We start from the raw sequence: 461,373 nt of genomic DNA on the forward strand, positions 1-461,373 counted from the left end.
GGGAATCCGCCGTGGGATCGAAACCACAATATAGCGTGCGACTCTGCTCTGCCAGATGCAGTTCGAGTTCGCCGTCACCGGTGGCCTGATTGACCAGCCCGCGGCGCGTGAGATCTTCCAGTAGTGTCGCGTCCACTCCGGCCATGGTATCCCCTTGCGGTAAAATCAGATGTCTCAGAAAGCCGCCGAAGAGGGTTCCAGCGGCCAAAAATTGGGCTGCAAATGTACCGAATCCTACGGCAAATACAAGCTTGGGGCGGTTATGCGGCAGGAGGCCACCCGGTACAGCGCAATGGGAAGCCCCATTGACGTGCGGCGGCCTTAATTGAGCCCGTGGAGGAACTGAATCTTGATCAGACAGGTCAATTACCCCGTGAACGACGGCGTAAATTTTGTTATAAAGTCGCCCTGGTGTTCGTTTTTTAGACGATCACAGGCCTGCGGCGCAACGCTTCACGTCTGACCCGAACCCAACAAATACCACTGTCAGCGCTACTTCTATATAGAACCATGCAAAATCGACGCAAAAACGAGCGCCTGATCGGCGCTATGGGCAAGCATTTCCCGCGCACCCACGCCGTTGCCGCCGGCGCGGCGAGTTTCGCCCTCGCCCTCGTCCTCTTTATTTCGCCGCCGGAAGTGGAAGCGAAGCGCACGGCACTGCCGGTGACCCTGAGCCACGCGGAAGTATCGACCGCAGAATCGACGCGGGCGCCCGAAACAGAGACTGCGGAAACCACCAGTGTTATGGAAGGCCTGCGCGTTGTGCAGGAGACGGTGCGCAACGGCGATACCCTGTCCGACCTGTTCCAGCGCGCTGGGGTCAGCAGCTCGGAAATGTACCAGCTGCTATCCAGCGGCAAAGAAGCGAAACAACTGGCCAAACTGGTGCCGGGCGAAGAGCTCACCTTCCAAATTGACGGTGAGGGCAGCTTGCAGACTCTCGAGCTGCACCGGGACCGCCTCAGCAAGGTGGAGTTCAGCCGCGATAACTCCGACGAGTACAAGTACGCCCTGCACACTCGCGAAGCGGAGCGCTATACCGCGTTTCGCCAGGCGGAAATCAACAGCTCCCTGTTTGTGGACGGCACCAAGGCCGGCCTGAGCAACAACCTGATCATGGAGATGGCCGACATCTTCGGCTCGGACATCGACTTCGCACTGGATATTCGCAAAGGCGACAAGTTCAGCGTGGTTTTCGATGAAGAATTCATCGATGGCGAGAAGATTGGCAACGGCGCCATTCAGGCAGTGTCCTTTACCAACCAGGGCAAGACCTTCAGTGCGGTCCGTTACATAGACCGCAATGGCGATGTGAATTACTACACGCCTGATGGCAAGAGCATGCGCAAGGCGTTCATCCGTACCCCGGTAGACATCGGCCGCATCAGCTCCCACTTCAACCCGCGCCGCCTGCACCCGATCTTCAAAACCCGTCGCCCGCACAACGGCACCGACTACGCCGCGCCGCGGGGCACCCCAGTGTATTCCGCTGGTGATGGCCGCGTGGTCAAAGCAGGCTATACCAAGGCCAACGGTAACTACGTGTTTATCCAGCACGGCGAGCGCTATATCACTCGCTACCTGCACCTGCACAAGCGCCATGTGAAGCGCGGCCAGCGAGTCAAGCAGCGTCAGGTGATCGGCACCGTGGGCGCCACCGGCTACGCCACCGGCCCACACCTGCATTACGAATTCCTGGTAGACGGCCGCCACCGCAACCCTGCGACCATCGTGCGCAAGCTGCCCAAGGCGAAGGCCGTGGCCAGCTCGGAAATGGACCGCTTCCTGGCCCAGACGCAACCGCTGCTGGCCCAGCTGCAACGCTTTGAACAGCCCGCTCTTGCCCAAAATAACGAAGAGAAGGACTCCGTAAACTGAATGACGGACCTCTATATTGGCCTGATGTCTGGCACCAGCGTCGACAGTATCGACGCGGTGCTGGTCGAATTTTCTGAATCAAGTTCCCCTACCGGCACTCAATTACACTGCAAAACCCGCGCGGCGATTGGCCACCCCATTTCCACGGAAATGCGCGAAGCCATCCTCGCCCTGTGCGCACCCGGCCCCTCCGAGCTGGATCGTTCCGGACAGCTGGACCGCCAGCTGGGCCAGGAATTTGCCGCCGCCACCCTCGCGGTGTTGCGCCAGGCGGATGTGCAGCCGCAGCAAGTGCGCGCTATTGGCAGTCACGGCCAAACCGTGCGCCACCGCCCGCCGGGCTCTGTATCAACCCCATTTTCCCTGCAGCTCGGTGACCCCAATACCATTGCTGCAGAAACCGGCATCACCACCGTGGCCGATTTTCGTCGCCGGGATATGGCCCTTGGGGGCCAGGGTGCGCCACTGATGCCGGCATTCCACAACGCAGTATTTCGCGCCGACCGCGACCGCGCGGTGGTAAATATTGGCGGTATGGCGAATATCACCGAACTGGCCGCCGATGGCGGTGTGCGCGGCTACGATACCGGCCCGGGCAACGCGCTGCTGGATTACTGGGTCAAGCTGCATCGCGGCAAGGCCTACGATGCCGATGGCGCCTGGGGCGCCAGTGGCAACCCGCACCCGGAATTACTCAACCGATTACTGAACGATCCCTTCTTCGCCGCACCGGCGCCGAAAAGCACCGGGCGCGAGGCGTTTAACCCCAACTGGCTGGAGATGGCGTGCGCCGGGCTGGAATTGACCCCGGTGGATGTGCAGGCAACCCTGGCCGAGGTCACCGCGGCAACCATCGCCAATGGCGTGCACGAGTTTGCCCGTGGCGGTGAGCTGCTGGTGTGCGGGGGTGGCGCACGCAATGGCGACCTGATGGAACGCTTGCGCAGGCGCCTGCCCACCTGGACGGTAGCGCCCACGGATCATTACGGGATCGATGCAGATTGGGTGGAAGGCGCCGGTTTTGCGTGGCTCGCGCGCCAGACCATTTTGGGGCTGAATGGCAATTGCCCGGCAGTGACCGGAGCAACAAAGAAAACCGTACTGGGAGGGATCTTTCCCGCCTGAGTGGCGGGAAGGGACCTGATACGCGGATCAGCGATCAGATAGAGAAGGACGAACCGCAGCCACAGGTGGAAGATGCGTTGGGGTTCTGCACTACAAAGCGCGAGCCAGACAGGCCCTCTTCGTAATCGACACTGGCGCCAACCAGGTACGGATAGCTCATGGCATCCACCAACACCTGGATACCATCTTTTTCCACTACCGCGTCGTCTTCGGCCACCAGCTCATCAAAGGTAAACCCGTACTGGAATCCTGAGCAGCCACCACCGGTGACGAAAACCCGCAGCTTCAGCTCCGGGTTGCCTTCCTCTTCCAGCAACCCCTTCACCTTGGCAACGGCCTGTTCGGTCACCTGGATAGGTTCAGGAGAAAAGGAAACAGCTTCAGACATAGAATTTACTCGACACAGTTTGCAGCCCCAACCCTATGTGGGCGCTCTGACTGGGCGCATTATGAATAAAACCCAGCAAATGGGTCAAGTATTACCCTAATTGCCGGGTTTCACCAGCCGAGTTGGCGGATCAGTCCGCGTCGGTGACCGTTTCGTCGGAGTTGAAGCCAAGCATGCGCGGTTCGCTGGCGGTATCCATTTCTACATTAGATACCAGCGAGCCGTTAACCTGGGCACCTTTTACCATTTCGATCAGTTTGTAGTGCACATTGCCTTCAACCATTGCCTTGGAGGCCAGCTCCAGGTGGCCACTGGCGTGCACATCACCTTTCACATTGCCGTTTACCACGACATTGGGAACGCGGATTTCGCCTTCGATGGTGCCACCGTCGACCACTTGCAGACGCGCATCGCTGTCACTGTGGGCACTGATATTCCCCCGCACGGTACCTTCAACCACCAGGTTGCCGCGAAAGTGCAGGTCGCCGGTTACTTCGGTGTGTTTCGCAATCAGGGTTGTGCTGTTGCCGCCAGTGCTAGCCATAGTTTTCTCTTTCTTTTTCAACATAATTCAACCGAACCTCATGAATTGGATGGAGTCTGGTCGCTCCAAACGTGCCATGTGCGCACTCAGCAAATCAGCTCTGCTGCACCAGCCAGCCATAGCGCTGATCAATATTGAACCCTTTGCGCTTACTGGATTTGAGCGACAGTTCTACACCTTCCGGCACAAAGCCCTCGGGCAACTGCAGCTCTCCCTCGATATTCTGAAAATACTTGAATCGCAGTGGAATGGATTCGCTTTCCACCTGCTGTGACAGGTCCGCCAATGCATAGCGGCGGGCCTCGCCATCCGCCTGTCCAACAATAGTAAAGCGCACGGCTCCGGTCACCACCTGGTGACGGGCGGCAGACTGCTGAACCAGGAGTTTGTACTGATAGCGCCCATCGCCCGCCTCAGAAATGCTGAAGCGACCAATGGAGACACCTTCACTGCCCTCGGCCGGTGCCATGATTCCGCGATAGAAGGCGATTTCCTGGCGCAGTTCGGCGATCTGGTTGTCTTTGCTTACCAGCTCGGAGCGCACCGATTCGCTGGCCTGCTCACCAATGGTCACAGACTGCTCGGCGGTGGTCGCGCGGATGCGCAGGGTTTCGATCTGCGCACGCAGGCGATCCACCTCATCCAGCGCGCGAGCGTGGGCACGAGACTTCTCGTCCAGGCTCTTACTGATCTGGTATTGACCGGCAAAGAAAGCACCGGCACTCGTGGACAGCACCAGCAGACTCACCCCCAGGGCGGAAAACACCCCGTGCAGGATGGGCCGGTGGGGCACCACTTTCATTCGGTACTGCTTGCTGCCTTTAACTTTGCGCGCCATGGGATTGATTCGTGTTGTAGCCGTGTCGTGTATTTTTCTATTGTGCCACTGCTTTCGATTCTAAGGCAGCAGTGCCGGGCTCTCTAGCCCCTGGTTCTCATTTAAGCCAAACATGATGTTCATGTTCTGGATCGCCTGCGCAGATGCCCCCTTGGCCAGGTTGTCGATAGCCGAGAGTACCACCACGGTGTCGCGGCCCTGGGGACGCATTACCGACAGCCGGCACATATTGGTGCCTTTCACGCTGCGGGTCTGCGGATGACTACCCGCCGGCATGACATCCACAAAGGGCTCCGCTGCATAGCGCTGTTCGAACAGCTGCTGCAGCGCCTCCTGTGCACTGGCCGCCGCGGCGGAATCCTTCAGCTTGGCATACAGGGTTGCATGGATGCCGCGCACCATCGGCAACAGGTGCGGTACAAACGTCAGCTCTACCGGGCCACCGGCAGCGCGGCCAAGGCCCTGCTCGATCTCTGGCAGGTGACGATGCCCACCGGCCGCATAAGCGCGAAAAGTATCGTTGTTCTCTGCAAACAACAGGTCTGTTTTGCCCTGGCGACCGGCACCACTGGCGCCACTGGCGGCATTGGCGATGATCCCGGTGGACTCAACCAGCCCGGTCTCCAGCAGCGGCAGCAAACCCAGTTGCACCGACGTCGGATAGCAGCCTGGGCAAGCAATCAGCTGGGCGCCGGCGATCTGATCTCGATTGACCTCGGGCAGGCCGTAAACCGCCTGCGGCACCAGCTCCGGACAACCGTGCGGCTGGCCGTACCAGTCCTCCCAGGTGGCTATATCTTGTATGCGGAAATCCGCAGACAGGTCGATTACCCGCACGCCGCGTGCAATCAGCGCCGGCACCTGCGCCTGGGCAACACCGTGCGGCGTGGCAAAAAACACCACATCGCACGCCGCCAGGGCATCTACGTCTGGCGCGGTAAATTTCAGATCGTAGTGACCACGCAAACTGGGGAAGAGTTCCGCCACCGCGGTGCCCGCCTCGGCGCGGGAGGTAATTGCGCTCACCTCAACCCCGCTGTGGCCAGCCAACAGACGCAGTAGCTCCACGCCGGTATAACCTGTTCCACCTACGATTGCCGCTTTGATGACACTCACGATCTTGCTCCTTTTTACTGCCTGCTGGTCACTGTCCTTTGCGGGGCGCCCTGCTGGCGGGCCAAGTCCCCTGTATACTGAGCCGTGCACTCTACCATAAGCCACTCAGATTAAAGGATTAACCGTGCGGCGCAGAACGCAGTCGAAAACCCCATCTCGCTTCGCATCCGCACTTTCTCGCCTGCGCAGGCCGCAGTTTCTCGACCGCCTGCAACTCGAACTATCCGCACAGCAAGCGCTCTCTACGCTGGTACTACTGGCGCTGGTTATCGGCATCTGCGCAGGATTGGTGATTATCGCATTCCGTCAACTCAGCGAAGGCCCAGCCATCCTGTACCTGCCGAAACTGGAGGACTTCGAGTCCCTCTCGCCGGAGTGGCGCTTCATGCTGCCCGTGGTCGGTGCAATGATTCTCGGGCTGATATTCCACTGGATCGCACCCTCCGGGCGCCCGGTTGGTGTTGTTCACGTGCTCGACCGATTGCACAACCATCAGGGCAAGATGCCCACCAAAAACGCGATTCTGCAGTTCTTTGGCGGCGCACTGGCGCTGCTCAGTGGCCAATCCATTGGCCGCGAAGGCCCTTCCGTTCACCTGGGTGCCGCCACCGGCAGCTGGGTGGCGCAGCGCCTGCGCCTGCCCAATAACGCCCGGCGCACCCTGCTCGCGTGCGGGGTTGCCGCAGCGATTGCCGCATCATTTAACACCCCCCTGGCCGGGGTGATTTTCGCCATGGAAGTAGTGATGCTGGAATACACGGTCGCGGGGTTCCTGCCGGTGATGATCGCGGCGGTGAGCGGCAGCGCGGCCACGCGTCTGGCGTTCGGCCACCAAACCATGTTCAACGTGCCCCCGTCGCAACTGCAGTCACTGGCAGAGCTACCCATTCTGTTTGCGTGCGCGCTGGCAATCGGCGCGCTCGCCTCGCTGTTTATCATCAGCCAGCGCAAACTGGTGCCACTCCAGCAAAAATATTCTCCCCTGCTGCGCTTCACTGTTGCCGGTGCGGCCACCGGGCTACTGGCTATCTGGATTCCCGAGGTACTCGGCACCGGGTACGACACCATGGAGCTGGCCATGCTCGGGCAAATCGGCGTTGTCGCCCTGACCATTATTGTGCTGGCAAAGCTCACCGCCACATCCCTGGCAATCGGACTTGGCATCCCCGGCGGGGTTATTGGCCCCAGCCTGATTCTCGGTGCCTGTATCGGCGGTGCCGCCGGCCATCTGGCCAATATTATGCTGGGTGAGGCCACTGCCAGCCCCGGACTCTATGCGATGGTGGGCATGGCCGCGATGATGGCCGCCATGCTGAATGCGCCGCTGGCGGCATTGCTGGCCATTCTGGAACTGACCTACAACGCCAACGTGCTGTTCCCCGCCATGCTATCCATCGTGGTTGCCTGCCTGGTGAGTCGTCAGCTGTTTTCCACCGATGGGATTTATCAGGAATCGCTGCGCGCCCTCGGCAAAAGCGGCACCCCCAGCTGGCGGGCGCAAATGCTGAGCCGGGTAGGGGTGGCAGGGGCAATGGAGCGAGCCATCGCGGTAGCCCCACAATTGCTGGACCAGGCACAGGCACAACGGCTAATCGACCAGAAACCCGCCTGGCTGCTGGTCGACACCGAAGACAGCGCGGTGGCGCTGCGCACCGCTGACCTGGCGCATTTCCTCCAGCGCCCGCAGAAAGAACCGGAAGACAAAGAGCAAAAGCCCGCACAAGAAGAAAAGATCGATCTGTTGCGCCTGCCCGGCGAGCGCCTGGAAATGGCGCCGCTGAGCTGGCGGGCAACGCTACTCGAAGCACAGCAAACGCTGGAACGGCGCGATGTGGGCGCACTGTATATCGGCCGGGATTACGACCAGGGCAGTTCGGGTGTACGCAACTGCGATGTGGCGGGTATTATCTTGCCCCAGCATATAGAACATTATTACCGCCAGTGAGCCTCGCCATAGGACACTGATCAACAATAAGCCAAAACGGCAACAACAAACCCTGCGGGGTAAGGAGCCTCAATGCTGTGGGTCAAAGCCTTTCATATTATCGCCATGGTGTGCTGGTTTGCCGCGCTGTTTTACCTGCCGCGCCTGTTTGTGTACCACGTGGACGCTACCGACGCGCTGAGTAAAGACCGCTTCAAGATTATGGAGCGCCGCCTGTATCGGGGTATCGCCATCCCCTCCATGCTGGCCACACTGATTTTTGGCATCTGGCTGATTACCTACAACCCCGAGTACTACAAGTCCGCTGGCTGGCTGCACGCCAAAATCACCCTGGTGGTGCTGCTGATCGGCTATCACCACATCTGCGGTAGCTTCGTGAAGAAGTTTGCCGCCGACAACATCACCAAAAGCGGACGCTTTTTCCGCGTATTCAATGAGTTGCCGGTGCTGGCACTGATCGCGATTGTGATTCTCGCGGTAGTAAAACCGTTTTAAGCCGCCACGCGCCCCGCACAGGGGCGCGTGAGCCCTCGTCGCAGCCCTGTCACTACCAGTGACGCAGCTAGAATTAGGAAACCTGCCAAAGATTCCCTAACGCCATGGATACGCAACAACCTGTCGTCCTCACCGTCACCCACCACGATCCCAGCGGCAGCGCCGGTATTGCGGCAGATACGGAAACGGCCGCAAGCCTGGGGTGCCACTGCGCCTCGGTGGTATCGGCGATTACGGTAGGGGACACCAGTGAACTCGCCGGCGTTGCCCCGGTAGACGACAACCTGCTGGTGGAACAGGCCAGGGCGGTTCTCGAAGACATGCCGGTGGCGGCCATCAAAATCGGCTATCTCGGCTCGGTGGAAAATGTGCACGCCATGCACAGCGTGCTCCGCGACTACCCGGATATCCCGCTGATCATCGATCCCGACGCCACTCTGGCCGACAAGGAAAGCCTGCTGGCGCCGCCCCTGTGGCGCGCCATGTGTGATCTGTTACTGCCGCTCGCCACCCTGGTTGCGCCCAATAGACGCGAGGCCCGCGCCATGGCCGGCGAGGCCGACGTCTACGACGCCCAGGCCCAGGAGCTACTGGAAAGCGGCTGTCGCTACCTGCTGCTGACCGGGGTACCGGCGGAAGATCAGCAGCTGGAAAATCGCCTCTACGACGAGCGCGGCCTGATTCGCGAATTCCATTGGAAACGCCTGCAGCCTGCGGCCTATGGTGTGTGTGGGACCCTGACCACGGCGATCGCCTGTCACATAGCCCACGGCTTGAACATGTTGGAGGCGGTGAACCGCAGCCAGCAATTTACCTGGAGCGCCATTGCCGACAGCCGACGCCTCGGCATGGGACGACCGGTACCCAACCGACTGTTCTGGGCCTGCAAAGACTGACCATTCCCCCACCCACTCATAGAACCCTGTTGCGGCACCCTCGCGCAGTTTGCGGTGCACGGCCGGGGCGCGGATAATACGCGCAAATTTTCATCCCGGTGCCCCCGTCACCGCTCCCTACCCGGTATCTGTATTTCTATGAGCAAGTCCGAAACTCTCTTTGCCGAAGCCCAGAAAGTCATCCCCGGCGGCGTTAACTCGCCGGTGCGCGCCTTCCGCGCAGTGGGCGGCACCCCGGTATTTATCGAGCGCGCCGAAGGTGCCTACCTGTATGACGCGGATGAAAAACGCTACATCGACTATGTACAGTCCTGGGGACCGATGGTACTGGGCCACGCCCACCCGGACGTGATCGACGCGGTCGTGGAGCAGGCCCAGTCCGGCTTGAGCTTTGGCGCCCCCACCGAGCTCGAAACAGAGCTGGCGGAAGAGCTGTGCCGTGTATGGCCGAACATGGACCTGGTGCGTTTCGTAAACTCCGGTACCGAAGCCACCATGAGCGCCATCCGCCTGGCGCGCGGCTACACCGGCCGCGACAAGATCGTGAAGTTCGAGGGCTGCTACCACGGCCACTCCGATTCCCTGCTGGTAAAAGCCGGCTCCGGCGCGCTGACCATGGGCGTACCGTCCTCCCCGGGCGTGCCCGCATCACTGGCAGACCACACCATCACCCTCACCTACAACGATATTGAGGGCGTGAAAAAGTGCTTCGCCGAAATTGGCGATCAGATCGCGTGCATTATCGTGGAGCCGGTTGCCGGCAACATGAACTGTATCCCGCCGATTCCCGGCTTCCTGGAAACCCTGCGTGAAGTGTGTGACCAGTCCGGTGCAGTGCTGATTCTCGACGAAGTAATGACCGGTTTCCGGGTTAGCCTGACCGGCGCCCAGGGACACTTCGACATCGACGCGGACATCACCACCCTGGGCAAGGTCATTGGCGGCGGTATGCCGGTGGGCGCCTTCGGCGGCAAGCGCGAAATCATGGAACAGATTGCACCACTCGGCCCGGTGTACCAGGCCGGCACCCTGTCCGGAAACCCCATGGCCATGGTGGCGGGACTGGAAACCCTGCAGCTGATTCAAGAGCCAAACCTCTACGACGAACTGACAGCCAAGACCGACCGCCTGGTGGAAGGCGTGCTGGATGCGGCCAAGGCGGCGGACATTCCGCTGACCGCCAATAAAGTTGGCAGCATGTTCGGTTTCTTCTTTACCGACGCCGACCAGGTCACCAACTACCAGCAGGTAATGGCGTGCGACACCGACCGCTTCAACCGCTTCTTCCACGGCATGCTGGAAGAAGGTGTGTACCTGGCACCGGCATCCTATGAAGCCGGCTTCATGTCTGCGGCGCACTCCGACGAAGATATCGAAGCCACCATCGACGCGGCGAAAAATGTCTTCGCCAAACTGAAATAAGCGAGCGCTGCCATGAGCTTCACCTCCCACCGCGGACAGTTCCCGCACAGCCGCCCGCGCCGCCTGCGCGCCAGCGAGTTTTCCCGCCGTCTGGTGCGAGAAAACCGCCTTAGCAGTGACGACCTGATCCTACCGCTGTTCGTAATCGAAGGCCGCGACGAGACCCAGCAAGTGGCCTCCATGCCCGGCGTGGAACGGCTGAGTGTCGACCTGCTCACCGCCAAGGCCAAACAATTGGTGCAGCTCGGTATCCCGGCGGTGGCACTGTTCCCGGTGGTAGACCCGTCGGCGAAATCCGACGATGCGCGTGCCGCTTACGACAAAGACGGGCTGGCCCAGCGCGCGGTGCGCGCACTCAAGGACGCCGCGCCGGAACTGGGCGTGATTACCGACGTGGCACTGGACCCGTTTACCAGCCACGGTCAGGACGGCTTGATGAACGATGCGGGCTATATCGTTAACGACGACACCGTGGAAGTACTGGTGCAGCAGGCCCTGTCCCACGCAGAGGCCGGCGCCGATGTGGTGGCACCGTCCGACATGATGGACGGGCGTATCGGCGCTGTGCGCGCCGCGCTGGAACGGGATGGCCACGCCAACACACAAATCATGTCCTACGCCGCCAAGTATGCGTCCAGCTATTACGGACCGTTTCGCGATGCGGTGGGCTCCGCCGGCAACCTGAAGGGCGCCAACAAGTTCAGCTACCAGATGGATCCGGCTAACGGTGATGAAGCACTACACGAGTGCGCACTTGATCTGGCGGAAGGTGCCGACATGATTATGGTCAAGCCCGGCATGCCGTATCTGGACGTGGTGCGACGGGTGAAGGACGAACTGAAGGTACCAACCTTTGCCTATCAGGTCAGCGGTGAATACGCCATGCATTGCGCGGCGTTCGAAAATGGCTGGCTAAACCGCGATGCAGTCATTCTGGAATCGCTGCTCGCGTTCAAACGCGCCGGCGCCGACGGCGTACTCACGTATTTTGCGGAAGAAGCCGCCCAGTTATTGCAAGCTCAGTAACTCCGTTCAGCACATAAAAAGGGCCGGATATTCCGGCCCTTGTCTTTGAAGTATTTTGCTGCGCAAAATTATTCGCCAGACTTTCTGCCACGCCGGAAAAGTTTGAACAGCGCGCCAAACGCCAGCGGAATTAACACCCAGAATTTTTTCAAAAACAGCAGCAGGCCGGCCAGTACACCCGTTTTCGCCAGCGCCTTACCGGCAACCAGAGCGCCCAGCCCATAGGCCGCCACCTTGTCTACTTCCGGGTCAAACTCTTCGTATTTGTATCCGGGATTAAAGCTCGCCATGGACAGCACCGTGTCCCGGTTTTGTTTGATATCTTCCAGCTCCGTCATACCGGCAATAAAGTTCAGCACCAGTACGCCTTTGCGCCCCAGCACGCGGATGTTGTAGTTGAGCGTGTTGGTGTCCATAGAACCGAACGTCAGCTCCTTGGCCCAGTAGAGCTTTTTCTGTTCGGCATCGTAGTAGGGCGCTTCCGCCCAGCCCACCAGGCTGATGGACTCATAGCCGTTTTCCACGCGGTATTTACTTTCCTCGCGCGTCGACGCTTTCATATCCTGCAACAAGTCGCTGTAATCGATATCGGCGGCATCATCGTCGCGAATATAGCCCTCCTCGCTGTACTCAATGGAGACACCCCAAGAGTCGCCATCAAACGGCGTGCTGCCGACGGGAAACAACATACCCATGGTCAGCTCGCTTTCCGGATTACCCCAGATTTCCTCCAGCACCACTTTGCTGTCCTGGGGGTTCAGGTAGTAAAAGGATTCGGGGACCTCGAGGCTGGCTACCCCACCGGGCAATTCCACGGTGCCACTAATACGCTCGATGCGATCCCAGGTTTCCTGGGCCCATGCCAGATATTGTTGCTGCTCCTCGCTCAACTGCGGTTCTGCAGCCTCCTCCACGGCCTGTGCCATAGCGCAGATTGGCAACAGGGCGAATATCAGCCCCGCTATCCCTACGATTCGAGAAAAAGTCATAAGTCCCCCAAGTGTTTTTTTATGTTTTGGTGAAAGTAATCAAAGAATACGAATGCTCACAGCAGGCGCGCCCAAGCCGCCGGATCGGTAAACAGGACAAATACCAGACCGGTGACCGCACCCCAGAAGTGCGCGTCGTGATTGATGCGACTGCTCTTATCGCGGCTGGCATAGACGCTGTAAATCAAATACAAAACACCAAACAGCCAAGCCGGCAGCGGAATCGGCAGGAATAAAAGGTAAAGCTCGGACTGCGGGTAATACACGATATAGGCAAACACCACCGCGGAAATGGCTCCCGAAGCGCCGACGCTGGCGTACTGGGGGTTATCGTGCTCTTTGAACAGAGTGGGTATGTGGCTGGTAATCAGTGCCAGCGCGTACAGCAGCACAAACAGGGTACCGCCAATGCGCTCGGCAAGCTCGCTGCCAAAGAGCCACAGGCACCACATGTTGACCGTAAGGTGCAGCAGGTTTGCATGTACGAAGCCGGCCAGATAAATGGAATCAAGATTTTGTCCGCGCCATACGCGGTAGGGGCGGAAGGCACACTCTTCGAGCAAACGCGGTGACAGGTACAGCGCGGCAAGGCTCACTACCGTCGTCACCACCAACAAAATCGTGGTGGGAGTCAGCAAAGACAGCAGGGAAAGTGAAGAAGAGCTGTCGGCAGTCAAAGGCGCGCCCCGCGAGTTGCAGAAATGAAACGATCGTCCATGCTACCTCGCTTTTGTAGCGAGGTTTAGACTAACGCCATTACACGCGCTTACACGGGCAGCAAATGCTCAGGGCCACTGGTCCTCTTCCTGCTGCGGCGGCCAGGGTTGCGCTTCCTCCACGGTAACGCCGCCACGACGCCGGCGTTCATCTAACCGACGTCGCTCCTCCTGGGCGCGTCGCTCTTCTTCCTGATAGCGCTGCTCCTGCAAACGTGCGGACTCCTCAAGGCGGCGCAAACGCTCCGCTTCATCCGGAGGAATCTGCTGATACTGTTCCGGGCCGAACTGCTCTTCACGCTCCAGCTGCTCGCGCAATTGGCGTTCCCGTTCGCGCTGCTCCTGCATCTGCTCGCGGCGTTGCTGCTCCGGATCAATGCCCCAGCCCGGGGTCATGTCTTCCCGCGGTGCGACATTCTCGTCGTCGCGATCAAACCAATTGCGGAACCAGCCACGGCGCTCGCAGCGCGGATCGGTCTTCAGGCGACTCTCCACCGACACCGGAATTTCGCGCCCGCCCTCGCAGTGACGCGGGTCCATATATTCGCCCTTCTGATTCACCGGCTTCCACTCGACGCCGCGGGGCGCCTGAATGCGGCCGTGACGGTGAGGCAGTTTGCGCATGATATCGGTCCAGATCGTCAGCGCACCGGTGGCGCCGGTCAGCTCGGTGCGTTCGTTATCGTCGCGGCCAAGCCACACCACCGCCGTCACTCCCGGGCTAAACCCGGCAAACCAGCTGTCGCGGTAATTATTGGTGGTACCGGTCTTGCCGGCAAAAGGCACACTGTTGGGCAGGCTGCGGTAGGCACTTTTGCCGGTACCCTCACGCATCACCTGCTCAAGCCCGTAGCGCAGTAAATAAATCGGCACCGCATCCACGCCGCGGTTCATTTTCGGACGGAAGCGCTGTACCTGATCGCCCACCGCATCGGACACCGCCAGCAAGGTACGCGGCACTATATGCTCACCGCCATTGGCCATGGTCTGGTACATACCCGCGACCTGAAATGGAGTCATTTCCACCGCCCCCAGGAACAGCGAGGGCACCCGCGGCAGGTTCGCTTCAACGCCAAGGCGGCGAATGGTTTCGCGCACGTTTTCAATACCAAGGTCCAACCCGAGACGCGCGGTGGCCTGGTTGTAGGAGCGCGACAGCGCAACATACAGCGGGACCTGGCCGTGGCTGCGGTTGTTAAAGTTCGCCGGCATCCACACCTGGCCGTCGGCCGCCACTTCGCGAATGGGCGCATCATCGATCAGGGTGGCCAGATTAAATTCGTGCGGGCGCTCCAGCGCAGTGAGATAAATGGCTGGCTTAATCAGTGAGCCAACCTGGCGGTTAGCTTCCAGAGCGCGGTTAAACCCTGGATAGTGAGGGCGGCGATCGCCCACCATCGCCAGCACATTGCCGCTGTGATTTTCCAGAATTACCGTGGCGCCCTGTAACGAATTGGCCTCGATGTTGCGGTCACTTTCCAGCTTGTCGGCACCCTGGCTAATCGCGTCTTCTGCCAGTTTCTGCACCGAGGGGGCAAGTGTGGTGTAAACCCGCAGGCCGGCGGTGCGCAGCTCTTCCACCGAGTAGTAGGGGCGCAACTCCTCTAACAATCGCTCGGTAAAGGCGGGATAGGGGTTCTGCGCGGCAGCACCTTTGGTTGCCACTTCCAATGGTTTGGCCTTGAGCCGTTGCAGGTCCTGCTCACTGATCAGCCCCTGCTCTTCCATGACGTCGAGCACGATATTGCGGCGCTCCAGCGCGCGTTTGGGGTGACGCCAGGGGTTGTAGTAGGAAGCGCCCTTGGCCAGCCCCACCAGCAACGCCATTTGATGGGGTTCCAACTGGTTGAGAGGCTTGTGGAAGTAAAACTCAGACGCCAGGCCAAAGCCATAAATCGCACGGCTGCCCTGTTGTCCCAGCCATACCTCATTGATGTATTCCTGCAGGATGTAGGCCTTGTCGTAATGGACCTCCATCAGGATAGCCATCAGGGCTTCGTTGAATTTTCGCCACAGGCTCGGCTTATGGTCGAAGAAAATATTCTTCACCAGCTGCTGGGTGATGGTTGAGCCACCCTGGACCACGGTACCAGCCTGCAAGTTGGCCACCATGGCGCGGGCGATACCGCGGGGAGAAACCCCAAAATGATGGGCGAAATCCTGGTCTTCCACGGCAATCAGCGTGGCACCCAGTAACGGTGGGATTTCTGTTATGCGCACCGGTGTGCGGTCGTCACCGCCGCCAAGCAGCGTACCGATAGGCGCCGCATCCAGGCGGAACTCTTCCAGCGCCGCACCAGTTTCATCGCGCAAGTTAGTCAGCTCGTCATTGCGCAGGCGGAAGCTTACCTTGGCTTCCCGTTCGCGCCCGTCCGCATGCACAAAATCGCGGCGCCACACCACATATTCCATGCCCTCGCGCTGCCACTGGCCGGGCTCATCCACGGGCGACGCCTGTTTATAGTTGAGCGCAGAGAACTCGGCCTCCAGCTCATCCGGCCGCATCACCATCCCTTCCTGCAAGACCAACGGCCGCGCAAACACCCGTGCTGGCAACTGGTACTGGCGACTGTCGAGGCGCTCGCGCAACTGCATGTCCAGCCACACCATATAACCGGCCAGCAGCAACACGCCGAGCAAGGCCAGCAAGCTCAGCCGCTTGATCCAACGGCCCAGGCGCCCCTCTTTTCGGTTAGCGCGCTTTTTCTGGGTACGACGTTTTGTTGCTGGCATAGATATCCGGGTAACTCTTCAAACTTCTCAGAAACGTAAAATATGTCACTAACAGCGCCTACGTGCGGTCGACGCAGCCAGTTAATCACTCGGGCTCGTTTGCATACACTCACTTGCACACAACTGGCACTTGTACACAACTGGCCCCCAGCCGCACCATAGGCTGTTATAGGCGGCATTTATAAGGTCGGCCGCACACAAGTCAAACCCAACGGGTTACGACGCGCCATGGTGTCAGCAAACCGTGGAACCGGCCGCAGCGCGCAGCGAGCGCTAAACTTGCACTCGACCGGGTGGCCGCCATAATGCGCGCATTCCCAAATTCACAGCCCAATAATCACGGACTCCCGACCCCATGCACCAGTATGAACTCTATGGCATTGGCGCCGCCCTGCTCGATACCGAAATTGAAGTCACCGACAGCGACCTGAAAACCCTCGGCGTGGATAAAGGGGTCATGACCCTGGTGGACGACGCGCGCCAGCAGCAGCTGGTGGACGACCTGAAAAACCACCTGGTCACCGCCAGCCACGCCTGTGGCGGCTCCGGTGCCAATACCATCATCGCCGCCAGCTACTTCGGCCTCGATACCTTCTATTCCTGCAAGGTCGCAGACGATGCCAACGGCAACTTCTACCGCGACAACCTGGCCGCAGCGGGCGTGAACTACCCGGAGGTCCTGAACAACGCCGCCGAGGGCACTACCGGCAAATGCCTGGTACTGATCACCCCCGACGCCGAGCGCAGCATGAACACCTATCTGGGCATCAGCGCCGAACTATCAGTCAATGAACTCGACAGTGATGCGCTGGCGCAGTCCCGCTGGGCATATATCGAAGGCTATTTGGTGTCGTCACCCACCGGCCGCGCTGCTGCCATTGCCCTGCGCGAACAGGCCGAGTCCAGCGGCGTAAAAACCGCTCTGAGCTTATCCGACCCCATGATGGTGCAACTGTTCCACGACGGTCTGAAAGAAATGATCGGCGGCGGCGTCGACCTACTGTTCTGTAACCGCGATGAAGCCCTGCAATACTGCGCCACCGATGCCCTGCAGGAAGCCGCACAGACCCTGCGCAACCACAGCAAGGCCTTCGCCATCACCCTCGGTGCCGACGGTGCCCTGTTGTGGGACGGCGAACAGGAATACCGCGTATCCAGCCCCAAGGTAAACGCCATCGACACCAATGGTGCCGGCGACATGTTTGCCGGCGCTTTCTTGTATGGGATTAACCGCGGTATGAGTTTTGCCGAAGCAGGTGAGTTGGCTTGCCGGGCGGCAGCGCAAGTAGTGAGCCAGTATGGGCCGCGTTTGCGTGCGGAACAGCACAAAGAATTGCTGGAGCAAACCGCAAGCGTTTAAGCGGCCAAGAAGCAAGACGCGAAGACAAAACGCCGGGCAAAGAATTATAGGGGGCCGCCTGGCCCGGCCCTGAAAATCCTTGCCCGGCGCCTTGCCGCCAGCACAAGAACTTCGACCCTATCCAAGCGGTAGTTTGATAGATCAATCCACAGACGTCGGTCGCGGCCCGCTGATTTCGGGCAGACAGGAGGCGGCGGCAATTCCAAACCCCTGCGCGTAATCCACCCCCATCAAACGTAATCGCTCGAGCAGCTCCGGAGTTTCCGCAAATTCCGCAATGGTGCTGATTCCCATCCGCTTGGCCAGGTGGTCCACCGTACTCACCATCGCACTATCGATCTCATCTTCGAGCATATTGCGCACAAAGGAGCCGTCGATCTTCAGGTAATCCACCGGCAACTGACGCAAGTAGGCCAGCGAGGAGGCGCCTCGGCCAAAATCATCCAGCGCAAAACTGCAGCCGGCCGCACGCAACTTGTGAATAAACATCAGCGCACGATCCAGGTTATTGATCGCGCTGGTTTCGGTAATTTCAAACTGCACCCGCGACGGCGCAACCCCCGCATCGGTCAGTTCACGCAGCACAAAATCGGCAAAGTACTCATCGCCCAGGCTGATACCGGAAACATTAATCGCATAGTGGAAACCACCGGCACCACTGCTCTGCTCGAGCGCCATATACTTGAATATGTTACGGATCACCCAGCGATCCACATCATCGATAATGCCGTAGCGCTCAGCTGCTGGTAAAAACAGTCCCGGGGAAATGATATCGCCATCGTGCCCGCGCATACGCACCAGCACTTCGTAGTGATGAATTCGGTTTTTTTCCTGCAGCGCCACCACGGGCTGGCGATAAAGCATCAAGCGGTCATCGCGAATCGCCGCATGAATCTCTGCCAGCCAAGTGCTCTCGCGGCGTTTCTCCAGCGCTTTGCGCGAATCGCCAAAGAATTTTACCCGGTTGCGCCCCTGTTCACGGGCTGCACTACACGCATCGTTGGCGGTGGCCAGCAGCTGGCTGGAAGGTGGTGCGTGCGTATCAACACTCACCGCACCAATGGACAGGGCTGGGCGGGTTTCACTGGTTTCCCACTCGAATACAAAATCGTTCACCGCCTCGCGTAGGCGCGTGACAATGCGTTTGGCTTCTTCGAGCGTGCAATCGCGAAGCAGCAGAGCAAATTCATCACTGCCTACGCGACCCAACAAATCGTTCTTGCCCAGACACTGGGTAAGGATACGGGCTATGGCAACCAGCAATGCATCACCGGCGCTGTAGCCGAGGGTGTCATTGACCACTTTGAATTGATAGACATCGAGATACAGCAGGATATGGTGCTGGCGCGGTCCGGTATCTCGGTTGAGCAATTGCTGCAGGGCCTGCTCAAATGTCTGACGATTGGGAAGACGCGTGAGCGTATCGTGACTGCTTTGCCAGCTGAGGCGGGAAGAAATACGCCGCGCTTCCGACGTGTGCCGCAGAACAACGACATAACCGTCCAGGCTTATGCCGTCTTTGACGCTGTTTATCTGAACACTGATTTCAACCAGCTCGGCTTCACCATCCGCGCCCCGCGGCCCCTGCCTGCGCAAATTGGCACGCAACTCCCGACGGCTTGGCACTTCTTCTGCGGCGTCACCTGAATTCAGACCCAGATCTAATGCCACACCTTCGTCATCTTCGAGGCTGAGACATTCCGACAAAATCTGGCCGGGCAGCAAGCCCACAAGGCTGCCACACAGCTCGCCAGCCAGCGGATTACTGTAACGGATGCGACCAAAGGGATCGGTAATCACTACGCCATCGGCCACCTCACCCAGCGCCAGTTCGGCAGCAGCCGGGCTCATCTGTGCACTCGGCGCCATATCCGGCGTCGATGCATCGAGCTGGCCATGAAAGGTGGCGTTTTGAGAGTCAAATTCAGTCAAGGGACATCCAGTTCAATCAGCCTGCGCAGACGGCCCGCTGTTACAACACGCAAGGGGCCAGTTGCCAGGATGCTCAGAGCGGTGTAACCAGTTACCGTAGAATGCATTGCATATGGAATTAACTGTACACCGGATCGGTGACAATTTCCGATCGAAAACAAACTTCTCAAAATAATACCGAATCCCGCGCTGGCGCGGTAACCTTTGTACATCCTCTATTGCAAATTTGTGTGAACTCACACAGTTTGAGGAAATTTTTTCAGGCCAGCACAAAACCCGCTTCACCCATTACAGGTGCTGGCGCAAGAACGACTTCAATTTTTCATCTTCAAACGCGCGCTGCAATGTAGCACTCAGCAGCTGGTTGATGGTGCTCTGCACCTCTTCCTTGCTCGGCTTGATCAGATTGCGGTCTTTGCCACTGGTGCTGTAGTTACCAAAAAACGTAGCGCCCTTTACCGTAACCTGCAGCTGAATCGCCGCACCGGAGTCCACCTTGGTGGTATAGAGCTTGTTCGGGCTGGTGTAGCGCAAGTCGGTCAGTGTCGCTACGACCTGTACATCACCGCCACCCTCCACGGTACGGAATGACCAGGCTTCAAAACCCTGATACAGGGCATCGGCGATCGCCCGGTCAATATTGTTGGCCAGGGTTACATTCGAGGAATCCGAGTAGATACCCCCCAGAGAACCGAGCCCATCGTTGCTCAGCTGGTTAGCGCCGCGCGCGGAAAGGGTGTAGCCCGCTCCGATATTATCCGCTGCAACGCTCACCTGCGGTTTGATCTCAACCTGTACCGGGCTGTGCGCACAGCCACCCAGCATGATTGCAAAACCCGTTGCCAATATCGCCAGCAGTGTTTTCATAAAAGGCTCCACTTTTTATCAGTAACGTCCGCAAACCGCGGCGCAATATTTCAGTTAAGGTTTAAATTATGTGTTAACCGTGCCCATGGTGACCGTGATGGTGGTGATGACCTTCCTGCTCCACCTCAGCGTTCATTCCCGCAGGCAATGCATCATTGAGCCCCAGCACCGGTAATGAGAGCTGGTAGCTGCTGCCGTCTGCAAATACGAGTCTCACCGGCAACTTTGCACCCGCTTTCAGCCTGACACCGTGCACCATCAGATGCGTAGCACCGGGACGCATTTCGATAGAAGTCTGCGCCGGCAAGGCGAGGTTTTTCAATGCGCGCATCTTACTTACACCGCCCTCCTGCAAGGTCGTGTGCAATTCCACACGGCCCTCCGGATGGGACGGCAATTCGATGCGCTCAAGCACATATTCGCTCGCGGACAGATTTTGCAACGCCAGGTACGCGGCCCCCATTGGCGCACCCGGTGGCATTTCCCGGGCGTAGCCGACAGCGTTCAGCTGCTCAACAGACTGCTGACCGGTCGACTCGTTTGCATGTATCGCGCCGGCAACAAACAAGGACACCAGAACAATGCCCCGCAACAGGCCAGTCACTGTGTGATTTTTTTTCATTATCGACTCCCCCGATAGATGTAGGTTGCGAACGCCCGCACCGTTATCTGGCGCGTACGGCTTAACGACTCTTTTGTAACAGTAAACGCGGTGGATTGCCGAGCTTTATGTCACCTCGAACCCGGTATCCGGGAACCGCCTGACGCAACTGGCTGTAGATCCAGCGCCCCTCCGCATCGTCGCGGGCAACAATAATGACCCGCAACTGATGCTGCTGGATACGCTGTGCGGTGGTCGTGAGCATCTGCACCATGACCTCGGAGCGCGCCGACAGTTCGGCTGGCGGCAGTGCCACAGTTTGTGCACCGGGCCCGTCCAAAGTCACATCCTGCCGAGCACGCTGCTGCTCGCGCTGCAATTGCGCGCGCACCTCAGCCGACAAGGGGTTACCGGGCGCAATTTCATCCGCCGTATTCAGCAAGCTGCTCACCTGCCCGAAGGACCGCCGACGCAGGGCATCGCGCGCCCTATCCACTTGATGCATCACCAGGGTCTGGATACCCGCCTTGGCCTGGGTATTACCGGGGTCGAGCTGCAGCACCTGCAGGTAAAAATCGTAGGCACTGGCACCGGCCGGCATAGTAATAAACCCCTCACGCTGTGCCACTTCCGCACGCGTCAGAAAGTGGCGGATGGTACGTTGGCGCACCTCTTCCGGGCTGGGGCCCGTGGGTGCCGGTGGCACGACCACTTGCGGCACCGGAGGCGGCGGCGTCGCACACCCTGCCAACAGCACAGTTGCACCGGTTGCGAAAACAGTGACCGCCTTCAACTTTCTGATACCCACCTCCCTGGAGCAGCCACCCACTGGGATAACTGTTGTTTTTTTGTACCGACACCACCGTTATACTGCCAGCGCAATTGCGCTAGGGTTGCGGCAAACGCCAGAATCCAACCCGGGCCCACCCCCTCAACAGGGGAACGACGGCTTGCAATAACAGTCCAATCTGACCCGACTATAAAGAATTTTATTACCGATGACTGCGAACACTTCCGGCATGCGAGAAATTTATCCGCACAACCCGTTGAACACACGGCGCTCGCCACTCAACCAGCTGGGGGCGGCAATGGCTCTGCTGGCGGCATTGCTGTGCAGTGTGCTGCTGAGCGCGCCGGCGAGTGCCCAACAGGAAAACCCGTTCGCCGCGCTCAGTGGCGGCCAGGACGACTTTCTGCCAGTGGACGAAGCCTATCAGCTCGATGTCCTGTTAAATGACACGGACGCCGCCGCCCTGTTCCAAATCGCCCCAGAATATTACCTGTACCGGGACAAACTGTCGGTCTACCTGCTGAACGGCGAAGACAAGACCGAACTGCCGCTCACTCTGCAAAGCGGCGAGGTGATCTGGGACGACTATTTCGAAAAAGAAACCGAGGTGTATCGCTGGCAGCTGGAAGTTCCACTAGCGCTGCCCGCGGGATCCAGCAAGGCCCGCCTGCAGGTGAACTATCAGGGCTGCGCGGATGCGGGCCTGTGCTATCCGCCACAAACACGTAATTTTGACCTGGATCTGCTGCAAAAAACCGCCACCCCCGTTGAAGGCAGTGGTGGTCTGGGCTCCGGCCCCAGTGGCGCAGCAAGCGGCAGCTCTGCGCCCCTCGCCGGCAGCGCCAGTAGCACGCTTTTCTCCAACCTGTTATTGGCCATGGCGCTGGCATTTGGTGGCGGCATGCTGCTGAACCTGATGCCCTGTGTCTTCCCGGTACTGTCCATTAAGGCGCTGACCATCACCAATAGCGGTGACCGCCAGCAGCTGCACGGCTGGGCTTACACCGCGGGCGTGGTCGCAACCTTCCTGCTGATTGCCGCTTTGATGCTGGGCCTACGAGCCGCGGGTGAGGCCGTCGGCTGGGGCTTCCAGCTGCAGTCACCGGTAGTGGTAGCGGCGCTGGCCTACCTGTTTTTCGCCATGGGCCTCAGCCTGTCCGGGCTGACCGAGTTCGGCGGCCGCCTGATGGGGCTCGGCGCCAACAGTGAAAGCAAAGGCCTCAGCGGCTCCTTCTCCACCGGCGCACTGGCTACCGTAGTGGCCAGCCCATGTACCGCACCCATGATGGGCTCGGCGCTGGGCTTTGCCGTGACCCAACCCGCGCCAGTGGCACTCGCGGTATTCGCCGCACTCGGTTTCGGCATGGCGGCGCCCTTTTTGCTGCTTACTTATATCCCCGCACTGGCCCAACGCCTGCCGCGCCCCGGCCCATGGATGGAAACGCTCAAGCAACTGCTGGCCTTCCCCATGTATCTCACCGCTGTGTGGCTTTTATGGGTACTGGGCCGCCAGAGCGGCAGTGACGGGGTTACCCTGGTTCTGGCCGGTGCGGTCGCCATCGCCTTCGCCCTGTGGCTGTGGCCACGCCCCGCAACCACTGGCAAAACCTGGCTGCGGACCAGCACCGCCGTGATCGCGGTTGCCGGCGCCATTTGGGTATTGCCCAACCTGGACAGCAATGCCGGCCAGCCAACTCAGGCGAACAAAAGCGATTACTGGCAAACCTACTCGCCGGAAGCCCTTGCCGCTGCGCGCAGTGAGGGCCGCCCGGTGCTGATCAACATGACCGCTGCCTGGTGCATCACCTGCCTGGCCAACGAAAAAGTCGTACTTTCCAGCGACCGTATTACCGCGGCGGTAGAGGATCTTGGCATTACCGCCCTGAAAGGAGACTGGACCAACCAGGACCCGCAAATCACCGAGCTGCTCGCGCGCTATGGTCGCTCCAGCGTACCGTTGTACTTACTGTTTCCGGAGGGCGGCGGTGAACCACAGATTTTGCCGCAAATCCTGACCCGCGACGGTCTGCTCACCGCCATGCACAGCGCCGTGAGCGAAGAGCGCCTCGCTGAATCCACCAGCCGATAACTCCCCCCACTGCCGGTGGCGACGCCACCGGCAGCATCCCTGGCTTGCTGTTCCGGCTAGCATCGCAGCTTCCAACAAAAGATTTCCATCTCCTACCTCTCGCCCCCCTCTCGCCTTGATCGCCGCAGCGGCACCTAACCTCACTTTGCGGCCAAAATGCCATTGTGGCCATTCACGCTGGCGAAAACGCCACCCTTTCATAAAAAACTACGGCAATTAGGTCGCTAACTTCGGCGAACTGCGCGCAACGTCTCTTTTTCGACATTTGAGGCATGGACAGGGGGTCACTTTTGCGGCAAACTCCAAGCGAAATTTGCCAAACACCCCTTGTGACGCGGTTTTCCGGGAACTTCCATGACTTTTTCCCGATTTTAGTCACAACTTTGCGCGCTTTACCGAGGCACAGAATGGCTAAACTGCTTTTGCTACACGGCCCCAATCTGAACCTGCTGGGCACCCGCGAGCCGGAGATCTACGGCTCCACGACCCTTTCCCAGATAAATGAAGCTGCCAGCGCGCAGTGTGCGGCGGCCGGCTGTGCGTTCGACAGCCTGCAAACCAACCATGAAGGAGTGCTGGTGGAACGTATCCACCAAGCGCTTGCCGACAAGGTCGACTTCATCGTTATCAATCCCGCAGCCTTTACCCACACCAGTGTCGCGCTGCGCGATGCCCTGGCCGGTGTAGCCATTCCGTTTATCGAGGTACACCTGTCAAACCCCCACGCCCGCGAGACTTTCCGCCACCACTCCTATCTGTCCGACTTGGCCAAGGGCGTGATTTGTGGGTTCGGGGCCAATAGCTACACCCTGGCCGTGGGCGCTGCGCTCAAGCAACTGGGCTAACCAAGATTTTCATTTCCCGACTGCGTGTCGGGGAACCGGTATACACAAGATCAAGAGTGAACTGTTATGGATATCCGCAAAATCAAGAAACTGATCGAACTGCTCGAAGAGTCCGACATCGGCGAGCTGGAGATTAAAGAAGGTGAAGAGTCTGTACGCATCAGTCGTGGCCCCAGCGGTGCCGCAATACAGATGCCACAAATGGCAATGCCGATAGCGGCCGCTCCCGCTGCACCGCAGGCACCGGCCGCGCCCGCGCCGGCTGCAGCACCCGCCGCGCCTGCAGAAGAAGCGGTCCCCGCTCTGACCGGCCACCCGGTAAAATCCCCAATGGTTGGCACCTATTATGCGGCCTCCAGCCCCGGCGCCGATCCTTTCGTAAAAGTCGGCCAACAGGTAAAAGCCGGCGACGTCATCTGCATCGTTGAAGCCATGAAAATGATGAACCAGATCGAAGCGGACAAGGCCGGTACCATTGAGGCAATCATGGTAGAAGACGGCCAACCGGTAGAGTTTGACCAGCCGCTCGTCGTTATTTCCTGAACCGGGGCGTTTACGCATGTTTGAAAAAATTCTGATTGCCAACCGCGGCGAAATTGCCCTGCGGGTGCTGCGCGCCTGTAAAGAAATGGGCATCGCCACGGTAGCGGTACACTCGCAGGTTGACCGCGATCTCAAGCACGTACGCCTGGCGGATGAAGCCGTATGTATCGGCCCCAACCCATCCCCCCAGAGCTACCTGAATATCCCCGCGATCATCGCGGCGATGGAAATTACCGATTCCGTAGCGGTGCATCCGGGATACGGCTTTCTCGCTGAGAATGCGGATTTTGCCGAGCAGGTACAGAAAAGCGGCTTTACCTTTATTGGCCCGGACGCGGACGTGATTCGCCTGATGGGTGACAAGGTTTCCGCAATCGCCGCCATGAAGAAAGCTGGCGTACCTACGGTACCGGGTTCTGACGGCCCGCTGCCGGACGATGGTGAGCGCTGCCTGGAAATCGCACGCAAGATCGGTTTCCCAGTCATTATCAAGGCGGCTGCCGGTGGTGGTGGCCGCGGTATGCGCGTGGTACACAGCGAAGGAGCACTGGTAAATTCCATCGCGGTAACCAAGTCCGAAGCCGCTGCCGCGTTTGGCGACAGCACCGTCTATATGGAGAAATTCCTGCAGAATCCGCGTCACGTGGAGATCCAGATAATGTCCGACGGACAGGGCAGCGCCGTGCATTTTGGTGATCGCGACTGCTCACTGCAGCGCCGCCACCAGAAGGTTCTGGAAGAAGCACCCGCGCCCGGCATTCCGGATGCGGTACGCAAGGAAGTACAGGACTCCTGTATTCAGGCATGTATCGATATCGGCTACCGCGGTGCCGGTACTTTCGAGTTCCTGTACGAAGACGAGCGTTTCTACTTCATCGAGATGAACACCCGTATTCAGGTTGAGCATCCAGTATCGGAAATGGTGACTGGCGTTGACCTGATTAAAGAGCAGATCCGCGTATGTGCGGGTGAGAAGCTCTCTTTCAAACAGGAAGACATCAAGATTACCGGTCACTCGTTCGAGTGTCGTATTAACGCGGAAGACCCGAAGACCTTCTTCCCGAGCCCGGGCAAGGTGGAAAACTTCCACGCACCCGGTGGTTTGGGCGTACGTGTGGACTCCCACTTGTACGCGGGCTACTCGGTACCGCCCAACTACGATTCCATGATCGCCAAGATCATCACCCACGCGGAAGACCGTGAAACTGCACTGGCGCGGATGCGTGTCGCCCTCAGCGAAACCATCATCACCGGTATCAAAACCAACATTCCTTTGCAGGAAGACCTGGTTCGGGATGCGGAATTTGCCAAGGGTGGGGTGAACATTCACTACCTAGAGAAGAAGCTGGGGCTCGAATAAGCCCTGTGACCTCTCCACCCGCCCCGAAGGTATTTCGCTCTGAAGTACCTCCGGGGCGGGAAAGCACCGGGGATCGGTTTTCAAAACCGCTGTGAACCCATCCCTGGGCGCTGCGGCGGCGACGTCCTGTCGCCGACGCTTTTGAAAACCGCCCCCCGGCGCTTCCCCTTCAGTCTTTCCCCTCCTACCCTGAAAGCACCACCGCTCTATTGCCACGTTCTAGTAGAATACGCTGAATTTTGAAGAGAAGGATTCGCTGCCGGTATGGCCCTGCGAGACCTTCTAAAACAGGGACGTTTTAGAAGAGCCCCCATGGATGGGTTCACGGCGTGTCTCGCAGGGCCATACCGGCAGCGGAGCCGCCACGGAAGCACTTAACAACGACCCACATTACCGGACCAAACTACATGCCCTGGCTCCAGCTACGAGTAAACACCAACCGCGAACAAGCCGAGAAGATTGAAAATGCTCTGCTATTCGCCGGCGCCGTATCCGTCACCCTGCAAGACAATGCCGACCAGCCCATCCTCGAACCCGGCCTCGGCGAGACGCCCCTGTGGGACGAAACCCTCGTCACCGGCCTGTTCGATGCAGAGGTCGACACCGGCATAACCGAAGCCAAAGCGGCCTCGTTCCTGTGTGAACTCCTCCCCAACGCCCGCTGGGAGCAGCTCGAAGACAAGGACTGGGAACGGGAGTGGATGAGTAACTACAAGCCCATTCAGTGCGCCGATAACCTGTGGATCTGCCCGAGCTGGTGCGAACCGCCCGCGCCGGATGCCGTTAACATCGTTCTCGACCCGGGCTTGGCTTTCGGCACCGGCACCCACCCGACTACCTTCTTATGCTTACAATGGCTCGCCGGTGAAGCAGTGCAGGGCAAGACTGCCATCGATTTCGGCTGTGGCTCCGGCATTCTGGGTATCGCCGCCATTTTGCTGGGTGCCGAGAGCGCCCTGGGTACCGATATCGACCCCCAGGCACTCATCGCCAGCCGCGACAATGCGGTGCGCAACGGCCTCGAACCGGAGCGCTTCCCGGTCTACCTACCGGAGAAAACACCGGCAGATGCCAGTGCAGACATCATGCTCGCCAACATCCTCGCCGGCCCGCTGGTGGAACTGGCCCCGCAACTGGTGGAGCGCACCAAGGTCGGCGGCCGCATCTGCCTGTCCGGGATTCTGGCGAGCCAGTCTGACAAGGTAAAAACCGCCTATAGCCAGTGGATCGATTTCGATGCAGATGGTGAAAAGGAAGAGTGGGTCCGCCTGAGCGGAACCCGCGTCAGATAAACCACGGAGTGCGCAACGCCGCAACTGAGACGCCTCAGACTACGCGGCGGGCCTCACGACTGATAAACTCCCACGCCAAAGCAATAATCGTCGAAATCCATGTCGCAACTGGTTACCCGCTGCCCCCACTGCAGCACCTCGTTTCACGTCAGCGAACCTCAGCTGCGCGCCGCCCGTGGTGCCGTGCGCTGCGGCTCCTGCCTGCAAGTATTCCGTGCAGACGAAAATATCGTATTCAACGAGGACGATGCGCAGCCAGCCAACAAAAAGGCCATCGAGGAGCTGCTGGAAGATGACGACTTCCTGATCCACGACGATATCGATCTGGATGGCGACGACCAGGCTGGGGACGAGGCCCAGGCGGATTCAGCAAAGACAGCCCCCAAGCAAGCTGCAGCCGATAAAGCCGCCACCCCGCAAAAGAGCGACAATCAAAACGACAACCCACTGATCGACGATGCCTTTGGCGAACAGCAGTGGCAGGAGCTCGGCAGTGAAGACGACGATGACCGACAGGGCGACCTGCTGGACCTGAACAGTGGGCTCGACCGGATTGGCGACACATCGGACAACCCCTGGGCGGAAGAAATGGCCAGGGAGGAGTCCAGTAATATCCACTCTGGCAGCGCCAAGCAGTCGGAAGATGATCTGTTCGCCGAGCAGTTCGCAGCAACGGAGGACACCGACCCCGCCGAGCATGAAGAACTAATTGCCTGCCCGGCAGAAGCCCCCGTTAACGATGATGACCTGGTGCCACTGCCTGACATTCAGCTGCCCCCCTCTGAAATGAGTGCACGGCACCTGGATTCCGGCCAACTGGAATCGGCGCCACTGCTACCCAAAGACCAGCTGATCTCATCCATCGGCGCCGCGCCGATCGAAATGTCCTGGCAGCCCAAACGGCACCACATTATCCCAACTTGGCTGTGGGCCCTCGGTAGCTTGCTATTGATGCTGGGGCTGGCGGCGCAGATCGCCTACTTCGGCTTCGACACCCTCAGCAAGCGCGAACCCTGGCGCAACCTCTACGCCCAGGTATGCCCGTACATCGGCTGTAAACTGCCGGCGCAGGTGGACATAAATTCGATTCACACCGCTAACCTGGTGGTGCGCAGCCACCCCTCGATTCCCGGCGCCCTCGCCGTAGAGGCGGTTCTGCTCAACCGCGCACCATTCGACCAGCCCTTCCCCAGCCTGCAGCTGCGCTTCACCGACCTGAAGAACAGCCCGGTGGCGAGCCGCCGCTTCAGTCCGCGGGATTACCTGCGCGGTGAACTGTCCGGCCGACGGCTGATGCCCGCTGGCAACCCGGTGCATATCGCGCTGGACATCGTCGACCCGGGCGCGGACGCGGTGAATTACGAGCTGCGAATCGCCCCGAACTGAGTCCGCGGCGAACATGGCGGTGCAGAAGCGGAAGGCGCAAAAATGCGCGCTATGGCGCATATTGCTACAAACTGTTGCACAAAGTTCGTCCCAAACGGCCAGCCATCGACCAATTTGAGCGCTTTTTCGCTTTTCCAGTGGGCAGGCAGCCGCTATCATAGGCGGCTCTTTGACACCTGATGAGACCAAACCCGCGGGAGGGTGTGTTGCCCACGGAACTGCCAAGCAGCTTCGCCATAGGCCCCTATAACATCGGAGCGCCAGTTATCCTGGCGCCCATGGCCGGCGTTACCGATCGCCCCTTCCGCAAATTGTGCCGTGAACTCGGTGCCGGCTTGGTCGTATCCGAGATGGTCACCTCCGACACCAGCCTGTGGAACAGTCGCAAATCACGTATGCGTCTGAATCACGCCGGCGAGGCGGGGCCGATTTCGGTGCAGATTGCTGGTGGCGATCCGGAGATGATGGCGGAAGCTGCACGTGCAAACGTCGAGCGCGGCGCCCAGATCATCGATATCAACATGGGTTGCCCGGCAAAGAAGGTGTGCAAAAAAGCAGCGGGTTCTGCCCTGCTGCGCGATGAGAAACTGGTCGCCGATATCCTGCAGGCAGTGGTTTCCTCGGTTCCGGTTCCAGTGACGCTGAAAATTCGCACTGGCTGGTGCCCGGATTCCCGCAACGGGGTAACGGTGGCCAAGATGGCCGAAGATTTCGGGATTTCTGCACTGGCAGTTCACGGACGCACCCGCGCCTGTGGCTACCATGGTCAGGCCGAATTCGATACCATTGCCGAGATTGTGTCGGCGGTGAAGATACCTGTCTTTGCCAATGGCGACATATCTGGCGCGGAGAAGGCCCGCAAGGTGTTGGACTACACCGGCGCCAAAGCGGTCATGATTGGCCGTGCGGCTCAGGGACGTCCATGGATATTTCGGGAGATTGCTCACTACCTCGCAAAGGGGGAGCACCTACCGGAGCCCTCACTGGATGAAGTCAGGGACATATTAATCACTCACTTGAGTGAACTGCACCGTTTCTACGGTGAGGTTATGGGGGTACGTATCGCCCGTAAACATGTGGGTTGGTACGTAAAGACTCTCGCGGACAGCGAAGAGTTTCGTAAAGCCTTTAACCGAATAGATAGCGCAGAAGCACAACATGCCAGCGTTCGTGAGTGGTTTGAACGCCGAATAACTAGAGGGGCAAAAGCGGCATGACTAACGAAGCATTAATTCCGGATACCAGCGATGTGGTGTCCACTGGGGGCCAGACTCAACTACAGCAACCGCAAGCCTTGCGCGATGCAGTTGAGCACGCGATGGAAAACTACTTCCGCCACCTGGACGGACAGATGGTAACCGACGTGTACGATATGGTGCTGTCTGAGATTGAAGCACCTATGCTGGAAGTGGTGATGAAGCACACCCGCCACAATCAGACCCGCGCAGCGCAGCTGCTGGGCCTCAACCGGGGCACCCTGCGCAAGAAGCTTAAGCGCTACGGCCTGCTGTAAGGCAGCCAACCGCTCCAGGCAGCCTTAGCCGGAGCGGCAAAAATTCGACGAGGGGGGATGAGCTGAGCTCATCCCCCCTCGCTATTTGTATTTCCAACGTTTTTAACCTGCTCTTTACACATCTGAATGGACGATGCGATATGACTGACAAGGTGGCCGTTCGCCGCGCGCTGATCAGCGTTTCCGATAAAACCGGCATTGTGGAGTTTGCCCGCGAGCTCTCCGCCATGGGCGTAGAGATTCTCTCTACCGGTGGTACCTACCGCCAGCTGGGCGAAGCCGGCATCCCGGTTGTGGAAGTTTCCGATTACACCGGCTTCCCGGAAATGATGGACGGTCGCGTTAAGACCCTGCACCCGAAAGTGCACGGCGGCATCCTGGGCCGTCGCGGCAAAGACGACGTGGTAATGGACGAACACGGCATCAAGCCCATCGATATGGTTGTGGTGAACCTGTACCCGTTCAAGGCCACCGTCGCTGACCCCAACTGCGACCTGCCCACCGCCATCGAAAATATCGACATCGGCGGCCCCACCATGGTCCGCTCCGCGGCCAAGAACCACAAAGATGTGGCCATCGTGGTTAACGCGCACAGCTATGACACCGTGATCGAAGAGATGAAAGCCAACGACGGCGCGCTCGGTTACGAAACCCGCTATGACCTAATGGTGCAGGCGTTCGAACACACCGCCCAGTACGACGGTATGATCGCCAACCACTTCGGCGCGCGTAACACCAAGAACGAAGCCCGCGAATTCCCGAACACCTTCAATACCCAGTTCGAGAAAGCCCAGGACATGCGCTACGGCGAGAACCCGCACCAGAAAGCGGCCTTCTACGTAGAAGCAGACGCAACCGAAGCTTCTGTATCCACCGCCAGCCAGCTGCAAGGTAAGGAACTGTCCTTCAACAACGTCGCCGACACCGACGCCGCACTGGAAACCGTCAAACTGTTCGACGAGCCGGCCTGTGTGATCGTCAAGCACGCCAACCCCTGTGGTGTTGCCGTTGCTGCGGACATCAAGACCGCCTACGAACTGGCCTTCGCCACCGACCCGGAATCCGCATTCGGCGGCATCATCGCCTTCAACCGCGAGCTGGACGCCGAAACTGCCCAGCTGATCGTCGACAAGCAGTTCTCCGAAGTCATCATCGCGCCGAAGGTCAGCGCCGAAGCCGCCCAGGCCGTATCCGCCAAGAAAAACGTCCGCCTGCTGGAATGTGGTGAGTGGAGCACAGACCGCCCCGCCGCCTTCGACTACAAGCGCGTAACCGGTGGCTTGCTGGTACAGGAAAAAGACAACGGCATGGTTGCCAAGGAAGACCTCAAGGTGGTCACCAAGGTACAACCGTCGGAAGAACAGCTGGACGAACTGCTGTTCGCGTGGAAGGTGGCCAAGATGGTTAAATCCAATGCCATCATCTACGCCAAAGACGGCCGCACCATCGGTGTTGGCGCCGGCCAGATGAGCCGCGTCAACTCCGCGCGTATCGCCGCAATCAAGGCTGAACACGCGGGCCTCGAAGTTAAAGGCGCGGTTATGGCATCTGACGCCTTCTTCCCCTTCCGCGACGGCATCGACAACGCCGCCAAGGTAGGCATCAGCGCTGTAATCCAGCCCGGCGGCTCCATGCGTGACGAAGAAGTGATCGCAGCAGCCGACGAGCACGGCATGGCGATGGTATTTACCGGAATGCGTCACTTCCGCCACTGATAACGTCACGCAAACGACGACTGTTGTAATGACTCTGCAGTAAACAACTTGCAGAGTCAGACGCGAAGGGGCTGTGGCTGGCGACCTTTCGCGAGACCGTCTGCGGCCTGGATGGCCGCAGCCGAGCCCCCAGGGATGGGTTTACGGCGTGTCTCGCGAAAGGTCGCCAGCCATAGCCCCGCCACGGACTGGCCAGGTACTTTTCCCCTGACGCCAGTAGAGCAGCAGTTGAACTCATCTGAATGCTAAACTAGCCCACCTAAATCACAGGCACGGGGAAACTCAAGAATGAACATCCTGGTAATCGGCTCTGGTGGCCGCGAACACGCACTGGCCTGGAAGGCCGCCCAAAACCCCGCCGTAGACACCGTCTTCGTCGCGCCGGGCAACGCCGGCACCGCCCACGAATCCAAAGTCCAGAACGTCAACATCGGCGTCGACAACTTCTCTGCCCTCTCCGATCTGGTGGAAGAAAAAGGCATCGACCTCACCATCGTTGGCCCTGAAGCCCCGCTGGTTGACGGCATCGTCGACTTCTTTAACAGTCGCGGCCACAACATCTTTGGCCCGGAAAAAGCCGCAGCGCAGCTGGAAGGCTCCAAAGCCTTCACCAAAGAATTCCTCGAGCGCCACGCCATCCCCACCGCTGCCTACCAGAACTTCACCGAGATCGAGCCCGCGCTCGAGTACATCCGTGAACAGGGCGCGCCCATCGTGGTTAAAGCCGACGGCCTCGCCGCGGGTAAAGGCGTGATCGTTGCCGAAACCGTAGAACAAGCCGAGCTGGCCGTGCGCGATATGCTCTCTGGCAACGCCTTCGGCGACGCCGGCTGCCGCGTAGTGATCGAGGAATTCCTCACCGGCGAAGAAGCCAGCTTCATCGTGATGGTGGACGGAGAAAACATCCTGCCGATGGCCACCAGCCAGGACCACAAACGTGTCGGCGACGGCGACACCGGCCCCAACACCGGCGGCATGGGCGCCTACTCCCCGGCTCCGGTAGTGACCCAGGACGTGTACCAGCGCATCATGGACGAAGTGATCGAGCCCACCGTGAAAGGCCTCGCCTCCGAAGGCATGCCCTACACCGGTTTCCTGTACGCGGGCCTGATGATCAATGAAGAGGGCACCCCCAAGGTCATCGAATACAACTGCCGCTTCGGCGACCCAGAAACCCAGCCGATCATGATGCGCCTGAAGTCCGACCTGGTTGACCTGTGCATGGCCGCAGTGGAAAAGCGCCTGGATCAGGTCACCGCAGAGTGGGATTCCCGCCCGGCACTGGGCGTCGTACTGGCAGCCAATGGCTACCCGGGCAGCTACCGCAAGGGTGATGCAATTTCCGGCCTGGACAAAGCGGATAGCGAGAACGCCAAAGTTTTCCAGGCAGGCACTGCGCTCGACGGCGAACGCGTGGTAACCAGCGGCGGTCGCGTGCTCTGCGCCACTGCCCTGGGTGACACGGTGGCCGACGCCCAGAAGAATGCCTACGAGTGCGCCAGCAAGATTTACTGGGAAGGCGTCTTCTACCGCAAGGACATCGGTTACCGCGCAATCGAGCGCGAGCAGCCGACCGAAGCCTAATTGCCCTCGCGAAACGAAGCGGAAAAGCTACAAAGCTAAAGAGGAACGCACCTTGAGCAGTCACCGCCAATTGACCGGACTCGACCGCCTGCTGCTGCAGGCGGACCGCGCCCTGCGCACCCTGAGCCCCGGCCCCCCCTGTCACGAGCGCCCGTCACCCGCGAAAGCGGTGGATGAAGCGGAGCTTTCCGACGGTGAGCGCCGCCATGCGGCGGGGCTGATGCGGGTCAATCACAGCGGTGAAGTTTGCGCCCAAGCCTTGTACCAGGGCCAGGCGCTGACCGCCAAGTTGCCCGAGGTGCGCGCGGAGATGGAGCACGCCGCGGACGAAGAAATCGACCACCTGGCGTGGTGCGAGCAACGTCTGGATGAACTGGGCAGCCGCCCCAGCGTGCTCAATCCGCTCTGGTACGGCATGTCCTTCGGTATCGGCGCTGCCGCCGGCAAGATCAGTGACAAGGTCAGCCTCGGCTTTCTCGCCGCTACCGAAGAGCAGGTGTGTAAGCACTTGGAAGGCCATCTGCAGGAACTGCCTGAGCAGGATGAAAAGAGCCGCGCGGTGGTGGAGCAGATGCTGGTGGATGAGGCCAAGCATCAACATGCAGCGCTGGAAGCCGGCGGGGCACGCTTCCCCGGCCCGGTTAAAGGTTTGATGACACTGGTTTCTAAGGCGATGACTTCGGTCAGCTACCGTTTGTAGTACCTCTGTGGCGGTTGCGCCGCCGGGTAGGCTTTTGCGAGACACGCCGTGAACCCATCCCTGGGGGCTCCTCTAAAACATCCTTGTTTTAGAGGGTCTCGCAAAAGCCTACCCGGCGTCACAACCTTCGCCCTAACCAGACGCACTACGAAGTGCAACTGGTCTAAGCGAAGCAGGAGTGTCGGTGGGAAGGTTTCAAAAGCGTCGGCGACAGGGATGTCGCCGACGCAGCGTACATGGACGTATTCACAGCGGTTTTGAAACCTTCCCGCCGACGCTCCTGTGCCCCAGAATCAGCTCAAAAACCTCAAACCACCTCAGTCTCGCAGCGAAGCCAGTCCTCTTCGAGCCCCATCGCGATACGATCCCCAACCAACAACTCCCCCACACCCGCCGGCGTGCCGGTAAGCACTACATCTCCCGGCATCAGGGTGAAGTACTCACTGATATACGCCACCAGATCCAGAATCGGCGTCAGCATATGGTTGGACTTACCCCGCTGGCGGATCTCGTCGTTCAGCCACAGGGTGTAAGTCAGGTTGTCCCAATCCGGCAACCAGTCCAGCTTCACAAACGGCGATAGCGGGCAGGCTCCATCAAATCCCTTGGCTTTCTCCCACGGCTGTCCCTTGGCTTTCAGGTCCGACTGTAACTCCCGCAGCGTGAGGTCCAGGGCCAATCCAAGCCCGGCAATCGCCCCCGGTACGTCGCCGGGGTTGGCATCGGTCAGGCGCTCGCCAATCAATAGCGCCAGCTCCCCCTCGAAGTGACAGCTACCGCGGCCACGGGGAAGGTGAACCGGCTGCGCCATCGGCACCACTGAAGTCGCCGGCTTGATAAACAGCAGCGGCTCGTCCGGAATCGGGTTATTCAGTTCCTCCGCATGCGCCGCATAGTTGCGTCCGACGCACACAATTTTGCCAAGAGGCAGGTCGACCGGGGTATTGCAGGTAAATTCGTGTTGATACATAACCAGTTTCGATAGCTAGGATAGATATTGCGTATAAAGCTTTGGAAAGCCCTTGTGGTATGATGCCGCCCTCGCCGGGTCCCCGGTGAGGCCCAACCGATTTTTCTTTAACCCGCCGCGACCGATCATCATCGCGCACGGCCAAGAGACCCGATATGGCTCCGCAGACTTCTCTTCAGAAAGACAAAATCCGCATCCTGTTACTGGAAGGTGTACACCAGTCCGCTGTGGACCTGCTGTCTTCCCGTGGTTACACCAACGTGGAATATATCAAAACCGCGCTGCCGGAAGACCAACTGATCGAGAAGATTGCCGATGCCCACTTTGTCGGGATTCGTTCGCGCACCCAACTGACCCGTAAAGTGCTCGAGAATGCGCCCAAACTGATCGCCGTAGGTTGCTTCTGTATCGGCACCAACCAGGTAGACCTGCAATCCGCTACGGATCTGGGTATTGCGGTATTCAACGCGCCCTATTCCAACACCCGAAGCGTAGCCGAACTGGTGATCGCTGAAGCCATTATGCTGCTGCGCGGTATCCCTGAGAAGAATATCGTGTGCCACCGCGGGGGCTGGAAAAAGTCTGCAGTGGGCTCCTACGAAGCGCGCGGTAAAACCCTCGGTATCATCGGCTACGGCGCCATCGGCTCCCAGACCTCGGTACTGGCCGAAGGCATCGGCATGCGCGTGATCTTCTTTGACGTAGTCACCAAACTGCCCCTTGGCAACGCCAGCCAGGTCAACAGCCTGGACGAGCTGCTGGCGCAGTCTGACGTTGTCTCCCTGCACGTGCCGGAACTACCCTCCACCAAGTGGATGATTGGCGCCGAGCAGATTGCCAAAATGAAGAAGGGTGCCATCCTGCTGAATGCCTCCCGCGGCACCGTGGTGGAAATCGAGCCGCTGGCCGAAGCACTGAAAAGCGGCCATCTGGCCGGTACCGCCATCGATGTATTCCCGGTGGAGCCACGCGGCAACGATGATGAATTCCAGTCGCCACTGCGCGGTCTCGACAATGCCCTGCTGACCCCGCACGTTGGCGGCTCTACCGTCGAAGCGCAGGAAAACATCGGTGTGGAAGTGGCCGACAAACTGGCGCTCTACTCCGACAATGGCACCACCACCAGCTCCGTGAACTTCCCGGAAGTCGCCCTGCCCGGCCACGCCGGTGCGCACCGCCTGCTGCACATCCACAAAAATGTGCCCGGCGTACTCGGCGCGATCAACCAGGTGTTTTCCGACAACGGCATCAACATCTCCGCGCAGTTCCTGCAAACCAACGAGACCGTCGGTTACGTGGTAATTGATGTCGACGCAGAATACTCCGATCTGGCGCTGGAAAAGCTGAAGAACATTCCCGGCACCCTGCGTTGCCGCGTGCTGTTCTAAGCGCAAACGCTCGACACCGCTAACGGGCGCCTCCGGCGTCTGTTACACTCCCCCGAAACCCGGGTGCTACTGTAAATCTACAGTACCCCGGGTTTCTTTATTGTGCCTCCAGACAGATGGCTCACGGCATCTCCGGGTGATCCCCGACTAAGCCGTACCTGTACCCATTGCTGCTACGCAATACCAACCGCGAAGCATAGGTAATACCCGTTGAACAATCACAACTCAGACTCCGCTGCGACCGGCCTGCTTGCGGGTATTGGTGCCTACTTTATCTGGGGCGTCGCACCGCTGTACTTCAAGTTGCTGGACGACCTGTCGGCAATGGAGATTCTCAGCCATCGCAGTATCTGGTCGCTGGTACTGGCGCTGATCATGCTGGCGGTGCTGGGTAAGCTTACTGGCTTGCGCGAGGTACTGCACACACGCAAAACGGTGATTGCACTGCTGATCACTACCGCCCTGATTACCTGTAACTGGCTGATCTTTATCTGGGCGATCAATAGCGACCATATTCTGGATGCCAGCCTCGGCTATTACATCAATCCAATTTTCAGCGTACTGCTCGGTGTGGTGGCGATGGGGGAACGGCTGCGTCCGCTGCAGTGGTTTGCGGTATTCCTCGCCGCGGTGGGGATTTCCTATGAAATATGGAGCTACGGGCGCCTGCCGCTGGTGGCTCTCGGCGTGGCACTGACTTTCGGCCTCTACGGGCTAGTGCGCAAGAAGACACCGGTGGACAGCCTCACAGGGCTAACCGTGGAAACCCTGTTCATGCTGCCGTTGGCGCTCGGCTTTCTGTTCTGGAGCAGCAGCCCCACCAGCAACCTGCTCAACAACAGCTGGCAAATGAACGCGCTACTGATGGCCGCCGGTCCCGTCACTCTGACCCCGCTGCTGCTGTTTAACATTGCGGCGCGGCGCCTAAACCTCTCCACCCTGGGCTTCCTGCAATACATCGGGCCGACCCTGATGTTTATCTTCGCCATCGTGATCTACAAGGAGCCGATGGATAACACCAAGCTGGTCACCTTTGCCTTTGTGTGGGTGGCACTGATCTTCTATTCCGCAGACGCACTCATGCAGCGGCGCCGACACCGTCGCCGCCAACAGGCATAAGTTTGAAAAAGGATTGTGAGAACAGCGCCCGAAACCGCTAGTCCGCCAGCCACTGTTCGAGCGCTTCGATGATCTGATGCCGGTACGGCTGGGTTTCGTTGATCATCTGATGACGCGCACCGCGCACGATAACGCGCTTACTATTGGGGAAACGATCTGCGATCGCCCCCATGTTGTAGCGCCAGTCCACGGTCTTATCATCGGTGCCCTGCACCACCAAAATGGGCTTGGGGTTGCGGTTGGTTTTCGGGAACACCTTTAGCCAGTCCACCATGGCGCCCAGCCAACGAATCGACATAACCGGCGATTGCAATGGGTCGCGCAAGGCCTGACGGCGGGCAAACTCTGCGTCGTGGGTATTGATGTTAAACCCACGGCTGGGATGCGGCATCAGAAAACGCCCGAGGTAATACACCCACTTGCGCAGGTGCCAGTTGGCCGGGCGCACCAGCGGTGCCAGCAGCATGATCTTGTCGAACGGCTGCCACAAACTGAACTGCAAATAACTCAGCAAGGTCGCGCCGCCCGTACTCTGCCCCATGCCGTGCCAGGGTTCCGGCATTTTATTTCTGGCCTTGCTCAGCAGGGCTTCCAGCACTTCGCGGTATTGCAGAAAGGTATCGATGGCCACGGGCTCACCGCTCGATAGTCCGTGCCCGGGAAAATCCACAATCACCACGTTGTAGCCACGCTCCAGGCCAAAGCGTATGGCCGAAGCGTAAATACCGGTGTGGTCGAAGTAACCGTGACAGATAAATAATGTGCCCTTGGGGTTATCGACAAACCAGTACTGGGCAACCAGTTCAAAACCGGCGGACTTGAAGGTACCGATACCGGTGGCACAGGCCTCGGAAAATTGGAGTCGATAAAAATTGCGGTAGGAAATCACCGCTTCCGGCAGGGGCTCGCTACAGGAAAAATCCAACAGCGGCAGTTGGCTGCGCAACGCAGAATAGTCCGGACGGCGAATCACCGGACTGGTATCAACGGCATTGAGATCTTTCAGCAGTTCCATGACCCAATGGTACTGCATTTTTCAACAAAAAAGGGCGACCCCAATTCCATAAAATTTGGGATCGCCCTTTCAATTAACCGCTTTTGATCAATTGATCTTGGGTACCAGCTCACCTTTTTCGTAACGCTGGGACATGGCATCCAGACTGATCGGCTTGATCTTGCTGGCGTTACCGGCGGTGTTAAACGCTTCGTAACGGGCAACGCAAATATCTTTCATGGCCTGGGTAGTAGCCTTCAGGAATTTACGCGGATCGAACTCGGACGGGTTTTGAGCCAGGAAGCGACGTACCGCACCGGTGCTCGCAAGACGCAGATCGGTATCGATATTCACCTTGCGCACACCGTACTTGATGCCTTCGCAAATTTGCTCAACCGGAACGCCGTAGGTTTCCGGAATCTCACCGCCAAACTCGTTGATGACCGCCAGCCACTCCTGCGGTACAGAGGAAGAACCGTGCATCACCAGATGGGTATCCGGGATACGCGCGTGAATTTCCTTGATGCGATCGATCGCGAGAATGTCACCGGTGGGCGGACGGGTAAACTTGTAAGCGCCGTGACTGGTACCACAGGCAATTGCCAGTGCGTCTACTTGCGTCTTTTTCACGAAGTCTGCCGCTTCTTCCGGGTCGGTCAGCAGCTGGTCGTGGGACAGTTTGCCCTCCGCACCTACACCATCCTCTTCACCGGCCATACCGGTTTCCAGAGAACCCAGGCAGCCGAGTTCGCCTTCCACAGACACACCACAGGCGTGGGCCATTTCCACTGCGCGCTGGGTGACATCCACGTTGTACTCATAAGATGCCGGCGTCTTGCCGTCATCCATCAGCGAGCCGTCCATCATTACCGAGCTAAAACCCAGTTGGATCGAACGCTGGCATACTGCCGGGCTGGTGCCGTGGTCCTGGTGCATCACCACCGGGATGTGCGGAAACTCTTCCACCGCCGCCAGAATCAGGTGGCGCAGGAATGGTGCACCGGCATATTTACGCGCACCGGCGGAAGCCTGCACGATCACCGGAGAGTCGGTCTGTTCAGCCGCCTCCATAATGGCGCGCATCTGCTCCAGATTGTTGACGTTGAACGCAGGCACGCCGTAGCCGAACTCGGCAGCGTGGTCCAACAATTGACGCAAGCTGATTAAAGCCATGAAAAAACCCTTTCTCGTCGATATTTAGCAGTTTTGGGTTAGCGAGCCATTTTTGACCCGCTGGGGCGTGCGATTCCTGAAGCAAAGCTCCGGTCGCATCTATTTTTAATTTGGTGTCAGCCCCGACATTCCGCCGGGTGCTTTAAATCTGCATCGGGCAACCGAGTCATCCTGTTGCCCTGAAAACTTCTTGCAAGATGCGCTCCGCAAACGCGGGGCGCATCTGTATTCCTCATTCCTTTGCAGCGCTGATTTATTCAGCTGCGCGGCTCTATTCAGCGGCGCGGCTTTCCAACATCGCCACCGCCGGCAGCACCTTGCCTTCCACGTATTCCAGGAAAGCACCACCCCCAGTAGAAATATAGGAGACCTGCTCGGCGATGCCGTACTTGTCCACCGCCGCCAGGGTGTCACCACCGCCGGCGATGGAGAAGGCGTCGCTCTCGGCAATCGCCTTGGACAAACGCTCGGTACCACCACCAAACTGGTCAAATTCAAATACGCCCACCGGACCGTTCCAGATAATGGTCTTGGCGTTTTTGAGGATGTCAGCCAGTGCCGCAGAAGAGTCCGGGCCGATATCGAAAATCATGTCGTCTTCGGTCACCGCGTCGGCAGGCTTGGTTTCCGCCGCCGCAGACTCGCTGAATTCCTTGCCGGTAACCACATCGGTCGGCACAGGAATATCGCACTTCTGCATCAGGCCTTTTGCGGTATCGAGCAGATCGTGCTCGCACAGGGATTTGCCTACGGGCTTGCCGCTCGCTGCCAGGAAGGTGTTGGCAATGCCGCCGCCCACAATCAGCTGGTCCACCTTGTCAGACAGGCTCTCCAGCACGGTCAGTTTGGTGGACACTTTAGAGCCACCAACGATCGCCACCATGGGGCGCGCCGGGTTGGCCAGCGCCTGCTCCAGGGCATCCAGCTCTGCTGCCAGCAGTGGGCCCGCGCAGGCGACAGGGGCAAACTTGGCCACACCATGGGTAGAGGCCTGGGCGCGGTGCGCGGTACCAAAGGCGTCCATCACAAAGATGTCGCACAGGGACGCGTACTGCTTGGCCAGTGCCTCATCGTCTTTCTTCTCGCCTTTGTTAAACCGCACGTTTTCCAACAGTGCGACTTCACCGTCCGCGAGTTCCACACCACCCTGCCAGTCTTTGATTACCGGCACGTCTTTACCCAGCAGCTTGCCCAGGTGTTGCGCCACCGGCGCCAGGGAGAATTCCTCCGCGAACTCACCTTCCGTAGGGCGCCCCAGGTGGGACATCAACAGAACCTTTGCGCCTGCGTCTACAGCGGCTTTGATGGTGGGCAGTGCCGCGCGAATACGCGCATCGGAAGTCACAACCCCGTCTTTTACCGGCACGTTCAGGTCTTCGCGAATCAATACGCGCTTGCCTGCCAGATCCAGGTCCTTCATCAATTTAACCGCCATAGCCAATCCTCTTTTGCTGGTTGCTGAATACTTACTCACGCTACCTGCCCCGGCGGGGCGGGAAAGCGGGCGCGGATTATACGCTGATGCGCCACCGGCGGTCACCGTGCGGCAAAGTCTGCGCGACGGGGGCTTGGGCAGGCGCGAGTATATCAACCCGTTTTGTAAATGAATTACGACATGCCGCGGATAAGCCACTGACACCGTTGTCATTTTTACAAGAACGCAAAAAAATTGGTCGAACTGTCCTCGCACCGTTTGCCGCGATTTGCCGAGCCCCATACCATGGCCCGCAAACCCGTGCTTTGCTTGCTACTCCCGCTACCCCTACCAGTTCACCGGACCCCATATGTCGCGAAGTAAACGCCGCCACAAGGTGCGCTTCCCCAACCCCAACGGGTTGCCCCTCGCGGGTATCCTGGAAACACCACAAGGCGCCACACACGGCTTCGCGCTGTTTGCGCCCTGTTTTACCTGTGGCAAAGATGTACTGGCAGCCTCGCGAATCTGCCGCCGCCTCGCCGACCACGGTATCGCCACCCTGCGCCTGGATTTCACTGGCCTCGGCGACAGCGCTGGAGATTTCAGTGAAACCAGCTTCTCCAGTAACGTGGCGGACCTGATATGCGCCGCGCGCTTTCTGCGCGACGAGTACCAGCCCGCGGACTTACTGATCGGGCACAGCTTCGGCGGCGCTGCGGTGCTCGCCGCGGCCGAGTCAATTCCTGAAGCAAAGGCCGTCGCTACCGTCGCCTCCCCTGCAGACCCAAAACATGTGTTGAAGCAGTTTGGCAGCGCCCTTGAGATCATTCAGCAAGAAGGCCAGGCCGAGGTACAGCTTTCCAGGCGCCCGTTTGTGATTCGCAAGCAGTTTGTGGACGATGTGTTGGGCATACAGGAGGGACACATCCACAAGTTGGGGCGTCCGCTGCTGATCTACCATTCCCCGATTGATCAGGTGGTATCAATTGACGAGGCGGCAGATATCTACAATCGCGCATTGCACCCGAAGAGCTTTATCAGCCTGGACGATGCCGACCACTTACTGAGTGAGCGGGCAGATGCCCTCTATGTGGCCGATACTCTAGCCGTCTGGGCACAGCCGCACCTCAAAGCGCGTTCAGTGTAAGGGAGCAAGGTGACCCAAATGGAAGAATTCACGGACCAGTGCCCCTACTGTGGAGAAATGATTTCCATGCTGATCGATACCAGTGCCGGCGACCAGCACTACATTGAAGATTGCACAGTGTGCTGCCGGCCAATTCAGGTTCGGGTAACGGTGGAGCTGGACGGTAGCTGGCACGCACAGTTAAGCCATGAGAACGAGGTGTAAATCACCTGCTGTCGTACAATAGCCCCCACAACAAAAAAGGCCGCGAACATATGTTCGCGGCCTTTTTTGCATCCTGTGAGATGAAGTTGGCGGACTGAAAATTTACACCGACTGGTGAATTTCCTTGGCCGCGCGCTCGCCGGTAGATACTGCACCGTCGATGTAGCCGAAAGCTTCCAGCTCGGTGTGCTCACCACAGAAGTGGATATTGCCTTCCGCCAGCGGCTGGGCACCCCACCAGGAGGTGTAGCTACCGAAGGTCGGAGTGGAGTAAGAACCTTTGGACCACGGGTTGGCAGACCACTTGGACTGCATCGCAGTGCCGGAGAAGGTCGCAGACGTACCCGGAAAGACGTTATCCACAATGCCGTAGAAGTGGTTAATATCCGCCTGGGTCGGCGCAGCAAATGGCTGATCTCCACCCAAGTTAGCACCGTAGTTGCCACCGAAGAAGTTCACCAGAATGCCATCTGGCTGACCATTTACCGAGCTAGAATCCCAGGTATCAAACAATTCCGGACGGCCCACATAGGTTACACCGTTGCCGGTAACCGCCTGACCATTTACGTATTGAGTCTGGGTCCAAGGACGGCTGTTGTGGTGCAGCGCCATTTTACCATTAGCACCAAAGGCCATCTGTTCAATCGCCAAACGCTTCTCAGGGCGGAAGCTGTTGTACAGAGCCGGCTCGATATCTACATCACGCAGCAGAGAGAACGGCAGCGCCAGAACCAGCTTGTCACAGTTGTGAACGTAGCCGTCTTCGAAGGTCAGGGTGTAGGGACCATTGATGTCGCCATTGATGGCCACCAACTTACGACCGGTTTCGATAGTACCTTCCGGCAACTGCTCAACCATCTTGCTCCACAGCTGATCGTTACCGCCAGCAATACGGAAGCGCTCGTCGGTACCTGCCAGCGGCGTCGCACTGTTGATAGGGTTCCATGCCAGCAGATAGATCAGGTTCAGTGCGGTCTGATCTTCCGGCTGCAGGCCATACTCGGCAACCAGGTCAGCCTGGAATACCTGCCCCATATTAGAGTTCGCGCCGATACCTACCTGGTCCATCCAGGTATTGGAGTCGGTGTAGTCCAGCGTTTTGTGGATGTCGTTGTGCGAATCGTAGGTAGGTAACCACGGCGCGTCTTGCTGGAGTTTTTTGAAAATTTTGTAAACATCGCGCCACTCTTCATTCAGCTGGTGCTCGGAGTAGTGCTGGCCGTTCACGTAGTACAGTTCGTTGCCACCGGGCACCGCGTTACCGTTTACATCTTCGATATCCAGACCCAACTGATTCGCCAGATTACGCACTGCAGTGTGCTCACTAGAGATCAACTCACCGCCACGCTCTACCGGACCACCAAAAATGCTGCGGTTAGTGCTAACCCGGCCGCCCAGACGGGTGTTGCCTTCAAACACAGTGCTGGCAATACCGTACTGCTGCAAACGGTGCGCACAGCGGATGCCGGCCACGCCACCACCGATGATTGCAACGCTGCCAGGACGGCCGTCACCATTGCCGCCACCCGGAACCGCTTGCGCCTGCTTGGAAACGCCGGCCAGTGATGTACCAACACCAACAGCCGCGGCACCCATACCCAGTTGCTTGAGGAAGCGACGGCGCTCTTCATTACCCGTCAGCTTGGCGCCTTCGGTAACGATATCGAGACTTTCGTCGGCAGAGACTCCGGTTTTATCGGACAGCGCCTGGGCGACACGCATGCGGCGCATCAGCCCCGCGATGGGGGAGAGGGACTTGCGACTTCTCATGATTTTTCCTGTGAGTTTGGCGAAACTGGGACCTAGGTCCCAGAAGTTATTTTTTACGCCATTCTACAGAGACCGCGAGAAAATGGAATATTTATTCGGTTTTTACCAAGCAAGCGGAACTAAGTACTCACAAACTTGTAAATGACTGATTTACATAGACTTTATCCATCACTTCGCCAATTAGCCGGTCAATTAGCACAGACGAGCAGGTGTATTTTTGACCAATTCAACCCAGATTTGTCACCCGCCACGAATGGAACAGGGCAACGGTACCTGGCGCACGATGATTCCATCGGCCAGATGCAAGCAGGACTATGCGCGAATTGGGAAGGGCTGAGCCAAGAACCGGAAGAATTGCGCTAAGCGCGGCAACCAATAAGCGGCACGATTAAGCGTGCCTTTTGATTAGGTGTTATTGCGGCAAGTCACCAACGAAAAAGGCTTGCCGGTTAAGCGGCAAGCCTTTTCCTATTCGCCCTAGCTAAAAGGATTAACTAGGTAGAATCACTGGTATATCGAGTAACGTCTTATTGACGCTGCAGATCGCCGATACAACGATTGTACTCATTGATATACACAGAACTGCCTCGGTTAGGTACTGCGTTGGATTTATCCGCAGCAGCGTTACGACAGCCCTCGATCTGGTCTGAAGTCAGACCAACACCAGGATTAGTCACTACAGACGCATTTGGAGTGGACTGATGGTCCATTACACGAGGCGGATTGGTTTCATAAAAGTAACCACCTTGCTCGTTAAAACGATAAAAGGTGTCACCGCTTTTGTAATAGGTGTTACCCAGAATTTGCACTTCCTGAGCGCCAGAAGGCAGCTGAGTCATAGTGCTTTGAGCGTGGGCAAAACCCGCAATGGAACAAAACAGAACTACAGGTAACAGGTAACGCATGATGATCTCCTCATCTCCCAATGTGTTCGGAAGTCTATTCACGGTATCTGGGCATCCCAACAGAATTTCTGAAAATAAAACCGTTGCAATGACTTCAAAATGGAGATGAGTCGTAGATTAATTTTCCTGTTCGCTTTCCTGCTTCTGCTGTTCGCGCAGGTCCTCTAAACGTTGGCTCGTTTGTGCCGCTGTTGGCTTTTCCGGGGCAAAATTTTCCACATGATCGCGCTCTGCACGCAACGCTCGTTCGGTGGCCTGTTGCTCGTCACTATAGTCCGGCGCCAGCTCCAATTTCGGTCCATTGCTGTTAAAACCCAGTAGAACCCAAATAAAGAACAGCAAACTGAGCAGACGAATGACCAGTGAACGGTCCAACAGCCAGTGCAGCCCTTCGCCACGGCGGCGCAAAAACTGAATCCGCACCAGAATATTCAGCACCAGCAGCACACACGCCGCGATAACCACCCAGCTTGCCAGCCCACCCAAGGCACCCGCCAGCCAGTTGGCCACCTGTGAATTGAATTCCATCAGACAGCCCTCGCTTAGCGCTTGCGCGCAACCTGCTTCATTTGTTCAGAAAACACCGCCTGCTGCAGGCCAATGGTGCCCAGGGCTTCGACCGGTACAAACACCTTGTTATTCGACTCGGCCATGGTCTCCAGCACCTCGAGTGTGCGGTAGGAGAGGTATTTGTCGGTAACCGACTTGGCCAGCAGGTCATTCACCTCTTTCTGCCCCATTGCCTTTTCGCGGGCAATCGCACGGTTCATTTTCTCACGCTCCAGATCCCGCTCCATTTGGATCTTCTGGATTTCAAACTGTGCCTTCTCCTGCTCGATCAGCTCGCGACGCTCCGCCGCACGCTCCTTGGCCTCAGTGATCACTTTCGGGAACTGTACGTCGGCGATACCCAGGCGCTTTATCTTGATCGGCGTTCCTTCCAGCGAGGAGGCTACAGCGGTAAACAGCTCCTGGCTGAGCATTTCGCGGCTGGAGGCAATTTCATTGATCGAATACTTGGCGATCACCCGCCGTACCACATCGCGGATAACCGGCTGCGCATAGGTGTTGTACACCTGACTCACGGAAATATTGCCATTCTGCGGAGGCATACGGTCAAAGATATTGTCGATATATTTTTCGTTTACCGCCCCAGTCATCCGGATATCAAAGCTCATATTGAGCTGGTCTTTGGGCATAAACAGTTTGAATTTTTCCAGGTGGCCGAAATCTGCAATTGCCAGGGTTACCAATTTGTCACAGTAGAACAGGCACATATCCAGGCGGAATTTGGATGGCGGTACGGTACTCGGCTTGTAGCCATTTTTGGTGAGAACCTTACCGACATGTGCCGGCGGCACCTCCACCCGGTCCGCGCAGGCAGCAAGGCCCAGGAAAGGCAGCATCAACAGGAAGGCTGGCAATTTCAACAGCTTTGGCATTTCCATATATCCCTAAATTCATTATTCACTCGGGCGACTACATTAAAGAGCTATTTACGCTGGAGCAAGTTGATCAATCCGCGTACAGCCCGCAGAACTCCAACAAGAAAAACCTACTTGCCTATGATCTAATTACGGCTTTCTTGCCGCTTTCGGAATCCATCAAGATGCAAACTGAATTTCTTACCGCGACCCTGTTTAACCTGGGTTTGAACCTGCTGTATACCATTCTCGCCCTGCTGATCGGCATGGTTGCGCTGTTGCTGATCGACAAAAAACTGCTCAAGCATGTGGATATCGAAGGCGAACTCAAAAATGGCAATGTCGCCGTGGCCATTTTTGCCTCAACTATCCTGATCTTTGTTGCAATGATCATTTCTTTCGGCCTCAAGGGCTAGGGCATCGCCGTGAGATCCCTGTTCTTCTATCTGGCCATTGGTTTGCTGATGATGTTGCCGGAGCTGGTGCGGCACTGGCGAGCCCTACCCGCAGAGCACGCCCTGCAGCAACACCAGCTCGCCGTCATGCAAAGTGAAGACGGTACGGATGCGGTTAAAGATGACCAGGGCGGAATTGTAAAGATTGCCGGTAGCTACTCCCCGCTCACCGAAGCAATGGTGCAGCAGGCGGTGGCAAAACGCAGTGAGCAGCAGAGCAGCTATATCTCTATCTGGAACTGGCAGGGCATCGAGGCGGTAACTGCCTCCGCCCGCGGGCTCGACAGCCAACACCACTTTGCCAATAGCTATCTGGTGGGTTTCCAGCCATTTGAGACCGAGGCCTTATGGGTGCCGCTGTACACTCTGGCGGTGCGCAAGGAATACCAGTACGACCACTTGCAATACGCGGGTCTCGCCGATATCTGGCAGACCTCGCGCCAGGCGTATTACCAGAAGCGCGGCGATTGCGAAGACCATGCGATCTTGCTGGCGGACTGGCTGATTAACCTGGGTGTGGATGCGCGGGTTGCTCTGGGAACCTATAAGGGCGACGGCCACGCCTGGGTCGTGGCCATTGTGGATAACACCGAGTATTTGCTCGAGGCCACCAGCAAACGTCGCCAGGCCAGCTGGCAAGCCATGCCACTTGCCGCCCTGACCGAAGGGTATGAAGTGGAATTCCAGTTCAACCGCGACTATTTCTGGGCCAAGACCACCTCAGCGCCGACACGCCGCTACCGCGGTGATCACTGGATTCGAAAGTCACAGTTTATTCGCGGATAAAAGTACGCCGGTAATCTTCAGTATCAAGGATTACCGGCTCCGCACAATTTCCCCAGCTCTTATCGCTGGCCGACCTAGATCGGCGAGCCAGGCGGCATGGATTTCAGGTCCCCTTTCTCCACCTTCAAGTCGCCATCCATAAACGCGGCGATACGATTTGCCTCGTAAAAGTAGTGGGCGTTGTATCCGTGTTGGTCGTCACCAAACAGTTTCATCGCGCCGATCGCGTGCTGGAATTTAGCCAGCTCAAAATTGGCGCGCGCGCGGGCGGATTCCGGTGCCTGCTTGTTGTCTGCCAGTAACATCAGGTGGTGGATATACACGTGGTTAACCCGCTGATGGATGGCCGCCTGGAGTCCGGTGTATTGCCCGCTCGTCAATGACTGATCGGTAAGCTGCGCCAGCAGAGTATTGAAGCCGGGGCCACCGCCGCGACGCGCCTGTTGCTCCTGCAGACGGGCGGCACGCTGTGGGTCAAGCAGTATGGAAAAGGTGTGTCCTGCGGCTGCTTCCGCCATGGCGATCCCGTCAAATGCCACGCCGGTGTATGCAGGGAAGCTCTCATTACTGCGACTATAGCCAAACGCTTTGGGGGGCAGCAGTTTCAGCACGCGCTCCGGCAGGGTTAAGAACTCCGGTTTCAGGGTTTGCGCCAGCGCGTCGATCGCCTGTTGTTGTTGGCCTGCAGAGACCAATTGGTAACTCGCGTCACCGGCGTCATTCGACAGGTAGTCATAGTCCAGCCCGCCGATCAGCTTGCCGACCGCCTCGGCTTGGTAGCGGTGTCCGTAGTACACCGGCACCAGGGTTTCATCCAGTGACGAACGCGCAGAATCTGTCGTGTTGGCCGCCGGACCAAAGTTCTCCAGTGCGTGTTTGCGCAACTCGGTCATCCGCTGGAATTCGTCCAGCGGCTCTCGCCCGTTATCCCAGAGATGGGAATAGGCATGGGCATTATTGATACTGCGAGAATCTCGGTCGGTGATAAAGCGCAGCTTCTGCTGCTGCGCCTCTTCAAGCACGCCGGCGAGATACTCCGCTTCATCGCCCTCGGCTACGCCGTAGCCATAGCGGATAGCCAGCTTATCCCAGGCACCAATACCCGATGCGTAGGCATTCTCTACATCGAGCTTGATGCCAGCCAATGTCACCAGCGGGGCTGGATAGTCCATTACCGACGCGCGATCTTCCGTGCTGGAAATAAAATTGTGCGCAAGGCCGATGGTGTGACCAACCTCGTGAGCGGAAAGCTGGCGAATACGCGCCAGCGCCATCGCCTTGAGTTGTTCGGTATCCGTATCCTTGTTGCCATAGGGCTGCAGCAGCCCCTGGGCGATCAGGAAATCCTGGCGCACCCGCAGGGATCCGAGGGTTACATTTCCTTTGAGAATTTCACCGGTGCGCGGATCATAAATCGAATACCCGTACGACCAGCCGCGGGTGGAGCGGTGCACCCAGTTGATCACGTTGTAACGCACATCCAGTGGATCTGCGTCTTCCGGCAGCAGCTTCACCTGAAAAGCGTTTTCAAAGCCAGCAGCTTCAAACGCGTCGTTCCACCAGCTTGCGCCATCGATCAGGGCGCTGCGCACCGGCTCCGGTACACCCGGATCAATGTAATACACAATCGGCTCTACAGGCTCGTTGCTCCCCGGGCGCTTCTCCAGTCGATGACGAAAGATAAGCCGCTGATCCATGGGCTGGTCGATGGCGGTGGCGTAGTCGCGAAAAATCAGCGGAAAGTACCCGGAGTTACTGTGGAAGCGTCGCGGCTGGTAGCCGTCGTCGGGGAGGGCCACCAGGGAAATATGCTGGCGCAAAGTGGCGAGCTGTGGGGTCGGCACCACCTCCTGCATGTATTTACCCGGGTCGCTGCCGGCAAAGGTTAGCTGCGCTTCAAACTCACTATTTTGCGGAAAGCTTTTGGTGCGCGGCAGGTAGATCGCAGAGCGGTCTTTATCCAGACTGTAGCTGCCCTGCCCGGCCTGTTTGAGCCGCGCAGCAATACCGTGTTGGTCGCTCAAGACAAACGGAGTGAAGTCCACCAACACCGCACCCGCTTCTTCACCCAGTACCTTGAATCCCCAAATTACCGAGGAAGCAAAAGCTTCGGATACGGCGCGGCGCTCGGCCGGGTTATCCGATAGCGCGCGGTATTTGAGGTTTACCTGATGCAACAACACCTTGTTGCCCACCCGCTCAAATTTAACCACACGGCTTTCGCCCACCTGATTGCGATCCAGACCAACCGGGTTGGATCCCAAACCCTGTGCGAGCCCAGTGAGCAAGAGCAACTCGCGGTCGAAGGTATCGACCTGCAATAACAGCCGCCCCTGCTGGGGGTCCCAGAAGTAATCAAACAGTCCCTGCTGCCGCTCCATACCGGAGGTAATCGTGGAAATTGACTCCGCGCGTGAAAAAACGCTGAGCGATAAGGCACCTATTAACAGAACAACAGCAATAATCGACCGGCGTGACATGGTCCCCCCAAAAGTATTTTGGTCATCGTTAGACAATGCAGAAGAGTACCACCCGCACAAATTCAGTTCACCGCATAACATACAAAGTCTGTACTTTGCTGCCGTAACATCCACTGATCCTTAAAAACACTCGTTTCACCCACCGGACCGGCATCCCCACCCACCATCCGCGCTCGTTGGCACGGTTAATGCTTTTTACAACCTGTTCAACGAAGAACAATCTGGGGGAGCCGATGAGTTTCGAGGAAATATCTCTGTTCATCCTGCTGCTGTGCGCTGCGGGTTTGATTGCGGGCATCACCGCGGGACTATTTGGAAATGGTGGTGGGTTCGTGGTGGTTCCCGCACTGCTAGCGGTGTTCCCCTTCCTGCACAGTGCCAGTGACGAGATGATGCGCGTCGCCGTGGGCACATCCCTCGCTTCCATTGTGATTTCTTCGGCACGCTCGGTGCAGGCACACCGCAAGCGCGGGGCAGTGGACTTTGGGGTTCTGCGGGACTGGTCCATATGGATCGTCCTCGGGGTCGGCGCAGGTCTCTACATTGCATCCTTTACCGACAGCAAAAGTCTGATCTACGTATTTGCCGGTGGGGTATTGCTGTACTCCATCTATTTTCTTTTCCCCAACTTGTTCGACGGTCTTAAAGGCAAACTCGAAATGCCCACCGGCTTGGCGCGCGCGAGCCTGGCCAGTTTCCTGGGCGGATTTTCGTCGCTACTCGGGATCGGCGGCGGCACCATAACGGTGATGACCATGGTGCTGTGCAATCGCCCGGCGCACCAGGCTGTGGCAACGGCTTCGGGCATCGGCTTTCTTATCGGACTTCCCGGCGCCATCGGATTTCTGCTGATGGGTCTGGGCGCACCGAACCTGCCTGTAGGCTCCATCGGATATATCAACATTCCAGCGCTGATCGCCATCTCTATATTTTCGGTTATATCCGCACCCATCGGTGCCCGCTGGGCGCACAGTTTGAATGAACTCCACCTCAAACGACTGTTTGGCGTTTATTTAATAGCAGTATCCCTGGCGATGTTTGCCAAGGCCTGACCGACAAAATCGGTGCAAATAAAATGCACCACCACTGACCTTACCGGGAGGAAAATAATGCATAAATCACTCAGCAGAAGGTTATTTCTACAAGGGACCACGGCCGGCGTCTCCGCGGCTCTGGCTGCGACAAGCACCGCCAGCCTTGCCGCGGGCGCTAAAGAAATAGTTCAGCCAACGCCGCTCTATGGCCCGCCCCCGGGCGTCGCAAAACTCAACGCCAACGAAAACCCTTACGGACCCAGCCCCGCCGCACTGAAGGCAATGATGGAGGCAAGCCAGAAGGGGGCCTACTACGTATACGACAGCGTCATGCGCCTGAAAACCATGATTGCTGAACGACACGGATTGACGCCGGAACATGTGACTCTCGGCTCCGGCTCCAGCGCTGGGCTCGCCGCGGCCGCAATTACGGCCGCGCAGACCGGCAATATTCTCGGACCGGATTTATTCTGGGATACCACATCGCGCGTGGTAGAAATTCAGAGCATTGGTGCAATCAAACGGCTGCCGAAACTGGAAAGTCTGGCGATCGATCTCGACGCCATGTACAACGCCATCGATGACAGTATTTCCATGGTTCAGGTAACCAATCCAAATAACCCGACGGGCATGCTTATTAACCCGCAAGCTATGCGCAACTTCTGCATCAAGGCCTCGAAGAAATGCACGGTGCTGGCAGATGAGGCGTACAACGAGCTGACCGACAACAGCGACCTGAATACTGTCATTCCCCTGGTAAAGGACGGACACGACATCATCGTCGCACGGACTTTTTCCAAAATTTACGGCTTGGCCGGTATGCGCGTCGGCTACCTGATTGCCCAACCGGAAAAGATCGAGCAGATGGAAAAGTATGGCCTCGGCTGGTACGGATTGAATCAGGCGGGTCTTGCGGCCGCGATTGCCTGCTATGAGGACCAACGTTTTATGGACTACTCACGTGCAAAGGTACTGGAGGGCCGAGAGATGGTCAGCGCTGCACTGAAAGAACACGGACTTTCCGCACTCCCCTCAGTGACCAACTTTATGTTCGTAAATCTGGGAGAGTTGAATGCGGAAAAGTTCCGCGCAGAAATGGCCAAGGAAAATGTACTGATAAGGGGCATTTATCGCGATTATACCAACTGGTCCCGGGTCAGCATGGGGCATTTGGACGATGTGGAGAAATATACTGCCGCACTGCCGAAGGTCCTGCATCGTATGAGCTGATACAGCCCACTGAATTCGCTCACTGGCCGGCTCTGCTGGCCTTTTTTATGCCTGCGCATCATCCGACAAAAATCAATCCAAAAAAAATCCCCGCATTGCGGGGATCAAAAGTGGTAAAACAAACAACGTGATTAGAAATCGTGGTTTAAGCTCATGTAGTAGAAGCTACCCTGCCAATCCACCACGGTGTCCGATGCGTACAGCGCACCGCAGCAATAATCACCCAACGCATCCTTTTCCGGGTACTCGTCAAAGATATTACGGCCACCGAGACTCACATTGGTGTTGTCGGTGATGTGGTATTTACCTTCCAAATCGACTTGTACCACCGGATCGTAGGTCTGGTAGATCAAGCCACTATCGGAGCCTTGCGAGTTTTTGTAGCTGCCATACCAGTTCGCACGTGCCATAAAGGACAGCGCACCAAAATCGTGAGTTGCAGTTACCGCGCCGCGTAGCGTTGGCTCAAAGTTTTCGAAATCATACTGGTCTTCATCGTTCAGATAATCCGATGGATCCGAAGTGAATTCTGACTGGTTGTAATTCACTGAGGCGGTAAGGTTGGTTGTGCTGTCATTGGCCCAGCTTAGCGGGTAAGTAGCGACCAGATCGACACCCTGCGTACGGGTATCAAACGCATTGCTAAAATAGAAAACCCCACCAATGGATTCGGCACCAACCACGCCCGCATCGACAAGCGCCAGATAATTGTCGTAAGCCGAGCCACTTTCGCTATCGGCCGATACATCCAGGGTAGAGATCGCATAGGTGCGGTCATCAACATCGATGCGATAGAAATCGATGGTCAAACTGAGAGCGTCGAAGTCTGCCGTCATGCCAAAGGTAAAGTTCGTGGAAGTCTCCGGCTTGAGCGGCTGCGCGCCCAGGGCGGCAGCGACATCGCTACTGGCCGGGAACAGACCGGTGGCAACCGGGAAGCCATTCGGCAGGCGGGTAGAGACATTGGTGGTACCTTGCTGGCCCGGAGTGGGAGCACGGAAGCCAGTGCCGATGGACGAGCGCAGGCCAATGGTATCGGTCACGTCGTACTGCATGGCAAGTTTGCCAACCAGCTCGGAATCAAAATCGGAGTAATCCTCAAAGCGCACCGCCGCCTGCACAAACAATTGATCGGACAGATCCGTGCTCAAGTCGCCATACACCGCGTAGGAGTCACGGGAATAGCTACCGCTGTACTCCGGCGCGTATCCGGGGAAACCATTTGAGCCGACGCCCACTACTGTATACACCGGGTCGCCACCGTCCAGGCTACAGTCCAGGGTTGAACCATTATCGATAACGCCCTGACCCGCGGCCGTCGGCGTACCATCTGCGCTACAGAAGCCCCATGGATCCTGAGTCGCGTAGGGCCCTGCAGTGTAGGAATCGACATCGCCGCCACTCAGTTCATAAGACTCGTCCATATAGCTGAAGCCAAAGGCCGCAACCACATCACTGGGCAGGCCGATGCTTAACTCTTTGGAGAAATCTGCCTGAATCTGAATTTCTTCATTGGCCAGTGTCCCGGGGTTAAACTCTGTTGGACTGTCGGGACCCATGGATGGGTTGATGGTATTTTTCAGGGTGTACGCAACTTCCGAGTAACCATAACGCGCACTGTAATCGTACAGCAGTCCCGAGGCTGTCTCGCCTTTTATCCCGGACGCTGCTGAATAGTCGGTGACGTCGCCGGAAAATCGTGGGGTAAAGCCGCCCGGGAATTTTTCCAGCGGGCTGTAAATGGCACCATCTTCGGTACGAAGATCCATAATGGTGCCATTATTTGGGTAACGATAGTAAAAACTGCCATCGGCTTCGCTTTCGGAGTAGTTACCAAACGCATACAGCTCCATGCCGTCGGCAATATCGTAGCCGGCGTTAAAGAACATGCGCGCGGCTTCCGCATTTGGCTGCCCCCAAGGCTGCACCACGTCGCCTTCCAATGACGCATTTTTTGCCGCCTCGATAAATTCTGGATCCTGCTCTTCCAAGCAGAACCAATTTTCGCAGTACTGCTCACTGCGGGAAGTGAAGTCTTGCTGCGAGATCTCTCCCGAAATACTCAGGAAACCTGCACTACCCAGAGGCATGCCGACATTGCCAGTTGCAGTGGACTGGAAACCATCACCTTCACTGTATTCACCGGTACGAAATCCAAAAGAACCGCCTTCGTCATTGTCCTTCAGGATAAAGTTGATCACACCCGCGATCGCGTCCGAGCCATATTGTGCAGCCGCACCATCACGCAGTACCTCAACCGACTTCAAAGCGGAGCTGGGAATGGTTGCAATGTCCGGGCCCTGGGTACCGGACCCACCAATTTCCACCAGTGCCGCGCGATGGCGACGTTTTGAATTTACCAGTACTAGGGTTTTGTCCGTTGGCATGCCCCGCAACTGCGCCGGACGGATAAAGGTTCCACCATCGCTAATTGGCTGTCGGGATACGTTGTAGGAAGGAACCAGTGTTTTCAGTACATCGTTTGTATCCGTGTGCGATACCGACTCCAGTGCCTCGCTGCCAAACACGTCCACCGGCACCGGCGAATCTGAAACCGAGCGCGGCTTCCCCCTTACGCCGGTTACCGCGACCTCTTCGATTTCTTCCGCCACAATTGGCGCGCTGGGTGCCATCGCGCTACCGGCGATAACGGCGACTACTGCACAGCTAAGAGACTTCTGTTTAAGAGACTGTCGTTTCATTGGTGACCCCTTTTTTGCGATTGGCTTAACGTTTTTATTCTTGATTCGTTTCTTGCGGCCAAAGGAACCCCCTGCAGCGCACTCGATTAGTGCTTGCAAACTTGCGGGTTACTTTTGTCGGGTTCTCTAACGGTGCGGCGCGGCTTGCGGCGCAATATTCAGCACAATATCCGGAGCGATATCCGTGAACATCAGTATTTGGTGATCAGTTACTCAGACACGAGCAATATGCGTGCCAGATTTTTTTGTCGGACTGTGCATCCAAACGTCCACAACGGGGAGTCATACCCAAAACACCTGTTATGGAATTCCCGATGAAGCCGATACTCCCATTTACCTTCGCCGCCCTGGCCACCATGGCCACCGTCACATTTGCGGCGGAAGATATTTCTATTTCCCACGATGGAAATAGCTGCAACGCTTCCATGCATCATCAGGTCACCGTCGGGCCGGACTTCCTGGAAGTGCGTGATGAGAACGACCTGGCCCCACTGATCGCATTCAGCGAGCCAGATCAGCTGGCTGTGGGCGACGATGGCCTGACACTGACGGCGGACCAGCAGAAGCTGATGCGGCAATACCAGCAGCAACTGCACCACACCGGTGAAGAGGTGTCCCTGCTGGCCGTAGCCGCGGTCGACGTGGCACTGGAAGGTCTGGGCATTGCATTAACGGCCCTTGCGGGACCGAACGATCCGGATACCGAATACTTCTTACACGAGTCCAGCCTGATCCGTAGCGAGGTTATCGAGAAGCTGCAGCACCCTGGCGATGTGTATTCTTTTGGCACCCCGTGGGTGGAAGGGGTTCTGGAGAGCACCCTAGAAGAAGAGCTGGAACCGCGGATCGCGGCATTGGCGACCCGCTCTGCCGGCAAGATCGCCTGGCATGCAATGAAGGCGGTGTTTACCGGTGGCGGCAGTATAGAGGCACGCGCCGAAGCGGCTGCAGAGGAAGCGGAAGCACTGGTAGAAGAGAAAGCGGAAGCATTGGAAGCGCGTGCGGACGCCCTGTGTGCGCAAATGGAGTCTCTCGATACGCTGGAGACCGAGCTGCACCGTGCCATTCCAGAGCTGAACGGACTCGACCTGATTAAATTCGATCGCCGAGGTTAACCACACCACCTCGAGAGCGAGACTCCTAACACTCCCCAAGTGTTTGGCCGCATCCCCCCACAGGGTATGCGGCCTTTTTTATTGGGCTGTCAGGACTTTTTGTCCACACCCAGCTCACCCAGAGTCTGAGCCATATCCTGGGCACTGGTGGCCGGCTGAATGTCACGATCGATCTTCAGAACATTGCCATCTTTGCCAATGTAGAAGGTCACGCGCTTGGCCATGTTCAGTACTGGCATTTTTACGTCGTAGGCCTCGGCGACCTCACCAGTAGGATCGCTCAGCAGAGGAAAATCGGCCTTCATCTCTTCGGCAAATTTTGTGTTGTCTTCCAGGTCATCCGTGCTGGCCATGAAATAGGTCACATCGTATTCACGAATCAGATCGCCATTTTCGGCCAGGGACTTGCACTCGATGGTACATCCTTTGGTAAAGGCCTTGGGATACCAGGCAACAACGACCGCCTGCTTACCCTTAAAATCGGACAGCGTGTAGGTTTTCCCATCGGAAGCTTTCAAAGAAAATTCCGGCGCCGGGCTTCCCACCTCAAGCGCCATTGCTGGAACAGTGACGACCAGCAATGCCATCCACAGAAACAATTTTCTCACTTTCCTCTCCTTTACCAGAGTTATGTTCAACAGGCAGATCAGCCTAATTTTTTGACCAAACATCCACCTCAAGTTTCCAGCTTTTTACCACTGGCTTCAATGGATATCGGCCCATAGAATGCGGTCTTTTGCGCAATTCGGTCAGGAACCACGACACCGGGCAGTCACATACTGCTGCGCAGGGAACAACAGAATAACGCGATAACAAGAGCGCTCTTATGTTTTCCCCTGTTCAGAGTCCGGCCCCCTCTCTGCGACTCCTAGTAATCCTAGCTGTACTCCAGCTGCTTACCGCCTGTGGCGGCGGCAGTAGCGAGGCAGACAGCAGCGATAGCGACCTGTCCCAGGCGCCGCCACCTTCTTACGCCCCGGGGAACGGTTCGGATTCCTCCGGCTCCCCTCCGGGTTCCGGTAGTAGTGGCGGTACCCAGGCGGTATCTCCCGGTGAATACGCAACACTTGAACGTTGCACACCGTTTTCCGGCAGTGCCGAAGCGCCGTTCAAGGTAATCTTTGCCAACCTGGATTCGGCACCGTACTTTGATGAGATTGTGCAGAATGCAGTGGAGAATCAATTCCACTCGCTTGCGCCTTTTGCGGAATACCAGCACCAGTTCGGTTTTTACCAGTTAGACCTTGATGACTTTTCTGCGCAGGGCTGTAGCCGCCTTGAAAGTGGTGGCTTTAGCTGTGATGTGGATAAGATTCATCAGTCGATTTATCAGCAATGTGGCGGCGACGATTTACAGGGCGTGATCAAGATCGTTATCGCCGAGGCGGACTTCGGTGCGTCCGGAGGCGAAGTGATCTATATCGCCAGTGACCGCGACTGGCAAGATAGCGCGACGGCACTGCATTACCTGCGCAATATTGTGATTCACGAGGTGGGGCACAATTTCGGTCTCGCCGACCTGTATGACGGCGGCATCAATCAAGATGGCTCCGCGGTTGAGGGCTGGCCCAGTGAGCTGTCCCGTGAGTGGGCGAACCTGGACGCCCCTGGCTGCAGTAAATGGTGCAACAACTTCAAACCGGCAAGCGAGTACACCCAATCGGAAAATGCAGTTTGCCCGTCCTTTACCGATAGAAGCAGCTGCGTTGCGTACAACCGTTCAGGAGCGGGGGAGTGTGCGACCGATGAAGATGGCAACCCCACCTGCTGCGCCTGGTCGAGCAGCAATGAGGACGACTATTTCGCCTCCCAGTGCACCCCGGCCTGGGGCACGGAAAATATTGCACAGGATTGTTTGCAGGGTACCGGTTGCTTTTACGGCGGTGCCTACGGCAACAACTCCTGGCGCCCGGTGAAGGCATGGGGAGACAGCATTATGTACGGTGCCGGGCAATCCACAGCGTTTGACGCGGTATCGGAGCGGGCCCTTGGCGAAACCATGCGCTGCTGCGGCACCTCGGATGACAGTACCAAGTCCTGCGCGTTGTTTCGCGCGAACTTCAATACGTTCCTGCGGGATTTCCAGCCGTATAAAACCCGACTCGGTTCCTGCGGCACACGCTAAGGCTATTTACCCGCCTGCAGAAACGCGCGGAAGCGTATATCCAGTTCTGCCGCTGCAGCGGTTTCGCCCTTTGCGCGTAAAATCTCTATTACACACTCGGCGGTACACAGGCCGCCGTCGCGCTGGTTGCGGCGTAAACTGAAACGCGAAGGGTGATCTAGTGTCAGTTCGACACGCGGGGCGCTCTTCAGATAAACGCTGCGATTAAACATTTTGCGCGCTTCCTGCCAGGTCGCATCCAGCAGAATAAACGTTTGGCAATCCGCGACAGAGAGACGCTGCGGAGTGACATTCTCTTCGTGCACTTCGCTACTCGGATACAGCAGCCCTGTATTAGGCCACTGCAGGAGTTGCAGGAGCTGTGCATTCGGTTCTGTACGTTTCCATACCACACGGCGTACAACAGCAGCTGCCTTCCCCATCAGCGCTAACTTGCCGGTATTTGTCGCTTTCTTCAGTTCCCTCTCGTGCGTTAGAAAAATAATGTTCATCGCACCCTATTCACAGGTCACTCAATATCCGCAAGACAATAAAAAGCACGGTTTCACCGTGCTTTTTATACGATTTTCCCGCACATAATCAGCGGTAGACTACTCTGTCGTCGGCCACACTAGGGGAAAAGCTACAGATGTGTTCCAATTCTCCCCATCTTTCGTGTTCCACAAATAATCTTGATCCAAACCTGAATAAACCCAAAGTAATTCTGAATGGACGGCAAGTGCGTGCGTTTGATTCATCTTTCTCAGAGGCTCTGACACAAACAAAGACCAAGACACGCCATCAGTCGAGCGATATACAGAATTATGGCTGTCGGGGAAGGAGTGTCCCCCTATCATGAACAGGTTGTCAGCGAACGTCACAACACTTGCATCGATACGAGCAACATAGCCACCGTCATCCGCATCTTTAGTCCATACACGACCGTCAGGACTCGACCATACATCGCTGCGAAGATCATCCGAGCCCGTAGGCCCCATTCCTCCTGCAACGAACAGCTTTCCAGCCCACTCATAGACCGCCATACCTTCACGAGACTCAAAAGGGGACTCCGCCAGTTCCTGATCCCAATTCAACCCATCCGTCGAGGAATATATCTTCGACTCCCCAGAGAAGGCGCCATCGCCTATAACCCATATCTTCCCATCAAAGACAATAGCTTGGCCTTGCCCCAGAAATGGCGCGGTCTCCACTAGGCGCTGCCAAGTTACACCATCATCTGATTTCCAAACGTCTCGTTTAAACCAAAGGGCACCACCTGTTCCGATGCCTTCCTCTCCACCTAACAAGTAAAGAGAATTTTGATATTCAACGACCTTGTGGAAGGCTCTGGCAGAAAACTCTGCGCTTTCCACCTCCTGAACCCAGTTGACACCGTCTTCAGAAGACCAGATATCATTGTACCAATATGTGTCGTTACCTGACTCTCCGGCACTGTTATCTTGACCAGCAATCACAAATAGTTTGCCTTTGAAGCTCACCATCGCTTGCCCCATTCTACGAACAAAAGGAGGGCGCTGCGCTTCTACTCTGACAGGCTGACTCTGTAATCCGGCGCGCTCCAATACAACATACGCAGGAAGACCAACGGCGATGTAACTATCTAAAACTGGCAGTTGTCCTTCTATCTCAACTGTAGTCATTGCACTTTGACTACAGCTTGCATAGCTCTCTACATCACAGTCTTCATTTGTGAAGCGATAAACATCGGTCGGTGAGAAAATACCATTGAGTGTTAACTCGGAACCCGTTTTCCCAATAGCTGCCGCTAGTTGGCTCGGTGGCCCGACTACGGTCAACTGGTAGCTCGTGCTGGATTCAGCGTAACTGTCCGCGGCAGCTTTTTTGGCTTCAATAGTTGCACTGCCCTCTGCCAGTAGCGTCACTATGCCTGTCATTGCATCTATGCTAGCAACAGATGTATTACTTGAAGAAAACATGAGCTGACCGTTTCCTGATCCACCACTCAGAGGGTTCTCAACGGTCGACGTCAAGGTTAAATCCACTGTCAGTGCAGCAGATTCAAATACCAAGGGCTCTTGTGTATCGGCCTCTAGAACTCTGACGCTGTAAGAAGTACTGGCGGATTTGTAATCAGAATCGCTGGCTTTCAGTGCTGTAATCGTCGTACTTCCGACTGCGATCAACTGCAATTCACCGGAACTTGCATTAACTGTAGCAACACCGGTATCGCTGGAACTATAAGAAACAGCTCCATTACCCGAACCTCCTGACAGTTCGTTTACCTGCACTTCACTGTGCAAATAATATTCAACCTCGATTTGCGCGAAATTCAGAGCGGCTTGATTCTCTTTTTCTTCAACTGCTGGGCTATCATTTCCATTACTACCGCCCCCGCCACAGGCAGCGAGTAACAATACTGTCGTGGCCAATACTAAATGGGCCACCTCTCGCACTTTCAACATCCCCTCCCCCTTTTTTTCATACTCATTGGAAAACTTTATATTTAAACGCAAATCTAATATAACTTGCAGTCACTAGCGCAAAAAATCCATTTTTGACTAGCCGGCCCCGTTTTCACCCTACACCTATTTCAGGCCACTGATTTTTGAGTTGCCCAGCCATATCAAGCATGCGATTGGCAAATCCCCACTCGTTATCGAACCAGATCAATACTTTGACCAGCTTGCCCCCCGCCACACGGGTCTGGCTGGCATCGACTATGCCGGAGCGTGGGTCGTGGTTATAGTCACACGAGGTCAGCGGTTCTTCACTGTACCCAAGCACTCCACAGTATCCGGTTTGCGCTGCGGCCTTGAGCACGGCATTGACCTCCGCCTGGGTGACCGGCTGATGCAGCTGTACCGAGAGATCAATGGCGGAAACGTTGATGGTGGGTACACGCATGGCCTGGGCTTCAAACTTACCGGCCATGTCCGGGAGTATGCGTTCGATGCCGCGGGCGAGCCCGGTATCCACGGGAATAATGGAGCCGATGGCAGAGCGCGTTTTGCGTAAATCGGTGTGGTGATAGGCATCGTTGACCGGCTGATCATTCATCGCCGAGTGGATGGTGGTGATTACACCGGCATCGATACCAAAGGCGCTGTCCAGGGCGGCGATTACGGGAATGCTGCAGTTGGTGGTGCAGGAGGCGGCGGAGATGATGGTTTCTTCTCCGCTCAGCGTGCTGTGATTCACCCCGTAGACGATGGTGGCATCGACGTCGTTTTTCGCGGGCTGCGAGAAAATGACTTTTTTCGCCCCTGCCTTGAGGTGTAATTCGGCGCGTTCGCGCTCGGTGAAACTGCCAGTGCACTCGAGGACGATGTCGACTTGAGTCGAGCGCCAGTCGAGGTCTTCCAGCTCGCTGTAATGGGTTACGGAAATTTTGTCGCCGTTCACCAAAAGGGTGTCGTCCTGCACGGCAACGTCGCCAATAAAGCGACCGTGGACGGTATCGTATTTGGTGAGATGGGCAATGGTGGCGCAGTCGGCCAACTCATTGATGGCGACGATCTGCAATTGATCACGCAGGTTGGATTCGTACAGGGCTCGCAGAACGCTGCGTCCTATACGGCCGTAGCCATTGATCGCGAGTCTTATCGGGTTGGGCATGTATACCTCAGGCTATGTCCACCGCCCTAGGTCAATGCTCGGTTGTCGTGCGGTGGCGGCTGGCTACCGGATGCGGATTTTCAGGACCACTGTAAACCCATCCCTGGGCGTTGCGGCGCAAACCTCCTGTTTGCGACGCTCCTGAAAATCCGCATCCGATACCCAGCCTGCAATTCAGACCCCACACATTTTCAGCGGGGTCGAACGTTTTACTTCAGCAGACCTTCTACAGCTTCAACCACTTTATCGGTGGTGATGCCGAAGTGCTTCATCAGGTCGCCTGCCGGTGCGGATTCACCAAAGGTTTCCATACCGATGATGGCACCGTCGAAGCCAACAAACTTGTACCAGTAGTCCTTGTGCGCAGCTTCCACGGCAACGCGGGCACGCACGGCAGACGGCAGTACAGATTCGCGATAGTCGGCGCTCTGCGCAGAGAAGGCTTCGGCACACGGCATGGAGACAACGCGTACCTTGCGGCCGGACAACTGTTCCGCGGCAGCAGTGGCTAGTTCGACTTCGGAGCCGGTGGCGATGATGATCGCTTCCGGTTCGCCGTCGCAATCGCGCAGGATGTAACCACCCTTTTCGACGTTGGTCAGCTGCTCATCGGTACGCGGCTGTGGGGCCAGGCCCTGACGGCTGAAGATGAGCGCGCTGGGGCCGTCGCTGCGGGCGATCGCCATTTTCCAGCTTACCGCGGACTCGGTGGCGTCACAGGGGCGCCAGGTCTGCAGGTTCGGGGTGGCGCGCAGTGCGGTCAGCTGTTCTACCGGCTGGTGGGTCGGCCCGTCTTCACCGAGACCGATGGAGTCGTGGGTGTATACGAAGATGACCTTCTGCTTCATCAGCGCGGCCATACGTACGGCGTTGCGGGCGTATTCCATAAACATCAGGAAGGTCGCGCCGTACGGTACGAAGCCGCCGTGCAGGGCGATACCGTTCATGATGGCGCTCATGCCGAATTCGCGCACACCGTAGTAAACGTAGTTACCTGAAGCATCCTCTGGGGTGACACCTTTGGTACCGGACCAAATGGTGAGGTTGGAGCCGGCGAGGTCAGCGGAGCCGCCCAGGAATTCCGGCAACAGCGGGCCGTAGGCATTCAGGCTGTTCTGGCTGGCTTTACGGGAAGCGATCTTCTCGGCATCCGCCTGGCACTGCTTGATGTACTCGTCGGCCTTGGCCATGAAGTCCACCGGCAGCTCGCCGCTCATGCGGCGTTCAAATTCGGCAGCCAGCTCCGGATGGGCTTCTTTATAGTCTTCGAAGATGTCTTTCCACTCGTCTTCCTGCGCTTCGCCTTTGGCGCGCGCGTCCCACGCATGGTACAGGTCTTCAGGTACGTGGAAGGGCTCGTGTTTCCAGCCCAGGGTTTCGCGGACCAGGGCGATTTCGTCGTGGCCCAGCGGTGCACCGTGACACTCTTCGCGGCCCTGTTTGTTCGGGGAACCAAAGCCGATCACGGTTTTGCAGCAGATGATGGTGGGCTTGTCGGTTACCGCGCGCGCCTCTTCAATCGCCGCTTTGATCGCCGCCGGATCGTGACCGTCTACATTCGGGATCACGTGCCAACCGTAGGATTCGAAACGCTTGGGCGTGTCGTCGGTGAACCAGCCTTCTACTTCACCGTCGATGGAAATGCCGTTGTCGTCGTAGAAGCCGATCAGCTTGCCCAGGCCCAGGGTACCGGCCAGGGAGCAGGCTTCGTGAGAGATGCCTTCCATCAGGCAGCCGTCGCCGAAGAAGCAGTAGGTGAAGTGGTCCACCAGCTCATAGCCATCGCGGTTGAACTGAGCTGCCATCACTTTCTCGGCCAGCGCCATGCCCACCGCGTTGGTGATGCCCTGGCCAAGCGGGCCGGTGGTGGTTTCTACGCCCGGGGCGTAGCCGTATTCCGGGTGCCCCGGAGTCTTGGCGTGCAGCTGACGGAAGTTCTGCAACTCATGGATAGACAGGTCATAGCCTGCCAGATGCAGCAAGGAATACAGCAGCATGGAACCGTGGCCATTGGACAGCACGAAGCGGTCGCGGTCCGCCCACTCGGGGTTAGCCGGATTGTGTTTCAGATAGTCGTTCCACAGCACTTCAGCGATATCTGCCATACCCATGGGGGCGCCAGGGTGGCCACTGTTGGCTTTTTGGACCGCATCCATAGACAGGGCGCGGATGGCGTTAGCCTTTTCTGTGCGAGACGGAGTAGAAGACATAGGGATCTCTCGGTTTGGGATCTTCGGTTCATCAGATGCGCTGCGGTTCCGGCTCTGACGGCCAGTATGCCGCGGTCCCTCTCTGCCGGCGCATATCGCGGCCCGGCAAAACGGGGGGCGTATTTTCCCGTACTACCCGGTGGGGCGTAAAGTCTAAGGGTTCGTTTCTTCCTTCAGCACAGCAACATTTTCCTAACAAATAGCAATCCTGCTGTACCCGCGGGATTCTCCATGGAATTCACCTCACCTGCATCAATTTTTTTAAATACAGCTAAATCAAAAATTTTTGATATAGATCAAAAGCACTGCTAGACTCCCCGCCATGCTTGAGTCCAATAGTGCCTCCAGCCAACCGGCCGGGGATGACAAACAACATGCCAGCGACCAGATTCCGCAACTGGCAGCGACCCTCAAGGCCGCCGGCGATCCGTTGCGTCTGGAGATCTTGCGCCTGCTGGCGCAGGACTCCTACAGCGTGCTGGAGCTGTGCCACATCTTCGACCTGCGCCAACCAGCGCTTTCGCACCACCTTAAGGTGCTCTCTCAGGCTGGCCTGGTGAGCAAACGCCGCGAGGGCAACAACCTGTTCTACCGGCGCACCGCCAACAGTGACTTGCTCCAGCAACTGTTCAGTGGCCTCGACCAGCTGCCGCTGGGCGCTGACCGCGCCGCCACCGTGGCCCAGGTTGCCGCCGAGCGTGCCGAGGCCTCGCGGCGCTTCTTCGCCGACTACGGCAATCGCTTCCGCGAGCAGCAGGAGTTGATCGCCAGTTATAGCGTCTACGGCCCGCAGGTAGCACAGCTGCTAAAACCCGGCCGTCACGCACTCGAGGTGGGCCCTGGTGAGGGTGAGTTTCTGGAGGAGCTGGCCAGCCGATTTGGCACGGTAACCGCGCTGGATCTGTCCCAGACCATGCTCGAACGCGCGCAGGCGTTTTCCGATGACAAGGGCCTGCAGAATATCGAGTTCGTGTGTGATGACACGCGTGCCGCCGCAGCCCGCCCGGAAAGCGCGGACTGCATTGTGGTGAATATGGTGTTGCACCACACGCCAGATCCCGCGCAGATTTTTCACGATCTGCAAAAGTCTTTAAGGGCCGGCGGGCAGCTGCTGATTACCGACCTGCACGACCACGCGCAGGACTGGGCAAGGGATGCCTGCGGCGATCTGTGGTTAGGTTTTACGCCGCAGCAACTGGTCGAGTGGGCAGCGGACGCAGGCCTGGGCAAAGGGCGCAGTGTGCACAGCGCGCTGCGCAACGGCTTCCAAATTCAGATTCAGGAATTTGTTAAACCCTGACAATTCCAAAAAACGCCTTCAAGCAGCAAACCATTTACGTATTAGCCAAGTACTAGGCAGTGTCGGCGGGAGAAACCGTAGTTCCCCGCGCCAGCATAGGAATAACTGAAGCGCGACAAGCGCATAGGAGAACTCAGCATGAGTGAATACAGCATTTTTACTTCGGAATCAGTCTCCGAAGGCCACCCAGACAAAATCGCCGACCAGATTTCCGATGCGGTACTGGACGCCCTGCTGGCACGCGACAAAAACGCCCGTGTTGCCTGTGAAACGCTGGTAAAAACCGGTATCGCGGTTATTGCCGGCGAAATCAGCACCAATGCCTGGGTCGACCTGGAAGATCTCGTGCGCAAGGTCATTACCGACATCGGTTACACCTCTTCTGCGGTAGGTTACGACGGCGAAACCTGTGGCGTGATCAATGTCATCGGCAAGCAGTCCGTGGATATCGCGCAGGGCGTGGACCGGGTAAAACCGGAAGACCAGGGCGCCGGTGACCAGGGCCTGATGTTCGGCTATGCCACCGATGAAACCCCGACGTTCATGCCGTCACCGGTGTACTACGCACACCGTCTGGTGGAGCGTCAGGCAGAAGCACGCAAGTCCGGCCTGCTGCCGTGGCTCCGCCCGGATGCGAAGAGCCAGGTTACCTTCCGCTACAACGAGCAGGGCGAGCCCTGTGCGATCGATGCGGTCGTACTTTCTACCCAACACAATGAAGAAGTGTCTCAGGAAGACCTGCGCGAAGCAGTGATGGAGCTGATCGTGCACCACGTGCTGCCAGCCGACCTGCTGCATGAAAACACCAAGTACCACATCAACCCGACCGGCAAATTTGTGATCGGTGGGCCTGTGGGCGACTGCGGTCTGACCGGCCGTAAAATTATCGTGGACACCTATGGCGGTTCCGCCCGTCACGGCGGCGGCGCTTTCTCCGGTAAGGATCCATCCAAGGTTGACCGTTCCGCAGCTTATGCGGGCCGCTACGTAGCGAAAAATATCGTCGCCGCTGGTCTCGCCAAGCGCTGTGAGATTCAGGTGTCCTATGCGATTGGCGTCGCCGAGCCGACCTCTGTTTCTATTAACACCTTCGGCACCGGCAACATCAGCGACGAAAAGCTGATCGAACTGGTACGGGAAAACTTCGACCTGCGCCCCTACGCAATCTCCAATGCGCTGGACCTGCTGCACCCCATGTATCAGCTGACTGCTGCCTATGGCCACTTCGGCCGCGAGCCGTTCGAGCACAGCTACAAGTGGATCGACAGCAACGGTAAGGAACAGGTAGAGACCTTCACCGCTTTCCCGTGGGAAAAAACCGACAAGGCGGAAACCCTGCGCGCTCAAGCGGGCTTCTAATCAAAAAACACCGAATACAGAGGCCCGCACGGGCCTCCAAGAAAATTCTCAAGGATCTAACTAGTGAACCAAATGAGCACCGAATTCAAAGACTTCAAGGTTGCAGATATCAACCTGGCCGACTGGGGCCGCAAGGAAATTGAAATTGCCGAAGGCGAAATGCCGGCGCTGATCACCCTGCGTGAAAAGTACCGTGCGGAGCAGCCGCTGGCAGGCGCCCGCATCATGGGCTGCATCCACATGACCATCCAGACCGCGGTGCTGATTGAAACCCTGGTGGCGCTTGGCGCAGAGGTACGCTGGTCTTCGTGCAACATTTTCTCCACCCAGGACCACGCCGCTGCGGCCATCGCCGCGCGCGGAATCCCGGTATTTGCCTGGAAAGGTGAGACCGAAGAGGAATACGAGTGGTGCCTGGAACGCACCATCGGCGCAGACGCCGCTGGCTGGCAGCCAAACATGATTCTCGATGACGGCGGTGACCTCACCGAACTGCTGCACCGCAAGTACCCAGAGCTGCTGGACAACTGTCACGGTATCAGTGAAGAAACCACCACCGGCGTACACCGCCTGCAGGACATGCTAAAGGCAGGTACCCTCAAGGTGCCGGCGATCAACGTGAACGACGCCGTAACCAAGAGTAAAAACGACAACAAGTACGGTTGTCGCCACAGCCTGAACGATGCCATTAAGCGCGGCACCGACCACCTGCTGTCCGGCAAAAAAGCGCTGGTTATCGGTTACGGTGATGTGGGCAAAGGCTCTGCGGCGTCCCTGCGCCAGGAAGGCATGATCGTAAAAGTGACCGAGGTTGACCCCATCTGTGCCATGCAGGCCTGTATGGACGGTTTCGAACTGGTTTCCCCGTATATCAACGGCGAAAACAACGGCACCGCAGATTGCATCGACCGCAGCCTGCTCGCCAATACTGACCTGATCGTGACGACTACCGGCAACGTGAATGTGTGCGACGCGCACATGCTGGCGGCACTGAAGTCCGGTGCAGTGGTGTGCAACATCGGCCACTTCGACAACGAAATCGACACCGCGTTTATGCGCGAAAACTGGGAGTGGCAGGAAGTGAAACCGCAGGTGCACAAGATTGTGCGCGATGCGGCGACCAACGATCACCTGCTGCTGTTGTCCGAAGGTCGCCTGGTAAACCTGGGCAACGCCACCGGCCACCCCAGCCGCATCATGGACGGCTCCTTCGCCAACCAGGTACTGGCTCAGATCCACCTGTACAAGGAAAAGTTTGCCGACCTGCCCGCAGACCAGAAAGTATCCGCGCTGTACGTAAAAGTACTGCCGAAGCACCTGGACGAAGAAGTGGCCAAGTACATGGTCGAGGGCTTTGGCGGCGTAATTACACGCATGACCGAAGACCAGGCCAAATATATCGGCGTATCTGTTGACGGCCCGTACAAGCCAGAAAGCTACAAGTATTAAGATGCCTCAGGACCGGTCGTGAGTCACCATCGCGACCGGTATCCGAGGGAACGGAAAAGAACAATGAGTGATTTACGTATTAGTTTTGAGTTTTTCCCACCCAAGACCGAAGAGGGTCGGGAAAAACTGAAGAGCACCCGCGAGCAGCTGCAAGCATTTAACCCGGAGTTTTTCTCCGTTACCTACGGTGCCGGCGGCACCACCCGCGATACCACCGCCAATATTGTGTGCGGCCTGCGGGAAAAGGGGGTTTCCATTGCACCGCACCTGTCATTTGGCGGCGACAACGAAGAGATCGTGCTGGGCCTGCTGAACCGCTACAAGGAAGCCGGCGTCGACCGCATCGTGGCCCTGCGCGGTGACATGCCTTCCGGTATGGGTGCCGTTGCGCAGCTGGTGTACGCCAACGAATTGGTAGCCTTTATCCGCCGCCATACCGGTGACCACTTTCACCTGGAAGTCGCGGCCTACCCGGAAATTCATCCGGAAGCCGGCAGTTACGATGACGATATCCGCTATCTGAAAGGCAAGTTTGATGCAGGTGCCAACAGCGCCCTGACGCAATACTTCTATAACCCGGATGCGTATTTCTATTTCCTGGATCAGTGCGCCAAGGCCGGTATCGATGCGCCGATTTACCCCGGCATCATGCCGATCACCAACTTCACCAACCTGGCGCGCTTCTCCCGCAACTGCGGCGCAGAAATCCCGCGCTGGCTTAAGTACCGCATGGAAAGCTTCAGCAATCCGGATGATGTAAAAAAGCTGGGTTTGGAAATCGTCACCGACCTGTGCGAAACCCTGCTCGAGGGCGGCGCGCCCGGACTGCATTTCTACACCATGAATCAGGTGGGGCCGACGGCCAGTATTCTGGATGCACTGCAGCTGACGCGGGAAGCCTGACCCCTTACTTTGACGGCGCCGTGATCGGCGCCGTCAATTTTCAATTCGCTGGCGGCCCGCTGGCACCATCTCGCCCTGCTTTCTTCGGCGACCCCAAACGCACGTTCAGCGGCTTGCCATCGAAGTCGATCACCCGCACCACCAAACGTCGATTTTTCTCACGCCCGCGTTGAGTGGCATTGTCTGCGATTGGGTCGGAATCTCCGAGCCCTGCAGCTTCCACACGGCCGGAATCAATTCCTCGCTCCAGTAAAAACTGACGCACCCAGTCAGCCCGCCACTGCGATAGCTTGCGATTTTTATCGGGATCACCGGCGTTGTCCGTATGTCCTTCCACCACAATCTTGAGTGCTGGAAAATCGCGCATGATAACCAGCAGAGCCTCGACATCCCCCAACGTATCCATCTTGGGAGCAAAGCCGCCGGGAAGAAAATCCACCGCCAACACAAAGCTATCTCCCAGCTCCCGTGTCTGCCCCATCAAGTAGCGCACCATATCGTCGCCAAACGGGGCCGCTTCGCGGGCAGTTTTTTCGCTTAAGCCATTGCTCACAAGTTCCCGTGGATCGAGAGCGTATTTCTTGGTGGGATCGGTACAGCCCGTCGCAAGCAGGATAGCAAGCGTTAAAGGAGGCATTGCGAAGATGTAGCTACGACGGGTACGCAGTGAAGACTTTGAACATGCGTTGGGCATGGGGTCAGCTCCTCAACGAGAATCTATGGGCGCCCGCGACGTACACGAGCACCTGCGTTTTAACGATTCTAGAGTCAGGGAAAAGTATTCCCTAGGTGAACCCAAGCATCATCCTTCACCGCCACCAGCCTAACCGGCACAGCCTTCAACAAAACCTCTGAGTACGCGTATTTCTGAAAAGACCAACGGGACTCTAACCTTCACAAATTGCCCAAAGCCCTCTGGGAGATGGCTATGAACAAACAGCTCCTGCTTACCATTCTCGGCATCGCCGCCATTGCCTGGGCGCTGGTGTTTAACGCCAAGGTCACTGCACAGCAAATCGTCACCGTGGATCCGGGGGATGCCTGGCTGAATGCCAGTGAAGGCTATCAGGAGAAAGTAACCTGGCGCATTGCCAGTAGGGGCGGTGCCGCCTCACCGCGCGGGGTGTTTGTAAATCTGGATAACAACGAAGAGCTCGCGGTAGTTGACCAAATTCTCGAATTCAGTGGCGACAGCGGTCAGCTGACAGAGATCGTACAAATTTCTCCGGTGCAGGCACGAAGCTGGCACCAGAAAGGGGTCAGAAGAGTTGGCTACCGACGCGTGTTTGCCGGCCCCTCAGGCAGCCTTTCCAACCATATCCTGTTTGATCTGGACTCCAGCGGTCGCCTGGCACAAGTAAAGGCCTCACCACCCTCACAGACCGTAAGCGGCAAATCCCGTCAAATGATGATGGCATGGAACCTGGATAGCGACCTGGGCAACATCAGCGCGACATCCACCAGCGGACAATTTCTGGTGGGAGACACGGTAATTTACGAGGTCGCTGAAGCGGTAACCGCGCAGGCCGGCAAGCCATTGCGAGAAACTGTTGAATTACCGCCCGGCCTGGTGCGGTCATTACTGGCGCAGGGTATTAATGAGGTGCGCTACACCCGGACTTTTGTGGATGAAAAGGACACGCGGCGCAGCGCTTCAGTAGAGGTTCAATTGACGGAGTAGCAGCACAATACGTTAAATACGTTAGACCCGCTTGCGACGGGTAAGCTGGAACCAGAAAAGTCCTTCTAGCAGTATGCCAAACACAAGGAAGATGGCACCGCCGGCCGGGATGCCGAATACGTAACAGGCGATCGCTGCAAACAGACACGCGAAGGCGATTAATATCCTTTTTAAGGTACTCATGGCTTTGCTTCCTTTCTGCTTAGTTACTTTTTTATTTAGCTACTTTCTGTTTAGTTGCTTGCTGTATGTTAGTTTGCCAGTGCTTCTCAAAAATAATCCAGCAGTAACTGCATATCATTAATCACCCGTGCACCCTCCGCCTCCAGCTGGCGCGTGCGGGGTGCATGCTGACTATATCCAATAACGGGCATGCCTGCCGATACCGCAGCCTGCACCCCGGCAATGGAATCCTCAACCACGAGACAGTGCTCAGGGGCCACATTAAACTGCGCCGCACTGTGCAGAAACAGATCCGGCCAGGGCTTACCGCGACCAACATCGTCAGCGCTGTAAATACGCCCGGCAAAGTAATCCCACAGACCGGTCTTGTTTAGCGTGATCTGCATTTTCGCATGCGGACCGGATGAGGCCACGCAGGTTTTCAGGTCGGTGGCCTGTAACTTATCCAGCACCTCATGAATACCAGTTACCGCCTCCAGCTCTGAATGAAACGCGGCGCGAATACGGCTCTCCGTTGCATTGAAGTAAGACTGCGGCAGCGGACCACCGTAACGGGTTTCGATATCCAAAAGGCAGTCCTGGGTAGAACGGCCGCTGAACTCCTCATCCAACTGCTCTGCGGTGGCCGGCATACCGAGTTTCGTCATTTCTTCGGCAACCACGCGACACACGATGGACTCACTGTCTACCAGCACGCCATCGCAATCGAAGATAACCAAACGGGTTTGGGTGGCAAAGCTATCCATGTTACTTCCAGTGTTGCTGATATCAGGTCGCGGAGATTAACAGGATACCGATCAATACACCTGCAGCACCCGCGACACGGACAATATTTTCATTGCCATGGGCGATACCCAGGACAAATTCTCGGGTGCGCTCGTAACCGCACTGCAGCGCATAAGCACCGATCACCACCAGTAATATACCGAGCACAGTGAACAATGTGTCCCAACTGCGGGTATCGGAAATCGACAGGAAAATAATACCGATAACAATCCGCGCCCAGGCACCAAAGTAAAACATCTGCGGGTTCATGCGATCGCCAATGTCGCGCGCAATCTGCGGCTTGAGGATAATCAGAATCGACATGGCGGTAATGGCAACGCCAATCAACCAAACGAGAGCTTTCATAGTGTATTCCCTGTTAGATATCGCCCCATTGATATTGCAGCACCGATAGAGCTGCAACCGGCGCCGTCTCGGTGCGTAAAACCCGCGGCCCCAACCGCAGCGGATGGAAGTCCTTTCGCAGAGCCAGCTCAATTTCCTCCGCCGACAAGCCACCCTCCGGCCCCACCAATAATAGCGCGGCATGCGGGCGCCCGGATTGCTGCTCCAACTCAGCCAGAGTCGCATCGGTGCGATGGTGCAACACCAGCTTCAGAGCCTCGCTGTCCTTGGCCTGATCGAGCAATTGCGGCAATTTGAGTGGCGGCAAAATCTCCGGGACTAGATTGCGCGCGCACTGTTCACAGGCACTGATGGCAATCTGTTGCCACTGGCCCAGCTTTTTCTGCAGGCGATCGCCGGAGAGTTTTACTTCGCAGCGTTCGGTAAACAGCGGCTGAATCTGCGCCACCCCCAACTCGGTGGCCTTCTGGATCACCCAGTCAAAACGATCACCGCGGGAAACACCGATCGCCAAAGTGATGGCCAGCGGCGACTGCCTGTCACCCTCGCTAAAAGCACCAATTTTCACCCGCGCCTTTTTTCCCGCCTCAATCAGCTCCGCCGCGTACTCACCGCCGCTCCCATCAAACAAAACAAGCGGACGCCCCGGCCCCAGGCGCAACACCTTAACCAGATGACGCGAAGCCGCCTCATCCAGCTGAAACTCTGTTTGGTTAGCCAATGGCTGCGAAGAAAAAATACGAGGAATACGCAAAGGGACTTCCAGATCCAGGAAAACATTGCGTGAAGGGTAATACAGGCAGAAAGGAAGTTGTAGTTAGAACCCCGCGGCCACGGGATAAGGCCGCTTGGTGGCCTTGCAAGGAACAGTTGCCGCTCAGGTTGTGGAGTGCAGGGCCACCAAGCGGCCGCCACTGCACCCACAAAGTGCTCGAGTTATGCCCGCTCAATATCCAGCGGCAGTTCTTCAGCAGGCTTGTCGCCCTTCACCTTAACCCGCATCGTCTCAATAACTTTGTACAGGTTAGGTACCAGCACCAGCGTCACAAAGGTCGCACACAGTACGCCAAACGCCAGACTGACCACCATCGGAATCAGGAACTGCGCCTGGATCGAACGCTCGAACATAATCGGCACCAGACCGATAAACGTGGTGATAGAAGTCAGGATGATCGGACGGAAGCGATCGCGCCCCGCCTGTACCACCGCATCCATCACCGCCATGCCCTGAGCACGCAGCTGATTAATGCGATCCATCAATACCAGGTTATCGTTCACCACCACGCCCGCAGCCGCCAGGAAGCCCAGCATGGACATGATACTGATATCGTACCCCATGATCAGGTGGCCCAATACCGCGCCGAAGAAGCCAAACGGTACCGCCGTCAGGATCAACAAGGGCTGCGAATAAGAACGGAACGCAATCGCCAGCAGCGCGTAGATGGTGAACAGGGACAGCACGAAGAAGGCACCAATGGCACTGCCGAACTCTTCCTCTTCCTGCATCTCGCCCGCCGTCTTCAAACTGAAGCCCGGGAAGTCGTTTTCCCATTTCTTCAGATGTTTTTCACGCACCTGTTTCAGGATCTCGTGCGCCGGCGAGGTACCCGGGATCAACTCCGCAGTAATCTGCACCGTGCGCTCGCGATCGCTGCGACGAATGGTGGTGTAGCCGGGGACGTATACCGCATCGGCCACCGCACTGAACGGGATTTCACCGTCGGTGGTGCGGACACGGATACGATCGATCTGCTCCTCACTGGCACGCTCTTCCTGTGGATAACGCACCATCACCCGCACGTCTTCACGACCACGGGGGATACGCTGCACTTCTTCACCATAGAAACCCTGGCGCACCTGCCTGGCCACATCGGCGAGGCCAATGCCCATATTGGTGGCATGGGGCTTCAGCTGGATCTCAATGTCCTGTCGCGCCGCGATCAGGTTATCGCGCACATCGTAAACGCCGGCAAAGTTATTCAGTGCCTCTTTCACCGCATCGGCCGCACGGCGCATTTCCGCCATGTCGCCGGAAGCGGTGCTTAGGTTGAGGGACATACCCTTACCACCATCGTTGATGGTGTGCTGGATATTCATCTCTTCAACACTGGCCGGCAACTTGCCCACATAGTCGCGCCATTTCAGCGCCAGTTGCTCGGAAGTAACGTCGCGCTCTTCACCATCGGTAAGCTGCAGCAGCACAGTGACGTTGCCGCGCCACAGGAATACCATGGTGTTATCGACAAATTCCTTGCCGCCATTCAGCGCCAGCATGTCCGGGTCTTTCGCCAACTGCATACCGGCGCGCTCGAACTGTTCCAGTACCCGCTTGGCCTCTTCAAAGGACTCGCCTTGGGCCATGGTGGTTCTGAGCTCCAGCAGGTCCGAAGGTACCGACGGCGAGAACGCCTTGCCCACGTAACCTTTGCCGAACAACACGAAGGACAGGATCAGGGCCAGGAAGAAAATCATCACCGTGGTGCGGCTGTTGCTGAGGGACTTCTCCAGCAGCGGCAAGTAGTACTTGTCGCCAGCGATTTTCATGGCGCCGGCGAACTTGCCGCGCACGTCCTGAAGTTTGCGGCCAACACTCGACGTAGCCTTCTTTTCAGGCTTTAGACCAACCAAGTGCGCGGGCAGAATCAGTAAAGATTCAACCAGCGAGAACACCAGACACAGCAATACCACGACCGGCAGTGCCATCATCATCTGTGAGGTGTAACCCGGCAGGAACAGCATGGGCACGAAGAACACCATGGTGGACACGACCGCAAAGATCACCGGTGCAGATACGGTTTTCACCCCAGCCTCGGCGGCTTTTAGTCCGGTCTCGCCGCGGTCGTGGGCGGCGTGCACCGCCTCGCCGACAATAATTGCATCGTCCACCACGATACCGAGGATCATCAGGAAGGCGAACAGTGACAGCATGTTCAGGGTGATGCCGGTAACCGGCAGCAACCAGAAGGCGCCCATAAATGCGGTAAAGATGCCCACGGTTACCCACACCGCCAGCGCCGGGCGCAGGAACAGCATCAGCAACACAAACACCAGAGCCAGACCAGTCACCGCGTTCCAGAACAGCATGCTCATGCGGCTTTCATAGGCCTCGGAGAAGTCGAACCAGGTCTCGAATTCCATACCCGGCGGCAGCGTCTCCCGCGCCTCTTTCATAAACTCGCGAATGCCTTCGGCGGTCGCCACCACGTCCAGCGGCTCACCCTGCATGACCCGCAGGTTCATCGCCGGCTTGCCGTTGAAGCGGATGATCGAACCCTCTTCCTCAAAGCCGTCGTTGATCGAGGCCACGTCACGCAGCAACAGTTGGGTACCGTCGGCGCGGCTGATCACCGGAATACGCGCGAAATCTTCCGCGGTGTAGGCCTGTCCGCGGGTCTGTACCTGGATATCACCGCGGTCGGAACGCACGCGACCGGCCGGTAAGTCCAGAGAGGAGCGACGCACCGCATTGGCGACATCGTCGAAGGACAGGTTGAAGCGACGCAGGTTCACTTCCGAGACTTCGATGGAAACCTCATCCGCACGATCACCCCACACATCCACACGGCGCACGCCGGGGATCAGCATCAGCTTGTCGCGCAGGTCCAGCGCAGTTTCCTTGAGCTGGCGCGGGGAGACGGGACCGCCGATGGCGATCATCATCATCTGCTGTTCCCACTCCTCCAGCGCGATCACCGGGCGCTCGATATCTGCGGGGAAGGTGTTGATGGAATCCACCTGCACCTTGATGTCGTTCAGCAGGCGCAGCTCGTCGTAGCCGTCGATGGCCTGGATACGCACGGTGCTGTTACTGCGCGAGGACCAGGAGTTCACCTCCTTGATGCCCTTCACTTCGGAAATAGCCTGCTCGACCCGCTGGGTTACCTGCTGTTCCACCTCCGCGGGGCCGGCACCGGGGAAGCTGATGTTGATCCGCACTACGCCGGGGTTAATCGCCGGGAACACCTCGCGCCCGACGTGGGAAATACCAAAAATACCGCCGATGATGATCATCACCATCAGCAGGTTGGCCGCCTTACTGTTGCGGACGAACCATCCAATAATGCCCTGCATAATTAATAGGCTCCCTGCGCGGATGCAGAGCTGCCACTGGCAGTTTCCGCACTCTCACTCTGCGGTTCATCGGACGGCTTCTCGGACTGCTCACCCAGATAAATGCCGGACGGCTTTTCATTCAGTGGATTTGGGCTCAGTACCATGCCCTCGCGGGAATAGCCGAGACTGGAAATGACTACCTTGTCCCCGGCATTGATGTCGCCGCGCAACCAAACCTGGTCGCCGGCGGCCTGCAGCAGCTGCACATCCTTAAAGCCCAGCTGATTCTCTTCGTTCAGCACCAGAACATGGTCACCTTCGTGCAGGGCCTGACGCGGCAGCAGGGTGATGTCGTCGTAGGTTTTACCGGCAATGTGCGCTTCCACGAACAGACCGTTGATCAGCGGTGCATCGCCCTGATACGGGTTCGGCACCTGGGCCACGGCGTACACGAAGCGGCTGTTGGGATCGATCGCCGCCTCGGTGCGCACGATCTGACCTCGCCACTCGCGGGGCTGACCGGCGAGGTTGGCACTCAGGCGCACCGCCGGGCCATTCTCAATAGCGCGACCAAGGGGCAGCTCGAGGAGCGACAATTGGTGGTCGGTCAAAGGCAGGCGCACTTCGGCGATGCCCACACTGTGGATACGGGCGAGCTTGGTGCCCGCAGTCACGTACTGGCCGATGTCTACCAAAGTTTCCACCACACGGCCGGCAAACGGCGCTTTGACCGCGGTGCGCTCCAGGTTCAGCTTGGCCTGGTCGCGATCGGCCTTGGCGGCTGCAAGCTCCGCCTTGGCCGCAGCCAGCTGTGGCTTGCGCAGGAACAGATTGTTGGCGGCCTCACTGCCCAGGTCGCGCCATTCGCGCTTGGCCTGCTTGGCACGCCCTTCTTCCTGGGCCAGGGCCGCCGCGGCATTGGCGACCTGCGACTGGGAGCGGGTCAGCTGATGACGGTAGTCAGCGGGCTCGATTTGCAGCAGGGAATCGCTTTTTTGGAAGAAGCCACCGGCAACAAAGCCGTCACTGACACTTTCGATGACACCACCCACACGGGCCACAACTTCAATCTCGTGGCGGGCATGTACCGAGCCCTGACTCGGTACCAGCAGGGTGTGGCGGCCGGGCTCGGCATACAGGATATCCGCCACCGGCGGCACCGCAGCTTCGGCAACTTTTTCCTCTGGCTTCGGGGCAAGGGCGATGACTGCAGCTACCGCAGCGCCACCAATTAGAACCACAAGACCCAAAACTTTATTCTTGCTAGAGCGTTTGTTCGAAGGATTCACAGCTGTCCCATTGATCAAAATTTAACTAGTTGCGCATTCTACAGGGCTGACAGCGTATTGGAACCAGTGCCAGCTTCAGAACACCGCAGCAAAATTCCAGTTGATCGCAAACCGTCAGCAGGCGGCTTCCGCACTGAGAAATCGAACCACTTTCCACCTTGGTGACCGCCGCCGCATGGCCCATAATGGCCGCCGATTTTTTTGGTCGGGCACGAGCTGTCAGCTCTCGATTTCCCCACCGCAAAACACCTGATGTGACATTGAGGAAGTAGATAACAAGATGTTGGATATCAACGCCCGTATCGCCGAAGAACTGAACGTGCGCCCACAACAGGTGGCTGCCGCCGTGGGACTGCTGGATGAAGGCGCGACCGTGCCCTTTATTGCCCGCTACCGGAAAGAGGTGACCGGGGAGCTGGATGACACCCAGTTGCGCACCCTGGAAGAGCGCCTGCGCTATCTGCGCGAGATGGAAGAGCGCCGCGCGGCCATCCTGAAAAGCATCGACGAGCAGGGCAAACTTACGCCCGAACTGGCCCAGCAGATCAACGCGGCCGATACCAAGAACCGCCTTGAAGACCTCTACCTGCCTTACAAGCCCAAGCGCCGCACCAAGGGCCAGATCGCCATCGAAGCGGGCCTCGAACCACTGGCCGACGACCTGTACGGCAACCCGGCACTGAACCCGGAAGAAGAGGCGCAAAAATACCTCAATACCGATAACGAAGACGCCGCCCTGCATGTGAAAGACATCAAGGCCGCGCTTGACGGTGCCAAGTTCATCCTCATGGAGCGTTTCGCCGAAGACGCCGAGCTGCTGGGCAAGCTGCGTGACTTCCTGAGTCGTGATGGTCAGGTAAAGTCCAAGCTGCTGGATGGCAAGGAAGAGGAAGGCGCCAAGTTCCGCGACTACTTCGAATACGGCGAAGACTGGTCCAGGGTACCGAGCCACCGCGCGCTGGCAATCTTCCGCGGCCGCAACGAAGGCATCCTGGCCATCAATCTGGGACTGGAGGGCGACGAAGAGCGCCCGGCCACCGCCGGACATCCCTGCGAAACCGTGATTGCGCGCCATGTGGACATCGAAGACCAGGGCCGCCCCGCCGACAAATGGCTGGGTGAAGTGGTGCGCTGGACCTGGCGCATCAAGCTGCTCACCAGCCTGGAAACCGACCTGCTGGGTCAGCTGCGCGAAAAAGCCGAAGAGGAAGCCATCAAGGTCTTCTCCCGCAACCTCAAGGATCTGCTACTGGCCGCCCCCGCTGGCCAAAAGGCCACTATCGGCCTGGACCCGGGCCTGCGTACTGGGGTGAAAGTGGCCGTGGTAGACGCCACCGGCAAGGTGCTTGACCACACCGCGATTTACCCCAACCCGCCGCAGAACAAACTGGCCGAGTCCGCCGCGGTCATCGCCGCGCTGTGCAAGAAATACGACGTGGGCCTGATCGCCATCGGCAACGGCACCGCCAGCCGCGAGACCGACAAGTTTGTCGGCGAGACCATCAAGCAGTTCAAACTGACCGCACAGAAGGTAATGGTGAACGAGGCCGGTGCATCCGTGTACTCCGCCTCCGAGTTTGCCGCCAAGGAATTCCCGGATCTGGACGTAACCATCCGCGGGGCAATTTCTATCGCCCGCCGCCTGCAGGACCCGCTGGCGGAGCTGGTGAAGATCGAGCCCAAGTCCATCGGTGTGGGCCAGTACCAGCACGACGTGTCCCAATCCCAGCTGGCCCGCTCCCTGGACGCGGTAGTAGAGGACTGTGTGAACGGCGTGGGTGCCGAACTGAACTCCGCCTCCGCTCCGTTGCTGACCCGTGTGTCTGGCCTGAGTGCATCCATTGCCGCAAACATCGTCACCTATCGCGATATGAACGGTGCCTTCAAAAACCGCGACCAGCTGAAAGAAGTCCCGCGCCTTGGGCCCAAGGCTTTCGAGCAGGCCGCGGGCTTCCTGCGCATCAATAACGGCGAGAATCCGCTGGACCGTTCCGGGGTACACCCGGAGTCCTACATCGTGGTCAAGCGTATCGCCGAGAAGAACGGCCGCGAGATCAACGGCCTGGTCGGCGACTCCGCCTTCCTGCGCCGCCTGAACCCGGCGGACTACACCGATGAGAAGTTCGGTGTACCGACGGTGAAAGACATTATCAGTGAACTGGAAAAACCCGGCCGCGACCCGCGCCCGGAATTCCGCACGGCCAAGTTCGAGGACGGTGTCGAGGAAATCAAAGACCTGCGCCCGGGCATGGTACTGGAAGGCACCGTCACCAACGTCACCAACTTCGGTGCCTTTGTGGATATCGGTGTGCACCAGGATGGCCTGGTACATATCTCTGCGCTGTCGGAGAAGTTCGTCAAAGACCCACACGAAGTGGTCAAGGCGAACGACATCGTCAAGGTGAAGGTGATGGAAGTGGACGTGGCGCGCAAGCGTATCGGCCTGTCCATGCGCATGTCTGACGAGCCCGGCGAACAGGGCAGCGGCGGCGTGAAGCGTGGTGATCACCGTGAAAGCCGCCAAGCCCAGCGGCACAATAACCGCAGCCGCCAGCAACAGGGCGGCGGCAACGGTGGACGCGGCAGTATGGGCGACCTGCTGGCGGCGGCAATGAAGGGTAAGAAGTAGTTACCCAGGTAATAAGTACGGGTAATAATCCCGAGCAATAAAAAAGGGCGATCCACTGGATCGCCCTTTTTCGTTTGGGTATCTGTAAACCTAGGGACCGAGCTCGAGAAAATCTTCTCCGGGGTTACACAAAAAGTGCACCTCCTTTTCCAGTACCGGGTGTTCGAAGCCCAGCTCCTGTGCATGCAACAAAAGCCTCGATGCCGCGGCGCGTGCCTCGGGTTGTGCGTAAAACGGATCGCCGAGTATTGGATACCCAAGGGCCTGCATGTGCACCCGCAATTGATGTGAGCGACCGGTTACCGGGGTCAGCTTTATTAAACTGGTGCGCCCGTCGCTGTCGAGTTTTTCCCAGCGGGTCAGGGACCGCTTGCCAGATTCAAAACAGACCTTCTGCCGCGGCCGATTTGGCCAGTCGCAAATAAGCGGCAGATCGACTTCGCCCTCATGCTGCGCGGGCTCGCCCCAGACCCGCGCCAGGTAACTTTTCTCTACCTTTCGATTCTGAAACAGGGTGCTCAACTGTCGGTGCACCTCAGCCCCCAGCGCCATCACCACCAGACCCGAGGTATCCATATCCAGCCGGTGCACAATCAATGCCTGTGGATATTCTTCCTGCGCGCGCAGCGCCAGACTGTCTTTGTGCGCAGGATCGCGGCCGGGCACGGTGAGCAAGCCGCTGGGCTTATCCAGCACCAACAGGTGGGCATCGCTGTATACGACATCCAGAAGGGGATCAGAGGGAGGATTGTAGGGGCGCAAAACTCGGGCTCGGCTATCAGTCAACAATCAGTCGGCTATCAATCGGGAATGGGCCGCAAGCTTACGCAATTTTGCGCGGCCGCGCATTTGGCGGCCGGACTAGGTATTCAGAAACAGCGGGTCAGACTAGTTAGACGAGTTAAACTAGAAAGCCGCGCAGCATACGCACCAGCACGTCGCGGCTGGACTGCCCCTTGATACCGACGCTGGTGACTTGCGAGAACTCCAGGCTCTGGATCATCCACAGGAACATCTGTGCATCCAAATCGGGAGAGCGGGTTGCCAGCGGCGCAATAAATTCGCGGGCGTGGCCAGTGAGCTCGTCGTTGTAAGACTGGATCTCTTTGGCCAATGCAGGGGACGGGTGCTGCTCGTACAGGTATTGGCACTCAATCTGTAACTGGCGCAAACGGGTAGTAGGGCCGGTATCGATGAGCTGGGCAAAAATATCCGCGAGTCCCTCAATATAAGCATCGCGATCCGCCAGCTCGTTCTGGTCGTCCACACATCTCGCCAGCAATTCAGAATAGGACACCACGATACCCATATTCACGGGTTCCATGGACTTTCTGTACTCCCGGAAAGCCTCGACCAGGATATTGTCGATGGTTCCGAAGTAATAGGTGGTCATCGCCAGCTGCACACCCGCTTCACTGGCAATCGACCGGTGAGACAGGGCTGCCAGCCCCTTGCGCGCGATGAGATCCAGAGTGGCATTGAGAATTTTCGCCATGGCGACTTCACGCTTCTCTGCCTTCTTGTTCACAGAGGAGGGCTTAGCGCTGGGGGCTGTGGGCGTGTTCTCGCCAGCTCCGCTGCTGGAAACCATGTCGAAACCTCAAGAGAGTAAAATCAGGGCACTAAATGCACGGAATACGAACCCTATACAATGGTCAATTATTGGTCAATCGTACAAGGTTTATGCTAGCTTGGCGCCGTATACAGCGCAATGCTGTGAATTGCGCCAAACCTCGCAGAAATAACCGCCCTTTAGTAATTTCTACGCATTATCTGCGTCTGCAGATTCATTTTGCTGCGCTTTGCGAAAAGCGCATTATTGCGGGTTAGCGACACGCCCCAGCGTCAGGGTTTCTATCCCGACTGACAAGACACGGAAGGAAACCAAATAATCTCTCTGCAATTGGTACCTTCGTGCAAAATCGTCGCGCAATTGCAGCACCAGATTGCGTTTATCCATATCGACGGATACCAGCCTCGCGCAGTCGAATCCAAAGTAACACTGCACAGTCGGGTACAGCGCCTTGAACAGGCTCTCCTTGGCCGAAAAGATCAGGGTCGCCGCCTGCGCGGAGGGCAGGTGCACGTCGGCGAGTCGCGTCAGCTCGTCCGCATCCAGAATGGAACACGCTACCTCTTCGTACACGTTCTGGGTCATCCAGTTTTCACGGTCGATGCCCAGGTAGTGCAGGCGCGTCTTACTTGCCAGCACACAGGCGGCCTCGCTACCGCAGTGAGTGATACTGCCCACCACCCCTTTCGGCCACACCGGATCGCGCCGTTCGCCGATGCCTATGTGCGGCGCTTCCCGATTCGGCGAGTGGAGTTCGCCAAGTATGCTGTGGGCGAGATAACGACCCGCAAGGAATTCTGCCTGACGCTGCGGCACCGCCCGCGCAATCTGAGCGGGCAACAGGATGCCGGCTTCTGCAAAGAGTGAGGGCTGGTATCGATCGACATCGAAACCACAACCGGCTTGATAGAAGCCCGCGGAGTCGTGATGCTCACAGGTTGGATCCAGAATAAACCCACTGCGCACCAGCGCGCTGGCAGACGACTTCGCTGGTGCTTGCTGTTCTGATGTAAGGCTCATCCGTTCATTCTGCGGCAGATCCGGCCGCACGTAAAAGGTGCTACCGATTATTCTGTAGCATCAGCGGGTTCTGCCACAACCGCGGGCAGCAGCGACTGCAACAGGGCATACAGCATCTCGACGCGTGCCTGATTGGGAAAGTATTTATTCGCCAGCATCACAAAACCAAACCGCTGCTGGGGAATAAACGCAACATAGGTGGAAAAGCCCCCGGTGGACCCCGTCTTGTTAATCAGCACATTTTGCTGTGGCGCCATGGGCGGCTGGATTGCATCTACCGGCCGGTCGCCGTTGATGTTCTTCCAGTTGTTGCCCGCGAGCAGCCGGGTTCGTTCCAGCGGCAGGGCATACTGCTCCCAAACCATATCCTGCACGTAATACTTGGTGCTGAAATAACCGCTGCGCGTTTTTTCCAGTGCCCGTTGCAGGTCTTCATCGACCTTCACCAGTTGCATCTGCGCGGCAATATAGCGGGTCAAATCTGCGGCACTGGCGCGCACGCCATAGGCCTCTTCACCGAGCAGGCCCATATTTACCCGCACCGGCTCGTGTCGCCGATTGTGCCCCTCGGCGTAATCCAGCATTTTTTCAGCAGGGACCTGCACGTAGGTCTCAGACAAACCCAGGCCACGAAAAATATGCTGATCCATTGCCTCGGCAAACGGCTGGTTCAGGCTGCGTGCGGCAACCAGGCCCAGCAGGCCGCTACCCGGATTGGAATACGTCCGTTTGCTGCCGGGGCTGTACTGCGGTTGCCAGTCGCGAAAATAACTGAGCAACTGTTCCTCGTCCTGCACCTCCGATGGAACCTGTAGCGGGAAGTGCCCAGCGGTGTGGGTGGCGAGATTGAGTACCGATACGCGATCCATGGCACTGCCGCGCAGCGGCGGCAGGTAAGTGCTCACAGGCTTGGCAAAATCCAGTGCCCCTTTGACTTCTGCGTATGCTGCCAGTGTGGCGGTAAAGGTCTTGCTGACCGACCCCACCTCGAACAGTGTGTGCTCGGTTATTGGCGCGCCATCCTCCAGCGCGGTTTCTCCCAAGTTGAAAAAGTGCGCTTCGCCATCGATGGTGAGGGCCAGCGCCATACCTGGCACCTGATATTTCTCCACCACGGGCTGAATCGCTTCGACCACTGCGGCTTCCAGCTGATCCGCGCTAATTTTCACGCCAGACTCTGCGTTCGCCATACCTCCCAGGATAACGCCGGCACCGGCAACCAGACTCTTCAGCGAGCGTGAAGTAAACAGAGAGAGCGACATCTTGTCTTCCTTATTGTGCAGACTACCTGGCGACGGAAACTCGTGGGCGTGTTTTTTGTCTGACCATATACCCGGGATAAAGTGCAGTTTAGCCGGAATAACTTCCCGCCTTAGTGCCTGCACCTTAAATGTGCATACAAACTAGCGCTCGAAACATGCCACCACTGTCGGATACACTTTACCCACTGTGCACTCAGCCTCAGAACCTCCGCAATGCAACGGGCTCTGGCGCTTGGTTTTGAGTCATTAATGACCGCGAGATAAGCCGTACCGGACCCATGCGATCTTTCGTCTTAAAAAGCTTTCTCTTTCTGCTGGTACTCGGTGTACTGGCGGCAGGGGCATTCGTGGCTTTTCCGGGACTGAAGTACGAGCTGTACCGCAAACTTCCCCCCAAGATCCGCTGGAATATTTCCTACGCCCTGACAGACAAGTTTGTGGTGGGGATGGTGTATTTCGTCGAGCGCAATAATCAACTGCTGCTGGTGCGCCACACCTATCAGGACAAGTGGTCCCTGCCCGGTGGCTGGGTGGAGCGCAATGAATCGTTTGAAGAATCGGCGCGCCGCGAACTGCGCGAAGAGCTGGATATCAAGATCGACGATTTCGAGGTGCTCGAAGTCGACAAGGTACCGCGCTCGGGGATTATCAATATCGCCATTCGCGGGCGCTTGAAAGACAAGCAGGTGGCGATCCGCGACGGTGAAATCTATGGCTACCGCTTCTTTGACCTACACCGCCTGCCGGAAGATGTGATTTACACCCACAAGCCCTATATCAAGCGCTACCTGGATGCGCGGAGGCCACCGCGGCAATTGCCGGTGGAAGAGCCGGCACCGCCCTCGCCACCGGAACGGCAGTTACCGTCACCCTGATGCTACCGCGGGCGGTATCCGCATCAGCCCTTTATGCCATTGGCAATCTGAAACACTACCCGTGCGGCGGTGCGCGCTGCGTGATCTTCAATGTCGAAGTAAGGGTTAAACTCGGCGATGTCCGCCAGACAGACCTTCTTCGATTCCAGCACCGTATCCAGCAGCGGCTCGAACAACTCGAAGGCCACACCGCGACCGGCGGGAGCACTCACCGCAGGCATGACCGCCGCGGGCAGGAAGTCCAGGTCGATGGTCAGGTACACGAAATCCACGCGGTCGATAAAGTCGGCGATCTGCCGCTGTACCAGCTCGATACGCCAGGGCACGATCTCCCGATCAGAAATGACCTGCGCACCCAGCTCTTCTGCACGCTGATACAGCGCCGGGGTATTTGCGGTTGCCGCAGCGCCGACGCAGAGGTAATTGAATGGGCGGCCATTCAGGTCGCACTGTTCCGCGATCTGATAAAACGGGGTACCGGATGAACCCTGCGGGGCCGGCAGTCGGATATCCAGATGGGCGTCGAAATTGATAATACCCAGGGTTTTGTCCCGGTGCTGCTCACGCATCCAGCGCGCGATACCCTGGTAACTGCCGTAGGCGATCTCGTGGCCACCACCAAGCACCATGGGAAAGTGCCCGGCACTCATAAGTTCGGTAATCCGCGCGCCAAGCATCGCCTGCCCGGATTCCAGATCGTCCTTTTCCACGCGCACATTGCCCGCATCGTACAACGGCGGACTGAAGGTCTTGGGCAAGTTGGCCAGCGCCAGACGCAGGATGCGCGGGCCCTTGGCGGCACCGATACGCCCCTTGTTGCGGCGCACACCTTCGTCACTGGCAAAGCCAAGAATCGAGAATCCCGGCGGACTGTCCAGATGCAGCGGCACTATGTCCTGGTGCCAGCGCTTACCCGCCTGGCCGTCTTCACCATCAACGCGGCCACTCCACAGGCGCATATCAGCCAGCTGTAACATGTTGTCCCCCTAAAAACATTTCCGCGGGTTTCAGCGCACCCACCTCATAGGCAAGCTGGTCCGGCGTTTCCATCGGCCACAGCGCCATATCTGCGCGCAGCCCCGGGCGTAACACGCCCCGCGAGCAACAAATCCCCAGTGCGCGCGCCGCGGAACGCGTCACGCCGGCGAGCGCTTCTGCCGGGGTCAGCCCGAACAGGTTACAGCCCATATTCATCATCAAACGCAGCGAGGCGATCGGACAGCTACCCGGATTTAAATCGGTGGAAATCGCCATGGGCACGCCGGCCGCACGCAACTTGTCCACCGGTGGTACGCGGGTTTCCTTCAGTGTGTAAAAGGCCCCGGGCAGCAATACCGCAGCGGTACCACTCTCCGCCATCGCCGCGACATCCTCGTCGGTAATGTATTCAATATGCTCCACCGACAACGCGCCGGCACAGGCTGCCATCTTGGTGGCGCCGGTGGAGGCGAGCTGTTCCGCGTGCACTTTGACCGGCAAATCGAGCTTGCGTGCCGCGCTGATTACGCGCTGGCACTGCTCCACTGAGAAGGCGATGTTTTCACAAAACATGTCCACCGCATCGGCCAACTGTTCCCGGACGACCGCAGGCAAAATTTCGTTGCACACCAGGTCGATGTATTCGTCGGCGCGACCATCGTACTCCGGTGGCAGGGCATGGGCGGCGAGGCAAGTGGTGAGGATGTTCACCGGGTAGTGCTGGGCGAGGCGGCGCGCCACGCGCAGCTGCTTCAATTCATTGTCGAGGTCGAGGCCATAGCCGGATTTGATTTCCAGGGTGGTGACCCCTTCGCTCATCAGGGCTTTCAGACGCGGCTCAGCGGCGTGGTAAAGCTCTTCGGCACTGGCGGCGCGAGTAGCGCGCACGGTAGACAGGATGCCGCCGCCGGCGCGGGCGACATCTTCGTAACTTTCACCACCCAAACGCCGGGCGAATTCGCTGGCACGGTGGCCACCGTATACCAGATGGGTGTGGCAGTCGATCAGTCCCGGGGTCAGCCACTGCCCCTCACCATCAATCACCAGGTCCGCCGCAGTTTCCGGCAGTTCCCGGCGCGGGCCGATCCAGACAATTTTGTTGCCCGTGACCGCCACCGCGGCGTCTTCCACCGCACCATAGGCGCCGGGCAGAGACGGATCCATCGTGGCCGCGTGGACATTAGTAATCAGAAGATCACAGCGTTCAGTCATAGTCGCTCACTGAATTGGCGTTATTTGTAACCATAGCCCTGTTGGGGGGATTTGGCGCGGATTCTCACTTGGAGCACTGGCCTCGCATTGTGGCGGGCAGTCACTGGGGTGGGGCTTTCGGGACCGCTGTAAACCCATCCCTGGGCGCTGCGGCACAAACATCCTGTTTGTGACGCTCCCGAAAACCCCACCCCAGCGCCAGCCCTTCAGAATAAGCACCTGCACTCCGCTCAGTTTTTCAGATTCGAGCAGCTGAGAGCCCTGCCCTCTAGGCCAACTATTGACAGCCAGCCTCACCGAATCCATAGTTGGCCCCAACCGAGCTTGTATATACAAGAATGTACAAGATGGTAGCCACTTTAACCGAGCAGGCAAAGACCACACAAGTATGAGCAGTCAGATTTCTATCACGACCACCGGAGCCAGCAGCCAACCGCGCTATGCCGCAATCAAGGCACACATCCGCGCGCAGATCGAATCCGGTGAGTGGCCGGCTCACTTTCGTGTGCCCTCGGAGAACCAGCTCGCCCAAGACTTCAACGTCAGCCGCATGACCGCCCGTCGCGCCCTGTCAGAGCTCACCGACGAAGGCGTGCTCATCCGCTCCCAAGGCCTCGGTACCTTCGTGGCAGAACCGGTACCGGCCGGTTCTCTGTTGGAAGTCCGCAATATCGCCGACGAAGTTGCCGCACGTGGTCACAGCTACGGTAATCGCATTCTGAAATTAGAACAGACCACCGCCAGCACGGAAGTGGCCGTTGCCCTGGGGCTCGCCGAAGGCGCGGCGGTGTATCACTCGATCATCGTGCACTTGGATAACGGCCTGCCAATTCAGTTCGAAGAACGCTATACCAACCCCACACTGGTGCCGGAATACCTGCAACAGGACTTCAGTGCGGCCACACCAAATGAATACCTGACCCGCGTGGCCCCTTTGACCGAAGCCGATACCACGGTAGAAGCCATTGGCGCTGACGTCACTGTGGCAGAGGCTTTGGAAATCACTAGCGGAAACGCCTGCCTGCAGATCTGGCGGCGCACCATGAGCCGTGCGGGCACTGTGAGTTTTGCACGGCTGGTACACCCGGGAAATCGATACCGACTCGGGGCACAGCTGAGGTTTTAGAGGGCCTGCCACTACGCAGTACAGAAGCCGAATTGAAGGCAGGCTGCCGGGTAAGAGTTTTCAGGATCGTCGTCGCCATGGATGGCGGCGCCGAAGCGTACATGGATGTACTCGCTGGGGGGCGCCTAGCCCGGTCCTGAAAACTCTTACCCGGTGGCCTGCCGCCACAAGACACACAAATGAACCCCGGGGCCAAAAGCCCCAAGAAACTCCAATTCAAACTATCCAGAGAATTTGGAACAGACGAGGCAACCATGACCGACAAACGTCACGACCCTAGCCGCAAGATTGCCGCACCCACCGGCACCAAACTAAATGCAAAAAGCTGGCTCACCGAAGCCCCGCTGCGCATGCTTATGAACAACCTGCACCCCGACGTTGCCGAACGCCCAGAAGACCTCGTGGTATACGGCGGTATCGGCCGCGCCGCGCGCGACTGGGAGTGCTACGACAAAATCGTCGAAGTGCTGCAACGCCTCGAAGATGACGAAACCCTGTTGGTGCAATCCGGCAAACCCGTCGGCGTATTCAAAACCCACGCCGACGCGCCTCGTGTACTGATCGCCAACTCCAACCTTGTACCCCACTGGGCCAACTGGGAACACTTCAACGAGCTGGATAAAAAAGGCCTCGCCATGTACGGCCAGATGACCGCTGGCTCGTGGATTTACATTGGTTCCCAAGGCATTGTTCAGGGCACCTACGAAACTTTCGCCGCGGTAGCGCGCAAACATTTCGACGGCGGAGCTACAAGCGGAAGCGGGGCAAGAGGCAAATGGGTTCTCACCGGTGGCCTCGGCGGCATGGGCGGTGCCCAGCCACTCGCCGCCACCATGGCCGGCTTCTGCATGATCGCCGTCGAGTGCGACGAAACCCGCATCGACTTCCGCCTGCGCACCGGTTATGTGGATAAAAAAGCCACCAGCCTCGACGAAGCCCTGGCGATGATCAACGACGCCATGGAAAAAGGCGAAGCCATTTCCGTGGGCCTGCTCGGCAACGCCGCCGACGTCTTCCCGGAAATTGTCGAGCGCGGCATCCTCCCCGATTGCGTTACCGACCAGACCTCTGCCCACGACCCGCTGAACGGCTACCTGCCGAAAGGCTGGAGCATGGAACACGCCGCCGAGATGCGTCAGAAAGACGAAGCGGCCGTGGTAAAGGCTGCGAAAAAATCCATGGGCATTCAGGTCGAAGCCATGCTCGCTCTACAGGAACGCGGTGCGGCCACACTCGACTACGGCAACAACATCCGCCAGATGGCCTTCGAAGTAGGTGTGGAAAACGCCTTCGACTTCCCGGGCTTTGTACCCGCCTATATCCGCCCACTGTTCTGTGAAGGCATCGGCCCGTTCCGCTGGGCAGCCCTGTCCGGCAACCCGGAAGATATTTACAAAACCGACGCCAAGGTAAAGGAACTAATCCCGGACAATCCGCAACTGCACAACTGGCTGGATATGGCGCGCGAGCGCATTCAGTTCCAGGGACTGCCGGCACGTATCTGCTGGGTAGGCCTGAAAGACCGTGCGCGCTTGGCGCTCGCCTTTAACGAAATGGTGGCCAACGGCGAACTGGAAGCCCCGGTAGTAATCGGTCGCGATCACCTGGACAGCGGCTCCGTTGCCAGCCCCAACCGCGAAACCGAATCCATGATGGACGGCAGCGACGCCGTCTCCGACTGGCCCCTGCTGAACGCACTGCTGAATACCGCCAGCGGCGCCACCTGGGTCAGCCTGCACCACGGTGGTGGTGTGGGCATGGGCTTCTCCCAGCACTCCGGTGTGGTGATTGTGTGTGACGGAACCGAAGCCGCGCGCAAACGCATCGAACGTGTGCTGTGGAATGACCCGGCCACCGGTGTTATGCGCCACGCCGACGCGGGCTATGACATCGCCAAGAACTGCGCACGGGAGCAGGGCCTCGACCTGCCGATGCTCAAAGACTAAAAAATTTTGCGAAGAGATTTGCGGTAGAAAGATTATGTATCAACTGGAAATTATCCCGGGCCAATTGAGCCTGGAACAACTGCGCCGCGTTGCACGGGAACCGGTGCAGCTGTCGCTACACAAAGACGCCCACGCGGCCATCAAGGCCTCGGCAAAAACCGTGGCGGATGTGATCGAACAGGGCCGCACCGTATACGGCATCAATACCGGATTTGGCCTGCTGGCCAACACCCGTATCGAAAAGAAAGACCTGGAAACCCTGCAGCGCGCCATCGTACTGTCGCACGCGGCCGGTACCGGCAACTTTATGGATCCCAACACCGTGCGCCTGCTGATGGTATTGAAGATCAACTCCCTCGCGCGCGGTTTTTCCGGCATCCGCCTGGAAGTGATCGAGGCTCTGATCAAGCTGGTAAACGCCGGCGTTTACCCGGCAATTCCGGAAAAAGGTTCCGTGGGTGCCTCCGGCGACCTGGCGCCGCTGTCGCATATGAGCGTGGTACTGCTTGGCGAAGGTGAGTGCTTTATCAATGGCGAACGCAAGTCTGCCGCCGAGGGCCTGAACTTTGCCGGCATGACGCCGCTGGTACTGGCGCCGAAGGAAGGGCTGGCACTGCTGAACGGTACCCAGGCCTCCACTGCCTTCACACTGGAAGGCATGTTTGCTGCGGAAGATCTGTTTGCCAGCGCGGTGGTAACCGGCGCACTGACCCTGGAAGCGGCCAAGGGCTCACGTCGCCCGTTCGACGACCGCATTCACGCAGCGCGCGGACAGGTTGCCCAGCGCGACGTCGCCGCCAGCTACCGCGACCTGCTCGGCACGGCCAGTGACATCGGCGACTCCCATGAAAACTGTGAAAAGGTGCAAGACCCCTACTCCCTGCGCTGTCAGCCACAGGTAATGGGCGCGTGCCTGCAGCAGATCCGCTTTGCCGCCGAGGTATTGCTGGCGGAAGCCAACGGTGTTTCCGATAACCCGCTAGTGTTTACCGACGAGGAAAACCCGGAAAACTCCGACATCATTTCCGGTGGTAACTTCCACGCGGAGCCGGTAGCCATGGTTGCCGACAATTTGGCCCTGGCCATTGCCGAAATCGGTTCCCTGTCCGAGCGCCGCATGGCGCTGCTGATTGATTCCAACCTCTCCGGCTTGCCACCCTTCCTGGTGGACAACGGCGGGGTGAACTCCGGCTTTATGATTGCCCAGGTGACCTCTGCAGCGCTGGCCAGTGAAAACAAAACCTTCGCCCATCCAGCGAGCGTCGATTCACTGCCTACCTCCGCCAACCAGGAAGACCATGTTTCCATGGCCACCTTCGCCGGTCGTCGCCTGCGCGATATGGCCGACAACACTTGCGGGATTCTCGCGGTGGAATTGCTGGCCGCTTGTCAGGGCCTCGACTTCCGCGCGCCACTGAAAACCACCGACAAACTAGAAAATGCCAAGGCCGCCCTGCGCGAGCGCGTACCTTTCTATGACAAGGACCGCTACTTCGCGCCGGACATCGAAGAGGCCAAGCAACTACTGGCGAGCGCCTATTACCGCGATTATCTGGCCACAGAAATGTTGCCCAGCAATCAGTAATTAGTCTGCCGCCGAGCTTCGCTTATACGCAGTGTTCATTTGCGTATGAGCGAAGGCCTTACTACTTATGCCTTAGCCTGCAAAGGTTAGCTGGCGGATACCTGCTGGGACTCGTACTTCTTCGCCAGCTTGCCGCTGAGCTTTCCCGTCACCGCCCACACCAGTAACGCTACCCAGGCAATCCACGACAGTCCTGCGGGCACATTGGCGAGAAAGATTTTCCCCAAATGCTTGCGATTGAAAAAGATCGCCAGCAGGCTCGGCAAAAACCACACCGCAAAGAAAAACACCACAAAGATCGCGGTCTGCACTGGGTCCAGTCCCGACAGTAGCTCGAGGAAATCCTGGGTTTTTTGTTCAAGGTTCGACAACATAAGCAAGGTCTCTATATCTGATGGAAAATTGAATCAGGTTGTTCGATCGACGTTTGCTTTAGTACCGGTGAACAAAACTTTCTTACAACTTATTTTCTGATTTTTTTACTTTTCGTTGATCGCCTTATTTTCTCGCTGCCAGCGATCAATCTGCTGTGCGCTGCGCTGTATACGGCGCCAATACCACAGGCTCCACACAGCCATCGCCAGGGTAAAAACACCGAGCAGGCCAATGCTGGCTGCACTGTCTTGCCCGAAGATGGGCTCCAGCCAACCAAATTGCGACAGCCACTGCCACAGCGCAAGAATCACCAGCTCTGCTATAAACAGCAGCCATGCGAATTGCAGGGTGCGACGCTTGCGCACCAACCGCAGCCGCGCGCGCTCCAGATACGCCTGCGTGGTTTCTTCCAGCGGCGCCGACAAGCCTCGACGATTGGAGACCGAGAACGCCATTGCCCCGATCAACAACACCAGTACCAGCAGCGCACGCCACGGTGCGTCGCGCACCTCACTGGTCAGCATCAGGTAAATTCCGAAAAACCCGACCACTATTGCCGCGCCCCATTCGAGCAGCGCGTACAAGCGCATCTTCCGCTCCTCGCGACGAATCCTGCTGCGAATAACGTCTGGTACCGGCGGCGCAACTGTCGTCTGTTGCCACACTTCCGCGAGGGCCTGCAGCTCGTCATTTTCTGCCGTATCGTTTGTCAGCTTGTTGTTTGCGTCGCCACTCATACCGTCTTACCCAATTTTGTATTCAAGCGCTCGCGGGCACGATTCAGGCGCACCGCCACATTGGATTCACTAATACCCAACACTTCGGATATCTCGCTGTAGCTGAGCCCCTCAAAGCGCAGGCTCAGTACCTGGCGCATGCCCAGTGGCAGCTGCGCCACCGCGCGCATCAGCCTCTCTGCATCCCGCGCCTGAATCAGACTGCCCTCCGGTCCCGGCCGCTCGTCACACACACTTTCCAGCAGGTCGCTGTCACCAGTGTCACGTCGTCGGACCAACTGGGTCACGCTGCGGTTGTGGGCAATGCGGTAGACAAAGGTGCGCAAGCTCGAATCGCCGCGGAAATTCGGCAGTGCCCGCCAGATGGCCATCCAGATCTCTTGCACGAGATCTTCCTGCTCCGACCGATTGCGCACGTAGCTACCCGCGACACGGGCAATACCGCCGCCGCATTCATCCACCAGCTGCTGAAAGATCTGTTCCCGAGTGTCCAAGTTATCGTTATCTATCCGTTGAAATGGGCCGCTGGGCCATCACTGGCAGCGGTTGATACGGGCTACTGTACCCAGCGGGACGAAAACCTTACATAAAATTTCCCGCTTTCAGCGAAAACATTACCTCCGCTACAGGTCCCGCAGTCTCTGCACCCTGGCGCCCAAATCACCCCCACCTGCGCCCCATGAAGACGACAAAGACTATTTCGGTCACATTCCGGCCCATATTGACGTTTACGTTAACGTAAACGTCAACTAGACTTCGGGAAGATCAGAGGACCGCAAATGAACGCCACCGCCACCAATAGCGCCGACAGTTTCAGCATTTCTGAGCTGGCCCAGGAGTTCGGGATTACCACCCGTACCATCCGCTTTTATGAAGACAAGGGGCTGATCAGCCCGGAGCGGCGTGGGCAGACACGGGTTTATTCCCCGGAAGACCGGGTGCGCCTGAAGCTAATCCTGCGCGGCAAGCGTCTGGGATTCTCTCTGGATGAGAGCCGGGAAATCATCGATATGTACGACCCGGCCCACGGCAATGTAGAGCAGCTCAGCCGCCTGCTGGAGCGTATCGAAAGCAAGCGCGAGCAACTGCGCCAGCAGCAGCGCGATATCGAGAAGATGCTCGCGCAGCTGGATGACGCCACCGCCCGCACCCAGGCGGCCCTCAAAGAACACAGTAACTAATTTCAACCTAATAACACTCTGACTGAGTCATCGCGGAGCAACCCATGAATACGCCTTACCCAACTCTCAACTTCGGCCTCGGCGAAGACATCGAAATGCTGCGGGATATGGTCTACAAGTTCTGTCAGGCAGAACTGGCCCCGCGCGCAGCACAGATCGACGAAGACAACCTGTTTCCCGCGGATATGTGGAAGAAGTTTGGGGAACTCGGCCTGCTGGGCATGACCGTGGAGGAAGAATACGGCGGCTCGAATATGGGTTATCTGGCCCACGCGGTGGCGATGGAAGAAATCTCGCGCGCGTCGGCCTCTGTCGGCCTGTCCTACGGCGCGCACTCCAACCTGTGTGTAAACCAGATTCGCAAGAACGGTACCCCGGAGCAGAAAGCCAAGTACCTGCCGAAGCTGTGTTCCGGTGAGCATATCGGTGCGCTGGCCATGAGTGAACCGAACTCGGGCTCCGATGTGGTGAGCCTGCAGTTGAAGGCGGAAAAAAAGGGGGACCGTTTCATCCTGAACGGCAACAAGATGTGGATCACCAATGGTCCGGATGCGCACACCTATGTGATCTATGCGCGTACCGAACCGGGCATCAGCTCCGGTGGTATCACGGCATTTATCGTGGAACGCGGGTTTAAAGGTTTCTCCCAGGCGCAGAAGCTGGACAAGCTCGGCATGCGCGGCTCCAACACTTGTGAGCTGGTGTTCGAGGACTGTGAGGTGCCGGAAGAGAATATTCTGGGTCAGCTAAACGGTGGCGTGCGCGTGCTGATGAGCGGCTTGGATTACGAGCGCACCATCCTCTCTGGTGGCCCGGTCGGTATTATGCAGGCGTGCATGGATGTTGTTGTGCCGTACATTCACGAGCGCAAGCAATTTGGCAAGGCGATCGGTGAGTTCCAGCTGATGCAGGGCAAGATTGCGGATATGTATGCGGACCTGAATGCGAGCCGCGCGTATCTGTACGCGGTGGCTCAGGCTTGTGATCGCGGTGAGGATTCGCGCAAGGATTCTGCGGCAGTAATCCTGTTTACTGCGGAACGTGCCACGCAGATGGCACTGCAGGCGATTCAGACCCTGGGCGGCAATGGCTATATCAACGAATACGCCACCGGCCGTCTGCTGCGCGATGCCAAGCTGTATGAGATTGGCGCGGGTACTTCTGAGATTCGTCGCATGTTGATCGGGCGCGAGTTGTTTAACGAGACCCGATAACTTTTTGAAATTCCGTGGCGGTGCTGCCGCCGTAGCCGCTTTTCCAGACACGCCGTGAACCCATCCATGGGGGCTCTTCTAAAACATCCCTGTTTTAGAAGGTCTGGAAAAGCGGCTACGGCGACAACACCTTCGCATCCAGGTTCTGACTACGAATTGGCCTCGTATTTTTTATGAATCAGATTCAGACCAAGATTAATTCCCGCGACCCCGCGTTTGCGGAAAACCGCGAACAGATGCAAAGCATCGTCGACGACCTGCGGGAGAAACTGGAAACCATCGCCAAGGGCGGTAGTGAGCGCGCGCGCGAGAAGCATGTATCGCGTGGCAAACTGCTCCCGCGTGATCGTATTGATGCACTGCTGGATCCCGGCAGCCCTTTCCTGGAGTTCTCACAGCTCGCCGCCTTCGATGTGTACGGTGAAGACGTGCCAGCGGCAGGAATTCTGACCGGTATCGGTACCGTATCCGGCCAGCCCTGTGTGATTGTGGCCAACGATGCAACGGTGAAGGGTGGTACCTATTATCCGCTTACCGTGAAGAAGCACCTGCGTGCACAAGCCATTGCCGACGAGAACAATCTTCCGTGTATTTATCTGGTGGATTCTGGTGGCGCCAACCTGCCGCGGCAGGATGAGGTGTTCCCGGATCGCGAACATTTCGGGCGCATCTTCTTTAATCAGGCGAACTTGTCGGCAAAAAACATCCCGCAAATCGCGGTGGTGATGGGCAGCTGTACCGCCGGTGGTGCCTATGTGCCGGCCATGGCGGATGAGTCCATTATGGTGAAGGAACAGGCCACCATATTCCTCGCTGGCCCGCCGCTGGTAAAAGCCGCTACCGGCGAAGAGGTTACTGCCGAAGAGCTGGGTGGTGCCGAGGTACACTGTAAGACTTCCGGGGTTTCCGATCACTTCGCCAACAACGATACCCATGCGCTGCAGATCGCGCGCAATTCTGTGGCCAAGTTGAACCGAGTCAAGAGTCCGGGTCTGGACATCAAGAAACCGATCGAGCCGATATACCCGCCAGAAGATATCTACGGAATTGTGCCGACGGATTCACGCCAGCCTTTCGACGTGCGCGAGATTATCGCGCGCGTGGTGGACGGTTCTGAGTTTGACGAATTCAAAGCGATGTACGGCACCACTCTGGTGACCGGCTTTGCGCGTATTCACGGTTACCCGGTGGGCATCGTCGCCAACAACGGCATCCTGTTTGCCGAGAGCGCACAAAAAGGGGCGCACTTTATTGAGTTGTGTGCACAGCGCAACATTCCGCTGGTATTCCTGCAGAACATCACCGGCTTTATGGTGGGCAAGCAATATGAAGCCGGCGGTATCGCCAAGCACGGCGCCAAGATGGTGACCGCTGTGGCCACCGCCAAGGTACCCAAGATCACGATTTTGATCGGCGGCTCTTTCGGTGCCGGCAACTATGGCATGTGCGGCCGAGCCTACGACCCCAACTTCCTGTTTATGTGGCCCAACGCGCGTATCTCCGTAATGGGCGGTGAACAGGCAGCCGGCGTACTCGCGCAGGTCAAGAACGACCAGATGGCGGCAAAAGGCGAGAGCTGGAGCGAGGAAGAAATCGCCAAGTTCAAGCAGCCGATCATCGACGATTACGAACACCAGGGGCACCCTTACTACGCGTCGGCACGCCTGTGGGACGACGGTGTGATCGACCCCAAAGATACCCGCACGGTACTGGGTTTGTGCTTGGCCGCGGCCACCCACAAAGAACCCGAGGAAACCAAGTTCGGCGTTTTCCGCATGTAGAATGTTGGCTGCGCTGGCTAACCCTCTACCTATACGAATTAAGGAAAGAACATGACCGATAAAATGCTGTGCGAGATCGATAACGAAGGCGTCGCGACGGTAACCCTGAACCGTCCCGAGATTCACAATGCCTTTGACGACGATCTGATTCGCCAGCTGGGCGAGACCTTCGACAAGCTCGCCAATAGCGGCGGCGTACGCGCGCTGATTCTCGCCTCCAACGGCAAAAGCTTCTCCGCTGGCGCCGACCTGAACTGGATGAAGCGCATGGCGGAGTACAGCGAAGAGCAAAACCGCGAAGACGCAGCGGCGCTCGCGGCCATGCTGCACAAACTGGATCAATTCCCCGCACCGACCATCGCGCGCGTGCAGGGTGCAGCTTTTGGTGGCGCCGTTGGATTGGTGAGCTGCTGCGATATCGCCATTGCCACCGAACGTGCCAGCTTCTGCCTGAGCGAAGTGAAAATCGGCCTGCTGCCCGCCACCATCAGCCCCTATGTGATCAACGCTATCGGCGCGCGTCAGGCACGCCGCTACTTCGTCACCGCCGAGCGCTTTTCCGCAGCGCGTGCCCAGGAAATCGGGCTGGTTTCGGAAGTGGTTGCAGAAGGCGATCTGGACCTGACCGTACAGAAACTGGTGAACAGTATTACCGACAACGGTCCCAACGCCGTCACCATGGCCAAGCAGCTGGCCATGTCCATGTCCAACCGGGTAATCAATTCGGAACTCCAGGGCCAGACCAGTGCACTGATTGCCGCCGTGCGGGTTTCCCCGGAAGGCCAGGAAGGATTGAGTGCGTTCTTGGAAAAACGCGCACCCAGTTGGATGAACACCAGCGAAGACTGAAAAGCACAGCAAAGCTTACGCAGTACAGAAGCCTAAATTGAAGGCCGGGTAGCGGAGGCGAGTTTTCAGGATCGTCGCAAACAGGAAGTTTGCGACGAAGCGCCCAGGGATGGGTTCACAGCGCTCCTGAAAACTCGCCTCCGCTACACGGCCGCCAGAAAAGCCGGAACAGAGCTCCACCAAGAGCGCGAAAAACCAAACAGAGCCAGCCATGATTCGCAAACTGCTGATCGCCAACCGCGGCGAAATTGCCTGTCGCATTATCCGTACCGCACGCCGTCTCGGCATTGCCACTGTCGCGGTCTATTCCGATGCAGACGCCAATGCCCTGCACGTACAGCAAGCCGACGAAGCCGTGCACCTAGGCCCCGCGCCCGCAAAAGAATCCTATCTGGACATCGACAAGGTCCTCGACGCAGCCAAACGCACCGGCGCCGACGCCATTCATCCGGGCTACGGCTTCCTGTCAGAGAATGCGCACTTCTGCCGCGCCTGTGAAGAAGCCGGCATTATCTTTGTCGGTCCTCCCGCCGGCGCCATCGAAGCCATGGGCTCCAAGTCCGCCGCCAAGCGCATTATGGAAGAGGCCAATGTGCCACTGGTCCCGGGCTACCACGGCCAGAGCCAGGACCCAGGTATTCTCGAAGGTCACGCCAACCGCATTGGCTATCCCGTTCTGTTGAAGGCAGCCGCCGGCGGCGGCGGCAAAGGCATGCGCCGTGTAGACAAGCCAGACGAGTTCCACGCCGCACTCGAAGCCGCCAAGCGCGAAGCGCAGAACGCCTTCAGTGATGACATCATGCTCATCGAACGCTACGTGGTGAATCCGCGCCATGTGGAAATTCAGGTGTTCTGCGACAAACAGGGCAAAGGGGTTTACCTGTTTGAACGCGACTGCTCCGTACAGCGCCGCCATCAGAAAGTGGTGGAAGAAGCCCCAGCGCCAGGCCTGCCAACAGAAACCCGCAAAAAAATGGGCGAGGCCGCGCTGCGCGCCGCGCACGCAATCGGCTATGTCGGTGCCGGCACCGTGGAATTCCTGTTGGATGCCGGTGGCTCTTTCTACTTTATGGAAATGAATACCCGCCTGCAGGTAGAGCACCCCGTCACCGAGATGATTACCGGGCAGGACCTGGTGGCATGGCAGCTCGCCGTCGCCGCCGGCGATCCCCTGCCACTTGCACAGGACGACCTGCATATCGTCGGCCACGCATTTGAAGTGCGCATTTACGCGGAAGATCCGGACAACGATTTCCTGCCGGCCACCGGCAAGCTGTTACGCCACCAGCCGCCGCCGGAAACCCAATCCGTGCGCGTGGATACCGGCGTGCAGACCGGCGATGAAATCAGCGTGCACTACGACCCGATGATCTCCAAGCTCATCGTGCATGGCAGTAACCGCCGCGAAGCGCTGGCAAAACTCGATCGCGCGCTGCAGCACTACCAGATTGCCGGCCTGCGCCACAATATTGAATTTTTGCGCAGGGTGATCAATCACACCGCGTTTGTGAACGGCCGCGTGAACACCCATTTTATTGAGGATCACGAACAGGAAATCCTGCAACAGGAGCAGCAACTGCGTTCGCAGCAGTGTGCTGCCATTGCCGTGTTTCTTGCCCATCGCGAAACCCGCGATCAGCACCGCTCCGCCCCCAAGGCAGACACGCACTCACCGTGGCACAGCGGTAACAACTGGCGCAACGGCCTGACGGTGTGGCGCAACCAGACGGTGGAAGTACACGGGCGCGAAATCGAGATTCATTTTTCCGGCGGTGAGCAAAACCTGCACTGGCGATGCAACTCGGCCGTCGACAATCAGAGCGGTACCGTTTCCGCGCTGCACGGCCAGGGAGTCGCCGTACTGGACGGACGCCGGGTGAATTATTCCAGCGTATCCCACGATAATGAAGGCACGGTATTCGTCAGCGGCGAGCAGGTCGACTTCAAAATCCTGCCACCGGATATCGGCGAAGGAACCGATGCGGCACACGGACTGGAAGCGCCGATGAACGGCACCATTGTCACCCTACTGGTGGAGCCCGGCGCACAAGTCGCACAGGACGAACCGCTGCTGGTAATGGAAGCGATGAAGATGGAACACACCTTGCGCGCACCGGCGGACGGCACCGTGACCCAATTCTTTTGCGCACCGGGCGAACTAGTCGACGGTGGCAGCCTGCTGATCGATTTCAGCAGTGAGACAGTCGAGACCTAACAGCCCACGTACAGCGAGCCAGGCACAGCAAGCCATGTACAGCAAGCCATGTACAGCAGGTGGGGCGACCCGCCAAGCGCAACCAGTGAAGAATACCCAACGAGGTTCAAGGCAATGTCACTGCCCGACAAGGTAAAAATGGTCGAAGTCGGTCCACGCGACGGACTGCAAAATGAAAAGCAGCCGATTTCGGTAGCGACCCGCGTGCAGTTGATCGACCTGCTGAGCGACAGCGGCCTGCAGGTCATCGAGGCAGGCAGCTTTGTCAGCCCAAAGTGGGTGCCGCAAATGGCCGCCAGCGAAGAAGTCCTTGCTGGTATCCGGCGCGCCCCCGGCATTACCTACAGTGCGCTCACCCCCAACATGGTCGGGTACGAGCGCGCCCGGGACGCCCAGGCCGATGAAGTCGCGGTATTCGGTGCAGCCTCAGAAAGCTTTACCCGCAAAAACATCAACTGCTCAATCGAAGAAAGCCTCGAACGCTTCCGCCCGCTGGCCGAGCAAGCTCGCATAGATGGCATCCCGGTGCGCGGCTATGTGTCCTGTGTGCTTGGCTGCCCTTACGAGGGCGATATTCCCGCGGCAAAAGTTGCCGAGGTCAGTCGCGCCCTGCTGGATATGGGCTGCTACGAAATCAGCCTCGGCGACACCATCGGCGTCGGCACCCCGGAGAAAGCGCGCCACATGATCGAGACGGTCGCCCGGCAGGTACCGCTGGAAAAACTCGCGGTGCACTTCCACGACACGTATGGTCAGGCGCTGGCAAATATCTATGCAGCGTTGCAGGCCGGTGTGAGCGTGGTGGATTCCGCGGTCGCCGGCCTCGGTGGCTGCCCCTATGCGCGCGGCGCCTCGGGCAATGTAGCCAGCGAAGATGTGCTCTATATGCTCGACGGACTGGGTATCCACACCGGTGTGGACCTGGCGCGACTGGCCAAGGCGGGCAATTTTATTTCCCGCGCATTAGAGCGCGAGAGCAACTCGAAAGTAGCGCGCGCCATCTCCGGTGAGAGCGGCTGTATCGAAGGGGATTAAAAGGGGATTAAGTTGCCCCGCAAATACCCCCTGCGCGGATCACGGGGTCACTAGATTCATCTTGATCTGCTACTATCGGGCGCTCTTATCCAATCGCCTGAAATTTGTCCGCATGAAAGTCTTACGTTTTGGCCTTGTCGCCGTCACCGCCCTGCTGTTACTGGCTGCCCTGATCGCCCCCCGCCTGATCGGGCCCCAAGTGGAAACTGTGCTGCAACAGCAACTCAACCAGCAAGACAATATCGAACTGACCGGCTATCAGCGCGGCTGGTTTGGCGCCGAGGCGGTGACCCTGCTCACCGGCAAGGACGGCAAGACCGAAACCCAGAGCGAGATCCAGCACGGCCCAGTACTGTTCACCCGCAGCGGCCTCAAGGTCGGCGCCCTGTACGCGGAAACCCGCCTGACCGGCAAGCAGCTGGAGCCCTCCCTGCGCCACCAACTGGAGGCCTACTACGGCCCGATAAGCCAAGTGCTCGATGACAGTCCAGTGGTGGTCGAAACCCTCGTTGCCACCAACAATCGTGTGATCAACACCCTGCACCTGCAACCCATCGATCGCAACGTGGCCGATCAGCAAATCCAGTTTGCCGGGGGCAAGATTCGCCTGGTGACCGATTACATGGGTCAGCAGCAAGATAGCCGCTTCGAACTGGGTGAGTTTGTGCGCATGGACGGCCACCGCGAGGCGCTGTACCTGCAATCCGCCAGTGGCGACTTTACTCTGGCGCCAACCGGCGCAGGCACCCTGCAGGTCAAATTGCCACTGGTGCGGACCAACAACGATTCCGGCCCTCTGGAACTGCGCGATGTTGTACTGGACTATACCGGTGAGCTGGTTGCACCGCAGACCCTCAAGGTGCAAACCGCCTTAAACCTACCGGACATTCAGTCCGCCACACCGGCCAGCAGCCTGACGCAGCAGCTTCACCTGCCTGCAGTCACCTATGACGATCTGCACCACTTTCTGTACAGCCTGCTGCTAAAGCCCTCCGCCGAGCGCAGCTGGCCGCAGGTGTTCGAGCGCCCACTCCAGGCGCAACAGCAACTGGATATCGCCACCGCGAATGGGCCCATGCAACTGCAATTGGATGTGGACTGGAAAGGGGTTCCGCGCAATCAGCGAGTACAGAACGACAAACTGTTCTGGCTGGACAGTCTGGAGGGCAGTGCGAACATTTCTGCGTCCGAGCAGGCGCTGATGCAATCGCCGCTGATCATGCAGGCAAGCGCGCTAAAGCAGTACGGCTTTTTGCTGGAAGAGAACGGCCAGCTGACCATGCACCTGCAACTGAATAAAGGTGTTCTGGCGGTTAACGGCCAGCAGCTGCCCGCGGACCTGTTTGTACTTGCGCTGATGGGCGGGCTCTAAACCACACTCTGCTGTATTTTGCAGACAAAAAAAGAGCGGCCAATTGGCCGCTCAACGGTTTTCTCTCACCGTTTATCATTACAACTTCAATTCATTTACCAATCGACGCTGCGACTTAAGACTCTATGACTTAAGAGTAAGCAGGGCGATTGTCTGCCAGATTTAACCAGCCCCGCACTACGCGATAGACCACCCAAATCCAACTGATTCCCCAGACCACAAAACCGATCAGAATCCATACTGTCGCCCAGCCGATCACAAACCACAGCAAGCTGTACCAGAAGGTGCGGATTTGCCAGCGGAAATGGGACTCGGCCAAGGTACCGCGCACATCACCGCGCTTCACATAGTTGATAATTACACCAACAAAGAAGGGGACCGCGGTGAAAATACTGATCGCCTGAATCAGGTACACCAGAGTGGCGATGTCGCGGGCAGAGCGCTCGCGTTCCGTTTGTTGCTCGACAGGGTACTGCTCGGACATGGCTCGACTTCCATTTATTCGCATTCATTAAACCAGCGCTAAGTGTAAGCGCTATTGCCACTCAGGATAACCACTGCCCGCGGCTACCCATCGCGGCAATCACCGGGTTTATCTCAGCGCCCACTCGGTATGGACGTTTTTCTCGCGCCAGGATTTCAGCTGTTGAATGGAAGAGCGCATCAACCCGAGGATCTCGGTGCGCTGGTGGCGGCAGTAATCGCGTTCGCTGTCGATGGAAAGACGAGCAGACAAGGCCTTCAAGCGCCCGGCGACAACCTCGAGCCCTATGCTTTCCGCTTCGGCGGCAATCGCCTGTGCCTGATGTTGGGCGTCGAGCCAGTGCCGGCCAGTGAGAGCACTGGTAAAGGCGGTAATCTTCTTGGGCAGGCTGGCAAGGCGCTCCCCAAGTAACTCGGCAAACGCCAGATGTCCGAGGGTATCCCGCTGCCGCTCGAGCGTGCTTGAATTCAGTACTTTGTTGGCGCGAGACGTTTTACTCGTGGCCGGCTTGCCCTGGGCTTTTTGCTCCACCCAGCTCAGCAACTGCGCCAGCTGCGCCTCGGAAGGCTCGCTCGGCAACACGCCGGTCAAGCCCTTCGCCATATAGTGCTCGCGATCACCCTTATTCAGGCTGTCGAGCATGCCGAAAATAAGCAGGTTGTCATTGGAATAGTCACCACGCATTTTCCGCGCGGTTTCCACACCATCAATCAGCGGCAGGCGCACATCAATTAGCACCAAGTCGTATTTCGCCTTGAGGGCTGCCTCGGCGCCATCAATGCCATTGCTCTCGCAGCGTACCTCATGACCGCCGGCCTCTAGCCGCCGGCGTAGGCTGGCGTGCCCATCATTCTCCACCAACAAAATATTCAGTGGCTGATGCGCCTCCTCAACACTCTGTGCCGCAACGGCGGGTACCTGGGCAGCGGCGCCTACGCCCTCGGGAGTCCCTTGGCCGGCTCGCTGAATCTCTTCGATATTACTTCGCAGGGTACGGCACTGCCCCAAGGCCGCATCCGCCAGGTGCCGGGTCTCATCATTACCGCCACGGGAGAGCAGGCTCATGGTACTGACCAGAGTTTCCAGGGGCTTGCGCATACGGTGCCCAGTCATGGACAGGAAATCCCGGTGCTCCTCTTCGGACTGGGCTACCGAGAGTTTGACCTCCTCCAGCAGCTTGTCCCGCTCCATCAGCTCATGAACCCGTGTCTGCACCTGGCGAAACAGCTTGGCGTTTTCTGCCTGCAAGTCAGAGACACGGACAGCAGCGGATTCCCCGGACGCCTGCAGCTGGGCACGCAACCGCATATAGAGCGTAACCACGCCGACGAATGCGGCTCCCACAAGCAATAACCAGAATAAGGGGACCCCGGTATCAAGCAATAGTGCCTGGCCGGGAAAGGCGTATGCAGCCGTCGGCGCGAGAGCGATCAGCGCAGCGGCGATACAGGTACGGGCGACGACAGGGCGAGCATTTATGGTGTTGGCACCGACAACGCGGCTACCCGCCGGGCGGCAGTAGGTCATGGTCATATTCATCCTTGAAACCATTGGTACGTACGGGTTAATCCTGCAACCCGATCAAAACCCACGTTGTATACCCGCTAAGGAGGCACTTATTGGAGGGTTTTGTGTGCGCCGGTGTTAACAGCCCCGGCGGATACTTCGCATCCTGCTGCGAATTCTTGGACGCTATTCCTACGTCCATCAACTCAGTGGAACAATTCGCTTAGCGGTGTTTTACACCAAACAAGCGTGCCACTTAAGCCAATTTTACGCCAATATTCCCGAACGTGCCGGAAATATTGCCAAGCGCATTGGAAGTCACCCGTCCCGGCAAGTCAACTTCACGCTATTACACCTACTTGAGGCCACAGGAGGCTGGATTCATGCCATCCGTGACATGTGCTGCCGCGCTCCGCCGCGCCCATATACGGCGCAGGAAATCGAGATAAATCCCGTACGGACGCCCAAGGACGCCGGCAATCATGGCAAAGGTAATACAGGCGGTCGCGATCTCTGCCATAGACGCACCACCGAGGATCATATTGACGGTATACAGCGGCAGCTGAAAACTCAGGAATACGAAAGTATCCACCGCGTAATTATGCAGCGCACCGCCGCGGCCAAAGCGTTTCACCACCCAGCCGCGGTAGATACTGAACGGGCGCGCGATCACCGAGTTAAACACCACTGCCAGCAGGCGAATCTTCAGGTGTTCACTCCAGCTCATACCCGCCAGTAGCAGCTCGATGGGAATGGCGATGGCCCAGGAAAAGCTGTTCATGGCGAACACATCCAGCAGCCACTCGTTCCAGCGCGTGCGACGGTTGCGGCGCTCGTTGACCTGCGAGTTTGTAGACTGAGTAGTTTCAACCGGCTGCTCGTCCTCCAGCACCATAACGGGAGGAGACACAGGAATAGCTTCGGTTGCCTGCGACAGAGACTGGGGCGACATAGTGATACTTAACCTGAACCGCGGTGGGCTTTTGGCCCCCACAGGCGAGAACTGAACATTATTTGGTCACTTTTGGTGACGACGGCGATTATATCCACCAATTTTTCAAAATCCAGCCTTTGCATATTAAATTTTGATTATTTGTAGTAATTACATCCTACATTACAACTTTCACACCCAAAGCCATCCTAAACTGCGTAACCTCAGAGCAAAGCAGGGCACTCGCAAGGCCATGTCGGCCGCGGTATCCGCCATCGATACAGGGAATCTCCCGGGGCTTGGCGCCGGGACACAGGGGCTCAGGACGCCCCGCAGCTCTATGCCCGGTGAGAGATTGGGAAGACTATTGCAGGTTGAACTGGTCGCGCAGATAGATGGCCGCCATCAATAGCAGCAGGGTACACACCCAAACGGCGATATAGATCTTCATGGCTTTGTTGGCGGACTTCTTCTGCCACCAGGTGCGCGGCTCAATCCCCTTCATCAGGAACACCAGCTTGCAGGCGAGATTGACGCACACGATATTCACCGCCAGCAATAGGCCGGCACCAAGCGCCAATTGCCACTTGCCCGAGCCCAGCATCATGCCGAAGGTCGCTGCCGGCGGCAGCAGGGCGACGGCTACCATCACCCCTACCAAGACGCTGGACAGCCCGGAGGTCATCGACAGCGCGGCGGCCGCGCCAGAAGCCAGCGCCAACACCACCGAGTCCCACCCCACATAGGTGCGCGACAACAGTTCATTGCTGAGCGTCCCCCACGGCCAGATCAGGCCAATCACTACCGACAGGCCCACGGCTACCGAAAGACCTACCACCAGTGTTTTCAACGCGCTGCGCATCAACGCTGTGTCGGCCAGCGCGGTGCCCAAGCCAAACGCCATATTGGGCCCCAGCAGCGGTGCGATCACCATGGCACCGATGACTGCGGCCACGTTGTTTTCCAGCATGCCGATAGCGGCAACCAGCGTGGAGAGCACCACCAGGATCACGTAATCCCGATCCAGACGGGCACTTTTTTCAGCACTGGCGTACAGCGCCTCGCGCGCCGCCAGCGCAGTGTCTTCCTTCTTGCGCTGCGCATCACTCGGTTTGGGGAGGGACAACTCTACCGGGATGACCAGTACGCGTGCGCCCGCCACGCCATCCACCAGCGGCGCGAGATCGTCAAGAAACGCCTGTACCTTGTCGTCACTGGTAAGCAGCCGCATGGCCTGATGGCCACTCTGTACCGGCCCCTCGATGCGAAACTCCTCGGCCTTGCGCGCTTCGGCAATCGCGGCGACACGGTCGGTATCGCGGGGGTCGGTGAGTATGGCTAGCAGTTTCACGCTGTTTTCCGCAGGCGATCAGAATTGGTAGCGCAGCGACGCACGCAGGGTACGCGGTTCGAAGATATGGTAGTGGAGGTCCTCCACCCCCTCGGGGTCCTCGCCCGGCAGACGCGATGCGTAGAAGTAATCCACATCGTGGTCATTCGAATTCAACGCGTTCAGCAAATCCAACTGCAACCGCCAGCGACGCAGGTCGCGCCCGAAGCGAAGATTTACCAGCGAGGAGCCCGCCGACTCCACCGCGCCATCCTCCAACAAGGGATAGGCGCCAAAGTGGCGCAGATGCAGCGACGCAAACCAGCCGCTGTCACCGCTATAGTTGATGGCCGCACTGGCCACGAGGGGAATGGCACCGGGGATTTCATTCCCCGCTGGATCGGAACCGGCAAATTGCGCATCCGTGTAGGAGAACTCCAGCTCGGCACTAATCTGCTCCGAAGCAAACCAGTAGAGTCCGGCCTCCGCCCCCTGTCGATCCGTGGGGCGGCTGGCCTCGGTATTGCCCGCATCGCCCACAAACAGCAGCTCTGAATCCAGCACCAACTGCCACAGGGCAAGGGTTGCATGCAGCTGGTCGGTGACAAACAGCCGCGAGCCGAGCTCTAGCCCACGGGACCCAACCAGCGGGTCCACCGCATCTACCGTCTCCGCCGAAACCGGGTCTACCTGAATGACCGTACCGCGGGCGTCATTGGAATGCAGCCCCTGACCATAGCTTAAATAGAATTCAGACACGGGCCATGGCTGCCAGGCGAGGCTTGCCTTGAGCGATGCCTCGCCATCACTGCGTTGCCCGCTGTTTTGCGCAAGGCCGGCATTCACCGAAAAATCGTAGTGGTCGTAACGCAGCCCCAGGTAAGAGCGCAGCGTGTCGGTCCACTGGTACTGGTTAACCGCGAACAACCCCAGGCTATCCTCCACGACCTGATCTTCGCGCACCGTTCCCGTGACTTTGCGGGCAACGGTGCGATACAGGCCGATCTGGTCGATATCATCACGGCGGCCCTGCAAGCCCAGGGTCCAGCTGGCCGCTTTGCGCCGCCAAACTTGCGCAGCCTCAAACCCGTACACACGGCGATCATCACGCTGCTGGAATTGGTCGCCCTGGCCGGGGAAGTCCAGTGCATAGGTGAAATTCGACCAGAGAGTGAAGTCGTAGTCGATGGCATAGGCACTGACGGCAAGCTCGCCGGCAGCGACCGCACCCGTCCAGCCACCGGACAGGCTATAGCGCTGCGTATTGCCGCCGAGCGTGCTATCCAGGGAGCCATAGGCATCGATGATTCCCTGGGTCACTGCACGCGCGGGGATCTGGTCGGGTGAGTTCCAGCGGTTGTCGTATCCCATAAACGCCAGGTGCCCGCGACCGCCGGCGAGATCAGAGGAAACTTTGCCCAACAGATTCAGTTTATGTACCGACTCTTGAATATCGGTCCAGGGGCCGTCGTAGCCCTGCCACTCTGCCGCCAACATCACATCACTACTCGACACCGTCAGCGAATCTACAACCACCGCGCGACGATAGCCGTGCTCGCCGAAACTCAGTTCGGCGAGGCCCCTGGGCAAGGTGTCCGCCAGCATAAACTGCGCAGAACCCGCAGAAGAGAAATCCCCCACTTCCGCGTAATAGGGCCCCTTGCGATAACGCAGCCGTTGGACCGTTTCCGGGATAACGAAGTTGAGGTCGGTGTAGCCCTGCCCGTGGCCGTGGGTGCGCATGTTCACCGGCATGCCGTCGACAAAGGTGGCAAAGTCGGTGCCATGATCGAGGTTAAACCCGCGCAAGAAATACTGGTTGGCCTTGCCGCTGCCGGAGTGCTGTGTGGCCACCATGCCCGGCACAAACTCCATCAAGTCGCCGGTGCGGATCAGCGGCCAAGCGCCAATTTCTGTCGGCCCGACTTCACCCTGCGAAGCAGAGATCGCCTCACCGTTTAAGTTGATCTGCCGGCCGAGTACCGCCACTTCCTCCATGGCTTCTCGATCATCTTCGGCACTGGGACGTGGCTCGTTGGCTTCGGTGAATCCATTAACGGCGACGGTCAAAATGAAAGCTAGGGACATCGATGCCTCACTATTATTTTTAAGTAGCGGCGTTCTTGGATGAGGTGCACTGCCTTGGATGAAGTGCACTGCGCCATCGCACACACAATGCGACGGCACATCAAACTTATTGAATGCATTTCAAGATAGTTGAGGGCGCTTGCACTGCCAGAATCGCTGAAGGAATTACGGCGTCAAAAGGCATCTGCAGGGATATGACACACCACCTCCACCCGGTGCCCGTCGGGATCGCGCACATAGGCGCTGAAGTAATCTGCGTGGTATTCCGGACGCAAACTTGGCGCGCTCCCTTCTTCGCTAGCGCTATCTGCAGCACCTGCCTTCAGCGCGGCCTGGTAAAAGGCCTGCACGGTTTCCCGGTCCTCTGCGCTAAAGGCAATATTCACCGCAGGGACTGTGGTGGAGCCACCTTTGATCAATAGCTGTGGCTTACCACCCCAGCCAAATCCGGCCCAGTCACCCATCTCCATGGCCAGCTCGTAGCCAAGGGGCGCCAGTGCCGCCAAGTAAAATGCTTTGCTGCGCTCGTAGTCGTGCACAGTCAAACCAATATGGTCGAGCATGGAGGCCTCCCGCTAGAGAATTTTTCCGTTTGGGGAGATGAGTATAGATAGCGCAGGGTGAAATGATCCCCCACCCGCGACAATGGTAATGCCCGCTATGAAACGGGCAGGAAAAGGTCAGGCTGGAGCTGAAATACGATTGGGAGAGAGACGTATCAAATTACGTCGAAACAGGCGAGCAGTCCAAAGACCACCACAGCGGTACCGCAAATAAACTGCCCCAGGATCAGCGCACGGATAGCGAAGGTATAGCGAATACAGCGGCCCTGGTTATTCAGGTCACGGGTGAAAATTCGTGCCGGCTCTGGCAACTGCGCTTCAATAGCGCGCAAGCCAGGTACCGTCAGGTTCAACAGCTGGCGGCTGCGCATATCCATCACCCAGAATACCGCTGATACAATCACCACAAATCCGCCCAGCAGCACCAGGATGAGCGGGTGGAACCCTTTTTCCACAGCGGTAAAAATACCGCCATCGGCAAACATGGAAAGCACCACAAAAAAGTTAAAGGCTTTTAAGCGCTGTTCGGCGTTAAAACGATAATGGTCACACAGATACTGCTGTTCGTTCACGGAAGGACTCTGACTGCTTTAGATGAGACGATTACGGCGCTTGCTGAGACAGCTTGCCATGCAAATCATTAACGGCTTTTAATGCCGCGGAACCATACCAGGGGTGCAGCTCCATCACCAGACGTCCGGCCTGTATTGCCGGATCTGTTTCTGTCAATTTCCGCGCTTCTTCTACCGTATCCACATCAAATACATAAATTCCACGCAATGCACCGCCATCAAGAAATGGGCCGGCCAGCACCAGCACGCCCTCGTTCGCCAGGCGCTGGATATTTGCCATATGCGCACGTTGCAGCTCCGCCGCAGTCGCTTTGTCCTGATCGCGATTCGGCCCCGCCTTTAACAGCGCCAGCACATATTTGTGCATCCCATATTTATCGGCACCGAGTTCCGACGCTAACTGGGGATCGTAGGTGGACTTTTTGTTGACGGACTCCTCCGCCATGGCACCGGTCGATAGCAGAGCAGCCGTGAGAGTCGGAATAATCCAGTTGCGTAGTTTCATCATGTTATTACTTATTATTTTTTATCGGGTCTTGGGTCAAAAAAATCAGGGCACAATCAGCACATCGGTATTGGCACGGCCGAGGATACGCTCGGCGGTGTTGCCCAGCAAGAAACCTTTCGGCCCCTTACGCACACCACGCCCCACAAGAATTGCGCGCGCTTTATTGCGATCAACTACGCGGTTTACTTCGACCGCGGGCTTGCCGGTAACAAAGTGTGTTTTTTTGCATTCTACCCCGCTGTCGGCAATAACCGTATCGATCGCCTGCAGCAGAGCGCCAGCCTGCTCGCGGAATTCATCCAGGTCCGCCACTTCATTGTGTGTAGGCACACAGGCAACGGCCTCTAGCTCGGCCCCGACTAGCGCGCTCAATGTACCACCTACCGCGAGTACACGTTGGTTTAATTCCACGTGTAGGGGGTTGTCGATGGCGGGGTCCAGGGCGCCAACGATTCGATCGCGTTTCACCCAGTGAGTACTCACTGCGAGCCACAGTGGCGCGGGAACCGACTCAATCATGCGCCAGTCAATGGAGCCGAAGCCGCCACGGCCGAATTGTTTTTGTGCGGTTTTTACCACCAGGTCGCAGTCATTGGCGGCGAGATAGTCGAGGGTCCAGTAGGGGATATCGTGGTGCCAGATGACTTCGGCGGTGGAGCCTGCAGGAAGTGAGTGCTCGCTCTGCAGTTCTTGCAGCCATTTCTTGCGCTCGTTTTGAATCTGATCGCTGACGTTCAGCACTGAGCCGGACAGCAGCGGAATGGAGACCACGGGTTCGTAAACAAAGCTCACCAGATGCAGCTTCGCGCCCGACTTTTCCGCCAGCTCCAGTGCCCGCTCCAGGGCTATCTGTTCATGCTTGGGTTTGTCGAGGATGACGAGAATATTCTGCATGTGGCCTCCGTTGCTACAGGGAAATATTCAAATCCTTTAATTCATTAAATCACCGGATATCGATTTTGTCTTGGCTCAGAGCAAGACGACACAGCATGAGGCTCGTATTGATCGCGCCTTCTGGCGGTGAAGTACCGGGTATCGTTTTTCGAAACCGCTGTGAATACGTCCCTGTACGCTGCGTCGGCGACATCCCTGTCGCCGACGCTTTCGAAAAACGATACCCGGCACTCCACCTTCGCATTTAGCGAATATATTTCACATGTGACCTGGTAAAACTTGAACGTGGCAACGGGAATGGAAAGGAAAGTGCTGGGGCGGGTTCCCCCCACTGGGCGCCCAATAGAACGCCCAGGGACGGAGGGAAGTAATTACTTGTTCGCGCGATGATCCACCAGCTCATCAACCACAGAAGGATCGGCAAGCGTGGAGGTGTCACCCAGAGAATCCAACTCGTTACAGGCGATCTTGCGCAGAATACGGCGCATGATTTTGCCAGAGCGGGTTTTCGGCAGGCCCGGGGCCCACTGGATGATGTCAGGCTTGGCGATAGGACCGATCTCCTGCACACACAGGTTGATCAATTCCTTGCGCAGCTCTTCAGAGGGCTCGCGGCCATTTTTCAGGGTCACATAGCAGTAGATACCCTGGCCCTTGATGTCGTGTGGATAACCCACCACTGCGGCCTCGGCAGTATCTTCGTGCAGTACGATCGCACTTTCGATCTCTGCGGTGCCCAGACGGTGGCCGGAGACATTCAATACATCGTCGATACGGCCGGTAATCCAGTAGTAACCGTCGGCGTCGCGACGCGCGCCGTCACCGGTGAAGTAGTAGCCGGGGAAGGTGGAAAAGTAGGTGTCGATCATACGCTGGTGATCACCATAGACACTGCGGATCATGCTTGGCCAGCTGGCCTTCATCACCAGAGCGCCTTCACCTTCACCGTCAATTTCCTGGCCTTTCTCATCCAGCAGCGCCGGCTGCACGCCGAAGAACGGGCGTGTCGCGGAACCGGGTTTCATCGCGGTCGCGCCGGGCAGCGGGGTAATCATGTGCGCACCGGTTTCGGTCTGCCACCAAGTGTCCACAATCGGGCAGCGATTTTCGCCGACCACATTGTGGTACCACTCCCAGGCTTCGGGGTTGATCGGCTCACCCACAGTACCCAGCAGTTTCAGCGAACTGCGATCGCACTTGGTAACGAAATCGTCGCCGGCGCCCATTAATGCGCGAATCGCGGTGGGTGCAGTGTAGAAGGTGTTTACCTTGTGCTTTTCCACAACCTGCCAGCAACGGGAGGCATCCGGGTAGGTCGGTACACCTTCGAACATCAGTGAGACGGCACCGGCACATAGCGGGCCATAAACAATGTAGCTGTGGCCGGTGATCCAGCCCACGTCTGCGGTACACCAGAAGACGTCGCCTTCTTTGTAATCGAAGGTGTACTTGAACGTCATGGTCGAGGCCAGTAGGTAGCCAGCGGTGGTGTGCAGTACGCCCTTGGGTTTACCGGTAGAGCCGGAGGTGTACAGGATAAACAGCGGGTCTTCCGCGTTCATCGGTTCGGGGGCGCAGTCGGTGCTTTGCTCGGCGACGGATTCTGCGTACCAGATATCGCGCTTGCTGTCCCAGTCCACATTGGCGCCGGTACGCTTGACCACAACCGCGGTATGCACGTCGGGGCAGTTGGCCAGCGCCTTATCCACATTTGCTTTCAGTGGCACCTTGCGGCCACCGCGTACGCCTTCGTCGGCGGTGATCACCAGGCGGCAGTCGGAATCGAGAATACGGTCTTTAAGGGAGTCGGGGGAGAAGCCGCCGAACACCACGGAGTGCACTGCACCGATGCGGGTACAGGCGAGCATGGCGTAGGCCGCTTCCGGGATCATCGGCATGTAGATGCACACGCGATCACCCTTGTTGACGCCACGCGCCTTGAGCAGGTTGGCCAGGCGTCCTACGTTGTCGTGCAGCTCCTGATAGGTGATGTTCTTACTGTCGGCCGGATCATCACCTTCCCAGATCAATGCGGTCTGCGCTGCGCGGGTTGGCAGGTGGCGGTCGATACAGTTAACGGAAACATTCAGTTCGCCGTCGGCAAACCAGGCCGCGTGGCCCTTAGTCAGGTCTTCCTCGACCACATTGGTGAACGGCTTGCTCCACTGCAGGAAGTCATTGGCCTGCTGGGACCAGAACGCCTGCGGGTCCTCAACGGACTGGCGGTACATCCGCTGGTAGTCGTCATTGGTGACGAGGGTATTGGCGGCAAAGGTTTCGGGCACCGGGTAGGTGTGCACTTCAGACATCGTTTTCTCCCTTATTAGTATTATCGGGATGCTGCACGGCCTCATTCATTGAGACCTGTTGGCTGCAGACATCACAGCGATACGCCCGGCAATCGCTATACCCGGCGCGTTGTGTGGCACAGCCATCTATCACTAGAAATGTGCCATTGGCACTGTGTCACTGATATTCGAGTCGCTGCTATCCCGACAAGTTATACCACTGGCGGCGGCTGCATGACAACGCTGTCACCGATCCTGTCCTTCCATCATAGCCTGACGTCTTTGCGCTTTCCCACCGTCTGGCTGGAATCCCGTGCCTTTTTTGTCGCAAGCAGGCAAAATATGGCGACAATAAAAGTGATCACATTTTGATATTGCTGGAGGTAGGTATGACTGCGAAGTTAATGCGCGTTGCAGAGGGTAAGGTGGAGAGAGAGTCCGGGGTGGTGGCACCGGAGAAGGTTCTGGCGGGGAACCCGCAGCAGTGGACTGAGCACTTTTTCACCAACAAGAAGGAAAACTTCTTCTGTGGTATCTGGTCTTCCGACGCCGGCAAGTGGTCACTTACTTACAGCGAGGACGAGTTCTGTTACATCATTGATGGTGAGGCGATCATTACCGATGCCGACGGCGACAGTGAGCGGGTTACCACCGGGGATGCATTCTGTATTCCGGCCGGATTTGAGGGAACCTGGGAAACCATTGGTTCGGTTAAGAAGTTTTATGCGATTTATGAAGAATAAGTTGGGTTATCGGGTAGCCACCGACACCACTCAGTGACGGTGCAGCGGTGGGTTTGGGGTTCGAAACCTAATCCCGCCGCTTTACCTTCGCGCCTAGATTTGGGGGATCGCTCGCTTAGCCACCTATAAGCCCCTTGAGATGCGCCACCACACTGCGCCCCAGTGCAGATAACGCATAACCACCTTCCAGCGCGGAAACAATCCGCCCTTTACAGTTCTCGTCTGCATACTCCCGCAGCCTCTCGGTTACCCACAGGTAGTCGCCTTCCTTAAAACGCAGTTGCGCCATGGCATCTTCGACATGTCCGTCAAATCCGGCCGAGATAAACAACATCTGTGGCTGGAACTTTTCCAGGGCCGGCAGCCACTGCTCGGCAACGATCTCGCGCAGCGCGTCACCACCAGCGCCCGCTTCCAACGGAGAGTTGATGATATTAGCCGGCAATTCTCCGGTACCAGAAAACGGGTAGTACGGCGACTGGAAACTGGAGCAGAACAGGTAGCCATCGCGGCCGGCGGCAAAGTCTTCAGTACCATTGCCGTGATGCACATCAAAATCGAGGATGGCAACTCTTTCGAGACCATGCTGTGTTCGCGCGTGCTCGGCAGCAATCGCAATATTGTTAAACAGGCAGAAGCCCATGGCCTTGTCACGCTCGGCGTGATGGCCTGGTGGGCGTACGGCACAGAATCCGGAATTGATCTCGCCGCGCATAACGCGGTCCACTGCGTCCACGCCGCTGCCGGCTGCGTGTAATGCAGCAATCAGAGTGTGGGGGTTCATGCGGGTGTCTTCGTCGAGGACTTCAAAGCCTTCGCTGGGTGCGCGTGCAAAAATCGATTCCACATATTCCGCAGAGTGTACCCGCTCAATTTGTTCGCGCGTTGCCTGCGGGGCGTCGAAGAAACGCAGTACGTATTCAATACCGCTACTCAGTAACTGATCCTGAATCGCATCCAGACGCGCGGGACACTCGGGGTGATCGTCGCCCATATCGTGTTTATGGCAGGCGGGGTCAGAGAAGAATCCAACGGCGGACATAGTCAGTCCTTGCTCCCAGACAGAGTCAGTTCCAGATAGAGTTCATCCATGGAGTCACCGGGACGGGTAGTGAAGTCGTTCGCTTCAAATATTTTGAGCATCGGCTTGTTGTCGCGGCGCACACAGGCAAACATTTTCGCAATACCGCGCGCTCGTGCAACCTTTTCCATCTCTTTCAGCAGCGTGGTGGCAATACCCTTGCCGCGGCGGCTCTCCTTGATCACGAATGCCACTTCGCAGCTGTTGTCCGCCGGATAGTAGTAATAACGCCCCACTCCCTGAATCACTTCGCTTTCACCATCAAAGTCGGTAAAGCACAGTGCCAGGTCTCGTCCCTGATCCACACTCACCAGGCTACAGGACTTTTCCCGAGACATCTGCGTAACATGATGGTTGTAGCGCATCATCAGGGTTTCTTTATTGTGGGTGTAGAAGAACTCCTGTAGCCGTCGCTCATCCGATGGGCGCAGTGGACGCAAGGTATAGCGCATTCCGTCAAAGGTGTACTGTTTCTGGTCCACTGGGCCCAGCTCAGGCACGGTGGTGGGTGCCTGCTCCTGGTATTCCGGCACCCAGTAAAATTCGCGCACTCTTTCCAGAAGTTCCCGGCGAAACTCCGGGTGCGCGATGCGGATCATTTCCAGGGTGCGCTCGCGCACGCTTTTGCCGCGCAGGGAGGCAATACCGTATTCGGTTACCACATAGTGCACATGGGCACGTGAGGTGACCACACCACTACCCGGGGTAAGGGAAGCAACAATACGGGAGACCAGTTTGCCATCTTTATCTCGCGCCGTGGATGGCAGGGCGATAATGGGTTTGCCCCCCTTACTCAGTGCGGCGCCACGAATAAAATCCACCTGCCCGCCGATACCGCTATACAGCAGACGGCCAATCGAGTCCGATACTACCTGCCCGGTGAGGTCCACCTCGATGGCGCTGTTGATCGCCACCATTTTGTCATTACGCGCGATTTTTACCGGCGAGCTGACATGTTCGGCGGGATACAGCTCGACGTGAGGATTCCCATCGACAAAGTCGTAGAGTTCGCGCGATCCCATGCAGTAGGCGGTTATGGTTTTGCCTTTATGGAAGGTCTTTTTGCGATTATTGATCACCCCGCCTTTCATTAGCCGAGCGATGCCATCGGAAATCATTTCCGAATGCACACCCAGATCTTTGTGATTGCCCAAATAACGCAACACCGCATCGTGGATCTTGCCCATGCCAATCTGCAACGTGGCCCCATTCTCTACCAACAGGGATACATACTGTCCGATCTGCTCCACCGCCTGATCCATGTCCGGCGGCGGGGATTCCGGGATGGGAGCATCTTCGGTCATCCAGGCGTGTATCTGATCGCGATGAATAAATGTGTGGCCACAGGTACGCGGCATGCTCGGATTAATCTGGGCGATCACCGTAGTGGCATGCTTCACTGCGGATGACACTACATCCACACTCACACCGAGCGAACAGTAACCGAGTTCATCCGGCGGGCTTACCATAATCAGTGCGGCATCGAGCGGTAGTACATGATCGCTAAACAGCTTTGGTACTTCCGAGAGAAAGGTGGGCGTATAGTCCGCGCGCCCTTCGGCGACTGCATTGCGCACCGCGGTACCACCGATATACAAGGCATTGATGGTAAACAGCTCAGCGTGTTTACGTTCTGCCCAGACATTATCTGAAAGCGTAAATACCTGCGTGACCTCGATGTCATTCAACCCCCGACTATTGGCAATCAGATCAGCCATTAATGCATCGGGAACAGCGGCATGGGAACCAACGAAGATACGACAGCCGCTCTTTAGCAGCTGATCCCAGGCGAGGGGCTCGCTGGTTTTGGGGTTTGTCAGGGATGACATTGAGATGGGTGGAATCCTACCTTGAGTTTGGGAGTATGGTAGGCAGGTGGTTTAGTGGTCACAAGCGGCCAACAGCGCCCTTATGAAAGTTAGGTGGCGACAAAGCACTGGGGATACGTTTTCGAAACCGCTGTGAACCCATCCTTGGGCGCTGCGGCGGCGACGTCCCTGTCGCCGACGCTTTCGAAAACGTATCCCCAGCACTTTGTCTGCTCGTCGGACATGTGCCCTGATCAAACTCTAGAATCGAAGCAGAGATGCAAAAAGTGAAGGTAGAGTGACGGGTACTGGCTTTCAGGAGCGTCGCAAACAGGATGTTTGCGCCGCAGCGCCCAGGGATGGGTTCACAGCGGTCCTGAAAGCCAGTACCCGGCGCTCTGCCGCCACCGGGCTAGCTAAAGTGGACCACTGATTATCAGACAGGCTCAGACATCTGCACAGGAATAGTATTGGTACTACGCTCAACCCGATTCTGCTCATCCAAATAAACAAGCTTGGGTTTGAAAGAGACGGCCTCAGCCTCAGACATCTGTGCATAGGCGGCAATAATAATACGATCGCCAACCTGCACGCGGCGCGCTGCAGCACCATTCATCGAAATAATGCCAGAACCCCGCTCCGCCAGAATCACATAGGTGTGAAAGCGCTCACCATTGGAAACATTGTAGATATCGATTTTTTCAAATTCGCGCAGCCCGGCAAGTTCAACCAAATCTTCATCGATCGCACAGGAGCCGTCGTACCAGAGTTCCGCCTGGGTAACCGCCGCCATATGCAGCTTGCCTTTCAACATCTCAATTTGCATTAACGAACTCCTGACTTCACACACTCAAGGAAACATTGTCGATCAAGCGCGCACCGCTGGTGTACATGGCGCCGAGAATTGTGATCTCACTATCGTCGTGGGCTGCAGGCTGCAGGTCCTTGCTATTGCAGATGGAAAAGTAGTCCACCTTAAAACCCGCCTGCTCGATTTTCGCCCGCGCTTCATCTTCCAACGCTACGAAATCCTTGCGACCAGATTTGATCTCATCGCTCACCCAGTTCAGCGACCGATTGAGAATCGCCACACGCGGGCGTTCCTCTTCACTCAGGTAACCATTGCGCGAGCTCATCGCCAGACCGTCGTCTTCGCGGTGCACCGGTGCCGCAACAATCTCCACCGGCATACACAGGTCTTCCACCATACGGCGGATTACCGCCAGCTGCTGGAAGTCCTTGATACCGAACACCGCCTTGTTTGGCTGCACGATGTTAAACAGCTTTGCCACCACCGTAGTCACGCCTTCAAAGTGCCCCGGGCGGCTCGCGCCACACAGCACATCGGTCATCGCCGGGCAGATGACTTTGGTCTGCTCGTCCATCCCATTGGGGTAGATTTCGGCTTCATCCGGGTGGAACAGGTAATCACAGTTGGCCGCGCGTAGCTTGGCCATGTCCGCCTGCATGGTACGGGGGTAGGTGTCCCAATCTTCATTGAGCCCGAATTGCAGGCGATTAACGAAGATCGACACCACCACTACGTCACACTGCTTGCGGGCCAGATTGACCAGTTCGATGTGCGCGTCGTGCAGGTTGCCCATGGTAGGCACGAATCCGATGGTTTTGCCATCGCGACGGGCCTCTGCCAGCGCCTCGCGCAGGCTGGCCACGTGGTGAAAAACTTGCATTGCCGGGGTTCCGCCAAGTGGTTGGTTGCGCGGCATCTTACCTTCCGCGGGGACACCGAACAAATCGAGAAGCATTGGTCACATTCGGTTTTTGCCGCCAGGAGAAGTTTCTGCAACCGGTTCAGGAAGGATTCAGTGTACAGGGGGCACACTGACCCCCACGTTATCGAGAAGCCTTTGCATAAGGCCACAGAGTCAGCCACACGGATGGCTGAGGAGAACGACCATGAAAACACTGATCACTGCCGTTGCCACCGCCAGCTTGCTGCTGACCACAGCGCCCGCCCTGGCCGACCGGGACGACCGCCATCACCGCAACGACCACGGCCGCAAGCACATGCAGCAGCGCGACCACCAGGTGCGGCACGGCAACCGGGTCCGTGACATCGCCGACAAACGGCGTGACGAACAGAACCGTCGCCACGATCGCCACCAAGACAAAAAGCACTATCACAAGCAAGAAGCGCGCAAACACGAGCGCAAGGCGGATAGGCATGAACATCAAGCGCGCAAACATGAACGCAAGGCACGCAAGCACGACCGCAAATACTACAAGGACTATCAGTATGTGGACTACCGCGGACACAATAAGCCCCGTCACAAGCCACACTACAAGCCGCATCACCGCCCGCACCATCGGCCTTACCACCGCCCGCACAAGCATCGCTGGCGCCCGGCGCACTTTGGTTACGGCTACCGCTGGAAGCGTTTGCCCACGTCCTATGTCAGCCTGAGTTTTGGCGGCCTGGGCTACTACTTCAGCGACGGTATTTTTTACCGCCCTTACGGTGCCGGCTACGTGGTGGCCGAGGCCCCAGTAGGTGCCTTTGTTCGCACTCTGCCGGGTACCGCATTCAGCGTCAGCTTTAATGGCCTGAACTACTTTGTTGCCTACGACACCTATTACCAGTGGAACCACCATAGACACGGTTATGTGGTGGTGGCCAACCCGGGCTTCCTCTGATTTCCAACCCCAACAACCGAATATTTATTCGGTTACTTCCCCAGGCGACTCTCACGAGTCGCCTTTTTTATTTATAAATAACTCAAGGCTTTCGCCTAACCCGTTGCGACAAAAACAAGTCTTTGGCGATATACAAAAAACGAATAAAAAACCGAATAAAAATTTAGTTTTAACCTTGTTGATTTATCCGCAATTTCTTTTCATTCCTTATTGATTTCCACACAACCAAACCCCAAGATTCGCGCCCCGAATACGGCACCGGGTGCCATCCAATACTTGCCCAAATTTAACAGGCGCTATGAAGCAACAACAGATCGAAAACTGGACCTGCGAAGACTCCGCAGCGCTCTACGGTATCCGCAACTGGGGCGCCGATTACTTCAACCTGAACCAGAGCGGTGAAATCACGGTTGAGGTGAAAAATAACGCCGGCGAATTGCATGCAGTGTCGCTGCTGGATATTGCCCACGGTGCCACCGAGCGCGGACTGGGCATGCCGCTGCTGGTGCGCTTTGAAAACCTGCTCGACGCACAAATCGCACGTATCAACAATTCTTTCCACAGCGCGATCGACAGTTGCGGTTACAACAATGTGTTCCGCGGCGTTTTTCCAATCAAGGTCAACCAGCAGTGCCAGGTGATCGAGGAAATTGCCAAGGCCGGACGCAGCTTCGGACATGGGCTTGAAGCGGGCAGTAAGGCGGAGCTCATTGCCGCACTTTCGATCCTCGACAATACCGATGCGCTCATCGTCTGCAATGGTTACAAGGACGAGGAATTCATCAACTTGGGTTTGCAGGCACAGCGCCTCGGCGTACAGGTGTTTTTCGTGGTGGAAACACCGTCGGAAGTGGACACCATCATTCGCTGCGCCGAGCGCGAGCAGATCGAGCCCAATATTGGCGTGCGGGTAAAACTGGCCAGCAAGGTGGGCGGCTACTGGAACGCCACCAGCGGCGACCGCAGCATTTTCGGCCTCGGCAGTAACGACCTCATTGCGATGGTCGACAAACTGCGGGATCACAATATGCTGCATTGCCTGCGCTTATTGCACTACCACCTGGGTTCGCAGGTGCCGAATATCCGCGATATCCGCACCGGAGTGCTGGAAGCCTGTCGCTACTATGCGGACCTGGTGGAAGAGGGCGCGGCCATGGGTTACCTGGACCTCGGCGGCGGCCTGGCGGTGGACTACGATGGCTCCAAGACCAACTACACCCACTCCAAGAACTACTCTCTGGATGAGTACTGTGTGGATGTGGTGGAAGCCATTATGGAGACCCTCGACAGCGAGGGCGTTACCCACCCGGTCATCATTACCGAATCCGGGCGCGCAACCGTCGCCTACTCATCCGTCTTGTTGTTCAACATTCTGGATACCACCAGCTTCGAGCCCATCGAACTGGAAGACGACCGTATCGGCAGCGATGCGCATCCAATGCTGAAGAACCTGCAGGAAGCACTGGAGAGCGTAGCGCCGGAAAACCTGCAGGAAAGCTACAACGACGGGCTCTACTACCGCGACGAGATCCGCGCACTTTACTTACACGGTCAGGTGAGCCTGCGCGACCGCGCGCTGGCGGAAAACCTGTTCCTGCAGTGCGCACAAAAAATCCGCAAGCTACTCGATGAAGTCGACCAGATTCCGGCTGACTTGGAAGCACTACCGGAAGTACTGTCCGACATCTATTACGCGAACATGAGTGTGTTCCAGTCGCTGCCCGACATCTGGGCGATTGATCAACTGTTTCCACTATTACCCGTGCACCGTCTGGACGAGGCACCGACACGTTCGGCGATCATCGCGGATATCACCTGCGACTGTGACGGCAAGATCGATCGCTTTATCGATCGCCAGGGCGAGCGCAAAACGCTACCGCTGCACCCACTGAAAGAAGGCGAGGAATATATCCTCGGCACTTTTCTGGTCGGTGCCTACCAGGAGACTCTCGGCGATCTACACAACCTGTTCGGTGACACGAATGTGGTCAGTGTACGGATCGACGAGGATGGACATGTGGATTACAGCCGCGAAATCCACGGTGACAGCATTGCCGATGTGCTTAGTTACGTGGAGTACTCACCGCAGGATTTGTTCGAGCGTTTCCGCAAATTGGCGGAGCGCGCAGTGAAGGAAAAGCGCATTAGCCCGCAACAGCGCAAAGATATTTTGCACACCTATACCGCAAGCATGAGCGGATATACCTACTTCGAGAAGTAACTTTTGGTTTCCCCACTATCAGGAACAGGGAGAAAGAAATGGCCAACGTTCTGATTGTCGGCGCCGGTGGTGTCGGTCAGGTGGTCGCGCACAAGTGCGCGCAAGTTGAAGAAGTGTTCGAGAACATCACCCTCGCCAGTCGCACCAAATCCAAATGTGACAAGATTGCGGATATGCTGCCGCGCAAAATCGACACCGCGGAAGTAGATGCAGATAACGTTGGTGAAATGGTCGCGCTGATTGAAAAAGTGAAGCCGGACATGGTCATCAATGTGGCACTGCCCTACCAGGACCTGCACATCATGGATGCCTGCCTGGAAACCGGCGTGCACTACCTCGACACCGCCAACTACGAACCGCCAGAAGAGGCCAAGTTCGAATACAAGTGGCAGTGGGCCTATCAGGATCGTTTTGAAAAAGCCGGCCTGATGGCATTGCTCGGCAGCGGCTTTGACCCGGGTGTGACGAGCGTATTTACCGCCTATGCGAAAAAACACCACTTTGATCGCATCAAGACTCTAGATATTCTCGACTGTAACGCCGGCGACCACGGCCTGCCGTTTGCCACCAACTTCAACCCGGAAATCAACATTCGTGAAATCACCGCGAATGGCCGCTACTGGGAAGATGGCAAATGGGTTACCACTCAGCCGATGGAAGAAAAGCGGGTGTTCGAATTCCCCGAAGGCATCGGGGAAAAAGACCTGTATTTGCTGTACCACGAAGAGCTGGAGTCCCTGTCCACGCACTACCCGGAAATCGAGCGCGCCCGTTTCTGGATGACCTTCGGTGCCAGCTACCTGAAACACTTGGAAGTGTTGCAGAACGTCGGCATGACCAGCATCGAGCCAGTGGAATTCCAGGGCCAGCAGATCATACCCATTCAATTCCTCAAGGCGCTGCTACCCGACCCGGCAAGCCTCGGCCCACTGACCAAGGGTAAGACCTGTATTGGCAACATCATCAAGGGCACCCCGCAGGGTGGTGGTGACGACAAGATCTACTACGTCTACAACATTTGCGACCATCAGGAAGCGTATAAGGAAGTTAAGTCCCAGGCGATTTCCTACACCACCGGCGTACCGGCCATGATCGGCGCCAAAATGATGATGGAAGGCAAGTGGATGAAACCCGGCGTATGGAATATGGAACAGCTGGACCCGGATCCATTTATGGACGACCTGAATAAATACGGTTTGCCGTGGCAGGAAACCTGGCTCGACAAACCGTTCCTGTAATTCGAACACCGCTTACATCCCGGGCGCACTTTCACGTAGCCCGGGACTCTCGCACTCCAGCGGATGAATTGAAATATGGATCTGACACCCCGCAGAGACTACTTTGGCGAATTCGACCCCAGTAGGGTACCCACACCCTGCTTTGTGGTCGACGAAATTGCCCTGCGCGATAACCTCGAAGTGCTGGCCGATGTGCAACAGCGCAGCGGTGCCAAGGTGCTCGCCGCACTGAAAGCCTTCTCCATGTTCAGCGTCGGGCACATCGTCGTCGAATACCTGTCCGGCACCTGTGCCAGTGGTATCAACGAGGCAAAACTCGGCTTCGAGGAATACGGCGGCAAGGATCTCGGCAAGGAAGTACATGTCTTCAGTGCAGGCTACAAAGAGCAAGAACTGGAGGAAATTCTTCAGTTTGCGCACCACGTGATATTCAACTCATTTTCGCAGTGGCATCGCTACAAGCCCATGTGTCTTGCCGCACAAAAGAAGCGTTCGGAGTTGCGCTTTGGCCTGCGTATCAATCCCGAGCACTCGGAAGGCCACACGCCAATTTACGATCCATGTGCACCCTGCTCACATCTTGGCATAGTCCGTTCGCTGTTTGAAGATGAAGACCTGACCGGCATCAGCGGCCTGCACTTCCACACCTTGTGTGAACAGGATTTCGAGCCCCTGCAACGCACGATTGCGGCGGTGGAAAAGAAGTTTGGCGATCTGCTGCCACAGATTGAGTGGATCAACTTTGGCGGCGGCCACCATATTACCCGCCGGGATTATCAGGTTGAGGCGTTAATCGACGCGGTTAAGGGCTTCTCGAAAAAGCACAATGTGCAGGTTTATCTCGAACCCGGCGAAGCGGTGGCCCTGTTCTGTGGTGTGCTGGTAGGCGAAGTGATCGATCTAACCTGGAATGGCAAGCAACAGGCGATTCTGGATGTGTCCGCGACCTGCCATATGCCCGACGTGATCGAAATGCCCTACCGCCCGGAAATTACCGGTGCCAGCCTGCCGCAGGAATTGCCCCACGCCTATTTGCTGGGCGGACAGAGCTGCCTCGCGGGGGATCGAATTGGTGAATACAGCTTTGCCGAGCCATTGAATATCGGCGACCGTTTGGTGTTTGAAGAGATGGCGTATTACACCATGGTCAAAACCAACACGTTTAATGGGATTCCGCTGCCTTCGATTGCACTGTGGAATTCGGATACGGATGAACTCCGGATGATCAAAGAGTTTGGTTATGAAGATTTTAGGAACCGTCTGTCATGATCTAACTTTGCTTGGGTCCGTTTTTATGTACACCGTGGCGGGAAGGCACCGGGTACAGATATTCGGGACCGGGCTAGGCGCCCCCCTGTGAACCCATCCCTGGGCGCTGCGGCGCAAACATTCTGTTTGCGACGCTCCCAAATATCTGTACCCGGTACCTTCCCTTCAATTCCAACACTCGCACTGCGTAAGCTGATTTATTAATGAGTTACGGAGCACATGACCAAAATGCGAAGGCCGAGCGCCGGGTGTTTGTTTTCAAAAGCGTCGGCGCCATGGACGGCGCCGACGCAGCTTACAGGGACGTATTCACAGCGGTTTTGAAAACAAACACCCGGCGCTTGGCCGCCACATAAGGTACTAAAGAGCCTCAAGGTAAGCCCAAATGCACACAGAAGACCCAAACATTTTCCTCGGTTCCGAAATCGAACAGCCCAAACCCGAAGAGGCACTGTTCCATATCCTACCGATCCCCTATGAGGAGACCGTCTCCTACGGAGGCGGGACCGGTAAAGGACCAGCGGCGATCATTGAAGCGTCCCACCAGCTCGAGACCTTCGACAATTTTTCGTCTCCCTGCGACCTCGGGATCTACACACGCAAAGCGGTGGACGTTAACGGCCCAGCAGAGCAGGTTATGGAAAATATCGCCAAAGCCACAAGCGACATTTTGCAGCTCGGCAAAATGCCCGTTGGCATCGGCGGCGAACACTCGGTCACATGGGGCATTATCAAGGGCTATCTCGACGCAGGGATTAAAGACTTCGGCGTGGTGCAGATCGATGCCCATGCGGACCTGCGTGATCGATACGAAGGCCACAAGCACAGTCACGCCAGTGTGATGCGCCTGGTGTGTGAAGCGGGCATCCCACTGTATCAACTGGGTATCCGGGCGTACTGCGAAGAAGAAATTGAGGCGCGCAAACAGTATGGGGTTGGCTATATGGACGCCCACGAACTGGTGCCCACCAATATCCAATCGATCGAACTGCCTCAGAACTTCCCCAGCAAAGTGTTCTTCACCCTCGATATCGACGGCATGGACCCATCGGTCTTCCCTTCCACCGGCACCCCGGTACCGGGTGGTCTCGGCTGGTACCAGACCCTCAACCTGTTTGAATCCGTGGCCAAACAACGTGAGATCATCGGCTTCGACCTGCTGGAGTTCGCGCCCATCCGCGGTTTCCACGCCTACGAGTTCGGGGCGGCGCAGTTGCTGTACAAATTAATGGGCATAGTACAGCGCAACCTGAACGCCAGCTGAACTGACAATTCTTAACGATGACGCGCCGTCCTTCGCTAGAAAGAACCCCCAAAAGCGGTTATTATTTGCACAGATAGTAAGTACTCGCTCGCGGGGGAATTCATGAAAAAAGCGGCTAGATACCTCTTGCTGGGAGCAGGCTTCGCGGCACTGCTTTCCTTTGCATTTGCCGCACCTGCGGAGGCTCATCCCGGGCACCGCGGTCATCACCACGGCCACCTTCCGGCCTATGGTCCACGCTACCGTCCGGTCTATGGACGCGGCTACTGGGGCCCCCGTTATCGCGGCCCGCGTATCAGTGTTGGCGTGACGGTTCCGATACTGCCGGCAGGTTACGTGAACCTGGCCGTAGGCGGTGTGCCCTATTACTACTCCGGCGGTTACTACTACCGTCCGGCACCGCGAGGCTTTGTGGTGGTCAACGCGCCGCTGGGCGCAGCGGTACTCACCCTACCCGGCAGCGCAGTGCGTGTGCAGATTGGCGGGCTAACGTATTACCAGTACGGCGCCTCCTACTACCAGTGGCGCCCACATATGAATCGCTACGTAGTGGTTCCGGCACCGGTGGCGACCGTGGCAGCAGCCCCGGTAGTGGGTGTGACCCAGCAGGCCTACTCGCCGGGTCAGGTGGTTAACGAGCTGCCGGTTGGCTACACCGCAGAAGTGATCAACGGCATCCAGTACTACCGCTACGGCGGCCACTATTTTATGCCGACCCAGCGCGATGGCCGCGAGGTCTATGTCGTGGTTCAGGTGTAATCAACGGCGGCGAATAACTACATCAGTTTACAGGCCCTCGCAGGCGAGCCCGTGATAGCGGGCGAAGTCTGCGAGGGCCTTGTTGAATCCAGACATCAGTCCCGCCCGCGGTTGCTCACGCCAGTGCAACGCTTTTACGCGCAATAGCCTCGCACCCCGATCCGCCTTCAGGTCGACAACACCAGCAAACCCATCCCGGTACAAGATCGGCAGGCAGAAATAGCCAAACTTGCGCTTTGCCTCGGGTACGTAACACTCCAGCTGATAATCAAAACCAAACAACCGCTTCAGGCGTTTGCGCTGCAACACCAATGGGTCGAACGGGGACAGTAACCGCACCTTGCGCGGCACTCCCGGCGGCTCGCAGTCCAACTCTTCCGCGAGCATCAGCTCCGTACCCACTTCAACCAACTCCCCGGTTTTTTTCATCTGCACAACGGCCTCATTGATCAATGGCTTGTCGTGCTTGCGCAAATACGACATTTCGTTTGCCCGACCAAACGCCTGTGCATTTAGAAAACTGCGCACTAGATAGCGGCCATAGTCCGCATCAGTCGCCGCTGCCGTCTCGACCTGGGATGGCAGCAGGCGCTCAGGTAGATCAAACACCTTCTGAAAGCCCTCCCGGTGGCTCACCATCAACTCGCCCTCGTGGAAAAGCTGTTCGAGCGCCTTCTTCTCCTCGCTCCAACTCCACCAGCCACCCTTTGCTCGCACAAAATCGCTGGCCTTTAGTGGGCCCTCCGCACGAATCCGGTCCAATACAAAGCGGCACAGCTTTACGTTTTTTTCGAACCAGTGTTTCTGCCCTTCGCGAATACGATCCATACGCACACGGGCAAAGCGATAACTCTGCATGGGCAAATAGGCGGCAGCGTGGGACCAGTACTCAAATACCCGACGCTCGCGCTCCGCGGCCTCCAGCATCTGGATCAACTTGGCTTCACCGGGCCTGGGCAAGCGCACATGCAACTGGTGCAAATGGGCACGGGTGATTACCTGAATCGCATCCAGCTGCAAGGCGCCAAGATGGGCGATCAGGTCAGCGGCATCGCCGGGCCACGGTTGCTGAACAAATTGGCGCGCCAGCACCAGTGCACGGGCCCGATCCACTGGCAGAGGTGGAGCTTTGGTATAGGCTTTCAAAGGCTGTGCTATCCCTCAATACGTCGCATAACTGCACACCACTATCTGCGCAGCCGAGTGTAGATTCAAGACCAAGCCGTTCGAAAAATGACAACAAACGGAGAGAACATTGCGCAACAGGCTCACTTTTTTCGCCGCTTCATGGAACCGCATTAGTCATCTTAACTGGCGTCTCTTTTGGCGCTTTTCTTGGCGTTTTCTCTGGCGTTTTCTCTGGCCCAGCGCCTGCCACCTCACAGTGGTGGTGGCGCTCTGTTGGGCGAGCTTCGCGCTCGCAGAAGGATTCCCCAAGGGCCGCTGGGTGGACCTGTCCCACGATTTTGCCGATGACACCCTCTACTGGCCCACGGCCGACAAATTCCACAAAGACACGGTGTTCGCTGGGGAAACCGACAAGGGGTATTACTATTCCGCGTATAACCTGGCGGCAGCCGAACACGGCGGCACCCATGTCGATGCCCCGGTGCATTTCGGTCGCGGCCGGCAAAGTGTGGATCAGATACCCCTACAGCAACTGATCGGGCCGGCGGTGGTAATCCGGGTCGCCGGACAGATTCCGCAAGCGGGCAAGGGTGCCAATAGAAACTACCTGATCAGCGTTGCCGACATAGAACGCTGGGAGCAGCAACACGGCAAGCTCGAGAAAGACACGATCGTGTTGTTTGATACCGGCAGCGCGCAGTACTGGCCAGACCCGGTGAAATATCTGGGCACCGCAGAGCGCGGTCAGGCGGCGGTGGATAAACTGAACTTTCCCGGACTGTCACCCGAGGCGGCGATATTTTTGGCCGACGAGCGCGGTATAAAAGCGGTGGGGTTGGACACGCCGAGTATCGACTATGGCGCGTCGAAACTATTCAAGGCGCACCGCGAATTATTCAAGCGGAATGTTCCCGCACTGGAAAACGTAACCAACCTGCAGGCGCTACCGGAGAAAGGCTTCACGCTGATTGCACTACCGATGAAAATCCGCGGTGGCAGCGGTGGGCCTACACGCGTGGTGGGATTTATTCCGGAGGATTAGCAGAGTAATTGCGCCGACGCTTAACCCGGCGCGAGGGCATCAAGAGTATCGAGGGCTGAAGCGGCAGCGGCTGAATGCGCCAACTGTAAATACAACACTTCATAGGTCGCAGGCAGCCCAACCTCAGTGCGTTCGTTCTCATAGGCTTCGGTTAGCTTGCGCAATTTCGCCCGACTCAGCAGCCCCTTGCCCGCTTCGCGATTCACATTGTGGGCACCAATGCTTTTAAGTTCCCGCATCAGCGATTTCACATCATCAAAATGCAATACACGCTGCTCGACCGCAGTAGTTGTTTGCAGGTGATTGGCAACACAGGCACTGTGCCAGTCACTCTCGGGCAGGAAACGATTCACATGCACCGCGTCATCCACCGCCGCCCAACTGGCTTCCAGCTCACTGAGCGTTCCCGGTAGCAGCGTGGAAATTAATACGTCGCCGGCGGGCGCCAACACCCGGCGTATTTCCGCAAACAACTGCGGCAACCGGTAACACCACTGCAAGGCAAAGCTGGAAAAGACCAGATCGATACAACCATCCGCCAGCGGTAGCTGTTCTGCATCCGCCGCCACATAGGCGTTGCTCACCGGGCGATGCGCGCGGGCAAACTGCAACATCTGCGGAGCGATATCCAGCGCGATAATTTCCGCATCGGGGAAACGTTTGCGCAGCAGTTCACTGCCGTAGCCGGTGCCACTGCCCAGGTCGAGAATTCGTCTTGGTGCGCGGTGCTCCGGGGCGCGGCTAAGCAGCTCGCGACAGACTGCGCGCTGCAGGTGGGCGGCGGCATCATAACTCGCTGCCGCACGGCCAAAAGCCCGCGCCACGGAAGCCTTTTCCAGCGGAGCGGCAGAGTTAGAAGCAGAGCCGAAGGTAGAGTCACCAAGTGAATTACCGACAAAGTCGCGAATGATCTGCGCGACTTGCGCGGGACGGCTCCGATGCGGGCAGTGCCCGGATTGCGGGATCACCTTGCACGATGCACCTAACACTTCCAACGCACTCGCAGCCTGTACAGGTACCAGTGCATCACCTTCGCCAAACAGGTGCAGGGTTGGCACTGCAGGAGCTGCCAACAATACGCGGTTATCCAAGCTACCCAAGCACTCTAGGGCCTGCGACCAGCTTTGTGGAACCGCTGCGGGCACTTCGGCCTTCAGCGTTTTCAGCAAGCCACGCATCTCGGAATCACCGCGCGCCTGCAGGCCGGCAAAACGCTGCATATTTTTTGCCGGCGCCTCACGCTGGGCGCGACAGAAATCCGTGAATACCGTTTCCGGCATAGCCGCCGGCCAGCCATCGCTGGCGACAAAGCGCCCGTTCGCACCGATGGTCACCAGTGCCCGTACTTTGTTACTTCCAACCCGCTTGCTGCGTTCGGCAAGCTGCACTGCGAGCATGCCACCTAGGGACCAGCCCAGTAGCAGGCAATCTTCCGGTAGCTGCGCTTCCAGCTCGGCAAGCAGGGTTTCGGTTTGCGGCCAGGGCTCGTTGATGCGCGTACCAAAGCCCGGCAAATCCACAGTGACAATGGGGCCAGTGCCATTGAAAGTGCCGGCAACGGATTGCCACTGCTCCAACAACGGCTGCCAGCAACGGGAGTCACCGCCCCAACCATGAATCAGCGCCAGACTTTTAATTTTACCCATTGAGCGACTCACGCCGGTGCCTCCACTGCGCATAACGCCGGCACCAGCGCCTGCAACAAGCCATCAATTTGGGCCTCACTATGTGCAGCGGACAGGGTGATGCGCAAACGCGCGGTGCCCGCAGGTACCGTGGGCGGACGAATAGCGCCCACCAGAAAACCCGCTTCCTGTAAACGCTCGGCGACGGCGAGCACGGTTTGCTCACAGCCGAGTAGCACGGGCTGAATGGCGCTGGTGGAGTTTTCCAGTGGCAGCTGCAGCGCCGCGGCGCGCTGGCGGAAATAATCGATGCGCTGCTGCAAGGTCTCGCGCAATGGCTGTTGCTGCATCAGCTCGAGTGCGCGCAGACACCCGGCAGCCACCGCCGGCGGCATGCCGGTGGTGTAAATGTAGGTGCGGGCAAATTGGGTAAGGTATTCGATCAGCGCTCTTGAGCCCGCGACAAAGGCACCGGCATTGCCCGCCGCTTTACCGAGGGTACCCATAAGGATCGGCGCACTGTGCTGATCCAGCCCGGCGACGGCCGCACTGCCGGCGCTGGGGTTCTCAGCGCTTCCCGTCACACCAAAGCCGTGGGCTTCATCCACCATCAACCAGGTGTCGTAACGCTGACAAAGTTCGGCCATCTGCGCGAGCGGTGCGGAGTCGCCGTCCATGCTGTACACGCCATCCACGGCGAGCAGGATTTTTCCGCTGTTTTTTTCCCGCGCACGGCGCAGCTGAACTTCCAACGCTTCCAGGTCATTGTGGGCAAAGCGCAGGTACTGGGCACCAGAGATACGCCCGCCATCAATCAGCGAGGCGTGATTGAGTTTGTCCTGTACAACAAAATCGCCGCGGCCAACCAGCGCATTGATGACACCAACGTTGGCCATATAGCCACTGCCGAACAGCAGCGCGGCTTCGCGGCCGGTGACTTCGGCAATCTTGTTTTGCAGTTGCTGGTGGATATCGAAGTGGCCATTGACCAGATGCGAGGCCGTGGCCCCGGCACCCAGCGCGGCGCCGTGCTGCTGCGCGGCAATCACATCGGGATGGGTGGCGAGACCGAGATAATCATTACTGCTGAAGGTAACCAGGGTACGGCCATCCACCTCGGCCACAGGGCCCGGCGCAGCCGCGAGAACTTTGTGCTTGCGGTACAGCTGCTGCGCCCGGCGTTCCGCCAGGCGCGCATCGAGAAAGTCCTGCAGGCTATTTACAACAGCGGTCACAGCAATAACTGAACTTACGCCTTGGCGGCGTCGTAGAAGAAGGGGTCGGATTCCTGTTCGGAAATTTTTGCCTGCAGCTCGGCTTCCACTGCGGACTCATCCTCGTACTGCTGGTATTCCTCTGGCTTAATGCCCAGGCGCTTGAACAATTGCATGTCCTCGTTCGCTTCCGGGTTGCCAGTGGTCAGCAGTTTTTCGCCGTAGAAAATCGAGTTGGCGCCGGCGAGGAAGGCGAGGGACTGCATCTCGTCGTTCATCGATTCGCGACCGGCGGACAGGCGCACATGGGATTTCGGCATCATGATGCGCGCCACTGCGATACAACGGATAAATTCGAACGGATCCAGGTCTTTGTTGTTTTCCAGCGGAGTGCCGGCAACTTTTACCAGCATATTGATGGGCACCGACTCGGGGTGCTCAGACAGGTTGGCCAGCTGCATCAGCAGGCCGGCGCGGTCTTTTTCCTCTTCACCGAGGCCAATGATACCGCCGGCGCACACCTTCATACCCGCCGCACGCACATTCGCCAGAGTATTCAGGCGGTCTTCATAGGTGCGCGTGGTAATGATGTCGCCGTAGTATTCCGGCGAGGTGTCCAGATTGTGGTTGTAATAATCTAGGCCCGCGTCCGCCAGGCCCTTGGCCTGCTCGTCGCTCAGCATACCCAGAGTCATGCAGGTTTCCATGCCCAGGGCCTTCACTTCCTGCACCATCTGGGTGACGTAGGGCATGTCCTTGTTTTTCGGTGAGCGCCACGCAGCGCCCATGCAGAAGCGGGTCGCACCACTGGCCTTGGCTGCACGCGCCTCTTCCAGCACCTTCTCCACCTTCATCAGCTTTTCGCGCTCCAGGCCGGTATCGTAACGGGCGCTTTGCGGGCAGTAAGTGCAATCTTCCGGGCAGGCACCGGTTTTGATCGAACACAGCGTGCTCACCTGAACCCGGTTGGCGTCGAAGTGCTGGCGGTGCACCATTTGTGCAGTAAACAGCAGATCATTGAAAGGCAACGCGAACAGGTCGAGCACCTGCCGGCGGCTCCAGTCATGACGAATTTCGCCGTAGGTGGACGAAGCGGAAGACATTTGCGGGTTGGCGGTCACTGGGATTACTCTCCTCAGACGACGAGACTCAAAGGGGTTTCGCCGTCGATCGGCTGCGGGACAGGGCCCCGAGCCGCGTTGTTCTTGGTTTTTGCAGGTAAATCGTGCGCGAAAGGCTGTCAGTGTAGCGGTGGCCTTATCGCTGTCAACCAAGAGAACCGATTCCGGTTTACAAGTCTGCAGTCAGGGAGGATTGCGGTGCCGCTATTGCGATTACTGGGTCAGGTACTCACCCGGCCGCTGGATAAACACTTTGCCTGTTGCCTGCTGTGTGGCTCCGGCAGCGAGGTGCAGGCCGGAGTCTGCGCATCGTGCCAGTGCGATCTGCCTTCTCTGGGCCACGCCTGTATAGGCTGTGCGCTGCCGCTGGCAGCAACACAGGACAGTCATTGCGCCGCCTGTATTCAACGCCCACCACCCCAGGCCAGCAGCGTCGCCTGCTGGTCCTATGCCTACCCTGTCGCGCAGCTGGTGCAGCGCTTCAAGTACCAGCGGGACTTTGCCGCCGGGCGCACGCTCGCTGAGCTGGCGGCACAGGAACTCCACCCGCAAGTACAGCAAGCGTCACCTCCCGACATACTGGTGCCGGTTCCCATGCACTGGCGCAAGCAATTATTCGGCCGGGGCTACAACCAGGCGCAGCTAATCGCCGACATCTTCGGCGACTACTGGCGTATACCAGTGGCCGCTGGTGCATTGCGCAAAATAGCCGCCAGCGATAGCCAGCAAACACTTTCACGCGCCCAGCGACGCAAGAATCTCGCCCACAGTTTTGACGCTGGAGCGCAGGTAAAAGACCTGCACGTGGGCCTGGTCGATGATGTCATCACCACCGGTGCCACGCAGGAGGCGGCGGCCCAATCACTCCTTGCAGCTGGCGCATCGCGAGTCAGTGTTTACGCCCTGGCCAGAACCCCCTGACAGTCAGCCAATATCCCCCAATGACCCGTTAGACTCTCGCACCCATTCATAGACCAATGTGACTCTAGGCGCCAAAATAGTCGCCCTTTTCGCCGCCGCTGCGCAAAAATCCACCGGCTGCTAACGTTATAACTAGAGCGCGCTCGTTATTGCCCCTCACTAGCTGGGCCGGCGGGTGCGATGCACAGGATGATGGGACCCAGAAACATGAGTGAATTCCAACTGCCTCGCGGCATCGTGATCAGCGGTACCGGTCTGTGGACACCGCCTGAGGCCATCAGCAACGAAGAGCTGGTGGAGGCGCTGAATGCCCACGCGGAAAAATTTAATCGCGAACATGCCGATGCCATCGAATCTGGCCAGGTAAAAGCCAAGTCTTTCTCTTCCGCCGAGTTCATCGAGAAAGCATCCGGTATCAAGAACCGCTATGTGATCAGCAAAGAGGGCATCCTCGATCCGAACCGTATGCGCCCATACCTGCCAGAGCGCGCCGATGACGAGCTGTGCCTGCAGGCGGAGATGGGTTTGAACGCGGCCAAGCTGGCACTGGAAAAAGCCAACAAGAAACCGGAAGACATTGATGCGGTGATTGTGGGTGCGTCTTATATGCAACGCGCCTATCCGGCGATTGCCATTGAAATCCAATCTGCACTGGGTATCGACGGCTTTGCCTTCGATATGGAAGTGGCCTGCTCTTCCGCCACCTTCGCCCTGCAGCGCGCGGTGGATGCAATCTGTTCCGGCTCGGCCAAATCCGTACTGGTAATTAACCCGGAGTTGGCGTCACCGCAGATCGATTTTTCCGATCGCGACAGCCACTTTATTTTTGGCGATGTGGCGGTGGCCACCGTGGTGGAACGCAAGGAAAGCTGCAATACCGACAGCGCCTGGGAAATTCTCGGCACCAAAGCCAAAACTGTTTTCTCCAACAATATTCGCTCGAACTTCAGCTACACCGCGCGCGCCGCGGATGTGGATCCGTTTGGCGAGGGCAAGCTGTTCCGCCAGAACGGACGCAAGGTATTCAAGGAAGTTTGCCCAATGGCGGCCGCGCACCTGGAAAGTCAGGTGCAGGAGCTGGGTTTCGAACCCAATGAAGTCAACCGCTGGTGGCTGCACCAGGCGAACATCAACATGAACCTGTTGATTGCGAAAAAACTAATGGGTAATGACGCCTCCCCCGAGCGCGCACCCATCGTTTTGGATCAATACGCGAATACCGGCTGTGCGGGTTCTATCATCGCGTTCAATTTACATAACGACGATCTGCCGCTGGGCAGCAAAGGGGTGATCTGCTCCTTCGGTGCCGGCTACTCCATCGGCAGCCTGGCGCTGGAAAAAATTGCCGTTTAATTTTTACCGCGCCGCGTAATGTGACGTTAGTCCAACCTCTCTGGAATTAATTTCCGGAGAGGCTTGGAGCCCCTCCCTCGCTGCCCTTCTCCCCACCTTGTTCGATTTTTTCAACGCACTCTTGTTGTGCACTCGCGCCGTTGTTGGCACGTATTTACAGCAAAAATGCATATTTCACGAAATTACATTTTTTGGCGTGAAATTCGTGCAATTCACGTGATCAAGGTCTGGCACTCACGAACCAAGTTTCGCTTACAGTCATACACAGGCGTTTAAGCAACGCCGAACTTGCGGCTTTCCAATGCGCGCTGCCTCACCGGCTACTCGCTCTGGCGCAATCTCTTGCTGGGAAGAAGCCCTGCCAACAGCAGTCCGCTGCGACTCAGCACACCACCCAATCATAGATCCTTATACCGGGAGAAAAATAAGAATGAAATCCATTCTGAAGGGGTATTCTTTCGCCGCGATTTCGGCAATCACTACGCTGGGACTTCTCGGCAACCACTCACAGGCTGTTGCGCAGGTTTCTGCCGATGCAGACTTTTCCAATGTTCCGCAACGCCTGATCGTTCGCTACAAAGACACCCAAGCACGCAACGGGCTGTCACAAGCAAACACCCTATCTAACCGCGGCGGCGTGAAGATGGGGCACCTGCGCAAAATGGCACTGGCAGACCGCCAGGTATTTCGACTTGAGAAACGCATGGCCCCGGGCCAACTGAAAAAGCTGCGGGCAACACTAGAAGCGGACCCCAATGTAATCTCCGTCGAGGAAGATGCATTTATGGTGCCGCAGTACACGCCGAACGACACTTTCTACAACGTACAGTGGCACTATTTTGAAGCCACTGGCGGTATCAACCTGCCCGCCGCGTGGGACAAGCAAACCGGCGCGGGTGTGACCGTAGCAGTACTCGATACAGGCTACGTGTACCACTCGGACCTCGATGCGAACATTCTCCCCGGCTACGACTTTATCGATGACACCTTCGTATCCAACGATGGCGACGGTCGCGATGCAGACCCTTCAGACCCCGGTGATGCAGTAGCACGCAACGAGTGTGGTCTTTTTAACCCACCGCAAGACCAGACTAGTAGCTGGCACGGCACCCATGTGGCCGGTACCGTGGCCGCAGTTACCGATAACAACAAAGGCGTTGCCGGCGTTGCCTTCGATGCGAAAGTGGTCCCGGTACGTGTACTGGGCAAATGTGGTGGTTACCTGTCCGATATTGCGGACGGTATCGTGTGGGCTTCCGGTGGTAACGTTTCGGGCGTACCGGTTAACTCCAATCCGGCGCAGGTTATCAACATGAGTCTGGGCGGTAGCGGCGCCTGCGATTCCACATACCAGAGTGCGATTAACACAGCTGTCGCCAACGGTTCGACGGTAATCGTCAGTGCGGGTAACAGCGACGCCGACGCGTCCGGTTACCGTCCCGCCAGCTGCGACAACGTAATTTCCGTGGCCGCGACCGAGCGCTTTGGTGCTCGTGCCTATTACTCTAACTTCGGCGCAACCGTAGATGTGAGCGCTCCGGGTGGTGACGTCGCCTACGATGCAACGCACGGTGTCGCCTCTACCCTGAATGACGGCACAGCCGGCCCCGGCGCCGAAAGCTATGTGTACTACCAGGGCACTTCCATGGCTGCTCCCCATGTAGCGGGTGTTGCCGCGTTGATGTACGCGGCCAATGGCGGCGTTACCCCGGCTCAGGTTGAAAGCGCACTCAAATCGACCGCGCGTGCATTACCCGGCGCCTGCTCTGGCGGATGTGGTGCGGGAATTATTGATGCGAGCGCAGCGATTGATGCGGTCGGTGGCGGTGGCACCCCCACCAATCAGGCACCGAACGCGAGCTTTACCTTTAACGCTTCAGACCTGTTCGTGACCTTCACCGATGGCAGTAGCGATAGCGATGGCAGTGTTGTCAGCCACAGCTGGGACTTCGGTGACGGCGGCAGCTCAACCGATGCCAACCCGAGCTACAGCTACGGTGCTGCTGGCACTTACTCTGTCACCCTGACCGTGACCGACGACGATGGCGCTAGCGATAGCAGCACGCAATCAGTCACCGTCAGCGATGGCAGCGGCGGCCCGAGCAGCGATGGCTTTACCGAAAGCAATGTGAGCCTCGCTTCACGTGCGTGGGAGTACTACACCATTGACGTGCCCGCCGGCGCGACCAGCCTTGAGGTATCCACCTCTGGTGGCAGCGGCAACGTCAACCTGTACGTTCGCCTCGGCGCAAACCCGAGCAATGGGCAGTACGACTGTCGCGATACCGGTGGCGGCAACAATGAGTCCTGCACCATCGCCAACCCGGCGGCTGGCACCTGGCATATCGGCCTCAAGGCTACCCGCAACGGAGCTAGCGGCGTGACCTTGGATGCTTACTGGTACAGCAACTAAGGTGCGCTAACGCACCGCGCGGATTTCCTCAATTCGCAAGCAATAAGGGCGCCCTGTTTACAGGGTGCCCTTTTTTCTACCCGATAAAACACGGCTGCCGACTACGCTTTTGCTTGCGGCGGCGTTACCACCCACTCCGCTTCCTCGTAAGAGCCGAGCACCCGAATCTCGACAAAGGGCGCAGCACTGCGAATAATGTTGTCGATCTCCGGGTTGTGTTTTTCTTGCATCGCATCGCGCTGCGCTTTGGAATCCCAATGTGCAATAGCGATCAATTTGTCCGGCTCATCAATCTTGCGATGCAGTTCGGTTCCACGTGCGCCCGGGGCCCGCTGGATAAGCTCGGATGCACGCACCCAGGCATCGGCGTACTGCTCCGCGTGGGAGCCCGGTTTTATCTGCACCTCAAAGATGTATTTCATCGCTATCTCCTGTCGATTTCCCTACGTCCATGGACACCCGTGAATATCCACGAACGGTTGGTGCGCTAGTCCATCCGCGTTAGCATAGCGCCCCCATTTGATCCGAGCCCAACCGTGCTCAGCGGAGCCCCCATGACCGAATCGTCACACCCCTACGACGCGCTTACCCCCGACCGGGTAATCGACTGCGTGGAGAGCGTGGGCCTGCTGTCTGACGCGCGCATTTTCCCACTCAACAGTTATGAGAACCGCGTTTATCAGGTAGGGATCGACGAGGCGCAGCCGTTAATCGCCAAGTTCTACCGCCCTGGGCGCTGGAGCGACGAGCAGATCCTGGAGGAACACGCATTCTCGCTGGAGCTGGCGGCGGCGGAGATTCCGGTGGTGGCACCGCTGGAATTTGACGGTACAACGCTGCTGGAAGCCCACGGGTTTCGCTTCGCACTGTTTCCGCGCCGCGGTGGTCACCAGATTGAGCTGGATAATTTTGACCACCTGGAACAGGTGGGCACCATGCTCGGGCGGATTCACGCCATTGGTGCGGCGCGCCCCTTCGCGCACCGCCCGCAGTTGAGTCTGCAGCGCTTCGCCCTCGACAGCCGCGAAACCATTCTCGCCGGGGACTTCCTCCCGTCAGAGAATGTAGAGGCCTACGCCACCACCACCGCCCACCTCATCGAACAGATTGCGCCGAAATTTGAGCAGGAATGGTCCACTCTGCGCCTGCACGGCGACTGCCACAGCGGCAACTTCCTGTGGCGGGACGATACCCCGTGGTTTGTGGATCTAGACGACTGCCTGCAGGGTCCGGCGATCCAGGATATCTGGATGCTGATTTCCGGTGACCGCGCGGAGGCAACCGCCTATCTGGATACCGTGGTCGAAGGCTACGAAACCTTCTACCCTTTTGATCCGGCTCAGTTGCAGCTGGTGGAACCGCTGCGCTGCCTGCGTCAGATGCATCATGCCGCCTGGCTGGCACGGCGCTGGGAAGACCCGGCATTTCCCAAGGCATTCCCGTGGTTCAATACGCCCCGCTACTGGGCGGAACATATTCTGGCCCTGCGCGAACAGCTTTTCGCCTTACAGGAGCCCCCCCTCACGCTTGGCGCCATATAAACAGGGCGTAAATCGTGGAGAGAAAAAAGGAGCTGTATCCGATGGAAAACGTAAAACCCAGCACTGACCAGGTCGACCAACTGGACCCGATCTGGGACGCTATTCGCCGTGATGTCGCGGTGCAGGTCGAACGGGAGCCGATCCTGGCGAGCTTCCTGCACGCCACCATTTTGAATCACGCCACGCTCGAGTCCGCCCTCAGTTTTCACCTGGCCAACAAGCTCGACAGCCCGGTGGCACAGGCCCTGCTGATTCGGGAAGTAATCGATGAAGCGCTGACTGCGGACCCGAGCATCGGTGCCGCCGCACGCGCGGACCTGGCCGCCATCGAACAGCGCGACAGCGCTTGCCACTCACTGTACGAACCCTTCCTGTTTTTTAAGGGATATCACGCCCTGCAGGCGTGGCGCGTGGCCCATTGGCTGTGGCAACAGCAGCGGCGCTCACTGTCCCTGTTTATCCAGCACCGTATCTCGGTGGTGTTCGGTGTGGATATCCATCCCGCGGCCGAACTGGGGCAGGGCATCCTGCTCGACCACGCCACCGGCATCGTCATCGGCGAAACCGCGGTGGTGGAAGACAATGTGTCGATTATGCAATCGGTAACCCTCGGCGGTACCGGTAAGGAAAGTGGCGACCGCCACCCGAAAGTGCGCTGCGGCGTGCTGATTGGTGCCGGCAGCAAGATTCTCGGCAATATCGAGATTGGCGCCTGCTCACAGATCGCCTCCGGCAGTGTGGTACTGAAGCCCGTACCAGAGAAATCTCTGGTAGCCGGGGTACCCGCCAAAGTGATTGGCACAGCAAGCTGCGACCAGCCCGCCATCAGCATGAATCAAACGGCAATATCGCAGGTGGATCAATTGCGCTGATTCTGCTGTCACAGGTTGCACACATTCATTCCAGCCGGGCACCGGCAAGACTATCCTGTAACCATGAAATACAGTCTCAGCGCTAAAAACCTCGTTTGCCGCAACCTGGAAACCAAAGCCGGGTACTTTGCCGGGCTCGCCAACCCCAATCAGACCAAAGAAATTACCGGCCTGCTGCGCACAGACAGCGGGCTCCTTTCTTCTCACTTCAACCAGGTCGTCAGTAACTCGGTGGTACAGCCGCGCATTTTGCAGCGCTTTGTCGTCGATTACTTTGCCGAGCGCCACAGCCCCTTTTCCCTGTGGCACTGTGCAAGCAAGCCTCTGGATGACATCGCGCTGGGGGAACTGCACCTGCTTCGCCAGCCGCCTTTAATTGCCATGGCTGCGGAGGTCAAACAACTGGCCCCGAACGACAAACCCGATGACAAGCTGAAGATTAAAAATGTCACACGCGCAGAGGACGTCATCGCCTATGGCGACCTGATTGCAGCAGCACAGAGCTGCAACCTAGAAGCCGCGCAAATTAAAAAATTTTACAATCACCTGTCCGAATTACCGGAGCACAAATACAGCCGCTTAAAGATGCATATAGGCGAGTACGAAGGAGAAGCCGTTGCCACCGGCTGCCTGTTTTCTTCCGCCGATGCGCTCGGTTTCTACGACCTGTGGACATTACCCGAGTACCGCGAACACGGAGTCGGCAGTGCCATGTTCCAGCAAATGGTTCGGGAAGTATTAAATAGCCATCACAAGCATGCAGTGGCCTTGGTAGGAGAGGACCAGCAGGACTTATGGCTGGATACCGGCTTTTACGCAGTGGGCGAAGTCACCAGCTACGAATTCACACCCGAGCGCGGAGCCAGCAGCATCCATCAAGATGCGCCCAATGACGATGCGAGTGACGATCGCGAAAGCGCGTGAAGGTTCTTAACGTCTGATCGCGACCAATCACGCGCGCTCAATTGGAAACGCAATCACCTCATCGATGCGCTCTGCCTCGCAGGCCAGCATCAATAACCGGTCCACCCCCAGCGCCACCCCCGCGCAGGTCGGCATGCCAGCGGCCAGCGCCTCGACCAGGCGCTCCTCATACGGATTTACCGGCTTGCCATGCTCTGCGCGGTATTTCTGATCCGCTTCAAAGCGGCGCTGCTGCTCCGCGGCATCGATCAACTCCCAGTACCCATTGGCCAGTTCCATCCCCGCCACATAGGCTTCAAACCGACGCGCCACCGGCGCACCCAGTTCGTCGTGCTCCACCCGCGCCAACGCCGCCTGGCTCGCAGGAAAATCGTAAACCAGCGTAATACCACGCTCACCTGACGAATCCATATTCGGCTCGATATGGTGGCTCATCAATAAGTCCAGACACTCATCGCGATCCGCCGGCTCAAACGACAACTCCAGCACCCGCGCCACAACCGCCTTCAACTCCTCCAGCGACGCCCGGTGCGGGTCGATATCGAGAAACTTCAAAAATAGCGCGCGATAGCTGTAGGAACAGACTCGGGAAATGTTCAGCACCCAAGACAGAAACTCACCCACCTCGATCATCAACCGATGATCGTCCCAGCCCACCCGGTACCACTCCAGCATGGTGAATTCCGGATTGTGGCGGCCACCGGCCTCGCCATTGCGAAACGCCTTGCCCAGGTAATAACAATCCCCCATTCCCGCCGCCAGCAAACGCTTCAGGCCAAATTCTGGACTGGTCGCCAGGAACGCCGGCACACCGCTGCAGTCCGCCGTAATTGAATCGATATGCGGATCGCTGGTGGCGCGACGGGACAGGATCGGCACCTCCATCTCCAGCACCTGACGCTCGCTGAAGAAGCGGCGGATATCCGCGAGCAGGGTGGCGCGGCGGCGGAGGTTATCGAGTGGGGCAGAGGGCTGCCAGAGGTAAATATCGGACATGAGATTGAGGATACTTTAGATTGAATTCAGTCTAGCCGGGCAACCGGAATTATCTGCGGGCGAAGGCAGAGTAGTGAGCAGAAGTTTTTAGGATCGTCGCAAACAGGATGTTTGCGCCGAAGCGCCCAGGGATGGGTTCACAGCGGTCCTAAAAACTTCTGGTCACTGCTTTGCCGCCACAAGTCCAAAGACCCGCGTACAGGCCAAAAGCAAAAAGGGCGAATACCAGAGTATTCGCCCTTCGGAATCGCTGAGCAAAGGAGGATTAGTCTTCCTTCGCACGACCCAGGTATTCCGCGGTACGGGTATCGACCTTGATGGTCTCACCGATCTCCAGGAACAGAGGTACCTTCACCACGGCACCGGTAGACAGGGTCGCTGGCTTGGTGCCGCCCTGCGCGGTGTCGCCACGTACACCCGGATCGGTGTCGGTGATTTCCAGAATCACGTGGTTTGGCGGAGTGACTGCCAGCGGAGAACCGTTGTACAGAGTGACCACACAGATGTCCTGCTCCTTCAGCCACTTCGCCGCGTCACCAACCGCCTTCGCGTCCGCCTGATGCTGCTCAAAGGTCTCCGGCTCCATGAAATGGAAGAACTCACCATCGTTGTAGAGGTATTCCATGTCGCGGTCCATCACGTCCGCACCTTCCAGGCTCTCACCGGAACGGAAAGTACGCTCCCACACGCGACCGGTCTTCAGGTTGCGCAGCTTCACGCGGTTGAAGGCCTGCCCCTTACCGGGCTTCACGAACTCATTGTCCACAATGGAACAGGGGTCGCCGTCCAGCATTACCTTCAGGCCGCCTTTGAATTCGTTAGTGGAATAATTAGCCATGAGCTCCTCGAAATATCAGCATTACGCCGTCAAATTGATTAAACTTCGCGCGCCCCATCCGGGGCAAACCAGCAGCCAATGGCCACCGCGCCAAAAAAACAGCCCGCTATGATACAGCACCGCCAGCCCGCACGTGAAATCAGCAGTATTGAAATCGCCGCCTCCGGCGAGGAAATCCTGCGCCCACGCCGCTGGCAGGAAGAAATGAGCGATCTGGTGCGTGACCCACAGGAACTGCTCGAACTGCTGCAACTGGATGCTGAGCAGCTACCCCAATTGAGCGCCGCCGCGAGCACCTTCGAACTGCGCGTACCGCGCCCGTTCCTCAGCCGCATCCGCCCCGGTGACCCCGAAGACCCACTGCTGTTGCAAGTATTGCCCACCGCAGCGGAACTGCAGCCCAGCCCCGGCTACAACGATGACCCACTGGAGGAAGCCAACGCCAACCCGGTGCCCGGTGTCGTGCATAAATACAAGGGCCGCCTCCTGTTAATTGCCGCCAGCCAGTGCGCCGTCAATTGCCGCTACTGCTTCCGCCGCGCCTTCCCCTACAGTGACAACCATCTGAACCGCCAGCAGTGGCAGCAGGCGCTGGACTATATCCGCGCACAACAGGACCTGCGCGAAGTGATTTTAAGCGGCGGTGACCCCCTGGTAATGAGCGACCGCCAGCTGGCCTGGCTAGCGGACCAGCTGCAGCAGATCCCGCAACTCGACAAGCTACGCATCCACACCCGCTTGCCCATCGTCGCACCATCCCGTGTCAACGACGAACTACTGAGCTGGTTTACCAACAGCCGCTTGCAGCCCGTACTCGTGCTGCACTGCAATCACGCCAACGAAATTGATGAGGAAGTCGCTGCGGCCCTCGGCCGCCTGCGCGCCGCCGGCGTTACCCTGCTCAACCAGGCCGTGCTACTGAAAAACGTCAACGACAGCGCCGACACGCTGGCCGAGCTATCCGAAAAACTGTTCGCCAACGGCGTGCTGCCCTATTACCTGCACCAGCTGGATCACGTGCAGGGTGCCGCACACTTCGAGGTGACAGACACCCACGCGCGAGCACTGGTGGAAAGTGTGCGCCAGCGACTGCCAGGTTACCTGGTTCCACGACTGGTACGAGAGATTCCCGCGGAAAAATCCAAAACGCCGGTGTGAATTGCGCTTGCCGGTAAGCGCTCCGCGCTGGCGTACCCATTGAGCCGCTACACACCACCCGCACGCACACCCCGCAAAAGAGCTAATAGGCGACCAGTTTGCCGTCTGCTCGACGATTTCTGGCGCTACAAGCATCTTTTTGGACATCTATTTCTTCTGACACATTTGTGCAAATTTCGCGGCCTCGTATACTGCAAGCACGCAATTCTCGGTTATCGCCATGCAGGACGCAGCAGATACAGAAGTCGGGCAGGATGTCCGTCGCGGAAATAATACCGCTCATAACGCCCACGCCGATTTTCCCTCGCCACAAACCACCTCGGCAGGGCCGTCGACATCCCCACTCAGGGACCTTTCCCAGCTCACCTGTGGATGCCGAAATCATCGCCAGCTGAAACAATGGCTGCGCGACTTTCTCAGCCATAACCCGCTGGATGAAAAAGCCCAACGCAACGCCGGCGCCCTGCGCAGCCTGCTCGCGGAAATTGCCCGCTGGGACGCACCGGTGCGCCTGCGTCTGGCAAGCCTGGAAGTGCTGCGCCCGGCCATCGTTCAGCACTGCGGCACCCTCGCGCTCGCGCCACTGGCGAATTTCAGCCACGCTCAGGGCGGTCAAAACCAGCGGCAGCGTCGCGAACAACTCACCGCGGTCATCCTCTACCAGCACCTGGCGCAAGCCTATGCCAGTGTGAGTGCCCAGCTTCTGGAGCAGACCCACACGCTGTTTTTCCGCCGCCGGCTTGCCCGCGCGCTGCATCGCGGATGCGATAGCTATCGCCGGCTGATACAAATCTGCAACCTCGCCTACCAGGCCCCACCAAAGGGCAGCTGGTCGCGCTTGCAGCAACTGGTGCAAACCGCGCGCGAGCACGGTTTAGAACAACGCCGGGTAGTGGACCCGCTGGCGACGGGTGCAGCAGATGTACCGCTGCTTGCCACTCGTCGACTCAACCGTTGGGAAAAGCTGACGCAGCCCTATCTGCAAACCGCGCTGTTTGCCAGCGCCAATCCGCTACAGCTGACCCTGGATGAACAGCTGCAGCTGTGGCTGTGCTGCGGCCACTGGGCCGGCAAAGCGGCACTGCTGGAACGCGCAGACAAGTCCGCGCAAACCCTGCTGTGCAGCCTGAACCTGGACCAGCCACCGATTCCCGCAGTGCGCCTGCGCCGCAGCGCGGTGGACCTGAAGCATTTCTCCTCGCCACTAGGCTGGCCCGTATACCTGACTGGCCCACTGCGACTACTGCAAAAACGGTTGCGACGTCCCGGTGCCCTGTCGGTGGATATGCTGGAGCGGGTGCAGGCCATCTGGGCAGGCGCCAAGAGCCGCGGCGAACAACGCACGCCGGCGGAAATGCGCTGTCAGGTAACGATTGGCATTAGTGCCATCGCCTACCACCTCAAGCGGGACGGCGATGAAGGCCCGGAGCTGGCGGCAAGTTTTAATGCAAGAAATTCGGCTGACCTGGTTATGGAAGTGGACTCCATCGACTTCAACACCGGTCACGCACTCAAGGATTATGAAGTGGCCAGGCCACTGCCCACCGCGCCCTCGGTATCGCACCGCTCCAGCGAAGGTGCGCGCACTGCCCAAAAACGCTACTCGCCAACACCCGCCACACTGCTCAACACCAGCGACAACGGCGCGGGCCTACGCTTGCCGGCAGACGTGCAGGGGCGCCTGCACAGCGGCAATTTAATCGCGCTCAAAGTCGGCGAGCAGTGGGAAGTGGGGCTAGTGCGCTGGCAGTTCGGCCTACCCGACCAGTGTCGCGTAGGGCTGGAGCTACTCGGCGGCCATACCAGCTCGGTGCGCGTGCGCCGTCATACCAAGGACGGGCGACGCACAGACGCCATGGCCGGTCTGCTCAATGGCGTCGCGGGGCAGCCGCCCGAGCTGCTGCTACCCACGCCCCTGTTCCAGCAGGGCGATACCATCGACATCGTCGCCGCCGGCCAATCCCACACGGTAACCCTGCGCCAGCAGAGCCTGAATACCGGCAGCATCGCCATCTTTGCCTTTTCCTGACGACTCCTCCGGGTACCGGAGCGGTGCCCGAGCATCCCTGCGGCGCAATTCTCGCCCACGATTGCGAACATTTTCCCCTGATACAGTGATAACGTGGAACCATATCCCATAGTGCCGACTGCGCACTTGTTCGCGGTATTTATAACAACCTAAACTAACGGGTTCGCGGTACTGGACCGCCCCAACAGGGTGCGGGCATCGGCAGGGAAGCGGTCGATCTGAAACCGATCAGAATGAACAATTAAAAATAACCGCCGCGACGCAGTACAACAGGAACACAATGAGCAGCGACAACACCATCCGCCTTCTTCTTATTCACGACGTCCCGGCCGAGGCCCAGCGACTGGTGAGCATGCTGCAGAATGCGGGCCGTCCGAACCGCGCCAAGCACGTTGCCAGCGAAGCGGCACTGACCAAGCTCCTGCAGGAACACACCTGGGATCTGCTGATTGCCGCAGAGCAGGGCAAACAGCTGGAAGCCGCGACCGCCATCCGCACCATCAGCAAACTGCAGAAGGACGTCCCCGCGATCTTACTCACCGAGCGCGAAGGCTCACAGCCGGTGGTGGAAGGCCTGAAGGCCGGGGCCCGCGATGTGATTACCATCGACGAAGATCAGCATCTGCTGCTGACCATCCAGCGCGAACTCACCGCGCTGGAGGAGCGTCGCCAGGCGCGTCAGCACCAGCGCCGCTACCACGCCACGCTCAACCGCGCCAAAGAGCTGCTGGACAGTTCCAAGGACGCCATCGCCTACATTTCCGACGGTCTCATCGTCTACGCCAATGAGTCTTTCGCCGAGCGCTTCGGCTATCAGGACCGCGACGATGTGGAATACCAGCCGCTGATCGATATGCTCACTGAAGGCGAGCAACCGGACGCGCGCGAATTCCTACGCAGCTGTGCCATCAACAACAATGAGGTGGAAGCCCAGGAGTGGCAGTTCACCGCGCGCACCGCCAATGGCACACCGCTCGCCACCAAGGCCGAAGTACTGTCGACGGTGTACGACGAGGAGCGTTGCCTGCAGGTGCGCATCGCCGCCAGCACGGGCAACACCGAAGAGCTCGAAGCCCAGCTCAGCGAAGCCAAGAACCGCGACTCCGCCACTGGCCTGTACAACCGCCAGCGCTTTGTGCAGCTGCTCGACAGCGCCATTCAGTCTGCGTCGGGTTCCCAGCGCACCGGCGGCCTCATGTTTATCGAGATCGACCGCTTCGAAGAATCCGTACAGCAGGTGGTGGGTGTCGCCGGCGCCGACCAGGTGCACAAAAAGTTTGCCGAACTTCTGCAGAGCAGCGTGCGCCGCGGTGACGTTGTGGCGCGCTATGGTGAGGAAAGTTACTGCCTGCTGGTACCGGAAACCACGCCCGACAGCGCCGAGTCACGCTCGAAAGAGTTGCTGCAAAAAGTGGCGGACACCATTTTCGAGGCCGCCGGTAAAACCGTGCACATCACCGCCTCCATCGGTATCTCCCTGCTGAGTGAAACCTCCGGCAATGCAGACAAGGTGCTGGAACAGGCCTCCAAGGCCCACGACCAGGCCCTGGCCAGAGACAACGGCAACGGTTTTGCCCTGTTTGAACCCGACAGCGAACAACAGGGTGGCGACGCCGATACTTATCTGCGCGCGCGGGTTGCACAGGCGCTGGAAGCGGGCAACTTCAAGCTGCTGTATCAGCCGATCCTCAGCCTGCAGGGCAGTGGTGAAAAGCTCTACGAGGTGCTGGTGCGTCTCGTAGACGGCAAGGAAGAACTCGCCCCCATGGCCTTCCTGGAAACACTCGGTGACGCAGGCCTGTCCTGCAAGATGGATCGCTGGGTAATTCTCAACGCGATGAAAACCGTCGCGGCAAAAAACAGTCAGGGCGATGCCGCATCCATTCTTATTCACCTGACCGCTGCGTCCCTCAAGGACAGCAGCCTGCCGGCCTGGCTGGGTGTGGCCTTCAAGGCATCCAAGGTGTCGCCTAGCACCGTGACCTTCCAGCTGCGCGCCGAGGACATCAGCAGCAACCTGCATGCCGCGCGGGACTTTGCCAAGCAAGTTCAGGACCTGGGTTGTCGCGTTGCCGTGTGCCGCTTTGGCACTGGCCTCAGCCCATTCAAGGCGCTGGAACACGTAAAGGTGGACCTGGCCAAGATCGATGCCTCTTTCGTGCGCGAAGTGCAGGATCAGGGCGAAGACAGCGAGACACTGGTCAAACTGGTCAGCCAGCTGAAAGAGATCGACATCAAGGTCATCGTCCCGCACATCGAACAGGCGAGCATGCTGCCGACCTTATGGCAGTCTAGTACCGACTACATCCAGGGCTACTATGTTCAGCCGCCCGCGGACGAAATGGACTTCGATTTCAGCCTCGACTAATCCCTCCCAACACGATCCGGGCGTCGCCTTTGCACAGTGGCTGAAGAGTGACGCCCGGGGTTCGGCGCGGCTCACTGCCAGCCCCTAACTGGGGCAAAACCTCCATATTCGGTCTAATCTAGGACCAAAACAGAAATCCAATTTCCCCGCCAAGCGGGTGATTGGGTATTCTGTCCCGCAAAGTATTCACCCAATTCTCACTCAAGAACTACAACAATCACGGAGCCCAACATGCTGCCCCAATTGTTTCACACCAGTCTCGGCCGCCTGATCGGTGCCGGACTGCTTACCGCCAGCCTGGTTACACTCAGTGCGTGCGGAAAACCCGCGGACACCGACGCGGCCAAGCAAGAAGCTGCCGCTGGCGAGGAGAGCGCCAGCGACATTCCAGAAAGCGCCACCAAATACACCCCGGAAGACCTGGAAAAATCCGCGCCGATGGCGCAGAAAGCGGGCCCCGAATCCGGCGTCGACTATCACTCCTTCGCCAATACCAACGACTACCTGATCAAGCATGTGGGTCTGGATCTCACCGCAGACTTTGACAACAAAGTACTGAAGGGCGAAGCGATCCTGGATATCCAGCGCCTCACCCGGAAGAACCCGGCGCTGATTCTCGATACCCGCGATCTCGACATAACCAATGTGCGTGCGGGCGTGGGCAACAGCCTGCAGGACGTGAAGTTCAGCCTCGGCAAAACCGACCCCAACCTGGGCACCCCACTGAAGATCAACCTGCCCAAGGGCGCTAGTCGGGTCGCGATCCAGTACCAGACCTCTCCGGGCGCGTCCGGTGTGCAATGGCTGGAGCCACAACAAACCGCCGGCAAGAAACACCCCTTCCTGTTTACCCAAGCACAGGCGATCCACGCGCGCAGCTTTATTCCGCTGCAGGATTCTCCCAAGGTGCGCGTGACCTACAAGGCCACCATCCGCACACCGGAAGAACTGCTGGCGGTGATGAGTGCCAACAACGACCCGGAGACGGAAAAAGACGGCGTTTACGAATTTGAAATGCCGCAACCAATCCCGTCTTACCTGATTGCCCTCGCGATCGGTAACCTAGAGTTCAAGCCCATGGGCGAGCGCACTGGCGTCTACGCCGAGCCGGAACTGCTGGACGCGGCGGCCGCCGAGTTCGAAGACACCGAAGATATGCTCGAGGTCACCGAGAAAAATTACGGGCCTTACCGCTGGGACCGCTACGACCTGCTGATCCTGCCCCCGAGCTTCCCGTTTGGCGGTATGGAAAACCCCCGCTTGAGCTTTATTACCCCCACGGTCATCGCCGGCGACAAGAGCCTGGTGGCACTGATCGCCCACGAACTGGCGCACTCTTGGTCCGGCAACCTGATTACCAACGCCAGCTGGCGCGACCTGTGGCTGAATGAAGGTTTCACCACCTACCTCACCAACCGCATCATGCAATTTGTGTACGGTGACGAGCGCTATCAGATGGAAATGGCCCTGGGTTACGACGACCTGAAGGCCGATCTGGATGACCGCGAAGATAAAGACGAGATCATGGCCATCGACCTACGTGGTCGCGATCCCGATGAAGTTTTTTCCAATATCCCTTACGAGAAGGGCTCCCTGTTCCTGTACGAACTGGAACAAAAAATCGGTCGAGCGAATTTCGACCAATTTCTGATGGATTACTTCAATCACTTCGCCTTCCAGAGCATCACCACCGAAGACTTCGTGAAGTATCTGGACGAAACGCTGTTAAAGCAGTACCCGGACAAGCTCGACCGCGCGCGTATCCAGCAGTGGATTTTCGAACCCGGTATTCCGGAAGGTGCACCGCAGCCGACCTCCGATGCGTTTACCAAGCTGGACCCGATACGCCAGCAGTGGCTGAACGGCGAGATCAAGGCGAGCGATATCGATACCGATGGCTGGACCTTCCACCAGTGGAAATATTTCCTCGATGGCATGCCGGAGAAACTGAGTGAAGACCAACTGGCCGAGCTGGACAGTACATTTGATCTCACCCAGTCGAAAAACAACGAAATCGCATTCAGCTGGTTGATGATTGCGGTGCGCAATCAGTACAAGCCCGCCGAGCCACGCCTGGAAGATTTCCTGGTGACCATCGGTCGCAACAAGTTCCTGCGTCCGCTGTACCGCAACATGATGGTGCACGGCCAGAGCGATAGCGCCAAGCGGATTTTTGAAAAAGCCAAACCCGGTTACCACCCGCTCACCGTCAAGGTAAACAGCAAAATTATCTACGGCGATTGAGCCGTCCTGCCACACTCCGTGTCGGATAATCCCGCGCAGTAAAACGTTCGTCGATTTACCGCCCGCCGCCTGCTCGGCGGGAGGTAAATTTTTGTAAACTCCCCTCTCTTTGTGATCTCCGCCGGTTACTCTGGCGTAATTGTTGCTGCGGCAACCGCTATGATCCAACGCAAGATTTCCACTCGGCGGAGGTTTTCGACCAATCGCCGACCATAACCACAAATACAGATCGCCCCACACAACATGAAATCCATTGGTGTATTCAATTTAAGCGCCCTGCAGCCGGCCTGTGCCAGGCTCGCCCTCGTTGCCACATTACTTCTGCCGAGCGCCGCCCTGGCGCAACCGGGCAAGGCACCGGTACCCGTGCGTGCAGCGCCGGTCGAGCTGGAACAGATCTCCAACCCGGTGGAAGCCCTCGGCACCGCCAAGGCGTGGGAGTTTGTCTCCATTCGCGCGGGGGTCACGGAACATATCAGCCGCGTCAATTTTGAGAGCGGCCAGCGGGTGAAGGCCGGCGATGTGCTGGTGGAACTGAGCCACGGCGAGGAAAAAGCGGAGCTGGCGCGGGCCCGCGCCACCTTGGAACGCTACGAGCGCGATGCCAAACGCCTGCGCGGCCTGGTGACCAAAAACCTCACCACCCGCGAACAACTGGAGGCCGCAGAGACGCAGGTGGCGGAAACCCGCGCGCTGGTAGATGGCCTGCAGGCACGCATCGACGATCGCATCATCCGCGCCCCGTTTGACGGCCAGCTGGGCCTGCGCAATATCAGCGTCGGCAGCCTGGTTACCCCGACCACCGAAATCACCACCATTCAGGACAGCGCGCGCCTGAAGCTGGACTTCACCGTACCCGAGCGCCAGCTGTCCGCGATCAGCGGCGGTATGGCCATTGAAGCGGCAAGCCAGGCCTATCCAAATCGCGTGTTCAATGGCGAAGTGATGATCGTTGAGGCGCGTGTAGACCCGCAGACCCGCGCGTTTACCGTACGCGGCCGTCTCGACAATCGCGACGGGGAGCTCAAGCCCGGCATGCTGTTGCGCGTCCGGGTTGTCGCCAACCCGCGTCGGGCACTGACGATTCCGGAAGCCGCGCTGGTACCGCTGGCCGGTGAACAGTCCGTGTACGTGGTGAAGAAAACCGAAGGCGGGCATATGGTGCAGCGCCGCGAGGTACAGATCGGTCAGCGCTATGAAGGCAAGGTAGAGGTGCTCACCGGACTGTCCCAGGGCGATCAGGTAGTTACGCGTGGCACCCTGCATATTCGCGACGGTCAGCCCGTTGCCGTGGAAGTTGAGAACGGGGCCCACAAGCAATGATCATCAGTGATACGGCGGTCAAACGCCCGGTTTTTGCACTGGTACTGTCGCTGCTACTGGTGGTGTTCGGCCTGATCAGCTTCGACCGCCTGGCGCTGCGCGAGTACCCGGATATCGACCCGCCGATTGTCTCCATCGACACCAACTATCCCGGTGCCTCCGCGGAGATTGTCGAGACCCGCATCACCCGCCTGATCGAGGACCGCATCGCCGGTATTGAGGGCATCAAGACGGTCACCTCGTCCAGTAGCGACGGGCGCTCGCGCATTTCCATCGAGTTCAATATCAACCGCGACGTGGATGGCGCCACCAACGATGTCCGCGACCGCGTCTCCGGGGTGCTGAATAACCTGCCGGTGGAAGCGGATCCGCCCGAGATCGAAAAGGTCGACAGCAGCGACGACGTGGTGATCTGGCTGAACCTGACCTCCGACCGCATGACCGTGCCGGAACTGACCGATTACGCCAACCGCTACCTGGTGGACCGCTTCTCGGTACTCGACGGCGTGGCGCGGGTTCGGGTTGGTGGCGCCAAGGACTTCGCCATGCGTATCTGGCTGGACCGCGGCGCAATGACCGCGCACAACGTCACCAGCGCGGATATCGAACAGGCGCTGCGTGCGGAAAACCGCGAGTTGCCCGCGGGCTATCTCGAGTCCAGCGATCGCCAGTTCACCCTGCGCCTGCAGCGCCAGTTCCAGAGTGCCGAAGACTTTGCCCGCCTCGCCATCACCACCGGTGACAGCGGACACGTGGTGCGCCTGGGCGATGTCGCGCGGGTCGAACTGGGTTCCGCGGAAGACCGCTCTACCTTCCGCGGCAATGGCGAGCCCATGGTGGGCATTGGTATTACCCGCCAGTCCACCGGCAACATCGTCGCCGTGGCAGAAGCGGCCAAGGCGGAGATGGTTGAGGTCAACCAATCCCTGCCGGACGGCATGCGCCTCAGCCAGAGTTACGACGCGTCGGTTTTCGTATCCGAGGCGATCAAGGAGGTGTACACCACCCTGGCCATCGCGGTAATTCTGGTAACCATGGTGATCTACCTGTTCCTGGGTAACTGGCGCGCCACCCTGGTGCCGGCGGTGACCGTACCGGTATCCCTGATCGCCACCTCGATCCTGCTGTATGCCTTCGGTTTCAGTATCAATCTGCTCACTCTGTTGGCGCTGGTGCTGGCCATCGGCCTGGTGGTGGACGACGCCATCGTGGTACTGGAAAACATTTTCCGACGCATGGATGAATACGGCGAGCCGCCATTGCTGGCCGCCTATCGCGGTGCGCGTGAGGTGGGCTTTGCGGTGGTGGCCACCACCTTAGTGCTGGTGGCGGTATTCGTACCCATTACCTTCCTCGAAGGGGATATCGGCCGACTGTTTTCGGAGTTTGCGCTGACCATGTCGGCGGCGGTGATCTTCTCTTCCATCACCGCACTCACCCTGTCGCCGATGCTCGCCGCCAAACTGATCCGCCCCAGCGATTCCCACAATGCGGCCACCCGTTTTATGGACAAAGCGCTGACCCGCGTGCAGCACCGCTATAGCCGCGGGCTGGATGTGTTACTGCGCAAGCACTGGATTGCCGGTGTGGTGTTTGTCGGGGTAATGGCGTTCGCCGCGCTGGCGTTTCGTCTGATTCCCACCGAGTACGCCCCGCGGGAAGATCGCGGTTCCTTCTTCCTGCTGGTCAACGGCCCCGAGGGCGCCAGTTACCAGTACATGCAGGAATACATGGATACCATTGAAGAGCGCCTGATGCCGCTGGTGGACAAGGGTTACGTCAACCGCCTGCTGGTGCGCTCACCGCGTTCCTTCGGCACTTCGGCCACCTTCAATACCGGCATGGTGATCTTCACCCTGGCGCCCTGGGGTGAACGCCCCTCCGCGTTCGAGCTGATGAACCAGGTGCGCGCGGCGGTGAAAGACTTGAGCGGCGTGCGCGCCTTCCCGGTAATGCGCCAGAGTTTCGGCGGCGGCCTCGGCAAGCCGGTGCAGTTTGTACTGGGCGGCAGCAGCTACGGCCAGCTCACCGAGTGGCGCGACCAGCTGAACCAAGCGCTGGCGGAATCCAACCCGGGGCTGCTCGGTGTCGACTGGGACTACAAGGAAACCCAGCCACAGCTGCGCATCAATGTCGATTACGAACGCGCCGCAGACTTGGGAGTGCAAGTGAGCGATGTGGGCACCACTCTGCAGACCATGTTCGGCTCCCTGCGCGCCACCACGTTTATCAACAATGGCGAGGAGTACGACGTCATTCTTGAGGGCGAGCGGGAGCTGCAACGCACCCCGGACAGTCTCGAGAACCTTTACGTGCGCTCCAAAACCAGCGGCGCCCTGATTCCGCTGCAAAGCCTGGTGGAAGTCAGTGAGTACGCGGATTCACCGCAGCTGCAACGCTACAACCGGGTGCGCGCAATCACCCTGGATGCCAACCTGACCGATGGCCTGGTACTGGGAGAGGCGCTGGCCTACCTGAACCAGCTGGTGGCTGACAATCTGGAAGGCACCCCGGTGATTGACTACAAGGGGCAGTCCAAGAACTTCCAGGATTCCGGTAACACCATTCTGTTCGCGATCCTGCTCGGCGCGCTGGTGGTATTCCTGGTGCTCGCCGCCCAGTTCGAAAGCTTTGTGCACCCGCTGGTGATCATGTTCACGGTACCACTGGCCATGGCCGGTGCCCTGCTGGGCCTGCTGCTGACCAATCAATCGTTGAACATCTACAGCCAGGTGGGATTGATCATGCTGGTGGGGCTTGCCGCCAAAAACGGCATTCTGATCGTGGAATTTGCAAACCAGTTGCGCGATCGCGGCGTAGAGTTTGGCCAGGCACTGCGCCAGGCTGCGGAAACCCGCCTGCGTCCGATCCTGATGACCGGCATCACCACCGCAGCGGGCTCGCTGCCGCTGCTGCTGTCATCCGGTGCGGGTTCCGAGACCCGCGCGGTGATCGGCACCGTAGTGTTATTCGGGGTACTCGCGGCCACACTGTTCACTATTTACATCGTGCCCACGGCCTACGATGTACTCGCTCGCCGCACCGCTTCTCCGGGGCAGGTGGCGCGTAAAATTGGTGAGCTGGACGCGGAGTATCCGGCGCAAAAACCGGATTGAGTGGCGGCTAATTCTGCGCCGGGCTATCTAAGCTGGCGCAGATCTCTTAACCTCTGCCAGTCTTTTGTGAGACGACCGCAACTTTTTTCGCGTTGAGGTCGTCTAACTCGCACTATTGGAAAGAAACAGAACATCGTAAACAGGGAAACGACCATGTTCATGGGCAAGCGACTTCTCGCCGCCACGGCTTTGATCTCACTGCTAATGATGATGAGCGCCTGCACCAAGCAGGTGTGCTATCGGGATGGGGAGCGCAAGCCACGCATGCCATTTGCCAGCACCGTGCACGAGCTGGCGCCAGCGGTAGGTCTCGCCGCCAGCTACGCGGCGGCTTACCACGCCTTCGATTAAGACATTTCCGCTAGGCGGCCCAGCCCCTAATCAGGCGACTGCGTCTCCACTCAAACGGCTTCGCCCCTAATCAAGCAGCTTCGCCCACCAAGTCGGCAATCTGACGGTCGTTCAGGCCAAACAGGTACAGCGCCGCATCCAAACCAAATCCGTCAATCGCCTGCGGCGCCTCAGCCCGCACCTTCGGCTTGGCATGGAACGCAATTCCCAGTGCACCCAGCGACAGCATCGGCAAGTCGTTAGCACCATCGCCCACTGCAATCACCTGATCCAGTGACAAATCCAGTTGCTGGGCAATTTCCTGCAACAGCAGCGCCTTGCGCGCGCCATCCACAATCGGGTCAATCACCTCGCCGGTGAGGGCACCCTCGGCAAAAGCCAGCTGGTTGGCATGCACGAAGTCCACCGCCAGGTGGTTATCCTTCAGATAATTCGCGAAGTAGGTGAAGCCTCCAGACAGAATCGCGGTTTTGCACCCCAGTGCGCGCAGCGCCAGTAGCAGGCGCTGGGCACCGGGCATAATCGGAATACGCGGGGCAATTTCTGCCAGGCTCACTTCGGTAAAGCCCTTCAGCAAGCCCATGCGCTTGCGGAAGCTCTGCTGGAAATCCAGCTCACCGCGCATTGCCGACAGGGTAATCTCCGCCACCTGATCGCCGACACCGGCAATTTTTGCCAGCTCATCGATCACTTCCGCCTGGATCAGGGTGGAATCCATATCGAAACAGGCAAGCTTCGGCGCACGCTGGGTGCCTCCCGCCTGCAGTACCAGCTCAAGGCCGAGGGTTTGCGCCAGCTCCAGCAGGGCCAAGCGCGCCGCGGCAAACGCAATATCCCCTTCCAACTGGATACGCAGCACACGGCAATCTTCCCGCGCAGCCAGAATATCCAGCGCCACCGGGCGCCATTCATTCGCCTCGATAAACTCCGCCAGTCGCTGCAGCTGCACCGCCTCGATGTCCTCCGCCAGCACCGTCAGGCACCAGGCAGCAGTGACCGCCGCGGGGGCCTCTGGCAGAGTGCCGGCAACAGGCAGCGAGAAGGCTGCATGACTGGCGTCGGCGATGGAAGTGTAGAGAGCGGATGGGGAGCTGGCGTCCATGACTGAATCTCGTTGGCTGGCTGCTATATATGCGCGTTATTGAGCGCGAATTGTCCGGCCCAGGCGTACATGACCGCTGGGCCGCAGGTGAATTGGCCGCGCATTATAGCCCGGCGCCTTTTTTCACTGAAGAAGTGGGATAGAATCGGGCGGACTTCTGTTCGCACAGTAAAAACAAGATGAAAACACTCCTCACCCGCCTGTCCGAACTTTCCAGATCGCTGCCCCAGTGGCTGGAAGCACTGAGCCCCAAGCGCCAGCGCCAGCTCATTGCCGCCACTATCTGGTTGACCCTTCTAGGTTTTTGCCTGGCGACTCTGGGGCACGCCTACAGTCAGCAGTTATCCACAGCGCAAAATCGCGACCGTGAGACCGCTGCGGCGGCCGCAAAACTGCTCGCAAGCCAGAGCCTGCAGCAGATTGTTGCCGGCGACCGCATCAGCCTGCAGCTATTGGCCCAACAAACCCTGGCACTGCCCGCCGTGCATGGGGTGACTATTCAGGACGTAGACTCCAGCCCACTGGCACAAACCGGTGTGCGCGACCGCGGAGAAATGCTTACCGAGCCGGTGGTGCTGCACGATAGCTTTGCCGGCAGCGTGGCACTGAACATTCAGCCCGGTGTGCAGGTGGGCTACCCCTGGGCGAGCTTGTTGTTGTGCATGATCTTCGCCCTGCCGTTCAGCGCCGCCTGTGCCCTGGGGATTTCCCAACTGCGTTCCAGCAAACCGAAACAGCGCAAACCGCTACTGGTGCCCAAGGCCCAGCCCAAACCCCAGCCGCAAGTCACCTCCGGGCTCTACCTGCGCCCACTTAACTGGGCACAACTCGGCAACCAACTCTCGCGCAGCGCGCTGGAAAATCTGCAGGGCGAACTGGAACAGCGCCTGCAACTGCTCACCCGCATTTACGACGCGCAGGCGCTGCCGAGCGCCGGCCCTGCTGTAGGGCTTGGCTTTGCCGGCGAGGATGCCGCTTTCCGCGCGGTGTGTGCCGGCCTGTTGCTGCGCGGACTGCAACAATCCAACCGCGCCACCGGCCTGCAGCTGGCCCTCGCGGTGCTGCCAGCCAAGCCCGATCAGTTCGACTTCAATGGCGAACAACTGCTAAGCCAGTCGCGCGGCCTGACCCTACATCCACAATTACTCGATGACGAATCTCTGGCGGACCGCATCCAGTGCCACACTACCGACTGGGGCGCCGAGGTCACGGGGCTCAATCCCAAGCTGCAGCAATTGCTGGATAACCAGTTACAGCAGTTGGTTTCGGCATAACCTGCCAACTTGGCATTTTCTTAGTACGTCATCTTTCCCAGCCGCGGTGGCGGCAACGCTACCGGGCATATCGTTTCGAGACACGCCGTGAACCCATCCATGGGGGCTCTTCCGCGAGGTCCCTCTCGCGGAAGGTCACGAAACGATATGCCCGGTATCGCCGCCTTCTCCCCAAGTCTCGTGTAGCAACAACCTCGACTTATATACACCTCGCCTTTCATAACTTTTTAGTTGTTGATATTCATCGCAATGGGTAGTGATCGCCCTTCCGCGACCTTTAAATAACTTTCACTTGGGTTTCGAGGCTGTTTCACCTGTTGTCAAGCAGCGAACAGATCGAAAGGAAGTAAAAAAGTTACCCGCCTACGGGCGCGGAGGTTTTCATGAAGCGTTCACCAGAACGGTTCGCCGGGCGATTCGCCGGAGCAGTGGGGGCCGCAGCAATGCTGCTTGCCACCGGTTGTACCACCATGGAAGACATGACCGACACCACCACGGCAATCAACCGTACCAACGAAGGGCCCGGCTACTACCGAGTCCAGAGCCGCTACTACCACTGCCATCAGAACCAGCGCTGCCACAATGTTCGGCATCCGAACTACTACACCCGTGGTGACGGTGACTACCGCCGGGAACCGCCCAGTAGCCGCGTCAATCAGCCGCGCTGATTCATCACTCCCGTAATTTCAATTTTTTTGGTGTACCGCACTGTCAACCATTCCGGTTTGTACAGAGCCACACCCTTACTCTGCAACGCGGAGGTCACGCATGAAGAGTATTATCAAAAAGGGCCTATTGGCCATAACGGTGTTCGGCACCCTCACGTTAGGGGCCTGTGTCTCTGACGGATATTATTCGTCGAGTAGCGTCGGCTATTCGAGCTATCCGTACTCACGGCCCTACGTCTATCCGTCGAGTAGCGTGTCCTTCTATTACTCTTCGCCACGCTATTACCGTTATGGCAATCCGCGCTATCGCGGCGGCTACTATCGTCACGGTCGCGGTTACTACAACCGTCACCACCGTTATCATGGTCGCCACTACTACAATCGTGGCCGTTACCATCGTGGCGGCTCCCATCGTTACCATCGCGGTGGAGCGCATCGTAGTCATCGCGGCGGCGCACATCGCAGCCATCGCGGTGGATCCCATCGTGCACATCGCAGCGGTGGCGGTCGTCGCCGCTAAGTTTGGCTAGCGAAACCTGACTGAGCTGGCCAAGGTATGAGTCCCTCTCATACCTTGGTCATACAGACCAGCAACTCCCGCCACTGCTAGGATTTCTGCAAAGAAAAAAAGCATGCGGGAGTTTGCCGTGCAACAAGATACATCGCGCGCCGTGTTGATTACCGGTTCCACCAGTGGAATCGGGCTTGCCGTCGCCCACGTTTTCGGGCGCGCCGGCTACCATGTGATGCTGCATGGGCTTGCCGATGCGGATAGTGTCCAAGCCCTACGCCAAGAATTTGCCGATTACGACGGCAAGGTAGGCTTCAGCAGCGCCGATGTTTCCAGTGAAGAGGGCTGTGCTCAGCTGGTAAGCGAAACCCGCGAAGCCATTGGTAACCCCTCTGTGTTGGTGAATAACGCCGGCATTCAATTCACCGCCCCCACCCATGAGTTCCCCTCGGATATTTGGCAACAGATCCTTGCGATCAACCTGAGCGCTAGCTTTTATCTAATGCGCGACCTGGTGCCGGCCATGCGTGCCACGAACTGGGGGCGTATCATCAATATTGCCTCGGTGCACGGTCTCGTTGCCTCGGAAAACAAGGCCGGCTACTGCGCGGCCAAGCATGGCTTGGTGGGATTAACCAAGGTTGTGGCTCTGGAAAATGCCGACTGCAATATCACCGCCAATGCAATTTGTCCGGGCTGGGTCGAGACCCCTCTGATCCAACCCCAGATTGAGACGATCAGTCGCGAGCAGAGTGTGGATTTGGATACCGCTCGTGCACAACTGGTCGGAGCCAAACAACCCATGGCAAAAGCGAGCCCGACAAACGCCATTGCCGAACTGGCTATGTACCTGTGCGGTGACTTTGCCAGCACGATTACGGGTGCTTCACTACCGGTGGACGGTGGATGGACCGCACAGTAGTATCCTTTGCACCCGATCACTTTCTTCTTCAGGGTGCTGCCGTGAATTATCAGTTGCTGATTGCCGATGATCATCCGCTCTATCGCGATGCGTTGGCGACGACCCTTTCCAGTCATTTCCCCAATGCCGATCTGCTGCAGAGTGAAGATCTCGATTCCACCCTGGAGCGTCTTGCCCAGTCGGAAGTGGATCTTCTGCTGTTAGATCTGAATATGCCAGGCAGCGAGGGCTTTAGTGGTCTGGCACGTATCCGCAATGATTTCCCTGCGGTGCCGGTAGTGGTTGTTTCCGGTAGCGACAAGCATGCCGTTATTCAGCAGGCATCTAGCCTCGGTGCCAGCGGCTTCCTTTCCAAGACTGCGCGTCCGGATGAGATATTGCAGTGCATTGAGTGCGTACTTTCTGGGGACCAGTGGTTCAGTGAGGAGGCCCTGCAGGCAGAGACAGAATCTGCGCTTGCCGACAAGCTCACGCAACTTACTCCCCAGCAGTTGAAGATATTCCAGATGATTGCGCAGGGCATGCTGAACAAGCAGATTGCGTATGACTTGGATATCACCGAGCCAACGGTGAAAAGCCACGTGACTGCGATTTTACGCAAGCTTGAATTGCGCGATCGTAAGCAGCTGATTCGCGAGGCTCAGGCGCTGATTCAGCTCTAATTCTTCTTTATTCAGCGCTTCGTAACCTTAAAAGCTCTGTTCTGAACTCCATGGCGGCGGATTGCCGGGTGTGGATTTTCAGGACCGCTGTGAACCCATCCCTGGGCGCTGCGGCGCAAACATCCTGTTTGCGACGCTCCTGAAAATCCACACCCGGCACTCCACCTTCACATCCGATATATCCACTCCGTAAGTTGGGTTTATCCAATGCTTACGAAGTACTAATGGGTAATTTGAAGGCTTGGTACCGGGGATTCGTTTTTGAAAGCGTCGGCGACAGGGACGTCGCCGCCGCAGCGCCCAGGGATGGGTTCACAGCGGTTTCAAAAACGAATACCCGGTGCCGGGCCGCCACGAACCGCGGCCAGAGTACCAAAGGCCCACCTAGACGCCCTGCAAATACTCCGCAACATGACGATAAACCCGCTCACACGCCTCAGGCACAAGGCTTTCCACATTCAAGAACGCGTGAATCATGTCATCAAAGTGCAGTAGCTCTGCATTAGCGCCACCGGCGCGCACCTTGTTCACATACTCCACGCCCTCATCCCGCAGCGCACAAAACTCTGCAGTAACAACCAGAGTCGCAGGCATATTCTTGGTGAACTCACCGTGCAGCGGTGAAACCGAATGTGGGTTTTCAGCACCCTGCAGATAATTGTTGAAGTACCAGAGAATTTTTTCTTTCTCCAGCAAATACCCTCTCCCATTCTCTTCAATGGAAGGCGTCTGCATTGTGTAATCCAGACTCGGGTAGATCAGCACCTGCGCATCAATGGTGTTCGGTTGATGCTGCAGCAGTCGGCTGGCAGATGCACACAGTGCACCGCCACCGGAATCACCCATCAAGATCCAGCGACCGTTGTGGACAACACCCTTGCGGTCCAGCGCCGTACCCAGATGGCGCACCACACTGATCAAATCATTTAGTGCAGCCGGGTAGGGATTTTCCGGAGCCAAACGATATTCGAGGGAAATAACCGTGCGCTTACTGGTATCCGCGATGCGGCGACAAATTGGGTCGTACACCGTAACGCTGCCCGCCATATGCCCGCCGCCGTGACAGTAAATAACTGCCGCACCATCGATCGCACCTTCCGGCTGATAAATTCGCACCGGCACCGCATATTCGCCGCCGGTCACTACCGTGTCAGACACCTTCATGTCTGGCCCTGCAGTAACAAAACCTGCAGTGAGATTGGCGAGACTCTCGCGGGCGTTCACCGGCGTCGGTTCGAAACCGGCGGCCTTAACCTGTGCAACCTGAGCGTTGACCGCCACCAGCCATTCGGCGAGTTTCGGATTAAGCTGTCGCATTGTCGGCCTCCAGGTTTTCTTCACTGGATTTCTTACCGCTTTCCGGCAGCAGGAAGGAGAACACAAACAGGGACGCAGAACAGGCTACCGCGAAATACGCAGCCGTTGCCGGCTCGCCGGTAACATCTGCGAGCACACCAGCGCCGTACATCAGCACCGTTTCCACACCGTAGGAAACGGACCAGAACATGGCGAAGGTAACGGTAATTTTTGCCGGGGTCATGCCGGGCAGTTCCTGCGGCAGGGTAACCAGTGCGGTCATCGGCAGGAACATGCAGAAGCCGGCCAACGCGGCCGCGGTGTAGGCAATCATTGGATCACGACTGGTCACCATCAGCGCCGCAAACACCACCAGGGCAAGGCCGCCAAAACGCAGCACCGGCAGGCGCAGGGGATAGCGTTTGGTAACGATGATGCCGGCCACAGTACCCACCATACCCGCGGCAATCATTACCGCAGACAGGTGATTACTTGCCACCGCAAAGCCGTCGATCAGCGGGAACAGTGCAAATACCGCGATGTAACAGAACAGCACGCCACAGTAAGCCAGTGGCAACCACCAGTTGAATCCTTCACGGGCGCCCTGCTTGAAGCCGTATTCTTCCTGCGGCTTGTCACCGCCGCCCGACAGTGGGAAGTTCTCGGCACTCAGCCACCAAAGGATCCCCAGCGCCAGCGCCATCACCCCGTACAACACCACAATGGACTGCCAGCTGCCCAACCAGCTCAGCAGTGCGGTGGTGGTCAGTAGGGCCAGCAGGTTACCGGCATTGAATGCAGCGGCGTTAATGCCGTTGATCAACGGGCGCTCCTCTGCAGAGAAGTAATGCAGCACTACCGGGGCAAAGTAGACGATCGCCAGTGCGCCGCCAAGGCCCAGAGCCAGACGGGACATCAGCCAGGCACCGTAACTGCCCGCCAGGGCGCCAAAGCCACCGGCCGCAATCAGGATAATCGCGATCATAAACGCACGCTTGGCGCCGAGGCGCATAAGCAGGGCCGCAGCGGCGAGGTTGCCGACAATCTTGGCAATGGTGATGACATTACTGCCCCAGGTCGCATTCGCGAAGCCTTCCTCACCAAACGACGACTGAATCGCCGGGGTCAGAATGGCCCCGGACACCCAGCTCGCAGCGAACAGCGCATAGGCGCTGAACATCAGTATTTCCAACACGGTTTTTTTCATCGCGGGATACCACTTTTTATTCTTGATTAAGTCACAGGTCAGACTGCGTCGGATCGCAGGGCTTTGCCTATACGACCTTGGTCGCAGACCCGGCAATACGCGACTTCTGCCGCTGCTGCAGCAGGGCCCGCAGCGCCGCCGGGCGCAGCGGTTTCTGCAGGAACTGCCAGCCGGCGTTCTGGGCGCGGGTCTTCACCGTATTGGTGTTCTCGGCGGAAATGATCACGCAGGGAATGCCGCCTCCCCAGCGGGACAGCAGTTCACCCCCCAGATCGATACCGTTATCGCCATCGTCCAGGTGGAAGTCCATCAGTAACAGATCCGGCTCGGCCGCGGCGAGCGCCTCGGCGCGATTGCGTGCGCAGTGCACCGTGCACCCCCAGCCACTCAACAGTGCCGCCATGGCCTCGAGTATGGACGGTTCGTTATCCACACACAGCACCTGCAGATCTAGCGTGGCGCCGCGCCCGGCGATCGGCGTCACGGCAGGGCGCGACGCGGCGCGGGCGGTGGCGCGCGGCAAGCGCACGCGGAACACACTGCCGCGGCCGAGTACCGAAGACAGGCTAATGGGGCTGTTTAGAAGGCGGCACAGGCGCTCCACCGTGGCCAGGCCGAGCCCATAACCGTGCTGGCGCGCCACATTGTCGGAATCCTGCGAAGTTAAACGGCAGAACTCGCGGAAAATGGCCTGTTGCTGCTCAGGGGCGATACCTTCACCGGTATCCCACACCTCCAGGGAAATGTCGGCACCGCGTTTGCGTGCCGCTACCAGCACGCCACCGTGCGCGGTGTATTTCACCGCGTTATCCAGCAGGTTCTGCACCACCCGACGCAGCATCTTCTCATCGCTGTGCACCCACAGGTGGCTGCGTCGGTAGCGCAGGCGGATACCCCGGCTGCCGGCCGCGACCCGCGCCTGGGCCACCGCGTCGTCGAGGATGCTGTCGAGGGAAACCGGCGCAAAGCTCGGGCGAATATCCCCCGCGTCCATGCGCGCGATCTGCAACATATCGGTGATCAATTGCTCGGCGGAAGCCAGGGCGCGGTCGGCGCGGGTCAGCAGCTCTCGGCTGTCGTCTTCCAACGAGTGCGCGGCCAGCGCATCGATAAACAGGCGGCTGGCATTCAGCGGCTGCACCAGGTCGTGGCTGGCGGCGGCCAGGAAGCGGGTCTTGCCGGCACTCGCCGCCTGCAGCTCACGGTTCAGTTCCTGCAATTCGTCGTTGACGGTTTCCAGTTCAACGGTGCGGTGCGCCACCTTCTGCTCGAGGGAGTTGCGGATCTCGGTGAGCTCGCCCAGTGCGCGTTGGTAATCAGACACATCTGTATAGGTGGTTACGAAGCCGCCGCCGGGCAGGGGATTACCGCGGATTTCCAGCACCGTGCCATCGGTACGATTGCGCTGCACCCGGTAAGCGGTGCCGTTGCGCAAATGCTCCACGCGCTTGCGTACATGCTCTTCCACATCGCCGGTGCCACACTCGCCGCGGCTGGCGTTGTAGCGCACCAGCTCCGCCACCGGGCGCCCCACGTAAATCATCTCCGCGGGGTATTTAAACAGCGCCAGATAACGGCGGTTCCAGGCAACCAGGTTGAGGTTGGCATCCACCACCGAAATTCCCTGATCGATATTGTCGATACTGCTCTGCAACAGTCCGCGGCCAAACTGATAGATTTCCGAGGCCTGCTGCAATTCCTGCGCGGTCACGTCCGGCTCACTCAACTGGCGCACCAGGCGCTGGGCACTGGTACTGCCGACGATACCCGCGAGAATTTTTTCCACCGTCTCGCGGTATTTGCTCGCGGCCTCTCTGGACGTCTTGCTACCCGAGTCGGTTTCCGGCCCCTCGGCCAGAGGCGCCAGCGCCCGCTCGGCCGCCGCTTCGCCCACAAACCGCGCCAGCAACTGCCGCAACTGCGACTTATCCACAGGTGCTACCTGCACCGCACCGCCGCCGGGCTGTAAACGCTCCTGCAACAGCGACACCGCCGCCAGCGCGATCGCATTTAAACCGAGCCCGAATACACAGCAGGTAGTCAGCGCGTTCCACTCAAGTCCCAGTGCACCGGCAATCAGATCGGCCTGCCCCAGCGCCGCTGGCAGCGCGGACATTGCCCACACCGCCGAGCCCACCAGCAAACCGGCGATCACACCGGCGGCACGCAACTGCGGCCAGTGCCCGGGCCAGGTCACTGCCGCGACCATCGCGGGCGCCAGCTGGGCCACCAGTGCCAGGGAAAGCAGTCCAAAGGTACCGAGGCTAACCCCGGAACCAATCAATTCACTCACCCCAAACGCAGCGAGCATCAGCAGGCCGATAATCACCCGCCGCACCCGGCGCAAGTCGCTTCCCAGTGCCACCCCAGCCGGGCGCTGCTGCAAGCGCTTCAACCACCAGGGCACCACCATGGTATTGGCGATCATGGTGGACAGGGCGATGGTGGCAATAATCACCATACTGGAGCCGGCAGAGAGACCACCGATAAACGCCAGCAATGCCAGCCACGGGGTACCGCTCTCCAGCGGAATGCCCAGTACATAGCGCTCGGCATTGGTGTAACTCTCCGGCAGCCACAGCAGGCCGCCGTAACCGACTACCAGTACCGCTGCCGACACCAGCGCCAGATACAATGGGATAAGCCGGCGCACGGTCTTGATATCGCGCTCGCCGTCACTCTCGATCATCAGGATATGGAACTGCCGCGGCAGGCAGAAGATAGCCGCCATCCCCAGCACCACCACCGCGAAAAAGCCGGTATCTGCCGGGCGGGATTCCGCCAGCGCCGCCACTCGTTCACTGGACAGTGCTGACCGCGCCAGATCCGCCGAACCGTCAAACGCGGCACCCACCACAAAACAGGCCACTGCTACCAAAGCGCCGATCTTTACCAGCGCCTCGAACGCCACGGCCAGCAACATGCCGTTGCGGTGCACACTGCTGTCGATATGCCGGGTACCGAATAACAGCGCAAACAGACCCAGGGTCAGGCCCACCACCGCGGTCACCACCGAGGCACTGATACCGCGCTGCTGGTCCGCGCCGTCTGCCAATAACAGGAAACTGTCCGCAACAGCCCTTAACTGCAGTGACAGGTAGGGGACAATCGCCACCACCGCAAGCAGCGCGACAACGGCCGCAAGCCACTGGGAGCCGCCGTACTGGGCACTGATAAAGTCAGCGATGGAGGTGGAGCCCTGGCGCTTGGACAGGCGCACAAAGCGCACCAGCAGCGGCGCGCCGAAAACCAGCATCAGGCAAGCGCCAACGAAGGTCGGCGGCAGCAGCCAGCCCTCGGTCACCGCCTGCGCAGGCACGCCGAAGAACATCCAGGCACTGGTATAGGTGCCGGCCAGGGCTAGCAGCAGCGGTTTGGCCGGGCGAATCCGGGCAACAGGCAGGCGATCGCCCCAGAAGGCGATGGCGAATAACAGCAGCAGGTAGGAAAGGCCCACAACGGCCAATAAGGTAAGGCTAAACACTTGGCGCCTCATTCATTATTGTGTTTATGATGAAGAGGTTAACCGATCGTGTGTTTTTTGTCCTGCCCCCGAAGGTGTGACCTGCGTCATACCTTGGTCTAGCAGGCAGGAACCCCATCAGCCGATACAGTGCAGTTCCGTAACTTAGATAAAAACCATAAACCGGTGATCGGAGAGAGCCATGCGCAATCCAAGTAAATTCAATCCTCTTGCCGCGGGCGTCATGCTTGCCTGTGGTGCATCCTTCGCATACGCGGAACCCCAGCTGGAAGAAGTAACCGTGACTGCGCAGAAGCGCGAGCAGTCACTGCAGGAAGTACCGGTTGCGGTTTCGGCGATCAGCGAAGCTCAGCTGATGGATAACGGCATTACCGATATGACCGAAATCCAGAAAATGTCCCCTAACACCACTCTGCAGGTGAGCCGCGGTACCAACTCCACCCTGACCGCCTTTATTCGCGGTATTGGCCAGCAGGATCCACTGTGGGGCTATGAGCCGGGCGTTGGTATCTATATCGACGACGTTTACATTGCTCGTCCACAGGGTGCGGTAATGGATGTATTCGACGTTGAGCGCATCGAAGTTCTGCGCGGCCCGCAGGGCACCCTGTACGGTAAGAACACCATTGGTGGCGCAGTTAAATATGTCACCAAGAAAATGACCGGCGACACCGAAGTATCTATTGGCTCCTCTCTGGGCAGCTACAACCAGCGCGACCTGAAGTTCAAAGCATCCACCGCGATGACCGACAAGCTGAACATCGGTGCTGCCGTGGCCAGCTTCAACCGCGACGGTTTCGGTGAGAACGTCCGCACCGGCGCAGACCAGTACAACAAAGATATTCTCGCAGGCCGTCTCAGCCTCGAATACTCAGCGACCGATGACCTCTTCTTCCGCTTCGCGGCGGACAAGACCATCGACAAGTCGGCGTCCAAGCACGGACATCGTTTCAATCCCGGCATTAACGGCGAAGCCGTACTGGGTAGCATTTACGATACCGAATCCAACCTGCCGTCCGACAACCGCGTAGAAACCAGTGGCATGTCCCTGACCGCAGAATGGCAGGCAAGCGACAGCATCACCATCAAGTCCGTGACTGCCAACCGCAAGGGCGAGACCGAAACCGTTATCGATTTCGACAGTGTGAACAGCGCGAGCTTTGACGTTCCGGCGGTTTACGATGACGAGCAGTTCTCTCAGGAATTCCAGCTGATCTGGCAGGGCGACAGCGCTGACCTAGTGAGCGGCATCTACTACTACGACGGCACCGCAGCGGGCGGTTATGACGCGGTACTGGATCCGATCACCGTAGCAGTAAACGGCGAAGTGGACACCAAGAGCCTGTCTGCGTATGCGCACTACAACTGGCAGTTCGCCGACCAGTGGAACCTGAACCTGGGCGGCCGCTATACCCGTGACGAAAAAGAAGCTGACGTGTACAACGCAGTGGTAGCCGGCCTGGGCAGCGACCTGTCCCACGACAAGTACTACGCCGATTCAGCCGACCCCGTCGTTTTGGCTGTGCGCACCGATTACACCAACGACGACTCCTGGGGCGAGTTCACCCCACGCGTTGGCCTCGACTACCAAGTTAGCGACGATGCGATGGTTTACGCCAGCTACAGTAGCGGCTTCAAGTCCGGCGGCTTCGATATGCGCGGTGTGGCAACAGCCAACCCGCAGACCACTGAAGGTTACGCTCCGGAGACTGTGGATACCGTAGAGTTTGGCTGGAAGCTTGATCTCCTCGACAACCGCATGCGACTCAACGGCGCCCTGTTCCGCGCGGACTACACCGACATGCAGCTGACCACCCAGCGTCTGCTGGATGACGGCACCACTGCAGGCGACGTTCTGAACGCTGGTAAGTCCCGTATTCAAGGTATTGAATTGGAAGCCTCTCTTGCGCTTACCGACAACCTGAGCGCAAACGCCAACCTGGGCTGGGTCGATGCAGAGTTCATCGAGTTCATTTCTGGCGGCATGGATATCTCCGATACCCGCGATATGCAGAACACTCCCGACACCACGGCGATGGTTCAGCTGAACTGGTCTCTGCCGGTTGCCGGCGGCGAAATGGTTGTTGTGCCTTCGGCGTCTTATCGCTCTGACACCCAGATCTTTGAAACGCCAAGCATCCTCGACCAGAAGGGCTACACCCTGGTTGACCTGACCGCGACTTATTACAGCGCCGATGGCAACTGGAACCTGGGCCTGCGGGGTAAAAACCTGACCGATACCGAGTACCGTATCGCGGGCTACGACTTCGGGCCGGTATTCCAGACTGGCTTCTACGGCGCGCCCCGCACTATCGCCCTCACAGGTAACTACAACTTCTAAGTTTGTCTCTGACATCATCGCGAATTTGCAAAGCACGTTTTGTGCGTCTTCATTGCACTTTCCCTTGGGGCCCACTGGGCCCCTTTTTTGTTTTCCTTCCTCCGTTTTTTTCTTTGCTCTCCCGTAAGCGACCCGGCGGCACCGGCGTACAAATAATTAATTTGGCGCACAAATTCACACTTTGGCGGAAAGCTCTTCTAATCTGAAGAAAGGTGGTGGCAGTGAGGCCGCTGCCCGAATCAAGCCATTGAGGTATCCGCGTGCAGAAATTCAGAAGTATTCTGCTGACGGTGGCCATTGCGACAGGAGTTGTTGCCGGTTGTACCACGACCGAGCCCAGGGATAGTCAAGCCAACCGCGCTTTCAGTAGCGCCGTGCCCCCACATTTGGAGTCCTCGCACTTCACCCTGCGCTCCTCCGAGCGACGCCCCCGTCGCAGCGTTCGCGAAGCCCCGCGCTCACTCAACGTCAACGGCACCCGCTTCCGCTGTTTCGAACAGGAACTGGATTCGAAAGTCGTTGTGCGCTGCGTACGGCAGTCCTAGCGCTCGGTCACCGCGCGCCTGCTGTCGCCCGATGCAGCAGGCTTTTGTGAACCTCTCCGCCACAAGCTGTCGCGTCATTCCACTCGCTGGTGCGGTGGCCTGACTAAGCTTGAACTATCTGCAGGGACGCAGCGCGGCCGCAATCCGGCCTGTGACTAAAGAAAGGAACCCAGAAAATGAACAAATTGCTGCCAGTGTGGCTGTTGGGCGTCGCCGTCACCATTGCCGGTTGTATGAGCATGAGCGAAAGCAGCTCTGGGCCCACCCAGAAGCCAGGCACTGTGGGTGATGTGTGTGGCGGCAAATGGCAAATGAGCCTGTTGCGCATCAACGGCCAGGCCATTCCCATCGACGAGTCGTCTGAATTCACTTTCCTGTGCAACAGCGGCGGCGAAGCCATGGGCAAGAGTGGTATCAATACCTATCGCGGCTCCATGCACGTGACCGACAACGGCCAGATCTTGTGGGATACCGGTAGCTTTGCTTCCACTAAAATGGCCGGCCCACCACAGCTGATGGACCAGGAAGCCCAGTATCTCAGTGCGCTGGCGCGCACCCGTCAGGCCTTTGTGAAAAGCGGCGGTGGTCGCCTGATCCTGCGGGATGCTTCCGGCGACGTGTATATCGAATACGTCAAAGCCAACTACTAACACCAGCGCGCAAGCCACAGAAACTCGCTTGGGTCACAGAAGGCTCTGCGGGTTTACGTTTAAATGGTGCAAACGGCTACAGGACAGACTTGATGGACCTCTTGCACCGCTCGCACTCAGGCGTACTTTCCAGGCAGTTCACGCGCTATCGCGTTGCTCTGGCCAGTATTGGTGCCCGTACACTCGGCGCCTCCAGCACGCTATGCCTGATTGCCGCACTCGCCAGCGGTTGCACATCCACCCCCCCCAACTCCCTGGTCAGCCTCCCTAGTCACCCCGGTGAAATCTGTGATTACCAGTGGATACTGCACGGCATCCGCGTAGATGGTGAAGAACAGAAGTCTCGCTTGTTCTGGCAAAAAATGGTCCGCGATCGCCCGTACCTGACCTGCGACAAACTCGGCTTTGTGCGCGGCAGTGCCGGCTCCAATCCCTACCTGGGCAAGTTTTCCCTCGACGACGACGGCCGTATCGAATGGCGCAAGCCACCAAAAATTTCGCGTATGGTTGGCCGGCGCGACAGCAGCGATCTGGAAAAAGATTTTCTGAAAGCGCTACCGCGTATCAACCGCGCCAGTGTCGATGGCGATATGCTGACCTTACGCGGCGACGACGGCACCCGCATCGAGTTCAAACAGACCGGCGAACTCCCCACCCCTGCCCAATAAAAAAGGCGGCCACTGGGGCCGCCTAGTACCATTCAAGAAGGGGATAAACGCGCAAATACCGCGTCCAGTCCCTGCCCTCCAATTGGAGGTACTTCCAAACTCGGAAGCAAAAAGAACCAATCAAACGATTGGTACGATGCAAAGAGAGAAGAACAACGAAAACACGTCAGTTGAGCGATGAAACAACTGGACAAGCCATTGAGCAAAAGATTGCACAAAATGTTTCGTTGTGGGGCTAATGTAACCGCTGGACGTGACAAACAGATTACGGCTTTGACCGCCGCTGGTGTTGCTCGAGGTTTTGCTGGCGCTTGCGCTCGCTCTTGCGCAGCAAAATATAGGTAGCGCCGAGGCCGCCGTGCTGTTTCTGCGCACTGTGGAATGCCAGCACTTCCGGTAACTGGGGCAGCCAGGCATTTACGCAGCTCTTGAGCACCGCCTGGGTTTTACGTCCCTCGCCCTTGCCATGGGTAACCAACGCGCAGCGCACATCCGCTTCCAGGCAATCCTTCACAAACTGATATAGCGCACTGCGCGCCATTTCCACGGAGTGGTTGTGCAGATCAAGACGCGCATCCACGGTGTATTTGCCCAGGCGCAGGTTGCGATAAACCCCGTTCTGCACACCGTCGCGCTTGAATTCGATGGGATCGAACGGCTCCACCGGCTCCACGAACTCACCACCCAGCGGATTCAACTCTTGATAGGTTTGTGCGGTCGCCGCCTCGCGGCGCGCGCGCAGGTTAAGCGGGTCCTTGGTGTCTTTCTTCAATGCGCTTTGGCGCTGCTTGGGGGACAGCGGTTTTACGTCACCGAGCGCACCCATCGCGCCGCGAAAATTGTCCTGGTCACTCTTATCCACAACTACCCCCAAATAACGACTGCCGTGGCCCGCAGCTATCAGGGATCGAGGAACAGATCCACCATCAACTCGCCGGCCTTGGCGGGATTGTGCGCATACTGGCTGAAATCGTCTACCCCCCGTGCGCGCAGCAGGGTCTCGTCGATCAACTGGACGCCGCTCAGGGACTTGTCGCTGGTGCTCAATATCTCGTAGGCCGCATCCGCCATTACTCCGGGCTTGCGGCTCTGGTCGAACATCTCGCGACTGCCCACGGCAAACTCGATCGCGGCGGTGGCCACAATGGTCTGCGGCCACAGGGTGGCGACGCTGATATTGGATTCGCGCAGCTCTTCCGCCAAACCCATGCTGAGGATGGTCATGCCGTATTTGGACAGGGCGTAAGGCGCAAAGGGGCCGAGCCAGCGGGGTTCAAGATTGATGGGCGGAGAAAGGCTGAGGATATGGCCACTGGCAGACTGTTTCAGGTAGGGCATGGCCAGGTGCGCAGTCAGGTATACACCGCGGGCATTGATATCCATCATCAGGTCATAGCGCTTGGGCGAGGTCGCCTCGACACTGGTGAGGTTGATGGCACCAGCGTTGTTAATCACCCCATCGATGCCGCCAAAGGTGTCTGCGGTCTTCTTCAGGGCTCCAGCCACCTGGTCCTCTTCCCGCACATCCACCTGCATCGGCAGGGCCTTGCCGCCGGCGGCCTCCACTTCCTCGGCGACCGAGAATATGGTGCCAGGGAGTTTTGGGTGGGGTTCTGCGGACTTGGCGGCAATCGCAATATTGGCGCCATCAGCGGCACACTTCAGCGCAATGGCGCGGCCGATGCCGCGGCTGGCACCGGTAATAAAGATCGTTTTGCCCTGCAGGGCGCCCGTGTTCTCGGTGAGAGTGATGTCTTCGCTCATACAGGCGCTCCCTGAGTGGCTTCTGGTATTTTCGTCTTACGGCTATCACCCTAGTCCTGTGGGGCCTCCGCCACCACGGCCGGACAATAGATGTCCTTGAAGGTCTGCGGCATACGCTTGGGCTTGCCGCTGGAGAGCTCGATACACACCAGCTGCCAGACGCCACGCAGAATCAGCGCCTGGTCATTGGCGCGGTAAATCTGAAACTTGCGCGTCATGTTCAGGCGGCCATCGACCTTGGTCAGCCAGGTACCGATCAGCAGCTCATCGCCTTCTCTCGACGCCAGTATATAGTCGTACTCCGCATGGCGAATGGCCATTCCCCGGTCGAGGGATTGGTAATTTGTGACATCCAGTCCCAGTTCGACACTGTGCGACCAGCCGGCCTGTTCACACCAGCGCAGATACTCGGCGTTGTTGGCGTGGTGCAGGCCATCCACGTGCTCCGGTGCTACCTGCACGCGGTGGATATAGGGGTTGGGGTAGTCCCACTGCATAGACATGACTTCCTTGCAGAGACAAAAAAGGCTCCCGAAGGAGCCTTTCTCTGAGCGGCCGTCGCTTAAGCGTCGGCTTTCTCACCACCTTGTTCGGCAGCTTGCTGTTGTGCCTGCTGCAGAGCAGCCGCGAACAGCGCGTCGAAGTTGATCGGCGGCAGCATCAGGGCAGGGAAGGAGCCCTTGGTTACTACGTTGTCGATCACTTCACGTGCGTATGGGAACAGGATGTTCGGGCAGGCAGTGTTCAGCGCCTGAGCCAGCTGCTGACCTTCCAGACCTTTGATGCCGAACAGACCGGCCTGCTGTACTTCCACCAGGAAAGCGGTTTCGTCTTCAACCTTGACGGTAATGGTCAGGGTCAGCGCCACTTCATACAGATCTTCGTCGATCTTCGCAGTTTTAGTGTTCAGCTCCTGGTTCACCTGAGGCTGCCACTGCTTCTTGAAAATCTCTGCACCCATCGGGGTTTCGAAGGACAGGTCTTTCAGGTAGATGCGCTGCATCGCGAATTGTACTTGTTGTTGTTCTTCGCCGTTTACCGCAGCGCCGTTTTGTTCTTCAGCCATGTTAGTAGCCTGTTCACTCAATAATGTTGGTTAAATGCCTTCCCTGAAAGAAGACTCCCTGTATGAGTCTTACTTATGGGGGCCTCGAAAACCCCTTTCAAGGCACTTTTTCAAATTTCTTTGCCTTGCGGCGCGCCTTAGCTCAGCAGGGCATCCAGCTGACCGCTGCGCTCGATGGCCATCAGCTCATCGCAACCGCCCACATGATGATCACCGATCCAGATCTGCGGCACCGTGTGGCGCCCCGCCTTGGCTGTCATCTCCGCGCGCGCTGCGCGGTCGCCATCCACGGAGATCTCCTTATAAGGAACATTCTTGTTGTCCAGGAGGTACTTGGCGCGGATGCAGAAAGGGCAGTAACGGGTGGTGTAGATAACAACGTTTTTCACGACCGAAAAACCTCTTTGCGTTACTAAATCCAATAACTGCCGGCTCAGCCTTTCACCAGCGGCAGCTTTTGGTTTGTCCACTCGGACATACCGCCTTCCAGGCGGCGCACGGTGTAGCCAGCCTTTTTCAACTGACGGCCAACCGGGCCTGCGTGCTGGCCGATCTTATCCGCCAGAATCAGGGTCTTCTCTTTATAAGGTGCCAGCTCGCCGATGCGCTGCTCGATCTCGCCGTGGGGAATGTGGATGGCATCCACAATGTGCCCGGCAGAGAAGTCGGAGCGGTCGCGCAGGTCGATCACCCTGGCCCCATCACTGTTGATCAGCTGGGTGGCCTCGTGGGCCGACGCGGGCTTGCCCGCCTTGATACGTTCGGTGATGGCCAGCGCATAGATCAGCGCCACCAACAGACTCACCAGCAGCCATTGCTCGCTGATAAAGACGAAAAAGTCCACTTCGCCCCCAAATATTCACAATTCGTTGTTTTGATGCGGTAGTACCACAGACTAGGCAGTCCACCAGTTTAGCGTCGCCGAGGATAAAACTGCTGGGCAGTCATCACTTCGCGACACTCTCAGACACTCAATCGAGAGGTGGCGCAGTATACACGATGACGGCCATTTCTTATTCAGCCAATTGGGACCTGCTGCCCCGGCGCACAAATGGAAATGACCAACTAGTACTGAGCAATTACTGACCTGAGCCGCACAACAGGGTAAAATCCGCCACCTGCTGTCATGCACCTCCCGGCCTGGTCCGGACCGTGCATCCGCTTAGCGACCGGTTTCCGGCAATGACGCCGTACGATCTCCCAGTCAAAACCTTCGTTTGACCCACAGACAACCCAATACAGGAATTCCGAACCCATGGCCTCCGAGACTTCGCCCAAACGTCCCCTGGTACTGCTGATTCTGGACGGTTTCGGCCACAGCGAGCACAGCGAACACAACGCCATTGCCGCGGCCAAAAGTCCGGTATGGGACGACATCTGGGCGAGCCGCCCCAAGACCCTGATCCACACCTCGGGCATGGCAGTGGGCCTGCCGGAAGGACAGATGGGCAACTCGGAAGTGGGCCACATGACCCTCGGCGCCGGCCGCGTGGTGTATCAGAACTTCACCCGTATCAATAAGGCCATCCAGGACGGCGACTTCTTCAAGAACCCGGCCTACACCGCCGCGGTAGACAAGGCCATCGCCAGCAAAGGCGCGGTCCACATTATGGGGCTGGCCTCCGAAGGCGGTGTGCACAGCCACGACGACCACATTGTTGCCATGGCCACCCTGGCCGCCCAGCGCGGCGCCAAGGCGGTGTATATCCACGCATTTACCGATGGCCGCGACACCCCGCCGCGCAGCGCCGAAACCCCGCTGGCTCGCCTGACCCAGGTGTGCGACGCACTGGGCACCGCGCGCATCGCCAGTATCGCCGGGCGCTACTTCGCCATGGACCGCGACAACCGCTGGGAGCGCGTGCAGCCGGTATACGACCTGATCACCCAGGGCAAGGCGGAATACCAGGCGGAATCTGCGCTGGCCGGTTTGGAAGCCGCGTACGCGCGCGATGAAAACGACGAGTTTGTGGCGCCGACCTTGATCGGCGAGCCCGCGCCGCTGAATGACGGCGACGCCCTGATCTTTATGAACTTCCGCCCGGACCGCGCGCGCCAGCTGACACGCGCCTTTACTGAAACGGACTTTAATGGCTTCGAGCGCGCCGCCACACCAAAGCTGGCAGACCTCGTGATGACCACCGAATACGCCAGCTCCATTGACGCCGCCTGTGCCTTCCCGCCGGAAAACCTGGTCAACACCCTCGGTGAGTACCTGCAGAGCCAGAACAAGACCCAGTTACGCATCGCCGAGACAGAAAAGTACGCACATGTGACCTTCTTCTTTAGCGGCGGCCGCGAAGAGCCCTACAATGGCGAAGAGCGTATCCTGATTAAATCCCCGGATGTCGCCACCTACGACCTGCAGCCGGAAATGAGCGCGCCGGAAGTCACCGACAATCTGGTGTCCGCGATTGAAAGTGGCAAGTTCGACGCCATCGTATGTAACTACGCCAATGGCGACATGGTGGGCCACACCGGTGTATTCGACGCTGCGGTACAGGCGGTGGAAGCGCTGGACGGTTGCGTGGACCGCGTAATCAAAGCGGCACTGGCAGCCGGTGGCGAAGTACTGATTACCGCCGACCACGGCAATGTGGAAGAGATGTTTGACGCGGGCTCCGGCCAGGTCAGCACTCAGCACTCCACCCTGCCGGTACCGTTTGTATACGTGGGCGAACGCGACGTGACCATGCGCGACGGTGGCAGCCTGGCCGATGTGGCGCCGACCATGCTGGCGCTGATGGGCCTGTCGCAGCCGGTAGAAATGAACGGCGAGCCGCTGGTCAAAGTAAACTAATCGAGGATGCCCGCGACGCGGGCAATCCCAAATGCGAGAAAAGCAGAGACGATGAAATTTCCCCGGTTTATCTTCGCCGCACTGTTGTCGTTCGCCCTGGTGCCAACCTGCTTTGCGCAAGCCACCGACGAAGAACAGCAGGCGCGGCTGGCGGAAATCAAGCAGCGTATCGAAACCCTGCAACAGGAACTCAATCAGGTTAAGAGCGATCGCGACCAGCTACTCAGGGACCTGGAAACCAATGAGAAAGACATCTCGGAACTGCTGCAGCGCATCGACAAGATCAAGTCAGACATGCAGAGCCGCGGTGAAAAACTGCAGGAGCTAAAGCAGGAAGAAAAACAGCTCGAGGAATCCCGCCGAAGTATGCAGCGGCGGGTCGAGCAGGAAGTCGCCGCCGCTTACCGACTCGGTCGCCAGGAGCAGGTCAAACTGCTCCTCAACCAGCAAGATCCCCAGCACATCGCCCGCCAACTCCGCTACTACGACTACTTCCTCCAGCAACGCAGCCGCGTGATCGACGACTACGTCAGCACCCTCGACCAACTCTCTACCGTCAGTACCGGCATCGAACGGGAACGCAATACCCTCGCCCGTGAACGCGACCAGCTGGAAGACAAACGCCGTGCGTTGGTGAGCGCGCAAAACAAGCGCCAGCGCACCCTGGATAAACTCGCCAAGCAACTGGCCAGCAAGGGCGGCGAACTCGACCAGCTGCATAGCGACCGCAGCCGCCTGCAGCGCCTGGTGGACGAAGTGGGCCGCGCCATTGCCACCCTGATCAACCCGAGCGACCAGACCCCCTTCGCCAAGCAGCGCGGGCGTATGCAGTGGCCGACGAAAGGCCGTCGCGCCAACGCCTTCGGCCAGCGCCGCGCCAATGGCATCACCTGGACCGGTGTCACCCTGCGCGCCAATGAGGGCAACCCGGTGCGCGCTATTCACCGCGGGCGCGTGGTATTTTCCGATTACCTGCGCGGCCAGGGCATGCTGATTATCCTCGATCACGGTGACGGCTATATGAGCCTCTACGGCCAGAACCAGTCACTGACCCATGCGGTGGGCGAGTGGGTAGAGCGCGGTGACACCATTGCCAAGGTGGGCAATACTGGTGGCGCCAGTCAGTCGGGCCTGTACTTCGAAATTCGCCGCAACGGCAAACCCCAGGACCCTACCGCGTGGTGTCGGGGATAACTTCCGACACCCCTTTTACGACGCCGCCCACCGCCACTTCCTCTAGCATATTTTCCTCTGCATTTTTATCCCGCCGCACGCACCCCAGTTCGAATCGCCGCCAAGTTGAAAACCCCGGGTTGGCCCCGGGTCTACAATTTCACATGGAACATCACGAGTAGTAGCCGCGATTTAGACAGTAACGATAAATGCCAAGGACGTGCAGATTATGTTCACCCCCAAAATGCTGACCAGCCTTCTCGGCGTGGCAGCACTCACCGCACTGCCGCTGATGGGACTCAGCCAGGGCGACTCCGAAGAACGCGTATCGCTGGAGGCAGAATCCCGCCTGCCGCTGGAAGACCTGCGCAGCTTTGCCAAGGTGTTCGAGCAGATTCGCCGCGGTTATGTGAAAGAAGTCGATGACAGCACTCTGCTGGAGTTTGCCATCAAGGGCATGCTGCAGGGGCTGGACCCACACTCCTCCTATCTCGACAGCCGTTCGTTTACCGACTTGCAGGCTAACACCACCGGCGAATTCGCCGGCCTTGGTATCGAGGTAGGGGTCGAGGATGACTACATCACCATCATTACCCCTATGGACGACACCCCTGCGGAACGCGCCGGATTGCGCGCCGGGGATGTGATCCTGCGCCTCGCGGGCAAATCCATGCGCGGCGTAAGCCTGGACGATGCAGTGGAACAGATGCGTGGCCCGGTGGGCTCTTCCGTAACCCTGACCATCGGCCGCAAGGGACACAAGCAGCCATTCGACGTGACACTGAAGCGCGACAAGGTACGCGTGTACAGTGTGCGCGGCGAGATGCTGGAAGACGGCTACGGTTATCTCCGCATCAGTCAGTTCCAGCTGGACACCGGCGGCGACCTGATGCGCGCGATGAAAAAACTCGACAAAAAGGGCGAACTGAAAGGCCTGATACTCGACCTGCGCAATAACCCCGGCGGCGTGTTGCAGTCTTCCGTCGAGGTGGTGGATGCGTTTCTGGAAGAGGGACTGGTGGTCTATACCGAAGGCCGCAATGACGCGTCCAATCTGCGTTACTCCGCAAGCCCGGGCGATGTGACCAAGGGCGCACCGTTAGTAGTCCTGATCAACGACGGCTCCGCCTCCGCCGCGGAAATTGTGGCCGGCGCACTGCAGGACCACCGCCGCGCGGTAGTGATGGGTACCGACAGCTTTGGCAAAGGCTCGGTACAGACGGTTATTCCGATCAACGATGACCGTGCCATCAAACTCACCACCGCGCTCTACTTCACCCCCAAAGGCCGTTCTATTCAGGCCCAGGGCATCAAGCCGGACATTACCGTGGAACGGGTACAGATCACTCGCATGGAAGGGCGCTCACGCTCGACCGAAGCGGATCTGGCGGGCCACCTGGACAATGGCAACGGCGGTAAGGAAAGCGGTTCCCAGGATCGCAAACGGGCCAAGGCTGAAAAAGAAGACTGGTACAGTCGCGACAATCAGGTATTCGAGGCACTAAATGTGCTGAAGGGCCTGAACCTGTATGTGCGCCGCACACCAGTCGACCGCGATGCGGACCAGGCCACCGCCGAGGCGGAGCCCAAGGACAAGGTTGCTCAGGTTAATCCGGAAGATCTGTAGAGCGATTTTCCATAAGGGTCTTGGGAGAAAGACTCAAGAGAAAGACTCAGAAGAAAAACTCAAGAGAACTGTATATACCTGAAAAGTTCTGCCAAACAACGGTTCTGAAAATTAAACCGGCGCCCCTGCGATTTGATGCGGCTACCCAGTAGCTAAACTTATTTCAGGAACGCCGGTTTTCTATTTTGGATGGCTCTGTCAGTGGACGTCCGTTGCGGACTTGTGCTGAACCTGCGCCTTCCAGGCCGCAAAGTAGTAACGAGGTAGTTATGCAGTATCGTAGTGGCGAGCAGGACACCCCTATACCCGTACGCTCAGACCGTTTTTACAAGCTCGGTGACGATTGGTATTTCAATGTGCGTGGCGGCAAGGCATTTGGACCCTTCCGCTGTAAAGAGGAAGCGGAAAAAGCGCTGGATGAATTTCTGAACCCGGCGCAGGACTACACGGGCAACGTCCGCCCATTCGGCAGCCTGCGCGCGCGGCGCTGGCGTCGCAACCACAAGCTCTGAGCACGAGCTTTGCGCAACACCATGGCCAAATAAAAAAAGGGTCGCACCCCTGCGGGTGCGACCCTTTTTTATTCGACGGCGGCGAACTACAGTCGCATTTCGATTCCCGCGTCCTGCATAAAGGCTTTGGCTTCGCCCACGGTATATTCACCGAAGTGGAAGATGCTCGCTGCGAGTACCGCATCAGCGCCACCCTGCAACACGCCGTCTGCCAGGTGCTGCAGATTACCCACACCACCGGAGGCAATCACCGGTACTGACACGGCATCGGAAATTGCGCGGGTCAGCGCCAGGTCAAAGCCGTTTTTAGTGCCGTCTCTGTCCATGCTGGTCAGCAGGATTTCGCCGGCGCCGTAGCTGTCCATTTTCTTCGCCCACTCCACCGCGTCGATACCGGTGGGCTTGCGTCCGCCATGGGTAAAGATTTCCCATTTAGGCTCCTTGTCATTACCCACCTGCTTGGCATCAATCGCGACGACGATGCACTGGCTGCCGAAGCGGTCGGCGGCTTCACGCACGAAGTCCGGATTGAATACCGCGGCGGAATTGATCGCGGTTTTATCCGCTCCGGCGTTCAGCAGGTTGCGGATGTCCTGCAGCTCGCGCACGCCACCGCCAACGGTCAGCGGGATAAACACTTCCGTAGCCATTTTCTCCACGGTGTGCAGGGTGGTATCGCGCCCTTCATGGGTGGCGGTAATATCGAGGAAGGTGACTTCGTCGGCACCGGCTTCGTTGTAGCGACGGGCGACTTCTACCGGGTCACCGGCATCGCGGATGTCGACAAAGTTAACGCCTTTGACGACGCGACCGGCGTCGACGTCGAGACAGGGGATAATGCGTTTGGCGAGGCCCATGGTCGGTTCCCGATAAGTTATTTGGTCCAGTTGTCGCACAGTTCCTGTGCTTTGCGCAGGTCGAGCTTGTCTTCGTAGATGGCTCGGCCAGTAATGGCACCGAAGATTTCGGTTTTGTCGTCGCCGGCTTTCAGCAGTTGTTCGATATCTTCGATGCAGCTGACACCGCCGGAGGCGATGATGGGAATCTGCACGGCGCGGGCGAGATCCATGGTGGATTCGAGGTTCACGCCCTGCATCATGCCGTCGCGGGCGATGTCGGTGTAGACGATGGCGCTCACGCCACAGTCCTGGAACTGCTTGGCCAGTTCGGTGGCCTGCACGTCGGAGACTTCGGCCCAACCTTCGGTGGCAACGAGGCCATCTTTGGCGTCGAGGCCGACGATGATGTGGCCTTCAAATTCGCGGCAGGCTTCTTTTACCAGCTTGGGGTTCTTTACGGCGGCGGTGCCAATGATGGTCCAGCTGACGCCCGCTTCCAGATACCATTCAATGGTTTTGAGGTCGCGGATGCCGCCACCGATCTGGATGGGGAATTGCGGGAACTGGCGGGCGATGGCGTTGACGGCGTCGCCGTTAACGGGGTTGCCGGCAAAGGCGCCATTGAGGTCGACGATATGCAGGCGTTTGGCACCTTGGCCGAGCCAGTGTTCGGCGGTGGCAACCGGGTCGTCGGAGAAAACGGTAGCGTCTTCCATTTCACCTTGGCGCAGGCGCACGCACTGGCCGTCTTTCAGATCAATGGCTGGGATTACGATCATTGAATTCACTTCCTGTTGATTGACCCGGGCCCGCCTCGTTCTGAATTGGCCCGGTGGCGGCGGATCACCTGGTGCAGGATTTCAAAACCGCTGTGAATACATCCCTGTAAGCTGCGTCGGCAACATCCCTGTTGCCGACGCTTTTGAAATCCTGCACCAGATGCTCCGCCTTCGCATCTAGTTATGTACTTCGTTAGCAATTACCGCGGGCTATTAAGCAACACCGTTCCAGCCAACAAAATTTTTCAGCAACTGCATACCCGCATCCGCACTTTTTTCAGGGTGGAACTGGGTAGCGAAAATATTGTTCTTGGTAACCGCAGCCGCAAAGGGCACACCGTAATCGGTCTGGCCGGCAACGGCATCGTTGTTTTCGGCGGGCACATAGTAGCTGTGCACAAAGTAGAAGCGGCTACCGCTTTCAATACCATTCCACATGGGGTGGTCGATGGTCGGCTTTACGCGGTTCCAGCCCATGTGTGGGACTTTCAAACGTTCGCCGTTTTCGTGCAGGTCCGTGCCGAAGAATTTCACCGGTTGCGGGAAGATACTCAGGCAGTCGACGCCGCCGTTCTCTTCGCTCTGCGACATCATGATCTGCATGCCCACGCAGATACCCAGAATGGGCATGCCAGATTCGATGCTCTGGTTCAGCAGCGGCACGAAGCCCGGGCGGATGAAGCCTTCCATACAATCGCGGATGGCGCCTACGCCGGGAACGATCAGACGGTCAGCGCCTTCGGCTTTTTCCGGTGTAGTGGCGAGGACGACCTGGTCATCGGGTGCGACCTTTTGCAGTGCACTGGCCACGGAGTGGAGGTTGCCCATGCCGTAGTCAAGGACGACGATCTTTTGCATCTTGAGCAGTCTCCTGGCTTACAGCACGCCCTTGGTGGAGGGCATGGCGCCTTCCATGCGCGGGTCCGGGGTCAGGGCCATACGCAGGGCGCGGCCGAAGGCCTTGAATACGGTCTCGATCTGGTGGTGGGCATTGAAGCCGCGGATGCAGTCGATGTGCAGGGTCACCAGCGCGTGGTTTACGAAGCCCTGGAAGAATTCGTAGAACAGCTCGGTATCGAAGTTGCCGATGCGCTTCTGGGTGAAGGGCACGTTCATGGTGAGACCCGGGCGGCCGGAGAAGTCGATGACCACGCGGCTCAGAGCTTCGTCCAGCGGGACGTAAGCGTGGCCGTAGCGGGTCATGCCTTTCTTGTCGCCGATGGCCTGGTTGATGGCCTTGCCGATGGTGATGCCGATATCTTCCACGGTGTGGTGGTCGTCGATGTGCACGTCGCCGTCACAGGTGATGTCCAGGTCGATCATGCCGTGGCGGGCAATCTGGTCCATCATGTGCTCGAGGAATGGAACGCCGGTGTTGAATTTGCCGGTACCTTTGCCGTCGAGGTTGAGGCTGACCTGGATCTTGGTTTCCAGAGTGTCACGGTTGACGCTGGCGGTGCGCATAGGGACTACATCCTTTATTGCGAGGTGGGGATGACCCGCTCGGCCGGCCCCAGAGGATAGATGGCGCGGATTATACGCCCAAATGAGGCGAAATTTGGGGGATAGTCTCAGATGTAACTTGATTCACCCCAAAGATCAAATATCATACGCGGCATGAACCTATGTCCCCGCCACAAGACCCCCGTCTGGGTCAGCCTATGCCTGCTGTTTGCGCTGATACTCGCGCAACCGGTAGCGGCGGAGCATATTCACATCGAAGATCGCGCGCACCAGCTGTGCGACCTGTCTAACAATCACGCCCCCGCCCTCGGCGGTAGTGATTTCACTTTTGTTTCTGACGACCTCGCACCGCTTTATATTGAGCAGCAGGCCCCAGCAGCACTCGACTGCCAACCGGAACGTCAGTCCGCCCGCGGGCCGCCCGCAATCCTGTCTCTTAGCTGATCTCTCTGTTGCCAAGCCGCCGTTACCTGGCCGCCGGGCGACCTAATAACGCTTATTTTTCGGGTGCCGGCCTCTTGGGTGGCCGCTGCCTGTGTTCGACAGGATAAAAAACAATGTACCGAGTAAACACTCTGGCGCTGGCCGTTGCCTGCGCGCTGTCTTCTGCTGCCTACGCTCAAAACGACACTGACAACAACGAAAACCTGGAACTGGTGAATGTCACCGTTTCCCCACTGGCCAAGCCTGCCGATGTGGTCGCCGCCCCGGTTTCTATCCTCACTGGTGAAGAACTGCGCCAGCAGGCCGCCGGCACCCTGGGCCAGACTCTGGCCAACCAGCTGGGCGTCGCCAACGCCTCCTTTGGTAGTGGCGTTGGCCTACCGGTAATCCGCGGCCAGAGCGCCAACCGCGTACGCGTACTGAGCGACAACCTGGACGTATCCGACACCTCCAACACCTCATCTGACCACGCCGCCAGTATCGAACCCCTGCTGGCCCAACGCATTGAAATCCTGCGCGGCCCGGCTGCCCTGCGTTACGGCAGCGGCGCCATCGGCGGGGTGGTGAACGTGCTCGACGGCCGTATCCCCAGCGAAGTACCGGAAGAAGTAGAAGGTGCTTTTGAGCTGCGTCACGACAGCGGCAACAGCCAGGATGCCGGTGTTTTTCGCCTAAGCGGTGGGACCGAGCGCCTGAACGGTGGCGCGGGCCAGCTGGCCTGGTACCTGGACGGCGTGTATCGCGAGAACGGCAACACCCAGATCCCGGGCGAAGCCATCGTGCATCACGAAGAACATGAAGAGCACGCCGACGAAATGGCCGGCGAAGCCCATGAAGAGCACGAGGAAGAATTCAACACCGACGGTTTCGTGGGTAACACCAATGCACGCGCCAGCAGCTACAGCGGCGGCCTGTCCTGGATCACCGACACCGGTTTTGTGGGCTTCTCCGTAAACCAGCTGGACAACAACTACGGTATCCCGCTGGGCGCACATGAACACCACCACCACGAAGAAGAGCATGAAGGTGAAGAGCTCGCCGAAGAGCATGAAGAACACGAAGAGGGCGCAGAAGCCGTACGCATCGCCCTGCAGCAAACCCGCTACGACCTGAAGGGTGAGCATCGCTTCAACAGCGAATACTGGGAAAAGCTCAGTGTGCGTCTGGGCTACAACGACTACGAGCACGTTGAGCTGGAAGAAGGCGTCGAAGGCACCCGTTTCACCAATAAGGCCTGGGAAACCCGCGTAGAAGTGACCCACGACAACGGTGGCCTGTGGCGCGGTGCTTACGGTCTACAACTGAGCGACAAAGACTTTGCCGCGGTAGGCGAAGAAGCGTTTGTTCAGCCGAGCAAAACTCAGAGCATCGGCGTGTTCACTATGAAAGAACGCACCTGGGGCGACTGGCACCTGGATCTGGGCGGCCGTCTAGAACAGGTCACCATGGACCCGCAGGAAGGTGCATCCCAGGACTTCAACCTGTTGGGCCTCAGCGGCACGATCCAGTACTTCCTGGCCGAGCACCAGCACCTGAGCTTTGGCCTGACCCATGCCGAGCGCGCACCGGTGGCCGAAGAGCTGTTCGCCGATGGTGAGCACCTTGCGGAAGCACGTTTCCTCGAAGGCGAAGAAGACCTCGATAAAGAGAACTCCTTCAACCTGGAGCTGGGTTACCACCACCACAACGAAGGCGCCTCCGGCTGGCACGCGCTGCAGGTGGAAGCCAACCTGTTCTACAACCGTGTGAGCGATTACATCTACGCCGCCAATACCGGTGAGTTCTTCGAAGAAGGTCACGAAGAGGGCGAAGTACACCTCGAAGAGGAGCACGAAGAAGAAGGTCTGGCGATTTACGGCTACACCAACCGCGATGCGGTCTTCTACGGTGCGGAAGCTTCCGTGCGCTACCCGTTCGCCGGCGGCCACTACGTAGAGCTGTTCGGTGACAGCGTGCGCGCCAGCTTCACCAGCGACCTCGAACTGCACCACGAGGAAGAGGAAGAAGAAGGCCACGAGCACGAAGAGATCGTCGACAACAGCCGTGCGGTTCCACGTATGCCGCCGCTGCGTGTTGGCCTGGCCTTCGGTGGCAACTACGACCAGTGGAACTGGCAGCTGCGCACCACCAAAGCGTCTGCACAGGAACGTGCCGGTGCCTTTGAAGAGGGAACCGAGGGCTACACTCGCATGGACCTGACCGCGCGTTACAACCTGAACATCGGCGGCAACGATGCCGTTCTGTTCGCCAGCGCGCGCAACCTGCTGGACGAAGAGATTCGTCAGTCCACTTCTCTGCTGCGCGACTTTGCCCCAGAAGCCGGACGCAGTGTTGAAGCGGGCGTACGCTTCCAGTTCTAAGCTGTAAGTTCTCAGCTCAGGACTGCGGCATACGCCGCAACCGAAGCACCATGAAAAATGCCCAGCAGGGAAACCTGCTGGGCATTTTTATTTTACGGCAACTCAAATACCAAACCCACTCGCTTTACAACACCCAAAACGCTCAATGCAGTGCGAATAATTGGTTTTTTGCAGCACGTAAGTACCAGTTAAATTCCTTTTCAACACCACTCTCGACAAGCCCATTTTTCCGCTTTAAATTGTCCGCTCAAACAAAAAATCACGGACGAACAATCAGTGCAAAAAATTATTATCATTTTAACAATGGCGCTGATCATTCTTGCCTTACCCTGGCCCGGAGCTGCCATGTCGAACCTGAACCCACTTAAAGCGTGCACCTTCTCCGAAATGCAAATCTCGCTGTTCTTCGATGGTAAGCCGGCAACCGGCGCGAAAATCACCCGCACGATTGAATGGCGCAAAGAGCACATTGATGAATTTACCGCCGATGGAAATGGACAGGTCACACTTCCTGCAGAGTTTGAAAATTACTACCTGAAATTTTTCCCGATGGAATTTGTTTCGGCACAGTTTCTGACCGTTCAATATGAAGGGAAGGAATACGAAATCTGGAACTACGCCAAGCGCAACACCGAACTGAATAGCGAGATGGATGGTGAGCCGCTAAAACTATCCTGCGAACTCACTAGTGAATCCATAACAACGAGAGCCTTCGGGTCCATTCTTGGCACCCGCTGCACATTGCCACAAGAAAGCTAATAATTTATGTCGAAAAGGATTTCACATGGCTCAGCTTACCCCGGAACTCAGTGCAAACATTGCGAATGACATCTATCTGATTACAAACCAGAATACTCGAAAATTATTTTTCGACCTGTATTCAGATCAGTTCACATTCAAAGAAGACGCCAACCTACAGGGCAAGACCGGCGCATTCATCCTTCTCAAAAAAGAACAATCACTGGGTCTGGCGGCGACTGGAATCAAGCAGCGCAAGGGTGAAGCGCTGATTGCATTGAAGGGAACTTCCAACGGCTACGACGGGCTTACCGACCTGAATGCGGGCCTGAAGCAATTTAATACTGGTGGCTTCGTCCACCAAGGTTTCTATTACGCCTTTCAATCGTTTTTACCGGAGCTCGATCAGTTTCTTGCGAACCTGCCCCCAAATATCCACACCATCCACTGCGTAGGCCACAGCCTGGGCGGTGCACTCGCCACCCTGGCAGCCGACTACCTGAAAGCCAAAAGCGGCTGTGCGGTAAATCTGTATACTTTCGGCAGTCCGCGCGTTGGGCTGAGCCTATTTTCCGAGAGCGCCCTGCGTCGCCTCGGAGAGAAAAATATTTTCCGTGTATACCACCGCACCGATCCGGTGCCGATGGTACCCACTTGGCCATTTATTCACGTACCCAACGGCGGTCTTGGTGACTTGCTTTTGAATTCGAGCGTGGCACTCAATCCGATCGAATATCACAAAATGGAAAACTACATCGGCTCCCTGTCGGGCTCCGAGGTAAAACACAACTGGGAACTGGTGCGCAAGAAGCGCCCGCCTGCCCCCATCACCCGCAGCATCGAGAGCTGGTTGAAGTCCGACGGCCCACTGTCGCTCACCCTGAATACCGCCTGGGTTGCGGCGGAAGCGGTTATGTGGGTGTTGAAGAAGGTGGTGGAGCTTACCGGAATTGCGCTCGTGGTCGGCGGCGGCACCACCTTTACCCTGCTCGACCAGATGGCAATTTTCCTGAAAAAGGCCTACGACTTTGGCAAAAAAGTCTCTTACTGGGTCACTCGCCTGCTGGTGCGCCTTGGCAAGCTGATCGGGATCACCGTAAGTAAAACCGTTAACATCACTGCAGCACTGATTCGCGGCATCTTCATTCGTATGCACAACGCCGTTTCCGAGCTGGTGTTGCGTGCCGGGCGGAACGTGAAACATTAGGCACGCCATCATCGCAATTTGTAGCTGCTGGTTTCATTTCTAACCAGCAACTGCTTCAATAGTCGCATCCACGGCGCCGGCAAAATCACGTTTGTCTGGCGCCGCTTCCCCTGCCTATTTTTGCTTTAAGGATGCGCTCTGTATGGCCTGGATCAAACGCGGACTTATCACCCTCGTTGTTCTCTTTGCACTGTTTGCCGGTACTGTCGCCTGGTTCCTCTCCGGTCTCGATGCCAATCAGTACAAACCCAAGATTGTGCAGCTGGCTGCCGATCAGGGCGTTTCCCTGACGCTGGATGGCGATATCGGCTGGCAGTTGTGGCCGAATATTGCACTCAAGCTGGAAGGAGTGAAAGTCGCGCCACTGGCCCTGCCCAGTGAATCCCTGCTGCAGGCGGACAAGGTCGCCGTTGGCGTGGGACTGATGCCACTGCTCAACAAGCGTATAGAAGCCCAGGAAGTCGTATTGCTGGCTCCACAGGTCGCCCTCACCGTGGACCAGAACGGTAAGGGCAACTGGGAACTGATTACCGAGGCCATGGAGGCGAAAGCGCAGCAGGATGCCAAGCAGCAGCGCGAAACCCCGCCCACCCTGGATATCCCCCAGCAGGAAGCCGCACCCAGCGCCGGACTAGAGCTGGCACTGCAAGAGTTGCGCTTGGAAGATGGGGTACTGCGCTATACGGATAAACAGAATGGCAGCGAATACTCGATCAGCGAATTGGATATTAGTGCTGACAATCTGATACCCGGCGGCAAGCCCGGCGATGTGCAGCTGAGCGCGAAACTTGCCGGCAGCGACTTACCACAGCCGGTGGAGCTAAATATTCACAGCAGCCTCGCGATTGACGAGGGGCTTAATGGCCTGCGCCTGCAGCCTGCCACTATCAAGCTCACCAGCGGCGACGATGCCAGTGCGGAAGTGTACCTGCGCGGTAACGTACGCAGAGCCAAGGCCGACGCACCCTGGCAGATCCAGTTGAACCTGAAGGTAGATGTAGCTCCTATTTCCGGCTGGCTGGCTGCCGTGGGCAGCAGCTACAAGCCACAAAGCACCAGCGCGCTGCAGAAACTGAAGATCGACACCGACGTCACCGGTAGCGACCACCAGATGAATATGCAACCGCTGGAACTGGTGCTCGACGAGCATACCTTTACCGGCAGCGCCAGCTATCAGGCCGCTCTTGATAACAGCAAAGGGGCAAACGGAGCCAAGGGCGTGCCCACTGTCTCACTGAGCCTCAAAGGCGGCGAGCTGAATGTGGATGACTACCTGCCACCGCCTGTGGCCACGCCAGAACAGGATGAGCTCAGTGCGGATATTGCCGCAGCCAAGCCGGTACCACTGCCACTGGAGGCCATGCGCGGCTTCAATGCCAAGCTGGATCTGACACTCAACAAATTGCACGCGCTGGATTTCGATATCGACAAACCCGAGCTCGCCATCAACGTGCAAAATGGCCTCTACCAGCTGAACAAACTGGCGGCCGGTGTATACGGCGGCACCCTGAACAGCACCGGGGTATTCAATGCCCGCGGCAATTCTGCGCGCGGCGAACTGAGTGGCGGCCTGAGTGGGGTGGAGATTTCCAAGGTGCGGGAAGCGCTATTCGCCAGCGACGAGCCCCAGACAGCCGACCAGAACAAAGTCACCCTGTCCGGCAAGACCGACCTCACCTGGGTAGGCCAGACTTCCGGCGCAGACACCCAGGCCCTGCAAAAGAACCTGCGCGCTGCGGTACAGCTCAACTCACAGGAACTGGCACTGGCCCCGTTCAATCTAGAGAAGGGCATGTGTCAGCTGGTGAGCTATGCGGAGAAAACGCCGATGCCGGAGCGCGAATGGCCCGCACAAACCCGTATGCAGGACCTGCGCGCCAGTGTGAATTTAAATGGTGATGTAGCCAAGGTAGATGGGATCAATGCGGGCATTGAGAACATCGCGCTCAGCGGTGATGGCACCATCAACCTGGAACAGCAGGATTTTGATTTTGCCCTAGGCCTGGCACTGGTCGGCGAGAGAACTTCCGGCAATGGCTGCTCCGTGCAGAACTCCCGCTGGCGCAACCGCCCACTGCCGCTGCGCTGCAAGGCGAAGTTTTCCGAGGCTGGCGCCACCACCTGTAAACCGGACAGTCGCCGTCTGGATGACCTGATTCGTGAAGAATTGAAATACAAGGCGCAGAAGAAGTACGGCGACCAGCTGGAGGAGAAATCCGAAAAGCTGCGCGACAAACTGAAAGACCGCTTCAAGGGTCTGTTTAATCGCGGCGACTAAAATACCAAGTAGACGGTAAACATAAAAAAACGGGGCCTAGAGCCCCGTTTTTTATTAACCGTTGTTGCTGCCTTCTTTTACTAATTTCCTTGCCTAGCCTTCCTTCTGAATAATATCCAGCGCCAGCATCGCCAGCGGCTCTACAAAGGCACCCACCTTTGCCGCCTCCTTGCTGGACGCATTGCCGCTCTGCGCGCGCTTCGCCACACCCTGGGCAATCGCCGCCAAACGGAAAAAGCTGAACGCCAGATAATAGGTCCAGTACTCGATGCGCTCGATACCCATGCGCTCGCAGTACATCGCTACATACTCCTGCTCTTCTGGAATACCCAGCGCCGCGCGATCCACTCCCATCAGGCCGGAGATGGTTCCGGTACCACCGGGCATGCGCAGCTGCATGCACTGGTAGGCAAGGTCGGCAAACGGGTGGCCGAGTGTGGATAACTCCCAGTCCAGTACCGCAATGACTTTCGGCTCCTGCGGGGCGAATACCATATTGTCGAGGCGGTAATCCCCGTGCACCAGGGACACGCGGCCATCATCTGCCGGCTGCGCCTCGCCAAGCCAGCCAATCAGCTTCTCCATGGCTTCGATTTTATTGATCTCGGATGCGCGATACTGGCTGCACCAGCGGTCGTACTGGCGTGCGAAGTAGTTACCGGGCTTGCCATAATCGGCGAGACCCGCCGCTGCAACCTCCACACTGTGCAATTCTGCCAGCACCCGGTTCATTTCCCGGTACATTGCGGTGCGCGCAGTGTTATCCACCTCCTGCAACTGGGCATCCCAGAAAATGCGCCCCTCCATGTGCGACATCACATAGAACATGGAGCCGATCACATCGCGGTCTTCGCACAGGTGGAAAACTTCTGGCACCGGTACGGCGGTGTTTGCCAGCGCCTTAATTACCCGATATTCACGGTCTACCGCGTGGGCGCTTTTCAACAGTTTGCCCGGGGGCTGGCGGCGCAGTACATAGGTGCGCTCGGGGGTTTCCAGTTTGAACGTCGGGTTCGACTGGCCACCGGAAAATTTGCTCGCTGTTACCGGCCCGCTGAAGCCATCAATATGTTCGGCGAGATACTCTGCCAATAGCGCTTCGTCTAACTGCTCAATGGTTTTTTTTGTATCACTCACAATATCCCCTCCCCACTACGCGCTATAGGCGGCAGCAATGCCCCGCCCCAGTTGCATCATATGCACCTCATCGGGGCCATCGGCGAGCCGGATAATCCGCGCGTAGGCATAACCCCGCGCCAGAAAGAAGTCCTGCCCCAGGCCGGCCGCACCGTGAATTTGGATCGCGCGGTCGAGGACGTTGCAGGCCATTTGCGGCGCGACGATTTTGATCATTGCGATCAAATCCTTTGCGCCTTTGTTACCTACCTTATCCATTCGGTCGGCGGCCTTCAGGGTCAGCAGGCGCGCCTGCTCGATCTCACACTGGCTTTTCGCCAACACCTCACGCACACCACCGTGCCGCGCCATCACCCGGCCAAATACCTCGCGCTCGCTAGCCCGCTTGGCCATAGTCTCCAGCGCGCGCTGCGCCACGCCAATCAGACGCATACAGTGATGAATCCGGCCCGGCCCCAAGCGCCCCTGGGCAATTTCAAAACCGCGGCCTTCACCCAGCAGCATATTAGCCGCGGGCACCCGCACGTTGTTGAATTTAATTTCCGCGTGACCTTCCGGCGCATCGTCGAAACCGAACACCTGCATGGGGCGAATCACTTCCACCCCGGGAGTATCCATGGGCACCAGGATCATGGACTGCTGGCGATAACGATCCGGATTTTCCGCATCGGTTTTGCCCATCACGATCAGAATTTTGCAGTGCTGGTTAGATGCACCGCTAATATAAAACTTGTGACCATTGATTATGTAGTCATCACCATCGCGCACAATCGAGGTTTCGATATTCGTGGCGTCGCTCGAGGCAACCTTGGGCTCAGTCATGGCGAACGCCGAGCGGATATCGCCATTTAACAGCGGCGCTAGCCACTGGGCTTTTTGCTCCTCGGTACCGTAACGTGCGAGCACTTCCATATTGCCGGTATCCGGCGCGCTGCAGTTAAACGCTTCCGAAGCGATCAGCGAGCGCCCCATCAGTTCCGCCAGCGGCGCATATTCCAGATTGGAAAGGCCCGCGCCGTGTTCAGACTCGGGTAAAAACAGGTTCCACAACTCGGCGGCCTTGGCTTTCTTTTTCAGCTCCTGCATCACCGGCGGTGTATCCCAGCGGTGTTCCTGCACCTGCTGTTCGTACAGAGTTTCCGCCGGGTAGATATGCTCTTCCATAAACTGCTGCACCCGCGCCTGCAGCTCCTTTACCTTGTCGGAATAATCAAAGTCCATGGTGCGTCGCCTCGTGTTATGCGTAAGTTATGGCGTCCTGGCGCTCGGGGTGCTCCAGGTGCGGTGTATGGTTAAAGGAGTGCAGGCTGACCGAATCACGGCCGCGCTGTGCCTGAAAGAAAAAACGGCTGAGGGAAGTATTGCGAGTCTGCATATTGAGCTGCACCACCGTTTGCGAAGGCGCGCTCAACACCAGTCGGGTGAGCATGGAGATGGTACCGCCGGAGCTGACCACCAGTGTGCGGCCATCGGCCTCGGCAATAATGTCCATGCCCCGTTGCACACGCTGCTCGAATGCGGCCCAGCTTTCCTCGACCTGGATCTCGCCATCGATCCACGCGTGCATCGCATCCTTCAACACACGGAAAAAGACACGGGCATCGGCGCCGTCCTGCGGGCGCCGCTCCGGGTGCTTGCGTATAAAGGCACCCATCACCTGCTTGAACTGAAATTCATTCAGCTCTGGGAAGCTTTCCAGTGCCGGCGTTTGCAGATCCTCGCCTGGCCCACCTTGCATCCCCGCACAGATAGCCTCGGCGGTTTGCCGGTGGCGCAATAGGTCGCCACACAGGATGCGGTCGAAGCCGGTGCCCTGGCGGAGAAAGTGCTCACCCAGCCAGCGGGACTGCTGCTCTCCCAGCGGGGAAAGCTGGTCGTAGTTGTCGCTGCCAAGCGATGCCTGCCCATGCCGTACAGTAAAAAATTCTGCCACCGGAGCCTCCAGTCGCCCGTCAATCGATGAATGCCATTGACGCAATGTAGCGCAGGGATTTTAATCATTAAAATCAATTGTTCTGATAAGCCGACATTCACATCGGTTATAGGCAGAACGCATACCGCCAGCGTACGTACACGAGATATGAACCCCCACCGCATCGACCTGAACCTGTTCGTGGTGATCGACACCATCTACCGGGAACGCAACCTGACCCGTGCCGCAGAACAGCTGCACCTGACCCAGCCGGCGGTGAGTAACGCGCTGGGCCGCGCCCGAGAGGCACTGAACGACGAGCTGTTTGTGCGCACGCCGCAGGGTATGCAGCCCACGGTGTTTACCGAGGCGATCATCGCGCAGGTGAAGAGCGGGCTGCAGCAGCTGCACCAGAGCGCCACCTCCAATGTCACCTTCGACCCGGCCAGTGCGGAGAAGACCATCCGCCTCAGTATGAACGACCTCACCGAGACCATGTTGTTGCCGGCCCTGGTAGAGAGGCTGCAACAGGCGGCGCCGAATATGCAGGTGGAGTCTTACAATGTGCCGCGGGAACAGCTGGAGCGGGAACTGGCCAGCCACAGCCTGGACTTCGCCATCGACGTGCCCATCATGGGCAATACCCAGTTGCAGCAGCACCCCCTGGGCAAGGACCACTTCGTGTGTATGCTGCGCCGCGACCACCCTCAGATAACCGACACCCTGACGCTGGACGATTACTTGGCACTACAACACATCCACATTTCCAGCCGCCGCTCCGGCCCGGGACTGGTGGACCTGCAATTGAACAAGCTCGGCCGCCGCCGCAAGATCACCCTGCGCGCCCAGCACTATCGCATCGCGCCAATGATTGTGGAAACTTCCAACCTAGCCCTCAGCGCCCCCAGCAGCTTTGCCAGCCGCTACAACGTGGACTGCTTTGACCTGCCCTTCCCGGTGCCCAAAATCGAGTCCTGTTTGCTGTGGCACAAAAATGCGGAGCAGGACCCGGCGCATCAGTGGCTTCGGGATTTAATTATCGAAACTCTCGATGCTGGATAGTTGCGGGATAGATGCCAGTTAGACGCCTGATAAACGCAACAAACGGTATGTTTCTGCACAAACAAAAAAAGCCCGCCATAAGGCGGGCTTTTTATTTTGGAGCTACCTGAAACTTAGTCGTTCAGGTGCGCGCAGCGACCAAACTCTGCGCCGTCCTTTATTTCAGCAATCAGCTGATTGGGGAACTTCACTTCGCGGTCTTCACCGCCGTCACACACGAAGGCAGTTTCCATATCCACAGCGAAGGTGATGGTCGCGCCAGCCAGGTTAGCCATCATCTGGTCACCCTTGCCACTCAGCGCGAGCGGGTTGTCCGCCGGCCACTGGGAAGCTTCCACCACACCCTGCTTGTTGAAGAAGTCACGGGTATTGATCCAGCCGACGTCCTTCAGGTAAACCGCGCCGATAAAACCGGTGAAGAAGGAACCGGCGCGGCCAACCAGTACGGTACCGTCTTCGTTCATATCGGTGGGCATTACACGGATCGGGCCGAAGTAGCTCTGGACAAACTCAGGCCCGAAACTCGGGTTGGTGCACAGGTTGCCGAGGAAGAAATGGTTGTAGTCCATATCCTCACACCAGGTCAGGCCACCAATATCTTCCAGCGCATCGGTCTTGGTGTTCCACAGTTTGACGCCGGTGTCTGTATCCAGCGCAACAACACTACCGTCATGGTTCATGGCGGTTGAGTTGCGGGCACCAAACTCGGTGAACAGATCGCGGAACTGGCCATCGATCCAGGCAACCTGCTTGTAGGTGCTGGAACCGGTAATCACGTCGCCGGAACCGGAAATGCGATCGGCGCGAACCCACTGCACGTAGCCCGGTAGATCGTAAGACAGCTCTTCGATTTCCCCGTGCTTGTTCCACTTCACCGGAACAATTTCACCGGCACCACTGCGCTGACAGGAACCATCCCCATCGACATCTTTGTAGGCCAGACCAACAATGGTGTCACCAGTGTCGTCCATATCCCACACGGTCGCGCTCTGCACACCAGCGCTGCCGGAACCACCACAGCTGTCACCGGTGAGGTCCTGCATCGGCGTCAGGTGATGGCTACGCAGATTCCAGATCGCCGGGTTTTTAATGCCGTTGCCGTCCAGGTCCGCAGTCACTGCCGCCTTGGTGGCATTTTTGTTCATCTGGCCGCCACTGGAACTCAGGCTCACTTCGGGATGCAGCTCGAAGCTTTCCTGCACCGCGTCGTAAATAAACGGAGTACCGCCGCCCGCAGTACCCAACGAGCGCTGGCCGTTTTTGGCCATATCGGTGACGAACGCTTCGACTAGTGGCGTGTACTGGATACCATCTTCATAGCCGTTGAAGTACATCTCGACCTGCTTGGACTCGCCAGCCTGCAGTACGATCGGCGTCACATCACAGGCAGCATCGAGCGCAGGGTTACTGCTCTCACCTTCGTTCCAGTATTCCGCTTCGGAAACGATTGCGGTCTGGCGCGTGGGGTAGCCGCCCGCCTTGATGGTGTCGGTATACAGCACGTAACGCGCACCCGGCTGCAAGCCATTGATGGTGAACGTGCCATCCGGACCAACCAGGCCCTGAGTCTGGTTACCGGACTGCTGGGTAATGACGTCGTACATCGGGTCATCGAGGTTACGCGCAACCATGTTGATACCGGAGTACTCGGTGGAGCCGTCCTTCAGGTACAGGGTACCGGTGATGGAACCGTACTGAGTTCTGTAGGCATCGGTTGGATACAGGTCCGAAATATTTACGATGTCGTCGCGCACGCTGATCATCGCCTGCTGGCGACCCTGTTCGCCGCGCACATTAATGAACGGGAACATGGTTTCAATGGTGTCGGCTGCCGGCGTCGGGAAACCGGTATACCGATTGACGTTGCTACAACCCGGCACACCATCGTAGTAAGGACGGTAGCCGGCGGCCATGTAGCTGAAATGTCCATTGGCCTGCGAGTGCGACATATTAATCGCGTGGCCAAATTCGTGGGTGAACACGCCCGCGACCATTTCACCATTGGTATCGTTAACGTCGACAAACCAGCCGTTCATCAGCGCGGTGGCTTCGGTAATTTCACCGGTCTCTTCGTCGGCCCATTCCGGGAAAGCGATACCCAGTACGGCACTTTTCGGCACACCGAAATACTGCTCGAGGATTTGTCCGTCGGTATCGTAATTCACCCAGAAACCGTAGCCGTTTTCTGTGGCGTAAATCTGGCCAACATTGGTTTCGTTAACGTCGGCAATACCGGTCTGCTCTTCGATGGTGCCCTGGATGCTCATGCGCAGGGTTGATGTTTCTACGTTGGACCATTCGGCAACGGCTTTGGCGGTAATCGCATTGGCCTGGTCGATACTCAGGAACACGGTACCGTCGTAGTCCACGGTAAAGGCCTGGGCTTCGCCGCCATCTTTGGTCGGCGTCATCGGGCCGCCGTCGGTGTATACGGGGATATCACCCTTGCTGGTATCCCACTTGTACGGCTGCATGGTCGGTTCGTGAATGTAGAGCGGGCCGCCAGCCTGAGCGCCTGCCGCAATAACCGCGAGGCCGATAGCGAGATTCAGTTTTTGCAATTTCATTACTTCGTCTCCTCTACCAGTTTGCCCACGTAACCAACGAATACAGCGGAGCTGACAGCGCCCGGGTTGGTAAGCATATTCTGCTCTTCTGGCGTCATGCCCGCGGTGTCCATATCGTTGAACAAGCCAAAGTTGTTGAACGCGTTCGCCGCTTTGTCTTCGGTAATTACGAATTTACCCTGTGCCATACCTGCGGTGGTCTGGAAACCGGTCACGCCGGCTTTTTTGTACATGAAGGCCACAACTTGTTCGCCTTCATTCCACTTGGCGAAACCTTCCGGGGTAACACCGAGGTAAACCTTGCCATTACCCATGGAGCGCGGCTTCAACAAACCAAACTGGCGAAAGGTGTATTCGCTGTCTTCTGCAACTTTCTTTTTTGCATCGCTACCAACGCGAATGGTGACTTCGGTGAACGGGAGACCGTCCTGGAAGCCGTCGGTTACTTTGGTGACGTTACCCATAAGGATGCTGTCGGATGCAACGACGAGCTCCTTGAGGTTCTGGTTTTTGAGTTTCATGGCATGCGCGGTGGTCGACAGCGCAAGCGCTGCGACAAACGCCGCCAACCAGGAAATGCGCGAGAAGAGTTTCCCTATTTGCATAAGTGTTCCCCGAAGGTGGTTATTTTTATCGGAATAACCGGACAAGCAATTTGTCCGGCAGTACGGTTACCCGGTTAATTAACCACAAGCGAGGAGGGAAGAGTGGGCGCGCCCCGGAAAACGGCTCGAATGTGACAGTGTGTTACCTTGCGGGTAATCGAGTTTACATTTTTGTTGTGAATTTATTCACAGAAACGCTCCCGGGGCTGGCCAGCAGAGCGCGGCCCGTAAAATACATGACTCAGCAGTTACGCAGCTTGCGTCTGAAACCGCTGCAGCTGGCAACGGGACCTCTGATACACTCCACCCACCCGAGGTAACTAGCCCCCAATACCGAACCCATGCCCAATTCCGCGTCCGCAACCATTTCCCCGAGCCAGTTCCAGCGCACCCTGCTCAAGTGGTTCGACCAGCACGGCCGTCACGACCTGCCGTGGCAGCAGGACATCAACACCTACCGGGTGTGGGTATCGGAGATCATGCTGCAGCAGACTCAGGTAGTGGCGGTTATTCCCTACTACCAGCGGTTTATGGAGTCCTTCCCCACGGTGGAAGCCCTCGCCGCCGCCAGCCAGGATCAGGTGCTGGCCCACTGGAGCGGCCTCGGTTACTACGCCCGCGCGCGCAACCTGCACAAATGCGCGCAGACCGTGGTCAACGAACACAATGGCGAATTCCCCCGCAGCGTCGAGGCCCTCGCCGAACTGCCCGGCATCGGCCGCTCCACTGCCGGCGCCATCGCCAGTATCAGCATGGGGCTGGAAGCGGCGATTCTCGACGGCAACGTCAAACGGGTACTGGCGCGTATGCACGCGTTGGAGGGCTGGCCCGGGCAGACCGCCGTGGCCAAGGGCCTGTGGGAGATCGCCGAGCAGTACACCCCGGCCAAGCGCACCGGCGACTACACTCAGGCGATGATGGACCTGGGCGCCACCCTGTGCACCCGTTCCAAGCCCGCCTGCGAGCGCTGCCCCTTTGCCAAGCACTGCGTGGCCCACGCCCAGGGCAACCCCACCGATTACCCGGGCAAAAAGCCCAAGAAGGAAAAGCCGGTACGCCAGACTACCCTGTTGCTGATCGAACACGACGGCGAGCTGTACCTGGAACAGCGCCCCGCCAGCGGCATCTGGGGTGGCCTGTGGATACCGCCAGAGCTGGAGGGGGACGACGGTGGTGAAGCCAGCGCGCAGGAATGGCTGGCGGCACAGGACCTGGACGCCAGCGAGCTGCAGGCCCTGCCACCCATGCGCCACACCTTCAGCCACTTCCACCTGGATATCCACCCGGTGTGGATAAGTCTGCCGCGCAAGCCCGATCAGGTAGCGGAAGGAGCCAGCGGCTGGTATAAACTGCGCCAGCTCGACCGGCCCCGATCCGGACAGGATCTCGGCCTGCCGGCGCCCATCGCCAAGCTGGTCAAACAATTAACGGCCATGCGCGCCCCACTATTGGCACCCTGTTAGGAGAAACCATGTCTCGCACCGTCTTCTGCCGCAAATACCAGGAAGAACTCGAAGGCCTCCCCAACCCGCCCTTCCCGGGCCCCAAGGGGCAGGACATCTACGACAACGTCTCCAAGAAAGCCTGGGGCGAGTGGATGGCCCACCAGACCATGCTGATCAACGAAAAGCGCCTCAACATGATGGAACCGTCCTCCCGCGCCTACCTGGCCGAGCAGATGGGCAAATTCTTCGCCGGTGAAGACTACGACGACGCCGAAGGCTTCGTTCCCGAGCAAGACGGCGACAAGTAAGCAACCACTTACAAACTGAAAAAACTATTTATCAATCAAGGGGTTGACTCCCCCCGGAAGAGCAGGTTTAATACGCGCCTCGCTGCCGGGGACAACCCCGAAACAGCATTGCCCAGATAGCTCAGTCGGTAGAGCAGGGGATTGAAAATCCCCGTGTCGGTGGTTCGATTCCGCCTCTGGGCACCATACAAAAAAGGCCGCTCCCGAAAGGGTGCGGCCTTTTTTGTATGGTTTCGAGGGGCGGTTGAGAACCACCGATGTCGTTCGACTAATCGCGCCAGCGATTTGCAACGAGCGCCCCAGCGCGACTAACCAGCGAAGCTTCCCGAACGGCCCAAGCCTGAAAGGCGGGCGTACACCCCGCTAGGGTCGTAATAACTCAAAGGCCATTGCGACTCTTCCGTCTCAAGACCCCCTTGCTCAGCACCTCAATAGCCTACACAACCCCTTCCTCTAAAATTTGCTCGTTGACAGGCGAAGATACAGCACTCAGATTACTAGTGTGATCTTTATCGCTTTCAGTCACCGAGAATTCATCCTTCGGGGACAAAGAGGATATATCTTTTTTTTCCTTTAACTTCGGCGGCTTAGGTGCCCACTTTGTAATATTCTGCATTACATCAGTGTAAAAGCTACTCAACTCGAACTCGCTCGCAATAACAAAATTCTTAGTGCTCTTAAATTTTGCCCCCAAATCAACAATCTGAGAGAGCTCAAAGGCAACCGGTATTTCTTTTACGTTAGGCGGAATTAACGCTTCCGGGTCCTCTCTCAATACCGATAGAGGCTGAGATGTCATTGGGACTCGGTTGGGCCAATAAGCACGTACATTTAACTCATCGTTTTTAGTTGATTTTAACTGCTTTAAAAGCCAGTTGATCGAAGCTGTAGAGCGCTGTCTATCCTTAGGGGCATCGAGTTTCATGCTTACTGAAATTGTCTTTCGCTGAAAGTCAGCCTTTAGACTAATTTTTCCTGCCGTATTAGGGACTACGAAGTCTGAGGAAAGACAAGCATCTTTGATAAAGCCTTGAAGCTCATCCTGAAAATGAATAGAAGCATCTTTCGCATGCTTACTACGCAGATATTGTTTGACGGGCTTATTGACAGCCATACTCAATTGAATACACAAATATCTCTGCAATTGATGCCAGCTAGAAAGCGCAGAAATTTCTTCATTTCCAGACTTTGTTAGGGAAACGCCCTGTAAAACTTTCGCACAAACGTCTTTCCATTGCGCACCCATGGTCATACCAGATTGAATACCGGACGACTCATTGCGCAAATAGCGAATTAGCTCCTGTAGGATATATGCTTGCTCAGTGTCATCAACTGCTTTACCTTCTATTAGCAACAATGCCTTCGAAACAAGGGAGAGCCATGAAAAATGGAAAAGACCTATTGATCTGAGCTTTTGTTTATTGATCTTAACCGGGTGATGAGTTGGCAAAGTAGCAAATTGATTTGATATTGTTATGACAGCATCAACACCATTCTCTTTCGCGAGATCCAAATATTCTTCTATCTGATCACTATCTAGCTCGTTTTTTCCGACCTTTGACTCTACCAATGCACTCCACACTTTCTTCCCGGTCGTGACAACGATTAGACCATCTGGCCTACTTTTTTTCTGAGTTTTCCCTTTAAATACAACCTCGGTAAGACATTGAACTTTAGAACGTGATGTAACCGGCGCTCCAGCATCAACCAATACAGCCTTAACAAAATCCGGAACTACAGTAAAAGTGGCAAGTAAAATAGATGTCGCTTTTTCTTCTTTTCGAGAATCTGGAAGTGTGGGAAAGAGTTTGGCCGGCTCACCAGACTGAAGCTGGAAGCGATACTTACTATCGGTCATAACGATCCTTTTTATTTTGTCTCGCAACTACTATCGCTCTTTTATCTAAAGAGCCAAAAAATATGAAATTTTTCGCGACCAACCTCAACACAGTCTTCTTCTCGACCGCAAGAAAATTTCACAAGAATAGACTTACACACCTAAATCAATATGTAAATTTATAACTAAATCAAAACCTTAGAAAAGAAATAATACAATCAGAATTAGCCCTTAGTGGCCAATATAATTGGCCACTAATTACAAGCAAATAGCAAATAAAAACCGTATTAGATAGAAATATTTTGTATCATTATGTATCACCTAAAATCTTCGTTCAGATAAAACTTACTCCGATACTGAAATTCAGTTATTAGCCGCTAATGATTTGACACTCGAAAATATAAACACCTTTTCGCAATATATTTCTAACCAATACCCACACAAACTAATTAAGAAATAGAAAATAAAAAGCTACTTATACTGTGACTGTGCGCTAAATCTACTGCACGTAAAAAGTTCTAGAATTTGAATCTCAATATGCAACCTGCTCGTAGAAGCTTTATTCGGACGGCAGCCATCCTGCCCCTACTACAGACGCGCTGCGAGCACCATAAGGTGGCTCACCTACACTAAACTCAGGCCCCATGAAACTTGGAAACAGTCATGAGCGATCCACACAACCTATAGCGCTTCCTCGACGCCCAAGCAACCTGCTACCCCGACGCACTCGCCGAAATCCGCGCCGGCAACAAACGCACCCACTGGATGTGGTTCATCTTCCCGCAAATCGACGGACTCGGCCGCAGCTCCACTGCGCGGCACTACGCCATCAAAAGTCTTGCTGAAGCAAAGGCCTATTTAGCCCACCCGGTTCTCGGCACTCGTTTGCGTGAATGTTGCGATGCCCTTCTTGCTGTAAAAGGCCGCAGTGCACATCAGATATTCGGCAGTCCGGACGATATGAAATTGCAATCCAGCATGACGCTGTTTGCATCTGCCGATGGTCAAAATAGTCAGTTTAATCAGGTTTTGATTCGATATTTTTCGGGTGAACTGGACAGCGCAACACTGAAGCTACTTGATCAAAATTAACTAACACCAAGACATTCCCACCCGCACCAAACCCTTCCCACTATACCGCCGTTAGTCGACCTTCCCCGGCAGCAAAAACTACATATAATCGCTCGACCATTCAAAACAAAGCAGTCAGAAAGAAAAGCATAATGATTGAACAACAGAAGATCCGCACAGCGCTTCTGGCGAGTATTGCCTTGCCGTTATTCCTAACTGGGTGTGGTGGTGGAGGTGGCGATAGTACTCCGCCGCCCCCCAACGCAACTTCGCAAAGCATCAGCCTGGATGAAGACACGAATATCGAAGGCGAGGTTTCCGGTACTGCACAAGCCGGCGGCGCCCTGTCTTTTGAGCTGCAACAGGGGCCGGAAAATGGCCAGTTGAGCCTGAGTGGGACTGGGTTCAGTTATACGCCCAATGCTGATTTTTTTGGCCAAGACAGCTTCCGCTTTACTGCGATCGAAGATGGCCGTCGCTCCTCTCCGGCGACTGTCACCATCACCGTCAACCCGATTAACGATGCCCCGGTCGCGACCAGCGACAACTTCTCTACGGATGAAGACATTGTGTTAACCGCGATGCTGCCGGTTGAAGACGTGGATGGGGACCAACTGAACTACTCGGTAACTGTAGAGCCAGTAAACGGCGAACTGCAGATTTCTGCATCTGGTGAATTTACCTACCAGCCCGCGAAAGACTTCTTCGGCACGGATGAGTTTCGCCTGACCGCCAGTGACAGCGAATTTGAAACCGATGAAGTCACCATCGCCCTCACCATTGCAGCGGTAAATGATGCACCGGAAGTGCCCGAGCAAATTTCCGCGAACCTGGCTGCAGGTGCCACGCAAGCGATCGATTTACAGATTGTGGACGTCGACAGCACCGATCTCACCACCAGCGTTGTTGAACAGCCACAAGTGGCCGAAGTGGCGAGTATCGATAATGACTTGGGCAGCATGAACCTGTCCACTACTTACGGCACCTGGGGCGCGGACCAACTCTCATTCGTTACCAATGACGGTGAGCTGGACTCCAATACCAGCCTAATGAATATCGACGTTGCGGTTGCCCAGACCACCACCGAGGAAGCCGTAACGACCTTGAGCTCTGCGGGCAGCACCACCATCGATTTGCTTGCCGATGGCCCGGAAGGCTTGCTGGCCATGACTGGCCTCTCCTATGGGGCGCTAGGCGCTATTGGATCTGGCGTACAGCAGCAATATATTGCGTTTGCCGATACGGCCGGTGCACCCACGGCTGCTGGCTACATTCTGGCGGGCAAGGGGATCCCCATTCCGCTTGCTCTTGGGGTTGCTGACAGCACCGCCTTTAGCATTGCCATGGATGACAACAACCAACTGTTCTTCGGTGCGCTTTCCGCTGCCGGTGCATTTACCACCAATTCGGCGCTGCCGTCATTTGAAGGCACAAACCACATTCAGGTTACCGCCCAATATGTATCAGGCAACGGCTTTATCCTGTTCAGTAATGACGGTGTTATCCGCTACTACGACCAGCAGGGCAATACGCGCTGGAGCCAGCCAGTTACTCATGACTTCGGATTTGAAATCGGCGCCTGGCATACCCATGACGTACGCGTGGAAGGTAATAACGCACATTTCGTCGGCATGCTGATGTCGTGTGGTCAAGATTCTTGTGGGTCTATGACGGGTGCGGGAAGTTTCTCGCTGAAACTGAACCTGACTACTGGAGAGATCACTGAGCTGTATCAGCCGAAAACCAGCAGCATGGCTGGCTACCATCTGCAGATCACCAGCGATGGTCGAGTTCTGATGGCGCACCGCAGCCAGCTAACTCTGCTGGCAACCGATGGCACCACCGAGTGGGTGCAGAGCGTCAACTATTCCGACCTCTCACGCATCGGTCTGACGAAATCGGAAGACATCCTGTGGTGGAGTCACGATATCAATAATGATTCTTCCACCGTGACCCGCCTGAGTATCGACGGGGAGCTGCAGGCACAAAGCTCATATAACCACGGTATATCCTACCCATGGGCCGAGGATATTATCGTCGACGAATACGGCAATACTTTTATCAAGTTGATCGACCGCTACAACGATCCTGATTACAACGGCGATCACGTTGTAATCCATTACGACTACACCACTAAGTCGCAGTGGGTGCAGCGTAGTGAAGGCCAGTATCAGCCGCAGTCTTACATCCCTCCAGTGATGGTATTGAAAGACGAGCTACAGTTGTTTTCCGGGTTTTATGACTACTACGGTGTTTCCGATGGCGATGCTTACCTGCAGAAGCTGACCATCGACCGCAATATTCCTTAATTCCCCTCAAACAAAAAAAAGCCCCCGCACAATGCGGGGGCTTTTTTGTTACGGCCTTTGGCACCTCTTACATAGAGGCGGCCAGGCGCATTCCCTGATCAATCGCACGCTTGGCATCCAGCTCGGCCGCTTCATCCGCGCCACCGATCAGGTGATACGGCTTGTTCAGGCCCTCTACCAAAGCTCGTGCAGGCTCCTGGCCGGCACACAGAATCACGTTATCCACATCCAGCACCTTGGTTTCTTCGCCAACCTTGATGTGCAGGCCTTCATCATCGATCTTCACATATTCACAACCGGGGATCATGTTCACCCCCTTATTGGCGAGGCCGGTGCGGTGAATCCAGCCGGTGGTTTTACCCAGGCCGCCGCCCACTTTGCTGGCCTTGCGCTGCAGCAGGAACACTTCGCGCGGTGACGCGGGCACTTCTGCCTGCACGCCTTCGATACCGCCACGCGCTTGCAGGCTCATGTCCACACCCCACTCGCGCATAAACGCGGGGATATTCTGGCTGGTAGCTTCGCCGGCGTGGGTCAGGTATTCGGATACGTCAAAGCCGATACCGCCAGCACCGATGACCGCGACTTTTTTGCCGACCGGTTTTTTGTGTTTCAGCACGTCCAGGTAACCGAGTACTTTATCATGCTCGACACCAGGGATAGGCGGTACGCGCGGGGTAATACCGGTGGCCACGATGACTTCATCAAAGTCACTATTGTTCAGTTGCTCGGCGGTTACCGGAGAATTCAGCTTGAGGGTAACACCGGTGATTTCGATACGACGCTGGAAGTAACGCAGAGTCTCGTAGAACTCTTCTTTACCCGGGATTTGTTTGGCGATATTGAACTGGCCACCGATCTCGCTGGCCGCGTCAAACAGGGTAACGTCGTGGCCACACTCTGCTGCAGAAGTGGCGAAGGCGAGGCCCGCGGGGCCAGCACCGATGACCGCGAGTTTTTTCACGTTGCTGGTAGGCAGCAGGTTCAGCTCGGTCTCGTGACAGGCGCGTGGGTTAACCAGGCAGCTGGTCATCTTCATGCTGAATACGTGATCCAGACAGGCCTGGTTACAGCCGATGCAGGTGTTGATTTCGTCTGCGCGGTTTGCTGCGGCTTTATTGACGAAGTCGGCATCTGCCAGGAACGGGCGCGCCATGGACACCATGTCGGCATCGCCGCGTTGCAGCACTTCTTCGGCCACTTCCGGGGTATTGATACGGTTGGAGGTGATTACCGGTACAGACAGCTCCTCGCGGAACTTGGCGGTAACCCAGGTAAACGCGGCGCGCGGTACCTTTGTGGCGATGGTGGGAATGCGCGCTTCGTGCCAGCCGATACCGGTATTGATAATGGTGGCACCGGCTTTTTCGATAGCTTTACCCAGGGTGACGATTTCTTGATAATCGCTGCCGCCCTCGACCAGGTCAAGCATGGACAGGCGGTAAATAATAATAAAGTCTTCACCTACCGCTTCGCGCACGCGGCGCACCACTTCTACCGGCAGGCGCATGCGGTTTTCGTAGCTGCCGCCCCAGTCGTCGTCGCGCTGATTGGTACGCGCGGCGAGGAACTGGTTGAGGAAGTAACCCTCGGAGCCCATGATTTCCACACCGTCGTAGCCGCTCTCTTTGGCGAGTACGGAGGTGCGTACGAAATCAATAATCTGCTCTTCAATTTCGTCTTCGGTTGCGGCCTGCGGCTTGAACGGATTGATCGGTGCCTGGATGGAAGATGGGGCGATGGGGTTTTCGTTAAACGCATAGCGGCCAGTGTGCAGAATCTGCATACAGATTTTGCCGCCCTCTTTGTGCACCGCGTCGGTGATGATGCGGTGGTCTGCACAGTCTTCTTCACTCCACAGCATTTTAGTGTGCTCGTGGGTAGCAGCGCGCTTGTTGGGGCCGAAGCCGCCGGTGACGATCAGGCCAACGCCACCGCGGGCGCGCTCGGCAAAAAATGCAGCCATGCGCTCGTGGCCGTTGGGGGCCTCTTCCAGGCCGGTGTGCATGGAACCCATGAGCACGCGGTTGCGTAGGGTGGTAAAGCCCAGGTCGAGGGGCTCGAGCATTTTCGGATAAGGATTGTTCGCGGCGGTACTGGTAGCAGAATTGCTCATCACGTTTTACCTAAAATCTGTTTGTGCGTTTGCGTATCAGGCGAAGCCAGCGGCTACGACACGTGCATTCATTTCATCAAATAGTTTCTGTAGACCGTTCAGCGGGCGCACCATCACTTCGAAGTGAATAATCTGGCCATTGTCATCCCAGCGGATCAGGTCGATCCCTTTGATGCTTTTGCCGTCTATGGTGGCGGAGAACTCCAGAGCCATCTCGTTACCGTCTACCCACTGGCGGTGGTATTCGAAGCCCTGAAAAATATCGATCACATTCATCAGGATGAACTGGGCTACATCGCGCCCATGCTTAGGCTTCCATACGGTGGGAGAGTGGAACTCGATGTTTTCCGCCAGCAGTTGCCGCAACAGCTCCTGGTCTCGCTGGAATACCACCTGGTGCCATTGCTCTAAACGTGAATCGGTCATCGCCTGTCTCCCTTATCGGTTATTAGGGGTGGGTTCTCTAGATATTTATTGTGACTGGGCAGCCAGCGGTGAGTGGCCGGCCCATGCTTTGCGCCCTCTCTCGGCGCCGTCTTGACACTGTCAAAATGCGTATCGCTACCATATGCCTAGGTTTTGACAGTGTCAAGATGGCCTGATAGATTGCGCGACATGACCACATCTTCCACTCGCAGTACATCTAGTACCTCAAGCCGCTCTGGCAGTTACCACCACGGGGACCTCCGTCAGGCCCTGGTGAGCGAGGCTGTGCGTATCATTCGTGAGGAGGGTGAGAAGGCGCTATCCATGCGCAAGCTGGCACTGAATATCGGCGTGTCACGCACCGCGTCCTACCACTACTTTGCGGACAAGCAGGCACTGCTGTGCGCCATTGCGGAGGAGGGGTTCCGCCGCTACAACGCGATGCTGTCGGAGGTGCACGAGAACGGGCAGCGTCCACCGAGCGCCGAGAGCATGCGCGACTTTGTGCGCGGGTATGTACAGTTTGCGACCGAGCAAACGGAGTACTATGACCTGATGTTCGGCGGGCATATCTGGGAATCCGGCACTTCCACGGACTCCCTGCGCAAAGAATCCCACAACAGTTTCCGTAACTATGTGAGTAATGTGCGCAACTGGAAGGAGCAGGGGCTAATTTCTGACAAGGTGGATGCGCTGCGGTTTTCCCAGGTGAGCTGGAGCACGCTGCACGGGATCAGCCGGTTGATTATCGATGGTATCTACGCGGACTCTGCAGCGATCGAGCCTATCTGCCAAAACGCGGCAGAAATGTTCTGGCGCGAGCTGGCGCCATAAAAAATGCCCGGGATATACCGGGCTTTTATCCACAAGCGGCTTGACGGGCTTTAGTGCTCGACTGTGCCCGGCCAGATCACCACGCGCCCATCGGGCTCTTTAAATACACGCACCGGTAGTGACTGCTCCAGCATGGCTACCAGAGTATCCGCCTGATCTGCGGTAAAGGCGGTGGTGACGCGCAGGCTTTCCAGTTCACGGGTGCCGATAACGATGCGGTCGTTGCGGTACCGGTTGGCGTCGGCAACGATTTCCGACAGCGGCGCATCGCGGTAGCTGAATTTGCCTTGGCGCCAGCTGGCGACGTTGGTGGTATCGACCTTACTGATTGGGCTGATCACATGCTCGTCGACCTTGATCTGTTGGCCGGCGGTGAGGCGCACCTTGCTGTACAAGCCGTCGGTGTCAGCGGTATTTTTGCGCGCCACATCGACGATGCCTTCTTCCACGGTGACCTTCACTGCGGGATTGAGCTTGCTTCCGGTACGCACGTCGAAGCGCGTACCCACTACACGCACCTCTGCGCCCTGCGCACGCACCACGAATGGCCGCTCCGGATCTTTGCTCACCGCAAAAAATGCCTGACCGCGCAGCAGTTTTATGCGACGACTGTCTTCACTGAACTCGGCTTCCAGCGCGGAGTCACCCCCAAGTGTCACACGGGTACCGTCTTCAAGGACTACATCGCGTACCTGCGCCAGCTCGGAGGCATAGGCCTGTACGGCCGGTTCGCTCTGCCAGGGCGCGAGATAAACCATACCCACCGCCAGCAACAGGGTGCAGGCAAAGGCGATTCCGTTTAGTGGGCTTACGCCAAAGTAACTGCGCAGCGTTTCCATCAGTACTGACAAACCGCTCGGCTGGCGCAAGCTTGCGCCCGCTTCGCCGGCAGCGAGTGCGGCGAGACTCTGGTCGATTTGCTGCAGTTGCTGATAGGCGCGGCGGTTGTGCGGGTGCTCCATCCACTGCGCAAACGCAATCTCTTCGGAGCCGCTCAGTGCGCGCTCGCCCTGCAACATAAACCATTCCCGGGCTTCCGCTTCTATTTGCCAAATATCGGTCTGCGGCTGACTGTTCCCAGTCGACATCTTCATTCTCCACCGTGTGCCCGCAGCGCTTCCTGGCAACCGGCCAGGGCTTTCGCTACGTGCTTCTTCACTACTGTTGCCGAGAGGCCCTCACGACGCGCAATTTCCGCGTAGGAGAGTCCGTCGACTCGATTCATCAATAACAGCCGGCGACGTTTGTGGGGCATATTCCACAGCGCGCGGCTGATCAGGCCGAGGAACTGACGGCCGGAGGCAACCCGCTCGGGGCTGCGGCTGTCCTGGTCGCGGTCCGGGTCGCCCTGTACCGACTGTGCATAACTCTCGCGCACCTGGCCTTTGCGCAGGATATCGATCGTGGCGTTGTGCACCGAGCGGTATAGAAACGCACGCACGTGCTCGATCTCACCGGTTTGCAGCTGCGGCGCCATACGCGCAAACGCCTCCTGCACCAGATCTTCCGCCTCGCTGTACGACAGGCCGAACTTACTCACGGTATATCGACACAGTTCCTGGTGATATTCCCGGTAGTAGTAGTCCAGCTCTCGCTCGTTCTTGGTTTCGCTTGCCACGGGGCTCGCTAACGCTGTCGCCATCGGCTCTCTTCACCACTATTTTTGTTATCGGATTTGTTGACGGTCCCGCAGGCACGACGTTGCCCCCTAGGGTTCGTCGCTTCTACCGGCGCCGTACTTATGCGGCAATCACTTTCTCTTGCCGATATAACGGGGAGCAGGCCCGAATCGTCCCCCCTCGGGCGATTTTTTTTGGTTACGGTTAAATTCAGTCAAATTGCAGACCAAACCGCAGGCCAATACTGCGCGGTGGGCCGTAGTAATAAGCGGGGATCGCAACGTCTGCATCGTGCACATCGCTGGCCACCAGTGCATTGGTCAGGTTGTCGCCGTACAAATCCAGCCACCAGTTGCCCGCAAGCGGTGACAGCTTTACGCCCGCATTCCACAGGCTGTGGGAGGGCCGACGATCGATATTACGCGCGATGCCGGCCGGGTCCGGGACCCATTCGGAGGTACTGTTTTGCAACAGAAAGCCACTGCGATCCCCGCGGTTGGCTTCATCGAAATACATGCTGCTGGTGTAGTGCAGACCAAGCCTTGGGGTAGCGCGCAGGTACTTACCCAGGTGGATCGTGTGGCGATAATTGAGGCCCAGGCTCAAGCGCGGCACCTGTTTCAGGCGGTTACCACTGAAGTCCACCAGGTTGGAGGTTTGCGGGTCACCGACACTGGGGTTCCAGGTGGCACCGTACTCGGGAAATTCGTTGTCTACCGCATAGAACCGGTTGTAGCGGGCATCGAGCCAGGATAGAAATCCGCTGACACGCCCGTTGTGACTACTGGCCCAGTTGAGCTCCAGCTCCAGGCCGCGAATGGTGGCGCTGGGGGCGTTGGTGCTGCGAATCAGCTCGGTACCGTCTTTTTCCACGGCAATGCCGGACACCTGCAGGTCGCGATAGCGCGTATTGAACAGGGCACCATTCAGGGTCATGGAACGGTTGAGTAGCACAAGTTTGAAACCCAGTTCGACATTAGTGCTGGTTTCCGGGCCCACATATGCGGCGCCACTGTTGTTGCGCTGCATTAACAGATCGAGACTTTGTTGGAAGGCGGGGTCATCCATGCCACTGAAGCTACCCGCCAGAGAAGCGCCGTCCTGAACGATACCGGGCTTGAAGCCTTCTGCGAACAATAAGTAGACCAGGGCATCGTCACTTGGCTGGTAATTGAGACGCGCCATGGCGGTGGTGCTGCGCCAGGCACGATCCACGTCGTTGTAGTTGGCGACGAAGCACTGTCCCGGACTGGCCGAAGCCTGGTTAACTGCGATCACCCCCAGCTCGCCGCCGCGGTCTGCGCGAATCAGGTCTGGACAGGCGATATTGCGTCCGCCGCGATCGTAGCGCTGGTCGCGCCCACTGCGTGCGCCGACACTGGCCTGCCAGCTTTCATTGAGATCGTAATCCAACTGCCCATACAGCGCATTCAGACGGGTGCCGCGATGGGGCTGCTGGAAACTGTGAGAGGGCGCTCCGCCCCAGCCACTGCCATCTTCAAGCTGGTGCTCCAGGTCAAAGCGGATGGCATTCTGTTCGGCAAAATGGAAATAGGCGAGTAACCAGCGCAGCGTTTCGTCATCGCTGTTTTTCAGCTGTAGTTCGTGCTGTTGGGCACGGTATTTCGACCAAACCGTGCGGTTGCTCTGGTGGTACAGAGCCGGGTCTGTTTCGCTACCCACCGGGCTCTCGCGATCGGCATCCCAGTCTTGACTGCGGCGGGTCAGGCTGTGGCCGGCGATATACGAAATGGTATGTGCCGAGGGTAATGTGAGCTCTACCCTACTGCGCCAGGTGTCCTGATCCAGTTCGGTGCGCCCCGGGGTATCGATGGTGACCGGCGTATCGTAATCCACAATGGGAAGGCTGCCCGCACCGCGGTCCTCGAAGCCCTCAAAACTCACCCACCAATTGAGTGCGTCGCCCACTTGCCAGTCTGAACTCAGGCGGTGGCTGAACAGATTGGTATTGTTGTAGCGGTCTGCGGCGCTGGCCGGAATGGAATCGTCAGTGTAGCGGAGTGGACTGTCGGCGGTTTGCTTGACCGCGGCCCAGCGCAAGGCCCAGCGCTCGGTAAGCGGTGCATTAACCACCGCACTCAGTTTCTTTTGCTGGTTGCTGCCTAGGGTGACGGAGGCCTCCGATGACCAATCGCGGGTGGGGCGTGCGCTGTGATAATTAATCACCCCACCAGTGGAATTGCGTCCAAACAGCGTACCCTGTGGGCCGCGCAGTACTTCCACCCGATCCAGGTCGTACAGCAATACCGCGGTACCCTGCACCCGGCTACTGAAGATCCCGTCCACGTGGGTGGCAATACCGGAGTCGCCGGCTTCGGTGTGATTGTCCGAGCCAATACCACGCAGATACAGCATGGATGTAGTGTGATCGCCGTTGCGGGTAACCTGCAGGCTGGGAACATCCGCCGCAAGCTCTTCCAGGCTGTCGATGTTCCGCTCCCGCAGCAATTCGCCGTGCAAAGCGGTAATTGCCATCGGCGTGTGCTGGAGGTTGGTACGGCGCTTACTCGCAATCACCTCAATTTCTTCCAGTAGCGGTCGCGCTTCAACCTGGCGCTCTTCAAGCGCAGTGAGTGGCTCGGGGGATTTGCGTGGTGGCAGTATTACCACGCCCTGGCCATCGACCCGCCGATAGCGCAGGCCCGAGCCGGCCAATAGCAAATCCAGTGCAGCGTCGACGGTATAGCGACCGTATAAGGCCGGCGCAATGGGCAGTGACGCCCCCTGCACACCGGTCATCACCGCCAGACCGGTTTCACGGGATAGTGCCAGAAGGGACTGTTCGAGCGGTTGCGCGGGTATTTGGAAGGAATAATCAGCGGTAGCGGCGGGTGGCGCGTCCAGCGGCATCGATGCTGCAATGGCCGGATACGCCGATGCAATGCCGAGCGCCGTCGCTAGCAGCAATACACGGAATGACCTGTCGCAGGTCTTGGGCATAGGCGGATCGTCATCGCTGGCCCCCGCTTGTGGGCGGGGCCGGAAGCGCGATTGCGACTGGCGTTTTGAGGGTCGCAGCCGTTGTCACGCGCCCGGTGATTATTGTTATGTCTGGAAAACATACAACAACATTCGGCGCTGTGACAAGAACAGAGAAAGGCGATAAGACGGTTACCGGCCAAAGAAACGACCCCCTAACTGGTAACCGACGGGATAGGAGGTCGCTTAGAACCACATAGACCAGTAGGCGCGCACCACATGCGCGTTGAAGTTGTAGGCGGGCTCTTCGCCGGGGAGATAGTCTCCACCGCCACTGTGCACCTCCACATTGTTGAAGTCCTCGTAGTCGAACATCATGTAATCCCAGTACAGGTTTAGAGTGTTCTTACGATCGAACAGCGCCCAGCGATCCGGCACCAGATAGGACACACCTATACCGATCGCAATATCGCTGTAATCACTCAATTCCTTGTCCCGTGCGCGGAAGTTGGTGGCGTCCACGTATGGGAAGAGATCGCTATAGAAGTCTGCACCTTTCTGTTTGTAGAAGCGCAGCTTGCCTTCGAGGATCAGGTTTTCGCTCTCTAGCGGATGGGTATAGCGGAACTCCAAGTTGTCTGCGGTAATACCCCAGCTATCCACATAGTGGCGGTACTCAGTCTTGATCGCCGCCCTATAAGGCAGGCGATACTTCGCCCGCAACGCCACTGCATCACTGTTGCGCGTGGTGGGGTAAAGCTCCGCTTGGTAGCTGTAACCGAGGGCAGAAGAGGGGTCCAGGTAGCGTACGCTGCGGTATGGGTTATTCAGGAAACCTTCGTCCGCCACCGTTTCTACACTCAGCTCAGCAATCAATTTGGTGGTAAGGATTTGAGTCCAGCCCAGGGAGTAACGGCGGTGTTCGGCGTGCTCGAGGAATTCATCGTCGCCATTACGCATTACGTCGTCACTGCCGAAGGTGGCCCGCATGGACAGAGTGCTTAGGTCACCGAAGAAGTCCTGCGAGATACCAAATCCGACGGTCTCCGCCTGGTAGTCGTTCTCGCTGGAATTTGTGTAGCTGAGGCTCATGGTGGTTTTTTCCACCAGGTAATCCGCCCCCACGGAAAACTCATTCCGTTCCTCGGTATAGCGACTGGCGGTAGTGCGCACGTCGATAGAGGCCCCGGAAATCATATCCACATAGTAATTGGCCGACAGTGAAACATTGTTGCCAATGTTTTTACGCACCAGTATCGACGGCCCATCAATGGTGACGCCGCCACCACTGTAGGAGTGGTACAGGGTATCGAACCGCTCTTCCGGCAGTACTGCAGCTTCCGCAGTCGATACCAGTAAAACTGAGCAAAGTAAAAATTTCGTGAAGGCGTAGCGAGCGAACGAAATTTGGTGTGCGCCGGAACGCAGGCACCGCAGCGCACACAAAGTGCGTGAGGATGGCGAGTACCGCCGACCGCCAAAGTTCGGAGCGCAGTAGCTCTCACGGAATTTTTTAGTTACAGCCACAGCCGCCTCCTGACCCACCTTCAGCGCCACGGGCGGCCTCACGTGCTTCGTATACGTGATTCATAAAGCCGGCCGCTACCGGGTCGCGCTCAAAACTCATAATCGGGTCGGCCAGATAATGCCGCTCGTAGGGCTTTACCCAGGGTTCGGGCATTTTGGGCATCATGGATTCACAGCCACCCAGCAGTAACAGAGCCGGCAGTAACAGAAGCACGCGCTTGGTCATGGCTTATTCCCGGATAAGTTCCTTGATGATTTTTTTGTACTCGGCTTCGTCACCGGTGCGGTAGCCCTTGTGCACGTAGCGTACGTTGCCATCGCGATCAATAAATACGGAGCTCGGCATGGCCTGCACGCCAAACAGTTTGCTTACGTCGCTTTTGGAATCGAACAGGACCGGGAAATCCACCGGGATTTTATTCAGCATGGCCTGGGCGTCTTCCGGGTTGGCATCCACGTTTACACCCCACACCTGAAAGCCCACCGGCGCGTAGCGCGCGTGCAGGTCGTTCAGCAACGGCATCTCTTCACGGCAGGGGCCACACCAGGAAGCCCAGAAGTTCAGCATGATCACTTCGCCGCGCTGCTCGCTCAGCTTCAGGTTGCCATCTTTTAGGGAGGCCAGGGTGAAATCGCTGGCGGGGATCTTGGCGAAAACAGGGGCGGCAGCCAGCAGGGCAGCGCTGGTGCAAAGGGCGGCAATCAATTTGCGCATGGATTGACTCCAGTAGTGTTTGTCTAGTTATTCGATATTCAGAAATAAATCGATACGCCCAACTGGGCGGAAAGATTATTGGTGTTTACCGGCTCACCAAAAATTTCGTGTTCAAAAATGTGGTCGCGCACATCCAGGCGCAGAGCCAGCCAGTCCTGGGCGAGCATGCGCACACCGACACCTACGTTGTAAGTGAAGTGTTCTTCACCGGCAAAGTTGGTATTGCCCGCACCGCCGATCAGATACAAATTACTGTTGAGGGCGAATTTATCCAGGATGAAAATTTCCCCGGGCAGGAAGTTCCAGGCCAGGGACAGGTTGTACATGCTGAGGTCGCGCTCATCTTCAGTGAGCAGCGGTGCCGAGCCACTCAGGCGCTCGTAGCTGGACTCACCCAGAGTGGCCTGGCCATAAGCCGCTTCCATAAAGAAGTCTTCGTTGATGTGGTAGGCAAGGCTACCGCCAATCATGCGGTTGGTACCGAAGTCTTCGACACTGAGAATGCCACCGAGATAGACGGTGAATTCAAAATCTTCGCTATCGATCTTGGCTTCGCGAATTTCACGGCGCTCCAAATCTGGCGAAATAATATCGTCGATGTCGCCAGAGCTTTGCGCGAGCGCAGTTGAGGACATAGCGCCGGCCAGAAGAAGGCTCGCAAGCTTTACATAAATACGTCGAATCCGAGTTTCCACTCGACTATCTCCTGGTTTTCTTCCCGCGAGGTCAGCAGGTAGTGATTTGCAACTTCCGCGCGCAGGGCAAAGCGACGGGACAAATAGGTGGTGACGCCGATACCGGACAGCATGGTGGTGTCCTGGCGATCTTCGGTGGCGACGATGGTAGCGTTGGGCGAGGTGATATTGACCCCGGTGCCGAGTAGAAAATATGGGGATACCCGCCACTGTGGAAAAGGCTGGTGCATCACCGCCACCTGGAAGGTGCGGCTATCGGAATAGGAGCCGATAGTTTGCGCTGCGCGCAATTCTGCGGAGAGGTTGCCGGTAAAGCGGTAGCCAAGAGACAAGCCCATGGAGTTGGCACCGGCAAAATCACCGTAGGCAAAGCCAAAGCGGAAACTCTGGTCACGATAGTCGTCGATACCGGGGGTGGGGACCACCACCTGTTCGCCCTCGGCGGTAAAGATTTCGTCGAGGTCGGCAATTTTGGCCCAGCCGGTCTTGCCGGTGCGGGTCATGACCTTTACCCAGTCGGTACGGCGTTTCAGTAGCCACAAGGGCTCGCCATACTCCACCACATGATCAATCACGTAGCCGCGGCCGGGGCCGGTGTATAAATTGAGGAAATCAGCTCCGACGACAACCCGCTCGGTATCAAACGGCAAGGTCTCCGGCTGTCGGTCTGCAAACTGACGTGCGGAAAAGCTGTCGGTGACGAATACATCGCCCGCTTCTTCTACAGGGCCACTCGTGGTTTCCGACTGCGCCGCGGCTGGCGAGGAAAAACTCCCCAAGCCCCCCAAGATAAATAGGGCCGCGGTCATTACCACGGCCCTGCTTGCTCTAAAATCGAGCTGCCTGTTCATTGTTTAGTTAACCGGCGCTTCAAATGGATTGTTGTAATACTGCGCACCGATATCCAGCCATTCGGAAATCAAACGCAATTCCGCAGCGGACAATTCTCCCTCATGTACGCCCCCCGCTTCAAATACATTAAAGAAACGGCTGGCGCTGGCACCGCTGGTGTCCATGATCCGCTGAATATTGACGGTAACCATAACAGGAATCGGGTTGCCGTCGAGATCCAAAATCAGCTCACCTTCTTCATTGGTTTCAAACAGTAGATTGCCGTCGTCATCCGTGTCCTGCACCAGCACGTTCTGCACCGCGCCGTCGCGCAGCTCTTCGGTGGGGTTGTCGAAAATCAACTCAACATAAGAGGTGCTGTAGTTGTTATTTACACCGGACTGGTCGCCGCGGAGATCCAGCTGCCCTGGGGGCACCTGAGACATACCTGCGGCATCGCGGTTGCTATGACAGGCAGTGCAGGTACGGTCTTCCAGCACGGTGCCCATGTCATCGGTGATTTCGCGCGGCAGGTCCCACAGCGGCTGAATATGGTCCGGATAGTGGATTACCGTACGGCAATCCGCGCTCCAGCTGCTCAAACAGGGAAGCGTGGTAGGTGCCGGCGTAGTGAGGTCACTCATCAACAGTTCGCTCGACGGATCCTTGGCGCGCAGCGCCGGGTCGGTCCAGTTGTCTGAGAAATTCAAATCCCCTTCCAGCTCCGGGTGACCGGCTACGCGCGCCAGCAGCTGTGCCATGGTTTCTCCCATATCGGCAGTGAGGCCCGGCTCAGTATTGGGGAACGCAAGTGCACTCGTAGGCGCGCCGCCCCAAGCGGACGCAGGCTCCATATCGGTGCGGCCATGAGGCACCTCGCTATCGGCAATATGACAGCCCTGGCATTTGCGCAATTCGCCGGCGCGGAACTGCAGCCAGTTATTGTGACGACCAAACAGGCGGCGACCATTTTCATCCACGACGGAAATCGCCAGTGGGGTATCTGCCGGTACCTTTACTCGCACCGAGCCGTCCGGCTGAATAGGTGTATATCCGACAATCTCGCGCATTAGCTGGCTTCGATTACGACCAAACGCAGAGCGGTCGAAATCGAGAATATCCTCGTCGGGAATACCCACCGCTTTGACCACGCGCAGGAAGCGTGCCGGGCGCTCGGCGGCAGTGGTTTGCAACGGGTCGGCAAGGACATCGATATCCAGTAACTCAACACCATCCAGGTCGTAGACACTGCGAATATCCAGCACCGCCATACCTTCATCGTAAAGGTCGCGATCGATATCGATACCCGGAATGGGCTGCGGAATAAATGTCGGCACGGGGCGGGTATCGGCGGTGACCGCTTCGCTGATCATCACGCCTTCTTCCGGCTGGATGATTGGGCGCTGGGTACCCTCGTCATAATCATAAATCCACAGGCCGTACAGCGGGTCTGCTGGCTCAATATCGGGCGTTGCCAGCCACTCATCGGTGCACGGCTGAGTGATACCGGCTTCTGTTTCCGTGGCGGTGCCCGGCTCAATCACCCGGCACTCGCTCCAGCTCACCAGCAAACGGCTGGTGCCATCGTGGAATGCCCAGGCATTGGCAAACAACCCATGGGGTGACAGGCCGCCATCGATAATTACCTGCTCAACCGACAGGGACTCTTGCCCCTGCAGTGCGCCCTGCTGCTCCGCTTCACTGAAGGCTTCCGAATAGTTCTCAGCATCGATCACCACCATATCGCCACCGTAGGCAATACCTTCCGGTGTACGCAGGGTCACAAGAATACGTCCGTCCGGCATCTGCTGCGGCTTGCTGAATGTGGCTGTGACCGCATCGGTACCAGAGCCTGTGCCGGTAGCCTGACTGTGATAGCCGTAATACAGCTGCAGGTCGGTACCGTCGGGTTTGACCGTATACAGACTCAAGCGGTCAGTGCCACCCATGTTGTCCCAACGGTTAAACAGGATGCGCCCGTTAGACAATACCGTCGGGGTCAGATCGTGACTCTGGTTGTAAGAAATTTGCTGGATATCGCTGCCATCGGCTTCCATCACGTGCAACACGAAAGCCGGCTCATCCAGATTTTCTGCCAGTGCGGAAAATTGCGGTTTATTGTCATCCAACAGCAATGCGCGGGAGCGACGCTGGCGGGTAGAGGTAAATGCCAGACGCCCGTCCGGCAGGAATGCCGGAGAAATGTCATCACCTTCTTCGGCAATCAGGTCGGAGGAGATTACCCGGGTCAGCTCCGCGGATTCAAACTCATACAGCCAAATATTCCAGCTCGGTTGCTCGTCATCATCCAGCCCTTCAATATCTGGCGCACGCATGGCAAATGCCAGCTGGCTTCCATCGGCGGATACCGCAAGATCCTTAACGTCATAGCCACCTTCGAAAACAATGCCGGCTTCTTCGTCACTGACAAACAGGTCTTCCGTCAACGAGCGCTCTGGTGCCGTGGCAGTGGCGCGGTCACGCAGCAACAACTCTGCGCCGGGGTTAAACGTGGCAGGGCTATAAACGCTGTCACCGGCAAGCTCTCCCTCTTCATCACGAGGCAAGGCACGTCGCACATACACCACTGGGTAATCTACGACGACGGGATCTTCCGCCTGGTCACCACCGAGGCCAGAGCTATCGCTCGAGCCCCCACCACACCCGGCCAATGCGATTGCAGAAAAAATCGACAGTAGTGACAATTTCCGTCGGACGGCCACTGTCCGCGCACCAAAAGTTTTCAAGAACTCGTCCTCTTTACCCGCTACATCGTCCCGCGACGGATAATTTCTCAATGATTTTTTGTGAATTTCTAATGACAACCCGAGGGGGGAACGCAGTAACTACTCACCATTTACATCGCAGTCTTACTGCGTTTTGCTGGATGCTCGTCTGACAACGCAGCTCGATTTATCTTCGATTCTCCCGCCGGAAAATTCCGATCACAAGCAATGCGCGGAGAAATTGCCAACCAGAACACGCTTTATATTTTTTCCGCTGGCGAATCCCTCGGTCTTCTTTACTATCTCTTTCACTCGCAACGTATACAAGTCGTGCGGTACGACCGTACAACGATAACCAGACGCAAAACGCTCCATGATGAAAATGACTTCGTCCGCTAAACGGGCGCTGCTTGCAGCAACCGCCTGCCTCAGCGCTGCAATCTCCTTGCCGACATTGGCCGGGCCAGAAGAGCAGGCCGCTCAAATGCACAGCCGTTTGACTGGGGTCAAACCCAGCGTCAGTGTGCTTACCGAAATGGCTGAACATATCGCCAACGGCAACGCCACCAGTGCAGCCCAGTTGGCCATGGAAAATGATTCTTTCTATAACGTGACTTTGAAGAATCTGGTTACACCATGGACCAACCGCGACGGCGATAATTTTGCGCCGCTGAACGATTACACCGCAACCGTGATCGGTATGGTGCGCGACGATGTGGATTTCCGTGAGATCCTCTCCGGCGACATCATCTACACCGGTGCCTCTGGTTTAGGCCTGCCCGCGTACAACAACGCCGATAACGATCACTACGAGGCACTGGAAGCGGCTGGCTACCCGCTGCAGACCACCCTGGAGCGTCAGGTCCAGTCTTCCGTCACCGGCTTGCCCAGTGACGCTACCGCCGGCGTGATGACCACCCGTGGCGGCGCCAAGGCATTCTTCTATGCCGGCACCAATCGCGCCATGTTCCGCTTCACTCTGATGAATCACATGTGCCGCGACCTCGAACAGGTGCACGACACCTCGAGACCACCGGATCGCATTCGTCAGGACGTGAGCCGCAGCCCGGGCGGTGACAGCCGCGTCTTCCAAAATAACTGCATCGGCTGCCACAGCGGCATGGACCCGTTGGCCCAGGCCTTTGCTTACTACAACTATGAATACGATGTGGAAAATGACCCGACCGGTGAAGATGGCCGCCTGGCTTACAACCGCAGCGGTGAAACCGACCCCACCACCGGCACTCGCGTGCAGGCCAAGAACCACATCAACAGCGCCACCTTCCCTTACGGCTTCGTCATCCCCGATGACAAGTGGGACAACTATTGGCGTGAAGGGCCGAACTTGCATCTGGGCTGGAGCGAAGCGCTGCCGGGTACCGGCAACGGCGCCAAGTCCATGGGCCAGGAGCTAGCCAACAGTCAGGCCTTTGCCCAGTGCCAGGTCACCAAGGTGTTTGAACAGGTGTGCCTGCGCGCACCGGAAGACAGCACCGACCGCAATCGCATTAGCAGCATTACCGACAGCTTCACCAGCAACGGCTACAAGCTGAAGCAGGTGTATGCCGATACCGCTGTTTACTGTGCGGGGGAATAAGGCAATGAACTACAAGACCCTAACGACCAGCACCAGCCAGAAGAATCCCCTGCAGACTATGTCCGACTTTTGCCAGTTTGTTGTGCGCCCGCGCCTGCGCAGAGCAGCACTGTTATCCACCATTCTCAGTAGCGCCGCACTGGTCGCCTGTTCCGGCGGCAGCGGGCAGTCCACCGAAGAACAGCCCAACACCAACCCGGATTCCGGCGATACCAGCTATGCCGGCCCGGCCCCGGAAAGTGAAGACGTACAGAACTACAAACGCTATATCTGGGACAACCTGGCGGCGGAAAACCGCTGCGGTAGCTGTCATGTGGAAGGCAACCAGAGCCCGCGCTTTGTACGCGGCGACGATATCAACCTCGCACACGGCGAAGGCCGCGATCTGGTCAATCTGGGCGCGCCGGAAGAATCTCGCCTGGTGACGAAGGTAGCCAGCGGCCACAACTGCTGGCTCGCCAGTGCCGATGCCTGTGCGGACATTATCACCGGCTACATTTCCGACTGGGCTTCTGCGGCTGGTTCTGTAGCCAGCACCATCACGCTCACCCCTCCCACCGAACGTGAAGTGGGCGAGAGTAAGAGCTTCCCGGAATCCAGCGGCAACTTTGAGAACACGATTTACCCACTGCTGGAACAGTACTGCTCCAGCTGCCACAGCGAAGACGCCGGTACCGCGCAACAGCCGTACATTGCCAGTAGCGATGTCGACCAGGCCTATGAGGCCGCGAAACCACGGATCGACCTGGACAGCCCGGAGAATTCTCGTCTCGTGGTACGCCTGGGAAGCGATTTCCACAACTGCTGGACTAACTGTTCGGAAAACGCCGATGCCATGGCTGCAGCGATTCGTAATTTCGCCGACGGTATTTCGGTAACCGCCGTGGATCCCAACTGGGTAATCAGTAAAGCCCTGTACCTCACCGACGGTGTGGTGAGCAGTGGCGGTGGCCGTATCGACAACAACGCGATCGCGCTGTACGAATTCAAAACCGGCAGCGACGACATCGCCTACGATACCTCCGGCATCAACCCGGCCATCGACCTGAAGCTATCCGGCGACTACGAATGGCTCGGTTCCTGGGGTGTACAGCTGACCGGCGGTAAAGCGCAAGCAACCACTGCCACCAGCAAGCGACTGTTCGACACCCTGAGCGGCACCGGCGAATACACCATCGAAGCGTGGGTAGCCCCGGCCAACGTGGTACAGGAAGGCCCGGCGCGGATTGTCAGCTACTCCGGTGGCAACGACATTCGCAACTTCACCCTCGGCCAGGCGATGTACAACTACACCTTCCAGAACCGCAACGATGCCAGCACCAATGCCGACGGCATGCCCGCGCTGATCACCGATGATATGGCAGAGCGTGCGCAGGCAACCCTGCAGCATGTAGTAGCCACCTTCGACCCGATCAACGGTCGCCGCCTGTATGTGAACGGAGAATTCACCGGCGATGCCGATCCGGTGGAAGCGGGCCTGCTGTCTACCTGGGACGATACCTTCGCGCTGGTCCTTGGCAGCGAGGTCTCCAATGAGAACCAGTGGCACGGCTCTGTGCGCCTGCTGGCGATTCACTCGCGCGCGCTGAGCCAAGACGACATCCTGACCAACTACGATGCGGGCGTCGGCGAAAAATACCTGCTGCTGTTCAAGGTAGAGGAAGAAACAAACGTGCCGGAAGGCTACGTGATGTTCGAGGTGCAACAGTTCGACAATCACGGTTACCTGTTCAGCGAACCCAAGTTCATCAGCCTGGAAGACGGTGTTACTCCGGACGGCGTTGTTATCCAGGGTATGCGCATCGGCATCAACGGTCGCGAGGCGGTGGTTGGTCAGGCGTGGGCGAAACTCGATACCACGGTGACGGCAACGGATTACGACGCGGAAACCGGCCAGAAACTTTCTCCTCTCGGTACCATCATCACCCTGGAGAAGGGCCCAACCTCGGACGAGTTCTTCCTGACCTTCGAGCGCCTGGGCAATGAAGAGTTCGTACGTGTGGAAGCCACCCCGGCGGCGCCGGCTGCGGCCGCGGACCTGACTCCGCAACCGCGCATTGGTATCCGCCGCTTCGAACAGATTCATGCCGCACTCTCTGCAGCCACCGGTATTTCCAGTGCCCATCCGGATGTGGTGGACACCTGGGAGAAGGTGAAGCAACAGTTGCCGGTAGAAGCCGATATTCAGGGCTTCCTCGCCGCTCAGCAAATGGGTATCACCCAGCTGGCGGTGAAGTACTGCAGCACCCTGGTGGACGATACCAGTGCCCGCGCCAGCTACTTCTCCGGCTTCGACTTCTCTGCTGCCGCCAGCAGTGCGTTTGATAACGACACCAAGCGCGCACAGATTCTGGACCCGCTGCTGGAAAACCTGCTGGGTCGGCCGATTACCTGGAGCGCAGCCGTGGGCGGCCACACCGCGCAACTGGGTACCGCACCGGATGAAAGCGCAGTGCGCGCCGAGCTGGACGGCCTGATCGATAAGATGACTGCCTGCGGCGCAGGCTGCAGTGCAGATCGCACCGCCACAACCGTCAAGGCCACGTGTGCCGCGGCGATGGGCAGCGCAATGATTCTGATCCACTAAATTTTTGGGTATGCGCTTCGCTGAGCGAAGCGCGACGACAAGACAACGCCTTTAAAAATACGCAAGACCCGGGAACCCGGAAACGTCATGAGCAAGAAAAAACATTTTGAACTGGACCAACCACTGCGCCACCCGGACCACCACCGCCCGGTAAGCCGACGGGACTTTCTCGGCCAGGGTTTCCGCGCCGGTATGGCAACCGTGCTGGGCGGTTCGGTCTTCAGCCTGTTCGCCAATCCGGCACAGGCAGAAGTCAGCCTGTCTTCGGACCTGGAAGCCATTCGCGGCCTGTGCGGCGTCAGCAAAAACGGCGCCGGCAAAATCCCCTTTATCTGCTTTGACTTGGCGGGTGGCGCCAACATCGCGGGCTCCAACGTACTCGTAGGCAAGCAGGGTGGTCAGTTCGACTTCCTGAGTACCGCTGGTTACAGCAAGCAGGGTCTGCCCGGCGACATGGTGCCCTCACTCACCGATGGCACCGGCAACCCGCTGTACAACACCGACCTGGGCCTGGCGTTTCATAGCGACAGCCAAATGTTGGCGGGGATTCTTGAAAAAATATCCCCCGGAACAGCAGGTGCAATTAATGGTGCGGTAATTCCCGCTCGCTCAGAGAATGATACCGGCAACAACCCGCACAACCCCATGTACGGTATCAACCGCGCCGGCGCCAACGGTTCACTGCTGGCCCTGATCGGCTCCCAGACCAGTGAATCCGGTGGCAACTCCATGGCGCCAATGGATCTGATTAATCCCGAAGTACGCCCCACCAAGATCGACCGCCCATCGGACGTTACCGGGCTGGTAGATGTGGGCGACTTGGTTGGCCTGCTGAGCCAAGAAGACACCGTCGCGGTAATGGAATCCATGTACCGGATCTCCAATTCCAAGCTGGGCAAGGTCAACACCCGCGTCACCAATGACGCAGTGATTAAAGACCTGGTGAAGTGTGGCTACATGAAGAGCGCCGACCTCGCTGCGCGCTTTGGTGACCCGTCCGCGCTGGACCCAGCACTGGACCCGGATATTGTCGGCCCCGCCGGCATTTTCAGCTCGAGTGAATTCCTCAGCGATCGCGAGTTCCAGAAAGCTGCTTCCACTATGAAGCTGGTGATCAATGGCTATGCCGGCGCCGGCACCATCACCATGGGTGGCTACGATTACCACACCGGCGACCGCGCCACCGGCGAGCTCCGCGACCTGCGCGCCGGACGCTGTATCGGTGCGTGTCTGGAATACGCACGCCGGGTTAACCAGCCACTGATGGTCTACGTATTCAGTGACGGCTCCGTTTTCAGTAACGGCATGATCGATGACTCTGCGGAGGGCCGCGGTAAGGGTGTATGGACCGGGGACAACCAGCAAACCGCTGCGTCTTTCTTCCTGGTCTACAACCCCGCAGGCCGCCCGCAGCTACTGGGCGGCAGTGCGGATGAGCAGGCACGCCACCAGCAGCTGGGTTACATGCGCGCGTCCGGTGATGTGGAAACTGCCGGTAGCCCGGCAGCGAACAACGTTAACCAGCTGGTGCAGACCGTAGTGCTGAACTACATGGCACTCCACGGCGAGCAGGGCAATTTTGGTAGTCTGTTCCCCAGTCACGGTCTGGGTAATTCCAGCCTGATGGACAGCCTGACGGCATTCCAGCCCATCATCTAGTTAGTAACGAGTTAGCGAAGTAAAAAGATGTACCCGATTCGCCTTCTAATGTTTGCCTGCAGTCTGATTGGCGCCGGCGCGACGCATGCCGAATGGCACTATGACAAGCAGGCCATAATGGGTACCGAAGTACATCTGCAGATCTGGCACGAGGACAAAGCGCAAGCGACGCAGATTACCCGCGCGGTAATGGATGAATTTCGTCGTATCGATGGCGCACTCTCGCCATACAAGGAAGACAGCGAGCTGTCAGAGGTGAATCGCACCGCAGGCAAAGGTGCGGTAAAAGTATCCGACGAGCTGGCACGAATTGTGGATAAGTCCCTGTTCTATAGCCGGCAAACGGACGGAGCCTTCGATATCACCTACGCAACGGTAGGCAGCCTGTATAACTTTCGCGAGAAAAAACAGGCAGATAAAAAAACCACCGACAGTCTGCTCGAAGCCGTGGGATATGAGCATATCGAGCTCGATCGGGAATCAGGTACGCTGCGCTTTGCTGACCATCGCACCAAAATTGACCTCGGTGGTATCGCCAAGGGATACGCGGTGGACCGCGCTGTCGATATTCTGAAACAATACGGTGTTACCAATGCCAATGTGAGTGCAGGCGGTGACGCCCGCCTGATAGGTGACAAAAGAGGTAAGCCCTGGTTGGTTGGCATTCGCCACCCCAGAGATAAAAGCAAAAATGCGGCGGTGATACCGCTGGAGAACACCGCACTGTCCACATCCGGGGATTACGAGCGGTTTTTTATCGATGACGACGATCACCGGGTGCACCACATCTTCAACCCGGCCACAGGAAAGCCCACCGACAGTGCCACCCAGCACAGCGGCCAGAGCAGTGACGCTCAGAACGAGGATGTACAAAAGTTAATTAGCGTTAGCGTGATTGGCCCGCAGGGATTCGATACCGACCCACTATCCACCAGTGTTTTTGTCTTGGGCAAAAGCAAAGGACTCGCGCTGATCGAGCGCATGAACGGGTTTGAAGCCATCGTGATCGATGCCAACCGACGCATGTATTTCTCCAGCGGGCTCGGCAATCCCTGAGCACATCGGATAAAAAGTGCCTGGATAGAATGCACTTGGACCTAAAGAGCTAACGTCAAAAAAAGCCGTGCGGCAATACGACAAGAATGTGAATAAAATCACACACAAGGTGTGACACCCTGACATAATCGCGCGCCCGTTTGTGCGAATAATTAACGACAACCGAACACAATATTTTTCAGGTTTTGCCATGTTTTCCCTGCGTGACCTTCCCAGCCCAAGCACCGGTATCCGTGCCAAATTTGGCGCCCTGCTTACTGCACTCACTTTGATGAGCGCAGGGCAGACTTTTGCCCAGGAAGGCGACTTTCCCGCAGAGGATCTGGAATCCTTGAAAAAGGAAGTACTGAAGCTAAACCGGGATCTGCTGGTGCTGGAGGAAGACCTGCTGTTCCCCGCGCAAAGCCAGGTTGCTGTGTACGTTTCTATGGACGTTGGTCACTTTTTTGACCTGGACTCGGTAAAGCTGCATATCAATAACAAACTGGTGGAAACCCACCTGTATACCGAGCACCAGAAAGACGCGCTGTTCCGCGGCGGCATCCAGCCCCTGTTCAAGGGCAACCTGAAATCCGGCGAACACACCATTACTGCGTTTTTCAATGGCATCGGTCCCGAGCAGCGCGAATTCAAACGCGCCGCCAGTCTGGACCTCAAAAAAACCGACGAACCGGCAGTGATCGAACTGCGTATTTCTGATGCTGGCGGCAAACAGCAGCCAGAGTTCACCGTCGTCCAGTGGCCGGCACCCTGAGTTTCCCATGGGGTCTGTTGTGCTTAAGAAAGCTTCTCTGGCGCTCGTGCTGACCGGCATTATTACCGGGGCCAGCACCTGTGTTGCGCAAGACGCACCCGCGCCAGAAAATTCCGCAGAGGCGGACAAGCAAAAATTCCAACAGGCACAGGACATGCGCTATGGCGCCGCCCTGTACCATTACTTCCAGGGCAACACCTTTGATGCGCTGAGCACCCTGATGGTATCCGACCTGCGCGGCGGTATTTCCCATCACGCGGACAACGCAGACCTGATCCGCGGTGGTATCAGCCTCGCGTTTGGTCTCGAGCGCCAGGCAGCGACGCTGTTCGAACAACAGTTACAAAAAGCCGTTGATGAAGACAATCATCAGCGCCTGGCGCGCTTCCGCCAGATCGCCTGGATGAAGCTTGCGGAGTTGAATTACCGCCACCAGAACTGGGACACCGCGGCCCAGCAGCTGGAAAAATCCGGAGCGATTCACGAAACCACCCTGACCCTCAACCTGGCAATTCGCAACGGCGACCTCGGCCAGGCAGCGCAACTGTTGCGCATGGCCGATCTGGCGGTGGCCGAGCGCGTGCTCGGGCACAACAATCTGGCTGCCGCGTTCGCCCGCGGCAAGTACTTCCCGGCAGCTGCCGAAGAATACCAGCGCGCGGCCGATCTGGTGGACACCGTCACGCTGGATAAAGATCTCGACGCGGAACTGCGCGAAGAACTGTATATCCTGCGGGACAAAGCGCGTATCGGCGCGGGTTACGCCCTGACCCTGCAGGGGGATTACACGGCGGCGGCCAATGAATTCCGCCGGGTAAGACTCGACACACCCTGGTCAGCAGACGCACTGCTCGGCCTCGGCTGGGCCTCGGTAAATGGCCAGATGCACACCCAGGCGGTGGACGCATTGGGCTACCTGATCCGGCAAAACCCACTGCTGCCTCAAGTACAGGAAGCACTGCTTGCACTGCCGTACACCTACGAAGCACTGGAGCGCCCGAAGCTTGCGCTGCGTACCTATCAAAGCGCGGAGCAGCAATACCAGCGCGCCCTCACCGACCTGAACAACCTGCACAGCGCCTCCGCACATTTACAGTTCGCGGAAATTGACGGCGACGAAAAAATCGACCTGCAGCGCTATGGCTGGCTGGAAGATGCAGAAACCCCTGCGCTGATCAGAATGAACCAGCACTACCTGCTGCAGATGATGCAAAGTGATCGCCTGCAGCTGCAGTTGTCGGAACTGCGCGACCTGCAACAATTGCGCCGGGTGCTGGACCGCTGGCAGCAGCGCCTGCCCGAGTTTCAGACCCTGATCGAAGAGCGCGAGCAGCGCCGGCTCAGTATTGTGCAGGCCCACGACAGCGCCCAGTACGACCAGCAGGTGCAAATCGCCGAGCAGCAGCTGGATGAATTACAGACGTCCCTGCAGCGTATCGAATCTGAAAAAGATAGCCTCGCCTTATTGGCTACCCAAACCGGCGAAACGTCAGAATTTCTGCAAATGCTGCGCGAAGCCGAACAGCGTTATGCACGTTTGAGTACCGCGGGTAAAACCAGCAATTACCAGCAGCAGACCCTGGCGCGCGCGCGCGGCATTCTGCAATGGCAGGCATCCGAGCAGTACCACCAAAATCTGTGGGAAAAGCGCAAAACCATCGATGCGCTAGAAGAGACACTCGTCGATGCCGCGCGCAACCAGCGCCAGGTGGCTCGCATCGCCGCCGAAGCGCCGCAACTCAACCTGCTGAGCGGTAGCGTCGACGACGCTGGCCTGCGCATCAATCAGCAGCGCAATGCCATTGATCGGGCCAGTGCGGTGATCGAAACCCAGATCCGCGCAGACCTGCAAAGCGCCCTAAGTGGCGCCCGCGACCGTGTTGAGCAATATATCGCGCATACACGGCTGGCCATCGCCCGAATTCAGGACGCTGCCATGCAGGGCCACTATGACCTGCCTGCCGCTGAGCCGGCGAAGGAGGCAGCGCCCTCAGCTAGCGAAGAGCCCGCGGGCGAAGAAGCATCTTCAGTCGAACAAAAATCTTCCGTAGAAGACGAGCCTTCAGCTGATACAGAGCCCTCAGCTGATAAAAAGCCCTCCGCGAATCAAGAACTGGAGCCGGCACTGTGAGTGTTTTATTTTCACGCCCGCCCCGCAAACAATTGCTCGCCCTCGCGGTGTGCGCCACCGCGGCACTGAGTGGCTGTGCCGGCTATGTGGATAACAGCAAGACCCTGGCGGACCTGCCAACGGCTGCGCTGCCACCGGAGCCTCTGGTCGCCATGCCCAAGCTGGAAATTCCGGCGCTGATCAACAGCTACCAGAAAGCCCTGTCTTCGCAACAGGACCCCAAGACCCGCCGTCAGATCCAACTGCGCCTGGCGGACCTTGAAATGGAACGCCTGGAGCAATTGCAGGAAGACAACCCGGAAATGGCCGTGGCCTATGCCGAGGCCGTGCGCCACTACGAAGCGCTGCTGGAAACCTCTGCCGACGACGATTACTTGGCCTACCGCCTGGCCCGTGCCCGCGCCCTCGACGGCAATACACCGGGCGCCCTCGATGCACTGGAAACGATTGTTCAGCGCAACCCGGAATCACCCTTTATTGCCGAGGCGCTGTTCCGCCGTGGCGAAGCCGCCTTTGGGCGCAAGCAGTACCGGGCCGCAGAGCGCGATTTTGCCGAAGTGCTTTCCCAGGGTGATACGCTCTTTGCGCGCAACGCCCGCTACATGCTCGGCTGGAGCCAATTCAAAGACGCGCGCTACAAGGCCGCCAGCGAAACTTTCCTGACGCTGATGGATGACCTGCTGGCGGAGAACAGCGAAGAGCAAAAACTTCTCGGCCAGCTCGATAAGGGTGAGCGTCGCCTGGCGAACGACACCCTGCGGGTACTGGCACTTGGCTTCAACTATCTGGGCGGTGCCGAGGTAATCGAATCGTTTGTATCCGACGCAGGCCCGCGCTCTTATCACCACCTGCTGTACCGTGGCCTGGGTAATTGGTATGCGGAAACCGAGCGCTACCGAGATGGTGCGCAAACCTTCCTGACCTTCGTATCGCGCTATCCGCAAACTGACCAGGCGCCGCAAATGCATGTGCGCGCGGTAGAAATTTTGCAGCAGGGTAACTTCCCCAGCGAAGTAATTCCGGCCAAACGCGAATTTGTCGCGCGCTACGGCAGCCGCGCCGGTTACTGGCAAACCGCCGACGAACCGAAACGGCGGCTGCTGGAAGTGCATTTGAAACCCTGGCTTGAGGAGCTGGCACGCTTTGATCACGCCCGCGCCCAGGCCCTCGCAAAAGAAGCACAAAATCCGAAAAATCGCGGCAAGGCCGCGGCCCGGGCCAAGCAACAGTCGCGCGAGGCCTTTATCGTTGCCGCCACGCTGTACCGGGAGTTTACCGACACCTTCCCAGACGACCCGAAGACTCCCGAGCTGACCTTCCTGATGGCGGAAAGCCTCAACGAAGCCGGGCAGTATGCGCAGGCATTTGGCGCCTACCGCCGGGTGGCCTGGGGCTTCACGGCAGAAACTGGCAACACACCGCCACAGGCCACCGAAGCCGGTTATGCGGCGATCCTTATGGCCGGGCGGGTTTATGATGCCGAAAAGCAGATCAAGAACAACGAAGAGCAGGCTAACCTCTGGCTGGACCTGAAAACCGAAACCAGCCTGCGCTTTGCCGACAGCTGGTCGCAGGATCCCCGCGCGCTACCAGCACAGCTGGATGCGGCCCACAACCTGTTTGCCCAGTACCGTCATCAGGAAACCATCGATGCGGCCGTCAAGGCGGCAGGCTGGCAGCCACCGCCCACGCCCAAACAGCGCCGCAGTATCTTGCTGTTACTGGGTCACAGCCAATTTGAAACAGAAAACTACCCGGCGGCAGAACTGGCCTATGCCCAGTTGCTTGCAGGTATGGCCAGCGACGATCCAGACTACATCAGCACGCGCGACCGCTTGCAGTCTTCGATCTATAAACAGGCGGAAGTGATTCTGAGTCAGGTGCTACTGACCACCAACAGCATGGAATTCGTGGCTCCCACGGAAGAAGCTATCGAGTTGCTGTTGCGGGTACGTGAAAGTGGCCGCTCCGCGATCGCCGCAACCGCGCAATACGACGCGATTAACCAGCTGATGCGCCTGGAACGTTGGCCCCGCGCACACACCGAGCTGGTGGATTTCCGCAAGTTTTACCCACAGCACGAGTTGACACCGACACTGACCGCCAAAGCGGTGGTGGTGTATCAAGGAATGGACCTGCCGGAAGCCGCCGCCAAAGAACTGCTGGTGCTGGCTAAAACAGACAGTGACCCGAACGTGCGCCGCGACTCGCTGTACCTGGCCGCGGAACAGTTCGAAGTTGCCGGCAACCGCGCACGCGCCATCGACGCGTATCGTCAATATGCCCGCGACTGGCGCGAACCTGCGTTGCAAAACCTGGAAGCGCAACATCAGTTAGTTACCCTGTATGGCAAAGCCGGCGACCAGTCCGCGCGTAATCAATGGTTGAAGAGCCTGGCGGGCAACAAGGTATCCGAACCGCGTGGCCGCTATCTCGCCGCCTTCGCACAAAACGAATTGGCGAGCCAAAGTTTTGCGCGCTTCGAGCGTCTGGCCTTGACCTTGCCGCTGAAACAAAGCCTGCGTAATAAAAAACAGGCGATGGAAACGACTGTAGCGGATTATAAGAAAGTACTGGAATTTGGTATTGCCGAATTCACCACCGCGGCCAACTATCGCCTGGCAGAAATTTATCGCCAGTTGAGCCGCGACCTGATGGATTCCCAGCGCCCCAACGGCCTGAACCCACTGGAACTCGAACAGTACGAAATCCTGCTGGAAGAACAGGCCTATCCGTTCGAGGAAAAAGCCATCGAACTGCACGAGGCCAACATCAAGCGTACTGCTGATGGCGTCTACGACGAGTGGATCAAGAACAGCTTCTCTTCACTGGAAAACCTGCTCCCCGCCCGTTACCGCAAACCCGAATCAACTGTGGAGTGGAGCGATGCAGCGTATTAATCGCAACCTGCGTGCACGTGCGGCCTTATTTGCACTGAGCGCACTACTACTCAGTGCCTGTGCCAGCAACCCGGGTGCGCCCGATGAAGGTGCAGCGCCCCAGACAACGGCCGACGGTGAATCGAGCAAACGAATTGCCACACCCAACCCTTATCTGAGCGAAGCACCCGGCGTCCCCTCTGGTGCCCAACAGGCGCTGGCGAACGCCCGCGGCTACTTCGAGCAACAACAGTTTGGTGCGGCGGAAACTGAGCTGCAGCAAGTGGTAAGCCAGTGGCCGGAACTTTCCGGTGCGTGGCTCAACCTGGCAAAAGTACAGCTGAAGCTGGAGCAACCAGATCAGGCGGAGCAAAGCCTGCAGCAGGCAGTCACCGCCAACACAAAAAATGTGTTTGCCTGGAATTCTCTCGGCGTATTGCTACGTGATCAGGGCCGCTTTGACGAGGCCCGCGAGGCGTATCAAAGTGCGCTGAACCAGTGGCCAGACTTCGCCATGGGCCATCGCAATCTGGGAATTCTCTTCGATCTCTACCTGCACAAACCGGAACAGGCTTTGCATCACTACCGCGAAGCACAGGCGCTAGAGGCAGAGGAAGATCGGATGCTGAAAGGCTGGATTATGGACTTGGAGCGCAGACTGTAAATGAAACCGATCAAACTTGTCGGCATGGCGAGTGCTGCTATTAGCTGCACCCTTGCTTTGTTTTCAGGCGCGGCACTGGCACAGGACGATGACGGTGATGTTATTTCACTGGAGTCCACCATCATTGGTAGCCAGGAACAGCCTAAAGTGCTGTATATCATTCCCTGGAAACAGGCCACCAGCCTGGAAAAGATCGAGAGCACACTACCCAATGCGATTACCCACAGCTTCCAGCATCAGGAATACTCGGAATTGCACAGGGAAATAAAATTGCTCAAGGTGCCAGACGCCGAAATGTAAATTAGCGCTACTAGTCACAGATACTAGTACCCGACTTATATTTTTAGAAATACATACAACTTAATCACAACAAGAATCTTTACGTCCCGGAGATTTACCATGGAGTTTTTCAACACACTGCTGCGCTTTTTCCAAAATGGCGGCGCCTTTATGTATCCCATCGCACTGGTGCTGGTTATCGGCATCGTGCTGGTTGTGGAGCGTTGGGTTTTCCTGTCCCGCGCCAAGCTCGCCAACCGTCGCGCATACGGCCAGGTTCTGCCGATGATGCAGCAGCGTAATTTCGCCGCCGCGCTCAAGTTCGCCCAGGGCGAAAAGGCTCCGGTAGGCCAGATCGTTGCCGCCGGTATCAGCACTGCCCAGCACGCACGCAAAGATGAAAATATTGCGATGGCCATCGAAGAGAGCATTCTCGAAGCAGTGCCGCGTCTGGAAAAGCGCACCAACTACCTGGCCACCCTGGCCAACATCGCCACGCTGCTCGGCCTGCTGGGCACCATTATCGGCCTGATTGCCGCGTTCACCGCGGTAGCCAATGCCGACCCATCAGAAAAAGCCACCATGCTGTCTTCCAGTATCTCGGTTGCGATGAACACCACCGCCTTTGGCCTGATCTCCGCCATTCCGCTGCTGCTGGCTTACTCCATGCTGCAGAACAAAACCAACGAGATCATCGACAGCCTGGAAATGGCCGGCGTGAAGTTTCTTAACCTGATTACCCTGACTCGCGGTCAAAAAGCGGAAGCGGCGGCGCGCCCTGCGGCCAAAGCCGGTGCACCGGCTTAATCGCCCTGAGCGCTAGACCCGACAACGTTAAGAACTAGAACAAGAGAGAGCCATGGCTATCCGACGCAGGCTGGAAACCGACCCGGATCTGGACATCACCTCCTTTATGAGCCTGATGACCGTTCTGGTACCGGTATTGCTTCTGAATATGGTGTTTTCCCATATCTCCGTACTGAACCTCAATCTTCCGGGACTGAGCGATGCCAGTGCGGCGGAGCAGAAAGAAAACCAACAGCTGGAAATGGTGCTGCGCGCCGAATACATCGACATCAACTATCCGGCGGGCATTCGTGTGAAGCGAATCCCCAACCGGGACGGTGAGCCGGATTTGAAGCTGGTGTCTGATGTATTGCAGGAAATCAAACGTGCCCTGCGGGATAAGGATATCGACAAGAAAGATGTGGTCATTCTCTCTGAACCGGGAACCTCTTACCGCACGCTGGTAAGTGCCATGGACACCGCGCGCTCTTTCCGCGCGGTGGTTGCGGCTTCCGTGGTAGACGCGGAGCTGTTCCCGCAGATTTCCCTCGGCGACGCGCCCCAACAGGGTGACGCGGCGCAGGACAAGCAGCTGGCAGGCAACGCATTATGAAAGCGACGATCGGCGGCAAGCTGAAAGGGCGCAAACAGCGCCGGCATAAAGAAACGAAACTGAATCTGGTATCCCTGATGGATATCTTCACCATCCTGGTATTTTTCCTGCTGGTGAATTCCTCCGATGTAGAAGTACTGCAGACGGACAAGAGCATCAAGCTGCCGGAATCCACTTCCACCCAGAAACCGGAGACCACCACGGTAGTGCGCGTAAATGGCGACCAGCTAATGGTAGGTAACCGTATGATTGCCATGGTTGCGGACATCTCCGCGGACCAGGAGCAGATCGAACCGCTGCTGAACGAACTTAAATACCTCGCCAGCCGCGCGGACCCCCTGCCGGAAGAGAAACAAGACCTCGGGCGCCCGGTAACCATTATGGGTGACGAAGAAGTTCCCTATGCGCTGCTCAAGCAGATCATGAACACCTGCGCGGCGGCGGACTTCCGGGATATCGATCTGGCAGTAATCCAGACAACACCGCAGGATCCAGCGGCACCCGCCGCTGGCCAGTAAGGAGGTATGCACATGTCACCAGCCTCCCCAGCAAGCGGCCGCGCGGCTTTAATGCCGTGGCACTACTACAACTCGAAACTCCCCTGGGCCTCCACAGAAGAGGAGGACCAGCGGTTTGGCAAGTTCCTGCGCTCCGGTTTTATCGCGTTTGTGGTACTCGGTGCGTTGTTCACGTTTATTCCGGCACCGGAACTGACCCGTGAGCAAAAAGAACAGCTGCCACCGCAGTTGGCACGGGTCATTCTTGAGAAAAAAGAGCTGCCCAAGCCGGTGGAAAAACCCAAGCCGAAACCGGTAGAGAAAAAGGTTGAGAAGCCTAAGGAAGTTAAAAAAGAAAAACCCAAACCGGTGGAAAAACCCAAGCCGAAACCGATCAAGACCGTCAAGCCGAAGCCACTGAGCGAAAAGGCCCCGGCGGAAGAGGTTGCCAAGGCGCGGGAGAAGGCGGCTAACAGTGGCCTGATGCAGCTGCAGGACGACCTGATGGATATGCGCGATAGCCTCGACGTATCTCAGGTGGCCAATGCCAACTCCCTGGCGAGCGGCGCAGCCAATGCACAGAAGATTGACCGCTCGATGATCAGCGATAAATCGAAAACAGCCAGCGGCGGTATCAATACCGGGCAGCTCAGCCGCAATACCGGTGGCTCCGCTCTGTCTGGCCGCGAAACTACCCAGGTGGAAGTGGCTGAAGCGACTGCGGCGGCCGAGTCCAGCGGCAAACAGGCACGTCGTGAACGCGGCTCACGTGGTGAGGAATCCATTCGCCAGATTATGGAAGCCAACAAGGGCGCGATCTTTGCGATCTACAACCGCGCCCTGCGCCGCGATCCGACGTTGGCGGGCAAGGTTACTGTGAAGCTGGTGATCGAGCCCAACGGGGTAATTTCTGCGGTGACGCTGGTAAGTAGTGAATTGGAGAACGCGGATCTGGAGCGCAAGCTGCTCGCGCGTATTCGCCTGATCAATTTCGGCTCCGCCAATGTGGAAAAATCCACCCTCAATTACTCCATCGACTTCCTGCCTTCCTAAGCAATAACGGTCGACTATACCGGTGAGCCCTGGTCTGAATTTAATCAGCCGGGCGCACCGGAATCCTCTTTGCCCTCTCCTATATTCTGCCCACTGCTCACCGGCTCCCGAATTACTGCAGTCAATCTGCCCCCCTTTTGCTCAGGGCACACCCGAACTTTCCTGTATTTTTTGACAGTCTAGAGCGTTTTCGCTGCCTAAGTACCAATTAGCATTGCAAGAAATACCTAGGTTCTGGTACAAGTGTCTCACCAGAATTGTGACAACGTTCTCAATAATATATTGGATTGGCCGCCCGGCGCTTTGCGCAGTGATTTCGGGTACGCCGCGGGCCAGTTGTTGATACCGCCGGGATGTTAAGCGGGAAGGTAAAAGGGACAGCCACAGTGGGCACAGAAGAAAAAGAAAATATGCCGGATACGGGCCTGCTAACCGATGTGTGGGAGCAGAGCGACAACGTATTCGCCAAGGGCAAAACCGATCTGAGCAGGGTACCGGTAGACGAGCTCGTCGGCCGGGTGTTCAGCAATGGCCCACACTATCACTATGTATTTGATCTGTTTGATCAGGAGCTGGTGTACGTAAGCCCGCTGGTAGAACAGGTCCACGATCTCACGATCGGTGACATGACATTCCAATCGATTCTCGACCAGATCCATCCTGAAGATATGGATTTTGTCGCCAGTGCCGAAGCCACTGCCATACGCTTGCTGCAAGAACGCATTGGTATGAATAAGGTCACCAGTTATAAGGTGTCTTACTGTTTCCGTTTCCGGGTTAAAGGCGGCGAGTACCGGCTGTTCAATCATCAGTCACTAGTGCTGGATACGGACAACCATGGCCGGGTCAGCAAGGCGCTGAATGTGCATACGGATATTTCCCACCTGACGACGAAAAATAATTACTGTCTGTCTCTCATTGGCATGGATGGGGAACCCTCCTTTCTTAATTTGGAAGTGGATAACCACTCCAGGGCTGAACAAGCCAATCGACCAAGCTTTACCGAACGTGAATTGTCGGTTATTCGGCTGGTCTCCAAAGGCCTCACCAGCGCGCAAATTGGCGAAGCCCTTTCCCTATCGGAATACACCATCAAGAACCACCGCAAACGCATCCTTAAAAAAGCTGGCTGCCAGAATATGAGCCAGTTACTGGCAAACTGCGTCGGAGATGGGTTGATTTAATGGATCTTCCCGTCACTCTTCCGCCAAAGGAATTGCACGAATCGAGAGAATCGGGGGAGTCGAGGGAATCGATCTATCGAGCCTGGCGTAAGGTTCCAGGTTTTTTCGCCCAGCGGGATGTGGCGCAGCAAAGACTGGAACTGGATCGTTTTATTAGCGCCAGCTTTAGCAGCGGCCCCTGTTACTACTATGTGCTGGATTTTCTCAATCTCGACAAGCCTATGCTGGTTAGCCGAGAAATCGAATCGATTCTGGGGTTAGACCCTGAAAATACAACAATCGAATCGTTGATCGAGCGAGGACATCCGGAGGACATTCCGTTTGTAGCCAAGGCCGAGGAAACCGCATTTTCCATTTTGAAAAATCAGATCGGCATGGCGCGGGTAAAAGAGTTCAAAATATCCTATAGCGGCAGACTGCGCGTTACCGACGGCAGTTACAGACTGTTCAATCACCAGGCCATCATCCTCGATACCGACGAGCAGTTTGGTGTCGCCCGAACACTGGGAATTCACACAGACATCAGTCACCTCGCTCAACAGGGCAACCGCAAACTTTCACTGCTGAATCTGCATGGCGGGGAAAGCTACCGCAATATTGACGTATTCAATAATCCTGAACACTTCCTCGCTACTCCGTCACTGTTTACCCGGCGTGAAATGGAAATTGTGCAATTACTTGCAGAGGGGAAGACAAGCGCTGTCATCAGCGAGTTACTGGGAATTTCCGCACATACGGTAAAAAATCACCGCAAGAATATCCTAAAAAAGTCCGACTGCAAGACGACGGGGCAGTTGATTTCGAAGTGTCTTAACGAGGGCCTGATATAGGCCGAGGCCGATTCAGCGAAGTAAAAACCCGGGAAAATAGATCCGAATGGGCTATTGCCCGGTACCGCGAATGGGCGCATTCTAAATTCTGAGCAAACCGCATGCCTGTAATACAGGCAGCCAAGATATGGACTTCGCGCTCACCAACAAATTTTCATCCTGTGAGTTGGTTACAGCCGCAAGGCTGGCTCTGGGTAAGCCTGGACGGCTTACTTCAGAGCGCTTTTTATTGGATGTTTGTCTTATTTTAGCGTTCTTCACTCACAACGCTTAATTCACCTATTTCACGTCACTCATCTCGCGTTATTTTAGGCAGTATCTGGCTGATCAGCCTGGCTCCGGCAATCAATTCAAATCGACCGCATACCGACGCAGTACTTCCATTGGCACAATTTCCAATGCTTTTACATGGGTGCGCTGCAAGAATACACGGGGAGCCATTTCTACCTTCTGCGCTTCCAGCCAGCGTGCCGCGCACAGGCACCAACGGTCCCCAGGGTTTAGCCCCGGAAAACCAAACTCCTCCACCGGCGTACTGAGATCGTTGCCACGCTCTGCAGAAAACGTCAGGAAGTCTCTCGTCACTTCGACACATACCGTGTGCGAACCAAGATCTTGGTCATTGGTGTTACAGCAGCCATCGCGAAAAAATCCAGTCAACGGATCTGTGCTGCACGGCACTAATGGATCACCAAATACGTTCAACGATTCGTGCATTTCCAGCGTAATAGCCATGATTATTCTCCACCGGGTACTTCGTCTATCAGTTCTATGTCGACCAGCTGCCAACGCAATCCATTCCGCTGCAAGCGCAGTAGTACGCGATCAAAATCGTCGCGATTGCCACACACCACCTCCACTGCGTTCAGTCCGATAAAGTACCAGTGGTGTAAGCGCCAGTGGTGACCGCGCTCTGCCACTGGCGATGCAGCTTGTTCGGACTGCGCAGGGCGCTGATTGTCGGAAGGCTCTGGCGCGCGACGCCCGCCCATGCCACTCAGCTCTCGCTCGAATTCTCTCCAGTCTTTCTGCCCCTGGACTAGTTGCACTATCCCTTCCGGGCTGATCAAGCGCTCCAGCAGCGGGCCAACAAACAGGTCCGCGCCGGCCTTAAACAAATCGCCAAGTGCCGGGGGTATGTCATCACTAATCGATTCACGAATTTCTTCCTGCAACCGCCCGCGGATATTGCCGCGTAACTGCGGGAAATCCACATAACGTTCGAGTCTGGCAACATCTTCGTTCTGCGCGGCCTCAATAAGCTGGTGTGCGGAGTACCAGGGAAGGGCCACATAAAACATGATTAAGACAGATAGTAGCAACAGGCTACGCAGCAACCATTTCCCCATCGGGCATGAACCCTCGCAAGCTCCCAGTCAATATTCTGTCCATATTAGCTGTGTGCGCGGCTGAATTACAGGCGCTTACAAATAGGGGGCAAAGCAAGATTAGGGCGCCAATCCTGTGTTATTGTTGCTCCCCGCTCTGCCGGCAAGGGGTTACAACACATATCAGTGTTTGCCGGCCAATAAAAATGACAAAAATTGTTGGATTAAGGAATATCGACCATGAGTGATATCTACAATGCGCCAGAGGCTGACCTTGGAGGGGACCACCAGGCCAATGGTGGAGAAGGTTCAATCCCGAAAGCACTTGCCGGTGATTATAAAGTAGCAATTGGCGAGACTTTGAGCGAAGCCTGGGCTAAAACCAGTGGTCGAAAAGGCACCGTGTGGCTCGGCGTACTGCTGTATCTCGTCGCCTACATCGCCATTACCGTGATCGCCAATCTGATCACTGGTCAGTCGATGACGAACCCGGATGCCAATCAGGGATTCGGCGCCATTCTTTCACAGATAATTATTCTTGCTGCATCAGCACCCCTGGGCGCAGGCTTGATGATGATTGGCATCAAGATCGCACGCGATGAGCAGGTGTCAGGTACCGAAGTATTCGCTTACTTCGACAAGACGCTGCCACTGGCTGTGGGCATGATTCTTACCTATCTGCTGGTTGTACTTGGCTTTATCCTTCTTGTCCTGCCAGGAATCTACCTGATGATCGGCTACATCTTGATGATGCCACTGATCGTAGATAAGAATCTCGGCCCCTGGCAGGCGCTGGAAGTTTCCCGCAAAGCGGTGACCAAGCACTGGTTCCCAATCTTTGGCTTTGTGATCGTGCTGTTCCTCCTGTACATCGCCGGCTTCCTGGCGCTGTTGATCGGTCTGATCTGGGCAATTCCAACTCTGGGGATCGCTTACGGCATTCTGTATCGCAATATGTTTGGTGGTCACGAGGCCAACCCGGAAATTTAATTTCCGAAGTTCCGGCGGCGCACCAGGCGCCGCCGAATCTGCCTCAAGCGTTTACTTTGTAGCGACCAATGCACTCCTCTGCAGACTCATCCACTGATCGTTCCGCTGCGGAATCACCGCTCGACACCCTGTACCAAATCGAAACGCCGGAAGGTATCGACTTGAGTGTACAGGTGGCAGGCCCGGTTCCACGCATACTTGCCTATGCGGTAGATCTTTTATATCGCACACTTATTCTTGTCGTTCTGGGTATAGCACTCACCTTTGCCGGCAAAGCCGGTGTAGGCTTCTGGCTGCTCGGGTCGTTTATTCTGGAATGGTTTTATCCCGTTTTTTTTGAAATGTTCCGCGGGGGTCAAACCCCGGGAAAACGTGCGTTTTCGCTCGCTGTAGTCAATGACAACCTGACACCCATCTCCTGGGGCGCATCCATTATGCGCAATCTACTCCGATTTGCTGACTTCCTTCCACTTGGATACTGCACCGGCATGATCAGCATGAGTGCCAGCCGATATTTCCAGCGTCTTGGCGACTACGCTGCGGGCACACTGGTTATCTATCGTCATGAGGAAGAAAAACCAGTACCACTCCCCCAGGTTCCACCCGCACCGCCTCCCAAAGGCCTCATGCTGCAAGACCAGCAGGCAATTATTAGCCTTACAGAGCGTAGCGCCGCACTCAGTAAAGGACGCCAGCAAGAGCTCGCCGAAATATTAGAGCCAATTACGGGGCATAGCGGAGAAGTGAGCGTTCGCTATCTGCAGGGCGTCGGGCGCTGGTTGCTCGGCACCCGCCAAAAACCGACGGCCGGCGCTAAGGGCGAGAGCCAGGATAGAGGCGTACAGCAATGAAGCAGAAAGACTTTGAGGAACGCTACAGCCCATTATGGGCACGCATGGATAACTATCTTGCGGGTTATGAAAAAAATACTATCCCGCAAACACAATCTTCCGCCGACGATTCCCCTCAGCAATTCGATTTACCCGCGGCCTATCGCGACCTCTGTCAACAGCTTGCGATAGCCAAGGAACGCCAATATACCAGCTACCTGGTAACACGCCTGAATCAACTGGTGATGGCCTGTCATCAACGCGTGTACCAGCAACAGTCGGTCAATAAAAACCGCTGGCTGGACTTTATTATTCGCGGCTTCCCGTGCGCCTTGCGCGAGCACGCACGCTTTGTATGGCTCGCCTGCGGCCTATTCCTGGCGCCAGCCCTGGTTATGGGGCTGGGTTGCTATTGGAATGACGCACTGATTTACGCAGTCATGTCGCCGGAGCAGGTACTGCAAATCGAAGCAATGTATGACCCTGCCAACCGGGTACTGGGTCGTGAACGCGGGTCGGATTCAGATTTGCTGATGTTTGGTTTTTATATCAAAAATAACATCGGCATTGCCTTTCGCACCTTTGCCTCGGGCATTGTCTTCGGCCTTGGGTCAATATTTTTCCTGGTCTTTAACGGCGTGTTTCTGGGGGCCGTATTTGGCCAACTTACCAGGGTCGGATTTGCGGTCACCTTTTACCCATTTGTTATTGGCCATGGTGCGTTTGAGCTAACCGCTATCGTATTTGCCGGTGCCGCAGGTTTGATGCTTGGTCACTCACTGGTTAATCCCGGCAATATCAGTCGACGCACCGCGTTGCAGCAGGCGGGACGCAACGCGATGAAGATTATGTACGGAACGTTTTTGATGCTCGTTATCGCCGCGTTCCTGGAGGCATTCTGGTCTTCCAGCACCACGGTCAGTATGGAAGTGAAATTGGCGGTCGGTACGCTGTTCTGGTTGCTAGTGATCAGTTACTGTCTATTCGCCGGACGGGGCAACGACACAGCTAGCCGCGAGGTTGTGCAGTGAACCTGAGTCAACTGGTGGTACATGCCAGGCAGCGCAGTAACTGGGAATCGGTTGATCTCGGCATATTACTGGCACGTCGTCACTGGCTGCTGATGGCGACTCTTTGGCTGATACCAGCCGCGGCCGTTTTCTCTCTGCTGTTACTCATCTTTCCCGACCGGCCAAATCTGGCCTTGCTGGTTATCTGGTGGCTAAAGCCTGTATTCGAGCGCTTGCCTCTGCTGTTGGCCAGCCGACAGCTGTTTGCGCAGGTGGACTCGTTTGCGGATGCATTGAAGTTGTTTTTCCGCGCAAACCGCTGCGATGCCCTCTCTTGGATCAGCTGGCGTCGACTTAACTTCACCCGCAGCTTCGATTTACCGCTCACCGTACTCGAACAGGCAAAAGGCTCTGTGCGTACGGCGCGTCAGTCACTGCTGCATCGAAAAACCGCCGGCACCGCCAGCTGGCTGCATATCGTCGGAGCCCATGTAGAGCTGATTTTGAGCATTGGCCTGTGGGCTCTGGTTTATATGATGCTACCGGAGCAGATCGAAGTGGACTGGTTGCCACTAGTGCAGGGCGACAACCAGTTTTTCATGTGGCTCGCCAATGGTGTCAGTCTTTTAGTGATGGCCGCCGTAGCACCATTTTATGTGTGCGCAGGCTTTATGTTGTATATCGGTCGCAGGGTCGAACTGGAGGCCTGGGATGTGGAAATCCAGTTTCGTAAACTGCGAGAGAGATTCATAGCAAAGCGCGGCACCCAAAAGAATGGACGGCTTGAAAACAATAACCCGCCGTCCACACCGCGCAAGCCTTCGTCAGTAAACACCACCCTGAGTTGCCTGTTCGCACTTCTGTTTTGTTTCTCCCTTGCCATGCCTCAGCCGGCTCTGGCCGATGTGATCACTCCAGCGCAAGCAGAGGAACAGATCGATGAAGTAATGGCCGAAGACGACTTCCACCAGAAGGAAACGGTGCGCGGCTGGCGACTCAAAGATTTCGAGGAGACGAAGTATCATTTCCCTGAGTGGGTCATCGCAATCATTGAGTGGCTCGAAGGACTCGGGTGGGATGATGACAGCGACGAGACGGAGGCTTCCTGGGTCCCGCTACTCGCCGGTATCGTGGAAGTTATCCTCTGGATCCTTGCCCTGGCGTTAGTCGTTTGGCTTGCTTGGCATTGCCGAAAGTATATTCGCCGAGCGCTGGGTTTGCGCACGCGTACAATCAATGCCCCGGTAGAGCGACCAGAAACCCTGTTTGGCCTGGATGTGCGCGATGACAGTCTGCCGGACGATGTTACCGCAGAGGTATTGGCCTTGTGGGAGCGCGGCCGCCAACGGGAGGCCATAAGCCTGCTCTATCGCGCGAGCCTAGCGCATCTTATCAATCGGTATAACTGCCCGTTCCAGGATCACCACACCGAGGCGGAATGTGCGCAATTGGTGCATGAAGAATCGGGGCTAAACAAGCAGATTACGCCCAAGCTGGTACAACTTTTCAGCCGCCTAACGCAGGTTTGGCAACACCAGGCTTACGCCCATCGCGCCCCTGCAACACCACTGCTCGAATCACTTTGCCGAGACTGGCTCATCAGTTTTTCTGCCTCGCCTACAGACGGTGATACACAGGGGGGGCAAGCGTGAGCACCCGTATAAACGGCTCCCGCGGTTTTGCCCGCGCTGCCCTGCTGTGGACACTGCTGCTAGTCGGCATCGCTGCAGCGGCATTCCTGTACTTTTTCGAGTATTACACGAAGGAAGTGGACCTCGGCTTCGATGCAGAGGCACGCCGCAACCCTTATCTCGCTGCAGAAAAGTTCCTGGACCGCATCGATGTTCCGCATCGGCAGGCAGACAATATTGCAGTGCTCTCGGAGCTCAACGACAACGATGTCCTGTTTCTCGCGAATAGCAACTTGATTTACAACGAGCAACGACTCTGGGAGTTGCTTGAATGGGTTGAACAAGGCGGTCAGGCTATTGTCGTTAGTAATCAGCTTTCCACAGACGGCGAGCGCAATTTATTGCTTGATCTGCTCGACCTCGAGGTTACGTACGGGGATACCGATCTTTACTTCAATTGGCAGTTGCGCGAAGTTTTTGGTGAAGAAGCGAAAACACTACAGGACAAAACAGTCAGCGAATTAATGCGTGACCACAACCGCAAGCTCGCTGAGAAATCGAAGAATCAGAATTCAGACACCGCTCTTATCGAAGACGCTAAAGAAGTAGCGCAAGATACAAATACAGAGGGTACACGCAACCCCGAGGTCGATCCCGAAAGACTGATTAACCTGACCAGCGATGGTGGTACGAGTTACTCCCTGTATTTTGATCCAGAGTTACTGCTGACTCACGAAATGATGGCACAGGGCGATGAAGTAGACGTACAAGGCGGACTGCTGCACTGGGTCACCTTTCAAGACCTGGCTCCGCCATCGGGCCAAGAAGTAGCGCAACCCAGTGATGCGAGCCACTACGACAGTAACCTGCTACACCACCAGTCGCCACTGGCATTTTTCGAATACGGCCGCGGAAAGATCACGCTGATGGCCGACAATGGCCTGTGGCAGAATCGACGTATTGGTGAATTTGACCATGCCTTTTTCCTGGCACATCTGACCGGTCAAAAGAATCTGGTGATGATCACTCGCCCCCACTTTCTTGGCTTCAGTGAACTGATTCAACGCTACTGGCTCGAATTTTTCACGGCCGGGGGGCTTGTGCTACTGGCCTGGATCGCCAACCGTAGCCGCCGCTTTGGTCCACGGGAGCCAGAGGGTGCATCGGTACGTCGCTCGCTGCTGGAACATGTACGTGCGTGTGGATATTTTTACTGGCGTGAGCAAGCTGCCCGGAAGCAGTTCGAAGCGATCCGATCCCGGCTGCACGACAAAATACTACCCAATGCCTCCGCGGCTCCCTCAGGCCACCAACAAGCCGAATTCAGCCAGCTACTTGCCGAGCGCACCGGCTTAACGAGCAATGAAATTATTACGACATTGTGGGGAGCCGCTCCCCACAGTGAAGAAACGTTTACCGCGCGCATGCGCAGCCTTCAGATCATTGAGGACGCCCTATGAGCGAACCTACCCTGGACCCGACAACGCTTTCCGAACAGACCACCACCAACTCGGAAACCACAGATTCGCCCTGGCAGCAGGCAAGTTCGCTCGTGCACGAACTTCGCGCACGTGTAAATCAAGTAGTCATTGGCCAGCAGGCAGTCGTCGACCAGGTTTTGACAGCACTACTGGCCAATGGCCATGTCCTGTTGGAGGGCGTGCCAGGGCTTGGTAAAACACTACTTGTGCGCAGCCTGTCACAAGGATTTGGAGGCAAATTCCGGCGCATACAATTCACGCCGGATTTAATGCCCGCGGATGTTACCGGGCATGCGATCTACCATATGGCAGAGAGTCGCTTTGAAGTACGGCGAGGGCCGGTGTTCACCAACCTGCTATTAGCGGATGAAATTAACCGGGCTCCCGCAAAAACGCAGGCAGCATTGCTGGAAGTCATGCAGGAGCAACAGGTCACCATCGATGGGGAAACACATAAGACCCCCAGCCCGTTTATGGTATTGGCGACACAAAACCCGATAGAACAGGAAGGTACCTACCCACTGCCGGAGGCAGAGCTTGACCGCTTCCTGCTCAAGGTGATTATTGATTTCCCATCTCAGGAAGCAGAAGAGCAACTTGCCGCGGCCGCAAGCGCGGGACATATCGAGGCCCAGCTCGAGAGTAATCTGCAGCCAGTTCTTGATGCTGCCGGACTACAACATCTGCAGCAGCTGGTGCCACAGGTACAGGTAGACCAAGAGGTGTTGAGCTATGCCGTACGCCTGGTGCGTGCGACCCGCACATCTTCCCAGTTGCGCCGCAGTGCCGGGCCCCGTGCGAGTATCGGCTTGATTCAGGCTGCAAGGGCGCACGCACTACTGGCAGGGCGCGAGTTTGTTCTACCAGACGATATCAAGTCGATGGCCATTCCAGTGATGCGCCACCGGGTGGCGGTATCACCGGATATGGAAATTGATGGGGAAACTGCGGACACCGCACTGGCACAAATTATCGAAACGGTCGAGGCGCCTCGGCTGTGAGACCTTCGCCACGGTTGATACGGCTTTTACTGATTGGATGCGGCAGCGCGCTACTGGTAAGCGGTGCACACATTGTACAGCCGGAACTTGGGGCATTATTGGCGAAGGCGTGGTGGTTACTGCTCGCTGTTTTATTGCTGTCCGCTACCCTCGACTTTATTACAGGTAATAACGTCTATGGCCTGACCGGCAAACGCACTTTGCCCGGCAACCTGGCCCTCGGTGTTGAACAGCCAATACAACTTCAGTTAAACAATCAAAGCGATCGCAGTCTGGTCTTTGTTTTGTCCGATCAACTGCCTATACAATTGCGCAGCCAAAAGTTGCCATTACATATTCAATTGCAACCTGGCCAGCAACTGGAAACCGGCTATCTGGTACAACCCATTCGTCGGGGGCAAGCGGAGTTCGGGCAGCTGGAAGCATTAGTCAGTTCGCCATGGGCACTGTGGCAAAAGCATGTCCGACTGGGCCAAACCCAAAGTGTGCGGGTTTACCCGAATTTTCTTGGTATTTCTTCTCTCCAGTCGCTGTCCACAGAGCAGACCTTGCGCCAACTCGGTGTGATCCAACATCAACGTCGTGGTGAGGGTCTGGATTTCCGTCAGTTGCGGGAGTATCGCCGCGGCGACAGCCAACGACAGATCGATTGGCGTGCAAGTGCGCGCATGCAGAAATTGATCAGTCGCGAATACCAGGATGAGCGAGACCAGGAAATTATCTTTCTCCTGGACTGTGGACGTCGTATGCGCACCCATGACGGCGATCTCAGCCATTTTGATCACGCACTGAATGCGATGCTTTTGTCCGCTTATGTCGCTATTCGGCAGGGTGATGCGGTCGGTCTGCAATGTTTCGCCGGGAATCAAAGTCGCTTGCCAGCGGTTAAGGGCGAAGGCGCAATTAATCTACTTCTCAATCACGTTTACGATATTCACTCCGGGACCGCCCATAGTGATTACTCTGCAGCGGCAGAACAATTACTTGCGAGACAGCAGCGTCGCGCGCTGGTCATCTTGCTAACTAACGTGAGAGATGAAGACAGTGCCGATCTGAGCGCCGCCGTTCAGCAACTTTCGCGGCACCATCTGGTGATGGTAGCGAGTTTGCGGGAAAGTTCATTGGACTCACTATTGCAAAAACCGATAGCGAATTTTGACGATGCACTGATGAACTGTGCCGGTCGTGATCTAATCCAACGTCGCGAGCGGCTGCTACAGCAACTGCGGGCACGCAATACCATCCTTGCCGACGCTTTGCCGAGAGATATGCACACATCGCTGGTAGAAACCTACTGGCAACTGAAACGTAGCGGCAAGATGTAGAAATGAGGAGTGGTTCGCAGGGAAGGTTTGGGGCAGACCACTGATGTGACTACCCCGCCTCAGGTCAAAAGCGATAACTGAAATTCACTGTCAGGGTGCGTAAGTGCCCCAGATCAAAGCGGACATCTTCCACCCCGTCAAAGAAGTAAAAGCGCGTATCCACGTCGTTGTACATGTACTCGATCGAGGTATCGAAATCCTGCGTCCACTTGTAGCGATAGCCCACTCCCGCATTCCAGTAGTCGTCATCGTAATCGTTATTGATTTCGTAAATAAAACCATCGCGCTGGATATTATCCACATCGAACTCACCGTAGTTCCAGCCAATCATCCAGTAGAGGCACTGGATATCGCAGGTCACGGTGAAATCGACCTTGGCGCCAATCCCCCATTGATCGATGTTGACACTGCCGTCGTCGAATCCGGTGTAGCGTAACTCGACCTGCCAGATGCCCGCAGCGGGGGTTACGCCAATGCTCGCATAACCAGCAAAATCCTGTTCATCGTTAATCTGGAGTTCGCCACCACCCAGTCCAACACTGCCAACAATGAAATATTCACCATTGCAGTAGCCGTCGATCGGGTTATTCCATTGCGCCAACGCAGTACTGGAAGCGAACAGCGCGAGAAGAAATACCAAAGTTTTCATTATTTGACTTCCCTGTTTGAGAGCATCGAATCAAAACATCCTTTTTTGATTCAAAGATCCTGGCGTGAAAATTTGGGCCTACCGGAGTTGCTAGTTGCGGGAACTGAACGCGTTCTGCTCTATGTCGATGATTGCCCAGATACCGCCGCTGAACGCGGGATTTTTGCGTAGTGCTTCAAGATCGCCAGGTGTCGGCGGTACGTCACCGGCAGCGTGCAAGTCATCGAGCCGCGCAACGATGGTCTCCGCCATTTTCTGCAGCGTGAGTTCCAGAGTGTCACCGTGGCAATGGCAGTGGGGCAGATCTGGCGCGATGGCGCCGTAGCCGGCAAATTCGATATTGTGTACCACAACCGGGTAACGCATGGGCTTTCTCGTTTCAGTTAGCTTTTATCCCATCAAGCGTAGACCCAATTATTCGGAATCGAGCAAATTTCTCTGCAAAGAAAATAAATGTGCGACGTGTGTAAAAAATCTGAGAAAGCTAGCGAGGAATTCGCCCAAGTAGGGCGCGACGAGAAAAGATCATTTCCCGGTAGGTTTGCTGTAGAGAATGATCGGGTAAATGATCCGCGCTTTGCATGTCCTGCAATTGGCGCGACAGCCAGGTAATTTCAACTTGCAGGCGCTGACGCAAATGCCTGGTTTCTGTTTCGTTGACGTTTACATGGGTATTGCGGAAATTAGTCATGGCTTACCCTGCGGTTCAACCCAATGGATGGAACCGGCCACGACGATGTCAGAAATTAAGTCAAAGACGCTTAAAACAACAGCTGTGGCCGAGATACATCTTTAAGCCTAGACCAAGATGAAGGGCTTCACCGTAAGGGGAGGGTTGACGGGGCTATTTGCCCCGCCAACAGGGCAGAAACAAAGTAATTATTCGCCCAGCAACAGGGATTTCCAAGCAAAGGACTTGTCGCCAATCACGTAGAAGAACGGATTCAACAGCTCGTCTTTCTGGTTGTAGCGCAGCAGGTCAAACTTGTCGTCAACCACGATACCGCCAGCAGCTTCCACCACGGCCTGCGCCGCTGCGGTATCCCACTCGCAGGTCAACGCCAAGCGGGGATACAGGTCCGCGGCACCTTCGGCCACCAGGCACAACTTGAGCGAACTGCCCATGTTCTTCAGACCAGTTTCGCCCAGGGAGCCTTCTATACGCTCCAGCAGAGCATCAACAGCGCCGGCACCGTGGCTGCGGCTGGCAACGATTTCGATTGGCTGCTTGTCATCCAGACGCGGCTGCATGGTGCGCACAGCGATGGACTTCTCTCCACTGGCATCGCGCTTGATCGCGCCGAGGGTTTTAGCACCGGCGTAGGTGATATCCAATACCGGCACGTGAACCACCCCCAGGACTGGCTCACCATTTTCAATCAGTGCCACATTCACAGTGAACTCGCCGTTGCGACGAATAAACTCCTTGGTGCCATCCAGCGGATCGATAATCCAGTAGCGATCCCACTGACTGCGCTCCGCATAGGCCGGCATTTCGCCTTCTTCGGACAACACGGGTAAGCCGTCCAGCAGTTGTGCCAGGGCCGGCTCGAGAATCTTGTGCGCCGCCAAGTCTGCAGCGGTCACCGGGGAATCATCGGATTTGGTGTCCACCTCCAGTTCGCCACTGGCATTGTATACCTCCAAAATCGCTTCACCGGCTTCGACCGAGATCGCGATTACCTTATCCAGCAATTCCCTGCTTACTACGTTTTCCATGATTCCCCCAATACAAAATTATTCAGTTACTGCATCGGCCACCGCCATTAGCGTGGTCGGCAGGCAAAAATAGGTAAGAGGGGATTATACGCGCGCCGCGGCAGGATTTGTGGCTTGATCCGGCCGCGGCGCATAGAGAGGATAAGTCGAGGTAGCGATCAGGCAGTGAACAGGTCTTCGATAGACAGGTAGCGCTCGCCGGTGTCATAGCTGAAGATCAGCACCCGGCTACCCGGCGCCAGTTCGGCCTCTTTTTGCTTCACTGCGGCCAGCGACGCACCGGAAGAGATACCCACGAAGATTCCCTCCTTGAGAGCGCACTGCCGTGCCATTTCGAAGCTGTCTTCTTCACTCACCGGCACCGTGCCATCCAGCGCCTCGCGGTTCAGCACCTCGGGAACGAAGCCCGCACCAATGCCCTGCAGTCGGTGCATACCTTTTTCTTTGCCCGCAATTACCTGGGATTTCTCCGGCTCTACGGCAAACACTTTCAGGGCAGGCATCGATGCTTTCATCACCTCGGCGCAACCGGTGATATGTCCGCCGGTACCAACGCCGGTAATCATGTAGTCCAGGCCCTCCGGGAAGTCAGCCAGGATCTCCTTCGCCGTGGTGTTGCGGTGCGCGCTCACATTAGCGGGATTGGTAAACTGCTGGGGCATCCAGCTGTTGTCGTGTTCGGCGAGAATCTCCTCTGCCTTGGCGATGGCACCGGGCATACCGTTTTCCTTGGGAGTGAGCACCAACTCAGCACCCAGCGCCTTCATAATCTTGCGACGCTCCACCGACATGGATTCCGGCATGGTCAGGATCAGGCGGTAGCCTTTCACCGCCGCTACCATGGCCAGGCCGATACCGGTGTTGCCGGAAGTGGGCTCGACAATGACGCCGCCGGGCTTCAGCGCACCGGACTTCTCCGCATCTTCGATCATCCCCAGGGCGATACGATCCTTGATGCTGCTGCCGGGGTTAAAACGCTCCACCTTCATCCACACCTCGATATCGTCACGGAAGAGATGATTGATGCGCACGTGGGGGGTATTACCAATGGTTTCGAGGATGTTATTTGCTTTCATCTGTCACTCCCTGAATGAATAAAAGGTGATGATCTTATTAAAAGTGGACTGGTGGTCGAAAATGTCACTGCCTGCCGGATTGTACGACACAGCTATTTCGCCAATACTCGGGCAAGAATACTCCCGAAATCACCAAATATAAAAAGCTGGAGCACCCCCATGTCAGAAATAGCGATGACTTCCCCATCAACCGCGACCTCCAAGTCCGCCCCTCTGGCTGTATTTGCAGTCTCGGCCCTAGCGTACATCGCGCTGCGCGCCGCGGGAATTGAAGCCCTGTGGATGGCGGCACTGAAGATAGTACCCATCGCGACGCTGTTCTGGATCGCAGCCACTTCCCTGGTCGGCCTTACGCGCACCCTCACTTTGATTGCACTGGCGTTCTCCGCCACCGGCGATGTGTTGCTGGCGGTGCCTTTCTCCAATCACTTTGTATTTGGCCTGGGCGCCTTCCTGCTGGCCCAGCTTACCTATGCCGGTAACTTCCTGCGCGCCGCGCAGTTTGGCAGTCGCCGCTTTATGCTGCGCGGTGCGGCCCTGATTCTGGCGGCGCTGTTGCTCGGCCGCCAGGTACTGCCCGGTGCCGGTGAGCTGGCGCTACCAGTAGCGTTTTACATCGTGGCGATTGTGTTTATGGCGCTGTCGGCAGCGGCGCACCGCAGCGGCTCGTCCTTGCTGTTCGCGGGTGCCGTGACCTTTATGGTGTCGGATGCACTGATTGCGCTGGACCGCTTCGTGGACCCGGTTCCGATGGCAGGTATGTGGATCATGCTGACGTACTACGGCGCCCAGGCCTTGCTGGTAATGGGGCTGATTCGCACGGATTTGGCGGCGCGGCAAGCTTGAGGGCATAATAGCCGGCCATTTTTTGTGCAATTGCGGGCGCCAGCTCGCGGAATAGGTTGGTTATGCTGGATTGGAGCCGGATCGATACGGTGCTGCTGGATATGGACGGCACCCTGCTGGATCTGCATTACGACAATCATTTCTGGATGGAGCACCTGCCGCTGCGCTATGCCGAGGCCAATGGCATTTCGGTATCTGAGGCGCAGCAGTTGGTGATCGATATGACCGATGAGTTGCGCGGCACCCTGGACTGGTACTGCCTGCGATACTGGTCGGACGTGCTGAAGCTGGATGTGCTGGCGATCTACCGGGAGATCGAGGACCGCATTGCCCTGCGCCCGCACACCGACAATTTCCTGCGCAGCCTGCGCAACATGAAAAAACGCGCCCTGCTGGTCACTAATGCACACCCGGACGGCTTGAGCCACAAGCTGGCCATTACTGGTATTGATCAGTGGCTGGATGAGATTGTTTCATCCCACGATCTGGGGCACGCGAAAGAAAGCACACTGTTCTGGCATTCGCTGCAGGAGCGCCAGCCGTTCAACCCTGAGCGCACCCTGTTTGTGGATGACAACCTGCATGTGTTGGGCGCGGCGCGGGATTACGGTATCGAGCACTTGCTGTGTATCCGACAACCGGACAGCAAAAGTCCCGCACGAGAGATTTCCGAGTTTCCCGCGATTCATGATTTTGATGAAATTCTTCGGACGCCTTGACTTCTTTTGTGAGCTCGGCGCTACCTATTGTGGCGGCCGGGTACCGGGTAAGGCTTTTCAGGACCGCTGCGAGTACATCCCTGTTTGCGACGCCCCTGAAAAGCCTTACCCGGCACCCAGCCTTCGCATCTGACCTTTTTGCTTCGTATTTTTTATTTCGAGTATTGATGGATAAAGTTCGTATTGATAAGTGGCTATGGGCTGCTCGTTTTTTTAAGACCCGTAGTATCGCCAAGCAGGCTATTGAAGGCGGCAAGGTACATGCGGGTGGCCAGCGGGTAAAAGCCAGCAAGGAAATCACCACTGGCACCTTGCTCACCATTCGCCAGGGCTGGGATGAGCGTGTGGTGGAAGTCATTACGCTTTCTGACCAACGTCGCGGCGCGGACATCGCACAAACGCTGTACCGCGAGACGGAAGAAAGTATTACCAAGCGCGAGCAATTTGCCGCCGACCGCAAGGCCAATAACGCAACCATTTCGCATGAGCGGCCCAACAAAAAGCAACGCCGGCAGATTCATAGATTCCTTCAAGAATCACAGGACTGAGTACAGATGTGAAATGCGAAGGGCAAGTCGCGGGTGGAGCTTTTCAGGAGCGTCGCAAACAGGAAGTTTGCGACGCAGCGCCCAGGGATGGGTTCACAGCGGTCCTGAAAAGCTCCACCCGCGACTTGGCCGCCACACAGGTCCAATGAACCCACCAGAACGTACCGAACACAGCCAGAGCACAAACCCGCCAAAGTGCTAAACTGCCCCAAACTAACGAATAATCAAGACGCGACGCCGCAATGAAACACCTGCTGACTCTTTGCCTGCTGATTCTCTGCTTCTCCCAGATCGCCCACGCGGACAACCGCGAACGCGAGCAGCTCAAGCGCTCGATTATCAAGATCTACACCACTGCCGCCGCACCCGACTACTTCAACCCCTGGGCCCTGCTCAACGCCCAGCAACTGTCCGGTTCCGGCGCCGTGATCGACGGTCAGCAAATACTTACCAACGCCCACGTCATCGCCAACGGCAGCTTTATTCAGGTGCAGCGCCACGGTGATGCGCAAAAATTCCGCGCACGGGTCAAATTCGTATCCCACGACGCCGACCTCGCCCTGCTCACGGTGGACGATGAAAGCTTCTTCGACGACACCCGCCCGCTGGCACTCGGCAACCTGCCAGACCTGCAGGAAGAGGTTACCGTCTACGGCTACCCCATCGGCGGCAAGTCCCTGTCCATCACCCGCGGCGTGCTTTCACGGGTTGAGCATCAGTACTACGCCCACGCCGAAAGCTACCTGATGGCCGGCCAGATTGATGCCGCCATCAACCCCGGTAACAGCGGTGGGCCGGTAATTTCCGGCGGCCGCATTGTCGGTGTGGCGATGCAGACCAACCACAGTGCCGGTGCCGAGAACCTCGGCTACTTCGTGCCACCGAGCGTGATCAGTCACGTGTTGGAAGATGCCAAAGATGGCGTACACCAGGGCTTCCCGGAATTGGGTGCCGTGACCCAGAGCCTCGAGAGTCCGTCAATGAAAGCTGCGGCCGGGCTGGCCCCGGACCAGGAAGGCGCGCTGGTCGTGCGCGTATTTGCAGATGCGCCGGCGGCGCAGGTATTGAAAGCCGGCGATGTGCTGCTGCAGGTGGACGGCTTTGACGTGGCCGCAGACCGCACCATCGAATGGCGCGAACACCAGCGCACCAATTACCACTACGCGGTAGACCAGTACCACGTGGGCGATGAACTGCCGGTGCGCTTTGCCCGCGACGGCGAGATCCTCGAAGAGAAAATTACCCTCGCCGCCACCCCGCCGTCCCGCTCGCTGGTTCAGGGCGAGAAGTTTGACCAGCGCCCGCGCTACTACATCTACGGTGGTGTGGTGTTCGTGCCGCTAAATATGAACCTGATTAAGCGCTGGGGTAATAACTGGCACTCCAAGGCGCCAATCGAATACCTGCACGCGCGCAACCAGTGGTCCAGCCCGGACCAGCACGAACTGGTGGTGGCGCTCAAGGTACTGCCGGCACCGGTGAATCTGGGCTACCACGACTGGAAAAACTGGATCATCGGCTCGGTAAACGGGGAAAAAATTCACGATTTCCAGCAATTTGCCCAGCTAATGGAGGGCAGCGAAACCGGCTTTGTGGAACTGAAAGACAGCGCCGGTTACCGCATGGTGCTGGACTCGGCTGCCGCCCGTGAACAGCAGCCACTGATTCTGCAGACCTATCAGATTCCCGAGCGCCACTCCCTCGGTCTGTTCGGTGCGCTTGCAGAAAGTGCGGATGAAGCGACGGCTGACGGGGCAGAACTGGGGCAGGTAGAATAAGCGGCTCTCACCCTGGTCTCGAGTCGAAGGCTGGGGTTGAGGATGAAGATCACCTCAGGGAGGAGCCGTGAACAATCATTTCGAACTTCGTGCCCGCTGGTTTGTGCCATGCGTGTTGGCGCTCTGCGTATTTACCAACAGCCCGGTAATAGCCGGCGAGCTTTACCGCTGGGTGGACGAGAATGGCAAGGTGCACTTTGGCGACCGCCCGCCGGCGGAGGCTAAAGCGGAGTCACTGGAAGGCCAGCTCAAACCGGTCAACAGTGCCGACCCCACAAGGCGCCAGGACTTCCCCAACAACACGCGTAAAAACCAGATCGATCAGGAATATGCCGCGCGCAAGCAGGCGGAAAAAGCCAAGCAGCAACGCGCGCAGCAAAAAGCCTGCGACTACGCTCGCAAGCAACTAAAGATCCTGAAAGGCCCGGTGTACTTTGTGGATGCGGAAGGCAACGAGTCGACCATCAGCGAGCGGCAGCGCGTCGCCGAAGCGCGCAAGCTCGAGGCGCAGATTCGCAGAAACTGTGGATAACACCCGCCGTAGCTATCAAAGGCTAACCGTGGTCATCGTGCACATCGATTAACGCGCGGGCGATGTGCACAAACAGCGAAATAAACGCACCCACCGCTACAAACAGATACACCACGGTAAATAATTTTCCCAAGTCGGTTTGCGGGGACAGGTCTGTCACACCCACCGTGGCTGCAGTCATCGCACTGAAGTACAGAGCGTCCGGCCAGGACCAGCCCTCCACGGTGTGATAGAAAACACCCCCGGAGAACACCACCAGCACAGCCAGCAACAAGCTAGCGCGGAACAGCGGTCGCTTCCACGAGCGCACAATCGCTTTCAGCAGGCGCAGCAAATTCACAAATAATACGGCCATCCCTGTGCTCCATTCCCCGGCCATTCCCTATCCACACCATAGCCAAATCGTCCATCGCTTTGCGCTCGCAAGAGTCACAAGCCCTTCCGAAGTACAGCACTCTTCGCGGTCACCGCAGCGGCTATAGTGACAATAAGGTGGCATTTATCGCATTTCGCGCACGCAGCGCCTAAAATCGCCTCCCCCAAAACCTAGCGAGGCAAACATCATGTCGGATCAGTTGGAACGCTTTATCTTCTCCAAGCACGATATTCGGGGCCAGGTGGTCACGCTTACCGATGCTTACCGGGAGGTACTCGAGCACAACCAACTACCGCTGCCGGTACAAAAACTGCTGGGTGAATTCCTGGCCGCCTCCTGCCTGCTGGCCACCACCCTCAAATTTGAGGGCATGCTGATGCTGCAGGCCCGCGGTGAGGGTGACGTGCCGCTGCTGGTGGCCGAGTGCAGCCATCAGAGCGATGTGCGCGGTCTGGCGCGTGTGGCCGAGGGAGCGGAAATTGCCGAGGATGCCAACCTGCGCGACCTGGTAGGCAACCGCGGCACACTGGTGATCACCGTGGATCCGCAGCAGGGCGAACGCTACCAGGGCATTGTGCCTCTGGAGAGGGAAACCCTGGCGGAGTGCCTGCAGGAATACTTCACTCAGTCCGAACAGCTGCAAACCCGCTTCTGGATCGAGGCCAGCGCGGATACTGTGGGCGGCATCATGCTGCAGGTGTTGCCGGGCAATAACGCCGCCAGTGCCGCGGAAAACGAAGACGCCTGGGAAACCGGTATACAGCTGGCCTCCACCGTCACCGCCGAAGAACTGCACAACGTGCCTCACGACGAGCTGCTGTTCCGCCTGTTCCACCAGATGGAGCCGGCCACGCTAGGCACCACCAACATTCGCTTCAAGTGCAGCTGCTCCGCCGAGCGCAGTGCGCGCGCCCTGATCGCCATGGGGCCGGAAGATGTATATCGCCTGCTGGAAGAACAGGGTGGTGAAATTACCGCCGACTGTCAGTTCTGCAACCGCACCTACAAGTTCGATCGCGACAAGGTCGAAGAACTGTTCAACGCACCGCCGCACACCCTGCATTGATCTGATTTATGCCGGTACCTGCGCCGGCGCAGAAAATTCCACAAACGCGCCCCCGAGGCGCGTTTTTTGTGCCCGTTATTCGGCCACTATCTGCAGGCGCTACTTCGCTCCTGTTTGTAGTGAAAACTACAGAACACCCAATATTCCCCAAAACTATGAAGTAAAAAAACTACATCACTGCGTTGAATAAATTTTCGCGAAAATTTCCCCAAATAAACCATTTTTCGCTCAAAATTTATACGGATGTTCCTGTGAAGAGATTTTGAAGTTTGCAATAATGCGCGCGCCAGCCGGCCGGTCGCGCAACGTAACCACGACTGTTGGTCGCGAACTCAGGCGGCACCCCCTACTATTTATTTCAGTGATACAACTTCAATGGGTAATAAGCGAATGGCACAGCAAAACGAGACGGTGCAGGCGTTCTCCAACCTCTCCGCAGCGCAATTAGTTGAACAGGCACTGCAGCGTGGTGAGGGTCACCTAACGCACACCGGCGCACTGCTCGCAGTGACCGGCGCCCGCACCGGCCGTTCTCCCGCAGACCGCTTCGTGGTGGAAGAAGCCTCTACCGCTGACAGCATCGAATGGGGCAACGTGAACCGCCCCTTCCCCGCCGACAAGTTCGATGCTCTGTGGAGCCGCGTCGAAGACTTCGTCTCCAGCCACGACAGCTTTGTTCAGCAGCTGCACGTCGGCCAGGACGAGAATCACTATATCCCAGTGAAAGTCACCACCCAGACTGCCTGGCACAACCTGTTCGGCCGCAACATGTTTATCCGAGCGGAAAAGTACAACCCGAAGGGCAAAGAAGAGTGGCGCATCCTGCACGCGGCCAACTTCGAATGTGACCCGAGCCGTGACGGCACCAATTCCGAAGGCTGTGTGATCATCAACTTCGCCCAGCGCAAGGTACTGCTGGCGGGTATGCGCTACGCCGGTGAAATGAAGAAGGCCATGTTCTCCGTACAGAACTTCCTGCTGCCGGAAAAAGACGTAATGCCGATGCACTGCGCTGCCAACGTGGGCGAAGACGGCGACGTATGCCTGTTCTTCGGCCTGTCTGGCACCGGTAAAACCACCCTGTCCGCCGACCCGGCGCGCTACCTGATTGGCGATGACGAGCACGGCTGGGCCAAGGGCGGCGTATTCAATATGGAAGGTGGCTGCTACGCCAAGACCATCAACCTGAGCCAGAAGAACGAGCCGGTCATCTGGGACGCAATCCGCTTTGGCGCCATCGTCGAGAACGTGGTGACCGACGACGCCGGGGTACCGGACTACGACGACACCAGCCTGACCGAGAACGGTCGCTGCTCCTACCCGCTGGAACACGTGGAAATGCGTCAGCTGGAAAACCGCGCCGGCGAGCCGAAAAACGTGATCTTTCTGACTTGTGACGTAACCGGCGTACTGCCTCCGGTATCCGTGCTGTCCAAGGAAGCGGCCGCATACCACTTCCTGTCAGGCTACACCGCGCGTGTGGGCTCCACCGAACTGGGCGCAGAAGCGGGTATTCACCCCACTTTCTCCACCTGCTTCGGCGCACCGTTTATGCCGCGTGCACCCCGCGAATACGCCGACCTGCTGATGAAGCGTATCGAAGACTTCGACTCCAAAGTCTACCTGGTCAACACCGGCTGGACTGGCGGCTCCGGCGACAACGGCAAGCGCTTCCCGATTCCGGTAACCCGCGCCGTGGTTGCCGCAATCCAGAGCGGTGCGCTTGAAAACGCACAAACCGAGCACCTGGACATCATGAACCTGGAGATTCCCACCGAAGTACCGGGTGTGGATCAGTCCTACCTGAACCCGCGCAATGCCTGGGCGGATCAGGCAGCCTATGATGCCGCCGCCAGCAAGCTGGCCGGCCTGTTTGCCGAGAACATCGAGAAGTTCTCTGTGAGCAACGACGTCAAGGCAGCCGGACCCAAGGCGTAAGCCTCCCGCGAAAGCCCCCCCGCAGCGAGTAGCGCCAAACGGCGCTTCCTGCACAAAAAAGGCGACCATTCCGGTCGCCTTTTTTTGTGGGCAACATTTGCGCCACGGCAGCTATAGTGAGTAGAGGGACTGTTTTTGCGCCGCCCCGCGCGCGTAATAACCGTCATTGGTTCCGACTTACGGTTAGCACAGATGCCATTGGGCAATCCTTTTTCCAAAGCAAAACGTCGCTACGAGCACCTGCCACCCAACCAGCAAACCAACTGGTGGGTGATTGTGGGCATCGTCGGGCTACTAGTGTCGCTGCTACTGATGCTGTGGCTATATCTCCAGTACAAGGCGGTGGAAAAGCCGTACTACGAACTCAAAGGCTATCGGGTAGCGGACGACGACAGCCTCAAGGCGTTCCTGCGCGAGGGCAATAACCGCCGGAGCCTAAGCCAGCTCTCCGATTTCCTGAACCAGTCCGGAGTGGGTGACGCCACCAAGATACAAAACCTGCTGCGCCAGGGGTCCGACTGGCTCGATGTAAAAGAGCCGCCCTTCGCCATGCCTCCCGAGGAGTACTGGCCCAATATGGTGGCGACCCTAAAGTTGATTCGGGACGAAGTTGTTCCCGCCATCGGCCCGGTGGATATCGTATCTGCGTTTCGCACCGACGATTACAATCACAAGGCTGGTGGCTCCAAGAAGAGCAAGCACAAGAGCTTTTGCGGCGTAGACCTGGTACCACGCTCGAATATTGGCCGCAAGGAATTGGTCGAGGAGTTAACCAGTCTGCACACACGCCTCGGTCCCGACAGCAAGATGGGGCTCGGCCTGTATAGCGGTGTGCGTTTTCATGTGGACACCTGCGGGTTTCGTCGCTGGTAGTCGTATCTGTGGTTAAGAGATTCAGAGGTTAAGTAGTAGCGCCTATGGATATCAAAGAAAGCGCCGATCACGAGTACATCGATATTCATATTGAACGCCGGCGGGTTATCTGGATCGTCGCGGGGCTGCTTATCGCATCGCTGGTACTGGTGGTGCTAACGGCAGAGAAGGCCCGTGAGCTGGCTGAGCGCATCGTAAGCCCCGTTGCGCATATCGAGCCGGAACCGGTGATCGTCGACCCGGATGTGCCAATGATTTTTCGTATCAAGGGCTACACCGCAGCTACCGGTGCCGCGTTTGAGCGCTTTCTGGAGGAGGGCGACAATCGCGCGCGTTTCGAAAAACTCGAGCGTTTTTTGAAGCTCAACGAGGTCGATGAAGTTGTCCCGCCCTACGAACTGATGCGCCAGGGTACCGACTGGCAAAAAATTGGCGAGCCCCCCTTTGCCATCCCGCCAGAGGATACTTGGGAAACCATGGTGGACACATTGCGGGTGATGAAGGATTACATTATTCCGACCATCGGCCCGGTGATTGTGTTGTCCGGTTGGCGTACGCCCAGCTACAACGCGAAAGCCGGCGGCGCGCGCACCAGTAAGCATTTACATTTCTGCGGTCTGGATATGATTCCCGAGGATGAGTACACCCGCAAACAGCTGGTGCCCAAATTACGCCGCATCCATAGAAAAGTCGGGCGCAAGTGGAATATGGGTCTCGGTATCTACAGCGGTATTCGCTTTCATGTGGATACCTGTGGCTATCGCCGCTGGTAAAGGCGACTGGTAAAGCCTGTGGTGATCTGCTTTCATAGCAGGTTCAACATTCGCCATTAGCACACACAATAACAACAGGGAAATACCAGTGCAGGAAAAGCTGGAGCGACGCTCGTTTATTTTTACTCTCGCGCTGGTCAGCATCGCCTTTGCGTTGATGCTGCAGCCATTCTTCATCGCCATTTTCTGGGCCTGTGCCGTCGCGCTGATTTTCTACCCACTGTATGTTTATCTGTGCAATCGCTTCCCCAAGTGGCCCAACCTGTGTGCGCTGCTGACCCTGATCCTGTGTATCGTGGTTGTGGTCATTCCAGTATTGCTGGTGGCCAGCTCATTTATCAGTGAGGTAGCAAACCTCTATCAGAATGTGCAGTCCGGCAAGGTCAACCTGGGCGCTAAAGTCGAAGAAGTCAGAGCCGCATTCCCCGGTATCAACGCCGCGCTGGAACGGGTCGGTATGAATTTTGACGGCCTGAAGGAAAGTCTGCTGGGTGGCCTCATGAGCATCGGCAGCCTGATTGCCAAAAATGCCCTGGCACTCGGACAAAACACGCTGAATTTTTTCGTCAGCCTGGGCCTGATGTTGTACCTCACCTTCTTCCTGATTCGCGATGGCAGCTCGCTGGTGGATCTGCTGATTCGCGCGCTGCCGCTTGGCGACGAGCGCGAAAAGCTACTGCTGGCAAAGTTCGCCGAAGTGACCCGCGCAACCATTAAAGGCAATCTGGTCGTAGCCGTCACTCAAGGCACGCTCGGCGGCATCATTTTTTGGGTACTCGGTTTGCCGGCGCCATTGCTGTGGGGCGTGGTAATGACCGTGCTGTCTCTACTGCCTGCAGTGGGTGCGGCGATTATCTGGTTTCCCGCGGCGCTGTATCTATACGCCACCGGCGACATGATCAAAGCCACCGTACTGATGTTATACGGGGTGCTGGTGATCAGCCTGGTGGACAATATCCTGCGCCCGATTCTGGTGGGGCGTGACACCAAGCTGCCCGACTACATGGTGCTGTTTTCCACCGTTGGCGGCCTGATGCTGTTCGGTATCAGCGGCTTCGCCATCGGTCCACTGCTGGCGGCGCTGTTTATGGCGTTCTGGCAAATCTTCATGCGGGAGTTTCTCGGTGACACCGGTACGCTGTCACCGCCGCAAACTGCGCAGCTGCCCAATACCAAGGCCAATACCGGGTCACCAGACAGGGAAGGGTAGCGCGAGCAATCCAGATTGTGCTTCTCGGCGTATTTCTCAAGTGATGTGTGAACAACCTATCGCAACCGAGGTAAACGATGATTAAAGCACTCGCTCTGTCTATCGCAGTGTTACTGGCCGTCAGCGGCTGCAGTGCGCCGAGTATCGAGTCTTACGCCGATAAGACGCCACGGTTTGTGGCCGAAGAGTTTTTCTCCGGGCCGATGAAAGCCTATGGTGTGGTGAAAGACCGCAGCGGCGCAGTCACCCGCAAGTTCGTCGCCGAACTGAATGGCAGCTGGGAAGATGGCCGCGGGATCTTGCGCGAGAAGTTCGAGTTCGATGACGGCGAGATTCAGTATCGCAACTGGGTGATGGTGCCCAATGCGCAAGCCTCGGCAGGGCCAGTGCGCGCCTTTACCGCTACGGCAGAAGATGTGGTGGGCGAATCCACCATGCGTAGCGCGGGCAATGCGGTATTTATGCGCTACGTGCTGCAGGTGCCCTACAAAGGACGCACCCTCGATATCAACGTCGACGACAGAATGTATCTGGTCGCACCAAATATCCTGATCGCCGAATCCAAGCTCAGTAAATGGGGCTTTAATGTGGGCGAGATCCAGCTCACCATCGTCAAATAATTATTGCTGCTGGTTGGTCATGCGCTCTGCCAGCGCGCGCATGGGCTCCTGATTAACCACCAGCAGGCCTTCACCCGCGCGATCCAGGTCGGCGATCAGCAAAATTACCAGCGCAAACGCAAGCGCCAGGGAGATCGCGACTGGCGCCGAACCTCGCGCATTGATCCCCAGCTGCACCCCCAGGCCAAAAACCGCCAGCGCGCTGATCGCATAAAGCGCGGCCCAGATGGCTCCGGGAATCTGGTAAATCAACCCGACCTGAACCCGCTTGGAATGCAGGTCAATCACCTCATTCAACGACTCGTAAAACGCTCTTACATGTATCGCATTCACTGCGTCGTTGTCCTGACTACTCCCCAGTAGCTGCCACAGCGCGCCGTGGATCTCTTCGCTGCGCGCCATTGCCTCGAACGTCTCCACCATGCTGCGGCGCGTTGGGTCGGTGCTGCGCACATCGGCATATTCCGTCAGCAGCTGCCGCACCCGTGCTCGCTCGGCCTCGGGCAGAAAGTCGGAGCGCAAAAACGTCGTTTCAATGGCGTTGACCTCGTCCAGCAACAACGCCTTGCGTTCGCTAAAACGCTCTGAGGTCATATTGAATGTAAGCGCGAGCATAAACGCGAGCAGGCCGAGCATGGCCGCGACGGCGCTGCCGATCGAGCTGTCCTGCTGATCGGCGCGCTGCCGCGCTAACCGGTGACCCACCAAATAACCGAGGGATAGCGCCACCAGAATCAGCAGCACGGAGATAAGGTAAATAATCGACAGCGGTAATGTGGTGAGAAAATTGAACATGCGAATTTGAGTCTGGCGATGGTCATTTAGCCAATCTCAAGTCTGGATCATGCTCACATAATCTGCACAAATAATACGGAAAGGAAGGGAAGAGGCCCCGAGGAGAATACGGGGCACATTCGGAACATTTCAATAAGGGATGAAGCAGGCGGCGCTAGTCTTCGCCGCCGTTCATTCCAAGCTCTTTCAATTTACGCGTTAGGGTGTTGCGGCCCCAGCCGAGAAGTTCTGCGGCGTCACGCTTGCGGCCGGCAGTGTGTTTGAGGGCAATCTCGATCAGTGCTCGCTCGAAGGCCGGCACGGCCTCGCTGAGGATCTCGCGTTGGCCAGTGGCTAGAGCCTGATCCGCCCACAGGCGCAGCGCCTTTTGCCAGTCCTGCGGTGCTTCACTGGTGGCCCCTTGCTGGTGCAGTTCCGGCGGCAGGTCGTCGATATGCACTTCGCGCCCGGAAGCCATCACCGTGATCCAGCGGCAGGTGTTCTCCAGCTGGCGCACGTTGCCCGGCCAATCAAGCCCGGACAGGTACTCTTCGGTTTCCGCGGTAAGAATTTTTGGCTCGACACCCAGGTCCTTGGCGGCACTATTGAAGAAGTGGCGCACCAGGCGCGGAATATCTTCGCGGCGGTCGGAAAGTCGCGGGATGTGAATACGGATTACATTGAGGCGGTGGAACAAATCCTCACGGAATTTGTGCTCTTCCACCAGGCGCTCCAGGTCCTGGTGCGTCGCAGCAATAATGCGCACATCCACCTTTACCGGCGTGTGCCCACCGACGCGATAAAACTCACCATCGGCCAGCACTCGCAACAGGCGGGTCTGTGTCTCGGCAGGCATATCACCGATTTCATCCAGGAACAGAGTGCCGCCGTTGGCCTGTTCAAAGCGTCCGGCACGCTGTGCGCTGGCGCCAGTGAACGCGCCCTTTTCATGGCCGAATAATTCGGATTCCATCAGGTCTTTGGGAATCGCCGCCATATTTAATGCAATAAACGGCTGGTTCTTGCGCGGACTGTGATTGTGCAGTGCTGCCGCCACCAACTCTTTACCGGTACCGGACTCACCATTGATCAATACCGTGATGTTCGAGTGCGACAGGCGGCCAATCGCGCGGAAAACCTCCTGCATGGCCGGCGCTTCACCAATAATTTCTTTGTTGCCGATACCATTTTCGATCACTACCGACTCTTCCGGCTGCTGCTCGTTGGCCAGCGCCAGCGCGCGGCGGGTAACCGCTACGGCCTCATCCACATCAAAGGGCTTGGGCAGGTATTCGAAGGCACCGCCCTGATAGGCGGCAACCGCGCTGTCGAGATCCGAGTGCGCGGTCATGATGATGATCGGTAGGTTGGGGCGTTCCGCCTGGAAACGCTGCAGCAGCTTGAAGCCATCGGACCCCGGCATGCGGATATCGCTGATCACAACATCCGGCGATTCGCTATAGAAGTCATCCAGCGCCCGGTCACCATTCTCGTAACAGGTCGTGTCAATGCCGGCGCGGGATAGCGCGCGCTCGAGCACCCAGCGGATTGAACGGTCGTCATCAATGATCCAAACACGGTTGTTCATAGTAATTTTCCGGCCTGCGTTCCAAGTCAAAAATCTGTGCGTATACGATTCTGTCGCAGCTACTCCGATGCCAGCGGCAGATAAATCTGAAATTCAGTTTGCCCGGGCTCGCTCTCACATTTAATGAGCCCCCGGTGCTGGTTAATAATCTGCTGCGAAAGGGACAGTCCCAGTCCGGTTCCCTCCGCGCGCCCCGAAATCATCGGGTAGAAAATACGCTCGCGGATGTCCTCCGGTATGCCCGGCCCGTTATCCACCACATCGATGCGACACACCAGCGAACAGTGGCGGCGGCCGATAGTGAACTGGCGCTGCACCCGGGTGCGGATCATCAGGCTGCCCTTACCGAGGCCAATGCTCTCGGCGATGGCCTGCATGGCATTGCGGGCAATATTCAGTACCGCCTGGATCAGCTGCTCGCTGTCGGCGGGGATGTCCGGAATCGACGGGTCGTAGTCCCTCTCGATAATCAGTGCGCCGCTGCACTCTGCCTCGATCAACTGCGCTACCCGCTCGGTAATGGTGTGTACATTTACCGGCTGCAGTTCGACCGGCTTGCGCGGCCCCAGCATGCGGTCCACCAGATTGCGCAGGCGGTCCGCCTCTTCGATGATGATCTGGGTGTACTCACCCAAGCCGTCGTCATCCAGCTCTTTCAATTCTGTTTGCAGTAACTGTGCCGCCCCGCGAATACCACCCAGTGGATTCTTCACCTCGTGCGCCATGCCGCGCACCAGATTGCGGGTAGTCTCCTGCGCGGAAAGCAGTGCGTCTTCGCGGGCAATGCGCAGCAGGCGATCCATGGACTGCACTTCCAGCAGCAACAGCCCGAGGTCCGGCAGCGGGGTTACCGAGTAGTCGACGGTACACTCTTCCAGGTTGTGCAACAGCCACAGGGCACGGCGTACCGTGTACTTCTCACCACTGGCGAGAGACGCCCGCAACGCCTCGAGTGCCGCCGGATTTTCTCGCACCACCTCTTCCAGTGGCTGGCCACTGGCGCGCGCATTGGAAACCGCTATCAGGTTTTCCGCAGCGGAATTCAGGTAGCAGAGCGCCAGCTTGTCATCGAGCACCAATACGGCCGAGGTGAGGTTATCCAGCAGCAGGCGTAACTGACGATCGTTGAGCATTCCAGCTTCCGAGGTTGAGGCGTTAAATGTCGCGATGTTGTTCACTTGTCCGATTCGCCTATTGGGAGTGCAAGAAGCAAACCAAAATGGCGCAAAAAATCGATGAAAGAGAATGAATTAGAGGGCACTGGCGGCGTCGGCCACCGGTGCGCGCACCATTATTGTGCATTGAGTGAAAAATAGCCAATTTGGCTGTTCATTGCGGGGCACGGAGGTGCTAAGGGACCAAGCAAGGTGCGGCAGAGAAGACGAGCGGACCAGAGCGTCAGGGTGGCGCACCGCATAGAACAGGGTGCACCACGGAGGAGAGGGGCGTATCAGCGCGGCTGGGGGCTGGGCGGCTTCGCGATACCGGGGACCTGCGGTGCCTTCGGCATTTGTGGCGCCTGCTGGGCGGGGAAATCGGGAACCTGTCCACCCGGTCGCTTCACATGGACCTGAATGGTTTGCGACTGCGCCAACGGCTGGCCAGTGGCGCTATACAGCACCGCCTGGATGGTATGGGTACCGCGCTCCAGCGCGGAGATGTCCAGGCTGTTGGTGGATGAACCGCCGCTCCAGCGCTGGCCGTCGATGACCGCGAAAAAACGGTAACCATCCCGCGGCACCGGATTCAGGGCCACCTGCAGCACGATAAAGCGCTGGCCGGGAGGGATGGTTGCATCATCCGCCGGACTGACAATGGCAAAACTGATGGGGCCCAGGTCTTCGCGCTGGCGCTCATCGCCGGAGCGCGGAGATAGCTTGCGCGTGGGCAGCGCACTTTTCGGTGCAATGGGCTGCACATTGATTGGCCCAATCTCAATCTTTTCCACCTTCTCGCCCGCCGGTGCGGTGTCGCTGAAAGTCACGCGGCCGTCGGGTCCGACGATTTTATAGACGGAGCCATTACCACTACTACTAGAGCCAGAGCCACCCTTGGTGGTGTCGGACTTGTCCTGGGCGCTCGCGGTGGCAATCAGCAGTGCCGCCAGTGGCACCGCAAGCAACGCGGTCAGTTTGATCATGGGCGCTCCCGCAATCGTGTTTTCAACCTACCTATTTAGTAAGGCTAGTGTACTCGTGAACCCGGGCGCGACGTAAAGCGCCTGTGCACAAAAGAGCCATAAAAAGCCCATAAAAAAAGCCCACACCGCAAGGTGTGGGCTTTCTCGTCATCTTTGCGCCGTTCTCACCAATCTCCCGGAGGAAAATCGGCGGCGGCGCGCTGATGATACCTGCTTATACGGAATAGTACAGGTCGAACTCAACCGGGTGAGTGGTCATGTTCACACGCTGAACTTCTTCACGCTTCAGGTCGATGTACGCATCGATCGCGTCGTCGGTGAATACGCCACCTTCGGTCAGGAACGCGCGGTCCTGATCAAGTGCGTCCAGAGCCTGTTCCAGGCTGGAAGCAACGGTCGGGTACTCGGCCAGCTCTTCCGCCGGCAGATCGTACAGATCCTTGTCCGCAGCGTCGCCAGGGTGGATCTTGTTCTTAACGCCGTCGAGGCCAGCCATCAGCAGAGCGGCGAAGGCCAGGTACGGGTTAGCGGTCGGATCCGGGAAGCGAGTTTCGATACGCTTGCCTTTCGGGCTCGGTACGAACGGAATACGGATGGACGCAGAACGGTTACGTGCGGAGTAAGCCAGGATTACCGGCGCTTCGAAGCCCGGAACCAGACGCTTATAGGAGTTGGTAGAAGCGTTACAGATGGCGTTCAGAGCGCGCGCGTGCTTGATGATACCGCCAACGTAGAACAGGGCAGTTTCAGACAGTCCAGCGTAAGCGTCGCCAGCGAACTGGTTTACGCCGTCTTTGCTGAAGGACTGGTGCACGTGCATACCAGAACCGTTGTCGCCTACCAGCGGCTTCGGCATGAAGGTCGCAGTTTTGCCGTAAGCGTGCGCTACGTTGTGTACCGCGTACTTCAGGATCTGAACTTCGTCCGCTTTCTTGGTCAGGGTGTTCGCGCCAACGCCGATTTCACACTGGCCAGCAGTACCCACTTCGTGGTGGTGTACTTCAATTTCCAGACCCATGGCTTCCATAGCGGAACACATGGCGGCACGTACGTCGTGCAGGGAGTCGACCGGTGGAACCGGGAAGTAACCGCCTTTCACGCCCGGACGGTGACCCATGTTGCCGTCGGTGAAGTTAGCGCCGGAAGACCAGGCCGCTTCTTCGGAATTGATTTTGTAGAAGGCGCCACCCATTTCGGCACCCCAGGTGATGTCGTCGAATACGAAGAACTCAGGCTCCGGACCGAACAGCGCGGAGTCACCGAAACCAGTGGACTTCAGGTATTCCTCAGCGCGCAGAGCGATGGAACGCGGGTCGCGCTCGTAGCCCTGACCGGTGATCGGGTCAACGATGTTACAGCGAACGATTACAGTCGCTTCATCGGTGAACGGGTCCAGGAATGCAGTTTCGTCGTCCGGCATGAGGATCATGTCGGATTCGTTGATGCCTTTCCAACCGGAGATGGAGGAGCCATCGAACATCTTGCCTTCTTCGAAGAACTCGCCGTCAACTTCCTTAGTGGGAAGGGATACGTGTTGTTCCTTACCTTTGGTATCGGTGAAGCGCAGGTCTACCCATTTAGCTTCGCTCTCTTTGATGAGCCCGAGCGTTTTCGCTGACATTACAGTCCTCCAAGAATGAAAAAGTTATGTTCGCGCCAATTCGCTTTATCTTGTGGCAACTGTAAAAGCAAAGAGTGTGCCAAATTGGGGCAAATTGACGGCTAGGGGGTTCGGGGAGCCGGATTTGGTTGCTGGGGAGCACAATCGAATAGAAATCATCCAACCCAAACTAGCATTACCACGCCAGCTTTCTCGGGCGGCCCGCAGCATTCCCAAAAATGGTGCCCCCAAACCTCCATTCGCACCATTTTAGGGCGAGAAACATGCAATTGGCACCAATTTGGTGCCGCGAGCAAATTCGTGATAGCGAGTTTATAATTCGCCACCTCTTCCGGGAAGCCAGTAAATCCTTTCCGGCCTCAAATTCAACCGCGGTTCCGGCACATCCCCTATGCACTTTGTCGTTAAGTTTTTTCCAGAGATCACTATCAAGAGCAATCCCGTGCGCAAGCGCATGTCGCGACAGCTCGCAGACAACCTGCGCAAGTTAATGCGACAGCTGGATGACCGAATTCAGGTACGCAAAGACTGGGAAAAAATCGACGTGACCGCGCCGGACGCAGTATCCCATCTTTCCGAGCGCATTGAAGAGGTACTGGCGCACACCCCAGGCATCGCCAACTTCGCCCGCGTACAGCAGTTCCCACTGGGCGACTTGGACGATATCTACCAGAAGACCCTCGCCATCTGGGGCCCGCAGCTGGCCGGCAAGACATTTTGCGTGCGGGTAAAGCGCACCGGCAAGCACGACTTCCAGTCGCTGGACGTGGAGCAGTACGTCGGCGGCGGCCTCAATCAGAATACCGACGCGGCCGGCGTAAAACTGAAGAAACCCGACATCACCGTGAAACTGGAAATTCGTCACGACAAGCTGAACGTGATCGAGGAGCTGCACCAGGGCCTCGGTGGCTTCCCGCTGGGCACCCAGGACCCGGTCATCTCACTGGTGTCCGGCGGCTTCGATTCCACTGTATCCAGCTACCTCACCATCAAGCGCGGTATCCGCACCCATTTTCTGTTCTTTAACTTGGGCGGCCGCCAGCACGAGCTGGGGGTAAAGGAAGTGGCATTTTACCTGTGGGACAAATACGGCTCCTCCCACCGGGTGCGCTTTGTCACGGTACCGTTCGATGAGGTAGTGGCAGAAATCCTGGAGAAGGTGGACGACTCCTATATGGGTGTGACCCTGAAGCGCATGATGCTGCGCGCGGGCTCGGTCATCGCCAAGGAACTGGAAGTGGACGCGCTGGTAACCGGCGAAGCCATCGCCCAGGTTTCCAGCCAGACGTTGAAGAACCTGGCGGTAATCGACAGCGTGACCGATACCTTGGTATTGCGCCCGCTGATCACCTCCGACAAAACCGACATCATCCGCACTGCGCGTGCGATCGGCACCGAGGAATTCGCCGCGAACATGCCCGAGTACTGCGGCGTGATTTCGGTGAAGCCCACCACCCGTGCAAAAATGGAGAAAGTTGAGCACGAAGAAGCGCGCTTCGACTTCACTGTGCTCGACCGCGCGGTGGGCAACCGGGTAATGCAGAACATCGATGAGGTAATGGACGACCTGGGTGAAGACGCCCCGCCGGTGGACATCTTCAAAGAACCCGGCGATGCCATCATTATCGATATCCGCCACCCCACCGAGGAAGAGGTGAACCCGCTGGAACTCGACGATGCAGAGGTGGAAACCATCCCCTTCTATCGCCTCAGCACCGCCTTCCAGAAACTGGATAAGGACAAACAGTACCTGTTGTACTGTGCGCGCGGGGTTATGAGCCAGCTGCACGCGTCACACTTACTGGACGAAGGCTATCGCAACGTCGGTGTATTCCGCCCGGAGATCCCGCACCAGGGCAAATAACGCCCTTCTTTCCCTGCAAGACCGCCGCAATAGGGCCCGCACCAAGACTGGTAGCGGGCCTACTGGCGTGCGCGCTTAACGACAGCACAAAACTTCACAGTCAGCTTTTTCTCTGAGGTGAAGTGTCGCCTGTATCATTTTTGTAACAATTTGTTAGCTTTTGCTGCGTTCGCTAGCGACGCACGGAATCACTGTGATAAAAGTTGCCACTAATAAAAACATAACAACTGTCCAATGTTTCCAAGAGCCCTCATAACGCTATTCAGCCTGCTCATCTTCTGCACACAAGTTGCGGCCGAAGAGTCACGCGCGCCAGTCTGGAAGTTGAGCGTGGCGGTTGGCGAGGGTGTTATCGAGAACCCGCTAAAGGGCCGGGATAACGGGACAACCAGCCTGCTACCGTCTTTCAGCTACTATGGCGACCGCTTCTTTGTAAGCAATCTGACCGTCGGCTATTCCCTACTGGAGCAAAAGAATCTTTATGTGGACCTGGTCGTCAGGCCGAATGAAGACGGAATATTTTTCCAGCTGGACCGTGACGACTACACCATGGCCTCACTGTCGAACATCCTCGGCAGCAACGGTGGTGCCTTCGGCTGGACACCGGAAAATATTTCACGGGATATCTCCGCGGTCGCGGGGCCGAGCGCAACATTCGTTACCGCGCCGGTGGATATTTCCTTTGCCTATTTCCACGATATCACCAAGGTCCATTACGGCTCCGAAACGCATCTGAGTTTCGATAAGCAGTACCCATTGTTTGGTGGCGCGTTCGCCTGGAGCCTGGGTGCGGTGCAAAAAGATGCGGACCTGGTGCACTACTACTATCACCTCCGCCCCGAAGAAGCCGGCCGATTCGCCTACTCCTACACGCGGCAATTTCCCCCTGACGATGTCACCGACCGCTACGCGCGAGTGCAGTTCGCCTACCCGCTGGGGAAACGCTTCGAATTCAAGCTCGCAGCCAAATTCAACCAATTCGATCTGGATGGCAGAAACCCGCTATTGATCGAAAAGCCGGAAACCCTGAGCTGGTTTGCCGGCATTCAGTACAGTATCGGTGGTGACCGATGAAACAACTGTGCTTGCTTCTCTTTAGCATTTTTCTATTGGGCCTCAACCAAGGCGCGCTGGCGGCAGAGTTGCACATCACGCCATCGCTGTGTGCGGTGGCGGAAGATGAAGAACTGTGCAGTATTTCGGTGACGGTAGATTTCCAAGCGGACGATGACAATGACTACTGCCTAAGCGTTTCCGGGAGAGGTCTGGTGAGCTGTTTTTCCGGTAGTGCTGGCCGCTCCCTGCAGGTCTATGTCTCAGCACACGAAGACCTTTTCTTTCAGGTAACCAATAGCGCCAGCGGAATACAGGTAGCCCAGGCAACGCTCAAAGTCGCCAAGTTTCGCCCCAAACGTCACCAGCGCCGCTATGGCTGGGGGTTCTTATGAAGCCCGTAAGCGGCTATCGCATCCTGTTGCTCGAAGACGACCAACAGCTCGCCGAGCTCACCTTGCGTTTTTTGAGTACGCGCCGGTGCGAAGTGATACACGCGGCCAGCGGCAAGGACTTTCTTAAGGCGCTACACCATCGCGACTACGACCTTATTATTGCCGACGTCGTATTGCCCGATGCCAGCGGCCTCCAACTGTTAGAGCAATGCCGACACCAGATCAACTGCCCATTAATTTTTCTGAGTGCGCTGAGTTCCGTAAGTGATCAGGTTACCGGCCTCGATCTGGGTGCCTGCGACTATCTGGTAAAGCCCGTAGACCCCGAATTACTGTGGGCGAAGATCACCGCAAATATCAGAAACGCCAAACGCCCCACCCTGGTAAGCGATATTTGTTTTGGGCCACTGCAAATCGATCTGACCACGCGCGCCGCATCCATTTACGGCGATGTCATTGAACTGACGGCAAACGAATTCGATCTGCTGCTGATTTTTGCCGAGCAACCCACCCAGCTGTTGAGCCGCGAATATCTTTTCCGGCGGGTGATCGGGCGGGAATTTGACGGGCTCGATCGAGTGGTGGACATGCGTGTCAGCCGTCTGCGCAAAAAGTTGGACAGCTTCAACGATGGCGTGGCGATCCGCTCCATTCGTGGCCGTGGCTACGCGCTACACACGACGGCTGGGAACGGTTAATGCGAAGTCAAATGCTGCGTTTGCTGGGGATCTTTGCTCTGGCACTCATCGTCGTGCTGAGCGCACTGAATGCGTTGTACCAGAATTATTCCGACCAACCCGGCGAATATGCCATCAGCGCCGCACAACTTGCCAAAGTACTTGAGCACCGCGACACACCGCTCGCCCAACGCTATCCGCTGAATGCCGTGCACTTTCCCCGCGACCTGATGGAACGCATGCGGGCTGGAGAAATTATCGGCCTGGACAATAGCGATGAGCAGATCCTTTTCTATCATCTGAGTGATAACAACGTTATCCAGATCGGCCCCTTCCCGCAGCGACAACAGGAAAACGTAACGCAATGGCGGCTGCTGTTTATTGGCGCCATGCTACTGGTGTTACTGGCCGCAATCTGGCCAATGTTTCGCGACCTGAATCGCCTGCAAAATACCGCAATTCGTTTCAGCAAAAAGCCATTCCGCTTACCGTCGCGCACCAGCCGTCGTTCGACCATTTATCCTCTGGCGGAGACTTTTCGTCGCAACGCAAATATCGTGCTGGGATACTGTCGCATGAACCAGGATCTGGCTCGCACCATCGCGCATGAAATTCGCACACCGCTGGCGAGGATCAAGTTCCAGTTGGCCCTCGAAGACAAAGGGAACGAGGGCAACCACATGATCGCCCAGGCCACGGGCGATATCGAATCGCTGATCGAAAAATATCTGACGTTTGCCAAAGTCGAAATTCAGGAACAGTTTATTTCCCGCAAGCAGAACGCACTCAATCCGTTTTTCAGTGGGCTGTCAGATTCTCTGGAGGTGCAGTGCCCGGACTTGCAGATCGGCTACTACTTTGCCGATGGAGATGCCTGGTTTGAACCGGATTCGTTGACCATTGCGATTCACAACCTGATCACCAATGCGCGCAAATACGCTGAGGATCGCGTGGATGTTCGTTTCCATCACGATATCAACCGCTGCGTACTGACCATTGAGGACAACGGACCCGGGCTCGCCGGCGACGCACTGGAGCTGACCGACGCCTTTACGCGGTCGGCAACGGATGATCAGGGCTACGGGCTGGGTCTCTATATCGTCAAGAAGGTGATGATGTGGCACGACGGAGAATTTCAGTTGGACCGATCGCCGACACTCGGTGGTACCCGCGCCACCCTCAGCTGGCCAAATTCAGCTTGAGCAAAAAACTCTTGGATTTCCCCACCCGTCTTGTAGCTACTAGTAGCTATTAGCAGCTACACGTCAGCTCCATAATGTCGTCAGAGCCTGTGTCATTACCCATCGACAAAGACGTCATAACTAACTGACTGGACCACAGCCATCTACCCGCCGGCGAAGTCCTCACCCGTAACTAAACTGAAAATATTCCTTCATGAAGCCGGGACGGGCCGATGCCAACCAACCAGCGAGTAATTCTGGGCCTGTGCCTAATCTGCATAGTGTTTTTATGTGGTGGCTGCGACCGTACATCGAAAGATTCAGAAACCCGACAACCAGGCACAGTTGGCGCTGAAAATGGCGAGGTCGATCATTCGTCCACTGACAGTGATGCTGACGGCGCCACTATAAATGGCACGGCGGGCCAACCCCATAAGAAGTTCACCGGTAAAGCGGCGCAAAAAGGCGACCTCCGGCCTAGCGCTGTATGGGATCCAGACACCACCGCGGAATACCCAATTGGCGCATTCAATAACTATATCGAAACCGGTGATCTGAACGCGATTAAGAAGCGCGGCATGCTGCGTATCCTGATTGACATCGCCAACACAGATTCTTTGCACCGCGCGGCGACACAGCAGGACATTGAGATTGAATTGGCACGCCGCAAGGCGGAAAAGCTGGGTCTCGAACCCGTGGTGCTGTTCGTGGAAAATTTTGACCGACTTATTCCACTATTGATCGAAGGCAAGGGCGATATCATCGCGAACAATTTGGTGCCCACCAGAGAACGTGCTGAACTTATCGACTTCAGTAAAACTGTCGGCAAGACCCACGACACCCTGGTATCGAACACGGATACGCCGGAGGTCAAGGCCGGCGATTCCCTGGAAGGTAAAACCCTCGCGGTTACCAAGGGAACTGTTTTTGAGACCCGCGGCAGGGAAATCGCCAAACAGCACCCGGGCCTGAAACTCGAGGTGGTCACTCAAAATTATGTCGAACTGGCAATTGACGTTTCCATGGGGCATATCGACTTCACGGTAATCGATGAACAGATTTTCGATTTGGTGCAACAATTCCGTGACAATATCAAAAAGAATGTGGTGTTTGAGCGTGAAGACCCTCTGACCATCGGTATTCGCAAAGACTCACCACAGTTGAAACAGGCGCTCAATGAGGCCATTCGCAGTATCAAACTGACCAACCCCTACGAACGCCATATCGGAGACCTGGACTCAATCAAGGAGCGAGGTGTGCTCCGCGCGGTGACCCGCAACCATCCCGGTACCTATTTTATGTGGAAGGGACGGGTGATGGGATACGAATACGAACTGCTGCAGCAGTTTGCCAAGAGCCTCGGTGTCCGACTGGAGATTGTGGTTGCGCCCACCCACCGCGAAATATTCACCATGGTGCGTGACGGCAAAGCAGATGTAGCCGCCAGCCTGATCTCTGACACCGACGCGCGGGATGAGGCCGGCATGGACTTTGGCCCCCACTACATACAGGCAGCGGTATCCATTGTCGGTCAGCCGGAGGACAAGTTAGAGACACTGGAAGACCTGAACGGCAGAACCATCCATTTGCTGAAGTCGAGTAGCCAGTTCGAACTGCTGATGCAGCTGATGCAGGAGCGACCAGAGTTTAAGGATTTAAAAATCGATATTGCGCTGGTACCGGAAAACCTGACCATCCCCCAGATTCTCGATCATGTGGCCGATGGCGAGTACGACCTTACGATTGCCGATGACGTGACCGTGCGTCTGGAAAAACATTGGCGCGACGACATCGTCAAAATTTACGACCTTAAAATTGAAGATAATTTTTACGCGTGGATGGTGCGGGAAAATAATCCAGAGCTGCTCGCTGCAATAGAGAAGTTTTTCAACACCCCCAAAATCGTCAAACTGCGCGAGACTCTGTACAAGAAATATTTTGACCAACCGCGTAGAACACGGGATGAAATCAAGTACCTTAGCGAGAAGGGTGAGATTTCTCCCTATGACGAGCTGGTAAAAAAATATGCGGAGGAGTTTAACTTCGACTGGCGATTGATCGTCGCGCAAATGTTTCAGGAAAGCTCGTTCAACCCCAAAGCAAAATCCTGGGTTGGTGCGCAGGGTCTGATGCAGGTCATGCCGGATACCGGCAAGCAGGTGGGCGAGAATAACCTGTTCGACCCTGAGACCAGTGTGCGCGCCGGCCTGAAGTATCTGCGCTGGCTGTATCGCAAATTTGAAGACAAGGGTATCAGCCCCGAGAACAGAATGTGGTTTACCCTCGCCTCATATAACGCTGGCCTCGGACATGTGTACGACGCACAGGACCTGGCGGAGGAAAAAGGCTGGGACCGCAATGTCTGGTTTGGCAACGTGGAAAACGCCATGCTGCTGCTGGCAGAAAGGAAATACTACTCCAAGGCACGTTACGGTTATGCACGCGGGCAGGAACCCTACGATTACGTACGCAAAATATCCCAGCGCTTTCGCACCTATGCGGCACTGCTGGAAGCCTACCGTCGCCAGCAGGACGTCAGCGCGATTCACTGTGTGGTAGCTGGAGCCTGGCCGGATTGGCTTGATTCCTATGCTACGGGTGCCGGCCGCGACGCGAGACGGTGCCTGAATGCGCGGGCACTGGCCAGTACCCACTGAAGCCATGGATGCTGTATGCATGCCCTAGCGCGACGCTTAATACCTGCCATGAACCGGGTTTTTGTTCTGCCATATTCGCAAATCAGGAGCCCGGAAATACTGGCATAACTAGCTCTTGAGTCCTAAATAGCGTTTTTAGGCCAGTAAATAGACGCTTCTCGGTGCCGAATTCGAGGGGCTCTCCCGCCAACAAAGCGACTTTTTCGCACAACTTTTCACCAGCCCAACTCCCAATTGCCACATTTCAGCTCTATAATGCGCGCGCTTTGGCCGGATAGCCGCTGTATCTCATCTCAGCCCAGCCCCCGCCTGACCTAATTCTCTGGTGTGACCCTATGGTTGCGCCCAATCACGCATTACGCCCAGAGGCCCCCTGTGATAGACAATCTTCGCAATATCGCGATCATCGCCCACGTTGACCACGGTAAGACCACCCTGGTGGACAAGCTGCTGCAGCAGTCCGGCACCCTCGACCGCCGCAGCGCCGATTCCGAGCGCGTGATGGACTCCAACGATCAGGAAAAAGAGCGCGGCATTACCATCCTCGCCAAGAACACCGCGATCAACTGGAACGACTACCGCATCAACATCGTGGACACCCCGGGGCACGCCGACTTCGGTGGTGAGGTAGAGCGCGTACTGTCTATGGTGGACTCGGTGCTACTGTTGGTAGACGCGGTAGACGGCCCCATGCCGCAGACCCGCTTCGTAACCCAGAAGGCGTTCGAGCAGGGCCTCAACCCGATCGTGGTCATCAATAAGATCGACCGCCCGGGCGCGCGTCCGGACTGGGTCATGGACCAGGTGTTCGACCTGTTCGACAGCCTCGGTGCCACCGACGAGCAGCTGGACTTCCCGGTGATCTACGCCTCGGCCCTGAACGGTATCGCCGGTAACGACGAAACCGATATGGCGGACGACATGACCCCGCTGTTCCAGATGATCGTCGACAAGGTTGAGCCGCCCAAGGTTGACCAGGACGGCCCCTTCCAGATGCAGATCTCCGCACTGGACTACAACAGCTACGTGGGCGTGATCGGTGTTGGCCGCATCACCCGCGGCACCCTGAAGCCGAACCAGCAGACCGTTGTACTCGACCGCGAAGGCAACTCCCGCAAGGCCAAGGTACTGCAGGTAATGGGTTACCTGGGCCTCGAGCGTGTGGAAGTGGAACAGGCCAGCGCTGGTGACATCGTCTGTATTACCGGTGTGGGCGAGCTGAATATTTCCGACACCCTGTGTGACCCGGAAAACCCGGAAGTACTGCCTGCGCTGACCGTGGACGAGCCCACCGTAAGCATGACTTTCCAGGTGAACGACTCGCCGTTCGCCGGCCTGGACGGCAAGTACGTCACCAGCCGCAATATCAAGGAGCGCCTGGACCAGGAACTGATCCACAACGTGGCACTGCGTGTGGAGCAGGGCGATTCTCCGGACAAGTTCAAAGTATCCGGCCGCGGTGAACTGCACCTGTCGGTACTGATCGAATCCATGCGTCGCGAAGGCTTCGAGCTGGGTGTATCCCGTCCGGAAGTAGTACAGAAAATTGTCGATGGTGAAGTACAGGAACCTTACGAGCAGGTAGTGATCGACGTCGAAGATCAGCACCAGGGTTCCATTATGGAAGAGCTGGGTCTGCGCAAGGCCGAACTCACTAACATGGAGCCGGACGGCAAGGGCCGCGTGCGCCTGACCTTCGTGGTACCGTCCCGCGGCATGATCGGTTTCCGTAACCAGTTCCTGACCCTGACCAGTGGCTCCGGCATCATGACCAGCATCTTCGACCACTACGGTCCGGTGAAGGAAGGTGACGTAACCAGCCGCATCAACGGTGTACTGGTATCCATGGTGAAAGGCAAGACGCTGGCCTACGCCCTGTATGCACTGCAGGACCGCGGCCGTCTGTTCCTGGGCCACGGTGAAGAAATTTATGAAGGCCAGATCGTCGGCCTGCACTCCCGCGACAACGACCTGGTGGTTAACCCCACCAAGGCCAAGCAGCTCACCAATGTGCGCGCCGCGGGTACCGATGAAGCCCTGACCCTGACACCGCCGATCCGCCACACCCTGGAACAGGCACTGGAATTTATCGAAGACGACGAGCTGTGTGAGGTAACCCCGAACCACATCCGTCTGCGCAAAAAAATCCTGCAGGAAAATATGCGCAAGCGCGCGAAGAAGTAATTTCTTCCACGCACAAAAAAACGGGGCCAACTGGCCCCGTTTTTTATTGGCTTAACACAATCAGTTATTCATAGATGTGCAGCCATAGATCGTCGCCAGTGCCATTGTCGTTAATGGCGTACTCAAAGGCGTCTTTCGGGTAGCGTACGCCTTCGCCGGAAACATTGGAGTTGTAGCTGCCCCACTTCTGCAGGTTCCACTGACCGAACGGATCATTCACGGTGTAGTACTCACCATCAAAGTCGGTCACCACCATGATGTGGCCCGGGTTGGTGAACCAGCCGTGCACAATCGCCAGCTTGCCGGTAGTCACTGCGTCGCGCAGCTCCTGAATGGTGCCGTTGGTTTTGCTGTCCGCGCGCTTGCTGCTGCCGGCGCGAATCGCCATCTGGTTAAAGCCCCACTCCAGGTCCGGCACCGTTTGCAGTACCCCACCGAGTTCTTCGTACAGGTAATCCGGGGTTCGGCCATTAGCGGCGGGGCTGGTGAAACCGAAGTGGTCGGTAACCATCGCCAGTGAGGTGATGGAGCAGGTGCCGTAGGGGTCATAGTAGTTTTCGGTTTGTTTCCAGTAGGGAATCGCAACCGGCGCCGGCGGGTCTACCGGATCAACGGGATCGACAATCACACCGGAATCACCCAGATAATCGGTCAGGTTATTGTTACCGGTATTGCAGTCGGTCGCATCAAACTCGGACATATTCCAGTCGAGTGCCGCCCAGTCATTCCACACGGCCTGCGGTACGGAGCCGCCGGGCACACGCCAGACCGAGGTATTCGGGCCGGCCGCTTCGAGGAAGTCGGTCAGCTGTGCCGGGGTGATATCGTCGTACTCGGTGGAAACAATATGCCAGATCGGCTTCTGCGCACCCATTTCGCGGTATTCACAGTTACCCGCAGCAATCCACTGCTTGGCCGCCTGCATGTAGGGCTGGCCCCAGACTTCCACATAGGTCTGCGGCATGTGGAAATCCACATACTGGTCGATGATGCCTACATTCATCCCCTGATCCATCGGGTTACCCCAAGTGGTGGTGCCGATGGGGAAACTGCCAGAGAAATGTCCATCGCGTTCCGCGTCATCACGTGCGGAAAGCATTGCCTGATAAATGCTGTGCAGTTCGGTAGTGGTGTTGTTGAACTCTACCTCCACATCCAAGACAAAACCGACATAGCCGTATTTAGCGGCATAATAAAGTGCATCCGCCTGCGCGCTTTCATTGCCCGGGTAGTTATAGGACCAGGCCCAGGGCTCGATACCGCGGGAGCGGTAAATATCGGTGGTGGTGGTCGAACAGGCATCGGCAAACAGGCCACAGTTCTGCGAACCGTCAGCGATCTTGATAAAGATACGCTTTACACCCATTGCCGCCAGCTCATCTGCCAGCTGCGTGTGGGTGCGACCGAGACCGGCCTCATCGATATACCACAGCCAGACACCGAATTTATTCACCAGCTGCGGAGCGGGATCTGGATCCGGCGCATTGGCAATTTCATCTTTTACCGCGAGGTAGAAATTCGCCGACCAGCGATTGGTGTAACAAGCAGTGCCTCCACCTAGGCGGTCGCAGGCCTCAACCTCTTCGCCCTTGAAGTTGCCGTACACATTATTTTCCGCACCGCTCACCTGTTCAAAACAGTGGCCTCCGTAGGTAGGGGAGCGCACGGTGTCGTCCGGACAGCTGCCGGTGCCGCGCAGGTTTTCGGTGAAGCCGCGGGACCAGCGCAGTACTTCAACATTGGTACCCTGTACCGGGTAGGTATAAGTATTGGTGCAAGCGCTGCCACCGCCATAGGCAACGCACTTGTCGACCATGGCATTGGTGAATGGACCAAAAGCATCGGTTTCGGTTGCACAAAAATCTAATGAGGAATCAAAGGTGGAGCCTTCCGGACACAGGGCATGTCCTTTTGCGCAAAACATTAGCGCCGCCACCAGAAAAACTTTTCTGAGCGTCATGGTTTTTTCCTGTATTTATTTTTTTAAAGGAAAAGACAAGGGACCGCAGAGCGCACAGCCAGAATTACGGCGCTCACCGCTGTCTCCTGAGGGTGTTATATGACGAGCGGGGTTTTTTAAGAAAATCAGAATCTATCGGTGGGAGCGATTGTAGCGAGAAAACTACTTGAACAAATGTCTAGCAACGAAGAAAAATAGCAAGTGGAAATTTGCGAAAGAGGCATACCCACAGGCCTACCTCTTCACTTTAATGCAATTAAGCGGGCGGGGCGGTCGCAACAAATATGGGATCTTCGCTGGCAACTTCCAGTAAACGCTGCAGGTTTTCGTGCCCGTCAATAGAGAAGCGATTACGGAATTGCCCCCAGGCTACGCCGACCGCTACGCGATAATGAGCATCATTAAATTCGCCAGCCACCGGCAGAGGCGCGGCGTTCAGCTCACCCAAAATGGATGCAACACGTTTTTGCTGGCGACGGGTGTACACGTTCTCATTCAGGTCCAGGCCAGTGCGCTCCAGCAGGAACAAATTTATCGCGCTATCGAGCAAGGTATTTGCGAGACAGTAGCGATCGAGATCTCTGATATCACTGATAAATGCCTGCCCCGATTTTTCGCGGACATATTTTACGATGGACGTGGAATCGGTCAGCCTGAGCGCGCCATCTTCCAGGAAAGGCACACGCAGGGTTGGCGTACGGGGATCCTTGCTGGTATGAATATCCAGTTCGGCCATTTCCCAGTCGAGACCTGACTGCATCAAGGCAATACGGCAGTGGCGTACAAAAGGTGAGGTGAAGCTACCAAAAAGTTTCATAGCGCGGATGTTCCTTTTACAAATCCATATCCGGGAGGCGGGGATCTGCATCATGACGAAAAGAACGATGCGCGGCAAATAAAAAACGGGCTCCAGGGCCCGTTCTTTAGTCGGTACACAATCCGCAATCAGAAATTGAAGCGGGTACCCAGCTCGGCAACAAAGCTGCTCATTTCCATATCAAAACGCGCGTCGAACAGGTCCGCATTGACGCGGATATCGTCGGTTTCGCGCCAGCGCACGCCACCGAATACGGTCAGCTGCTCGGTGGCATCAAAGTTAACACCGGCCATTATCTGATAGGCGAAGACACTGTCGTCATCGTTAATGATCGTTACCCCGGACGGACGATACTCTATGTCGACATCGGCGTTACCAATACCAGCGCCGATGTAGGGCTTAAAGGGGCTGCCCAGATCGAAGTCGTAATACACGTTGGCAAACAAATAGCTCGCATCGAATTCACCGCGACCATTAGCGACCAGGTCCGCAACAGTCACACCCAGACTGTCCGGCGCACCCGTCACCAGAACCCCGGCATCTTCACTGCCCAGCGCGATACCCGCGGTGGAAACATTGCTGTGGGAATCAACATCATTCATGGAGCGCGCGTACTCGGCTTCGAAGCGAATCTGCCCCATGTTGTAGCCGAGGGTCAGGCTGTAGGCGGTACCACTGTCGACATTGGTATTCCAACCCACATCGGTACCCGCGGGCAGGGCAACGCCGGCCGGCAGGGTGGTGCCCGGCCCGGTTACGAATTCACTACTGAAGCTGCCACTAGTGGCGGTGTTATCCATATCGCTGTAACCGATGTTACCGCCAATATAGAAATCCTCCGCCTGTGCAGAGATAGAAATTGCGCTCACCGCCAGGGCAAGGGCGAGTTTGTTTTTGCTGAACATAAAAGGACTCCGGTATTTGCTAGATGATTCAGATCGCGTTTTTGATCTTTGTCATTGATGGTTGCGATTGGAGTACGGGTGCAGCAAAAGTGCGGATTGATCGCGAAGGGAAAAATTTAAAAAATCGTGAAACAGTTGGAAGTTCAGAACATTCGTTCGATTGGGATTAATCTGCGAGAAAAAATCCGGCGTATCAACGCGTTAAATCACGAAGAATTTTGGCACCGATTCAAACACAGGAAGGATTTCGACACGCGCGTAGATCGCGCCAAATTCTGTTAAGCCGAAGCTGCCGGATCACCGCCGTTTTGATTTTCAGAAAAAAAACGCGCATCTACTTTGCGCCAGGTGGCGAGCGCCGCCCGCGAGTGCAGGCTTACGGTCAGCTGCGAAAAGTCATCCTGCGCGGCACGCAGGGCCGTGAGCCCCTGGTGGGCTGCAATTTCATGGGGGAAGCGATTGGTGCCGGCACCGAGTGCCGGGAATAGCAAACGGCGCAAGCCGCGCTCCCGAGCGAGCGCCAGTACACTGTCATAGCACTCGCGCAATTGCGCCACTCCCTGCGCACCCCACTGATCGCCACTGCTCCACTGTGGAGTGACTGTATGGATCAGATGATTCACAAGAAGGTTGGGCGCAGCACTCACCCGGGCCTCTCCCACCGGGCACTCCGGCAACTGTGAGCATTCACTGACCAGTGCGTCACCGGCGCGATCGTAGACCTGTGCAGACAGCCCGCGCCCCCGAATCAGGTGCTTGTGGGCGGGACACACCAGTGCATCGGCCTCCAGACTGAGAACGTCTTCACAAATCAGTAGCAGCCGCCCCATGACCCTCTCCGCGCCAGTCCCATTCGCCTTTACTATAGCCCGCTGAGCGCCCGGTGTTAGCCGGCGGGAAATACACGGCCAATGGAAATGGCCGAACAGAGTACTGGCGATACCATGGAAATCACTGCATCACCCACCAACGAAATCTTGCGCAGCGACAGCGCCGACCCGGTCGCGCAGGCGCGCGCACTGGAACTGCGCCGGCGGATCCAGGCCTCGGGCTATATGCTGATCTTTGCCCTCGCCATTACCGGCGCCATGGGCGTCATTGCGCTGATGTCTGCGGATGTGGTGCTGTCCGCAACCCTGTTCGCTGTAGCCGGGATCATTCTGCTGTCCTACGTGGGCGTGAATGTCGCCGGACCCAGCCGTAAGACACCGATGCTGGTGGGTGCCCTGTTACTGGTACTGTTCTTCTATCTGTTGCTGTCCGGCGGCGTGAATAACACCGGGCTGATGTGGGCGGTCATGCTGGTGCCGGGCTTTATCAACCTGTATGGCTACAAGTGGGGCACGGTGACCCTTGCTGGTGTCGGCGCCACCACCGGGCTGATCCTGTTCTACCCGGATTTCCCCGGGCTGCTGGCAGAGTACGATACCGCCCACCGCGCGCGCTTTATCGCCGTATTCGGCGCCCTCACTGCGCTGACCGCGATCCTCGACAGCAGCCGTCACCAGACCCAGCAAATGCTGCACAAGCTCACCGCAGAGCTGGAAAACCATGCCAGCACCGATGCACTCACCGGGCTGGCCAACCGCCGTGAAGCCTACCGCGCCATCGACGAGATGGAACGGCGCAACCGCGAACTGGCCGGGCGCTACACGGTCCTGATTGGCGACCTGGACAGCTTCAAGGCCATCAACGACACCTACGGCCACTGCTTCGGCGACCGCATCCTGCAGGACGTCGCGCAGACGCTGCAGGACAATACCCGAGCGGATGATGTGGTAGCGCGTTGGGGGGGCGAGGAGTTCTTGATCCTGCTGCCCAATACGGACGTACAGGGCGGCGGCATACTGGCCGAAAAGCTGCGCCACAAGGTGGAGGCGTTGAGCGCCCAGTACGAAGAGGATGTGAAGATTTCCATCAGCTTCGGCGTTGCCGAAGGTGGCAGCAACGCCAAACAGAGCGGGCAGAGCCAGCTACTCGCAGAAGCCGATTCCCGCCTTTACCGGGCCAAGGACAGCGGTCGCAATCAGGTCATCACCGCCTGAGCACGGCAAACGCTGTCTAAGTCATGATCGTCACGCGGAGTTAAGCCAGATGCTCCAGCAGCGTCTGTTTAACATCTTCCGGAATCGGTGCCTTGGTCTGCTGCGCATAGTCAAAGTGCACCATCACACAATCCCCCTGCGCCACCAGCTTGCCTTTCTGCCACACTTCCTGATGAATGGTCATTGAGGTATTGCCCACGTTACTCAGGCTGGTGCGGATCTCCACCGGCGAGTAGAGGTAGATCTGCGCGACGAAATCCACATCCATTTTCTTCAGGATCAGATTCCACTTCTGCAGATCCAGGGTGGGATTGAACAGCTCGAAGATCGGTGTGCGCCCCTGCTCAAACCACACCGGTACCACGGTGTTGTTGATATGCCCGAGGGCATCGGTTTCGCTGAAGCGGGGTTCGATCTGAAAGCTGAACATGAAAATCCTTGCAAAGTTTTGTGTTGTTTTGCCAGAGCCTACCGCACTTTCTTTTCTAATTGTTCTTTTCAGAAAAATTCCGCTTTTACCTCCCTGTCGGGGTGGGACACAGACGCACAAGCCTGCGTAAAATGCGCACCAGAATTTCCTGCGCGTCAATGACAAAGGCTGTCGCGCACATGACTGTTTACCACCATATTGGTCGCCGAATTAGCTGTTTACTTATTTATGAGCCAGAAAACCAAACGCCCCCTGTATATCCCCCACGCCGGTCCCTCGCTGCTGGAGATGCCGCTGCTGAACAAGGGCAGCGCTTTCACCCTACAGGAACGTATCGAATTCAACCTGGTGGGCCTGTTGCCCAACAATGTGGAATCGATCAGCGAGCAGGCGCGGCGCGCCTACCATCAGTACCAGCAATGCAGCACTGACCTGGAGCGCCATGTCTACCTGCGCGCAATTCAGGACGACAACGAGACTCTGTTCTTCCGCCTGATCGAACAGCATATCGAAGAGATGCTGCCGATTATCTATACCCCCACCGTGGGCGCGGCCTGTGAAGAGTTCTCCAATATCTACCGCAATCACCGCGGTTTGTTCGTGTCCTACCCGGACCGCAAACACATGGACGACATCCTGCGCAGTGCGACGAAAGAGAACGTAAAAGTCATCGTGGTCACCGACGGTGAGCGTATCCTCGGCCTGGGCGACCAGGGTATTGGCGGTATGGGCATTCCCATCGGCAAGCTGTCCCTGTATACGGCCTGCGGCGGCATCAGCCCAGCCTATACGCTGCCGGTCACTCTGGATGTGGGCACCAACAACCGCACCCTGCTGAACGACCCCATGTATATGGGCTGGCGCAACGAGCGTATTTCGCAGGAGGAGTACGATGAATTTATTGAGGAATTTATTGCCGCGGTAAAACGTCGCTGGCCCAAGGTACTGATTCAGTTCGAGGACTTCGCCCAGAACAACGCCATGCCGCTACTCAACCGCTACCGCGATGAAGTGTGCTGCTTCAATGACGATATTCAGGGCACCGCTTCGGTGGCACTCGGCACCATGCTGGCCGCATGCAAGGCCAAGGAAGAGAAGCTCTCCAAACAGAAAGTGTTGGTGGTGGGCGCCGGTTCCGCCGGCTGTGGCATTGCCGAGCAGGTGGTGTCCGCCATGGTCGGTGACGGGCTCAGCGAGAAAAAGGCCCGCGAGCGTATCTTTATGTTCGACCGCTATGGTCTGGTTACCAACGAAATGAAGGGCCTGCACGACTTCCAGGAAAAGCTGGCACAGAGCACGGAAAAATATCCGCAATCGCCGGAGTGGGACCTGCAGACCCTGATTGAACACGTGAAGCCCACCATCCTGATCGGCGTATCCGGCCAGGGCGGATTGTTCACCCAGCCAGTGATTGAAGCACTGCACAAAGGCTGCAAGCGCCCGCTGGTAATGCCGCTATCCAACCCAACCTCGCGCGCCGAAGCCATGCCCCAGGAAGTGCTGGAGTGGACCCAGGGAGAGGCCATGGTAGCGACCGGCAGCCCGTTTGAGCCAGTGGAAGTCGAAGGCAAAAAATACCCCATTGCCCAGTGCAACAATGTGTATATCTTCCCGGGTGTCGGCCTCGGTGTGATCGCGGCCAATGCCAATCGGGTTACCGAGAATATGCTGATGGCGGCCTCCAACGCGCTGGCAGAAAACGCGCCGGTGGTGAAAGAGGGCAGCGGTGCGCTGTTGCCGGCGATGTCGAATATTCGCGAAGTGGGCAAAGCCATTGCCATGGCCGTGGGCCTGCAGGCGCAGGAAGACGGGGTCGCCCCGGGCATTACCCAGGAAAAGCTCGAGAAGAATATCGAAAAGAATTTCTGGTCGCCGAACTACCGCCGCTACCGCCGGGTTGCCTTCTAGGGCAGCGCTTAAGGGAGCGCGTAAGGCAGCACTCCGCAATACTTCGTCTGGCCGCGACTGCGGCCGGACGATTTACTTCTTACCGCCTTTCTTCTTTTTCTCGCCATTTTTTTCCAGATCCTTGTCCTCTTTGTTCACTTCTTTGTGCAGAGCATGGTATTTCTTGCGGGTGCTGTCGATATCCACGCTGGGTTTGGGAAACTTCATATCCATCGATTCCAGTGCGCGCAATACGATTTGCGATACCGCCAGGTTGCGAAACCACTTTTTGTTCGCGGGGATTACAAACCATGGCGCATGCTTGGTACTGCATTTTTCCAGTACATCTTCAAACGCCGCCGTATAGTCATCCCAGTACTGCGCCTCGGAGTAATCGGATTCACTGATTTTCCAGTGTCGCGCCGGATCATCGATGCGCTTCTTGAACCGTTCCAACTGCTCATCGGCGTCGATATGCAGGTAAAACTTGAGCACCATGGTGTCATTGTCGGCGAGTAGCTTCTCGAAGTTATTGATGTGCTCGTAGCGACCGGACCAGACTTTCTTCGGCACGATATTGTGCACCCGCTGAACCAGCACATCCTCATAGTGCGAGCGATTAAAAATCGCCGCATGCCCACGCCGCGGAGTGACTTTGTGGCAGCGCCACAAAAAATCGTGCTCCGACTCCGCTTTTGACGGTTGCTTGAACCCGGTTACTGTACAGCCCTGGGGATTCATTGATCCCAGTACATGGTTGATGGTGCCGTCCTTGCCCGCAGCGTCACGCCCCTGCAGGCAGATCAACAGTGAACGCTTGTGCTCCGCGTACATCAGATACTGCAGCTCACGCAGTTTGGCCTTGTACGCCTGCGTCACTGCAATCGCCGCATCTTCGTCCTTGATATCACCGTGATACGAGGCATCAATTTTATCCAGGTGCACCTTGCTCCCGGGTTTGATCCGAAAATCATCAAAGTAATTCACTGCGTCTCTCCGGAACTTTTTTCCGCGCCACCGAGATGCTGGTAAAGCACCCGTTTGACCACATCCAGCACAAACATCCAGGCGAGCATGTAACACCACACCAACCCGATAATCGCCCAGGGTATTTTCGGCACCAGCCAGCCAAAGCCGCACATCAATACCGCCAGCACCTGGGTGCCGAGAATAGCGACCACAAGCGGCCGTGCAGGCCAGGGTTTTGCATAAAAAGCGTGACGCGCGCGCACCACAAACAGCAACAGGTGACCACCGGCGACGATCTGCAGAAAGACAACAGTTTGCAGCTGTTCTTTGCTGAGCGCGATCCACGACTGCCACTCTTTATTGCCGAGCCACTCCATACCGATCAATAAAAGCCCGACCGTTTGTGCAATCGCAAACAAGCCCAGCACGCCGGCACCAAACAGCAAACGATGCATTTGCCAGTGCACCGGGCGCGCCGGTTCGCGGGTGTTATCGTAGGCAATGGTCATGATGGGCACATCGTCCAGCAGCGCGATCAGCACGATCATCACTGGCGTCAGCGGGGTAAATCCGAAAAATACGGTGGCGATCACCACTACCGCCATAATGTCCAACGTCATGGCAACGCGAAACAGCATGTAGTTAAGGATGCGCACGAAAATTCGACGCGCTTCATCAATGGCGTCTACCACGGTAGACAGACCCGGCGCGGTGAGAATAATCGCAGCCGCCGCGCGTGCGGCGTCGGTGGCGCCACTCACGGCAATACCGCAATCCGCCTGTTTTAGTGCCGGGGCATCGTTGACCCCATCGCCAGTCATCGCCACCTGGTGATGCTGGCCCTGCAGCGCTTTCACAATCGCGTATTTGTGTTCGGGAAACACGCGCCCAAAGCCATCCACCTTTTCTACACAGTCGATGCTTTTCTGCGGCAGGTGATCGGGATTTAAATCCTTGGGAAATACATCGGCGGCATTCAGGATATTGGTGCCGATACCAACCTGTTCTGCGATCTCCTTGCCAATGGCGACATCGTCGCCGGTAATCATTTTGACCGCGAGCCCGTGCTCCCGCGCCCTGGCGATGGTCTCACGGGAATCTTCGCGGGGAGGATCCTCCAGTGACAGGATGCCGAGAAATGACCAGTGATCGCCGTCATTTGCCGACATGGAAACGGCCAGCGCACGCAAGCCATGTTCGGCCAGATCCGCCACGCTCTGCTCAACTTTCTTCGCCGCGTCGCCTTCAAGTGCACACAATTTGGCGATGGCCTGGGGCGCACCTTTGGCGAAGCTCAGGGCCTTGCCGTCGGCGTCGGTCACCTTGGCGAGTGTGTATTTGGTGACCGGGTCAAAGGGGGTGAAGTCGCCGCGGGTATACCTCCTCAAAGCAGACGGGTCTTTCACACCAGCCGCGATCGCACAATCGATGGGGTCACTGGAACCGGCTTCGGAGGCCAGCGCAGCACCGACGATCAGGGTATCGGCATCCTCTGCATCAAACAGTTTTGGTTCGTGTAAGGTGAGCTGGTTTTTGGTGAGCGTGCCGGTCTTATCGGTACACAGGATATCCACGCCCGCGAGTTCCTCGATCGATTCGAGGCGCGACACAATGGCTTTCTTGCGCGACAGCGCCAGCGCGCCCAGCGCGTTGGTGACGGTGACCACCGATGGCATCGCGACTGGAATCGAGGCAATCAACAGCACCAACACCAGACGCAAAATATCTACCGCGCTGGACCAGTGCCAATCCTTCGCCACCACGATATCGTGGTACAACTCATAGCCCACCAGAATCAGCGCCAGTAACAGGCAGAAAAAAATCAGAAAGTCGCCGATCTGGGTCATGGCGCGCTGTGAATGCGACATGCCTTTGCCGGCACTGGCCACGAGTTTGGCGGTGCGACCAAAAAAGGTATTACTACCCGTACCGATAACCACAGCACTCATGGCGCCGCGCTTGGCGATACTGCCGGAGTAACCGATGTCGCCGACCTTCTTATCCACCGGCAGTGACTCACCGGTGAGCGCGGCCTGATCAATGCTGATGAAGTCACCATCGATAAATCGCACATCCGCGGGCACTATCTGCCCCAGACGCACGCGTACGATATCCCCGGGGACCACTTCCGCCGCATCCACCGCCTGATAGTCACCATCGCGCAGCACTTCCGCTTTGGGCGCCATACCGGCTTTCAGCGCAGCGAGCGCACGGGAAGCCTTACGCTCCTGCCAGAAACCGGCTACGGCGTTGTACAGCAGCAGCACGCTGATAATCGCGAAGTCGGCCCAGTGCCCGATGATCGCCGACAGCAAGGCGGCAGCTTCGATCATCCACGGTATCGGGCCCCAGAAATAATGCAGGAAGCGGCGCCATGCACTCTCCTCTTTTTCGGTGATGGCGTTGGGACCAAATTTTTGCAGGCGTGACTTGGCATCCGCACCGGTGAGGCCCTTGGCGGACGTACCCAAAGTGGCAAAGACACTCGTCAGATCTGCCTTCTGCAGGTTGACCTGATCGGGTGTGGCTGAGTTGCCGGATGCAGCAGTTGTCGGTTTCCCGTCACCGGAAGAAGTCGAAGTAGCCAAGGTTTCCCCAGATCACAATACACGCAGCGACCGCAAAAAACGGCGCCATATAGTTAATCTAGCAGCTGGCGATGGTTTTGCCGCCCAAGGGCATGCGGGAAGAAAAAATGCCGCCTTGGGCAAAGGCGGCATAAATGGGGCAACTCGCAGGTGCTCGGGGGTGAGCACACTAGGAGGGAGAGACAAAAGACTGCAAAGGGGGTCTGTGTTTTGTCTCGGAGATTTCTACGCGGCGCGCCGCGGGTTGGATTACTGATGCGGTGATTTTTTGGCGAAGATTTCCCTTTATAAAAAACCCCGCCAAATGGCAGGGTCCTTTACACGAAATTTTTTCAGCGCTCGCAGACTGTGTTAATCCACGACGGGCTCCAAACGGTAAAGGCCACCATCGTTGGTATCGTTCAACAGATAGAGATAACCATCCTTACCCTGGCGCACATCGCGAATCCTTCCCACCTGTCCTTCGAGCAGGGTTTCAGTTCCCGTCACCTTGTCGCCATCAAGTACAACCCGCACCAGTTTTTCACTGCCGAGTCCGCCGGCAAGCAGGTTGCCGTTCCAGGCCGGGAAACGCTCACTCTTGACCAGTGCCAGACCAGACGGCGCGAAGCGCCCGTCAAAAATTAACACCGCATCGCGCACGCCCGGTGCCGAGGGCACGCCAATGGCGGCCTCGCCACTGTATTCAAAACTTTTGCTCACGGTGGGCCAGCCGTAATTAACACCGGGCTCAATCAGGTTGAGTTCGTCGCCGGTGCGCGCGCCATGCTCGCTCGCCCAGATATGGCCGTCGGCAGTGACCGTCATACCCTGGATATTGCGGTTGCCATAACTGTAAATTTCATCATGGCCGCGCTTGTCACCAGCAAACGGGTTTCCTTTTACCGGCGCACCGGTGTCGCTCATGCGCAACACACTGCCGGCATGATCGCTGATATCCTGCGCGCGCTCACGCACTATACCGCGGTCGCCAATACTCATCAGCAGGGTGCCGTCCGGCAGCCAAGCCAGCCGCGAGCCGTAGTGCCGCCCCGGGGCAGAGTAACGGTCCTGTTCGAACACCGGCTGCACATCGGTCAGCCCCTGCTCACCGAGCTTGGCACGCACCACTGCGGACGCAGATTCCGCGCCATTAGCAGACGGTTTTGAATACGTCAGGTAAATCCAGTCGTTGGCACCATCACCAAACTTGGGATGCAATACCACATCGAGCAACCCGCCCTGACCCTTGGCGGAAACTTCCGGTACACCTTCGAGATAGGTAGTCTTGCCGTTATCTATGAGCGCCAGGCGCCCGCGACGCTCGGTCACCAGAAAGCGGCCATCCGGCAACTGTGCGACTGCCCAGGGATGATGCAAATTTTCAGCAAGCTGCACGATGCGAAATGCCTGCTGCTGATTGGCGATGTTTTTCTCGATGACTTTTTCCGCGAGTACTGGCATTGCCAAGCACAGCGCGGCCGCGACGAGACCGGTACGTAAATAGCTGACCGGGTTTAACATAGCGATTTCTCCATAATTCTTGGTCGGGGCCGAATAGATTTTTGGTCCGCGTATATACGGCGCATTTTTAAAGTTGGCTCAGGGCTGGCTTGGTATTGGGCCGGCACTGGCAAAAAAAAGCCGGGCAAAGCCCGGCTTTTTCGACGTGTCCTCGCGAGGATTAACCGTCGGTTTTGGATTGTTTCTGATCTGCAATCCAGTTTTCTACACGCTGCTCCAGCAACGGCAATGGCAGGGCGCCGCCACCGAGAATGGTGTCGTGGAAGCCGCGGATGTCGAACTTGTCACCCAAGGTTTCTTCGGCCTTGCTGCGCAGCTCTTCAATTTTCAGCATACCAATCTTGTATGCAGTGGCCTGGCCCGGGTAGGTCAGGTAGCGGCGCACTTCAGAGCGCACTGCCGTCTCTGGAATGGCAGAGTTCTCCAGGAAGTACTCAACGGCCTGATCCTGGCTCCAGCCCTTGGCGTGCATACCGGTATCCACCACCAGGCGGATGGCGCGCCACATTTCCGCGGTCAGACGACCGAAGTCATTGTAAGGATCCTGGAACTGGCCCATCTCCTTGGACAGCTTCTCGGAGTACAGCGCCCAGCCTTCGATGTAAGCAGTGGAAAACGCGTTGGTGCGGAACTTGGGAATATTCTCCAGCTCCTGCGCGATAGAGATCTGCATGTGGTGGCCCGGGTTACCCTCGTGGTAGGTCACGGTTTCCATATCCGCAGTAGACAGCGCGCTCATATCCGACATGTGCACGTAGTAGGTGCCCGGGCGGCTGCCGTCCGGTGTGCCCGGTACATAGTGCTGGGCGCCACCGGGGACTTCGCGGAATGGCTCCACGCGCTTCACGATCAACTTGGCTTTCGGCAGGATTCCGAAGTACTCCGGCAGCTTGGCGTCGATATCGGCAAGGAAACCGTCCACCTTGTCCAGATACTCTTTGCGGCCTTCATCGGTGTTCGGGTAGTAGAACTGGTCGTCGGTACGGATAAAGGTAAAGAACTCTTGCAGGTTGCCGTCGAAGCCGACTTTATCCTTGATCGCCTCCATCTCTTTGCGAATACGCGCAACTTCATCCAGACCGATCTGATGCACCTCTTCCGCAGTCATTGGCTGGGTGGTGTGGTTGGCCAGACGATTGTTGTAGTAGCTGTCGCCGTCCGGCAGGTGGGAAACGCCCTTGGGCACCTCATCCGCATTAACCTTGTCTTCCTGCAGCCAACCGATGTACGCGTCATAAGAGGGCTTCATTTGGCTTGTGAGCGCGGTTTCTACCTGGGTCAGCAGGTCTTTGGCGGTGGCCTCATCAATGGTGCCGGCGTCTTGCAGCGCGGCAATCTTCTTCTTCGCATCCGCCATCAGCGGCGCATCGTCGCCATCGCTGAATGGCTTACCGGTGGTGACCTTCTGCGCGCGTTCGATGGCCAAGTCATAGGTAAACTGCGGCGGGCGGATTTCCTTGTTCGCGGACACCTTGGCGCGCTCCAGCAACTGACTTAACGCCGTGCTGATGCCGCCGATACGGGTGATGTAATCACGCATGTCCTGTTCGGTATCCACCTTGTGCTGATTGATCAGGAAGGTGGGGAATTGAGCTTCCGGGCCGCCCAGCTCGCTGGCGAAGTAGCTGTAGTCCCAGAATGGCAGGTTGGCCTTTTCCAGCTCGTACTGCTGGATCCACAGGTCGTAGGATTCTTTGCCCTCGGTGCTCAGCTTGTCGTAGTCAAACTGCTGCTTCATCTCGTCGACGGTGGTTTTTTTCCACGCCAGCTGGCTCTCCGCCGCGGCCTTGGTCATATCGTCGATTTCGCTGTACAGCTCTTTGCGGCCCAGGTAGCTCAGCTGAATAGGGCTGAACTTCAGCTCTTCTTCGTACTTGGCATCGAACCACTCGGTCAGGCGCGCAGTCTCGTCCTGCTGGGTGTCTTCGGGGGTCAGCGGCAGTTGGGTGGCCTGCTCACCGGATTGAACGGCATCGGCCTGTTCAGCTTGTTTCTTGGGGTCTTCACCCTGCTGGCAACCGGCGACGGCCGCTGCAATAACCAGACTCAGGAGCGCTTTGCGCATAGTTTCGCCTCTTTAAAAGTACTACTCAGTAAACGGAATGATAGGAAAAGAATAAGAAAAATTTAGCCGGCCAAGATGGCAGTGCATCACAGGTTCGTCGATACCTCTGCGACGAAATTGCCATCACACGGGATAAACAGCGGCCCCGGCACCTTGGCGGATCTCATTTGGGGGCGGCTTTGGGGGCAGTTTTGGGGGCTATCTTTACACCGTCCCCTCCGACAACATGCAGTTCCCGCTGCGGGAAGGGGATGGAGAGCCCCTCAGCTTCCAGAGCGGGTTTGAGCTGCTTCATCAGCGCCCAGTACACATCCCAATACTCTTCGGTTTTCACCCACGCGCGCAAGTGCAGGTTGACCGCGCTATCAGCAAGTTCACGCACCGCGTATGCGGGCTCCGGGTCCGCCAGAATACGCGGCTCCTCAGCCACCAGCTGCCGCAGGACACGCATCCCGGTTTCAATATCATCACGGTAGGCGATGCTGGCAACTATTTCGATACGGCGCTTGGGATTGCGGCTAAAGTTGGTGAGCGTTTCGCCCCAGACTTTGTCGTTGGGAGCGGAGATACGGAGGCCATCCGGTGTATCCATTTCCGTAGTGAACAGGCCTATCTTGCGCACGGTACCGATGGTACTACCGAACTGAATGGTTTCACCGACCCGGAACGGGCGCAGGCCCAGCAGCACAAAACCCGCGGCAATACTCTGTAACGTGTCCTTGAGGGCGAGGCCGATCGCGAGGCCGGTGGCACCCAACAGAGCCACCAGTGAGGTGGTGTTCGCACCGAAAATATCCAGCACCACCAGGCCGCCGACAACATAGGTAGCCCATACCGCAAGCGTCTCAAGTACCGGGACCAACGTTTCGTCGATGCCGCGCTCACTGAGGCGCGCTACCGCGCGCGACACCAGCTTTGCAGCAATCCAGGTCACCACCAGTGCCAACAGGGCCCAGAGAATATTCGCCCCGACAGCCGTGAAAACCGGGGCAAGTTCCTGCAACTGCGCTTGCAAGCTTTCCATGCGTTGTTTCCCTTCTACGGTTTAGTAGCGAGCGCGGATTTATTGAGGGGCTGAGAGAAAGAAATGCTGCACCAATTGCAAAACCAACAGTATCGCCACCAGGATAAAGATAATATTTTGACGATTCACTCGTGTTTCCCCTGAAGTTATTTTGTCTGTGGAAGCTGCAACAAGCCTTCGGCCACCAGCCAGTCGCGGGACTCGGTCAGCATATCCTCGAGGCTTACGCGACTTTGGTAACCCAGTTCTCGTTCGGCACGACTGCAATCGGCCAGAGCGCGTCCGGTCAACATCGTTGCCTTTTGCGGCGTTACCGCGGGTTCCCGCCCGCTAAAACGCGCAGCGATATCGGATATGCGCGCAAGCGTATGGATTGCCAGCGCCGGTGTCGTGCGCTTGGGCGCGGGCACCCCAACCAGCTTCGCAATGATGCCGAAGAATTCCAGAAAACTGGCGTCGGTGCCGGCGAGAATATAGTTCTCACCACTGCGCCCGCGATGGAAAGCACTGATATGCGCGCGCGCCACGGCACCAGCATGACAAAAAGAACCCGCGCCGGGTGGCACGCCCGGCAACTTGTTTTCTGCCAGCATAAAAAATGTCTGTGCCCAGCTGGAGACATCGTATTTGCCGACAATGGCACAGGGGTTGAGGAACACCACATCCAGTCCCTTGGCCGCTTCGCGCAACACTGCCTGTTCCGCGTGCATTTTCGAGTAGTGGTAATGGAAGCGCGGGTTGGTGGCGAGCTTGGGGCTGGCTTCACTGATTACATCGGAGTGGTAGCCGTAGGCCGAGATTGAACTGGTGACGATCATGCGTCCTCGGTGGGCATCTGGCTGTGCCGCGAAATGCTCACGCGCAACCCTGGCCAGGTTTGCCGAGCCTTCGACATTATCTTGCCACTGCTGTGCGTCGCCACCGCGCCACATACTGGTGTTGCCGGCCAGGTGAAACACCGCATCGAGTTCTTGCGGCAGCGCTGCACGCAGCGATTCGATATCCCCCAGCGACGCCGCCACCGACGTGGCACCCAACGCGCGCAAGCGTGCCGGGTCCGAGCTTGGCCGGTGCATGGCGGTCACCTGCCAGCCATCGGCCACCAGTTGTTCAATCAGGTTGGCACCGAGAAAGCCGGTACCGCCAGTCACAAATGCACGCATGAATTCCCCCCGGAACCGGGGCGCAGGTCGCGCCCCAAAACACTGAGATTACTCGATCTCGAGTCCCAGTTCATGGGCAAGAAACGCATACTGGTTGGTAAAGTCTTCCACCTGCATCCACACCGGTTTGCCGGCACCGTGACCGGCACGGGTCTCTACGGCGAGATAGATGGGGTTATCGCAACCCTGATCCCGCTGCAGTGCGGCGGCAAACTTGTAGCTATGCCAGGGGACTACACGGTCGTCGCGGTCGGCGGTGGTGATCAAGGTGGCGGGGTAGCAGGTTCCCTTCTTGGTGTTGTGCACGGGCGAGTATGCGTAGAGTGCGGCAAACTCGTCTTTGTTTTCCGATAAGCCGTAATCGCTGGACCACTGACGCGCATTGGCCGAAGCGGTGTGGTAGCGCAGCATATCCAGTACGCCGACGATCGGCAGGGCCACCTTGAACAGCTCAGGGCGTTGCACCTCGGTCGCACCGACCAACAGCCCACCATTGGAGCGGCCCATAATGCCGAGCTTCTCCGGCGAGGTGACCTTTTCGTCGATCAGCCATTCAGCCGCGCCAATAAAATCATCGAACACATTTTGTTTTTGCAGCTTGGTACCGGCCTTGTGCCAGGCACTACCGTATTCACTGCCGCCGCGCAGGCTCACCATGGCCAGGGTGCCGCCCATATCCAACCAGCCGGCAAAGCGGGTGTAAAAACGCGGTAGCTGCGCGGCATTGAAGCCACCGTAGCCATACAGCAGGGTGGGATTTTGCCCGTCCTTTTTCATGCCCTTTTTATGCACCAGGAACATCGGCACACGGGTGCCGTCCTTGCTGGTAAAGAAGTGCTGCTCAACCACATAATCGGAAAAGTCCGCCGGGTACTTTGGCGCTTTGACTTTTTCGCTCTTGCCAGTGGATACATCCAGTTTGTAAATGCTCGGCGGCATCAGGAAATTGCTGAACCCGAAGTAGGTTTCGCTATCATCCGGGTCGCCGTAAAAACCGGTCACGGTGCCCACGCCGGGCAGTTTGAGTTCGTACTGTTGCTTGCCATCCAGATCGGTTACCACCACCTTGGATTTTGCATCCTCCAGGTAGTGCAGTACCAAGCGGCCACCCACCAGGTTGGTGTCTTGCAGGGCGTTCTTCTGTTCCGGTACCAGAATTTTCCAATTGGCTTTTTCCGGCTTATCCAGGTCAATCGCAATTACGCGACCGTTGGGCGCGTCGGAATTGGTTTCGAAATAGAACGTTTTGCCGCTGTTACCGAGGAAGGTATACAGGGCACCCCAATCGTCCAGCAGTTTTACAACGTCGGCGTCGGGCTTGGTGAGGTCTTTGTAGTAAATGCCGTTGCTGTCGTAGCCATCAAAAATCGGCAGCAACAGATATTTTCCGTCATCGGTCACCTGCACACCGGGATTGCGAGTGGGGTGGTCGGTGATTTGGTACACCAGCTGATCCTTACTTTGTGGCTCACCGATTTTGTGGAAGTAGATCGCCACCTGTTTGCTGTCGTCGGCACTGCCGTCTTTGTTGAACGGGTAGCGGCTGTAATAAAAACCGGATTCGTCTTTAGCCCAGCTGGCGCCACTGAATTTAATCCCGGTGAGGTGGTCCGGTAGCATGCGGCGGGTTTTCAAATCGCGAACGTGGTAGTCGGTCCAGTCGGTGCCACCATCGGAAGTACCGTAGGCGAGATAACGGCCATTGGGGCTTACGGCATAGCGTTTGGCCGCGATGGTGCCATCATCACTCAGTGTGCGCGGATCCAACACCACACCACCTTCCTTGTTGATGTCGGCGGTACTGTAGAAAACGCTCTGGTCCCAGGTGCCATCGTTGTATTGATAGAAAACCTGCCCGGCCTTCTTGTAGGGCACCCCGTAGCGTTCGTACTGCCACAACTCGGTCAAACGGTCGTTGATCTTCTGCCAGCCGGGTAACGCTTTCAGCGCAGGCAAGGCAAAATCATTCTGGACCTTCACCCAGTCTTTTACCGGCTTGGATTCCTGATCTTCCAGCCAGCGATAGGGATCACTCACCTGGGTACCAAAATACGTATCCTGCTGTTCGACCGTGGCGGTTTCCGGGTATTGCTTTGCAGGTTTATCGCTGTTGGCGCTGTTCGCGGAGATGGCAGCGACCGCGGCGATCACGGGAATAGCGGCCCCCGCGATCAAGGTCAGGACAGATTTGTTCATCGGGATTTCCGGTTTTTTATTGAGGGTCAGTGAGCTAATCTAGAAAATTCGCCGCCGCGCATCCAGCGGTCATCAGCATTTTAGAAGAGGTTGTCGATGAAGGGCCTGATTCAACGGGTAAAACACGCGAAAGTGGAAGTCAGTAGTGAATCTGTCGGCGCCATCGATCACGGCATCCTGCTGCTTTTGGGTGTGGAAGCCAGTGATACTGAGGATACCGCGGACAAGCTCCTGCACAAGGTATTGCACTATCGCATCTTCGGTGACGAGCAGGGCAAAATGAACCTCAATGTGCAGCAGGCGGGCGGTGGGCTATTGGTGGTGAGTCAGTTCACTCTCGTCGCGGATACCGCAAAGGGGCTGCGCCCCAGTTTCAGTCGCGGCGCCAGCCCGCAACAGGCCAACGAACTGTATGAATACTTCCTGCGGCAGGCTCGAGCGAAAATGGCCGATGCGCTTCCGGTGGCGGGCGGTCAGTTCGCCGCCGACATGCAGGTATCGCTGTGCAATGACGGTCCGGTGACTTTCTTGCTCGAGGTCTGAGCTGCAGTCGAGCCGAGAATGCGCTTGGTCAACGCGTCCAGGCGCGCCTTGCGCTCGGGCTTGGGCAGCGCACCTAATTGTTCCACAGCCCGATAAAACGCTTCCCAGTCACTGCCGCTATCCCGGTATAGCTGCACAAATGCTGGGACTTGGGACTGGTACTCGCTGACCAGCGCCAGGGTCGCGTTATTGGTTTTCTCGATCATCTGGGTGAACTTTTCGTCCTGAGTCCAGCCTTCCGATTCCTTGCGGTAGCAGTAACGCAAACGCTGTAGGGTTTGCGTCTTGCGCTGGCGCTTCTCCGGTGCACTCAAATCCGATGCGTACAGTGCCTGTAACTGCCGGCGCGCGCTCACCATCAGGCCATTTACCCGTCGCGCCTGCTCTACATTGGCGACCTTGGGCGCAGGAATGCCATTGCGGCGCCGCCAGTCCGGCAGCGCGATGCGTGAAACCGCGGTGGCAAAACTTTCATTGAATTGAGTATCACCGCCGATATACAAGCGCCGGTGCGCCAGCTCGTGAAACAGCAGGCTGGCGAGGCGGTCCGGCTTCCAATCCACAAAGCTCGATAACACGGGGTCATCAAACCAGCCCAGGGTGCTGTAGGCGGGCACCGGGCCCAGATACACGTCGTAACCCTGCGCCTGCAAACGCTGTTCCTGAACCTGGGCATCACGCTTATTGAAATAACCGCGGTAACTGGCACAGCCGGCGATGGGGTAACACCAGCGCTTGGGCGACAGGGAGAATTCCGGCGCTGCCACGAGGTTCCACAGCGCGTACTCCTGCTCCAATTGAGTAAATTCGCTGTAAGCGGAGCCGACCGGCAAATGCAGCTCACCTGCGGCGTAAGCGCGTATCGATTGCACCCATTCGAGCTGGCGACGCAGTTTGGGGTCGGTTTCTTCATCGCGCAGCAGGCGATCAATGGGTTCGCGCCCGGCGAGGATTTTGAGCTGGCCGGTGGCGGCCTGAGAATAAAAATGCACCGTTTCACAACCGGCCAACAGCATTGCTGTTGAGAGTGCCACCAGCAACGACGACAGCCGCGAGAAGCGACGCCAAATACGCGCCTCGCGGAACAAACCGGCTAGGTTTATGGTGAGAGAAAAGGTTTTTATGTGGGAGTCGTCCATGCCGCCCGTCGCTGCCGTTTCGCTGGTATTTTCGCTGGTGCTCGGTGTCGTGTTATGGATTTATCTGATCCGGCTGAGTTTCGCCCGCTCCAGCGGCATGGGTGTGGTCGCACTACTATTGCCGCCACTCGCGTTCATTCAGCTATTATCGGATCCGGAACACCGGGAGCAACTGCTCGTGCTGTTTGTATCCATTCTATTGTTCAGCAGCATAGCCGCTCTCGAGCGCTGACGGCGCGACTTTGCTCGCCAAACTGACGGGATATTTCGACGGTCACGGACCACAGCCGAAGTACTCCACTTCCTCGCCGACAAATCGGCCGTCTGTAAGGTAACTCACCACCTGATCAATGGCCTGCTGACTACCCGTCAAACCGTTATGGGTTAACGGATAGGTGACGCGCGCACAAGTGCCCTCTACATAGGTACTCGGCACACCCACAATGCCATCGTCATTGCCGTCGATAATTGCAGAGAACAACGGATTGAACGAGCGCGTGCCGGCGATAACCCCCAACGGGAAGCGCACTGGGCCGAGGCGACTGGGCAGGCTGCGCTCATCGATGCCCATCTGATTGCCCGCGGGGCCGTTAACATCCTTGATGATGGGAATACACGAGAGGAAATTCCCCAGGCGACTACCCTGATTGGGCGGGCCAAGCATCACCGCGCGCTCGATAACACTGGCATCGCGCTGATCAAAATACTGCCGCAACAACAGGCTGCCCATGGAGTGGGCAACGAAATACACCGGCGCTGCGCCTGCTTTTTTGCACGCCTGCAGGCCACGGGGGACGGTCATTTCGGCGAGGGTTTCAATGGGGTGTTTTTTTGACGGGTAGTCGAGATTGACGGTGTAAAAGCCAGCATCGCGCAGGGCGTTTTCGATGTCCGTCATCGACGAGGAATCTTTGGTAATACCATGCAGGAGAATGGCGCATGGGGACGGAGAAGGTGCCTGCTGCGCTGCCGTGGAGATCGACATGAGTAGCGACAGGATGAGCGAAACGACCGCGCCAAAAATCACGCCTGCACGCCGCACTGCCCGTTTCGTCATGTCACCGTCACCGTTTGCGTGGGTCTCTGTCGGGGCAATTTTGCCTCCGCATAAGAACATACGACAAAACGGTGAGAGCGGATGGGTACAGCCGGTTACTGGGCCTCTATTTCTTCGGGTTTGCCGCGTTTTACCCAGCGGCCGAAGAAAATCCCGACTTCAAACAGGATCCACATGGGCACCGCAAGCAGGGTCTGCGAGATCACATCCGGTGGGGTCAGCAGCATGCCCATAGCAAAGCAGGCGACAATCACATAGGGACGCTTACGCGCCAGATCTTTCGCGGTCACCGCACCACTCCAGATCAGCAGCAGGGTGGCGATCGGGATTTCGAACGCGAAACCAAAAGCGAAGAACAGCTTCAGCGCCAGGTCGAGGTAACTGCGGATATCCGGTAATACCTTGATATCCGCATGGGCCGAGCTGATAAAGAATTCGAAAATCAGCGGGAACACCACGAAGTAGGCAAACGCCATCCCCGCATAAAACAGGAAAATACTGGAAATCATCAGCGGCGCGATCAGGCGCTTTTCATGCTTGTACATACCGGGCGCGATAAACGCCCAGAACTGATACAGCACAAAAGGGATCGCCACGAAGAAGGCCAACACGAAGGTAGTTTTAAACGGCGTCAGAAAGGGTGAGGTCACCTCGGTGGCAATCATACCCGCACCTTCGGTAAGACGCGCCTGCAGCGGATCCGCAACGAAGTTATAGATATCGTTAGCGAAGGGCACCATGCAGGCAAATATCGCCACCACCACCAGCAGTGTTTTCAGCAGGCGGTCGCGCATCTCAATCAAGTGCTCGATAAACGGCTGGTCTTTCTCACTCATTGACGTTTGTCTTCCGACTCGGTGGGACTGTCAGTATGCGGCTGAGGCGATGCCTCCTCGGCAGACGGTGCGGGCTCAGCCGGATCCAGGCGATCGACTTCTGCCCAGGCCGCGTCTTCTTCGTGCTTAAAGTGATCCGGGTGGTGCGGGTTGTGTTCGGGCTCGCCGTGATCGTGCAAATGCTCAGGGTAATCCGGATCTTCCAGATCTTCCTCTTCTTCCGGCAAATGGTCGTCGTCGAGATTGCCTTCGGCGAGCGCGCGCTTGTCTTCTTCCGGCAGGTAATCCTCTGCCTGCAGCAACTTGTCTGCTGCGGGGTCTGGCGAAGAGGGTTCGGTGGGTGCCGGTTTGGCCTCCACCGCTGCCGGCTGCGCATGCGCGGCGGCATCTTCTTTCAGTGCCTGCGCCTGGGTTTCTACCGATTTCAGATCTTTTTCGAACTTGCGTTCCGCTTCGCTAAAGGTGCGCTCCATCGCCTGTTGGCTTTCGCGCAACTCTTTCAACACGCGCTCATTGTGCAGTTCGCGCCGAATATCATCGGCACCCACTTCACGCTCGAGCTCCTCCTTGGCGCTGCCCAGGGTTTGCTTGATCTGGGTCCACCAGCGCACGGTGGTACGCACCGCATCGGGCAGACGCTCGGGGCCGATCACCACCAAGCCCACGACCGCAATTAACAGCAGTTCAAAAAATCCGATATCAAACACGCGCTACTCGCTCAGTTAACGACGGATGCAAAGCAAAACCGAAAACCGGTCTTACTTGTCCTGGGACTGCTTTTCTTCGGTAGAGGTTTTCTGCTGCGGCTTGCTGGATTCGTCTTTTTCCAGCAATTCCGGATCCTTGTCTTCCTCGCCCTTTTTGTCTTCTTCCTTCATGGCTTTTTTGAAGCCCTTTATGGCACCACCGAGGTCGCCACCGAGGTTACGCAGACGTTTGGTGCCGAAAATCAGCAGGACGATGACCAGCAAGATCAGCAATTGTTGCCAGCTAATACCCATAAGAAATGCTCCTGATTCAATCTTGAATTCGTATGTTCAATACACGCCGTCAGTCTTGGCTGCGTGACGCTTTTTCTTCGAGGCCGGAAAGGCCAAATCGACGCCCCAGCTCATCCAGTACTGCGCGGGAGTCCGCGCCCAGATGGTTAAGCATCACCAGGGAGTGAAACCACAGATCGGCGGTTTCCGAAATCATCGCCTGGTACTCGTCGCTGTCGGCGCCCTTGCCCTCGGCGTCTTTGGCGGCAAGCACCAGCTCGGTGGACTCTTCACCCACCTTCTCCAAAATCTTGTTCAGGCCCTTGGTGTGCAGGCTAGCGACATAGGAAGAGTCGGCATCCGCTTCCTGCATGCGCATACGCAGGACCCGGTCCAGTTGTGTCAGCATATTACTCATGACGCGGTCTTCTTCTCCCCTGCGTAGATCTCTTTCGGGTCGGTGATGACCGGCTGGCGGATACGCCACTGGCCGTTTTCCAGTACCTGATAGAAACAGCTGGTGCGCCCTGTATGACAGGCGATACCACCAAGCTGCTCTACCAGCAGAACAATAGTGTCGCCGTCGCAATCGAGGCGCATCTCGCGCACCAACTGTACATGGCCGGAAGACTCGCCCTTGCGCCACAACTTGCCGCGGGAGCGGGACCAGTACACCGCGCGCCCTTCCTCGGCGGTTAGACGCAGGGATTCGACATTCATCCAAGCCATCATCAGCACGCGGCCGGTTTTAAAATCCTGCGCAATGGCAGGCACCAGACCGTCGCTGTTCCAGCTGACTGCTTCTGTGAAATCAGTTTCACTCACCGTACGCATTCCTTACTGCATTCGATATTGTAGGCTCATCGCCCTCGCCTAAAGGCCGGAGTGTGACCGGCCTTTCGAGGTCCTCGATTAAGGGCTCACTAGAAACCCCAAGCCCAGACCTTCAGGGCCACAGTAGCAGCGCCAGCGCTGCCGCACCCATAATCCAACTGGCCGCCGGTATCTGCGCCAGTAACCCCGGTGACGCCACCAGAGCGGCGCCCGCCGCCAGCAAGCCACCAACAATCATCCGCGCATAACGGGTACGCCCCCGCTGGCGGCTGCCCGCCAGCTGGTCACTCAGCTGCTGCAGCTGGGGGCCCAGTTCGCGCCCCTGTTCCAGGGCGGAAAACGCCATTTGCGGAAGTTGCGGGAATTTTTCCAGCCATTCCGGCCCATATCGCTTAATTTCGCCGACAATCGTCTTGGGATGAATGCGCTCGCGCATCCACCGCTCAAGAAACGGATGGGCAGTCTTCCACAGATCCAGCTGAGGATAAAGCTGTCGCCCTAATCCTTCTATATTGAGCAAGGTTTTCTGCAAAAGTACCAGCTGAGGCTGAACTTCCATCTCAAAACGCCGCGCAGTCTGGAACAAACTGATTAATACGCGTGCAAAAGAGATTTCCCCCAGGGGCTTTTCAAAGATCGGCTCGCACACTGCGCGAATCGCGGACTCGAAGGCGTTGATCGGCGTATCCCGGCGCACCCAGCCGCTCTGCACATGCAATTCGGCGACCATGCGGTAGTCGCGGCGGAACATGGCGAGGATGTTGCGCGCCATGTAGTACTGATCTTCGCGCGTCAGGCTGCCGACGATGGCGGTATCGATGGCGATGTACTTGGGGCGATCCGGATGTTCGCGGGACACAAAGATGTTGCCCGGGTGCATATCGGCGTGGAAGAAGTTGTGCTCGAACACCTGCTTGAAGAAGATCTCCACACCGCGCTCGGCCAGCAGTTCCATATTGGTGTTTTGCGCGCGCAGCTGTTGCAGGTCGGTTACCGGAATGCCATCGATGCGTTCCAGCACCAACACGTTCTCGCGGGTGTAGTCCCAGTAGACTTCCGGTACATACAGCAGCGGCGAATTGGCGAAGTTGCGCTTGAGCTCGGAACCGTTGGAGGCCTCGCGCACCAGATCCAGCTCACCCTCGATGGTGTGGCGATAATCCTCCACCACCTCCACCGGGCGCATGCGCGGGCCGTCCGGTAAATAGTGCTCGATCCAGCGGGCGATATAGCGCAGCAGCTGCAGGTCCTGCTGTATCACCTTATTAATGCCAGGGCGCAGCACCTTCACCACTACCGATTGGCCGGGCTCGCCGTTTTCACCTTTCAGGCGCGCACCGTGTACCTGCGCCACCGAGGCGGACGCCAGCGGTTCGCGATCGAACTCGGCAAACAATTCATCCACCGGTGCACCCAGCGACGCCTCGATGCGATCGATACACTGGTCGATGGGAAACGGCGGCACATTGTCCTGCAGCTGGTTCAGCTCCAGCACCATGTCCGGCGGCAGCAGATCCGGGCGCGTGGACAGCAACTGGCCAAACTTCACATAAATAGGCCCGAGGTCTTCCAGCGCGCAACGCAGGCGTTCGCCGCGGGTCATGTTTTTCGCTTTGCCCGCGGGCAACAGCTTGTAAGGCGCCCACAGTGTGCGCAGCCACAACGGCTGATACTCCGCCGGCACCAGTTCATTCAGTCGGTAGCGCAGGAACACCCGCGCAATAGTGAGGCTTCTCGCTAGTGGCACGTCAACGCTTCTCCTGGCCGGGCTTGCCGCTGGCGGCCTTTACCTGTGCCGCAAACTTGCGCTGCAAAATCGCCAGGCGCGCTTCCAGGCGATCCACACCGTGGGAAAATTCGGCCACATCCTCGGCGAAGGCTTCGAACTGCGCCTGCGGCGGTGTCATGCGCCACTCTTCACTCACCGCTTCCGCGGTTGCTTTCGGTGCGGTGCCGAGCGCGTCTCTCAGCCAGCTCGCCGCCATGCGCACGCCGGTGCCCAGCTGATGGGCCGGCGAATCGCCAATTAACTTGGAGACAGGTTCTTCCCAGTCGATATCCAGCTCGCGCAGGGTCGACTGCAGCTCTGCCAGCAGTGCACTGGAACCGCGCACCGTCACCCCCAGCTTGGCCGGCGTGGCATCGCGGTTTCTCAGCAACTGGATAAATGCCAGGGCGGAACCAGACAGCTCGGTGGTTACCTCGCCGTCCCAGCGGCTGTGCACCTCGATATAGCCGCCTTCACCCTCGTCGTCGATAACCAGGAACAGGGACATGGCCGGCGCGGTGAGATTCACCCCCAGCACCTTGCCCGCCAGTTTGCCGAGGCGTGCGCGACTGCCCGGGTCGTAACGCAGGGCGGTGTTGATGGCGGTTTCCAGTGTGGCGTCAAAACCGGCGCGGAAGGTGGGATCGGTCATGATTATTTTTTCAGTGCCCGGAAGCTATACGCGAAGGCGGTGCTTCCGGTGTCTGTTCGCAGGACCTTCACCGCCAGGGATGGTGGTGCAGAGCCCCCATGGATGGGTCTACGGCGTGTCCTGTGAACAGACACCGGAAGTGGCGCCGCCACAAGGCGAAATCCGAGCCCCCAAACTCAAAAATTGTCAGGGTTTGATGCCCTTGTGCAAAGCCACGATGCCACCGGTCATATTGTGGAATTCGCAATCCACAAAGCCGGCATCGCCCATCATGCCTTTGAGGGTCTCCTGGTCCGGGTGCATTCGAATGCTCTCGGCCAGGTAACGATAGCTATCGGCATCGTCCGCCACCAGCTTGCCCATAAACGGCAGCAGGCGGAAAGAATACTGATCGTAGACCTTTTCCAGCAGCTTCGACTCCGGCTTGGAGAACTCCAGCACCAGCAGGCGCCCACCGGGTTTCAGCACACGCAACATGGAGCGCAGCGCCAGGTCTTTATCCGTCACGTTGCGCAGGCCGAACGCGATGGTAATGCAATCAAACGTGTTGTCGGGGAAGGGCAGGTACTGGGCGTCCGCCTGTACCGTCTCCACATTGCCGGCAATGCCGCGGTCCAGCAGGCGATCGCGGCCGACCTTCAACATGGACGCATTGATATCCGCCAACACCACCTTGCCGGTAGGGCCAACGATGCGGGAAAAGCGCGCGGTCAGGTCACCGGTACCGCCGGCAATATCCAGAATTGTCTGGCCCGGGCGCGCCGCAGAAAGCTCAATCGTGAAACGCTTCCACAGGCGGTGGACGCCACCCGACATCAGGTCGTTCATCACGTCGTAGCGGGCCGCTACCGAGTGGAATACATCTGCCACTCGTCCCGCCTTTTCCTCCACCGGAACCTGCTGGTAGCCAAAATGGGTCGTCTTGCGTTCGGTCATCTTGTGCCTGCTGCGCCAAATTTCAGGGCCACATTGTACATGGGGCGGACCTGATCGGCACCGCCACAGACTAAACTTGAGCAATATCGAGGCAACGCCGCTCTCTTTCCGTTCTGCTTCTGTCCTGCTTATGTCTTTTCAATTGCACAGCAAGCACCCACTAGCCCCGGCGATCCGCGCCGTCGCCCGCACGCAGGTGCATGCAGCCATCGCCTGCTGCCAGGCGGCGGAAGACGGGCACGCCATCCACTGTGTACGCAAACACGGCAAAAAATTGCGCGCCCTGTTGCGCCTTATCCGCTACGCCAACACCACAACCGAGAGCCTGTATCACACCGAGAATGCGCGTTATCGCAATATTAATACGGCACTCGGTGCCTGCCGCGAAAGCGCGTCGCTATATCTCGCCCTCGACACACAATTGCACGCCGAGCGTTTCCCGCAAACGGCGGCGTACCTGAAAGGTCGACTGGACAACGGGGACACAGAGAGGCTGCTGGAGCAGGCCGAAAAATCGTTGCAACAAGCGCTGATAAAAATTGATGGCTGGCACTTTCAGGGCGCCAGCTGGGACGATATTGAATTGGGCTACTGCAAAAGCTACCGGCGGGCATTCAAGGCCATGGGTCATGCCTTTGCATTGAACACAGATGAGCGGTTCCACTCTCTGCGCAAACGCGTCAAAGACCAGTGGTACCAGAGCCGCCTGCTGGAAGAACACTACCCGGAAACCATCGGCGCGCGCACCCGTGGCCTGCAACAGCTGGCCAGTGCCCTGGGCGACTGGCGTGACCTGCGGCTACTCTGCCAGCACCTTGCGCGCTACGGAGATGACGCCCCCGAAATGGCGAACGAACAGCGCGCACTACTGAAACAAGCTAAAAAAAGACTGGGGCAGCTGCGCAACGAAATTGAGCAGCTGTGTCGACAACTGTTCCCGCAAGCACACTGGGCGTTTGCTTAGCGCATACCGCCTGAATTAATCCGGCTCCGATTGATCTGGCTCCGTTTAATCTGGCTCCGTTTAATCCAGCAGCCCGCCCGCATGCACCATCACATGAAAAATAACATTCTGCTCTTTAGTGCCGGTAAGCAGATGGGCACCCGGTCCGCGCGCCCAGACACCCACGTCCTCGCCACCGTGGGTTTCGCTATCCAATGGCACCAGCGACTCCTGGTGGAAGCCGCTTGATTCTGTATCGATGTCGTGGAGATCGTGGCGCCCGGCATTGACCGGGTCATCGTAGCGATCGTCCGCATTGGTGCTGTCACCGAGGTCGGCAAAGCCCAGGCCATTCGCATAGGTAATCGTGGTGTAGGGCATACCATCGGCCGCCAGCGATACGTTTTCCTTGGGCTCGCCGGTTTCATCATTGCCGACCACCTTGCCCAGAATCGGGTTGCCGCGGGTGGGATAGCCGGCGATGGTCATTACATGGCTGTGATCGGCGGTCACTATGATCAGGGTATCCTCGGCACTGGTGTTATCCATGGCCACCTGCACCGCGCGGGCCATTTCCACACCATCGGTCAGCGCACTGTAGGCACTGCCCGCGTGGTGGCCATGGTCGATGCGGCCAGATTCGATCATGGCAAAATAGCCCTTGTCGTTTTTACTCAGCAGCTCGATGGCTTTGGCAGTCATCTGTGACAGGGACGGCTCGCCGGCTTTATCGTTCTTGCGATCTTCTTCATAGCGCATGTGCGAGCTGGCAAACAGGCCGAGCAACTTGTCGGTATCGACCACATCAAGCTGGTCGAATCCGGACTGGTCTTCGATATATACCGCTTCGGTAGTACCGTCGTTATAGCGCGCCTTCCAAGCGTCAATCAGGTTGAGGCCGTCGGTGCGCTTGCCGGACTTGCCTTCCAGATCCTCCACCTCTTCCGGCAGGAAACTGCGACGGCCACCGCCCATGATCACATCGATACCGTCACCGGCCGACAGCTCCACCATCTGCGCGGCAATATCTTTGCAGCCTTCGGGAGCGGTCGCCTCCCAGCCGCGCTCCGGCACTTTCGCGTAGGTAGCAGCCGGGGTGGCGTGGGTGATGCGCGCGGTACTCACCACGCCGGTGCTTTTGCCGAGATTCTCCGCCAACTCGAGTGCGGTGGTAAGCGGGTGCTGCAGGCTCGCCACGCAATCCCCGCGGGCAACAGTCTCATCCACATTCAACACGCCCGCCTTGGTTTTCACTCCGGCCATCAACGCAGTGGCGGTACCGGCGGAGTCCGGTGTCTGCTGGTTGGTGTTGTAGGTTTTGATCAGGCCGGCAAATGGCATGGTTTCGAAGCTCAGCTGGTATTCCTCGCCACTCTGGCCTTCCATCTGGCCGGCAAGAATGCGCATGGCGGTAACGGTGGAAATACCCATGCCATCACCCACAAACAGAATGATGTTTTTGGCCGCACCGCGTTCATTGTTAACCACTACGCTCTGTGCGCGCGCCAGTGCGGCCTGGCCATCGCGGTACCAGCTGCTGCTTTGTTGCGACTCGGGAAGCTGCGCGGTCTCAGTCGGGCGATGAGTTGCGGGCTCTGCAGCGGGGGTCGAGGAGTCGGCAGAGGTATCCGGTGCGGAATGTGGCTCACCGCACGCGGCAACGGTCAGGCCGAATGCGGTAACGAACGCGAGAGGGAGTCGATAGAATTGCATGCTGTACCCCAGTAAAAATTTGCCTGCCGCAAACCCGATAGAAAGGCTAAAAGTGGCGAGGCGCTTAAGACTGGGGCGATAGTGTAGAGGATTTTTGGGTCAGATTTGCTACCGGTTTACCAGGTCATTCAACCAATCAGCTTCACAGCGCTCTCGTCGGGATCGCGACCCTTGCCCTGGGCCTGCAGCTGCTTGAGGTAGCTTTGCCACTTCTCCTCCTGGGTATCGCACAGTTCGCGCAGGTAAGCCCATGTGTATATTCCGCTATCGTGGCCATCATCAAAAAAGATCTGCAGGGCATAGCGCCCGGCGGCGACGACCTTGTCGATACCCACATGGATTTTTCCATCCACCAATGTACCGTCACTGGCACCGTGGCCGCGCACTTCGGCACTGGGCGAATAAACCCGCAGGTATTCGGCAGGCAGCACAAACTCTGTATCGGCGTATTGCAGGTAAAGGTTTTTTTCTGCCTTGTTCAGGCGAATCTTTTTCGGTGCGGACATGGCAAAACCAAGAGTCAGTTATCAGCGAGCGGCAAAATACACTAGTGGGATACAACAGTGAGATACAGTGAGCGCCGCGCAATGCGGCACCCACCCAGTGACAAGAAGAATCAGAGAATAAAGCGCGACAGGTCTTCGTCTTTACTCAACTCACCCAGCTGTTTGTCGACGTAAGCCGCATCGATGGTAATGGTGCTGTCGCCATCACCACCGACAAAGGATATTTCTTCCAGCAGGCGCTCGAGCACCGTGTGCAGACGGCGAGCACCGATGTTTTCGGTGGTTTCGTTCACCTCGAAGGCGACTTCGGCGATACGCTGAATACCGTCTTCGGAGAACTCCAAATTGACGCCCTCGGTACCCAGCAGTGCTTTCTGCTGCTCGGTGAGCGAGGCTGAAGGTTCTGTGAGGATACGCTGGAAGTCCTTGGAGGTCAGCGAGCTCAATTCCACACGGATCGGCAGGCGGCCCTGTAGCTCCGGAATCAAATCCGATGGCTTGGACAGGTGGAAAGCACCAGACGCGATAAACAGAATATGGTCTGTTTTGATCATGCCGTATTTGGTGGTGACGGTGCAGCCTTCGATCAGCGGCAGCAGGTCGCGCTGCACACCTTCACGGGAGACATCGGCACCGCCGCTTTCCTGGCGCTTGGCAACCTTGTCGATTTCATCGAGAAACACAATGCCATTCTGCTCGGCGGAGCGGATGGCTTTGGTTTTGATTTCTTCGTCATTAATCAGTTTGGCCGCTTCATCGTCGGTCAGCTGCTTGAGCGCCTGCTTGACGGTGAGTTTACGCTTTTGGGTTTTGCCCTGGGACATATTGGAGAACATGCCCTGCAGTTGGTTGGTCATTTCTTCCATGCCCGGAGGTGCCATGATTTCGACACCCATGGGGCTGGCGGAAACGTCGATTTCAATTTCCTTGTCGTCGAGTTCGCCTTCACGCAGCTTTTTGCGGAATACCTGGCGAGTGCCGGAATCTTTATCCAGCGGGTCGGTATTGCGTGCCGGCGGCAGCAGGGCGTCGAGCACCCGGTCTTCGGCGGCGTCCATGGCCCGCTGTTTTACGCCTTCGGTGGCGCGCTCGCGCTCGAGCTTGATGGCCATTTCGACGAGGTCGCGGACGATGGATTCCACATCGCGGCCGACGTAGCCCACTTCGGTAAATTTGGTTGCTTCGACTTTGATAAACGGCGCGCCAGCAAGTTTGGCGAGGCGGCGGGCAATTTCGGTTTTACCCACGCCGGTGGGGCCGATCATCAAGATGTTTTTCGGGGTGATTTCCGCGCGCAGTTCTTCGTTGACCTGCATGCGGCGCCAGCGGTTGCGCAGCGCGATGGCCACTGCACGCTTGGCGTCGTTCTGGCCGACAATATGACGGTCGAGTTCGTGAACGATTTCTCTAGGGGTCATGGACATGGTCTTTACTCGGATTCTTTTCGCTTCGTTCCAGCTTCTATGTGCTTTGAAGCTGGTGCGGTGGCGGCCGCGCACCGGGTAAAAGATTTCGAAATCGCTATAAATACATCCCTGTACGCTCCGGCGGCGACGTCCTGTCGCCGACGGTTTCGAAATCTTTTACCCGGCACCCGACCTTCAATTCATACCTGAATGCGTCGTTGCCAGTTTGGCGATCAGTAACTCAGCTCTTCAATCGTGTTGTTGTGGTTCGTGTACACACAAATGTCGCCGGCAATTTTCAAACCCTGCTCGACGATAGTGCGCGCATCCAACTCAGTGTTATCCAGCAGCGCACGCGCTGCGGACTGGGCGAAGGGGCCACCGGAGCCGATGGCGATCAGGTCGTCTTCCGGCTGGATGACGTCGCCGTTACCGGTGACGATCAGGCTGGCGGTTTCGTCGGCTACGGCGAGCAGCGCTTCGAGGCGACGCAGGGCGCGGTCGGTGCGCCAGTCTTTGGCGAGTTCGACGGCGGCGCGGGTGAGCTGGCCGTTATGGGCCTGGAGCTTGGCTTCGAAGCGCTCGAAAAGGGTGAAGGCGTCGGCGGTGCCGCCGGCAAATCCGGCGATGACCTTGTCGTTGTACAGGCGGCGCACTTTGCGGGCGTTACCTTTCATGATGGTGTTGCCCATGGAGACTTGTCCGTCACCACCGATAACGACTTTGCCGTTGCGACGGCAGGAGAGGATGGTTGTACCGCGATATTGTTCCACTGGTGCCTCTGCATTTTGGATTCAGAAGCACTAAGTGTGGTCGGGGAGGGGGGATTTCAATGTTGCCCGGTGAAAACCGGGCAGTCGGAAAGGATTTGTTTATCCCTGCGCCGGGCGCTTGAGCACCAGTGGCATCAGGCGATGCTCGGCGAGGACACTGCGGGCCTTGGCGACCTTGGAGCGATTGGTGTACGGGCCGACGAGGACCCGGTGCCAGGTGCCGCGGTTGTCGGTGGCGGATTCTACTTTGACGTCGAGGTTGGCGAGCATCAGCTGGGCGCGCAGGCGCTCGGCTTCAGCTTTGTCGCGGAAACTGGCGGCCTGCAGGATATACACCAGGTCAGATTTAGACTCCGTCTTCACCGGTGAATCTTCCGCGGGCTTGTCGCCGTCGCGCACTCGCACCTGCGGGTTTTTCGGCTCGGGGACTTTGACTTCGTTTTCTTCCAGCAGCTTGTAGAAGTCGAAGCGCGGCTTGGATTCACCCGGCGCAGGCTTGTCGGCAACGGGCTTTTCCGTGCGCTTGGCTGCCTGCAGCTGCCCGGTCTTGATATCGTTCAGCAAAAACACAAACACCGCGAAGCCGCCGACAAAGTTGCCCAGTACAAACCAGACCCAGGCGGGTTTGCCGGAGGGTTGTGAGCGGCGGGTAGTACGGCGGGCCATCGTGTTCTCTCGATTCTTATGAATATCTAAAGGCGGGAAATTGTAACGCCTCAACACCGCGCTGTGTGCGGAATTTAAGACAGCTCCTGCGCGTCCATGTCGATCGCCCAGCGCAGCCGCCGGTTGCGATTGCCTTCCGCCCACTGGCTGAGCTGCGCCAGCAGTTTTTGCAGCAGGCCGCGTTTTTCGGCGGTGATCTGCAGGTAGAAGCGGAAGCGACCGGATTTGCGCTCGAGCAGTGCCGGTACCGGCCCCAGGTACTGCAGCTCCGGCGACGGCGGCGCCAGCGCTTGCAGGTAGTCGCGCGCGTTGGCGAGAAACTCTTCCGCCCAGCGCGGCTCCTCGCACTCGGCGCGCACCAGTGCCATGGCGCGCAGTGGCGGCAGTTGGGCGATCTTTCGCTCGTCCATCAGCTGGCGGGCAAAGGCGCCGTAGCCCTTGTTCAGCAGTAATTGCAGCAGCGGGTGCTCCGGGTAGCGGCTCTGCACCAGCACGTGTCCGAGCAGGTCGCCGCGGCCGGCGCGGCCGGCAACCTGCTCGAGCAGCTGGCCCATGCGCTCGGGGGCGCGGAAGTCGGCGCTGAACAGGCCACCGTCGGCGTCCTGGATCACCACCAGGGTGACCTTGGGAAGGTGGTGGCCCTTGGCCAGCATCTGGGTGCCGAGCAATAAACAGGGTTCGCCGTTGCGCGCCGGCTCTAACAGCTTGTCCAGCGCCTGCTTGCTGGCAGTGGTGTCGCGGTCGACACGAATCACCGGGAAATCCCGGAAGCTGTGGGTAAGGAAGTCTTCACTGCGCTCGGTGCCTGCACCCAGTGCATTCAGGTTGCGGCTGTGGCACTGCGGGCAGCTGTGCACTTCGCGCATGCGGTAGTCGCAGTGGTGGCAGCGCAGGTGGCGCTGGCGCCGGTGCAGGGTGAGCTTGGCGGAACAGTGCGGGCAGTCGGCAAGCCAACCGCAGTCGTCACAGGTCAGCGCCGGCGAGTAGCCGCGGCGGTTGATAAACACCAGCGCCTGCTCACCGCGCGCGAGCGTCTCGCCGATATGCCTGAGCACCTGCGGCGCGAAGCCCTCCTGCAGCTGCTGGTGCAGGATCGGCACCACACTGATTTGCGGTGGCTTGGCATTGCCCGCGCGGTGGCGCAGGCGCAGGTGCTGGTAGCGTCCGCTCAAGGCGTTGTGCAGGCTCTCCAGTGAGGGGGTGGCGGAGCCCAGCAGCACCGGTATATCGGCGTTTTTTGCCAGCACCAGCGACAGGTCGCGGGCGGAGTAGCGCACCCCGTCCTGCTGCTTGAAGGAGCCATCGTGCTCCTCGTCGATCAGGATGATGCCGAGGCGCGGCAGCGGGGTAAAAATTGCCGAGCGGGTGCCAATCACAATATCTGCCACGCCGCTGGCAGCGGACAGCCAGGCGCGGGCGCGTTCGCCATCCGCGAGGCCAGAGTGCAGGGCGGCGATACGAAAATCCGGGAAGCGCGCGGCGATACGACGCAGGGTCTGCGGGGTCAGGCCGATCTCCGGCACCAGCAGCAGGGCCTGTTTGCCGTCGCGCAAGGCGCGCTCCATCAGGCGCAGGTAGACCTCGGTCTTGCCGCTGCCGGTGGTGCCCTCCAGCAGTGAGGCACTGAATCCGGTGGCGGGCACCGAATCGATCACATGGCGCTGTTCGTCATTCAATTCCGGGGCGGGGCGGGGCTCAACCTCCTCCAGCGGCGGCGGAGCGGTGGGCCCAGCCACCCAGTGCGCCAGGTTGCGCTCGATCAACGCCTTGCACACGCTGCTGTTGAGGCCGCGGGCGTTTAGCGCGGTGCGACTCTGGCGACCCGAGCTGAGCAGTAATTGCAGCAGGGCCTGCTGTTTCTTGGCGCGCGCCAGTGCGGTCTCTGGCAGGCCCTTGCCCTCGGTGGTCAGTTCCAGCCACTGCTCCGCCCAGTGGTCCGCCGGCTTACCCCGGCGCAGGGCGACCGGCAGAGCGGCGGCGTAGAGTTCGCCAATGGGCGCCTGGTAGTAATCGGCCGCCCACTGCAGGAAATGGCGGCTGCGTGCGTCAAAGATCGGCGTGGGGTCAATACAGGCGGTGGCGGGCTTAAGTTCGGCATGGGGCGAATCCCCGGCGACTTCCACCAGCACCGCCACCAGATCCCGCTTGCCAAACGGCACCTGAAAGCGCTGTCCGGGCTGCAGGTTCGCCGGGTTCAGGCCCGCGGGCGGCAGATAATCAAACAGGCGGCGCAGGGGTACCGGGATCGCCAGGCGCAATACCACGCGGGTACCTTCCCGACTCAGACCCGATCCCTGCTGTGCCGTCTCCTGCACCGAATGCACCCCCAAACTGCCCCCAATCTCGTGTTTTGCCCAGTGAATTTTTGCAAGCGGGCTAGTTTACCGACTGTTGTCGGCGGTTACAGCTGCCGTGTGCAATCTGCCGGGAAGAGCAATGTAAGTGGGTTTGGAAAGCAACAAGTGTCGCGAAAAGACACCCGACATGCGGTCAGGCCATTGCTAACTCTATTTTTTAGAGTACTCTACATACAACTCTAAGATTTAGAGTCCACACAAAAACAGTATCGACAGGGAACCGTGATCATGACCGACGTAAGCAAACTGCAGAGCGACCTGGACTATGTCAGCAACGCCATCCGCGACGATGGCAGTGCCGGGGGTATACCCGCGCTGTACTTTTTATGGGGCACACTGATCGCCGTGGGCTTTAGCCTGCCGGACTTCGCCCCGCACATCGCCGGCGTTTACTGGCTGGTGGTCGGGATTGGTGGCGGCCTGTTCAGCTGGTGGCTGGGTGCCCGCCAGAGCCGCCGCGATGGCATCAACAATGCCCAGCTGGCACAGCGCTATGGGCTGCACTGGTGCCTGGTGGGCGCGGCCTTCTTGTTGTGTTTTCTGCCGCTGATGCTAGGGCGGGTAACGCCAGAAATGGGGGGCGCCAACTTTTTGCTGGTCACCGGTATTGCCTATGGCCTGGCAGGCGTGCACCTCGAGCGCCCGCTGCTGTGGTGCGGCATCCTGATGTTGGGAGCCTACGGTATCCTCGTCACCTTGCTGCCTCCTTATATATGGAGCATTACCGGCATTGCGGTGGGCCTGTCCCTGTACTGGGCAGGATTCTGCCGCCGCGCGGCGATCCAAGCGAGCAACACTCAATCGAGCAACAGCCAATCGAGCAAGACGCAATGAAGGCACTGACCGGGCTGGACCCATTACTGGAACACCGCCTGCGTCTGGGCGCCTGTGTGCTGCTGGCCAAGGATGGCGAACTGACCTTTGCCCGCCTCAAGGCCCAGCTGCAGGCCACCGACGGCAACCTGGGCGCGCAATTGCGTAAGCTGGAGGAGCAGGGTTATCTGGCAAGCCGCAAGGATTTCGTCGAGCGCAAGCCGACCACCTGGTATCGGCTGAGTACAGAGGGCCGGGCCGCACTGGAGGCGCACATGGCCTCACTGCGGTCCCTGATTGATGCCGCCGGTATCGATCAGGCAGGACGCTGATTATTGGACCGTCTTTACTCTTGAATCGCCGGGCTAATCTGATAGTATGCGCCGACTTTTTAAACAGCCCGGGGATTTCTCCCCTACACCAATGACGATTCCGTGCTCAGCGACAAATGACTGGGTGGCGGTGTCGAAAAGAGGCCATCATGAAGACCGATATCCACCCGAACTACGCCGAAATTACCGCAACTTGCTCCTGTGGCAACACCTTCAAAATGGGTTCCACCCTGGGCAAGGACATCCAGCTCGACGTTTGCTCCAACTGCCACCCGTTCTACACCGGCAAGCAGAAGCAGGCGAGCACTGGCGGCCGCGTAGATCGCTTCAAGAAGCGTTTCGGCAGCCGCATCTCCAAGTAAGAGAAAGCGCTACCGAAATGTGCACCGGGAAGACTCGCTCTATCCCGGTTGCGACAAAAAAGACGCCCAGGGCTTTCCTCGGCGTCTTTTTTTGTGCCTGTCTGTTAGTAGTCACCACCCTGCTAGCGAACGCGGCTCGCGCAGACTGCGTGCTGGGAAGCGCCGACGAGGTAGTGGGCCTCAAACAGGTGGTCGATGGCGACACCCTGCGCCTGAGTGACGGCCGCCGGGTGCGGCTGATCGGCGTAAACACACCGGAGTTGGCCCACCGCAAGCGCCCGGCACAGCCCCTGGCCAAAGAGGCCAAGGATTTCACCGAGCGCTTTCTCGCCGGTGGCGATCTGGAGCTGGTCTACGACCGCGACCGTCGCGATAAACACGGCCGGGTGTTGGCACACGTGTATAACCACCGCGGTGACAGCCTGGAATCCGCGCTGCTATCGGCAGGGTTGGCATTCCATATTGCCGTTGCACCAAACTTATCCCTCTCGGAGTGTCTCGCTAGCCGTGAACAGGTGGCCCGCCAGAAACACCGCGGCGTCTGGTCACCGGATTTATGGCCTGTGCTACAGGCTGCTCAGGTCAGCCCCGGGGATGGCGGGTTCGTTCTGTTGCGCGGCACAGTGAAGAAGGTGCATCGCAACCGATTTATCTGGCTGGATTTGGATGGCCCGGTGGCACTGCGCGTGGACCCGCGCAGCGCGCCAACGCTGCGGCAGAAGAAACACTGGCGCGGTGACCAAATTCTGGTGCGTGGCTGGCTGGTAGACCGCGGGGCAAAATACGCACGCAAAAACCCAAAGCACAAGCGCTGGTTTATCGCCGTCGACGCCGCCGAAACCATCGACTTTATCCAGTAAGTCACGCTTTATGCGGCGGCCTCCAGCCGATCATCCGCATCACCGTGTCGCAGCTGCCAGCGGCTATCACGCCAGATGTGTAGGGAAGTCCGCAGCATAATCGCCGCCATGGTGAGCCCCAGCACCCGGTCAGGCCACGCACTACCCAACAGTACAACCAAGCCCGCGGCGACAATTACACAGATGTTGGCCAGTAAATCATTGCGCGAACATAACCAGCTGGCCCGCAGATTGATATCGTCACTACGGTAGCGGTGCAGCAATATCAGGCAGGTACTATTCACCAGTAACGCCAGCACGCTGATAGCAGACATAACACCAGCCTGCGGCAATGTATTCAGCAACGTAAAGCGCAATGCTTCCGCCACCAACACCAGAGCCAGAAAAAAATGCAGTATGGCGTGCACGGCAGCGGCCTTCGCTTTCATCTGCACACCGCGTCCAACCGCATACAAACTGAGCCCGTACACAGCGGCATCTGCAAACATATCCAGAGAATCCGCCAGCAGTGCCGTGGAATAAAACCACCAGCCGGCGGCGGCTTCGATAAAGAACATGGCGGCGTTAAGAATGCAGGCCCAAGTGAGAATACGAAACTGCGCTTTTTCTGTCGGCGTGTAGCAGGCGGCCATAAGTGACGACCATCGTTCGAGAAATGAAAAGGGGATGACGCACGGTGCGAATCACCGTGCGTCATCAGCTGCGGTTATTGCTGGCAATAATCCGTTTTACCCACGCCAGGATTTATTCACCCTGAGGGTTGTATACCCAAAGGGCATTGTTGACGTGGTTGCTGGTGTCTTCGCCAATCAGAACGCGACCGTCGTCGAGCACTTCGATATTGTCCGGGTTGGCAATGGCATCCACGGCACAACGGTTTTCTGCATCGCCATCGTAAGCGCCACCGACAACCACAGGTTCCATGCGAATCGTGTCGAAGTCCGCCTGCAGACCGAGGCGATAAACCACACCACACTTATTGGCATCAACCTGAATATCCCCTTCGCCGTCGGACATGGCGCGATCAACAGAAGACATGGCGACATACATGTACGGAATGCTGTTGTCCGCAGCACCGTTCAGGTTGATATTGATCCCTTCCATCTTGTTGAACTCGACGGTAGCACCCATGGCTTCGGCGGTGCGCAGAGTTTCGAGGAAGGCGGCGCGGCTGTCGGCCGCGGTGCCGGCAGCGTAATCTGCAATTTCCGCATCGGAGATATAGCTGGTTTCCCCCTCGACATAGTCGGTGCGATCAATGCCATCGTATTCGGCAATCCAGCTTTCCAGTTCAGCATTACTGGCATGACCGAGCTCAATCCAGCTGATATCGAAACCAGCCTTAGCAGGATCGGCCGTCGCATCCTGTACCACCTTGGCGGCATACAGTGTGCCTGCACCCAGGTCACCGACCGTATCGGCAACAAATTTAAAGAAGCCCTTGCTGCTGCCATCGTCGGTGAGATAAACGGTTTTACGATCTGGCATCACCACCGGATTTTCGTGAGCCATACGGCCCAAGGTGAACAACTTCACCGGAACCGGTGCTTCGCTCGTAGGCTCGGTGATTTCCACGATGTAACCGTAGCGGTATGGGTTCGGGTATTCACCACCCAGGTAGTCAGTAATCAGGTCGATATCCGCATTGTTCGGATAGCCAGTGGAATAGTTCGGGTTGTTCCAGTTGACCGCGTTTTCCGCTTCGTAGTTTTCTTCGGAAGTCAACGGCGTGCCCCAGGGAGAAACACTACCGAAACAGTTAATCAACGTTCCTTTCACGGCCGAGAAGTCCACGTGGGCCGCGCCGGTTACATTCCAGCTACCATCGTCCTGGCGCTGCAGGCTGACACGGTTCATCGCACCGGGGCGATCTTCCCAAGCCACATACAGCATACCTTCGCTGCCGTCGGCATTGGTGGGAATAAACGCGTTAAAATCTGGGTTCTGAGATTGCTTCAGGGACATTGTTTCGGCACCGTTCACGATGGCACCAAAACCAAATGGCAGTGCGCCGGCGAAGGTATCGCCACTGCGGCCCAGTACCTGATAATCGCCGGTGGCAACCTGTACTATCTGCGCCTCAGCTGAATCGGAGGCGGGTACCGGCAGTGACTCCAGACGTGGATCAAGATTATCGATATCCACGCCCGTCCATGCACCTACCGCAGCGTCATTCCAACCGTTCGGCAAGGTGTCCGAAGGGTGCTGAACGTTAAAAAACACTTCGCCATTATCGGTTTTAAAAACGCCGGTTACTTCCGAGCCCAGTGGCAGAGTTGCAACACGAGTCAATGCCGGTACAGCGGTAAGATCTTTACCGTCAGTACCATCTACGCCATCATTTCCGTCGACACCGTCAATTCCATCCGCGCCATCTACACCATCAACGCCATCAGTACCGGTCAAGCCGTTAGAACCATCGTCGGCACAACCGCCCACCAGCAGCGCGCCCAGTACGGCGATTGCCAACATATTTTTCTTGAAAAGTGATTCACCCAATTGCATGGTCTGCCCCCGTATAAGACTGAATAGAAAGCGCCAACAGAACGCTGGAGCTTGCGCACAGTTTCCACGGCAATAATGATGCTCTATCGGTTTTTGAATGAATTTTTCGCGAAAAATTTATTGCTATTCACTTACTGAAAAAAGAATTACTGCTCTGTATGTGCAACACTGTTTTGTGTTGCACTCCAGTCAAGGCGCATATCCCAGCCGAAGAACCGGTACTCAGCATCGAGCGGCGGCGTTGAGTCTTCGACTTGCCTGTGGACATTGTTCGCAGGCAACCAGGTCGCATCGCGCCCCTGCACGAAACTTTGGTGACGCACGATATGACTGTAAGCCTTATTCATCGCCAATGCGCGTTCGCGAGAGGGTGTAATCAGCGTATACACATCTGCAGCCTGCACCGCAGCTTCCTTTACACTGCCATCGCTGTTGTACCAGCGCTGCAGCATTTCGGGGTTTTCCCGGAATTCACTGCCTCCTCCTACACGTTTTAAGTACTGGAGAATTTCACCCTCGTGCTGATTAACGCTCGGCGCATCTGTCATACCGCGCAGATTGATATATCCCCATCCTTCCGGGCCTGTCACCTTGCGTGAAAACGCAAACGTCTGATCGATGGTGGTACCGATCGCAGCGTGGCAGCCCATGCAGAACAGCATTTCCTCGCGCGTCTGTGGCCGCAATGCGCCTTGGTAATCTTCAATAAATCCCGTCAGCAACCAGCCCATACCGTTTTCACGGCCTTTGTCGCCGTGATCGACATAGTAGGGGAGCTCACCCAATACCTTTTCTTTGCGTTCGGTACGGTAGCGGTTATCCAGATCCGACGCAGTCAGTTCGCGAATCTTCTGCATATAACGCAATTCTTTCATGCGCCGGGGCACACTGATGTTGCCCTGCGTATCCACCCCGACATAACGCACCGAGTGAATAAACTCCGTGCCCTTGGGAAATTGTTGGTTAAGTACCGCAATCTCTTTTGCATCGCCAAAGAAATGGCTTTGCGGTGCCAACCACTGTGTCTCGGCGCGCAGTTGACCATCGCCGTCGAGGTCACGACCGTGCAGCTGCTCATCTGAGGGGTGAATGCGCATACGCGGCAGCTGTTTGATACTGAGTTCGGCGAGCGCCAGATTGAGCTGATAGACCGCACGCGAGAACTTGCCATCCACCTGACGGAATTTTTCTGGCAAGCGGATCGCTACATCATCGGTATTGCCGTTGGTGGGCCAGAAGGTGCTGGGCAGTGGCTTGTAATTGAAAGCCACCCAACCACTGCCATCGCGCGCAAAACCTTGTTTATCAAAAGCCGCGGCAGCCAAATCAAAATTGGCGAGATCCGGTACAAAGCCTTCCCAACCCTGTTTTTGCAATCGCGCTGGCAATGCCTGGTAATTGTCCTGATTGGTATAGGCAACAATGGCTTCATCACTGACCTGCGCGAGCCATTCACTGCGGTCGACAAACAGATTGGCCCAGTGATTTTTCAAACCCTCGTCGGAAAACAGGTAGCTCCCCTGGATGCCGCCGTCGTCGAGCATATTCATACGCGGCTGCTCGGGATTGCGCGGATACACCTGATGGCACACATAACAGGGATTATGCCGACCCTCGGTCTTGGTGTAACACATGGGTGGCACTGGCGCTTCCGGATTGGCTTCGTGTGTGCCCATCTCGGGCAGACGCTGGTCGAGCGCGACCGTCGGTAGCAGTGCGGCCGATACCCCGTCAATCGCTCCCAAAGATTCTTCAGCAGAATCCGACTGATCCTGCTGGCACCCGAGCAGCAAGCACAGGCTGAGCGTCCAGAAAAGGCGGCGGCTAAAAAGCGATAACAACATGGTGTACACCGTGATCGTGAAATGTTCCTTTGCACGACCCTAGCGTCACCCTGTGACAGAAGAATGAAACGGCACCCCCCGGCAGTCCGCCTAAATGCTCCACGCATATTCATCCTGCGAATACACATAAATCATTAAAACTATTTCATCTGTAACCAATTTTGGAGGTAGTATTAGTAAACCTATTTTGGAATGTCCGGTTTTGACCACTATGGACGGATGGTCATCCCAATAAATTCCCTATAGGCGCGCAAACTGCCCCACAATAAAATCAATACAGCTGCGGTAACCCGCGCCCGCTTGCAGAATACCGGGCGCTTTCAAGCACAAGAAGATGACACCCTGATGACCGACTCTCTACGCCAGGCAGCGCTCGATTACCATGCCTTGCCGACACCGGGCAAATTATCGGTGGAACTCACCACACCTGCAGAAACCCAGGAAGACCTCTCCCTCGCCTACAGCCCGGGAGTAGCGGAGCCGGTGCGCGAAATCGCCAAAGATCCGGAAGCCGCCTACCGCTATACCGGCAAGGGCAACCTGGTGGCGGTCATCTCCAACGGCACCGCCATCCTCGGCCTCGGCAACTTGGGCCCACTGGCCTCCAAGCCGGTGATGGAGGGCAAGTCGCTGCTGTTTAAACGTTTTGCGGATATCAATTCTGTGGATATTGAAGTGGAAGCACCGAGCCCCGAGCGGTTTATCGAAACCGTTGCGGCTATCGCCAACACCTTCGGCGGCATCAACCTCGAAGACATCAAGGCGCCGGAGTGCTTCCAGATCGAAGAGGCACTGATCCAGCGCTGTTCGGTACCCATTTTCCACGACGATCAGCACGGCACCGCGATTGTGACCGTTGCCGGCATGTTGAACGCACTGGAAATCCAGGGGAAAAACATCGAAGACGCGCGCATCGTGTGTTTGGGCGCCGGCGCCGCCGCCACTGCCTGCTGCAAGCTACTGTTGTGCGCGGGTGCCAAAAAAGAGCAGATCACTATGCTCGACAGCCGCGGGGTTATTCACTCCGGACGCAGTGATATCAACGCCTACAAGGGTGAGTGGGCACGGGATACCGAAATGCGCACCCTGGATGACGCCATTGAGGGTGCCGATGTATTCCTCGGCGTGTCCGGCCCAGACCTGCTGTCTGCGGATCAGCTGGCGCACATGGCCGACAAGCCGGTGGTGTTTGCCTGCTCCAACCCCAATCCGGAAATCGCCCCGGAGCTGGCGCACGCAACCCGCGACGACCTGATCATGGCCACCGGCCGCTCGGACTACCCGAACCAGGTAAACAACGTCCTGTGCTTCCCGTTTATCTTCCGCGGTGCACTGGACGTGCGCGCTACCAGTATCAACGAGCACATGAAACTCGCGGCCATCGAGGCAATCCGCAAGCTGGCGCGGGAAGAAGTGCCGGAAGAGGTGCGCGCGGGCTACGGTGGTGTGGAAATGGCATTCGGCCCCTCCTACATCTTGCCGAAACCTACCGACCCCCGCCTGCTGCCGGAAGTGGCCGCAGCGGTGGCCAAGGCTGCGGTAGATAGCGGTGCCGCGCGCCTGCCCTACCCGGAGCATTACCCGCTTAAGCCGTTGTAGATCCTGTCGATTCTGCCTTTAACGACCCTATATCGAACCTGTCCCGGTAGCGGTGGCGCTACCGGGTACGGATCTCCTTCACCAGTCCTTGAGCCTCCCCCCGCGCACCGCTACACTGGCTCCAACGTCTGAGCAGAGTTACCCCACCGCATGAGTCATGTCTATGTGCTGACCAATCAGCACCAGCAGTTTTTAAGTAAAGGCAACGATTGGATTGACGGCCGCGAGCACACCAAGCTGTTCCGCACCGAACATAAGGACGTCGCCATCAATCAGATGTTCGAGGCCAACACCCGCGACGTTTCCCTGCGCATCGAGCTGCTGGAATGCAAGCTGGACACCAAGCGCCATCCGGTTGTACCTGAGGACGCGCTCAGCGAAGCGCCTCTTGAGGCCGACGTCAATGCCAATACTCAAACAGCACCGACAAGTGACGAAGCAACAGAAGCTGCGGACTCCGCAGTGGACGCCGCGACTACTCTGGAAAGCAGCGAGTCGCCCTCCGAACCTGTTGCCGGACAGGCCTGATCCAGCGCTCTGAAATACCCCGCCAGGCGAGCACCGAAGAGAATGCCTCGGGTTTGCCGCTTGAGATCACCGGGGATGCCCCCATTTAAGCCGGACGCCGTTTGGCGGATTCATCCGCGCGTCACAGTAAGCGCACTTGGTATGCAGCCGGCAGCCCACAGGAGATACCCTTGCCCACGTTCAATCTGGCCGAACTGGCCAAGCCGGAAGGCTTAGACCTGCTCAAGGGCATTCGCCGCGGTATTGAAAAGGAAGGCCTGCGGGTCACCCCGGAAGGCGAGCTGGCACAGACAGACCACCCGCAAGGGCTCGGCTCCGCACTCAGCCACGAGTGCATCACCACCGATTTCTCTGAAGCGCTGCTGGAATTTATTACACCGCCGGTCGCCACGCCCGAACAGGCTCTGGAAAAACTCGACCAGATCCACCGTTTCACCTACAGCCAGATCGGCGACGAGCGCCTGTGGGTCAACAGCATGCCCGGTCGTATTGGCCGCGACGAAGATATTCCAGTCGCGCGCTATGGCAGCTCCTACAGCGGCACCATGAAAACCATTTACCGCCTTGGGCTGGGCCTGCGCTACGGCCGCGCCATGCAGACCATCGCCGGTATCCATTACAACTTTTCCCTGCCGGATACCTTCTGGCAGTGGTTACAGGCCAGAGAAAACAGCAGTGAGTCACTGCAGGATTTTAAGACCCGCCGCTACTTCGACCTGATCCGCAACTTCCGCCGCCACTATTGGCTGCTGATCCACCTGTTTGGCGCGGCGCCGGCGGTGTGCGGCACCTTCGTGCAGGATCGCGAGCACAAGCTGCAGCCCTTCGACGGCGACGGTCGCAGCCTGTACGCACCGAACTCAACTTCCCTGCGCATGGGCGACCTGGGTTACACCAGCGACGCGCAGAAGTCCCTGATCGTCTGTTACAACGATCTGCCGAGCTACCTGTCCACCCTGTGTGCCGCCATCTCCAAACCCTATCCGGCCTACCACGAGCTGGGGGTCAAGAATGCCGAGGGCCACTACCAGCAGCTCTCCACCGGCCTGCTGCAAATCGAAAATGAGTTCTACTCACCGATCCGCCCGAAAAACCCTGCCGGCATGGGCGAGACTGCACTCTCGGCACTGGACGCGCGCGGGGTGGAATACATTGAAGTGCGCTGTCTGGACCTGAACCCGTTTGTGCCGCTGGGCATCGAAGCACCGCAAATGCGCTTCCTCGATGCGTTCCTGCTGCACTGCCTGCTGAGCGACAGCCCGCAGACCGACGAAGCCGACTACCGGGCGGTACAGGAAAACCTGTCGCGCATCGTTTACCAGGGCCGCGACCCGCAAGTGCAACTTATCCACAACGGCAGCGAGCGCAAGCTGACCGACTGGGCCAACGAGCTACTCGACCAGATTACGCCGCTGGCGGAACTGCTGGACAGCGCCTGGCAGAGCGAAGATTACGAGCGCGCGGTGGACGTACAGCGCGACAAGATTAGCGGCAAGACCCTCACCCCGGCCGCGCACATGCTGGCGGAGATGCACGAACACGGGCAGACCTTCTTCCAGTGGGCAAAGGACAAAGCCGAACAGCACCGCGAGTATTTCATCGACCGCCCACTGAGCGAGGAAGAGCAGTCCGAGTTCGAACGCCTGGCAGGAGAGTCGCGACAGAAACAAAAAGCCGTGGAAGACGCCGACACCGGGACCTTCGAAGACTTCCTCGGCAAGTACTATGCCCAGTATGTGTTCTGCCACAAAGACCTCTGAGCACCGATGAATTACCTCGCCCACCTGCTGCTCTCCGGCCCGGATCCGGACTGGCAACTGGGCGGTTTACTCGGGGACTTTGTCAAAGGCCCGCTCACCGGCGCGCGGCCGCAATCCATTGAAGACGGCATGCGCCTGCACCGGCGCATCGACCTGCTGAGCGACCAGCACCCCGCCTTCCTGAGCGCGCTCACGCGCCTCGGCCCCGAGTGGCGACGCCTGGGCGGCATCGCGCTGGATATCTGGTTCGACCACCTGCTCGCCAACAGCTGGGAGCAGTGGCATCCCCACCCCCTGGAAACCTTTTCCCAAGAATGCTGGTCCAACTTCCGCGAGCGCCAGCAGTGGATCCCGGAAAACGCACAAACGTTTATTCAGCGCGCCGAGCAATTTAAACTGCTCCCCGGCTACCGCGAGGTCGACGTGATTCAACGCACCCTCGAACGGGTCGGTCAGCGTCTGCGACGCCCGCAACCCCTGGTTGACATGCTGCCCCTGCTGGAGCGCGATCGCCGCGCACTGGAGCAGGAGTTTCAACAGCTGTTTGCCGACCTGAGCCAACAGGCCGAACGTTTCCGCCAACAAATTAGCGAATAAATTCCGGAAGACACCATGACCCTGCCAAGCCCGCGCACCACGTTTTTACTGATGTTCCTCGCCGTGATCTTCGTACTCGGTGTGGCCTTCTATATGGAATACGCAATGGGCCTCGAACCCTGCCCACTGTGTATTACCCAGCGGGTAATGTTCCTCGGTGTCGGCATCACTTCGCTGATTGCCTTCCTGCACAACCCTTCCAGCATCGGCCGCCGCATTTACGGATTCGTCGTCTCCCTGTGGGCACTGGGCGGCCTCTACTTCTCCGGCCGCCAACTGTGGCTGCAGAGCCTGCCGGAAGATGAAGTGCCGGCGTGTGGCCCAGGCATCAGCTACATGGTGGAAGTGTTCCCCATGGCTGAAGTGATCAAAACCCTGCTGACCGGCGACGGCAACTGCGCCGAGGTGCACTGGACCTTTCTCGGGCTGTCCATTCCCGGCTGGGCGGCGGTGGGCTTTGTGGGCCTGATCCTGTTTGGCCTGTGGCAGGCGTTCCGCAAGGGCTAATTGAACCTTCACCATGCCCCCCAAATCGAAATCGTGGCCCGGCAAAGCACTGCACTGGTTGCTGGGCGCGGGACTACTGCTGACGTTTGACTTCGCCGGTCGCGCGCTGGCCGCAAGCTTGTCGCTATCGGTGCCCGGTCCGGTACTGGGAATGCTGCTGTTGCTACTAGCACTGATGCTGTACGGGCGCGTGCCCTATGGCCTGGGCATGGTCGCCGAACAGATACTGCGCTTGCTGGTACTGATTTTCCTACCTGCCACTGTAGGCATCTATTTTCTGCGCGACCTCTCCGGCGGCGACTGGTTTGCACTGATCGCCGCGATGGTGATCGGCACACTGATCAGCCTGACACTCACTGCACTGCTGCTAAACCATCTGATTCAGCGACGCACCCGCCGGCGAGGTAAGCATGGGCAGTGAAATGCACAACCTGTGGTTACAGTGGCTGGCCCAACTGGAGCAGGTTGCTAGCGGTTTTCTGCAGCCGCTATCCGCCACCCACCCGCTGGTCATACTGCCGCTGAACATCGCGGGCTTTTGGCTGGCACTCAAAATCTATCGACGCACCGGTACGCCAATCTTGCACCCGGTGGTGGGCGGGAGCCTGCTGGTGTTTGCGGGGCTATTGCTGCTCGGCGTGGACTTTGCCGGCTACCAGCAGGGCAGCGGATTGCTGTATCTGCTACTGGGCCCGGCGGTAGTCGCCCTCGCCATTCCCCTCAAACAAAACCTGGCCATGGTGCGGCGTGCGGGTTGGCCGCTGATGCTTGGGCTGCTAGTGGGCGCCGTGCTCGCGCCGCTGGTGGCGGTGGTCATTGCGCTGCTGCTCGGTGGCAGTCACACAGTACTGGTCGCGCTGGCCACCAAATCCGTGACCACGCCCGTAGCGCTGGCACTCACCGAGCAGATGAACGGAATCCACAGCCTCGCTGCGGGCGTGGTGGCCTTTACCGGAATAGTCGGTGCGGTGCTTGGCCCCTCCCTTATGCGCCTGTTAGGCATGCACGACGAGCGGGTTACCGGTTTCACCCTCGGCATTAATGCCCACGCCATCGGCACCGTGCGCGCGCTGGAGATCAGCGCCCTGTGTGGTGCCTTTTCTGCACTGGCCATGGGTTTGTGCGGCGCACTGACCGCATTGCTGTTACCAGTTCTCATCTCGGCCTAGCAGAAAACAGACGCCTGTCCCGTTCCAGATTTTTTACGGCGCCCACCTTGCCCACGGCGGGAGAAGCTTCTACATTCGTATGAGCAGTTGTAAAAGACACAAAAGGAAACTTGGAGATGTTGGAGAACTGTAAGAACGCGCAAGAGCGCTGGGGCGGCGTCAGCCAGATTATTGACCGCTGGCTACAATCCCGTCAGGCGCTGCTGGTGAGCTTTTGCCAGCTGTCGGATCACAAGGAGTTTTCCGATGGCGACAAGGCCGCGGAGACCAGTGTCCGCACCCTGTGTCAGCAGCTGGTGGACTATGTGTCGGCCGGCCACTTTGAGGTCTACGATCAGTTAATCCAGGAAGGCCAGGCCTTTGGTGACACCGAAGGGTTACAACAGGCCAAAGCCCTGTACCGGGAGATTGATGGCACCACCGATGTCGCTGTCGACTTCAACGACAAGTACCAGGAAACCGATGACCTCAGCGCGCTGGTGCAGGATCTGTCGGAGCTGGGCGTCGCGCTGGAGACCCGTTTTGCTGCGGAAGACCGCATGATCGATACCCTGCACACCGCGCACAAAAACCAGCTGGCTTGATCACACTATCTCGCGTGCACCAACACGTGAAATAGCTCTACGCACCAAAATGCGTCAGCAATAAAAAAGGGGCCTGTAGGCCCCTTTTTTGATCAGTGCGCAACCGCGCAACTTGGTAACCGATGTGCGATTACTCGGTTCCCTGATCTTCCTCAACCGCTTCTTTCTCTGCAGCAGCCTCGTCACTGTTGGCGTCGGCCTTGTGCAGCTCCACTTCAAAAATCAGGGTCGCATTCGGGCCGATCAGACCGCCGGCACCACCGGGACCATAGGCCAGCTCAGAGGGAATGTAGAGTTCCCATTTCGCGCCCTGCTTCATCAGCTGCAGCGCTTCGGTCCAACCCTTGATCACGCCGTTCACCGGGAACTGAACCGGCTTGCCGTTCTTGTAGGAGCTGTCGAACTCGGTGCCATCAATCAGCGTGCCCTTGTAGTCCACTTCAACAACGCTGGTTTCGCTTGGGCTCGGTCCGGTACCTTCGGTAATCACCTTGTACTGCAGGCCGGAATCGGTGGTCTGCACGCCGTCTTTCTTGGCGTTTTCTTCCAGGAACTTCTTACCTTCTTCCAGGTTCTTATCCGCCGACGCTTTGAAGTCAGATTCCTGCTTCTCCATCAGCTCTTTTTGCTTGGCCTGCATGTTCTCCTGGAATACCTGGATCACTTTTTGCTTTTCTTCCTGGCTCAGGCGGGACTCGCGACCGCTAGCGACGTCTTGCAGTGCCATGGCAACAATTGACGGGTCCAGAGCGACTTCCTGGCTCTTGAGGCGGTTAGCCATATCTTCGGCGATGATATAGCTGACCTTCTGCTCCTGGGTTTCCAGTTTGACGTCTGCAGTACCGGCAGACTCCTGCTTGTTACAACCGACCAGTGCAATACCCAAAGCAATCGCAGCAGCCAAAGAAGTTTTATTCATGAGAGTTGTCTCTTTATTTCCGTGAAACATTGTAAATAGCGATGGCGAGCACCGGTATTAATCGAGCAGGTCCTGTATTCCCTGCCTATGCCGCTGTTGTACACCCTGACATCCAGGTGCATTGTGCGGCAGATCACAGTATCGCAAGCCGGACCGCAGCGAATGGCAAGTCTAACCCATGCGCGAACGACCTGCACACCGGCATACTCTTATCGCATTCGCTGCATCGGACAGCCATTCTTCGCAGTTGTTTCATTTTGCTGACACAAGCAATTTTGGCGGAGGCTATACGAGAAAATTGAAAGCCTTATGCCGCAGTTATTAAAAAGTTAAAAAATCCTGCGGGCTGCAGGGATGCACGAAGCAAATAACAGCGCTATTATCAGCGTTAGACCTCGACCTTTTTCTCTGACAGAGAGGTGGTTCTGTCAACACCGAGATATTTTGGGGGATGTCTTGGAGATATCTTGGAGTAAGTAATCGAGGCTCCCTTTAATAACGATTTTCACAACCCGTTCCAACCGCAGGATATTGAATCATGGCCGCCAAACGCAAAGCCGCTGTTTCCATTGACGCTCTTGAAAAACAGATCGCCAAGATCGCCACCCAAATTGAAAAAGCACGAGCCAAGGAAGTGGCCGATGCCGATAAGGCCCTGAAGAAAGCGACTAAAGATGCCGACAAGGCCAAGGCTCAGGTAGCCAAGGCAAAAGCCAAAGTTGCAGCTGCCCGCGCCGCCGGCACCAAGGCAAAAACTCCGGCCGCCAAAGCGTCCGCCAAGAAGAAAGCCGATGCCGCCAAGTCTGCGCTGGCCAAGGTAGAAAAAGTTGCCAAGGAAGCCACTGTAGCGCTGACTGGCACCAAGGCCGCCACCGCAGCTGCCAAGCTGTCTGACAAGACCGCAAAAGCTGTGAAGAAAGCCGGTGATGCCGCAGCCAAAAAAGTACAGGCCGCCAGCAAACCGAAAAAGAAAAAAGCGGCAGCCAAGAAGGCGACCGCAAGCAAGCCGGCAGCTGCAAAGAAAGCTGCCGCGAAAAAACCTGCGGCCAAAAAGGCCACTGCAAAGAAGGCGGCAACCAAGAAAGCTGCTGTGAAGAAAGCTCCGACCAAGAAAGCGGCACCGAAGAAGGCAGCTGCCAAGAAGGCCGTGGCAAAACCGGCAGCGAAAAAAGCAGCCCCCAAAAAAGCTGCACCGAAGAAAGCCGCAACCAAGAAAGTCGCCGCAAAACCTGCAGCTAAGCCGGCAGCCAAACCCGCAGCCAAAAAGGCCGCACCAAAGAAGCCGGCAGAAAAGCCAGTAGCAGACAAATCTAACGGCGCCGCCGCAAAACCGGCCGCTCAGCCAGCGCCAGCCGCCGCGCCCGCAGCCGCCCCGGTAAGCGAATCACCGGCACCGGTAATGGGTAAGACTTCAGAACCAAAACCAATGGTGCCCGAGTCCAGCACTGCAGCTGCAACCCCGGTAACCCCGAGCATCACGCCAAGCACGCCGGCCAAAAGCCTGTTTTCTACTGAGGAAAACCCGCACTACGGCCCCGAGGAGCACAAGCACAAGAGCTAATTTGTGCGATCACCAGCTCCTTCATTGCCCAAGCCTGAGCCTGCTGCATTCGTGCTAGCGTTATAGGCATCTTGAGAGCTATAGGCATCGATCAGGCCCGCCCAGCGGGCCTGATCTTTTTGCATCAGACCATACTGTTCCCCGGCCAGCGCCAGCGGTGAGCGCGTCTCCGGCCAGGTTTCTCCATTCAGCTTCCACAGCGCAGCCAACTGGCGCTGCTCCATACGAATCTCATTGCGCTTGCACCAGTCATAAAGCCGACTCTGCTTGTTAATACGCCCTACAAAACGACGTAGGTTGCGCACGGTACTGATCATGCGGCGCCGCGGCGCCAACCCCCGATCCGCCACTCGCCAGCTCTCGTCACTCAGTTGGCGACCACAGGCACAGGTGTAACTGGCCCACAACAGCAGACACACGTCCGCCCCTTTGCTGTCCTGACACTCCAGCAGGAAGTCGGCCACCGACGGCTGGCGATAAAACTCGAGACTGAAATCCCATAGGGGGTTCTGCAACGGCGAATTGGACGGAGAGTGCGACGGTGATGGAGGTGCGGTTTCTGTCACGATAGAATCCCGGCGAAATTGTTATGCGACGACATTGTTATGGGGATAGCCTAGTCAATATCGCGCGAAATCAAAGAGGTTTCCATTGATCAATCTGCAAGGGGTGTCGCTGCAAGTGGGCGGGCGCGACCTGCTCAACGACGCCAGCTGCCGCATCTTTCCCGGGCACAAGGTGGGCATCATCGGTGCCAACGGCTGTGGTAAGTCCACCCTGTTCAAGATGTTGCTGAAGCAGCAGGAGAGCGACGCGGGCAGTGTCGAAGTCCCGACGGGCTGGGAAATTGCACATATGGCCCAGGAGGTGTCGGCCAGCGACCGCAGCGCCCTCGACTATGCGCTGGATGGCGACCACCGCCTGCGCGCGCTGCAACAGGAGCTGGAAGCGGCAGAGGCCGATGGCAGCGACGGCAAGCGCATTGGCGAGCTGCACGAGCGTATGGCCGCAATCGACGGCTACTCGGGCCCTGCGCGCGCCGCACAGTTGCTGGACGGCCTGGGCTTCTCCCACGCCGATCAGCAGCGCCCGGTGAAGAGCTTCTCCGGTGGCTGGCGTATTCGCTTGAACCTGGCGCGCGCACTCATGAGTCCCGCTGATCTGTTGCTGCTCGACGAACCCACCAACCACTTGGACCTGGATGCCACCCTGTGGCTGGAACAGTGGCTGCAGCGCTTCCCGGGCACCCTGCTAATCATCTCGCATGACCGGGATTTCCTGGACGCGGTGGTGGACGGCATTATCAGTTTCGAACAGCAGGATCTGGTGCTCTACAGTGGTAACTACACCGCATTTGAGCGGGCCCGCGCCGAGCGTCTGGCACAGCAACAGATTCAGTACGAGAAGCAGCAGGCCCAGCGCGCGCATATGGAAGATTTCGTGCGCCGCTTCCGCGCAAAAGCGACCAAAGCTAAGCAGGCGCAGAGCCGCCTGAAGGCACTGGACCGCATGGCCGAGATCGCCCCGGCACATGTGGACTCGCCATTCCGCTTCCGCCTGCCGGCATCCGAAAAAGTCTCAAATCCGCTGGTGGATCTACGCGAGGCAGAAATCGGTTACCCAGGCAAAACCATTTTGCCGCGGGTGGAAATGGGCATTCAGCCCGGTCGTCGCATCGGCCTGTTGGGCCCCAACGGCGCCGGTAAATCCTCGCTGATCAAAACCCTCGCCGGCGAGTTGCCGCTGATCGGTGGCGAACGCCAGTGCGGCGAGCACCTGAAGATTGGTTACTTTGCCCAGCACCAGCTTGAAGCGCTGGATCCCAAAGCCTCACCCATACTGCACGTACAGCGGCTGTCGCCGGGCGCCAGCGAACAGGAGCTGCGCGACTTTTTGGGTGGCTACGGTTTTATCGGTGACCGGGTATTCGAACCGGTGGGCGGTTTTTCCGGCGGCGAAAAAGCCCGCGTGGCGCTGGCGCTGCTGGCGTGGCAGAAACCCAACCTGTTGCTGCTGGACGAACCGACCAACCACCTGGACCTGGAAATGCGCCACGCACTGACGCTCGCGCTGGCAGAATTCCCCGGTGCGGTAATCCTGGTATCGCACGATCGCCACCTGCTGGCGAACACCACCGACGAATTTATTCTGGTGGCAGACGGCCGCGCCGAGCCTTTCGACGGCGACCTGGATGATTACAAGCAGTGGTTACTGGCGTTCAAGCGCGAAGAAAAACGCCAGTCTGGAAATGACACAGCCAGTGCGGACGGCAAGCCTGTTGAGGACAAGAAAGCCCAGCGTCGCGCGGCCGCGGCCCTGCGCGAGCAACTCAAGCCGTTGACCAACAAGCTCAAAAGTATCGAGCAGAAGATGGCCAAGGCGGAAAAGGAAGTGCAACGGCTGGAAGAGAAGCTCGCGGATGAAGATCTCTACAGCGGTGGCCGCCAGGATGAAATTACCCAGCTGACCAAAGCGCAGGGAGAGGCGCGGGAAAGCCTGGATGAACTGGAAATGGAGTGGCTGGAAGTATCCGAGGCACTGGAGGCAGCGCGCTCCGCTAGTTAACACGCTGCCCCGATACGATCCCTGCGCGGCTATTTCGACATTTCGTAGGGGTCGTAGCCTTCCCGCGGGCAGCCATCTTCATTGACCGCCATGCCCATGGGCGTATTCGGGCAGAGGTCGAGATAGTCCGGTATGCCATCGCCGTCGGTGTCGATAGGGCAGCCGCGAAAGTCCACATCAATACCAGGCGGTGTCTGTGGGCATTCGTCGGCGTCGTCATACACACCGTCACCATCGCGATCGTAAATCGCCACCGGGTCCTCACCCCACTGGTAGCCGATCGACATACTCACATAGGCGTCGAGGCCACTTTCTTCCACTCCCTGGAAACCGCGCGCATCGCCGCGCACTTGCCAGCGTGGGTGCAGGCGGTACTTCACGCCCATACCAAAGTTGACCATGGTCTGACGACGGTGCCAGTCAAACGGGTAGCCGTAGGTGTCTTCATCGATGCGCAACTCGCCAATACCCGCCACCACATAGGGCTGCCAGTCGTAATTGCCACAAAAGCGGCCAGCGAATTGATACAGCAGATCGACGTGGTAATTCTGTACCTCGACATCCTCAAACGTGTCCTGCACGTTGACGCTGAAGTAGTTATACACACCTTCAAGAGCCCAGCGATCGGTAACGTTGTAGCCAAAGCCGATACCGCCGCCGGCGCGATCTTCCAGCTCAAAACCGAAGTAAGGTGTGCCATCGAGGCGCTGGTCATCAAACCAGTAATAGCCGCCGTTGAGGTAGAGATTGAGAGTACCTTCCCCATCGGACACGGCCTGGCCGCTAGAAAGGAGCAGGGCACTGCCCAGAAGCAGCTTAGGTAGGAGTTTGCGGGCGAGGGTGGGGCTTGTTGTCATTGTTGCTCCGGAGCATCCATTTACCGGTAGTCACAAGATAGCACAGCGAACCGCGGCCCATTTCCAGCGCGGCTCGCTATGTTGTCGGCTTATTTTCTTTTGTACAGCAGGTCCCACACGCCGTGGCCAAGGCGCTCACCGCGACGCTCGAATTTGGTCTGCGGACGGAATTCCGGGCGCGGGGAGTATTGCCCTTTACCGGCGGTATTCTCCAGCATGTCCTCGGCTTCAAGTACTTCGAGCATTTGCTCGGCGTAGTTTTCCCAGTCGGTGGCCATGTGCATCAGCGCGCCGGGCTTCAATTTGCTGCACAGCAGTTTCACGAACTCGGGCTGCACGATACGGCGCTTGTTGTGCTTTTTCTTGTGCCACGGATCGGGGAAGTACAACTGGAAACGATCCAGGCTGGCGTCGGGAATACAGTCGTTCAGCACGTCGATGGCATCTGCCATATACACGCGCAGGTTTTTTACTTCTTCCTTGCCGGCATTGTTAATCAGACGACCGACACCCGGTGGGTGCACTTCGATGCCAATAAAGTTTTTATCCTGCTCGGCCTTGGTCATTTCCAGCAGGGAATCGCCCATGCCGAAACCGATTTCCAATACCACAGGGGCCGCGCCACCGAAGACTTCTGCCGGATTGATCGCGCCATCGTAAAGGGACAGTCCAAACGTGCCCCAGTAGTTATCAAACGCGTTGCGCTGACCTTCGGTCATACGCCCGCCGCGGATCACGTAGCTACGGATGGATTTCTTTTTGAACTCGGTGCGGTAGGGAAATTCTTCTTCCTCACCCGCTTGTTCGTTGTTTGGCTCTTCTTGCATTTTTACCTCTTAGCTCGGAGCACCGACCTTGGGTGCTTCGTCGCTGGTGCTGTGGCGGCCAAGCACCGGGGATGCGTTTTCAGAACCGCTGTGAACCCATCCATGGGCGCTGCGGCGGCGACGTCCTGTCGCCGACGCTTCTGAAAACGCATCCCCGGCCCTTGGCCTTCGACTCGTAGTTTTTTACTTCGTATAACCTAGGGCGGCGACAAACAGGGCTACCCAGCCTCCGATCATCAATGTGCCACCAAGTGGGGTGATTGGTCCGAGGATTCTCGGCCCACCAAAGGTCAGGCCGTAAAGGCTGCCTGAGAATAATAAAATGCCAACCGCGAAAAGCGCGCCGCTCACAATCAGCGAGGTTTTTGCACCAATTTGCTGGATCAATATAGCCACGGCTATAAGTGCCAGCGCGTGAATCATCTGATAATGCACGCCGGTTTTGTAGGCTTCCAACAGATTTTCCGCGACCTTGTCACGCAGTCCATGAGCGCCAAAAGCGCCGAGCATAACGCCGGTGCCACCAAAAAATGCGGCCAGCAATAAATACAATTTAGCCATCTTTATTCCTTTCGATCTGGCTTACGGAGTACCGAGTCAAAATTGAAGGGGAGGTGCCGGGTGTCTGTTTTCGGAAGCGTCGGCGACAGGGACGTCGCCGACGCAGCGCCCAGGGATGGGTTCACAGCGGTTCCGAAAACAGACACCCGGTACCTCTCCGCCACTAGGTCTGAACAAAAGCGGATACCACTATAGCCGGGAGGCCATATACGAAAAAACCGCGCCAATGGCGCGGTTCTTCCATCCGGTTGGGTCGGTGCGTGGTTACGCTTCCATCGCCACCCGGACTTTTTTCATGGCGTTCTTTTCAAGCTGGCGAATACGCTCAGCAGAAACACCGTATTTGTCGGCCAGCTCATGCAAGGTGGCCTTGGATTCACTCAACCAGCGCGCTTCGATGATGTCGCGGCTGCGGTCGTCCAGCTGATCCATCGCAGCAGTCAGGTTGTTTACGCTGGTTTCCTGCCAGTTATCGTGCTCCAGCATGGTGGCCGGATCGTAACGGCGGTCTTCCAGGTAGTGCGCCGGAGCTTGCCACGCGGAATCTTCGTCGTCATCCACGCCCGCATCAAACGCCGCATCATGCGCCGCCAGACGGCCTTCCATATCGTGTACATGCTGCACATCGACATTCAGCTCTTGCGCCACGCGCTTGGCTTCGTCGTTAGTCAGCCACGCCAGCTTCTTCTTCTGGCCACGCAGGTTGAAGAACAGCTTGCGCTGCGCCTTGGTGGTCGCAATCTTAACGATGCGCCAGTTACGCAGAATGAACTCGTGAATCTCCGCCTTGATCCAGTGCACCGCAAAGGACACCAGACGCACACCCTTTTCCGGGTTAAAACGCTTCACCGCCTTCATCAGGCCCACGTTACCTTCCTGAATCAAGTCACCCTGGTTCAGGCCGTAACCGGAGTAAGATTTGGCGATGTGCACAACAAAGCGCAGGTGAGACATAACCAACTGACGGGCTGCCTCGAGATTTTCGTGGTAGTAGAGGTCTTCCGCGAGTTTCTTTTCTTCCTCGGCGGAGAGTACCTCAAAGCCGCTGACTGTCTGGATGTAGGCGTTTAGATTGGCGCCCGGTGACAGTGTGTGAATCGGCTGTAAACTGGTTCCCATTCAGGATTCTCCTCGTATCGCTTATTGCCCCGCTTGGCACTTGCTGCCCGGACTGTTTCTTACCGGGACCAGTAGTTTGCGGCGGCTGCTCCGCTCGGCCCTGGACTGTTCAGTCTTTAAGCGGCACCAAGAGAGCAAAGTCGGCCACAGTGTAGCACTCGCAACGGGAAATGGAACCCCGTATGGAGACGGCTGGCACCGCGCGCCAGCCCTTGAAATACGGGAGATTAGAGCAGTTATCCACAGCAGAAGTTCCGGGGCGCGCCCGCGCTTTACCAATCTTTGCAGACCGCGCGGTCAAGCGACCCTAAAGGCCGATGAAATGATGTAAATGGCGGTGCGGATCGGGCGTTAGCGCGGCTGAATCGCGGAAATATGTCGCGCCACCGCCAACCAGGCCCCCGTAAGCCCGAGCAGCGCGGCGCCGCCGGCCAGCCCAACCAGATAGGTAAACCCGGGGCCATCGAGGCGAAAGCCACTGCCGTAGAGGTTTGCCAGCCCGCTAATCGGGCCCGCCAGTAGCCATACCCCACCGCTCACCAGCAACCAGGCAATCAGACCGCCAACCAAGCCGTAGACCAGACCCGTGTAAAGGAAGGGGCGGCGCACAAACGCATCCGTGGCGCCCACCAGCTTCACCACCAGGATTTCATCCCGGCGATTTTCGATATGCAGGCGGATGCTGTTCACCACCACCAGCAACACCCCCAGCGCCAACAACAGTGCCAGCCCCATGCTCATGCGTTGCCCCAGTTCAGTGAGCTGCGCCAGGCGCTGCACCCAGGCCATATCCAGCACTACGGAATCGGTCATCGCGCTGTCGCGCAAGCGTGTGGCCAACGCCTCCAATGAGGTCGTATCAGAGCCGCGCGGGCGCACCAGCAGTACGGCTGGCAACGGATTGCTGTCCATACCGAGCAGCGCATCCCCAAGGCCGGAGGACTGCTGGAATTCTGCCAACGCCTGCTCCGGCGAGATATACGTCACCCCCGCCACCAGTGGGTCCCCACGCAAGTCGTCGGCGAACGACTGCACCGCGTTCTCGCGGGCGCGCTTGTGCAGGAATACCGAAATCTGAGGCTGCCCATCCCAGCCAGCCACGGCCTTCTGGAAGTTAGTAAGTCCCAACTGCAGTGCTGCGGGCAGGGCCAGGGCAATGGCAATGACCAGTGCGGTCATACCGCTGGACATGGGTGAGGCAAAGAAACGCGCCCACGACTCGCGCCACATTTCCCGGTGGTGATTGGTCCAGCTGCTGAAGCGGTCGCCCACACCGGTGCGCGCGGTCACCGCACCCGCGGAGCGGCTGCGTTCGGGCGGATTGGCAGAGGGCTTAGTACGCTGGTTCACGGCTCGGGTATCCGTCATAGATCAACTGGCCTTGCTGCAGCGTCAGCACCCGCTGGCGCATGCGCGCAATCAATTCAAGGTCGTGGCTGGCGATCAGCACGGTGGTGCCCACCGCATTGAACTGTCGGAACAGTCCCATGATTTCCTCAGACAGTTTCGGGTCCAGGTTACCAGTGGGTTCATCCGCCACCAGCAGGGCGGGCTTGTTCACCACTGCGCGGGCAATACCCACACGCTGTTGTTCACCGCCAGAGAGCACAATAGGGTTCTGTTTCTCTTTGTGCAGCAGGCCGACCTTATCCAGCGCGGCGCGCACGCGGCGGCCCACTTCGCGGCGGCTGCATCCGGAAACCGACAGCGGCAGGGCGACGTTGTCGAACACGCTGCGATCGAACAGCAACTGGTGGTTCTGGAACACGATGCCGAGGTTGCGGCGGTAGTAGGGAATCTGGCTATTGCGCAGGCGGTTTAGGTTCTGCCCGCCGACGATGATGTTGCCTCGGGTAGGGCGCTCGATGGCGGTGAGTAGTTTGAGCAGGGTACTTTTGCCGGCGCCGGAGTGGCCGGTCAGGAACACCATCTCGGCGCGATCAATTTCCAGACTGACGCGCCCCAGCGCATCCTGGCCGGACTCGTAGCGTTTGTTAACGTTATCAAACTGGATCATGAGCGCGTTTTTGTTGTTTTTAACTTCGGTAGCGGCAACTCTTTTACAACATACCGCACTTTGCGCGAAGGCACTGATACCGGGTACAACTTTCTGAGACCTTCCGCGAGAGGGACCTCGCGGAAGAGCCCCCAGGGATGGGTTCACGGCGTGTCTCAGAAAGTTGTACCCGGTAGCAGTGCCGCCACCTAACTATCCAAGTTCGCTCCACAAGCCAACGAAAAGTCTCTCGCAGATTCGGACTATCAGCCCTGGGCGCGATTAAACAGCGCCGCCACAAAGTCTTTTGCCACAAATGGCTGCAGGTCTTCTGCCTGCTCCCCCACGCCGATAAAGCGTACCGGAATCCCCAGCTTCTGTGCCAGCGCGAAAATCACCCCGCCCTTGGCGGTGCCATCGAGCTTGGTGAGTACCAGGCCGCTGACCCCCGCGGAATCCTTGAAGGTCCCCGCCTGCGACAGCGCGTTCTGGCCGGTGCCCGCATCCAGTACCAGCAGCACCTCGTGCGGTGCGGCGCCGTCGAGTTTGCCCATGACACGGCGCACCTTGGAAAGCTCTTCCATCAGATTCGACTTGTTGTGCAGGCGCCCGGCGGTATCCGCAATTACCACATCCACATTGCGGGATTGGGCAGACTGTATCGCATCAAAGATCACAGAGGCACTATCCGCGCCAGTATGCTGGGCCACAACCGGCACATTGTGACGCTGTCCCCAAACTTGCAGCTGTTCCACAGCGGCGGCCCGGAAGGTATCACCGGCGGCGAGCATCACCGACTGGCCTTCGTTCAGGTAGCGGTGGGCCAACTTGCCGATGGTGGTGGTCTTGCCGACGCCATTCACGCCAACCACCAGAATCACAAACGGCTTTTTACTCTGGTCGATCACCAGCGGCGCTTCGACCTTGTCCAGCAAGCCGGCCAGCTCTTCCTGCAGCGCTTTGTACAACGCCTCGCCATTAGACAGTTCGCGTCGGGAAACCCGCTCGGTGAGGCGGTCGATAATCTCGGTGGTGGCATCTACACCCACATCTGCCATGAGAAGCTGGGTTTCCAGCTCCTCCATCAGGTCTTCGTCGATTTCCTTGGCGCCCAGGAACAGGTTGCCCATCCCTTCGGCAAACTGGCTGCTGGTGCGCGACAGGCCGCGGCGAATACGGGCAAAGAAACCCTCTTTCTTGGGCTTTTCCTGCACCGGCTCCTGTACCGGCGCTGGCTCGTCCTGCGCCACTTCCATGGCTGGATCGAATCCGGACTCCGGGGCTTCTTCGGTGGAAAGGTGCTCGTCTGCTACGACCGGTGCCGGAGTAGCGGCGGGCTCTGGCATGTCCTGCGCCACCTCGGCGGCCGGGTCGAAACCCGCTTCCGGTGCTTCTTCCGTCGAAAGCTGCTCCTCTTCGGAGGAAGGAGCGGGCGCCTGCAGATTCTCCGGGATTACGAATTCAGCCTCGCCGGCCGCTTCTTCGGCCACGTCTTCAGCGACCTTTTCAGCAAGGGGGTGCTGGGACTCCGCGGGGGCTGCCGTATCATCGGCGGCCTGGTCCTCGGACTTCTTTTTGCGCAGAAAATCAAAAATCATCGGGTGCGAATTCTTCGAAGGAGATAGATGAAGGTCACTGCCACTGGCAGCCGGTCTCGGAAAGGCGCTAATCTTAGCACCGCTGACTGTTTAGCACACAGTGCGGCCCTGTCTAATTTACTGCTGTAGCAACTTCCCCGGACAACCGATGCCCAGAAACCGCCGCCCACGGCCGAGTAAACCGTCTTCCGCCACGCAGGCCCCGAGCCAGCTACGTATCATCGGCGGCCGCTGGCGCGGGCGCAAAGTCGCTTTTGCGCCGATCGAAGGGCTGCGCCCAACCGGAGACCGCCTGCGCGAGACCCTGTTCAACTGGCTGCAGTTCCACCTGCCCGCTGCACGCTGCCTGGACCTGTTTGCCGGCTCCGGCGCACTGGGACTCGAAGCGCTGAGCCGCGGCGCAGCGCATGTAGACTTTGTGGAACTGGACGGCGGCGCCGCGCGTACCCTGCGCGAGCAGCTGAAGCTGCTGCAAGCCGATGAGGGCGAGGTGCACAACTGCGCCGCGGAGGTGTTCACCAGCCAGGGCGGCCCGGCCTACGACGTCGTATTTGTCGACCCACCTTTCGCCAGGGACCTGTGGGCAGCGACCCTGAATGCGCTCGTGCAGAGCCAACGACTCGGCGATGGCACTCTGGTGTATGTGGAGTCCCCGCGAGACACGGTGATTGCGGCACCGGAGGGCTGGCAGCTGGAAAAAGAAAAGCGCGCCGGGCAGGTATCTATGCGTCTGTATAGGGTGTGAACGCTGCGCGTAAATTCGAGGCGTGAATTCCCACTATTCATGTAGTTGCTGGCGAATTTACCGCGACATTTTGAGAGCCGCGTCTAAATTGTTTAAGATGCGCGTCCCTTCTGGCCGGCAAGGCAAATTGGCTTATGAAAAAAGTGGTTTACCCGGGTACTTTTGACCCCATCACCAATGGTCACATGGACCTCGTTGAGCGGGCCTGCCGCCTGTTCGATCATGTTGTGGTCGCTGTTGCCGCCAGCACCCGCAAAAACCCCCTGTTCACCATGGAAGAGCGCGTGGAGCTGGCCCAACAGGAGCTGGCCCACCTGGACAACATCGAAGTGATTGGCTTCGACATCCTGCTCGCCGACCTGGTGCGCCAGCTGGACGCCCACGGTGTGGTGCGGGGCCTGCGCGCGGTCTCCGACTTTGAATACGAGTTTCAGCTGGCCAATATGAACCGTCAGCTGGCGCCACAAATGGAGAGCCTGTTCCTCACACCGGCGGAACACCTGTCTTACATCTCCTCTTCCCTGGTACGCGAAATCGCCTCCCTCGGCGGTGACGTCACCAAGTTCGTACCGCCTGGCGTGCAAAAGGCACTGCAAGAGAAATACAACCGCTAAGCGGCATCCGCCAACGCAAGCTGGCCTACCAGTCTGATACACTCGGGCGATCCACATACTTTCGGGTCGCCCAGTGAATCGTTTTTTCTCACGCTCCAACGTCCTATCCAAGCCTCGGCTGCTGGCTACCAGCGCCGCGCTGTCTTTGCATCTCCTTGCACTACCAGCGAGCGCCCAACAGGCAACGCAACCGCAAGTACAGCCAGAAGCACAGCCAGAAATCGCCACCGGGCGCACCGAGATCAAGTCCGCCATCGCCAGCGAGTTTATGGCAGTCACCGCCAACCCCCACGCCTCCGCAGCGGCGGAGCAGATCCTGGCCAAGGGCGGCACCGCAGTGGACGCGGCCATCACCGCGCAACTGGTGCTCGGACTGGTGGAACCCCAGTCCTCCGGTATTGGCGGCGGCGCCTTCATGCTGAGCTTCCGCGCCGACGACAATAAACTCAACGGCTACGACGGCCGCGAAACGGCGCCGAAGGCAGTGGATGAAAACTATTTCATGCACGAAGGCAAACCCATGAGCTTTATCAAGGCTGTGATCGGCGGCTATTCCGTGGGCGTCCCCGGTGTCATGGGCATGATGGAGCTGGCCCACAAGCGCGACGGCAAACTGCCTTGGGCCGAGTTGTTCCAACCGGCGATTACACTGGCGGAAAATGGCTTCGCGATTTCCCCGCGCCTGTACAAGCTGGCGGACAGGCTGCCAATGGTGGCCGCGCGCCCGGCCATCACGGCCTACCTGTTTGGTGACGACGGCAAGCCGCTGCCCGTCGGGCATATCCTGAAAAACCCGGAGTATGCGGCAACCCTGAAACTGCTCGCCCAAAAAGGCACCAAGCCGTTTTATGAGGGCGAAATTGCCCAGGCCATCGTGGATGCCGTGCGCAATGACCCGGAAAACCCCGGCGTGATGACCATGGCAGACATGGCCAGCTACTCTGCCAAGATCCGCAAACCGGTATGCGCGGATTATTTCGAATTCGAAGTGTGCGGTGCCTCGGCCCCGTCCTCCGGTGGCACCACCGTGGGCGCGATCCTCGGCATGCTGCAACACACACCGGTGCAGCAATTTGACGTGGGCAGCGCCGAGCTTACCCACCTGTTTATCGAAGCGTCGGAGCTGGCTTTTGCGGACCGCAATACCTACGCCGCCGACAGCGACTTTGTCGAAGTGCCCACCGCAGCATTGGTCGCGCCCGAGTATCTGGCCGCGCGCGCGAAATTAATCGACGTGGAAAAAGCACAGCCGGCAAAAGCGGGCGACCCCAAAGCCTTTACAGGCAAACGTGTAGAAGCCAAATCTCCCGAACAGCCCAACACCAGCCATCTGTCCATCGTCGACCAGTACGGCAACGCGGTGAGCATGACCAGCAGTATCGAAACCGGGTTTGGCTCGCGACTGATGGTGAAAGGGTTTTTGCTGAATAACCAGCTCACCGATTTCTCCTTCGTACCACACAACGCCAACAAGGACCTGGTTGCCAACCGCATCCAGGCCGGCAAGCGCCCGCGCTCGTCCATGTCGCCGACCATGGTGTTTAACCAAGACGATAGTCTGCGCCTGATTATTGGCTCACCCGGTGGCTCGCGAATTATCGATTACACCGCGCGCTCCATCCTCTACCACCTGACAAAGGGTATGCCCATTGCCGAGGCCATCGCCGCGGGCAACATCGGCGCTATCGGTTATCGGGTGGAAGTTGAGCCGGATACACTCAGCGATGAGGAATTGAAAAAGCTCGAGGCAAAAGGTCACAAGGTGGTGCGCCGGGACTTGAATAGCGGCATCCACGGTATTGCCCTCAAGCAAGGCAAACTCCATGGCGGCGCCGACACCCGCCGCGAAGGCAGCGCGGTCGGGCGCTGATCGCCAGCCACCTCACAGGCCGAACACTCCACAGGCAGAACACTTCACAAGGAAGTAACGATGACAAATCCGTGGTTCTTTTTGGTGATTGCGGGCCTGCTGGAAGTGGGTTGGGCCATCGGCCTCAAATACACCCAGGGCTTCAGCAAACCCATGCCCAGTGTGCTCACCGTGATTGCGATGATCGCGAGCTTTTATTTTCTTTCGCAGGCATTGAAGACCATTCCGGTGGGCACCGGCTACGCCGTGTGGACCGGCATTGGCGCGGTGGGTACCGCCATCCTTGGCATCATTCTGTTTGCCGAATCCACCGCCCTGCCGCGCCTGCTGTGTATCGGCCTGATCGTCGCGGGCATCGCCGGACTCAAACTGTTTTCACCCGGCTGAGTTATTTACCCGGGATCCACAGATAATCCGTCGGGTCGTCGGGGCAGGGGCCCAGGCCACATTCCAGCAGGGTGGCGACGAACATAACCAGCAAGATCACCAGAAAACTGTACACCCCGAGGTTACCCAACCAGCCGGGGCTGCGCGGAATATCCGCCGCGTCCTTCTGTTTCATCCCATCCAGCATTAACAAAACGCCGAGATACAGGGCCAGCAAAAAGAACGCGATCAGCGCCCAGGTGTAAAAATGCAATCCCAAAAACGGCATGCCATAGCCGGAGTCGCCAGGGGCAATGTGCAACAGCACCTGCCGCGCGGAAGACACCATGCCGGCAAGGGCAGACAGTATCGCAATGCCGTAATGTGCCGGGCGGCTGCCAAAGCACACATTCAGCATCAAACCGATCCCCACCATCGTAAACGCCACCCGCTGTAGCAGACACAGGGGGCAGGGCAGGTCGTGGTAGACGATTTGCCAGAGAAAGGCGAACCAGAGAACGCCACTCACCCCCACCAGAGCGAGGGCATTGAGACAGTCGGTCCAGCGGCGCAGGCCGAAAAGATGGTGAATCACAGCACAACTCTCCTAAACGAGCCTAACAGGGCCTAAACAGGTTTCGCCCAAAAAGGGCAAAAAAGGAGCAAAACGAGACTCAAAGGGAAATCTTCAGGGGGGTGGTCATATGGTAGAAACACCAGGCGACATAGATGGCGACGGTAATGGCCCACCAGCCCATCGCGGTAGCCCGATGCCCGCGCCAGGTGAACCAGGCGGAGATCAGCGCCGTGAGAAAGGGCAACACAATGATCATGATTTCAAACCCGATTGGAACATCGGACTCAAATTTAGGGTCAGCGCAAACGAATTCCCAATCAGCGCTGACAGCGGGGGCAGAAGAAGGTGTTGCGCTGGCCGATAACCTGCTCGCGAATGGTGCCGGGGCAGCGGCGACAGGGCTCGCCGGTGCGACCGTAAACATTGAGCTTCTGGGCAAAATAGCCCGGCTTACCGTCACCGCCGACAAAGTCTCTGAGTGTGGTACCGCCCTGCTGAATGGCGAAGGCCAGCACCTCCTTGATCGCTTCCACTAACCGTTCGTAGCGGGCACGGGAAATCTTTCCGGCGGGGGTTTGCGGGCGGATGCCGGCCATGAACAGGGCTTCGGAGGCGTAGATGTTGCCCACGCCAACGACGATGCGGCCGTCCATGATGAACGACTTTACCGGGGCCTTGCGACCGCGAGACGCAGTGAACAGGTAGTCTGCATGGAAGTCATCGCTGAGGGGCTCAGGCCCCAGGTGGGCGATCAGCTCGTGATCGGCAATGTCTTCGGTAGTCCACAGCAGAGCGCCGAAACGGCGCGGGTCGTGGAAGCGCAGCCGCTGGCCACTGTCGAGCAGCCAGTCGATATGGTCGTGCTTTTGCGGCGGCTCACTGCCTTCAACAATACGCAGGCTGCCGGACATACCCAGATGCCAGATGGCCAGCCCCTTGTCTGTCTCCACCAGCAGGTACTTTGCGCGGCGATCCAGTCGCTGGATACGGGCACCGCGGATCTTCTCGGCAAAGTCGGCATCCACCGGCCAACGCAGGCTGTGCTGGCGAATTTCGCACTGCTTTACCTTGCGCCCCTCCAGATGTGGCGCCAATCCGCGTTTGGTGGTTTCTACTTCTGGGAGTTCTGGCATCTTCGGGTTTCCTGGGCAACCACTAGCTAGCTGGGTGGCAGCTCCGCTAGTGATGGCCCTTTGCCAGACACGCCGTAAACCCATCCCTGGGGGCTCGTCTGCGGCCGCCCTGGCCGCAGACGGTCTGGCAAAGGGCCATCACTACCGAAGCTTTCGCATCAGAGTTTATTTGTTTCTTGCGGGCACAAAAAAGCCCGGAGAACCGGGCTTTTTCGCGAACAGTCAGGCAATCAATTACTTGATTTTGCCTTCCTTGTACATCACATGCTTACGAGCAACGGGATCGTATTTTTTGATCTCCATTTTCTCAGGCATGGTGCGCTTGTTCTTGTCAGTGGTGTAGAAGTGGCCGGTGCCGGCGCTGGAATTCAGGCGAATCTTGTCACGCATTGTTCTATCTCCAATCTGCTATTAAGCAGCTATTAAACTTTCTCGCCGCGCTTGCGCAGCTCTGCCAGTACAGTATCGATACCTTTCTTATCGATAATGCGCATACCTTTAGTAGAAACACGCAGTTTCACGAAGCGCTTCTCTGCTTCCACCCAGAAACGGTGGGACTGCAGGTTCGGCACGAAGCGACGCTTGGTGCGGTTTTTGGCGTGAGAAACGTTGTTTCCGGTTACCGGGCGCTTACCGGTTACCTGACATACCTTGGACATCTGATTGGCCTCTTAAAAACTCTCGTGCCCTCAGCGTAAGGCGGGGCAAGTGCAAAATTCGGTATCCAGCGGACCGCGGGATCTGTACAGAATCTGGCCCGGCCGCAAAGAGCGGCGTTTTATACCAGAACCCCCTAGGTGGGGCAAGTTTTAACCAACTTTTTTGCTGTCTGGGCGGCCACTTTGGGTCAATGGCGCAGATAAAGACTAACTGTTCAATCTGAAGGGGTATCCCGAAGTACCCATGCCGGCGAGAAGGACAGATGTCGGGTGCGTTTTTTCAGGATCGTCGCAAACAGGATGTTTGCGCCGAAGCGCCCAGGGATGGGTTCACAGCGGTCCTGAAAAGACGCGCCCGGCATCTGGCCGCTACCGGGCTCCGAAAGGCTCAGAGTAGCCCTCGCTCAGCAAATGAGCAGCCCGCTCCCTCACCAACAATCAGGTGATCCAACACCCGGACATCCACCAATGCCAGCGCTTCTTTAAGCCGCCCGGTAATGTGGATATCTGCCTGACTGGGCTCACTGACTCCGGATGGGTGGTTGTGGGCAAGGATTACCGCTGCAGCGCCCCTGGCAAGCGCTGCCTGCACCACCTCACGGGGGTAGACACTGGCGGCGTTCAGGGTGCCCTCAAACAGCTCATCAAAGGCAATCACCCGATGTTGGCTATCCAGAAACAAGCAGCAGAACACCTCGCGGGTGCGATGGCGCAACTGTGCGGATAAATAGTCACGTACGGCTTGTGGACTGGTAAGCGCATCGGTGCGCCGCAGATCTTCCGCCAGATGGCGCCGGCCCATCTCCAGTACCGCCTGCAACTGCACAAACTTGGCATCGCCCAGGCCCTTGCCCGCACAGAAAGCCTTGCGCTCCGCCTCCAGTAACGGCCGCAGCCCACCAAAGTCGCTCAGCAACTGTCGCGCCAGATCCACTGCCGATACACCCGGCAAGCCGGTGCGCAGAAAAATCGCCAAAAGCTCCGCGTCAGACAGCGCCGCCGCGCCCTTGGCCAGCAACTTTTCCCGCGGCCGCTCCTCCGCCGGCCAGTCGGTAATCGCCATTTCCCCTCCCTGGGTAATCGCCCAAAACAAAAAGTAAATGCTCGCTTCCCCTGCGAGCCCGCAATAGCAACCTCATGACCATATGGTCCACGGCGCTAAAATGGTAATCTTACGTGTTCCCAGCGTTTCGGAAACCCAGAATATGCCCTCACTGGCCGACAAACGGATACTGCTTGGTGTCTCCGGCGGTATCGCCGCCTACAAAAGCGCCGACCTGGTACGCAGGCTCCAGGACCGTGGCGCCACCGTGCGCGTGGTCATGACTGCCGGCGCCCAGGAGTTTGTGCGCCCGCTGACGTTTCAGGCCCTGTCCGGCAATCCGGTGCACACCCACCTGCTGGACCCGGCTGCCGAAGCGGCCATGGGGCATATCGAGCTGGCCAAGTGGGCCGACGCCATCTTGATTGCGCCGGCCAGCGCCAGCGTTATGGCACGGCTCGCTGCTGGTATGGCCGACGACCTGCTAACCACCCTGTGTCTGGCAACCGAAGCACCCGTGGTACTGGCACCAGCCATGAACCAAGCCATGTGGCGGCACCCCGCCACCCTGGCCAACGCCGAAACCCTGCAAAGCCGCGGTGTCACCTTGTTGGGCCCGGATGCCGGCAGCCAGGCCTGTGGTGATGTGGGCCCGGGACGCATGCTGGAGCCACTGGATATTATCGACGGCTTAGTGAATTTCCTCGTGCCCGAGCAAGTGCTCGCCGGCAAGAAGGTCACCATTACCGCCGGCCCCACGCGCGAAGCGCTGGACCCGGTGCGCTACCTGAGCAATCACAGCTCCGGAAAAATGGGTTTCGCGATTGCCGCGGCTGCAGCGCGCGCCGGTGCCGAAGTCACCCTGATCGCCGGCCCGGTACGGCTAGACACGCCCGCCGGGGTTACCCGCGTGGATGTGGTAAGCACCGACGATATGCTCGCTGCTGCCGAGCAGGCGGCGGATGACAGCGACCTGTTTATTGCCGCCGCTGCGGTAGTGGATTTCCGCCCGGCGATTGTGGCGGAACAAAAGATCAAGAAAGAAGACGGCAATGACAGCGACGTACTGAGTCTGGTGAAAAACCCGGATATCGTCGCCACCATTGCCGCACGCAAGAACAAGCGTCCATTTGTGGTGGGCTTTGCAGCAGAAACCGAGAAGGTCATCGAGCACGCCAAGGGCAAGCTTGCGCGCAAGAACCTCGACATGATTGTGGCAAACGACGTGAGCGATCCTGCAGGCGGATTCAATAGCGACCGCAATCAGGTGGTGATTATCGACAATGCTGGTGAAACAGCTTTGCCCGCGGCACTAAAAACCGAATTGGCAGCGGAGCTGATAAAGCGCATTGCCGAGCGCGCCTTTGCGGGCACGCATCCGGGCGCGTAAACAGAATTACACAAAATAATAACTACACAACAACACATGGCCGCACCTCATAGTTAGTAGGCGTGGCCCAACAAGATTCAGAAGAACTGAACCGGTCTGGGGGCTGGTCTGGAAAGACTAGGAGACTGAAAAGTCGTGGCTGTAAAAGCACAAACACAAAATAAGCCTCTGTGGCACAGCGGGCTGACATTACCTGCATTGCTCGCCGCAGCCGTTTGGCTCGGCGGCGCGCACCTGCTGAACACCAACGTACTGCAGGCACACAACCAGGCAAGCGTACGCGAAGCATCGCAACTAAAAGCCACAGGCTATGCGGAACAGCTACAGGGGTTCTTTGCCCAGCGACAGCAACAGTTGGCCAAGCTGAATCCGCAGCAAAAGTCTTCTACGCGTATCGGTACCAACGCGATTCCGCAGGGCGCGGTGCAATACTTCACCACTGCAGAGCTATACGCGGGTGCCGGTAATCCACCGCTCAATTTTGCCCAGGTAGACCTGCTAAAGCGCAGTCAGCAAGATGGCCAGCAAAATCCCGAATTCCTGCGCGGCAGCGACAATCAGTGGCAGCTGTATAGCGCGCGAGCAGAACAAGACGGGGCGCTGTTGATTGCCCAACCGTTTGGGGTATTCGAGCGTGCGCTGTCGGAATTGGACGCCTCGCCGGGCAACGTCCGCGTCGCGCAACAGTTTCCCGATGGACCCGCGAGCCCGCTGTGGAATTCTCCTACCCAGGGAAGCGGTGGGGACTCGGTATCGGCACCGGTTGCCGGCAGCTATCTGAAAGTCTCGTTCACCCCCTCGCCCAGCTTCGCCGCCGCACACAGCATTTCTCCGATATGGCTGTTTGCCCTGGCCTTAATAGGTCTTGGGGCAACGCTGTTTGGCTTATGGAAAATGCTGCCCGCCGATGGCGGTGCCGCACCCTGGGAGCAGGCCGGACGCAATAAGAAAAAGGGCGCTTCCCAGAAAGGCCTGCGCAAAGAAGACCTCGACGCACCCAAACCGGCAAAAGAAAGTACCAACACTGCGGTGGCCTCCGCACCGGCGCCCAGCGCACCCACCGTGGAGGAAGCCTCTACCCACGACCTGATGCGCACACCGAGCACCGAGATTCCGGCTCACGTATTCCGCGCCTACGATATCCGCGGTATTGCGGGCGAGGAAATTAACGAGCCATTTGCCTACCAGCTGGGCCGCGCGCTGGGCACCATTGCCCTGCAAGCTGGACAAAAACTCTTACTGGTGGGCCGCGACGGCCGCAACAGCAGCGAGTTGCTGAGAGACTGCCTGATCGAAGGTATTCTCGAAAGCGGCTGTAACGCGGTGGACCTGGGGCTGGTGCCTTCTCCGGTGCTGTATTTCGCCTGCGCCAAGGGCAAAAATGCCAACAGCGGCGTGATGGTAACGGCGAGCCACAACCCCGCAGAATTTAACGGCTTCAAAATCGTAATGAACGGGCGCCCGCTGGCGGACGACAAGCTGCAGGACCTGCGCGTATTGATGGTCTCCGGCCAGTTCGCCTCCGGCGAGGCCAGCAACAGCCAGCAGGATGTACGCGACACCTACATCGATGAAATCTTTAATGACGTCGCACTCGCCGGCCAGCCGCATGTCGTAATTGATGCGGGTAATGGTGCCACCTCCGAGCTGGCGCCCGAGCTGTTCGAACAGCTGGGCTGCGCGGTGGATACCCTCTATTGCGAAGTGGATGGCAACTTCCCCAACCACGCACCGGACCCATCGCGCCCGGAGAATCTGCAGGACCTGATTACCACAGTCAAAGGCGAGAGCGCCGATCTGGGTATCGCTCTCGACGGCGACGGCGACCGTGTCACCCTGGTGACTTCAAGCGGCCGTATCGTGTGGGCGGACCAGCTGGTGATGTTGCTGGCGAGGGATATTCTGGCGCGTAACCCGGGCTCGGATATCGTGTTCGACGTGAAGAGTTCACGCGCACTGGCGGACCTGGTCACCCAGTATGGCGGCCGCCCGGTGATGTGGAAAACCGGCCACGCGCCGATGAAAACCAAAATTCTCGAGACCGGTGCACTGCTCGGTGGCGAGCTATCCGGGCATATCTTTATCAAAGACCGCTGGTACGGTTTCGACGACGGTATTTACGCTGCCGCGCGTATTCTCGAGATTATGGCCCTGCGCGAGCAGACCCTCGACGAGCTGCTCGACTCGCTGCCGCAGATGGTCAACACCCCGGAAATTTTGCTGCCGGTGGCAGAGGCCGATAAGTTCGCGCTGATCGAGCGACTGCGCAACGAGGGAACCTTTGGTGAGGCGGACCTCAACACCATTGACGGCCTGCGCATTGAGTTTGCCGATGGCTGGGGACTGGTGCGCGCCTCCAATACTACCGCGGCACTGACCCTGCGCTTCGAAGCCGACGATGAAGCCGCCCTCGCGCGTATTCGCGCGCAGGTAGCACAGCAACTTCAAAAAATTGATCCCGCCCTGGTACTGCCTTAAGTACCAGCGGGTTGTCCCAAAGCAGTAAGGAAAACGCTATGTCTCTGGATCAGAAATCTGCCCTGCGCGTCGCTCAGGTTCTCAATGAGGCGCTGCCCTATATTCAGCACTTTATTGGCAAGACCGTGGTGGTCAAATTTGGCGGCAACGCCATGGTGGATGAAAAGCTGCAAAACAGCTTCGCCCGCGATGTGATCCTGATGAAACTGGTGGGCATGAACCCGGTGGTGGTGCACGGCGGCGGCCCGCAAATTGGCGACCTGCTCAACAAGCTCAGTATCGAATCCCGCTTCGTCGACGGCATGCGCGTGACCGACAGTGAAACCATGGACGTGGTGGAAATGGTGCTCGGCGGCACGGTGAACAAGCAGATCGTTAATCTGATCAATAAAAATGGCGGCCGCGCGGTGGGGGTTACCGGTAAAGACGGTTTGCTGATCCGCGCGAAGAAGCTAACCCGTGATAACGGGACCAAGGAAGACGCTGCCGGCCTGCACGCGTCGGAAATCATCGACATCGGCCACGTCGGCGAAGTGGAAAGCGTCGACACCGATGTGATCGACATGCTGATCAACAGCGACTTTATCCCGGTGATTGCGCCAATTGGCGTGGGCAAGGATGGCGAGTCCTACAACATCAACGCAGACCTGGTCGCAGGCAAGATTGCCGAGTACCTGAAAGCAGAAAAGCTGATGCTGCTCACCAATGTGGCCGGGCTGCAGGACAAGCAAGGCGAGGTACTTACCGGTCTTTCCACTCTGGAAGTGGACGGGTTGATTGCCGACGGCACCATCTACGGCGGCATGCTGCCGAAAATCGCCTGTGCTTTGGACGCGGTAAAAGCGGGCGTAACCTCGGCGCACATTATCGATGGGCGCGTACCCCATGCGGTGTTGCTGGAAATCTTTACCGACACCGGTGTGGGCACCCTGATCACCAACGCCAATTTAAGCGCCGAATAGAGCAAAAATCACACAAAACGCGACGTGACCCGGTTCACATAACAAGTGTTAACAGTCACTAACAATTGATGCCCCGGCGCCGAATCGTTACGATTCTGGCGCCGGCCTACTGGCTTTCAGCGAATAAAACTTTTATCAAAAAAGTCGCGGGCTTCTGACACCCCATCGCGCTGCCAAGCCAGGCGAACAGCACAATACCGGCACAACAACAAAATCAGATCCCGGCTGAATATTCCGGGCAAAGGCAGTTCATGAGCAGCGAAAAAATCAATCGACGCCAACAAATCCTGCAAGCGCTGGCACACATGCTGGAAGCCAGCCCCGGCGCCCGCATTACCACTGCGGCACTGGCCAAAGAGGTAGGATTCTCAGAGGCGGCGTTGTATCGCCACTTCCCCAGTAAATCCAAAATGTTCGAAGGCCTCATCGAATTTATCGAAGAGACCATTTTCAGCCGTATCAAAATCATCATGCAGGACGAGCCCAATGCGCTCGCCCGCTGCCAGAAAATTCTGCACCTGCTGCTGGCCTTCTGTGAGCGCAATCCGGGTATCACCCGCCTGCTGACCGGCGACGCCCTGACTGGAGAAACAGAGCGCCTGCACGGCCGCATTCTGCAGCTGTTCGATCGCTTGGAAACCCAGCTGAAGCAGATTTTGCGCGAGGCGGAATTGCGCGAGCAACTGCGCCCCGCCATTCCGCTGACCGCGGCAGCCAACCTGTTGCTGGCCAGCGCCGAGGGTCGCATCGTGCAATACGTGCGCAGTGGCTTCAAACGCAAACCGACCGAGCACTGGACAGAACAGTGGCCGGTATTGGTAGCAGGGTTTTTCCGAGAAAGTGCGCTGACCGCGCAGAGCTGAGGTTCTTACAGGGTAGGAAGTAGAAGGCAGCCGACTTACTTGTCGGCTATTTCTCGATAGCGACGGGTAGCCTGATCAAACTCACTGTTGATGGCTACCGCCTCTTTGTTACGCATCGACAGGCGCTCATTTACCACATCGACCTCTTTGCGCAGATTGCCGATACGCTCCATTTGCTCGGTAGAAACCGAGCCTCCATTGCGTTGAATACGTGCCGCTGCGGACTCTTCATTTTTGATTTGACGGCTAAGAGAGCTGATATTGGAACGCAGAATCGCGACGTCCTGCTGCACGATCGCAAGCTTTCGTTTGCGTGCAGATTCAATATCCGCAACGCTGTTATAACGCTTGAGCAACGCCAGGTCCGCCGCCATCTGCGCTTCACGACGCCGTTTTTCCACAAGCTCAGGGCCGGTCAGCTCGGGCTCGACAACCTCGAGAACACGTCCGGAGACGGTCAGCACTTCATAGCCTCCGGCTACGTAACGGGGAGGCACGACGTTATCCAGCACCTGGACGCCGTGTTCGTTGGTATAGCGGTACAGCTTCTTGCCATCCCACCCCGAGCTTGCAGCTCCGACATCCAATGTCAGAAGAGCACCGGCGAGCGCCAGCGCAGTTGCGATTTTCACGCCTGCCTCATTTTATCTTTGCAATCGTTCATTATTTGATCAGCGACGCATTTCCTTCTGCGCCACTGTTAACCCTAATTCTTTTACTGCCGGCTTGTCTTTAGCCCCATAGGGTTAAATACGTAATCTTTGCCGCCTAACCCTCAGCGGAAACGCCGTATTTCTGGCGGTAATCGATGATCCGCTGTAGCAGCTCGTCACCGGCAGCCTCAGACTTAAGATAGGTAATAATATCGTCGAGTTCTACAATGCCGATCACAGGAATGCTGTATTCCTGCTCAACTTGCTGAATTGCAGACTGGTCAGAATCATCACTGGCCTTTTCCTGACGGTTCAGGCCGATCACCACGCCGGCGGGTGCCGCGCCGTGATCATCGATAATCTGCATCACTTCGCGCACCGCGGTGCCCGCGGTAATCACATCATCGATGATCAAAACCTTGCCTTTAAGCGGCGCACCCACTAAGGTGCCGCCCTCGCCGTGGGCCTTGGCCTCTTTTCGGTTGTAACAGAAGGGTTTATCGATACCTTTCTGTGCCAGCGCCACCGCGGTTACCGCACCCAGCGGGATGCCCTTGTAGGCCGGCCCGAATATGACATCAAACTCCACACCAGAGGCAATAATCGCCTCCGCGTAGGCGTTGCCCAAAGCGGCAAGCGCTGCACCGCTGTGGAAACGGCCGGCATTAAAAAAGTAGGGACTCTGGCGACCGGATTTCAACGTGAAATCTCCGAAACAGAGCACATCGTGCTCTAGGGCCAGTTGTATAAAGTCTCGCTGGTACTGCTGCATGGCAATTTGATAACTATTGGCTAAGGTGAAGGAAGGTCCCCAAGGAACGGGGTACGGCAATCATAGAATGTTCAGACAAATAACGACTGCAATTTTACACAGTCCGCTGGTAAGGGGCTAATAATGCGAATAGTGAGTTTGTCCGTGGATGGAGTGCACCAGGCTGCACAACGCGGGCTATATGATTGGCTGGCAGATCAGGACGCGGACATCATCTGTCTGCAGGATCTACGCTCACTGGAGCCGGAACTGGATCATCCCATCTTTCATCCGGACGGTTACTACAGCTATTTCTTCGATTCCGGCACCCCCCATGAAAACGGGGTCGCAATCTACACCCGCGCACAGCCAAAAGCCCTGATATATGGCATGGGGTTCGCCAACGGCGTGGACATGTACGGGCGCTATTTGCAGGCAGATTTTGAACGCTTGAGCGTCGGCTCACTGCTGGCTCCGGTGGCCACCAACGAGGCCTCACTGGAAACAAAAGTACAGTTTTTTGACGACATGCAGGCACACCTGGCCAAAATCAGCCGGAAGCGCCGTGACTTTATTTTCTGCGGAAACTGGGGCATGGCACACCGCCGCGCAGACGTACAAAACTGGCAGGATCATCAGGATACCCCCGGGTTTATGCGTCACGAACAGCGCTGGCTAGATCAGCTGTTCAACGATATCGGCTATATCGATGCCTTCCGCCGCGTGGTGAAAGACGCGGACGAGTTCACCTGGTGGCCCAGTGGCGAAGCGGGCCAGGGTGACGGCTGGCGCACCGATATGCAGATCGTGTCGCAGACCTTGAAGAACAAGATCGAGTACGGCGCCATCAACAAGAACGTCAAATTCTCCAGTCACCTGCCGGTGATCATGGATTACGACCTGGAGGTCTGACGCTTCACGCAAGCTTCGCTTTCGATCAGGTACTTAACAGGCACGTAAAAAGGGCGCTGCGAACAGGATTCACAGTGCCCTTTTTTGTGTTCGCCGGTTATGTCCAGGGGTGCCGTCAGCGAATACGCGAGGCCTTTAACTTCACATCTGCATCCCGCCAGGCCTTGTTGAAGCGCGCCTCGATCAGTTCCGCCTGTTCGCCCTTGTCCTGCGCGCGCAGTGCCTGGGCCAATCCGAACAGCGCCCAACCGTTATTCGGGCGCCGATCCAGATCCTGCCAGTAAACGGTTTCCGCCTCCGCCGGACGACCGGCCTCTAGCAATACTGCGCCCAACGCCAGCCGCGGCGGATAGTGCCATTCGGCGGGCTCGGTATACACCAGGCCGTCCTCGAGAAGAATGGCCCGGCTCAGGTGATTGACCGCTCCCTCGTAATCCTTGCGCGCGGCCGCCAGTTCCCCGGCGAGCACCTCCGGGGCAATCGCGAGCACCTGTTTGGCGGTATTGGGCGAAAACATTGGGTATTCCAGCGCCGGATCGGCGGCGAGTTTCTGCACCTGCGCCAACTCCTCCTGTGCCTTGTCCAATTGGCCCTTTGCGATAAATGCGAGTCCACGCACATAGTGCCAGGCGAGGGTGAGGAATGGGTCCGCCGGCGGTTGCGACAACGTCAGTACCTGATCCCATTTGCCAAAGCGCGCCAGCGACCAGTAGGGCAGTACGCGGAAGCTCGCCAGCATCGGCATCGCTTCCAGGGTTTCATCGGAAATCTGCTCGGCGGTTTTATTCGCCGCGTCGATGGCCTTGCCGCTGCGCCCCAGCGCGGTATTAGCGAACCACAGGAAGTGAATATTGTGCGGGTAATAGGCCATCGGGTAGATGCCCTGGGCACGACACTGGGTAATGTAATCCTCATCCGCGGCGATCGCGCGCTCATTTGCTTTTACCGCATCCGCATAGCGCCCCACTCGTTGGTAAATGTGCGCCGGCATATGTACCAGGTGCCCGGCACCGGGGACCAGGTTTTGCAGCGTGTCCGCGGCCTTTTCCGCACGCTCCGGATTGTTGGTGGGTTCGATCAGGTGGATATACAGGTGCAGGGCGCCGGGATGCTCCGGATTTTTCTCCATCACCTGTTCCAGCAACTCGACGATTTTTTCCGTGCCCTCGTAGGGAGTCCCATCGCGCATCCAGTAATTCCATGGGCGCAGGTCCATCATCGACTCGGCATACAGGGTGGCGATATCCAGATCGTCCGGATACTGCTCGACGACCTTGCCCATAGCCGCCGCATACTTCTTATCCGCCGCGCTGCGGTCCGCGGCATCACCGGTATAGCGGGTAGTCAGCGCATCAATCAGTGCGCGCTCCCGCTTATCCACACCGCTGCTTAAAGACTTCGCTTTCAGGGCCAGCTCGCGCGCCTTGGGCTCTGCTTCCGGGTCCATAGGCGCATTAATGTTGGGCCCCAACACCAGTGCCTGGCCCCAGTAGGCCATGGCGCAGTCTGGATCCAAACGCGCCGCCTCGCGAAACGAGCGGCCGGCCTCCGCATGGTTAAATGCGTAGGCCAGGTTCAGGCCCTGATTGATGTACTGCTGCCCCTGCTCCGAGGCACAGCTTACCGGGAAGATATGTTTACCGAGGTTCTGTAGGCGCGGCGCAATGCTGCCGGTGGGCGAAGGTTTATCACCACCTTCGGGCTCGCGGTAGTGTTTGTGGTGGGTACGCGCTTCCTGTTTATCCACAGGTGCGCTGGTGGTGGCGCTGCTAGTGGAAGTCCCGGCTTCCTGGGCAAAGCTATGCGTAAAACTTTGCCCGGCAAGTAGCAGTAGAGCACAAAGGGCTGAAGCGAGGTGGGGTCTTTCCATGGGCTCTCTCACTGTTGTAACAGGATAGAGAGAAGCCTATGACAAACCGGGCATGGCTCCACCACAGGAAGTGGCAAAGCCTGCCGGATTTTGATTTACGCGCGCAAGGTCTGTGACGTACGCCGTTACGCGTCGGCCAATGCCTTTTTCTGCAGCTCGACCAGCTCTTTGATGCCCGCCTTGCCCAGCGCCAGCATCTCCGCAAACTGATGCTCGGTAAACGGGGCGCCCTCAGCGGTGCCCTGCACCTCGATCATGCCGCCGTCTTCCGCCATCACCATATTCATATCGGTATCGGCGTGGGAGTCCTCCGGGTAGTCCAGGTCCAGCACCGCCTGACCTTCATAAATACCCACAGAGATTGCCGCCACCATGTTTTTCAGCGGATCGGTGTCGATAATTTTTTCCCGCTGCATGTAGCGAATGGCATCCACCAGCGCCACACAGGCACCGGTAATCGACGCGGTACGCGTGCCGCCATCTGCCTGGATAACATCGCAGTCGAGGGTAATCTGGTGCTCGCCAAGGGCCTCCAGGTCCACCGCCGCGCGCAGGGAGCGACCTATAAGACGCTGAATTTCTACGGTGCGTCCGCCCTGTTTACCGCGCGCCGCTTCACGCCCCATGCGGGTACCGGTTGAGCGGGGCAGCATACCGTACTCCGCAGTAATCCAACCACTGCCTTGGCCGCGCAGAAAACGCGGCACTTCTGCCGCCACAGAGGCGTTACACAGCACCTTGGTGTCGCCGAACTCCACCAGCACCGAGCCCTCCGCGTGGCGGGTATAGTTGCGGGTGATGCGCACATCGCGCAGTTGTTCTGGTTTGCGGCCGCTTGGTCGCTGCATATCTCACCTCTTTAGAATCATCTTTAACTTGCAAGCCCGGCATTATAGCCGTCAAAGCACACAATCACCCTGTGCTATGATTTGCCGCTCATTTTCCATCACTCATGCTCAATTAGAGCATTTCTGGAGCACGGCAGTATGGCCAACAACAAAGTGCGCAGCATGACCGCTTTCGGGCGTGCCGAGGTAAATTACGCCACCGGTACCGCCGTGTGGGAAATGCGCTCGGTGAACCATCGCTACCTGGAACCGCACTTCCGCCTGCCGGAAGCTGCCCGCGCACTAGAGCCCAAACTGCGTGAACAGCTGCGCAAGACCCTGAACCGCGGCAAGCTGGAAATGACCCTGAACCTCAGGGCTACCAGCGGCGAAGCCGCGGCAATTGAGGTGAATCAGGCGCTGGTTGAGCAACTGTTGAGTGCGGCCAAGCAAGTCTCACCGGGCCTTGGCGGTGTCGGCAGCCTGCCGCTGAATCCGATGGAAATTCTGAAGTGGCCGGGGGTAATTGCCGAACCGGAAACCGATGCGCAGGAACAGGCCAACGCCATCCTCAATGGCTTCAAGCAGGCGCTGAAACAGCTTGTGGATAACCGCGAGCGCGAAGGCGCCGAACTCGCCGGCTTTATCGAAGCACGCCTCGTCGGCATTAATGAACAGGTCACCACCGTGCGCGCGCTGCTGCCGCAGATTCTGCAAAACCAGCGCGAAAAACTGAAAACCCGGCTGGAAGAACTGCTCGAAGAAATCGACAAGGATCGTATCGAGCAGGAAATTGCGCTGCTCGCACAAAAAGCGGATGTGGATGAAGAGCTGGACCGCCTCGATGCCCACATCACCGAGACCCGCCGGGTGCTCAAAAACGGCGGCCCCATCGGCCGTCGCCTCGACTTCCTGATGCAGGAATTCAACCGTGAGGCCAACACGCTTTCATCCAAAGCGGTAGTGACAGACACCACACAGGCTGCAGTGGAATTAAAGGTATTAATCGAGCAGATGCGCGAGCAGGTGCAAAATATTGAATGATTTGTCAGGAGATTCTGACCAAACCAGACTCAAGTATCGAATTCATTATCCATCTGAAAATTTATTCCAACTATCACAGATAGTTAATTGACGTGCGTATGGCGTTGGCCTGTGATACTAAAAACCTATTTCTAGATCCATCGTAGAAAAGCAATAATTCAATGAGTGAATTTAATCTCTATTGTGATGAAAGCAGACATACATCTGATCCATCTCAAAAGTTTGCTGTTATTGGTGCTATTCATGTACCCAGAGAAAAAAAGCATTCAATCGTTGGGCGCCTGCATAACTTAATGGCTATTCATAATGCTCACGGTGAGTTTGGCTGGAAGCGACTTTCACCCAACAGAGCAGCATTCTATTTCGAGCTCATCGACCTTTTTATTAATGAAGAAGACTTACGGTTCCGCTGTCTTATTGCCGATAAAACGCTACTAGATCATAACCGATACAACGAAGGCGATTCAGAATTAGGGTTTTATAAGCTCTATTATCAGATGCTAGTACATTGGATGCTTCCCGGTAACACATACCACCTATATCTTGATTGGCAACAAAACTCAGCTAGCGGGAGATTTCAGGAACTAAGGTCGGCGCTTCGAAATAAGCTGTCAGGCCGTGCGCATGTAGCATGTCTCGAATCTGTCACTTCTCATAGCCAGCCCTTGGTTCAGCTAGCCGATCTGTTTATGGGTGCAGTTGGATACAAGTGGAATAGACTCGATCAACTATCCACAAGAAGTGAAATAAAAACCAATTTTTCAAACGATCTGGCAGAAAAATTGGGCAGACCGACACTTGAAAGTGGCACATACCCCTCAGAAGAGAAATTTAATATTTTTCATTGGCAGGGGAGGAGCTAATGGGCGAGTCATTGTGGCCTCAACTCCGATTAGAAGCTGAGTCTCTAGCAGAGCTCGCTGAAAGATATAGAGAGGTGTACCTTAAAACCTACGTTAAAGATGAAGAAGGAAATCAACGCACTTTCACTGACTGGAATGGATATACATATCGATTCGCTGCAAGACAGTTTGATCATGCCTTCAGCAAAGCAAGCAATTATCGTGCTGGCACTGGTGTGCACGACGGCGGTTGGTGTCGAAAAAGGCTACGCAGGATTTTATGGATTAGAGAAGTTCTTGCGCTTTCTGCAGGAACAGTGCAACGATACAGCCAAGTACGGCAGAATATGCGCGGGAAAAATGTAAAAAGACGAACGCTAGTGGTACTCGAAGAAAAATATGTAGTTGTCTTTGATGACCCAAAGAAGCCAGGCCAGCCATTCCATTTCGTGACGGCTTTTCCAGCGGATGAAACATATCTAAGTAAAGTAATTAGACAAAAAAGCTGCCACTTAGAAACAAAAAAGGCGCAGCCTTCAGCTGCGCCTTCGAAAGAGAAATGCCCCAGTCTTATCGGCGACTGAGGCGCTGCCACTGTCCAAAACCTTAGGTAAAGGACAAACCGGTCTGCTTGAGACCTGAAGTAATTGTACTCTAAGTTGACGAATTGTTAATAGAAAAGTGCTCTGAGAGACAGGTAATTGGGGATCACTCACAGACATTTCGACCACTAAAAGCACAATTTGTAGAATTTTACGCCTACAGAGCCAAACTCAGCCTCTCTCAATTAATGTCGCAACTCCCACACCGGCACCACCACAAATAGCAACCAGACCGCGTTGCAGGCCTCTTTTCTCCAGCTCGTCGAGCAACATGCCGATTAGAATCCCACCGGTGGCACCCAGCGGGTGACCCATAGCGATGGCGCCACCATTGACGTTCAGCTTGTCAAAATCGATTGCAAAGTGCTGCTGGTATTTCAGTACGCTCGCGGCAAAGGATTCGTTAATTTCCCACAGGTCGATATCTTCTGACTTAAGCCCGGTCGCGCTCAACAACTTTTCGGTGGCGCGCAGGTGGCCGGTGAGCATTTGTACCGGTTCATCGCTGGCACTGGCAAAGTGGCGAACTTTGGCGCGCGGCTTGAGGCCGTATTCTGCGCAGGCATTTTCGCTGGCGAGCAATACCAGCGATGCGCCGTCTACCAGCGCCGGGGCATTTCCCGCGGTATGCCGGCAGTCAAGTTCGGTTCCGGGATAGGTGAAGCCGACGAGCTTCTGCGCGAGCGGTGCGAATTCGCGGAAACTTTCCGGCAGGGCGGAGAGTTTTTCCATACTGGTTGTGCGTATGCCGTCGTCGGCCTGCAGGATCGGCTCGCCGTCGCTATCGGTTACCGGAATCAGCGCGTTGGCAAAGTGGCCCGCCTGCGATGCGTGTGCGGCGCGCTGCTGGGATTGCAGGGCGAGCTCATCCAGTCGTGCGCGGCTGTAGCCTTCGCGAGTAGCGATCAGGTCGGCGGACAGACCCATGTGCATAAAGCGCGTCGCCCGCATCACTTCCTTGTCGGTATACCAGGGACCCTTGTCGGAAAACATCGGTACCCGGCTCAGGTGCTCGACACCGCCGGCCACCATCACCGATGCCATGCCTGCAGCGACATGCGCTGCGGAAGTGTTCACGGCATCCGACCCCGAACAGCAAAAGCGGCTGATGCTGGCACCCGGCACACTGTCGGGCCAACCCGCGTACATGGCGGCCATCTTGGCGATATTGGAACCCTGCTCACCGCTCTGGGTGGAACAACCCAGCAGTACATCGTCGACGATAGTCGGATCTAAGTCGTTGCGCGTTTGCAGTGCGTGAAACAGCGGTGCGAGTAGTGCGACGGGTTTTACCTGCGCGTAGGCGCCTTTCTCGGCGTGACTGCGGGCACGGGGGATCCGTACGGTGTCGATAATATTGGCGCTTTGCATACTCTGCTCTTTATCTGGTTTTTAGTTAGCGGCCGATAATCAGGCTGGCACAGGTGGTGGTACTGCCGCCGAGGTTAAACGTCATCAGGTTTTTGGCATTGGCGATCTGGTTTTCGCCGGCGGTACCAATCACCTGACGGAAACCATCCAGGGCCATACGCACACCGGTGGCACCCACGGGGTGACCGAGACCGATCAGGCCACCGCTGGCATTGACCGGCAGTGCGCCATTTCGCGCAAAAGTTTCTTCCTCGATCAAGCGATGGATTTGGCCGGGAGGCACAAGTCCGCAATGATCCAGAATCATGTATTCGGTGATATTGAAGCAGTCGTGTACTTCCAGCCCGTCCACATCGCGCACGCTTTGCATGCCGGCACGGGCCAGGGTTTGGGCAAACAGCTGCTGCACATGCGGGAATAAAACACCCTGTGGGTTCTGCAGTTTGAGTTTGTTGGAAAACAGCATTGGCGCATTGATATGCCCCCAGCCCTTAACCCGTGGTATGTCTTCGAGGCGCAGGCCGCGGGCGCGGGCGTATTCCTGTGCGCGCTCCTCAGTCGCGAGAAAAACCACCGCGGCACCGTCGGTAATCTGCCCGCAATCGTGCCGGCGGATAGCGCCGCTCACGGTTGGGTTTGCAGTGTCATCCTCGGCAAAACTGTTGTCGGCAAATTGCCAGCGACGGGACTGCGCGTTGGGGTTAACACTGGCGTTGGCAAAATTCTTTTCCGAGATTGCCGCAAGGTGTGCCTTGTCGAGCCCGTGGCGTGCGCGATAAGTATCGATAAGCTCAGCAAAGGCGCAGGGCCACAGGTATTCCGTATCGGTCCATTCACGTCCGTTCCAGGCGGCCGGGGCCAGATTGGCGGCTGCCTCATGACCGGGCACATTGCGCATCTGTTCGATGCCCACCACCGCCGCCAGTTGATAATTGCCGGCGCGCAAGTCGGCCATGGCGGCGAGCAGTGCCATGGAGCCGGATGCACAGGCGGCCTCGTGGCGCGCGGCGGGCAGGTAACGCAGCGCCGGGTCCACCTCACCAAAGAAGCCGCCCAGCTGTGCCTGACCCGCAAACAACTCACCGACAAAATTGCCCACATGGCCCACTTCAATTTCTGCGGCATCCAGTTTGGTGTTTTCCAAACCGGCCTTCAGGGTTTCGGCAAAGCCATCGAACAAGGACAGGCCGTCGCGCGCCCAGTTACGGGCAAAATCACTCTGCGCACCGCCGAGGATATAAATGGAACTGGTGGCCACGGTGTTCTCCCCTTAATTAGCTGTGACTTTCTGTGCTTATTGATCGCCACGGAGAGTTGGGCCGTCGGCCCAGGTAGCGTGGGTGCCGCTGCAAATCCGGTGCGGCAGGATAATGCGGCACACGGGTCCCGCCTCGATGTCCTTCGCATCGATCAACACGCACTCGGAGCGGTCTTCTTTCATGTCGGTGATAAAACTCACCAGATAGCCATCGTCTTCGTCCTTGGCGTTTACCCGCGGTGCAAATGGCGACTCGCTGCCAAACCGCTGTTCGCCAAACGGCAGGCTCCAGCTTTCGCCGGTTTCCAGATCGTGTTTGACCATGCCGGAAAACAGGAACCAACCCGGCTCTCCCCATACGGAATACAGGTAGCGGGATTTACGCCCGGCGTAGCGCTGATTGAACATGCCAAATTCCAGTACGCGCTCGTCGAGTCGCTCCTCTTTGGTCTCCCCGGTTTTCAGGTTGAAGCGCCAGCGGTGCAGGTGTGACTTGAACGAATGCATATCAATGCCGGCCATCAAGCGACCGACTTTTTCCGGCAATCCCGGCAATGGCTCCGGCACCGGCGCGTCCTGGAAGTAGCCGTCGAGAATAATCTCATCGCCTTCTTCGTACGCGTTCATCCAGTGCAGGACATAGGTGGGCGCCGCCTCAAACCAGCGGATGTCTTCGGCCTTGCCGTAGCGCGGCAAGATGGCAAAGCGCGTGGGCATGTCCGGGTGGTAACCGGCGCGGTGGATATTGTCCTTCAGCAGGTTTTCATCCCAGAACAGCGGCAGGTCCACCAGAATGGAGTAGTTCTCGGTAAACGCCATATCGTGCGGCAGGCGTGGTCCCGGGGTAGGCACTGGGGTGTAGTGCACCAGCTTGTTGTGCTTATCCACCACGCCATAGTGCTGGTAGGGCGGATGCTTGGAGTAGTTGAAGAACAGCATCTCGCCGGTGCGCTCGTCCACCTTGGGATGCGCCGAGATACCATCGACCGGCGCCCAGCCGGCAACGCCCTCCTGCTCCAGGGTATAGGGATCGAGACGGTAGCCATCGCCACACTGCCAGAAAGTCGACAGCACTTTACCCGCATGCACCACCACATCCGTGGAGGAGGCGTCCTTCACCGCGCCCTGCGCGCCCCATCCCGGTCGCTTGGATTTGTGTACGCTGTTGGCAATGCCCGCCCACAGGGATTCGCCGGCTTCCTGCTCAGCCTCGAACCCCTTGGTACGCACGAAGCGATTGCGGTACTCGACCTTGCCGTCGCGGAAACTCATGGCGTGCAACATGCCATCGCCATCGAACGGGTGGTAGACACCGATCGCCTCGTGCACCTGATTTTCCGTATTGCGGATATACACCCCGTCGATATCCCGCGGTATCTCACCGATCACCTCGAGGTCCGTCGCGGTAAATTCGGTGAAGTTTGGGGTCCAGGCACCGTTCAGGTAGGGGTGCATACTGGGCTGGAGGGTACTGGGGACGGTGTTCTTATATTTGATATCCATACCTGTAGTACTCAGGGCCTCAATAGGGTTAGGTCTAGGCTACGTCAAAGTAGTTTGTAGCAAGCAACTCATAAATAGTTACTTGCATTATGATACTAATAATAAAAACAGATCGACCGGATCCGATCAAGTATGGATTTAATCGGAAAAATAGCTGCCAATTCAGGATCAGGTGATTAGACAGGGTAACCAGCACTAAAAGACCGATTACGGGGAATTCGCCACAGCGGCGGGATGCGCTAATATCGCGCCATGAATTCGGGATTATTGATTAACCGCGCCGTTGCCGGCGGGCTGGATGTGATCGGGGACCGCTGGTCGCTGCTGATCCTGCGCGACGCTTTTTTGGGGCGACGCCGCTTTGAAGAGATTCGCGCGCATACCGGTGCCAGCCGCGCCACGCTGACCCGTCGCCTTGCTGCATTAGTTGACGCAGACGTGCTGTACCGCAAGGCCTATGGCACCGGTTCGCGAGTCGAATATCGACTCACGGCCACAGGGCAGGAACTGTTCGGTGCATCACTGCTCGCGTGGCAGTGGGAGTCCCGCTGGGACCATGGCGAACAACTGCCCGCGCGGTTGCGCCACAGTGTGTGCGGGAGCCCACTGCACCCCCGCGCCCAGTGTCGCGCCTGCGCCGAAGAAGTCACGCTGGACTCCGTCGACTGGAACCTGCCCGCAGCGGGGCTGGAGCCACAATTTGAAGAGCTGCGCTCCATCGGCGGGCAGCGCCGTGTGCGCGCCGAACAGGCGACGGGCAGTGACCGTGACCTCGCCACGGTGAGCAATTTGATCGGCGACCGCTGGACGCTGCTGATCCTGATTGCCGCCTTTTTCGGGGTGCGCCGCTACGACGACTACGCCAGACATCTCTCCATCGCCTCGAACATCCTGACCCAGCGCCTGCGCTTCTTGGTGGAGGCCGAAGTGCTGGAGCGCATCCGCTACCAGCAGAATCCGCCCCGCTACGAATACCGCCTGGCCCCACGGGGCAGGGACCTGTACCCGCTGGTCATGGTGATGCGGCAGTGGGCGGAGCAGCGTTTGCCCCCGGATCAGCGGCCGCTGGCCTTGCGGCACAAGGGCTGCGGAAAGCCACTGGTGATCGACGTGGTATGCGGTGAATGCGGACAAAAACCGTGGCCACTGGACGTAACGCGCTCAGAAACCCGCTGAGCGCCGGTTAGCTGATACCAGCCAGTCCTTGCCAGTCATCCACAGCGCGGATTTACCTCGACTGTCCGCGCCACTTGTGGATAAATATACACATCCGCAATTTCGAACAGATTCGAGGTGAGATGTGCTCCGAAATGACATTTACAATGATGAGTATTCCATCGGCGTGGTTGCTGGCACCGCCACGGATACCCGTTTTGGACTCGATTTTCTCGCCGCCCGCCAGATAGCGGGCCTGGGCATCTCCCTGTCTGCCTCACCGCAAGCGCAAACCCAGCTGCAGGCGCTGGAGCGGGGCGCCCTCACCCAGAAGCTGATCGATGCGATTGAGTCCCTGCAGCAGCAGGGCGCCGCGGCGGCAATGATCTACTGCAACTCGCTGTCTGGCGCCGTGGATCTGGATACCGTGCGCAGCACCGTCTCGATCCCGGTGGTGTCACCGCTGGATGTGTACGCGGAATTGACCCAGCGCTATCGCAACTTCGGCCTGCTCGCCGCCAACTGCCAGAGCTGTGCCAACATCGAGCGGGAAATCCTTTTGCGCAACCGCAGTGCCAAGGTCATCGGCATCGGCAACCTGCAGATTGTGGAAGATATCGAAGACGGGGTATCACCGGCGGAACTGGTACAGCAGCACGCGCTGGATGACCTGGCGGCGGCACTGGTGAAAAGCGGGGTGCAGATCCTGATCCTCGGCTGCACCCATTTTGACTACTTCTACACCGAGCTACTCAAGCACTGCGACGGCATCAAACTGTTCCTGCCGTCGGAGCGCATGCTGGCTCTGCTCAAGGCGCAGGCACTGGAAGCGGCTTGAAGCCCTGCCAGATAACTGGCCGTACTAGCAATTACCGTATTATCACTTGCCGTACTATCAGGCCGACTGGGTGCTGGCCATCGCCATCTTGAGGAATTTCTCGGTTTGCCCGAGTCCGGAGGCCAGCTCAGCCTGAGCACTCTGATCGCAGATCTTGTCCCAGTTTTCGATTACCGCCTCCGGGGTGCGTGCCTCCGCCGGAATAAAAGTCCCCGCCGTTTCGAACAGACGCGTACTCGCAAAACCACCGGCTCCTGCGCACAGGATAAAACGGTTGGGCGAATCCTTGTGACACAGGGTGAGAGCACCAGCGGTAACCGCCTCGGGGGTGAGCATATCCATGACCTCTGGTGGCATCAGATCCTCAGTCATGCGGGTGCCCGCGGTCGGTGACAGCGCATTAATGCGAATGTCGTATTTGGCACCTTCAAGCACCAGCGTATTCATGAAACCGAGTACCGCCATTTTGGCAGCGCCGTAGTTCGTCTGGCCGAAATTGCCGTACATGCCGCTGGAAGAGGTGGTCATCACGATGCGTCCGTAATTCTGCGCACGCATAATGTCCCAAACTGCCTTGGTGCAATTCACCGACCCCATCACGTGTACATCCATCACCATCTGGAAATCGCTCAAATCCATTTTGCTGAAGGATTTGTCGCGCAGGATGCCGGCGTTATTAATCAGAATGTCGACCCGGCCCCACTTGTCCATGGCCTGCTGCACCATGTCCTGCACCTCATTGAACCTGGCCACGTTAGCGCCGTGCGCAATCGCTTCGCCGCCGCTGGCCTCGATTTCGCGCACCACTTCTTGCGCAGCCGCCGATGAAGCACCGCTACCATCCCGCGCCCCACCAAGGTCGTTAACCACCACTTTTGCACCTCGTGCAGCCAGTGCCAATGCATGGGACTTACCCAGGCCATTACCGGCGCCGGTGACGATGGCTACCTGGCCGTCAAAACGTACTGTCATGGTTTCTCTCTCATTGTGATTATGTGGTCGGTGTGAATTGGACGACTCAGGCAACCATCTGCATGGTGAGCCACTCCGCCTTAAGGGCCGGCTTTTCTTGGCCCTCGATTTCCACCGTGACGTCGAATTTCAATAAGAACTGACCGGGATTTTTTTTCTGCCGCGTCAATAAGCTTGGCGCGCGCGCGAATACGACTGTCGACTTTTACCGGTGCAATAAAACGTATCTCGTTAAAGCCATAGTTAATGCCCATATAGGCGCCTTCGATCGCGATGCCGAAACTCTCCGCAAAGTGCGACAGCATCGACAACGATAAGAAACCGTGTGCGACGGTGCTGCCAAATGGTGTCTCGGCAGCGCGCTCGGGATCGACATGAATAAACTGGTGGTCGAGCGTCGCCTCGGCGAACAGGTCGATCTGCTGCTGACACACCGGGAACCAGTCTGAGGTTTTTAGATCGGTACCGATATATTCGAACAGAGATTCTTTACTGACAGTGGTCACGATGTTTCCTGTTTGTTAATGGCGCTTTGAATTAACACCAAACTGTTAAAACCACTCCGCTTGCATTGCAAAGCTGGTGCTGTCAATTTCGCGCACCAGTTTCGACCAGTGATAAATTTTTGGCAGTTCGCAGCGGAAGAAATACTGCATCGCCTGCAGTTTTCCGCGGTAGAAGTGTTCATCATTTTTATGCGGGTTAGCCTGCAGTCCCGCATCGGCGGCCAGTCCCTGACGCAGCCAGATCCACGCGACGACGATATGCCCGAACATCTCCAGGTAACTGACCGAGTTGGCGAATACGAGGTCGATATTTTTTTCTGCAGTTGCACCGAGCACAGTAGTCGTAGTCTGCTGCAACTCGGTAAGCGCAGTGCCTAACTGCTCGGCAAACAGGCTCAGTTCCGTATCGCGGGCTTTGTCGATAGTGCCATGAATTTCGGCGAGTATTGCCTGATAACCGGCAAAGTTATTCATCGGCACCTTGCGCCCGAGCAGGTCGAGGGACTGAATACCGGTGGTGCCTTCATGAATGGGGTTCAGGCGGTTATCCCGGTAAAACATTTCCACTGGGTGTTCATTGATATAGCCGTGGCCACCCATAACCTGGATGGCCAGGTTGTTGGCCTTGGGGCCGTATTCCGAAGGCCAGGTCTTGATAATCGGGGTCAGGAAATCCAGCAGGGTGTGCGCCTGCGCACGAGCCTCTTCGGTTTCTGCTGTTTTTTCGTCGTCGGCCAGTTGGCTGCCGAGCAGACACAGTGCATAGGCGCCTTCGGCATAGGCCTTTTGCGTGAGCAGCATGCGACGAACATCGGCGTGCTCGATAATCGGGATGGGCGGAGACTGCGGGTCCTTGTTGCCCAATAAACGGCCCTGGGGACGCTCGCGCGCATAATCGAGGGAATACTGGTAGCCGGTCAGTGCGGTGAGGGCGGCACCGGTGCCCACCATAATGCGAGCCTCGTTCATCATGTGGAACATATACATCAGTCCCTTGTTTTCTTCGCCCACGAGATACGCAGTAGCGCCGCCGTTTTCGCCAAAACTCAGCGCGGTGGAGGTGTGCCCACGGCCGCCCATCTTGTGGAACAGGCCAGCGAGGGCCACATCGTTGCGCTCGCCAAGACTGCCGTCTTCATTGACCAGGAACTTCGGCACGATGAACAGGGAAATTCCCTTCACGCCTTTTGGTGCACCCTTAACCCGCGCGAGCACCAGGTGCACGATATTTTCACTGAGCTCGTGGTCGCCGCCGGAAATAAAAATCTTGCTGCCGCTCAGTCGGTAGCTTCCGTCCGCTTCACACGTTGCCGTGGTGGTAAGGTCCGCAAGCCCGGAGCCGGCACCGGGCTCGGTCATCGCCATGGTGCCCATAAAGCGTCCTTCGCGCATGGGACGCACCCAGGTGTCGATCTGTTCCGTGGAACCGTGCGCCTCAATCAGGTTGGCATTGGCATCGGTCAGGGAGATATACCCCAGAGTTGTACTGGCCACGGCCGACAGATGCGCCTGGGCTGCGTTGGAAACGATTAGTGGCAACTGCATGCCGCCACTGGCAAAGTCGCTGGCGGGCGCGGCAAGGCCGGCCGCAATCACTGCGTCCAGTGCCGGTTTGATTTCGGGAATCAGGTGTACCTTGTTGCCGTCAAACGTCGGCTGGTGGGTATCGACCTTTTGGCGGATCGGCAGAAAGTGTTTCAGCGCAACCGCTTTGCCGGTTGCAATGGCGGCATCGAAGGTTTCTCGACTGTGTTCCGCATAGCGCGGGCGCTCGATCAATGCCTCCGCGTCAAACAGTTCGTAAAGCATAAATGTAAGATCGCGTTCGCTGAGCACGTGTGCTGGCATAAATCACCTGATTTTTATTAAGTCCTTGCGGCACTCTCGCCCAAATTTGCCGGAGTCTGCCGTCAGTTGGGTATTGTCGACCCAGTTGATAGACTCGACCATTACCTCTCAGGTCAAGTTTTGCCAAGTCAAAGTCGGGCCACGTCAAAATCGAGAGCCCCACGGCAAAGGTTGCCGCGGCGGTGTTTGCTAGGGCGGGATTATGAGCGATACAGCCTATCCGGCGTTTGGGCATCTATTGCGCTTTTGGCGCAAGGTGCGTGGCATCAGCCAGGAAGCACTGGCGCTCAACCTGCAATCCTCAACCCGACACATCAGCTTTCTTGAAAATGGCAAGGCGCGCCCGAGCGAGTCGCTGGTGGAAGCAATAAGCGAATCATTGCAACTGGGCGAGCGCGACAGCAGTTACCTGCATTTGGCAGCGGGATATCTGGCGCGCAGCCAGACCGTGGACTTTGCTACGCCAGAATTCAAATGGCTGCGCAAGGCAACGTTACTTTCTCTCAAGGCGATGGATCCCTACCCGGCAGTGCTTATGGACCGTTACGGCCGGTTATTGATGGTGAACCGCAGCTGGGTGGCCTTTTATCGGCAAGTGGTCGGCGACGATGCGCTGGCCAGGGTGGAAAACTACTTCGAGTTCTTATTTCGGCGGCCCGCGGAGGGTGCCGCGGAAGGGACCGCGCAAGAATCCTGGCGGCATATGCTGGCGATGATCCTGATGTATGCGCAACAGGAAGCGCTGCTGACCAATGACCCTATCTATCATGGGATGGTGCGCGAGCTGGCAAACCATCCGGATGTGCCAAAAGACTGGGCGGAGATTGCTTCACAGCTGGAACCCATGGCCAGTTACCGCGTGCAGCAAAGCTATAAAGGCAAACTTATGCGCTTTTATAACGTAAGCCTGAATGTCGGTGCGGTGGGACCGGCGTCCTATGTGTCGGAGCCGCGCTTGGCAATCAATACACTCTATCCCGAAGGCGAAGAGCTCGACCTGCGTCAGGAAATCAACGCCGAGCTTTCTCATCCATTACTTTTTTATTAACGCTCTCATCCATTAATGCTTTGATAGAGTAAAAATGTACACGTGCATAAACACCGCGCAGGATGCCCATGAACAAAGCTGAGAAAATTTCCGCGCTTGCGATACCGGTCATACTGGCGATTGCAGCAGGCCTGGCCACACTGTTGTCCTCACAAAGTGTCTGGCTTGCCGGTGCACCCCTGCTGGTGTGGATGTTTGTACTGGCATTCGTCTTACAGTGGCTGGTTTTCATTCCCTCTTTCCTCGCACAAACCGAAAAATTTTTTGATCTCACCGGCAGCGTGACCTATCTCAGCGTGGTGCTGGTGCCGCTGTGGTTGAACCCGCAGTCGTCGTCGCGCGCGATTCTGTTGGCAATACTCGTGAGTTTGTGGGCGCTGCGCCTGGGTTCTTTTTTATTTTTCCGCATTCAGAAAGACGGCAAGGACGGCCGCTTCGACGCCATCAAGCCATCGTTTCTGCGCTTCCTGATGGTATGGACGCTGCAGGGACTGTGGGTAAGCGTCACCGCCTGTTGTGCACTGGTGGTGCTTACCAGTGCAAACGCCGAACCACTGGGTATCTGGGCAATGGCCGGGACGCTTCTGTGGCTGCTTGGCATGGCCATCGAGGTGATCGCCGATACCCAGAAATCGCGCTTCAAGGCCAACCCGGTAAACCGCGGTCGCTTTATTGATACCGGCTTGTGGGCCTGGTCCCGCCATCCGAATTACGCCGGCGAGATATTGCTGTGGACCGGTATCGCACTGATTGCGGTACCGGTGCTGCAAGGCAGCCAGTGGGCGGCGCTGATTTCACCAATTTTCGTCTTTGTTCTACTGCGCTATATCAGTGGCGTGCCAATGCTGGAAAAACGCGCCGATGAACGCTGGGGTGATGACGCAGACTACCAGCGCTATAAGGCCGGCACCCGCCTGCTGTGGCCAGTGCCGGGGAAGAAACACTAAGCAAAAGGCACGCTAAGCAGAAGACGCGCCAAGCAACGCACGTCCAATGCAGTGATTCAGGGTCGGTGTCAAAAAATCTGCGTTTTAGGAATGCTAGTCTGGATGAATAGCTAGCTTCCCCGGAACAAGTTCTATGCCCACCGCGGACGCCGCCACGGTTTTCACCCAACGCAGTCGCTTGCGACGGCTGGAAACCTTTGTGGATGTCGCCTACGCCGTTCTGTTCGTCAATTTCATTATGTACCTGCCGCCTACCGAAGATATGGCCTGGGCGGAAATGCCCTACGGCCTGCTCAGCCTGCTGGTGGCAGATCCGGAATTACTACTGCGCCTGGTAATTGCGGTGGGCCTTACCCTGATTAACTGGAACCTTACTCACAAGCTGCTGGGACCGGTGGAGCGCTCCGACGGTCTGCACACCCTGCTGGTACTACTGCAGCTGGTAGTGGTCGGGCTCTATTTGTTCTTTGCGGTGGCGGATCCGCAACTGGTCAGTGTCTCTTCGCCCGTAGGGCAGAGTTGTTGCCTGGCGATATCCGGCCTGATTGGTCTGCTGGGTTGGAAGTACGCCTGTCGCAAAGGATTTGCCCATCCCGAACTGGACGCCAGCGAGCGGCGCGCGGTCACACGGCGCTCGACGATTGAGCCACTCACTGCGGCACTCACCATCGGCCTCGCGTTTATCGGCCCCACGGTGTGGGAGCTGGGCTGGTTAATCATTCCACCACTGCTGATCGCACTGTGGCGCACATTGGGCTGGGAGTGAATACGCGGCGCCCGTGATAACTGGCATAATCCCGCAAATGCTTTCCCACACCTCTGTAAAACACGCTGCCGCAAAACGCGCCCTGCTGATTGCCAAGCAGTGGCCCGAACCCGCCTCTACGGCCGCCGGCCGGCGCACGCTGGATATTCTCGACCTGCTCGCCGAGGCGGGCTATGCCGTGGAAATTGGCAGCCCCGCGCAGCCCACGCCCTTTCAGGCAAAATCAGGATACGGCGAACACCAAATCGAAGTGAACGAATCTAGCTTTGATGACTGGGTGCGCCAGCTGGATCCGACGCTGGTGATTTACGACCGATTTATGATGGAAGAGCAGTTCGGCTGGCGCGTGCGCGAGCAGTGCCCGCAGGCGATGACCATTCTCGACACCAGCGATTTTCACAGCCTGCGCGAGGCACGTCATCAGGCAGCCAAAACCGGTGAAGCGCTCAATCTGTTCCATGCCAGTGCGGAACGCGAAATCGCCGCCATGGCACGCTGTGATCTCACCATTATGATTTCCCAAGTCGAGGTGGACCTGCTCAAGCAGCACTTCTGCCTGCCGGACTGGCAGCTGCACTACCTGCCATTTCTGGTGCGGGAAATGCCAGACCTCGACGCGCTGCCGGACTTCGAACAGCGCGAACATCTGGCAATGATCGGCGGCTTCAAACACGCACCGAACCGCGATGCGGTGGCCTGGTTCGCCGAAACTATTTGGCCCCGGGTGCGCGCATTGCTGCCGGCAGTGGAATGCCACGTGTACGGCGCCTATGCCGATCACGCCATGCAGCGCTTCCACAAACCAAAGTCCGGGCTGCGCATTGTCGGGCGCACCGACGATGCACTGGCGACCCTGGCCCGCTATCGCCTGAACCTGGCGCCACTGCGATTTGGCGCGGGCCAAAAGGGCAAGATTCTCGACGGCTGGCTGTCCGGCACTCCCACAGTGACCACACCCATCGGTGCGGAATCCATGGCGGGCGCCAATGATTGGGGTTACCCGGTGAGCAACTGCCCGGATACCTTTGCCGCAACCACCGCGGAGCTCTATCAGGACAAGGCCTCATGGCAGCGAGTGCGCGCTGCCGGTACCCAAGCTCTCACCAACGGCTTCAGCTACGCGGATCATGCGCCGCACTTTCTCGCGCGCATTGAAGCCATTGCCGCGGACCTGGAGGCACATCGCAACCGCAACATCTGGGGGCGCATCCTGCGGCGTACCGAACACCGCGCCGAGGAGTTTATGAGCCGCTGGATCGAGACAAAAAACAAATTGGCTGATAGCGACTAATTAGAAACCGCTAATGCAACACAACTAGCCGACCATGCGCCTATTCGCCCCCGTCACCATCATCGCCATCGCCCAGCTGCTGGGTACGTCGCTATGGTTCAGTGCCAATGGTGCGGCGGACGATTTGATCGCGAGCTGGCAGATCACCGCAACCGATATCGGCTGGTTGACCAATGCGGTGCAGGCCGGGTTTATTCTAGGCACCTTGGTACTCGCACTCGGCGGCGTCGCCGATCGCTTTCGCGCAAGCCGCCTGTTTATTTTCAGCGCACTGGCCGGAGCGGTGTTCAACGCCTGCTTCGCCTGGTTATCCCACGACATTAACAGTGCGCTGGTATTTCGTTTTCTTGTGGGTATCTGCCTGGCCGGTATTTATCCGATGGGTATGAAACTGGTGGTGAGCTGGGCACCGGAGCGCGCCGGCGCCGCACTGGCGCAACTGGTGGCCATGCTGACCCTTGGAACGGCGCTGCCGCACGGGTTGCGCGAGCTGGGTACGGACATACCTTGGCAGTGGATTATTTCCGCCTCCTCCGTGCTCGCGATCGTCGCCGCACTGCTGATCTTTCGGCTCGGCGACGGCCCGCATTTGCCGGCACCCATCAGCGTCAAACACAAGTCCCACACCAAGCGCTTTGCCACGCCGGCGGTACTGCAGGCGTTCCGTATTCCTCGGTTTCGCGCCGCCGCCTGGGGTTACTTCGGGCACATGTGGGAGCTGTATGCTTTCTGGACGGTATTGCCACTACTGATTACGAGTCTCGGACTGGCAAGCGTATTCCCTAGGCTTGGGGTAGCGGGCCTGTCGTTTACTTTTATTGCGATTGGTGCGTTGGGTTGTATTGTTGGTGGCCTGTTATCGCGGCGTGTTGGCAGCAGCGTTGTCGCCATCACCGCGCTCATCACATCTGGTTGCTGCGTACTGATTTTTGCTCTGCTGTGGGATCAATTATCGGCGGTTTGGCTGGTGGTACTGTTCTCAATCTGGGGCGCAACGGTCATCGCTGATTCACCACAGTTTTCTGCGCTGTCGGCGAGCGCCTGTCCGCGCGAACTAGTGGGCGCCGCACTGGCCATTCAAAATTCCATCGGCTTCGGCATCACCGTAGTTTCCATTGCCGCGCTCAGCCGGTTGTTTGAAGTCAGCGGCCCGGATGCCGTTTGGCTGCTGTTGCCCGGGCCGGTGCTCGGCGTTTGCGGATTTCTCCTTACCCTGCGGCACTCACGTCAGGCCTGATTCTCACCTCAAATACCTGCCAACACCTACCAACGACGAAAAAGGCCCGCGATAAAAACCGCGCCAGTCAGCGAGACCGCCATCACATCCGCTCACCTAACAGAGACGAACGTACCAAAATTAACCTAATTTTGGCGCGAAAACCAAAGAGTTATCTCAATATTAAGCTGAGGTCGAAACGATTCTCCTCGTTAAACCCTAGCCGCGGAACACGGTGCGACACAATTGCATCGCCAACACCGCGGCCGCTGCCCAGGAGTTCCGCAGTGGTTTAGCGGCGGCTGTACCCAGCTTCGTCGATAAAAATAATTAAGGAGAAACTCGCAACAATGAAAATACTCAATCTACTGGCACGCAGCGTGCGCACATCCAGCTGCGCCGGTGTTACGGCACTGCTACTCGGCGCCGGCCTGAGCACCAGCTTTTCAGTGCAGGCAGTCGAGCCCGAGCTCACCGCCACCAGCGTCGCCCCGCAGGAAATGGTCACCGACCGCATCATCGTGAAATACAAGAACACGACGGCCGGTGCCAACAGTCTGGCTATGTCGCAAACGGCAATCGACCGTGTCGCGCGCACCGCCGGCCACCGCTTCAAGCATATGCGCCGCCTGGCAACCGGTGCCCAGCTGATGCGGCTCGAGAGGCGTGCGAGCAAGGCGGAAATGAGCGCGATTATTGCGCGCCTGCAACAGGACCCGCAGGTGGAATACGCGGAACCTGACCGGCTGATGCAGCCCATGGCCACCCCCAACGACACCAACTATAACCAGCAGTGGCACTACTTTGAGTCCACCGGCGGTCTGAACCTGCCGGCAGCCTGGGATGTGACACAGGGGGAAGGCGTTGTGGTTGCGGTGATCGATACCGGTTACCGCCCACACGCGGACCTGAACGCAAACCTGTTGCCCGGTTACGACATGATTTCCGATACCACGGTGGCACAGGACGGTAACGGCCGTGACAGTGATGCCAGTGATCCCGGCGACTGGTCACCGGCGGGCGCCTGTGGTCCGGGTGAACCGGCACGCAGCAGCAGCTGGCACGGCACCCATGTGGCCGGCACCATTGCCGCGGTAACCAACAACAACAGCGGTGTTGCCGGCGTTGCCTACAAATCGAAGGTCGTCCCCATCCGGGTACTGGGCCGCTGCGGTGGTTATACCTCGGATATTGCCGATGGCATCATCTGGGGCGCGGGCGGCAGCGTGAGCGGCGTTCCCGCCAACGCCAATCCGGCGCAGGTTCTGAACCTCAGCCTGGGTGGCGGCGGTGGCTGTGATACCACTACCCAGAACGCCATCAATACCGCGCGCAGTCTCGGCACCACCGTGGTGGTTGCGGCGGGCAACTCCAATGCCAACGCTGGCAACTTCAGCCCGGCGAGCTGCTCCGGTGTCATCACCGTGGCATCCACTACCCGCGCTGGTAGCCGCGCCTACTACTCCAACTACGGCAGCGTGGTGGACGTAGCGGCACCGGGTGGCGAAACCGCTACCAGCACTAACGGCGTACTTTCCACTCTAAACAGCGGCTCTCAGGGCCCGGGCAGCGACAACTACGCCTTCTACCAGGGCACCAGTATGGCGGCACCACATGTGGCGGGTGCAGCAGCACTGCTGTATGCGGTAGACAGCAGCATCACGCCTGACGAGGTGGAAGCCAACCTGAAAAGTACCGCGCGCAGCTTCCCCGGTTCCTGCAGCCAATGTGGCTCAGGTATTGTGGATGCAGCAGCGGCAGTGGCAGCAGCCAACGGCGGCGGTGGCGGCAACCCGGATCCGGGTGACGGTGCGCTCACCAACGGCGTGACCGAAACTGGCCTGGCGGCAAGCTCCGGACAGGAACTGCGCTATACCCTCGAAGTACCGGCCGGCGCGAGCAACCTGAGCTTCCAGATTTCCGGTGGCAGTGGGGATGCAGACCTGTACGTACAATACGGCAGCCAGCCGACTACCGGCAGCTACGAGTGCCGCCCGTATCTGAACGGCAACAATGAAAGCTGCACGATCAGCAATGTGCAGGCAGGTACCTATCACGTGATGGTGCGCGCTTACAGCACCTTCTCCGGTGTGAGCCTGGTGGGCAGCTTTGACGAGTCGGGCAATGGCGGCGGCGGTGGTGCTACCGGCTGGACCGAATCCAATGTATCCGGTTCTGCCAGCGCCTGGCAGCACTTCACCCTGGATGTGAACAGCGGCATGAGCACGCTGGAAGTATTGATGAGCGGTGGCAGCGGTGATGGTGACCTGTACGTGCGCTACGGCAGCCAGCCCACCACCAGCAGCTACGACTGTCGTCCCTATCGCTGGGGCAACAATGAAAGCTGCAGCATCAGCAACCCGCAATCAGGGACCTGGTACATCAGCATCCGCGGCTATAGCGCTTATTCGGGCGTAACCCTGCAGGCGGAAGCAGCACCCTAAAATAACTAAAAGTTACTGCTGACTTCGATTTACCCCAACTTGTTTTGGCCGGCATGCATATGCCGGCCTTTTTTGTGCTCACTCGTCAGCGGCAATAAGAATACTCAACGCACATATCGCTGGAACTGCTTGTCCACCGGCGTCTCGGCAAAGTGATTGATGTAGTTGCTCATTACCTTTTGCGCGACACCGACGATAATTTCCAACAGCTGTTGGCGGTTGTAACCCGCGTCGTAAAAACGCTGCATTACGTCATCCGATACCACGCCGCGGTCGCGCACTATTGCCAAGGTGGTGTCGCGCAGCACCTCAAGTTTTTCATCGGGTAGGGGTGTCTGGTTCAGCAACGCCTCGATAATCGCATCATCGACTTTCATCATTTTGGCGATCGCGGTGTGGGCGGGAACGCAGTAGTGGCAGCCGTGCTCCACATTGATGGATTGCCAAACGACCGTTTTCTCCTCCGGTGTCAGCGAGGTATTGAGGAACTGCTCGTGCAGCACCTGGTATGACTTCAGCGCGGCAGGCGCCTCGGCCATTACACCGTGCAGGTTGGGGATGGAGCCAAAGGCCTTAATCGAATCCTGTAACAGCGGCTTGCTGTCTTCCGGCGCAGTTTCCAGGGTGTGGACAATAAACTCTGACATGATATTCCTCCGGGCTTCCAAATCGACAAGATGGGATCGCGACTGCTCTAGGTTATAGCACGCGATATCGATGGCAGCCCGGAGTTACTGGCCGGTAATTGGGCCGATCTTGGCGGTCCCTACCAGGGGAAAATCAATCTTCGAATTCGACCTCCGCACAGGGTACGCCATTCACATCAACGATGCTCACAACGTCCAGCGGCGTGCCGGTGATCGTGGCGGAAAACTCCGAGTAGAGGGGGGCCATCCCAGAGGGGAACAACCCCTCGCGAAACGGGTAGCGCAGCGGCAGGTCGTCCAGCGGGATCGATCGATTCTGGTGTTGTTTGGCCACTTTGTCGCACAGTGGCAGCAGTTGCGTGTAAATACCCAGCGCATCGTTTGCCGGGTCAATATTTTTCCGCACAAAATCGCCGAGGCTCTTGGCATCCCGCGCGAGTTTTTTCGGATCAATATCCAGAAATCTGCCGCTTTGCGGATCGATACGTACAAACTTTTTCATTTACGGAAATTTCCTGCCAGTAGATTTTGGATCTGAGAATTGCGACCGGTTGATAATCAGTGTCTGCCGCCCGCCGCCGGGCTGGCTATAGCCATTTTGCGAAGTCGGCGCGATAGTGGATTGGTAAACCGTAACATCTTCCAGTGCTTCCACTTCCATCAGGTCAAACTTCAGTGTCTGCTGGCTTTCCAGGGGAATGCCGATGGCATCCGTGAGCTCATCGTAACTCACGCCTTCAAAACCCTGGATATCCGACAATTCAGCGAAATAGGCCGAATACTTGCCCGGTGTTTCGCCTGCGGGCACCAGCTTATACAGCTTCTCCCCTTGTTTAACGGTCTTTTTCACCGGCAGCTCGCTACCCGAGGCCAGAAATTCCTGTGCTTTCATCACCGCTTCGGCGCGGGACAAGCCCTGGGACTCAAGCACTTCGACCATCTCCCTGCCCACAGCGCTCGCCATCGGTGTTTGTTCAACGCCATGGGTCTTATAGGTCTTCCAGTTATCCGGTTCGGGTCTTGCGCGCTTGGCAACTGGAGGCGCGACTGGTGGCGCAACAGCAGCGCTGCGATTTTGCGTAGCAGGATTTTCGTTGGCAGAATTGGCTTTGGATTTATGTGGCGTACTGGTAGAGGTGTCCGTGGGCTTCACCAGTACTTCTTCCCGCGGCAAAGCACCAAAATCTTTCGCCCGACTGTCACTGCCCGCACTGGATTTCGCTTTTCTTTTTGCTGCACGCGCAGCTTCATCAGCGTAGCGTTTCAGCAACTCACCCACTTTGCGGAACCGGGCGAAGTGGCGGGCCTGCCGCGCACCGGCAACCGCCACAGCAGCACCGGCGGTCACCGCCGCCAGTACCAGGGTAAACAAAACCTCAAATGCGGCCGTGCCCGAAAACTCCGTGAGCTCCACCGCATGCTGCGCATTTACGTATTCCACACAAAAGCGGCGTATATCTGCGCGCAACGCCGGGTCTTGCCAGACCAGCTCAGCAATCTCCAGCGCCTGATCAAATTGCTCACGGGTGATACTGGACGGGTCAAAGCCGATAGCCTCTACCAGCTGGCGCTTTTCGGCGGTGAGCTGCTCCGACACAAAGGCATCCAGATACGACTCGCCGCTGACACTGGCGCGCTCCCGCGCACGGATGCCCGAGTGCAGGCTGTGCAAGATGCGCTGGGTGGGGTTCACCACATCGTTGACTTCTTTCAGCCACTGGGCGAAATCCGTACCTGCGTGCCACAGCCCGTTGAAAAACGCACCGGTATAAATAAACCCGCGCATTAAGTGCGACTCGTTTGCCAGGGAACGTTCATGACCGGCGGCCTCTGCACGTTCCTGACTGACAATGTCAGCGAGCGCCAGGCGAATTTTCACCCGCAGCGCGTTGCGCTCGTCTGCGCTTTCGCTGCGACTGGCTTGTGCCGGATCACCCGCCTGCAGTTCGAGCCTGCCGCTGCGAATGGCTTCGAGCAGGATTTGCTCCGAGTCCTGAACTGGGCCCTGAACTGGGCTCTGAACTGAACCCGGACCTGAAACCAGAGAAGGCGCACCGGAATGCGTGCGCAAAACGGAAGGGAGCCCGAAACTCTCGGATCCGCTGAGCTGCAAAAGGGGGTAACTGCCACCACCAAAAAAGTGCTGCTCGGCCATCAACAACTGACCGGGCTCCGTGTTCGCCAGTAATTCCCCGGCAATAAGAACCTGCTTTGGGTCAATCCAGGGAACGGAAAAACGAATTGGTGCCGTCAAACGATAATACTTTCCCTGTCTGTCGCTTAAATCAAAGTGGGGCATTTCCTTGTCCCGTTATAGTGATTGCCGCAAATGCTATCGCAAAACGGAAATCATCAGAAAGCACCAAGGTCGGCACGAGCGTGCCAGTCATCGGCCTCGCGCGGGATCCGCACGAGGTGATTAGCGTTGCTCGGTGCCGAACTTCGTCCCGGGCAACGCCAAAAACACACGGATTTCGAAATCCGGTCTCTCAGGACATTGCCCGCACCGCGCCCTGTGGCAAGATTGCTAGCGAATCACAACAAAGATAATCAAACCGACGATTCTCGAGGTGCCCGTGGGACTGATCACCGCCGCCATTCCGTTTTTCCTGCTCGCACTTGTGCTCGAGCTGACCCTGGACCGCTGGCGCGGCTGGGGCCTTTATCGCCTGAACGACACCATCGGCAGCCTGGGCGCCGGTATCATGAGCCGGGTGGTCGGGCTGGTGCGCGTGGGCATTCTGATGCTCGTCTACATTCCGCTGTACCAGTGGCTGGAACCCACCTATCAAAATCTGGGTATCAACTGGTCGCTGGATAACCCCTGGCACATGGTGCTAGCGATCGTCCTGTACGATTTCTTCTATTACTGGCGCCATCGCATCGCACACGAGGTCAATATCTTCTGGGCCGAGCACGTGGTGCATCACCAGAGTGAGGACTACAACCTCAGTACCGCGCTGCGCCAGTCCAGTGGCTTTGTCCCTCTGGCGTGGATGTTTTACCTGCCGCTACTGCTGGTGGGCATGCCCCCGGAAGTGCTGCTGACCGCCGGCGCCATCGATCTCATCTACCAATTCTGGGTCCACACCCAGAAGTTTCCCAAGATCCAATGGATGGAGTGGATTCTGGTATCGCCTTCCAATCACCGGGTGCACCACGCACAGAACAAGGTGTACGTGGACCGCAACTACGGCGGCGTGCTGATCATCTGGGACCGACTGTTCGGAACCTATCAGGAAGAACTAGACGACGAGCCGTGTATCTACGGCGTGCGCAAGCCACTCAACACCTTCGACCCGTTCGCCGCGAATTTGCAGCACCTGAAGCGCATGTGGCTGGATGCGGTGTACACCAAAAGCTGGAAAGAGAAACTTACCCTGTGGTTCCGCGCCACCGGCTACCGTCCGGCGGACGCCGAGGCGGCCATGCCCGTCCCCAGTGGGGATCTGGATAACTTCCAGCGGTTTGACCCGCTGGTAAACCGCGGTGTGCGCTGGTACGCGCTGGCTCAGCATCTGAGCTACACCCTGGCGACCGTCGGATTACTGTTTATGGGCAGTGGCCTCGATTTCGCCACGACCGCACTGGCGGTAATCCTGGTCATCGCGGGCCTGATCCTGAACGGGCGTATCCTCGACGGCAACAGCGCTACCCGCTACTGGGAGCTGGGCCGCCTGGCACTGCTCGCCGTTTCGATCCCGTTGCTGCCGCAATTAGTCTGGACGGCGGTGGCAGGCTATTGCCTGGTGAGCGCCGGGCTCTGGTGGTGGTTGGTTTTTAATGACAAAGACGATACAGTCACGTCCGTTAGTCATTAACGCAAGGAATCCGCAGTAGCCCGCCTTCCCCAAAGGCATGGTTGTGATTCCGCAGGCACCTCGACCGGGTTCGGAAACCCTGCCTCCCCGTGGCAGGCAGACCGGAAAAGCCCAACACTTTGCCCCCAGCCCCGGTCGGGGCTCGCCTGTTTTGCATTCTGTCCTCATCTCCCATACTCGCTCCGCGGCCCCCGCATTCGTTATACTCCCCGCCCATCACCCCACTTACTCACACTGCAGCAAGGTTCGCCGTGTCCACAGGTACTCTCTATACGGTCTCCGCGCCCTCCGGCGCCGGTAAAACCAGTCTCGTCAAAGCCCTGATCGAGGCCGATACTCAGGTCACGGTGTCTGTATCGCACACCACCCGACCCATGCGCCCCGGTGAAATCGACGGCATCAACTATCATTTCGTGGACCACGACGGCTTCGCGGGCATGCTGCAGGAAAGCGCGTTCCTCGAGCATGCGCAGGTGTTTGAAAACTTCTACGGCACGTCCAAGGCGTGGGTGGAAGAAACACTCGCCAGCGGCCGCGATGTGATTTTGGAAATCGACTGGCAGGGCGCGCAGCAGGTGCGCAAACTGATGCCGGAGACGGTGGGTATTTTCATCCTGCCACCTTCGCAGCAAGCACTGCACGAGCGACTGACTGGGCGCGGCCAGGACGATCAGGCGGTGATCGACAAGCGGATGGCACAGGCAATCGATGAGATGTCCCACTACGTGGAGACCGATTACCTGGTGATCAACGACGACTTCACCACTGCAATGAATGAACTGCGCGCAATCATGGTGGCAGAGCGGCAGCGGCTGGCGAGACAGCAGAAACAACACGCTGGACTGCTGCAATCATTACTGCGCAGCCAATAAAAGCCACCAAAACGGCACAAAGAACCCATTGTTCGATTTGCGTACACCGCGCGGTCCGGTAGAATAGTTAACCCCGTCCGCGTCGGCCGTGACCGACCAGACAACAGAATTTGTCCTTTTGCCCGCAACCGGGCGAACCCACACTGGAACAGAAATTTTATGGCACGTATTACCGTTGAAGATTGCCTCGACCACGTAGACAACCGCTTTGAGCTGGTAATTGTTGGCAGCAAGCGCGCTCGCCAGATCGCTACCGGCGGCCGCGATCCGATGGTTGCGGAAGAAAACGATAAGCCCACCGTAATCGCCCTGCGCGAAATCGAAGAGGGCTTTGTTGACGCCAGCATTCTGGACGAGCCGGAAGAAGAGCCGGTACAGGCGGCTTCCCCGGCGCCAGTATTCCTGTCCGAGCAGGACCTGTAATCCCAACCCCACGTGTTAATGCAGGATTTGCAGGAAATCTAAGAGGCGAGCGCGGCTTTGCACACGATCGATAGTCTGGCCCATCGCCTCTCGTCCTATCTTCCCCCCGATCAGATTCAGTTCGTCCGCCGCGCGTATTTTTACGCGGAGCAGGCCCATGAGGGCCAGACCCGGCGCTCTGGCGAACCCTATATCACCCACCCTCTCGCAGTTGCCACCATTCTTGCGGGCATGCACATGGACGCCCAGAGTCTGGCCGCTGCCATGCTGCACGATGTCATCGAAGACACCGGCATCCCCAAAGCGGCACTGGCCGAGCAGTTTGGCGAAGAGATCGCGGATCTGGTGGACGGGGTGTCCAAGCTGACCCAGTTTGAGACCGACAGCCCGGCGGAAAAGCAGGCGGAGAACTTCCAGAAAATGGCGCTGGCCATGGCGCGGGATATCCGCGTGATTCTGGTGAAGCTTGCCGACCGCCTGCACAACATGCGTACCCTCGGCTCGCTGAAGCCCGGCAAACGCGCACGCATTGCCCGCGAGACCCTGGAGATCTACGCGCCCATTGCCAACCGCCTGGGCATGAACGATGTGCGGATCGAATTCGAAGACCGCGCCTTCTTCGCCATTTACCCGCTGCGTGCCAGCCGCCTGCGCGCGGCGCTGGTGGCCGCCCGCGGCAACCGCAAGGAGCTGCTGGAAAAAATCCAGAACGCCATCGAGCTGCGCCTGGAGCGCGAGAATATCGATGCGCTGGTCATCGGCCGCGAGAAGCACCTGTTCAGCATCTACCAGAAGATGCGTTCGAAGAAGAAGTCGTTCAAGGAAATCATGGACGTCTACGCCTTCCGCATCATCGTCGACAGTGTGGACACCTGTTACCGCACCTTCGGGGTTATCCACAACCTGTACAAGCCGGTGATCAGCGAGTTTAAAGACTATATCGCCATCCCCAAATCCAACGGCTACCAGTCACTGCACACGGTTCTGCTGGGCATGCACGGGGTGCCGATTGAGGTGCAGATCCGCACCAAGGAAATGGACGAGATGGCCAACAGCGGTATTGCCGCGCATTGGCTGTACAAGTCGTCCGGCGATGAAGTACTGAACACCGGCGGTACCAGCCAGGTGCGCGCACGCCGCTGGGTGCAGGGCCTGCTGGAAATGCAGCAGCGCGCTGGCGACTCGCTGGAATTTATCGAAAACGTGAAGATCGACCTGTTCCCGGACGAAGTTTACGTGTTCACGCCCAAAGGCAAGATTATCGACCTGCCAGCCGGTGCCACCGCGGTGGACTTCGCTTACTCGGTGCACACCGATATCGGCAATTCCTGTGTGGCGGTGCGCATCAACCAGCGCCTGGCGCCGCTATCGCAGCCGCTAGAGAGCGGCCAGAAGGTGGAGATTCTCACCAGCAAAAACGTGCAGCCGAATCCAAACTGGCTCAATTTTGTGGTAACCGCGAAAGCGCGCAGTGCCATTCGCCACTACCTGAAGCACCAGCGCCATCACGATTCCATTGCCCTTGGCCAGCGCCTGCTGGAAAAGGCATTGACCAAATTTGATCTCAAACTCTCTGACCTCTCCGAGGAGCAGCTCACCCGCGGGGTGAGAGAGGCCAATTACGAGAGTTTCGAGAACCTGCTTGAGGAGATCGGTCTCGGCAATCGCGCCGCATTCTCCGCAGCCAAGCTGCTGGTGCCGCCGGGCACTACCGAGACGGAGGCGAGCAATATTTCCTCGCCGCTGACCATCGATGCCCAAGAGGGCATGATGATCAGCTTTGCCCGCTGTTGCCGCCCGATTCCCGGCGATACCATCATGGGGCATATCAGTTCCGGTAAAGGCGTGGTGGTACACCGGGATACCTGCCGCAATGCGGCGGAGTTGCGCGAGCACCCGGAAAACATCATGGCGGTGAGCTGGTCGGCGGATGTAAAAGGCGAGTTCCTTGGGGATGTGCGCGTGGAGGTGGAGTCCGAGCGCGGCATTATTGCCCGTCTGGCGACGCGTATTACCGAAGAGGGCGCGAGCATCGAGCAGATCCATGTGGACGAGAAGGATGCGCAGCACAGTACCATCGCACTGACTCTGGAAGTGACCAACCGCGTGCACTTGGCTCAGGTGATGAAGCGGTTGCGTAACTTGCCGGCGGTGATCAAGATCGCGCGGCCCTAATTTTCAGACTCCTACATCCCTATGCGGTCAGCATTCTGCTGGCCAGCTCCTACTTAAATGTGTCCTGATCGCTCCCGTCTGAGCCCGGCCCGTCACCGGTGCCCATCCGCCAAACAACCTGTCGGCAATCGTTTGTCGGATGGGCACCGGTGACGGGCCTTCGTGGTTGCTTTGGGCTTGGGGTTTTTAGCGGATGAGGATTGCGTGGTTTTTGGGGAATTCGCGGGGGTTTTGCGTGAACTTTCTCAGTTTGTGGATAAGTTCCGCATATCGCATTCTGGTCCTTTGCACCGCTCCCCAAGGCTACAAAACCGCGCTATATTCTCCCGCTTCCTTTTTTCAGTAAGTAGGCCCCAACAGGGTCAGGAGAGGTAATCCATGCCCAATCGCGCCGTGATAAAAACCGATAAGGCACCGGCAGCAATCGGCAGCTATTCCCAAGCGGTCAAGGTCAACAACACTATCTACCTGTCCGGTCAGATTCCGCTGGTTCCGGAAACCATGGAACTGGTGTCCGACGATTTCCGCGAGCAGGCGGTGCAGGTATTCAAGAACCTGCAAGCGGTGTGCGAGGCGGCGAACGGTTCTCTGGACGATCTGGTGAAACTGAATCTGTACCTCACTGACCTGAGCAATTTCGCTACCGTCAATGAAGTGATGGAAGAAATGTTTACCAAGCCGTTTCCGGCGCGTGCAGCGGTAGGTGTGAGTGAACTGCCCAAAGGTGCGCAGTTTGAAGCGGAAGGGGTTCTGGTGATCTAAGAGATTGCCACGCGCCGCTCGGAAAGGGCGGCGCGAATGACGAATTGATCAGTCGTTTTCCAGCAGGGTGCGGTAGCCGGCGCGATAATCCGGATACAGCATGTCATAGCCGCTATCCAGCATGCGTTTGTTGCTCAATTTCTTGGAGCGACGTTCGCTGGTGGCCACTTCTTCGCGCAGATGCGCGCTTGTATAACCCATCGATTTTGCCAGCCAGCTCTGTAGTTCGTACATGGGAACCGGGGTGCAGTCCGCACCGATATACAGTTTCTCCAACGACATATCTTTTTTCTGGCCCTCGATCAGGTGCGCCAGAAAGCCAACGGCATCGTCGACGTGAATACGGTTGCTGAACTGAGGCGGTGATGGCGGTGCGCAGCGGCCGGCGCGCACTTGCGAGAGCAGTCGGTCGCGGCCGGGGCCGTAGATACCGGCAAAACGCACCACGCAGGTTTCGGTCACGCTCTGCTGGGCAATCTTTTCTGCGGCCAGCAGTGCGTCGCCCTGGAAGCTACTCGGCATGGGCTGGGAGCGTTCATCCAGCCACTGGTCACCACTCTGACCATACACGCGGGTAGAGGAAACCCACAGCAACAGGCGCGGGGGTTTTTCCATATCCGCGAGGGACTGGCGCAAACAGGTGGCCGTTTCGACATAGGCGCGCTGGTAGGCTTGGGGGGTGCTGGCGCCGGGAGTGAAGGTAGCGATGACAATGTCGGCACCCTGGCTCAGGTGGCGATGGATATCTTCTGTTTTGGTGGCATCGCCGCGGCGCCAATTGACGACGTCCGCGCGGCGCTTGCGTGCCAGTGCCTGTAACGGATTGCGCCGCACACCAAACACATCGTACGCCTTGCGATCCAACTTCAGTGCGAGGCGTGTCCCCAGATCGCCGCAACCGAAGATCCAGACTTTTTCCTTTGCCATAACCGCTTGCTTTTTCCCCTGGGTACCGAATGCCGGTCCCAATATTTTTCGGTCCACACGCTGGTGGGCGCGATTAGAATTATACGTAGAATTGCGATGAATTTTCCGTCAGGTTGGCTATTTATAGCCTGTTTCCCTAACGAAGTCTGTGAACGGGGCCCGTCGCTTTTTTGGGCCCCGTATGGGTAGACGAACCAAACTTCGTCACCCTCGCGATTTCACCATTCGATAGATAAACAGCAGGATAACTGCACCCACTACCGCGGTGATGATACTGCCGAGAGACAGACCGCCGGTGGTACCCAGGCCAACAAAGCTACCGACCCAGCCGCCGATAAACGCACCTACGATACCGATGACCATGGTGACAATCCAACCACCTGGATCCGGCCCGGGCATGATCCACTTGGCCAGCGCACCGGCGATGAGACCCAAAATAATCCAAGACAAGATTCCCATAGCGATCCTCCGCTTGATGTAATTTGAACGCTTACCTTCCATGTATAGTAAAAAAAGCGCCACATCGCCTGTGCGGTGCGCAAGTTAATAGCAAATCTTACTATTCATAAACCTGTCTAATAGCATTTTTTTCTAGATTGTGACATTTACACAACGTCCTGGCGGTTTTGCTGGCCGCCAGGGGGTGTTTATGAATAAACTCTATCGCCTGGATTTATCTGATTGCGTTTACCATGACACTGAACGAGCTCCGATACATCGTTACCCTGGCCCAGGAACAGCACTTTGGCCGCGCTGCCGAGCGCTGCTTTGTCAGCCAGCCCACCCTGTCGATTGCGGTGAAGAAGCTGGAAAAAGAACTTGGGGTGGCCCTGTTTGAGCGCTCCAAGACCCGGGTGCAGGCCACACCACTTGGAGAGCGTATCGTCGCGCAAGCGCAATTGGTACTAGAGCAATCCGCGGCCATCAAGGATATTGCCAGCGCCGGTAAGGACCAGCTCAGCAGCCCCCTGTCGGTGGGCGCAATTTTTACCATCGGCCCCTATCTGTTCCCGCACTTTATTCCCCAGCTGCAACAACTGGCGCCACAGATGCCGCTGTATGTAGAGGAGGGCTATACCTCGACCCTGCGCGGGCGACTGCGCAAGGGTGAGCTGGATGCGGTGATCATCGCGCTGCCGTTTACCGAGCCGGACGTAGTAACCCAACCCCTCTACGACGAGCCGTTTGTGGTGCTGATGCCCTCGGACCACCCACTGGCGAAATACGAAGCGCTGACACCGGAACAACTGTGCGAAGACAATGTACTGTTGCTGGGTGAAGGCCACTGCTTCCGCGATCAGGTACTGGAAGCCTGCCCGCAGCTGCAGCAGTCCATCGAAAAAGAAGCCGGCAGCGGACATATTCGTACCGCCGCCGACGGCAGCTCCCTGGAAACCCTGCGCCATATGGTGGCCTCGCGCCTGGGCATCACCGTGTTACCTCTTTCGGCCGCCGCTGCCTCGCAGTACGCCACCGGGGTGCTGGTGACCCGTCCGTTTGTTTCCCCCGCACCACAGCGCACCGTGGCTCTGGCATGGCGCGCCAGCTTTCCCCGGCATCGCGCCATCGATATGCTGCGCGACGCGATCAACCAGTGCCAGCTGCAGAGTCCGTGAGCCAACCGCAGAATCCTCCGCAAAAACCCCTGGCAGAAATTCCCGTCACCGCTCTCAAGGGTGTCGGCGCCAAACTTGCGGAAACCCTCGCCAAACTGCACATCAGCTCCCTGCAGGATCTGCTATTCCACCTGCCTGCGCGCTACCAGGACCGCACTCGAGTTGTACCGCTGGCGGGTCTGCGCCCTGGCATGGACGCGGTTATCGAGGGAGAAGTGCGCGCAGCGGACGTTATTTTCGGGCGCCGCCGCAGCCTCGCGGTGCGCATTCAAGACACCACCGGCAGTGTCACCCTGCGCTTTTTCCACTTCACTGCGGCACAAAAAAACCGCCTGGCGGCGGGCACGCGCGTGCGCTGCTACGGCGAAGCGCGGCGCGGTAGCGCCGGCATCGAGCTGTATCACCCGGAAACCGAGGTGCTCGGCGAGACCACTTCACCCAATGCGGAAACCCTGACCCCGGTTTACCCGCTGACCGAAGGGCTGGGGCAGGGGCGCCTGCGCGCACTTATTGGCCAGGGTCTGGACTGGCTGGCCCAGGGCAACGTCAGCGAACTGCTGCCGGCCCAGCTGTTGCCGCAGGAAATGCAGCTGCCATTGGCGGGCGCACTGATGTATCTGCACCAGCCACCGGCAGATGCCGACCTCGCCCAATTGGCCGAAGGTCAGCACCCTGCACAGCAACGGCTGGCGCTGGAGGAATTGCTGGCCCACCATCTGAGCCTGCTGGAACTGCGCCGAAGTGGCGCCCAGGTTGCCGCACCACCGCTTGCGCTCAATGCCGCGCTGGAGCGGGATTTTCTCTCGCGCCTGCCTTTTTCCCCCACCAATGCACAGCAACGGGTGGGCAGGGAGATCGCCGACGATCTCGCCACCGCCACTCCCATGATGCGCCTACTACAGGGCGACGTCGGAGCCGGCAAAACACTGGTGGCTGCACGCGCAGCGCTGCAGGCAATCGGCGCCGGTCACCAGTGTGTGGTGATGGCACCCACGGAAATCCTCGCCGAGCAGCATCGCATCAACTTCAGCGGCTGGCTGGAGCCACTGGGAATTACCGTGGGCTGGCTCACCGGCAGCATGAAAGCCGCAGAAAAACGCGCGCAACTGGCGGCCATCGAAAATGGCGATGCGCAGTTGATCGTCGGCACCCACGCCCTATTTCAGGAAGGTGTGGAGTTCCATCGCCTGGCGCTGGTGATCATCGACGAACAGCATCGCTTCGGTGTGCGCCAGCGTCTGCAGCTGCGCGAAAAAGGTGCAGTCGAGGGTGAGACCCGTACCCAACCCCATCAGCTGATCATGACCGCCACCCCGATTCCCCGCACCCTGGCCATGTCCGCGTTTGCCGACCTGGACTGCTCCGTTATCGACGAACTGCCGCCCGGACGGCAGCCGATCAATACTGTGGCTATTTCCAATGAACGCCGCTTTGATGTGATGGAGCGTGTACAAAGTGCCGTGAGCGAGGGCCGACAGGCCTACTGGGTGTGCACCTTGATTGAAGAGTCCGAAACCCTGCAGGCCCAGGCCGCGGAATCCACCGCCGAGGAACTGGCAGACACCTTGGATGGCGCACGCGTGGCACTGGTGCACGGACGCATGAAACCAGAAGCCAAAGAGCTGGTGATGAAGGCGTTCAAGGCCGGCGACGTGGATTTGCTGGTGGCAACCACCGTGATCGAGGTGGGTGTGGATGTGCCCAATGCCAGTCTGATGATTATCGAAAACCCCGAGCGCCTGGGACTCGCCCAGCTGCACCAGTTGCGGGGCCGGGTAGGGCGGGGCAGTATCGCCAGCCACTGCGTGTTGATGTATTCCAGCCCGCTCTCCGCCAACGGTCGCGCACGGCTACAGGCCCTGCGCAGTCATTCGGACGGCTTCGCCATCGCCGAGGAAGACTTGCGTTTGCGCGGCCCGGGGGAGATCCTCGGCACCCGCCAGACCGGCGAGATCCAGCATCGTATTGCCGACCTGCAGCGAGATGCCCACCTATTGCCGCAGGTGCAAAAAATTGCTGCCGCTCCACAGTTGAGCGAAGAGGCCCGCGCCGCGCTGGTGAGACGCTGGCTGCACAACAAGCCACGCTTTGCCGAGGCCTGAGGAATCAGTCCCGGCTCCTCTCCTAATTTCCCCAATTCCCCCTTGTTCCTCCCTGTGCATTCCCGCCGGTTGGCGCCTATTGTTGCCAACCGCCCCACAGTTTTTTCTCCCGGCCGTTATTGCTAAGACCAATTGGTCACTTCGGGTCACTAATATTTTTGCACTCGCTCACATGTGGTGGCAGCCTCATTGGTACGAGGGTTTAGCGGCATGCAGTAGCGGCCCCTCTACCACATAAGAGTCCGTGGCCACTGCAGCCGCGGCACACAAATTTGTATAGCGATCACCTGAAAGAATCAGGTGCAGGAGTCAGCTGAATGAGTCAGCGCATCATGTTCAACAGCGCAGCCTTCACCCAGCACCGCGGCAATGTAAAACGCCTTGCCCGCCTCGGACTTCTGCTGTGTACAAGCTTGTTTGGAGTTATGGCACACGCTCAGGAGCAGCCCGCGCTACATGTGACTCTGGCCAAGATCGAAGTAGCTGCAGAGGTACCGACACCGCTGCAGGGTACCGATTTCGAAAGCCTGCTGGCACAGGCTACCAACGGCGGCGGGGTTTCCGCAGCCAAGGAAACCGCCAGCCGCGAGTTCAGCGATTATCTGCGCACACGCCTGGACAGCGCCCTGCGTGAATTCTTTGCCGACGAAGAGATTCCACTACGCAGCGATAACCACTCGCTGATCCTGTTTAACTTTGTGGATATTTCTGTGGTTAAGCAGCTGAGTGGCCTTAAAACCAAAGGCGACACGGAAATCGAACGCGGTAACCTCAGCGCCAGTGGCGACTACCTGCTGCGCCTGCAGGCACCGGGCGAACGGGTACTGAGAGAAAAGCGCCTGGATATCGCCAACCTACGCCTGAAAGGCAAATACCAGATCAAGACGTCCGTATATGGTGACGAAAACGAAGACAACACCGGTGAACAACTGCAGCGCATGGCGGACCAACTGGTGAAACGTATCCTCGACCGCGTTGAAGACGATCTCGAAGCGGACGCACTGCTCGAACTCACCGGCCAGAACTAACGCTTCTCCCCACCGCCCACCCCGGGCGGTGCAGCCCCCTCTCTTTCAGCTATTGCTACTCCATTTATCGCCCTTTCGCTGCGACCCACCTCACAACTCACAACCAACATGACGCACAAGTCACGAAATATTTTTGCGTTTACCTGCAATAAGTGGCAGCTTGGTACAGACGTCTAACATAAACAGAGCGAAACCATTCGCCGCGACGCACAAAAAAAACACCATCCCCGTATAAAAATAAAACAGGGAGCGATGTATGAGAAACCAAGGAATCCGTCGGCTGCTGGCCGCGGGCCTGTGCAGCCTTGCACTATCCACAACTACCGTCGACCAGGCCACCGCCCAGGAAAGTTTCTGGGGCGGCAGTGATCATGTCCCAAGCCTCGTCATTACCCCCGGCAAAATCGAAATCGACGTGCCCATGCCTGTATCCGGGGATATGCAGTTGATGTTGGCAATGGCCGGCAATGGCGGCGGGCTCGCCGAGCTCAAGCAAAAGGCGGTGCGCAACTACACCCAACATATCCACAGCGAGTTTGCCCGGGTGTTATACGAATACCTGGAAGATGAGGAAGTTCCGCTGGTGAAGGAAAACGGTCTTTTGAACCTGGAAAACAATATCCAGATCAAAGTGATCAAACACCTGAACAGCATGAAGCCCGCGAAGAACCACGATACCGAGAAAGGGCACGTCGCTTTGAGCGGCGAGTTCCGCTTCACTCTCGCCGGGCGCAATGGCAACACCCTGCGCGAGCAGCGCGTTGATATTGGCAAACTGAAAATCACCGAAAAGTATCGCGTGCGCAGTTACCTCGACGGTCGCGCCACCGAAGACAATACCCAGGAAGCCATCGAGAGCGCCCTAACCGAAATGGTCGAGGAACTGGTGGAGCGTATGGAGGACCATCTTGAAGCTGACGCGCTGAGTGATTTAGTCTCCGTTTAACCTTCGATACAGACATAAAAGATACCGACATAAAAAAGGGCGAGGCGCTTACGCGTCTCGCCCTTTTTTATCGGTTCTACAGGCCCAGATACTGATTATCTATACCTAATAGCTCAAAGCTTAAATACCTCAGGCTATGGTTGAGCGGCCATCACCCTGATCGACAACGCTGTTGTAGTTTTCGTCGTTGAAGGTACTTACATCCAGTGCACCCTCGCTCTTCGCGACCACACTGCTCACTACCGCATCCCCGGTAATATTCACCGCGGTACGCACCATATCCAGCAGGCGGTCCACACCCATCACGATCGCAATACCTTCGACCGGCAGGCCAACCTGGCCCAGTACCATCGCCAGCATAATCAGGCCGACACCCGGTACACCGGCGGTGCCTACAGAAGCGAGCGTCGCCGTCAGAATTACCGTCAGGTAGCCCATCAGGCCGATCTCAATACCATACAGCTGGGAAATAAACACCGTGGCCACACCCTGCATAATCGCGGTGCCATCCATATTGATGGTCGCACCCAGCGGTACGGTGAAAGAGGCCACCTTGTTATCCACACCCAGGCGCTTTTCTACGGTCTGCAGGGTGACTGGAATAGTCGCTGCGGATGATGCAGTACTAAAGGCAAAGGCCATTGCCGGACGCATTTTCTTCAGCAGCTGCACCGGATTCAGACCGGACAGCAGTTTCAGCAGCAGCGGATAAACCCCGAGCGCATGCACCATCAGTGCCAGCAGCACCACGCTGAAATACTTCGCCAGGGTGGGAATCGCATCCAGCCCCAGCAGCGCAATTTTGTTCGCCAGCAGGGCAAATACACCGTAGGGTGCAAACGCCATCAGCACGCCCACCATGCGCAAAATTACATCGTTCAGGTCATTGAAGAAGGCCGCTACTCGCTGACCCGGCTTGCCGCTGCGGGAGATCGCGTAGCCCAACAGCAGGGCAAACACGATGATCTGCAACATATTGCCTTCGGCCATCGCCTGCACCGGGTTGGTGGGGAAGATATTGACCAGGACATCCGACAGCGGCGGAGACTGTTTTGCCTCGAATTGTGCATTGCCCGCCAGATGTTCCATACCCGCACCCGGCTGAATCACCAGCGCCAGCAGCAGTGCCAGGGAAATCGCCACGGCGGTGGTCAACATATACAGGGCCAGGGTCTTGCCCGCTAGTACGCCAACACGGCTGCCTTCCGACAGCGCACAGGCACCGCAGATCAACGAGACCAGTACCAACGGCACCACCATCAATTTCAGCGAGGCGATGAAGATTCGGCCGACGATGTCGAACAGGCCATTGGTGAGGTAATTGTTGATAAAGGAGGTGAGCGTCTCACCCAGAATCTGGCTGGAATTGAGTACGTTGAACAGCAGGCCGAGTCCTATGCCCGCGATCATGGCCAGTACGATTTTTTTGGTAAGCCCCATGGTCCTTCCCGTTTATGCGCACCTTGCAGTGGCAATTCATTATTTTGTGCATTGTAGATAATGGCATCGACACGGGCGCAGCGCCCGTACCGCCAGCATCCGGCAACTGCCAGCGAATGCGCCACTATATCGGCCTCACCCCCTGTGGGCAAAGCGCGTTCCCATGGTGGCGCGCTCGGGTACAATGCGGTTTGATCTAACCACTACAAGCTTGCGCGGAGTCAGCGTTGTACCACTCCCCCTTTGAGGCCATCGGCGATTGGCATCCTCAACCTCTGGAAAGCCTGCACGGCCAGAAACCGCCGGAGCAGCTGCTGCCCTGGCTGCTGCACCCGGGTTCGCTGACTGCCGCCCTCAAGTACCTGGGCGAGGGCAGCTTCCGCGTACAGATACTCAATCAGGGCTGGCAAACACCTCGGCCCGAGGAGCGCCGCGCGCTCAACCTGAAAGACCGCAGCCGCGCGCTGGTGCGCGAGGTACTGCTGTATGGCAACAGTGCACAGCCCTGGGTCTACGCCCGCAGTGTGCTGCCCGAGCGCACCCTCACCGGTAAGTCCCGCTACCTGCGCGGCCTCGACAATCGCCCCCTCGGCGAACTGCTGTTCAGCCAACCTGACATTCGCCGCGGGCCCATTGTGCTCAACCGGCTCGCGCGCAATCCGCACTGCCAGCAACCAGAGCTGAGCGACAGTGCACCCCACGCGTGGGGACGCCGCTCCACCTTCTGGCTACAGGATAAACCCTTGTTGGTTGCAGAGACCTTCCTCAGCGGTTTCAATCCTCATTCATCGCCGATGGCATAAGCGCACAAGCACCTCAAAGTACTCAGCGAACACGGGAAGCCACCATGCAAGCTATCAGCCACCAGATCCAACAGCGTTGGCCCGCAGCCATACCGTATTGGCAACTGACGCGCATGGACCGACCCATCGGCTCACTGTTGTTACTGTGGCCCACCTGGTGTGCGCTGTGGATCGCCGCCGAGGGCTGGCCCGGCCTCCATTTGTTTGTCGTGTTTACCTTGGGGGTCATCCTCACCCGCGCGGCCGGCTGTGCGATTAACGACTTTGCCGACCGCAATATCGACGGGCATGTAGAGCGCACCAAGCAGCGTCCGCTCGCCACCGGTGCCGCCACACCCAAAGGCGCACTGATGCTCTTCGCCGGCTTGATGCTGGTGGCTTTTTTGCTGGTGCTGACCACCAACCGCCCAACCATTCTGCTGTCCCTGCCGGCGCTGGCGCTGGCCTTCTGTTACCCCTTCGCCAAACGCTACACACACCTGCCGCAGGTGGTGCTGGGGGCCGCGTTCAGCATGGGCATCCCAATGGCGTTTGCCGCGGTGACCGGCGAGGTGCCGGCGGTGGCCTGGCTGCTGTTTACCGCCAACCTGCTGTGGACCGTGGCCTACGATACCTTTTACGCCATGGTGGACCGGGATGACGACCTGCAAATCGGCGTCAAGTCCACCGCCATCCTGTTTGGCGAGCTGGACAAGGCGATGACCGCCAGCCTGCAGGCGATGGTTGTTGTGGCGTTACTGATGCTGGGTGGACGTGCGGATTTGGGCGCTCTTTACTACTGCGGCGTGGCAACCGTGACTGGCCTGTTCGCCTATCAGCAATGGTTGATTCGCGACCGGCAACGGGGTGCGTGCTTCAAGGCATTTCTGAATAACAACTTCGTGGGGATGGCGCTTTTTTGTGGAATATTTTTCCACTATCTCGCGCGCTAGCTATGTGCTTTGACCCCAAGTGCTAGCTACCTGAACACCTGTCATATATTTGTCACCAAAGTGACGTTAAATGGCCACTCTACAATAGTCAGTTGAGGCTGGCGCTACAGTCTACGAGGCAGGACGCCACGAGGCGCCGCAGCGGAGGTTGTGAAGCACCGCCGAAGCGACAGCAAACTCATTGAGGGTATGGCAGGCAGATGCACAGCAAGACGATCCTTATAGTCGACGACGAAGCCCCGGTACGTGACATGTTGCGCGTGGCGCTGGAGATGGCGGATTACCGCTGCCTGGAAGCAGAGAACGCGCAGGCGGCCCACGCACTGGTCATCGACGAAAGACCCGACCTTATTCTCCTGGACTGGATGCTGCCGGATGTATCCGGTGTGGAACTGGCGCGTCGCCTGAAGCGCGACGAGCTCACCGCGTCGCTGCCCATCGTGATGCTGACCGCGAAGGGCGAGGAAGACCACAAGATCAAAGGCCTGGAGACGGGCGCCGACGACTATATCACCAAACCATTTTCCCCCCGCGAGCTGGTCGCACGGCTCAAAGCCGTATTGCGCCGCGCCGGCCCCAGTGCTCCGGAAGAGCCACTTACCGCCGGTGGCTTGGTGCTCGATCCGATCAGCCACCGCGTCACCATCAACGGTAACCCGGTAGAAATGGGGCCGACGGAATTCCGCCTGCTGACCTTTTTCCTCAGCCATCAGGAACGCGCCTATACCCGCACCCAGCTGCTTGACCACGTGTGGGGCGGCAATGTGTATGTGGAAGAACGCACTGTGGATGTACACATTCGACGTCTGCGCAAAGCGTTGACCATCGATGGCCATGAGCGCTACATTCAGACCGTGCGTGGGACCGGTTATCGCTTTTCAGTCCAGACCGCCGAAAGGGTATAATCCCGCCCATCGAACTTTACCAGCGGGCCCGCTGTTCCGCCCGGCGACGCGGCGAATCGCACTTCGACGCGCCCCCAACAAGATGGCCAAAACCTCATGCTCGATCGCAGTATTGGCGAGTTGTCGCGTTTTATCATCATAGCCCTGGGCACCACCATCTTCGGTTTCTCTACCGGACACTGGTGGTTGGCACTGTGCTCTGGCCTCACCGTCTATCTCATCTGGCTGCTGTTGCAGCAAAATCGCTTCGACCACTGGTTGTCCAATGGCCGCCGTGGCCCGGCACCCACCAATTTTGGGGTGTGGGGCGATATCACCGACGACTTCTATCGGATGCAACGTCGCCACCGCAAGGAAAAGCAAAAGCTACACGCCATGCTGCGCCGGGTGCAGGACAGTACCAGCGCATTGCGTGAAGGTATCGTAGCGCTGGAAGACGACGGCAACCTGGCGTGGTGGAACCCCGTCGCCGGCGAAATGCTGCGCCTGCAAGCCGACGACAGCGGCCAGCCGATCATCAACTTTGTGCGCGACCCGCGCTTTGTCGAGCACATGCACGAGCGTATGCGCGGTGCCAATCAGGGTGACCTGCAGCCGATTACCCTGCCAGCTCCCGGGGACGACTCGCGCACCCTGCAAATGGAAGTGACGCGCTTCGGCCAGGACGAAGCGCTGGTGATCGTGCGCGATATCACCCGGCTGCATAATCTGGAGCAGATGCGCCGGGACTTTGTCGCCAACGTATCCCATGAATTACGTACACCGCTGACGGTAATTGCCGGCTATCTGGAGACGCTGCAGGAAAGCGGCCAGGCCCCGCGTAACTGGGAGCGTCCGCTGGGACAAATGAGCGAGCAGACGGTGCGCATGACCAGCCTGGTCAATGACCTGCTGTTACTCGCCCGCCTCGAAACGTCCGAGCGCGATAGCGGGCGCGACCGCATCGCGGTACACGGGCTGATGGAGCGCGTGGCCGACGAAGCCCGTTCACTGAGCGGTGGGCGACACCAGATTTCCGTGGTGTGCGACGAGGACAGCACCATTACCGGTGATGCCGGTGAACTGCACAGCGCCTTTGCCAACCTGGCGTTTAACGCGGTCAAATACAGCCCTGACGGCGGCCCCATTGAGCTGCGCTGGAGAATAGACGCCAGCGGCGGCCACTTTGCGGTGAAGGATTCCGGTATCGGTATCGATCCGCTGCATATCCCGCGCCTTACCGAGCGTTTCTACCGGGTCGATGCGGGGCGCTCCCGCGAAAGCGGTGGTACCGGTCTCGGCCTCGCCATCGTCAAGCACGTACTGCTGCGCCACAGTGCCAATTTGAGCATCAGCAGTGTGCCGGGCCGCGGCAGTACCTTTACCCTGAACTTCCCCAGCCAGAAACTGACCCAGACAAGTTCCGCCACGACCTGATTTCATTCAGCCAAGAGATCGCACATATAAAAAAAGCCCCAACAGGGGCTTTTTTTATGCTGTTTAAGGCAGTAACGCGAAACCTATCCTTCCAGCTCTTGCAGTGTGCGCGCTTCGCCCGCTGCGGTGTATTCAACCGACTCGTCGCCCGATACCGGCTCAGCGGTACGTTTTTGCACGGTGATGTGCACCAGCTTGCGCGCACTGTCACGGATCAGCAGCTGCTCACGGCCTTCATCATCCACCGGCAGGTTGCGCTCGCCGATCAACGCATCGCGCAGGGCGCGCAGTTGCGGTGTATCGCGGTAGCGATCGAGATCCTTGGAATACTTGATTTTCATGCGCTCGGATTCGTGCAGTGCGGCGGCGGTCTCGCGGTACTTGGCAAAGAAAAACACCGCGGCAATGGCGGCGGCGATGGTGACGGCAATTTCAAACCATGGGGGCATAAGTGCGCTCCTGTGTTTTGCTCACGGTACTATTTTTTTAAGGCTGGTTGTTTACGCTGTTTGTTCAGGCTGGCTGTTCGTCGCGCAGGAAGACCCAGTCATTGCCCTTGGAGTGTTCTTCACTGAAATAATAACCGGCCGCATCAAAATCTTTCAGCTGCTCGGCCTGCTTTACGCGGTTGTCGATAGCCCAGCGGCTCATCATGCCCCGCGCTTTTTTCGCGAAGAAACTGATCATCTTATACTGGCCGTTTTTCCAGTCCTTGAAGTGTGGCGTCACCACATCGGCCTGCAGGTTTTTCACCTGCACCGACTTGAAGTACTCATTGGACGCGAGGTTAACCAGCTGTTTGCTTTTAAGGTCTGCAAGCTGGCTGTTCAGGGCCTCGGTAATTTTGCCGTCCCAGAATTCGTACAGGTTTTTTCCACCGCTGTTGGCGAACTTGGTGCCCATCTCCAGGCGATAGGGTTGCATCAGGTCCAGCGGGCGCAGTAAGCCATACAGGCCAGACAGCATACGCAGATGCTTTTGTGCAAAATTAAAGTCGCGCTTGCCCATAGATTCCGCTTCCAGCCCCGTGTACACATCCCCCTTGAACGCGAGCAGGGCGGGGCGGGCATTGCTGTCGGTGAACGGGCGTTTCCAGCTGTGGAAGCGGTCGTAATTGAGCACGCCCAGTTTGTCAGACACCTTCATCAGGTTGGATATGTCCTGCGGGCTGAGGGCCTTCAGTTCCTTGATCAGGGCTGCGGACTCTTTCAGAAAGTCCGGCTGAGTGGTATCGAGTGCGGGGATGTCGCTCTCGTAGTCGAGGGTTTTCGCGGGGGAGATAACAATCAACATAGGGTCTTAACTGCTTACGTGCGTAGTCGCGGGTTTTATATCGGGCTTGGCGAGGACTTATTCAGGCTTGAGAATGTCTTGCCACCAGTTCAGCGGTGTCTGCCCGTCGACCGGGTCGTAGACGTTGCCGTAATACCAAACGCTATTGGCGCCATCGCAGGCACTGTTCAGGATCTTCTCGATCTCTTCGAAACCACAGCTCACATGAATGCTGTACACCAGTAGACGCGGCGATTCGAGGTCCAGTTCCCCACCCAGCTTTTCCAGTTGTGGGGTCAGCTGGTCGGAGAGCTTGGTGCTGTCGCTACGACAGAAGATACGCACCGCCAGGTTACCGGAGCGCTTTACCAGCTCGAAGCTTGGCTTCTCGGGGTCTTCGCGGTTGACCTTGATGGTATCGCCGCTGGCAATGCCTTTGATAAACGCCGGGGAACGCACCAGCTGCACGCTGTCGTCCTCGTTTACCTTCACCTGCATGCGCTCGACCACCGGTTCGCCATCCGGATTGGTCCCGGCAAACAATTCAATAATCTGCAGTGCGGTCGTCATAACCCTCTCCCCGGACTGTGTACAATAGTGTGCTATTCGCGATACGCATTATACAGGGAGAGGATTATGTTTCCGCGCTCAATCTCAAACCGCCTTTTGGCCATCGCAATCGCTACATCCGTAACTTCGGGCCTGGCCGGCTGTGCGGTCAACCCAGTGACCGGCAAGAAAGAGCTTTCCCTGATGTCCCAGGGGCAGGAAGTGGCGCTGGGCGAACAGCAGTATCCCAAGGCACAGCAGACCCAGGGTGGCGAATACCTGATCGATCCCGCCCTGCAAAGCTATGTGCGCAACGTCGGCCAGAAGCTGGCGCGGGTATCGGATCAACCCAACCTGCCTTATGAGTTCGTGGTGCTGAATAACTCCACTCCCAACGCCTGGGCCCTGCCTGGCGGCAAAATCGCCATTAATCGCGGCCTGCTGGTACTGCTGGAAGATGAAGCGGAACTGGCGGCAGTGCTGGGCCACGAGATTGTGCACGCGGCGGCGCGCCATTCCGCGGCAGCCATGTCCCAGCAGCAGATCCTTGGCGCCGGTATCGCCATTCTCGGTGCCACCACCCAGAACACCGGTTATAGCGACCTGATCTCCCTTGGCAGCCAGTTTGGCGGCTCCGCCTACATCGCCAAGTATGGCCGTGACAACGAGCTGGAGTCCGATGAGTACGGCATGAAGTATATGGTGGCGGCCGGCTATGACCCGCAGGGTGCAGTGCGCCTGCAGCAGAAATTTGTCGAGCTTTCCAAGGGCCGTCAGTCCGGCGGACTCGAGGCGCTGTTCGCCAGCCACCCGCCCTCGCAGTCCCGTGTCGATGCGAACATCCAGCACGCGAAAAAATTCCCCGCGGGCACCGTCAATCGCAGTCAATACCAGCGCGCCATCGCACAACTGAAGCGCGATGCGGATGCATACAAAAGCTACGACGACGCGTTAACCGCGGCAAAAAACAAGGAATATGATCAGGCGCTGACGCTCACACGCCGGGCACAGAAGCAGCAGCCCAAGGAAGCAGCATTCTACGCACTGGAAGGCGACCTGCTGGCAAAGAAGAAACAGTATCAGCCGGCGCTGCGCTCCTATGAGACCGCGGTACAGAAAAACCCGACCCTGTTTTCCAACTGGCTGATGCGCGGCATGCTCAATGCTGAGCTGAAAAACTACACCGCCGCCGAACGCGACCTGCAGCGTTCCACCCGCTACCTGGAAACGCCTCATGCCCACTATTACCTCGGGCAGGTGTATGAGCAGCAGGGTAATACCAAGAACGCACTGAGCCACTATCAGACTGCCGCCAAGGGCGGGGGTGACATCGGCACTAAAGCACAGGCCCGTGTTCAGGCATTGAGCGGTCAGGGATAAGTTTTCCCTGAATAGAAACAAAAAAAGCGGGCGAATTTCTTCGCCCGCTTTTTTTATGCGCAATTTTCGCAGGGAAAATTACAGCTGAATGGTTACACCGAGGCTGAATACATCCAGATCGTCGAAATCGCGGTTGGAGCCGTAAGCTACCTTAGCGGCAACATTGCGATTGAAGAAGTGGGTCGCGTCGAAATAGTAGCTTTCATCTTCCGCATAGCCCGCACCGATAGAAGTGTTTTCATTAAAGTAAAACTCGATATCGCCACCCCAAAACACGTCGGAGTTGTCGGTGTCGGTCATGGACAGACCTGCGGTCAGGTACTGGCCACCGGACAGCGCGGTAAAGTACTTGGAAGACACGCTGCGGTAATCAAAGTCGTCGTCCACTTCGGCGGTAAAGCCGATATAGTCGTTGCCGGTTAACTGATGGTTGTATTGACCACGGAAAAGTAGAACAGTGTCTTGGTCTTCAGGTTTGACCGCTTCTACCTCGGCAAGAAAATTCGGGGTAAACAGGAAACCTGCGCCGACACTGTAATCGGTGGAGAAATCGTCATCCTGCAATTCGCCGAATACCTTCCACTGCCCGGTGTAATATTCGCCACCAACGGTCAATGCATCGCTGCTGCTACCGTTCGCATCGGAGTAGGCAAAACCACCGTAGATATTGGAAACCGGCAGAATGTAGTTAAATTCCTTGCGCGGCCCCAGAGTTTCCAGTGCGCCGAAATAGTATTGGGACTGGAAACTCAGCGTATCGACGTCAACAGTACCGAAATCGGTAGAGGTGTAGTCAACATCGGTAAAAGAATTGTATTGCTCTGCGGAAGCGACCGCGGAAGCCAGCATCAATGGAAGTGCTGCAAACTTGAACTTCATAGAAGTATTCCCTGTTTATATTACATCTGTACTTGCGTACCCATCCGATTTGCACGTTGGCAAAGTCGGCGCGGATTCTATGCAAATGAGAATGTGGGTGCAATAAAAAGTAAAAATTGCGACACCTGTACCAAATACCAATCTATTTTTAGAATGAGGATCAAGCTCGCGAGCGCAGTGTGGCAGGGCAAGACTGAACGGAGGCTGAATTAAAAAAGGCCGCGGAAGCGGCCTTTTAGGATGGGTGCAGTTTGCACACTACTGCGTATTTTATTAGCGCAGGTTTTGCTCGTTGCCGTGGCGAATATCCGCACCCTGAACCAGGTACACCACCTGCTCACAAATATTCTTGGCGTGATCGCCGATACGCTCGAGGGAGCGCAGAGTCCACAGCACATTCATCACCCGCGAGATACTGCGCGGGTCTTCCATCATGTAGGTAACCATTTCGCGCACAGCGCTGCGGTAATCCATGTCCACCTGTTCGTCTTCGGCGAGGGTCTCCATCGCGGATTTCACGTCGAAACGGGTGTAGGCATCGAGGGCGTCATTCAGCATTTTGCGCACGGCGTTGGCGATATGGCGGATCTCGGTGTAACCGCGCGGGGCCGAGCCCTCGTCGGATAGCGCAATGGCCATCTTGGCGATTTTGCTCGCCTCATCACCTACGCGCTCGAGGTCACGGGCGATACGGATCACCGACATCACCATACGCAGATCGGAAGCAGCGGGTTGGCGCTTGGCGATAATCAGCGTCGCGTGCTCATCTACTTCCATTTCACAGCGGTCGATATCCTCTTCCACGCGCAAAACCTTTTCCGCCAACTCACTGTCGGCATTGGCCAGCGCTTCCACGGCGTCAGCTACCTGGCGGGTTACGAGGCCGCCCATTTCCAGCATTTCAGTCTTGAGTGTCTCAAGATCTTCGTTGAACTGCCGTGAGATGTGTTGATCGAATTGCATATCCATGGTGTTTTGTCCGCCTCCCTCAACCTTAGCCGAATCGGCCGGTAATGTACGCTTCGGTAAGATCGTGCTCAGGGTTGGTGAACACGGTCTCGGTGTCGTTGACCTCTACCAGTTTGCCCAGATGGAAGTAAGCGGTGCGCTGGCTTACCCGCGCGGCCTGTTGCATGGAGTGGGTCACGATGGCGATGGTGTAGTTTTCGCGCAGCTCATGAATCAGCTCTTCAATACGCGCGGTGGCAATCGGGTCCAGTGCGGAGCAGGGCTCATCCATCAGGATCACTTCCGGGCTTACCGCGATGGCGCGGGCGATACACAGACGCTGCTGCTGACCACCGGAAAGGCCGGTACCCGGCTTGTCCAGGCGATCTTTGACTTCGTCCCACAGGCCGGCGCGACGCAGGCTGTTCTCCACGATCTCGTCCAGTTCCGCGCGGCGGCTGGCGATGCCGTGGATCTTGGGGCCGTAGGCAACGTTGTCGTAAATGGACTTGGGGAAGGGGTTCGGCTTCTGGAACACCATGCCCACACGTGCACGCAGGGGTACCACATCAACCTTGGGGCCATAGATGGCTTCGCCATCCAGAGTCAGGTCACCTTCTACGCGACAGCCTTCGATGGTGTCGTTCATACGATTCAGACAGCGCAGGAAGGTAGATTTACCACAGCCGGAAGGGCCGATCATGGCAACCACCTGGTTGCGGCCAATATCCAGGCTGACATCGTGAATCGCCTGGCTCTCACCGTAAAATACGTTCACGTTGCGCATGCGCAGCTTGGCTTCATCACAGAAGGGGCTGCCGACGGTTTCGGCAATTTCTTCCTGGGTTTTCACTGCCTGTTGTTTCACTGAGGTGGACTCCGTGGCCGGCTTATCGGTTAAGTCGGTAGCTGAATTGGTTTTGTCTTGCGCCGGTACTGATGCGCCGGCGTTCAGGGTCATGCTTGTCATGGCTCACTCTCGATTCGCGATCTTAACATCCGAAGGTTATGCAGACGCGCATTACCAGCGGCGCTCGAGTTTTTTGCGCAACCATACTGCGCAGGTGTTCATGGTGATCAGGACTGCCAGCAGTACCATGATCGCGGCGGAGGTACGCTCAACAAAGGCGCGCTCCGGGCTGTCTGCCCACAGGAAAATCTGTACCGGCAGTACCGTGGACGGGTCAGTAATGCCGTGCGGTACGTCCACAATAAAGGCCACCATACCGATCATCAGTAGCGGCGCAGTTTCGCCCAGCGCCTGTGCCATACCGATAATGGCGCCGGTGAGCATACCGGGCATCGCCAGCGGCAATACGTGGTGCAGCACTACCTGCATACGCGAGGCGCCCATGCCCATGGCCGCTTCGCGAATCGATGGCGGCACCGACTTCAATGCGGCACGGCTGGAAATAATGATCGTCGGCAGGGTCATCAGGGTCAGCACCAGGCCGCCAACCAGCGGCGCAGAGCGCGGCAGCTCGAAGAAGTTGATAAAGATCGCCAGCCCCAGCAGGCCGAATACGATGGAAGGAACCGCGGCGAGGTTGTTGATATTCACCTCGATCAGATCGGTCCAGCGATTCTTTGGTGCAAACTCTTCCAGATAAATCGCCGCAGCCACACCAATGGGGAAGGACAATGCCAGGGTGACCAGCAGGGTAAACAGCGAGCCCATCAAGGCCGCGCGAATACCGGCCTGCTCAGGCTCGCGGGAATCACCATTGGTAAAAAAGGTAGTGTTAAAGCGCTTCTCCAGTTCGCCTGTCGCCAGCAAGGATTTGATCCATCCCGCTTTCTGCTCGGAGGTACGCCCCAGGAAACCCTCTTCGGACTTGGACAGGCTTTTTACATAGGTGTCCACGTCGTCGTCAGCGTTGAACCACAGGGTTTCCGTTTTACCCAGCAGCGCCGGGTTTTCCTGCAGGCGTTCACGCAATTCAAAGCCAGCACCGTTAGATACCAGTGAGTAGAGTTCGCGCTTGTCGCGGCGGCCACTGACATCGGGGAAGCGCTCGCGCAGGGCGGTGCGAATCACCGCATCAAAGTTGGCCCACGCCAGGCTCTCGTCATCCACAGTATCGATACCTAGGACCGCAGGATCGTAGGTTACGTTCAGCTCGATGTCAGTCTGAACGAACGCGCTGCTGCCCTTGCTGATAATGTCGGTAAACAGCACTACGACCGCGAGTATGCCAAAGGCGATACTGGCGATACCAAAACCGCGAAAGATCTTTTCCTTGCGATGACGGCTGGCAAGGCGCGCTTCGATACGCTCGCGCACTTCTTCCTGGGTCAAGTTGGATTGAGTCAGATCAGTCATACTGTTCCCGGTATTTTTTCACTACGTGCAGGGCAATAAAGTTCAGAATCAGGGTGCTGATAAACAGCATCAGACCAAGTGCAAAGGCGGCGAGAGTCTTCGGACTGTCAAACTCCTGGTCACCCACCAACAGCGTCACAATTTGTACGGTAACCGTAGTGACCGACTCCAGTGGGTTTGCGGTGAGATTCGCGGCGAGACCTGCGGCCATCACTACGATCATGGTTTCACCAATTGCGCGGGATACCGCCAGCAACACACCACCGACGATGCCCGGCAGTGCGGCGGGGATCACCACTTTACGTACCGTTTCAGACTTGGTGGAACCAAGGCCCAGCGCGCCATCGCGCAGGGATTGGGGCACTGCATTGATCACGTCATCCGACAGAGACGACACGAACGGAATAATCATTACCCCCATCACCAGACCGGCAGCCAGCGCACTTTCACTGGATGCCTGCAGACCCATAGACTGGGCGAGGTCACGGATAAACGGGGCGACGGTCAGGGCGGCAAAGAAGCCGTAGACCACGGTGGGTACACCGGCGAGGATTTCCAGCAGCGGCTTGGCTACAGAGCGCACTCTTTTGCCGGCGTATTCGGCCAGGTAAATGGCGGACATCAGGCCCACCGGCACCGCCACAAACATGGCGATGGCGGAAACCAGCAGGGTACCGGTAAACAGCGGTACCGCGCCAAAGGCACCACTGGAGCCAACCTGGTCCGCACGCAGTGCCATCTGTGGGCTCCAGTGCAGGCCAAACAGGAATTCAGTTACCGGTACCGACTGGAAGAAACGCAGCGACTCGAACAGTACCGACAGCAGAATACCCACGGTAGTGAAGATGGCCGCACAAGCGCATGCCAACAGAATAATGCGCAGTACCTTTTCGACTTTTTCCCGCGCGCGCATCTCCGGAGAAATACGCAGGAATGCGTAGGCACCGAGACCGATTGACAGAATCAGGATCAATGCGGTCTGCATCCAGCGACCACTTTCACGCAGACTCTCCAGATGTGCAGCAGCGTCTTGCAGTTGCGGGGTCACGTTGCCAACCAAGTTGCCCGCCGCCAGATTCTGGATCTGCGCGTACAGCAGATTTTGCCCGGCAATGGACTCCGGCTTGTCAGCGATACCGCCCATCACCATTGCGCGAATAATCGCATCGTCAAAAACAAGCCAGCAACCCAGAATAATCAGGGCGGGAAGACCACACCAGAGTGCGGTGTGCACGCCGTAATAGCTCGGCAATGACGCCAGGCTGCGGACACCACCGCCACTGCGGGCAGCGGCAATCGCGCGGCTAAAACCAGTGCCGTAGGCCACCAGTATCAGCAACAGCAGCAGGGCGAAGAGAGTAGGAGTCTGCATCGATTCGCTCAGTTATCTCTAGGTACAAAAAACGTCGGCCATTATCAACGGTTGTATCCACAATTGCATGGCGCGGTAAAAATTGCGGTGTATATATACGTAAAAAGCCAAGCCCTTGAAAGGGCTTGGCCGGTAAATCCATCTACCTTTTATTTAGCTGTTATTTAGCAGCTAGGTTGGTCAGTGCGTTCAGCTTGCGAACGTTGTTGGCAACCTTCTGACGCTCGGCGGTCGGCAGCGGGATCATACCCTTGTCTGCCAGGTAGCCTTCCTCACCCCAGGCGCGGTCGTTGGTGAACTCGGCCAGGAACTGCTTAATGCCTGGTACCACGTCAACGTGCGCTTTCTTCACGTAAACGAACAGCGGACGGGAAACCGGGTAGCTGTTGTCAGCGATGGATTCAAATGTCGGCTCTTGGCCTTCGATCAGGGAGCCCTGAACTTTGTCCGCGTTTTGATCCAGGAAGCTGAAGCCGAAGATGCCCAGTGCGTTGGGGTTGGCAGCCAGCTTGTTCACGATCAGGTTATCGTTCTCGCCCGCTTCTACGTAGAAGCCGTCTTCACGAACGTTGTGACAGATAGCTTTGTAAGCATTCTTGTCAGACTTCTTCTTGGCAGCGATCCAATCAAACTTCTTACAGCCACCTTCCATCGCCAGTTCAGCGAAAGCGTCACGGGTACCGGAAGTCGGGGGCGGGCCCAGAACTTCGATCTTCGCAGCCGGCAGAGTCGGGTTTACGTCTTTCCAGGTTTTGTACGGGTTAGGTACCAGAGACTCGGAACCGTCTGGGTTCGGCACGTCTTTGGCCAGCGCCAGGAAGATGTCCTTGCGGCTCAGCTCGAACGGTTTGGCAGTCTTGGCGTTCGCCAGCACGATGCCGTCATAACCGATCTGAACTTCAACAACGTCAACGCCGTTGCCGTTACACATTTCCAGCTCGGACTGCTTGATGCGACGGGAAGCACCAGTGATGTCGGCCGTGCTCTCACCAACACCCTGACAGAACAGCTTCATGCCGCCGCCGGTACCGGTGGATTCAACAACCGGGGTCTTGAACTGAGTGGCGCGGCTGAAACGCTCGGCAACAACAGTGGTGAACGGGTAAACGGTTGAGGAACCGACGATGCTGATGTGATCGCGCGCTGCCAGGGCCGCGTTGGAGGCCGCAATAGTCAGGGCCGCCAGGGCCGAAGCCAGGACTTTTTTACTCGCGAAACGGTTGTTCATGGTGTCTCCATAAGTGGTCGAATTATCTGCACGCGGAGCATGCTATTTCCAACTGGTGACGATTCTATGAATGAAAAGTTACAAACAGGTTACAGTCATCTGCTCATTTCATGACCAAGCTCGGGATACAAGTCAGCTGTGGCCGGAGCCCACACCGTGCTGGCGCAATTTCTGGCCAAAAGGTAGGCTGTGCCCCTCTGATAACAGAACAATAAAGAAGATTTGAGAGTATTCACATGATGTTTCTGCTACGTGCCGCCGGTGCCCTCGACCGGTTTGCCGGCGGCTGCGGACGTGTTCTGGGCTGGTTCACTCTGGCGATGGTAGTCATTCAGAGCCTGGTGGTGGCGATGCGCTACGGCTTCGATGGCGGGTCGCTGGCCATGCAGGATTCAGTGGCTTATTTGCATGGCGCCGCGCTGATGCTCGGTCTCGCCTACGCCCTGCAATCCAACGCCCATGTGCGCGTGGATGTGGTGTACCGCAAGCTGTCGCCCCGAGGTAAGGCGTGGGTGGATGCGGTGGGCTGCCTGATCTTCCTGCTGCCGCTGTGTGTGTTTATCGGTTACGGCAGTCTGCAATTTGCCGCCAGTAGCTGGGCCGTACAGGAGACCAGCAACAGCGCGGATGGCCTCGGCGGTGTCTACCTGCTGAAGAGTCTGATCCCACTGGCCGCCGCCACCCTCGCACTGCAGGGACTCAGCCAACTGGCGCGCGCACTGCACACGCTGATGCAGGCGGAATCCAGCGATGACACCGCCAATATCGTTTCCAAAGCAGCCGAAACACCTACTAAGCGGGAACCAGAACAGCAACCGCACCCACTGGTGCGCGAAGCTGCCGGGGAGGCCAGCGCATGATGGAGCTTATTCCCCTGCTGATGTTCGTCGCCGTGTGTGCGGCGCTAATGGCCGGCTATCCGGTGGCATTTACTCTCGGCGGCACCGCACTGTTGGCTGCCGGGCTCGGCATTGTCGGCGGCGTGTTTGATGCCGGCCTGCTGCGCGCATTTCCCGACCGCCTCTACGGCATTATGCAAAACGGCACCCTGATGGCGGTGCCGCTGTTTGTATTGATGGGAGTGATGCTGGAGCGGGCGCGGATCGCCGAGGACCTGCTGGTGAATCTGGCGCGGGTATTCTCCGGAATCCCCGCCGGCATGGCGGTGTCTGTGGTGGTGGTGGGCGCACTGTTGGCAGCGAGTACCGGTATTGTCGGCGCCACCGTGGTAACCATGGGCCTGATGTCCCTGCCCACCATGTTGAAGCGCGGCTATTCTCCCAAGCTCGCCACCGGCACTATCTGTGCCACCGGTACACTCGGCCAGATTATCCCGCCGTCTATCGCCTTGGTACTGCTGGGAGACACCCTGTCCAATGCCTATCAACAGGCTCAGCTCTCCCAGGGTATCTTCAACCCGAAACCGGTGAGTGTAGGCGACCTGTTTATGGGCGCGATTATCCCGGGACTGCTGCTGGTCGCTGCCTACATTCTGTATCTGCTGTTTATTGCCCGTCGTGAACCTGCCGCCGAACGCAGCACCAGTGAAAATGTGGAATTACTGCAGACCCTGAAAAGCCTGTTCCCGCCCATTGCCCTGATGTTGCTGGTGCTCGGCTCGATCATTACCGGTGCCGCCACCCCGACCGAGGCCGCGGCCGTAGGCGCGCTCGGTGCCGGTATCCTGGCTTGGGGGCGTGGTGCCCTGAACTGGTCCCGCGCCGGCGAAGTAGGGCAGAGTACCCTGCAGGTCACCGCCATGGTGTTCGCGATCCTGATCGGTGCCTCGCTATTTTCGCTGGTATTCCGCGGGTTCGGTGGTGAGGAAGTGGTTACCCACTTCTTCGAGAGCCTGCCGGGCGGCATTATCGGCGCGACCCTGCTGGTAATGCTGGTGATCTTCCTGCTCGGCTTTATTCTCGACTTTATCGAGATCACTTTTGTGGTGGTGCCGATTGTCGGCCCGGTGCTGCTGGCCATGGGCCTGGACCCGGTGTGGCTGGGTGTGATGATCGCGCTGAACCTACAGACCTCGTTCCTCACTCCACCTTTCGGATTCGCGCTCTTCTATCTGCGGGGCGTGGCGCCAGCGGAAGTAGCTACCGGGGCCATCTACCGCGGGGTGATTCCGTTTATTGCCATCCAGCTGGCGGTGATGTGCCTGCTGGCCATGTGGCCAGCGCTGGCGACTTGGCTGCCCGCCTATATGACGTCATGACATCCTGATGGGGTTCCACACCGGGCAGCGCTCACAGAATTAACCCATGCATCTGGTCATTTAGTGCCCAGATTGTGTTAGAATGCGCCACCCGGTTCGGTGACCCCAAATCCACCGCCGGGCCAATAAGTCTAAGAATTAGTGAGCACCTGTGATGTCCGCCATTGATGAAGAACCGCAACCGAGCGGAACCCTGACCCTGCAGACCCAGTCCATGCCCCGGGATACCAACCCCCAGGGAGACGTTTTTGCCGGCTGGCTGATGTCGCAGATGGACGTCGCTGGGGCCATCCTCGCCCAAGGCATCGCCCGTGGGCGCGTGACCACCGTCGCCGTTGGCAGCATGGTATTCCTGCGCCCGGTACCGGTTGGCTCCACGGTAAGCTGCTACGCCGAAGCCGTCGAAGTGGGCCGCTCCTCCATCAAAACGCTGGTCGAAGTCTGGCTGACCCGGGTAGATACCGGTGAGCAGGTAAAAGTGACCGAAGGGGAATTTGTGTTTGTGGCCATCGACGACCGCGGCCGCACCCGCCCGCTTCCGTAAGCTCTATATTTGTCACATTCAGATACTCATAAAAAACGGGGCTAATAGCCCCGTTTTTTATTTCTGACTCGAAAGTAAGCGATGAACTCGCCTACAACACTTCGGATTCACCTATAGACTCACCAACTTCCTGACAATCTTCCATTTTTACAGGTACAGATTTTATCCAGCCCCGCAATGAGCGAAAGGTAATCCGGTCACAATGAGTGGCAAGAATTACTCCCCGTTCATATTTCTTTTTACCCGCGTGAAGATAGCTTAATGTCTGCTGATCCATTTTTTTCAAGTGTTTACCTTGAAGCTCAGCCTCCAGAATAGTGAGAGATTTCACAAATAGATCCGTGGTAAGTGAATCAAGGTCTTCGTTGGCCAACACTTTTTGCGAATCTACTGGCACTGATACGACTTCTATCAAATTTTGATATGACGGTGTTTCTTCGTTGTCGTTCGAGAGCAAAGTAATGGCATTTTTCAACGTCAATGCTTGTTGATCTTGAGACATTAAAAATACCGGCTTTACCACAACGGACCAATTACTATCGGCGCCTTCGGTCCATGGCACAAACTGAAATGCAGTAAAATTGCCACGATCAAGAGAATTCTGGACCAATCCTACTTCCGTAATTTCCTCTATCGCCTCTGTATAAGGCAACAATACCTGATTAGCTTCTTCCTGTGCTTTCGCTTTTTGACTGTCCTTCGCTGAACCCGCGATAACTGCATGGGCCAGAATTGAAGCGGCAAATACACCCGGTGTATTGGCGGCGTACATCATAGAGCCATGCTCAAAATTTAGATGGTCTAAATCGACCTCCCCATAGAAAGACACCGGTGTACTAGCTTCCACCTTGACCAGAAGAGTCGAACCAGTTGTCACTTCTGCGCTAGCTGCTACGTGCTTTACATAGTTCTGATTCTTTGAACTAGCACATGCGACAACGAATAGTGAAATAGCAACAATAATTATTTTTTTCATTTAAAAACTTTTGTAACTAAACCAGAAATAAATAAATTTTTTCGAAAAAAAAGGCACACCTAAATAATCAGGTGCACCTTTATAGATATAGAACTTAACTTAGTTCTCGGCCGTTTTACTATCCAGAGAAGACATTATGATTTCTTTGCCTTCAGCAATCGCCTGATAGTAAGCGTTCGTCAACGCTGGGAATGTAGGGGCCTCATCCCACTCTTCAGTTACTGCTTTAGTAACAGTTACGGGCTTGTACCATTTATAAGTGTTATCAGATAGGTCTACCAAATACCCCAGACCACTAAAATAGCCTTTAGGGTCACTTGTAGGAATATAGCTTGAGTAGGAGCGATGCATGCCAACTGCATGAACATTCATCACCAACAGGTGACTAATATTGTACTGCTCCTTAAATCCAGTAAAGTCACGCTTTGCGGTATTCGGAACCTCAGATTTAAATTTCGGCAATTTGTTGAAGAGCACGGGTTCAGAGATTTCCACGACTTCTACGTTATTCGCTTCCAACAGTGTCTGCAAATCAGTCTTCAAAGTTTTGGCATCATCCGTTGACAGCGTGTCGGTGTGCTTACTCAAAGATGAATTTGCCACCTCTGCAGCGGCCAGACACAACAGACAGCTTGCACCAGGGAGGTATACATTCGGCTCCGGCACATCAGAAACGACAACGCCTATCCGCTTACTGGATTCTTGCCAAAATACGGTGTCCGGAGAAACCGGCATTTGAGGCGCTCCCGCACAACCGGACAAAAACACCACCCCAAAGGCTAATATGGCCAATAATTTACACTTCATAGATAAACCCCAAGTTTTTTATGTTGGCATTATTGTTAAAGATTGCCAGTCAATCAGACCGGAACTCAAATTATTATCCAGAACAACCGTCCACAAAAGTAATTCGGTTAAAATTGATAAAGAATATGTTCAAAAAGAGTATAATATCGCGTTAACTGTTTTAATTTTATACAGAAAAATTTTTACAAATAGTCTCCCGCGCACTCTTATTCCGATATGATTTGGTAAAGATTGGCATTAAAAAAGGGGCCGTACGGCCCCTTTTTTAATGCTGATTTATTTCACGCGTCTCGTAATACGCCTCTTCACTAATCCGGTGATACGGAATTACCTGCGCTTCAAAATCCTGGAAGGCCTGATACACCCGGTTGAACTGCGGATCTTTGGCCGCGGTTTCCTGCATGATGCCTTGATTGATTTCCTTCAGGTGCGCGATCACCTCGTCCGGTAATTTGCGCAACTCGACACCGTGCTCTTCCACCAGCTCCTTGAGCGCGCGGTTATTGCGCGCGGTGTATTCATCCAGCATATCCTGATTGGCGTCGCGCGCGGCGACACGCACGATGGACTGCAGGTCTTCTGGCAGTTTCTCGAATGCGGTTTTGTTGATCAGGATTTCCAGCACCGAGCCCGGCTCGTGCCACCCAGGATAGTAGTAGTATTTGGCGATCTGGTGAAAACCGAAGGCGAGGTCGTTGTAGGGGCCAACCCATTCGGTCGCGTCGATCACGCCGGTCTGTAGCGCGGTATACAGTTCACCACCGGGGATGGTCACGGCGGTGCCGCCGGCGCGGTTCAGGACTTCGCCACCGAGACCCGGGATACGCATCTTCAGGCCCTTCAGGTCGTCGACGGAATTGATTTCCTTGTTGAACCAGCCCGCCATCTGCACGCCGGTGGAGCCGCCGGCCATTGGGATCAGGTCGAAGGGTTCGTAGAGTTCTTCCCACAGTTCGAGGCCACCGCCGTAGTGCAGCCAGCCATTCATTTCCTGTGCATTCAGGCCAAACGGCACCGCGGTAAAAAACTGGGCCGCGGGGATTTTGCCTTTCCAGTAATAGGCCGCACCGTGGCCGGCCTCCGCCGCACCGCTGGATACCGCACCGAATACCCCCATGGCGGGCACCAGTTCGCCGGCACCGAACACCTTGATCTTCAGGCGACCGTTGGACATGGCGTCGACGTTCTTGGCAAATCGCTCGGGGGCACTGCCGAGGCCAGGGAAGTTTTTCGGCCAGGTAGTAACCATCTTCCACTCAAAGGTTTGCTGGCCGGCATTTTCGATGGCGGTAATCGCCTGCTTCTCATCTGAGCGAGAAATTACCAGGCTGCCAAAGGTCAGCACCAACAGCGCAAGCAGGCCCAAGATAACGGGGGGATACCAGTTTATTTTTTTCATGTCCGTTTGAATTTTTATTGTGTATTGGCCCCGGGCACCTGGCCCGGGGTGGTGGATGCGATTTCACGCATCCAAGTTTTCAGCGCTCAGCTCTATTAGAAGAACTTACAGCGGCTGCAGCTTGGCCATGGATACTACCAGCCATTTGCTACCTGCGTCGTCGAAGTTGACCTGTACCCGCGCGCGCGGACCGGAACCTTCAAACTGCATTACAGTGCCTTCGCCAAACTTGGCGTGATCCACGCGGCCGCCCAGTGCCAGCGGTGGCAGATCGTCGTCGAATTCTGGTGCCGGGTCGGAGAACTGGCCGGCGCTACCGCCGAATTTCCCATAGTTGGGCTGGAACAGCGGTTTGGAGATTTCGGTTTTCAGGCGCACCTCGTGGATATACTCCACCGGAATCTCACTCACAAACCGCGACGGCTTGTTGTAAGTCTCGCTGCCGAACAGGCGGCGACTTTCCGCATAGGTGATGTACAGCTTCTGCATGGCGCGGGTGATACCCACGTAACACAGGCGACGCTCTTCCTCCATGCGCCCGGGTTCCTGGGCCGACATTTTGTGTGGGAACAGGTTTTCTTCCACACCGGCCATAAATACCAGCGGGAATTCCAGCCCCTTGGCGGAGTGCAGGGTCATCAGCTGCACCGCATCTTCAAACTCATCCGCCTGGCCTTCACCGGCATCCAGTGCGGCGCTGTCGAGGAACTGGTTGAGCAAGGGAATCTCCTCCTCGTCTACCGCTTCGCCATCGGCATCGGCGGTAGGAATACCGTCGAAGCCGCGGCAGGCACTGACCAGTTCCTGCAAGTTTTCCACGCGGGTCTGGCCTTTCTCGCCTTTTTCCTTGCCGTGGAATTCGATCAGGCCGGTCTGTTCAATGGCCAGCTCGGCGATGTGGTCGAGGGTCTTGTCGGTGCTCTCTTCGTCCAACGCGTCGATCAGGCTGAGGAAGTTACCTAGGGCATTGCCGGCGCGGGCGGCCAGCACCTTTTGCTGCAGCATTTTTTCCGCGGCGCTCCACAGGGAGCAGCCGTGCTCGCGCGCGAACGCCCGCACCGTATCCACTGTACGCGCACCAATGCCGCGCGTGGGCGTGTTGACGACCCGCTCGAACGAGGTGTCGTCGTGGCGATTGGTCATTAGGCGCATATAGGAGAGCGCATTCTTGATTTCCATGCGCTCGTAGAAGCGCTGGCCACCGTAAATACGATAGGGCACCTGCTCACGCAGCAGGCCTTCTTCCAGCACCCGCGACTGGGCATTGGAACGGTACAGAATGGCGATGCTGTCGCGGCGATTGCCATCGCGCACCCAGTCCTGAATACGCTCGACAATAAAGCGCGCCTCATCCTGTTCGTTGTAGGCGGAATACAGGGAAATCGGCTCGCCTTTGTCGCCCTCGGTCCACAGTTGTTTGCCGAGGCGACCGGAGTTGTGCGCGATAACGGCGTTGGCGGCGTTCAGAATGGTGCTGGTGGAACGGTAGTTCTGCTCTAGGCGTACCGTCTGCACCTCTTTCAGGTCCGCTTCGAAGTGCTGGATATTCTCGATCTTGGCACCGCGCCAGCCATAGATTGACTGGTCGTCATCGCCCACCGCGGTGATCGCACACTGGTCGCCGGCAAGCAGGCGCAGCCACGCATATTGAATGGTGTTGGTATCTTGGAATTCGTCCACCAGGATAAACGGGAAGCGGCGGCGGTAGTGCGCGAGGATGCTGTCATTGTTCAGCAGCAGTTCGTGGGCGCGCAGCAACAGCTCGCCAAAATCCACCACGCCGGCGCGCTGGCAGGCCTCTTCATAGGCACTGTAGATACGCACCATGGTCTGCAGCCAGGGGTCGCCAGTCAGCTGGATATACTGGGGACGAATTCCCTCATCCTTCTGCGCGCCAATCCACCACTGGGTTTCCCGCGGCGACCACTTCTTCTCGTCGAGGCCCAGTTCGTTCTGCACCCGCTTGATCAGGCGCAGCTGGTCGTCGGAATCAAGAATCTGGAAATTCTGCGGCAGCTTCGCTTCCTGCCAGTGCGCGCGCAGCAACCGATGGGCGAGGCCGTGAAAGGTGCCCACCCACATGCCAAAGGTGTTTACCCCGAGCAGTTCCTCGATACGCCCGCGCATCTCGCGCGCGGCCTTGTTGGTAAAGGTCACCGCCATAATGGAGTAGGGCGACGCCCCCTCCACTTGCATCAACCAGGCAATACGGTGCACCAGCACGCGGGTCTTGCCCGAGCCGGCACCGGCCAGAACCAATTGATTGCCCGGAGGCGCGGCCACGGCTTCGCGCTGGGGGTCGTTGAGGGGGTCTAAAAGTTCAGATACGTCCATGGGGCGGATTGTATCAGGGGTAGGGGGAGAACTGGGTATATAAACAGGGTTTTAAACCGCAGAAACTTGATGCGAAGGCGCTGCTAGCGGGTCGGCCTCCATGAGACCGTCTGCGGCCAGGACGGCCGCAGCCGAGCCCCCAGGGATGGGTTTACGGCGTGTCTCGTGGAGGCCGACCCGCTAGCAGTGCCGCCACCAAGCCACAATCAAACCAAGCCAAGGCTCGCCAGCACCGAGCCATGCCGCTAAACTGCACAACTTGAACCATAGAAGGTGTTGTCGTGAAGCCAGCGGAAGTCACGCAAAAAATCAGCGAGCAGCTGAGTTCCATGCGCAAATCGGAGCGCAAGGTTGCGGAATATATCCTCGCCAATCCGGGCGAAATCATTCATATGCGTATTGTCGATCTCGCCACCGAAGCACAGGTGAGCGAACCGACCGTGGTGCGCTTCTGCCGCGCCGTGGGCTGCTCCGGCTTCCAGGAATTCAAGCTGAACCTCGCCCAGCAGCTGGCTTCCAGCCCGAGTTTTGGCCAGATCGCGGTCACCGAAACCGACTCCATCGCCGAGTACAAACGCAAGGTGTTCGACTCCACCGTCGATACCCTGCTGAACGTGCGCGATAAGATTGATGGCCGCGCCCTGGAAGCGGCAATTTCTGCCATCGCTGCCGCCAAACGCGTGGAATTTTTTGGTTTTGGCGCCTCTGGCGCCGTAGCCGCCGACGCCCAACACAAGTTCTTCCGCCTGCAGATGGCCACCGCGGCCCACTCCGATCACCATATGCAGAGCATGTCCGCCATGAGCATGCAGCCCGGCGATGTGGTGGTTGCCATCTCCCAGAGCGGCCGCACCTCCTCGCTGCTGCGCTCCATGGAAATGGCCAAGCAGCAGGGCGCCACGGTGATTGGCCTCGGCCCCAGCGGCTCACCCATGACCCGCCAATCCAGTATTCCCCTGGAAGTGGATGTGGAGGAGGACATCGAACTCTACACGCCGCTCTCTTCCCGTATCGCCCACCTGGTGGTGATCGACGTACTCGCCATCGGCGTTGCCCAGCGCAAGGGCCCGCAGCTGCAGGAACACCTGCTGAAGCTGAAGCAGGGCCTGTATAACTTGCGCGAAGAAAAGCACTAAGAAAGTACAAGAAGCGGCTATTTGCTGTGAATGCGCTGCTAATGGCAGCGCTTACCCCTCCTTAGTAGAAAACCACTCACCATATATTCCCCAGCACCCATGGCATCTGCCGGGCGCGCCCGCTACTATGCCGCCGCCCGCAGGTAATATCCGCCAATGACTATGCTTTGACCATTGGCTCACGGGCTCCCACTGGCGTTGCCGCTGTACCCAAAGCTCCCTTATTTACCGGTTTGATATGCCCCCGAATTTCTTCGACGCCGACGGCCGTCCACCGCGCTGGCTCGCTCCCTGTCTCGCCGCGCTGGTAGCGTTGACGCCGTTTGCCATCGATACGTACCTGCCCGCTATTCCCGCAATGGCCGTAGCACTGGGCGTGGAAGTGGCGCAGGTACAGCACTCGGTTTCCAGCTATCTGCTCGGTTTCGCTTTGGGCCAGCTGTTTGGTGGCCCGCTGTCGGATCGTTGGGGACGTATTCTGGTGGGAACCATTGGTCTCAGCGTGTTTATCGTCAGCACCACGCTGATTCTGTTTACCAACAGCGTAGAAATGCTGGTGGCGCTGCGCTTCTTCCAGGCCGCGGGCGGCGGTTTTGCCACGGTTATCTGCGGCGCCATCGTGCGCGACCTGTACCACGGCCGCGAGGCAGCGCGCATCATGTCGCTGATTGCCACCATGATGCTTATTGCGCCGATGGTGGCGCCGGTGATCGGTTCCACCCTGCTGACTTTCGGCGACTGGCACGCGATCTTTATCTTCCTGCTGGTCTACGGTCTGGCGATGATGGTGCTGGTGCGCGGCATTTTGCCGGAAACCGTGTCGCGCTTTCGCCGCGCGCGGCGCCAGCGCCAGCCCCGCCGCAGTATGTTTCAGGGCTACGCAGAGATTTTCCGCACCCCACGGGCACTGGGCTTTTTATTTGGGCAGGCGTTTGTCAGCGGTTGCATGTTCATCTACATCACCACCGCGCCGTTTGTGTTTATGGAGCATTTCGGGGTCAGCCCGCAGACCTTTCCGATTCTATTTGGCAGCTGTGTACTGGGCCTGGTGATTCTGGTGCAGCTGAACATTCGCTTGCTGAAGGTCTTCGAGCCGCGCCAGATCCTACTGGCGGGTATCGCGCTGCAACTGGTGTTTTGTGCGCTGTTGCTGGGCAGCACCCTCTACTATGGCGCGCAGCAGCCATTGCTGGCGTGGATGATTCCATTGGTGCTGGCGATGGCCACCATCGGCCTGATCACGCCTAACTCGGCGGCCTGTTATCTGGAATTCTTCCCCTCGATCAGCGGTACCGCCAATGCGCTATTCGGTGCATCGCTGTTTATTTTTGGCGGGGTACTTGGTGGGACGGTAAGCGCGGTGCACACCGGCACCCTGGTGCCGATTGCGCTGGGCATGTTGTGCTGCTCAGCCGCCGCGCTATGCCTGGTTTTGTTTGTGGCGAAAGCGCGACGACCGATCGAAATATCAGAAAGGAAATGATGGCCCGGGTTAAATCAGCCCTTCGGCCTTGAGCGCCTTCTGCACACCCGGGCGCTGGGACATGCGTGCGGCAAAGGCCGCGAGCTTCGGCCAGGCGCTGGTGTCGACGTCGACAAACTTGCACCAGTTATACACAGTAAACAGGTAGGCGTCGGCGATGCAGAAGTCGTCGCCCATCAGGTAATCGCCCACCATGCTGTCCTCGATGTACTGAAAGCGCTTGGCAAGTTTTTTACTGGCCAGCGCCTTTTCATCATCGGTACCACCCCAGAACAACGGCAGGAAGGTCTTGTGCACTTCGGTGGCCAGGTAATTCAGCCACTCCAGCACCCGGTAGTGCGCCAGCGAGCCATATTTTGGCGCCAGGTTATGCTCCGGCTTCTGCTCGGCGAGAAACTGCACGATCGCCGGGCCTTCGGTCAGCAGTTCGCCACCCTCCAGCTGCAGCGCGGGAACCTGCCCCTTGGGATTGACCTCGGTGAAATTAGCACCGCCATCCATCTCTTTGGTTTTCAGGTTGACCTTGCACAGCTCCAGATCAATCCCCGCCTCACAGGCAACAATATGGGGGGATAATGAGCAGGCACCGGGTGCATAAAACAACTTCATCAGATTTCCTTTTTTTGGTTTTGAGCGAGATCAGCGCGCCCGACACGGGAGCCGCGCATCAACCGCGGCCGTGAGGCGCCGCGTAATCCAGCTCCGGGCCCACAGGCACAATGCCGGTGGGGTTAATGTTCAGGTGACTGGCGTAATAGTGGGTTTTGATATGGTGAAAATCCACCGTTTCCGCAACCCCGGGCCACTGGTACAGCTCGCGCACATAGCCCCACAGGTTCGGATAATCCGCCAGGCGCTGCTTGTTGCACTTGAAGTGGCCGTGGTACACCGGATCGAACCGGACCAGTGTAGTAAACAGTCGCCAGTCCGCCTCGGTGATGCGATCCCCGGTTAGGTAGCGATTGTCCGCCAGACGGCGCTCCAATTGCTCGAGCACCTCGAACAGGCGATGGTACGCCGCTTCGTAGGCGTTCTTGCTGGTGGCAAAGCCCGCACGATACACGCCGTTATTGACGTTTTCGTAAACCAGCGCGTTGGTGGCCTCTATATCGCCGCGCAAGTCCTCGGGGTAGAAATCCTGATCATCCCCGGTCAGGTCGTTGAACGCGGTATTGAACATGCGGATGATTTCCGACGACTCGTTGCTGACAATGCAATTGCGCTGCTTGTCCCACAGCACCGGCACCGTCACCCGTCCGGAGTAATCACCACGATTGCGGGTGTACACCTCGTACAGGAATTCGCTGCCAAACAGCGCATCGCCGCTACTGCCTTCCTCCTGGTTGAAGGTCCAGCCGTGCTCGTGCATGTAGGGACTGACCACGGACACGGTGATGTAATCTTCCAATGCCTTCAGCTTGCGGAATATCAGCGTGCGGTGCGCCCAGGGGCAAGCGAGGGAAACATAAAGGTGATAACGGCCTTTCTCGGCCTGAAAACCACTCTCACCACTTGGGCCGGCACTGCCGTCGGCGGTCACCCAGTTGCGCAGCTGCGCCGCTTCACGCTCAAACTCACCACCGCTTTTGTCGGTTTCATACCAGCGATCTTTCCACTCGCCTTTAACCAAGAGTCCCATGTTTGTGCTCCGTGTAGAGGTTGTGATTGGCGATCAGCGGTTTTTCACTTTCGCCATGGCGTGATCAAAGCTGAATTTACCCGCGCCGGCGCATGCCAGGATCAGGAAGCCGCCAGCGATGGTGATGTTTTTCATAAACATGATCTGCTGCATCTGGTCGCCCGGTACGTTGTGAAACAACCAGGCACTCAGTGCACAGAAGACGGCAAACGCCAGTGCCACCCAGCGGGTGAAGAAACCGAAGAGAATCGCCAGGCCACCGCCCAGCTCAAGCAGAATAACCAGCGGCAATAAAATGCCGGGTACACCCGCGGCCGCCATATATTCCTGGGTACCCGCGTAGGCGCCGATCTTGCTGTAGCCGGCAACGATAAACATCACCGAAATGAGAATGCGACCGATCAGTTTGCCGAAATCACACAGTGCACCGTTTTGCATAGCAGAGTCCTCGTAATTAGCCGTCGAAACGGAAAGTGTATGGAGTGACAACGCTGTTCAGTGTAATTCGACTTTTCGAAACAAAAATCGCAAATTATTGGCACGAATCTACGATTTTTTCGGACTTTGACGTGATGTTTCCTTGGAGGGAATTACCGAAAGGATTGCCGAAGGGATCAGCGGAAGGTTTAGCCAATCTTGCCGCCGCTAGCCCACTAGCCCACTAGCCCAGCGAGGATCTGGTCCATCACCCGCGAGGCCTTGCCGCCCTCGGCGCCGGCGACCGGGTGGCGCCCCGTGCCATTGAGGTGTTTGACCATGTTTTCGATATGGAAGAACTGGATATTCTCCGGATGGGGGATTTCCACGTGCTCCGACCCATTGGCACTCTCCAGCACCAGGGCCGCATCGGCAAACACGGAAAAGCGGATGCTGCCGCGGCTGCCGTGAATTATCACTTCATCGCCGTATTCGGCACAGCCAAAGTTCCAGAAGCCGGAACCGGTGGCGCCATTGTCGAATACCCAGCAGGCAGATACGGCGTCTTCGACGTCGTACAGGTTTTGCTGGTTGACGGCGATGCCCCTGGCGTCGCGAATGTCGCCCAGCAAATAAATAAACAGGTCCAGGCCGTGGCAGGCCAGGTCGACAAAGTGGCCGCCACCGGATACGGCAGGATCGGTGCGCCAGTTGTATTCTGCGGACAGGTCCACGGCGGATGGCGTGCGCGCATAGCTCCAGTTGATATGGCGCACATCGCCGATTTTTCCTTCATCCAGCCACGCCTTAACCTGATTAAAGCGCGGCAGGGAGCGGCGGTAATAAGCCACAAACAATTGTGCGTCACGGCCGGCAAAGGCCGCGGCGATTTCTTCGCACTCGGCAAAATTCAGCGCCATGGGTTTTTCCAGGCAGCAGTGCTTGTCGGCGGCGGCAATTTTTAGCGCGTACTCGCGGTGGCTGCCCGGCGGTGTCGCCACGTAAATGGCGTCTATTTCCGGGTCCTGAATCAATGCGTCGGCATTGGCGTAGGTCTTTGGCACCCCGTGGCGTTCGGCGTAGTCGGCGAGCTTTGCTCGATCGCGACGCATCACCGCCAGCAACTCAGAGCCCTGTACCTTGTTAAACGCGGGGCCACTCTTCAGTTCGGTGACATTGCCGCAGCCAATGATGCCCCAGCGGATTGGGCGATTATCCTGTTCCATTGATCACAAACTCTGGTCTCACAAATTCTGGGGCATCTCAGTCCAGTGGCGGCAGGCTTTCGCGCAGGGCACTCAGCAGCATGTTGGCCGCGGGGCCGGCGCGGTCGCGGTCGGCAAAGAACAGGTACACCATCACATCCCTTTCCCAGGGCTCCTCGGTGCGCAGCGGCAACAGGCGGTCGGCACAGAGCGAATCGCGAATGCGCGGCTCCGGCAGCCAAGCAAACCCCAGGCCGCGCTCGATCAGGTCAATAGAGGTGTGCACGTTGGTGACGGTAATGCGCTCATCGGAGCCCAGCCAGCCCGCATCCTGGCGATTCTTCAGCGCGGAATCCCGCATTACGATCTGCCGCGTGGCCTTGAGGTCCTCACGGTTTACCGGGCGGCCCAGGTGGTGCAAGGGGTGATCCGGGTGCGCCACCGGCAGGAATTTCACCCGGGTGAGGGGCTCACCGACAAAGCCCTGCGGCGCGCGCGCGGAAAGGATAAAGTCCACTTCCTGCTGCAGCAGCAGCTCTTCGCCACCCGACAAAACCGTCTCGCGGATTTCCAGGCGCGTGTGTGGGTAGACTTCGGCGAAACGCTCGACCGCGGTAAGCAGCGCGTCGTAATCAAACAGCACATCCACCGCCAGCCGCAGCTGGGCTTCGGTGCCGGCGGCGAGACTCTCGGCCACCGACTCCAGTGCCTCGGCTTCATTCAACAGGCCGCCCGCGCGGTTCAGCAGCACGCGCCCGGCATCAGTCAGTTCCGCCTTGCGCCCGCGCACCTCCAGCAGGGCGATGCCCAGGCTCTCCTGCAGTTTGTGCACCGCATGGTTAATGGAAGACTGGCTTTTGTGCACGGCTTCCGCGGCCTGCGAAAAGCCACCGTACTCCACCACTGCCTGAAACATGCGCCACTGTTCCAAGGTTACCTTGGCCATAGACTGTCCCTTGTCCGGATGCGATCAAAACCCATGCGCTCGAAACGCCCTGCGGTTGATCTATCAATTTGTTCGAATATTAGCTGCGATTTTTTGCCATTTTCAGGCGATTTTATCGGCTTATACTGCCGGAAATGGAGGAGCAGAACCATGCAAAACGTCACACAGAACAGCGCAAACGTCACCGGAACCCGTCCCGCGGCGCGGGTAGTGGCGGGGCATCCCTCCGCTGATGGCGCCGGCGTAAAAATTCATCGCGTCGCAGGTTTCCAGTCTGCGGACTTCAGCCCCTTCCTGATGATCGATGAAATTCGCTCGGAAAATCCCGACGACTACATCGCCGGCTTCCCCCCGCACCCGCACCGCGGTATCGAAACCCTCACCTATATGCTGAGTGGTGAGTTCGAGCACAAGGATCACCTGGGCAATCGCGGCGCTATCTCCCAGGGCGGTGCCCAGTGGATGCGCGCCGGGCGCGGCATTATTCATTCGGAAATGCCCTCGCAAGGGGAGAGTGGAATGCACGGCTTTCAGCTGTGGATCAACATGCCGGCCAAGGACAAGATGGCGGACCCGGACTGGCGCGATGTGCAACCGGAGCAGGTGCGCGAAGTCACACTCGATGAGCAGGGCTCGATGATCCGCCTGATTGCGGGCCAGTGGCAGGTCGCCGGCGAGCCGGAATGCGCGCCGCTGCTCGATACCTCTGCCAGCGCGGCGGTGGCCGACCTGCGCCTGGCGGCCGGTGCCGAGATCAAGCTTCCGCTGCCGGCGGCACACACGGTGCTGGTGTATATCTACCGCGGCGTGCTGGATACCGGCCGTGGCGTGGTGGAGCGCGGCAATCTGGTGCTGTTTGGCGCAGGTGAATCGGTGCAATTAATTGCCGCCGAGGAAATGGGTGCACTGGTCCTGCACGGCAATCCGCTGAATGAACCCATCGCCCATTACGGACCCTTTGTGATGAATACGCGGGAGCAAATCGAGCAGGCCGTGCGCGACTACAATAACGGCACCCTGACCGATTAAATTCAGCCGGGATATTGCGCTCGCATTGGGGCGTTTTGTAGGGCACGATCCGCGCGCCCTACAGACCAGATGCAACCCCGGTATGGAGATTCCGCGCTCACATGGATGTCTATTACACCTTTTGTTTTATTGCTGCGGCCTCCGTTTTCCTCGGATTCCTCAACCAGTATGTGCTGCGCACCCAGACCACCATTGCGATTACCGCCGGCTCCCTGGCGCTGTCGCTGATCGTTACCGGGCTGGGCAAGCTGGAAATCGTTGAACTGCGCGACTGGGCGGCACAGCTGCTGCCACTGATGAACCTGGAAGACCTGCTGTTGAAGGGCATGCTCGGCTTCCTGTTGTTTGCCGGCTCCCTGCACATTGACCTGTATATGCTGCGCAACCAGAAGGTTGAGATCACCGCACTGGCGATCTTCGGCACCCTGATCTCGACCTTTGTGGTCGGTTACCTGCTGTATTTCCTGCTCGGACTGCTCGGCATGCCGGTGCCGCTGGTGTATTGCCTGCTGTTTGGCGCGTTGATTTCCCCTACCGACCCCATCGCGGTGTTGGCGATCATCAAGAACCTTAGGGCGCCGTCACAAGTGTCGATCCAGGTAGAGGGGGAATCCCTGTTCAACGATGGCTTCGGCATGGTGGTGTTCGCGGTGCTGTATGCGCTGGCGTTTCAGGGCACCGAACCCACATTCGCCGCCATCAGCCACCTGTTTATGCTGGAGGCCTTCGGCGGTATCGCCCTCGGTCTCGCCATCGGCGGGCTGTTCCACTGGTTGATCTGCTCCACCAATGACCACAGCCTGGAATTGCTGCTCACCCTGGTGATTCCCACCGCCGGCTTTGCCACCGCCAATATCCTCGGCGTGTCCGGTGCACTGGCGATGGTGGTATCGGGGATCATTATCGGCAACTTCACCCGCGAACACGGTTTCTCGCGGGTGAGCCAACACGAACTGGACAACTTCTGGAACATTACCGAAGAGTTTTTGAACGGCATCTTGTTCCTGCTGGTGGGGCTGTTCCTGATCACAATCACCTTCGAGCCCATCGACTACCTGATGATTGTTGCCGCAATCGCAATTGTGCTCATCGGCCGGGTGGCCGCGGTGAGCATTCCATTCCAGTTCCTTAAGCGCCACCGCAGGTACCACCCCTACACCGAGCGCATCCTGATCTGGGGCGGCTTGCGCGGTGGTCTGGCGCTGGCGTTGGCGATGTCGATACCGTCTGGGGTTTTAATAAATCGCGAGGATGGAGGGGGCACTCAGGACCTGGGGCACCTGTGGGTGGTGATGACCTACGGCGTGGTACTCTTTTCCATCGTGGTTCAGGGCTCCACTATTGCCCCGCTGATACGCCGCAGTCGCGAAGCGAATTATTCCAGCAACGTGCCGCCGCCGAACGCGGGGCAACAAGCGCAATAGACGCAGGCAGATAACGGGCTGCCAGTTTCAAGACCAACGGGTGCCGGGGGGCATCCATCTACAGCACATAAAATTCAAAACAGCGTTATGGCACAAGATAACTTTTTACTTCAGACCGTGATTTTTCTCGGCGCCGCAGTGATTTCGGTACCGCTGGCCAAGCGCCTTGGTTTCGGCTCGGTGCTGGGCTACCTGGTGGCCGGCGTACTGATCGGCCCCTATGCCTTTGGCCTGGTTGGCGACACCAGCGACGAATTGCACTTTGCCGAATTCGGCGTTGCCCTGATGCTGTTTTTGATCGGCCTGGAACTGCAACCCAGGAAACTATGGGCACTGCGCGGTGCGATTTTCGGCACCGGTGGCGCTCAGGTGCTGCTGACCGCATTGGCGGTCTCCGGGTTGGCCGTCGCCCTGTTTGGTTTTGACTGGCGCAGCGCCACCGCGGTCGGCCTGATCCTGGCGCTGTCTTCCACCGCCATCGTGCTGCAGTCCCTGTCGGAAAAAAATCTGCTGAAGACCGAGGGCGGGCGCAACGCGTTTAGTGTGCTGCTGTTTCAGGATATCGCGGTTATCCCCATTCTGGCCCTGCTGCCTTTGCTGGGGACGGTAGAGATTGCCCCCGACCCCGACGACCTTCAGGGCTGGAGCTACGCGTTCGCGGTGCTGGGCGCGGTGATTGGGCTGATCCTGGCGGGGCGCTATCTGCTGACGCCACTGCTGCGTATTGTGGTGGGCACCCGCACCCGCGAGCTGTTCACGGCCTGCGCACTGTTAATCGTACTGAGTGCCGCCGCACTGATGAGCTGGCTGGAGCTGTCTCCAGCACTGGGTACCTTTATTGCCGGCGTGGTGCTGGCAGAGAGCGAGTTCCGCCACGAGCTGGAAGCGGATATCGAGCCGTTCAAGGGCTTGTTGCTCGGCCTCTTCTTCCTGGCAGTGGGCGCTACCCTGGATCTCGCACTGGTCATGCAAAAGCCACTGTTGCTGTTTGGCCTGTTGCTGCTGATGGTACTGGTGAAGTTCATCATTCTGTTCGCGCTGGCGCGCATTCGCGGCATGGCGAAAGGGGAGGACTGGCTGTTTGCACTGTCACTGGCACAGGCCGGTGAGTTTGGTTTTGTATTGCTGGCTTACGCCAGCCAGAACCACGTGTTGCCCGCGGACGTCAGCAGTATTCTGATCGCGCTGATTGCACTGTCGATGGCATTGACCCCGCTGCTGCTACTGGCTTACGAGCAGCTGGTCCAACCGCGATTTTTCTCCGGTCCGCAGCTGCCGGATATTGCCGACAGTGGCCCGCATGACGACGGCTCGCCGGTAATCATTATTGGTTACGGCCGCTACGGCCAGATTGCCGGGCGCATGATCAACGCCTGTGGTTTCGAGACCACTCTGCTGGAGCACAATGCGGAACAGCTGGAGATGGTTCGCCGCTACGGTATCAAGGCCTACTATGGTGATGCATCCCGTGGCGACTTGCTGCACGCCGCCGGCGCCGACAACGCCAAGCTGATCATCCTCACCCTGAGCGATCAGGCTGCCTCGCTGGATATCATCGCGCGCATCCAAAAGCACTTCCCGCACCTCACCATCCTTGCCCGTGCACGCAACCGCATGCACCAGTATGCGTTGATGGAAGCGGGCGTGAAGTATATCTACCGCGAGACCGTCGACAGTGCCATCGAAATCGGCGCGGGCGCGCTGCAACTGCTGGGACTGTCCAAACACCAGGCCCTGCGCGCGGCACGCAAATTCAAACAGCACGACCAGCGCATGCTGGAGTCGCTGTTCCCGTACTGGCGCGATGAATCTCAGCATATTGCCCAGACCAAGATCTATCGCGAACAGCTGTTGCAGGCACTGCAAGAAGACCGGCGCGATCCGGACCTGCACCTGGATCACCACTGGGACGACGGCGATAGCAGTCAAAAGAAACAGAAGAAAGGAACCAAGGCGGTGCAGCCGGGGCTTTAATACGGGAACTTATACCGGCGCAACCGCTCTGAACGGGACTATTTCCTAAAAAATTAATAACGAGACTGCGTCGTGAAAAATCTATTTGCCCGTCTGCTGCTGTGTGGCGGGCTTGCCACGCTGACAAGCTTCGCTTTTGCCCAAGCGGAAAGCTCCCCAGCTTCCGCGATCAAACCGTACACAATCAAAGGCTCGCAGGTGGTGGATATCCACTCGCAGGCCAACGGCAAAGACTACGAACTGTTCATCAAGCTGCCGCGCTCTTTCCACCACACCGAGCAGCAATACCCGCTGGTGCTGGTCAACGACGCCGACTATGCGTTTCCATTGATCAGTAGCATCACCCGGCAACTGGGCGACCACGGCAAAAAGATTGAAGAAGTGGTGCTGGTGGGCGTGTCCTATTCCAAGGGCGATAACGGCGGGCTCAGCCGCACCCGCGATTACACACCGACCCCATCGCCCTATGAAAAAGGTGGCCACTCCGATGCCGCGCGTCGGGCCTCCGGTCAATCGGCGAAATACATCCGCTTTCTCGCCGATGAGGTGCTCCCCTATCTCAGCGAGCACTACCGTATCCACCCGCACAAAAAGATTTTTGTGGGGCACTCCTTCGGTGGCCTGCTCGGCGCATCAATTCTGTTCGACCAGCCCGAAGCGTTCGACTACTACATCCTTGGCAGCCCATCCCTGTGGTATGACAACAAGGTGATCTTTGAAGTCGAATCCCGCTATGCCAAGCAGCACAAGACACTGGATGCACAGGTAATGATGGTGATCGGCGAATACGAAAACGGTAAACCCCACAGCCATTTCACCATGGTTGACGATATGCTGGCATTTGAACAGAAATTGGAATCGCGGGATTACGCAGGTCTTGCCGTCACAACCAAGGTGGTACCGGAGGAGTACCACGTGAGTGTGTTTCCGACACTGATTACCGATGGGTTGCTGTGGGCAATTCCCAGATCAACACCGCAATAATTTCGGTATTTTTTGCGGGCTATTTCTTTTTCGGGGAAGCAGTACTGCCCGCCAGAATGCCACCATCGACCATCAGTTCGGTGCCGGTGACGTATTTGGATTCGTCCGATGCGAGATACAGCGCGGCATAGGCCACATCCATCGGTTCGCCCATGGTGCGTAGTGGAATATCTGCCGCGATTTTCTCGATAGCCTCCTCGCGCTCAGCCCCCTGGCCCAAAATCGAATCCCACAGCGGCGTGAGGATGGCGCCGGGGTGAATGGAATTACAACGAATGCGATACCCCTGTTGCGCGCAATACAGGGCGACCGATTTGGTGTGGTTGCGAATCGCGGCCTTGCTCGACGCATAAGCCGCTGCGCCGGGAATACCGACATTCCCCGAGCGGGAAGACAGGTTAACAATACTGCCGTGCGCTGCCTGTTGCATCAGCTTGATCGCCGCCCGGCAACCCATTGCCACCCCCTCCACGTTGACCTGATGGATTTTCTGCCAGCTCGGTAGATTGAAGTTCTCCGGATCAAAGGGGCCTTCTGTTTCCATAAAGCCGGTAATACCGGCATTGTTGACCAGAATATCCAGCCGGCCGAACTGTTGCTCAATGGAGCTGGAAATCGAATCCCACTGGGACTCTTCGGCAACATCCAGATGCATATAGTGCGCCGCACCGCCGATTTCCGAACAGACCACCTGGCCCTGGGTATCGTCGATATCGCTGAGAATGACCGTTGCGCCTTCTTGTGCAAATAACTCGGCAACCGCGCGCCCAATACCCTTGGCAGCACCGGTAACCAGCGCGACTTTATTTTCCAGTCGATGCATTTCCTGCGACCCCAACAATCAGTTATTCGGTTCCCTTGTTTGCCGGGGAGGGACGGCAAACTGCGCGCGCAAATAATCCACCAGTCTCTTTAGTTGCTCTTCATCCATTTTGTCGGCGAAGCCGGGCATCATTTTTTCTTCGCCATCAATGGTGCGGCTAATACCCTCCAGTATTGCCTGACGCAAATTGTGATCGTCTTTCGCACCAACGGTGGAGTTCTGGATCAGTGATGGATAGTAGCCATCCTTGCTGCCGGTTCCGTCCACGCCATGACAGGTCGCGCAAAACCCCAGGTACAGTCGTGCACCGTCGGCTTTTTTTCTCGGGTCTATGTCCCGTGACAACGGGTTACCGCGCAGGATGACCACATCGGTGGCGGGGTTGCCGAGACTCTGTCGCGGCATTCTGACTCTGCCGCGGACCGGTGGGATGTCCTGCAGGTATGTCACTATTGCGGCTATGTCACTGTCGTGCATGTTGGCGAGGCTGTTTTCGATGGCTTCCGCCATGGAGCCACCGGCCTGAGCCAGACGATTCACATGCCCGGTTTGTAGGTACTCGGTGAGCTGCTCGGCAGTCCACTTGCCAATACCGCCGATTGGATCCGGCGTAATGTTGTACGCCTCCCAACCATCCAGCACTGGGCCACCGGCGAGGAATCCTTTTTTTGTTTCGTCAAACGCTTTTGCCTGGAAAACCAGGCCGCGGGGGGTGTGGCACTCACCGCAATGTGCAGGCCCCTGTACGAGGTAAGCGCCGCGGTTCCATGCATCACTTTTCTGTGGGTTCGGTTCAAACGGTTTGTTGGGCGTAAACAACAAATTCCAAAAATAGAGCGGCCAGCGCGCACTGAGCAATTGCGGAATTTTATTCGCTGGAGGTCTTTCGTGTACCGGCGCGACACCGAACAGGAAATAGGCATACAGCGCCTTGATATCCTCATCGGTGATCTTGGCATAGGAAACATAGGGCATTGCCGGGTACAGGTTGCGCCCGTCCTTGCCGATGCCTTCGCGCAGCGCTCGTTCGAATTCCTGTAGGGTCCAGCCGCCGATACCGGTGGCAATATCCGACGTGATATTACTCGAGTACAGCGTTCCCAACAGCGGCACATGCATTGCCCGCCCACCCGCATAGACGGACCCACCCTCTGCGGTGTGGCAGGCTTTGCAATCAGCGGCAACGGACAGGTAACGCCCTTTCTCAATCAGATCGGCGCGATTCAACTCTTTATTGACCGAGGCCGCCGCGGCTTCATCCCAGATATCTTGCGCGAGCGCATGCCAGGCGGCGAACAGACTGCCCACGAGGACGATAAGGAATGAATAGAGCCAGAGGGAGCTGCGGACCATCGCGGCTTAGCCCTCCCTGAGCAGAGTATCTGCCAGGCGCAGGGCAAGCGCGGCAATCGTGAGCGTAACGTTAACGGTACCCACGGAAGGCATCACCGAGCTGCCCGCAACAAACAGGTTGGGATGATCGAAGGTCCGACAGTCCTTGTCGACAACCGAGTCCGCCGCACTGCTGCCCATAATTGTGGTGCCAGTGATGTGATTGTTCGGCGCAAAGGCATCGGCGAAAGTCACTTCGGTACCGCCCATCAGCTTGGCAATTTCGGCGTAGTGTTCACGGGTGTGCGCAGCACTTTTCACCACATAGTCATCAATCGCGTAGGTGATTTCCGGGCGCGGTATACCGCTGGCGTCTTTTTCGGTGCTACTGGGTTGGATACGGTTTTGCGGCTGCGGCAGAATTTCGTGGAAGCTGTTGAACTCCACATAGGTGGCGGCGCGCTCTCGCAGTTGTTCGGTGAGATCGAGTACACCCACCGGTTCGGAAATTTTCAGCACGGCTTCGGTCGCTTTGTGTACTGCGGAGCTGTTCGAAAGATGCAGTTTTTTGCCGGCGTATTCGCTGCGAAATGCGCCGTCGCGAAAGCCAATAACCGAGGTCATTTCCTGGGGGCCACGACCCGGCCACAATCGCTCATCCGCGTAGAAGTGCACCCCGGTACCTGGGTGATCCATCAGATTGCGCCCCACCATATCGGACCGATTACCGATTCCATCCGGATGGTTGCGCGCTTCGGACATCAGCATAAGTTTTGGTGTTTCGATACCGTTCGCCGCAAGCACAAATTTTTTGCCAGTTACGCGGTGACTTTCGCCGCGGGGGTCTTTGTATTCGGCAGCGACGATGCGATCGCCCTCGGTAATCAAGCGGTTAACCACAGCACTATCAATCAACTCCGCGCCATTGTCCTCGGCTTTTTCCACATGAACGATGCCGTTATACATGGCGCCAATCGGGCAGATCGGCATGCAGTTATTGTTGCCACAGCAGGTTGGCCGGCCATCGTAAGGGCGGCTGTTGCGCGCCACTGGTTCGGTAACCACTTGCCAGGCAGGATTGTGTCGGTTCATACGCGTTTTGAGCCGCGCATCGTTATAGGAGAGGGGCAGCGGCTGCATCGGGTAGGCGGCACTGCGGGGTGAACCCAGCTCTTCATCTTTGGGGCCCCACACACCGAGTTCCTGTTCGGCGCGGTAGTACCAGGGCTCCAGGTCACTGTATTCAATCGGCCAGTCGCGGCCAACGCCATACAGGCTTTTCAACTTGAAATCATTCGGCAGAAATCGCCAGCAGGAAGCCGCCCAGTGCCAGGTAGTGCCGCCCACTGCGCGAATATATTGCTGATTGAATTTGTGACTGCCCTTAAAGATCAGGTAGTTGTTGGCGAACTCACCGTACTCCGGATGGGGCGCCCAGGGAGGGGACCGATAGGCGGCCATAAAGTCGGTTTTATCCAGCTGGTTGCGAAAGCGTTCTACCGTACGCCAGCGCGCAACTCGCGGCCCCGCCTCGAGGATGAGTACGGATTTCCCGGCCCTTGCCAGCTCGTTGGCCACCAGTGCACCGGCCACCCCCGAACCAATTACCACATACTCCGCATCCCTGCTCGCCAAATCTAGACCCTCTTGAATTTCAGCTGCGGGGCCCGCGCCCAATCGCCGGGTTTACCGGTGCAATAGCTGGGCACGGGGAGGGCATCCGAGGTAAGCCGATACATCAGTGCGCGCTCATAGGTGACCAGCGTTGTGCCGACAGTACCGAGAAACCAGGCCGCGACAATCAGCTTCGCTACCGGTGAATGGCGTTCGGCTTCACCAGGTTCGTCAGGCAGCAAATCGAGCTGCTGCGCAAAGCTCGGGTACTGATCATTGAGTGCGACCAGCAAACGCGCCGCCACTCTTCTGTCTAACGGGGTGTCGATTGGCAGCGGATGGAACAGCTTCTGTGACACAGAAAAGAACTTTTCCAGGCGGTGTAAGGCGCTTTCCGTCCTGTCCGGCAATCGCTCCGACTGTGAGAAAACCGGTGCCACACTGCCACCGACAAGACTGGCGCCCAATACAAGTTGGTGGCGGACGAATGTGCGCCGGGCGAGGCAGTTCGGCTCGCCACCCGCAGCCCCCCGTGCTCGCTCATCTTTGCCGTTATCAGCGCCCACACCGCCCTCACAGACTAACTCGCCATCCGTTACTGGCAGTATAGATAAGGCTGAGAGTGCGCCGTCGGAAAGAACAATTACCCTGTTTCAAAGAAAAACGGAGAACACTGGGTTATGGATCGATAGCAACTCGAAGTCACCAAGGCAGGCTGCGCGGTGCGCATCAAGGTGCCTGCTCGACAAAAATCAGTGAACGGGTATCGAAGCCAAGGGATTCTGCGCGCTCAACAAACCGCTGCTTAATGGCCTCATCCACAGTGGGCGTACGCGACAACAACCAGAGATAGGAACGGCTTGGACCCGCAACCATTGCGTAGCGATAATCCTTATCCAGGTCGAATATGATGTAGGACCCGTAGAAGGGACCGAAGAAAGAGACCTTCAGGTGACCCACGTTGGGCGCGCCGACAAAATATGCCTTGCCCTCCGCCTGCTGCCATTTGCCCTTTTCAGCATCGAACCCGCGGTTGACCACTCTGACACCGCCATCGTCCCGCATGCTGTACTCTGCAGTCACACGGCTCAAGCCCCGCTCAAATGAGTGGTCAAGCCGTGCGATCTCATACCACTTGCCCAGATAGAGTTCGAGACGGAAGTTGTCCACAGGAGTCACACCCTGGGGTATGCCCGTACAGGCCGCATGCAAAATAGTGGCGAATACGAGTAATGAAACAGCGAGCTTCCTCAACAGCATGTGGCAACCCTCCGCGCGCGACCGCTCAATAATTCGTGTCTCTTAGTTCACCCTAGCTCAGTAAACAGGCCATTTCTCTGGCCGCTTTACCCGTATACATCTCGCGGAAGACCCTCTTTGGACCAAAGGTTCGCCGAGACTAGACTACCGGGCACCTCGACCCGGCCAGCCGAGCGTATATCCATTGTTCTCAGCGGCCACGTCGATTTATTGCGGAGGTTTAACTATGCAATCGGTAAACGCTGTACTCACCAAGTTCTTTTTCGCACCTCTTATGCTCACCGCACTGGCGTGCATGCCCCTGAAAGCAGATGAAAGCAAGACGATCGCGGAGAACGCCGCGAATGCTGAGGCATTGTCCACGCTCGTTGCCGCAGTTCAGGCTGCCGAGTTGGTTGACACGCTAAAAGGCGACGGCCCATTTACGGTGTTTGCCCCCACCAACGATGCCTTCGCCGCGCTACCCGCGGGTACCGTGGAAATGTTGTTGAAGCCAGAAAACAAAGACAAACTGAAAAAAATCCTCACTTATCATGTGGTCCCCAGTAAAGCCACTGCGGAAATGGTGGTGGGACTGATTAAGCAAGGCGGTGGCCATGCGAAAGTGAAGACGGTGGAAGGTGACGAGCTCACCCTGAAAATGATGGGTGACAAAGTCACCGTAACCGATGCAAAAGGCAATACCGTAAACGTTGTTCAGGCGGACATCATGAATTCAAATGGTGTGGTGCATGTGATCGATGGTGTATTGATGCCGAGCAAGTAATTACTTCGACATCGACGAATGGTAAAAGTGAAAACGGCAGCGCAAATAGCGCTGCCGTTTTCTTTTGTGTGGAATCGAGGCTCAGTCCGGGAAGCCGCTCAGAATAGACGCGGTCTCAACAACGTTCGCATACTCGTCGTGCAGATTACTCAAAAATATCCAGTGCACATCTTCCGCAGAAAATTGCTTGCCATTCAGGGCCTGCAGGGGAAACGCTGCGGTTGCATCCTGCGGTAGATAAATGCGGTAGCCGAGGCCTGCAGCAACCCGCACGGTTGCATCCACGGAATTGTTGGTCAGCACACCACAGATAACCAGCTCGGTCACCTGTTCACGCTTTAGGTAAGCATCGAGTTGTGGATCGATAAAAGCGCAATTTTCGGATTTGCTCACCACCTTCTCACCCGCCATCGGAGCGACTTCCATCTTAAAGTCGAAAAATGGCGAATCCGCATGGTAAGGGGAATCGCTGCTTTTGGAGGAGTGGCGTATATGCACCACCGGTTTATTCTGCTGACGCCACCTATCCAAAAGCTCCGCCATGCGCAGCTCCGCATCCGGGTTGTTGCGCGAACCCGTATCGAAGTAATCAATGGCCTGCTGGACATCAATAATCAGCAAAGCTGGGTTAGTTGACGTAAAAGGGGGTAAGTTCATACAGATTTCTGAATCCGGTCGCGCGTCAATGGCGCGCACTGATGGACTAATTGGTTGACCAATAATCCTACTTTATTGGTTTACTGCTTTACACCAACCGAGCCCTGCAATTAGTCTCGGGAGCATCGTTATTCGTAGGAAAATATAATGATAAACCAGCAGAGCAAGCAAAAGATTTTTCACCTCGCAGCATGGGGCAGCCTCGGTATTTTATTATCTGCATGCCAGAGTGGACCGGAACAAAAGCCTGCAAAACCGACAAATATTGAGAAAGCAGCGGTCGTTGTGCCAGGGTCTCTGGTAGACCTGAACAACTGGAAGATCACCTTGCCAATGGACAGTAATGGTGACGGCAAAATTGATGAAGTTGGGCCGCCAAATATCATGCGCCTGTATGAGCCCCGCTTCTTTTACGGCAACGAAAAGGGTGAGCTGGTATTCACCGCGCCAAACAAGGCGATTACCACCGCGAATTCCACCAACACCCGCAGTGAGCTGCGGCAGATGATCGACCCGGTGAAATCCAAGACTAAGGCGCCCGGGAATAACTTTGTGCTGGGATCGCACCCCAAGGCAAATGAATACGGCGCGATCGGTGGCCGCTTGTCGGCAACCCTGGCGGTCAATCATGTGGCAGTAGAAGCGGCGCATCCCAATAAAAAACCCGCTTTCTCTGTGGTTGTCGGCCAAATACATGCCGGTAAAGACGCGAGCATTCTCGACGCTGGTTTCGGTTACGGCAACGAGCCGCTCAAGATTTACTACAAGAAGTGGCCAGGTCACGAATACGGTTCCGTATTCTGGACTTACGAGCGCAACCTGGAAAAAGACAACCCCAACCGTACCGATATCGCTTATCCGGTATGGGGCAACACGTGGGAGTCTGCGGAGAACCCGGGTGACAAAGGCATCAAGCTCGATGAATCATTTAGCTATACGGTCGACGTGGTCGACAATGTCATGCAGCTAACCTTTGAAGCGGCAAATAAACCACGAGTGGAATACACCATCGACCTTGCCAACAACGTCAACGCCTACGGTGAAGTCGACCCACTGGATAATCCCGCGGGCTATAGCGGCGACTGGTTCTACTTCAAGGCCGGTGCCTACAACCAATGCAGCAGCAAAGACCAAGAAGGCATGTGGTATGCAGGCTGTGCCGGCTCAGGGATATGGAAGCAAGACCACGCGAAAGGTCACTATGCGCAGGCAAGCTTTACTTCTATCGAGCTAGACTGATCAGAGAAAAAATTCTAAAAAAAGCCCGCACAAAAATGTGCGGGCTTTTTTATTTGGGAGAAGCTGCGCGTACTAAAAACGCAATGACTATTCCACCGTCACCGATTTCGCCAGGTTACGCGGTTGATCCACATCGGTGCCTTTCAGTAACGCCACGTGATAGCTCAATAGCTGCAGTGGCACCGTATACAGAATGGGCTGCAAACTTTCAGCTGCGTCCGGCACCTCGACCACGGTAAGTCCTTCCTCGCTCCGGAACCCGGCCTCGGGGCTGGCAAATACAAACAGTTCACCGCCACGCGCGCGTACTTCCTGCAAGTTTGATTTCAGCTTTTCCAGCAGTTCGTCGTTCGGCGCGACGACGATAACCGGCATATCGGCGTCGACCAAGGCGAGCGGGCCGTGTTTGAGTTCACCGGCTGGATAGGCCTCGGCGTGGATATAGGAAATTTCCTTGAGCTTGAGTGCTCCTTCCAAGGCGATCGGATACTCCACACCGCGCCCCAGAAACAACGCATGATTTTTTTCCGCGAAGGCTTCACTGGTGGCCGCTACCAGCGCGTCCAGCCCAGTGAATTTTTCCATCAGTTTCGGCAACTGATGCAACGCGCTAATCAGCTGCGCTTCGCGGTCGCCATCCATGCCGTTGGCTTTCGCCAGCGCAATACAGAAAATCTGCAACGCAACCAGCTGCGTGGTAAAAGCCTTGGTGGAGGCGACACCAATTTCCGGGCCGGCCTCGGTCATCAGGTGTAATTCAGACTCACGCACCAGTGAACTGTTCGGCACATTGCAGATCGTCATGGAGGCGAGATAACCCAGCTCCTTGGCCTGGCGCAAAGCGGCGAGGGTATCGGCGGTTTCTCCCGACTGGGAGATGGTGACAAATAAAGTACCGGGGCGTACCGCGGTTTTGCGGTAGCGAATTTCACTGGCCACTTCGACGGAGCAGGGCACGCCGGCCCAGTCTTCAATCCAGTAACGAGCAACCAAACCGGCGTGGTAGCTGGTGCCGCAGGCAACAATCTGCACTTGTTTTACTTTCGGCAGAATTTCGTTGGCGGCGGTACCCAGAGCCTGTGACAGCACCGAGTGCTCACCTATGCGACCGGCCATGGTTGCTTCCACCACCTTGGGCTGCTCAAAGATTTCCTTCTGCATATAGTGGCGATAGCGACCCTTGTCGGCGGCGTCGTGGCCACCTTGCAGCTTGTTCACCGGGCGACTGACTTCTTCATCGGTTTTATCCCAGATCGCAATGGCGTCGCGGGTCACGTCGGCCAGGTCGCCCTCTTCGAGGAAAATAAAACGGTCGGTTACCTGTTGCAGGGCCATGGGGTCGGAAGCAATAAAGTTTTCCTCGATGCCCACGCCAATTACCAGCGGGCTACCCAGTCGCGCGCATACCAAATGCTCGGGCTCCTTGGCAGATACAACCCCAAGGGCGTAGGCGCCGTGCAGTCTTTTGGTGGCCGCAGACACCGACTCGAGCAGGTTGCGCCCCTCGCTGGCGAGATCGTGGATCAGGTGTACCACTACCTCAGTATCGGTTTCCGACTGAAACTCGTAACCTTTGGCGAGCAGTTCTTCGCGCAGCTCCTGGTAGTTTTCGATGATGCCGTTGTGCACCAGGGCGAAATCACCGGACACATGCGGGTGGGAATTTTTATCGGAAGGCACACCGTGGGTAGCCCAGCGGGTATGGGCAATACCCAGCTGACCGCTAGTCGGGTTTTCATCCAGGGCAGATTCGAGGTCGGCGACCTTGCCCTGGGTTTTGCGCAACTGTAATTTGCCGTCGCCGTTCACCAGGCACACACCGGCGGAGTCATAGCCGCGGTATTCCAACCGGCGCAAGCCTTCGAGAAGGATTCCGGTTACGTTGCGTTGCCCCAGGGCACCTACGATTCCACACATCTTTTTCTACCTCGATTATTTGTTGCTGTGCGAGCGCTACTTGGCGTCCGCGCAAATCACCCGCAGCCCTCTGCTTTCCAGCTGCGCACATGTCTTGTCTTCAATGCCGCTGTCGGTCACCAGGGTGCCGAACATTTCCCAGCTCAACTCCAGATTGGGGATACGGCGCCCAACCTTGCTGGACTCCGCCATCACAATCACCTCGCGGGCGACATCCGCCATCACTCGCGACAGGCCGATCTGTTCGTTAAACGTGCAGGTACCGCGGTCGAGGTCGATGCCATCGGCGCCGATAAAGGCCTGGTCGAAGTCGTAACCGCGCAATACCTGCTCGGCTACCTGCCCCTGAAAAGCCTCGAAATGTGGATCCCAGGTGCCGCCGGTCATGAGTAGGGTGGGTTCGTTTTCCAGCTCGCGCAGTTGATTGGCCACATGCAGGGAATTGGTCATCACCACCAGGCCGCGCTTGTGGTTGAGCTCCGGTATCAGGCCGGTGGTGGTGCGGCCGTAGTCGATGACAATGCGGTTGTGATCGCGGATCAGTCCTGCAGCGGCACGGCCGATGGCGCGCTTGGTTTGCGACAGCGTGTCTTCCGCCATCAGTTCCCGGGGCAGGGGGATGGCACCGCCGTGGCGGCGCAACAACAGGCCGCTGTCCTCCATGGCCGCCAAATCCTTTCGGATCGTAACTTCAGATGTTTCGAACTGACGCGCCAACTCTTCGACACTGGCTTCGCCAGCCTCGTTAATCAGGCTCAGTATCTGATGACGCCGCTGCTGGGTATTACGTTTCGACATGCTCACACATCTTTCGTTTCGAAAGAAAATAATAGCAAAACGAAAGTTAGATTCACAAGGTCAATTTTCCGCCTGTTCGCCGGACTCCAGCTGCTCGCGCATAACCTGCAGAAAGCGCGCGAGCTCGCCGCCTGTCACCGCACGGTGGTCCGCGGTAATGGACAGCGGCAGCAGCTTGCGCACTCGCGCCTTACCTTTGTGGGGTAACACCGCCTTGTGCGCACGACCCGCGCCGACAATACAAACCAGCGGCGGAACCACGACCGGAGTAGCAAAACGGCCCGCGAGGCTACCGAAGTTAGACAGGTGGATAGTGGCACCCTGCAGATCTTTCTGTGGAATCCCGCCATCTTCCGCCTGCTGTTTGAAGCGGCTGATCGCTTCCTGCAGATCCCGATGCGAGGCCGCGGCGACATCCTTGATTACCGGTACATACAGGCCTCTGGATGCATCCACCGCGAGCCCTACACTGACCGGGGTCTGCGGTTGCAAAGTACCGTTGACGAAGTGGGCATTGAGGTTCGGCTCTGCCGACGCCGCCTCGGCCATTGCCCGCAGTAAACGCACCGTCGCATTGGTGCCTTTGGGCCAGCGCGAGATATCCACCTCATCACACAAGGTCATGGGGCAGACCTGATCGCGGCTCTGAGCCATCACGATCGCCATGGCGCGGCGTGCAGGTTCTGCAGATTCGGACGGCATTGTTGGCTCAACCACACCACCGGATTGCGGCGGCAACTGTTCCGGTATCGGCTGCTGCTGCCCCACAGACTCCTGCTGCCGCATTGGTATTGTTGCGCCGGTAGCGGCAGCGCGGACTTCAGTTTCACTGAAACGGGAACCCGTGGGGTGCAGCCTGCTGAGGTCCACACCCAGTTGCCGCGCCAGTGCGCGTACCGCAGGCGTAGCACTGCGCGGGCGGTTAGACTGGGGGCGACGTTCGCGCGCGAGAGCCTGACCCCCGGATTCAATTTTGCCGACAACGGTCGCGGAATCGCTAAATTTTTCGGACTTTTTCCCCGACGTTTGCTGCATTTGATCCTGTTTAAAGCCGATAAGCGGTTGGCCGGTGTCCAGGGTTTGTCCCTCTTCCACAAAACACTTTTCCACCTCGCCCGCGTATGGTGACGGCACCTCCACCAGGGCCTTGGCGGTTTCCACTGTAACCAGAGGCTGGTCTACCGCAACCCTGTCGCCTTCCCGGACCAGCCAAGCGCGGATAGTGGCGTCCGGCAAACCCTCGCCAAGATCGGGCAGCTTGAAGATCTTCATGGCTGCACCTCCCCGCTACCCACAGTGTTCCCACCGCCGGTGACACGGGGCTCGGAACGCGAGTACCCCAGTGCAGTCCGAGCCCCAGCGACTATGCGCTCGACGCCAGGCAAGTAGGCACCTTCCAACTGGTAGTAGGGCATTACCGTGTCGTAACCGGTAACGCGCTGTACCGGCGCATCCAATAAATCAAAGGCGTATTCCTGAATCTGCGCGGCGATCTCGGCGCCGAGACCACCAAAACGCGCGGCTTCATGTACCACTACGCAGCGCCGGGTTTTCTCCAGAGAATCAATAATCGTGTGGATATCCAGCGGCTTGAGCGTGGCGGGGTCGATCACTTCCGCCTCGATGCCGCCGGCAGACAATTGCTCCGCCGCCTCGAGGGTTTCTTTGACGCTGGCACCCCAGGCAACAAGAGTCAGGTCACCACCCTCCCGCAGCACAAACGCGCGATCCAGCGGCAGTGCCTCGCCGTCATCCGATACCGGTTGTTTGGCGGCGCGGTAAATGCGCTTGGGTTCCAGAAACAGCACCGGGTCTGGATCGCGGATGGCCGCCAGCAGCAAACCATAGGCACGCGCCGGCGAGGAGGGCACCACCACGCGCAGACCGGGAATGTGCGCGAAGATTGCCTCGGTGCTTTCACTGTGGTGTTCCGGTGCGTGAATGCCGCCGCCATACGGCGCGCGGTACACGACGGGACAGCTGAGACGGCCGCGGGTGCGATTGCGCATGCGCGCGGCATGGCTGAGGATGTGGTCGAGGCCGGGATAGATAAACCCCATAAACTGGAATTCGGCGACCGGGCGCAGCCCTTGCGTGGCCATGCCCACGGCGACGCCGGCGATCATGGTTTCCGCAAGTGGTGTGTCCAGTACGCGCGCCGTGCCGAAACGCTGCTGTAAGCCCTCGGTTGCCCGAAATACGCCGCCGTTCGCCCCAACATCCTGCCCAAACACCACAACCTGTGGGTTGTTTTTCAGCTCGAATGCCAGCGCCTGGGTAACCGCTTCCACCAGCGTTATCGTATTTTGCTGATCGCCCATTTATGCACCGGCCCCCTGTTGCTGCTCGTCACGCAACTGGTCGTACTGCTCATACAAACCTTCAGGTAACTGCGCATACAGGTGATCAAACATGGCGGTGACCGGCTCGGGCGTCCGTGCCTGCCAGTTGCCGAGCGCCGTCTCCATGGTTGCGGCCAGCTCCCGCTCCAGGTCCTGTTGTTTGGCATCGCTCCACAGACCCTGTTCACGCAGGTAGTGATCCAGGCGCTTGATCGGCTCCCACTGCCAGGCTTTCTCCAACGCCTCGGCACTGCGATAACGGCTGGCGTCATCCGCGGTCGTGTGATCGCACAGGCGATAGGAAATCGCCTCGATCAGCGCGGGCCCGTCGCCACTGCGCGCTCGCTGCAACGCATCTTGCACCGCCCAGGCCACCGCTACGATATCGTTGCCGTCCACCTGCAGCGCGGGGATCCCCGCAGCGACGGCTTTTTGCGCAATTGTCTGGGTAGCGGTCTGGCCGTGACGCGGCACGGATATAGCCCACTGGTTGTTGTTCACCACAAACACCACCGGCAGCTTCCACACCCCGGCGAGATTCATCGCTTCGTAAAAATCGCCTTTAGAAGTCGCGCCCTCGCCACTGCTGGCGACGGCCGCCTGCAGTGGCACGCCTTCCTGCTGATGGCGCTGTTTCAGGGCAAAGGCGACACCCACTGCGTGCAGCATTTGGGTGGCAATAGGAATACAGATCGGCAGGTCGTTGGGGGAATGCTGGAAGTTCTGCCCGCGCTCATCTCCCCCCCAAATGGCGAGAATTTCCTCGATGGTGACGCCGCGCTCAAGCAATGCGCCGGTTTCGCGGTAGTAGGGACAATAGACATCATCGGTTGCGAGGGCATTGCCGGTGGCAATACCGATCGCTTCCTGACCGAGGGTAGAAGGGTAGGTACCGAGACGGCCGGTGCGCTGCAGTTTTACCGCGCGATCATCCACGAGCCTGGCCAGCTGCATCTGCCGAAAGCAATAGGCAAGCCAGTCCGGTGTGGCAAATTCAGGTAGCGGCTGGGTTGCCTTGCCCTGGTTGTCCAGATACTGGAGGTGGGCAATATCGAAGGAAGCTTGCAGTTGCAGGCGGGGTTTATGCATCGGCGCGGTCCCTTGGAATCCGATGCTTGTAGTGTAGTAGGGGGTTACCGGGTTCGATTTTTCGCAGTTCGGTGGCGGTAAATCACCGGGTGCTCCACCGCCACCCTAATAGCTTCAAAGCACCTGAAGTATCGATATCAGGACTTCTTGATGGGTCGCTGCCAGCCACCAATATTGCGCTGCTTACCACGGGCAACAGCCAGTTCGTCAGCACTCACTTCGCGGGTAATCGTTGAGCCGGCGCCAATAGTTGCACCAGAGCCGATGGTTACCGGCGCCACCAGCGCCGAGTTGGAACCGATAAAGGCGCCATCGCCAATAATGGTTTTGGATTTGTTTACGCCGTCGTAATTACAGGTGATGGTGCCGGCGCCGATATTCACGCCCTCTCCCACTTCCGCATCACCGACATAGGAAAGGTGATTGACCTTGCTACCCAGGCCGATTTTGGCTTTTTTGGTTTCAACGAAATTGCCGACTTTTGCCCCGTTGGCCAGCTCGGTGCCCGGACGCAGACGCGCAAAGGGACCGATGGTGCAGGCTTCGCCGACGCTGGCATCCTCAATTATCGAATTGGCCTCCAGCACCGTACCCGCCGCCAACTGGCAATTTTTCAGCAGACAGTTGGGTCCTATCTTTACCCCATCACCAAGCGTCACCTCACCTTCGAACACGCAGTTGATGTCGATGGAAACATCCGCGCCGCAGGAAAGGGTACCGCGCACATCAAGGCGAGCAGGGTCGAGCAGGGTGACACCGGCAGCCATCAGGTTTTCGGCATTCTCTTCCTGCAGCGCACGCTCCAGTTCAGCCTGCTGAGCACGACTGTTTACGCCGGCGACCTCGTTGGGGTCATCGGCGATCACACCGGTGACGGCGATCTTCTCACCCACGGAACGCGCGATCACGTCGGTTAGGTAGTACTCACCCTGAGCATTATTGTTGGAGAGCTCTGGTAGCCAGAGCGCCAGCAGGTCAGCGGGCGCCGCAAGAATACCGGTGTTGATTTCAGTAATTTTGAGGGTGTCGGCGTCGGCATCTTTTTGCTCGACAATCGCCTGCACCGCGCCGGACCCGTCGCGCACGATGCGACCGTAGCCACTCGGGTCATCCATCACCACCGACAACAGCGCAGGGCCCGAGGCAGAAGCCTCAAGCAAGCTTTTCAGTGTCGCGGTTTTCACCAGTGGTACATCGCCGTAAAGCACCAGTACTGTGGCGCCCTTGCGAAAATTCGGAATCGCCTGCGCAACCGCATGGCCGGTACCCAGCTGTTCGGTCTGCTCAACAAATTGCACACCGCTATCGGAGCAGCGCTCGCGTACCAGATCCGCACCGTGACCGATAACCACGGTAATACGCACATCACCAAGTCCCTTGGCCGCATTGATCACCCGCTCCAGCATCGGCACGCCACCAATGGGATGCAGAACCTTGGGAAGATTGGAGCGCATGCGGGTGCCTTTACCCGCGGCGAGGATGACAACGTCGATAGCCATGAGAATCCTTGGAGACTGAACAACAGAAGAAAGTGTGATTGAACATCCTTCTTTATAGATAGATACCAATCATTTTTGCAGGGAAAGGATTGTTACGAGTTTGGTCGTAAGGCGCAAGCAGATATAGGGTTAACTAGCCGTGAGTCGCTGGGCTGCAGACATCACTGAACTACCCGGTCTGCATGTTGACCCGACAACAAGGGTTAGACAGAAAACAAAAACCCGGCCAAGGCCGGGTTTTCTTCCAGACACAGCGGAGTATTACAATCCGCCCGCCCCACAATCCTGATTTAAGTATGAGATCATGGATTCATACAGTGTTTTTTGATGGTCATAGAACAGCGTATTACTGAAGTGATCTGCACCATCTAGCTCGACATATTTGTATTCTTTACCGAACTTATCCAGCGCCTTGCGATAGCGCTCAGCATGAGCTGGCGGTACTCGCTGATCCACGCTGCCATGCACCAACAGAATTGGTACGTTCACATCAGCGGCAGCTTCGATCGGGGAGATACTGTCGTCCCACATTCCAAGTTGCTCGACCTTCTGCGCGCCACGCATACGATCACGATAATAGTTGACCTGCATCTGATTATCCGACACTGCAGCGCCCGCAATCACACACTGATAAATCTGGTCTTTGCGTGCGGCAGCCACAAGTGCGGCGTAACCACCGTAAGACCAGCCAAACATTGCCAGGCGACCCTCTTCCGCCCAACCTTGTTCCACCAGATACATCATGCCGTCGTCTTTATCATCCTGCATTTTGTAGCCACCCTGGCCACCGTCAATAAATGCGGATTGATAGTGCTTGAGACCAAGACCACGAGAACCGCGATACTGGGGCTGCAACACCACATAGCCATTGTTCGCCAGCATTTGCGCCCACTCATCGTAAATTACGACTTCGGAAACAAATGGACCGCCGTGTGGCATCACAATCGCCGGGAACGGCGGCTTACCATTTGGTATGGTCAGGTAGGCGGGAATTTTTTTACCATCCCGTGCTTTGTATTCGATGTAGCGCACGTCGGCGAGCTTCTCAGCCTCGAGTAGCGGTTGACGACTACCCAGCTTTTTCAACTTACCTTTGTGTAACAGGTAGTAGGTTCCAGGATCACGCGGGCCAACGTTGTAGATAGTAAGGCTGGCACCATCACGACTGCGGCTATTTACGCGCAGGTAGTTGGACTCAGGGATAACCTGCTTGAGCTGTTGGTTAGTGGCCATTTCAAGCTCATCGAAATATTCAACTTCAATGCTCTGCTTGGAATAGACGACTCCAACAACGCTATCTAGATTCGTCCACTCATTGCTGTGGAAGCGAACTCCTGCCACATCCACATCACTACGGCGATAAATCAACTCACCAAAATCTTGCTTCTTTAGGTTATATTCCCAAAGACCAATTTTGTCGTGACCGTTGTTCGCACGCACGTAGAAGATATGTGGCTGCTGATCATCAAAGCCATCTACGGAGAAGTTTTCAAAACTTTCTTCGCTCAGGCGGTAAAATTCTTGCCACTTTTTCGTGTTAGTAACACGCTCGTACCAAACGTACTCACCCTTACCAATATCGAAACCGCGTGCCAACCAGGGATTCCCATCGATATCAAATTCGATCTGCCCCATATCGAGCTTGCCGCGCAGAATTAGCTTTTTGGCGCCAGACTTGATATCCAACTCGTAGTAAGTGCGGGGGCGAAACGCTTTGTTCAAGCGATTATCTTCGCCACCGGGCAGATAGGAAAAAATGATCCGACGTTCATTATTTGGCAGCAGATGTTCAAGATCGGCACCCAACTGGTCGTATTTTTTCAATTTTTTACGCTTGATATCGACGGAACCGAGAAGGTATTCATAAACACCCTCATTAAAGCCCTCAATTCGATCACGCACTTTTTGGCGAAGATTCATCCCAATGACATCATTGCTAAGCCAGAAGAAACTCTGAATCTCCATCGGATTCGAGTTGATCCGATACGGCTCAGCGTCGAGATCGTCAGCGGGATACACCTCTATGACGGGATCGCCGTCTTTGGTAGGAATTTTTAATAGTGCAACATGTTTCCCATCCGGGGAAATCTCAACGTTACTGATTACATCGCGCAAAGCCCAATATTCCAGTGGATAGGGCTCCTGATTCTTCGCCACCACGTCAAGGCTGATCAGTAGTATCAATGAACTGATCAGCAATTTGAGTCTTGCCATATAGCTACCCTGCAACATTACTTTCTTACTAATAAATTGCTTGGAAAAAAAAGCCCGCCTTAGGCGGGCTTTCTCACCTGGATACTATCAGAAGTTTTTCTGAAGATTCAGGAACATGGTACGGCCTTGAACGTTGTAGCCATAACCAATCGGTGTGTTGTTGACGGAAAGAATTTCGTTACCGTCTACTTGAGGAGGTGCTTCATTAAATACATTGCGCACACCCAGACCCGCGGTCCAGGTGTCGGCATAGTAGTAGAAGGAGGCACTGTGCAGCAGATAATCATCGGCGAAGCCAACATCACGACAATCAACCCCGCCGTTTGCGGCACCAATACAGGAATCAGAAGTAAAGCCTGTCTCATTGGTGTCATAAATATCGCTGAACTCGTCAACAAACTCGTCTGCTTGCTCTACTGAGCCCAGGTACTGAGTTGTCCAGGTAAAGCGATACTTATCGTAGTCAACGCGGAATTCGCCACGTCCTTGCCATTTCGGGAAGCCGAAAGTGCCCTGATATACGTCAACATCAGGATTACCTTCGTCATCGAGGTACGTGAGCGTGCGCTCAAGTACGCGGTTGAAGGTGAGGTTAGCACTCAAGTCAATCGGTGCACCGAAGATGGTTGCAGGCTGCGAATAAGCAATGTTGTAGTCAAAGCCACGTGCAATCTCATTGTCACGGTTTACGAATGCTGCATCGACTTTATCGAGCAGTCCATCGTCACCACGCTGCAACTGAGAACAGAAAGCACTGTTGCCATTCGGATTGTTATAACAATCATTGATCAGGAACTGTGGCGACGGTTCAATGATCGAATTTTCAATTTCGATATCGTAATACGTCATTCCAAGGGTCAGATCAAAACTCTCAAAGAATGGTTGCTCGAAAGAGAAGCCAACAGTGAAGGAGTCAGATGTTTCCTCTTTCAGCCCAAGGCTACCGCCGCGAGCAACTTCAACACTGTATGAATTGAAGCCATTGTTCTCGGCAGTGGTTGGATCTACACCATTCGCGGCACAGTTAGCCAATACCTCAGGAGAGCGCGTGTCCAGTGCAGGGTTGTAACCACCAGTGAGGTCGTCCAGCGCACTATCCGGGATCAAGCAGGGGTCAGACACGGTCTGGAAACCAGTTTGATTTTGCAGGAAGTTTTCGCGCAGATTCGGAGCACGATAGGAAGTACCGTAGGTAGAACGCAGCAGTAAGGATTCAACCGGGCGGTAGGCGACCTTAGCGGCATTGGTCCAAGCACCACCATAGAACTCGTCTTTGGTGTAGCGGGCAGACAAGTTGGTAGTCAACTCTTCAGCCATGAATTTACCGGCGAGCACAGGTATCTCAATCTCACCATACGCTTCTTTTGTGGTTTTGTTGCCGGTTGCACCGCCATCCGCGAAGTAGTGGATAAACAGACCATCGCGTGCAACGTCGTCTGGAACAGACTTAATGCGATCGTCACGCAGTTCAGCACCAACACCCACAATTACATCGCCTGCAGGCAGGGTTGCAACGGTACCACTGGCATACGCGGAGAAGATTGTCTGGTAGTAAGAAGTATCGAAGTCACGGCTGTCAAACAGATAGTCACGCTCAGCCTGAGTCGCAAAATCACCGATTACGCCGTTGTACAACGAATCAGCAAACATATCGATAGGCACACAGGTGGACTCACCCGGCAGCGGTTCACAGATAAATGTGCCCGGGTTATTTGGATCCTCAATGGTGGTGGCTAGCGACTGGTACATCCGGTCACCACGAATACCGACGCGACTGGAGTCACCATCAGACTTGGTGATAGAACCGGCCAGCTCAAAAGACCAGTCAGACAGACTGCCAATATTCATCATCGGCAGGTCACCGCGCATTCCGGTCACAAAGCGGGTCTGGGCAACCTCTACTCGGTTGATATTTCGATCACCAAGTACGGAAACGATTGGAGTGGTGCCTTGCGGTCCCAGAGATCCAGCGAACAAGTCCACAATACCTTGATCACGGAACTGCTCAGGGGTCAGGCCATAAAAGCCCGCAAACTGAGCGACAAAGCCGGGGTTGAGCAGGAGTTGGTCATAGGCCTCACCACAATCAACACCGCGCACGCCATTTGGGTTACAGATGTTGAAGGGGTTATCTGCAGGTACAGCGGGGAACAACTGGCTCGCACCAGTATTGATAAAGTTCTCACGCTTGGCATAGCTGACCTCGAAGAATGGGGTCAGGTTCATGTCCCCTTCAAAGGTGTACTCACCAAAGGCCATAAAGCTGGTGCGTTCCTGCTGGGGAATCAAGTGCGCAAACTGCTCTTTACCGTTGAGGTCGTAGTCGTGGAAATTAATGTCCGGTACGCCATCACCATTGGTATCCAGGCCGCTTAGTGCAAAGGCACTGGATTCGGTGAAACCATTCCAACCACCGTTGGAGCTACCGGGGGTGTAGTAGATACTGCCCGCCTCTGGCACAGAGACACGGCCAGCAAGAGAACCAATTCCACAGCCTTCAAAGTCCATGCCGTAGATTTCTTGATAATACGCATTATCGGTATAAATATTGCCATCGGTACCGACTTCGATATTGCGCTCACATCCAGCGGTCCATTCGCGGTCTGCCAGGGTAACGGCATCCATTTCGAAATGCTCGATGCCCATGCCGATAAAGCCGCGGTCGAAGTTTTGTCCCCAGCTCAAGCTCAGGGTATTTTCCCCACCATTAGGCTGCTGCGGGTTAGTACCGAACACCTCGAAATCTACACCATCGAAGTCTTTCTTTAGGATTACGTTAACCACACCGGCGACGGCGTCAGAGCCATAGATCGACGAAGCGCCGTCCAATAACAGGTCATACTGCTGCACCAGAGAAGCTGGAATCAGATTCAAGTCTGCGGCAACCGGCGCACCCTCTACGCCAGCCGGCGCCATACGGCGGCCATTCAATAGAACCAGAGTACGGCCAGCACCCAAACCACGCAGGTCTACAGTTGAAGCACCAGGACCGTTATCCAGAACATAACCAGAGAAGGTCAGATCGATTTGCTGACCGGTGGCTGCGCCACTGGATTGCAGGATGGTGGAGGTATCAATTGCGCCCGCTTCGCGCGCGCCTTCGGCGTCAATGATCTGCAAAGGTGCAATGCTGGAGAAGGTATCGCGCTTCAGGCGCGAACCGGTAACAACTACTTCCTCAACACCACTGTCATCTTCCATCTCAGTAAGGAGTGATTGCTCCTCCTGAGCTTCGACGTTGGTTTCTGTAATCGCAGCTTCATTTTCCTGCGCGAAAGTGACTGGTGACAGTACGGCGGCCAGAACTGCCGTTGAAACACTAGCCTTCACCGGTAAGCGGGCGCTTCCGAGTATATTTTTTAGATTTATCAACTTTGTATTCCCCAAGTTAGCTTTATTGCTCTCGATACAAAATGTTATGTAAAAAAACTTTTACTAATCTGTAACGAGCGGCTCTCTTAGGACCTCATGCCTTACGCCGACAATCGTGTAATAAAGCGAAATATTGCCAAGAAATAACGAACATTTAGGACAGTTCCGTATATTAAGTTGCTTTGGGCGCCAAAAAATCATTAATTTCCTCTTTCTAATATCACGTTCTCACTAAGCCGCCCCACCTAAAGCAAAAATCTTGCTTCGTTGAGTCTGTAAAGACGCCCAAACACTACTTGGCCCCGCACGAACTGATCTTTTCTAGTAGGAAATCTGGTTTTTCGGCGAAATTCCGGGTTTTATCCCGATCGACATGGGTGAGTTGTCTTTTACAGAGGTTGCGGTGATTCTGTTGAGTTGAGAGCCACCTTGCCGGCGTCTTCGCCAAGGTGTTGCATCTATTCAAGACAACTCCAGTAAACCGGGAGCTCGAGATGATAAAAACCAAAGTCAGCCAGCTGGCACGCCTGATCGGCGGCGCCAGTCTCGCCCTGACCCTGCCACTGGCCGCTGCCGCGGAAGAGGCGAAGAAGGAAGCGGACAAGTGGGACGTGAACAAACCGCCCTACGAATTCAAGTCCATTCCGCTGGATACCCGCGAAACCACGTGGAGCAACCTGGATATCAGCGCTGACGGCAAAACCATCCTGTTCGATATGTTGGGTGACATCTATGAGATGCCCATCGACGGCGGCAAGGCCACCTCGATCACCAATGAGATTGCCTGGAATACCCAGCCGCGCTTCAGCCCGGACGGCAAATCGATCGTCTTCGTGAGCGACCGCGACGGTGCGGATAACGTGTGGATCATGGATCGCAGCGGCGACAACCTGCGTCAGCTCACCACCGAGCGTGAAAACCTGGTGCACGCGCCGAGCTTCAGCCCGGACGGGCAATACCTAGTGGCGCGTAAAGGCTTTATGAGTGGCCGCAGTATCCCGGCCGGTGAGATCTGGATGTACCACTATGGCGGTGGTGAAGGCCGCCAGATCAAAGCGCGCCTTGGTGGCGATATCGCACAGAAGAACATTTCCGATGCGGTGTTCTCGCCGGACGGTCGCTACATCTATTACACCATCGACACCACCTCGGGGACCGTGTGGGAGTACAACAAGAACTCCACCAAGCAGATCTTTGCCATCAACCGCTATGACCTGAATGATGGCAAGGACGAGACCTTTGTGTCCGGCCCCGGCGGCTCCATCGCCCCAATGCCTTCCCCGGACGGCAAAAAACTGGCCTTCGTGCGCCGTCAGGACTTCAACACCGCGTTGTTCGTGAAAGACCTGAGTACCGGTCTGGAGACACCAATCTACTCCGAACTAGAGCGTGACCTGCAGGAAACCTTCGGCTCCCACGGCAACTACGTACAGTACGATTGGATGCCAGACGGGAAATCCCTGGTGGTGTGGAGCAAGGGCAAGTTCCTGCGCATCGCCGCCGACGGCAGCAGCCTGCAAAGCGGCGCACGCGAAATCGTCGCGCACGTCAAAACCGACAAGCAGATCGCCGATGCGGTGCGCTTCCCGGTTGATGTGGCACCGGATGCGTTTGACGTAAAGATGATTCGCTGGGCGCAGAAGTCTCCGGATGGCAAACAGATCGCCTTCCAGGCGCTGGGTAAAATTTACGTTCAGGACGTTAAAAGTGGTGAACGTCGCCGATTAACCCGTCAGGATGAGCACTTTGAGTTCTATCCGAGCTGGTCCCGCGACGGCAAGCAAATCACCTACGTGTCCTGGGACGACGAAAAGCTGGGCCAGGTACGCGTGGTATCTGCGCGCAGTGGCCGCGGCAAGAACATCACCCAGGAACCGGGCCTGTATGTGGAGCCGAGCTTCTCCCCGGATGGTGAACAGGTAACCTTCCGCCGCTTTACCGGTGGCTACCTGCTGAGCCCCGAGTACTCCCTCGAGCCGGGAATTTATCTCGCCGACGCCGATGGCGATTGGCAGCGCCGTATCGCCAAGTCTGGTTACGAGCCGCACTTTGGTGCCGACGGTGAGCGCATTTACTTCTCCGAGTACATTTACGGCAACGGTGGCAAGCGTGTCTTCAAGAGTGTCGAAACCAACGGTAAGGACGAGCGTGAACATCTGCACGGCGCAGAAATCACCTCCTTCCGCCTGTCACCGGACGGTCGCTGGGTGGCGTTCACCCAGGACTTCAGGGCATTTGCCGCCCCGTTTATGCACACTGGCAAATCCGAATCCATTGGCCCCAAGGCCAGTGCGGTCAAGGTAACCCAGGTATCCAAGCGCGCCGGTGAGAACCTGCACTGGTCCGCCGACAGCAACACCCTGGGGTGGGCCCACGGCCCGAAACTGTACGAGCGCGAACTGAAAGATGCGTTTGGCTTTGTCGCCGGCGCACCGGAGCAGCTACCGGAGCCCGTCAGCGAAGGGACCGACCTGAGCTTCGAACAGCCGTTTGCCAACAGCGACAAACTGGTGGCACTCACCGGTGGCACCGTGGTCACCATGCGCGATTCCGAGCAGACCCGGGAAGTGATTGAAAACGGTGTGGTGCTGTTCCGCGGCAATCGTATTGTCGCAGTGGGCGCAACCAGTGAGGTGGAAATCCCGGTGGGCACCCAGCGTATCGATGTGACCGGCAAAACCGTGCTGCCAGGGCTGATCGATGCCCATGCCCACGGCGCCCAGGGACGCGAGGAAATCATCCCGCAGCAGAACTGGAACCTGTTTTCCAGCCTGGCCTTTGGCGTGACCACCATTCACGACCCCTCCAACGACAGCAGTGAGATCTTCTCCGCCGCGGAAATGCAGAAGGCCGGCATCATCAACGGCCCGCGTATTTACTCCACCGGCACCATCCTCTATGGCGCCAAAGGTCCTGGCTACAAAGCCAAGATCAACAGTCTGGAAGATGCAGAATTCCATGTGGAGCGTCTCAAGGACATGGGCGCAATTTCCGTGAAGAGCTACAACCAGCCGCGCCGCGAACAGCGTCAGCAGGTGCTGGAAGCAGGCCGCAAACACGGCATCATGGTGGTGCCGGAAGGCGGCGGTAAGTACCAGCACAATATGAATATGATTGTGGACGGTCATACCGGTGTTGAGCACTCACTGCCGATCGCCAATATCTATTCCGATGTACAGCAGCTGTGGAGCCAGACTCAGGTGGGTTATACCCCGACCTTCGTGGTGGCCTACGGCGGCCTGACCGGCGAATACTACTGGTACGATCACACCGAGGTTTGGAAAAACGAACGCCTGACGCGCTTCACGCCGGACTTTATCGTCAACCCGCGTTCTATCCGCCGCGAGCGCGCGCCGGATCACCACTACAACCACTTCAATGTGGCCAGCCACGCCAAGCAGCTGCGCGATCAGGGCGTCACCGTGCATATTGGTGCCCATGGTCAGCGCGAGGGCCTCGGCGCCCACTGGGAAATGTGGATGATGGAGCAGGGCGGTTTTACCCCGTGGGAAGCGCTTCGCTCCGGCACCATGGATGGCGCCCGCTACCTGGGCATGGATAAGGACCTGGGCAGCCTGGAGCCCGGCAAGCTGGCCGACATCATCGTGGTGGACGGCAACCCGCTGGAAAACCTGCGCCTGTCCGAGAACATCAAATACACCGTGATCAACGGCAAAGTATTTGATGCAGCCACCATGAACGAAGTGGACGGCGACCAGCGCCTGGCGTTCTTCCATGAGCGTCTGCCGGTCAGTGCCATGCCGACCCCGACCGCGGAAGCGATCCAGGAGAAGCAGGAGCGACATCACTGGGTGCACTGATTTCCAGTTACCCATAATAAAAAAGCCCGCGAAATCTCGTGGGCTTTTTTATTATGGGAAACCAAATTTTTATTGGCTGTGCTCAAGTAATTTCTGCGCTCTGGCACGCAAGTCTTGCGAATGGCTCCAGGCCACAACGCGCTCCAGATATTCCCGGGCCAGAGCAGCTTCTCCCAGGTGCGCCAGGTAAAACCCGATCGCCGCGTTAAGGTTCAGGTGATTGGGCTGCTGGTGATGGGCGCCGAGCATAATTTGTAACGCCGATTCGCTTTCGCCCTTTAACTGATACACGACCCACAAGGTACGGTAGCCGGGCAAGTAGTTAGGCCCGGCTTGTATCGCTAGCTTGCCGTATTTTACCGCCTGCGCGTAATAGCCCTCATCCCACTTGCGGGTTTGGCGGAGCGCTTGCAAGCGCAGCAAATAGTAACGCGCAAGGTTTGCCGCGGTGAGGTGGCCGACAAGGCCGTATTCACCGACATCCCGCAGTATTTTCTCGCCAAATTTAAAGTTGCCTTTCTCAGCCTCGATCACCGCCATACTAGTCAGATTCTCTGACCAGCCGAGGCCTTGCTCTTCACTTTGCAGCAGGTAATCCATCGCCAGTAAGGACTTTTGCAAATCCCGCGCCTGATTTGCCAGCAGGAACAAGCGCTCGTTTTCATTTAACGCGCGACGGGGGATGGAGTAGGAATATTCCGGTATTTCCAGGCTGTAACGATGAATATCATCGCGCATATAGGAGAGCATTTCCCGCTGTATATCGGCAATCGGCTTACCGAAGTACTCGGTAAAGCTGGTAACAGAGTCATCACCGGCAGCAGCGGCGCGCAGGTAATTTTCGGTAGCGGTGCGATAGTCGGGGTGGCCGGCATTGTGGCCCAGCTGCAGGTAGTGGGTGAGCAACCAGGCACTGGCATAGTAATTATTCCAGTAACGGCTGCTGTCGCGACCATTTTCTGCCGCGAGTGATGGTGGCGATAACAACTGCTCGATCGTTAGTGGTGCGTCTTTGGACCAGGCGCTTAATCGCCATTCCGGCAGACCGCCCACCAGCACAGTATTTTTGCGCAATTCCGCGCTCGCCAGCAGTTCGGCGAAGCCTTCCGAGTACCAACGCGGGTAGATCATGGCACTGTGTTCGCGCATCAGGTGATGCACGTACTCGTGAAATATGAGCCCGGAACCTGTAATCCCGTGATCACCGTCGCGGGAAAAGATGACCGGGCCTTGCCAAGTTTCCCGGTAAAACCCGGCAATTTTTTGATCGCCAGAAAACTTCTCAAATTCTGTCGAATTGCGGAAATGGAACACCCGAAGTTTTGCGTTTTCAGGAACTTCTTCAAGGCCGGTAAAGGAGAGGGCGGTACGACGGAAGCGCTCCAGATCACGCATCAATTTGTTGACGCGCTGCTCAGAAACGTCGGAATACACGGTGAAGTTTTCCGACTGGTATTCATGCCACTCGGCCGCAAACATTCGTGGGCTGAGGAGCACCAAGGTAAGCAGGGCGCCAATGCGCAAGTATTTTGTCATAGACATCTGTTACCTCTCGTATACGCCATTCCACAGCAAGCTGGCCAATCGCGCTTAAGACAATCCTCAGCCCTACGAACCGATGACAGTTTGCTCACAATCCTGGCGCACCGTGTCCTCGATCCAGGTGCGCAGGCGCAAAACTTCTTGTTCGCCGAGTTCAATAGCCTCGCCGGCGCGGGCGTATTCGTTGCCGCCGATCTCCCCTAACTTGGGCCTGATCAGCACATCCGGTGGCGCGCCCATCATACGGGTGCGCTTGTGTCGGCGCTCCAGAATCTCCATGGCCCGACGCATAGTATCGAACATGCCCGGCGGACTCGCTTTGCCTTCGCGACTGCCGCGAAAGTGATTCAACTGTTCGCGCCCCTGTTCCACCAGCCGCGACAACCCCTCGGTAAAGCTACTCTCCGGTTCGCCGCCACCGGATTCTCGCTGCTCAATTTCTTCGCTTTCCGCTTCCAGCAAGAGTTCATCGGCGTCAGGCGACACCGTGCTGATCACACTGCGTACTTCCCCATGCTCGCGGTCCATTAACGGCGCCGCATCTTCGGTAACATCGACGGCAATCACCGTGGTAGCGCCCATGGCGCGACACACATCAACCGGCACCGGGTTGGACACCGCGCCATCTACCAGCCAGCGACCGGAGAGATCCTTGGCGGATAGTAGTCCGGGAATCGAGCAGGATGCACTTACCGCCTCCTGCAGATCGCCCTGCTGCAGCCATATTTCCTGTCCGCTGTGCAAATCGGTGGCGATAGCGGTAAACGGAAGCGGCAGTTCTTCGATCTTTTTGTATTCCACCTCTTCGAAAAAGGTGCGAAACGGCTTGATACCACCGATAACCCCACCGCTCAGCGTCCAGTTGATGTCGAGCAGTGATAGCACCTTCCAGTTGTCCAGCAGGCGTGCCCATTCTTCAAGGCGGTCAAGGTGCCCGGCGGAATAGGCCGCACCGACAAAGGCGCCCATGGAAGTGCCGGCAATCACGTCCGGACGCACACCCATTTCTTGCAATGCGCGCAGCACGCCTATATGGGCAAAGCCTTTTGCCGCGCCGCTGCCGAGGGCAAGACCGATACGCGGAGCACCGTTTTTCGTTCCATTTACCATGTGGATTCCAATTCCGGCAATTAACTGGATAAATAATGACGCGGCTTGAGCGGGATTGAAATGACAGGCACAAAAAAAGCAGCCGAAGCTGCTTTTTCAGACCTGCTGTAGGAAGCAGATGCGCGTTACTTACCGGCTGCCTTGCGGATCGCCTGCAGGGTGCGCAGACGGGCTTCGGCTTCGGCGAGTTGCGCGGAAACGCGGGCGTAGTCGATATCCGCCGGGGCGCTGCGCAGGGCGTGTTCCGCCTCTTCGCGTGCCTTTTTGGCTGCATCTTCGTCGATATCGCGCTCGGCGATGTCGGCGAGGATGGTTACCATGTTCGGCTGGATTTCGGCATAGCCGCCGCTCAGGAACAGCACCTCTTCATCACCATTGTCTTTGATGATGCGTACCGGGCCGGGCTTGAGGTGGGTGAGCAGCTGCGCGTGACCGTAGGAGATACCGAGTTCCCCTTCGACGCCGCTGACAATCACCATCTTCACCAGACCCGAGAAGAGGGATTCCTCTGCGCTAACAATGTCGCAATGTACAGTCATAGCCATAAGGCTACCTCATTCTCAGCTGTTTGCCTTGTAAGGCCCGGCGAAAACCGGGCCTCACGCGCGTGCCTTACTTCTTGTTGGCTTTCTCGACGGCTTCGTCGATGGTGCCGACCATGTAGAAGGCCTGCTCTGGCATATCATCGTATTCGCCGTTCAGGATGCCCTGGAAACCACGGATGGTTTCTTTCAGGGAAACGTATTTGCCCGGTGCACCGGTAAATACTTCCGCTACGTGGAACGGCTGGGACAGGAAGCGTTCGATCTTACGCGCGCGCGCTACGATCTGCTTATCTTCCTCGGACAGTTCGTCCATACCCAGGATCGCGATGATGTCCTTCAGCTCTTTGTAGCGCTGCAGTACAGTCTGTACGCCACGGGCTACAGAGTAGTGCTCCTCGCCAATCACCTGCGGATCCAGCTGACGGGAAGTGGAGTCGAGCGGGTCAACAGCCGGGTAGATACCCTTGGCGGCGATGTCACGGCTCAGTACTACGGTGGAGTCCAAGTGGGCGAAGGTGGTCGCCGGAGACGGGTCGGTCAAGTCATCCGCGGGTACGTATACCGCCTGAATGGAGGTGATCGAGCCAGTCTTGGTGGAGGTAATACGCTCCTGCAGAACGCCCATCTCTTCCGCCAGAGTCGGCTGGTAACCTACTGCAGACGGCATACGGCCGAGCAGTGCAGATACTTCGGTACCGGCCAGGGTGTAACGGTAAATGTTGTCTACGAACAACAGTACGTCACGACCTTCATCACGGAATTTCTCGGCCATGGTCAGACCGGTCAGGGCTACACGCAGACGGTTACCGGGCGGCTCATTCATCTGGCCGTAAACCATCGCTACCTTGGACTTAGCAAACTCTTCGACGTTAACAACGCCAGCTTCCTGCATCTCGTGGTAGAAGTCGTTACCTTCACGAGTACGTTCACCTACACCCGCGAACACGGACAGACCGCTGTGCTCGGTGGCGATGTTGTTGATGAGCTCCATCATGTTTACGGTTTTACCTACACCGGCACCACCGAACAGGCCAACTTTACCACCCTTGGCGAACGGACATACCAGGTCGATTACCTTGATGCCGGTTTCCAGCAGTTCGGTGGAGCTGGACTGCTCTTCGTAGGTTGGTGCGGCGCGGTGGATAGAGGAACGCTCTTTCTCACCGATAGGGCCACATTCGTCAATTGGGTTACCCAGTACGTCCATGATACGACCCAGGGTCTCGGTACCTACAGGTACAGAAACCGGCGCACCAGTGTTCTTTACTGGCAGACCGCGGGAGATACCCTCGGAAGAACCCATGGCGATAGCACGTACAATGCCATCGCCCAGCTGCTGCTGCACTTCCATGGTGAGGTCTTTACCCTCAACCACGAGTGCATCGTATACATTCGGTACGGCGTCGCGCGGGAATTCCACGTCGATGACCGCGCCGATAACTTGCACAATTTGCCCGTTACTCATTTCCCGATCCTCAAAGTTCAAATCTTTCGGCGGTCGAATTAGACCGCTGCGGCGCCGCCAACAATCTCAGACAGCTCTTGGGTAATCGCTGCCTGGCGCGCCTTGTTGTAAACCAGCTGCAGTGCGTCGATCAGCTCACCGGCGTTATCGGTGGCGCTCTTCATCGCAATCATACGTGCAGCCTGTTCACAGGCCTTGTTTTCAACTACTGCCTGATACACCTGAGACTCGATGTAGCGAGACAACAGACCATCGAGAATCTCGACAGGCTCTGGCTCGTAAAGGTAATCCCATTCGTGCTGCAGTTGTTCATCTTCGTCTTTCTTCAACGGAAGCAGCTGGTTGATCTGCGGCTTCTGGGTCATGGTGTTGACGAATTCGTTGGACACCAGGAAGAGACGGTCGATCTCGCCACTGGCGAAACGATCGAGCATCACTTTTACAGAACCGATCAGTTGCTTGGCCTGAGGCTGGTCGCCCAGGTCGCGCACTGCTGCTACGACGTTGCCGCCGATGCTATTGAAAAAGCTGGCCGCCTTGTTGCCGACCGCGCAGATGTCTACGCCTACACCCTGTTTATCCCAGGTGTGCATATCACGGATCGCTGCCTTGAACACGTTGATGTTCAGACCACCACAGAGACCGCGGTCGGTGGATACCAGAATGTAACCCACACGCTTTGCTTCGCGCTCTTGCAGGTAGATGTGCTGGTATTCCGCGTTGGCGTTGGCAATGTGGCCAATCACCGCGCGAATGCGGCTTGCGTAAGGGCGCCCCAGTGCCATGCGATCTTGAGCTTTACGCATCTTACTCGCCGCAACCATTTCCATGGCCGAGGTGATTTTCTGCGTGCTCTTGATGCTGGCAATTTTTGTGCGTACTTCTTTTCCGCCTGCCATAGTGCTTTACCTTGTTCGCTCGCGTTGTTTCGCCCTGTACTCAGAGAGCGCAGGGCGAAAACGGATTACCAGCTACCGGTAGCGACGAATTTCTCGATAGCAGCCTTGAAGGCAGCGTCGATTTCGCCGTTGTAGTCACCGGTGCTGTTCACTTTTGCCATCAGCTCTGCGTGTTCGCTGTTCATGTAAGCGAGCAGGGCGGATTCAAAGTCCAGCACTTTGTTGACTTCTACGTCGTTCAGGAAGCCTTTGTCAGCAGCGTATACAGATACCGCCATGTCCGCGATGGACATCGGAGAGTACTGCTTCTGCTTCATCAGTTCGGTAACGCGCTCACCGTGGTCCAGCTGGGCCTTTGTGGCTTCGTCCAGGTCAGAAGCGAACTGGGAGAAGGCCGCGAGTTCGCGGTACTGCGCCAGTGCGGTACGGATACCACCGGAAAGCTTCTTGATCACCTTGGTCTGTGCGGAACCACCAACTCGGGATACGGAGATACCCGGGTTGATCGCCGGGCGTACACCGGAGTTGAACAGATCGGTTTCTAGGAAGATCTGACCATCGGTAATGGAGATTACGTTGGTCGGTACGAATGCAGAAACGTCACCCGCCTGGGTTTCAATGATTGGCAGAGCGGTCAGGGAGCCGGTTTTGCCTTTCACTTCACCGTTGGTGAACTGTTCTACGTACTCAGCGTTTACGCGAGCAGCGCGCTCCAGCAGACGGGAGTGCAAGTAGAAAACGTCGCCCGGATATGCTTCACGGCCCGGAGGACGCTTCAGCAGCAGGGAGATCTGACGGTAGGCCCAAGCCTGCTTGGTCAGGTCATCGTAAATGATCAGGGCGTCTTCACCGCGATCGCGGAAGTACTCGCCCATGGTGCAGCCAACGTATGGAGCCAGGAACTGCATCGCAGCTGGGTCGGCGGCGCCGGCAGCAACAACGATGGTGTGGTCCATTGCGCCGTGCTCTTCGAGCTTGCGCACAACGTTGGCAATAGAAGACTGCTTCTGGCCTACGGCAACGTAGATACACTTAATGCCGGTGCCTTTCTGGTTGATGATCGCATCGATCGCAACCGCAGTTTTACCGATCTGACGGTCGCCAATGATCAGCTCACGCTGGCCACGACCGATTGGGATCATGGTATCTACCGCTTTCAGACCGGTCTGTACCGGCTGATCAACGGACTGACGGGCAATTACGCCAGGTGCTACTTTCTCAACGGCGTCGGTCAGCTTGTTGTTCAGCGGACCTTTACCGTCGATCGGGTTACCCAGGGCGTCAACCACACGACCCAGCAGCTCCGGACCAACCGGGGCTTCCAGGATGCGGCCAGTACAACGACACTTCTGGCCTTCCGCCAGAGATTTGTAGTCGCCCAGTACGATGGCACCAACGGAGTCGCGCTCCAGGTTCAGTGCCATACCGGTAACACCGCCTTCGAACTCGATCATCTCACCGTACATCACGTCGGCTAGGCCGTGGATGCGGATGATACCGTCGGATACGGAAACAATTGTGCCCTCATTCTGGGCTTCAGTGCTCACATCGAGATTGTCGATGCGGCTCTTGATAATTTCACTGATCTCAGAGGGATTCAGTTGCTGCATGCTCTGTTCCTCGATTCCCCGGCAGGGCTGCCCACCGGGAAGGTAATTTAGGAGTTCATCGCCTCGGCGAGTTTGGCCAGTCGGCCGCGCACGGTGCCATCGATCACCGTGTCACCAGCGCGAATAATCGCGCCGCCCAGCAGACTTTCGTCGACCGCGCTGTGCAGGTGCACTTCGCGGGCAAACTTCTTGCTGAGTGCCTGGGTGAGGCGCTGGGACTGTTCGTCGCTGAGCGGGCGGGCAGAGATAACTTCCACTTCGAGAGTGGCTTCTGCCTGAGCCTTCAGGTCTTCGAACAGTTCGGAAATTTCCGGCAGCAGCGGCAGGCGGTGGTTTTCCGCCAGCAGCTTGATGAAGTTCTGCATGGAGGCATCGTAATCGCCACATACAGACAGGAATTTTTCCGCGCGCACTTCACTGGTCAACTGCGGGTTATCCAGCAGCTCGCCAACTTTTTCGTTCTGGCTGACCGCCGCTGCGGTTACCAACGCCGCACTCCAACCGCTGAGGTCGGAGGCTTCTTGGGCGTGGGCAAATGCCGCTTTAGCGTATGGCCGGGCCAGAGTGCTGAGTTCCGCCATGGGTTCCTCGCTTACAGC

Annotated in this window: 405 protein-coding genes, 1 tRNA gene and 2 pseudogenes (2 of these 408 running past the window's edge); 198 read left to right on the forward strand and 210 right to left on the reverse strand. The window is 57.5% G+C overall.

Annotated elements, in window-relative coordinates:
- Positions 1-145, reverse strand: partial view of a tyrosine--tRNA ligase gene (gene tyrS / locus Mag101_RS15615; RefSeq protein ID WP_077407121.1) — the 5' portion only. Its footprint begins 1,163 nt before the window's first position; 145 of the gene's 1,308 nt are visible here — the first part of the coding sequence; the start codon lies at positions 143-145; its stop codon lies beyond the left edge, outside the window.
- 365 nt (positions 146-510) lie between these two features.
- Between tyrS and Mag101_RS15620 the strand changes: the two genes are divergently transcribed.
- Positions 511-1,881, forward strand: coding sequence for a peptidoglycan DD-metalloendopeptidase family protein (locus tag Mag101_RS15620; protein WP_077407124.1), 1,371 nt, complete (start codon positions 511-513; stop codon positions 1,879-1,881).
- Entirely contained in the window at positions 1,882-3,006 is a 1,125-nt protein-coding gene (locus Mag101_RS15625; RefSeq protein ID WP_077407127.1) for an anhydro-N-acetylmuramic acid kinase, read from the forward strand.
- A gap of 34 nt (positions 3,007-3,040) precedes the next feature.
- On the opposite strand, the gene erpA is transcribed toward Mag101_RS15625, so the two are convergent.
- The 4 genes from erpA to argC form a co-directional block, all read right to left on the reverse strand.
- Positions 3,041-3,394, reverse strand: a complete 354-nt coding sequence (gene erpA, locus Mag101_RS15630; RefSeq protein ID WP_010132281.1) for an iron-sulfur cluster insertion protein ErpA — start codon at positions 3,392-3,394, stop codon at positions 3,041-3,043.
- Between the two features lie 130 nt (positions 3,395-3,524).
- On the reverse strand, positions 3,525-3,938 hold the full coding sequence (locus Mag101_RS15635) for a bactofilin family protein (RefSeq protein WP_232325055.1): 414 nt from the start codon (positions 3,936-3,938) through the stop codon (positions 3,525-3,527).
- A gap of 94 nt (positions 3,939-4,032) precedes the next feature.
- The gene (locus Mag101_RS15640; RefSeq protein WP_077407133.1) at positions 4,033-4,776 is read right to left on the reverse strand and encodes a DUF6776 family protein; all 744 of its coding nucleotides are present in this window, start codon (positions 4,774-4,776) and stop codon (positions 4,033-4,035) included.
- A 60-nt stretch (positions 4,777-4,836) separates the two neighbouring features.
- Positions 4,837-5,892: an N-acetyl-gamma-glutamyl-phosphate reductase gene (gene argC / locus Mag101_RS15645; RefSeq protein WP_077407136.1), complete on the reverse strand. Its 1,056-nt coding sequence runs from the start codon at positions 5,890-5,892 to the stop codon at positions 4,837-4,839.
- A gap of 124 nt (positions 5,893-6,016) precedes the next feature.
- On the opposite strand from argC, the gene Mag101_RS15650 reads away from it, so the two are divergent.
- The 5 genes from Mag101_RS15650 (at position 6,017) to hemB (ending at position 11,676) form a co-directional block, all read left to right on the forward strand.
- Positions 6,017-7,837 (forward strand): chloride channel protein, encoded by a 1,821-nt coding sequence (locus Mag101_RS15650; RefSeq protein ID WP_077407139.1) that lies wholly within the window; start codon positions 6,017-6,019, stop codon positions 7,835-7,837.
- A 72-nt stretch (positions 7,838-7,909) separates the two neighbouring features.
- Positions 7,910-8,332: a protoporphyrinogen oxidase HemJ gene (hemJ, locus tag Mag101_RS15655; protein ID WP_077407142.1), complete on the forward strand. Its 423-nt coding sequence runs from the start codon at positions 7,910-7,912 to the stop codon at positions 8,330-8,332.
- A 104-nt stretch (positions 8,333-8,436) separates the two neighbouring features.
- Positions 8,437-9,228 carry a bifunctional hydroxymethylpyrimidine kinase/phosphomethylpyrimidine kinase gene (gene thiD / locus Mag101_RS15660; protein ID WP_077407145.1) on the forward strand — a complete coding sequence of 264 codons (792 nt, stop codon included), beginning with the start codon at positions 8,437-8,439 and terminating at the stop codon, positions 9,226-9,228.
- Positions 9,229-9,366: 138 nt separating this feature from the next.
- Complete coding sequence (hemL, locus tag Mag101_RS15665; RefSeq protein ID WP_077407148.1) at positions 9,367-10,650, forward strand: glutamate-1-semialdehyde 2,1-aminomutase; 1,284 nt, start codon at positions 9,367-9,369, stop codon at positions 10,648-10,650.
- Positions 10,651-10,662: 12 nt separating this feature from the next.
- On the forward strand, positions 10,663-11,676 hold the full coding sequence (gene hemB, locus Mag101_RS15670) for a porphobilinogen synthase (protein ID WP_077407151.1): 1,014 nt from the start codon (positions 10,663-10,665) through the stop codon (positions 11,674-11,676).
- Positions 11,677-11,744: 68 nt separating this feature from the next.
- Here hemB and Mag101_RS15675 read toward each other — a convergent pair whose 3' ends face one another.
- From Mag101_RS15675 to mrcB, 3 genes are all read right to left on the reverse strand, one after another.
- A complete protein-coding gene (locus Mag101_RS15675) occupies positions 11,745-12,665 on the reverse strand; it encodes a DUF2167 domain-containing protein (protein ID WP_077407154.1) in 921 nt (306 codons plus the stop codon).
- A 56-nt stretch (positions 12,666-12,721) separates the two neighbouring features.
- Positions 12,722-13,342 carry a rhomboid family intramembrane serine protease gene (locus tag Mag101_RS15680; RefSeq protein WP_077407157.1) on the reverse strand — a complete coding sequence of 207 codons (621 nt, stop codon included), beginning with the start codon at positions 13,340-13,342 and terminating at the stop codon, positions 12,722-12,724.
- 108 nt (positions 13,343-13,450) lie between these two features.
- Positions 13,451-16,114: a penicillin-binding protein 1B gene (mrcB, locus tag Mag101_RS15685; protein WP_077407160.1), complete on the reverse strand. Its 2,664-nt coding sequence runs from the start codon at positions 16,112-16,114 to the stop codon at positions 13,451-13,453.
- A 355-nt stretch (positions 16,115-16,469) separates the two neighbouring features.
- On the opposite strand from mrcB, the gene Mag101_RS15690 reads away from it, so the two are divergent.
- Positions 16,470-17,474, forward strand: a complete 1,005-nt coding sequence (locus Mag101_RS15690) for an adenosine kinase (RefSeq protein ID WP_077407164.1) — start codon at positions 16,470-16,472, stop codon at positions 17,472-17,474.
- A 141-nt stretch (positions 17,475-17,615) separates the two neighbouring features.
- On the opposite strand, the gene Mag101_RS15695 is transcribed toward Mag101_RS15690, so the two are convergent.
- From Mag101_RS15695 to Mag101_RS15710, 4 genes are all read right to left on the reverse strand, one after another.
- Entirely contained in the window at positions 17,616-19,406 is a 1,791-nt protein-coding gene (locus Mag101_RS15695; RefSeq protein ID WP_077407166.1) for a putative bifunctional diguanylate cyclase/phosphodiesterase, read from the reverse strand.
- 288 nt (positions 19,407-19,694) lie between these two features.
- Entirely contained in the window at positions 19,695-20,273 is a 579-nt protein-coding gene (locus Mag101_RS15700) for a YajG family lipoprotein (protein ID WP_077407169.1), read from the reverse strand.
- Positions 20,274-20,346: 73 nt separating this feature from the next.
- Positions 20,347-20,895, reverse strand: a complete 549-nt coding sequence (locus Mag101_RS15705) for a copper chaperone PCu(A)C (RefSeq protein WP_077407172.1) — start codon at positions 20,893-20,895, stop codon at positions 20,347-20,349.
- Between the two features lie 61 nt (positions 20,896-20,956).
- Positions 20,957-21,631: an N-acetylglucosaminyltransferase gene (locus Mag101_RS15710; RefSeq protein ID WP_157520447.1), complete on the reverse strand. Its 675-nt coding sequence runs from the start codon at positions 21,629-21,631 to the stop codon at positions 20,957-20,959.
- Positions 21,632-21,872: 241 nt separating this feature from the next.
- On the opposite strand from Mag101_RS15710, the gene Mag101_RS15715 reads away from it, so the two are divergent.
- From Mag101_RS15715 to coq7, 11 genes are all read left to right on the forward strand, one after another.
- Positions 21,873-23,753, forward strand: coding sequence for a protein-disulfide reductase DsbD family protein (locus Mag101_RS15715; RefSeq protein ID WP_077407178.1), 1,881 nt, complete (start codon positions 21,873-21,875; stop codon positions 23,751-23,753).
- Positions 23,754-24,160: 407 nt separating this feature from the next.
- Positions 24,161-24,598 carry a type II 3-dehydroquinate dehydratase gene (aroQ, locus tag Mag101_RS15720; RefSeq protein WP_077407181.1) on the forward strand — a complete coding sequence of 146 codons (438 nt, stop codon included), beginning with the start codon at positions 24,161-24,163 and terminating at the stop codon, positions 24,596-24,598.
- A gap of 66 nt (positions 24,599-24,664) precedes the next feature.
- Positions 24,665-25,141 carry an acetyl-CoA carboxylase biotin carboxyl carrier protein gene (gene accB / locus Mag101_RS15725; RefSeq protein WP_077407184.1) on the forward strand — a complete coding sequence of 159 codons (477 nt, stop codon included), beginning with the start codon at positions 24,665-24,667 and terminating at the stop codon, positions 25,139-25,141.
- A 16-nt stretch (positions 25,142-25,157) separates the two neighbouring features.
- On the forward strand, positions 25,158-26,501 hold the full coding sequence (gene accC, locus Mag101_RS15730; RefSeq protein WP_077407187.1) for an acetyl-CoA carboxylase biotin carboxylase subunit: 1,344 nt from the start codon (positions 25,158-25,160) through the stop codon (positions 26,499-26,501).
- A gap of 407 nt (positions 26,502-26,908) precedes the next feature.
- Positions 26,909-27,793 (forward strand): 50S ribosomal protein L11 methyltransferase, encoded by an 885-nt coding sequence (prmA, locus tag Mag101_RS15735; RefSeq protein ID WP_077407190.1) that lies wholly within the window; start codon positions 26,909-26,911, stop codon positions 27,791-27,793.
- Between the two features lie 99 nt (positions 27,794-27,892).
- Positions 27,893-29,179, forward strand: coding sequence for a DUF3426 domain-containing protein (locus Mag101_RS15740; protein ID WP_077407193.1), 1,287 nt, complete (start codon positions 27,893-27,895; stop codon positions 29,177-29,179).
- 179 nt (positions 29,180-29,358) lie between these two features.
- Positions 29,359-30,396: a tRNA dihydrouridine synthase DusB gene (gene dusB, locus Mag101_RS15745; protein ID WP_077407196.1), complete on the forward strand. Its 1,038-nt coding sequence runs from the start codon at positions 29,359-29,361 to the stop codon at positions 30,394-30,396.
- Positions 30,393-30,692, forward strand: coding sequence for a DNA-binding transcriptional regulator Fis (gene fis / locus Mag101_RS15750; RefSeq protein ID WP_010132306.1), 300 nt, complete (start codon positions 30,393-30,395; stop codon positions 30,690-30,692). Before dusB ends, fis begins: the two co-directional genes overlap by 4 nt.
- A 140-nt stretch (positions 30,693-30,832) precedes the next feature.
- Complete coding sequence (gene purH / locus Mag101_RS15755) at positions 30,833-32,407, forward strand: bifunctional phosphoribosylaminoimidazolecarboxamide formyltransferase/IMP cyclohydrolase (protein WP_077407199.1); 1,575 nt, start codon at positions 30,833-30,835, stop codon at positions 32,405-32,407.
- Positions 32,408-32,695: 288 nt separating this feature from the next.
- Complete coding sequence (purD, locus tag Mag101_RS15760; RefSeq protein ID WP_077407202.1) at positions 32,696-33,991, forward strand: phosphoribosylamine--glycine ligase; 1,296 nt, start codon at positions 32,696-32,698, stop codon at positions 33,989-33,991.
- 52 nt (positions 33,992-34,043) lie between these two features.
- Positions 34,044-34,691, forward strand: coding sequence for a 2-polyprenyl-3-methyl-6-methoxy-1,4-benzoquinone monooxygenase (gene coq7 / locus Mag101_RS15765; RefSeq protein WP_077407205.1), 648 nt, complete (start codon positions 34,044-34,046; stop codon positions 34,689-34,691).
- Between the two features lie 307 nt (positions 34,692-34,998).
- Here the strand turns inward: coq7 and Mag101_RS15770 are convergent, their stop codons facing one another.
- Positions 34,999-35,661, reverse strand: a complete 663-nt coding sequence (locus tag Mag101_RS15770; RefSeq protein WP_077407207.1) for a fumarylacetoacetate hydrolase family protein — start codon at positions 35,659-35,661, stop codon at positions 34,999-35,001.
- 155 nt (positions 35,662-35,816) lie between these two features.
- Between Mag101_RS15770 and serA the strand changes: the two genes are divergently transcribed.
- Positions 35,817-37,049, forward strand: a complete 1,233-nt coding sequence (serA, locus tag Mag101_RS15775) for a phosphoglycerate dehydrogenase (RefSeq protein ID WP_077407210.1) — start codon at positions 35,817-35,819, stop codon at positions 37,047-37,049.
- A gap of 210 nt (positions 37,050-37,259) precedes the next feature.
- On the forward strand, positions 37,260-38,168 hold the full coding sequence (rarD, locus tag Mag101_RS15780; protein WP_077407213.1) for an EamA family transporter RarD: 909 nt from the start codon (positions 37,260-37,262) through the stop codon (positions 38,166-38,168).
- Between the two features lie 37 nt (positions 38,169-38,205).
- Here the strand turns inward: rarD and Mag101_RS15785 are convergent, their stop codons facing one another.
- The 3 genes from Mag101_RS15785 to Mag101_RS15795 all read right to left on the reverse strand — a co-directional run bounded on the left by Mag101_RS15785 (position 38,206) and on the right by Mag101_RS15795 (position 41,770).
- Positions 38,206-39,201, reverse strand: a complete 996-nt coding sequence (locus Mag101_RS15785; RefSeq protein WP_232325056.1) for an alpha/beta hydrolase — start codon at positions 39,199-39,201, stop codon at positions 38,206-38,208.
- 69 nt (positions 39,202-39,270) lie between these two features.
- Positions 39,271-40,335 (reverse strand): class II fructose-bisphosphate aldolase, encoded by a 1,065-nt coding sequence (gene fba / locus Mag101_RS15790; protein WP_077407216.1) that lies wholly within the window; start codon positions 40,333-40,335, stop codon positions 39,271-39,273.
- A gap of 271 nt (positions 40,336-40,606) precedes the next feature.
- A complete protein-coding gene (locus Mag101_RS15795; RefSeq protein WP_077407219.1) occupies positions 40,607-41,770 on the reverse strand; it encodes a phosphoglycerate kinase in 1,164 nt (387 codons plus the stop codon).
- 349 nt (positions 41,771-42,119) lie between these two features.
- Here Mag101_RS15795 and Mag101_RS15800 point away from each other — a divergent pair, with 349 nt between their 5' ends.
- Positions 42,120-42,899, forward strand: a complete 780-nt coding sequence (locus tag Mag101_RS15800; RefSeq protein WP_077407222.1) for an alpha/beta hydrolase family protein — start codon at positions 42,120-42,122, stop codon at positions 42,897-42,899.
- A gap of 18 nt (positions 42,900-42,917) precedes the next feature.
- Complete coding sequence (locus Mag101_RS15805; protein WP_077407225.1) at positions 42,918-43,103, forward strand: CPXCG motif-containing cysteine-rich protein; 186 nt, start codon at positions 42,918-42,920, stop codon at positions 43,101-43,103.
- Between the two features lie 102 nt (positions 43,104-43,205).
- Here the strand turns inward: Mag101_RS15805 and Mag101_RS15810 are convergent, their stop codons facing one another.
- From Mag101_RS15810 to Mag101_RS15825, 4 genes are all read right to left on the reverse strand, one after another.
- A complete protein-coding gene (locus Mag101_RS15810; RefSeq protein WP_077407228.1) occupies positions 43,206-44,873 on the reverse strand; it encodes an NAD(P)/FAD-dependent oxidoreductase in 1,668 nt (555 codons plus the stop codon).
- 527 nt (positions 44,874-45,400) lie between these two features.
- Positions 45,401-45,778: a hypothetical protein gene (locus Mag101_RS15815; RefSeq protein ID WP_077407230.1), complete on the reverse strand. Its 378-nt coding sequence runs from the start codon at positions 45,776-45,778 to the stop codon at positions 45,401-45,403.
- A gap of 117 nt (positions 45,779-45,895) precedes the next feature.
- Positions 45,896-46,306: a hypothetical protein gene (locus Mag101_RS15820; RefSeq protein WP_077407233.1), complete on the reverse strand. Its 411-nt coding sequence runs from the start codon at positions 46,304-46,306 to the stop codon at positions 45,896-45,898.
- A gap of 14 nt (positions 46,307-46,320) precedes the next feature.
- The gene (locus tag Mag101_RS15825; RefSeq protein ID WP_232325057.1) at positions 46,321-47,220 is read right to left on the reverse strand and encodes an SPFH domain-containing protein; all 900 of its coding nucleotides are present in this window, start codon (positions 47,218-47,220) and stop codon (positions 46,321-46,323) included.
- Positions 47,221-47,387: 167 nt separating this feature from the next.
- Between Mag101_RS15825 and Mag101_RS15830 the strand changes: the two genes are divergently transcribed.
- Positions 47,388-47,618 carry a DUF350 domain-containing protein gene (locus Mag101_RS15830; RefSeq protein WP_010132325.1) on the forward strand — a complete coding sequence of 77 codons (231 nt, stop codon included), beginning with the start codon at positions 47,388-47,390 and terminating at the stop codon, positions 47,616-47,618.
- Positions 47,619-47,627: 9 nt separating this feature from the next.
- On the forward strand, positions 47,628-48,443 hold the full coding sequence (locus Mag101_RS15835) for a transglutaminase-like domain-containing protein (protein ID WP_077407238.1): 816 nt from the start codon (positions 47,628-47,630) through the stop codon (positions 48,441-48,443).
- Between the two features lie 74 nt (positions 48,444-48,517).
- Here Mag101_RS15835 and Mag101_RS15840 read toward each other — a convergent pair whose 3' ends face one another.
- Entirely contained in the window at positions 48,518-50,923 is a 2,406-nt protein-coding gene (locus Mag101_RS15840) for a zinc-dependent metalloprotease (protein WP_077407240.1), read from the reverse strand.
- A 233-nt stretch (positions 50,924-51,156) separates the two neighbouring features.
- On the opposite strand from Mag101_RS15840, the gene Mag101_RS15845 reads away from it, so the two are divergent.
- Complete coding sequence (locus Mag101_RS15845) at positions 51,157-51,975, forward strand: sulfite exporter TauE/SafE family protein (protein WP_077407243.1); 819 nt, start codon at positions 51,157-51,159, stop codon at positions 51,973-51,975.
- 57 nt (positions 51,976-52,032) lie between these two features.
- The gene (locus Mag101_RS15850) at positions 52,033-53,187 is read left to right on the forward strand and encodes a pyridoxal phosphate-dependent aminotransferase (protein ID WP_077407246.1); all 1,155 of its coding nucleotides are present in this window, start codon (positions 52,033-52,035) and stop codon (positions 53,185-53,187) included.
- Between the two features lie 131 nt (positions 53,188-53,318).
- Here Mag101_RS15850 and Mag101_RS15855 read toward each other — a convergent pair whose 3' ends face one another.
- A complete protein-coding gene (locus Mag101_RS15855) occupies positions 53,319-55,889 on the reverse strand; it encodes a TonB-dependent receptor plug domain-containing protein (RefSeq protein WP_077407249.1) in 2,571 nt (856 codons plus the stop codon).
- Positions 55,890-56,203: 314 nt separating this feature from the next.
- On the opposite strand from Mag101_RS15855, the gene Mag101_RS15860 reads away from it, so the two are divergent.
- The gene (locus Mag101_RS15860; protein WP_198040010.1) at positions 56,204-57,004 is read left to right on the forward strand and encodes a DUF2884 family protein; all 801 of its coding nucleotides are present in this window, start codon (positions 56,204-56,206) and stop codon (positions 57,002-57,004) included.
- A gap of 89 nt (positions 57,005-57,093) precedes the next feature.
- Here Mag101_RS15860 and Mag101_RS15865 read toward each other — a convergent pair whose 3' ends face one another.
- Complete coding sequence (locus Mag101_RS15865) at positions 57,094-57,612, reverse strand: peroxiredoxin (RefSeq protein ID WP_232325058.1); 519 nt, start codon at positions 57,610-57,612, stop codon at positions 57,094-57,096.
- 218 nt (positions 57,613-57,830) lie between these two features.
- Between Mag101_RS15865 and Mag101_RS15870 the strand changes: the two genes are divergently transcribed.
- A complete protein-coding gene (locus Mag101_RS15870) occupies positions 57,831-59,129 on the forward strand; it encodes a hypothetical protein (protein ID WP_077407258.1) in 1,299 nt (432 codons plus the stop codon).
- 2 nt (positions 59,130-59,131) lie between these two features.
- Here Mag101_RS15870 and Mag101_RS15875 read toward each other — a convergent pair whose 3' ends face one another.
- The 4 genes from Mag101_RS15875 to tkt all read right to left on the reverse strand — a co-directional run bounded on the left by Mag101_RS15875 (position 59,132) and on the right by tkt (position 64,915).
- Positions 59,132-59,620 carry a tRNA-uridine aminocarboxypropyltransferase gene (locus Mag101_RS15875; RefSeq protein WP_077407261.1) on the reverse strand — a complete coding sequence of 163 codons (489 nt, stop codon included), beginning with the start codon at positions 59,618-59,620 and terminating at the stop codon, positions 59,132-59,134.
- A gap of 99 nt (positions 59,621-59,719) precedes the next feature.
- Positions 59,720-61,603 (reverse strand): Ig-like domain-containing protein, encoded by a 1,884-nt coding sequence (locus Mag101_RS15880; protein WP_077407264.1) that lies wholly within the window; start codon positions 61,601-61,603, stop codon positions 59,720-59,722.
- Positions 61,604-61,664: 61 nt separating this feature from the next.
- Positions 61,665-62,705: a type I glyceraldehyde-3-phosphate dehydrogenase gene (gene gap / locus Mag101_RS15885; protein WP_077407267.1), complete on the reverse strand. Its 1,041-nt coding sequence runs from the start codon at positions 62,703-62,705 to the stop codon at positions 61,665-61,667.
- 209 nt (positions 62,706-62,914) lie between these two features.
- Positions 62,915-64,915 (reverse strand): transketolase, encoded by a 2,001-nt coding sequence (gene tkt, locus Mag101_RS15890; RefSeq protein WP_077407270.1) that lies wholly within the window; start codon positions 64,913-64,915, stop codon positions 62,915-62,917.
- A 322-nt stretch (positions 64,916-65,237) separates the two neighbouring features.
- Here tkt and Mag101_RS15895 point away from each other — a divergent pair, with 322 nt between their 5' ends.
- From Mag101_RS15895 to metF, 4 genes are all read left to right on the forward strand, one after another.
- The gene (locus Mag101_RS15895; RefSeq protein WP_077407273.1) at positions 65,238-66,215 is read left to right on the forward strand and encodes a metalloregulator ArsR/SmtB family transcription factor; all 978 of its coding nucleotides are present in this window, start codon (positions 65,238-65,240) and stop codon (positions 66,213-66,215) included.
- A gap of 138 nt (positions 66,216-66,353) precedes the next feature.
- The gene (gene metK / locus Mag101_RS15900; RefSeq protein ID WP_077407276.1) at positions 66,354-67,574 is read left to right on the forward strand and encodes a methionine adenosyltransferase; all 1,221 of its coding nucleotides are present in this window, start codon (positions 66,354-66,356) and stop codon (positions 67,572-67,574) included.
- Positions 67,575-67,646: 72 nt separating this feature from the next.
- Positions 67,647-69,023 (forward strand): adenosylhomocysteinase, encoded by a 1,377-nt coding sequence (gene ahcY / locus Mag101_RS15905; RefSeq protein WP_077407279.1) that lies wholly within the window; start codon positions 67,647-67,649, stop codon positions 69,021-69,023.
- A 63-nt stretch (positions 69,024-69,086) separates the two neighbouring features.
- Positions 69,087-69,926, forward strand: coding sequence for a methylenetetrahydrofolate reductase [NAD(P)H] (metF, locus tag Mag101_RS15910; RefSeq protein WP_077407281.1), 840 nt, complete (start codon positions 69,087-69,089; stop codon positions 69,924-69,926).
- 40 nt (positions 69,927-69,966) lie between these two features.
- Here metF and Mag101_RS15915 read toward each other — a convergent pair whose 3' ends face one another.
- Complete coding sequence (locus tag Mag101_RS15915; protein WP_232325059.1) at positions 69,967-70,620, reverse strand: OmpA family protein; 654 nt, start codon at positions 70,618-70,620, stop codon at positions 69,967-69,969.
- 234 nt (positions 70,621-70,854) lie between these two features.
- On the opposite strand from Mag101_RS15915, the gene Mag101_RS15920 reads away from it, so the two are divergent.
- Complete coding sequence (locus Mag101_RS15920; RefSeq protein ID WP_077407284.1) at positions 70,855-71,607, forward strand: hypothetical protein; 753 nt, start codon at positions 70,855-70,857, stop codon at positions 71,605-71,607.
- A 21-nt stretch (positions 71,608-71,628) separates the two neighbouring features.
- Here the strand turns inward: Mag101_RS15920 and Mag101_RS18025 are convergent, their stop codons facing one another.
- The 6 genes from Mag101_RS18025 to Mag101_RS15945 all read right to left on the reverse strand — a co-directional run bounded on the left by Mag101_RS18025 (position 71,629) and on the right by Mag101_RS15945 (position 78,215).
- Positions 71,629-71,790, reverse strand: coding sequence for a hypothetical protein (locus Mag101_RS18025; RefSeq protein ID WP_198040011.1), 162 nt, complete (start codon positions 71,788-71,790; stop codon positions 71,629-71,631).
- A gap of 86 nt (positions 71,791-71,876) precedes the next feature.
- Complete coding sequence (locus Mag101_RS15925) at positions 71,877-72,536, reverse strand: HAD family hydrolase (protein ID WP_077407286.1); 660 nt, start codon at positions 72,534-72,536, stop codon at positions 71,877-71,879.
- A 22-nt stretch (positions 72,537-72,558) separates the two neighbouring features.
- Entirely contained in the window at positions 72,559-72,921 is a 363-nt protein-coding gene (locus Mag101_RS15930; protein ID WP_077407289.1) for a hypothetical protein, read from the reverse strand.
- 13 nt (positions 72,922-72,934) lie between these two features.
- Positions 72,935-73,675 (reverse strand): 16S rRNA (uracil(1498)-N(3))-methyltransferase, encoded by a 741-nt coding sequence (locus Mag101_RS15935; RefSeq protein ID WP_077407291.1) that lies wholly within the window; start codon positions 73,673-73,675, stop codon positions 72,935-72,937.
- Between the two features lie 182 nt (positions 73,676-73,857).
- Positions 73,858-76,992 (reverse strand): efflux RND transporter permease subunit, encoded by a 3,135-nt coding sequence (locus tag Mag101_RS15940; RefSeq protein ID WP_077407294.1) that lies wholly within the window; start codon positions 76,990-76,992, stop codon positions 73,858-73,860.
- 2 nt (positions 76,993-76,994) lie between these two features.
- Positions 76,995-78,215: an efflux RND transporter periplasmic adaptor subunit gene (locus tag Mag101_RS15945; RefSeq protein WP_232325222.1), complete on the reverse strand. Its 1,221-nt coding sequence runs from the start codon at positions 78,213-78,215 to the stop codon at positions 76,995-76,997.
- A gap of 328 nt (positions 78,216-78,543) precedes the next feature.
- On the opposite strand from Mag101_RS15945, the gene Mag101_RS15950 reads away from it, so the two are divergent.
- Complete coding sequence (locus Mag101_RS15950) at positions 78,544-80,892, forward strand: Tex family protein (RefSeq protein ID WP_077407296.1); 2,349 nt, start codon at positions 78,544-78,546, stop codon at positions 80,890-80,892.
- A gap of 90 nt (positions 80,893-80,982) precedes the next feature.
- Here Mag101_RS15950 and Mag101_RS15955 read toward each other — a convergent pair whose 3' ends face one another.
- The 4 genes from Mag101_RS15955 to ampC form a co-directional block, all read right to left on the reverse strand.
- The gene (locus Mag101_RS15955; protein ID WP_077407299.1) at positions 80,983-81,654 is read right to left on the reverse strand and encodes an RluA family pseudouridine synthase; all 672 of its coding nucleotides are present in this window, start codon (positions 81,652-81,654) and stop codon (positions 80,983-80,985) included.
- A 139-nt stretch (positions 81,655-81,793) separates the two neighbouring features.
- The gene (locus tag Mag101_RS15960) at positions 81,794-82,483 is read right to left on the reverse strand and encodes a TetR/AcrR family transcriptional regulator (RefSeq protein ID WP_077407301.1); all 690 of its coding nucleotides are present in this window, start codon (positions 82,481-82,483) and stop codon (positions 81,794-81,796) included.
- A 225-nt stretch (positions 82,484-82,708) separates the two neighbouring features.
- Complete coding sequence (locus Mag101_RS15965) at positions 82,709-83,485, reverse strand: 4'-phosphopantetheinyl transferase family protein (RefSeq protein ID WP_077407304.1); 777 nt, start codon at positions 83,483-83,485, stop codon at positions 82,709-82,711.
- A gap of 47 nt (positions 83,486-83,532) precedes the next feature.
- A complete protein-coding gene (gene ampC / locus Mag101_RS15970) occupies positions 83,533-84,747 on the reverse strand; it encodes a class C beta-lactamase (RefSeq protein WP_077407308.1) in 1,215 nt (404 codons plus the stop codon).
- A 347-nt stretch (positions 84,748-85,094) separates the two neighbouring features.
- Here ampC and Mag101_RS15975 point away from each other — a divergent pair, with 347 nt between their 5' ends.
- Positions 85,095-85,622 (forward strand): NUDIX hydrolase, encoded by a 528-nt coding sequence (locus Mag101_RS15975; protein ID WP_198040012.1) that lies wholly within the window; start codon positions 85,095-85,097, stop codon positions 85,620-85,622.
- A gap of 23 nt (positions 85,623-85,645) precedes the next feature.
- On the opposite strand, the gene hutG is transcribed toward Mag101_RS15975, so the two are convergent.
- Positions 85,646-86,599, reverse strand: coding sequence for a formimidoylglutamase (gene hutG, locus Mag101_RS15980; RefSeq protein ID WP_077407315.1), 954 nt, complete (start codon positions 86,597-86,599; stop codon positions 85,646-85,648).
- Complete coding sequence (hutI, locus tag Mag101_RS15985; RefSeq protein ID WP_077407318.1) at positions 86,583-87,812, reverse strand: imidazolonepropionase; 1,230 nt, start codon at positions 87,810-87,812, stop codon at positions 86,583-86,585. The genes hutG and hutI overlap by 17 nt, the downstream gene beginning before the upstream one ends.
- A 388-nt stretch (positions 87,813-88,200) precedes the next feature.
- On the opposite strand from hutI, the gene hutC reads away from it, so the two are divergent.
- From hutC to hutH, 3 genes are all read left to right on the forward strand, one after another.
- Positions 88,201-88,938 (forward strand): histidine utilization repressor, encoded by a 738-nt coding sequence (hutC, locus tag Mag101_RS15990; protein ID WP_077407322.1) that lies wholly within the window; start codon positions 88,201-88,203, stop codon positions 88,936-88,938.
- A gap of 254 nt (positions 88,939-89,192) precedes the next feature.
- Positions 89,193-90,884 (forward strand): urocanate hydratase, encoded by a 1,692-nt coding sequence (gene hutU / locus Mag101_RS15995; RefSeq protein WP_077407325.1) that lies wholly within the window; start codon positions 89,193-89,195, stop codon positions 90,882-90,884.
- A 34-nt stretch (positions 90,885-90,918) separates the two neighbouring features.
- Positions 90,919-92,469: a histidine ammonia-lyase gene (gene hutH / locus Mag101_RS16000; RefSeq protein WP_077407328.1), complete on the forward strand. Its 1,551-nt coding sequence runs from the start codon at positions 90,919-90,921 to the stop codon at positions 92,467-92,469.
- Positions 92,470-92,555: 86 nt separating this feature from the next.
- On the opposite strand, the gene Mag101_RS16005 is transcribed toward hutH, so the two are convergent.
- The 3 genes from Mag101_RS16005 to Mag101_RS16015 form a co-directional block, all read right to left on the reverse strand.
- A complete protein-coding gene (locus tag Mag101_RS16005; RefSeq protein WP_157520450.1) occupies positions 92,556-92,843 on the reverse strand; it encodes a superinfection immunity protein in 288 nt (95 codons plus the stop codon).
- Positions 92,844-92,948: 105 nt separating this feature from the next.
- Positions 92,949-93,581 (reverse strand): hypothetical protein, encoded by a 633-nt coding sequence (locus Mag101_RS16010; protein ID WP_077407331.1) that lies wholly within the window; start codon positions 93,579-93,581, stop codon positions 92,949-92,951.
- Positions 93,578-94,075, reverse strand: a complete 498-nt coding sequence (locus Mag101_RS16015) for an RNA polymerase sigma factor (RefSeq protein WP_077407334.1) — start codon at positions 94,073-94,075, stop codon at positions 93,578-93,580. The genes Mag101_RS16010 and Mag101_RS16015 overlap by 4 nt, the downstream gene beginning before the upstream one ends.
- 285 nt (positions 94,076-94,360) lie before the next feature.
- On the opposite strand from Mag101_RS16015, the gene Mag101_RS16020 reads away from it, so the two are divergent.
- The 7 genes from Mag101_RS16020 to Mag101_RS16055 all read left to right on the forward strand — a co-directional run bounded on the left by Mag101_RS16020 (position 94,361) and on the right by Mag101_RS16055 (position 103,228).
- The gene (locus Mag101_RS16020; RefSeq protein WP_077407337.1) at positions 94,361-94,762 is read left to right on the forward strand and encodes a MerR family transcriptional regulator; all 402 of its coding nucleotides are present in this window, start codon (positions 94,361-94,363) and stop codon (positions 94,760-94,762) included.
- 44 nt (positions 94,763-94,806) lie between these two features.
- Positions 94,807-95,976 carry an isovaleryl-CoA dehydrogenase gene (locus tag Mag101_RS16025; RefSeq protein WP_077407340.1) on the forward strand — a complete coding sequence of 390 codons (1,170 nt, stop codon included), beginning with the start codon at positions 94,807-94,809 and terminating at the stop codon, positions 95,974-95,976.
- Positions 95,977-96,149: 173 nt separating this feature from the next.
- The gene (locus Mag101_RS16030) at positions 96,150-97,757 is read left to right on the forward strand and encodes a carboxyl transferase domain-containing protein (RefSeq protein WP_077407343.1); all 1,608 of its coding nucleotides are present in this window, start codon (positions 96,150-96,152) and stop codon (positions 97,755-97,757) included.
- 51 nt (positions 97,758-97,808) lie between these two features.
- A complete protein-coding gene (locus tag Mag101_RS16035) occupies positions 97,809-98,606 on the forward strand; it encodes an enoyl-CoA hydratase/isomerase family protein (RefSeq protein WP_077407346.1) in 798 nt (265 codons plus the stop codon).
- 211 nt (positions 98,607-98,817) lie between these two features.
- Positions 98,818-100,821, forward strand: coding sequence for an acetyl/propionyl/methylcrotonyl-CoA carboxylase subunit alpha (locus tag Mag101_RS16045; protein ID WP_077407352.1), 2,004 nt, complete (start codon positions 98,818-98,820; stop codon positions 100,819-100,821).
- 114 nt (positions 100,822-100,935) lie between these two features.
- Positions 100,936-101,856: a hydroxymethylglutaryl-CoA lyase gene (locus Mag101_RS16050; protein WP_077407356.1), complete on the forward strand. Its 921-nt coding sequence runs from the start codon at positions 100,936-100,938 to the stop codon at positions 101,854-101,856.
- Positions 101,857-101,968: 112 nt separating this feature from the next.
- A complete protein-coding gene (locus tag Mag101_RS16055) occupies positions 101,969-103,228 on the forward strand; it encodes a DUF945 family protein (protein ID WP_077407359.1) in 1,260 nt (419 codons plus the stop codon).
- Between the two features lie 130 nt (positions 103,229-103,358).
- Here Mag101_RS16055 and Mag101_RS16060 read toward each other — a convergent pair whose 3' ends face one another.
- The 10 genes from Mag101_RS16060 to acs all read right to left on the reverse strand — a co-directional run bounded on the left by Mag101_RS16060 (position 103,359) and on the right by acs (position 114,413).
- On the reverse strand, positions 103,359-103,712 hold the full coding sequence (locus Mag101_RS16060; protein ID WP_077407362.1) for a DUF4870 family protein: 354 nt from the start codon (positions 103,710-103,712) through the stop codon (positions 103,359-103,361).
- 108 nt (positions 103,713-103,820) lie between these two features.
- On the reverse strand, positions 103,821-105,251 hold the full coding sequence (locus tag Mag101_RS16065) for a response regulator (RefSeq protein WP_198040013.1): 1,431 nt from the start codon (positions 105,249-105,251) through the stop codon (positions 103,821-103,823).
- Between the two features lie 322 nt (positions 105,252-105,573).
- Entirely contained in the window at positions 105,574-106,170 is a 597-nt protein-coding gene (alaE, locus tag Mag101_RS16070; RefSeq protein ID WP_077407367.1) for an L-alanine exporter AlaE, read from the reverse strand.
- A 343-nt stretch (positions 106,171-106,513) separates the two neighbouring features.
- Positions 106,514-107,500: a TIGR00341 family protein gene (locus Mag101_RS16075; RefSeq protein WP_077407370.1), complete on the reverse strand. Its 987-nt coding sequence runs from the start codon at positions 107,498-107,500 to the stop codon at positions 106,514-106,516.
- A gap of 18 nt (positions 107,501-107,518) precedes the next feature.
- Positions 107,519-109,567, reverse strand: a complete 2,049-nt coding sequence (locus Mag101_RS16080; protein ID WP_232325060.1) for a TonB-dependent receptor — start codon at positions 109,565-109,567, stop codon at positions 107,519-107,521.
- Positions 109,568-109,740: 173 nt separating this feature from the next.
- Entirely contained in the window at positions 109,741-110,130 is a 390-nt protein-coding gene (locus Mag101_RS16085) for a VOC family protein (protein ID WP_077407373.1), read from the reverse strand.
- A gap of 155 nt (positions 110,131-110,285) precedes the next feature.
- Positions 110,286-110,702: a hypothetical protein gene (locus Mag101_RS16090; RefSeq protein WP_077407376.1), complete on the reverse strand. Its 417-nt coding sequence runs from the start codon at positions 110,700-110,702 to the stop codon at positions 110,286-110,288.
- A gap of 31 nt (positions 110,703-110,733) precedes the next feature.
- Positions 110,734-111,210 (reverse strand): YciI family protein, encoded by a 477-nt coding sequence (locus tag Mag101_RS16095; RefSeq protein ID WP_077407379.1) that lies wholly within the window; start codon positions 111,208-111,210, stop codon positions 110,734-110,736.
- A gap of 42 nt (positions 111,211-111,252) precedes the next feature.
- Complete coding sequence (locus Mag101_RS16100; protein ID WP_077407383.1) at positions 111,253-112,104, reverse strand: universal stress protein; 852 nt, start codon at positions 112,102-112,104, stop codon at positions 111,253-111,255.
- A 371-nt stretch (positions 112,105-112,475) separates the two neighbouring features.
- On the reverse strand, positions 112,476-114,413 hold the full coding sequence (gene acs / locus Mag101_RS16105) for an acetate--CoA ligase (RefSeq protein ID WP_077407386.1): 1,938 nt from the start codon (positions 114,411-114,413) through the stop codon (positions 112,476-112,478).
- A gap of 368 nt (positions 114,414-114,781) precedes the next feature.
- Between acs and Mag101_RS16110 the strand changes: the two genes are divergently transcribed.
- Positions 114,782-115,135, forward strand: coding sequence for a cupin domain-containing protein (locus Mag101_RS16110; RefSeq protein ID WP_077407389.1), 354 nt, complete (start codon positions 114,782-114,784; stop codon positions 115,133-115,135).
- Positions 115,136-115,250: 115 nt separating this feature from the next.
- Here the strand turns inward: Mag101_RS16110 and Mag101_RS16115 are convergent, their stop codons facing one another.
- The 4 genes from Mag101_RS16115 to panC form a co-directional block, all read right to left on the reverse strand.
- On the reverse strand, positions 115,251-116,177 hold the full coding sequence (locus Mag101_RS16115) for a histone deacetylase family protein (RefSeq protein ID WP_232325061.1): 927 nt from the start codon (positions 116,175-116,177) through the stop codon (positions 115,251-115,253).
- 2 nt (positions 116,178-116,179) lie between these two features.
- Positions 116,180-118,045 (reverse strand): GNAT family N-acetyltransferase, encoded by a 1,866-nt coding sequence (locus tag Mag101_RS16120; protein WP_077407392.1) that lies wholly within the window; start codon positions 118,043-118,045, stop codon positions 116,180-116,182.
- 415 nt (positions 118,046-118,460) lie between these two features.
- Positions 118,461-118,850, reverse strand: coding sequence for an aspartate 1-decarboxylase (gene panD / locus Mag101_RS16125; RefSeq protein ID WP_077407396.1), 390 nt, complete (start codon positions 118,848-118,850; stop codon positions 118,461-118,463).
- A 16-nt stretch (positions 118,851-118,866) separates the two neighbouring features.
- Positions 118,867-119,715 carry a pantoate--beta-alanine ligase gene (panC, locus tag Mag101_RS16130; protein ID WP_077408394.1) on the reverse strand — a complete coding sequence of 283 codons (849 nt, stop codon included), beginning with the start codon at positions 119,713-119,715 and terminating at the stop codon, positions 118,867-118,869.
- A 226-nt stretch (positions 119,716-119,941) separates the two neighbouring features.
- On the opposite strand from panC, the gene Mag101_RS16135 reads away from it, so the two are divergent.
- From Mag101_RS16135 to Mag101_RS16160, 6 genes are all read left to right on the forward strand, one after another.
- A complete protein-coding gene (locus Mag101_RS16135; protein ID WP_077407398.1) occupies positions 119,942-120,679 on the forward strand; it encodes a DUF6515 family protein in 738 nt (245 codons plus the stop codon).
- A gap of 298 nt (positions 120,680-120,977) precedes the next feature.
- Positions 120,978-122,900 (forward strand): biosynthetic arginine decarboxylase, encoded by a 1,923-nt coding sequence (speA, locus tag Mag101_RS16140; RefSeq protein WP_077407400.1) that lies wholly within the window; start codon positions 120,978-120,980, stop codon positions 122,898-122,900.
- A 38-nt stretch (positions 122,901-122,938) separates the two neighbouring features.
- Positions 122,939-124,138, forward strand: a complete 1,200-nt coding sequence (locus Mag101_RS16145; RefSeq protein WP_077407402.1) for a saccharopine dehydrogenase family protein — start codon at positions 122,939-122,941, stop codon at positions 124,136-124,138.
- Between the two features lie 75 nt (positions 124,139-124,213).
- On the forward strand, positions 124,214-125,407 hold the full coding sequence (nspC, locus tag Mag101_RS16150; protein WP_077407404.1) for a carboxynorspermidine decarboxylase: 1,194 nt from the start codon (positions 124,214-124,216) through the stop codon (positions 125,405-125,407).
- Positions 125,408-125,792: 385 nt separating this feature from the next.
- Positions 125,793-126,671, forward strand: a complete 879-nt coding sequence (gene speB, locus Mag101_RS16155; RefSeq protein ID WP_077407406.1) for an agmatinase — start codon at positions 125,793-125,795, stop codon at positions 126,669-126,671.
- A 102-nt stretch (positions 126,672-126,773) separates the two neighbouring features.
- The gene (locus Mag101_RS16160) at positions 126,774-127,430 is read left to right on the forward strand and encodes a DUF6515 family protein (protein ID WP_077407408.1); all 657 of its coding nucleotides are present in this window, start codon (positions 126,774-126,776) and stop codon (positions 127,428-127,430) included.
- A 27-nt stretch (positions 127,431-127,457) separates the two neighbouring features.
- Here the strand turns inward: Mag101_RS16160 and Mag101_RS16165 are convergent, their stop codons facing one another.
- Positions 127,458-128,576 carry a winged helix-turn-helix domain-containing protein gene (locus tag Mag101_RS16165; RefSeq protein ID WP_077407410.1) on the reverse strand — a complete coding sequence of 373 codons (1,119 nt, stop codon included), beginning with the start codon at positions 128,574-128,576 and terminating at the stop codon, positions 127,458-127,460.
- Positions 128,577-128,820: 244 nt separating this feature from the next.
- Here Mag101_RS16165 and Mag101_RS16170 point away from each other — a divergent pair, with 244 nt between their 5' ends.
- Complete coding sequence (locus tag Mag101_RS16170; RefSeq protein WP_232325062.1) at positions 128,821-129,600, forward strand: cyclase family protein; 780 nt, start codon at positions 128,821-128,823, stop codon at positions 129,598-129,600.
- Between the two features lie 20 nt (positions 129,601-129,620).
- Here Mag101_RS16170 and bioC read toward each other — a convergent pair whose 3' ends face one another.
- Genes bioC through bioB form a run of 3 tightly spaced genes read right to left on the reverse strand, consistent with a single transcriptional unit; the run spans position 129,621 to position 133,542 of the window.
- On the reverse strand, positions 129,621-131,246 hold the full coding sequence (bioC, locus tag Mag101_RS16175; RefSeq protein WP_077408398.1) for a malonyl-ACP O-methyltransferase BioC: 1,626 nt from the start codon (positions 131,244-131,246) through the stop codon (positions 129,621-129,623).
- Between the two features lie 8 nt (positions 131,247-131,254).
- Entirely contained in the window at positions 131,255-132,460 is a 1,206-nt protein-coding gene (bioF, locus tag Mag101_RS16180; protein ID WP_077407411.1) for an 8-amino-7-oxononanoate synthase, read from the reverse strand.
- A gap of 14 nt (positions 132,461-132,474) precedes the next feature.
- Complete coding sequence (bioB, locus tag Mag101_RS16185) at positions 132,475-133,542, reverse strand: biotin synthase BioB (protein WP_077408400.1); 1,068 nt, start codon at positions 133,540-133,542, stop codon at positions 132,475-132,477.
- 216 nt (positions 133,543-133,758) lie between these two features.
- Between bioB and Mag101_RS16190 the strand changes: the two genes are divergently transcribed.
- The 3 genes from Mag101_RS16190 to Mag101_RS18265 all read left to right on the forward strand — a co-directional run bounded on the left by Mag101_RS16190 (position 133,759) and on the right by Mag101_RS18265 (position 138,247).
- Entirely contained in the window at positions 133,759-134,481 is a 723-nt protein-coding gene (locus Mag101_RS16190; protein ID WP_077407412.1) for a ComF family protein, read from the forward strand.
- Between the two features lie 207 nt (positions 134,482-134,688).
- The gene (locus tag Mag101_RS16195; RefSeq protein WP_077407413.1) at positions 134,689-135,834 is read left to right on the forward strand and encodes a beta-ketoacyl-ACP synthase III; all 1,146 of its coding nucleotides are present in this window, start codon (positions 134,689-134,691) and stop codon (positions 135,832-135,834) included.
- A gap of 430 nt (positions 135,835-136,264) precedes the next feature.
- Complete coding sequence (locus tag Mag101_RS18265; RefSeq protein WP_077407415.1) at positions 136,265-138,247, forward strand: S8 family serine peptidase; 1,983 nt, start codon at positions 136,265-136,267, stop codon at positions 138,245-138,247.
- A 101-nt stretch (positions 138,248-138,348) separates the two neighbouring features.
- Here Mag101_RS18265 and Mag101_RS16205 read toward each other — a convergent pair whose 3' ends face one another.
- The gene (locus Mag101_RS16205; RefSeq protein WP_077407417.1) at positions 138,349-138,669 is read right to left on the reverse strand and encodes an antibiotic biosynthesis monooxygenase family protein; all 321 of its coding nucleotides are present in this window, start codon (positions 138,667-138,669) and stop codon (positions 138,349-138,351) included.
- A 132-nt stretch (positions 138,670-138,801) separates the two neighbouring features.
- Here Mag101_RS16205 and Mag101_RS16210 point away from each other — a divergent pair, with 132 nt between their 5' ends.
- The 3 genes from Mag101_RS16210 to Mag101_RS16220 all read left to right on the forward strand — a co-directional run bounded on the left by Mag101_RS16210 (position 138,802) and on the right by Mag101_RS16220 (position 141,584).
- Positions 138,802-139,788: a serine/threonine protein kinase gene (locus Mag101_RS16210; protein WP_077407419.1), complete on the forward strand. Its 987-nt coding sequence runs from the start codon at positions 138,802-138,804 to the stop codon at positions 139,786-139,788.
- Positions 139,789-139,829: 41 nt separating this feature from the next.
- Positions 139,830-140,660: a serine O-acetyltransferase gene (gene cysE / locus Mag101_RS16215; RefSeq protein WP_077407421.1), complete on the forward strand. Its 831-nt coding sequence runs from the start codon at positions 139,830-139,832 to the stop codon at positions 140,658-140,660.
- A 63-nt stretch (positions 140,661-140,723) separates the two neighbouring features.
- Positions 140,724-141,584 (forward strand): GNAT family N-acetyltransferase, encoded by an 861-nt coding sequence (locus tag Mag101_RS16220; protein ID WP_077407423.1) that lies wholly within the window; start codon positions 140,724-140,726, stop codon positions 141,582-141,584.
- Positions 141,585-141,611: 27 nt separating this feature from the next.
- On the opposite strand, the gene epmA is transcribed toward Mag101_RS16220, so the two are convergent.
- On the reverse strand, positions 141,612-142,580 hold the full coding sequence (gene epmA, locus Mag101_RS16225; protein WP_077407425.1) for an EF-P lysine aminoacylase EpmA: 969 nt from the start codon (positions 142,578-142,580) through the stop codon (positions 141,612-141,614).
- Between the two features lie 265 nt (positions 142,581-142,845).
- Complete coding sequence (efp, locus tag Mag101_RS16230; protein ID WP_077407427.1) at positions 142,846-143,418, reverse strand: elongation factor P; 573 nt, start codon at positions 143,416-143,418, stop codon at positions 142,846-142,848.
- A 108-nt stretch (positions 143,419-143,526) separates the two neighbouring features.
- Between efp and epmB the strand changes: the two genes are divergently transcribed.
- The 7 genes from epmB (at position 143,527) to Mag101_RS16265 (ending at position 156,007) form a co-directional block, all read left to right on the forward strand.
- A complete protein-coding gene (epmB, locus tag Mag101_RS16235; protein ID WP_077408402.1) occupies positions 143,527-144,576 on the forward strand; it encodes an EF-P beta-lysylation protein EpmB in 1,050 nt (349 codons plus the stop codon).
- A gap of 220 nt (positions 144,577-144,796) precedes the next feature.
- A complete protein-coding gene (locus Mag101_RS16240) occupies positions 144,797-146,605 on the forward strand; it encodes a hypothetical protein (protein ID WP_077407429.1) in 1,809 nt (602 codons plus the stop codon).
- Positions 146,606-146,885: 280 nt separating this feature from the next.
- Entirely contained in the window at positions 146,886-148,973 is a 2,088-nt protein-coding gene (locus Mag101_RS16245; RefSeq protein WP_077407431.1) for an EAL domain-containing protein, read from the forward strand.
- A gap of 231 nt (positions 148,974-149,204) precedes the next feature.
- Entirely contained in the window at positions 149,205-151,217 is a 2,013-nt protein-coding gene (locus Mag101_RS16250; RefSeq protein ID WP_157520453.1) for a M1 family metallopeptidase, read from the forward strand.
- 243 nt (positions 151,218-151,460) lie between these two features.
- Positions 151,461-152,540 (forward strand): efflux RND transporter periplasmic adaptor subunit, encoded by a 1,080-nt coding sequence (locus tag Mag101_RS16255; RefSeq protein ID WP_077407433.1) that lies wholly within the window; start codon positions 151,461-151,463, stop codon positions 152,538-152,540.
- A complete protein-coding gene (locus Mag101_RS16260; RefSeq protein ID WP_077407434.1) occupies positions 152,537-155,656 on the forward strand; it encodes an efflux RND transporter permease subunit in 3,120 nt (1,039 codons plus the stop codon). Before Mag101_RS16255 ends, Mag101_RS16260 begins: the two co-directional genes overlap by 4 nt.
- A 153-nt stretch (positions 155,657-155,809) precedes the next feature.
- Positions 155,810-156,007, forward strand: a complete 198-nt coding sequence (locus Mag101_RS16265; RefSeq protein ID WP_077407436.1) for a hypothetical protein — start codon at positions 155,810-155,812, stop codon at positions 156,005-156,007.
- 70 nt (positions 156,008-156,077) lie between these two features.
- On the opposite strand, the gene serB is transcribed toward Mag101_RS16265, so the two are convergent.
- On the reverse strand, positions 156,078-157,109 hold the full coding sequence (serB, locus tag Mag101_RS16270) for a phosphoserine phosphatase SerB (RefSeq protein WP_077407438.1): 1,032 nt from the start codon (positions 157,107-157,109) through the stop codon (positions 156,078-156,080).
- A gap of 179 nt (positions 157,110-157,288) precedes the next feature.
- Between serB and Mag101_RS16275 the strand changes: the two genes are divergently transcribed.
- The 5 genes from Mag101_RS16275 (at position 157,289) to Mag101_RS16295 (ending at position 161,146) form a co-directional block, all read left to right on the forward strand.
- On the forward strand, positions 157,289-158,383 hold the full coding sequence (locus Mag101_RS16275) for a hypothetical protein (RefSeq protein WP_077407440.1): 1,095 nt from the start codon (positions 157,289-157,291) through the stop codon (positions 158,381-158,383).
- A 383-nt stretch (positions 158,384-158,766) separates the two neighbouring features.
- Positions 158,767-159,051, forward strand: a complete 285-nt coding sequence (locus tag Mag101_RS16280) for a hypothetical protein (protein WP_157520456.1) — start codon at positions 158,767-158,769, stop codon at positions 159,049-159,051.
- A gap of 253 nt (positions 159,052-159,304) precedes the next feature.
- Positions 159,305-159,571 (forward strand): hypothetical protein, encoded by a 267-nt coding sequence (locus Mag101_RS18035; protein ID WP_198040015.1) that lies wholly within the window; start codon positions 159,305-159,307, stop codon positions 159,569-159,571.
- Between the two features lie 127 nt (positions 159,572-159,698).
- Entirely contained in the window at positions 159,699-160,484 is a 786-nt protein-coding gene (locus tag Mag101_RS16290; protein WP_232325063.1) for a 3-hydroxybutyrate dehydrogenase, read from the forward strand.
- The gene (locus Mag101_RS16295) at positions 160,469-161,146 is read left to right on the forward strand and encodes a response regulator (RefSeq protein WP_077407448.1); all 678 of its coding nucleotides are present in this window, start codon (positions 160,469-160,471) and stop codon (positions 161,144-161,146) included. Before Mag101_RS16290 ends, Mag101_RS16295 begins: the two co-directional genes overlap by 16 nt.
- A gap of 384 nt (positions 161,147-161,530) precedes the next feature.
- Here the strand turns inward: Mag101_RS16295 and Mag101_RS16300 are convergent, their stop codons facing one another.
- From Mag101_RS16300 to Mag101_RS16310, 3 genes are all read right to left on the reverse strand, one after another.
- Positions 161,531-162,463, reverse strand: coding sequence for an alpha/beta hydrolase (locus Mag101_RS16300; RefSeq protein ID WP_077407450.1), 933 nt, complete (start codon positions 162,461-162,463; stop codon positions 161,531-161,533).
- Positions 162,450-163,649 carry an MFS transporter gene (locus Mag101_RS16305; protein ID WP_077407452.1) on the reverse strand — a complete coding sequence of 400 codons (1,200 nt, stop codon included), beginning with the start codon at positions 163,647-163,649 and terminating at the stop codon, positions 162,450-162,452. The genes Mag101_RS16300 and Mag101_RS16305 overlap by 14 nt, the downstream gene beginning before the upstream one ends.
- A gap of 67 nt (positions 163,650-163,716) precedes the next feature.
- Positions 163,717-167,133: a PAS-domain containing protein gene (locus tag Mag101_RS16310; protein ID WP_198040016.1), complete on the reverse strand. Its 3,417-nt coding sequence runs from the start codon at positions 167,131-167,133 to the stop codon at positions 163,717-163,719.
- Between the two features lie 181 nt (positions 167,134-167,314).
- Here Mag101_RS16310 and Mag101_RS16315 point away from each other — a divergent pair, with 181 nt between their 5' ends.
- The 4 genes from Mag101_RS16315 (at position 167,315) to Mag101_RS16325 (ending at position 171,337) form a co-directional block, all read left to right on the forward strand.
- Entirely contained in the window at positions 167,315-169,474 is a 2,160-nt protein-coding gene (locus Mag101_RS16315) for a TonB-dependent receptor (RefSeq protein WP_077407456.1), read from the forward strand.
- A gap of 260 nt (positions 169,475-169,734) precedes the next feature.
- Positions 169,735-170,019 carry a hypothetical protein gene (locus Mag101_RS17915; protein ID WP_157520459.1) on the forward strand — a complete coding sequence of 95 codons (285 nt, stop codon included), beginning with the start codon at positions 169,735-169,737 and terminating at the stop codon, positions 170,017-170,019.
- 176 nt (positions 170,020-170,195) lie between these two features.
- Positions 170,196-170,669: an META domain-containing protein gene (locus Mag101_RS16320; RefSeq protein ID WP_077407458.1), complete on the forward strand. Its 474-nt coding sequence runs from the start codon at positions 170,196-170,198 to the stop codon at positions 170,667-170,669.
- A 92-nt stretch (positions 170,670-170,761) separates the two neighbouring features.
- Positions 170,762-171,337: an META domain-containing protein gene (locus Mag101_RS16325; RefSeq protein WP_077407460.1), complete on the forward strand. Its 576-nt coding sequence runs from the start codon at positions 170,762-170,764 to the stop codon at positions 171,335-171,337.
- A gap of 265 nt (positions 171,338-171,602) precedes the next feature.
- Here the strand turns inward: Mag101_RS16325 and smrA are convergent, their stop codons facing one another.
- The 6 genes from smrA to Mag101_RS16355 all read right to left on the reverse strand — a co-directional run bounded on the left by smrA (position 171,603) and on the right by Mag101_RS16355 (position 175,011).
- The gene (gene smrA / locus Mag101_RS16330; protein WP_232325224.1) at positions 171,603-172,163 is read right to left on the reverse strand and encodes a DNA endonuclease SmrA; all 561 of its coding nucleotides are present in this window, start codon (positions 172,161-172,163) and stop codon (positions 171,603-171,605) included.
- A 74-nt stretch (positions 172,164-172,237) separates the two neighbouring features.
- Positions 172,238-173,101, reverse strand: coding sequence for an SDR family oxidoreductase (locus Mag101_RS16335; protein ID WP_077407464.1), 864 nt, complete (start codon positions 173,099-173,101; stop codon positions 172,238-172,240).
- Positions 173,102-173,151: 50 nt separating this feature from the next.
- Positions 173,152-173,604, reverse strand: coding sequence for an acyl-CoA thioesterase (locus Mag101_RS16340; RefSeq protein ID WP_077407466.1), 453 nt, complete (start codon positions 173,602-173,604; stop codon positions 173,152-173,154).
- 59 nt (positions 173,605-173,663) lie between these two features.
- Complete coding sequence (gene secB, locus Mag101_RS16345; RefSeq protein WP_077407468.1) at positions 173,664-174,167, reverse strand: protein-export chaperone SecB; 504 nt, start codon at positions 174,165-174,167, stop codon at positions 173,664-173,666.
- 137 nt (positions 174,168-174,304) lie between these two features.
- Positions 174,305-174,556 carry a glutaredoxin 3 gene (gene grxC / locus Mag101_RS16350; protein ID WP_077407470.1) on the reverse strand — a complete coding sequence of 84 codons (252 nt, stop codon included), beginning with the start codon at positions 174,554-174,556 and terminating at the stop codon, positions 174,305-174,307.
- 44 nt (positions 174,557-174,600) lie between these two features.
- Positions 174,601-175,011 (reverse strand): rhodanese-like domain-containing protein, encoded by a 411-nt coding sequence (locus Mag101_RS16355; RefSeq protein WP_077407472.1) that lies wholly within the window; start codon positions 175,009-175,011, stop codon positions 174,601-174,603.
- Positions 175,012-175,422: 411 nt separating this feature from the next.
- Between Mag101_RS16355 and gpmI the strand changes: the two genes are divergently transcribed.
- The 4 genes from gpmI to Mag101_RS16375 all read left to right on the forward strand — a co-directional run bounded on the left by gpmI (position 175,423) and on the right by Mag101_RS16375 (position 180,279).
- Positions 175,423-176,967, forward strand: a complete 1,545-nt coding sequence (gene gpmI / locus Mag101_RS16360; RefSeq protein WP_077407474.1) for a 2,3-bisphosphoglycerate-independent phosphoglycerate mutase — start codon at positions 175,423-175,425, stop codon at positions 176,965-176,967.
- 51 nt (positions 176,968-177,018) lie between these two features.
- Positions 177,019-178,161 carry a murein hydrolase activator EnvC family protein gene (locus tag Mag101_RS16365; RefSeq protein WP_077407476.1) on the forward strand — a complete coding sequence of 381 codons (1,143 nt, stop codon included), beginning with the start codon at positions 177,019-177,021 and terminating at the stop codon, positions 178,159-178,161.
- 208 nt (positions 178,162-178,369) lie between these two features.
- Positions 178,370-179,767 (forward strand): S41 family peptidase, encoded by a 1,398-nt coding sequence (locus Mag101_RS16370; RefSeq protein WP_077408406.1) that lies wholly within the window; start codon positions 178,370-178,372, stop codon positions 179,765-179,767.
- A gap of 269 nt (positions 179,768-180,036) precedes the next feature.
- Positions 180,037-180,279: a DUF6316 family protein gene (locus Mag101_RS16375; protein ID WP_077407478.1), complete on the forward strand. Its 243-nt coding sequence runs from the start codon at positions 180,037-180,039 to the stop codon at positions 180,277-180,279.
- 86 nt (positions 180,280-180,365) lie between these two features.
- Here Mag101_RS16375 and hisF read toward each other — a convergent pair whose 3' ends face one another.
- The 4 genes from hisF to hisB form a co-directional block, all read right to left on the reverse strand.
- Entirely contained in the window at positions 180,366-181,136 is a 771-nt protein-coding gene (gene hisF, locus Mag101_RS16380; protein ID WP_077407480.1) for an imidazole glycerol phosphate synthase subunit HisF, read from the reverse strand.
- Positions 181,137-181,153: 17 nt separating this feature from the next.
- Positions 181,154-181,897 carry a 1-(5-phosphoribosyl)-5-[(5-phosphoribosylamino)methylideneamino]imidazole-4-carboxamide isomerase gene (hisA, locus tag Mag101_RS16385; protein ID WP_077407482.1) on the reverse strand — a complete coding sequence of 248 codons (744 nt, stop codon included), beginning with the start codon at positions 181,895-181,897 and terminating at the stop codon, positions 181,154-181,156.
- 213 nt (positions 181,898-182,110) lie between these two features.
- Entirely contained in the window at positions 182,111-182,755 is a 645-nt protein-coding gene (hisH, locus tag Mag101_RS16390) for an imidazole glycerol phosphate synthase subunit HisH (RefSeq protein WP_077407484.1), read from the reverse strand.
- A gap of 18 nt (positions 182,756-182,773) precedes the next feature.
- The gene (gene hisB, locus Mag101_RS16395; protein ID WP_077407486.1) at positions 182,774-183,361 is read right to left on the reverse strand and encodes an imidazoleglycerol-phosphate dehydratase HisB; all 588 of its coding nucleotides are present in this window, start codon (positions 183,359-183,361) and stop codon (positions 182,774-182,776) included.
- A gap of 153 nt (positions 183,362-183,514) precedes the next feature.
- Between hisB and Mag101_RS16400 the strand changes: the two genes are divergently transcribed.
- From Mag101_RS16400 to Mag101_RS16420, 5 genes are all read left to right on the forward strand, one after another.
- Entirely contained in the window at positions 183,515-183,805 is a 291-nt protein-coding gene (locus Mag101_RS16400) for a hypothetical protein (protein ID WP_077407488.1), read from the forward strand.
- Positions 183,806-183,918: 113 nt separating this feature from the next.
- The gene (locus tag Mag101_RS16405) at positions 183,919-186,165 is read left to right on the forward strand and encodes a TonB-dependent receptor (RefSeq protein WP_077407490.1); all 2,247 of its coding nucleotides are present in this window, start codon (positions 183,919-183,921) and stop codon (positions 186,163-186,165) included.
- A gap of 276 nt (positions 186,166-186,441) precedes the next feature.
- On the forward strand, positions 186,442-186,924 hold the full coding sequence (locus Mag101_RS16410; protein ID WP_157520462.1) for a DUF6795 domain-containing protein: 483 nt from the start codon (positions 186,442-186,444) through the stop codon (positions 186,922-186,924).
- 25 nt (positions 186,925-186,949) lie between these two features.
- Complete coding sequence (locus tag Mag101_RS16415) at positions 186,950-188,110, forward strand: lipase family protein (protein ID WP_077407494.1); 1,161 nt, start codon at positions 186,950-186,952, stop codon at positions 188,108-188,110.
- A gap of 142 nt (positions 188,111-188,252) precedes the next feature.
- A complete protein-coding gene (locus Mag101_RS16420; protein ID WP_077407496.1) occupies positions 188,253-190,388 on the forward strand; it encodes an AsmA family protein in 2,136 nt (711 codons plus the stop codon).
- A gap of 93 nt (positions 190,389-190,481) precedes the next feature.
- Here Mag101_RS16420 and Mag101_RS16425 read toward each other — a convergent pair whose 3' ends face one another.
- The 3 genes from Mag101_RS16425 to Mag101_RS16435 are packed head-to-tail and all read right to left on the reverse strand — an operon-like array spanning position 190,482 to position 193,458.
- Positions 190,482-191,525 (reverse strand): phosphotransferase, encoded by a 1,044-nt coding sequence (locus Mag101_RS16425; RefSeq protein ID WP_077407498.1) that lies wholly within the window; start codon positions 191,523-191,525, stop codon positions 190,482-190,484.
- A 15-nt stretch (positions 191,526-191,540) separates the two neighbouring features.
- Positions 191,541-192,746, reverse strand: coding sequence for an acyl-CoA dehydrogenase family protein (locus tag Mag101_RS16430; RefSeq protein ID WP_077407500.1), 1,206 nt, complete (start codon positions 192,744-192,746; stop codon positions 191,541-191,543).
- Positions 192,747-192,762: 16 nt separating this feature from the next.
- Positions 192,763-193,458, reverse strand: coding sequence for a histidine phosphatase family protein (locus Mag101_RS16435; protein WP_198040017.1), 696 nt, complete (start codon positions 193,456-193,458; stop codon positions 192,763-192,765).
- A gap of 147 nt (positions 193,459-193,605) precedes the next feature.
- Between Mag101_RS16435 and Mag101_RS16440 the strand changes: the two genes are divergently transcribed.
- The gene (locus tag Mag101_RS16440; protein WP_077407504.1) at positions 193,606-194,499 is read left to right on the forward strand and encodes a LysR family transcriptional regulator; all 894 of its coding nucleotides are present in this window, start codon (positions 193,606-193,608) and stop codon (positions 194,497-194,499) included.
- A gap of 113 nt (positions 194,500-194,612) precedes the next feature.
- Here Mag101_RS16440 and Mag101_RS16445 read toward each other — a convergent pair whose 3' ends face one another.
- Positions 194,613-197,066, reverse strand: a complete 2,454-nt coding sequence (locus Mag101_RS16445) for a hypothetical protein (RefSeq protein WP_077407506.1) — start codon at positions 197,064-197,066, stop codon at positions 194,613-194,615.
- Positions 197,066-197,671 (reverse strand): hypothetical protein, encoded by a 606-nt coding sequence (locus Mag101_RS16450; RefSeq protein WP_077407508.1) that lies wholly within the window; start codon positions 197,669-197,671, stop codon positions 197,066-197,068. The genes Mag101_RS16445 and Mag101_RS16450 overlap by 1 nt, the downstream gene beginning before the upstream one ends.
- A 341-nt stretch (positions 197,672-198,012) precedes the next feature.
- Between Mag101_RS16450 and mutY the strand changes: the two genes are divergently transcribed.
- The 3 genes from mutY (at position 198,013) to Mag101_RS16465 (ending at position 199,610) form a co-directional block, all read left to right on the forward strand.
- Positions 198,013-199,134 carry an A/G-specific adenine glycosylase gene (gene mutY / locus Mag101_RS16455; RefSeq protein WP_077407510.1) on the forward strand — a complete coding sequence of 374 codons (1,122 nt, stop codon included), beginning with the start codon at positions 198,013-198,015 and terminating at the stop codon, positions 199,132-199,134.
- Positions 199,135-199,142: 8 nt separating this feature from the next.
- Entirely contained in the window at positions 199,143-199,424 is a 282-nt protein-coding gene (locus tag Mag101_RS16460) for an oxidative damage protection protein (protein WP_010133137.1), read from the forward strand.
- A 110-nt stretch (positions 199,425-199,534) separates the two neighbouring features.
- Positions 199,535-199,610: transfer RNA gene (locus Mag101_RS16465), tRNA-Phe, on the forward strand.
- Between the two features lie 250 nt (positions 199,611-199,860).
- Here Mag101_RS16465 and Mag101_RS16470 read toward each other — a convergent pair.
- On the reverse strand, positions 199,861-201,282 hold the full coding sequence (locus tag Mag101_RS16470) for a hypothetical protein (RefSeq protein ID WP_077407512.1): 1,422 nt from the start codon (positions 201,280-201,282) through the stop codon (positions 199,861-199,863).
- Between the two features lie 714 nt (positions 201,283-201,996).
- Here Mag101_RS16470 and Mag101_RS16475 point away from each other — a divergent pair.
- A complete protein-coding gene (locus tag Mag101_RS16475) occupies positions 201,997-202,353 on the forward strand; it encodes a DUF1810 domain-containing protein (RefSeq protein WP_232325225.1) in 357 nt (118 codons plus the stop codon).
- 131 nt (positions 202,354-202,484) lie between these two features.
- A complete protein-coding gene (locus tag Mag101_RS16480; RefSeq protein ID WP_077407514.1) occupies positions 202,485-204,641 on the forward strand; it encodes a cadherin-like domain-containing protein in 2,157 nt (718 codons plus the stop codon).
- Positions 204,642-204,708: 67 nt separating this feature from the next.
- Here Mag101_RS16480 and Mag101_RS16485 read toward each other — a convergent pair whose 3' ends face one another.
- Together Mag101_RS16485 and Mag101_RS16490 are read right to left on the reverse strand one after the other, a co-directional pair.
- A complete protein-coding gene (locus Mag101_RS16485) occupies positions 204,709-206,757 on the reverse strand; it encodes an NADPH-dependent 2,4-dienoyl-CoA reductase (RefSeq protein WP_077407516.1) in 2,049 nt (682 codons plus the stop codon).
- Between the two features lie 36 nt (positions 206,758-206,793).
- Complete coding sequence (locus Mag101_RS16490) at positions 206,794-207,183, reverse strand: nuclear transport factor 2 family protein (RefSeq protein ID WP_077407518.1); 390 nt, start codon at positions 207,181-207,183, stop codon at positions 206,794-206,796.
- Positions 207,184-207,372: 189 nt separating this feature from the next.
- Here Mag101_RS16490 and Mag101_RS16495 point away from each other — a divergent pair, with 189 nt between their 5' ends.
- Positions 207,373-208,017: a TetR/AcrR family transcriptional regulator gene (locus Mag101_RS16495; protein WP_232325064.1), complete on the forward strand. Its 645-nt coding sequence runs from the start codon at positions 207,373-207,375 to the stop codon at positions 208,015-208,017.
- A 50-nt stretch (positions 208,018-208,067) separates the two neighbouring features.
- On the opposite strand, the gene Mag101_RS16500 is transcribed toward Mag101_RS16495, so the two are convergent.
- The 9 genes from Mag101_RS16500 to Mag101_RS16540 all read right to left on the reverse strand — a co-directional run bounded on the left by Mag101_RS16500 (position 208,068) and on the right by Mag101_RS16540 (position 219,067).
- Complete coding sequence (locus tag Mag101_RS16500; RefSeq protein ID WP_198040018.1) at positions 208,068-209,105, reverse strand: FecR family protein; 1,038 nt, start codon at positions 209,103-209,105, stop codon at positions 208,068-208,070.
- 2 nt (positions 209,106-209,107) lie between these two features.
- On the reverse strand, positions 209,108-209,659 hold the full coding sequence (locus Mag101_RS16505) for an RNA polymerase sigma factor (protein WP_077407521.1): 552 nt from the start codon (positions 209,657-209,659) through the stop codon (positions 209,108-209,110).
- A gap of 187 nt (positions 209,660-209,846) precedes the next feature.
- Positions 209,847-212,597 (reverse strand): TonB-dependent receptor domain-containing protein, encoded by a 2,751-nt coding sequence (locus Mag101_RS16510; RefSeq protein ID WP_077407522.1) that lies wholly within the window; start codon positions 212,595-212,597, stop codon positions 209,847-209,849.
- 225 nt (positions 212,598-212,822) lie between these two features.
- Positions 212,823-214,103 (reverse strand): DUF3570 domain-containing protein, encoded by a 1,281-nt coding sequence (locus tag Mag101_RS16515; RefSeq protein WP_232325065.1) that lies wholly within the window; start codon positions 214,101-214,103, stop codon positions 212,823-212,825.
- Entirely contained in the window at positions 214,090-214,329 is a 240-nt protein-coding gene (locus Mag101_RS16520) for a DUF4266 domain-containing protein (protein WP_077407524.1), read from the reverse strand. The genes Mag101_RS16515 and Mag101_RS16520 overlap by 14 nt, the downstream gene beginning before the upstream one ends.
- A gap of 3 nt (positions 214,330-214,332) precedes the next feature.
- Positions 214,333-214,818: a TlpA family protein disulfide reductase gene (locus Mag101_RS16525; RefSeq protein WP_077407526.1), complete on the reverse strand. Its 486-nt coding sequence runs from the start codon at positions 214,816-214,818 to the stop codon at positions 214,333-214,335.
- Between the two features lie 38 nt (positions 214,819-214,856).
- Positions 214,857-215,513 (reverse strand): outer membrane beta-barrel domain-containing protein, encoded by a 657-nt coding sequence (locus tag Mag101_RS16530; protein WP_232325066.1) that lies wholly within the window; start codon positions 215,511-215,513, stop codon positions 214,857-214,859.
- Positions 215,483-216,322, reverse strand: a complete 840-nt coding sequence (locus Mag101_RS16535; protein WP_077407530.1) for an SH3 domain-containing protein — start codon at positions 216,320-216,322, stop codon at positions 215,483-215,485. Before Mag101_RS16535 ends, Mag101_RS16530 begins: the two co-directional genes overlap by 31 nt.
- A 45-nt stretch (positions 216,323-216,367) precedes the next feature.
- Positions 216,368-219,067, reverse strand: a complete 2,700-nt coding sequence (locus Mag101_RS16540; RefSeq protein ID WP_232325067.1) for a hypothetical protein — start codon at positions 219,065-219,067, stop codon at positions 216,368-216,370.
- A 379-nt stretch (positions 219,068-219,446) separates the two neighbouring features.
- Here Mag101_RS16540 and Mag101_RS16545 point away from each other — a divergent pair, with 379 nt between their 5' ends.
- The 15 genes from Mag101_RS16545 (at position 219,447) to Mag101_RS16615 (ending at position 237,639) form a co-directional block, all read left to right on the forward strand.
- Positions 219,447-220,667: a hypothetical protein gene (locus Mag101_RS16545; protein ID WP_232325227.1), complete on the forward strand. Its 1,221-nt coding sequence runs from the start codon at positions 219,447-219,449 to the stop codon at positions 220,665-220,667.
- A gap of 4 nt (positions 220,668-220,671) precedes the next feature.
- Complete coding sequence (locus tag Mag101_RS16550; RefSeq protein ID WP_077407534.1) at positions 220,672-223,254, forward strand: LamG domain-containing protein; 2,583 nt, start codon at positions 220,672-220,674, stop codon at positions 223,252-223,254.
- An 87-nt stretch (positions 223,255-223,341) separates the two neighbouring features.
- On the forward strand, positions 223,342-224,913 hold the full coding sequence (locus Mag101_RS16555; RefSeq protein ID WP_077407536.1) for a general secretion pathway protein GspF: 1,572 nt from the start codon (positions 223,342-223,344) through the stop codon (positions 224,911-224,913).
- Between the two features lie 48 nt (positions 224,914-224,961).
- On the forward strand, positions 224,962-225,969 hold the full coding sequence (locus tag Mag101_RS16560; protein WP_077408414.1) for an FAD:protein FMN transferase: 1,008 nt from the start codon (positions 224,962-224,964) through the stop codon (positions 225,967-225,969).
- A gap of 190 nt (positions 225,970-226,159) precedes the next feature.
- On the forward strand, positions 226,160-226,723 hold the full coding sequence (locus Mag101_RS16565; RefSeq protein ID WP_077407538.1) for an AraC family transcriptional regulator: 564 nt from the start codon (positions 226,160-226,162) through the stop codon (positions 226,721-226,723).
- 19 nt (positions 226,724-226,742) lie between these two features.
- Complete coding sequence (locus tag Mag101_RS16570; RefSeq protein ID WP_157520465.1) at positions 226,743-228,854, forward strand: hypothetical protein; 2,112 nt, start codon at positions 226,743-226,745, stop codon at positions 228,852-228,854.
- The gene (locus tag Mag101_RS16575; protein ID WP_077407542.1) at positions 228,851-231,754 is read left to right on the forward strand and encodes a tetratricopeptide repeat protein; all 2,904 of its coding nucleotides are present in this window, start codon (positions 228,851-228,853) and stop codon (positions 231,752-231,754) included. The genes Mag101_RS16570 and Mag101_RS16575 overlap by 4 nt, the downstream gene beginning before the upstream one ends.
- Positions 231,741-232,397 carry a tetratricopeptide repeat protein gene (locus Mag101_RS16580; protein ID WP_198040019.1) on the forward strand — a complete coding sequence of 219 codons (657 nt, stop codon included), beginning with the start codon at positions 231,741-231,743 and terminating at the stop codon, positions 232,395-232,397. Before Mag101_RS16575 ends, Mag101_RS16580 begins: the two co-directional genes overlap by 14 nt.
- Positions 232,398-232,697, forward strand: a complete 300-nt coding sequence (locus Mag101_RS16585; protein WP_077407546.1) for a hypothetical protein — start codon at positions 232,398-232,400, stop codon at positions 232,695-232,697. It begins immediately after the preceding gene.
- 99 nt (positions 232,698-232,796) lie between these two features.
- Positions 232,797-233,483 (forward strand): MotA/TolQ/ExbB proton channel family protein, encoded by a 687-nt coding sequence (locus tag Mag101_RS16590; RefSeq protein ID WP_077407548.1) that lies wholly within the window; start codon positions 232,797-232,799, stop codon positions 233,481-233,483.
- Positions 233,484-233,535: 52 nt separating this feature from the next.
- A complete protein-coding gene (locus Mag101_RS16595) occupies positions 233,536-234,075 on the forward strand; it encodes an ExbD/TolR family protein (protein WP_010131948.1) in 540 nt (179 codons plus the stop codon).
- A complete protein-coding gene (locus Mag101_RS16600; RefSeq protein WP_077407550.1) occupies positions 234,072-234,593 on the forward strand; it encodes an ExbD/TolR family protein in 522 nt (173 codons plus the stop codon). Before Mag101_RS16595 ends, Mag101_RS16600 begins: the two co-directional genes overlap by 4 nt.
- A 12-nt stretch (positions 234,594-234,605) precedes the next feature.
- Positions 234,606-235,625, forward strand: a complete 1,020-nt coding sequence (locus Mag101_RS16605) for an AgmX/PglI C-terminal domain-containing protein (RefSeq protein ID WP_077407552.1) — start codon at positions 234,606-234,608, stop codon at positions 235,623-235,625.
- A 386-nt stretch (positions 235,626-236,011) separates the two neighbouring features.
- Entirely contained in the window at positions 236,012-236,809 is a 798-nt protein-coding gene (locus Mag101_RS16610; protein ID WP_198040020.1) for a LuxR C-terminal-related transcriptional regulator, read from the forward strand.
- Positions 236,809-237,639, forward strand: a complete 831-nt coding sequence (locus Mag101_RS16615) for a LuxR C-terminal-related transcriptional regulator (RefSeq protein ID WP_077407556.1) — start codon at positions 236,809-236,811, stop codon at positions 237,637-237,639. The genes Mag101_RS16610 and Mag101_RS16615 overlap by 1 nt, the downstream gene beginning before the upstream one ends.
- A gap of 345 nt (positions 237,640-237,984) precedes the next feature.
- On the opposite strand, the gene Mag101_RS16620 is transcribed toward Mag101_RS16615, so the two are convergent.
- Together Mag101_RS16620 and Mag101_RS16625 are read right to left on the reverse strand one after the other, a co-directional pair.
- Complete coding sequence (locus Mag101_RS16620) at positions 237,985-238,374, reverse strand: DUF2237 family protein (RefSeq protein WP_198040021.1); 390 nt, start codon at positions 238,372-238,374, stop codon at positions 237,985-237,987.
- Positions 238,375-238,376: 2 nt separating this feature from the next.
- Entirely contained in the window at positions 238,377-238,988 is a 612-nt protein-coding gene (locus Mag101_RS16625) for a DUF2939 domain-containing protein (protein WP_077407558.1), read from the reverse strand.
- A 219-nt stretch (positions 238,989-239,207) separates the two neighbouring features.
- Between Mag101_RS16625 and Mag101_RS16630 the strand changes: the two genes are divergently transcribed.
- From Mag101_RS16630 to Mag101_RS16660, 7 genes are all read left to right on the forward strand, one after another.
- The gene (locus Mag101_RS16630; protein ID WP_077407560.1) at positions 239,208-239,957 is read left to right on the forward strand and encodes a hypothetical protein; all 750 of its coding nucleotides are present in this window, start codon (positions 239,208-239,210) and stop codon (positions 239,955-239,957) included.
- A 68-nt stretch (positions 239,958-240,025) separates the two neighbouring features.
- A complete protein-coding gene (locus tag Mag101_RS16635; RefSeq protein ID WP_077407562.1) occupies positions 240,026-240,808 on the forward strand; it encodes an RDD family protein in 783 nt (260 codons plus the stop codon).
- The gene (locus Mag101_RS16640; protein ID WP_077407564.1) at positions 240,805-241,818 is read left to right on the forward strand and encodes a stage II sporulation protein M; all 1,014 of its coding nucleotides are present in this window, start codon (positions 240,805-240,807) and stop codon (positions 241,816-241,818) included. The genes Mag101_RS16635 and Mag101_RS16640 overlap by 4 nt, the downstream gene beginning before the upstream one ends.
- Complete coding sequence (locus Mag101_RS16645; RefSeq protein ID WP_077407566.1) at positions 241,815-243,449, forward strand: DUF4129 domain-containing protein; 1,635 nt, start codon at positions 241,815-241,817, stop codon at positions 243,447-243,449. Before Mag101_RS16640 ends, Mag101_RS16645 begins: the two co-directional genes overlap by 4 nt.
- Positions 243,446-244,888 carry a DUF4350 domain-containing protein gene (locus tag Mag101_RS16650; protein ID WP_077407568.1) on the forward strand — a complete coding sequence of 481 codons (1,443 nt, stop codon included), beginning with the start codon at positions 243,446-243,448 and terminating at the stop codon, positions 244,886-244,888. Before Mag101_RS16645 ends, Mag101_RS16650 begins: the two co-directional genes overlap by 4 nt.
- Positions 244,885-245,910, forward strand: a complete 1,026-nt coding sequence (locus Mag101_RS16655; protein ID WP_077407570.1) for an AAA family ATPase — start codon at positions 244,885-244,887, stop codon at positions 245,908-245,910. Before Mag101_RS16650 ends, Mag101_RS16655 begins: the two co-directional genes overlap by 4 nt.
- Before the next feature lie 98 nt (positions 245,911-246,008).
- Entirely contained in the window at positions 246,009-247,235 is a 1,227-nt protein-coding gene (locus tag Mag101_RS16660; RefSeq protein ID WP_198040022.1) for a DUF58 domain-containing protein, read from the forward strand.
- A gap of 64 nt (positions 247,236-247,299) precedes the next feature.
- Here Mag101_RS16660 and Mag101_RS16665 read toward each other — a convergent pair whose 3' ends face one another.
- The 5 genes from Mag101_RS16665 to cysK form a co-directional block, all read right to left on the reverse strand.
- Complete coding sequence (locus Mag101_RS16665) at positions 247,300-247,884, reverse strand: outer membrane protein (protein WP_077407574.1); 585 nt, start codon at positions 247,882-247,884, stop codon at positions 247,300-247,302.
- Between the two features lie 90 nt (positions 247,885-247,974).
- Positions 247,975-248,250, reverse strand: coding sequence for a type II toxin-antitoxin system HicB family antitoxin (locus Mag101_RS16670; RefSeq protein ID WP_077407576.1), 276 nt, complete (start codon positions 248,248-248,250; stop codon positions 247,975-247,977).
- Positions 248,251-248,368: 118 nt separating this feature from the next.
- Positions 248,369-248,575, reverse strand: coding sequence for a hypothetical protein (locus Mag101_RS17920; protein WP_157520468.1), 207 nt, complete (start codon positions 248,573-248,575; stop codon positions 248,369-248,371).
- Between the two features lie 188 nt (positions 248,576-248,763).
- Entirely contained in the window at positions 248,764-249,603 is an 840-nt protein-coding gene (gene cysQ / locus Mag101_RS16680; RefSeq protein WP_077407579.1) for a 3'(2'),5'-bisphosphate nucleotidase CysQ, read from the reverse strand.
- Positions 249,604-249,761: 158 nt separating this feature from the next.
- Positions 249,762-250,679 carry a cysteine synthase A gene (cysK, locus tag Mag101_RS16685; protein WP_077407581.1) on the reverse strand — a complete coding sequence of 306 codons (918 nt, stop codon included), beginning with the start codon at positions 250,677-250,679 and terminating at the stop codon, positions 249,762-249,764.
- A gap of 174 nt (positions 250,680-250,853) precedes the next feature.
- On the opposite strand from cysK, the gene Mag101_RS16690 reads away from it, so the two are divergent.
- From Mag101_RS16690 to Mag101_RS16710, 5 genes are all read left to right on the forward strand, one after another.
- On the forward strand, positions 250,854-251,525 hold the full coding sequence (locus Mag101_RS16690; protein WP_232325068.1) for a lysoplasmalogenase: 672 nt from the start codon (positions 250,854-250,856) through the stop codon (positions 251,523-251,525).
- A gap of 62 nt (positions 251,526-251,587) precedes the next feature.
- Entirely contained in the window at positions 251,588-252,244 is a 657-nt protein-coding gene (gene yrfG / locus Mag101_RS16695; RefSeq protein WP_077407585.1) for a GMP/IMP nucleotidase, read from the forward strand.
- A 167-nt stretch (positions 252,245-252,411) separates the two neighbouring features.
- A complete protein-coding gene (locus Mag101_RS16700; protein ID WP_077407587.1) occupies positions 252,412-252,792 on the forward strand; it encodes an RNA-binding S4 domain-containing protein in 381 nt (126 codons plus the stop codon).
- Between the two features lie 242 nt (positions 252,793-253,034).
- Positions 253,035-254,570 (forward strand): S1C family serine protease, encoded by a 1,536-nt coding sequence (locus tag Mag101_RS16705; RefSeq protein ID WP_077407589.1) that lies wholly within the window; start codon positions 253,035-253,037, stop codon positions 254,568-254,570.
- Between the two features lie 67 nt (positions 254,571-254,637).
- Positions 254,638-255,102 (forward strand): DUF4124 domain-containing protein, encoded by a 465-nt coding sequence (locus tag Mag101_RS16710; protein ID WP_077407591.1) that lies wholly within the window; start codon positions 254,638-254,640, stop codon positions 255,100-255,102.
- Positions 255,103-255,124: 22 nt separating this feature from the next.
- Here the strand turns inward: Mag101_RS16710 and Mag101_RS16715 are convergent, their stop codons facing one another.
- Entirely contained in the window at positions 255,125-255,457 is a 333-nt protein-coding gene (locus Mag101_RS16715; protein ID WP_198040023.1) for a potassium channel family protein, read from the reverse strand.
- 208 nt (positions 255,458-255,665) lie between these two features.
- On the opposite strand from Mag101_RS16715, the gene hslO reads away from it, so the two are divergent.
- The 6 genes from hslO to Mag101_RS16745 all read left to right on the forward strand — a co-directional run bounded on the left by hslO (position 255,666) and on the right by Mag101_RS16745 (position 261,958).
- Positions 255,666-256,544, forward strand: a complete 879-nt coding sequence (gene hslO / locus Mag101_RS16720; RefSeq protein ID WP_077407593.1) for an Hsp33 family molecular chaperone HslO — start codon at positions 255,666-255,668, stop codon at positions 256,542-256,544.
- Between the two features lie 390 nt (positions 256,545-256,934).
- Positions 256,935-258,482, forward strand: coding sequence for a phosphoenolpyruvate carboxykinase (locus Mag101_RS16725; RefSeq protein ID WP_077407595.1), 1,548 nt, complete (start codon positions 256,935-256,937; stop codon positions 258,480-258,482).
- A 192-nt stretch (positions 258,483-258,674) separates the two neighbouring features.
- Entirely contained in the window at positions 258,675-259,355 is a 681-nt protein-coding gene (locus tag Mag101_RS16730) for a D-Ala-D-Ala carboxypeptidase family metallohydrolase (protein WP_077407597.1), read from the forward strand.
- 44 nt (positions 259,356-259,399) lie between these two features.
- Positions 259,400-260,128 carry a D-Ala-D-Ala carboxypeptidase family metallohydrolase gene (locus Mag101_RS16735; RefSeq protein WP_077407599.1) on the forward strand — a complete coding sequence of 243 codons (729 nt, stop codon included), beginning with the start codon at positions 259,400-259,402 and terminating at the stop codon, positions 260,126-260,128.
- An 88-nt stretch (positions 260,129-260,216) separates the two neighbouring features.
- Entirely contained in the window at positions 260,217-261,338 is a 1,122-nt protein-coding gene (locus Mag101_RS16740; RefSeq protein WP_077407601.1) for an AI-2E family transporter, read from the forward strand.
- Positions 261,339-261,415: 77 nt separating this feature from the next.
- On the forward strand, positions 261,416-261,958 hold the full coding sequence (locus Mag101_RS16745; RefSeq protein ID WP_077407603.1) for a DUF3833 domain-containing protein: 543 nt from the start codon (positions 261,416-261,418) through the stop codon (positions 261,956-261,958).
- Here the strand turns inward: Mag101_RS16745 and Mag101_RS16750 are convergent, their stop codons facing one another.
- The 5 genes from Mag101_RS16750 to glnA all read right to left on the reverse strand — a co-directional run bounded on the left by Mag101_RS16750 (position 261,959) and on the right by glnA (position 268,081).
- A complete protein-coding gene (locus Mag101_RS16750) occupies positions 261,959-262,753 on the reverse strand; it encodes a DUF4239 domain-containing protein (RefSeq protein ID WP_077407605.1) in 795 nt (264 codons plus the stop codon).
- Positions 262,754-262,907: 154 nt separating this feature from the next.
- Positions 262,908-264,326, reverse strand: coding sequence for a nitrogen regulation protein NR(I) (gene glnG / locus Mag101_RS16755; RefSeq protein WP_077408420.1), 1,419 nt, complete (start codon positions 264,324-264,326; stop codon positions 262,908-262,910).
- A gap of 53 nt (positions 264,327-264,379) precedes the next feature.
- A complete protein-coding gene (gene glnL, locus Mag101_RS16760; RefSeq protein ID WP_077407607.1) occupies positions 264,380-265,453 on the reverse strand; it encodes a nitrogen regulation protein NR(II) in 1,074 nt (357 codons plus the stop codon).
- 317 nt (positions 265,454-265,770) lie between these two features.
- Positions 265,771-266,460, reverse strand: coding sequence for a DUF4124 domain-containing protein (locus Mag101_RS16765; protein WP_077407609.1), 690 nt, complete (start codon positions 266,458-266,460; stop codon positions 265,771-265,773).
- Positions 266,461-266,674: 214 nt separating this feature from the next.
- The gene (gene glnA, locus Mag101_RS16770) at positions 266,675-268,081 is read right to left on the reverse strand and encodes a glutamate--ammonia ligase (RefSeq protein WP_077407611.1); all 1,407 of its coding nucleotides are present in this window, start codon (positions 268,079-268,081) and stop codon (positions 266,675-266,677) included.
- 391 nt (positions 268,082-268,472) lie between these two features.
- On the opposite strand from glnA, the gene thiI reads away from it, so the two are divergent.
- The 7 genes from thiI to typA all read left to right on the forward strand — a co-directional run bounded on the left by thiI (position 268,473) and on the right by typA (position 278,092).
- A complete protein-coding gene (gene thiI / locus Mag101_RS16775; RefSeq protein WP_077407613.1) occupies positions 268,473-269,945 on the forward strand; it encodes a tRNA uracil 4-sulfurtransferase ThiI in 1,473 nt (490 codons plus the stop codon).
- A gap of 234 nt (positions 269,946-270,179) precedes the next feature.
- A complete protein-coding gene (locus Mag101_RS16780) occupies positions 270,180-271,019 on the forward strand; it encodes a MipA/OmpV family protein (protein WP_077407615.1) in 840 nt (279 codons plus the stop codon).
- Positions 271,016-271,393, forward strand: coding sequence for a DUF3019 domain-containing protein (locus Mag101_RS16785; protein WP_077407617.1), 378 nt, complete (start codon positions 271,016-271,018; stop codon positions 271,391-271,393). Before Mag101_RS16780 ends, Mag101_RS16785 begins: the two co-directional genes overlap by 4 nt.
- Entirely contained in the window at positions 271,390-272,091 is a 702-nt protein-coding gene (locus tag Mag101_RS16790; protein WP_077407619.1) for a response regulator transcription factor, read from the forward strand. The genes Mag101_RS16785 and Mag101_RS16790 overlap by 4 nt, the downstream gene beginning before the upstream one ends.
- The gene (locus Mag101_RS16795; RefSeq protein ID WP_077407621.1) at positions 272,091-273,272 is read left to right on the forward strand and encodes an ATP-binding protein; all 1,182 of its coding nucleotides are present in this window, start codon (positions 272,091-272,093) and stop codon (positions 273,270-273,272) included. Before Mag101_RS16790 ends, Mag101_RS16795 begins: the two co-directional genes overlap by 1 nt.
- Positions 273,273-273,484: 212 nt before the next feature.
- Complete coding sequence (locus Mag101_RS16800) at positions 273,485-275,908, forward strand: transporter substrate-binding domain-containing protein (protein WP_077407623.1); 2,424 nt, start codon at positions 273,485-273,487, stop codon at positions 275,906-275,908.
- A gap of 375 nt (positions 275,909-276,283) precedes the next feature.
- Positions 276,284-278,092 (forward strand): translational GTPase TypA, encoded by a 1,809-nt coding sequence (gene typA / locus Mag101_RS16805; RefSeq protein WP_077407625.1) that lies wholly within the window; start codon positions 276,284-276,286, stop codon positions 278,090-278,092.
- Between the two features lie 64 nt (positions 278,093-278,156).
- Here typA and Mag101_RS16810 read toward each other — a convergent pair whose 3' ends face one another.
- The 3 genes from Mag101_RS16810 to Mag101_RS16820 form a co-directional block, all read right to left on the reverse strand.
- Positions 278,157-280,052 (reverse strand): C39 family peptidase, encoded by a 1,896-nt coding sequence (locus tag Mag101_RS16810; protein ID WP_077407626.1) that lies wholly within the window; start codon positions 280,050-280,052, stop codon positions 278,157-278,159.
- A gap of 256 nt (positions 280,053-280,308) precedes the next feature.
- Complete coding sequence (locus Mag101_RS16815) at positions 280,309-280,869, reverse strand: glutathione S-transferase family protein (RefSeq protein WP_077407628.1); 561 nt, start codon at positions 280,867-280,869, stop codon at positions 280,309-280,311.
- A 128-nt stretch (positions 280,870-280,997) separates the two neighbouring features.
- Positions 280,998-281,774, reverse strand: a complete 777-nt coding sequence (locus Mag101_RS16820; protein WP_077407630.1) for an outer membrane beta-barrel protein — start codon at positions 281,772-281,774, stop codon at positions 280,998-281,000.
- A gap of 23 nt (positions 281,775-281,797) precedes the next feature.
- On the opposite strand from Mag101_RS16820, the gene Mag101_RS17925 reads away from it, so the two are divergent.
- On the forward strand, positions 281,798-281,944 hold the full coding sequence (locus tag Mag101_RS17925) for a hypothetical protein (protein WP_157520472.1): 147 nt from the start codon (positions 281,798-281,800) through the stop codon (positions 281,942-281,944).
- Between the two features lie 108 nt (positions 281,945-282,052).
- Here the strand turns inward: Mag101_RS17925 and Mag101_RS16825 are convergent, their stop codons facing one another.
- Entirely contained in the window at positions 282,053-282,604 is a 552-nt protein-coding gene (locus Mag101_RS16825) for a macro domain-containing protein (protein ID WP_077407632.1), read from the reverse strand.
- Positions 282,605-282,685: 81 nt separating this feature from the next.
- On the opposite strand from Mag101_RS16825, the gene Mag101_RS16830 reads away from it, so the two are divergent.
- On the forward strand, positions 282,686-283,819 hold the full coding sequence (locus Mag101_RS16830; RefSeq protein ID WP_077407634.1) for a sensor domain-containing diguanylate cyclase: 1,134 nt from the start codon (positions 282,686-282,688) through the stop codon (positions 283,817-283,819).
- Between the two features lie 40 nt (positions 283,820-283,859).
- Here the strand turns inward: Mag101_RS16830 and Mag101_RS16835 are convergent, their stop codons facing one another.
- Positions 283,860-284,249 carry an acyl-CoA thioesterase gene (locus tag Mag101_RS16835; RefSeq protein WP_077407636.1) on the reverse strand — a complete coding sequence of 130 codons (390 nt, stop codon included), beginning with the start codon at positions 284,247-284,249 and terminating at the stop codon, positions 283,860-283,862.
- Positions 284,250-284,477: 228 nt separating this feature from the next.
- On the opposite strand from Mag101_RS16835, the gene Mag101_RS16840 reads away from it, so the two are divergent.
- Positions 284,478-286,157: an NAD-dependent malic enzyme gene (locus Mag101_RS16840; protein ID WP_077407637.1), complete on the forward strand. Its 1,680-nt coding sequence runs from the start codon at positions 284,478-284,480 to the stop codon at positions 286,155-286,157.
- Between the two features lie 72 nt (positions 286,158-286,229).
- Here the strand turns inward: Mag101_RS16840 and Mag101_RS16845 are convergent, their stop codons facing one another.
- From Mag101_RS16845 to Mag101_RS16875, 7 genes are all read right to left on the reverse strand, one after another.
- On the reverse strand, positions 286,230-287,123 hold the full coding sequence (locus Mag101_RS16845) for a polyphosphate kinase 2 family protein (protein WP_077407639.1): 894 nt from the start codon (positions 287,121-287,123) through the stop codon (positions 286,230-286,232).
- Complete coding sequence (locus Mag101_RS16850) at positions 287,120-289,693, reverse strand: plasma-membrane proton-efflux P-type ATPase (protein WP_077407641.1); 2,574 nt, start codon at positions 289,691-289,693, stop codon at positions 287,120-287,122. The genes Mag101_RS16845 and Mag101_RS16850 overlap by 4 nt, the downstream gene beginning before the upstream one ends.
- 351 nt (positions 289,694-290,044) lie before the next feature.
- Positions 290,045-291,196, reverse strand: a complete 1,152-nt coding sequence (locus tag Mag101_RS16855) for a PQQ-dependent sugar dehydrogenase (protein WP_077407643.1) — start codon at positions 291,194-291,196, stop codon at positions 290,045-290,047.
- A gap of 160 nt (positions 291,197-291,356) precedes the next feature.
- Entirely contained in the window at positions 291,357-293,261 is a 1,905-nt protein-coding gene (locus tag Mag101_RS16860; protein WP_077407645.1) for a DUF885 domain-containing protein, read from the reverse strand.
- Between the two features lie 163 nt (positions 293,262-293,424).
- Positions 293,425-294,285 carry a mechanosensitive ion channel family protein gene (locus Mag101_RS16865; protein ID WP_077407647.1) on the reverse strand — a complete coding sequence of 287 codons (861 nt, stop codon included), beginning with the start codon at positions 294,283-294,285 and terminating at the stop codon, positions 293,425-293,427.
- Positions 294,286-294,431: 146 nt separating this feature from the next.
- Positions 294,432-295,448 carry an NAD-dependent epimerase/dehydratase family protein gene (locus tag Mag101_RS16870; protein ID WP_077407649.1) on the reverse strand — a complete coding sequence of 339 codons (1,017 nt, stop codon included), beginning with the start codon at positions 295,446-295,448 and terminating at the stop codon, positions 294,432-294,434.
- Positions 295,449-295,496: 48 nt separating this feature from the next.
- The gene (locus Mag101_RS16875) at positions 295,497-297,644 is read right to left on the reverse strand and encodes a prolyl oligopeptidase family serine peptidase (protein ID WP_077407651.1); all 2,148 of its coding nucleotides are present in this window, start codon (positions 297,642-297,644) and stop codon (positions 295,497-295,499) included.
- Positions 297,645-297,740: 96 nt separating this feature from the next.
- Here Mag101_RS16875 and dtd point away from each other — a divergent pair, with 96 nt between their 5' ends.
- Complete coding sequence (dtd, locus tag Mag101_RS16880; RefSeq protein ID WP_077407653.1) at positions 297,741-298,187, forward strand: D-aminoacyl-tRNA deacylase; 447 nt, start codon at positions 297,741-297,743, stop codon at positions 298,185-298,187.
- Here the strand turns inward: dtd and Mag101_RS16885 are convergent.
- Positions 298,118-299,326 carry an aminopeptidase gene (locus Mag101_RS16885; RefSeq protein WP_232325069.1) on the reverse strand — a complete coding sequence of 403 codons (1,209 nt, stop codon included), beginning with the start codon at positions 299,324-299,326 and terminating at the stop codon, positions 298,118-298,120. The genes dtd and Mag101_RS16885 overlap by 70 nt on opposite strands.
- Between Mag101_RS16885 and Mag101_RS16890 the strand changes: the two genes are divergently transcribed.
- Positions 299,325-299,558 (forward strand): hypothetical protein, encoded by a 234-nt coding sequence (locus Mag101_RS16890; protein WP_077407655.1) that lies wholly within the window; start codon positions 299,325-299,327, stop codon positions 299,556-299,558. The two genes, Mag101_RS16885 and Mag101_RS16890, sit on opposite strands and share 2 nt — an antisense overlap.
- Positions 299,559-299,600: 42 nt before the next feature.
- Here the strand turns inward: Mag101_RS16890 and Mag101_RS16895 are convergent, their stop codons facing one another.
- The 9 genes from Mag101_RS16895 to ubiE form a co-directional block, all read right to left on the reverse strand.
- Positions 299,601-300,383, reverse strand: a complete 783-nt coding sequence (locus tag Mag101_RS16895) for an esterase/lipase family protein (protein ID WP_157520475.1) — start codon at positions 300,381-300,383, stop codon at positions 299,601-299,603.
- A 95-nt stretch (positions 300,384-300,478) separates the two neighbouring features.
- Positions 300,479-301,219 carry a twin-arginine translocase subunit TatC gene (tatC, locus tag Mag101_RS16900; RefSeq protein ID WP_077407659.1) on the reverse strand — a complete coding sequence of 247 codons (741 nt, stop codon included), beginning with the start codon at positions 301,217-301,219 and terminating at the stop codon, positions 300,479-300,481.
- Positions 301,216-301,926, reverse strand: a complete 711-nt coding sequence (tatB, locus tag Mag101_RS16905; protein ID WP_077407660.1) for a Sec-independent protein translocase protein TatB — start codon at positions 301,924-301,926, stop codon at positions 301,216-301,218. Before tatB ends, tatC begins: the two co-directional genes overlap by 4 nt.
- Before the next feature lie 51 nt (positions 301,927-301,977).
- Positions 301,978-302,220, reverse strand: a complete 243-nt coding sequence (gene tatA / locus Mag101_RS16910; protein WP_077407662.1) for a twin-arginine translocase TatA/TatE family subunit — start codon at positions 302,218-302,220, stop codon at positions 301,978-301,980.
- 49 nt (positions 302,221-302,269) lie between these two features.
- Positions 302,270-302,617: a phosphoribosyl-ATP diphosphatase gene (locus Mag101_RS16915; protein WP_077407664.1), complete on the reverse strand. Its 348-nt coding sequence runs from the start codon at positions 302,615-302,617 to the stop codon at positions 302,270-302,272.
- Positions 302,614-303,024 (reverse strand): phosphoribosyl-AMP cyclohydrolase, encoded by a 411-nt coding sequence (gene hisI / locus Mag101_RS16920; protein ID WP_418287755.1) that lies wholly within the window; start codon positions 303,022-303,024, stop codon positions 302,614-302,616. The genes Mag101_RS16915 and hisI overlap by 4 nt, the downstream gene beginning before the upstream one ends.
- A gap of 121 nt (positions 303,025-303,145) precedes the next feature.
- The gene (ubiB, locus tag Mag101_RS16925) at positions 303,146-304,780 is read right to left on the reverse strand and encodes a ubiquinone biosynthesis regulatory protein kinase UbiB (RefSeq protein WP_077407668.1); all 1,635 of its coding nucleotides are present in this window, start codon (positions 304,778-304,780) and stop codon (positions 303,146-303,148) included.
- Position 304,781: 1 nt separating this feature from the next.
- Positions 304,782-305,453, reverse strand: a complete 672-nt coding sequence (locus Mag101_RS16930; protein ID WP_077407670.1) for a ubiquinone biosynthesis accessory factor UbiJ — start codon at positions 305,451-305,453, stop codon at positions 304,782-304,784.
- Between the two features lie 186 nt (positions 305,454-305,639).
- Complete coding sequence (ubiE, locus tag Mag101_RS16935; RefSeq protein WP_077407672.1) at positions 305,640-306,389, reverse strand: bifunctional demethylmenaquinone methyltransferase/2-methoxy-6-polyprenyl-1,4-benzoquinol methylase UbiE; 750 nt, start codon at positions 306,387-306,389, stop codon at positions 305,640-305,642.
- Positions 306,390-306,519: 130 nt separating this feature from the next.
- Between ubiE and Mag101_RS16940 the strand changes: the two genes are divergently transcribed.
- Positions 306,520-307,353: a CHAD domain-containing protein gene (locus Mag101_RS16940; RefSeq protein WP_077407674.1), complete on the forward strand. Its 834-nt coding sequence runs from the start codon at positions 306,520-306,522 to the stop codon at positions 307,351-307,353.
- A gap of 60 nt (positions 307,354-307,413) precedes the next feature.
- On the opposite strand, the gene Mag101_RS16945 is transcribed toward Mag101_RS16940, so the two are convergent.
- The 6 genes from Mag101_RS16945 to Mag101_RS16970 all read right to left on the reverse strand — a co-directional run bounded on the left by Mag101_RS16945 (position 307,414) and on the right by Mag101_RS16970 (position 314,711).
- The gene (locus Mag101_RS16945; protein ID WP_077407676.1) at positions 307,414-309,045 is read right to left on the reverse strand and encodes an alkaline phosphatase; all 1,632 of its coding nucleotides are present in this window, start codon (positions 309,043-309,045) and stop codon (positions 307,414-307,416) included.
- A gap of 128 nt (positions 309,046-309,173) precedes the next feature.
- On the reverse strand, positions 309,174-309,551 hold the full coding sequence (locus tag Mag101_RS16950; RefSeq protein WP_077407678.1) for a gamma-butyrobetaine hydroxylase-like domain-containing protein: 378 nt from the start codon (positions 309,549-309,551) through the stop codon (positions 309,174-309,176).
- Between the two features lie 110 nt (positions 309,552-309,661).
- Positions 309,662-310,975 carry an ATP-dependent protease ATPase subunit HslU gene (gene hslU / locus Mag101_RS16955; RefSeq protein ID WP_077407680.1) on the reverse strand — a complete coding sequence of 438 codons (1,314 nt, stop codon included), beginning with the start codon at positions 310,973-310,975 and terminating at the stop codon, positions 309,662-309,664.
- A 215-nt stretch (positions 310,976-311,190) separates the two neighbouring features.
- Positions 311,191-311,730 carry an ATP-dependent protease subunit HslV gene (gene hslV, locus Mag101_RS16960; RefSeq protein WP_010132036.1) on the reverse strand — a complete coding sequence of 180 codons (540 nt, stop codon included), beginning with the start codon at positions 311,728-311,730 and terminating at the stop codon, positions 311,191-311,193.
- 99 nt (positions 311,731-311,829) lie between these two features.
- Positions 311,830-312,396 carry an SPOR domain-containing protein gene (locus tag Mag101_RS16965; protein ID WP_077407682.1) on the reverse strand — a complete coding sequence of 189 codons (567 nt, stop codon included), beginning with the start codon at positions 312,394-312,396 and terminating at the stop codon, positions 311,830-311,832.
- Between the two features lie 74 nt (positions 312,397-312,470).
- Positions 312,471-314,711 (reverse strand): primosomal protein N', encoded by a 2,241-nt coding sequence (locus tag Mag101_RS16970; protein WP_232325070.1) that lies wholly within the window; start codon positions 314,709-314,711, stop codon positions 312,471-312,473.
- A gap of 270 nt (positions 314,712-314,981) precedes the next feature.
- Between Mag101_RS16970 and Mag101_RS18040 the strand changes: the two genes are divergently transcribed.
- The 4 genes from Mag101_RS18040 (at position 314,982) to Mag101_RS16985 (ending at position 317,120) form a co-directional block, all read left to right on the forward strand.
- Positions 314,982-315,587, forward strand: a complete 606-nt coding sequence (locus tag Mag101_RS18040; RefSeq protein WP_198040024.1) for a hypothetical protein — start codon at positions 314,982-314,984, stop codon at positions 315,585-315,587.
- Positions 315,584-315,898: a winged helix-turn-helix domain-containing protein gene (locus Mag101_RS16975; protein ID WP_198040025.1), complete on the forward strand. Its 315-nt coding sequence runs from the start codon at positions 315,584-315,586 to the stop codon at positions 315,896-315,898. The genes Mag101_RS18040 and Mag101_RS16975 overlap by 4 nt, the downstream gene beginning before the upstream one ends.
- A 149-nt stretch (positions 315,899-316,047) precedes the next feature.
- Complete coding sequence (gene rpmE, locus Mag101_RS16980) at positions 316,048-316,260, forward strand: 50S ribosomal protein L31 (protein ID WP_010132044.1); 213 nt, start codon at positions 316,048-316,050, stop codon at positions 316,258-316,260.
- A gap of 149 nt (positions 316,261-316,409) precedes the next feature.
- Positions 316,410-317,120, forward strand: coding sequence for a thermonuclease family protein (locus Mag101_RS16985; protein ID WP_198040026.1), 711 nt, complete (start codon positions 316,410-316,412; stop codon positions 317,118-317,120).
- Positions 317,121-317,128: 8 nt separating this feature from the next.
- On the opposite strand, the gene Mag101_RS16990 is transcribed toward Mag101_RS16985, so the two are convergent.
- The 3 genes from Mag101_RS16990 to Mag101_RS17000 form a co-directional block, all read right to left on the reverse strand.
- Entirely contained in the window at positions 317,129-317,752 is a 624-nt protein-coding gene (locus Mag101_RS16990) for a cation transporter (RefSeq protein ID WP_077407691.1), read from the reverse strand.
- Between the two features lie 112 nt (positions 317,753-317,864).
- A complete protein-coding gene (locus Mag101_RS16995) occupies positions 317,865-319,625 on the reverse strand; it encodes a PhoX family protein (protein WP_077407693.1) in 1,761 nt (586 codons plus the stop codon).
- Between the two features lie 146 nt (positions 319,626-319,771).
- The gene (locus tag Mag101_RS17000; protein ID WP_077407695.1) at positions 319,772-321,469 is read right to left on the reverse strand and encodes a hypothetical protein; all 1,698 of its coding nucleotides are present in this window, start codon (positions 321,467-321,469) and stop codon (positions 319,772-319,774) included.
- Between the two features lie 345 nt (positions 321,470-321,814).
- Between Mag101_RS17000 and Mag101_RS17005 the strand changes: the two genes are divergently transcribed.
- The 8 genes and pseudogenes from Mag101_RS17005 to Mag101_RS17040 all read left to right on the forward strand — a co-directional run bounded on the left by Mag101_RS17005 (position 321,815) and on the right by Mag101_RS17040 (position 328,213).
- Positions 321,815-323,068 carry a malic enzyme-like NAD(P)-binding protein gene (locus tag Mag101_RS17005; RefSeq protein WP_077408424.1) on the forward strand — a complete coding sequence of 418 codons (1,254 nt, stop codon included), beginning with the start codon at positions 321,815-321,817 and terminating at the stop codon, positions 323,066-323,068.
- A gap of 150 nt (positions 323,069-323,218) precedes the next feature.
- Positions 323,219-323,596, forward strand: a complete 378-nt coding sequence (locus tag Mag101_RS17010) for a hypothetical protein (RefSeq protein WP_077407697.1) — start codon at positions 323,219-323,221, stop codon at positions 323,594-323,596.
- Between the two features lie 170 nt (positions 323,597-323,766).
- Positions 323,767-325,356: a glutamate--cysteine ligase gene (gshA, locus tag Mag101_RS17015; protein WP_077407698.1), complete on the forward strand. Its 1,590-nt coding sequence runs from the start codon at positions 323,767-323,769 to the stop codon at positions 325,354-325,356.
- A 6-nt stretch (positions 325,357-325,362) separates the two neighbouring features.
- Positions 325,363-325,953 (forward strand): ACP phosphodiesterase, encoded by a 591-nt coding sequence (locus Mag101_RS17020; protein WP_077407700.1) that lies wholly within the window; start codon positions 325,363-325,365, stop codon positions 325,951-325,953.
- A gap of 15 nt (positions 325,954-325,968) precedes the next feature.
- Positions 325,969-326,460: a disulfide bond formation protein B gene (locus Mag101_RS17025; RefSeq protein WP_077407702.1), complete on the forward strand. Its 492-nt coding sequence runs from the start codon at positions 325,969-325,971 to the stop codon at positions 326,458-326,460.
- A 13-nt stretch (positions 326,461-326,473) separates the two neighbouring features.
- Entirely contained in the window at positions 326,474-326,881 is a 408-nt protein-coding gene (locus Mag101_RS17030) for a CidA/LrgA family protein (RefSeq protein WP_077407705.1), read from the forward strand.
- A 1-nt stretch (position 326,882) separates the two neighbouring features.
- Positions 326,883-327,560, forward strand: a pseudogene (locus Mag101_RS17035) (LrgB family protein); the annotation flags it as partial.
- A gap of 185 nt (positions 327,561-327,745) precedes the next feature.
- Positions 327,746-328,213: an Rsd/AlgQ family anti-sigma factor gene (locus Mag101_RS17040; protein ID WP_077407709.1), complete on the forward strand. Its 468-nt coding sequence runs from the start codon at positions 327,746-327,748 to the stop codon at positions 328,211-328,213.
- Positions 328,214-328,343: 130 nt separating this feature from the next.
- Here the strand turns inward: Mag101_RS17040 and Mag101_RS17045 are convergent, their stop codons facing one another.
- Positions 328,344-329,132, reverse strand: coding sequence for an FKBP-type peptidyl-prolyl cis-trans isomerase (locus Mag101_RS17045; RefSeq protein WP_077407711.1), 789 nt, complete (start codon positions 329,130-329,132; stop codon positions 328,344-328,346).
- Positions 329,133-329,670: 538 nt separating this feature from the next.
- Between Mag101_RS17045 and Mag101_RS17930 the strand changes: the two genes are divergently transcribed.
- Positions 329,671-330,693 (forward strand): hypothetical protein, encoded by a 1,023-nt coding sequence (locus tag Mag101_RS17930; protein ID WP_198040027.1) that lies wholly within the window; start codon positions 329,671-329,673, stop codon positions 330,691-330,693.
- Here the strand turns inward: Mag101_RS17930 and Mag101_RS17055 are convergent.
- On the reverse strand, positions 330,690-331,259 hold the full coding sequence (locus Mag101_RS17055; RefSeq protein ID WP_232325071.1) for a TIGR02444 family protein: 570 nt from the start codon (positions 331,257-331,259) through the stop codon (positions 330,690-330,692). The two genes, Mag101_RS17930 and Mag101_RS17055, sit on opposite strands and share 4 nt — an antisense overlap.
- A gap of 85 nt (positions 331,260-331,344) precedes the next feature.
- Between Mag101_RS17055 and Mag101_RS17060 the strand changes: the two genes are divergently transcribed.
- Positions 331,345-333,258: an ABC-F family ATP-binding cassette domain-containing protein gene (locus Mag101_RS17060; protein WP_077407712.1), complete on the forward strand. Its 1,914-nt coding sequence runs from the start codon at positions 331,345-331,347 to the stop codon at positions 333,256-333,258.
- A gap of 29 nt (positions 333,259-333,287) precedes the next feature.
- Here Mag101_RS17060 and Mag101_RS17065 read toward each other — a convergent pair whose 3' ends face one another.
- The 7 genes from Mag101_RS17065 to ftsY form a co-directional block, all read right to left on the reverse strand.
- Positions 333,288-334,115 carry an outer membrane beta-barrel protein gene (locus tag Mag101_RS17065; protein WP_077407714.1) on the reverse strand — a complete coding sequence of 276 codons (828 nt, stop codon included), beginning with the start codon at positions 334,113-334,115 and terminating at the stop codon, positions 333,288-333,290.
- Between the two features lie 89 nt (positions 334,116-334,204).
- Complete coding sequence (trmB, locus tag Mag101_RS17070) at positions 334,205-334,942, reverse strand: tRNA (guanosine(46)-N7)-methyltransferase TrmB (protein WP_077407716.1); 738 nt, start codon at positions 334,940-334,942, stop codon at positions 334,205-334,207.
- A 183-nt stretch (positions 334,943-335,125) separates the two neighbouring features.
- On the reverse strand, positions 335,126-335,503 hold the full coding sequence (locus tag Mag101_RS17075; RefSeq protein ID WP_077407718.1) for a DUF423 domain-containing protein: 378 nt from the start codon (positions 335,501-335,503) through the stop codon (positions 335,126-335,128).
- 264 nt (positions 335,504-335,767) lie between these two features.
- Positions 335,768-336,622, reverse strand: coding sequence for an RNA polymerase sigma factor RpoH (gene rpoH, locus Mag101_RS17080; protein WP_010132063.1), 855 nt, complete (start codon positions 336,620-336,622; stop codon positions 335,768-335,770).
- A gap of 351 nt (positions 336,623-336,973) precedes the next feature.
- Positions 336,974-337,972: a permease-like cell division protein FtsX gene (gene ftsX, locus Mag101_RS17085; RefSeq protein WP_077407720.1), complete on the reverse strand. Its 999-nt coding sequence runs from the start codon at positions 337,970-337,972 to the stop codon at positions 336,974-336,976.
- The gene (gene ftsE, locus Mag101_RS17090) at positions 337,956-338,639 is read right to left on the reverse strand and encodes a cell division ATP-binding protein FtsE (protein ID WP_077407722.1); all 684 of its coding nucleotides are present in this window, start codon (positions 338,637-338,639) and stop codon (positions 337,956-337,958) included. The genes ftsX and ftsE overlap by 17 nt, the downstream gene beginning before the upstream one ends.
- A 245-nt stretch (positions 338,640-338,884) precedes the next feature.
- The gene (gene ftsY, locus Mag101_RS17095) at positions 338,885-339,874 is read right to left on the reverse strand and encodes a signal recognition particle-docking protein FtsY (protein ID WP_335645078.1); all 990 of its coding nucleotides are present in this window, start codon (positions 339,872-339,874) and stop codon (positions 338,885-338,887) included.
- Positions 339,875-340,364: 490 nt separating this feature from the next.
- Here ftsY and rsmD point away from each other — a divergent pair, with 490 nt between their 5' ends.
- The 4 genes from rsmD to sugE all read left to right on the forward strand — a co-directional run bounded on the left by rsmD (position 340,365) and on the right by sugE (position 343,832).
- On the forward strand, positions 340,365-340,961 hold the full coding sequence (gene rsmD / locus Mag101_RS17100) for a 16S rRNA (guanine(966)-N(2))-methyltransferase RsmD (RefSeq protein ID WP_077407726.1): 597 nt from the start codon (positions 340,365-340,367) through the stop codon (positions 340,959-340,961).
- A gap of 134 nt (positions 340,962-341,095) precedes the next feature.
- A complete protein-coding gene (gene coaD, locus Mag101_RS17105; RefSeq protein WP_077407728.1) occupies positions 341,096-341,575 on the forward strand; it encodes a pantetheine-phosphate adenylyltransferase in 480 nt (159 codons plus the stop codon).
- A gap of 73 nt (positions 341,576-341,648) precedes the next feature.
- On the forward strand, positions 341,649-343,445 hold the full coding sequence (gene ggt / locus Mag101_RS17110; RefSeq protein WP_077407730.1) for a gamma-glutamyltransferase: 1,797 nt from the start codon (positions 341,649-341,651) through the stop codon (positions 343,443-343,445).
- Between the two features lie 60 nt (positions 343,446-343,505).
- Entirely contained in the window at positions 343,506-343,832 is a 327-nt protein-coding gene (sugE, locus tag Mag101_RS17115) for a quaternary ammonium compound efflux SMR transporter SugE (protein WP_077407731.1), read from the forward strand.
- 1 nt (position 343,833) lies between these two features.
- On the opposite strand, the gene Mag101_RS17120 is transcribed toward sugE, so the two are convergent.
- From Mag101_RS17120 to radC, 6 genes are all read right to left on the reverse strand, one after another.
- Positions 343,834-344,406 (reverse strand): disulfide bond formation protein B, encoded by a 573-nt coding sequence (locus Mag101_RS17120; protein WP_232325072.1) that lies wholly within the window; start codon positions 344,404-344,406, stop codon positions 343,834-343,836.
- 79 nt (positions 344,407-344,485) lie between these two features.
- The gene (locus Mag101_RS18045; protein WP_198040028.1) at positions 344,486-344,644 is read right to left on the reverse strand and encodes a DUF5993 family protein; all 159 of its coding nucleotides are present in this window, start codon (positions 344,642-344,644) and stop codon (positions 344,486-344,488) included.
- A 61-nt stretch (positions 344,645-344,705) separates the two neighbouring features.
- Positions 344,706-345,521 (reverse strand): bifunctional DNA-formamidopyrimidine glycosylase/DNA-(apurinic or apyrimidinic site) lyase, encoded by an 816-nt coding sequence (mutM, locus tag Mag101_RS17125; RefSeq protein ID WP_077407733.1) that lies wholly within the window; start codon positions 345,519-345,521, stop codon positions 344,706-344,708.
- Between the two features lie 234 nt (positions 345,522-345,755).
- Complete coding sequence (gene rpmG / locus Mag101_RS17130; RefSeq protein WP_010132079.1) at positions 345,756-345,911, reverse strand: 50S ribosomal protein L33; 156 nt, start codon at positions 345,909-345,911, stop codon at positions 345,756-345,758.
- Between the two features lie 32 nt (positions 345,912-345,943).
- Positions 345,944-346,180: a 50S ribosomal protein L28 gene (rpmB, locus tag Mag101_RS17135; RefSeq protein ID WP_010132080.1), complete on the reverse strand. Its 237-nt coding sequence runs from the start codon at positions 346,178-346,180 to the stop codon at positions 345,944-345,946.
- A 388-nt stretch (positions 346,181-346,568) separates the two neighbouring features.
- Positions 346,569-347,243: a RadC family protein gene (radC, locus tag Mag101_RS17140; RefSeq protein ID WP_077407735.1), complete on the reverse strand. Its 675-nt coding sequence runs from the start codon at positions 347,241-347,243 to the stop codon at positions 346,569-346,571.
- Positions 347,244-347,385: 142 nt separating this feature from the next.
- Here radC and coaBC point away from each other — a divergent pair, with 142 nt between their 5' ends.
- The 4 genes from coaBC (at position 347,386) to slmA (ending at position 352,915) form a co-directional block, all read left to right on the forward strand.
- Positions 347,386-348,612 (forward strand): bifunctional phosphopantothenoylcysteine decarboxylase/phosphopantothenate--cysteine ligase CoaBC, encoded by a 1,227-nt coding sequence (gene coaBC, locus Mag101_RS17145; protein ID WP_077408430.1) that lies wholly within the window; start codon positions 347,386-347,388, stop codon positions 348,610-348,612.
- Positions 348,613-348,747: 135 nt separating this feature from the next.
- Positions 348,748-351,090, forward strand: a complete 2,343-nt coding sequence (locus Mag101_RS18195; protein ID WP_077407737.1) for a phosphomannomutase/phosphoglucomutase — start codon at positions 348,748-348,750, stop codon at positions 351,088-351,090.
- A 38-nt stretch (positions 351,091-351,128) separates the two neighbouring features.
- Entirely contained in the window at positions 351,129-352,052 is a 924-nt protein-coding gene (argB, locus tag Mag101_RS17155) for an acetylglutamate kinase (RefSeq protein ID WP_077407739.1), read from the forward strand.
- A 251-nt stretch (positions 352,053-352,303) separates the two neighbouring features.
- A complete protein-coding gene (gene slmA / locus Mag101_RS17160; protein ID WP_077407741.1) occupies positions 352,304-352,915 on the forward strand; it encodes a nucleoid occlusion factor SlmA in 612 nt (203 codons plus the stop codon).
- A gap of 35 nt (positions 352,916-352,950) precedes the next feature.
- Here slmA and Mag101_RS17165 read toward each other — a convergent pair whose 3' ends face one another.
- Both Mag101_RS17165 and pyrE read right to left on the reverse strand, forming a co-directional pair.
- On the reverse strand, positions 352,951-353,547 hold the full coding sequence (locus Mag101_RS17165) for a hypothetical protein (RefSeq protein ID WP_077407743.1): 597 nt from the start codon (positions 353,545-353,547) through the stop codon (positions 352,951-352,953).
- 136 nt (positions 353,548-353,683) lie between these two features.
- Positions 353,684-354,340 (reverse strand): orotate phosphoribosyltransferase, encoded by a 657-nt coding sequence (pyrE, locus tag Mag101_RS17170; protein ID WP_010132088.1) that lies wholly within the window; start codon positions 354,338-354,340, stop codon positions 353,684-353,686.
- Positions 354,341-354,463: 123 nt separating this feature from the next.
- On the opposite strand from pyrE, the gene Mag101_RS17175 reads away from it, so the two are divergent.
- A complete protein-coding gene (locus Mag101_RS17175; RefSeq protein WP_077407745.1) occupies positions 354,464-355,231 on the forward strand; it encodes an exodeoxyribonuclease III in 768 nt (255 codons plus the stop codon).
- 115 nt (positions 355,232-355,346) lie between these two features.
- Here the strand turns inward: Mag101_RS17175 and Mag101_RS17180 are convergent, their stop codons facing one another.
- The gene (locus Mag101_RS17180) at positions 355,347-357,101 is read right to left on the reverse strand and encodes a tetratricopeptide repeat protein (protein ID WP_077407747.1); all 1,755 of its coding nucleotides are present in this window, start codon (positions 357,099-357,101) and stop codon (positions 355,347-355,349) included.
- 125 nt (positions 357,102-357,226) lie between these two features.
- Positions 357,227-357,949: a ribonuclease PH gene (gene rph / locus Mag101_RS17185; RefSeq protein WP_077407749.1), complete on the reverse strand. Its 723-nt coding sequence runs from the start codon at positions 357,947-357,949 to the stop codon at positions 357,227-357,229.
- 138 nt (positions 357,950-358,087) lie between these two features.
- Between rph and Mag101_RS17190 the strand changes: the two genes are divergently transcribed.
- The 3 genes from Mag101_RS17190 (at position 358,088) to Mag101_RS17200 (ending at position 360,398) form a co-directional block, all read left to right on the forward strand.
- The gene (locus Mag101_RS17190; RefSeq protein WP_077407751.1) at positions 358,088-358,972 is read left to right on the forward strand and encodes a YicC/YloC family endoribonuclease; all 885 of its coding nucleotides are present in this window, start codon (positions 358,088-358,090) and stop codon (positions 358,970-358,972) included.
- A 161-nt stretch (positions 358,973-359,133) separates the two neighbouring features.
- Positions 359,134-359,835: a DUF3800 domain-containing protein gene (locus tag Mag101_RS17195; RefSeq protein WP_077407753.1), complete on the forward strand. Its 702-nt coding sequence runs from the start codon at positions 359,134-359,136 to the stop codon at positions 359,833-359,835.
- Positions 359,835-360,398, forward strand: coding sequence for a hypothetical protein (locus Mag101_RS17200; protein WP_077407755.1), 564 nt, complete (start codon positions 359,835-359,837; stop codon positions 360,396-360,398). Before Mag101_RS17195 ends, Mag101_RS17200 begins: the two co-directional genes overlap by 1 nt.
- Before the next feature lie 189 nt (positions 360,399-360,587).
- On the opposite strand, the gene Mag101_RS17205 is transcribed toward Mag101_RS17200, so the two are convergent.
- From Mag101_RS17205 to Mag101_RS17215, 3 genes are read right to left on the reverse strand one after another with little or no spacing between them, the layout of a single operon-like run.
- Positions 360,588-361,787: an acetyl-CoA C-acyltransferase gene (locus tag Mag101_RS17205; protein WP_077407757.1), complete on the reverse strand. Its 1,200-nt coding sequence runs from the start codon at positions 361,785-361,787 to the stop codon at positions 360,588-360,590.
- 25 nt (positions 361,788-361,812) lie between these two features.
- On the reverse strand, positions 361,813-363,045 hold the full coding sequence (locus tag Mag101_RS17210) for an acetyl-CoA acetyltransferase (RefSeq protein WP_077407759.1): 1,233 nt from the start codon (positions 363,043-363,045) through the stop codon (positions 361,813-361,815).
- A 36-nt stretch (positions 363,046-363,081) separates the two neighbouring features.
- On the reverse strand, positions 363,082-364,548 hold the full coding sequence (locus tag Mag101_RS17215) for a carotenoid oxygenase family protein (RefSeq protein WP_077407761.1): 1,467 nt from the start codon (positions 364,546-364,548) through the stop codon (positions 363,082-363,084).
- A gap of 252 nt (positions 364,549-364,800) precedes the next feature.
- Between Mag101_RS17215 and Mag101_RS17220 the strand changes: the two genes are divergently transcribed.
- Positions 364,801-365,724 carry a winged helix-turn-helix transcriptional regulator gene (locus Mag101_RS17220; RefSeq protein ID WP_077407763.1) on the forward strand — a complete coding sequence of 308 codons (924 nt, stop codon included), beginning with the start codon at positions 364,801-364,803 and terminating at the stop codon, positions 365,722-365,724.
- Between the two features lie 124 nt (positions 365,725-365,848).
- Positions 365,849-366,541, forward strand: a complete 693-nt coding sequence (locus Mag101_RS17225; protein ID WP_077407765.1) for an aspartate/glutamate racemase family protein — start codon at positions 365,849-365,851, stop codon at positions 366,539-366,541.
- Between the two features lie 57 nt (positions 366,542-366,598).
- On the opposite strand, the gene Mag101_RS17230 is transcribed toward Mag101_RS17225, so the two are convergent.
- The 3 genes and pseudogenes from Mag101_RS17230 to Mag101_RS17240 all read right to left on the reverse strand — a co-directional run bounded on the left by Mag101_RS17230 (position 366,599) and on the right by Mag101_RS17240 (position 369,867).
- Entirely contained in the window at positions 366,599-367,513 is a 915-nt protein-coding gene (locus Mag101_RS17230) for an SDR family NAD(P)-dependent oxidoreductase (RefSeq protein WP_077407767.1), read from the reverse strand.
- A 46-nt stretch (positions 367,514-367,559) separates the two neighbouring features.
- Positions 367,560-368,019 (reverse strand): annotated as a pseudogene (locus Mag101_RS17235) (MaoC family dehydratase).
- 45 nt (positions 368,020-368,064) lie between these two features.
- The gene (locus Mag101_RS17240; protein WP_077407769.1) at positions 368,065-369,867 is read right to left on the reverse strand and encodes an acyl-CoA dehydrogenase; all 1,803 of its coding nucleotides are present in this window, start codon (positions 369,865-369,867) and stop codon (positions 368,065-368,067) included.
- A 202-nt stretch (positions 369,868-370,069) separates the two neighbouring features.
- On the opposite strand from Mag101_RS17240, the gene Mag101_RS17245 reads away from it, so the two are divergent.
- From Mag101_RS17245 to Mag101_RS17270, 6 genes are all read left to right on the forward strand, one after another.
- Positions 370,070-370,915, forward strand: coding sequence for a helix-turn-helix domain-containing protein (locus Mag101_RS17245; RefSeq protein ID WP_077407771.1), 846 nt, complete (start codon positions 370,070-370,072; stop codon positions 370,913-370,915).
- A 68-nt stretch (positions 370,916-370,983) separates the two neighbouring features.
- Positions 370,984-371,862, forward strand: coding sequence for a DUF1295 domain-containing protein (locus Mag101_RS17250; RefSeq protein WP_077407773.1), 879 nt, complete (start codon positions 370,984-370,986; stop codon positions 371,860-371,862).
- A gap of 133 nt (positions 371,863-371,995) precedes the next feature.
- Positions 371,996-372,628 carry a hypothetical protein gene (locus Mag101_RS17255; RefSeq protein WP_077407775.1) on the forward strand — a complete coding sequence of 211 codons (633 nt, stop codon included), beginning with the start codon at positions 371,996-371,998 and terminating at the stop codon, positions 372,626-372,628.
- Positions 372,629-372,641: 13 nt separating this feature from the next.
- Positions 372,642-373,919, forward strand: a complete 1,278-nt coding sequence (locus tag Mag101_RS17260; protein ID WP_232325073.1) for a glycosyltransferase — start codon at positions 372,642-372,644, stop codon at positions 373,917-373,919.
- 34 nt (positions 373,920-373,953) lie between these two features.
- A complete protein-coding gene (locus Mag101_RS17265) occupies positions 373,954-375,156 on the forward strand; it encodes an MFS transporter (protein WP_077407779.1) in 1,203 nt (400 codons plus the stop codon).
- A 329-nt stretch (positions 375,157-375,485) separates the two neighbouring features.
- Positions 375,486-377,579, forward strand: coding sequence for a S8 family peptidase (locus Mag101_RS17270; RefSeq protein ID WP_077407780.1), 2,094 nt, complete (start codon positions 375,486-375,488; stop codon positions 377,577-377,579).
- A 104-nt stretch (positions 377,580-377,683) separates the two neighbouring features.
- Here the strand turns inward: Mag101_RS17270 and Mag101_RS17275 are convergent, their stop codons facing one another.
- The 3 genes from Mag101_RS17275 to Mag101_RS17285 all read right to left on the reverse strand — a co-directional run bounded on the left by Mag101_RS17275 (position 377,684) and on the right by Mag101_RS17285 (position 380,480).
- Positions 377,684-378,226, reverse strand: coding sequence for a carboxymuconolactone decarboxylase family protein (locus tag Mag101_RS17275; RefSeq protein WP_077407783.1), 543 nt, complete (start codon positions 378,224-378,226; stop codon positions 377,684-377,686).
- Positions 378,227-378,359: 133 nt separating this feature from the next.
- Positions 378,360-378,728, reverse strand: coding sequence for a hypothetical protein (locus tag Mag101_RS17280; RefSeq protein WP_077407785.1), 369 nt, complete (start codon positions 378,726-378,728; stop codon positions 378,360-378,362).
- Positions 378,729-380,480 carry a hypothetical protein gene (locus Mag101_RS17285; RefSeq protein WP_077407787.1) on the reverse strand — a complete coding sequence of 584 codons (1,752 nt, stop codon included), beginning with the start codon at positions 380,478-380,480 and terminating at the stop codon, positions 378,729-378,731. It lies immediately after the preceding gene.
- A 322-nt stretch (positions 380,481-380,802) separates the two neighbouring features.
- Here Mag101_RS17285 and Mag101_RS17290 point away from each other — a divergent pair, with 322 nt between their 5' ends.
- The 5 genes from Mag101_RS17290 (at position 380,803) to Mag101_RS17310 (ending at position 386,279) form a co-directional block, all read left to right on the forward strand.
- A complete protein-coding gene (locus Mag101_RS17290) occupies positions 380,803-382,047 on the forward strand; it encodes a sterol desaturase family protein (protein ID WP_077407789.1) in 1,245 nt (414 codons plus the stop codon).
- Positions 382,048-382,298: 251 nt separating this feature from the next.
- Positions 382,299-382,919, forward strand: coding sequence for a guanylate kinase (gene gmk / locus Mag101_RS17295; protein WP_077407791.1), 621 nt, complete (start codon positions 382,299-382,301; stop codon positions 382,917-382,919).
- A gap of 159 nt (positions 382,920-383,078) precedes the next feature.
- A complete protein-coding gene (gene rpoZ, locus Mag101_RS17300) occupies positions 383,079-383,342 on the forward strand; it encodes a DNA-directed RNA polymerase subunit omega (RefSeq protein WP_010132103.1) in 264 nt (87 codons plus the stop codon).
- 57 nt (positions 383,343-383,399) lie between these two features.
- Positions 383,400-385,517, forward strand: coding sequence for a RelA/SpoT family protein (locus Mag101_RS17305; protein ID WP_077407792.1), 2,118 nt, complete (start codon positions 383,400-383,402; stop codon positions 385,515-385,517).
- Positions 385,518-385,895: 378 nt separating this feature from the next.
- Positions 385,896-386,279: a RidA family protein gene (locus Mag101_RS17310; RefSeq protein ID WP_077407794.1), complete on the forward strand. Its 384-nt coding sequence runs from the start codon at positions 385,896-385,898 to the stop codon at positions 386,277-386,279.
- 48 nt (positions 386,280-386,327) lie between these two features.
- Here Mag101_RS17310 and Mag101_RS17315 read toward each other — a convergent pair whose 3' ends face one another.
- Complete coding sequence (locus Mag101_RS17315) at positions 386,328-387,206, reverse strand: NAD-dependent epimerase/dehydratase family protein (RefSeq protein WP_077407796.1); 879 nt, start codon at positions 387,204-387,206, stop codon at positions 386,328-386,330.
- 204 nt (positions 387,207-387,410) lie between these two features.
- Positions 387,411-387,665, reverse strand: a complete 255-nt coding sequence (locus Mag101_RS17320) for a GlsB/YeaQ/YmgE family stress response membrane protein (RefSeq protein ID WP_010132108.1) — start codon at positions 387,663-387,665, stop codon at positions 387,411-387,413.
- Positions 387,666-387,898: 233 nt separating this feature from the next.
- On the opposite strand from Mag101_RS17320, the gene Mag101_RS17325 reads away from it, so the two are divergent.
- From Mag101_RS17325 to Mag101_RS17340, 4 genes are all read left to right on the forward strand, one after another.
- Complete coding sequence (locus tag Mag101_RS17325; protein ID WP_077407798.1) at positions 387,899-388,822, forward strand: hydrogen peroxide-inducible genes activator; 924 nt, start codon at positions 387,899-387,901, stop codon at positions 388,820-388,822.
- Entirely contained in the window at positions 388,819-390,924 is a 2,106-nt protein-coding gene (gene recG, locus Mag101_RS17330) for an ATP-dependent DNA helicase RecG (RefSeq protein WP_077407800.1), read from the forward strand. The genes Mag101_RS17325 and recG overlap by 4 nt, the downstream gene beginning before the upstream one ends.
- A 317-nt stretch (positions 390,925-391,241) precedes the next feature.
- Positions 391,242-391,952: a hypothetical protein gene (locus Mag101_RS17335; protein ID WP_077407801.1), complete on the forward strand. Its 711-nt coding sequence runs from the start codon at positions 391,242-391,244 to the stop codon at positions 391,950-391,952.
- 256 nt (positions 391,953-392,208) lie between these two features.
- Positions 392,209-392,898, forward strand: coding sequence for a hypothetical protein (locus Mag101_RS17340; RefSeq protein ID WP_077407803.1), 690 nt, complete (start codon positions 392,209-392,211; stop codon positions 392,896-392,898).
- A gap of 129 nt (positions 392,899-393,027) precedes the next feature.
- Here Mag101_RS17340 and Mag101_RS17345 read toward each other — a convergent pair whose 3' ends face one another.
- Positions 393,028-394,338, reverse strand: a complete 1,311-nt coding sequence (locus Mag101_RS17345; RefSeq protein WP_077407805.1) for a dicarboxylate/amino acid:cation symporter — start codon at positions 394,336-394,338, stop codon at positions 393,028-393,030.
- Positions 394,339-394,565: 227 nt separating this feature from the next.
- Between Mag101_RS17345 and Mag101_RS17350 the strand changes: the two genes are divergently transcribed.
- The 4 genes from Mag101_RS17350 (at position 394,566) to phoR (ending at position 398,394) form a co-directional block, all read left to right on the forward strand.
- Entirely contained in the window at positions 394,566-395,141 is a 576-nt protein-coding gene (locus tag Mag101_RS17350; RefSeq protein ID WP_077407807.1) for a chorismate--pyruvate lyase family protein, read from the forward strand.
- Between the two features lie 44 nt (positions 395,142-395,185).
- A complete protein-coding gene (gene ubiA / locus Mag101_RS17355) occupies positions 395,186-396,073 on the forward strand; it encodes a 4-hydroxybenzoate octaprenyltransferase (protein WP_077407809.1) in 888 nt (295 codons plus the stop codon).
- Between the two features lie 200 nt (positions 396,074-396,273).
- Positions 396,274-396,978 (forward strand): phosphate regulon transcriptional regulator PhoB, encoded by a 705-nt coding sequence (gene phoB / locus Mag101_RS17360; RefSeq protein WP_077407810.1) that lies wholly within the window; start codon positions 396,274-396,276, stop codon positions 396,976-396,978.
- A gap of 96 nt (positions 396,979-397,074) precedes the next feature.
- A complete protein-coding gene (gene phoR / locus Mag101_RS17365) occupies positions 397,075-398,394 on the forward strand; it encodes a phosphate regulon sensor histidine kinase PhoR (protein ID WP_077407812.1) in 1,320 nt (439 codons plus the stop codon).
- 83 nt (positions 398,395-398,477) lie between these two features.
- Here phoR and Mag101_RS17370 read toward each other — a convergent pair whose 3' ends face one another.
- From Mag101_RS17370 to Mag101_RS17380, 3 genes are all read right to left on the reverse strand, one after another.
- Positions 398,478-398,843 (reverse strand): hypothetical protein, encoded by a 366-nt coding sequence (locus Mag101_RS17370; protein ID WP_077407814.1) that lies wholly within the window; start codon positions 398,841-398,843, stop codon positions 398,478-398,480.
- A 64-nt stretch (positions 398,844-398,907) separates the two neighbouring features.
- A complete protein-coding gene (gene yaaA / locus Mag101_RS17375; protein ID WP_077407816.1) occupies positions 398,908-399,687 on the reverse strand; it encodes a peroxide stress protein YaaA in 780 nt (259 codons plus the stop codon).
- A 57-nt stretch (positions 399,688-399,744) separates the two neighbouring features.
- Positions 399,745-400,236, reverse strand: a complete 492-nt coding sequence (locus Mag101_RS17380; protein WP_077407818.1) for a DUF4265 domain-containing protein — start codon at positions 400,234-400,236, stop codon at positions 399,745-399,747.
- Positions 400,237-400,302: 66 nt separating this feature from the next.
- Between Mag101_RS17380 and Mag101_RS17385 the strand changes: the two genes are divergently transcribed.
- Positions 400,303-401,595, forward strand: coding sequence for a M48 family metalloprotease (locus Mag101_RS17385; protein WP_077407820.1), 1,293 nt, complete (start codon positions 400,303-400,305; stop codon positions 401,593-401,595).
- A gap of 78 nt (positions 401,596-401,673) precedes the next feature.
- On the opposite strand, the gene Mag101_RS17390 is transcribed toward Mag101_RS17385, so the two are convergent.
- The 6 genes from Mag101_RS17390 to Mag101_RS17415 form a co-directional block, all read right to left on the reverse strand.
- The gene (locus Mag101_RS17390) at positions 401,674-402,474 is read right to left on the reverse strand and encodes a putative porin (RefSeq protein WP_077407822.1); all 801 of its coding nucleotides are present in this window, start codon (positions 402,472-402,474) and stop codon (positions 401,674-401,676) included.
- 273 nt (positions 402,475-402,747) lie between these two features.
- Positions 402,748-403,443 (reverse strand): phosphate signaling complex protein PhoU, encoded by a 696-nt coding sequence (gene phoU, locus Mag101_RS17395; RefSeq protein ID WP_077407824.1) that lies wholly within the window; start codon positions 403,441-403,443, stop codon positions 402,748-402,750.
- 25 nt (positions 403,444-403,468) lie between these two features.
- Entirely contained in the window at positions 403,469-404,383 is a 915-nt protein-coding gene (gene pstB / locus Mag101_RS17400; protein WP_157520644.1) for a phosphate ABC transporter ATP-binding protein PstB, read from the reverse strand.
- A gap of 60 nt (positions 404,384-404,443) precedes the next feature.
- A complete protein-coding gene (gene pstA, locus Mag101_RS17405; RefSeq protein ID WP_077407826.1) occupies positions 404,444-405,745 on the reverse strand; it encodes a phosphate ABC transporter permease PstA in 1,302 nt (433 codons plus the stop codon).
- Positions 405,738-407,117: a phosphate ABC transporter permease subunit PstC gene (pstC, locus tag Mag101_RS17410; protein WP_077407828.1), complete on the reverse strand. Its 1,380-nt coding sequence runs from the start codon at positions 407,115-407,117 to the stop codon at positions 405,738-405,740. Before pstC ends, pstA begins: the two co-directional genes overlap by 8 nt.
- Before the next feature lie 160 nt (positions 407,118-407,277).
- Positions 407,278-408,345, reverse strand: coding sequence for a PstS family phosphate ABC transporter substrate-binding protein (locus tag Mag101_RS17415; RefSeq protein WP_077407830.1), 1,068 nt, complete (start codon positions 408,343-408,345; stop codon positions 407,278-407,280).
- Between the two features lie 236 nt (positions 408,346-408,581).
- Between Mag101_RS17415 and Mag101_RS17420 the strand changes: the two genes are divergently transcribed.
- The 3 genes from Mag101_RS17420 to Mag101_RS17430 all read left to right on the forward strand — a co-directional run bounded on the left by Mag101_RS17420 (position 408,582) and on the right by Mag101_RS17430 (position 411,107).
- Positions 408,582-409,205 (forward strand): TRAP transporter small permease subunit, encoded by a 624-nt coding sequence (locus Mag101_RS17420; RefSeq protein ID WP_232325074.1) that lies wholly within the window; start codon positions 408,582-408,584, stop codon positions 409,203-409,205.
- Positions 409,202-410,563 carry a TRAP transporter large permease gene (locus Mag101_RS17425; protein ID WP_077407832.1) on the forward strand — a complete coding sequence of 454 codons (1,362 nt, stop codon included), beginning with the start codon at positions 409,202-409,204 and terminating at the stop codon, positions 410,561-410,563. The genes Mag101_RS17420 and Mag101_RS17425 overlap by 4 nt, the downstream gene beginning before the upstream one ends.
- Positions 410,564-410,717: 154 nt before the next feature.
- Positions 410,718-411,107 (forward strand): acyl-CoA thioesterase, encoded by a 390-nt coding sequence (locus Mag101_RS17430; RefSeq protein WP_077407834.1) that lies wholly within the window; start codon positions 410,718-410,720, stop codon positions 411,105-411,107.
- Between the two features lie 91 nt (positions 411,108-411,198).
- On the opposite strand, the gene Mag101_RS17435 is transcribed toward Mag101_RS17430, so the two are convergent.
- From Mag101_RS17435 to uvrD, 4 genes are all read right to left on the reverse strand, one after another.
- Complete coding sequence (locus Mag101_RS17435) at positions 411,199-412,083, reverse strand: hypothetical protein (protein ID WP_077407836.1); 885 nt, start codon at positions 412,081-412,083, stop codon at positions 411,199-411,201.
- A gap of 99 nt (positions 412,084-412,182) precedes the next feature.
- Positions 412,183-412,890 (reverse strand): hypothetical protein, encoded by a 708-nt coding sequence (locus Mag101_RS17440; protein ID WP_157520478.1) that lies wholly within the window; start codon positions 412,888-412,890, stop codon positions 412,183-412,185.
- Positions 412,891-413,155: 265 nt separating this feature from the next.
- Positions 413,156-414,289: a TRAP transporter substrate-binding protein gene (locus Mag101_RS17445; protein ID WP_077407840.1), complete on the reverse strand. Its 1,134-nt coding sequence runs from the start codon at positions 414,287-414,289 to the stop codon at positions 413,156-413,158.
- 105 nt (positions 414,290-414,394) lie between these two features.
- Positions 414,395-416,623: a DNA helicase II gene (gene uvrD, locus Mag101_RS17450; protein ID WP_077407842.1), complete on the reverse strand. Its 2,229-nt coding sequence runs from the start codon at positions 416,621-416,623 to the stop codon at positions 414,395-414,397.
- Between the two features lie 329 nt (positions 416,624-416,952).
- Between uvrD and hexR the strand changes: the two genes are divergently transcribed.
- Positions 416,953-417,759 carry a transcriptional regulator HexR gene (hexR, locus tag Mag101_RS17455; protein ID WP_335645080.1) on the forward strand — a complete coding sequence of 269 codons (807 nt, stop codon included), beginning with the start codon at positions 416,953-416,955 and terminating at the stop codon, positions 417,757-417,759.
- A 238-nt stretch (positions 417,760-417,997) separates the two neighbouring features.
- Positions 417,998-419,242 carry a multidrug effflux MFS transporter gene (locus Mag101_RS17460; RefSeq protein WP_077407844.1) on the forward strand — a complete coding sequence of 415 codons (1,245 nt, stop codon included), beginning with the start codon at positions 417,998-418,000 and terminating at the stop codon, positions 419,240-419,242.
- A 9-nt stretch (positions 419,243-419,251) separates the two neighbouring features.
- Here Mag101_RS17460 and gstA read toward each other — a convergent pair whose 3' ends face one another.
- The 5 genes from gstA to Mag101_RS17485 form a co-directional block, all read right to left on the reverse strand.
- Complete coding sequence (gene gstA / locus Mag101_RS17465) at positions 419,252-419,851, reverse strand: glutathione transferase GstA (protein ID WP_077407846.1); 600 nt, start codon at positions 419,849-419,851, stop codon at positions 419,252-419,254.
- A 58-nt stretch (positions 419,852-419,909) separates the two neighbouring features.
- Entirely contained in the window at positions 419,910-420,881 is a 972-nt protein-coding gene (locus Mag101_RS17470) for a glutathione S-transferase family protein (protein ID WP_077407848.1), read from the reverse strand.
- A 33-nt stretch (positions 420,882-420,914) separates the two neighbouring features.
- The gene (locus Mag101_RS17475) at positions 420,915-421,319 is read right to left on the reverse strand and encodes a DoxX family protein (protein ID WP_077407850.1); all 405 of its coding nucleotides are present in this window, start codon (positions 421,317-421,319) and stop codon (positions 420,915-420,917) included.
- Positions 421,320-421,534: 215 nt separating this feature from the next.
- A complete protein-coding gene (locus Mag101_RS17480) occupies positions 421,535-422,524 on the reverse strand; it encodes a Gfo/Idh/MocA family protein (RefSeq protein WP_077407852.1) in 990 nt (329 codons plus the stop codon).
- A 37-nt stretch (positions 422,525-422,561) separates the two neighbouring features.
- Complete coding sequence (locus Mag101_RS17485; RefSeq protein ID WP_077407854.1) at positions 422,562-423,449, reverse strand: LysR family transcriptional regulator; 888 nt, start codon at positions 423,447-423,449, stop codon at positions 422,562-422,564.
- 150 nt (positions 423,450-423,599) lie between these two features.
- On the opposite strand from Mag101_RS17485, the gene Mag101_RS17490 reads away from it, so the two are divergent.
- The 4 genes from Mag101_RS17490 (at position 423,600) to Mag101_RS17505 (ending at position 428,860) form a co-directional block, all read left to right on the forward strand.
- A complete protein-coding gene (locus tag Mag101_RS17490; protein ID WP_077407856.1) occupies positions 423,600-424,478 on the forward strand; it encodes a pirin family protein in 879 nt (292 codons plus the stop codon).
- A gap of 101 nt (positions 424,479-424,579) precedes the next feature.
- Entirely contained in the window at positions 424,580-425,902 is a 1,323-nt protein-coding gene (locus Mag101_RS17495) for a cation:proton antiporter (RefSeq protein WP_077407858.1), read from the forward strand.
- Positions 425,903-425,989: 87 nt separating this feature from the next.
- On the forward strand, positions 425,990-427,876 hold the full coding sequence (locus Mag101_RS17500) for a monovalent cation:proton antiporter-2 (CPA2) family protein (RefSeq protein ID WP_077407860.1): 1,887 nt from the start codon (positions 425,990-425,992) through the stop codon (positions 427,874-427,876).
- 72 nt (positions 427,877-427,948) lie between these two features.
- Positions 427,949-428,860 carry an alpha/beta hydrolase gene (locus tag Mag101_RS17505; RefSeq protein WP_157520481.1) on the forward strand — a complete coding sequence of 304 codons (912 nt, stop codon included), beginning with the start codon at positions 427,949-427,951 and terminating at the stop codon, positions 428,858-428,860.
- A 19-nt stretch (positions 428,861-428,879) separates the two neighbouring features.
- Here the strand turns inward: Mag101_RS17505 and Mag101_RS17510 are convergent, their stop codons facing one another.
- From Mag101_RS17510 to Mag101_RS17530, 5 genes are all read right to left on the reverse strand, one after another.
- Positions 428,880-429,683: a glucose 1-dehydrogenase gene (locus tag Mag101_RS17510; RefSeq protein ID WP_077407862.1), complete on the reverse strand. Its 804-nt coding sequence runs from the start codon at positions 429,681-429,683 to the stop codon at positions 428,880-428,882.
- 18 nt (positions 429,684-429,701) lie between these two features.
- Complete coding sequence (locus tag Mag101_RS17515; RefSeq protein WP_077407864.1) at positions 429,702-431,036, reverse strand: cytochrome c; 1,335 nt, start codon at positions 431,034-431,036, stop codon at positions 429,702-429,704.
- Between the two features lie 6 nt (positions 431,037-431,042).
- On the reverse strand, positions 431,043-432,650 hold the full coding sequence (locus tag Mag101_RS17520; protein WP_077407866.1) for a GMC family oxidoreductase: 1,608 nt from the start codon (positions 432,648-432,650) through the stop codon (positions 431,043-431,045).
- Positions 432,651-432,652: 2 nt separating this feature from the next.
- Positions 432,653-433,195, reverse strand: coding sequence for a sugar dehydrogenase complex small subunit (locus tag Mag101_RS18270; protein ID WP_077407868.1), 543 nt, complete (start codon positions 433,193-433,195; stop codon positions 432,653-432,655).
- A 163-nt stretch (positions 433,196-433,358) separates the two neighbouring features.
- Positions 433,359-433,889, reverse strand: a complete 531-nt coding sequence (locus Mag101_RS17530) for a lipocalin family protein (protein WP_198040029.1) — start codon at positions 433,887-433,889, stop codon at positions 433,359-433,361.
- Between the two features lie 226 nt (positions 433,890-434,115).
- Between Mag101_RS17530 and Mag101_RS17535 the strand changes: the two genes are divergently transcribed.
- The gene (locus tag Mag101_RS17535) at positions 434,116-434,655 is read left to right on the forward strand and encodes a fasciclin domain-containing protein (RefSeq protein ID WP_077407870.1); all 540 of its coding nucleotides are present in this window, start codon (positions 434,116-434,118) and stop codon (positions 434,653-434,655) included.
- Between the two features lie 81 nt (positions 434,656-434,736).
- Here the strand turns inward: Mag101_RS17535 and Mag101_RS17540 are convergent, their stop codons facing one another.
- Positions 434,737-435,312 (reverse strand): cysteine hydrolase family protein, encoded by a 576-nt coding sequence (locus tag Mag101_RS17540; protein ID WP_077407872.1) that lies wholly within the window; start codon positions 435,310-435,312, stop codon positions 434,737-434,739.
- 147 nt (positions 435,313-435,459) lie between these two features.
- Between Mag101_RS17540 and Mag101_RS17545 the strand changes: the two genes are divergently transcribed.
- The gene (locus Mag101_RS17545; RefSeq protein ID WP_077407874.1) at positions 435,460-436,551 is read left to right on the forward strand and encodes a polysaccharide lyase family 7 protein; all 1,092 of its coding nucleotides are present in this window, start codon (positions 435,460-435,462) and stop codon (positions 436,549-436,551) included.
- Between the two features lie 87 nt (positions 436,552-436,638).
- Here Mag101_RS17545 and glmS read toward each other — a convergent pair whose 3' ends face one another.
- From glmS to Mag101_RS17585, 8 genes are all read right to left on the reverse strand, one after another.
- A complete protein-coding gene (gene glmS, locus Mag101_RS17550; RefSeq protein WP_077407876.1) occupies positions 436,639-438,468 on the reverse strand; it encodes a glutamine--fructose-6-phosphate transaminase (isomerizing) in 1,830 nt (609 codons plus the stop codon).
- A 36-nt stretch (positions 438,469-438,504) separates the two neighbouring features.
- Positions 438,505-439,266, reverse strand: coding sequence for a DeoR/GlpR family DNA-binding transcription regulator (locus Mag101_RS17555; protein ID WP_077407878.1), 762 nt, complete (start codon positions 439,264-439,266; stop codon positions 438,505-438,507).
- Between the two features lie 60 nt (positions 439,267-439,326).
- The gene (locus Mag101_RS17560; protein ID WP_077407880.1) at positions 439,327-440,538 is read right to left on the reverse strand and encodes a dihydrolipoamide acetyltransferase family protein; all 1,212 of its coding nucleotides are present in this window, start codon (positions 440,536-440,538) and stop codon (positions 439,327-439,329) included.
- Complete coding sequence (locus tag Mag101_RS17565; protein WP_077407882.1) at positions 440,535-441,587, reverse strand: alpha-ketoacid dehydrogenase subunit beta; 1,053 nt, start codon at positions 441,585-441,587, stop codon at positions 440,535-440,537. The genes Mag101_RS17560 and Mag101_RS17565 overlap by 4 nt, the downstream gene beginning before the upstream one ends.
- Positions 441,588-442,697 (reverse strand): pyruvate dehydrogenase (acetyl-transferring) E1 component subunit alpha, encoded by a 1,110-nt coding sequence (gene pdhA / locus Mag101_RS17570; protein WP_077407884.1) that lies wholly within the window; start codon positions 442,695-442,697, stop codon positions 441,588-441,590. It abuts the gene before it with no gap.
- Positions 442,698-442,834: 137 nt separating this feature from the next.
- A complete protein-coding gene (gene glmU / locus Mag101_RS17575; RefSeq protein WP_077407885.1) occupies positions 442,835-444,196 on the reverse strand; it encodes a bifunctional UDP-N-acetylglucosamine diphosphorylase/glucosamine-1-phosphate N-acetyltransferase GlmU in 1,362 nt (453 codons plus the stop codon).
- Between the two features lie 261 nt (positions 444,197-444,457).
- Entirely contained in the window at positions 444,458-446,410 is a 1,953-nt protein-coding gene (locus Mag101_RS17580; RefSeq protein ID WP_198040030.1) for an alpha/beta hydrolase family protein, read from the reverse strand.
- A gap of 87 nt (positions 446,411-446,497) precedes the next feature.
- Positions 446,498-449,782, reverse strand: a complete 3,285-nt coding sequence (locus tag Mag101_RS17585) for a TonB-dependent receptor (RefSeq protein ID WP_157520487.1) — start codon at positions 449,780-449,782, stop codon at positions 446,498-446,500.
- A gap of 494 nt (positions 449,783-450,276) precedes the next feature.
- On the opposite strand from Mag101_RS17585, the gene Mag101_RS17590 reads away from it, so the two are divergent.
- On the forward strand, positions 450,277-453,603 hold the full coding sequence (locus Mag101_RS17590) for an amidohydrolase family protein (protein ID WP_077407891.1): 3,327 nt from the start codon (positions 450,277-450,279) through the stop codon (positions 453,601-453,603).
- Between the two features lie 69 nt (positions 453,604-453,672).
- Here Mag101_RS17590 and Mag101_RS17595 read toward each other — a convergent pair whose 3' ends face one another.
- From Mag101_RS17595 to Mag101_RS17630, 8 genes are all read right to left on the reverse strand, one after another.
- Complete coding sequence (locus Mag101_RS17595) at positions 453,673-455,145, reverse strand: tetratricopeptide repeat protein (RefSeq protein WP_077407893.1); 1,473 nt, start codon at positions 455,143-455,145, stop codon at positions 453,673-453,675.
- Positions 455,146-455,211: 66 nt separating this feature from the next.
- On the reverse strand, positions 455,212-456,255 hold the full coding sequence (locus Mag101_RS17600) for a patatin-like phospholipase family protein (protein WP_077407895.1): 1,044 nt from the start codon (positions 456,253-456,255) through the stop codon (positions 455,212-455,214).
- A 125-nt stretch (positions 456,256-456,380) separates the two neighbouring features.
- Positions 456,381-456,800 (reverse strand): F0F1 ATP synthase subunit epsilon, encoded by a 420-nt coding sequence (locus Mag101_RS17605; protein ID WP_010131050.1) that lies wholly within the window; start codon positions 456,798-456,800, stop codon positions 456,381-456,383.
- Between the two features lie 67 nt (positions 456,801-456,867).
- Positions 456,868-458,265, reverse strand: a complete 1,398-nt coding sequence (atpD, locus tag Mag101_RS17610) for a F0F1 ATP synthase subunit beta (protein WP_077407897.1) — start codon at positions 458,263-458,265, stop codon at positions 456,868-456,870.
- A gap of 38 nt (positions 458,266-458,303) precedes the next feature.
- Positions 458,304-459,164, reverse strand: coding sequence for a F0F1 ATP synthase subunit gamma (gene atpG, locus Mag101_RS17615; protein WP_077407899.1), 861 nt, complete (start codon positions 459,162-459,164; stop codon positions 458,304-458,306).
- Positions 459,165-459,229: 65 nt separating this feature from the next.
- Positions 459,230-460,774, reverse strand: a complete 1,545-nt coding sequence (gene atpA / locus Mag101_RS17620) for a F0F1 ATP synthase subunit alpha (RefSeq protein ID WP_077407901.1) — start codon at positions 460,772-460,774, stop codon at positions 459,230-459,232.
- Between the two features lie 47 nt (positions 460,775-460,821).
- A complete protein-coding gene (locus tag Mag101_RS17625; RefSeq protein WP_077407903.1) occupies positions 460,822-461,355 on the reverse strand; it encodes a F0F1 ATP synthase subunit delta in 534 nt (177 codons plus the stop codon).
- 11 nt (positions 461,356-461,366) lie between these two features.
- Positions 461,367-461,373, reverse strand: the final stretch of a protein-coding gene (locus tag Mag101_RS17630; protein WP_077407905.1) for a F0F1 ATP synthase subunit B. The gene runs 464 nt beyond the window's last position; 7 of the gene's 471 nt are visible here — the last part of the coding sequence; the start codon falls outside the window, past its right edge; it ends in the stop codon at positions 461,367-461,369.

The sequence above is a fragment of the Microbulbifer agarilyticus genome (genome assembly GCF_001999945.1).
GTDB lineage: Bacteria > Pseudomonadota > Gammaproteobacteria > Pseudomonadales > Cellvibrionaceae > Microbulbifer > Microbulbifer agarilyticus_A.

Bases quoted from the DNA above. Each gene is read 5' to 3' on its own strand.
- glmU (WP_077407885.1), bottom strand. From the start codon at position 444,196: ATGGCTATCGACGTTGTCATCCTCGCCGCGGGTAAAGGCACCCGCATG.
- Mag101_RS16915 (WP_077407664.1), bottom strand. From the start codon at position 302,617: ATGAGTAATATGCTGACACAACTGGACCGGGTCCTGCGTATGCGCATG.
- Mag101_RS17195 (WP_077407753.1), top strand. From the start codon at position 359,134: ATGAGTGAATTTAATCTCTATTGTGATGAAAGCAGACATACATCTGAT.
- Mag101_RS16115 (WP_232325061.1), bottom strand. From the start codon at position 116,177: ATGTCCGCCGTTGGATTCTTCTCTGACCCCGCCTGCCATAAACACGAT.
- Mag101_RS16495 (WP_232325064.1), top strand. From the start codon at position 207,373: ATGACCACATCTTCCACTCGCAGTACATCTAGTACCTCAAGCCGCTCT.
- Mag101_RS16010 (WP_077407331.1), bottom strand. From the start codon at position 93,581: ATGAGTGGCGACGCAAACAACAAGCTGACAAACGATACGGCAGAAAAT.
- acs (WP_077407386.1), bottom strand. From the start codon at position 114,413: ATGTCTGAAGTGCACACCTACCCGGTGCCCGAAACCTTTGCCGCCAAT.
- rpmE (WP_010132044.1), top strand. From the start codon at position 316,048: ATGAAGACCGATATCCACCCGAACTACGCCGAAATTACCGCAACTTGC.
- serB (WP_077407438.1), bottom strand. From the start codon at position 157,109: ATGGACGCCAGCTCCCCATCCGCTCTCTACACTTCCATCGCCGACGCC.
- pstB (WP_157520644.1), bottom strand. From the start codon at position 404,383: ATGACCCTGAACGCCGGCGCATCAGTACCGGCGCAAGACAAAACCAAT.
- Mag101_RS16620 (WP_198040021.1), bottom strand. From the start codon at position 238,374: ATGGCTATTACGCTGGAAATGCACGAATCGTTGAACGTATTTGGTGAT.
- Mag101_RS16340 (WP_077407466.1), bottom strand. From the start codon at position 173,604: ATGTCTATGCAGTGGGACTACCCCAACCCCTATATCCACCGCGTGCAG.
- Mag101_RS17390 (WP_077407822.1), bottom strand. From the start codon at position 402,474: ATGAAGTTCAAGTTTGCAGCACTTCCATTGATGCTGGCTTCCGCGGTC.
- Mag101_RS16860 (WP_077407645.1), bottom strand. From the start codon at position 293,261: ATGCGCAAAGCGCTCCTGAGTCTGGTTATTGCAGCGGCCGTCGCCGGT.
- Mag101_RS17600 (WP_077407895.1), bottom strand. From the start codon at position 456,255: ATGGTAAATGGAACGAAAAACGGTGCTCCGCGTATCGGTCTTGCCCTC.
- Mag101_RS15840 (WP_077407240.1), bottom strand. From the start codon at position 50,923: ATGTCACGCCGGTCGATTATTGCTGTTGTTCTGTTAATAGGTGCCTTA.
- Mag101_RS17205 (WP_077407757.1), bottom strand. From the start codon at position 361,787: ATGCAAAGCGCCAATATTATCGACACCGTACGGATCCCCCGTGCCCGC.
- purD (WP_077407202.1), top strand. From the start codon at position 32,696: ATGAACATCCTGGTAATCGGCTCTGGTGGCCGCGAACACGCACTGGCC.
- Mag101_RS17430 (WP_077407834.1), top strand. From the start codon at position 410,718: ATGTCCGCCATTGATGAAGAACCGCAACCGAGCGGAACCCTGACCCTG.
- Mag101_RS18265 (WP_077407415.1), top strand. From the start codon at position 136,265: ATGAAATCCATTCTGAAGGGGTATTCTTTCGCCGCGATTTCGGCAATC.
- Mag101_RS15860 (WP_198040010.1), top strand. From the start codon at position 56,204: ATGAAGCCGATACTCCCATTTACCTTCGCCGCCCTGGCCACCATGGCC.
- Mag101_RS16030 (WP_077407343.1), top strand. From the start codon at position 96,150: ATGAATCAGATTCAGACCAAGATTAATTCCCGCGACCCCGCGTTTGCG.
- Mag101_RS15875 (WP_077407261.1), bottom strand. From the start codon at position 59,620: ATGAACATTATTTTTCTAACGCACGAGAGGGAACTGAAGAAAGCGACA.
- Mag101_RS16325 (WP_077407460.1), top strand. From the start codon at position 170,762: ATGGACCTCTTGCACCGCTCGCACTCAGGCGTACTTTCCAGGCAGTTC.
- Mag101_RS16025 (WP_077407340.1), top strand. From the start codon at position 94,807: ATGAATACGCCTTACCCAACTCTCAACTTCGGCCTCGGCGAAGACATC.
- Mag101_RS16565 (WP_077407538.1), top strand. From the start codon at position 226,160: ATGTTTTCCCTGCGTGACCTTCCCAGCCCAAGCACCGGTATCCGTGCC.
- Mag101_RS16160 (WP_077407408.1), top strand. From the start codon at position 126,774: ATGAAAAAAGCGGCTAGATACCTCTTGCTGGGAGCAGGCTTCGCGGCA.
- Mag101_RS17020 (WP_077407700.1), top strand. From the start codon at position 325,363: ATGAATTACCTCGCCCACCTGCTGCTCTCCGGCCCGGATCCGGACTGG.
- Mag101_RS16595 (WP_010131948.1), top strand. From the start codon at position 233,536: ATGGCTATCCGACGCAGGCTGGAAACCGACCCGGATCTGGACATCACC.
- Mag101_RS17025 (WP_077407702.1), top strand. From the start codon at position 325,969: ATGACCCTGCCAAGCCCGCGCACCACGTTTTTACTGATGTTCCTCGCC.
- Mag101_RS16975 (WP_198040025.1), top strand. From the start codon at position 315,584: ATGAAGGCACTGACCGGGCTGGACCCATTACTGGAACACCGCCTGCGT.
- hisA (WP_077407482.1), bottom strand. From the start codon at position 181,897: ATGATCGTAATCCCAGCCATTGATCTGAAAGACGGCCAGTGCGTGCGC.
- Mag101_RS17325 (WP_077407798.1), top strand. From the start codon at position 387,899: ATGACACTGAACGAGCTCCGATACATCGTTACCCTGGCCCAGGAACAG.
- Mag101_RS17515 (WP_077407864.1), bottom strand. From the start codon at position 431,036: ATGGTCCGCAGCTCCCTCTGGCTCTATTCATTCCTTATCGTCCTCGTG.
- Mag101_RS15690 (WP_077407164.1), top strand. From the start codon at position 16,470: ATGCACCAGTATGAACTCTATGGCATTGGCGCCGCCCTGCTCGATACC.
- Mag101_RS16245 (WP_077407431.1), top strand. From the start codon at position 146,886: ATGAGCAGCGACAACACCATCCGCCTTCTTCTTATTCACGACGTCCCG.
- rph (WP_077407749.1), bottom strand. From the start codon at position 357,949: ATGCAGCGACCAAGCGGCCGCAAACCAGAACAACTGCGCGATGTGCGC.
- Mag101_RS18045 (WP_198040028.1), bottom strand. From the start codon at position 344,644: ATGATCATTGTGTTGCCCTTTCTCACGGCGCTGATCTCCGCCTGGTTC.
- Mag101_RS16870 (WP_077407649.1), bottom strand. From the start codon at position 295,448: ATGCGTGCATTTGTGACTGGCGGTACCGGCTTTCTCGGTGCCAACCTG.
- Mag101_RS15940 (WP_077407294.1), bottom strand. From the start codon at position 76,992: ATGCAGGGCATTATTGGATGGTTCGTCCGCAACAGTAAGGCGGCCAAC.
- Mag101_RS17420 (WP_232325074.1), top strand. From the start codon at position 408,582: ATGATGTTTCTGCTACGTGCCGCCGGTGCCCTCGACCGGTTTGCCGGC.
- Mag101_RS16305 (WP_077407452.1), bottom strand. From the start codon at position 163,649: ATGAAAAAAACCGTGTTGGAAATACTGATGTTCAGCGCCTATGCGCTG.
- pstC (WP_077407828.1), bottom strand. From the start codon at position 407,117: ATGCAGACTCCTACTCTCTTCGCCCTGCTGCTGTTGCTGATACTGGTG.
- tkt (WP_077407270.1), bottom strand. From the start codon at position 64,915: ATGTCTTCTACTCCGTCTCGCACAGAAAAGGCTAACGCCATCCGCGCC.
- Mag101_RS15830 (WP_010132325.1), top strand. From the start codon at position 47,388: ATGCAAACTGAATTTCTTACCGCGACCCTGTTTAACCTGGGTTTGAAC.
- speB (WP_077407406.1), top strand. From the start codon at position 125,793: ATGCACACAGAAGACCCAAACATTTTCCTCGGTTCCGAAATCGAACAG.
- Mag101_RS15810 (WP_077407228.1), bottom strand. From the start codon at position 44,873: ATGAGAAGTCGCAAGTCCCTCTCCCCCATCGCGGGGCTGATGCGCCGC.
- Mag101_RS16670 (WP_077407576.1), bottom strand. From the start codon at position 248,250: ATGCGTTACCCGGTTGTGGTACACAATATCGAATTTGCCGGCTACGGC.
- Mag101_RS16205 (WP_077407417.1), bottom strand. From the start codon at position 138,669: ATGAAATACATCTTTGAGGTGCAGATAAAACCGGGCTCCCACGCGGAG.
- Mag101_RS16055 (WP_077407359.1), top strand. From the start codon at position 101,969: ATGAAAGTCTTACGTTTTGGCCTTGTCGCCGTCACCGCCCTGCTGTTA.
- Mag101_RS17245 (WP_077407771.1), top strand. From the start codon at position 370,070: ATGAGCGATACAGCCTATCCGGCGTTTGGGCATCTATTGCGCTTTTGG.
- Mag101_RS15925 (WP_077407286.1), bottom strand. From the start codon at position 72,536: ATGGATAGCTTTGCCACCCAAACCCGTTTGGTTATCTTCGATTGCGAT.
- Mag101_RS15770 (WP_077407207.1), bottom strand. From the start codon at position 35,661: ATGTATCAACACGAATTTACCTGCAATACCCCGGTCGACCTGCCTCTT.
- Mag101_RS16865 (WP_077407647.1), bottom strand. From the start codon at position 294,285: ATGGAAAGCTTGCAAGCGCAGTTGCAGGAACTTGCCCCGGTTTTCACG.
- panC (WP_077408394.1), bottom strand. From the start codon at position 119,715: ATGCAAGTTTTTCACCACGTGGCCAGCCTGCGCGAGGCGCTGGCAGAG.
- Mag101_RS15845 (WP_077407243.1), top strand. From the start codon at position 51,157: ATGAGTTTCGAGGAAATATCTCTGTTCATCCTGCTGCTGTGCGCTGCG.
- ftsY (WP_335645078.1), bottom strand. From the start codon at position 339,874: ATGGAAGTGGCGCAGGACGAGCCAGCGCCGGTACAGGAGCCGGTGCAG.
- Mag101_RS15960 (WP_077407301.1), bottom strand. From the start codon at position 82,483: ATGGTTTCCAGCAGCGGAGCTGGCGAGAACACGCCCACAGCCCCCAGC.
- ftsE (WP_077407722.1), bottom strand. From the start codon at position 338,639: ATGATCCAGTTTGATAACGTTAACAAACGCTACGAGTCCGGCCAGGAT.
- Mag101_RS17930 (WP_198040027.1), top strand. From the start codon at position 329,671: ATGGCCGCCAAACGCAAAGCCGCTGTTTCCATTGACGCTCTTGAAAAA.
- mrcB (WP_077407160.1), bottom strand. From the start codon at position 16,114: ATGCCAGCAACAAAACGTCGTACCCAGAAAAAGCGCGCTAACCGAAAA.
- Mag101_RS17045 (WP_077407711.1), bottom strand. From the start codon at position 329,132: ATGAATAAAACTTCTTTGGCTGCTGCGATTGCTTTGGGTATTGCACTG.
- Mag101_RS17435 (WP_077407836.1), bottom strand. From the start codon at position 412,083: ATGAAAAAAATAATTATTGTTGCTATTTCACTATTCGTTGTCGCATGT.
- Mag101_RS16100 (WP_077407383.1), bottom strand. From the start codon at position 112,104: ATGCAGAATATTCTCGTCATCCTCGACAAACCCAAGCATGAACAGATA.
- atpD (WP_077407897.1), bottom strand. From the start codon at position 458,265: ATGAGTAACGGGCAAATTGTGCAAGTTATCGGCGCGGTCATCGACGTG.
- Mag101_RS16220 (WP_077407423.1), top strand. From the start codon at position 140,724: ATGAAATACAGTCTCAGCGCTAAAAACCTCGTTTGCCGCAACCTGGAA.
- rpoH (WP_010132063.1), bottom strand. From the start codon at position 336,622: ATGGGAACCAGTTTACAGCCGATTCACACACTGTCACCGGGCGCCAAT.
- Mag101_RS16420 (WP_077407496.1), top strand. From the start codon at position 188,253: ATGGCCTGGATCAAACGCGGACTTATCACCCTCGTTGTTCTCTTTGCA.
- Mag101_RS17625 (WP_077407903.1), bottom strand. From the start codon at position 461,355: ATGGCGGAACTCAGCACTCTGGCCCGGCCATACGCTAAAGCGGCATTT.
- Mag101_RS17475 (WP_077407850.1), bottom strand. From the start codon at position 421,319: ATGCAAAACGGTGCACTGTGTGATTTCGGCAAACTGATCGGTCGCATT.
- Mag101_RS17425 (WP_077407832.1), top strand. From the start codon at position 409,202: ATGATGGAGCTTATTCCCCTGCTGATGTTCGTCGCCGTGTGTGCGGCG.
- prmA (WP_077407190.1), top strand. From the start codon at position 26,909: ATGCCCTGGCTCCAGCTACGAGTAAACACCAACCGCGAACAAGCCGAG.
- Mag101_RS16605 (WP_077407552.1), top strand. From the start codon at position 234,606: ATGTCACCAGCCTCCCCAGCAAGCGGCCGCGCGGCTTTAATGCCGTGG.
- Mag101_RS16525 (WP_077407526.1), bottom strand. From the start codon at position 214,818: ATGCGCAAATTGATTGCCGCCCTTTGCACCAGCGCTGCCCTGCTGGCT.
- Mag101_RS16250 (WP_157520453.1), top strand. From the start codon at position 149,205: ATGCTGCCCCAATTGTTTCACACCAGTCTCGGCCGCCTGATCGGTGCC.
- Mag101_RS16795 (WP_077407621.1), top strand. From the start codon at position 272,091: ATGCGAAGTCAAATGCTGCGTTTGCTGGGGATCTTTGCTCTGGCACTC.
- gpmI (WP_077407474.1), top strand. From the start codon at position 175,423: ATGGCCTCCGAGACTTCGCCCAAACGTCCCCTGGTACTGCTGATTCTG.
- Mag101_RS16940 (WP_077407674.1), top strand. From the start codon at position 306,520: ATGTCTTTTCAATTGCACAGCAAGCACCCACTAGCCCCGGCGATCCGC.
- smrA (WP_232325224.1), bottom strand. From the start codon at position 172,163: ATGGGTGCGCTCGGTGACGTAAAACCGCTGTCCCCCAAGCAGCGCCAA.
- tatC (WP_077407659.1), bottom strand. From the start codon at position 301,219: ATGAGTGAGAAAGACCAGCCGTTTATCGAGCACTTGATTGAGATGCGC.
- Mag101_RS16060 (WP_077407362.1), bottom strand. From the start codon at position 103,712: ATGTCCGAGCAGTACCCTGTCGAGCAACAAACGGAACGCGAGCGCTCT.
- Mag101_RS16145 (WP_077407402.1), top strand. From the start codon at position 122,939: ATGGCCAACGTTCTGATTGTCGGCGCCGGTGGTGTCGGTCAGGTGGTC.
- accB (WP_077407184.1), top strand. From the start codon at position 24,665: ATGGATATCCGCAAAATCAAGAAACTGATCGAACTGCTCGAAGAGTCC.
- Mag101_RS16835 (WP_077407636.1), bottom strand. From the start codon at position 284,249: ATGTTCAGCTTTCAGATCGAACCCCGCTTCAGCGAAACCGATGCCCTC.
- Mag101_RS16665 (WP_077407574.1), bottom strand. From the start codon at position 247,884: ATGAAAACTTTGGTATTTCTTCTCGCGCTGTTCGCTTCCAGTACTGCG.
- Mag101_RS16555 (WP_077407536.1), top strand. From the start codon at position 223,342: ATGAGCAAGAAAAAACATTTTGAACTGGACCAACCACTGCGCCACCCG.
- cysQ (WP_077407579.1), bottom strand. From the start codon at position 249,603: ATGGAAAACGTAGTAAGCAGGGAATTGCTGGATAAGGTAATCGCGATC.
- Mag101_RS17540 (WP_077407872.1), bottom strand. From the start codon at position 435,312: ATGAACTTACCCCCTTTTACGTCAACTAACCCAGCTTTGCTGATTATT.
- Mag101_RS17560 (WP_077407880.1), bottom strand. From the start codon at position 440,538: ATGAAGATCTTCAAGCTGCCCGATCTTGGCGAGGGTTTGCCGGACGCC.
- Mag101_RS15795 (WP_077407219.1), bottom strand. From the start codon at position 41,770: ATGGCGGTTAAATTGATGAAGGACCTGGATCTGGCAGGCAAGCGCGTA.
- Mag101_RS16275 (WP_077407440.1), top strand. From the start codon at position 157,289: ATGAAAACACTCCTCACCCGCCTGTCCGAACTTTCCAGATCGCTGCCC.
- Mag101_RS16280 (WP_157520456.1), top strand. From the start codon at position 158,767: ATGAAGCGTTCACCAGAACGGTTCGCCGGGCGATTCGCCGGAGCAGTG.
- Mag101_RS16550 (WP_077407534.1), top strand. From the start codon at position 220,672: ATGAACTACAAGACCCTAACGACCAGCACCAGCCAGAAGAATCCCCTG.
- Mag101_RS16415 (WP_077407494.1), top strand. From the start codon at position 186,950: ATGGCTCAGCTTACCCCGGAACTCAGTGCAAACATTGCGAATGACATC.
- Mag101_RS17005 (WP_077408424.1), top strand. From the start codon at position 321,815: ATGACCGACTCTCTACGCCAGGCAGCGCTCGATTACCATGCCTTGCCG.
- Mag101_RS17315 (WP_077407796.1), bottom strand. From the start codon at position 387,206: ATGGCAAAGGAAAAAGTCTGGATCTTCGGTTGCGGCGATCTGGGGACA.
- Mag101_RS17595 (WP_077407893.1), bottom strand. From the start codon at position 455,145: ATGTCTATGACAAAATACTTGCGCATTGGCGCCCTGCTTACCTTGGTG.
- Mag101_RS17370 (WP_077407814.1), bottom strand. From the start codon at position 398,843: ATGCCCCCATGGTTTGAAATTGCCGTCACCATCGCCGCCGCCATTGCC.
- alaE (WP_077407367.1), bottom strand. From the start codon at position 106,170: ATGTCGCCCCAGTCTCTGTCGCAGGCAACCGAAGCTATTCCTGTGTCT.
- Mag101_RS17220 (WP_077407763.1), top strand. From the start codon at position 364,801: ATGAATTCGGGATTATTGATTAACCGCGCCGTTGCCGGCGGGCTGGAT.
- Mag101_RS17470 (WP_077407848.1), bottom strand. From the start codon at position 420,881: ATGGGACTCTTGGTTAAAGGCGAGTGGAAAGATCGCTGGTATGAAACC.
- Mag101_RS16460 (WP_010133137.1), top strand. From the start codon at position 199,143: ATGTCTCGCACCGTCTTCTGCCGCAAATACCAGGAAGAACTCGAAGGC.
- Mag101_RS16830 (WP_077407634.1), top strand. From the start codon at position 282,686: ATGGAAATGGCCGAACAGAGTACTGGCGATACCATGGAAATCACTGCA.
- Mag101_RS16240 (WP_077407429.1), top strand. From the start codon at position 144,797: ATGCAGGACGCAGCAGATACAGAAGTCGGGCAGGATGTCCGTCGCGGA.
- pstA (WP_077407826.1), bottom strand. From the start codon at position 405,745: ATGACTGATCTGACTCAATCCAACTTGACCCAGGAAGAAGTGCGCGAG.
- Mag101_RS15700 (WP_077407169.1), bottom strand. From the start codon at position 20,273: ATGAAAACACTGCTGGCGATATTGGCAACGGGTTTTGCAATCATGCTG.
- Mag101_RS17340 (WP_077407803.1), top strand. From the start codon at position 392,209: ATGAGAAACCAAGGAATCCGTCGGCTGCTGGCCGCGGGCCTGTGCAGC.
- Mag101_RS18040 (WP_198040024.1), top strand. From the start codon at position 314,982: ATGACCGACGTAAGCAAACTGCAGAGCGACCTGGACTATGTCAGCAAC.
- Mag101_RS15635 (WP_232325055.1), bottom strand. From the start codon at position 3,938: ATGGCTAGCACTGGCGGCAACAGCACAACCCTGATTGCGAAACACACC.
- Mag101_RS17920 (WP_157520468.1), bottom strand. From the start codon at position 248,575: ATGACTAATTTCCGCAATACCCATGTAAACGTCAACGAAACAGAAACC.
- cysK (WP_077407581.1), bottom strand. From the start codon at position 250,679: ATGAAAGCAAATAACATCCTCGAAACCATTGGTAATACCCCCCACGTG.
- Mag101_RS16725 (WP_077407595.1), top strand. From the start codon at position 256,935: ATGGCACAGCAAAACGAGACGGTGCAGGCGTTCTCCAACCTCTCCGCA.
- Mag101_RS17030 (WP_077407705.1), top strand. From the start codon at position 326,474: ATGCCCCCCAAATCGAAATCGTGGCCCGGCAAAGCACTGCACTGGTTG.
- secB (WP_077407468.1), bottom strand. From the start codon at position 174,167: ATGGCTGAAGAACAAAACGGCGCTGCGGTAAACGGCGAAGAACAACAA.
- Mag101_RS16005 (WP_157520450.1), bottom strand. From the start codon at position 92,843: ATGTTGTCGAACCTTGAACAAAAAACCCAGGATTTCCTCGAGCTACTG.
- Mag101_RS16020 (WP_077407337.1), top strand. From the start codon at position 94,361: ATGAACGCCACCGCCACCAATAGCGCCGACAGTTTCAGCATTTCTGAG.
- Mag101_RS16600 (WP_077407550.1), top strand. From the start codon at position 234,072: ATGAAAGCGACGATCGGCGGCAAGCTGAAAGGGCGCAAACAGCGCCGG.
- Mag101_RS16095 (WP_077407379.1), bottom strand. From the start codon at position 111,210: ATGATGAAACTACGCAACTGGATTATTCCGACTCTCACGGCTGCTCTG.
- hutG (WP_077407315.1), bottom strand. From the start codon at position 86,599: ATGTTACAGCTGGCTGATATGCGCCTGTGGAGTGGCCGCGTTGATGGT.
- Mag101_RS17010 (WP_077407697.1), top strand. From the start codon at position 323,219: ATGAGTCATGTCTATGTGCTGACCAATCAGCACCAGCAGTTTTTAAGT.
- Mag101_RS15820 (WP_077407233.1), bottom strand. From the start codon at position 46,306: ATGGAATTCAATTCACAGGTGGCCAACTGGCTGGCGGGTGCCTTGGGT.
- rpmB (WP_010132080.1), bottom strand. From the start codon at position 346,180: ATGTCCAAGGTATGTCAGGTAACCGGTAAGCGCCCGGTAACCGGAAAC.
- Mag101_RS16440 (WP_077407504.1), top strand. From the start codon at position 193,606: ATGAACCCCCACCGCATCGACCTGAACCTGTTCGTGGTGATCGACACC.
- Mag101_RS17445 (WP_077407840.1), bottom strand. From the start codon at position 414,289: ATGAAAAAAATAAACTGGTATCCCCCCGTTATCTTGGGCCTGCTTGCG.
- Mag101_RS15965 (WP_077407304.1), bottom strand. From the start codon at position 83,485: ATGAGCCTTACATCAGAACAGCAAGCACCAGCGAAGTCGTCTGCCAGC.
- Mag101_RS16580 (WP_198040019.1), top strand. From the start codon at position 231,741: ATGCAGCGTATTAATCGCAACCTGCGTGCACGTGCGGCCTTATTTGCA.
- Mag101_RS16365 (WP_077407476.1), top strand. From the start codon at position 177,019: ATGAAATTTCCCCGGTTTATCTTCGCCGCACTGTTGTCGTTCGCCCTG.
- Mag101_RS16715 (WP_198040023.1), bottom strand. From the start codon at position 255,457: ATGGCCGTATTATTTGTGAATTTGCTGCGCCTGCTGAAAGCGATTGTG.
- Mag101_RS15895 (WP_077407273.1), top strand. From the start codon at position 65,238: ATGCTTGAGTCCAATAGTGCCTCCAGCCAACCGGCCGGGGATGACAAA.
- Mag101_RS17065 (WP_077407714.1), bottom strand. From the start codon at position 334,115: ATGACAACAAGCCCCACCCTCGCCCGCAAACTCCTACCTAAGCTGCTT.
- bioC (WP_077408398.1), bottom strand. From the start codon at position 131,246: ATGGGTAAAATTAAAAGTCTGGCGCTGATTCATGGTTGGGGCGGTGAC.
- rpoZ (WP_010132103.1), top strand. From the start codon at position 383,079: ATGGCACGTATTACCGTTGAAGATTGCCTCGACCACGTAGACAACCGC.
- Mag101_RS16875 (WP_077407651.1), bottom strand. From the start codon at position 297,644: ATGAACAAATCTGTCCTGACCTTGATCGCGGGGGCCGCTATTCCCGTG.
- Mag101_RS16430 (WP_077407500.1), bottom strand. From the start codon at position 192,746: ATGGACTTTGATTATTCCGACAAGGTAAAGGAGCTGCAGGCGCGGGTG.
- Mag101_RS16750 (WP_077407605.1), bottom strand. From the start codon at position 262,753: ATGTTCAATTTTCTCACCACATTACCGCTGTCGATTATTTACCTTATC.
- metF (WP_077407281.1), top strand. From the start codon at position 69,087: ATGAGTGATTTACGTATTAGTTTTGAGTTTTTCCCACCCAAGACCGAA.
- Mag101_RS15805 (WP_077407225.1), top strand. From the start codon at position 42,918: ATGGAAGAATTCACGGACCAGTGCCCCTACTGTGGAGAAATGATTTCC.
- Mag101_RS16780 (WP_077407615.1), top strand. From the start codon at position 270,180: ATGTTTCCAAGAGCCCTCATAACGCTATTCAGCCTGCTCATCTTCTGC.
- erpA (WP_010132281.1), bottom strand. From the start codon at position 3,394: ATGTCTGAAGCTGTTTCCTTTTCTCCTGAACCTATCCAGGTGACCGAA.
- hisF (WP_077407480.1), bottom strand. From the start codon at position 181,136: ATGGGCCTCGCCAAACGCATTATCCCCTGTCTCGACGTCGACGCCGGT.
- Mag101_RS15855 (WP_077407249.1), bottom strand. From the start codon at position 55,889: ATGAAACGACAGTCTCTTAAACAGAAGTCTCTTAGCTGTGCAGTAGTC.
- Mag101_RS16890 (WP_077407655.1), top strand. From the start codon at position 299,325: ATGCCGCCCGTCGCTGCCGTTTCGCTGGTATTTTCGCTGGTGCTCGGT.
- Mag101_RS16930 (WP_077407670.1), bottom strand. From the start codon at position 305,453: ATGACCGATCCCACCTTCCGCGCCGGTTTTGACGCCACACTGGAAACC.
- Mag101_RS17555 (WP_077407878.1), bottom strand. From the start codon at position 439,266: ATGTCGAAACGTAATACCCAGCAGCGGCGTCATCAGATACTGAGCCTG.
- Mag101_RS17460 (WP_077407844.1), top strand. From the start codon at position 417,998: ATGCCCCCGAATTTCTTCGACGCCGACGGCCGTCCACCGCGCTGGCTC.
- Mag101_RS17345 (WP_077407805.1), bottom strand. From the start codon at position 394,338: ATGGGGCTTACCAAAAAAATCGTACTGGCCATGATCGCGGGCATAGGA.
- hutU (WP_077407325.1), top strand. From the start codon at position 89,193: ATGACCGACAAACGTCACGACCCTAGCCGCAAGATTGCCGCACCCACC.
- Mag101_RS16065 (WP_198040013.1), bottom strand. From the start codon at position 105,251: ATGAATATGACCATGACCTACTGCCGCCCGGCGGGTAGCCGCGTTGTC.
- Mag101_RS17535 (WP_077407870.1), top strand. From the start codon at position 434,116: ATGCAATCGGTAAACGCTGTACTCACCAAGTTCTTTTTCGCACCTCTT.
- Mag101_RS16745 (WP_077407603.1), top strand. From the start codon at position 261,416: ATGATTAAAGCACTCGCTCTGTCTATCGCAGTGTTACTGGCCGTCAGC.
- Mag101_RS16655 (WP_077407570.1), top strand. From the start codon at position 244,885: ATGAGCGAACCTACCCTGGACCCGACAACGCTTTCCGAACAGACCACC.
- Mag101_RS16120 (WP_077407392.1), bottom strand. From the start codon at position 118,045: ATGTCATCCCTGACAAACCCCAAAACCAGCGAGCCCCTCGCCTGGGAT.
- Mag101_RS17385 (WP_077407820.1), top strand. From the start codon at position 400,303: ATGTTTCCGCGCTCAATCTCAAACCGCCTTTTGGCCATCGCAATCGCT.
- ahcY (WP_077407279.1), top strand. From the start codon at position 67,647: ATGAGCACCGAATTCAAAGACTTCAAGGTTGCAGATATCAACCTGGCC.
- sugE (WP_077407731.1), top strand. From the start codon at position 343,506: ATGACAAATCCGTGGTTCTTTTTGGTGATTGCGGGCCTGCTGGAAGTG.
- Mag101_RS15715 (WP_077407178.1), top strand. From the start codon at position 21,873: ATGACTGCGAACACTTCCGGCATGCGAGAAATTTATCCGCACAACCCG.
- Mag101_RS17320 (WP_010132108.1), bottom strand. From the start codon at position 387,665: ATGGGAATCTTGTCTTGGATTATTTTGGGTCTCATCGCCGGTGCGCTG.
- Mag101_RS17240 (WP_077407769.1), bottom strand. From the start codon at position 369,867: ATGCCAGCACACGTGCTCAGCGAACGCGATCTTACATTTATGCTTTAC.
- Mag101_RS16705 (WP_077407589.1), top strand. From the start codon at position 253,035: ATGAAACACCTGCTGACTCTTTGCCTGCTGATTCTCTGCTTCTCCCAG.
- Mag101_RS16535 (WP_077407530.1), bottom strand. From the start codon at position 216,322: ATGACCGCGGCCCTATTTATCTTGGGGGGCTTGGGGAGTTTTTCCTCG.
- bioB (WP_077408400.1), bottom strand. From the start codon at position 133,542: ATGTCTTCCGCTTCGTCCACCTACGGCGAAATTCGTCATGACTGGAGC.
- Mag101_RS17255 (WP_077407775.1), top strand. From the start codon at position 371,996: ATGCCCACCGCGGACGCCGCCACGGTTTTCACCCAACGCAGTCGCTTG.
- Mag101_RS16560 (WP_077408414.1), top strand. From the start codon at position 224,962: ATGTTTGCCTGCAGTCTGATTGGCGCCGGCGCGACGCATGCCGAATGG.
- Mag101_RS15785 (WP_232325056.1), bottom strand. From the start codon at position 39,201: ATGCAGTACCATTGGGTCATGGAACTGCTGAAAGATCTCAATGCCGTT.
- radC (WP_077407735.1), bottom strand. From the start codon at position 347,243: ATGGCGATTACCGACTGGCCGGCGGAGGAGCGGCCGCGGGAAAAGTTG.
- Mag101_RS17270 (WP_077407780.1), top strand. From the start codon at position 375,486: ATGAAAATACTCAATCTACTGGCACGCAGCGTGCGCACATCCAGCTGC.
- Mag101_RS15815 (WP_077407230.1), bottom strand. From the start codon at position 45,778: ATGCGTTACCTGTTACCTGTAGTTCTGTTTTGTTCCATTGCGGGTTTT.
- ubiA (WP_077407809.1), top strand. From the start codon at position 395,186: ATGCAAGCTATCAGCCACCAGATCCAACAGCGTTGGCCCGCAGCCATA.
- Mag101_RS17000 (WP_077407695.1), bottom strand. From the start codon at position 321,469: ATGTTGTTATCGCTTTTTAGCCGCCGCCTTTTCTGGACGCTCAGCCTG.
- phoU (WP_077407824.1), bottom strand. From the start codon at position 403,443: ATGGATATGCAATTCGATCAACACATCTCACGGCAGTTCAACGAAGAT.
- Mag101_RS17075 (WP_077407718.1), bottom strand. From the start codon at position 335,503: ATGGCTAAATTGTATTTATTGCTGGCCGCATTTTTTGGTGGCACCGGC.
- Mag101_RS17175 (WP_077407745.1), top strand. From the start codon at position 354,464: ATGCGAATAGTGAGTTTGTCCGTGGATGGAGTGCACCAGGCTGCACAA.
- hutH (WP_077407328.1), top strand. From the start codon at position 90,919: ATGTATCAACTGGAAATTATCCCGGGCCAATTGAGCCTGGAACAACTG.
- Mag101_RS17490 (WP_077407856.1), top strand. From the start codon at position 423,600: ATGCAAAACGTCACACAGAACAGCGCAAACGTCACCGGAACCCGTCCC.
- efp (WP_077407427.1), bottom strand. From the start codon at position 143,418: ATGGCTAATTATTCCACTAACGAATTCAAAGGCGGCCTGAAGGTAATG.
- Mag101_RS16625 (WP_077407558.1), bottom strand. From the start codon at position 238,988: ATGGGGAAATGGTTGCTGCGTAGCCTGTTGCTACTATCTGTCTTAATC.
- Mag101_RS16990 (WP_077407691.1), bottom strand. From the start codon at position 317,752: ATGGCCGCCTGCTACACGCCGACAGAAAAAGCGCAGTTTCGTATTCTC.
- Mag101_RS17580 (WP_198040030.1), bottom strand. From the start codon at position 446,410: ATGGCAAGACTCAAATTGCTGATCAGTTCATTGATACTACTGATCAGC.
- thiD (WP_077407145.1), top strand. From the start codon at position 8,437: ATGGATACGCAACAACCTGTCGTCCTCACCGTCACCCACCACGATCCC.
- Mag101_RS16335 (WP_077407464.1), bottom strand. From the start codon at position 173,101: ATGAGCGAAGACATCACTCTCACCGAGAACACGGGCGCCCTGCAGGGC.
- Mag101_RS16945 (WP_077407676.1), bottom strand. From the start codon at position 309,045: ATGCAATTCTATCGACTCCCTCTCGCGTTCGTTACCGCATTCGGCCTG.
- Mag101_RS17280 (WP_077407785.1), bottom strand. From the start codon at position 378,728: ATGAAAAAGTTTGTACGTATCGATCCGCAAAGCGGCAGATTTCTGGAT.
- glmS (WP_077407876.1), bottom strand. From the start codon at position 438,468: ATGTGTGGAATCGTAGGTGCCCTGGGGCAACGCAACGTAACCGGAATC.
- Mag101_RS16050 (WP_077407356.1), top strand. From the start codon at position 100,936: ATGTCACTGCCCGACAAGGTAAAAATGGTCGAAGTCGGTCCACGCGAC.
- Mag101_RS17180 (WP_077407747.1), bottom strand. From the start codon at position 357,101: ATGGAAAGACCCCACCTCGCTTCAGCCCTTTGTGCTCTACTGCTACTT.
- gstA (WP_077407846.1), bottom strand. From the start codon at position 419,851: ATGAAGTTGTTTTATGCACCCGGTGCCTGCTCATTATCCCCCCATATT.
- Mag101_RS17335 (WP_077407801.1), top strand. From the start codon at position 391,242: ATGAGTCAGCGCATCATGTTCAACAGCGCAGCCTTCACCCAGCACCGC.
- Mag101_RS16500 (WP_198040018.1), bottom strand. From the start codon at position 209,105: ATGTCGACTGGGAACAGTCAGCCGCAGACCGATATTTGGCAAATAGAA.
- aroQ (WP_077407181.1), top strand. From the start codon at position 24,161: ATGGCTAAACTGCTTTTGCTACACGGCCCCAATCTGAACCTGCTGGGC.
- Mag101_RS16265 (WP_077407436.1), top strand. From the start codon at position 155,810: ATGTTCATGGGCAAGCGACTTCTCGCCGCCACGGCTTTGATCTCACTG.
- Mag101_RS16135 (WP_077407398.1), top strand. From the start codon at position 119,942: ATGAAAACACTGATCACTGCCGTTGCCACCGCCAGCTTGCTGCTGACC.
- Mag101_RS16450 (WP_077407508.1), bottom strand. From the start codon at position 197,671: ATGCAAATAGGGAAACTCTTCTCGCGCATTTCCTGGTTGGCGGCGTTT.
- hutC (WP_077407322.1), top strand. From the start codon at position 88,201: ATGAGCAGTCAGATTTCTATCACGACCACCGGAGCCAGCAGCCAACCG.
- pdhA (WP_077407884.1), bottom strand. From the start codon at position 442,697: ATGCATAAACCCCGCCTGCAACTGCAAGCTTCCTTCGATATTGCCCAC.
- Mag101_RS16045 (WP_077407352.1), top strand. From the start codon at position 98,818: ATGATTCGCAAACTGCTGATCGCCAACCGCGGCGAAATTGCCTGTCGC.
- Mag101_RS16840 (WP_077407637.1), top strand. From the start codon at position 284,478: ATGAGCCAGAAAACCAAACGCCCCCTGTATATCCCCCACGCCGGTCCC.
- Mag101_RS16520 (WP_077407524.1), bottom strand. From the start codon at position 214,329: ATGACCAAGCGCGTGCTTCTGTTACTGCCGGCTCTGTTACTGCTGGGT.
- Mag101_RS16370 (WP_077408406.1), top strand. From the start codon at position 178,370: ATGTTCACCCCCAAAATGCTGACCAGCCTTCTCGGCGTGGCAGCACTC.
- Mag101_RS17380 (WP_077407818.1), bottom strand. From the start codon at position 400,236: ATGACGACCGCACTGCAGATTATTGAATTGTTTGCCGGGACCAATCCG.
- Mag101_RS16855 (WP_077407643.1), bottom strand. From the start codon at position 291,196: ATGTTAAACCCGGTCAGCTATTTACGTACCGGTCTCGTCGCGGCCGCG.
- Mag101_RS18025 (WP_198040011.1), bottom strand. From the start codon at position 71,790: ATGAGTACCTTAAAAAGGATATTAATCGCCTTCGCGTGTCTGTTTGCA.
- Mag101_RS16320 (WP_077407458.1), top strand. From the start codon at position 170,196: ATGAACAAATTGCTGCCAGTGTGGCTGTTGGGCGTCGCCGTCACCATT.
- purH (WP_077407199.1), top strand. From the start codon at position 30,833: ATGACTGACAAGGTGGCCGTTCGCCGCGCGCTGATCAGCGTTTCCGAT.
- yaaA (WP_077407816.1), bottom strand. From the start codon at position 399,687: ATGTTGATTGTTATCTCCCCCGCGAAAACCCTCGACTACGAGAGCGAC.
- yrfG (WP_077407585.1), top strand. From the start codon at position 251,588: ATGCTGGATTGGAGCCGGATCGATACGGTGCTGCTGGATATGGACGGC.
- uvrD (WP_077407842.1), bottom strand. From the start codon at position 416,623: ATGGACGTATCTGAACTTTTAGACCCCCTCAACGACCCCCAGCGCGAA.
- Mag101_RS16400 (WP_077407488.1), top strand. From the start codon at position 183,515: ATGAACCTATGTCCCCGCCACAAGACCCCCGTCTGGGTCAGCCTATGC.
- Mag101_RS16470 (WP_077407512.1), bottom strand. From the start codon at position 201,282: ATGACCGATAGTAAGTATCGCTTCCAGCTTCAGTCTGGTGAGCCGGCC.
- Mag101_RS16785 (WP_077407617.1), top strand. From the start codon at position 271,016: ATGAAACAACTGTGCTTGCTTCTCTTTAGCATTTTTCTATTGGGCCTC.
- Mag101_RS16690 (WP_232325068.1), top strand. From the start codon at position 250,854: ATGACTTCCCCATCAACCGCGACCTCCAAGTCCGCCCCTCTGGCTGTA.
- hutI (WP_077407318.1), bottom strand. From the start codon at position 87,812: ATGACTGAACGCTGTGATCTTCTGATTACTAATGTCCACGCGGCCACG.
- Mag101_RS17190 (WP_077407751.1), top strand. From the start codon at position 358,088: ATGGCCAACAACAAAGTGCGCAGCATGACCGCTTTCGGGCGTGCCGAG.
- hemJ (WP_077407142.1), top strand. From the start codon at position 7,910: ATGCTGTGGGTCAAAGCCTTTCATATTATCGCCATGGTGTGCTGGTTT.
- Mag101_RS16375 (WP_077407478.1), top strand. From the start codon at position 180,037: ATGCAGTATCGTAGTGGCGAGCAGGACACCCCTATACCCGTACGCTCA.
- Mag101_RS16195 (WP_077407413.1), top strand. From the start codon at position 134,689: ATGAGTGAATTCCAACTGCCTCGCGGCATCGTGATCAGCGGTACCGGT.
- Mag101_RS17200 (WP_077407755.1), top strand. From the start codon at position 359,835: ATGGGCGAGTCATTGTGGCCTCAACTCCGATTAGAAGCTGAGTCTCTA.
- Mag101_RS16730 (WP_077407597.1), top strand. From the start codon at position 258,675: ATGCCATTGGGCAATCCTTTTTCCAAAGCAAAACGTCGCTACGAGCAC.
- speA (WP_077407400.1), top strand. From the start codon at position 120,978: ATGAAGCAACAACAGATCGAAAACTGGACCTGCGAAGACTCCGCAGCG.
- trmB (WP_077407716.1), bottom strand. From the start codon at position 334,942: ATGCAAGAAGAGCCAAACAACGAACAAGCGGGTGAGGAAGAAGAATTT.
- Mag101_RS16950 (WP_077407678.1), bottom strand. From the start codon at position 309,551: ATGTCCGCACCGAAAAAGATTCGCCTGAACAAGGCAGAAAAAAACCTT.
- Mag101_RS16765 (WP_077407609.1), bottom strand. From the start codon at position 266,460: ATGATCAAACTGACCGCGTTGCTTGCGGTGCCACTGGCGGCACTGCTG.
- Mag101_RS17215 (WP_077407761.1), bottom strand. From the start codon at position 364,548: ATGGATATCAAATATAAGAACACCGTCCCCAGTACCCTCCAGCCCAGT.
- Mag101_RS17545 (WP_077407874.1), top strand. From the start codon at position 435,460: ATGATAAACCAGCAGAGCAAGCAAAAGATTTTTCACCTCGCAGCATGG.
- epmB (WP_077408402.1), top strand. From the start codon at position 143,527: ATGATACAGCACCGCCAGCCCGCACGTGAAATCAGCAGTATTGAAATC.
- hslO (WP_077407593.1), top strand. From the start codon at position 255,666: ATGTCGGATCAGTTGGAACGCTTTATCTTCTCCAAGCACGATATTCGG.
- panD (WP_077407396.1), bottom strand. From the start codon at position 118,850: ATGCAAATTGAGATGTTGAAAGGCAAGCTGCATATGGCGGCGGTTACC.
- Mag101_RS16810 (WP_077407626.1), bottom strand. From the start codon at position 280,052: ATGACGCTCAGAAAAGTTTTTCTGGTGGCGGCGCTAATGTTTTGCGCA.
- Mag101_RS17040 (WP_077407709.1), top strand. From the start codon at position 327,746: ATGTTGGAGAACTGTAAGAACGCGCAAGAGCGCTGGGGCGGCGTCAGC.
- Mag101_RS15620 (WP_077407124.1), top strand. From the start codon at position 511: ATGCAAAATCGACGCAAAAACGAGCGCCTGATCGGCGCTATGGGCAAG.
- dtd (WP_077407653.1), top strand. From the start codon at position 297,741: ATGAAGGGCCTGATTCAACGGGTAAAACACGCGAAAGTGGAAGTCAGT.
- mutY (WP_077407510.1), top strand. From the start codon at position 198,013: ATGCCCAATTCCGCGTCCGCAACCATTTCCCCGAGCCAGTTCCAGCGC.
- Mag101_RS17500 (WP_077407860.1), top strand. From the start codon at position 425,990: ATGGCACAAGATAACTTTTTACTTCAGACCGTGATTTTTCTCGGCGCC.
- Mag101_RS17415 (WP_077407830.1), bottom strand. From the start codon at position 408,345: ATGAACAACCGTTTCGCGAGTAAAAAAGTCCTGGCTTCGGCCCTGGCG.
- ubiE (WP_077407672.1), bottom strand. From the start codon at position 306,389: ATGACCGAACGCAAGACGACCCATTTTGGCTACCAGCAGGTTCCGGTG.
- fba (WP_077407216.1), bottom strand. From the start codon at position 40,335: ATGGCTTTAATCAGCTTGCGTCAATTGTTGGACCACGCTGCCGAGTTC.
- glnA (WP_077407611.1), bottom strand. From the start codon at position 268,081: ATGTCAGCGAAAACGCTCGGGCTCATCAAAGAGAGCGAAGCTAAATGG.
- Mag101_RS16545 (WP_232325227.1), top strand. From the start codon at position 219,447: ATGAAAATGACTTCGTCCGCTAAACGGGCGCTGCTTGCAGCAACCGCC.
- hexR (WP_335645080.1), top strand. From the start codon at position 416,953: ATGCGCAAATCGGAGCGCAAGGTTGCGGAATATATCCTCGCCAATCCG.
- Mag101_RS16635 (WP_077407562.1), top strand. From the start codon at position 240,026: ATGCACTCCTCTGCAGACTCATCCACTGATCGTTCCGCTGCGGAATCA.
- Mag101_RS16405 (WP_077407490.1), top strand. From the start codon at position 183,919: ATGTACCGAGTAAACACTCTGGCGCTGGCCGTTGCCTGCGCGCTGTCT.
- hisH (WP_077407484.1), bottom strand. From the start codon at position 182,755: ATGCAAAAGATCGTCGTCCTTGACTACGGCATGGGCAACCTCCACTCC.
- Mag101_RS16800 (WP_077407623.1), top strand. From the start codon at position 273,485: ATGCCAACCAACCAGCGAGTAATTCTGGGCCTGTGCCTAATCTGCATA.
- Mag101_RS16035 (WP_077407346.1), top strand. From the start codon at position 97,809: ATGACCGATAAAATGCTGTGCGAGATCGATAACGAAGGCGTCGCGACG.
- Mag101_RS16210 (WP_077407419.1), top strand. From the start codon at position 138,802: ATGACCGAATCGTCACACCCCTACGACGCGCTTACCCCCGACCGGGTA.
- Mag101_RS17480 (WP_077407852.1), bottom strand. From the start codon at position 422,524: ATGGAACAGGATAATCGCCCAATCCGCTGGGGCATCATTGGCTGCGGC.
- Mag101_RS16630 (WP_077407560.1), top strand. From the start codon at position 239,208: ATGAGTGATATCTACAATGCGCCAGAGGCTGACCTTGGAGGGGACCAC.
- phoR (WP_077407812.1), top strand. From the start codon at position 397,075: ATGCTCGATCGCAGTATTGGCGAGTTGTCGCGTTTTATCATCATAGCC.
- coaD (WP_077407728.1), top strand. From the start codon at position 341,096: ATGAAAAAAGTGGTTTACCCGGGTACTTTTGACCCCATCACCAATGGT.
- Mag101_RS17925 (WP_157520472.1), top strand. From the start codon at position 281,798: ATGATTCAGATCGCGTTTTTGATCTTTGTCATTGATGGTTGCGATTGG.
- Mag101_RS16820 (WP_077407630.1), bottom strand. From the start codon at position 281,774: ATGTTCAGCAAAAACAAACTCGCCCTTGCCCTGGCGGTGAGCGCAATT.
- glnL (WP_077407607.1), bottom strand. From the start codon at position 265,453: ATGCTCAACGATCGTCAGTTACGCCTGCTGCTGGATAACCTCACCTCG.
- accC (WP_077407187.1), top strand. From the start codon at position 25,158: ATGTTTGAAAAAATTCTGATTGCCAACCGCGGCGAAATTGCCCTGCGG.
- phoB (WP_077407810.1), top strand. From the start codon at position 396,274: ATGCACAGCAAGACGATCCTTATAGTCGACGACGAAGCCCCGGTACGT.
- Mag101_RS17310 (WP_077407794.1), top strand. From the start codon at position 385,896: ATGCCCAATCGCGCCGTGATAAAAACCGATAAGGCACCGGCAGCAATC.
- Mag101_RS16895 (WP_157520475.1), bottom strand. From the start codon at position 300,383: ATGACGAAACGGGCAGTGCGGCGTGCAGGCGTGATTTTTGGCGCGGTC.
- Mag101_RS15705 (WP_077407172.1), bottom strand. From the start codon at position 20,895: ATGAAAAAAAATCACACAGTGACTGGCCTGTTGCGGGGCATTGTTCTG.
- Mag101_RS15800 (WP_077407222.1), top strand. From the start codon at position 42,120: ATGTCGCGAAGTAAACGCCGCCACAAGGTGCGCTTCCCCAACCCCAAC.
- Mag101_RS16255 (WP_077407433.1), top strand. From the start codon at position 151,461: ATGAAATCCATTGGTGTATTCAATTTAAGCGCCCTGCAGCCGGCCTGT.
- Mag101_RS15870 (WP_077407258.1), top strand. From the start codon at position 57,831: ATGTTTTCCCCTGTTCAGAGTCCGGCCCCCTCTCTGCGACTCCTAGTA.
- Mag101_RS17250 (WP_077407773.1), top strand. From the start codon at position 370,984: ATGAACAAAGCTGAGAAAATTTCCGCGCTTGCGATACCGGTCATACTG.
- Mag101_RS16260 (WP_077407434.1), top strand. From the start codon at position 152,537: ATGATCATCAGTGATACGGCGGTCAAACGCCCGGTTTTTGCACTGGTA.
- Mag101_RS15930 (WP_077407289.1), bottom strand. From the start codon at position 72,921: ATGAAAGCTCTCGTTTGGTTGATTGGCGTTGCCATTACCGCCATGTCG.
- thiI (WP_077407613.1), top strand. From the start codon at position 268,473: ATGCACTTTGTCGTTAAGTTTTTTCCAGAGATCACTATCAAGAGCAAT.
- argB (WP_077407739.1), top strand. From the start codon at position 351,129: ATGTCTCTGGATCAGAAATCTGCCCTGCGCGTCGCTCAGGTTCTCAAT.
- Mag101_RS15825 (WP_232325057.1), bottom strand. From the start codon at position 47,220: ATGCCAAAGCTGTTGAAATTGCCAGCCTTCCTGTTGATGCTGCCTTTC.
- Mag101_RS17590 (WP_077407891.1), top strand. From the start codon at position 450,277: ATGATAAAAACCAAAGTCAGCCAGCTGGCACGCCTGATCGGCGGCGCC.
- Mag101_RS15920 (WP_077407284.1), top strand. From the start codon at position 70,855: ATGAACAAACAGCTCCTGCTTACCATTCTCGGCATCGCCGCCATTGCC.
- serA (WP_077407210.1), top strand. From the start codon at position 35,817: ATGGCTCCGCAGACTTCTCTTCAGAAAGACAAAATCCGCATCCTGTTA.
- Mag101_RS16885 (WP_232325069.1), bottom strand. From the start codon at position 299,326: ATGGACGACTCCCACATAAAAACCTTTTCTCTCACCATAAACCTAGCC.
- Mag101_RS17230 (WP_077407767.1), bottom strand. From the start codon at position 367,513: ATGACAGTACGTTTTGACGGCCAGGTAGCCATCGTCACCGGCGCCGGT.
- Mag101_RS17605 (WP_010131050.1), bottom strand. From the start codon at position 456,800: ATGGCTATGACTGTACATTGCGACATTGTTAGCGCAGAGGAATCCCTC.
- Mag101_RS15675 (WP_077407154.1), bottom strand. From the start codon at position 12,665: ATGACTTTTTCTCGAATCGTAGGGATAGCGGGGCTGATATTCGCCCTG.
- hemB (WP_077407151.1), top strand. From the start codon at position 10,663: ATGAGCTTCACCTCCCACCGCGGACAGTTCCCGCACAGCCGCCCGCGC.
- Mag101_RS16490 (WP_077407518.1), bottom strand. From the start codon at position 207,183: ATGACCGATTCACGTTTAGAGCAATGGCACCAGGTGGTATTCCAGCGA.
- hemL (WP_077407148.1), top strand. From the start codon at position 9,367: ATGAGCAAGTCCGAAACTCTCTTTGCCGAAGCCCAGAAAGTCATCCCC.
- hisB (WP_077407486.1), bottom strand. From the start codon at position 183,361: ATGCGCACCGCCAGCGTCAACCGTGACACTCTGGAAACCAAGATCCAG.
- Mag101_RS16815 (WP_077407628.1), bottom strand. From the start codon at position 280,869: ATGAAACTTTTTGGTAGCTTCACCTCACCTTTTGTACGCCACTGCCGT.
- hslU (WP_077407680.1), bottom strand. From the start codon at position 310,975: ATGTCCATGACCCCTAGAGAAATCGTTCACGAACTCGACCGTCATATT.
- slmA (WP_077407741.1), top strand. From the start codon at position 352,304: ATGAGCAGCGAAAAAATCAATCGACGCCAACAAATCCTGCAAGCGCTG.
- Mag101_RS15625 (WP_077407127.1), top strand. From the start codon at position 1,882: ATGACGGACCTCTATATTGGCCTGATGTCTGGCACCAGCGTCGACAGT.
- Mag101_RS16300 (WP_077407450.1), bottom strand. From the start codon at position 162,463: ATGCGACAGCTTAATCCGAAACTCGCCGAATGGCTGGTGGCGGTCAAC.
- atpA (WP_077407901.1), bottom strand. From the start codon at position 460,774: ATGCAGCAACTGAATCCCTCTGAGATCAGTGAAATTATCAAGAGCCGC.
- Mag101_RS16615 (WP_077407556.1), top strand. From the start codon at position 236,809: ATGGATCTTCCCGTCACTCTTCCGCCAAAGGAATTGCACGAATCGAGA.
- epmA (WP_077407425.1), bottom strand. From the start codon at position 142,580: ATGTCCGATATTTACCTCTGGCAGCCCTCTGCCCCACTCGATAACCTC.
- Mag101_RS15640 (WP_077407133.1), bottom strand. From the start codon at position 4,776: ATGGCGCGCAAAGTTAAAGGCAGCAAGCAGTACCGAATGAAAGTGGTG.
- Mag101_RS17265 (WP_077407779.1), top strand. From the start codon at position 373,954: ATGCGCCTATTCGCCCCCGTCACCATCATCGCCATCGCCCAGCTGCTG.
- Mag101_RS16585 (WP_077407546.1), top strand. From the start codon at position 232,398: ATGAAACCGATCAAACTTGTCGGCATGGCGAGTGCTGCTATTAGCTGC.
- Mag101_RS16510 (WP_077407522.1), bottom strand. From the start codon at position 212,597: ATGCCCAAGACCTGCGACAGGTCATTCCGTGTATTGCTGCTAGCGACG.
- Mag101_RS16295 (WP_077407448.1), top strand. From the start codon at position 160,469: ATGGACCGCACAGTAGTATCCTTTGCACCCGATCACTTTCTTCTTCAG.
- mutM (WP_077407733.1), bottom strand. From the start codon at position 345,521: ATGCCAGAACTCCCAGAAGTAGAAACCACCAAACGCGGATTGGCGCCA.
- Mag101_RS17510 (WP_077407862.1), bottom strand. From the start codon at position 429,683: ATGCATCGACTGGAAAATAAAGTCGCGCTGGTTACCGGTGCTGCCAAG.
- Mag101_RS16085 (WP_077407373.1), bottom strand. From the start codon at position 110,130: ATGCTCGACCATATTGGTTTGACTGTGCACGACTACGAGCGCAGCAAA.
- Mag101_RS16110 (WP_077407389.1), top strand. From the start codon at position 114,782: ATGACTGCGAAGTTAATGCGCGTTGCAGAGGGTAAGGTGGAGAGAGAG.
- Mag101_RS16700 (WP_077407587.1), top strand. From the start codon at position 252,412: ATGGATAAAGTTCGTATTGATAAGTGGCTATGGGCTGCTCGTTTTTTT.
- Mag101_RS15915 (WP_232325059.1), bottom strand. From the start codon at position 70,620: ATGCCCAACGCATGTTCAAAGTCTTCACTGCGTACCCGTCGTAGCTAC.
- Mag101_RS17495 (WP_077407858.1), top strand. From the start codon at position 424,580: ATGGATGTCTATTACACCTTTTGTTTTATTGCTGCGGCCTCCGTTTTC.
- Mag101_RS16590 (WP_077407548.1), top strand. From the start codon at position 232,797: ATGGAGTTTTTCAACACACTGCTGCGCTTTTTCCAAAATGGCGGCGCC.
- Mag101_RS16445 (WP_077407506.1), bottom strand. From the start codon at position 197,066: ATGAAATTGCAAAAACTGAATCTCGCTATCGGCCTCGCGGTTATTGCG.
- Mag101_RS16735 (WP_077407599.1), top strand. From the start codon at position 259,400: ATGGATATCAAAGAAAGCGCCGATCACGAGTACATCGATATTCATATT.
- gap (WP_077407267.1), bottom strand. From the start codon at position 62,705: ATGCCCAACCCGATAAGACTCGCGATCAATGGCTACGGCCGTATAGGA.
- ampC (WP_077407308.1), bottom strand. From the start codon at position 84,747: ATGTCGCTCTCTCTGTTTACTTCACGCTCGCTGAAGAGTCTGGTTGCC.
- tatA (WP_077407662.1), bottom strand. From the start codon at position 302,220: ATGGGTATTAGCTGGCAACAATTGCTGATCTTGCTGGTCATCGTCCTG.
- dusB (WP_077407196.1), top strand. From the start codon at position 29,359: ATGAGACCAAACCCGCGGGAGGGTGTGTTGCCCACGGAACTGCCAAGC.
- Mag101_RS17565 (WP_077407882.1), bottom strand. From the start codon at position 441,587: ATGGGCGATCAGCAAAATACGATAACGCTGGTGGAAGCGGTTACCCAG.
- Mag101_RS16995 (WP_077407693.1), bottom strand. From the start codon at position 319,625: ATGCAATTGGGTGAATCACTTTTCAAGAAAAATATGTTGGCAATCGCC.
- rsmD (WP_077407726.1), top strand. From the start codon at position 340,365: ATGCCCAGAAACCGCCGCCCACGGCCGAGTAAACCGTCTTCCGCCACG.
- rpmG (WP_010132079.1), bottom strand. From the start codon at position 345,911: ATGCGTGACAAGATTCGCCTGAATTCCAGCGCCGGCACCGGCCACTTC.
- Mag101_RS17275 (WP_077407783.1), bottom strand. From the start codon at position 378,226: ATGTCAGAGTTTATTGTCCACACCCTGGAAACTGCGCCGGAAGACAGC.
- Mag101_RS16790 (WP_077407619.1), top strand. From the start codon at position 271,390: ATGAAGCCCGTAAGCGGCTATCGCATCCTGTTGCTCGAAGACGACCAA.
- Mag101_RS17485 (WP_077407854.1), bottom strand. From the start codon at position 423,449: ATGGCCAAGGTAACCTTGGAACAGTGGCGCATGTTTCAGGCAGTGGTG.
- Mag101_RS16485 (WP_077407516.1), bottom strand. From the start codon at position 206,757: ATGAGCAATTCTGCTACCAGTACCGCCGCGAACAATCCTTATCCGAAA.
- Mag101_RS17440 (WP_157520478.1), bottom strand. From the start codon at position 412,890: ATGAAGTGTAAATTATTGGCCATATTAGCCTTTGGGGTGGTGTTTTTG.
- coaBC (WP_077408430.1), top strand. From the start codon at position 347,386: ATGCCCTCACTGGCCGACAAACGGATACTGCTTGGTGTCTCCGGCGGT.
- Mag101_RS15850 (WP_077407246.1), top strand. From the start codon at position 52,033: ATGCATAAATCACTCAGCAGAAGGTTATTTCTACAAGGGACCACGGCC.
- Mag101_RS16080 (WP_232325060.1), bottom strand. From the start codon at position 109,567: ATGTCCCTAGCTTTCATTTTGACCGTCGCCGTTAATGGATTCACCGAA.
- pyrE (WP_010132088.1), bottom strand. From the start codon at position 354,340: ATGCAGCAGTACCAGCGAGACTTTATACAACTGGCCCTAGAGCACGAT.
- Mag101_RS17530 (WP_198040029.1), bottom strand. From the start codon at position 433,889: ATGCTGTTGAGGAAGCTCGCTGTTTCATTACTCGTATTCGCCACTATT.
- metK (WP_077407276.1), top strand. From the start codon at position 66,354: ATGAGTGAATACAGCATTTTTACTTCGGAATCAGTCTCCGAAGGCCAC.
- Mag101_RS16315 (WP_077407456.1), top strand. From the start codon at position 167,315: ATGCGCAATCCAAGTAAATTCAATCCTCTTGCCGCGGGCGTCATGCTT.
- Mag101_RS16640 (WP_077407564.1), top strand. From the start codon at position 240,805: ATGAAGCAGAAAGACTTTGAGGAACGCTACAGCCCATTATGGGCACGC.
- fis (WP_010132306.1), top strand. From the start codon at position 30,393: ATGACTAACGAAGCATTAATTCCGGATACCAGCGATGTGGTGTCCACT.
- Mag101_RS16505 (WP_077407521.1), bottom strand. From the start codon at position 209,659: ATGGCGACAGCGTTAGCGAGCCCCGTGGCAAGCGAAACCAAGAACGAG.
- atpG (WP_077407899.1), bottom strand. From the start codon at position 459,164: ATGGCAGGCGGAAAAGAAGTACGCACAAAAATTGCCAGCATCAAGAGC.
- Mag101_RS16480 (WP_077407514.1), top strand. From the start codon at position 202,485: ATGATTGAACAACAGAAGATCCGCACAGCGCTTCTGGCGAGTATTGCC.
- Mag101_RS15950 (WP_077407296.1), top strand. From the start codon at position 78,544: ATGTTGGATATCAACGCCCGTATCGCCGAAGAACTGAACGTGCGCCCA.
- Mag101_RS16965 (WP_077407682.1), bottom strand. From the start codon at position 312,396: ATGGCCCGCCGTACTACCCGCCGCTCACAACCCTCCGGCAAACCCGCC.
- cysE (WP_077407421.1), top strand. From the start codon at position 139,830: ATGGAAAACGTAAAACCCAGCACTGACCAGGTCGACCAACTGGACCCG.
- Mag101_RS15740 (WP_077407193.1), top strand. From the start codon at position 27,893: ATGTCGCAACTGGTTACCCGCTGCCCCCACTGCAGCACCTCGTTTCAC.
- Mag101_RS16825 (WP_077407632.1), bottom strand. From the start codon at position 282,604: ATGGGGCGGCTGCTACTGATTTGTGAAGACGTTCTCAGTCTGGAGGCC.
- nspC (WP_077407404.1), top strand. From the start codon at position 124,214: ATGGATCTGACACCCCGCAGAGACTACTTTGGCGAATTCGACCCCAGT.